The organism is Lentzea xinjiangensis, assembly GCF_900110955.1.
GTDB lineage: Bacteria > Actinomycetota > Actinomycetes > Mycobacteriales > Pseudonocardiaceae > Lentzea > Lentzea xinjiangensis.
Window position 1 is genome coordinate 696,893 of record NZ_FOFR01000001.1, and the last position, 349,514, is coordinate 1,046,406.

352 protein-coding genes, 6 tRNA genes and 1 pseudogene (1 of these 359 cut by a window edge) are annotated in these 349,514 nt (G+C 70.5%); 218 read left to right on the forward strand and 141 right to left on the reverse strand.

Annotation, left to right across the window (positions count from 1 at the left end):
- Together BMW88_RS03540 and BMW88_RS03545 are read left to right on the forward strand one after the other, a co-directional pair.
- Positions 1-314, forward strand: partial view of a helix-turn-helix domain-containing protein gene (locus BMW88_RS03540; RefSeq protein ID WP_089948983.1) — the 3' end only. The gene continues 790 nt to the left of window position 1, outside the view; 314 of the gene's 1,104 nt are visible here — the last part of the coding sequence; its start codon lies beyond the left edge, outside the window; its stop codon occupies positions 312-314.
- A 658-nt stretch (positions 315-972) separates the two neighbouring features.
- Positions 973-1,668 carry a protein phosphatase 2C domain-containing protein gene (locus BMW88_RS03545; protein WP_177220928.1) on the forward strand — a complete coding sequence of 232 codons (696 nt, stop codon included), beginning with the start codon at positions 973-975 and terminating at the stop codon, positions 1,666-1,668.
- Positions 1,669-1,683: 15 nt separating this feature from the next.
- Here BMW88_RS03545 and BMW88_RS03550 read toward each other — a convergent pair whose 3' ends face one another.
- The gene (locus BMW88_RS03550) at positions 1,684-2,037 is read right to left on the reverse strand and encodes a winged helix-turn-helix transcriptional regulator (protein ID WP_177220929.1); all 354 of its coding nucleotides are present in this window, start codon (positions 2,035-2,037) and stop codon (positions 1,684-1,686) included.
- Positions 2,038-2,119: 82 nt separating this feature from the next.
- On the opposite strand from BMW88_RS03550, the gene BMW88_RS03555 reads away from it, so the two are divergent.
- From BMW88_RS03555 to BMW88_RS03565, 3 genes are all read left to right on the forward strand, one after another.
- Positions 2,120-2,941 carry an NAD(P)-dependent oxidoreductase gene (locus BMW88_RS03555; protein ID WP_245777537.1) on the forward strand — a complete coding sequence of 274 codons (822 nt, stop codon included), beginning with the start codon at positions 2,120-2,122 and terminating at the stop codon, positions 2,939-2,941.
- Positions 2,938-3,672: an SDR family NAD(P)-dependent oxidoreductase gene (locus tag BMW88_RS03560; protein WP_089948986.1), complete on the forward strand. Its 735-nt coding sequence runs from the start codon at positions 2,938-2,940 to the stop codon at positions 3,670-3,672. The genes BMW88_RS03555 and BMW88_RS03560 overlap by 4 nt, the downstream gene beginning before the upstream one ends.
- A 79-nt stretch (positions 3,673-3,751) precedes the next feature.
- Complete coding sequence (locus tag BMW88_RS03565; RefSeq protein ID WP_089948987.1) at positions 3,752-4,180, forward strand: carboxymuconolactone decarboxylase family protein; 429 nt, start codon at positions 3,752-3,754, stop codon at positions 4,178-4,180.
- 121 nt (positions 4,181-4,301) lie between these two features.
- Here the strand turns inward: BMW88_RS03565 and BMW88_RS03570 are convergent, their stop codons facing one another.
- Positions 4,302-4,511 (reverse strand): hypothetical protein, encoded by a 210-nt coding sequence (locus BMW88_RS03570; protein WP_245777538.1) that lies wholly within the window; start codon positions 4,509-4,511, stop codon positions 4,302-4,304.
- A gap of 235 nt (positions 4,512-4,746) precedes the next feature.
- Between BMW88_RS03570 and BMW88_RS03575 the strand changes: the two genes are divergently transcribed.
- The 12 genes from BMW88_RS03575 to rplA all read left to right on the forward strand — a co-directional run bounded on the left by BMW88_RS03575 (position 4,747) and on the right by rplA (position 12,782).
- Complete coding sequence (locus BMW88_RS03575; protein ID WP_089948990.1) at positions 4,747-5,499, forward strand: PhzF family phenazine biosynthesis protein; 753 nt, start codon at positions 4,747-4,749, stop codon at positions 5,497-5,499.
- Positions 5,500-5,656: 157 nt separating this feature from the next.
- Complete coding sequence (locus tag BMW88_RS03580) at positions 5,657-8,263, forward strand: putative bifunctional diguanylate cyclase/phosphodiesterase (protein ID WP_089948992.1); 2,607 nt, start codon at positions 5,657-5,659, stop codon at positions 8,261-8,263.
- Between the two features lie 74 nt (positions 8,264-8,337).
- Positions 8,338-8,413: transfer RNA gene (locus tag BMW88_RS03585), tRNA-Thr, on the forward strand.
- A 42-nt stretch (positions 8,414-8,455) separates the two neighbouring features.
- Positions 8,456-8,528, forward strand: a tRNA-Met gene (locus BMW88_RS03590).
- A 170-nt stretch (positions 8,529-8,698) separates the two neighbouring features.
- Positions 8,699-8,863 (forward strand): 50S ribosomal protein L33, encoded by a 165-nt coding sequence (rpmG, locus tag BMW88_RS03595; RefSeq protein WP_015105301.1) that lies wholly within the window; start codon positions 8,699-8,701, stop codon positions 8,861-8,863.
- 88 nt (positions 8,864-8,951) lie between these two features.
- Positions 8,952-9,401, forward strand: a complete 450-nt coding sequence (locus BMW88_RS03600) for a MaoC family dehydratase N-terminal domain-containing protein (protein WP_089948993.1) — start codon at positions 8,952-8,954, stop codon at positions 9,399-9,401.
- Positions 9,398-9,805: a MaoC/PaaZ C-terminal domain-containing protein gene (locus BMW88_RS03605; RefSeq protein WP_089948995.1), complete on the forward strand. Its 408-nt coding sequence runs from the start codon at positions 9,398-9,400 to the stop codon at positions 9,803-9,805. Before BMW88_RS03600 ends, BMW88_RS03605 begins: the two co-directional genes overlap by 4 nt.
- A 235-nt stretch (positions 9,806-10,040) precedes the next feature.
- Positions 10,041-10,113, forward strand: a tRNA-Trp gene (locus BMW88_RS03610).
- A 34-nt stretch (positions 10,114-10,147) separates the two neighbouring features.
- On the forward strand, positions 10,148-10,561 hold the full coding sequence (gene secE / locus BMW88_RS03615) for a preprotein translocase subunit SecE (protein WP_177220930.1): 414 nt from the start codon (positions 10,148-10,150) through the stop codon (positions 10,559-10,561).
- Positions 10,562-10,601: 40 nt separating this feature from the next.
- Positions 10,602-11,474 (forward strand): transcription termination/antitermination protein NusG, encoded by an 873-nt coding sequence (gene nusG, locus BMW88_RS03620; protein WP_089948998.1) that lies wholly within the window; start codon positions 10,602-10,604, stop codon positions 11,472-11,474.
- Between the two features lie 83 nt (positions 11,475-11,557).
- Positions 11,558-11,992 carry a 50S ribosomal protein L11 gene (rplK, locus tag BMW88_RS03625; RefSeq protein ID WP_065915943.1) on the forward strand — a complete coding sequence of 145 codons (435 nt, stop codon included), beginning with the start codon at positions 11,558-11,560 and terminating at the stop codon, positions 11,990-11,992.
- A gap of 79 nt (positions 11,993-12,071) precedes the next feature.
- Positions 12,072-12,782 (forward strand): 50S ribosomal protein L1, encoded by a 711-nt coding sequence (gene rplA, locus BMW88_RS03630; protein ID WP_089949000.1) that lies wholly within the window; start codon positions 12,072-12,074, stop codon positions 12,780-12,782.
- A 64-nt stretch (positions 12,783-12,846) separates the two neighbouring features.
- On the opposite strand, the gene BMW88_RS03635 is transcribed toward rplA, so the two are convergent.
- Positions 12,847-13,824, reverse strand: a complete 978-nt coding sequence (locus tag BMW88_RS03635) for a helix-turn-helix domain-containing protein (protein WP_089949002.1) — start codon at positions 13,822-13,824, stop codon at positions 12,847-12,849.
- A gap of 84 nt (positions 13,825-13,908) precedes the next feature.
- Between BMW88_RS03635 and BMW88_RS03640 the strand changes: the two genes are divergently transcribed.
- Complete coding sequence (locus tag BMW88_RS03640; protein ID WP_089949004.1) at positions 13,909-14,688, forward strand: imine reductase family protein; 780 nt, start codon at positions 13,909-13,911, stop codon at positions 14,686-14,688.
- A gap of 15 nt (positions 14,689-14,703) precedes the next feature.
- Here the strand turns inward: BMW88_RS03640 and BMW88_RS03645 are convergent, their stop codons facing one another.
- The gene (locus BMW88_RS03645; protein ID WP_089949006.1) at positions 14,704-15,402 is read right to left on the reverse strand and encodes a hypothetical protein; all 699 of its coding nucleotides are present in this window, start codon (positions 15,400-15,402) and stop codon (positions 14,704-14,706) included.
- A gap of 245 nt (positions 15,403-15,647) precedes the next feature.
- Between BMW88_RS03645 and rplJ the strand changes: the two genes are divergently transcribed.
- The 15 genes from rplJ to BMW88_RS03720 all read left to right on the forward strand — a co-directional run bounded on the left by rplJ (position 15,648) and on the right by BMW88_RS03720 (position 36,315).
- Complete coding sequence (gene rplJ, locus BMW88_RS03650; RefSeq protein ID WP_089949007.1) at positions 15,648-16,202, forward strand: 50S ribosomal protein L10; 555 nt, start codon at positions 15,648-15,650, stop codon at positions 16,200-16,202.
- 55 nt (positions 16,203-16,257) lie between these two features.
- Entirely contained in the window at positions 16,258-16,647 is a 390-nt protein-coding gene (gene rplL / locus BMW88_RS03655) for a 50S ribosomal protein L7/L12 (protein WP_089949009.1), read from the forward strand.
- A gap of 306 nt (positions 16,648-16,953) precedes the next feature.
- A complete protein-coding gene (locus tag BMW88_RS03660; protein WP_089949011.1) occupies positions 16,954-18,012 on the forward strand; it encodes an ABC transporter ATP-binding protein in 1,059 nt (352 codons plus the stop codon).
- Positions 18,009-18,791, forward strand: a complete 783-nt coding sequence (locus BMW88_RS03665; RefSeq protein ID WP_089949012.1) for an MlaE family ABC transporter permease — start codon at positions 18,009-18,011, stop codon at positions 18,789-18,791. The genes BMW88_RS03660 and BMW88_RS03665 overlap by 4 nt, the downstream gene beginning before the upstream one ends.
- Entirely contained in the window at positions 18,791-19,600 is an 810-nt protein-coding gene (locus BMW88_RS03670) for an MlaE family ABC transporter permease (protein WP_089949014.1), read from the forward strand. Before BMW88_RS03665 ends, BMW88_RS03670 begins: the two co-directional genes overlap by 1 nt.
- Positions 19,597-20,904 carry an MCE family protein gene (locus BMW88_RS03675; RefSeq protein WP_089949016.1) on the forward strand — a complete coding sequence of 436 codons (1,308 nt, stop codon included), beginning with the start codon at positions 19,597-19,599 and terminating at the stop codon, positions 20,902-20,904. The genes BMW88_RS03670 and BMW88_RS03675 overlap by 4 nt, the downstream gene beginning before the upstream one ends.
- The gene (locus BMW88_RS03680; RefSeq protein ID WP_089949018.1) at positions 20,901-21,932 is read left to right on the forward strand and encodes an MCE family protein; all 1,032 of its coding nucleotides are present in this window, start codon (positions 20,901-20,903) and stop codon (positions 21,930-21,932) included. The genes BMW88_RS03675 and BMW88_RS03680 overlap by 4 nt, the downstream gene beginning before the upstream one ends.
- The gene (locus BMW88_RS03685) at positions 21,920-22,930 is read left to right on the forward strand and encodes an MCE family protein (protein WP_425434599.1); all 1,011 of its coding nucleotides are present in this window, start codon (positions 21,920-21,922) and stop codon (positions 22,928-22,930) included. The genes BMW88_RS03680 and BMW88_RS03685 overlap by 13 nt, the downstream gene beginning before the upstream one ends.
- Positions 22,927-24,093: an MCE family protein gene (locus BMW88_RS03690; protein WP_089949020.1), complete on the forward strand. Its 1,167-nt coding sequence runs from the start codon at positions 22,927-22,929 to the stop codon at positions 24,091-24,093. The genes BMW88_RS03685 and BMW88_RS03690 overlap by 4 nt, the downstream gene beginning before the upstream one ends.
- On the forward strand, positions 24,090-25,295 hold the full coding sequence (locus BMW88_RS03695; protein WP_089949021.1) for an MCE family protein: 1,206 nt from the start codon (positions 24,090-24,092) through the stop codon (positions 25,293-25,295). Before BMW88_RS03690 ends, BMW88_RS03695 begins: the two co-directional genes overlap by 4 nt.
- On the forward strand, positions 25,292-26,521 hold the full coding sequence (locus BMW88_RS03700) for an MCE family protein (RefSeq protein WP_089949023.1): 1,230 nt from the start codon (positions 25,292-25,294) through the stop codon (positions 26,519-26,521). The genes BMW88_RS03695 and BMW88_RS03700 overlap by 4 nt, the downstream gene beginning before the upstream one ends.
- Positions 26,521-27,021 (forward strand): nuclear transport factor 2 family protein, encoded by a 501-nt coding sequence (locus BMW88_RS03705; protein ID WP_089949024.1) that lies wholly within the window; start codon positions 26,521-26,523, stop codon positions 27,019-27,021. Before BMW88_RS03700 ends, BMW88_RS03705 begins: the two co-directional genes overlap by 1 nt.
- Positions 27,022-27,050: 29 nt before the next feature.
- Complete coding sequence (locus tag BMW88_RS03710) at positions 27,051-27,980, forward strand: hypothetical protein (RefSeq protein ID WP_143115957.1); 930 nt, start codon at positions 27,051-27,053, stop codon at positions 27,978-27,980.
- 852 nt (positions 27,981-28,832) lie between these two features.
- On the forward strand, positions 28,833-32,318 hold the full coding sequence (gene rpoB / locus BMW88_RS03715) for a DNA-directed RNA polymerase subunit beta (RefSeq protein WP_089949027.1): 3,486 nt from the start codon (positions 28,833-28,835) through the stop codon (positions 32,316-32,318).
- A 100-nt stretch (positions 32,319-32,418) separates the two neighbouring features.
- Entirely contained in the window at positions 32,419-36,315 is a 3,897-nt protein-coding gene (locus BMW88_RS03720; protein ID WP_089949029.1) for a DNA-directed RNA polymerase subunit beta', read from the forward strand.
- A 406-nt stretch (positions 36,316-36,721) separates the two neighbouring features.
- Here BMW88_RS03720 and BMW88_RS03725 read toward each other — a convergent pair whose 3' ends face one another.
- The 8 genes from BMW88_RS03725 to BMW88_RS03760 form a co-directional block, all read right to left on the reverse strand.
- On the reverse strand, positions 36,722-37,003 hold the full coding sequence (locus BMW88_RS03725) for a DUF4287 domain-containing protein (RefSeq protein WP_089949030.1): 282 nt from the start codon (positions 37,001-37,003) through the stop codon (positions 36,722-36,724).
- 97 nt (positions 37,004-37,100) lie between these two features.
- Complete coding sequence (locus BMW88_RS03730) at positions 37,101-37,538, reverse strand: hypothetical protein (protein WP_089949032.1); 438 nt, start codon at positions 37,536-37,538, stop codon at positions 37,101-37,103.
- Entirely contained in the window at positions 37,535-37,981 is a 447-nt protein-coding gene (locus BMW88_RS03735; RefSeq protein ID WP_089949033.1) for a hypothetical protein, read from the reverse strand. Before BMW88_RS03735 ends, BMW88_RS03730 begins: the two co-directional genes overlap by 4 nt.
- A gap of 91 nt (positions 37,982-38,072) precedes the next feature.
- Entirely contained in the window at positions 38,073-38,381 is a 309-nt protein-coding gene (locus BMW88_RS03740; protein ID WP_089949034.1) for a TFIIB-type zinc ribbon-containing protein, read from the reverse strand.
- Between the two features lie 39 nt (positions 38,382-38,420).
- Positions 38,421-39,245, reverse strand: a complete 825-nt coding sequence (locus BMW88_RS03745) for a phosphotransferase family protein (protein WP_177220931.1) — start codon at positions 39,243-39,245, stop codon at positions 38,421-38,423.
- A gap of 26 nt (positions 39,246-39,271) precedes the next feature.
- Positions 39,272-39,721, reverse strand: coding sequence for an LppU/SCO3897 family protein (locus tag BMW88_RS03750; RefSeq protein ID WP_089949036.1), 450 nt, complete (start codon positions 39,719-39,721; stop codon positions 39,272-39,274).
- Positions 39,718-40,176 carry an LppU/SCO3897 family protein gene (locus BMW88_RS03755; protein ID WP_143115958.1) on the reverse strand — a complete coding sequence of 153 codons (459 nt, stop codon included), beginning with the start codon at positions 40,174-40,176 and terminating at the stop codon, positions 39,718-39,720. The genes BMW88_RS03750 and BMW88_RS03755 overlap by 4 nt, the downstream gene beginning before the upstream one ends.
- A 49-nt stretch (positions 40,177-40,225) precedes the next feature.
- Positions 40,226-40,717, reverse strand: coding sequence for a hypothetical protein (locus BMW88_RS03760; protein WP_089949038.1), 492 nt, complete (start codon positions 40,715-40,717; stop codon positions 40,226-40,228).
- A gap of 290 nt (positions 40,718-41,007) precedes the next feature.
- On the opposite strand from BMW88_RS03760, the gene rpsL reads away from it, so the two are divergent.
- The 37 genes from rpsL to truA all read left to right on the forward strand — a co-directional run bounded on the left by rpsL (position 41,008) and on the right by truA (position 64,370).
- The gene (gene rpsL, locus BMW88_RS03765) at positions 41,008-41,382 is read left to right on the forward strand and encodes a 30S ribosomal protein S12 (protein ID WP_030473471.1); all 375 of its coding nucleotides are present in this window, start codon (positions 41,008-41,010) and stop codon (positions 41,380-41,382) included.
- Position 41,383: 1 nt separating this feature from the next.
- On the forward strand, positions 41,384-41,854 hold the full coding sequence (rpsG, locus tag BMW88_RS03770) for a 30S ribosomal protein S7 (RefSeq protein ID WP_065915967.1): 471 nt from the start codon (positions 41,384-41,386) through the stop codon (positions 41,852-41,854).
- A gap of 77 nt (positions 41,855-41,931) precedes the next feature.
- Positions 41,932-44,034 carry an elongation factor G gene (gene fusA, locus BMW88_RS03775; RefSeq protein ID WP_089949039.1) on the forward strand — a complete coding sequence of 701 codons (2,103 nt, stop codon included), beginning with the start codon at positions 41,932-41,934 and terminating at the stop codon, positions 44,032-44,034.
- 146 nt (positions 44,035-44,180) lie between these two features.
- Entirely contained in the window at positions 44,181-45,374 is a 1,194-nt protein-coding gene (gene tuf, locus BMW88_RS03780; protein WP_089949041.1) for an elongation factor Tu, read from the forward strand.
- Positions 45,375-45,958: 584 nt separating this feature from the next.
- Positions 45,959-46,264, forward strand: coding sequence for a 30S ribosomal protein S10 (gene rpsJ, locus BMW88_RS03785; protein ID WP_003938093.1), 306 nt, complete (start codon positions 45,959-45,961; stop codon positions 46,262-46,264).
- A gap of 27 nt (positions 46,265-46,291) precedes the next feature.
- Entirely contained in the window at positions 46,292-46,942 is a 651-nt protein-coding gene (gene rplC / locus BMW88_RS03790) for a 50S ribosomal protein L3 (protein ID WP_089949042.1), read from the forward strand.
- The gene (gene rplD, locus BMW88_RS03795; RefSeq protein ID WP_089949044.1) at positions 46,942-47,628 is read left to right on the forward strand and encodes a 50S ribosomal protein L4; all 687 of its coding nucleotides are present in this window, start codon (positions 46,942-46,944) and stop codon (positions 47,626-47,628) included. The genes rplC and rplD overlap by 1 nt, the downstream gene beginning before the upstream one ends.
- The gene (gene rplW, locus BMW88_RS03800; RefSeq protein ID WP_089949045.1) at positions 47,625-47,924 is read left to right on the forward strand and encodes a 50S ribosomal protein L23; all 300 of its coding nucleotides are present in this window, start codon (positions 47,625-47,627) and stop codon (positions 47,922-47,924) included. Before rplD ends, rplW begins: the two co-directional genes overlap by 4 nt.
- A gap of 19 nt (positions 47,925-47,943) precedes the next feature.
- A complete protein-coding gene (gene rplB, locus BMW88_RS03805; protein ID WP_089949047.1) occupies positions 47,944-48,777 on the forward strand; it encodes a 50S ribosomal protein L2 in 834 nt (277 codons plus the stop codon).
- An 18-nt stretch (positions 48,778-48,795) separates the two neighbouring features.
- Entirely contained in the window at positions 48,796-49,077 is a 282-nt protein-coding gene (gene rpsS / locus BMW88_RS03810) for a 30S ribosomal protein S19 (RefSeq protein ID WP_015105260.1), read from the forward strand.
- A gap of 34 nt (positions 49,078-49,111) precedes the next feature.
- Positions 49,112-49,510, forward strand: a complete 399-nt coding sequence (rplV, locus tag BMW88_RS03815; RefSeq protein WP_089949048.1) for a 50S ribosomal protein L22 — start codon at positions 49,112-49,114, stop codon at positions 49,508-49,510.
- Complete coding sequence (gene rpsC, locus BMW88_RS03820) at positions 49,510-50,343, forward strand: 30S ribosomal protein S3 (RefSeq protein ID WP_089949050.1); 834 nt, start codon at positions 49,510-49,512, stop codon at positions 50,341-50,343. The genes rplV and rpsC overlap by 1 nt, the downstream gene beginning before the upstream one ends.
- Positions 50,344-50,346: 3 nt before the next feature.
- Entirely contained in the window at positions 50,347-50,766 is a 420-nt protein-coding gene (gene rplP, locus BMW88_RS03825) for a 50S ribosomal protein L16 (protein WP_030473461.1), read from the forward strand.
- Positions 50,766-51,008, forward strand: a complete 243-nt coding sequence (rpmC, locus tag BMW88_RS03830; RefSeq protein ID WP_086669033.1) for a 50S ribosomal protein L29 — start codon at positions 50,766-50,768, stop codon at positions 51,006-51,008. The genes rplP and rpmC overlap by 1 nt, the downstream gene beginning before the upstream one ends.
- Positions 51,005-51,286: a 30S ribosomal protein S17 gene (gene rpsQ, locus BMW88_RS03835; RefSeq protein ID WP_089949051.1), complete on the forward strand. Its 282-nt coding sequence runs from the start codon at positions 51,005-51,007 to the stop codon at positions 51,284-51,286. Before rpmC ends, rpsQ begins: the two co-directional genes overlap by 4 nt.
- Positions 51,287-51,353: 67 nt before the next feature.
- Positions 51,354-51,722, forward strand: coding sequence for a 50S ribosomal protein L14 (gene rplN, locus BMW88_RS03840; RefSeq protein ID WP_089949053.1), 369 nt, complete (start codon positions 51,354-51,356; stop codon positions 51,720-51,722).
- Between the two features lie 2 nt (positions 51,723-51,724).
- Positions 51,725-52,039, forward strand: a complete 315-nt coding sequence (gene rplX / locus BMW88_RS03845) for a 50S ribosomal protein L24 (protein WP_030473457.1) — start codon at positions 51,725-51,727, stop codon at positions 52,037-52,039.
- Between the two features lie 2 nt (positions 52,040-52,041).
- Positions 52,042-52,605, forward strand: coding sequence for a 50S ribosomal protein L5 (gene rplE / locus BMW88_RS03850; RefSeq protein WP_089949054.1), 564 nt, complete (start codon positions 52,042-52,044; stop codon positions 52,603-52,605).
- A gap of 4 nt (positions 52,606-52,609) precedes the next feature.
- A complete protein-coding gene (locus BMW88_RS03855; RefSeq protein ID WP_030473455.1) occupies positions 52,610-52,795 on the forward strand; it encodes a type Z 30S ribosomal protein S14 in 186 nt (61 codons plus the stop codon).
- Positions 52,796-52,931: 136 nt separating this feature from the next.
- Complete coding sequence (rpsH, locus tag BMW88_RS03860) at positions 52,932-53,330, forward strand: 30S ribosomal protein S8 (protein ID WP_030473454.1); 399 nt, start codon at positions 52,932-52,934, stop codon at positions 53,328-53,330.
- Positions 53,331-53,342: 12 nt separating this feature from the next.
- A complete protein-coding gene (gene rplF / locus BMW88_RS03865) occupies positions 53,343-53,882 on the forward strand; it encodes a 50S ribosomal protein L6 (RefSeq protein ID WP_030473453.1) in 540 nt (179 codons plus the stop codon).
- Between the two features lies 1 nt (position 53,883).
- On the forward strand, positions 53,884-54,285 hold the full coding sequence (rplR, locus tag BMW88_RS03870; protein ID WP_086669036.1) for a 50S ribosomal protein L18: 402 nt from the start codon (positions 53,884-53,886) through the stop codon (positions 54,283-54,285).
- A 34-nt stretch (positions 54,286-54,319) separates the two neighbouring features.
- Positions 54,320-54,928, forward strand: coding sequence for a 30S ribosomal protein S5 (rpsE, locus tag BMW88_RS03875; protein ID WP_030473451.1), 609 nt, complete (start codon positions 54,320-54,322; stop codon positions 54,926-54,928).
- Positions 54,929-54,930: 2 nt separating this feature from the next.
- Entirely contained in the window at positions 54,931-55,116 is a 186-nt protein-coding gene (gene rpmD / locus BMW88_RS03880; RefSeq protein ID WP_045309828.1) for a 50S ribosomal protein L30, read from the forward strand.
- Positions 55,113-55,553, forward strand: coding sequence for a 50S ribosomal protein L15 (rplO, locus tag BMW88_RS03885; RefSeq protein WP_089949056.1), 441 nt, complete (start codon positions 55,113-55,115; stop codon positions 55,551-55,553). Before rpmD ends, rplO begins: the two co-directional genes overlap by 4 nt.
- Positions 55,554-56,027: 474 nt before the next feature.
- Positions 56,028-57,338 carry a preprotein translocase subunit SecY gene (secY, locus tag BMW88_RS03890; RefSeq protein WP_089949058.1) on the forward strand — a complete coding sequence of 437 codons (1,311 nt, stop codon included), beginning with the start codon at positions 56,028-56,030 and terminating at the stop codon, positions 57,336-57,338.
- Complete coding sequence (locus tag BMW88_RS03895) at positions 57,339-57,899, forward strand: adenylate kinase (protein WP_089949059.1); 561 nt, start codon at positions 57,339-57,341, stop codon at positions 57,897-57,899. It abuts the gene before it with no gap.
- Positions 57,900-57,952: 53 nt separating this feature from the next.
- Positions 57,953-58,735 (forward strand): type I methionyl aminopeptidase, encoded by a 783-nt coding sequence (gene map / locus BMW88_RS03900; RefSeq protein ID WP_089949061.1) that lies wholly within the window; start codon positions 57,953-57,955, stop codon positions 58,733-58,735.
- 117 nt (positions 58,736-58,852) lie between these two features.
- Positions 58,853-59,530: a hypothetical protein gene (locus BMW88_RS03905; RefSeq protein ID WP_089949062.1), complete on the forward strand. Its 678-nt coding sequence runs from the start codon at positions 58,853-58,855 to the stop codon at positions 59,528-59,530.
- Between the two features lie 122 nt (positions 59,531-59,652).
- Positions 59,653-59,874 (forward strand): translation initiation factor IF-1, encoded by a 222-nt coding sequence (infA, locus tag BMW88_RS03910; protein ID WP_005166804.1) that lies wholly within the window; start codon positions 59,653-59,655, stop codon positions 59,872-59,874.
- Positions 59,875-59,899: 25 nt separating this feature from the next.
- Positions 59,900-60,013 carry a 50S ribosomal protein L36 gene (rpmJ, locus tag BMW88_RS03915; RefSeq protein WP_010148647.1) on the forward strand — a complete coding sequence of 38 codons (114 nt, stop codon included), beginning with the start codon at positions 59,900-59,902 and terminating at the stop codon, positions 60,011-60,013.
- A 220-nt stretch (positions 60,014-60,233) separates the two neighbouring features.
- Positions 60,234-60,614: a 30S ribosomal protein S13 gene (gene rpsM / locus BMW88_RS03920; RefSeq protein ID WP_089949064.1), complete on the forward strand. Its 381-nt coding sequence runs from the start codon at positions 60,234-60,236 to the stop codon at positions 60,612-60,614.
- 37 nt (positions 60,615-60,651) lie between these two features.
- Positions 60,652-61,059: a 30S ribosomal protein S11 gene (gene rpsK / locus BMW88_RS03925; protein ID WP_086669042.1), complete on the forward strand. Its 408-nt coding sequence runs from the start codon at positions 60,652-60,654 to the stop codon at positions 61,057-61,059.
- Between the two features lie 23 nt (positions 61,060-61,082).
- Positions 61,083-61,688, forward strand: coding sequence for a 30S ribosomal protein S4 (gene rpsD, locus BMW88_RS03930; protein WP_089949065.1), 606 nt, complete (start codon positions 61,083-61,085; stop codon positions 61,686-61,688).
- A gap of 148 nt (positions 61,689-61,836) precedes the next feature.
- Positions 61,837-62,895, forward strand: a complete 1,059-nt coding sequence (locus BMW88_RS03935) for a DNA-directed RNA polymerase subunit alpha (protein WP_089949067.1) — start codon at positions 61,837-61,839, stop codon at positions 62,893-62,895.
- A 51-nt stretch (positions 62,896-62,946) separates the two neighbouring features.
- Positions 62,947-63,519: a 50S ribosomal protein L17 gene (rplQ, locus tag BMW88_RS03940; protein ID WP_089949069.1), complete on the forward strand. Its 573-nt coding sequence runs from the start codon at positions 62,947-62,949 to the stop codon at positions 63,517-63,519.
- Positions 63,520-63,575: 56 nt separating this feature from the next.
- Positions 63,576-64,370 carry a tRNA pseudouridine(38-40) synthase TruA gene (gene truA, locus BMW88_RS03945; RefSeq protein WP_218147981.1) on the forward strand — a complete coding sequence of 265 codons (795 nt, stop codon included), beginning with the start codon at positions 63,576-63,578 and terminating at the stop codon, positions 64,368-64,370.
- Between the two features lie 311 nt (positions 64,371-64,681).
- On the opposite strand, the gene BMW88_RS03950 is transcribed toward truA, so the two are convergent.
- From BMW88_RS03950 to eccE, 3 genes are all read right to left on the reverse strand, one after another.
- Complete coding sequence (locus BMW88_RS03950) at positions 64,682-66,244, reverse strand: S8 family peptidase (protein ID WP_089949072.1); 1,563 nt, start codon at positions 66,242-66,244, stop codon at positions 64,682-64,684.
- Between the two features lie 207 nt (positions 66,245-66,451).
- Positions 66,452-67,177, reverse strand: coding sequence for a hypothetical protein (locus tag BMW88_RS03955; RefSeq protein WP_089949073.1), 726 nt, complete (start codon positions 67,175-67,177; stop codon positions 66,452-66,454).
- Positions 67,174-68,322 (reverse strand): type VII secretion protein EccE, encoded by a 1,149-nt coding sequence (gene eccE, locus BMW88_RS03960; RefSeq protein ID WP_425434609.1) that lies wholly within the window; start codon positions 68,320-68,322, stop codon positions 67,174-67,176. Before eccE ends, BMW88_RS03955 begins: the two co-directional genes overlap by 4 nt.
- A 339-nt stretch (positions 68,323-68,661) precedes the next feature.
- On the opposite strand from eccE, the gene eccB reads away from it, so the two are divergent.
- The 3 genes from eccB to BMW88_RS43935 all read left to right on the forward strand — a co-directional run bounded on the left by eccB (position 68,662) and on the right by BMW88_RS43935 (position 71,761).
- A complete protein-coding gene (gene eccB, locus BMW88_RS03965; protein ID WP_089949076.1) occupies positions 68,662-70,272 on the forward strand; it encodes a type VII secretion protein EccB in 1,611 nt (536 codons plus the stop codon).
- 70 nt (positions 70,273-70,342) lie between these two features.
- Positions 70,343-70,660 carry a type VII secretion target gene (locus tag BMW88_RS03970; protein WP_089949078.1) on the forward strand — a complete coding sequence of 106 codons (318 nt, stop codon included), beginning with the start codon at positions 70,343-70,345 and terminating at the stop codon, positions 70,658-70,660.
- Positions 70,661-70,669: 9 nt separating this feature from the next.
- Positions 70,670-71,761: a WXG100 family type VII secretion target gene (locus BMW88_RS43935; protein ID WP_177220932.1), complete on the forward strand. Its 1,092-nt coding sequence runs from the start codon at positions 70,670-70,672 to the stop codon at positions 71,759-71,761.
- A gap of 83 nt (positions 71,762-71,844) precedes the next feature.
- Here the strand turns inward: BMW88_RS43935 and mycP are convergent, their stop codons facing one another.
- Positions 71,845-73,257, reverse strand: coding sequence for a type VII secretion-associated serine protease mycosin (gene mycP, locus BMW88_RS03980; RefSeq protein ID WP_089949081.1), 1,413 nt, complete (start codon positions 73,255-73,257; stop codon positions 71,845-71,847).
- Complete coding sequence (gene eccD, locus BMW88_RS03985) at positions 73,254-74,657, reverse strand: type VII secretion integral membrane protein EccD (RefSeq protein WP_089949082.1); 1,404 nt, start codon at positions 74,655-74,657, stop codon at positions 73,254-73,256. Before eccD ends, mycP begins: the two co-directional genes overlap by 4 nt.
- A 232-nt stretch (positions 74,658-74,889) precedes the next feature.
- Here eccD and eccCa point away from each other — a divergent pair, with 232 nt between their 5' ends.
- The gene (eccCa, locus tag BMW88_RS03990) at positions 74,890-78,906 is read left to right on the forward strand and encodes a type VII secretion protein EccCa (protein ID WP_089949084.1); all 4,017 of its coding nucleotides are present in this window, start codon (positions 74,890-74,892) and stop codon (positions 78,904-78,906) included.
- A gap of 687 nt (positions 78,907-79,593) precedes the next feature.
- On the forward strand, positions 79,594-82,266 hold the full coding sequence (locus tag BMW88_RS03995; protein WP_089949086.1) for an AfsR/SARP family transcriptional regulator: 2,673 nt from the start codon (positions 79,594-79,596) through the stop codon (positions 82,264-82,266).
- 57 nt (positions 82,267-82,323) lie between these two features.
- Here the strand turns inward: BMW88_RS03995 and BMW88_RS04000 are convergent, their stop codons facing one another.
- Entirely contained in the window at positions 82,324-85,083 is a 2,760-nt protein-coding gene (locus BMW88_RS04000; protein ID WP_089949088.1) for an AfsR/SARP family transcriptional regulator, read from the reverse strand.
- Between the two features lie 232 nt (positions 85,084-85,315).
- Between BMW88_RS04000 and BMW88_RS04005 the strand changes: the two genes are divergently transcribed.
- The 12 genes from BMW88_RS04005 (at position 85,316) to BMW88_RS04055 (ending at position 95,364) form a co-directional block, all read left to right on the forward strand.
- Entirely contained in the window at positions 85,316-87,133 is a 1,818-nt protein-coding gene (locus BMW88_RS04005) for a type VII secretion-associated protein (protein ID WP_089949089.1), read from the forward strand.
- A 24-nt stretch (positions 87,134-87,157) separates the two neighbouring features.
- Positions 87,158-87,553, forward strand: coding sequence for a hypothetical protein (locus BMW88_RS04010; RefSeq protein ID WP_089949091.1), 396 nt, complete (start codon positions 87,158-87,160; stop codon positions 87,551-87,553).
- Between the two features lie 146 nt (positions 87,554-87,699).
- Positions 87,700-88,011, forward strand: a complete 312-nt coding sequence (locus tag BMW88_RS04015; RefSeq protein ID WP_089949092.1) for a WXG100 family type VII secretion target — start codon at positions 87,700-87,702, stop codon at positions 88,009-88,011.
- 72 nt (positions 88,012-88,083) lie between these two features.
- Positions 88,084-88,368, forward strand: a complete 285-nt coding sequence (locus tag BMW88_RS04020; RefSeq protein ID WP_089949094.1) for a WXG100 family type VII secretion target — start codon at positions 88,084-88,086, stop codon at positions 88,366-88,368.
- Between the two features lie 256 nt (positions 88,369-88,624).
- On the forward strand, positions 88,625-89,068 hold the full coding sequence (gene rplM, locus BMW88_RS04025) for a 50S ribosomal protein L13 (RefSeq protein WP_030472013.1): 444 nt from the start codon (positions 88,625-88,627) through the stop codon (positions 89,066-89,068).
- Between the two features lie 26 nt (positions 89,069-89,094).
- The gene (gene rpsI / locus BMW88_RS04030; protein ID WP_089949095.1) at positions 89,095-89,640 is read left to right on the forward strand and encodes a 30S ribosomal protein S9; all 546 of its coding nucleotides are present in this window, start codon (positions 89,095-89,097) and stop codon (positions 89,638-89,640) included.
- Between the two features lie 191 nt (positions 89,641-89,831).
- A complete protein-coding gene (glmM, locus tag BMW88_RS04035) occupies positions 89,832-91,166 on the forward strand; it encodes a phosphoglucosamine mutase (RefSeq protein ID WP_089949097.1) in 1,335 nt (444 codons plus the stop codon).
- A gap of 32 nt (positions 91,167-91,198) precedes the next feature.
- Positions 91,199-91,330, forward strand: coding sequence for a hypothetical protein (locus BMW88_RS43940; protein WP_281249356.1), 132 nt, complete (start codon positions 91,199-91,201; stop codon positions 91,328-91,330).
- Positions 91,331-91,336: 6 nt separating this feature from the next.
- Positions 91,337-91,714 (forward strand): hypothetical protein, encoded by a 378-nt coding sequence (locus tag BMW88_RS04040; RefSeq protein ID WP_089949098.1) that lies wholly within the window; start codon positions 91,337-91,339, stop codon positions 91,712-91,714.
- A gap of 147 nt (positions 91,715-91,861) precedes the next feature.
- Positions 91,862-92,167: a type VII secretion target gene (locus BMW88_RS04045; RefSeq protein ID WP_089949100.1), complete on the forward strand. Its 306-nt coding sequence runs from the start codon at positions 91,862-91,864 to the stop codon at positions 92,165-92,167.
- 6 nt (positions 92,168-92,173) lie between these two features.
- Positions 92,174-94,861, forward strand: a complete 2,688-nt coding sequence (locus BMW88_RS04050; RefSeq protein WP_089949101.1) for a WXG100 family type VII secretion target — start codon at positions 92,174-92,176, stop codon at positions 94,859-94,861.
- Positions 94,858-95,364 (forward strand): hypothetical protein, encoded by a 507-nt coding sequence (locus tag BMW88_RS04055; RefSeq protein WP_089949103.1) that lies wholly within the window; start codon positions 94,858-94,860, stop codon positions 95,362-95,364. Before BMW88_RS04050 ends, BMW88_RS04055 begins: the two co-directional genes overlap by 4 nt.
- Before the next feature lie 50 nt (positions 95,365-95,414).
- Here the strand turns inward: BMW88_RS04055 and BMW88_RS04060 are convergent, their stop codons facing one another.
- Positions 95,415-96,104, reverse strand: a complete 690-nt coding sequence (locus BMW88_RS04060; protein WP_143115959.1) for a hypothetical protein — start codon at positions 96,102-96,104, stop codon at positions 95,415-95,417.
- A 10-nt stretch (positions 96,105-96,114) separates the two neighbouring features.
- Entirely contained in the window at positions 96,115-96,942 is an 828-nt protein-coding gene (locus tag BMW88_RS04065; RefSeq protein ID WP_089949106.1) for a dienelactone hydrolase family protein, read from the reverse strand.
- Positions 96,943-97,075: 133 nt separating this feature from the next.
- Between BMW88_RS04065 and glmS the strand changes: the two genes are divergently transcribed.
- The 6 genes from glmS (at position 97,076) to BMW88_RS04095 (ending at position 103,414) form a co-directional block, all read left to right on the forward strand.
- Complete coding sequence (glmS, locus tag BMW88_RS04070; protein ID WP_089949108.1) at positions 97,076-98,935, forward strand: glutamine--fructose-6-phosphate transaminase (isomerizing); 1,860 nt, start codon at positions 97,076-97,078, stop codon at positions 98,933-98,935.
- A 26-nt stretch (positions 98,936-98,961) separates the two neighbouring features.
- The gene (locus tag BMW88_RS04075; protein ID WP_089949109.1) at positions 98,962-100,335 is read left to right on the forward strand and encodes an NAD(P)H-hydrate dehydratase; all 1,374 of its coding nucleotides are present in this window, start codon (positions 98,962-98,964) and stop codon (positions 100,333-100,335) included.
- A 50-nt stretch (positions 100,336-100,385) separates the two neighbouring features.
- Positions 100,386-101,471, forward strand: coding sequence for an alanine racemase (gene alr, locus BMW88_RS04080; RefSeq protein ID WP_089949111.1), 1,086 nt, complete (start codon positions 100,386-100,388; stop codon positions 101,469-101,471).
- Positions 101,468-102,565, forward strand: coding sequence for an alpha/beta fold hydrolase (locus BMW88_RS04085; RefSeq protein WP_177220933.1), 1,098 nt, complete (start codon positions 101,468-101,470; stop codon positions 102,563-102,565). The genes alr and BMW88_RS04085 overlap by 4 nt, the downstream gene beginning before the upstream one ends.
- Positions 102,562-103,023, forward strand: coding sequence for a tRNA (adenosine(37)-N6)-threonylcarbamoyltransferase complex ATPase subunit type 1 TsaE (gene tsaE / locus BMW88_RS04090; RefSeq protein ID WP_245777540.1), 462 nt, complete (start codon positions 102,562-102,564; stop codon positions 103,021-103,023). The genes BMW88_RS04085 and tsaE overlap by 4 nt, the downstream gene beginning before the upstream one ends.
- A 64-nt stretch (positions 103,024-103,087) precedes the next feature.
- Positions 103,088-103,414 carry a hypothetical protein gene (locus BMW88_RS04095; RefSeq protein WP_089949116.1) on the forward strand — a complete coding sequence of 109 codons (327 nt, stop codon included), beginning with the start codon at positions 103,088-103,090 and terminating at the stop codon, positions 103,412-103,414.
- An 8-nt stretch (positions 103,415-103,422) separates the two neighbouring features.
- Here BMW88_RS04095 and BMW88_RS04100 read toward each other — a convergent pair whose 3' ends face one another.
- Positions 103,423-104,775, reverse strand: a complete 1,353-nt coding sequence (locus tag BMW88_RS04100) for an acyl-CoA synthetase (RefSeq protein ID WP_089949117.1) — start codon at positions 104,773-104,775, stop codon at positions 103,423-103,425.
- A gap of 107 nt (positions 104,776-104,882) precedes the next feature.
- Between BMW88_RS04100 and tsaB the strand changes: the two genes are divergently transcribed.
- The 3 genes from tsaB to tsaD are packed head-to-tail and all read left to right on the forward strand — an operon-like array spanning position 104,883 to position 107,066.
- Positions 104,883-105,563: a tRNA (adenosine(37)-N6)-threonylcarbamoyltransferase complex dimerization subunit type 1 TsaB gene (gene tsaB / locus BMW88_RS04105; protein WP_089949119.1), complete on the forward strand. Its 681-nt coding sequence runs from the start codon at positions 104,883-104,885 to the stop codon at positions 105,561-105,563.
- Positions 105,560-106,018 carry a ribosomal protein S18-alanine N-acetyltransferase gene (gene rimI, locus BMW88_RS04110; RefSeq protein WP_089949120.1) on the forward strand — a complete coding sequence of 153 codons (459 nt, stop codon included), beginning with the start codon at positions 105,560-105,562 and terminating at the stop codon, positions 106,016-106,018. The genes tsaB and rimI overlap by 4 nt, the downstream gene beginning before the upstream one ends.
- Positions 106,011-107,066, forward strand: coding sequence for a tRNA (adenosine(37)-N6)-threonylcarbamoyltransferase complex transferase subunit TsaD (tsaD, locus tag BMW88_RS04115; RefSeq protein ID WP_089949121.1), 1,056 nt, complete (start codon positions 106,011-106,013; stop codon positions 107,064-107,066). Before rimI ends, tsaD begins: the two co-directional genes overlap by 8 nt.
- Positions 107,067-107,160: 94 nt before the next feature.
- On the opposite strand, the gene BMW88_RS04120 is transcribed toward tsaD, so the two are convergent.
- Both BMW88_RS04120 and BMW88_RS04125 read right to left on the reverse strand, forming a co-directional pair.
- Positions 107,161-108,687 carry an alkaline phosphatase D family protein gene (locus BMW88_RS04120; RefSeq protein ID WP_089949122.1) on the reverse strand — a complete coding sequence of 509 codons (1,527 nt, stop codon included), beginning with the start codon at positions 108,685-108,687 and terminating at the stop codon, positions 107,161-107,163.
- Between the two features lie 44 nt (positions 108,688-108,731).
- Positions 108,732-110,237, reverse strand: coding sequence for an alkaline phosphatase D family protein (locus BMW88_RS04125; RefSeq protein ID WP_089949123.1), 1,506 nt, complete (start codon positions 110,235-110,237; stop codon positions 108,732-108,734).
- A gap of 173 nt (positions 110,238-110,410) precedes the next feature.
- Between BMW88_RS04125 and groES the strand changes: the two genes are divergently transcribed.
- Together groES and groL are read left to right on the forward strand one after the other, a co-directional pair.
- The gene (gene groES, locus BMW88_RS04130; RefSeq protein WP_053737364.1) at positions 110,411-110,704 is read left to right on the forward strand and encodes a co-chaperone GroES; all 294 of its coding nucleotides are present in this window, start codon (positions 110,411-110,413) and stop codon (positions 110,702-110,704) included.
- A gap of 85 nt (positions 110,705-110,789) precedes the next feature.
- The gene (gene groL / locus BMW88_RS04135) at positions 110,790-112,418 is read left to right on the forward strand and encodes a chaperonin GroEL (protein WP_089949125.1); all 1,629 of its coding nucleotides are present in this window, start codon (positions 110,790-110,792) and stop codon (positions 112,416-112,418) included.
- A gap of 365 nt (positions 112,419-112,783) precedes the next feature.
- Here the strand turns inward: groL and BMW88_RS04140 are convergent, their stop codons facing one another.
- On the reverse strand, positions 112,784-113,080 hold the full coding sequence (locus BMW88_RS04140; protein WP_089949126.1) for a WhiB family transcriptional regulator: 297 nt from the start codon (positions 113,078-113,080) through the stop codon (positions 112,784-112,786).
- A gap of 178 nt (positions 113,081-113,258) precedes the next feature.
- On the opposite strand from BMW88_RS04140, the gene BMW88_RS04145 reads away from it, so the two are divergent.
- From BMW88_RS04145 to BMW88_RS04165, 5 genes are all read left to right on the forward strand, one after another.
- Positions 113,259-114,200 (forward strand): MerR family transcriptional regulator, encoded by a 942-nt coding sequence (locus tag BMW88_RS04145; RefSeq protein WP_089949128.1) that lies wholly within the window; start codon positions 113,259-113,261, stop codon positions 114,198-114,200.
- A gap of 152 nt (positions 114,201-114,352) precedes the next feature.
- Positions 114,353-115,279: a hypothetical protein gene (locus BMW88_RS04150; protein ID WP_089949130.1), complete on the forward strand. Its 927-nt coding sequence runs from the start codon at positions 114,353-114,355 to the stop codon at positions 115,277-115,279.
- Positions 115,280-115,360: 81 nt separating this feature from the next.
- A complete protein-coding gene (locus BMW88_RS04155) occupies positions 115,361-115,957 on the forward strand; it encodes a response regulator transcription factor (RefSeq protein WP_030471988.1) in 597 nt (198 codons plus the stop codon).
- A 279-nt stretch (positions 115,958-116,236) separates the two neighbouring features.
- Entirely contained in the window at positions 116,237-116,809 is a 573-nt protein-coding gene (locus tag BMW88_RS04160; RefSeq protein WP_089949132.1) for a sigma-70 family RNA polymerase sigma factor, read from the forward strand.
- Between the two features lie 90 nt (positions 116,810-116,899).
- Entirely contained in the window at positions 116,900-117,697 is a 798-nt protein-coding gene (locus BMW88_RS04165) for an anti-sigma-D factor RsdA (RefSeq protein ID WP_245777541.1), read from the forward strand.
- A gap of 158 nt (positions 117,698-117,855) precedes the next feature.
- Here BMW88_RS04165 and BMW88_RS04170 read toward each other — a convergent pair whose 3' ends face one another.
- Positions 117,856-118,239: a DUF5319 domain-containing protein gene (locus BMW88_RS04170; protein WP_177220934.1), complete on the reverse strand. Its 384-nt coding sequence runs from the start codon at positions 118,237-118,239 to the stop codon at positions 117,856-117,858.
- A 141-nt stretch (positions 118,240-118,380) separates the two neighbouring features.
- On the opposite strand from BMW88_RS04170, the gene guaB reads away from it, so the two are divergent.
- The 6 genes from guaB to BMW88_RS04200 all read left to right on the forward strand — a co-directional run bounded on the left by guaB (position 118,381) and on the right by BMW88_RS04200 (position 125,493).
- A complete protein-coding gene (gene guaB, locus BMW88_RS04175; RefSeq protein ID WP_089949136.1) occupies positions 118,381-119,901 on the forward strand; it encodes an IMP dehydrogenase in 1,521 nt (506 codons plus the stop codon).
- Between the two features lie 117 nt (positions 119,902-120,018).
- Positions 120,019-121,152 (forward strand): GuaB3 family IMP dehydrogenase-related protein, encoded by a 1,134-nt coding sequence (locus BMW88_RS04180; RefSeq protein WP_089949138.1) that lies wholly within the window; start codon positions 120,019-120,021, stop codon positions 121,150-121,152.
- 121 nt (positions 121,153-121,273) lie between these two features.
- The gene (locus BMW88_RS04185; protein ID WP_143115960.1) at positions 121,274-121,465 is read left to right on the forward strand and encodes a hypothetical protein; all 192 of its coding nucleotides are present in this window, start codon (positions 121,274-121,276) and stop codon (positions 121,463-121,465) included.
- Between the two features lie 95 nt (positions 121,466-121,560).
- The gene (locus BMW88_RS04190; RefSeq protein ID WP_089949140.1) at positions 121,561-123,237 is read left to right on the forward strand and encodes an FAD-dependent oxidoreductase; all 1,677 of its coding nucleotides are present in this window, start codon (positions 121,561-121,563) and stop codon (positions 123,235-123,237) included.
- Between the two features lie 28 nt (positions 123,238-123,265).
- Complete coding sequence (locus tag BMW88_RS04195; protein ID WP_089949142.1) at positions 123,266-124,225, forward strand: MBL fold metallo-hydrolase; 960 nt, start codon at positions 123,266-123,268, stop codon at positions 124,223-124,225.
- Complete coding sequence (locus BMW88_RS04200) at positions 124,222-125,493, forward strand: FAD-dependent monooxygenase (protein WP_245777542.1); 1,272 nt, start codon at positions 124,222-124,224, stop codon at positions 125,491-125,493. The genes BMW88_RS04195 and BMW88_RS04200 overlap by 4 nt, the downstream gene beginning before the upstream one ends.
- 77 nt (positions 125,494-125,570) lie before the next feature.
- On the opposite strand, the gene BMW88_RS04205 is transcribed toward BMW88_RS04200, so the two are convergent.
- Together BMW88_RS04205 and BMW88_RS04210 are read right to left on the reverse strand one after the other, a co-directional pair.
- The gene (locus BMW88_RS04205; protein WP_089949143.1) at positions 125,571-127,016 is read right to left on the reverse strand and encodes an aldehyde dehydrogenase family protein; all 1,446 of its coding nucleotides are present in this window, start codon (positions 127,014-127,016) and stop codon (positions 125,571-125,573) included.
- A gap of 9 nt (positions 127,017-127,025) precedes the next feature.
- The gene (locus BMW88_RS04210) at positions 127,026-127,694 is read right to left on the reverse strand and encodes an aminoglycoside phosphotransferase family protein (RefSeq protein WP_218147982.1); all 669 of its coding nucleotides are present in this window, start codon (positions 127,692-127,694) and stop codon (positions 127,026-127,028) included.
- Between the two features lie 19 nt (positions 127,695-127,713).
- On the opposite strand from BMW88_RS04210, the gene guaA reads away from it, so the two are divergent.
- Positions 127,714-129,273 carry a glutamine-hydrolyzing GMP synthase gene (gene guaA / locus BMW88_RS04215; protein WP_089949147.1) on the forward strand — a complete coding sequence of 520 codons (1,560 nt, stop codon included), beginning with the start codon at positions 127,714-127,716 and terminating at the stop codon, positions 129,271-129,273.
- Positions 129,274-129,319: 46 nt separating this feature from the next.
- Here the strand turns inward: guaA and BMW88_RS04220 are convergent, their stop codons facing one another.
- Together BMW88_RS04220 and BMW88_RS04225 are read right to left on the reverse strand one after the other, a co-directional pair.
- The gene (locus BMW88_RS04220; protein ID WP_342714898.1) at positions 129,320-129,517 is read right to left on the reverse strand and encodes a hypothetical protein; all 198 of its coding nucleotides are present in this window, start codon (positions 129,515-129,517) and stop codon (positions 129,320-129,322) included.
- Positions 129,510-130,685 carry a PspC domain-containing protein gene (locus BMW88_RS04225; protein ID WP_245777543.1) on the reverse strand — a complete coding sequence of 392 codons (1,176 nt, stop codon included), beginning with the start codon at positions 130,683-130,685 and terminating at the stop codon, positions 129,510-129,512. Before BMW88_RS04225 ends, BMW88_RS04220 begins: the two co-directional genes overlap by 8 nt.
- A 48-nt stretch (positions 130,686-130,733) precedes the next feature.
- Here BMW88_RS04225 and BMW88_RS04230 point away from each other — a divergent pair, with 48 nt between their 5' ends.
- From BMW88_RS04230 to BMW88_RS04240, 3 genes are read left to right on the forward strand one after another with little or no spacing between them, the layout of a single operon-like run.
- Positions 130,734-131,996 (forward strand): ATP-binding protein, encoded by a 1,263-nt coding sequence (locus BMW88_RS04230; protein WP_425434610.1) that lies wholly within the window; start codon positions 130,734-130,736, stop codon positions 131,994-131,996.
- Entirely contained in the window at positions 131,993-132,643 is a 651-nt protein-coding gene (locus BMW88_RS04235; protein WP_089949154.1) for a response regulator, read from the forward strand. Before BMW88_RS04230 ends, BMW88_RS04235 begins: the two co-directional genes overlap by 4 nt.
- 5 nt (positions 132,644-132,648) lie before the next feature.
- Complete coding sequence (locus BMW88_RS04240; RefSeq protein WP_245777544.1) at positions 132,649-133,242, forward strand: hypothetical protein; 594 nt, start codon at positions 132,649-132,651, stop codon at positions 133,240-133,242.
- Here BMW88_RS04240 and BMW88_RS04245 read toward each other — a convergent pair.
- The 3 genes from BMW88_RS04245 to BMW88_RS04255 form a co-directional block, all read right to left on the reverse strand.
- A complete protein-coding gene (locus tag BMW88_RS04245; protein ID WP_281249358.1) occupies positions 133,226-134,500 on the reverse strand; it encodes a serine/threonine-protein kinase in 1,275 nt (424 codons plus the stop codon). The two genes, BMW88_RS04240 and BMW88_RS04245, sit on opposite strands and share 17 nt — an antisense overlap.
- Before the next feature lie 258 nt (positions 134,501-134,758).
- Positions 134,759-135,178 (reverse strand): SsgA family sporulation/cell division regulator, encoded by a 420-nt coding sequence (locus tag BMW88_RS04250; protein ID WP_089949157.1) that lies wholly within the window; start codon positions 135,176-135,178, stop codon positions 134,759-134,761.
- Between the two features lie 122 nt (positions 135,179-135,300).
- Positions 135,301-136,227 carry a DMT family transporter gene (locus BMW88_RS04255; RefSeq protein ID WP_245777545.1) on the reverse strand — a complete coding sequence of 309 codons (927 nt, stop codon included), beginning with the start codon at positions 136,225-136,227 and terminating at the stop codon, positions 135,301-135,303.
- 81 nt (positions 136,228-136,308) lie between these two features.
- On the opposite strand from BMW88_RS04255, the gene BMW88_RS04260 reads away from it, so the two are divergent.
- Positions 136,309-137,211, forward strand: coding sequence for a LysR family transcriptional regulator (locus BMW88_RS04260; protein ID WP_089949161.1), 903 nt, complete (start codon positions 136,309-136,311; stop codon positions 137,209-137,211).
- A gap of 16 nt (positions 137,212-137,227) precedes the next feature.
- Here BMW88_RS04260 and BMW88_RS04265 read toward each other — a convergent pair whose 3' ends face one another.
- The 6 genes from BMW88_RS04265 to BMW88_RS04290 form a co-directional block, all read right to left on the reverse strand.
- Positions 137,228-138,874, reverse strand: a complete 1,647-nt coding sequence (locus BMW88_RS04265) for a serine/threonine-protein kinase (protein WP_089949162.1) — start codon at positions 138,872-138,874, stop codon at positions 137,228-137,230.
- 118 nt (positions 138,875-138,992) lie between these two features.
- Positions 138,993-140,330, reverse strand: a complete 1,338-nt coding sequence (locus tag BMW88_RS04270; protein ID WP_245777546.1) for a serine/threonine-protein kinase — start codon at positions 140,328-140,330, stop codon at positions 138,993-138,995.
- Between the two features lie 215 nt (positions 140,331-140,545).
- Positions 140,546-141,454 (reverse strand): hypothetical protein, encoded by a 909-nt coding sequence (locus BMW88_RS04275; protein ID WP_089949164.1) that lies wholly within the window; start codon positions 141,452-141,454, stop codon positions 140,546-140,548.
- A gap of 178 nt (positions 141,455-141,632) precedes the next feature.
- Complete coding sequence (locus BMW88_RS04280; protein ID WP_143115961.1) at positions 141,633-142,391, reverse strand: hypothetical protein; 759 nt, start codon at positions 142,389-142,391, stop codon at positions 141,633-141,635.
- Between the two features lie 226 nt (positions 142,392-142,617).
- Positions 142,618-143,490: a hypothetical protein gene (locus BMW88_RS04285; RefSeq protein WP_089949167.1), complete on the reverse strand. Its 873-nt coding sequence runs from the start codon at positions 143,488-143,490 to the stop codon at positions 142,618-142,620.
- 131 nt (positions 143,491-143,621) lie between these two features.
- The gene (locus BMW88_RS04290) at positions 143,622-143,948 is read right to left on the reverse strand and encodes a hypothetical protein (RefSeq protein WP_089949169.1); all 327 of its coding nucleotides are present in this window, start codon (positions 143,946-143,948) and stop codon (positions 143,622-143,624) included.
- Positions 143,949-144,018: 70 nt separating this feature from the next.
- Here BMW88_RS04290 and BMW88_RS04295 point away from each other — a divergent pair, with 70 nt between their 5' ends.
- On the forward strand, positions 144,019-145,071 hold the full coding sequence (locus BMW88_RS04295; RefSeq protein ID WP_089949467.1) for an arginase family protein: 1,053 nt from the start codon (positions 144,019-144,021) through the stop codon (positions 145,069-145,071).
- A gap of 21 nt (positions 145,072-145,092) precedes the next feature.
- On the opposite strand, the pseudogene BMW88_RS04300 reads toward BMW88_RS04295, so the two are convergent.
- Positions 145,093-145,386: pseudogene (locus BMW88_RS04300) on the reverse strand (chorismate mutase); the annotation flags it as partial.
- A 275-nt stretch (positions 145,387-145,661) separates the two neighbouring features.
- Between BMW88_RS04300 and pcrA the strand changes: the two are divergent.
- Positions 145,662-147,974, forward strand: coding sequence for a DNA helicase PcrA (pcrA, locus tag BMW88_RS04305; protein WP_089949172.1), 2,313 nt, complete (start codon positions 145,662-145,664; stop codon positions 147,972-147,974).
- Between the two features lie 1,227 nt (positions 147,975-149,201).
- Here pcrA and BMW88_RS04310 read toward each other — a convergent pair.
- Complete coding sequence (locus tag BMW88_RS04310; protein WP_245777547.1) at positions 149,202-149,918, reverse strand: M23 family metallopeptidase; 717 nt, start codon at positions 149,916-149,918, stop codon at positions 149,202-149,204.
- 281 nt (positions 149,919-150,199) lie between these two features.
- A complete protein-coding gene (locus BMW88_RS04315; protein WP_089949175.1) occupies positions 150,200-151,180 on the reverse strand; it encodes an esterase/lipase family protein in 981 nt (326 codons plus the stop codon).
- A 135-nt stretch (positions 151,181-151,315) separates the two neighbouring features.
- On the opposite strand from BMW88_RS04315, the gene BMW88_RS04320 reads away from it, so the two are divergent.
- The 7 genes from BMW88_RS04320 to purH all read left to right on the forward strand — a co-directional run bounded on the left by BMW88_RS04320 (position 151,316) and on the right by purH (position 160,236).
- The gene (locus BMW88_RS04320; RefSeq protein WP_089949176.1) at positions 151,316-152,986 is read left to right on the forward strand and encodes a hypothetical protein; all 1,671 of its coding nucleotides are present in this window, start codon (positions 151,316-151,318) and stop codon (positions 152,984-152,986) included.
- A gap of 207 nt (positions 152,987-153,193) precedes the next feature.
- The gene (gene sucC / locus BMW88_RS04325; protein ID WP_089949178.1) at positions 153,194-154,360 is read left to right on the forward strand and encodes an ADP-forming succinate--CoA ligase subunit beta; all 1,167 of its coding nucleotides are present in this window, start codon (positions 153,194-153,196) and stop codon (positions 154,358-154,360) included.
- Between the two features lie 5 nt (positions 154,361-154,365).
- Positions 154,366-155,253: a succinate--CoA ligase subunit alpha gene (gene sucD / locus BMW88_RS04330; RefSeq protein WP_089949179.1), complete on the forward strand. Its 888-nt coding sequence runs from the start codon at positions 154,366-154,368 to the stop codon at positions 155,251-155,253.
- A 266-nt stretch (positions 155,254-155,519) separates the two neighbouring features.
- Positions 155,520-156,272: a DUF5336 domain-containing protein gene (locus tag BMW88_RS04335; protein WP_089949181.1), complete on the forward strand. Its 753-nt coding sequence runs from the start codon at positions 155,520-155,522 to the stop codon at positions 156,270-156,272.
- 115 nt (positions 156,273-156,387) lie between these two features.
- Positions 156,388-157,986 carry a cell division protein PerM gene (locus BMW88_RS04340; protein WP_089949182.1) on the forward strand — a complete coding sequence of 533 codons (1,599 nt, stop codon included), beginning with the start codon at positions 156,388-156,390 and terminating at the stop codon, positions 157,984-157,986.
- Between the two features lie 61 nt (positions 157,987-158,047).
- The gene (gene purN, locus BMW88_RS04345) at positions 158,048-158,668 is read left to right on the forward strand and encodes a phosphoribosylglycinamide formyltransferase (RefSeq protein WP_089949184.1); all 621 of its coding nucleotides are present in this window, start codon (positions 158,048-158,050) and stop codon (positions 158,666-158,668) included.
- On the forward strand, positions 158,665-160,236 hold the full coding sequence (gene purH, locus BMW88_RS04350; RefSeq protein WP_089949185.1) for a bifunctional phosphoribosylaminoimidazolecarboxamide formyltransferase/IMP cyclohydrolase: 1,572 nt from the start codon (positions 158,665-158,667) through the stop codon (positions 160,234-160,236). The genes purN and purH overlap by 4 nt, the downstream gene beginning before the upstream one ends.
- Positions 160,237-160,305: 69 nt before the next feature.
- Here purH and BMW88_RS04355 read toward each other — a convergent pair whose 3' ends face one another.
- Positions 160,306-160,905: a hypothetical protein gene (locus BMW88_RS04355; RefSeq protein ID WP_089949187.1), complete on the reverse strand. Its 600-nt coding sequence runs from the start codon at positions 160,903-160,905 to the stop codon at positions 160,306-160,308.
- A complete protein-coding gene (locus BMW88_RS04360; protein WP_143115962.1) occupies positions 160,902-161,651 on the reverse strand; it encodes a hypothetical protein in 750 nt (249 codons plus the stop codon). Before BMW88_RS04360 ends, BMW88_RS04355 begins: the two co-directional genes overlap by 4 nt.
- Positions 161,652-161,874: 223 nt before the next feature.
- Here BMW88_RS04360 and BMW88_RS43095 point away from each other — a divergent pair, with 223 nt between their 5' ends.
- The 3 genes from BMW88_RS43095 to BMW88_RS04375 are packed head-to-tail and all read left to right on the forward strand — an operon-like array spanning position 161,875 to position 167,717.
- On the forward strand, positions 161,875-162,870 hold the full coding sequence (locus BMW88_RS43095; protein ID WP_245777548.1) for a hypothetical protein: 996 nt from the start codon (positions 161,875-161,877) through the stop codon (positions 162,868-162,870).
- Positions 162,867-164,369, forward strand: coding sequence for a DNA polymerase Y family protein (locus BMW88_RS04370; RefSeq protein WP_089949190.1), 1,503 nt, complete (start codon positions 162,867-162,869; stop codon positions 164,367-164,369). Before BMW88_RS43095 ends, BMW88_RS04370 begins: the two co-directional genes overlap by 4 nt.
- Positions 164,370-164,429: 60 nt before the next feature.
- Positions 164,430-167,717 (forward strand): error-prone DNA polymerase, encoded by a 3,288-nt coding sequence (locus BMW88_RS04375; RefSeq protein ID WP_089949192.1) that lies wholly within the window; start codon positions 164,430-164,432, stop codon positions 167,715-167,717.
- 1 nt (position 167,718) lies between these two features.
- Here BMW88_RS04375 and BMW88_RS04380 read toward each other — a convergent pair.
- From BMW88_RS04380 to BMW88_RS04390, 3 genes are all read right to left on the reverse strand, one after another.
- Positions 167,719-167,790: transfer RNA gene (locus BMW88_RS04380), tRNA-Asn, on the reverse strand.
- A 118-nt stretch (positions 167,791-167,908) separates the two neighbouring features.
- Positions 167,909-167,980 (reverse strand) — tRNA-Arg (locus BMW88_RS04385).
- 202 nt (positions 167,981-168,182) lie between these two features.
- Positions 168,183-168,746, reverse strand: a complete 564-nt coding sequence (locus BMW88_RS04390) for a dihydrofolate reductase family protein (protein WP_089949194.1) — start codon at positions 168,744-168,746, stop codon at positions 168,183-168,185.
- A 73-nt stretch (positions 168,747-168,819) separates the two neighbouring features.
- Between BMW88_RS04390 and BMW88_RS04395 the strand changes: the two genes are divergently transcribed.
- Positions 168,820-169,389 carry a TetR/AcrR family transcriptional regulator gene (locus BMW88_RS04395; RefSeq protein WP_089949195.1) on the forward strand — a complete coding sequence of 190 codons (570 nt, stop codon included), beginning with the start codon at positions 168,820-168,822 and terminating at the stop codon, positions 169,387-169,389.
- On the opposite strand, the gene BMW88_RS04400 is transcribed toward BMW88_RS04395, so the two are convergent.
- The 3 genes from BMW88_RS04400 to BMW88_RS04410 are packed head-to-tail and all read right to left on the reverse strand — an operon-like array spanning position 169,379 to position 171,463.
- Positions 169,379-169,672 (reverse strand): DUF3017 domain-containing protein, encoded by a 294-nt coding sequence (locus BMW88_RS04400; protein ID WP_089949468.1) that lies wholly within the window; start codon positions 169,670-169,672, stop codon positions 169,379-169,381. The two genes, BMW88_RS04395 and BMW88_RS04400, sit on opposite strands and share 11 nt — an antisense overlap.
- A 13-nt stretch (positions 169,673-169,685) precedes the next feature.
- Positions 169,686-170,534 carry a bifunctional methylenetetrahydrofolate dehydrogenase/methenyltetrahydrofolate cyclohydrolase gene (locus BMW88_RS04405; RefSeq protein ID WP_089949196.1) on the reverse strand — a complete coding sequence of 283 codons (849 nt, stop codon included), beginning with the start codon at positions 170,532-170,534 and terminating at the stop codon, positions 169,686-169,688.
- Positions 170,531-171,463 carry a DMT family transporter gene (locus BMW88_RS04410; protein ID WP_245777549.1) on the reverse strand — a complete coding sequence of 311 codons (933 nt, stop codon included), beginning with the start codon at positions 171,461-171,463 and terminating at the stop codon, positions 170,531-170,533. Before BMW88_RS04410 ends, BMW88_RS04405 begins: the two co-directional genes overlap by 4 nt.
- A 127-nt stretch (positions 171,464-171,590) precedes the next feature.
- Here BMW88_RS04410 and BMW88_RS04415 point away from each other — a divergent pair, with 127 nt between their 5' ends.
- Complete coding sequence (locus BMW88_RS04415; RefSeq protein ID WP_089949200.1) at positions 171,591-174,182, forward strand: TNT domain-containing protein; 2,592 nt, start codon at positions 171,591-171,593, stop codon at positions 174,180-174,182.
- On the opposite strand, the gene BMW88_RS04420 is transcribed toward BMW88_RS04415, so the two are convergent.
- The gene (locus tag BMW88_RS04420; protein ID WP_089949201.1) at positions 174,168-174,767 is read right to left on the reverse strand and encodes a pentapeptide repeat-containing protein; all 600 of its coding nucleotides are present in this window, start codon (positions 174,765-174,767) and stop codon (positions 174,168-174,170) included. The two genes, BMW88_RS04415 and BMW88_RS04420, sit on opposite strands and share 15 nt — an antisense overlap.
- Before the next feature lie 92 nt (positions 174,768-174,859).
- Here BMW88_RS04420 and BMW88_RS04425 point away from each other — a divergent pair, with 92 nt between their 5' ends.
- Together BMW88_RS04425 and BMW88_RS04430 are read left to right on the forward strand one after the other, a co-directional pair.
- On the forward strand, positions 174,860-175,840 hold the full coding sequence (locus tag BMW88_RS04425; RefSeq protein WP_089949202.1) for a malate dehydrogenase: 981 nt from the start codon (positions 174,860-174,862) through the stop codon (positions 175,838-175,840).
- 23 nt (positions 175,841-175,863) lie between these two features.
- Complete coding sequence (locus BMW88_RS04430; protein ID WP_089949469.1) at positions 175,864-176,676, forward strand: inositol monophosphatase family protein; 813 nt, start codon at positions 175,864-175,866, stop codon at positions 176,674-176,676.
- On the opposite strand, the gene BMW88_RS04435 is transcribed toward BMW88_RS04430, so the two are convergent.
- The 7 genes from BMW88_RS04435 to BMW88_RS04465 all read right to left on the reverse strand — a co-directional run bounded on the left by BMW88_RS04435 (position 176,673) and on the right by BMW88_RS04465 (position 181,888).
- On the reverse strand, positions 176,673-176,864 hold the full coding sequence (locus BMW88_RS04435) for a DUF1918 domain-containing protein (protein WP_089949470.1): 192 nt from the start codon (positions 176,862-176,864) through the stop codon (positions 176,673-176,675). The genes BMW88_RS04430 and BMW88_RS04435 overlap by 4 nt on opposite strands.
- A 95-nt stretch (positions 176,865-176,959) precedes the next feature.
- On the reverse strand, positions 176,960-177,307 hold the full coding sequence (locus BMW88_RS04440) for a hypothetical protein (RefSeq protein ID WP_089949203.1): 348 nt from the start codon (positions 177,305-177,307) through the stop codon (positions 176,960-176,962).
- 37 nt (positions 177,308-177,344) lie between these two features.
- Positions 177,345-178,325: an ABC transporter ATP-binding protein gene (locus tag BMW88_RS04445; protein ID WP_089949205.1), complete on the reverse strand. Its 981-nt coding sequence runs from the start codon at positions 178,323-178,325 to the stop codon at positions 177,345-177,347.
- Complete coding sequence (locus BMW88_RS04450; RefSeq protein WP_089949206.1) at positions 178,322-179,119, reverse strand: ABC transporter permease; 798 nt, start codon at positions 179,117-179,119, stop codon at positions 178,322-178,324. The genes BMW88_RS04445 and BMW88_RS04450 overlap by 4 nt, the downstream gene beginning before the upstream one ends.
- Entirely contained in the window at positions 179,112-179,822 is a 711-nt protein-coding gene (locus BMW88_RS04455) for an ABC transporter permease (protein ID WP_245777550.1), read from the reverse strand. Before BMW88_RS04455 ends, BMW88_RS04450 begins: the two co-directional genes overlap by 8 nt.
- Before the next feature lie 111 nt (positions 179,823-179,933).
- Positions 179,934-181,307, reverse strand: a complete 1,374-nt coding sequence (locus tag BMW88_RS04460; RefSeq protein WP_218147983.1) for a serine/threonine-protein kinase — start codon at positions 181,305-181,307, stop codon at positions 179,934-179,936.
- A 14-nt stretch (positions 181,308-181,321) separates the two neighbouring features.
- On the reverse strand, positions 181,322-181,888 hold the full coding sequence (locus tag BMW88_RS04465; RefSeq protein ID WP_089949210.1) for an HhH-GPD-type base excision DNA repair protein: 567 nt from the start codon (positions 181,886-181,888) through the stop codon (positions 181,322-181,324).
- A gap of 107 nt (positions 181,889-181,995) precedes the next feature.
- On the opposite strand from BMW88_RS04465, the gene BMW88_RS04470 reads away from it, so the two are divergent.
- Positions 181,996-182,259 carry a hypothetical protein gene (locus tag BMW88_RS04470; protein WP_089949212.1) on the forward strand — a complete coding sequence of 88 codons (264 nt, stop codon included), beginning with the start codon at positions 181,996-181,998 and terminating at the stop codon, positions 182,257-182,259.
- Positions 182,259-183,014 (forward strand): hypothetical protein, encoded by a 756-nt coding sequence (locus tag BMW88_RS04475; protein ID WP_218147984.1) that lies wholly within the window; start codon positions 182,259-182,261, stop codon positions 183,012-183,014. The genes BMW88_RS04470 and BMW88_RS04475 overlap by 1 nt, the downstream gene beginning before the upstream one ends.
- Positions 183,015-183,214: 200 nt before the next feature.
- On the opposite strand, the gene BMW88_RS04480 is transcribed toward BMW88_RS04475, so the two are convergent.
- The gene (locus tag BMW88_RS04480; RefSeq protein ID WP_089949216.1) at positions 183,215-184,330 is read right to left on the reverse strand and encodes a J domain-containing protein; all 1,116 of its coding nucleotides are present in this window, start codon (positions 184,328-184,330) and stop codon (positions 183,215-183,217) included.
- Positions 184,331-184,437: 107 nt separating this feature from the next.
- Here BMW88_RS04480 and BMW88_RS41640 point away from each other — a divergent pair.
- The 3 genes from BMW88_RS41640 (at position 184,438) to BMW88_RS04490 (ending at position 185,430) form a co-directional block, all read left to right on the forward strand.
- Positions 184,438-184,510 (forward strand) — tRNA-Pro (locus BMW88_RS41640).
- 227 nt (positions 184,511-184,737) lie between these two features.
- Positions 184,738-184,998 (forward strand): Prokaryotic metallothionein, encoded by a 261-nt coding sequence (locus tag BMW88_RS04485; protein ID WP_089949218.1) that lies wholly within the window; start codon positions 184,738-184,740, stop codon positions 184,996-184,998.
- Positions 184,999-185,094: 96 nt separating this feature from the next.
- Positions 185,095-185,430, forward strand: a complete 336-nt coding sequence (locus tag BMW88_RS04490; protein WP_089949219.1) for a PNPOx family protein — start codon at positions 185,095-185,097, stop codon at positions 185,428-185,430.
- Positions 185,431-185,436: 6 nt separating this feature from the next.
- On the opposite strand, the gene BMW88_RS04495 is transcribed toward BMW88_RS04490, so the two are convergent.
- From BMW88_RS04495 to BMW88_RS04505, 3 genes are read right to left on the reverse strand one after another with little or no spacing between them, the layout of a single operon-like run.
- Positions 185,437-186,024, reverse strand: coding sequence for an ABC transporter permease (locus tag BMW88_RS04495; RefSeq protein ID WP_089949220.1), 588 nt, complete (start codon positions 186,022-186,024; stop codon positions 185,437-185,439).
- Positions 186,025-186,043: 19 nt separating this feature from the next.
- The gene (locus BMW88_RS04500; protein WP_089949221.1) at positions 186,044-186,520 is read right to left on the reverse strand and encodes a TetR/AcrR family transcriptional regulator; all 477 of its coding nucleotides are present in this window, start codon (positions 186,518-186,520) and stop codon (positions 186,044-186,046) included.
- On the reverse strand, positions 186,517-187,563 hold the full coding sequence (locus BMW88_RS04505; protein ID WP_089949222.1) for a medium chain dehydrogenase/reductase family protein: 1,047 nt from the start codon (positions 187,561-187,563) through the stop codon (positions 186,517-186,519). Before BMW88_RS04505 ends, BMW88_RS04500 begins: the two co-directional genes overlap by 4 nt.
- A 106-nt stretch (positions 187,564-187,669) precedes the next feature.
- Between BMW88_RS04505 and BMW88_RS04510 the strand changes: the two genes are divergently transcribed.
- Positions 187,670-188,296, forward strand: coding sequence for a TetR/AcrR family transcriptional regulator (locus BMW88_RS04510; RefSeq protein WP_218147985.1), 627 nt, complete (start codon positions 187,670-187,672; stop codon positions 188,294-188,296).
- Positions 188,297-188,305: 9 nt separating this feature from the next.
- Here BMW88_RS04510 and BMW88_RS04515 read toward each other — a convergent pair whose 3' ends face one another.
- From BMW88_RS04515 to BMW88_RS04530, 4 genes are all read right to left on the reverse strand, one after another.
- Positions 188,306-189,250, reverse strand: a complete 945-nt coding sequence (locus tag BMW88_RS04515; protein ID WP_089949224.1) for a ribose-phosphate diphosphokinase — start codon at positions 189,248-189,250, stop codon at positions 188,306-188,308.
- A gap of 9 nt (positions 189,251-189,259) precedes the next feature.
- On the reverse strand, positions 189,260-189,742 hold the full coding sequence (locus tag BMW88_RS04520) for a hypothetical protein (RefSeq protein ID WP_245777551.1): 483 nt from the start codon (positions 189,740-189,742) through the stop codon (positions 189,260-189,262).
- Positions 189,739-191,247, reverse strand: coding sequence for a PHP domain-containing protein (locus BMW88_RS04525; RefSeq protein WP_089949225.1), 1,509 nt, complete (start codon positions 191,245-191,247; stop codon positions 189,739-189,741). Before BMW88_RS04525 ends, BMW88_RS04520 begins: the two co-directional genes overlap by 4 nt.
- A 106-nt stretch (positions 191,248-191,353) precedes the next feature.
- Positions 191,354-192,160 (reverse strand): metal-dependent hydrolase, encoded by an 807-nt coding sequence (locus BMW88_RS04530; RefSeq protein ID WP_089949226.1) that lies wholly within the window; start codon positions 192,158-192,160, stop codon positions 191,354-191,356.
- 262 nt (positions 192,161-192,422) lie between these two features.
- Here BMW88_RS04530 and BMW88_RS04535 point away from each other — a divergent pair, with 262 nt between their 5' ends.
- The 5 genes from BMW88_RS04535 to BMW88_RS04555 all read left to right on the forward strand — a co-directional run bounded on the left by BMW88_RS04535 (position 192,423) and on the right by BMW88_RS04555 (position 196,467).
- Complete coding sequence (locus BMW88_RS04535; protein ID WP_089949227.1) at positions 192,423-193,646, forward strand: NADP-dependent isocitrate dehydrogenase; 1,224 nt, start codon at positions 192,423-192,425, stop codon at positions 193,644-193,646.
- A gap of 209 nt (positions 193,647-193,855) precedes the next feature.
- Complete coding sequence (locus BMW88_RS04540; protein WP_143115963.1) at positions 193,856-194,137, forward strand: SH3 domain-containing protein; 282 nt, start codon at positions 193,856-193,858, stop codon at positions 194,135-194,137.
- 129 nt (positions 194,138-194,266) lie between these two features.
- The gene (locus tag BMW88_RS04545) at positions 194,267-195,379 is read left to right on the forward strand and encodes an ATP-binding protein (RefSeq protein ID WP_089949229.1); all 1,113 of its coding nucleotides are present in this window, start codon (positions 194,267-194,269) and stop codon (positions 195,377-195,379) included.
- Between the two features lie 63 nt (positions 195,380-195,442).
- Entirely contained in the window at positions 195,443-195,661 is a 219-nt protein-coding gene (locus BMW88_RS04550) for a hypothetical protein (protein ID WP_089949230.1), read from the forward strand.
- 11 nt (positions 195,662-195,672) lie between these two features.
- Positions 195,673-196,467 carry an exodeoxyribonuclease III gene (locus BMW88_RS04555; RefSeq protein ID WP_089949231.1) on the forward strand — a complete coding sequence of 265 codons (795 nt, stop codon included), beginning with the start codon at positions 195,673-195,675 and terminating at the stop codon, positions 196,465-196,467.
- A 15-nt stretch (positions 196,468-196,482) separates the two neighbouring features.
- Here the strand turns inward: BMW88_RS04555 and BMW88_RS04560 are convergent, their stop codons facing one another.
- Complete coding sequence (locus tag BMW88_RS04560; RefSeq protein WP_177220936.1) at positions 196,483-196,695, reverse strand: hypothetical protein; 213 nt, start codon at positions 196,693-196,695, stop codon at positions 196,483-196,485.
- A 206-nt stretch (positions 196,696-196,901) separates the two neighbouring features.
- Here BMW88_RS04560 and BMW88_RS04565 point away from each other — a divergent pair, with 206 nt between their 5' ends.
- From BMW88_RS04565 to yhjD, 5 genes are all read left to right on the forward strand, one after another.
- Positions 196,902-198,560, forward strand: a complete 1,659-nt coding sequence (locus BMW88_RS04565) for a TIGR03767 family metallophosphoesterase (protein ID WP_089949233.1) — start codon at positions 196,902-196,904, stop codon at positions 198,558-198,560.
- Positions 198,561-198,621: 61 nt separating this feature from the next.
- Positions 198,622-201,144: a bifunctional FO biosynthesis protein CofGH gene (locus BMW88_RS04570; protein WP_089949234.1), complete on the forward strand. Its 2,523-nt coding sequence runs from the start codon at positions 198,622-198,624 to the stop codon at positions 201,142-201,144.
- A 113-nt stretch (positions 201,145-201,257) separates the two neighbouring features.
- Positions 201,258-201,461: a hypothetical protein gene (locus tag BMW88_RS04575; protein WP_089949235.1), complete on the forward strand. Its 204-nt coding sequence runs from the start codon at positions 201,258-201,260 to the stop codon at positions 201,459-201,461.
- A gap of 27 nt (positions 201,462-201,488) precedes the next feature.
- Positions 201,489-202,526: a tryptophan--tRNA ligase gene (trpS, locus tag BMW88_RS04580; RefSeq protein WP_089949236.1), complete on the forward strand. Its 1,038-nt coding sequence runs from the start codon at positions 201,489-201,491 to the stop codon at positions 202,524-202,526.
- Between the two features lie 24 nt (positions 202,527-202,550).
- Positions 202,551-203,537: an inner membrane protein YhjD gene (yhjD, locus tag BMW88_RS04585; RefSeq protein ID WP_089949237.1), complete on the forward strand. Its 987-nt coding sequence runs from the start codon at positions 202,551-202,553 to the stop codon at positions 203,535-203,537.
- 61 nt (positions 203,538-203,598) lie between these two features.
- Here the strand turns inward: yhjD and BMW88_RS04590 are convergent, their stop codons facing one another.
- Complete coding sequence (locus tag BMW88_RS04590) at positions 203,599-204,864, reverse strand: D-alanyl-D-alanine carboxypeptidase family protein (protein ID WP_089949238.1); 1,266 nt, start codon at positions 204,862-204,864, stop codon at positions 203,599-203,601.
- 61 nt (positions 204,865-204,925) lie between these two features.
- On the opposite strand from BMW88_RS04590, the gene BMW88_RS04595 reads away from it, so the two are divergent.
- The 4 genes from BMW88_RS04595 (at position 204,926) to BMW88_RS04610 (ending at position 207,089) form a co-directional block, all read left to right on the forward strand.
- Entirely contained in the window at positions 204,926-205,153 is a 228-nt protein-coding gene (locus BMW88_RS04595) for an SCO4848 family membrane protein (RefSeq protein ID WP_089949239.1), read from the forward strand.
- Between the two features lie 9 nt (positions 205,154-205,162).
- Positions 205,163-205,513, forward strand: coding sequence for a hypothetical protein (locus tag BMW88_RS04600; RefSeq protein ID WP_089949240.1), 351 nt, complete (start codon positions 205,163-205,165; stop codon positions 205,511-205,513).
- An 82-nt stretch (positions 205,514-205,595) separates the two neighbouring features.
- Positions 205,596-206,141 carry a hypothetical protein gene (locus BMW88_RS43100; protein ID WP_177220937.1) on the forward strand — a complete coding sequence of 182 codons (546 nt, stop codon included), beginning with the start codon at positions 205,596-205,598 and terminating at the stop codon, positions 206,139-206,141.
- A gap of 39 nt (positions 206,142-206,180) precedes the next feature.
- Positions 206,181-207,089: a hypothetical protein gene (locus BMW88_RS04610; protein ID WP_089949241.1), complete on the forward strand. Its 909-nt coding sequence runs from the start codon at positions 206,181-206,183 to the stop codon at positions 207,087-207,089.
- Between the two features lie 89 nt (positions 207,090-207,178).
- Here BMW88_RS04610 and BMW88_RS04615 read toward each other — a convergent pair whose 3' ends face one another.
- Genes BMW88_RS04615 through sdhC form a run of 4 tightly spaced genes read right to left on the reverse strand, consistent with a single transcriptional unit; the run spans position 207,179 to position 210,571 of the window.
- Entirely contained in the window at positions 207,179-207,961 is a 783-nt protein-coding gene (locus tag BMW88_RS04615; RefSeq protein ID WP_089949242.1) for a succinate dehydrogenase iron-sulfur subunit, read from the reverse strand.
- Entirely contained in the window at positions 207,961-209,715 is a 1,755-nt protein-coding gene (gene sdhA, locus BMW88_RS04620) for a succinate dehydrogenase flavoprotein subunit (RefSeq protein WP_089949243.1), read from the reverse strand. Before sdhA ends, BMW88_RS04615 begins: the two co-directional genes overlap by 1 nt.
- A gap of 22 nt (positions 209,716-209,737) precedes the next feature.
- Complete coding sequence (locus BMW88_RS04625; RefSeq protein WP_089949244.1) at positions 209,738-210,145, reverse strand: succinate dehydrogenase hydrophobic membrane anchor subunit; 408 nt, start codon at positions 210,143-210,145, stop codon at positions 209,738-209,740.
- Positions 210,146-210,148: 3 nt separating this feature from the next.
- Positions 210,149-210,571, reverse strand: coding sequence for a succinate dehydrogenase, cytochrome b556 subunit (sdhC, locus tag BMW88_RS04630; protein WP_089949245.1), 423 nt, complete (start codon positions 210,569-210,571; stop codon positions 210,149-210,151).
- 635 nt (positions 210,572-211,206) lie between these two features.
- On the opposite strand from sdhC, the gene BMW88_RS04635 reads away from it, so the two are divergent.
- The 6 genes from BMW88_RS04635 to BMW88_RS04660 all read left to right on the forward strand — a co-directional run bounded on the left by BMW88_RS04635 (position 211,207) and on the right by BMW88_RS04660 (position 217,978).
- On the forward strand, positions 211,207-212,340 hold the full coding sequence (locus tag BMW88_RS04635; protein WP_089949246.1) for a BMP family lipoprotein: 1,134 nt from the start codon (positions 211,207-211,209) through the stop codon (positions 212,338-212,340).
- A gap of 81 nt (positions 212,341-212,421) precedes the next feature.
- Complete coding sequence (locus BMW88_RS04640; RefSeq protein ID WP_089949247.1) at positions 212,422-214,002, forward strand: ABC transporter ATP-binding protein; 1,581 nt, start codon at positions 212,422-212,424, stop codon at positions 214,000-214,002.
- Positions 214,002-215,075: an ABC transporter permease gene (locus BMW88_RS04645; RefSeq protein WP_089949248.1), complete on the forward strand. Its 1,074-nt coding sequence runs from the start codon at positions 214,002-214,004 to the stop codon at positions 215,073-215,075. The genes BMW88_RS04640 and BMW88_RS04645 overlap by 1 nt, the downstream gene beginning before the upstream one ends.
- Positions 215,072-216,325 carry an ABC transporter permease gene (locus tag BMW88_RS04650; protein WP_245777553.1) on the forward strand — a complete coding sequence of 418 codons (1,254 nt, stop codon included), beginning with the start codon at positions 215,072-215,074 and terminating at the stop codon, positions 216,323-216,325. The genes BMW88_RS04645 and BMW88_RS04650 overlap by 4 nt, the downstream gene beginning before the upstream one ends.
- A complete protein-coding gene (locus BMW88_RS04655; RefSeq protein ID WP_089949249.1) occupies positions 216,318-216,707 on the forward strand; it encodes a cytidine deaminase in 390 nt (129 codons plus the stop codon). The genes BMW88_RS04650 and BMW88_RS04655 overlap by 8 nt, the downstream gene beginning before the upstream one ends.
- A complete protein-coding gene (locus tag BMW88_RS04660; protein ID WP_089949250.1) occupies positions 216,704-217,978 on the forward strand; it encodes a thymidine phosphorylase in 1,275 nt (424 codons plus the stop codon). The genes BMW88_RS04655 and BMW88_RS04660 overlap by 4 nt, the downstream gene beginning before the upstream one ends.
- Positions 217,979-218,035: 57 nt before the next feature.
- Here BMW88_RS04660 and BMW88_RS04665 read toward each other — a convergent pair whose 3' ends face one another.
- Together BMW88_RS04665 and BMW88_RS04670 are read right to left on the reverse strand one after the other, a co-directional pair.
- Complete coding sequence (locus BMW88_RS04665; RefSeq protein ID WP_245777554.1) at positions 218,036-219,502, reverse strand: serine/threonine-protein kinase; 1,467 nt, start codon at positions 219,500-219,502, stop codon at positions 218,036-218,038.
- 238 nt (positions 219,503-219,740) lie between these two features.
- Positions 219,741-221,135, reverse strand: a complete 1,395-nt coding sequence (locus BMW88_RS04670) for a hypothetical protein (RefSeq protein ID WP_425434611.1) — start codon at positions 221,133-221,135, stop codon at positions 219,741-219,743.
- A 374-nt stretch (positions 221,136-221,509) separates the two neighbouring features.
- Here BMW88_RS04670 and BMW88_RS04675 point away from each other — a divergent pair, with 374 nt between their 5' ends.
- Complete coding sequence (locus BMW88_RS04675; protein ID WP_089949251.1) at positions 221,510-222,607, forward strand: adenosine deaminase; 1,098 nt, start codon at positions 221,510-221,512, stop codon at positions 222,605-222,607.
- A 215-nt stretch (positions 222,608-222,822) separates the two neighbouring features.
- Here BMW88_RS04675 and BMW88_RS04680 read toward each other — a convergent pair whose 3' ends face one another.
- Genes BMW88_RS04680 through BMW88_RS04690 form a run of 3 tightly spaced genes read right to left on the reverse strand, consistent with a single transcriptional unit; the run spans position 222,823 to position 224,882 of the window.
- Positions 222,823-224,040 (reverse strand): primosomal protein, encoded by a 1,218-nt coding sequence (locus tag BMW88_RS04680; protein WP_089949252.1) that lies wholly within the window; start codon positions 224,038-224,040, stop codon positions 222,823-222,825.
- Positions 224,041-224,094: 54 nt separating this feature from the next.
- Positions 224,095-224,532: a YbaB/EbfC family nucleoid-associated protein gene (locus tag BMW88_RS04685; protein WP_177220938.1), complete on the reverse strand. Its 438-nt coding sequence runs from the start codon at positions 224,530-224,532 to the stop codon at positions 224,095-224,097.
- Complete coding sequence (locus BMW88_RS04690; RefSeq protein WP_245777555.1) at positions 224,529-224,882, reverse strand: hypothetical protein; 354 nt, start codon at positions 224,880-224,882, stop codon at positions 224,529-224,531. Before BMW88_RS04690 ends, BMW88_RS04685 begins: the two co-directional genes overlap by 4 nt.
- Positions 224,883-224,950: 68 nt before the next feature.
- On the opposite strand from BMW88_RS04690, the gene BMW88_RS04695 reads away from it, so the two are divergent.
- On the forward strand, positions 224,951-225,385 hold the full coding sequence (locus tag BMW88_RS04695; RefSeq protein ID WP_089949254.1) for a limonene-1,2-epoxide hydrolase family protein: 435 nt from the start codon (positions 224,951-224,953) through the stop codon (positions 225,383-225,385).
- On the opposite strand, the gene BMW88_RS04700 is transcribed toward BMW88_RS04695, so the two are convergent.
- Together BMW88_RS04700 and BMW88_RS04705 are read right to left on the reverse strand one after the other, a co-directional pair.
- On the reverse strand, positions 225,367-226,548 hold the full coding sequence (locus tag BMW88_RS04700; protein ID WP_089949255.1) for a C40 family peptidase: 1,182 nt from the start codon (positions 226,546-226,548) through the stop codon (positions 225,367-225,369). The two genes, BMW88_RS04695 and BMW88_RS04700, sit on opposite strands and share 19 nt — an antisense overlap.
- Positions 226,545-226,871, reverse strand: a complete 327-nt coding sequence (locus tag BMW88_RS04705; RefSeq protein ID WP_089949256.1) for a hypothetical protein — start codon at positions 226,869-226,871, stop codon at positions 226,545-226,547. Before BMW88_RS04705 ends, BMW88_RS04700 begins: the two co-directional genes overlap by 4 nt.
- Positions 226,872-227,048: 177 nt before the next feature.
- Between BMW88_RS04705 and BMW88_RS04710 the strand changes: the two genes are divergently transcribed.
- Positions 227,049-227,501, forward strand: a complete 453-nt coding sequence (locus BMW88_RS04710) for an SMI1/KNR4 family protein (protein WP_089949257.1) — start codon at positions 227,049-227,051, stop codon at positions 227,499-227,501.
- Between the two features lie 5 nt (positions 227,502-227,506).
- Here BMW88_RS04710 and BMW88_RS04715 read toward each other — a convergent pair whose 3' ends face one another.
- The 3 genes from BMW88_RS04715 to BMW88_RS04725 form a co-directional block, all read right to left on the reverse strand.
- A complete protein-coding gene (locus BMW88_RS04715) occupies positions 227,507-228,034 on the reverse strand; it encodes a VanZ family protein (protein ID WP_089949258.1) in 528 nt (175 codons plus the stop codon).
- A 77-nt stretch (positions 228,035-228,111) separates the two neighbouring features.
- Positions 228,112-230,277 (reverse strand): FtsX-like permease family protein, encoded by a 2,166-nt coding sequence (locus BMW88_RS04720; RefSeq protein WP_089949259.1) that lies wholly within the window; start codon positions 230,275-230,277, stop codon positions 228,112-228,114.
- On the reverse strand, positions 230,274-230,948 hold the full coding sequence (locus BMW88_RS04725; RefSeq protein ID WP_089949260.1) for an ABC transporter ATP-binding protein: 675 nt from the start codon (positions 230,946-230,948) through the stop codon (positions 230,274-230,276). Before BMW88_RS04725 ends, BMW88_RS04720 begins: the two co-directional genes overlap by 4 nt.
- A gap of 109 nt (positions 230,949-231,057) precedes the next feature.
- On the opposite strand from BMW88_RS04725, the gene BMW88_RS04730 reads away from it, so the two are divergent.
- Genes BMW88_RS04730 through BMW88_RS04740 form a run of 3 tightly spaced genes read left to right on the forward strand, consistent with a single transcriptional unit; the run spans position 231,058 to position 233,014 of the window.
- Positions 231,058-232,188, forward strand: coding sequence for a sensor histidine kinase (locus tag BMW88_RS04730; RefSeq protein WP_177220939.1), 1,131 nt, complete (start codon positions 231,058-231,060; stop codon positions 232,186-232,188).
- Positions 232,185-232,811, forward strand: coding sequence for a response regulator (locus tag BMW88_RS04735; RefSeq protein WP_089949262.1), 627 nt, complete (start codon positions 232,185-232,187; stop codon positions 232,809-232,811). Before BMW88_RS04730 ends, BMW88_RS04735 begins: the two co-directional genes overlap by 4 nt.
- A complete protein-coding gene (locus BMW88_RS04740; protein WP_089949263.1) occupies positions 232,808-233,014 on the forward strand; it encodes a helix-hairpin-helix domain-containing protein in 207 nt (68 codons plus the stop codon). The genes BMW88_RS04735 and BMW88_RS04740 overlap by 4 nt, the downstream gene beginning before the upstream one ends.
- A gap of 6 nt (positions 233,015-233,020) precedes the next feature.
- Here the strand turns inward: BMW88_RS04740 and BMW88_RS04745 are convergent, their stop codons facing one another.
- The 9 genes from BMW88_RS04745 to BMW88_RS04785 form a co-directional block, all read right to left on the reverse strand.
- On the reverse strand, positions 233,021-233,884 hold the full coding sequence (locus tag BMW88_RS04745) for an aldehyde dehydrogenase family protein (RefSeq protein WP_089949264.1): 864 nt from the start codon (positions 233,882-233,884) through the stop codon (positions 233,021-233,023).
- Positions 233,877-235,304 (reverse strand): aldehyde dehydrogenase family protein, encoded by a 1,428-nt coding sequence (locus BMW88_RS04750; RefSeq protein WP_089949265.1) that lies wholly within the window; start codon positions 235,302-235,304, stop codon positions 233,877-233,879. The genes BMW88_RS04745 and BMW88_RS04750 overlap by 8 nt, the downstream gene beginning before the upstream one ends.
- Positions 235,305-235,308: 4 nt before the next feature.
- Entirely contained in the window at positions 235,309-236,265 is a 957-nt protein-coding gene (deoC, locus tag BMW88_RS04755; RefSeq protein ID WP_089949266.1) for a deoxyribose-phosphate aldolase, read from the reverse strand.
- Between the two features lie 146 nt (positions 236,266-236,411).
- A complete protein-coding gene (locus tag BMW88_RS04760) occupies positions 236,412-237,056 on the reverse strand; it encodes a DUF1707 SHOCT-like domain-containing protein (RefSeq protein ID WP_245777556.1) in 645 nt (214 codons plus the stop codon).
- Between the two features lie 19 nt (positions 237,057-237,075).
- Positions 237,076-237,273: a hypothetical protein gene (locus tag BMW88_RS04765; protein WP_089949267.1), complete on the reverse strand. Its 198-nt coding sequence runs from the start codon at positions 237,271-237,273 to the stop codon at positions 237,076-237,078.
- A gap of 99 nt (positions 237,274-237,372) precedes the next feature.
- On the reverse strand, positions 237,373-238,137 hold the full coding sequence (locus tag BMW88_RS04770; protein WP_143115964.1) for a hypothetical protein: 765 nt from the start codon (positions 238,135-238,137) through the stop codon (positions 237,373-237,375).
- Positions 238,134-238,613 carry a SigE family RNA polymerase sigma factor gene (locus BMW88_RS04775; protein WP_089949269.1) on the reverse strand — a complete coding sequence of 160 codons (480 nt, stop codon included), beginning with the start codon at positions 238,611-238,613 and terminating at the stop codon, positions 238,134-238,136. Before BMW88_RS04775 ends, BMW88_RS04770 begins: the two co-directional genes overlap by 4 nt.
- 63 nt (positions 238,614-238,676) lie before the next feature.
- On the reverse strand, positions 238,677-239,669 hold the full coding sequence (locus tag BMW88_RS04780) for a Gfo/Idh/MocA family protein (RefSeq protein WP_089949270.1): 993 nt from the start codon (positions 239,667-239,669) through the stop codon (positions 238,677-238,679).
- Positions 239,670-239,701: 32 nt separating this feature from the next.
- Positions 239,702-240,313 (reverse strand): maleylpyruvate isomerase family mycothiol-dependent enzyme, encoded by a 612-nt coding sequence (locus BMW88_RS04785; RefSeq protein WP_177220940.1) that lies wholly within the window; start codon positions 240,311-240,313, stop codon positions 239,702-239,704.
- A gap of 33 nt (positions 240,314-240,346) precedes the next feature.
- Between BMW88_RS04785 and upp the strand changes: the two genes are divergently transcribed.
- Together upp and BMW88_RS04795 are read left to right on the forward strand one after the other, a co-directional pair.
- On the forward strand, positions 240,347-240,970 hold the full coding sequence (gene upp / locus BMW88_RS04790) for a uracil phosphoribosyltransferase (RefSeq protein WP_089949272.1): 624 nt from the start codon (positions 240,347-240,349) through the stop codon (positions 240,968-240,970).
- Between the two features lie 94 nt (positions 240,971-241,064).
- Positions 241,065-242,363 (forward strand): glycoside hydrolase family 18 protein, encoded by a 1,299-nt coding sequence (locus BMW88_RS04795; RefSeq protein ID WP_089949273.1) that lies wholly within the window; start codon positions 241,065-241,067, stop codon positions 242,361-242,363.
- 35 nt (positions 242,364-242,398) lie between these two features.
- Here the strand turns inward: BMW88_RS04795 and BMW88_RS04800 are convergent, their stop codons facing one another.
- Positions 242,399-243,049, reverse strand: a complete 651-nt coding sequence (locus BMW88_RS04800) for a TetR/AcrR family transcriptional regulator (RefSeq protein WP_089949274.1) — start codon at positions 243,047-243,049, stop codon at positions 242,399-242,401.
- 56 nt (positions 243,050-243,105) lie between these two features.
- Here BMW88_RS04800 and BMW88_RS04805 point away from each other — a divergent pair, with 56 nt between their 5' ends.
- The 3 genes from BMW88_RS04805 to BMW88_RS04815 are packed head-to-tail and all read left to right on the forward strand — an operon-like array spanning position 243,106 to position 244,143.
- Positions 243,106-243,312 (forward strand): ribbon-helix-helix domain-containing protein, encoded by a 207-nt coding sequence (locus BMW88_RS04805; RefSeq protein ID WP_089949275.1) that lies wholly within the window; start codon positions 243,106-243,108, stop codon positions 243,310-243,312.
- A 32-nt stretch (positions 243,313-243,344) separates the two neighbouring features.
- Positions 243,345-243,731 carry a type II toxin-antitoxin system death-on-curing family toxin gene (locus BMW88_RS04810; protein ID WP_089949276.1) on the forward strand — a complete coding sequence of 129 codons (387 nt, stop codon included), beginning with the start codon at positions 243,345-243,347 and terminating at the stop codon, positions 243,729-243,731.
- 34 nt (positions 243,732-243,765) lie between these two features.
- Entirely contained in the window at positions 243,766-244,143 is a 378-nt protein-coding gene (locus BMW88_RS04815; RefSeq protein ID WP_089949277.1) for a MerR family transcriptional regulator, read from the forward strand.
- Here the strand turns inward: BMW88_RS04815 and BMW88_RS04820 are convergent.
- Complete coding sequence (locus BMW88_RS04820) at positions 244,140-244,601, reverse strand: hypothetical protein (protein ID WP_143115965.1); 462 nt, start codon at positions 244,599-244,601, stop codon at positions 244,140-244,142. The genes BMW88_RS04815 and BMW88_RS04820 overlap by 4 nt on opposite strands.
- A 342-nt stretch (positions 244,602-244,943) precedes the next feature.
- On the opposite strand from BMW88_RS04820, the gene BMW88_RS04825 reads away from it, so the two are divergent.
- A complete protein-coding gene (locus BMW88_RS04825) occupies positions 244,944-245,918 on the forward strand; it encodes an aldo/keto reductase (protein WP_089949279.1) in 975 nt (324 codons plus the stop codon).
- A 70-nt stretch (positions 245,919-245,988) separates the two neighbouring features.
- On the opposite strand, the gene BMW88_RS04830 is transcribed toward BMW88_RS04825, so the two are convergent.
- Complete coding sequence (locus tag BMW88_RS04830) at positions 245,989-246,441, reverse strand: flavodoxin family protein (RefSeq protein ID WP_089949280.1); 453 nt, start codon at positions 246,439-246,441, stop codon at positions 245,989-245,991.
- A gap of 280 nt (positions 246,442-246,721) precedes the next feature.
- On the opposite strand from BMW88_RS04830, the gene BMW88_RS41650 reads away from it, so the two are divergent.
- Both BMW88_RS41650 and BMW88_RS04835 read left to right on the forward strand, forming a co-directional pair.
- On the forward strand, positions 246,722-246,892 hold the full coding sequence (locus BMW88_RS41650) for a hypothetical protein (RefSeq protein WP_177220941.1): 171 nt from the start codon (positions 246,722-246,724) through the stop codon (positions 246,890-246,892).
- A 198-nt stretch (positions 246,893-247,090) separates the two neighbouring features.
- The gene (locus BMW88_RS04835) at positions 247,091-247,426 is read left to right on the forward strand and encodes a hypothetical protein (protein WP_245777557.1); all 336 of its coding nucleotides are present in this window, start codon (positions 247,091-247,093) and stop codon (positions 247,424-247,426) included.
- Here BMW88_RS04835 and BMW88_RS04840 read toward each other — a convergent pair.
- Genes BMW88_RS04840 through BMW88_RS04850 form a run of 3 tightly spaced genes read right to left on the reverse strand, consistent with a single transcriptional unit; the run spans position 247,419 to position 251,503 of the window.
- Entirely contained in the window at positions 247,419-249,020 is a 1,602-nt protein-coding gene (locus BMW88_RS04840) for a phospho-sugar mutase (RefSeq protein ID WP_089949281.1), read from the reverse strand. The genes BMW88_RS04835 and BMW88_RS04840 overlap by 8 nt on opposite strands.
- Positions 249,017-249,808, reverse strand: coding sequence for a purine-nucleoside phosphorylase (locus BMW88_RS04845; RefSeq protein ID WP_089949282.1), 792 nt, complete (start codon positions 249,806-249,808; stop codon positions 249,017-249,019). Before BMW88_RS04845 ends, BMW88_RS04840 begins: the two co-directional genes overlap by 4 nt.
- A gap of 57 nt (positions 249,809-249,865) precedes the next feature.
- Positions 249,866-251,503, reverse strand: a complete 1,638-nt coding sequence (locus BMW88_RS04850; protein ID WP_089949283.1) for a serine/threonine-protein kinase — start codon at positions 251,501-251,503, stop codon at positions 249,866-249,868.
- Between the two features lie 90 nt (positions 251,504-251,593).
- Here BMW88_RS04850 and BMW88_RS04855 point away from each other — a divergent pair, with 90 nt between their 5' ends.
- From BMW88_RS04855 to BMW88_RS04880, 6 genes are all read left to right on the forward strand, one after another.
- Complete coding sequence (locus BMW88_RS04855; RefSeq protein ID WP_089949284.1) at positions 251,594-253,402, forward strand: methylmalonyl-CoA mutase family protein; 1,809 nt, start codon at positions 251,594-251,596, stop codon at positions 253,400-253,402.
- Positions 253,399-255,534 (forward strand): methylmalonyl-CoA mutase, encoded by a 2,136-nt coding sequence (gene scpA, locus BMW88_RS04860; protein ID WP_089949285.1) that lies wholly within the window; start codon positions 253,399-253,401, stop codon positions 255,532-255,534. The genes BMW88_RS04855 and scpA overlap by 4 nt, the downstream gene beginning before the upstream one ends.
- Positions 255,527-256,546, forward strand: a complete 1,020-nt coding sequence (gene meaB / locus BMW88_RS04865) for a methylmalonyl Co-A mutase-associated GTPase MeaB (RefSeq protein WP_089949286.1) — start codon at positions 255,527-255,529, stop codon at positions 256,544-256,546. The genes scpA and meaB overlap by 8 nt, the downstream gene beginning before the upstream one ends.
- A 56-nt stretch (positions 256,547-256,602) precedes the next feature.
- Positions 256,603-256,896, forward strand: a complete 294-nt coding sequence (locus BMW88_RS04870) for a hypothetical protein (RefSeq protein ID WP_089949287.1) — start codon at positions 256,603-256,605, stop codon at positions 256,894-256,896.
- A gap of 206 nt (positions 256,897-257,102) precedes the next feature.
- Entirely contained in the window at positions 257,103-258,275 is a 1,173-nt protein-coding gene (locus tag BMW88_RS04875) for a M20 family metallopeptidase (RefSeq protein ID WP_089949288.1), read from the forward strand.
- Entirely contained in the window at positions 258,272-259,549 is a 1,278-nt protein-coding gene (locus tag BMW88_RS04880; protein WP_089949289.1) for a M20 family metallopeptidase, read from the forward strand. Before BMW88_RS04875 ends, BMW88_RS04880 begins: the two co-directional genes overlap by 4 nt.
- A gap of 112 nt (positions 259,550-259,661) precedes the next feature.
- Here BMW88_RS04880 and glpD read toward each other — a convergent pair whose 3' ends face one another.
- Positions 259,662-261,371 (reverse strand): glycerol-3-phosphate dehydrogenase, encoded by a 1,710-nt coding sequence (gene glpD / locus BMW88_RS04885; protein WP_089949479.1) that lies wholly within the window; start codon positions 261,369-261,371, stop codon positions 259,662-259,664.
- Positions 261,372-261,656: 285 nt separating this feature from the next.
- On the opposite strand from glpD, the gene BMW88_RS04890 reads away from it, so the two are divergent.
- Both BMW88_RS04890 and glpK read left to right on the forward strand, forming a co-directional pair.
- The gene (locus BMW88_RS04890) at positions 261,657-262,400 is read left to right on the forward strand and encodes an MIP/aquaporin family protein (RefSeq protein ID WP_177220942.1); all 744 of its coding nucleotides are present in this window, start codon (positions 261,657-261,659) and stop codon (positions 262,398-262,400) included.
- 13 nt (positions 262,401-262,413) lie between these two features.
- Positions 262,414-263,922 (forward strand): glycerol kinase GlpK, encoded by a 1,509-nt coding sequence (gene glpK, locus BMW88_RS04895; protein WP_089949290.1) that lies wholly within the window; start codon positions 262,414-262,416, stop codon positions 263,920-263,922.
- Positions 263,923-264,020: 98 nt separating this feature from the next.
- On the opposite strand, the gene BMW88_RS04900 is transcribed toward glpK, so the two are convergent.
- Together BMW88_RS04900 and BMW88_RS04905 are read right to left on the reverse strand one after the other, a co-directional pair.
- Positions 264,021-264,560, reverse strand: a complete 540-nt coding sequence (locus tag BMW88_RS04900) for a sortase domain-containing protein (RefSeq protein ID WP_177220943.1) — start codon at positions 264,558-264,560, stop codon at positions 264,021-264,023.
- A 52-nt stretch (positions 264,561-264,612) separates the two neighbouring features.
- Positions 264,613-265,536, reverse strand: a complete 924-nt coding sequence (locus BMW88_RS04905) for an SDR family NAD(P)-dependent oxidoreductase (protein ID WP_089949292.1) — start codon at positions 265,534-265,536, stop codon at positions 264,613-264,615.
- Between the two features lie 101 nt (positions 265,537-265,637).
- Here BMW88_RS04905 and BMW88_RS04910 point away from each other — a divergent pair, with 101 nt between their 5' ends.
- The gene (locus tag BMW88_RS04910; RefSeq protein ID WP_089949293.1) at positions 265,638-266,303 is read left to right on the forward strand and encodes a TetR/AcrR family transcriptional regulator; all 666 of its coding nucleotides are present in this window, start codon (positions 265,638-265,640) and stop codon (positions 266,301-266,303) included.
- 62 nt (positions 266,304-266,365) lie between these two features.
- On the opposite strand, the gene BMW88_RS04915 is transcribed toward BMW88_RS04910, so the two are convergent.
- Positions 266,366-267,769, reverse strand: a complete 1,404-nt coding sequence (locus BMW88_RS04915) for an NAD(P)H-quinone dehydrogenase (protein WP_089949294.1) — start codon at positions 267,767-267,769, stop codon at positions 266,366-266,368.
- Positions 267,770-267,878: 109 nt separating this feature from the next.
- Here BMW88_RS04915 and BMW88_RS04920 point away from each other — a divergent pair, with 109 nt between their 5' ends.
- Complete coding sequence (locus BMW88_RS04920) at positions 267,879-268,328, forward strand: gamma-glutamylcyclotransferase family protein (protein ID WP_045317832.1); 450 nt, start codon at positions 267,879-267,881, stop codon at positions 268,326-268,328.
- 548 nt (positions 268,329-268,876) lie between these two features.
- Here BMW88_RS04920 and BMW88_RS04925 read toward each other — a convergent pair.
- The 8 genes from BMW88_RS04925 to BMW88_RS04965 form a co-directional block, all read right to left on the reverse strand.
- Entirely contained in the window at positions 268,877-269,683 is an 807-nt protein-coding gene (locus BMW88_RS04925; RefSeq protein ID WP_089949295.1) for an ESX secretion-associated protein EspG, read from the reverse strand.
- On the reverse strand, positions 269,683-270,924 hold the full coding sequence (locus tag BMW88_RS04930) for a PPE domain-containing protein (protein ID WP_089949481.1): 1,242 nt from the start codon (positions 270,922-270,924) through the stop codon (positions 269,683-269,685). The genes BMW88_RS04925 and BMW88_RS04930 overlap by 1 nt, the downstream gene beginning before the upstream one ends.
- A gap of 2 nt (positions 270,925-270,926) precedes the next feature.
- Positions 270,927-271,232 carry a transcriptional regulator gene (locus BMW88_RS04935; RefSeq protein WP_245777558.1) on the reverse strand — a complete coding sequence of 102 codons (306 nt, stop codon included), beginning with the start codon at positions 271,230-271,232 and terminating at the stop codon, positions 270,927-270,929.
- Between the two features lie 157 nt (positions 271,233-271,389).
- Complete coding sequence (locus tag BMW88_RS04940) at positions 271,390-271,974, reverse strand: DUF3558 domain-containing protein (protein ID WP_089949297.1); 585 nt, start codon at positions 271,972-271,974, stop codon at positions 271,390-271,392.
- A 6-nt stretch (positions 271,975-271,980) separates the two neighbouring features.
- Positions 271,981-272,514: a GNAT family N-acetyltransferase gene (locus BMW88_RS04945; protein WP_089949298.1), complete on the reverse strand. Its 534-nt coding sequence runs from the start codon at positions 272,512-272,514 to the stop codon at positions 271,981-271,983.
- A 10-nt stretch (positions 272,515-272,524) separates the two neighbouring features.
- The gene (locus BMW88_RS42645) at positions 272,525-273,301 is read right to left on the reverse strand and encodes an HAD family hydrolase (RefSeq protein WP_218147986.1); all 777 of its coding nucleotides are present in this window, start codon (positions 273,299-273,301) and stop codon (positions 272,525-272,527) included.
- Positions 273,280-273,666: a DUF1707 SHOCT-like domain-containing protein gene (locus BMW88_RS04960; RefSeq protein WP_089949299.1), complete on the reverse strand. Its 387-nt coding sequence runs from the start codon at positions 273,664-273,666 to the stop codon at positions 273,280-273,282. The genes BMW88_RS42645 and BMW88_RS04960 overlap by 22 nt, the downstream gene beginning before the upstream one ends.
- Positions 273,667-273,696: 30 nt before the next feature.
- The gene (locus tag BMW88_RS04965; RefSeq protein ID WP_089949300.1) at positions 273,697-275,463 is read right to left on the reverse strand and encodes an acetyl/propionyl/methylcrotonyl-CoA carboxylase subunit alpha; all 1,767 of its coding nucleotides are present in this window, start codon (positions 275,461-275,463) and stop codon (positions 273,697-273,699) included.
- Positions 275,464-275,620: 157 nt separating this feature from the next.
- Here BMW88_RS04965 and BMW88_RS04970 point away from each other — a divergent pair, with 157 nt between their 5' ends.
- Positions 275,621-276,253, forward strand: coding sequence for a hypothetical protein (locus BMW88_RS04970; protein ID WP_143115966.1), 633 nt, complete (start codon positions 275,621-275,623; stop codon positions 276,251-276,253).
- Between the two features lie 9 nt (positions 276,254-276,262).
- Here the strand turns inward: BMW88_RS04970 and BMW88_RS04975 are convergent, their stop codons facing one another.
- From BMW88_RS04975 to BMW88_RS04985, 3 genes are all read right to left on the reverse strand, one after another.
- Positions 276,263-277,549: a dicarboxylate/amino acid:cation symporter gene (locus BMW88_RS04975; protein WP_089949302.1), complete on the reverse strand. Its 1,287-nt coding sequence runs from the start codon at positions 277,547-277,549 to the stop codon at positions 276,263-276,265.
- A gap of 179 nt (positions 277,550-277,728) precedes the next feature.
- Positions 277,729-278,328 (reverse strand): Maf family protein, encoded by a 600-nt coding sequence (locus BMW88_RS04980; protein ID WP_089949303.1) that lies wholly within the window; start codon positions 278,326-278,328, stop codon positions 277,729-277,731.
- The gene (locus BMW88_RS04985; RefSeq protein ID WP_281249362.1) at positions 278,288-279,742 is read right to left on the reverse strand and encodes an MFS transporter; all 1,455 of its coding nucleotides are present in this window, start codon (positions 279,740-279,742) and stop codon (positions 278,288-278,290) included. Before BMW88_RS04985 ends, BMW88_RS04980 begins: the two co-directional genes overlap by 41 nt.
- Positions 279,743-279,777: 35 nt before the next feature.
- On the opposite strand from BMW88_RS04985, the gene BMW88_RS04990 reads away from it, so the two are divergent.
- The gene (locus BMW88_RS04990) at positions 279,778-280,167 is read left to right on the forward strand and encodes a hypothetical protein (RefSeq protein ID WP_089949305.1); all 390 of its coding nucleotides are present in this window, start codon (positions 279,778-279,780) and stop codon (positions 280,165-280,167) included.
- A gap of 59 nt (positions 280,168-280,226) precedes the next feature.
- On the opposite strand, the gene BMW88_RS04995 is transcribed toward BMW88_RS04990, so the two are convergent.
- Together BMW88_RS04995 and BMW88_RS05000 are read right to left on the reverse strand one after the other, a co-directional pair.
- Positions 280,227-280,448: an acyl-CoA carboxylase subunit epsilon gene (locus BMW88_RS04995; RefSeq protein WP_089949306.1), complete on the reverse strand. Its 222-nt coding sequence runs from the start codon at positions 280,446-280,448 to the stop codon at positions 280,227-280,229.
- Positions 280,445-282,091 carry an acyl-CoA carboxylase subunit beta gene (locus tag BMW88_RS05000; protein WP_089949307.1) on the reverse strand — a complete coding sequence of 549 codons (1,647 nt, stop codon included), beginning with the start codon at positions 282,089-282,091 and terminating at the stop codon, positions 280,445-280,447. The genes BMW88_RS04995 and BMW88_RS05000 overlap by 4 nt, the downstream gene beginning before the upstream one ends.
- 117 nt (positions 282,092-282,208) lie before the next feature.
- Here BMW88_RS05000 and BMW88_RS05005 point away from each other — a divergent pair, with 117 nt between their 5' ends.
- From BMW88_RS05005 to BMW88_RS05035, 7 genes are all read left to right on the forward strand, one after another.
- The gene (locus BMW88_RS05005) at positions 282,209-283,015 is read left to right on the forward strand and encodes a biotin--[acetyl-CoA-carboxylase] ligase (protein ID WP_089949308.1); all 807 of its coding nucleotides are present in this window, start codon (positions 282,209-282,211) and stop codon (positions 283,013-283,015) included.
- Positions 283,016-283,028: 13 nt separating this feature from the next.
- A complete protein-coding gene (locus tag BMW88_RS05010; RefSeq protein WP_089949309.1) occupies positions 283,029-283,577 on the forward strand; it encodes a PH domain-containing protein in 549 nt (182 codons plus the stop codon).
- A complete protein-coding gene (locus tag BMW88_RS05015; protein ID WP_089949310.1) occupies positions 283,564-284,493 on the forward strand; it encodes a hydroxymethylglutaryl-CoA lyase in 930 nt (309 codons plus the stop codon). The genes BMW88_RS05010 and BMW88_RS05015 overlap by 14 nt, the downstream gene beginning before the upstream one ends.
- Before the next feature lie 415 nt (positions 284,494-284,908).
- Positions 284,909-285,376 (forward strand): YbaB/EbfC family nucleoid-associated protein, encoded by a 468-nt coding sequence (locus BMW88_RS05020; RefSeq protein ID WP_089949311.1) that lies wholly within the window; start codon positions 284,909-284,911, stop codon positions 285,374-285,376.
- Entirely contained in the window at positions 285,373-285,687 is a 315-nt protein-coding gene (locus tag BMW88_RS05025; protein ID WP_089949312.1) for a WXG100 family type VII secretion target, read from the forward strand. The genes BMW88_RS05020 and BMW88_RS05025 overlap by 4 nt, the downstream gene beginning before the upstream one ends.
- A gap of 1 nt (position 285,688) precedes the next feature.
- A complete protein-coding gene (locus BMW88_RS05030; RefSeq protein ID WP_089949313.1) occupies positions 285,689-288,286 on the forward strand; it encodes a glycohydrolase toxin TNT-related protein in 2,598 nt (865 codons plus the stop codon).
- The gene (locus BMW88_RS05035; protein WP_089949314.1) at positions 288,283-288,537 is read left to right on the forward strand and encodes a hypothetical protein; all 255 of its coding nucleotides are present in this window, start codon (positions 288,283-288,285) and stop codon (positions 288,535-288,537) included. Before BMW88_RS05030 ends, BMW88_RS05035 begins: the two co-directional genes overlap by 4 nt.
- Here BMW88_RS05035 and hisN read toward each other — a convergent pair.
- Positions 288,518-289,297 (reverse strand): histidinol-phosphatase, encoded by a 780-nt coding sequence (gene hisN / locus BMW88_RS05040; RefSeq protein ID WP_089949315.1) that lies wholly within the window; start codon positions 289,295-289,297, stop codon positions 288,518-288,520. The genes BMW88_RS05035 and hisN overlap by 20 nt on opposite strands.
- A 32-nt stretch (positions 289,298-289,329) precedes the next feature.
- Between hisN and BMW88_RS05045 the strand changes: the two genes are divergently transcribed.
- A complete protein-coding gene (locus BMW88_RS05045; protein ID WP_089949316.1) occupies positions 289,330-290,004 on the forward strand; it encodes a response regulator transcription factor in 675 nt (224 codons plus the stop codon).
- A complete protein-coding gene (locus BMW88_RS05050) occupies positions 290,004-291,278 on the forward strand; it encodes an ATP-binding protein (RefSeq protein WP_089949317.1) in 1,275 nt (424 codons plus the stop codon). Before BMW88_RS05045 ends, BMW88_RS05050 begins: the two co-directional genes overlap by 1 nt.
- An 11-nt stretch (positions 291,279-291,289) precedes the next feature.
- Here BMW88_RS05050 and BMW88_RS05055 read toward each other — a convergent pair whose 3' ends face one another.
- From BMW88_RS05055 to BMW88_RS05065, 3 genes are all read right to left on the reverse strand, one after another.
- On the reverse strand, positions 291,290-291,823 hold the full coding sequence (locus BMW88_RS05055; protein ID WP_089949318.1) for a GtrA family protein: 534 nt from the start codon (positions 291,821-291,823) through the stop codon (positions 291,290-291,292).
- Positions 291,753-292,352: a GtrA family protein gene (locus BMW88_RS05060; RefSeq protein ID WP_425434612.1), complete on the reverse strand. Its 600-nt coding sequence runs from the start codon at positions 292,350-292,352 to the stop codon at positions 291,753-291,755. The genes BMW88_RS05055 and BMW88_RS05060 overlap by 71 nt, the downstream gene beginning before the upstream one ends.
- Before the next feature lie 100 nt (positions 292,353-292,452).
- The gene (locus tag BMW88_RS05065; RefSeq protein ID WP_177220944.1) at positions 292,453-294,735 is read right to left on the reverse strand and encodes a sigma-70 family RNA polymerase sigma factor; all 2,283 of its coding nucleotides are present in this window, start codon (positions 294,733-294,735) and stop codon (positions 292,453-292,455) included.
- A 139-nt stretch (positions 294,736-294,874) separates the two neighbouring features.
- Between BMW88_RS05065 and BMW88_RS05070 the strand changes: the two genes are divergently transcribed.
- The 4 genes from BMW88_RS05070 to BMW88_RS05085 all read left to right on the forward strand — a co-directional run bounded on the left by BMW88_RS05070 (position 294,875) and on the right by BMW88_RS05085 (position 298,726).
- Entirely contained in the window at positions 294,875-295,642 is a 768-nt protein-coding gene (locus tag BMW88_RS05070) for a GGDEF domain-containing protein (protein ID WP_245777559.1), read from the forward strand.
- A 157-nt stretch (positions 295,643-295,799) separates the two neighbouring features.
- Entirely contained in the window at positions 295,800-296,987 is a 1,188-nt protein-coding gene (locus tag BMW88_RS05075) for a 5-(carboxyamino)imidazole ribonucleotide synthase (RefSeq protein ID WP_089949322.1), read from the forward strand.
- An 8-nt stretch (positions 296,988-296,995) separates the two neighbouring features.
- Positions 296,996-297,484: a 5-(carboxyamino)imidazole ribonucleotide mutase gene (gene purE, locus BMW88_RS05080; RefSeq protein WP_281249363.1), complete on the forward strand. Its 489-nt coding sequence runs from the start codon at positions 296,996-296,998 to the stop codon at positions 297,482-297,484.
- Between the two features lie 78 nt (positions 297,485-297,562).
- Positions 297,563-298,726, forward strand: coding sequence for an acyl-CoA dehydrogenase (locus tag BMW88_RS05085; protein WP_089949323.1), 1,164 nt, complete (start codon positions 297,563-297,565; stop codon positions 298,724-298,726).
- Positions 298,727-298,788: 62 nt separating this feature from the next.
- On the opposite strand, the gene BMW88_RS40820 is transcribed toward BMW88_RS05085, so the two are convergent.
- From BMW88_RS40820 to BMW88_RS05100, 3 genes are all read right to left on the reverse strand, one after another.
- Positions 298,789-299,145 (reverse strand): hypothetical protein, encoded by a 357-nt coding sequence (locus tag BMW88_RS40820; RefSeq protein WP_143115968.1) that lies wholly within the window; start codon positions 299,143-299,145, stop codon positions 298,789-298,791.
- A 365-nt stretch (positions 299,146-299,510) separates the two neighbouring features.
- Positions 299,511-299,990 (reverse strand): SRPBCC family protein, encoded by a 480-nt coding sequence (locus tag BMW88_RS05095; RefSeq protein ID WP_089949325.1) that lies wholly within the window; start codon positions 299,988-299,990, stop codon positions 299,511-299,513.
- Positions 299,987-300,313 (reverse strand): ArsR/SmtB family transcription factor, encoded by a 327-nt coding sequence (locus BMW88_RS05100; RefSeq protein WP_089949326.1) that lies wholly within the window; start codon positions 300,311-300,313, stop codon positions 299,987-299,989. The genes BMW88_RS05095 and BMW88_RS05100 overlap by 4 nt, the downstream gene beginning before the upstream one ends.
- Before the next feature lie 108 nt (positions 300,314-300,421).
- Here BMW88_RS05100 and BMW88_RS05105 point away from each other — a divergent pair, with 108 nt between their 5' ends.
- Positions 300,422-301,183, forward strand: a complete 762-nt coding sequence (locus BMW88_RS05105) for an META domain-containing protein (protein ID WP_089949327.1) — start codon at positions 300,422-300,424, stop codon at positions 301,181-301,183.
- Between the two features lie 46 nt (positions 301,184-301,229).
- Here the strand turns inward: BMW88_RS05105 and BMW88_RS41655 are convergent, their stop codons facing one another.
- From BMW88_RS41655 to BMW88_RS05120, 3 genes are read right to left on the reverse strand one after another with little or no spacing between them, the layout of a single operon-like run.
- The gene (locus BMW88_RS41655) at positions 301,230-301,475 is read right to left on the reverse strand and encodes a hypothetical protein (protein ID WP_177220841.1); all 246 of its coding nucleotides are present in this window, start codon (positions 301,473-301,475) and stop codon (positions 301,230-301,232) included.
- 11 nt (positions 301,476-301,486) lie between these two features.
- Entirely contained in the window at positions 301,487-305,686 is a 4,200-nt protein-coding gene (locus BMW88_RS05115) for a hypothetical protein (protein ID WP_089949328.1), read from the reverse strand.
- A 4-nt stretch (positions 305,687-305,690) separates the two neighbouring features.
- Entirely contained in the window at positions 305,691-306,752 is a 1,062-nt protein-coding gene (locus tag BMW88_RS05120; protein WP_089949329.1) for a hypothetical protein, read from the reverse strand.
- Positions 306,753-306,980: 228 nt separating this feature from the next.
- Here BMW88_RS05120 and BMW88_RS05125 point away from each other — a divergent pair, with 228 nt between their 5' ends.
- Together BMW88_RS05125 and BMW88_RS05130 are read left to right on the forward strand one after the other, a co-directional pair.
- Positions 306,981-309,005 (forward strand): RICIN domain-containing protein, encoded by a 2,025-nt coding sequence (locus BMW88_RS05125; protein ID WP_143115970.1) that lies wholly within the window; start codon positions 306,981-306,983, stop codon positions 309,003-309,005.
- 201 nt (positions 309,006-309,206) lie between these two features.
- Entirely contained in the window at positions 309,207-309,629 is a 423-nt protein-coding gene (locus BMW88_RS05130) for a DoxX family protein (RefSeq protein ID WP_089949331.1), read from the forward strand.
- On the opposite strand, the gene BMW88_RS05135 is transcribed toward BMW88_RS05130, so the two are convergent.
- The 3 genes from BMW88_RS05135 to BMW88_RS05145 form a co-directional block, all read right to left on the reverse strand.
- Positions 309,610-310,305, reverse strand: coding sequence for a TIGR03089 family protein (locus BMW88_RS05135; RefSeq protein WP_089949332.1), 696 nt, complete (start codon positions 310,303-310,305; stop codon positions 309,610-309,612). The genes BMW88_RS05130 and BMW88_RS05135 overlap by 20 nt on opposite strands.
- Positions 310,306-310,314: 9 nt before the next feature.
- Positions 310,315-311,508: an LCP family protein gene (locus tag BMW88_RS05140; RefSeq protein ID WP_089949333.1), complete on the reverse strand. Its 1,194-nt coding sequence runs from the start codon at positions 311,506-311,508 to the stop codon at positions 310,315-310,317.
- Positions 311,509-311,592: 84 nt separating this feature from the next.
- Positions 311,593-313,149, reverse strand: coding sequence for an LCP family protein (locus BMW88_RS05145; RefSeq protein WP_245777560.1), 1,557 nt, complete (start codon positions 313,147-313,149; stop codon positions 311,593-311,595).
- 107 nt (positions 313,150-313,256) lie between these two features.
- Here BMW88_RS05145 and rfbB point away from each other — a divergent pair, with 107 nt between their 5' ends.
- Together rfbB and rfbD are read left to right on the forward strand one after the other, a co-directional pair.
- The gene (rfbB, locus tag BMW88_RS05150) at positions 313,257-314,243 is read left to right on the forward strand and encodes a dTDP-glucose 4,6-dehydratase (protein WP_089949334.1); all 987 of its coding nucleotides are present in this window, start codon (positions 313,257-313,259) and stop codon (positions 314,241-314,243) included.
- 3 nt (positions 314,244-314,246) lie between these two features.
- Complete coding sequence (gene rfbD / locus BMW88_RS05155; RefSeq protein ID WP_089949335.1) at positions 314,247-315,095, forward strand: dTDP-4-dehydrorhamnose reductase; 849 nt, start codon at positions 314,247-314,249, stop codon at positions 315,093-315,095.
- A 256-nt stretch (positions 315,096-315,351) separates the two neighbouring features.
- On the opposite strand, the gene BMW88_RS05160 is transcribed toward rfbD, so the two are convergent.
- From BMW88_RS05160 to BMW88_RS05175, 4 genes are all read right to left on the reverse strand, one after another.
- Positions 315,352-316,443, reverse strand: coding sequence for a glycosyltransferase family 4 protein (locus BMW88_RS05160; protein WP_177220945.1), 1,092 nt, complete (start codon positions 316,441-316,443; stop codon positions 315,352-315,354).
- The gene (locus BMW88_RS05165) at positions 316,444-318,939 is read right to left on the reverse strand and encodes a glycosyltransferase (RefSeq protein WP_089949336.1); all 2,496 of its coding nucleotides are present in this window, start codon (positions 318,937-318,939) and stop codon (positions 316,444-316,446) included. It abuts the gene before it with no gap.
- Positions 318,940-318,942: 3 nt separating this feature from the next.
- Positions 318,943-319,494, reverse strand: coding sequence for a hypothetical protein (locus BMW88_RS05170; RefSeq protein ID WP_143115971.1), 552 nt, complete (start codon positions 319,492-319,494; stop codon positions 318,943-318,945).
- Between the two features lie 142 nt (positions 319,495-319,636).
- Positions 319,637-320,539 carry a glycosyltransferase family 2 protein gene (locus BMW88_RS05175; protein WP_245777561.1) on the reverse strand — a complete coding sequence of 301 codons (903 nt, stop codon included), beginning with the start codon at positions 320,537-320,539 and terminating at the stop codon, positions 319,637-319,639.
- Positions 320,540-320,559: 20 nt separating this feature from the next.
- On the opposite strand from BMW88_RS05175, the gene BMW88_RS05180 reads away from it, so the two are divergent.
- The 3 genes from BMW88_RS05180 (at position 320,560) to BMW88_RS05190 (ending at position 323,610) form a co-directional block, all read left to right on the forward strand.
- A complete protein-coding gene (locus BMW88_RS05180; protein ID WP_089949338.1) occupies positions 320,560-321,546 on the forward strand; it encodes a glycosyltransferase family 4 protein in 987 nt (328 codons plus the stop codon).
- A 65-nt stretch (positions 321,547-321,611) separates the two neighbouring features.
- Entirely contained in the window at positions 321,612-322,739 is a 1,128-nt protein-coding gene (locus BMW88_RS05185) for a glycosyltransferase family 4 protein (protein WP_089949487.1), read from the forward strand.
- A gap of 25 nt (positions 322,740-322,764) precedes the next feature.
- Positions 322,765-323,610, forward strand: a complete 846-nt coding sequence (locus tag BMW88_RS05190) for a glycosyltransferase family 2 protein (protein ID WP_177220946.1) — start codon at positions 322,765-322,767, stop codon at positions 323,608-323,610.
- A 363-nt stretch (positions 323,611-323,973) separates the two neighbouring features.
- Here BMW88_RS05190 and BMW88_RS05195 read toward each other — a convergent pair whose 3' ends face one another.
- Positions 323,974-324,366: a hypothetical protein gene (locus tag BMW88_RS05195; protein ID WP_089949340.1), complete on the reverse strand. Its 393-nt coding sequence runs from the start codon at positions 324,364-324,366 to the stop codon at positions 323,974-323,976.
- Positions 324,367-324,467: 101 nt separating this feature from the next.
- Here BMW88_RS05195 and manB point away from each other — a divergent pair, with 101 nt between their 5' ends.
- Positions 324,468-325,535: a mannose-1-phosphate guanylyltransferase gene (gene manB, locus BMW88_RS05200; protein WP_245777562.1), complete on the forward strand. Its 1,068-nt coding sequence runs from the start codon at positions 324,468-324,470 to the stop codon at positions 325,533-325,535.
- On the forward strand, positions 325,528-326,406 hold the full coding sequence (locus BMW88_RS05205) for a DNA-3-methyladenine glycosylase family protein (RefSeq protein ID WP_089949342.1): 879 nt from the start codon (positions 325,528-325,530) through the stop codon (positions 326,404-326,406). The genes manB and BMW88_RS05205 overlap by 8 nt, the downstream gene beginning before the upstream one ends.
- A 99-nt stretch (positions 326,407-326,505) precedes the next feature.
- Here the strand turns inward: BMW88_RS05205 and BMW88_RS05210 are convergent, their stop codons facing one another.
- Genes BMW88_RS05210 through BMW88_RS05225 form a run of 4 tightly spaced genes read right to left on the reverse strand, consistent with a single transcriptional unit; the run spans position 326,506 to position 330,087 of the window.
- Entirely contained in the window at positions 326,506-327,033 is a 528-nt protein-coding gene (locus BMW88_RS05210; protein WP_089949343.1) for an NUDIX hydrolase, read from the reverse strand.
- Positions 327,030-328,352, reverse strand: a complete 1,323-nt coding sequence (locus tag BMW88_RS05215) for a coenzyme F420-0:L-glutamate ligase (RefSeq protein ID WP_089949344.1) — start codon at positions 328,350-328,352, stop codon at positions 327,030-327,032. Before BMW88_RS05215 ends, BMW88_RS05210 begins: the two co-directional genes overlap by 4 nt.
- Positions 328,345-329,298 (reverse strand): 2-phospho-L-lactate transferase, encoded by a 954-nt coding sequence (gene cofD, locus BMW88_RS05220; protein ID WP_089949345.1) that lies wholly within the window; start codon positions 329,296-329,298, stop codon positions 328,345-328,347. The genes BMW88_RS05215 and cofD overlap by 8 nt, the downstream gene beginning before the upstream one ends.
- A gap of 33 nt (positions 329,299-329,331) precedes the next feature.
- Positions 329,332-330,087 (reverse strand): site-2 protease family protein, encoded by a 756-nt coding sequence (locus BMW88_RS05225; RefSeq protein ID WP_089949346.1) that lies wholly within the window; start codon positions 330,085-330,087, stop codon positions 329,332-329,334.
- Between the two features lie 245 nt (positions 330,088-330,332).
- Between BMW88_RS05225 and BMW88_RS05230 the strand changes: the two genes are divergently transcribed.
- Together BMW88_RS05230 and BMW88_RS05235 are read left to right on the forward strand one after the other, a co-directional pair.
- The gene (locus BMW88_RS05230) at positions 330,333-330,638 is read left to right on the forward strand and encodes a WhiB family transcriptional regulator (RefSeq protein WP_051784712.1); all 306 of its coding nucleotides are present in this window, start codon (positions 330,333-330,335) and stop codon (positions 330,636-330,638) included.
- A 30-nt stretch (positions 330,639-330,668) separates the two neighbouring features.
- A complete protein-coding gene (locus BMW88_RS05235) occupies positions 330,669-333,845 on the forward strand; it encodes a glycosyltransferase family 2 protein (RefSeq protein ID WP_089949348.1) in 3,177 nt (1,058 codons plus the stop codon).
- Between the two features lie 70 nt (positions 333,846-333,915).
- Here the strand turns inward: BMW88_RS05235 and BMW88_RS05240 are convergent, their stop codons facing one another.
- Entirely contained in the window at positions 333,916-334,359 is a 444-nt protein-coding gene (locus BMW88_RS05240) for a metallopeptidase family protein (protein WP_089949349.1), read from the reverse strand.
- A gap of 93 nt (positions 334,360-334,452) precedes the next feature.
- Between BMW88_RS05240 and BMW88_RS05245 the strand changes: the two genes are divergently transcribed.
- The 8 genes from BMW88_RS05245 to BMW88_RS05280 all read left to right on the forward strand — a co-directional run bounded on the left by BMW88_RS05245 (position 334,453) and on the right by BMW88_RS05280 (position 342,155).
- Complete coding sequence (locus BMW88_RS05245; RefSeq protein WP_218147987.1) at positions 334,453-334,812, forward strand: DUF3499 domain-containing protein; 360 nt, start codon at positions 334,453-334,455, stop codon at positions 334,810-334,812.
- Between the two features lie 84 nt (positions 334,813-334,896).
- Positions 334,897-336,249 (forward strand): phosphomannomutase/phosphoglucomutase, encoded by a 1,353-nt coding sequence (locus tag BMW88_RS05250; RefSeq protein ID WP_089949350.1) that lies wholly within the window; start codon positions 334,897-334,899, stop codon positions 336,247-336,249.
- Positions 336,250-336,259: 10 nt separating this feature from the next.
- Positions 336,260-336,460, forward strand: coding sequence for a Trm112 family protein (locus BMW88_RS05255; protein WP_089949351.1), 201 nt, complete (start codon positions 336,260-336,262; stop codon positions 336,458-336,460).
- A 4-nt stretch (positions 336,461-336,464) separates the two neighbouring features.
- Complete coding sequence (locus BMW88_RS05260) at positions 336,465-337,529, forward strand: SIS domain-containing protein (RefSeq protein ID WP_089949352.1); 1,065 nt, start codon at positions 336,465-336,467, stop codon at positions 337,527-337,529.
- A 20-nt stretch (positions 337,530-337,549) separates the two neighbouring features.
- On the forward strand, positions 337,550-338,767 hold the full coding sequence (gene manA / locus BMW88_RS05265) for a mannose-6-phosphate isomerase, class I (protein WP_089949353.1): 1,218 nt from the start codon (positions 337,550-337,552) through the stop codon (positions 338,765-338,767).
- A gap of 60 nt (positions 338,768-338,827) precedes the next feature.
- On the forward strand, positions 338,828-339,751 hold the full coding sequence (locus BMW88_RS05270) for a cation diffusion facilitator family transporter (RefSeq protein ID WP_089949354.1): 924 nt from the start codon (positions 338,828-338,830) through the stop codon (positions 339,749-339,751).
- A gap of 387 nt (positions 339,752-340,138) precedes the next feature.
- Positions 340,139-341,674: an amino acid permease gene (locus BMW88_RS05275; RefSeq protein WP_089949355.1), complete on the forward strand. Its 1,536-nt coding sequence runs from the start codon at positions 340,139-340,141 to the stop codon at positions 341,672-341,674.
- Between the two features lie 25 nt (positions 341,675-341,699).
- Positions 341,700-342,155 carry a MarR family winged helix-turn-helix transcriptional regulator gene (locus BMW88_RS05280; RefSeq protein WP_089949356.1) on the forward strand — a complete coding sequence of 152 codons (456 nt, stop codon included), beginning with the start codon at positions 341,700-341,702 and terminating at the stop codon, positions 342,153-342,155.
- Here the strand turns inward: BMW88_RS05280 and BMW88_RS05285 are convergent.
- Positions 342,152-342,757, reverse strand: a complete 606-nt coding sequence (locus tag BMW88_RS05285) for a C2 domain-containing protein (RefSeq protein ID WP_089949357.1) — start codon at positions 342,755-342,757, stop codon at positions 342,152-342,154. The genes BMW88_RS05280 and BMW88_RS05285 overlap by 4 nt on opposite strands.
- 17 nt (positions 342,758-342,774) lie before the next feature.
- On the opposite strand from BMW88_RS05285, the gene BMW88_RS05290 reads away from it, so the two are divergent.
- Entirely contained in the window at positions 342,775-344,010 is a 1,236-nt protein-coding gene (locus BMW88_RS05290) for a glutamate mutase L (protein WP_089949358.1), read from the forward strand.
- Here BMW88_RS05290 and BMW88_RS05295 read toward each other — a convergent pair.
- On the reverse strand, positions 344,007-344,231 hold the full coding sequence (locus BMW88_RS05295; protein ID WP_089949359.1) for a helix-turn-helix domain-containing protein: 225 nt from the start codon (positions 344,229-344,231) through the stop codon (positions 344,007-344,009). The two genes, BMW88_RS05290 and BMW88_RS05295, sit on opposite strands and share 4 nt — an antisense overlap.
- Positions 344,231-344,710, reverse strand: coding sequence for a DUF2975 domain-containing protein (locus tag BMW88_RS05300; protein WP_089949360.1), 480 nt, complete (start codon positions 344,708-344,710; stop codon positions 344,231-344,233). Before BMW88_RS05300 ends, BMW88_RS05295 begins: the two co-directional genes overlap by 1 nt.
- Positions 344,711-344,787: 77 nt before the next feature.
- Here BMW88_RS05300 and BMW88_RS05305 point away from each other — a divergent pair, with 77 nt between their 5' ends.
- Entirely contained in the window at positions 344,788-345,366 is a 579-nt protein-coding gene (locus BMW88_RS05305; protein WP_245777563.1) for a TetR/AcrR family transcriptional regulator, read from the forward strand.
- Here BMW88_RS05305 and BMW88_RS05310 read toward each other — a convergent pair.
- Together BMW88_RS05310 and BMW88_RS05315 are read right to left on the reverse strand one after the other, a co-directional pair.
- The gene (locus BMW88_RS05310; RefSeq protein WP_089949489.1) at positions 345,359-345,883 is read right to left on the reverse strand and encodes a GNAT family N-acetyltransferase; all 525 of its coding nucleotides are present in this window, start codon (positions 345,881-345,883) and stop codon (positions 345,359-345,361) included. The genes BMW88_RS05305 and BMW88_RS05310 overlap by 8 nt on opposite strands.
- Before the next feature lie 83 nt (positions 345,884-345,966).
- On the reverse strand, positions 345,967-348,372 hold the full coding sequence (locus BMW88_RS05315) for a hypothetical protein (RefSeq protein ID WP_089949362.1): 2,406 nt from the start codon (positions 348,370-348,372) through the stop codon (positions 345,967-345,969).
- 98 nt (positions 348,373-348,470) lie between these two features.
- Between BMW88_RS05315 and BMW88_RS05320 the strand changes: the two genes are divergently transcribed.
- Positions 348,471-349,514, forward strand: a 1,044-nt coding sequence (locus BMW88_RS05320; protein WP_089949363.1) for an adenosylhomocysteinase, incomplete at its 3' end; no start/stop codon positions are given.

The following is a 349,514-nucleotide window of genomic DNA, read 5'->3' on the forward strand; positions in this document are numbered from 1 at the left end:
AGGAGATCCGGTGGGTTGACCTGCGGAACCCGAATGCCACCGATCTGGTCGTGATCGAGCTGATCGCTCAGGTGAAGGTTCCCGCGGATGACTCGGTCACCTCCTCTCGGAGCTGTTCGGCCGAAGTGTTGAAGATTTCCAACCTGCAGTACTTCCCCTATCGGATCGACGCACGCGGGACCACGCGAGTCGGCTTCGAGTTCGAGGTTTCGGCGCGGCTTCCCGAAGGGTGTGAAGGCCGGGCTGTTCCCATCGCCTATGCGGGTAAGGCGATACAGGGCACCGTCGTCGAGGGAAAGCTTCACGTCCGGTGAAAAACTGACCCGAACGCGGAAAAAGGGGTGCCGCCCGGTCAGCGGGGGTGGCACCCCTTTTGTTCTTCGCGTCGTGTCTTAACGTTCTCTTAAGTTGACGCTGGGTGAGGGCCGGTGTTGCGTTTCGCTTGAGGTGTCTCACCAGATGGAGTGAGAAGTGCGCGACAGCAGGACGAGTTTTTTCGGCGAGGCTCACTGTCGTTGCAGCTCAGAGTGGGTGTGTCGGGTTGATGACGAAACAACCCGCGTAGTCCAGGACTTGCTACTCGGGGGTCGGCACCCTCATCCTTGTGAAGCGCTCGCCGGGTCACTCCTGGGGGGCACCCGCAGCTCAGGTCAGTGACTCGGCCGACTCGGGTTTTCGGTGGGATCTCTGCGGCAACAGAGGTCCCACCTTCTTTTTTCCAACTTCGTCCAACGTTGGATTGGGTGACGCCGAAGGTATTCCGCCGTGGCTGGAATTGTTACACCTGCGGGCGTGTTTCAAGGGTATCGCCTTGAAGTATTAGCCCGTCCGGGTGATGGACATATCATGGACATTGCTTTTCAAGACTTTGTGGATCGCTGTGCGTCCATCCGGTCACCGGTGGGAGGAGCAGAATTCCGCCTCGCGAAGCGGCAGACGTCTGACAAACTGTCCCTCAGCTCACATTCGCAGGTGATCGAGGGGAGCGCAGTGCGCACGCAGATGGCCACCGAGGCGGGCCGGACGACGGTGCCGAGCCAGGACCGCGCCCTGGTCGGGCCGAACCTGCTCGCCGTGCTCGACGGCGTGACGGCGGAACCGGAGACCGGGTGCGGGCACGGTGTCGGCTGGTTCGCCGACCAGCTCGCCGCGGAACTGCTGCGGTGTGCGCACCTCGATCCCGCTCCGGCATTGGCGCAGGCCATTACGCAGACCCGTGAGCTGCACTCCGGCGGGTGCGACCTCGGTCATCCGGACAGCCCGAGTGCGGCCGTCGGGCTCGTGCAGGTCAAGGACGACGTGCTGCGCTATCTGGTGCTGGGTGACGTCACGGTCGTGATCGACACCAAGCGGGAGCTGCACGTTGTGAGCGATACGCGCACCAAGCGCACGGCCGGTGCGGATCCGGCGGATGTCGAGCACGCGCTTGTCGGTGTCATTCCTCTGCAAGAGGTGCGGCGGGTTGCGATCCTTTCCGATGGCGCGGCACGTGCCGTCGACCTGTTTCGCCTTTTCGATTGGCCCAAGGCGCTCGAGCTGATGGCGGCGAACGGGCCGGACGACCTCATCCGCAGGATGCGCGCCGTCGAGAAAGAGGACGCCAAGGCCGTTGAGTGGCCGCGCGAGAAGGTTTCCGACGACGCGACTGTCGTGTACCTCGACCGGTAACGCGATGAAGCGCGCTCAGTGCTTGGGCGCGGGTTCCACGCCTCGGCGCCGCGCGATCGAGCGCATGTTGGCCTCGCCCCAGTCGCCCAACGGCAGAAGCGCCTCGTTCAGCCGTACCCCCAAGGGCGTCAACGAGTACTCGACGCGTGGTGGCACCTCGTGGAACACCTCGCGGTGCACGATCTCGTCTGCCTCCATCTCGCGCAGCACCTGGATGAGCATCTTCTCGCTGATGCCCGACACCGATCGGCGCAGCTCGCCCGTGCGCATCGGGCCGTGGTGCAGGGCCCACAGGATCAGCGCCTTCCAGCGGCCGCCGATCACGTCGATGGCCGCGTCCAGGCCGCACGAGTAGCTTCTTGGCTTCATGCTGGATCCTTACCAATTGGTGGGTACCTGACAAAATAGTAGGTACTTGTCGCTTCGGCGGTGTCGAACCAGCATTGCCGACATGGGGATCAAGAAGACCGTGAGCGTGCTGGGCCTCGGCCGGATGGGCAGCGCGCTCGCCAGGGCCCTTGGTGAAAAGGGCTATGAGGTGTTGGTGTGGAACAGGTCCGCGGACAAGGCGACGCCGCCGGGCGCGAGGAGGGTCGGCACGCCCGAAGAGGCGTTCGAGGCGGATGTCGTGGTCACGTGCCTGACCAGCTACGAAGTGCAACGGCCGTTGCTGAGCAAGAACATCAAGGTGCTCGTCAACCTCACCTCCGGCACGCCGGAGGAGGCTCGTGAGACCGCGAAGTGGGCCGAGGACAACGGGGTCGAGTACGTCGACGGCGTGATCATGGCCGTACCGCAGCAGATCGGCACGCCGGGTGCGCGGATCTTCTTCAGCGGCAACGGGAACCACCACGTGCTCGACGCGTTCGGCGAGCCGGTGCACGTCGGGGAGGACGCCGGGCTCCCCGCGCTGTACGACCTCGCGCTGCTCGGCATCATGTGGGCGACCTTCGGCGGTTACCTGCAGGCGGTCGCGCTCATGGGCACCGAGGGCATCACGCCGGAGAAGTTCACGCCGATGGTGGCGGCGTGGCTGACCGAGCTCGGCACGATGCTGCCCGCGTTGGGAGAAGAGACCCGGCACCGCGACTACGAGACCGACGTGTCCGCTTTGGACATCAACGTGTCCGGGTTGCGGATGCTCATGGAAGCGAACGCGCAGCAGGGCCTCGACACCGCACTGCCCCGAGCGCTGCACGACCTGTACGAACGCGCGCAGCTCAAGGGCCACGGCACGCACAGCATCGCGAGCGTCATCGAGGTGATCCGGTGAGGTACCAGGGGAAGAAGGCCGTCGTCACCGGAGGCACGCACGGCATGGGCCGCGCGGTGGTGGACAAGCTGGTCGAGGGCGGTGCCGAAGTGCTGCTGACCGGGCGCACGACGGAGAAGGCCGAGGGCGTCAAGGCGCACGTCATCGCCTCCGACGCGGCGAACCTCGACGACGTCGTCCGGCTCGGGCGGGAGGTCCGCGAGCGGCTGGGCGACATCGACCTGCTCTTCGTCAACGTCGGCTACGCGACGCTGCACGAGGCCCATGAGGTCACCGAGGACGACTACGACCGCACGTTCGACGTCAACACCAAGGGCGCGTTCTTCACCGCGCAGCAGCTCGCGCCGTTGATCAGGGAGGGCGGCTCGATCGTCTTCACCACGTCGATCGCGCAGACCGGCGGCGCGAAGGGCATGAGCGTCTACTCGGGCGCGAAGGCGGCGGTGCGGTCGTTCGGCAGGTCGTTCGCGGCGGAGCTGGCGCCCAGGAACATCCGGGTCAACGTGGTCAGCCCCGGCTTCATCGACACGCCGTCGATGGGCGTGACCGGTGTGCCGCAGGAGGTTCTCGACGCGTTCAAGCAGGAGGGCGACGAGATCACGCCGCTCAAGCGCCACGGCACGATGGACGAAGTCGCCGACGCGGTGCTCTTCCTGGCGTTCGACGCCACCTTCACGACCGGCGCCGACCTGGCCGTGGACGGCGGTCTCGGGCAAGGCCTGAGCGTCTAGGAAAACTTCTTCGGACGACCTGTCACATCCACGTCCTCCGCCGGGTCGACCGGGCAGAAGACGAGACAGGAGGACGAAGATGAGGATCGCCAACCCGGTGATGTCGGTGCCCGGCGCGATGCAGGCCATGCTCGACCTGTCCCGGGCCGCGGCCGCGACGGGCCTGGACGAGAGCCTCGTGGAGCTGATCTGCCTGCGGGTCAGCATCATGAACGGCTGCGGAACCTGCATCGACTACCACACCAAGCTGTTGCGCAAGGCGGACGTGCCGGACGAGCGGGTCTACGCCGTCGCCGGCTGGCGGGACGTCCCGTACTACACCGACGCGGAGAAGGCGGCGTTCGCGCTCGCCGAGGAGATGACGCACGTGCACGTCAGCGACGACGTGTGGAACGAGGCGGCGAAGCACTGGAGCGAGCAGGAGCTGGCGGGGCTGATGCTGGCGATCTGCGCGATCAACACGTGGAACCGGCTCAACGTCGCCTCGCAGCAGCGGGTGTCCGCTTAAGACAGTCGCGGAAGACAGAGAGACCGGCGCGCAAGAGCTTCCTCTCTCTTGCGTGCCGGTCTCCGCGCGCAGCATACCCCATGTCGAACAAATGTTCGATCATCGGTCGGCGGCGCGCCGATCAACTGGCGGCCAGTGCGGCGCGGCCGTCGTCGGTCAGTTCGGCGCAGACGCGCCGGCCGAAACTCGTCGGCCTGGTGGGCCGTAGCAGGCCGGCGTGCACGAGGTCGTGCGTCGCCATCTGGTCGCAGCAGGGCAATCCGTCGACGTACAGCTCGGGCTCCGTTCCGCCCGTCACCTCCGCACGTCCCGCGGCGACGGCCCGCAGCATTGCCCTCGCTCTGCCGTTGAGTTCCATCTCGACCCCCCAGGTGTGGTGTCCGATTCGCTACCCCTTTGTCGAAATAGAGGCCGGACTCGTTCCACAAGTACGGTGCCGTCGAGTGTTCTTCCCATGTGCGAACGGCCAGATCATGTCCCACCGCGCCGGTCGGGGCGCGAAGACACGCCGGGAGCCGGGTGGAGTGCGGATCCGCTCGCCGTCCGGACGTGGCAGGGTCGGGTCCGTGGAGATCTACGTGGTCGACTCGTTCACCGACACGCCCTTCGCGGGCAACCCGGCCGGCGTCGTGCTGCTGACCGAGCCCCGCGACGACGCCTGGATGCAGAACGTCGCGGCCGAGATGAAGCACGCCGAAACGGCGTTCGTCACCCCCGACAACCACCTCCGCTGGTTCACGCCCGAGGTCGAGGTCGACCTTTGCGGACACGCCACCCTCGCGGCCGCTCATGTGCTAGGCGGGGCGCAGGAGTTCACCACGCGTAGCGGAGTCCTCACGTGCGTGCCCGACGACGGGTGGATCCGGATGGACTTCCCGGCGGACCCGCCGAAGTTGACTGACCCGCCAATCGGACTAGCGGAAGCGCTGCCACATGCGACGATCAAGTCCGTGGTGCGTGGCCGCTTCGACTACCTGATCGAGTTGGCGAGCGCGGAGGAAGTCCGTTCCCTGCGACCCGATGTCCAAGGACTGACACAGATTCCGTCACGGGGAGTAATCGTCACGGCGGCCGGTGACGGCGACGCGGACGTGGTGAGCCGCTGCTTCTACCCCGCTGTGGGCATCCCCGAGGACCCCGTCACCGGTTCGGCCCACTGCACGCTTGCGTCCTATTGGGTGCCCCGGCTCCAGCGCGCTGACCTGCTGGCGGAGCAGGCGTCGCCGCGCGGCGGGTTCGTCAGGGCGACCCTCGCCCAAGATCGCGTGCTGCTCTCGGGGCAGGCCGTGACGGTGCTCCACGGGCGTCTCAACGTCTAACCACGTCTGGGTGAACCGACGTCACTACACGTGCTCGACCTGCCATTTCGTCCCCCGAGCGGGGTACATTAGTGCCCCTGGAGGGGTCCTGATCGCCAAGCACGGGACCCCTCAGTCACGCCTAGAGGTCCCCCACCCAGGCCGACGAGGAGGCTGGATGTCCGACCGAGCGTCGGCCCCCGTGTCGGACTCGGCCGCCTGGTCGGCCAAGTCGACCAACCGCGCGTTCAGCGCGTTCGCCGTCACCCTCCTGGTGGCGGGTGTCGCCTGCGCGGGCATGGTCGCGGCGTGGCTCCCGGAGCGGGAGAACACCTCCCTCTTCTGGATCGGCCCGCTGCTCGTGATCGGCTTCCTGCTGGCCGAGCAGCTCGCGATCAACGTCGACGTCCGCAGCGGCGTCGCGTGGACGATCTCCTTCACCGAGATCCCGCTGGTGCTGGGGCTGCTGGTGGCCCCTTTCGAGATCGTGCTCGCCGCGCACGTGGTCGCGGGCGTGGGCACGCTGCTCGGCAGGCGGATCCTGGACCGCGCCGTCTACAACGCGGGCCTCATGTTCATGGAGATCTCCGTGGCGTTCGCGGCCGCGGAGGCGGTGAACCGGATGATCGGCGCCGGCGGCCCGTTCTGGGCGGGCGCCTTCGTCGGCACGATCACCGTGCCGCTGCTCGCGAGCGTGCTGGGTCTCTGCGCGTTGCGGCTCATGGGCAAGTCGATGCGCGTCGGCAACAGCGTCCGCCTCGTGCTGCAGACGCTGGTCGTGGCGCTGCTGAACACCTCGGCCGGTCTCGTCGGCTACCAGATCGTCTCCACCACCGAGTGGGGCGGCGTCCTGATCCTCCTGGTGCTCGCGGGCATCGTGGCCACCTACCTCGCCTACTCCGGGCTGCTGCGCGAGCAGCGCGACCTGGAGGCGTTGAGCGAGGTCAGCCTCCGCGTCGCGAGGTCGGGCCAGCACGGCACCGGCCCGCGCCAGCCGGACGACGACCTCACGACGGGCGTCGAGGAAGACGAGTGGCAGCAGATCGCGGAGCGCATCCGCGAGCAGCTCAACGCGAACAGGGTCGTGCTGCGCCTGCGCACCGACCCGCAGGAAGCCATGATCACCCTCGTCGCCGGCGAACCGCTGCCCGACGAGATGACCGCGATCGACCCGCGGGCGGTGCGCGAGGACCCGGTCCTGCAACTGCCCGGCACGCACGTCCGCTACTACCGCGTGGCCGACGCGACCGAGGACATCACCGAGGCGCTGCTGCGCCGCGACGCGCAGGAGGCGCTGGTCGTCCCGCTGCGCGGCGCGACCCAGCTGCTCGGCGCCGTCGAGGCGCACGACCGGCTGTCGCGGTGGCGCGGTTTCGGCAAGGCGGACATCCAGCTCCTCAGGACGCTGGCCTCGCACCTCGCGACGGCCGTCGACAACCGGCGGCTGCTCGCCCGCCTGCGCCACGACGCCTACCACGACCCGTTGACCGGCCTGCTCAACCGCCCCGGCTTCCGCGAGGCCTGCGCCGAGCCGTTGCGCGACTCCCAGCGGGGCGTGGTGCTGCGCATCGACCTCGACATCCTGTCGACGGTGTCCGACGCGCTCGGCCAGGCCTGGGGCAACAGGATGGTCGTCGCGGCCGGCCGCAGGCTGCGCGACGCCCTGGGCGCCGACGTGCCGCTGGCGCGGCTGGAGGGCGGCGCGTTCGCGGCGTTCCTCGACGACTCGCGCGCCACGTCCGCCCGCGAGATCGCGGAACGGCTCCGCGCGGGGCTCTCCGTGCCGTACCCCGTCGACCGGTTGACCGTCGAGGCCTCCGCGGTCGTCGGGTACGCGTCCAAAGCGGACTCCGAGACCGAGGACCCCGACCCCGACGCGTTGCTGCAGCGAGCCGACGTGGCCGTGCGCGCGACGTCCGAGGGCACGCCCGTGAAGGCCTACGCGCCGAGCATGGGCCACCTCTTCCTGCGCCGATTCCAGCTCGTGACGCAGTTCCGCCAGGCCGTCGAGACCGGGCAGATCTCCGTGCACTACCAGCCGAAGGTCGCCCTGCCGTCCCGCCAGGTCGTGGGCGCCGAGGCGCTGGTGCGCTGGACGCACCCGGAGTTCGGCCGCGTCGACCCGGACGAGTTCGTGCCCGCCGTCGAGGCCACCGGCCTCGTGGACGTGCTGACCGACTTCGTGATGGACAGGGCGCTGGAACGCGTCCGCCGCTGGCTCGACCGCGGCCTGCGGATGTCCATCGCGGTGAACCTGTCCGTGCGGACGCTGGGCGACGAGGACTTCCCGAACCGCGTGGCCGCCGCCCTGGAACGCCACGACGTGCCGCCGGGCCTGCTGACCTTCGAGCTCACCGAGTCGGGCGTCATGGCCGATCCCGAGCGCGCGCTGCCGGTGCTGCGGCGCCTGCACGCGATCGGCGTCGTGCTGGCGGTCGACGACTTCGGCACGGGCTACTCGTCGCTCGCGTACCTGCGCCAGCTGCCGGTGGACGAGGTGAAGATCGACAAGTCGTTCGTGCTCGGGATGGGCACGGACCTCGGCGACATGGCCGTGGTCCGGTCGATCGTGGAGCTCGGGCACTCGCTCGGCCTCGTGGTGGTGGCGGAGGGCGTGGAGGACGACGCCGCCCGCGACCAGCTCGTCGGCATGGGCTGCGACGTCGCGCAGGGGTACCTGATCTCCCGCCCGCTGTCCGAGGACCGCTTCGAGGCGTGGCTGCGCGCCAGGACGGTGCAGGTCAGGGGTGCCCGCGATGAGACGGTGCTCACCTTGGTCCACTGAGGGACCCCCCGGATTTCGTTCTTGGTGGACCGGTGTTGTAGAGTTCTCCTCGCTCGGCAAGAACGAAAGAGCAAGCCCCTTTAGCTCAGTCGGCAGAGCGTCTCCATGGTAAGGAGAAGGTCTACGGTTCGATTCCGTAAAGGGGCTCCACTACTGGCCGCAGTGCTGAGCGCTGCGGCTGTAGTTGTGTAAAGCGGTGTAGCTCAGTTGGTAGAGCAAGCGGCTCATAATCGCTGTGTCGCCGGTTCAAGTCCGGCCACCGCTACGTGAGTGGGTGGGGTGTGTCCGCGGAGAGCGCGGACCTTCCTCATTCCGCCATGATTTTGGGGGCCGAGCCCCCAGACCCCCGGGCAGCGACCTCGTTGCCCGTCCCCGCCAGGTGGTAAGCCCGCACTGGAACTCCGGGGCAAGTGTGCTCTCAGGAAGGCAAGGACCGTGGCTGCAACCGACGTACGCCCCAAGATCACCCTCGCGTGCGAGGAGTGCAAGCACCGGAACTACATCACCAGGAAGAACCGGCGCAACGACCCGGACCGCCTGGAGATCAAGAAGTTCTGCCCGAACTGCAAGACGCACCGCGCGCACAAGGAAACCCGCTGACCTGAGGCCCTTCGCGGGCACGCAGCGAGTCTTCGGCGAGGCCCGTCCCACACCGTGGGGCGGGCCTCGCCGCATATAGGCTCCTGCGGTGCCTCTCGACCCCGCCTTCACCGGACGCAGCTATCCGCCGTCGCAGCCCTACGACGTGAGCCGCGAGAAGATCCGCGAGTTCGCCGACGCCATCGGCGCCACCAGCCCGGCCTACCGCGACGCCGAAGCCGCGAAGGCGCTGGGGCACCGGGACGTCATCGCACCGCCCACGTTCGCGATCGTGGTGTCGATGAAGACCAACGAGACGGTCATGTTCGACCCGGAGCTCGAGCTCGACTACAGCCGCGTCGTGCACGGCGACCAGAGCTTCACCCACCACCGGCCCATCACCGCGGGCGACCGGCTCGTGTGCGTGGCGCACATCGACGCCATCACCTCCCGCATGGGCAACGACATGGTCACCGTGCGGACCGAGATCGGCACCGTGGACGGCGAGCCCGTCACCACCGCCAAGTCGATGCTCGTCGTGAGGGGGCAGGACGCATGACCGTCGAAGTGGGCACCGAGCTGCCGGCGCTGTCGGTCCGCCTCAGGCGCGACGACCTGGTCCGCTACGCGGGCGCCTCGCTGGACTTCAACCCCATCCACTGGAACGAGAAGACCGCGAAGGACGTCGGCCTGCCGGACGTGATCGCGCACGGCATGCTGACCATGGCCGTGGCCTCGCGGATCGTCGCGGAGTGGATCGGCGACCCCGGCGCGATCGTCGAGTACGGCTGCCGGTTCGGCCGGCCCGTCGTGGTGCCCAACGACGACGAGGGCGCGCTGGTCGAGGTGACCGCGAAGGTCACCAAGGACCTCGGGGACGGAACTGTGAAGGTCAACATCAACGCGGCTTTTGACGGCAAGTCGGTGTTGACGGGTGCCTTCGCGCGCGTGCGCGTCGGCTGATCATGTGATCATCGACACCACCCGCTCGCGGGGGTCGGTGGCGTTTGCGGTGCTCACGGGGAATGCGGGGTCGGGCGGCGGCGCCGTCGACCGACCCTGATTCGTGTTCTCGGCGCTCGTGTGGGTAGGCTGTGCGACAGGCCGCTCGACAGATGCTTGGGCGGTCTGGTTGGAATGGACGGGGCAGGCTCCCGTACACTTCCTGCGTGGCCAGGGGATCTCTCGCAGATCCCGAAGGGGCGTAGCTCAACTGGCAGAGCAGCGGTCTCCAAAACCGCAGGTTGCAGGTTCAAGTCCTGTCGCCCCTGCTGTCGAAGCGTCATGGGTGGAGTGGAGGACGGCATGAGCGAGGGCCGCGAGCAGGACCAGCCGGAGGAGCGCGAAGGCGCTGTCCGGCCGTCCACTGCTGCGGCGCGGCGTGAACGTCGTGCCTCCTCTCGCCCGGCCGCCCGCAAGGACGGCAGCAGCGCTGAGTCGAAGAAGAGCGTCGTCAAGTCCGACTCCTCGGACGAGGACGCGAAGAAGGGTCGCCCGACTAAGGCCCGTGAAGGACAGGAGAAGCGTCCCTCGCTGATCGGGCGGGCCTTCCGCTACATCCGCGAGGTCATCGGCGAACTCCGCAAGGTGATCTGGCCGACGCGCAAGCAGCTCGTCACCTACACCGGCGTCGTGCTGGTGTTCGTGGTCTTCATGGTTGCGCTGGTGTGGGCTCTCGACCTCGGCTTCGGCGCGGCTGTTTTCGAGTTGTTCGGCTGAGCCGGACAGCTGCCGCTGCAACCAGGAAGCGAGATCCACAGTGACCTCCGATAACGGCGTCGACGCCCAGGAGAAGACCGACCTCATCGACGACGAGGTGTCCGAGGACGCCGCGGTCGACGAGACGGTCGAGTCGGAGGCCACGGATTCCGACGTCGCGGACGAGGTCGACGCCGACGAGGCCGACGCTGATGAGGCAGACGCCGACGAGGCCGACGCTGATGAGGCAGACGCCGACGAGGCCGACGCCCCCGCCGACGAGGCGGACGTCCTCGCGATCGACGAGACGCCGATCGACGAAGAGATCGCCGACCCCGCCGAAGAGCTGCGCCAGGCCCTGCGCCGCGCACCCGGCGACTGGTACGTCGTGCACTCCTACGCCGGCTACGAGAACAAGGTCAAGGCGAACCTCGAGACGCGCATCCACACGCTCGACATGGAGGACTACATCTTCCAGGTCGAGGTGCCGACCGAAGAGGTCACCGAGATCAAGAACGGCCAGCGCAAGCTGGTGCAGCGCAAGGTGCTGCCCGGCTACATCCTGGTCCGCATGGAACTCACCGACGCGTCCTGGAGCGCCGTCCGCAACACGCCGGGCGTGACCGGGTTCGTCGGAGCCACCTCGAAGCCCTCGCCGCTCACCATCGACGAGGTGCTGAAGTTCCTGCTCCCGCAGGGTGAGCAGAAGCCCGCCGAGGGCAAGAAGGCCGCCTCCACGGCTGCGCCGAAGCCCACCATCGAGGTCGACTTCGAGGTCGGCGAGTCGGTCACCGTCATGGACGGCCCGTTCGCCACGCTGCCCGCCACGATCAGCGAGGTCAACGCGGACGGCCAGAAGCTGAAGGTCCTGGTGTCGATCTTCGGCCGGGAGACGCCGGTCGAGCTGTCGTTCAGCCAGGTCTCCAAGATCTGAGCGATCTCCTCCGGGAGGTCGATCGGCCACGCTGCGGCTGGCAGGGCCGCGCGCGGACACCGCAATAACAGGAAGCACGGACAATGCCACCCAAGAAGAAGAAGCTGTCAGCGATCATCAAGCTGCAGATCAAGGCTGGTGCCGCCAACCCGGCGCCGCCCGTTGGTCCCGCGCTGGGTCAGCACGGCGTCAACATCATGGAGTTCTGCAAGGCCTACAACGCCGCGACCGAGTCGCAGCGCGGTCAGGTCGTGCCGGTCGAGATCTCCGTGTACGAAGACCGCTCGTTCGACTTCAAGCTGAAGACCCCGCCGGCCGCGAGGCTCATCCTCGCCGCCGCCGGTGTCGACAAGGGCTCGGGCGAGCCGCACCGCGTCAAGGTCGCCAAGGTGACCATGGAGCAGGTGCGTCAGATCGCGCAGACCAAGATGGTCGACCTGAACGCGAACGACATCGACCAGGCCGCGAAGATCATCGCCGGCACCGCCCGTTCCATGGGCATCACGGTCGAAGGCTGACCACACCCTCTTCGAGCAAGCGTGGGAGAGCCGAGCGCGGCTCACGCACCACGAACTGATCCACGGTTAGGACAGAGTTATGAAGCGCAGCAAGGCCTACAAGGCCGCCGCCGAGCTGGTGGACCGGGAGCGGCTGTACTCGCCGCTGGAGGCCGCCAAGCTCGCCAAGGAAACGTCCAAGGTGAAGCTGGACTCGACCGTCGAGGTCGCGATTCGCCTCGGCGTCGACCCTCGCAAGGCCGACCAGATGGTCCGCGGCACCGTGAACCTGCCGCACGGTACGGGCAAGACCGCCCGCGTGATCGTCTTCGCAACCGGTGACAAGGCCGCAGAGGCCGAGGCCGCCGGTGCGGACGCGGTCGGCTCCGAGGACCTGATCGAGCGCATCCAGGGTGGCTGGCTCGACTTCGACGCCGCGATCGCGACCCCCGACCAGATGGCGAAGGTCGGCCGCATCGCCCGCATCCTGGGCCCGCGTGGCCTGATGCCGAACCCCAAGACCGGCACCGTGACCCCCGAGGTCGCGAAGGCGGTGAACGACATCAAGGGCGGTAAGATCAACTTCCGCGTCGACAAGCAGGCCAACCTGCACTTCGTCATCGGCAAGGTGTCGTTCGAGCCCGAGAAGCTGGTCGAGAACTACGCGGCCGCGCTGGACGAGGTGCTCCGCGCCAAGCCGTCCGCGGCCAAGGGCCGGTACGTCAAGAAGGTCACCGTCTCCACGACGATGGGCCCCGGCATCCCGGTCGACCCGAACCGCACCCGCAACATGCTGGGCGACGAGGCCTGAGCCTCGCGGTTCGAGCAGTTCTGCCGAGAAAGGCCCCCGGTTCGCCGGGGGCCTTTCCCCTTTCTCAGCGCCGGTGCCGCGCGAACGCCTGCCGGTAGTCGCTGGGGGAGACACCCACCTGCTTGAGGAAGTGGTGGCGCAGGTTGTTCGCGGTGCCGATGCCGCTCAGCGCCGCGACCTTCTCCACGGACAGGTCGGTCGACTCCAGCAGCGCCTGCGCCCTGGCGACGCGTTCGTCGAGCAGCCACTGCAACGGGGTCGTGCCGGTGGCGGCGTGCAGCCGCCGGTAGAAGGTCCGCGGGCTCACGGCGGCGCGACGGGCCAGGTCCTCGATGGTCAGCGGCTGGTCGAGCCGCGCGCGGGCCCAGTCCAGCACCGGCGCCAGGCCCTGCTCGTCGGTCGCGGGGACGGAGAGGTCGATCAACTGGCTCCGGCTGCCCGGCCGGTGCGCGGGCACCACCATCCGGCGGGCGAGCTGGTTGGCGACGTGCGCACCCAGGTCGCGGCGCACCAGGTGCAGGCAGAGGTCCAGGCTGGCCGTCATGCCGGCGCTGGTCAGCACGTCGCCGTCGTCCACGTAGAGCACGGAGTCGTCGACGCGCACCTCCGGGTAGCGCTCGGCGAGCAACGCGGTGCACATCCAGTGCGTGACGGCCCTGCGGCCGTCCAGCAGGCCTGCCTCGGCCAGCGCGAACGCCCCGCCGCACAGCGCCACGATCCGCGCGCCCGCCTCGTGGGCGTCGCGCAGCGCGGAGAGCAGCTCCGGCGGGACCGGGGCGCCCTGCTCGATCACCTCGGCCGGCACCCAGGGCACGATGACGGTGCCGGCCGTGGCGATGTCGTCGAGGCCGTGGCCGCTGTGCAGGGTGAATCCGGGGGCGGCGCGCGTGCCGTTGTCCACCGCGCACACCCGCAGCTCGTACCACGGGTCGGCCAGGTCCGGCTGGGGCGTGCCGAAGACGGCGGCCGGGATGCCCAGCTCGTACAGATCGGCGACACCGAGGTCGGCGGGGACGACCAGCGCGACGGAGCCAGCACTCATGACCTCAAGCCTATGGCAGGAATTTGGTGAGCGAGGTCATTCCGGTCACTGGTCGAGTTGATCTCCGGTGGCGAAGCTGGACGCATGACATCTGAAGCGATCACCGTCCTGGGCCTCGGCAACCTCGGGCGCGCCGTGGCGGAGGCGGTCGCCGCCGGCGATCTCGTGGTTCTCGTCGTGCTCGACCACCAAGCGGCACAAGAGGTCCTGCGCGGCGTGGACGTGCGCGGGCGCACGCTCGTGAACGTCACCTCCAGCACCCCGGAGGAAGCGCGGGAGATGGCCCGCTGGGCGGCGGACAACGGTGCGGAGTACCTGCAGGGCGCGGTGTACGCGGTGCCCCAGACGATCGGCACCGCCGAGTCCTCCATCAACTACAGCGGCTCCGCGGCGATGCACGAGCGCTGGCGGAAACCGTTGGAGCTGCTCGGGAAGAGCAGGTTCCTCGGCGAGGACGCCGGCCTCGTCGCCGGGTACGACGTGGCGATCCTGTCCGCGATGTACGGGCTGCTGGGCGGCTTCCTGCACGGCGCCGCCGTGGCGCGCGCCGCCGGCATCCGCGCCACCGAGCTCATGCCGCTGATGTGGGCCTGGCTGACGGACATGCACCCGGCGCTCGTCACGTTCGCCGAGGAGATCGACAGCGGCGACTACGCCGGCGGCGATTCGAGCCTCGCGATGAACCAGACGGGGCTGGGCATGCTCATCCGCGGCACCGAGTCGCAGGGCGTTCCGTTCGCCGGACTCGACGCGCTCAAGGTCCTGGTCGACCGGCAGGTCGCGCAGGGCCACGGCGAGGAGAGCTTCGCCCGCGCCGTCGAGTCGTTCGGAGTCGTTGCCCCGCAGGCGATGGCGGGCCGGTAGGGCCTGGCGGGGCCGTCAGCCGCAGGTGCCGGGGGACCAGTCGGTGACGACCCAGCCGGCGTCGACCTTCTCCACGACGAACAGGCCGAGCCGCGGACCGCCCTCGACGGTCAGGGCGCAGGAGTCGATGGTGACCCGGTTGGAGGGCGGCGTCTTCAGCATCTCCGGCGGGAACATGACCTGCTGGTACCGGTCGACGCTGGTCACCCTGGTCTTCAGCGTCTTGACCGCTTCGGCGCAATCGCTTGCGCCATAGGCGTTCGCGAACTTCTGGCGGGTGTCCTCACGCAGGAACAACGTGCACGCGCGGGTCGTGTCGCCGAACGAGACGTGCTTGTAGAACATGCCGACCGTGCCCTGCAGGCCGGCGGGGGCGGACAGGCCCTGGGCCGGACCGGTGACGCCGCCGCTGTCCTGGGCGATGTCGCCGGGGTCGTCGGTGCTGAAGAAGTGGTTGTAGGCCCACATGACCGAGAACACGACCAGGAGGAAGAACAGCGCCCGCCAGAAGATGCGGCTGCCGAGCACGGCGAGCCACCACCGCTTGCCCTGCGGCTTCGGCGGCTGCGGCGCCTGGCCGGTGGCCTCCTGGTAGCGCTGGTACTCCTGGAACCGCTGGAACTCCTGGAACTGCCGTAGCTGCTCCGGGTCGATCTGCGGCGCGGGCGGCTGCGGCTGGCGGGGCGCGAGGTCCTTGCCGGGCTCGTCGGTCACACGTCACATCATGCCGATTTGGTCCGGCAGTACACAGTCGAGTACTGTTCTGGATGGTTCTACCGAAGACCGCTGGTTTTCTCCGCGAGGAGAACGAAGGCCCCGTTGCAACACGGGCGGCCCGCGCAGGGAGGACGAGGCCCAGCTCTTTGTGACGCCCCGTGCTGCTTGTGCGCGTGGGCGTTTTTGTTGTTTCGGAGCCTTCTCACGCTGGTGGTCTAACCCAGCCCAGAGAGGAGGCGATCATGGCGAAGCCCAGCAAGGTTACGGCGGTCGCTGAGCTCGCGGACCAGTTCCGCAGCAGCTCGGCAGCGGTTGTCACCGAGTACCGTGGCCTCTCCATGGCGCAGCTCACCACGCTGCGTCGCGCTCTCGGCGCGGGCACCAAGTACACCGTCGCGAAGAACACGCTGGTCAAGCTGGCTGCCGCGGACGCCGGCATCGAGGGCCTCGAGGCTCTCCTGGCCGGTCCGACCGCCATCGCGTTCGTCGAGGGCGAGCCCGTCGACGCCGCCAAGGCGATCCGCGACTTCGCGAAGGACAACAAGGCCCTGGTCATCAAGGGCGGCTACATGGATGGCCGCCCGCTCTCGGTCGACGAGGTCACCGCTATCGCGGACCTCGAGAGCCGTGAGGTGCTGCTCGCGAAGCTCGCGGGCGCGATGAAGGGCAACCTGGCCAAGGCCGCGGGTCTGTTCAACGCCCCGGCTTCCCAGGTCGCTCGCCTGGCTGCTGCCCTGCAGGAGAAGAAGGCCGCCGCGGCTCCCGCCGCCGAGGCCGACGCTCCCGCCGAAAGCTGATCACCCGAAGACACACCCGACGCTTTCGCGCGGGAGATAGAAAGGAACGCCGATCATGGCGAAGCTCAGCACCGAAGAGCTGCTCGACGCTTTCAAGGAGATGACCCTCCTCGAGCTGTCGGAGTTCGTGAAGCAGTTCGAGGAGACCTTCGAGGTCACCGCCGCGGCTCCGGTCGCCGTTGCCGCCGCTCCGGGTGCCGGTGGCGCTGCCGCTCCGGCCGAGGACGAGAAGGACGAGTTCACCGTCGTCCTCGAGGGCGCCGGCGAGAAGAAGATCCAGGTCATCAAGGTCGTCCGCGAGGTCGTCTCGGGCCTGGGCCTGAAGGAGGCCAAGGAGCTCGTCGAGTCCGCTCCGAAGCCGCTCCTCGAGAACGTCGCGAAGGACGTCGCCGAGGCCGCCAAGGAGAAGCTCGAGGCTGCCGGCGCCAAGATCTCGCTCAAGTGATCTGAGCCCCTCCGGGGGCTTGCGCTTGCCTCGCAGTGCCTGAACGGGCGTGCACCTCTCAACGAGGTGCACGCCCGTTTTTTGCGTTCGGACCGCCGATGTGTTTGGGATCACATCAGTCTCGAATGTGCCTGTCGTCAGGCGGTGGTCCACGCTGCGGTGACCGTTTTGCGAGGTCACGCAGCGTGCCGTTATCCGACCGCAACCGCTGTTAGCCCAACTGGTGAGTAACCTGCCGCGAACGAACTCGTTGCCCAGGTGTGACGCCGATCGCCACGGCGTCCTCGGGTGTGTGCGGAGGTGCGGATGGGCGTCGAGGTGGTCGTCGAGGGTCTGACCAAGTCCTTCGGCAAGCAGACCATCTGGCAGGACGTCACGCTCACGCTGCCGCCCGGCGAGGTCAGCGTGATGCTCGGGCCGTCGGGCACCGGCAAGAGCGTGTTCCTGAAGTCGCTGGTGGGACTGCTCAAGCCGGAAAAAGGCAAGATCATCATCAACGGCACGGACCTCGTGCGGTGCAACGAGCACAAGCTCTACGAGATCCGGAAGATGTTCGGCGTGCTGTTCCAGGACGGCGCGCTGTTCGGGTCGATGAACCTCTACGACAACATCGCCTTCCCGCTGCGCGAGCACACCCGCAAGACCGAGGCCGAGGTCCGGCAGATCGTCCTCGAGAAGATGGAGATGGTCGGTCTCGTCGGCGCGGAGAAGAAGCTCCCCGGTGAGATCTCCGGCGGCATGCGCAAGAGGGCCGGTCTGGCCAGGGCGCTGGTGCTCGACCCCGAGATCATCCTGTGCGACGAGCCGGACTCCGGGCTCGACCCGGTGCGCACGGCGTACCTGAGCCAGTTGCTGATCGACCTGAACGCCCAGATCGACGCGACCATCCTGATCGTCACGCACAACATCAACATCGCCAGGACCGTGCCGGACAACCTCGGCATGCTGTTCCGGCGCGAGCTCGTCATGTTCGGGCCCAGGGAGGTGCTCCTCACCAGCGACGAGCCGGTGGTCGAGCAGTTCCTCAACGGGCGGCGGCTCGGGCCCATCGGCATGTCCGAGGAGAAGGACCAGGCCACGATGGCCGCCGAGCAGGCGCACGCGGACGCCGGGCACTCGGACGGGTCGCCGGACGAGGACATGCGCGGTGTGGTGCCGCAGCTCGAGCCGACGCCGGGGCTACCGCACCGGGACGCGGTGCGCAGGCGCAAGGACCGGGTCATGTCGATCATCCACCAGCTCCCGCACGAGGCGCAGCAGGGGATCATCGCGAGCCTCACGCCCGACGAGCGGGCGCGCTACGGCGTGCACGTCGGGGTGGCGCCGGTGCCGAGCCCGTGGCCCCGGCGGGGTGGTGTGCTGTGACGGCCCAGACGTTCCCCGGCGCCGGTGCGCTGCGGGAGACCGGCAAGCTCTGCCAGCTCGGCATCGACGTCGTCAGGACGTCGTTCCGCCGGCCGTTCCAGCTCAAGGAGTTCATCCAGCAGAGCTGGTTCATCGTCAGCGTCACGGTGCTGCCGACGGCGCTGGTGTCCATCCCGTTCGGCGCGGTCATCGCGTTGCAGCTCGGGTCGCTCACGCGGCAGATCGGTGCCCAGTCGTTCACGGGCGCGGCGAGCGTGCTCGCGATCATCCAGCAGGCCAGCCCGATCGTGACGGCGTTGCTGATCGCGGGCGCGGGTGGCTCGGCGATCTGCGCGGACCTCGGCAGCAGGAAGATCCGCGAAGAGATCGACGCCATGGAAGTGCTCGGGGTGAGCCCGATCCACCGGCTGGTGGTGCCCAGGGTGCTGGCGGCGATGCTGGTGTCTGTGCTGCTCAACGGCATGGTGAGCGTCGTCGGCGTGCTCGGCGGCTACTTCTTCAACGTGATCATGCAGGACGGCACGCCCGGCGCCTACCTGGCGAGCTTCAGCGCGCTGGCGCAGCTACCCGACCTGTGGATCAGCGAGCTCAAGGCGCTGATCTTCGGGTTCATCGCGGGCATCGTGGCCGCGTACCGGGGGCTCAACCCCGCCGGTGGGCCCAAGGGCGTCGGTGACGCGGTGAACCAGGCCGTGGTCATCACGTTCCTGCTGCTGTTCTTCGTCAACTTCGTCCTCACCACGATCTACCTGCAGGTCGTGCCGGCGAAGGGGAGCTGATGGCGAACAAGGCGCTGGCCACCCTCGACGGGTTCGGCGACCAGCTCGCGTTCTACCTCAAGGCGCTGGCCTGGACGCCGCGCGCGCTCAAGCGGTACTCCAAGGAGACGCTGCGGCTGCTGGCCGAGGTCAGCTTCGGCAGCGGCGCGCTCGCGGTCATCGGCGGCACGATCGGCGTGATGGTCGGGCTGAGCGTGTTCACGGGCACGGTCGTCGGCCTGCAGGGCTTCACGGCCCTGAACCAGATCGGCACGTCGGCCTTCGCGGGCTTCGTGTCCGCCTACTTCAACACCCGCGAGATCGCGCCGCTGGTCGCCGGCCTCGCGCTCTCCGCGACGGTGGGCTCCGGCTTCACGGCCCAGCTCGGCGCGATGCGGATCTCCGAGGAGATCGACGCGCTGGAGGTCATGGGCATCCCCAGCCTGCCGTTCCTGGTCACCACGCGGATCATCGCGGGCTTCGTCGCGATCATCCCGCTGTACGTGATCGGCCTGCTCACGAGCTACCTGGCCGCGAGAACCATCACGGTGGAGTTCTACGGGCAGTCGGCGGGCACCTACGACCACTACTTCAACCTGTTCCTGCCCCCGATCGACGTGCTCTGGTCGTTCGGCAAGGTGCTGGTCTTCGCGGTCGTGATCATCATGACCCACTGCTACTACGGCTACCGCGCGTCCGGCGGGCCCGCGGGGGTCGGCGTGGCGGTCGGGCGGGCGGTGCGGACCGCGATCGTCACGACGGCGCTGCTCGACTTCTTCCTGAGCCTCGCGATCTGGGGCGCGACGACGACGGTGAGGATCGCCGGATGAGGAAACGGGTTCTCGGCATCGCGTTCCTCCTGGTGATCGCGATGTTCCTGTCGCTCACGGTGGCGCTGTACAAGGACGTCTTCAGCGACTACGTGAAGGTCACGCTCAAGACCGACCACATCGGCAACCAGCTCCAGACCGCGAGCGACGTCAAGGTGCGCGGCCTGATCGTCGGGTCGGTCAAGGCCGTGCGCACCAGCGGCGACGGCGCCGAGCTGGAGCTCGCCCTGCTGCCGGACAAGGTCGCGCAGATCCCCGGCAACGTCAGCGCGCGGCTGCTGCCCAAGACGCTGTTCGGTGAGCGGTACGTGAACCTCGTGCTGCCGCGGCAGAAGGGCGCGGCGATCACCGACGGCGCCGTCATCGAGCAGGACCGGACCAGCAGCGCGATCGAGCTGGAACGCGTGCTGGACAACCTGATGCCGGTGCTGCAGGCGATCCAGCCGGAGAAGCTCGCCACCACGCTGACCGCGTTGTCGCAGGCGCTCGACGGCCGCGGCAAGCCGCTCGGGGAGACGCTGGTGTCGCTCGACTCCTACCTCGGCGAGCTCAACCCGCAGCTCCCCGCGCTGAAGGAGAACATCTCCAAGCTCGCGGACGTCTCGAACGTCTACGCCGACGCCGCGCCGGACCTGTTGCAGGCCCTCACCGACATGACGACGACGACCAGGACCGTCGTCGAGCAGCGCGACAACCTGCTCGCCCTGTACGGGTCGCTGACCACGACCTCGCAGGACGTCACCAGCTTCGTGACGGTCAACAAGAACAACATCATCGCGCTCGCCGACACCGGCCGTCCGACGCTCGAGCTGCTCGCCAAGTACGCGCCCGAGTACCCGTGCCTGCTCAAGGGCCTCGCGGAGTTCGAGCCGGTCATCAGCAAGGCGTTCGGCGCGGGCACGGACAAGCCCGGTCTGCACATCACGCTGGAGATCACGCAGAACCGCGGCAAGTACCAGCCGAACCTCGACGAGCCGGAGTACCGGGACAAGCGCGGTCCGCGCTGCTACGACCTCATCCCGCGGCCGAACCCGTTCCCGCAGTACCCGCCGGAGGGGCCGGTGCAGGACGGCTCCAGCTCGCCGCCGCCCGCCCGCACGAGCGCCGACGGGGTCCTGCCGCCCGGCGCCACCGTGCCCTCGTCCGCGCAGGACGTGCTGCGGCTCGCCAACTCGCCGGAGGAGGCCAGGATGATCGCGGCGCTCTTCGGCCCGCGCATCGGCGCCGACCCGCGGGACATGCCCGGCTGGTCCAGCCTGCTGCTCGGACCGCTCGTGCGCGGGACGGAGGTGACGGTCAAATGAGAGGCGTGCTCGCCCCGCTGCTCAAGCTGATCACCTTCGCGGTCGTCACGATCCTCGCGACGACACTGCTCGCGGTGACCATCGCCAACGTGAACCTCGCCGGCGCCACGGAGTACAAGGCCCAGTTCACCGACGTGACGGCCCTCAACTCCGGTGACGACGTCCGCATCGCCGGCGTCCGCGTCGGGCAGGTCGACGAGATCAGGGTCGTCGACCGCAAGACCGCCGAGGTCGAGTTCTCGATCGACGGCGACCGCAGGCTGCCGGGGTCGGTCACCGCGACGATCAAGTACCGCAACCTGGTGGGCCAGCGGTACATCGCCCTCGACGCGGGCACCGGTGACACCAGTGCCGTGCTCCCGGAGGGCGGCACGATCCCGCTGGAGCGCACCAAGTCCGCGCTCGACCTCACCGTGCTGTTCAACGGCTTCAAGCCGCTCTTCCAGGCGCTGTCGCCGGAGGACGTGAACAAGCTGTCGTTCGAGATCATCCAGGTGCTGCAGGGAGAAGGCGGCACTATCGACAGCCTGCTGCGGCACACGGCGTCGCTGACCAGCACGCTCGCGAGCAAGGACAGGGTGATCGGCGAGGTCGTCGACAACCTCAACACCGCGCTCGACACCGTGAACTCGCGCGACGAGGACTTCAACAACCTCGTGGTCACGTTGCAGACGCTGGTCTCGGGCCTCGCGCAGGACCGCCAGCCGATCGGTGACGCGATCACCGCGCTCGGCGACCTGACGCAGGCCACCTCCGGCCTGCTGGAGCAGGGCCGCGAGCCGCTGAGGAACGACATCGCGCAGCTCGGCATCGTCTCGAAGACGCTGGGGGACAACGAGGCACTGGTCGACGGCATGTTGCAGCGCCTGCCGAACAAGCTGGAGACGATCACGCGGACCGCGACCTACGGCTCGTGGTTCAACTTCTACCTGTGCGAGGCCAGCGGTCAGGTCGCCGTGCCGCCGGTCATCACCAACCCGATTCCGATCACGGCGTTGCCGGTGACCCAACAGAGGTGCCGCCGATGAAGCAGAGCAACCCGATCAGGACCGGCGCCATCAGCCTGACGCTGATCGCCCTGCTGTTGCTGGCCGCGTTCTACTCCGACGACCTGCCGATCGTCGGCGGCGGCACGAGCTACGCCGCCGACTTCAGCGAGGCCGCGGGACTCGTGCCGGGCAACGAGGTCCGCGTCGCCGGCGTGAAGGTCGGCAAGGTCACCAAGGTGAAGCTGAACGGCGACCGCGTGCGGGTCACGTTCAAGGTCAAGAACGCCTGGGTCGGCGACCGGACGACCGCGATGATCCGCATCAAGACGTTGCTGGGGCAGAAGTTCCTGGCGCTGGACCCGCAGGGCAGCCAGCCGCTGAGCCCGGGCGACCCGATCCCGAAGGACCGCACGCTCGCGCCCTACGACGTGAACGAGGCGTTCAACGGGCTCGCGACGACCGTCGGCCAGATCGACACCAAGCAGCTCGCGGACAGCTTCACCGTGCTGTCCGACACCTTCAAGAACTCGCCGGAGCACGTCCGCGGCGCGCTCGACGGCCTGTCCGCGCTGTCGAAGACGATCTCCTCGCGGGACGAGCAGCTCGCCAAGCTGCTGGACAACACCCGGCAGCTCACCAAGACGCTGGCCGACCGCAACGCCGAGTTCGAGAAGCTGCTCTCGGACGGCAACCTGCTGCTGGGCGAGCTGCGCAAGCGCCGCGAGGCGATCAGCGCGCTGCTGACCGGCACCCGCGACCTCTCCCGCGAGCTGAGCGGGCTGGTGCAGGACAACCAGAACCAGCTCAGGCCCGCGCTGGAGCAGCTCGGCCGCGTCACCACGATCCTGCAGCGCAACCAGGACAACCTCGACCGCAGCCTCGCGCTGATGGCGCCCTTCTACCGGGTGTTCGCGAACACCCTGGGCAACGGGCGCTGGTTCGACACGTACATCTGCGGTTTGCTGCCGCCCTCGGTGAACCTCGGCGTCGTCGGGTTCAACGAGGAAGGCTGCCTGCCTCCGGGGGTGCAGCGATGACAACAGCGGCTCACAGCAAGATCGGCCGGTTCATCGCGGTCGCGTGCGTGCTCGCGCTGGTCGTGACAGCCGCGCTGTGGTGGGTCTTCAACGGCATGAACGGGCGCAAGGTCACCGCGCACTTCGCCGCGGCGGTCGGCGTCTACCCCGGCGGTGACGTGCGGGTGCTGGGCGTGAAGGTCGGCACGATCGACGAGGTCACGCCGGAGGGCAAGACCGTCAAGGTCGTCTTCACCGTCGACCGGGATGTGCGGATCCCCCAGCACGCGCAGGCCGTCGTGGTCTCGCCGAGCGTGGTCAGCGACCGGTACGTGCAGCTCGCGCCCGCCTACACCGGCGGACCGGCGCTGGGCGACGACGCCGTGATCCCGCGCGAGCGCACGGCGACGCCGGTCGAGCTCGACGAGCTCTACTCCTCGCTGGACAAGCTCACCACCGCGCTGGGGCCCAACGGCGCCAACGCCGACGGCGCGCTGGCGGACCTGCTGAACTCGGCGGCGAAGAACCTCGAGGGCAACGGCCAGGCGCTCAACGACACGCTGAAGAACCTCGGCCAGGCCACGCGGACGCTGTCGGGGTCCAAGGAGGACCTCTTCGCCACCGTCGACAACCTGCAGAAGTTCACCGCGATGCTGGCCGCGAACGACAGCCAGGTCCGCGACTTCAACAACCAGCTCGCGGACGTGTCGAAGATGCTCGCCGACGAACGCGGCGACCTCGGCGCCGCGCTGAACGAGCTGGCGACCGCGCTGGGACAGGTGCAGGGCTTCGTCAAGGACAACCGCGAGGCGCTCAAGTCCAACGTCGACAAGCTCGCGTCGATCACGCAGGTGCTGGTGAACCAGCGCGCCGCGCTCGCCGAGACGCTCGACGTCGCCCCGCTGGCCCTGGGCAACCTGCAGAACTCCTACAACGCGGCGTCCGGCACGCTCGACACCCGCGCCAACATCAACGAGCTCAACCAGCCGCCGATCGTGCTGATCTGCAAGCTCATCCAGCAGGCGACGCCGAACACCGTGCCGCCGGTGCTCGCGCAGACGTGCAAGCAGCTCGAGCCCCTCCTGACGGGCGCGGTTCCGCTGAAGTCGCCAGCGGAGGTCCTGGGCGACCTGAACGCGGGCAGGCTGCCGCTGCCCCTGCCGCTCGCGGGGGTGCCCCGATGAGGCCGGGCGCGGTGGGGAGGCTGGTGGCCGGGCTGACGGCGCTGCTGCTCGTCTCCGGCTGCGGTTCCGGCGGGTTCGACGGCGTCTACAACCTGCCGCTGCCCGGCGGCGCCGACGTCGGTGACCACCCGTACCGGGTCAAGGCGCAGTTCAAGGACGTGCTCGACCTCGTGCCCCAGGCGGGCGTGAAGGTCAACGACGTGCCGGTCGGCAGGGTCGAGAGGATCGACCTGGGCGCCGACGGCTGGACCGCCGAGGTCACCATGCTGGTCAACGGCGACGTGCAGCTACCGGCCAACGCGTTCGCGAAGCTGCGCCAGTCCGCGCTGCTCGGCGAGAAGTTCGTCGAGCTGGGCAAACCCGCCCAGGACGAGCAGGCGCAGCCGCCCGCGGGCAGGCTCGCGGACAACGCCGTGATCCCGCTGTCGAGGACCAACCGCAACCCCGAGGTCGAAGAGGTCTTCGGCGCGTTGTCGATGCTGCTCAACGGCGGTGGCGTCGCGCAGCTGCAGAACATCACCAAGGAGCTCAACGCCGCCCTGGAGGGCAACGAGGAGGAACTCCGCTCGTTGCTGGGCAACCTGAACACGTTCGTCGGGGAGCTCGACGAGCACAAGGCGGAGATCGTCCGCGCGGTCGACTCGATCAACCGGCTCGCCGGGACGCTGGCGCAGCAGCGCGAGAAGATCGCGGTGGCGCTGACCGGCCTGGAACCCGGCCTGCGGGTGCTGGCCGAGCAGCGCACGCAGCTCGTGACGCTGCTGCAGTCGCTGAGCAGGCTCTCCGACGTCGCGGTGGACACGGTGAACCGCAGCCGGGACGACATCGTGGCGGACCTGAAGGCGTTGCAGCCGACGCTCACGAAGCTCGCGCAGTCGGGGCAGAACCTGCCGAAGGCGCTCGAGCTGATGCTGACCTACCCGTTCCCGGACGAGGCGGTCGACGGCATCAAGGGCGACTACACGAACGCGTTCATCGACCTCGACCTGAACCTCGGCACGGTCCTCGACAACCTCGGGCGGTCGCGGCAGTCGCCGATCGACTCGCTGCTGCCGCCCAGCCAGGGCACGCCGTTGCCGTTGCCGAACATCCCGTTGCCGAACATCCCGCTGCCGAACATCCCGCTGCCGAACCCTGGGCAGGGCACCGGGTCCGGGCTGGGCGACCTGCTCGGCGGTCTGCTGGGAGGTGCTCGCAAGTGATCCTGCGGTCGACGAAGCTCAAGATCGGCGCGTTCGTGCTGGTCGCCCTGCTGGGCGTCTCGTACGTCAGCGCGACCTACATCGGCCTGTTCAAGCCGGCGTCGACGGTGGTGACGATGCAGCTCGCCGACTCCGGCGGCATCTTCACCAACGCCGAGGTCACCTACCGCGGCGTCACGATCGGCCGCGTCGGGCAGCTCCGGCTGACCGCGGACGGCATCGAGGTGGACCTGGAGCTGGACGCCGACGCGCCGCGCGTGCCGGCGGCGACCGAGGCCGTCGTGGCCAACCGGTCGGCGGTCGGCGAGCAGTACGTGGACCTGCGGCCCAAGAGCGACGGCGGCCCGTACCTGGAAGCCGGGTCGGTCATCCCGCGCTCGGCGACGAAGACACCGCCTCCCGTCGACGGGCTGCTGTCGAACCTGGACGCGTTCGCGTCGTCGGTGCCCACCGACTCGTTGAGGACGGTCGTCGACGAGCTGCACACGGCGTTCAACGGCACCGGTGGCGACCTGCAGGTCCTCATCGACAACACCGCGGCGTTCACCCGGGCCGCCAAGGAGCACCTGCCGCAGACCACCCAGCTGCTGAAGGACGGCCGGATCGTGCTGGCCACGCAGGCCTCGCAGGGCGGCGCGATCCGCTCGTTCAGCGGTGACCTGCGGTTGCTCGCGGAGCAGCTCAAGGCCTCCGACGGCGACCTGCGGAGGCTGATCGTGGCGGTGCCGCCGGCGGCGGAGCAGGTCTCGGCGTTGCTCAAGGAGAGCGGGCCCAACCTCGGGGTGGTCTTCGCGAACCTGCTGACCACGTCGAACATCCTCGTGACCAGGCGTGACGGCCTGGAGCAGCTCGCGGTGACGTACCCCATCGTCGTCGGCGGCGGCTTCACCGTGGCCCCTGGTGACGGCACCGCGCACTTCGGGCTCGCGTTGAACGTCTTCGACCCGATGCCGTGCACCGTCGGCTACGAGGGCACGACCATCCGTCCGGGCAGTGACACCTCGGCCGCGCCGCTGAACACACAGGCCTATTGCGCTCTCGCGCGCGGGTCGGCGACATCGGTGCGAGGCTCGCAGAATGCTCCATACGGAGGAACGCCGACCACGCCGGTCGGCAACGCGACGACGCAGCCGGGCCAGGAGCCGGCCGGGCAGCAGGCGGTGCCGGAGCTGCCGCTGCTGACGTCGCTGGGCCAGCTGCTCGGGGTGCCGGAGGGGAAGAAGTAGTGCGGATCTTCACGGTGGTCGCCGCGGCCTTCGCGGTGCTGATGTTCGGCTACGCCGCCTACTCCGGCGTGGCCTGGTACTCGGCGGCGAACTCGGCGGAGGCGCGGTTCGCCGCCGAGCGCGACGAAGCCCTGCGCTCGGGCCAGGTCGGCATCGCGAACTTCCTGACGCTCGACTACCGCAAGGTCGACGAGGACCTGCAGCGCTGGCTCAGCTCGTCGACCGGCGACCTGCGCGCCGAGATCGACAAGGACCGGGACTCGCGCAAGAAGCAGCTCGTCGAGGCCAAGTCCGTGACCACGTCGAAGGTCCTCGACGCCGCCGTCACCGAGCTCGACGACCGCGCGGGCACCGCGTCGGTGATCGCCGTCGTCGAGAGCACCGTGACGCCGGACGGCGGTCAGCAGGTCACCAAGATCAACCGATTCCTGACCGAGCTGACCCGCACCGACGACGGCTGGAAGCTGAGCCAGCTCGGCCCGCTGCGGGCCGGCGTCTGACCCGGCGCGAGTTGATTGGACGAGTGCACGTGCCCCCATCCCGCCGCCGCCCCATCCCCACGCCACCGGCAGGAGGCCGCCCCAGGGTCGCCGGTCTGAACCGGCGCCCGCCCGCGCCCGCCCCGGCACCCGCCGAGCCCGCCGCACCTGCCGAGCCCGCTGCACCTGCCGAGCCCGCTGCACCCGTTGCGCCTGCCGAGCCCGTTGCGCCCGCCGCGCCCGCCGCGCCCGCTGAGGCTGCCGAGACCGTCGCGCCTGCCGGGCCGACCGAGGTCACCGAGGCTGCCGCGCCTGCTGAGGCCGAGGTCGTGCCCGAGGAGGTCGTCGAGGCCGCGGAGCCGGCCGATCCCGCGCCGTCCGCCGCGAAGAAGCCCGAGCCCGTCGCCGCGAAGAAGCCCGAGCCGGACCCCTCGGGGTCCGCGCCCGTCCGGCCGGCCTGGGTGCTGCCGGTGGTCCTGCTCGTGATCGGCGGGCTGCTGGGTGGCCTCGGCACGTTCTTCCTGGTGAAGTCCCGCTCGGTGTCCTACGACGCCGCGCTGGTCGACCCCGCGACCACCTCGTCGGTGAACGGCCAGGTCCGCGAGGCCGTGGAGAAGTCGTTCTCGTACAACTTCGCCGACGTCGCGGCCACGGAGAAGGCGGCGAAGGAGCTGCTCACCGGCAAGGCCCTGTGCCAGTACAACGCCGTGTTCGGCCCGGTGAAGGAGGTCGCGCCGCAGCAGAAGCTCGTCGTGAACGTCCGTGTGGTGTCGTCAGCCGTGTCGTCGCTCAAGAACGGACATGCCACCGTGCTGGTCTTCGCGGACCAGGTCACCACCCGCACCACCGACAACCAGTCCGGCGGCGGCACGGCCATGCTGCGCGTGAGCGCGAAGGACGACGGCGGCCGGTGGAAGATCGACAACCTGGAGATGTTCGGCGCGACCGCCGAGCAGAATCGCCAGCTCCAGGGCTGCTGAGCCGCGAGCGGGTCACACGGCGCCGAGGAGAGGTGGCCGGACGCGACCGGTGGCGGTCGGACGGGGCACAGCGGCACGCTCGCGCTCGGACCGGCCTCTCGCCTGGCGGCCGCGCGACGCACCTGCGCTCCGCCTGCCTGGGCCCCTGCTCGCACGAGCCTCCGCCCCGGTCGAACCCTCCGCTCGCCCGAGCTTCTACTTGGCCGACCCCTTCGCTCACATGAGCCAGCAGCTCACCTGAGCCAGCAGCTCACCTGAGCCGCCGGCCCCCGAGCCGCCCGCCTACCCGAGCCGGCACCCCGATCCGACACCCTCCGAGCCGGCACCCCCACCCGAGCTGGCAGCTCACCCCAGCCGCCACCCGAGATCGTTTGGCTCAGGCCGGTGCGCCCGCCGCCCAGCCCTCCGCTAAGATCAACAACTCTCCGGAGTGCCCTGGATGCACCCCGGGCACACCCTCCGCCAGCCCTGACACGCGTGATCTCAGTCACATGGATCTCGTGGCGCTCTGTAAGACCACTTGAAGACCGTCAAACTCCCACCGAATCGGCCGCATCCGTGTTTGCGCAGGTCAATTGCGTGACCTCCGGTAAACTTCGCTCCATCCAGAGGGTGGATCGATCCGCAACATCTTGACTGCGCGCTCATGCAGGGTCACTCTGTCGGTGAGCAAGAGGAGGGTCCTTCCAGGTGCCTCTCGACAGTCGCCGTGCGCGTGGCTAGACTGCCCCTTTGCGCTGCCCATTTTCCGCTTGCCCTTCGCCGAGAGCGTGGATTAGTCGAGCAGCGCCGCACCCTTGACAGCCGTGCTAGTTCGCTCTAGCCAGCTATTTGTCCCTGGAAGGACGCATCTTGGCGATCTCTCGCGCGACCAAGGCCACTGCTGCGACCAACTCCACGTCGGGGATCCCTGGAGCGCCGAAGCGCGTCTCGTTCGCAAAGATCCACGAGCCGCTCTCGACGCCCAACCTGCTCGACCTGCAGATTCAGTCCTTCGAATGGCTCACCGGCGACGAGGCGTGGTTCCAGCGCCGGGTCGACGCCGGTGACGAGACCCCGACGAGCGGTCTCGAAGAGGTTCTCAACGAGATCTCGCCGATCGAGGACTTCTCCGGCTCCATGTCACTGTCCTTCTCCGACCCGCGCTTCGACGAGGTCAAGGCCTCGACCGAAGAGTGCAAGGACAAGGACATGACGTACGCGGCACCGCTGTTCGTCACGGCGGAGTTCACCAACCACACCACTGGCGAGATCAAGAGCCAGACGGTGTTCATGGGTGACTTCCCGATGATGACGGACAAGGGCACGTTCATCATCAACGGCACCGAGCGGGTTGTGGTTTCGCAGCTCGTGCGTTCCCCGGGTGTCTACTACGACACCGCGGTCGACAAGACCACGGACAAGGACGTCTTCAGCGTCAAGATCATCCCGTCCCGGGGTGCCTGGCTGGAGTTCGACGTCGACAAGCGCGACACCGTGGGTGTCCGCATCGACCGCAAGCGTCGCCAGCCGGTGACGGTGCTGTTGAAGGCTCTGGGCTGGAGCACGGAGCAGATCCGCGAGCGGTTCGCGTTCAGCGAGACGTTGCTGACCACGCTCGAGAAGGACCACACCGCGGGTACCGACGAGGCGTTGCTCGACATCTACCGCAAGCTGCGTCCCGGCGAGCCGCCGACGAAGGAGTCCGCGCAGGCCCTGCTGGAGAACCTGTTCTTCAAGGACAAGCGCTACGACCTCGCCAAGGTTGGCCGTTACAAGGTCAACAAGAAGCTGGGCCTGGACACCGAGATCAACACCGGTGTGCTGACCGAGGACGACATCGTCACGACGATCGAGTACCTCGTCCGCCTGCACGCCGGTGAGACGATGATGGACGGCGCCAACGGCACCGAGGTCCCCGTCGAGGTCGACGACATCGACCACTTCGGCAACCGCCGCCTGCGCACCGTCGGCGAGCTGATCCAGAACCAGATCCGCGTCGGTCTGTCCCGCATGGAGCGCGTCGTCCGCGAGCGCATGACCACGCAGGACGTCGAGGCCATCACGCCGCAGACCCTGATCAACATCCGTCCCGTCGTGGCGGCGATCAAGGAGTTCTTCGGCACCTCGCAGCTGTCGCAGTTCATGGACCAGACCAACCCGCTCGCGGGTCTGACCCACAAGCGCCGCCTCTCGGCGCTGGGTCCCGGTGGTCTGTCCCGTGAGCGGGCCGGCATGGAGGTCCGCGACGTCCACCCGTCGCACTACGGCCGCATGTGCCCGATCGAGACGCCGGAAGGCCCGAACATCGGCCTGATCGGCTCGCTCTCCTCGTACGCGCGGGTCAACCCGTTCGGCTTCATCGAGACGCCGTACCGCAAGGTCGTCGAGGGCCGGGTCACCGACCAGATCGACTACCTGACCGCGGACGAGGAAGACCGCTTCGTCAAGGCGCAGGCCAACTCGCCGACCGACGACGAGGGCAACTTCACCGACGACCGCGTCCTGGTCCGCAAGAAGGGCGGCGAGGTCGAGTTCATCGACCCGATGGACGTCGACTACATGGACGTCTCGCCGCGCCAGATGGTGTCGGCCGCGACCGCCATGATCCCGTTCCTCGAGCACGACGACGCCAACCGCGCCCTGATGGGCGCGAACATGCAGCGCCAGGCCGTGCCGCTGCTGCGTTCCGAGTCGCCGCTGGTCGGCACCGGCATGGAGCTGCGCGCCGCGGTCGACGCCGGTGACGTCGTCGTCGCGAAGAAGACCGGTGTGGTCGAGGAGGTCTCCGCCGACTACATCACGGTCATGGCGGACGACGGTGCGCGCAACACCTACGCGCTGCACAAGTTCCGCCGCTCGAACCAGGGCACCTGCATCAACCAGAAGCCCATCGTGAACGAGGGCGACCGGGTCGAGGCGGGCCAGGTCCTGGCCGACGGTCCGTGCACCGAGAACGCCGAGATGGCGCTCGGCAAGAACCTGCTCGTGGCGATCATGCCGTGGGAAGGCCACAACTACGAGGACGCGATCATCCTGTCGCAGCGCCTCGTGCAGGACGACGTTCTCACCTCGATCCACATCGAGGAGCACGAGATCGACGCCCGCGACACGAAGCTCGGCGCCGAGGAGATCACCCGGGACATCCCGAACGTCTCCGAGGAGGTCCTGGCCGACCTGGACGAGCGCGGCATCATCCGCATCGGCGCCGAGGTCCAGCCGGGCGACATCCTCGTCGGCAAGGTCACGCCCAAGGGCGAGACCGAGCTGACGCCGGAGGAGCGCCTGCTCCGCGCGATCTTCGGTGAGAAGGCGCGCGAGGTCCGCGACACGTCGCTGAAGGTGCCGCACGGCGAGTACGGCAAGGTCATCGGCATCCGCGTGTTCTCCCGCGAGGACGACGACGAGCTGCCTCCGGGCGTCAACGAGCTCGTGCGCGTCTACGTGGCCCAGAAGCGCAAGATCCAGGACGGCGACAAGCTCGCCGGCCGCCACGGCAACAAGGGCGTCATCGGCAAGATCCTCCCCGTCGAGGACATGCCGTTCCTCGAGGACGGCACGCCGGTCGACATCATCCTGAACACGCACGGTGTGCCGCGTCGTATGAACATCGGCCAGGTGCTGGAGACCCACCTCGGGTGGATCGCCAAGCAGGGCTGGAGCATCAACGGCGACCCGGACTGGGCGAAGAACCTGTCCGAGGAGCTGTACGAGGTCGAGCCCGGCACCAAGACCGCCACCCCGGTGTTCGACGGTGCGAAGGAAGAGGAGATCACGGGCCTGCTGGGCTCCACCATCCCGAACCGCGACGGTGAGCGGATGGTCAAGGAGAACGGCAAGGCGCAGCTCTTCGACGGCCGCTCCGGCGAGCCGTACCCGTTCCCGGTGTCGGTTGGCTACATGTACATCCTGAAGCTGCTGCACCTGGTGGACGACAAGATCCACGCGCGTTCGACCGGCCCGTACTCGATGATCACGCAGCAGCCGCTGGGTGGTAAGGCGCAGTTCGGTGGTCAGCGCTTCGGTGAGATGGAGTGCTGGGCGATGCAGGCGTACGGCGCCGCATACACCCTGCAGGAACTGCTCACGATCAAGTCCGACGACGTGCTCGGCCGCGTGAAGGTCTACGAGGCCATCGTCAAGGGCGAGAACATCCCGGAACCCGGTATCCCGGAGTCCTTCAAGGTGCTGCTCAAGGAGCTGCAGTCGCTGTGCCTCAACGTCGAGGTCCTGTCTTCGGACGGTGCCGCGATCGAGATGCGCGACGGCGACGACGAGGACCTGGAGCGCGCGGCCGCGAACCTCGGCATCAACCTGTCGAGGTCCGAGTCGCCCTCCGTGGACGACGTCGTCAACTAGTCACCTCGCCGGCAGGGGGAGGGGATGCCTCCCGCGTCCCCTCCGCCGGCCCTCCGACCAGCTCCTTTGCCACCGATATAAAAAGGGGAAGAGAGTAGACGTGCTCGACGTCAACTTCTTCGATGAGCTCCGCATCGGTCTCGCGACCGCGGACGACATCCGCCAGTGGTCCTTCGGCGAGGTCAAGAAGCCCGAGACCATCAACTACCGCACGCTCAAGCCCGAGAAGGACGGCTTGTTCTGCGAGAAGATCTTCGGTCCCACCCGGGACTGGGAGTGCTACTGCGGCAAGTACAAGCGCGTGCGCTTCAAGGGCATCATCTGTGAGCGCTGCGGCGTCGAGGTGACCCGTGCGAAGGTGCGTCGTGAGCGCATGGGCCACATCGAGCTCGCCGCTCCGGTCACGCACATCTGGTACTTCAAGGGCGTCCCCAGCCGGTTGGGCTACCTGCTCGACCTGGCCCCCAAGGACCTCGAGAAGATCATCTACTTCGCCGCCTACGTCATCGTGGGCGTGAACGCCGAGCTGCGCCACAACGACCTGCCGACGCTCGAGAGCGAGATGCAGGTCGAGCGCAAGCGCGTCGAGAACCGCCGCGACGCGGACGTCGAGGCGCGTGCGCAGAAGCTGGAAGCCGACCTGGCCGAGCTGGAGGCGGAGGGCGCCAAGTCCGACGTCCGCCGCAAGGTCAAGGAGGGCGGCGAGCGCGAGATGCGCCAGCTCCGCGACCGCGCCCAGCGCGAGCTGGACCGGCTCGACGAGATCTGGTCCACCTTCACCAAGCTCGAGCGCGCCCAGCTGATCGCGGACGAGCTGCTCTACCGCGAGCTGTACGACCGCTACGGCGACTACTTCACCGGTGCCATGGGCGCGGAGGCCATCCAGAAGCTCCTGGGTGACTACGACGTCGACGCCGAGGCCGACATCCTGCGCGAGACGATCCGCAGCGGTAAGGGCCAGAAGAAGCTCCGTGCGCTCAAGCGCCTCAAGGTCGTTGCCGCCTTCCAGGCGACCCGCAACAACCCGCAGGGCATGGTGCTGGACTGCGTCCCGGTCATCCCGCCGGACCTGCGCCCGATGGTGCAGCTCGACGGTGGCCGCTTCGCGACCTCCGACCTGAACGACCTGTACCGCCGCGTCATCAACCGCAACAACCGCCTCAAGCGACTGATCGACCTCGGCGCGCCCGAGATCATCGTCAACAACGAGAAGCGGATGCTGCAGGAGGCCGTCGACGCGCTGTTCGACAACGGCCGCCGCGGCCGTCCGGTGACGGGCCCGGGCAACCGGCCCCTGAAGTCGCTGTCCGACCTGCTGAAGGGCAAGCAGGGCCGGTTCCGCCAGAACCTGCTCGGCAAGCGCGTCGACTACTCCGGCCGTTCGGTCATCGTGGTCGGCCCGCAGCTCAAGCTGCACCAGTGCGGTCTGCCCAAACAGATGGCGCTGGAGCTGTTCAAGCCGTTCGTGATGAAGCGGCTCGTGGACCTCAACCACGCGCAGAACATCAAGTCCGCCAAGCGGATGGTCGAGCGTGCGCGCCCGGCCGTGTGGGACGTGCTGGAAGAGGTCATCACCGAGCACCCGGTGCTGCTCAACCGCGCACCCACGCTGCACCGCCTCGGCATCCAGGCCTTCGAGCCGCAGCTCGTCGAGGGCAAGGCCATCCAGCTGCACCCGCTGGTCTGTGAAGCGTTCAACGCCGACTTCGACGGTGACCAGATGGCAGTCCACCTGCCGCTGTCCGCCGAGGCGCAGGCCGAGGCCCGCGTCCTGATGCTGTCGTCGAACAACATCCTGTCCCCGGCGTCCGGCAAGCCGCTGGCCATGCCGCGTCTGGACATGGTGACGGGCCTGTACCACCTGACCCGTCACAAGCCCGGCGACATCGGCGAGGGCCACTTCTACTCGTCGCCCGCCGAGGCCCTGATGGCGTTCGACCGCAAGGTCCTGGGCCTGCAGGCGATGGTGAAGATCCGCGTCTCCGACAAGAACCCGCCCAAGGGGCAGGAGCCGGAGGGCTGGGAGCCCGGTCAGCCGTGGCTCGCGGAGACCACGCTGGGTCGCGTGCTGTTCAACGAGATCCTGCCGCAGGACTACGCCTTCATCAACGAGGTCATGCCCAAGAAGCGGCAGGCCGTGATCATCAACGACCTCGCCGAGCGGTACCCGATGGTCACCGTCGCCCGGACGCTGGACAAGCTGAAGGACGCCGGTTTCCACTGGGCCACCCGCTCCGGTGTGACGGTCGCGATCTCGGACGTCCTCGTCCCCGCGGCGAAGCAGGACATCCTCGAGGAGCACGAGCGCCTCGCGGACGCCGTCGAGAAGCGCTACCAGCGCGGTCAGCTCTCCCACGAGGAGCGCAACTCCGAGCTGGTCAAGGTGTGGACCAAGGCCACAGAGCAGGTCCACGAGATCATGGAAGACAACTTCCCCGAGGACAACTCGATCCGCGTCATCGTGCAGTCCGGCGCCGCCGGCAACATGACGCAGGTCCGTTCGCTCGCGGGTATGCGTGGTCTCGTGACCAACCCGAAGGGTGAGTACATCCCGCGCCCGATCAAGAACTCGTTCCGCGAGGGCTTGTCGGTGCTGGAGTACTTCATCGCGACGCACGGTGCCCGCAAGGGTCTGGCCGACACCGCGCTGCGCACCGCCGACTCGGGTTACCTGACCCGTCGTCTGGTGGACGTCTCGCAGGACGTCATCATCCGCGAGGTCGACTGCGGCACCTCGCGCGGCGTGAACATGACGGTCGGCGAGCAGCTGGGCGACAAGGTCGTCCTGCACGAGTTCGCGCAGACCTCGGTCTACGCCCGCACGGTCGCGGAGGACATCACCGACGCCCAGGGCAACCTGGTGCTGAACCGCGGCGACGACCTCGGCGACCCGGCGCTCCAGTCGCTGGTCGAGGCCGGCATCCTCCGCGTGAAGGTGCGCTCGGTGCTGACCTGCGAGTCCGCGGTCGGCGTGTGCGCGTCCTGCTACGGCCGCTCGATGGCCACCGGCCAGCTGGTCGACGTCGGCGAGGCCGTCGGCATCGTCGCCGCCCAGTCGATCGGTGAGCCCGGCACGCAGCTGACGATGCGCACGTTCCACCAGGGTGGTGTGGCCGGTGACGACATCACGACCGGTCTGCCCCGTGTCCAGGAGCTCTTCGAGGCCCGCGTCCCGAAGGGCAAGGCGCCGATCGCCGACGTGGACGGCCGCGTCCGCATCGAGGACGGCGACCGCTTCTGGAAGATCACGCTGATCCCGGACGACGGCTCCGAGGAGATCGTGTTCGAGAAGCTGTCCAAGCGTCAGCGCCTCGCGAACACGGCCACCGGTCCGCTGCAGGACGGCGACCACGTGCACGTCGGCCAGCAGCTGCTGGAAGGTACCCCGGACCCGCACGAGGTCCTGCGCGTCATGGGCCCGCGCGAGGCCCAGCTGCACCTGGTGCAGGAAGTGCAGAAGGTGTACCGCGCCCAGGGTGTGGCCATCCACGACAAGCACATCGAGGTCATCGTCCGGCAGATGCTGCGCCGGGTCACGATCATCGACTCGGGTGCGACGGAGTTCCTCCCGGGCTCGCTGGTCGAGCGCGCGGACTTCGAGTCGGGCAACCGCGCCGTCGTCGCCGAGGGTGGCGAGCCGGCCGCCGGTCGTCCGGTGCTGATGGGTATCACGAAGGCTTCGCTGGCCACCGATTCCTGGTTGTCCGCGGCGTCGTTCCAGGAGACCACGCGAGTTCTTACCGACGCCGCCATCAACGGGCGTTCGGACAAGCTCATCGGTCTCAAGGAGAACGTGATCATCGGTAAGTTGATCCCGGCTGGTACGGGTATCAACCGCTACCGCAACATCCAGGTCCAGCCGACGGAGGAGGCGCGGGCTGCCGCCTACGCCATTCCTTCGTACGACGACGGGTACTACACGCCCGACGTCTTCGGGACTGGGACCGGTGCCGCGGTGCCGCTGGACGACTACGACTTCGGTCGGGACTACCGCTAGTCATCAGTGCAGCAACGGCCCCTGGAGCTTGCAGCTCCGGGGGCCGTTTTGTGTCGGGGGTGCTGAGTCGGTTGAGTTGTAGGGGTCCCGGATCGGGGGGACGCCCGCGTCAGCTTGGGGTTGTGGCGTGGGGCTTCGGTCGGGGTTGGCGGGGGTTTGGTGCGTTGGTGGGTTGGGGTGCCTGGGGCGTTGGTGGGTTGGGCTCCCCGGTTGAGTTGGCGGGGTTGCGGTTGCGTGCTGCCCCTTGGGGCGCTGCCCCCAGACCCCCGGCAATCTGATCCGGGGATCCGGCGCCGTCGGCGGGTTGATGGCACGCCTGTTGCTGTGGGCGGCTTGTTGTTTCGTGGTTTGGTCGCGTTGCGGAGCTGCGCTCCGGACGACTCGCCCGCGGCATCGCGGTCTTGGGTCAGCGGTTGGCGATGCCGTCCAAGCGCAGCGTCGTCGACTCGTCGCGGTGGTTGCCCTGGCTTCCCACGTGCTTGTCGCTGATCCCCGGGCCGTTCTTCAGCACGTGGTACAGCGCCATGCCGTGGCCGCGTCCCAGGTCGTAGTCGGTCTTCAGCCACTCCAGGACCACGCTTGCCTTCGTGGTGCCGTCGTACCCGCGTTCCGCGGCTTCCGCCAGCAGTTCGGCCGGCGTCTTACCGGTCTTCTTCTCCGCGCCGTCGAGGTAGGCCTGGAAGGACATCGTGGTCTCCGTTCGTCGTCGGCGCGAAGCCTAGGACAACCGGAGTCGTCTTGACAATATTTATTGTCGGCGAACAACGTGAGGAGGGGGTAATGCCCTAGCGGCGACGGGCTCTGGCCAGGGCTCTGGCTCTGATCACGAGGTCGTCCACCAGGTGTTCGTCCACCAGGGGTGGGACGCCGGACTCGTCGGTGCAGCAGCGGGGTTTGGTGCGCTTCTCGGTGAGTCTCGGGCGGACGCCGGCCATTTCGTAGAGGGCCTCGTAGAGGTCCAGGCCGGGGTCGTCGTCGTGCGGGCCCACCAGGAGTACCCATACGACCTGCGGGGACGGGAAGGCGACCACGACTCGGTCGGCGCCTCGGAGGTGTTTCACGCAGAGGCGGGGGAGGGGTTCCGGGCCCGTCACGCGGTAGCCCAGGGCGGCACAGCCCGAGTGGGCCAGTTCGTCCAGGAAGCGGTCGTAGGCGACGCGGGCTCGGCCGCGCAGGCCGTTGGCCTGGGCGTGGGCTGTGTGGGTTTCGACTACTTCGATCAAGCTGAGCGGACCACGCGTCCCTTGCCGCTGCGCATCTCGTCGAGGGAGGTGGCGAGGTCGGACCGGTCGAGCAGGGACTGGTCGCTCAGGCGGCGGTGGACTTCGTCGATCAGGCCGCGGGTCTTGCCCGCGCGGCGGAGGTCCGAGACGAGGTGGAGCACCTCGTGCAGGCGCACGGTGTCGAGCAGCATGCGCGGTTCCTGGCTGTGGATGGCCAGCACGCCTTCCCTGGCCCAGGCCTTCACGGTCTTCTCGGTGAGGTCGAGCAGCTCGCCCGCCACCACCGGGCGGACGGGTGGGGCTTGGCGGAGCGTCCTGGCGACCACGCCGTCGAGCTTGCGGCGGCGTTCGTCGTCCTCTGCCAGGGACGATGCCACGGACTCGATTTCCTCGATCGTTTCGAAGAGGTGCCGGATCTGGGCGGCCTCGGTCGCGACAGACATGGGTGCTCCTCCCGTTGACTACCGATTATCCCGGCAAAACTCGGTAGTCGTCAACGGCCCCGGACCATGGGATCCGGGGCCGTTCACGAGGTCAGGAGGAGAAGAAGAGACCGCCGAGGCCGCGGTGCTTGCGGTGGCCGTAGCCGTAGCCGGCGTGACCACCGTGGTGGTGGTGGACCTGCTGCGGGGCGGCGCCCCAGGCGGGCTGGACGGGCTGCGGGTAGGCAGCGGGCGGCGGGGCCGGGGCGGGCGGCGGAGCCTGCATCTGGGCCTCGAGGCGGGTGATCGACTCGAGCTCGCCGTAGTCGAGGAAGACCCCGCGGCAGCCGTCGCACTGCTCGATGTGAACACCCATGCGGTCGAACGTGCGCATGTTCGCATGACACTTGGGACACTGCATCGTGATGAGCCTCCTGGCTGGGACCGGACAAAATCGATATTAGCCGCGGTCGCCGCCACCGTGCGTCGCGACGATCCGGCGACAGGCGTCGACCAGCGGTTCCACTGCCTGCCGGCCAGTCACCAGTGCCCGCGCTGCCATCTGGACAACGTACGCCTGAGCCGGGATGTTGAGCGCGTCCCATTCCGATGTCGTCACGGCCACGCCGCCCGTGTCGCGGTAGGTGCCGAGGAACCTCGCCCAGAGCTCCCCCGGCAGGATCCCGCACGCGAACAACGCCGCAGGTCGCGCCAGGTCCCAGACCGGGTCGCCCACCCCGAGGTCGTCCACGTCGATCAGGCGCCACGCACCCCTGTGCACGAGCTGCCCGAGGTGCCAGTCGCCGTGGATCAGGGCCCTGCCGTTCATGGTCAACGGCGGCAGGACGTCGAACGCCGCGAGCACGACGCCGGCGTGCGGCAGGTCCGGCGGCAGGGCCCGGATCGCGCGCACGATCCGTTCCGGAGCGCCCGCGGCAGGTCCCCGCACGGGCAGCGCGTGCAGCTTCGCGAGCAGCTGCGCGCTCTCCTCCCAGGGGGCCGCGTCGGGGTCCGCCGGGCTCACCGGCGTCCCGTACGGCCAGATCGTCACCGGCCGGTCGTCCACGAACTGCAGCGGCTTCACCGGCGGCAGCAGGAGCTCCGGGTGCGCCGCCGCGATCTCCACCCGCTGCCGCAACGCCTCGACGTCGGCGTCCGCGGGATGCGCTTTGGCCACCACGTCGCCGAGGCGCACCACCACCACGTCGCCGCGGTCACCGCCGAGCACCTCGGGATCGGCGGAGGAGCCGGTCAGCGAGGCCATCGCCGCGATCAGGTCGTCCACGCGCACAGTGAACCAGGCCGGCTGGCTCACTCGGCGATGCAGATCGTCTTCATCGGCTGGGAGTAGGTCTTCGAGTCCTGGCCGGCGCACAACGAGCGGTCGGACCTGCCGTCGACGACCTTCGTGACCCGGCGCGTCCCGGCCCCGCACGTCACCCGTTGGAAGTACCGGTTGACCGCCTTGAGGCAGTCGCCCTCCTGCACGTTCAAGACGTAGCAGTACCGCGTCTTGCCGGTCTTCTTCGACCGGCCGGAGGACTCCTCCAGGTAGTCGCCGGTCGGGCACAGCGACCGCTTCTCGCGGGACGACACCCGGTACACGGCTTCCTGCGACGAGCAGTCCACCTTGGCCATGTTGATGCTGGTGTCGTTGACGTCGACCTGCTTGGCGCACTCGCCGACGCCCGCCTGCTCGTGCCAGCCGGAGCACCCGGAGAGCACCAGCGCGAGAGCCGCGACCAGGAGGGCGGTCCTCACAGCTCCTCCAGGCAGATGGTCAGGGGTGGCTGCGAGTAGTGCACGGCCTTCTGCCCCGGACCGCAACTGAGGCGCTCACCCGTCACGACCTTCCTCACTTCCGCGTACGGCTCGTTCGTGCAGTCGGTCCGCCCGAGCTCACCGGGCTTGGTCCCCTTGCGCGGTTTCACGTACGACAGGCAGTCGCCCTCCCGCACGGAGAGAGCGAGGCACATCGTGTCGCCGGTGCCCCAGCGCAAGGCGAGGTAGGGGCCCTCGGGGCAGGCCCCCGGATCCAGCGACCAGTCCGGCGACTCGACCGTCAGCGCGACCCGGTACGACACCTCGCCCGCGGAGCAGTCGACCTGCCGGGGGCCGACCGACTTGCTCCCGCCGGCCATCTCGAAGCAGAGCGCGGACGTCGGCGTGGCCGGTTCGGGCTCCTCTCGCGGAAGAAGCGCTGTGAGTCCTGCCACGCACAGAAGGGTGAGGACGGACGGCACGATCCATTGGCGCCACACCGCGTCACGCCTTCTCCAGGCAGAGGGTCCTGGCGGGCTTCGAGTAGGCGAGGGCCAGGTCCGGACCCGGGCACCGCGACTTGTCGAACGTGTCGTGGAGGACGTCCACGCTCTTGCGGGCGTTCTGTTCCTCGCAGTTGCCGCGGATGTGGACCGGCTGGTCGACGTTCGGGTACTGCTTCGTCACGAAGCACACGCCGATGGCGGCGCGCGAGAGGTAGCAAGTCTTCTCGCCGCCTCTCGGCACGGCGATGTAGTCGCCGTCCGGGCAGTTCGCCGCGATCGCACCCACCTCGTAGCCGGGGCTGTTCTTCCTCTTCTTGCAGCCGGTTTCCTCGAACCTCAGCTCCGAGACGTTCGCCACTTGGCTGGCGCACTGGCCGACGAGAGCCTCCGTCGTCAGCAGGTCGCGGCCGATCAGCACCGCCGGGATCCCGATGACGAGGGCTGCGATGCCGTAGACCAGCAGGTTGAGCTTCAACGCGTTCTCCGCCACCCGAGTACCGTGGATCCCGGTGACCATGTCTATCGCACGGGTGAGTGCGGTACCCCCGTTTTGACCCAGGTAGACGTGGGCGGGTATCTTTGCTACTCGTGCCCGACCCATGTCGGGCCGCTCCGCGTGCCCGTGAGGCCGTGGTGTCCTCCACTCGCAGGGACAGTTGAACTGTTGCCTGCGGACCTTGGGAGCGGGCGACACGCCCGACCTCGGGTGCAGAGAGGGAACAAGAAACACGAGGGTGAACCGCAAGGGAAGCCCGAGAAGACGGAAGAAGCAGCCGGCGAATGCCAACGATCCAGCAGCTGGTCCGCAAGGGCCGCCAGGACAAGGTGGCGAAGCAGAAGACGGCGGCCCTCAAGGGCTCGCCGCAGCGGCGCGGTGTGTGCACCCGCGTTTACACCACCACCCCCAAGAAGCCGAACTCCGCACTGCGCAAGGTCGCTCGCGTGAAGCTGACCAGCGGTATCGAGGTCACGGCGTACATCCCCGGTGAGGGTCACAACCTTCAGGAGCACTCCATGGTGCTCGTGCGTGGCGGTCGTGTGAAGGACCTGCCGGGTGTTCGTTACAAGATCATCCGTGGCTCTCTCGACACCCAGGGTGTGAAGAACCGCAAGCAGGCTCGCAGCCGTTACGGCGCGAAGAAGGAGAAGAGCTGAGATGCCCCGCAAGGGACCGGCCCCGAAGCGGCCGCTGATCTCCGACCCGGTCTACAGCTCGCCGCTGGTGACCCAGCTCATCAACAAGGTGCTGGTCGACGGCAAGCGCTCGGTGGCGGAGAAGATCGTTTACGAAGCCCTCGAAGGTGCTCGCGAGAAGACCGGCACCGACCCGGTCGTCACGCTCAAGCGCGCGCTCGACAACGTGAAGCCGGCTCTCGAGGTGAAGAGCCGCCGCGTCGGTGGTGCGACCTACCAGGTCCCCGTCGAGGTCAAGCCCGGCCGCTCCACCACGCTGGCGCTGCGCTGGCTGATCACCTTCTCCCGGCAGCGCCGTGAGAAGACCATGGTCGAGCGTCTGATGAACGAGCTGCTCGATGCGAGCAACGGTCTCGGTGCGAGCGTCAAGCGCCGTGAGGACACGCACAAGATGGCCGAGTCCAACAAGGCCTTCGCCCACTACCGCTGGTGATGTGACGCCCGGTCTGGAGACAGGCCGGGTGCTCCCAGCCCTAGTGAGCCCACAAGCTCAAGACAGGGGAAAGACCCGTGGCACAGGACGTGCTCACTGATCTTGCCAAGGTCCGCAACATCGGGATCATGGCCCACATCGACGCGGGCAAGACCACGACGACTGAGCGGATCCTCTTCTACACGGGGATCAGCTACAAGATCGGCGAGGTCCACGACGGCGCTGCCGTGATGGACTGGATGGAGCAGGAGCAGGAGCGCGGCATCACCATCACGTCCGCCGCGACGACCTGCTACTGGAAGAACCACCAGATCAACCTGATCGACACGCCCGGCCACGTCGACTTCACCGTCGAGGTCGAGCGCAACCTGCGCGTCCTCGACGGCGCCGTTGCCGTCTTCGACGGCAAGGAGGGCGTCGAGCCGCAGTCCGAGCAGGTCTGGCGGCAGGCGACCAAGTACGACGTCCCGCGCATCTGCTTCGTCAACAAGATGGACAAGCTCGGCGCGGACTTCTACTTCACCATCCGCACCATCTCCGAGCGCCTGGGCGCCAAGCCCCTCCCGATCCAGATCCCGATCGGTGCCGAGAGCGACTTCATCGGCGTCGTCGACCTGGTCGAGATGCGCGCCCTGACGTGGCGTGGCGAGGTCCAGAAGGGCGAGGACTACGCGGTCGAGGAGATCCCGGCCGACCTCGTCGACAAGGCGAACGAGTTCCGCGAGGGGCTCCTGGAGGCCGTCGCCGAGACCGACGACGCGCTGATGGAGAAGTTCCTCGAGGAGGGCGACCTCACCGTCGAGGAGATCAAGACGGGCCTCCGCAAGATCGTCTCCGAGGGCACCGCCTACCCGGTGCTGTGCGGCTCCGCGTTCAAGAACAAGGGCGTGCAGCCCATGCTCGACGCGGTGATCGACTTCCTGCCGTCGCCGCTGGACCTCCCGCCGGTCGAGGGCACGCTGCAGGACGGCGAGACCGTCGTCAAGCGCAGCCCGTCGAGCGACGAGCCGTTCTCGGCGCTGGCGTTCAAGATCGCCGTGCACCCGTTCTTCGGCAAGCTGACCTACATCCGGGTCTACTCGGGCAAGGTCGCCGCGGGCACCCAGGTCGTCAACGCGACCAAGGACCGCAAGGAGCGCATCGGGAAGATCTTCCAGATGCACGCCAACAAGGAGAACCCGGTCACCGAGGCGATCGCGGGCCACATCTACGCCGTGATCGGTCTGAAGGACACGACCACCGGTGAGACGCTCGCCGACCCGCAGCACCCCATCGTGCTCGAGTCGATGACGTTCCCGGAGCCGGTCATCCAGGTGGCGATCGAGCCCAAGACCAAGGCCGACCAGGAGAAGCTGGGCACGGCGATCCAGAAGCTCGCCGAGGAGGACCCGACCTTCCGGGTCAACCTGGACGAGGAGACCGGCCAGACCATCATCGCCGGCATGGGCGAGCTCCACCTGGACATCCTGGTGGACCGCATGCGCCGCGAGTTCAAGGTCGAGGCCAACATCGGCAAGCCTCAGGTGGCGTACCGGGAGACCATCCGCAAGGCGGTGGAGAAGTACTCCTACACCCACAAGAAGCAGACCGGTGGTTCCGGCCAGTTCGCGAAGGTGCTCGTCACCATCGAGCCGCTGCCGAAGACCGACGACGGTGCTCTCTACGAGTTCGTCAACGCGGTCACCGGTGGTCGCATCCCGCGCGAGTACATCCCGTCGGTCGACGCGGGTGCGCAGGACGCGATGCAGTACGGCGTGCTGGCGGGCTACCCGCTGGTCGGCGTGAAGGTGACGCTGCTCGACGGCGCCTACCACGAGGTCGACTCCTCGGAAATGGCGTTCAAGATCGCTGGTTCGATGGCCCTCAAGGAAGCCGCCCGCCAGGCGTCTCCCGCGATCCTCGAACCGATCATGGCCGTCGAGGTCACGACGCCCGAGGACTACATGGGTGAAGTGATCGGCGACCTGAACTCCCGCCGTGGCCAGATCCAGGCCATGGAGGAGCGCAGTGGTACCCGTGTCGTCAAGGCCCTGGTGCCGCTGTCGGAAATGTTCGGGTACGTGGGTGACCTGCGGTCCAAGACCCAGGGTCGTGCCAACTACTCGATGGTGTTCGACTCCTACGCAGAGGTTCCCGCGAACGTCTCGAAGGAGATCATCGCGAAGGCGACTGGGGAATAACCCCACACCGGAGCACCGCAGTTCCACCGCGGGCTCTCCGGGGTGAATCCCTGGGGTCCGCACTTTCCGACCCTGACGTGTAAGTCCGGCGGGTGGCCACAGATGCCCGCCGGACCAGCAAAGAAGAAGTCCAGGAGGACAATCCAGTGGCCAAGGCGAAGTTCGAGCGGACGAAGCCGCACGTCAACATCGGTACCATCGGTCACATCGACCATGGCAAGACCACGCTGACCGCGGCGATCTCCAAGGTTCTGCACGACGCGTACCCCGATGTGAACGCTTCGTTCGCGTTCGACCAGATCGACAAGGCGCCGGAAGAGAAGCAGCGCGGCATCACGATCTCGATCGCGCACATCGAGTACCAGACGGAGAACCGTCACTACGCGCACGTCGACTGCCCCGGGCACGCCGACTACATCAAGAACATGATCACCGGTGCGGCGCAGATGGACGGCGCCATCCTGGTGGTCGCGGCCACCGACGGCCCGATGCCGCAGACGAAGGAGCACGTCCTCCTGGCCCGCCAGGTCGGCGTCCCCTACATCGTCGTCGCGCTCAACAAGGCCGACATGGTGGACGACGAGGAGATCCTGGAGCTCGTCGAGCTCGAGGTCCGCGAGCTGCTCTCCGAGTACGAGTTCCCGGGCGACGACCTGCCGGTCGTGCGCGTTTCGGCGCTGAAGGCGCTGGAGGGCGACGAGACCTGGGGCAAGTCCGTTCTCGAGCTCATGGCCGCCGTCGACACGGCGATCCCGGAGCCCGAGCGTGAGACCGACAAGCCGTTCCTCATGCCCGTCGAGGACGTCTTCACGATCACCGGCCGCGGCACCGTCGTGACCGGTCGCATCGAGCGCGGCATCATCAACGTGAACTCCGAGATCGAGATCGTCGGCATCAAGGAGCAGTCGAAGAAGACGACTGTCACCTCGATCGAGATGTTCAAGAAGTTCCTCGACGAGGGTCGCGCCGGTGACAACGCCGCGCTGCTGCTCCGCGGCATCAAGCGCGAGGAGGTGGAGCGCGGCATGGTCATCGTCAAGCCGGGCACCACGACCCCGCACACCGAGTTCGAGGCTCAGGTCTACATCCTGTCCAAGGACGAGGGTGGCCGCCACACGCCGTTCTTCAACAACTACCGTCCGCAGTTCTACTTCCGCACCACGGACGTGACCGGCGTTGTGACGCTGCCCGAGGGCACCGAGATGGTCATGCCCGGTGACACCACCGGTATGACGGTCAAGCTGATCCAGCCGATCGCCATGGACGAGGGCCTCCGCTTCGCGATCCGCGAGGGTGGCCGCACCGTCGGCGCCGGCTCGGTCACCAAGATCATCAAGTGACCTAGCTCGACCCAGTTCGGCGACAGGCCGGGCCAACGACCTCGTTGGCCCGGCCTTCGTCGTTCCGGCGGCGGTTGTGCGGCAGCTCACGTCGAGCTGTCCGGCTGTCGCGGGGAGTGGATCCGTCGCCGCGATGTCGTTGGCGTACAACGGAACCGCCGCGCCCGTGGCTCCACATGCGACGAACGAGGCGGCTCACCGGCCGGAATCCGGACGTGATCCGGCTCCGGCTCGGCCCCCCGATTTGGAGCGTCCCGTGTCCGTGTGGCATTCTTTACGGGTTGCTCGACGAAGGCCGGGTCGCATCCGTGCGTGCCCGAGTTGTTCGACCGAGCGTCCGCGCCCTGTTAGTGAACGCCTCCTTGCGGAGATGGGCATCAGGGTGCATGGGCTGTGGTAGGCCCAATCCCACCGGGGAGACCTTGCGTGGGACCGGTATGCGCACCGGGCGCGACACGCCCGACCGCGTGGACCGGGCACCATGACACTTCAACAGGGGCGGAGCGCGCCAAGAGGCTGTAACAGGCCTCATCCGAGGCACCGCACCGCAGCGGTTACGAGAAGCAGAGGAACGGCAAGCCATCATGGCGGGACAAAAGATCCGCATCCGGCTCAAGGCCTACGACCACGAGGCGATCGACGCGTCTGCGCGCAAGATCGTTGAGACCGTGACGCGCACCGGCGCTCGGGTTGTCGGGCCCGTGCCGCTGCCCACTGAGAAGAACGTGTACTGCGTCATCCGCTCGCCGCACAAGTACAAGGACTCGCGCGAGCACTTCGAGATGCGCACGCACAAGCGGTTGATCGACATCCTCGACCCGACGCCGAAGACGGTGGACGCGCTCATGCGCATCGACCTGCCGGCCAGCGTCGACGTCAACATCCAGTAAGCGTTGGGCGCGGAGAGTAACGGACCAATGTCTGACAGGCAGATGAAGGGCATCCTGGGCACCAAGCTCGGCATGACTCAGGTCTTCGACGAGAACAACCGGGTTGTCCCGGTGACCGTCGTCAGGGCTGAGCCCAATGTCGTGACCCAGGTTCGCACCGAGGAGAAGGACGGCTACACCGCCGTCCAGCTGGCGGCCGGCGCGATCGACCCGCGCAAGGTCAACAAGCCCGTCGCGGGCCACTTCGCCAAGGCCGGGGTCACGCCCCGTCGCCACCTGGTGGAGCTGCGCACGGCGGACGCCGGCGAGTACACGGTCGGCCAGGAGATCACCGCTGAGGTGTTCGAGGCCGGCGCTGTTGTCGACATCACCGGCACCAGCAAGGGCAAGGGCACCGCGGGTGTCATGAAGCGCCACAACTTCCGGGGCCTCGGCTCCAGCCACGGCACCCAGCGCAAGCACCGCTCGCCGGGTTCCATCGGTGGCTGCGCCACCCCGGGTCGCGTCTTCAAGGGTCTGCGCATGGCCGGCCGCATGGGCCACGTGCGCGTCACGACCCAGAACCTGAAGGTGCACAAGATCGACGCCGAGAACGGCCTGCTGCTCATCAAGGGCGCTGTTCCCGGCCCCAAGGGTGGTCTGGTGTTCGTCCGGACTGCCGCGAAGGGTGGTGCCTGATGTCGACGGTTGAGATCCGTACGCCGGACGGTGCGTCCGCCGGCACGGTCGAGCTCCCCTCGGCTGTTTTCGACGCGCAGGCGAACGTCGCGCTGCTGCACCAGGTCGTGGTGGCCCAGCAGGCCGCCGCTCGCCAGGGCACGCACTCGACGAAGACCCGCGGCGAGGTGTCCGGTGGTGGCAAGAAGCCGTACCGCCAGAAGGGCACCGGTCGCGCCCGCCAGGGTTCGACGCGTGCGCCGCAGTTCGCCGGTGGTGGCATCGTCCACGGCCCGCAGCCGCGTGACTACACCCAGCGGACCCCGAAGAAGATGAAGGCCGCCGCGCTGCGCGGTGCCCTCTCCGACCGGGCCCGCGCCAACCAGGTGCACGTCGTGTCCGGCCTGGTGGACGGGGACACCCCGTCGACCAAGACCGCGCGCAAGGTGCTCGAGTCGGTCACCCAGGCCCGTCGCGTTCTCGTGGTGCTCAACCGCACCGACGAGGTCGCGTGGGTGAGCGTGCGCAACCTGCCGCACGTGCACGTGATCGCGCCCGACCAGCTCAACACCTACGACGTGCTCGTCAACGACGACGTGGTGTTCACCAAGGACTCGCTCGACGTGTTCCTCGCCAGCAAGGCCCAGCAGGGTTCTGGCTCGGCTGAGGGCACGGCGGTCGTGGTGGACGAGGAGGCTTCCAAGTGATCCCCGACCACAGGGACATCTTGCTCGCGCCGGTGATCTCCGAGAAGTCCTACGGGCTCCTCGAGGAGAACAAGTACACCTTCTTGGTGGCGCCGGGTTCGAACAAGACCCAGATCAAGATCGCCGTGGAGAAGGTCTTCGGCGTGAAGGTCGTCAGCGTCAACACCATCAACCGGCAGGGCAAGCGCAAGCGCACCCGCACCGGGTTCGGCAAGCGCAAGGACACGAAGCGCGCGATCGTGACTCTGTCTCCGGACAGCAAGCCGATCGAGATCTTCGGCGGCCCTGCCGCCTGATGACGAGGACTGCGTAGAGATGGGCATTCGCAAGTACAAGCCGACGACTCCCGGTCGTCGCGGTGCGAGCGTCTCCGACTTCGCCGAGATCACTCGGTCGACTCCGGAGAAGTCGCTGATCCGCCCGCTGCACAAGCTGGGTGGCCGCAACGCCTCGGGCAAGATCACCACGCGGCACAAGGGTGGCGGTCACAAGCGGGCTTACCGCCTGATCGACTTCCGCCGCAACGACAAGGACGGCGTGCCGGCCAAGGTCGCTCACATCGAGTACGACCCCAACCGCACCGCCCGCATCGCGCTGCTGCACTACGCGGACGGCGAGAAGCGCTACATCATCGCGCCGGAGAAGCTCAAGCAGGGCGACACGGTTGAGAACGGCCCCAAGGCCGACATCAAGCCGGGCAACAACCTGCCGCTGCGCAACATCCCGGTCGGTTCCGTGATCCACGCGATCGAGCTCCGCCCCGGCGGCGGCGCGAAGATCGCCCGCTCGGCCGGTGCCTCGGTCCAGCTCGTGGCCAAGGACGGTCCGTACGCCCAGCTGCGGATGCCCTCGGGCGAGATCCGCAACGTGGACGTGCGCTGCCGCGCCACGCTCGGCGAGGTCGGCAACAAGGAACACCAGAACATCAACTGGGGCAAGGCCGGCCGCATGCGGTGGAAGGGCAAGAAGCCCACCGTCCGCGGTGTCGCCATGAACCCCGTCGACCACCCGCATGGTGGTGGTGAAGGTAAGACCTCCGGTGGTCGCCACCCGGTCAACCCGGCCGGCAAGCCCGAGGGTCGTACCCGCCGCCGTAAGCCAAGCGACAAGCTCATCGTCCGGCGTCGTCGCACCGGTAAGAAGCGCTGAGCAGGAAGGGAGTGAAGGATGCCTCGCAGCCTTAAGAAGGGCCCCTTCGTTGACGACCACCTGCTCAAGAAGGTGGACGTTCTCAACGAGTCGGGCAAGAAGACGGTCATCAAGACGTGGTCCCGCCGGTCCACGATCATCCCGGACATGCTGGGTCACACCATTGCGGTGCACGACGGCCGCAAGCACGTCCCGGTGTTCGTGACCGAAGCGATGGTCGGGCACAAGCTGGGCGAGTTCGCCCCCACCCGGACCTTCAAGGGCCACATCAAGGACGACCGGAAGTCTCGCCGCCGCTAAGGCGCCGAACTAGGAAGAGCAAGGGGAAGCAGCGATGAACGCCCGTAAAGATGCTGAGGCGCAGGAGTTTCCGCGCGCCGTGGCTCGGGCTCGCTACGTCCGCGACACGCCGATGAAGGTGCGTCGCGTCGTCGAGCTCATCAAGGGACGTAACGCCCGCGAGGCCCTGGCCGTGCTCCAGTTCGCGCCGCAGGCGGCAAGTGAGCCGGTCGCGAAGGTGCTCGCCAGCGCCATGGCCAACGCCGAGAACAACCTGTCCCTGGACCCCGAGACCCTCTGGGTGTCGGTGGCCTACGTGGACGAGGGTCCGACCCTCAAGCGTTTCCGCCCGCGTGCCCAGGGCCGCGCGTACCGGATCCGCAAGCGGACGAGCCACATCACCATCGAGGTGGAGTCTCGTCCGAAGAAGACCAGCGCGAAGGGAACCCGGTAGTGGGCCAGAAGATCAACCCGCACGGCTTCCGGCTGGGGATCACCACCGACTGGAAGTCCCGCTGGTACGCCGACAAGCAGTACGCCGAGTACGTGGCGGAGGACGTCAAGATCCGCCGCCTGCTCAGCAAGGGCATGGAGCGTGCCGGCATCTCCAAGGTGGAGATCGAGCGGACCCGTGACCGGGTGCGCGTCGACATCCACACCGCCCGGCCGGGCATCGTCATCGGCCGTCGTGGTGCCGAGGCGGACCGCATCCGCGGTGAGCTCGAGAAGCTCACCAAGAAGCAGGTCCAGCTGAACATCCTCGAGGTGAAGAACCCCGAGTCGGACGCGCAGCTCGTGGCACAGGGTGTCGCCGAGCAGCTGTCCAACCGCGTTGCGTTCCGCCGCGCGATGCGCAAGGCCATCCAGTCGGCCATGCGTTCGTCGCAGGTGAAGGGCATCCGCGTGCAGTGCGGCGGTCGTCTGGGCGGCGCCGAGATGTCCCGGTCGGAGCACTACCGCGACGGCCGCGTGCCGCTGCACACGCTCCGCGCCGACATCGACTACGGCTTCTTCGAGGCCCGCACCACGTTCGGCCGCATCGGCGTCAAGGTGTGGATCTACAAGGGCGACATCGTCGGTGGCATCTCCGCCAAGCGCGAGCGCGACGCGGCCCCTTCGCAGGCCGACCGCGCCCCGCGCCGCGACCGTGGCGAGCGTCCGAACCGGGCCCGTCGCTCCGGTGCCAGCGGCACCACCGCGACGAGCACCGAGGCCGGTCGTGCCGCCGCTGACGCCTCCGCGGCGTCCAGCGAGGCCCCGGCCGCTGCAGAGAAGACGGAGAGCTGAGTCATGCTCATCCCGCGCAGGGTCAAGCACCGCAAGCAGCACCACCCGAAGCGGTCGGGTGCTGCCAAGGGCGGCACGAAGGTCACCTTCGGTGAGTACGGCATCCAGGCTCTGGAGCCGGCCTACGTGACGAACCGGCAGATCGAGTCCGCTCGTATCGCCATCACTCGCCACATCCGTCGTGGCGGCAAGGTCTGGATCAACATCTTCCCGGACCGTCCGCTGACGAAGAAGCCGGCCGAGACCCGCATGGGTTCCGGTAAGGGTTCGCCGGAGTGGTGGGTGGCCAACGTCAAGCCGGGTCGCGTCCTCTTCGAGATGGCCTTCCCGAACGAGCAGGTGGCCCGCGAGGCTCTTCGCCGCGCGATCCACAAGCTCCCGATGAAGTGCCGCATCGTTACGCGTGAGGGTGGTGAGTTCTGATGGCAGCGGGTACCACCGCTTCCGAGCTGCGTGAGCTCACCGAGGAAGAGCTCGTGCTGCGTCTGAAGGAGTCGAAGGAAGAGCTCTTCAACCTTCGCTTCCAGATGGCCACGGGCCAGCTCGACAACAACCGGCGGCTGCGCACGGTCCGGCACGAGATCGCCCGGATCTACACCGTGATGCGGGAGCGGGAGCTCGGACTCTCCGCTTCGCCGGAATCCACTGGTGAGGGTGCGGCATGACCGAAAGCAACGAAGTTCAGACCGAGAAGCGCAACGACCGCAAGGTCCGCGAGGGCCTCGTCGTGTCCGACAAGATGGACAAGACGATCGTCGTGGCGCTCGAGGACCGCAAGAAGCACCCGCGTTACTCCAAGATCATGCGCTCCACCACCAAGGTGAAGGTGCACGACGAGGAGAACGCGGCTGGCGTCGGCGACCGCGTCCTGCTCATGGAGACCCGGCCCCTGTCGGCGACCAAGCGCTGGCGGCTCGTCGAGATCCTCGAGAAGGCCAAGTAGTCCTTTCTAGACAGACCGAGCCCGTCGGGTCGGAAATCCGGCGGGCCAGGAATGGTCAGGAGCAGTAGTGATTCAGCAGGAGTCGCGGCTTCGCGTCGCCGACAACACCGGTGCGAAGGAAATCCTTTGCATCCGTGTTCTCGGTGGCTCGGGTCGCCGCTACGCGGGCATCGGCGACATCATCGTCGCGACCGTCAAGGACGCGATCCCCGGTGCCGGCGTGAAGAAGGGTGACGTCGTCAAGGCGGTCGTCGTCCGCACCGTCAAGGAGCGCCGTCGTCCGGATGGCTCGTACATCCGCTTCGACGAGAACGCCGCCGTGCTCATCAAGAACGACAACGAGCCCCGTGGCACCCGCATCTTCGGCCCGGTCGGCCGCGAGCTGCGCGACAAGAAGTTCATGAAGATCATCTCGCTGGCTCCGGAGGTGCTCTGACCATGAAGGTGAAGAAGGGCGACACGGTCGTCGTCATCGCCGGCAAGGACAAGGGCGCGAAGGGCAAGGTCATCCAGGCCTACCCGGAGACCGGCAAGGTCCTGGTCGAGGGCGTCAACCGGATCAAGAAGCACACCCGGATCACGCAGACCCAGCGCGGCGCGCAGTCCGGTGGCATCGTGACCCAGGAAGCCCCGATCAACGTCTCCAACGTGATGGTGGTCGACTCGGACGGCAAGCCGACCCGTGTTGGTTACCGGACGAACGACGAGGGCAAGCGGGTCCGCATTTCCCGTCGTAACGGGAAGGACATCTGAGCATGACTACCGCAGAGAAGATCATCCCGCGGCTCAAGGCGCGCTACCGCGCCGAGATCACCGGCGAGCTGCAGAAGCAGTTCAACTACGCCAACGTGATGCAGATCCCGGGTGTCGTGAAGGTCGTCGTCAACATGGGTGTCGGCGACGCCGCCCGTGACGGCAAGCTGATCGAGGGTGCCGTCAAGGACCTCTCGATCATCACCGGTCAGCGTCCCGAGGTTCGCCGGGCCCGCAAGTCCATCGCGCAGTTCAAGCTGCGCGAGGGCATGCCCATCGGCGCGCGCGTCACGCTGCGCGGCGACCGCATGTGGGAGTTCCTGGACCGCCTGCTGACGATCGCGCTGCCCCGTATCCGCGACTTCCGCGGCCTCTCGGGCAAGCAGTTCGACGGCAACGGCAACTACACGTTCGGTCTGAACGAGCAGTCGATGTTCCACGAGATCGACCCGGACGCTATCGACCGGCCTCGCGGCATGGACATCACCGTCGTCACCACCGCCACGAACGACGAGGAGGGCCGGGCGCTGCTGAAGCACCTGGGCTTCCCGTTCAAGGAGAACTGAGTCGATGGCCAAGAAGGCGTTGATCAACAAGGCCGCGAAGAAGCCGAAGTTCAAGGTCCGGGGTTACACCCGGTGCCAGCGTTGCGGCCGCCCCCACGCGGTGTTCCGCAAGTTCGGCCTCTGCCGGATCTGCCTGCGCGAGATGGCTCACCGCGGTGAGCTGCCTGGCGTGAGCAAGTCCAGCTGGTAAGACCTCTAGTTTCATTTACTTCGCTGTAGGCCCGCACACGACCGTCCTGTCCCTCCCGCTGCGTCTTTTCCCGGCGCGGAGGGCAGGTCTGGACCCTGAGCGGTGAACCGCAGCGAGAAAGGTTGACCAGGTCACCATGACGATGACCGACCCGATCGCAGACATGCTCACTCGTCTGCGGAACGCGAACTCGGCTTACCACGACAAGGTCGTGATGCCGCACTCGAAGCTGAAGGCCAACATCGCCGAGATCCTCAAGCGCGAGGGCTACATCGCCTCGTACCGCGACGAGGAGGGCGAGGTCGCGAAGAACCTCGTCGTCGAGCTGAAGTACGGCCCGAACCGCGAGCGCAGCATCGCGGGCCTCCGCCGTGTGTCGAAGCCCGGCCTGCGCGTGTACGCGAAGTCCACCGGCCTGCCCCGAGTTCTCGGCGGTCTTGGTGTGGCGATCATTTCGACCTCTGGCGGTCTCATGACCGACCGCCAGGCCAACAAGGCAGGCGTGGGCGGAGAAGTCCTCGCCTACGTTTGGTAAGGGGGAGTAGACATGTCGCGCATCGGTAAGCAGCCGATCATTGTCCCCTCCGGGGTCGACGTGAACATCGCCGGCCAGGACGTGAGCGTGAAGGGCCCGAAGGGCACCCTGACGCTGACGATCGCTGAGCCGATCAGCCTGGAGAAGGCTGAGGACGGCACGCTCGAGGTCAAGCGCCCGAACGACGAGCGCCGCAACCGCGCGCTCCACGGCTTGTCGCGCACGCTCGTGCACAACATGGTCGTCGGCGTGACCCAGGGTTACGAAAAGAAGATGGAAATCCACGGCGTCGGTTACCGCGTCGCGCTCAAGGGCTCTGAGCTCGAGTTCGCGCTCGGTTACTCCCACCCGGTGAAGGTCGAGGCCCCCGAGGGCATCACCTTCGCGGTGGAGACCCCGACCCGCTTCTCCGTCTCCGGTATCGACAAGCAGCTGGTCGGTGAGGTCGCCGCCAACATCCGCAAGCTGCGCAAGCCCGACCCGTACAAGGGCAAGGGCGTCCGCTACTCGGGCGAGAAGATCCGTCGCAAGGTCGGAAAGACGGGTAAGTGACATGAGCGAGTCGACTGTTACGAAGCGCAAGCCGGTGGGCAAGGACATCTCCACCAGGCGCCGTGTTGCGAAGGCCCGTCGCCACTTCCGCCTCCGCAAGAAGGTCAGCGGCACCGCCGAGCGTCCGCGCCTGGTCGTGCACCGGTCGTCGAAGCACATCACCGTGCAGGTGATCGACGACCTCAAGGGCCACACGGTCGCGTCCGCCTCCTCCATGGAGGCCGACGTCCGTGCCATGGACGGCGACAAGAAGGCCCGCGCGGCCAAGGTCGGCCAGCTGGCCGCGGCCCGCGCCAAGGACGCCGGCATCACGGCGGTTGTGTTCGACCGGGGCGGCAACGCCTACCACGGCCGGATCGCTGCTCTGGCGGATGCCGCTCGCGAGGCGGGGCTGGAGTTCTGACAATGATCATTTCTGGAATTGAGAGGGACGCCTGATGCCAGGACGTACGCGTCGCGAAGGCGGCGGGGGCGAGCGCGGAGAGCGCCGCGACCGTCGTGACGGCGGCCGCGGCGGCGCGGCCCAGGAGAAGACCCCCCACCTCGAGCGCGTGGTTGCGATCAACCGCGTCTCCAAGGTGGTCAAGGGTGGTCGTCGCTTCAGCTTCACCGCTCTCGTGGTGGTGGGCGACGGCGACGGCATGGTCGGCGTCGGCTACGGCAAGGCCAAGGAAGTTCCCGCGGCCATCGCCAAGGGTGTCGAGGAGGCGAAGAAGAACTTCTTCCGCGTCCCCCGCATCGCCGGCACGATCCCCCACCCGGTCCAGGGCGAGAAGGCCGCTGGTGTGGTCCTGCTGCGTCCGGCTTCGGCCGGTACCGGTGTCATCGCGGGTGGCGCTGTCCGCGCCGTCCTCGAGTGCGCCGGCGTGCACGACGTGCTGTCGAAGTCGCTGGGCTCCGACAACGCGATCAACATCGTGCACGCGACCGTGGCGGCCCTCAAGGGCCTGCAGCGTCCCGAAGAGGTCGCGGCCCGTCGTGGCCTGCCCCTCGAGGACGTCGCTCCCGCCGGCATGATCCGCGCTCGCGCGGGCCAGGGGGTGTGATCATGGCTCAGCTCAAGATCACGCAGGTTCGCAGCACCATCGGTACCAAGCACAACCACCGCGAGTCGATGCGCACCCTCGGGCTGCGCAAGATCCGCCAGTCGGTCGTGCGTGAGGACACCCCCCAGGTGCTCGGGCTGATCCACGCCGTGCGCCACCTGGTGGTTGTCGAGGAGGTCCAGTCGTGACCATCAAGATCCACGATCTGCGCCCCGCCCCCGGCGCCAAGACCGCCAAGACCCGCGTCGGTCGTGGTGAGGGCTCCAAGGGCAAGACCGCCGGCCGCGGTACGAAGGGCACGGGCGCTCGCAAGAACGTCTCGCCGCGCTTCGAAGGTGGCCAGATGCCGCTACACATGCGGCTGCCGAAGCTCAAGGGCTTCAAGAACCCGTTCCGCACCGAGTACCAGGTCGTGAACGTCTCCGACATCGCTGCCTCGTTCCCCGAGGGCGGTTCGGTCGACGTCGCCGCGCTGGTGCTGGCCGGGCTGGTCCGCAAGGGCTCGCTCGTCAAGGTGCTGGGCAACGGTGACGTCAGCGTCAAGCTGGACGTCACGGCCAACAAGTTCTCCAAGTCCGCTGTGGAGAAGCTGGCCGCCGCGGGTGGGTCTTCCACCGTGGTGTGACGCCCCGCGTCAACTGTCCGAAGGGCCCCGAGGCTGCGCCTCGGGGCCCTTCGGCGTTCCCGGGCCCCAGGAGGTGCGTTCCGTCCCTCCAGCGCCCTGGCCGCGCCGGTGGGGTGCTGTGCGCGGATGCTGTTGACGGCCACCTCGTGAGCCCGCCCGCGACTTCGCCGATTCCGCTTTGGGGGGATTTTTGGGGAACTCCGGGGTGGGCGCAAACGTTCGCGGTCAGCGAAAACCTAGCTGTTAGCACGGATTTCCCCAGGTTTCTACCCCGGATGGCCTAGCGCGGCGGTGAGAGATCAACCGGTTGGAACCTGTGATTGGCCACTGGGTACGGCCTGGTCGTCCAGGACTGTTAGAGTCGCGGGCTGAACCCGGATGTCCTCCGGGTTGCTTGGTCGTGGCTACCTACCTCGGCCTGCCAACTACCGCATGTGCCGGTCCCTGGGGGTCGGCAACGCTCAGGAGGTTCGCGTGCTCGGCGCATTCCGCTCGGCTCTCGCGACGCCGGATCTACGCAAGAAGATCCTTTTCACGCTCGGGATCATCATTGTGTACCGGCTTGGTGCGACCATGCCCGCGCCGGGCGTGTCCTTCAAGAACGTGCGGGCGTGTGCTGAACAGCTCGAAGGTCAGAACATCTACTCGCTGATCAACCTGTTCAGCGGTGGCGCGCTGCTGAACCTGTCCGTGTTCGCGCTGGGCATCATGCCCTACATCACCGCGAGCATCATCATCCAGCTGCTGACCGTGGTCATCCCGCGGTTCGAGCAGCTGAAGAAGGAAGGACAGGCTGGTCAGGGCAAGCTGACGCAGTACACGCGGTACCTGACCATCGGGCTCGCGATCCTGCAGTCCACCGGTCTGGTGGCCCTGGCGGTGCGCGGTCAGCTGTTCGGCGAGTGCGACCAGGATGTCATCCCGAACAAGGACAGCCTCTTCACCCTCATCGTGCTGGTCATCACCATGACCGCCGGTACCTCGGTCATCATGTGGCTGGGTGAGCTGATCACGGAGAAGGGCATCGGCAACGGCATGTCGCTGCTGATCTTCACCGGTATCGCCGCCCGCATCCCGGCCGAGGGCAAGAACATCCTCGACAAGAGCGGCCTCACCTTCGCCCTCGTGGTCGTGGCCGCTCTGATCATCATCGCGAGCGTCATCTACGTCGAGCAGGCCCAGCGCCGCATCCCGGTGCAGTACGCCAAGCGCATGATCGGCCGCCGCATGTACGGCGGCACGTCGACGTACCTCCCCCTCAAGGTGAACCAGGCCGGCGTCATCCCGGTCATCTTCGCCTCGTCGCTGCTCTACCTGCCGGACCTGATCGTGCGTCTCACCCAGGGCTCGTCGACCGAGCCGAACTGGTTCTCGACGTTCGTGCAGACCTACCTGGTCAAGCAGTCGAGCTGGGTGCACATCGCCACGTACTTCCTGCTCATCGTCTTCTTCACGTACTTCTACGTCGGCATCACGTTCAACCCGGACGAGCGTGCTGACGAGATGAAGAAGTTCGGTGGCTTCATCCCCGGCATCCGTCCCGGTCGCCCGACCGCCGAGTACCTCAAGTTCGTGCTGGGCCGCATCACGCTCCCCGGCTCGCTCTACCTCGGCATCGTGGCGATCCTGCCGAACCTCTTCCTGGACCTGACCGGCGACGGCCAGAACCAGAACTTCCCGTTCGGCGGCACCGCGGTTCTGATCATGGTCGGTGTCGGTCTCGACACCGTGAAGCAGATCGAGAGCCAGCTCATGCAGCGCAATTACGAAGGGTTCCTCCGCTAGATGCGACTCGTTCTCGTTGGCCCGCCGGGTGCGGGCAAGGGCACCCAGGCCGAAGTGCTGAGCCGCAAGCTCGGTGTGCCGCACATCTCGACGGGCGACCTCTTCCGGTCACACATCAGCAACCAGACCGAGCTCGGGCTGGAGGTGCAGAGCATCCTCGACGAGGGCGCTCTCGTGCCGGACTCCATCACGAACGAGATGGTGCGCAAGCGGCTGGCCGAGGCGGACGCGGCGGACGGGTTCCTGCTCGACGGGTTCCCGCGCAACGTCGCGCAGGCCGACAAGCTGGGTGAGTTCCTCGCCGTCGGCGGCCACGCCCTCGACGCGGTGCTGGAGTTCCGGGTCGACGAGGACGTCGTGGTCGAGCGGCTGCTCGCACGGGGGCGTACGGACGACAAGGAAGACGTCATCCGGCACCGCCAGCAGGTGTACCGCAACGAGACCGCGCCGCTGCTCGACTACTACGCGGACAAGGTCGTCTCCATCGACGCGGTCGGTGAGATCGACGAGATCAGTGAGCGCGCGCTGGCGGCGCTGCACTCGCTGCGCGGCGAGAAGTGACAGGTGGACTCCTCACCCGGCTCCGCTCTGTCGTCACAGGTGGCAGCGAAAGCATGAGCAAGATCGAGATCAAGACGCCCGCCCAGCTGGAGGCCATGCGCGCCTCCGGCCTGGTCGTGGCGAGGGCGTTGCGCAACGTCGTCGACGCGGTGAAGCCCGGCGTGTCCACCTGGGAGCTCGACGAGATCGCCGAGCAGACCATCCGCGACGCCGGCGCCATCCCGTCGTTCAAGGGCTACCACGGCTTCCCGGCGAGCATCTGCGCGTCGGTGAACGACCAGATCGTCCACGGCATCCCCAGCAAGCAGCAGGTGCTGGCCGAGGGCGACCTGATCTCCATCGACTGCGGCGCGATCCTCGACGACTGGCACGGCGACTCGGCGGTCACCGTCGGCGTCGGCGAGCTGTCGCCGGCCGACCACAAGCTGTCCGAGGCGACCAGGCTATCGATGCTCGCGGGCATCGCGGCCGCGGTGCCCGGCGGGCGGCTCACGGACATCTCGTTCGCGATCGAGTCCTCGGCCATCGAGTCGGGGGAGCGCGACGGCATCGAGTACGGCATCGTCGCGGACTACGGCGGCCACGGCATCGGTTCCAAGATGCACATGGACCCGTTCCTGCCGAACTACGGCAAGCCCGGCAAGGGCCCGAGGCTCAAGGTCGGCATGGCCATCGCGATCGAGCCCATGCTGACGCTCGGCACCGACGACTCCCAGGAGCTTGAGGACGGCTGGACCGTCATCACGCTCGACGGCACGCGCGCCGCGCACTGGGAGCACAGCGTCGCGATCACCGAGGACGGTCCCTGGGTGCTCACCGCACCCGAAGAGGACTGAGGGACCAGGGCACCACAGCTTTCCGGTCAACCCCGTTCACCGCATCCGGTGAACGGGGTTATTCGTTTGTCGGGGCCGATACCGTCGAGGTGACGAACGAACCGGTGCTTGGGGGGCATGGTGGGGGTCACCCGTTTCGTCCTGTCCGCTCTTCTGATCCTCGTTTCAGGCTGCGCTGCCACGAAGCCGGCCACCGACTTCACCTACCAGGACGTGCCGGCCGAGCGGATCGCCGACCGGCTCTTCCTGGCCGACGTCATCGCGGCGGTCGAGCGGTGCGATCCGCCGTTCGCCGACGTCAACGTCCGGCGTCCGGACTTCGTGAGCCCGCCGCCTCCCGTGGACGGCGGGTGTGGTGGCGCGATCCGGTCGGGCGCCCCGTGGGAGTACGTCGACGCGGTCAACCGCATCACGGCGCTGCACGACACCGTCGTCCGCGAGTGGGAGGCCCGCCTGAGGTCCGGGCCCGAGGCCGCCGAGACGCGCGCGGTGACCTCGATCCTGCTGCACTGCCTCGACCGGGCCGGCTTCACCCAGCGAGGCCCCGGCGATCCGAGCCTGGAGAGCTACGGCGTCGGATCGGGTGACGCCGCGCTCGCCAACGCGGCTCAGCGGTGCTCCGACGAGACCGCGTACGGCTGGAGCGTCGCTGCTCAGCGCCTCCGCACGCTGCGATCCGTGCTCGGCGCGCAAGAGGAGCACATCAACGCGATCGCCCGGCTCCGGCCGGTGCTCGAACGGGGTGCGCAGCCCGACCGCGGACCTGAGCGGGCCCGATTTGGGTTGCAGGAGTGAACTGCGTACACTGGTCAGGTGGCGCATCCGTCGCGCCGGTTCAGTCATGCCCTCGCAGGTGAGATCGAACCGGGCTGTCGCGCGTCCGAAGGTTATTATCACCGTCACGAAACGCGGAGGACATGGGCAAGAAGGACGGGGCCATTGAGGTCGAGGGCCGCGTAGTCGAGCCGCTCCCCAACGCGATGTTCAGGGTCGAGTTGGAGAACGGTCACAAGGTACTCGCGCACATCAGCGGCAAGATGCGACAGCACTACATCCGCATCCTCCCTGAGGACCGGGTCGTCGTGGAGCTCTCGCCCTACGACCTGTCCCGCGGGCGCATCGTCTACCGCTACAAGTGACCTCCAGTAGCAGGAGATCTCAGGCGTGAAGGTCCAGCCGAGCGTCAAGAAGATCTGCGACAAGTGCAAGGTGATCCGCCGTCACGGCCGGGTCATGGTGATCTGCGAGAACCTGCGCCACAAGCAGCGCCAGGGCTGAGCAGTTCCACCACGCGCTCGTCGAGCTCTTCGATGACGCAGTAACGAGAAGCCTCCTCGCACCTGCCGCACGCAGGGCTCCAAGCGTGCGGACACCCCCGGATTCCAGGCCGGGGCCGGGACACCGGCTGTGAGAGCAGCCGGAACGACACACAGCGAGTCAGTCGCCGGAACCGGGCGAGGAGCAGACCTGGAAGTAATCGACAGGAGTTAACCGCCACATGGCACGACTCGCTGGCGTCGACCTCCCCCGCGAGAAGCGGATGGAGATCGCGCTCACCTACATCTTCGGCATCGGTCGTACGCGCTCCAAGGAGCTGCTCGCCGCCACGGAGATCTCCCCGGACCTCCGGGTGAAGGATCTGACGGACGACGACCTCGCCAAGCTGCGGGACCACATCGAGACGAACTACAAGGTCGAGGGTGACCTTCGCCGTGAGGTCGCGGCCGACATCCGTCGCAAGATGGAGATCGGTTGCTACGCGGGTCTTCGGCACCGTCGCGGCCTGCCCGTTCGCGGACAGCGCACCAAGACGAACGCCCGTACCCGCAAGGGTCCGAAGAAGACCGTGGCCGGCAAGAAGAAGGCCGGCAAGAAGTAAGACCTCGGGTCTGCTGCCCTCAACTTAGGAGTTCGTTTTGCCACCCAAGTCCCGCACGGGCGCCGGGGTCAAGAAGATCCGGCGCAAGGAAAAGAAGAACGTCTCGCACGGCCAGGCGCACATCAAGAGCACGTTCAACAACACCATCGTGTCCATCACGGACCCGATGGGCAACGTGATCAGCTGGGCGTCCGCCGGCCACGTGGGCTTCAAGGGCTCGCGCAAGTCCACGCCGTTCGCGGCGCAGATGGCTGCCGAGAACGCCGCCCGCAAGGCCGCCGAGCACGGCATGCGCAAGGTGGACGTGTTCGTGAAGGGTCCCGGCTCCGGCCGTGAGACCGCGATCCGTTCGCTGCAGGCAGCCGGTCTCGAGGTCGGCACCATCCAGGACGTGACCCCGCAGCCCCACAACGGCTGCCGCCCGCCCAAGCGGCGCCGGGTCTGAGGCACGGGGAGGAGTAAGAACTAATGGCTCGTTACACGGGACCCGCGACGCGTATCTCGCGCCGCCTGAAGGTCGACCTCGTTGGTGGGGACCAGGCGTTCGAGCGCCGTCCGTACCCGCCCGGCCAGCACGGCCGCGGCAGGGTCAAGGAGTCCGAGTACCTGCTGCAGCTCCAGGAGAAGCAGAAGGCTCGCTACACCTACGGCGTGCTCGAGAAGCAGTTCGTCCGCTACTACAAGGAAGCGGTTCGTCGCCCGGGCAAGACCGGTGAGAACCTGCTCCAGATCCTCGAGGCCCGCCTCGACAACGTGGTGTACCGCGCGGGCCTCGCCCGCACGCGTCGCCAGGCTCGTCAGCTGGTCGCTCACGGTCACTTCCTGGTCAACGGCCACAAGGTGAACATCCCGAGCTACCAGGTGTCGAAGTTCGACATCATCGACGTGAAGCCGAAGTCCATGCCGACGCTGCCCTTCGAGGCTGCTCGCGCGTCCTTCGGTGACCGCCCGATTCCCGCTTGGCTGCAGGTCGTCCCCTCGAACCTGCGCATCCTCGTGCACCAGCTGCCCGAGCGCGCGCAGATCGACACGCCTGTCACCGAGCAGCTCATCGTCGAGCTCTACTCGAAGTGATCCTCTCCGAGCCATCGTTCCTCGTGGACGGTGGCTCGGGTCGGGTCCCGCATCGGCGCGAAGGGTGTGCCGAGTGCGTTTGCCGGTCTCCGCACCGGCGTCGTGACGGCGTCAAATAGCGGGCGTCGTTGTAGAAAGGTTGAACCCAGTGCTGATTTCCCAGCGCCCCTCGCTCGGCGAGGAAGCGGTCTCCGAGACCCGTTCCCGGTTCGTCATCGAACCGCTGGAGCCGGGCTTCGGTTACACGCTCGGCAACTCGATCCGCCGCACGCTGCTCTCGTCGATCCCCGGTGCCGCTGTCACGAGCATCCGCATCGACGGCGTGCTGCACGAGTTCACCACGGTTCCCGGGGTGAAGGAGGACGTCACCGACGTCATCCTGAACCTCAAGGAGCTCGTCGTCTCGTCCGAGGAGGACGAGCCGGTGACCATGTACCTGCGCAAGCAGGGCCCCGGTGTGGTGACCGCGGGCGACATCGTGCCTCCGGCCGGTGTCACCGTGCACAACCCCGACCTGCACATCGCGACCCTGAACGGCAAGGGCAAGCTGGAGATCGAGCTCGTCGTCGAGCGCGGTCGCGGCTACGTCCCCGCGGTGCAGAACAAGCAGGCGGGCGCCGAGATCGGCCGCATCCCCGTCGACTCGATCTACTCGCCGGTTCTCAAGGTGACGTACAAGGTCGAGGCCACTCGTGTCGAGCAGCGTACGGACTTCGACAAGCTGATCCTCGACGTGGAGACCAAGCCCTCGATCACCCCGAGGGACGCGGTCGCTTCCGCGGGCAAGACCCTGGTGGAGCTGTTCGGCCTCGCTCGCGAGCTGAACATCGACGCCGAGGGCATCGAGATCGGCCCGTCGCCGGCCGAAGCCGACACCATCGCCGCGTTCGCGATGCCCATCGAGGACCTGGACCTCACGGTCCGGTCTTACAACTGCTTGAAGCGGGAAGGCATCCACACCGTCGGCGAGCTCGTGTCGCGCAGCGAGGCGGACCTGCTGGACATCCGCAACTTCGGTGCGAAGTCGATCGACGAGGTCAAGATGAAGCTCGTCGGCCTCGGCCTCGCGCTCAAGGACTCGCCTCCTGGGTTCGACCCGTCCGCCGCCGCGTCGGACTACCACCCCGGTGACACGGGCTGGGGTGCCGGTGCCGGTCTGGACTCGCACGACGACGGTCAGGACTACGCGGAGACCGAGCAGCTCTGACGCTCTGATCTCAGAGCTAGAGGATCGCAACAGTTACTACAGGAGCAAGCGATGCCCACCCCTACCAAGGGCCCCCGGCTCGGTGGGTCTCCGGCGCACGAGCGGCTGCTGCTCGCCAACTTGGCGACGGCGCTGTTCCAGCACGGCCGGATCAAGACCACTGAGGCGAAGGCGAAGCGGCTGCGTCCGTACGCCGAGAAGATCATCAGCAAGGCCAAGGTCGGCGACCTGCACAACCGCCGCGAGATCATGAAGGTGATCCGCGACAAGGACGTCGTGCACAAGCTGATCGCCGAGATCGGTCCGTTCTTCAGCGACCGCTCCGGTGGCTACACCCGCATCACCAAGACGCTGGCGCGCAAGGGCGACAACGCCCCCATGGCCATCATCGAGCTGGTGCAGCAGAAGCTCGTCTCCACCGAGGCCGAGGCTGCGCGCAAGACCAAGTTCGCCAAGGACGAGAAGCCGGCCGCCGAGGTCGTCGACCAGGACGCCGAGGCGCCCGAGTCCGCGACGAAGGACGCCACGGCCGAGCCCGCCGAGGGCGCTGTCGAGGTTGACGGCGAGCCGTCGGCCGAGGACGTCGAGGCGGAAGAGGCCAAGGACAAGAAGGACCAGTCCTGAGCGGTTCTCCTGCTGACGAGCCCGTCGTTCCCCCAGGGGACGGCGGGCTCGTTCGTGTGCGCTTCGACCTGGGGTACGACGGGACCGAGTTCTCGGGGTGGGCGCGGCAGCCGTCCCGTCGGACCGTGTGCGGCGTTCTCGAGGACACCATGTCGATGGTGTTGCGCGAGGACGTGTCTCTGACCGTGGCGGGGCGGACCGACGCCGGGGTGCACGCCTCGGGCCAGGTCGCCCACGCCGATCTGCCGGCCACCGTGGATGTCGCCGGGCTGCCTCGCCGGCTGGCCCGCGCGTTGCCCACGGACGTGCGTGTTTTCTCCGCGCGTGTGGTGCCTGAAGCTTTCGACGCCCGGTTCTCGGCGTTGCGGCGCCACTACGAGTACCGGGTCACCGATGCCGCATCCGGGGCGCACCCGCTGCGGCGCCTGGACACGCTCGCCTGGCCCCGTCCGCTGGACGTCGACGCCATGAACGCCGCGGCCGCGCTGTTGCTGGGGGAGCACGACTTCTGCGCGTTCTGCAAGCGGCGGGAAGGGGCCACGACCATCCGGGAGCTGCAACGGCTGGAGCTGGTGCGCTCCTCGGTCGACGGGGTGATCACGGCCTTCGTGTCCGCTGACGCGTTCTGCCACTCGATGGTCCGGTCGCTCATCGGAGCGCTGCTGGCCGTCGGGGAGGGGCGGAAGGCGGTGGAGTGGCCTTCCTCGTTGTTGTCGCTCCACGGGCGGGCCAGCGGGGTTGCGGTGGCTCCCGCGCACGGGTTGTGCCTGGTTCGGGTGGATTTCCCGGGGGATTCGGAGCTTGGGGCTCGGGCTGAGGCTACTCGGCGGGTTCGCACGTTGTCCGGGTGAGTTTTGCTCTTCGGTGGGTTGCGTTTTGCTGGTTGGGGTTGCGGTTTCTTGCGCGGGGCTCCGCCCCGGACCCCGCCAATCTGATCCAGGACCGGCCGGCGCCGTTCGCGGGTTGACGGCACGCCTGTTGGTTTGGGCGGCTTGTGACGGGACCACGCCACCCGCCTCGTGCGGGGAAGACGGCTCGGCTTCGCCTTCGCTGGGCTCGCCTTCGGCCTCGCGGCTTCCTCTGGAAGGGGAGAGCCCCCGGCGTAGGCCGGGGGCTCCTCGGTGGTGCGGGGACTGGGGTTAGATGTCTGTGGGGACTGGGGTTAGATGTCGAGCGTCCACGAGTCGATGTAGCCCGTGTCCTGGCGGTAGAGGTCGCGCGCTCGCAGTTGCCAGGTGCCGTTGGCGTCCTCAGCGGACACGTTCACCGCGTAGGTGGCCTTCAGGTCGTCGGCGCTGTCGTTGCCGTTGCCGACCTTCAGCAGCTTCACGGTGCCCGAGGGGGCGATCAGGGCCAGTTCCAGGTCGCCTCGGTAGGTGTGCTTGATGTCGACGCTCACGGAGGCCGTGGCGCCCGCCTTGCCGAGGCAGTCGGCGATGGTGATGGACGACGTCACGGACGAGGCGTCGGGGATGGCGGTGTCGGTGTCGTTCGTGGCCGTCGGGCACTGGCCGGGCGGGTTGCCGGGGGCCGTGCCGGTGATGTGCAGGAGCTTGTTCGGGGAGCCGGTGCCGGGGTTCGTGACGACGTCGGAGGTGGCGTTGTCCACCAGGGCGTCGCGGACCTGCTGCGGGGTGGCCGTCGGGGACGAGCCGAGGTAGACGGCCGCCGCCCCCACCACGTGCGGGGTGGCCATCGAGGTGCCGCTGATGGTGTTGGTGGCGTCGTCGTTGGTGTGCCAGGCCGAGGTGATGTCGCGGCCCGGGGCGAAGAGGTCGAGGCAGCTGCCCAGGTTCGAGAACGACGAGCGGGCGTCGGTGCGGTCGGTGGAGCCGACGGTGATGGCTTCGGGGGTGCGGGCCGGGGAGGTGTTGCAGGCGTTGCCGCCGCTGTCGTTGCCCGCGGCCAGGCCGTAGGTGACGCCTGCCGCGATGGAGCGCTTCACGGCGTTGTCGACGTCGGCGTTCGCGCCGCCGCCCAGGGACATGTTGGCCACCGCGGGCTTGCGGGCCGGGGTGGTCTGGACGTCGTTGGTGACCCAGTCGATACCGGCGATGACGCCCGCGAAGGTGCCGGAGCCGCCGCAGTTCAGGACTCGGACGGCGACGAGCTTCACGTCCTTCGCGACGCCGTGCTCGGTGCCACCGACGGTGCCCGCGACGTGGGTGCCGTGGCCGTTGCAGTCGGTCGCGTCGTCATCGTTGTCAACGGTGTCGCGTCCGTGCACCGCCCGGCCGCCGAAGTCGCTGTGGCTGATCCGGATGCCCGTGTCGATGATGTACGCGGTGACGCCGCTGCCGCTGTTGGGGTAGGTGTAGCCGGTGTCCAGCGGGAGTGCGCGCTGGTCGATGCGGTCGAGGCCCCAGGACGGGGTCGGGAGCTGGGTGTCGGAGGCGCGGACCTCGCCGTCCTGCGTCACGTGGTCGACGTTCGGGTCTGCGGCGAGACGCTTGGCCTGAGTTTCGGACATCTCCGCGGAGAAACCGCGCAAAGCGGACTTGTAAGTGTGTTTCACCTTGGCGCTGTACTTCGCGCTGAGGCTCTCCGCGCTAGCCGTGCTCATGTCCTTCAGGACGACGATGTAGTTGTCCTTGACGGCGTTGGACGCACCGAGGTTGCGAATCTCCCCCTCGGGCGCAGCGGTGGCGGAGACGGACGACAGGGCGAGCGAGGTGCCCGCCACCAGCACTGTTCCGGCCACTCGTCTGGCCCACGATTCTCCCATAGCAGCATGCTCCCTCGTCGCGGGGTGGTGCGGTGAGAGTTTTCTTAGTGGCGCGGACTGATTGCGCACAAGAAGGTCCACGTAACAACCTTCGAATGGCGAATCAACAGATTTGGGCGCGATGTGAATTAGTTGGTTCCGCTGATCTATGGACAAAACAATTGTGCCCCGAACGATGAACCGTCCGGGGCACAATTGGTCTGGTGGCTAGTCGCCCCGGCGCACGGCTCCGAGGATCTGCTGCTCGGCCGGGGTCGTGTAGAGGCGCAGGTGCGCCCACATGTCCTGGCCCATCGCGATGACCTGGTCGTCCTTGAGCTGGGTCAGCTGCTGGAACATCTGCGGGCGCAGGCGCCACATCTGGCCCGCGAGCTGGGCTTGGCCCATCGGCAGGCGCTGCAACAGGACGAGGTCCGCGTTGTTCGCCGTCGACGAGGCCTGCGGGTGCAGGTACGGCAGCACGTACATCGTTGTCTGCCACGGCGCGCGCGGCGGGAACAGCTCCTGCGGGACGTGGCCGCCGTCGTGGATCACCAGCAGCGGCATGTCCTCCGTGGGGCGCGGGAGGTCCGCGGGGGACAGCCGGCGCAGCTGCACCAGTTGGGACGGACGGCCGTCCGGGCCCTGGCCCGCGGCGCGCACCACCGGCTGCCACGCCTGGGGGCGGCCGGTCGCGATGATGATCCACGCGCCGGTCGCCATGGCCCGCAACGCGATCTGGCGGGCCAGGTACAGGCCGCCGACGACCACCATGCGGGTCGGGGTCGGGCGCAGCACGGACACGCTGAGCGGTTCGCCCTTGGTGCCCTGGCCGAGCATCATGCCGCCGCGGTCGCCGCTCGGGCTGACCACGTCGAGCATGGTCGGCGACACCAGGAACTCCGGCGCCACCGCGCCGCTGCCGCGCGAGTCGAGCAGACGGGACGAGCTCATGCCACACCTCCCAGCGGCAGCGTCGCGGCGAGGCCGGCGAGCTGCATGCCCCGCAACGGGGTCAGCGTGATGTCGAGCTTGTCGCTCAGCTTCGACAACTGGTCGTCGGCGCGGTCGAGCTCGCTCGGCGTGCGGGCGCTCACCCGCACCAGGCCGCGCAGCGAGACCTGGCCGTCCTCACGGGACGGCGAGATCGACATGGCCAGCGTCGACGAGAGAGCGCGCACACCGGTCAGCGAGTTCAGGTTGCCCTTGAGTCCCTTCGACGGCCAGCCGGTGATCGCGTAGCTCGCGTGACCGACGCCACCCGCCGTGACGCCGGACCACTTCTCGCGCAGCGACACGGGGTTCGTGTTGCCGACGGCCGCGGTCAGCTCCGCCGACGAGATGGCCGCCCGCAGCAGCTCGTCCGAGTCGAGCGGGCGGATCGTCACACCGGCGGACTCCAGGGCGTTGCGGACGCGGGACAACGCGCCGATCAACGCCCGGTGCGCGCCGACGACGCCGCCGCCGCGCTCCCGGATCGCCTCGCCGCAGCGGCGCGGGTCCAGCCGGACCGTGATCCACGTGGTGCGCCTGGCCGCCGCGGGCAGCGGGCCGAGCACCTCCATGTACGAGGTGACCGCCGGCGAGTTCGGCGGGAGTGCCGCGCTGCCGGGGTAGCAGTGCCAGATCACCGTGATCGCGTCCAGCACCACGCCGCGGTCCTCCAGGCACGGTGCGAGCGCTCCCAGGGGCAGCGACGGCGCCGAGCCGACGGCGGAGATCAGCGGCGGGGTCGGGTCGACCAGCAGGACCGCGGTCCACACGCCGTCGTGCCACGACAGCGCGAGCGGGCGGCGCTCGTGGTCGACGCCCTTCGCGATCACCAGGTCCGGGATCGCGAGGCGCAGCAGCGCGACGCGCGGGTCCTCGGGGCCGAGCACCGGCAGCTCGTCGTCACCGGGCTTGGACTCCTGCGGGTCCACGCGCTTCGCGGTGCGGGTGTGCGAGCGGAAGTTGTAGCGCAGCCGGACGCCGATCCACTGGGTCAGCCAGCGGCCGCGTGACCGGGTGAACGCGAGCACCAGTGCGATGAAGAGCACACCGCCGGCGATGGAGACGGAGACGACGTTCAGGGCGCCGGTGTCGTCCTTCACGCCCATGAGGGTGAGGACGAGGAGTGCGATGGCGAGGCCGACCTCGATCGTGACTACGTTCGAGACGGGCAAGGAGCCGAGGCTGACGCCCGCCGTCCTGCGGCGGACACGCCCGACCGGACGAGGGGGAGCGGGTGCCTGCTGGCCAGGACCTCCCGGCCCACCGGGCCCCTGCGGCCGTGCCATCCCTGGGTTGGGCCGGGGCGGATGTGGAGTGGTCACGGACATCCGTTGTGGTCTCTTTCCCCTCGGTGGTCGGTGGGCTTGGCGAACCGGCCCACGAAGCAACCTGCGTCCGGCTATCCTGCCGAACCGTACCGCGACTGGGAGAGCAGCGAGCCGAGAATGGCATCAACACCCACCACCAAGTCACAGGTCCAGGCCTACCAATTCGTCCTGCGGAGGATGCAGTCCGCTCTGGTCCGCAGAGACGCGGTGATGCTGCATGACCCCATGCGCAACCACTCGCGCGCGACAGCGGTGGGTGTGGTCCTGGGCGTCGTCGGTCTGCTCGGCTTCCTGGTGTTCGGTCTCTTCAAGCCGGCGCCGCGGTTGGACGACCAGACGCAGATCGCCATCAGCAAGGAGACCGGCCAGGTCTACGTCGTGGACGCGTCGCCGCGGCGGCTCGTCCCGATGACCAACCTGGCGTCGGCCCGGCTGCTCTGGTACTCGCGCAACAGCCCGGACCAGCAGGCCGGTGGCGGCGACGCCCCCGGCGGCACGGCGAACGGCGTGCAGCAGGAAGCCGCCGGCGGCGAGCCGAAGCTCGTCAGCGAGGCGGCGCTCGCGAGCCTGCCGCGCGGCAGGCTCACCGGTCTGCCGGACGCGCCGGACGTGCTGCCGAAGCAGAACCTCCGCATCGACGCCCAGTGGTCCGTGTGCGACACCCTCGACCTGGACGAGTTCCGCGAGAACCAGGCGGCGGAGAACCAGATCAAGACCTCGGTGATCGCGGGTGTGAGCGGTGGCAACCCCGAGCTCGGCGACGGGGCCGTGCTGGTCCAGCAGCGCACGGGTGCGAAGAAGGCCTACCTGGTCTACAAGAAGCCCGACCCGCTGAGCGACATCTCGTCGTCGACGGTGCGCGCCGAGGTGGACCTCAAGAACGACAAGGTGGTCAACGCCCTCAAGCTGACGGGCAAGCAGCCGCGCGCGATCAGCACGGCGTTGCTCAACACCATCCCGGAGGTCGCGCCGCTGGCCGCGCCGGTCATGCAGGACCAGGGCAAGCAGGCGACCTACGTCACCGAGACGCGGGTGAACATCGGTGAGGTCGTCAAGGTCGACCTGACCGGCGCCACGCAGTTCATGGTGGCGCTCAAGGACGGTTTCCAGGACGTCGACCAGACCGTCGGCGACCTGCTGCGCTTCGCGTACTCGAACGCCAAGGAGCCGATCCGGCTCTCGCCGAACGCGGTCGCGAACAACAAGAACCCGAAGGACCCGCTGGACCTCGGCTCCTACCCGGCGAAGATCCCGACCACGCTGGAGGCGAACGCCGGCAACACGGTGCTGTGCTTGGGCTGGAAGGCCGAGAACTTCACCGAGGACACCAAGGCCGAGCACACCTCCGTGACGATCGGGTCGAGGTTGCCCGGTCCCAGGGAGATGAGCCCGGTCGAGCTGAACGCGCCGGGCGCGGCCGGCGAGATCATCGACGAGTTCCTGATGCTGCCGGGCAAGGCCGCCGTCGTGCGGGCGAGCCAGGGCAAGGGCGACTTCGGGACCGGTCCGGTGCAGGTCGTCACGGGTCGTGGCGTGCGCTACGGCGTCCCGGACGCCGGCACGGCGGCCGCGCTGGGTCTCGACGGGACGTTCCCGCCGGCGCCGAACCAGATCCTGAGCCTGCTGCCGATGGGTCCGCAGCTCAACAAGAACGAGGCGAACCGCAGCTACGACGCGATTCCCACGCCGAAGGGCACGATCAAGGACCCGCAGTCCGTGCAGAAGTAGCGGAACCGGTCCGGGCGCACCACCGTCAGATGCGGACAGAGCTCCCGGTAAGTGTCGTGAGGGGACAGTCGTGGCCGGTCGCATCACCGTCGATCCCGAGTGGTTGGAGTCCTACGCCGACCGGATCGACGGCACCACGGACGACCTGAGGCGGGTGCGGGACGCCATGAAGGTGTCCCCGCTGCGACCGCAGTCGTTCGGCGAGATCGGCGCCGCCCTGGGCACCGCCAGGGCCTACGCGCGTGCGGCCGAGCTGCTCAACTCGCAGCTCGCCCGCGCCTGCGACACGCTCGACGCCGCGGCCAAGGGCCTGCACGCCGTCGCGGAGCAGCACGGCCACCAGGACGACGAGAGCCTGCGCCTGGTCCAGAAGGCCGACCGGCGGTAGGGGGCTGTGGTGACCAGGAACGGCGCGGACGGCAGGCAGATCGCGGCCGAGGTCGCTCCCGAGCTCGGCTACCTCTCGCGGGTGAGCCGCGAGCTCGGCGTCGTGGACCTCGTGCACGACTTCTTCGACCCGCTCGTGGGCGACTGGAACGACCTGCGCGAGGAAGCCGAGCGCTGGCGCAAGGCGGCGAAGGTGACCGAGGCGGTCACCGAGCACGTCGCGGCGCCGCTGGGCGGGGTCGACGCGCGGTGGGAGGGCAAGGACGCCGACGCGTTCCTCGACCACATGCGCAAGGTCGGGCTCGCCGGCGGTGACATGTCCGACGCGATGAACGCGATGGCGGACGCGCTGGACGAGACGGCGGACAGCGTCCGCGACATCGTGCGGGACATGGCGCACGTGCTGGCCGACGCCGCGGACGCGGTGTCCGGCGCCGCGGCGCTGCCCGTGGACGGCGACCAGCGCGCCGTCAAGCACATCGAGGAGCTCAAGGACCCGGTTCGCGTGCTGCACGAGTCCGCGCGGCAGGTGCTCGAGGCGTTCCTCCGGCTGTGCGACGGGGTTTCCGGCGAGGCGGAGGGCTTCGGCGCCGTGCGGATGGAGCACCGCTACCCCGAGCGGGACTGGACCTACAGCGCGCCCGCCAAGCCCGGGGCCAAGGAGCCGGAACCGGCCAAGGCCTCCGCCACGGCGGCCGCAGCCACCGGTGGCGGGGCCGGCGGTGGTGGGGCCGGCGGCGGTGCGGCTGGCGGCGGTGCTGCCGGCACCGGCGGAGGCGGTGGCGTCGGTTCGGTCGGCGCTCCGGCTGCCGCGGCGCCGTCACCGATGCAGTTCGGCGGCGCCACAGGCGTCGCCGAGCAGCTCCCGGCCGCCGACAGGGGTGCCGGTGCGGCGGGGCCCGCCGCGGCCGCAGGTGGCCGTCCAGGGGGCGTTCCCGGCGGTGTGGTGGGAGGCATGGCGCCGATGATGGGCGGCATGATGGGCGGGCAGCAGGGTGGCGACAAGGAGCACAAGCCGCGGCAGCGGCTGACGGGCTCGATCGACGACCTGCTCGGCAAACCCAAGAAGGCCGCGCCGAAGACGATCGGTGACGACGACTAGAACTTCGCCGGAAGAACGAGAACGGCCCGCCGGTGTCCGGCGGGCCGTTCTCGTTCGTCAGTGACTTCGGTGTGCGGCGTTGGCTAAGCGGTGGTGCCACGCCTGCGGTTGAGCGAGTTGCGGATGATCAGCGTCAGCATCAGCAGCGCGCCGCCGACGCCGATGCCGCTCAGCGCGACGATGATCGGCGGCCAGTCGAGCCCCGGCGGCGGGGTGACGTCGGTGTTCATCTCCTTCGCCTGCGGCGCCTTGAACCCGGCTGCCTCGGCGGGCAGCACCGCGGTCAGCGCGGCGACCGGGTTGATCATGCCGAAGCCGACCTTGTGGTCCCGGCCGGACGCGTTGCCGGGGTGCAGTGCCGTGGCCTTGAGGCGGTCCATCACCTGACGCGCCTTGAGGTCCGGGAACCGTTCGCGCACCAGCGCCGTGATGCCGGCGACGTACGGGGCCGCGAAGCTCGTGCCCTTGATGTCCTGCACGCCCTGCGCGGTGACGTTCGCGTTGGTCAGGCCCTTGCCCTTGGGGTCGACGGAGATGATCTCCTCGCCCGGCGCCGCGATGCTCACCCACGGGCCCCAGACGCTGAAGCTCGAGACCGCGCCGGACCGGGCGATCGACGCCACCGACAGCACGTCGTTCGCGAACCACGCGGGCGACGAGATCGAGTTGACGTTGGCGGGGTCCAGGTTGTCGTTCTGCCTGGGGCAGCCGGCGCCCTGCTCGTTGAGGTTGCCGGCCGCCGTCACGACCACGGCGTCCTTGACGTCCACCGCGTACCGGATGGCGGCCTGCAGCTTCTGGTCGTCCGCGCTGAAGCCCTTGGGGGTGCCGCAGTTCGTCAGCGAGATGTTGATGACCTTGGCGCCCTGGTTCGCCGCGCGGACGATGGCCTTCGCCAGCGTGCCGACCTTGCCCGCGGTGGCGCGCTTCTCGTTGTTCGCGTCGCCCTTGAACTCGAACCGGTCGCTGGTCTGGCGGATCGCGAGGATCGTCGCCTCCGGTGCGGCGCCGACGAAGTCGCCCTCGGTCTTGGCCGCGGCGGCGACGCCGGCGACCTCGGTGCCGTGGCCGTCGCAGTCGTCCGTGCCGTTCTTGTTGCCGTCGACGTACTCACCGGCACCGACGACCCGGTTGCCGAAGCGCGGGTTCTGCGGGTCGACGCCCGTGTCGATGATCGCGATCTTGATGCCCCTGCCCCGCGCGAACTTGTGGGCCTGTTCGAGGTTCAGGTAGACCTGGCCCCAGGGCATGTACTCGATGAGCTCGCTCTTGGTGTCGGACTCCACGCACCCCTTGTTCGTGCGCTCGTACTTCACGTCCGGCTTGCCGTCGTCGGCCGGGGGCTCGGTGTTCGGCGGCAGGTCCGGTGGCACCGAGTTCGGTCGGACCTGGGCCGGGGCCGAGGACGGCTGAGCGGAAGCCTGCGGCAGCGCTCCCGTCAGCAGCAGCATTCCGGCGGTCACGGCCGCCGTGGTGCGCCTGATGCCGGTCCTCATAGCGTGATCAGACCCCGGAAGACGGCGTACATGTCCATCACCGCCAGGGCCAGCGGCACGACCGAGGCGATCAGGACCGCCTCGATGATGTCGACGGTCCTGCGCAGCGGCGGCGAGAACTTCTGGCCGGGGAACACCACGCCGAGCACGAGCGCGAGGGCGCCCAGCAGCAGCAACGCGCCGAAGACGAAGGCGATCCGGTCGAACGCCGACGAGGTGATCAGCCAGCCGAGCAGGATGCCCGCGCTCGCCACCATGCCGGTCGACAGCAGCGCCACGGCCTGTGCGCCGTTCGCGTACGCACGGCCGCGCATCATCAGCACGATCGCGACGACCACGGCGTAGATCGGGCCCCAGACGGTGCCGGCGGACGCGGCGACGATGGCGGCCAGCGCCGCGACCGTGCCGGTGCCGATGATCATGCCGGTCAGGTACTCGTGCGCCACCGCGGTGCGGCGCTCGATCACCGCGTACTCCGGGAAGCCGCTGTCCTCCTTGAGGTCCTCGGCGTTCGTCGGCACGACGGGCGGCGGGATCTTGGCGAGCTGCAGCGTCAGCCTGGGCAGCAGCGACAGCGCGCCGAGCGCCACCGCGCCGGTCGCGGCGGCCACGCCGGGGAGCGGGTGCTCGACGAACGTCGCGACGAGGAACGCGAGCGAGACGAACGTGCCGGCCGTGGCCGCGGCGATGAACACCGTGATGCCCTGGCCGATCAGCAGGATGCCGCCCCACGCGAAGATCATCAGCAAGGCCGAGGCGAGCAGCATCTTCGGGCTGAAGCCGACACCGGGCACCGCGTGGTAGCCCGCGACGAACGCCATCGGCAGCGAGCCGCACGCGGCGATCAGCACACCGGTCGACGCCGATCCGTAGGCCCGCGAGATGGTCGCGCCCGCCGCCAGCGCGGCGACGGCGCCGACGGCGCCGGCGATGGCGGCGGCGAGCCCGCTGCCCGCGCCGCCCGCGGTGATCGGGCCGGACAGGAAGAGCGCCACCGCGGCGGCGATCAGCGCGAGCGCGCCCGCGATGTGGCCGAACCGCTGCGCGGTCTCCTTGGTCCAGGGCCGGAACGAGTCCGGGTCGGACTCCGCGATCGCGTCGACGACGTCGTCGTACAGCGGCGGCGGCGGGTTCTCGTTGCGGCGGCGCAACTGCAGCAGCTCACCGTCGACGACGCCGAGCGAGGCCAGCGTGCGCGCGGGGTCGAGCGGGCTGTCGCCGAGCTTCGCGAGGCACCAGCCACCGTGCCGGACGCCACCGTCCGGAGTGGCTTCTCTCGCCATGTCCAGCAGCATCGGCAGGAGATCGGCCACCGCCACGTCGGCGGGCAGCGCAACGTCGATACGCGTTCGAGGTGCCACCACCGTGACACGGCTGAACACCGTCGTACCGGTCGCCACCAGGGCCCCCTAAGTCTGATCAGCTCTTGCAAACGATGTGCCCGACCCTATTGGTCCACTCGGACGCTCGGCGGGCGGCCCTAGTATGGCCGCACCGGCACCTTTCGCACGTGTGGTTCGCAGAACACGTCCGACTGGGTTTTTTCCCGACCCACCTTCGTGACGCGCGCGGATGCGCAATAGTGTCGGTTGCTACTGGTGGCGTAACAAGAGTCGAAGAGGTGCCTGTCAGTTGAGCACGCTGCAGTTCAAGCGAACGGCACGCCTTGCTGCTCCCCGGCCCCCGGGCGGTGAGGTCCACCTCGAGCCGCCGCCAGAGGTCCCCCGGATCATCCCCGGCAACATCATGATGAAGGCGATGCCCGTCGTCATGATCATCGCGTCCGTCGGCATGATGGGCATGATGTTCGTGTTCGCGCCGCGGCAGCCCGCGGCGATGATCATGCCGGGCATGATGATGATCTCGACCATCGGCATGATGGCGAGCGGCATGGGCTCGGGCAAGGGCCAGAAGAAAGCCGAGATGAACGAGGACCGCAAGGACTACCTGCGGTACCTCGGCCAGATGCGCGACCGCGCCCGCGAAGCCGCCGACGAGCAGCGCGCCGAGCGCGAGTGGGTGCACCCGGACCCGCAGATGCTGTGGTCGCTCGCCACCACCCGCCGCATGTGGGAACGCCGCCAGAACGACCCCGACTTCTGCCACCTGCGCGCCGGACGGGGCTCGCAGCGCCTCGCCACCCGCCTGGTGCCGCCGCAGACCGGGCCGGTCGAGGAGCTCGAGCCGATCGCGACGCTGGCCCTGCGCCGGTTCGTGCGCGCCCACTCGCTCGTGCCCGACCTGCCGATCTCCATCGCGCTGCGCGGGTTCGCCGCCGTCGGCCTGCTCGGCGACGTCGAGGACCGCCGCGACCTCGCGCGCGCCCTGCTCGCCCAGCTCGTCACCTTCCACGCCCCGGACGACCTGCTGATCGCGATCGTCAGCGCCGGCCGCACCAAGCAGCTCTGGGAGTGGGCGAAGTGGCTGCCGCACGTGCAGCACCCCACCGACATCGACGGCATCGGCCAGCGCCGCATGATGGCCAACTCGCTCGCCGAGATCGAGGCGATGCTGGACGAGAACCTGCGCGACCGGCAGCGGTTCACCCGCAACGCCCCGCCGCCGCCCGACCAGCCGCACATCGTGATCGTCATCGACGACGGCGACATCAGCCGCGAAGAGATGATCATCCTCGAGGAGGGGCTGGTCGGCGTCACGCTGCTCGACCTGTCCGAGTGCCTCGGCAACCTGACCGCCCGCCGCGGGCTGCGCCTGGTCGTCGAGAACAACCAGCTCGGTGCCCGTTCCGCGAGCGGTGTCGAGTGGTTCGGCGCGCCGGACCGGCTCTCCGTCGTGGAGGCGGAGGCGCTGGCCCGCAGGCTCTCGCCGTACCGCATGGGCGCCGCCGGCGAGGCCGGTGGCGACAGCGGCGAGGACCCGTTGGCGATGAGCAACAACCCGCCGCTGCTCGAGTTCATGGGCATCCCCGGCGACCCGATGACGTTCGACGTGCAGCAGGCGTGGCGGCCGCGGCCCAAGCGCGACCGCTACCGCATCCCGTTCGGCATCGGTGAGCACGGCCAGGCGGTCGAGCTCGACATCAAGGAAGCGGCCGAGGACGGCATGGGCCCGCACGGCCTGTGCATCGGCGCGACCGGTTCCGGCAAGTCGGAGTTCCTCCGCACCCTGGTGCTGGGCCTGCTGGCCTCGCACTCGTCGACGGCGCTCAACATGATCCTCGTCGACTTCAAGGGTGGTGCGACGTTCCTCGGCCTGGACAAGGCGCCGCACGTCGCCGCGACCATCACGAACCTGGCCGGCGACCTCACCCTGGTCGACCGCATGAAGGACGCCATCGCCGGTGAGGTGTCGCGCCGCCAGGAGGTGCTCGCGAAGGGCAACTACAAGAACGTCTGGGACTACGAGAAGGCCCGCGAGAACGGCGCCCAGCTCGACCCGCTGCCCGCGCTCTTCATCTGCATCGACGAGTTCTCCGAGATGCTGACGGCGAAGCCGGACTTCATCGACATCTTCCTCCAGATCGGTCGTGTCGGCCGGTCGCTGCAGATGCACATGCTCCTCGCGTCGCAGCGCCTGGAGGAGGGCAAGCTGCGCGGCCTGGACACGTTCCTGTCGTACCGGATCGGTCTGAAGACGTTCAACGCGGCGGAGTCCCGCGCGGCGATCGGCGTGCCGGACGCCTACGAGCTGCCGCCGATCCCCGGCTCCGGCTACCTGAGCGTGCAGGGCATGCCGCTGACCCGGTTCAAGGCGCTCTACGTCTCGGGCACCTACCGGCCGTCGGGCATGCAGTCCGCCGGTGAGTCGGTGGCCGTGCGCAGCGACAAGCGCCCGCGGTTCTTCGTGCCGGACTTCATCGAGATCCCGAAGGAGCCGGAGCGGCCGGTCGAGCCGGTCCCGGTCGCGGTCGCGCCGGTCAAGGAGGACGCGAACGAGCCGACCCAGCTCGAGCTCATCGTCAACCGCCTCGTCGGCCAGGGCCCGCCCGCGCACGAGGTGTGGCTGCCGCCGCTCAACGAGCCGCCGACGATGGACACGATGCTGCCGCCGCTCGACGTGACGCCGGACCGCGGTCTCACCTCACCGGGCTACCCGGCGAACAGCACGCTGCAGATCCCGGTCGGCGTGGTCGACAAGCCGTTCGAGCAGCGCCGCGACCTGCTGTGGGCCGACTTCTCCGGCGCCTCCGGCCACGGCGCGATCGTCGGCGGCCCGCAGTCGGGCAAGTCGACGCTGCTGCGGACGATCATCGCGTCGATGTCGCTGACGCACACGCCGCAGGAGGCGCAGTTCTACTGCATCGACCTCGGTGGTGGCACGCTCGCGTCGATGGAGGACATGCCGCACGTCGGCGGGTTCGCCGGCCGTCTCGACGTCGACAAGGTCCGCCGCATGGTGGCCGAGCTGCAGACCCTGATCACCGAGCGCGAGCTGCGCTGGCGCGACCAGCGCATCGACTCGATGGCCGAGTTCCGCAACCGCAAGCGCCGCGGGGAGATCCACGACGACGCCTTCGGCGACGCGTTCCTGATCGTGGACGGCTGGATGAACTTCCGCCAGGAGTTCGAGATGGTCGAGCCGCAGGTCCAGGCGCTGGCGGCGCAGGGTCTGTCCTACGGCGTGCACGTGATCGTCGCCGCCAACCGGTGGGCGGAGATCCGGCCCGCGATGAAGGACCTCCTCGGCACGCGGTTCGAGCTGCGCCTCGGTGACCCGAGCGAGTCCGAGATCGACCGCAAGGTCGCCGTCAACGTGCCGCCCGGTCGTCCCGGCCGCGGTCTCACCGGTGACAAGCTGCACTTCCTCACCGGTCTGCCGCGCATCGACACCTCGCAGGACCCGACGACGATCTCGTCCGGTGTGCAGGACCTCAGCGCCAAGCTCAACCAGTCCTGGCAGGGCCCGCGCGCCCCGCAGGTCCGGATGCTGCCCGACCTGCTCGACTACGGGCAGTTCATGGCGCAGGTCCAGCAGGTCAACCCGAACCGCGGCCACCTGGTCCCGGTCGGCGTCAACGAGGACGAGCTCGCGCCGGTCTTCATGGACTTCGACGCGGACCCGCACTTCTTCGCGCTGGCCGACGGCGAGTCCGGCAAGACGAACCTGCTGCGCACGATCATCCGCGGCATCATGACCAGCTACACCTCGTCCGAGGCGCTGATCCTGCTCGCGGACTACCGCCGCACGCTGCTCGGCTTCATCGACACCGACCACCTGCTGAGCTACGCCGTGTCGTCGGCGCAGCTCACGCAGAACATCCAGGAGGTCAGGGGCTCGCTCACCAAGCGCCTGCCCGGACCGGACGTCACGCAGGAACAGCTCCGCAACCGTTCGTGGTGGACCGGCCCCGAGGTCTTCATCGTCGTCGACGACTACGACCTGGTGGCCCCGCAGGGCGCCGCGAACCCGCTGCAGCCGCTGGCGGAGTTCATCCCGCAGGCCAAGGACGTCGGTCTGCACGTCGTCGTGACCCGCCGCATGGGTGGCGCGTCCCGCGCGCTGTACGACCCGGTCCTCGGCAAGCTGAAGGAGATCTCGGCGCCGCTGTTCGTCGGGTCCGGTTCGAAGGAGGAGGGCAACATCGTCGGCAACCTCAAGCCGTCGCCGCAGCCTCCCGGCCGGGGCACGATGGTGACCCGCAAGCACGGTCAGCAGCGCATGCAGTTCGCCTGGATCCAGCCCGACTAGTTCCCGCTCGACGACTTCGTGGGTGGTCCCGCCGTTCGGCGGGGCCACCCACGAGTCTTTTCGGGCAACGAGAAGTGGGCCCGCGGCCGAAGCCGCGGACCCAGCCGAACAGCAGGGGACTGTCCGGTTCCCCCATGACCGGTTCCGCCCTGACCGGCCCACTGGGGAGGGAGCCGGCCGGGTGGACACCGGCGAACGTGACACCCCCCAGAGCTTCGTTGTCACCTTCGCCTTCCGGCTGATCAGTACTGTGCCCGGTGGCGCTCACACTTCGGTCACACCGGGCCCGCGTCCCCGGTCACCACACACGGGTGTCGCTGGGGAAGGAGGACCGGCGAACTGCGCGCAGGGCTCGCGTGGCGGCTACCGCGCCTCGGTCGACGTGCCGGAGCCGGACCGGCTGCTGTTCCGGTCACTCGTCGCGAGTGGTGACCTCACCGCGGTGGGGTTGTGGCGCGGCCCGATGCCCTGCGCCGGCACGACGTACCGCCGATGCCCCTGCGCGGATGAGCCGGCCCGGCCGCGGTGAAGAGGGAGGTACCGCGACGGACCGGCCGGTCGCGGTGCTGGTGGCCCCCCAGAACCCTTGCCACCAGCACCGCGGGGAGAACTCTGCCCCACCCCGCTCACACTTCGCTCACACCTCGGTCACACACCGTCTAAACTGGCCTTGACCTGGGGGGATGTGTGCGAGCCGAGTACCGCGTGCTGGGGCCGCTGGAGGTGCTGCTCGACGGCGAGACCGTACCGGTGCCGGCCGGGCGGTGCCACGTGCTGCTGGCCGCGTTGCTGCTGCGGCCCAACCGGTTGGTCCCGGTCGACGAGCTGGTCGACCGCGTCTGGGACGGCGAGCCGCCCACGGCTGATCGTGCGCACAAGACGTTGCAGCAACTGGTGCGGCGGCTGAGGGTCGCGCTGGGCGACGCGGACTGCGTGCGCACCCGGCCGGGTGGGTACCAGGCGGCCGTCGAACCGGACCAGCTCGACCTGCTGCGGTTCCGCGCGTTCGTCGGCTCGGGCGACTTCGGTGCGGCGTCGGCGTTGTGGCGTGGACCGGTGCTCGGCAACGTGCCGTCGGACCGCCTGCACCGCGAGGACGTGCCGCAGCTCGTGAACGAGCGGCTCACGGTGCTGGAGCGGCGCATCGACGGGGACCTGGACCGCGGCCTGGCCGGGGAGCTCGTGGCCGAGCTGCGGTCACTCGTCGCCGACCACCCGTTGCGGGAGTCGTTCTGGGGGCACCTGGTGCTCGCGCTGCACCGGTCGGGACAACGCGCCGAGGCGTTGGCCGCGTACCGGGAGGTCCGGGAGAAGCTCGCCGACGAGCTGGGTGTCGATCCCTGTCCGGCGCTCCAGCGGCTGCACCGGCAGGTCCTGCACGCCGAGGTGCCGCGGGGGAGTCGCCGCCGGCTGCCGCGGCAGCTACCCGCGGGCGTGCGGAACTTCGTGAGCCGCCACGAGGAGCTCCGCTTCCTGCAGGAGGCGGCGGGGGTCACGGTCGTGCACGGCGTCGGTGGCGTCGGGAAGACGGCGCTGGTGCTGCGCTGGGCTCGTGCGGCGAGGGAGCGGTTCCCGGACGGCGACCTCTACGTGAACCTGCGCGGGTTCGACCCCGAGGCCCAGCCGGTCGACCCGGCGGCGGCGGCCGAGATGCTGCTCGTGGGACTGGGCGTGGACGACGTCCCGGCCACGGCCGAGGTGCGCTTCGCGTTGCTGCGCTCGACGCTGGTGGACCGGCGGCTGCTGCTGGTGCTGGACAACGCCGCCTCGTCCCGCCAGGTCCTCCCCCTGCTGCCCGGCGCGGCCGGAGTGCGGGTGGTGATCACGAGTCGCAACCAGCTCCGCGCGCTCGTCTCACAGCACGACGCGACGGCGATCGGCCTGCGGCAGCTCGATCCGGAGGCGGCCCGGTCGTTGCTCGCCGCCGTGCTGGGTGCGGACCGGCTCGACGCCGAACCGGAAGCAGCGCGCGAGATCGCCGAGCGGTGCGCGGGACTGCCGCTGGCGCTGCGGGTCTTCGCCGAACGCGTGTCGCGGTTCCCCGGCACGTCGCTGCGCGAGTTCGTCGCGGAGCTGGTGGGTGCGCGGCTGGATGCCTTGAGCGACTTCGACGACGTCGACGTGCGGACGGTGTTCTCGTGGTCGTACCGGGCCCTGGACGAGGAGGCGGCGCGGATGTTCCGGCTGCTGTCCGTCCACCCCGGACCCGACTTCGACGTCACCGCCGCCGCCGCGCTCGCCGGTGTGCCGGTGGCCCGGGCGCGCAGGTTGCTGGAACGACTCGTCGCCGACCACCTCGTGCAGTCGCGGACGCCCGGCCGCTACGACCTGCACGACCTGCTGCGCGCCTACGCGGCCGAGCTGTGCGGGGACGACGAGGCGGCCGCGCTGCGGCTCACCGAATGGCAGGTCCACACCCTCGAGAACGCCAGGGCGTTGGAGAGAGGGCAGATCGTGGTGCACGCGGACGCGATCACGTCCGGTGTGGTGCCGCAGGAGTTCACCGCGCGGTTCGACGCGATCGCGTGGGTTCGGCAGGAGTGGGACAACCTCCGCGCGGTCCTGCACATGGCACTGGGCCGCGGGTGGGGGCGACTCGCGATGATGATCCCGACGCACCTCGACATGTTCACCGTCTTCAACCGGTCGCGCCGGTCGGAAGCCGTCGAGATGTACGAGGCCGTCCAGCAGTTCGGAACAGCCCGCGAACAGGGAATCCGGCTGTTCAAGGTGGCCGGCCTCTACACCGACGTCGGCCGCTTCGACGACGCGCTGGCCTGCTTCGCCGGGGCGCTGAGCTTCGCGCGCGAGGCCGGTGAGCGGGACACCGAGGCGGCAGCGCTCATCAACCAGGCCCTGCTCCACACCGCGCTGAACCGGCCGGCGGACGCGCTGGACAGCGCGCGACGGGCAGCCGGGATCAGCGCCGAGATGGGGGACCGGTACCTGGAGAGCGCCGCCAGGGCCAACATCAGCTTCTACCTGAACAGGCTCGGCCGTTACGAGGAAGCCCTCGAGGAAGCGGAGCGCGCCGCCGTTCTGGTCGCCGAGCTGGACGACGACTACCTGACCGCGCGCGTGTGGGCCCTGCAGGGCAGGGCACTCGCCACCCTCGGCAGGTTCGGCGAGGCGGCGGACCGCCTGAGCGCCGCCGCGGAGGTCATGGTCAGGTTCGGCGACGCCGACAACGAGGCCGTGGCGCTGGAACACCTGGGAATCGCCCTGGCCGGTCTGGGCCGGCGCGGGGAAGCCTCCGCCGCGTGGCGACGCGCGATCGGTCTGTGGCGTGATCGGGATGACCCGGAAGCGGAGCAGCACGCCGCGCGCGTGGCGGGGCTCGAACGGGAGAAGGGGTCCTGAGCCGACCGAGCCGCGGCCTCGGCACGGTTCTGCGCAGCGCCACCCCCGGCTGCGGCGTCACGGAGAAGCGTCAGCCGGGTGGCTCTCCTCACTGTTCTCGATCTCTTCCAGCCCCAGCCGGACCTCTTCCGCGATGGCCAGTCCGCTGCGCTGGGCGAGCGTCAGCGCCTCCCGTGCACAGGACAGCGCCGTGGAACGATCCCCGGTGCGGTTGAGGACCTGGGCACCCCGGTACAGGACCTCGACCTTCTCCAGCACGCCCGCCGACGACAGGGCGTCGGAACCGAGAACATCGCGGTAGATCTCCACGGCCTTGGCCATGTCGCCCAAACCGGCATAGGCCTGCGCGAGGGTGTCCTTGAAGGTCGGTGGTGGCTCGCCGAACTTCGCCTGCAGCTCGATCCCCTCCTTGGCCACCACGACCGCTCGTGCGTGATCGCCCTTGCGGACGAGCGTCCACGCGAGACTGTTCGTGGACATCGCCAGCCCGGCCTCGTTGCCGATGCGGCGCCACTGCTCGGCGGACGCCTCGTAGTAGTGCACCGCTTCGTCGTGATGACCTTGCCAGAGGTGGGTGCTGGCCAACTCGGCCGAGCTGACCGCGATACCGCGCTCGTCGCCGATCTCCCGCCGGAGGCGGAGCGCCGTGTGCAGCAGGTCCAGTGCCTGCTCGTAGTTGTGGGTGCTCTTGTGGGTCATGGCCAGTGCGTGGAGGGCGACGCCTTCGGCGTACCGGTTGGCCAGCCGGCGGGCCGCACTGAGCGCGATGGTGTTGACCCGCAGGAAATCTTCGGTCGATCCGTGGACGTACAGGTAGCCCCACATGGCGCAGGACATCTGCCACGCGTGTTCGAGATACCCTTCCTCCAGCGCGAACTCGCAGAGCTCGATCAGCACGTCGTGTTCGCGGCGACACCACGAGAGCGCACCGCTCTTGTCGTCGAAATCCGCCAGTTCGACAACAGGATCGCGGTCGGTCAACGGCAGCACGGCGCGGATGGTGCGCAGGATGCTGTAGCTGCGGTCCAGCGTGTGCAGGTGGTGGTCCAGCAACCGCACGACGGCAGCACGTCGCTGCTCTTCGGACTCCTCGGCCATCGCGCACTCGTGGGCGTGCAGCCGGAGCAGGTCGTGCAACGAGAAGCGCAGCGGTGCGTGCTCCTCGACCAAGTGCGCTCGCGACAACGCCCTCAGCAACGAGAGCGCGCGCTTGCTCGGCACTCCGAGCAGCGCGCCCGCCGACTGGGGCGTGAAGTCCGCCCGCGGCGCCAGCCCGAGCACCCGGAACATCCGCCGTTCCTCCGGCGGGAGTGCCGCGTAGGACAGGTCGAACGCCGCCCGGACGGCCGACTCCGGGTCGTCGGTGATTTCCAGCTCCGCCAGCCGGTCGCCGGTCCTGAGCTGCTCGACCAGGTCCCGCACGCCGAGGTGGGGCTCGTTGGCGAGCAGCGAAGCGGCGATGCGCAACGCCAACGGCAGACCGGCGCACAGCTCGGCGAGTGCGGCGACGGCTTCGGGCTCGGCCCGAGCCCGGTCCGCGCCCATCACCCTCTCCAGCAGCTGTGCCGCTTCGTCCGGGGGCAGCACGCTCAGCCTGAGCACCTTGGCGTCGTTCAGGGCGACCAGCCCGCGCAGGTCGGACCTGCTGGTGATGATGGCGACGGACCGGCCGCCGGTCGGCAGCAGCGGTCGTGCCTGGTCCGCGGTGCGCACGTTGTCGAGCAGCACCAGCACCCGGCGGCCGGCGAGCAGGGACCGGTAGAGGCCGACCCGCTGGGTGGTGTCCGCCGGGATCTCGCCGGAGGAGATCCCCAGCCCGCGCAGGAGCTGGCCGAGAGCGTCGTGGGGCGTCATCGGCTCCTCGCGGTCGTACCCGCGGAGGTTCAGGGCGAGCTGCCCGTCCGGGAACCGGTTGCGCACGCTGTGCGCCCAGTGCACGGCGAGCGCGGTCTTGCCGACACCGGCCGAGCCCGCGATCGCGGAGATGACCACCGCCTGACCCGCGTTGCCCACCGGCAGCAGGCGGTCCAGCCGGGCGAGCTCACCGGTGCGGCCGGTGAAGCGCAGGAGATCGGGCGGGAGCTGCTGGGGTACGACGATGTCCCGCCGCACGGCCAGGTCCGGCTCGGCGCGCAGGATCGACTGGTGCAGCTCGCGCAGCAACGGGCCGGGGTCGATGCCCAGCTCGTCCGCCAGCAGGTCGCTGACCTGCCGGAAGGCCTCCAGCGCCGCCGCCTGCTGGTCCGACCGGTACAGCGCGATCATGAGCTGTGCCCAGAACCGTTCCCGGAGCGGGTGTTCGGCTGTGAGGGTGCGCAGCTCGGGCACGAGGTCGGCCGCCCGGCCGCGTTCGAGGTCCAGCTCGATGCGTCGCTCCAGCGCGGCCAGCCGTTCCGCCAGCAGCGGCGGGACGTCGTCGCGGTGCAGGCCGTCCGAGGAGACGTTCCGCAGCACGGGGCCACGCCACAGCGCCAGGGCCGCGTGTGGGCTGTCACCGGCCAGTTCCCTGAACCGCAGGAGGTCGAGATCCCCGACCTCGGCGACATAACCGTTCGTCGTGGTGGAGACGCAGTTCGCCGGCCCCAGCGCCTGCCTCAACCGCGTGACGGTCATCTGCAGCGTCTTCGCCGCCCGGTCGGCCGACGGTGGCGAACCGTCCCACAACCGGTCCACGAGGGTGTCGACCGACACGAACTGGTTGGGGCGCAGGAGCAGGGTGGCGAGCAGCACGCGGCCCTTGCCCGCCGGGATGACGACTTCCTCGCCGTCCAGGAGAACTTCCAGCGGGCCCAGCACCCGGTACTCAGCTCTCCGCACGAGGGGAGTCTAGTGCGTCGCCCACGGCTGGAACGGTTCTCCGCGCGCGGGTTCACCGGTCGCTCACCAGGCAGGAAGGCAGATCCGCGGAGCCGGCGTCCGCCGCCCGGGAGCGCGGGCCGGCCGGAACCGGTCAGCGCGCGGGTCCGGACCCGGTGGGGCGAGGTTGGCCATCCGTGTCGTCCAGGCCGGTCGCATCGGGTAAGCATGTGCGCGGAGGAGGGGAAGGTGCATGAGCCTGCACGTCGCGGTCGACTTCGGCACGTCGAGCACCTGCGTCGCCGTCTCGGTGCACGGGCGGGAGCCGCAGGTCGTCGTGTTCGACGGCCAGCCGCTGGTGCCGTCCGCGGTGTTCGCCGCCGCCGACGGGACGCTGTTCGTCGGTCACGAGGCCGAGCGCCAGGCCGCGGTCGACCCCGCCCGCTACGAGCCGCACCCGAAGCGCCGCGTCGACGAAGGCGAGTTGCTGCTCGGCAGTTCCGTGCTGCCCGTTGTGGACGTTGTGCGCGCGGTGCTGGCTCGTGCCGTGGGAGAAGCACGGCGCGTTGGTGGTGGGGCGCCCGTCGATCTCCTCGTGCTGACTCATCCCGCCGACTGGGGCACGGTGCGCACTCGCGTCCTCGTGCAGGCAGGGCGCGGGCTCGGTCGTGAGCTGGTCCTCGTGCCGGAGCCCGTCGCCGCGGCCGTCTTCCACTCCGCGAGCCACTCCGTTCCGGACGGCGCCGCGCTCGCCGTGCTCGACCTCGGCGGCGGCACGGTCGACGCGAGCGTCGTGGCGCGCGCGGGCAGGAGCTTCCGGGTGCTGTCCACCAAGGGTGATCCCGGCTTCGGCGGCGCCGACATCGACCAGGCGCTGCTGGAGCACCTCGGCGGCCTCGTCGCGGCCGGGGACCCCGAGGCGTGGCGGCAGCTCGTCGAGGGGCGCGAGATGGCCGACCGGCGCAAGCGGCGGGTGCTGCGGCAGGACGTCCGGGGCGCCAAGGAGACGCTGTCCAGGCACGCCTACACCGACGTGCCGATGCCGCCGCCGTTCCCGGACGCGCACGTGACGCGGTCCGACCTGGAGCAGCTCATCACCGCGCCGCTGGGCAGGGCCGCCGCGCTGGTCGGTGCCGCGATCCGCGACTCCGGCCTCGCGCCGGGACAGCTCGCCGGGGTGTTCCTGGTCGGCGGGTCGAGCCGGATCCCGTTGGTCGCGCGGCTCGTGCACGACCACACCCGAGTCGTGCCCACGAGCATCGACCAGCCGGAGACCGTGGTCGCCAGGGGCGCGCTGCGGGCGGTCAGCCTCGACCCGGAGCGGACCGGTGGGATGGCGCCGCAGCAGCACACGCCCCCCAAGGGCGGTCCGGGTGAGATCACTCACAACATCCGGGTCGGCGACGACACCACCCGCAAGATCACCCGCCGGATCACCCCGCCGCCGCCCGGCCAGTTCCGCGCCCCCTTCCCCGCACCGCCGCAGCCGGCGCCGAGGAAGAGCAGGACGCCCCTGTTCGTCACGATCGGTCTCGTGGCCGTGCTCGCCGCGGCGGGCGTCGGCGGCTACCTGTGGCTGAACCGCGAGAAGGCGCAGCAGCGATCGGAGCCGCCGAGCGACCGGATCGCCGTCTACGACTACAGCTTCATCCCGCCCGCGGGGTGGGAGCAGACCGGCGGCGCGGCACCGGACCGGCAGGTGCTTTTGCAACCGGTTGATCGCGAGAATTCCGATGGCAAATCGCCGGAAGCGCGTATTGCTGTGCAGGAGCAAACTCTCACTTACGACAGCGACAAGGACCGCCCTCGCGCGCTGAGCGAGTTGCGGAAGACCTACGACCAACGTGTGAACAATGGCGACGACGTGACCGGTTTCACCGACAGCGCCACATTCGCGGAAAAATCCGTTGTTCACTATCGCGAAGTGGTCGGCGCGACCGGCGTCGACTGGTACATCCAGTTCCGGGGCGAGGTCCAGGTGAGCGTGGGCTGCCAGGCGGCGCAGGCCGTGCGGGACCAGGTCAGGACCGCTTGCGAGCAGGTCGTCCGGACGCTCCTCATCAAGTCGTGACCACGCACCACCAGGGAGTCGCCGATGTCCGCCAGTGAGGCTCTGAGCCGGTTCCGCGCCGAGGTGGGAGCCGCCGTTACCCGCGCCCGCCGAGCCGCGGGCGAGGTAGGTGAACGCAACGCGAAGCTGCGGGAACGCACCCGTGATCTGGCCGAACGGGCGCGTGCGCGCACGGCGGGACCAGGTGCCCCTGCCACCTCCGCGCAGCTCAGGGAATCCGCCACGGCGTTCCGGCGGGACCGCGGCCTGCCGGTCGAGGAGGTCCCGGACGCTTCCGGGGCCGCGGAGCGGGCGTCCGCCGGTCCTGTTGAGACGGAACCGGTCGCGCTGGGGTCGGTCGCCGTCGCCGGTCCGAGCGGTCAGCTCCCTCCTGCGAGTGACGATGACGAGGACTTTTCGCAGTCGCGAATCCTCTATTGAACCTTCCGGCGCTCGTGGCCCGTTTACTTGAGCAACTACTTGGAACCTTCTGCGGACAAGACGGAACCGGCGTGGCAGGGTTCCCGTCAGAAGAGGCGTACGAACCAAGTGGTACGACCTACGCACCAAACTAAGGGGATCTGACAATGGCTGGTGGCTTCACCGCGACTCCGCAGGAGATCGCGACTCTCGCCAAGGACGTCAACAACGCCAGGTCGGAGTTCGACGGCATCCTCCGCTCGGTCCAGTCGACCTGCGAGACGCTGCGCGGCTCGTGGGAGGGCCCGGCGGCCCAGGCGTTCAGCAAGCTGATGGAGCGCTACCGCGAGAACCAGACCAAGCTGCTCAACGCCCTCGAGGTCATCGGCGAGGGTCTCGCCGGCACCGCGCAGGACATGGACGTGCGTGAGGACGAGCAGGGCTCGTCGATGACGGGCATCGCCGGCCGCCTCGGCTGATCTTCCCGGTTCTCGCTCGGCAAGCACCTCTCCATCCACAGACTTCTTCGGTACTTCAAGGGGACAAGAGCAATGTCAATCAAGGTCACGTTCGGCGAGCTGATGAGCGCCTCGTCGCAGATCTCCAGCGCCCACAACAAGATCAGCGGCGAGCTGGAGGCCCTGGAGGGTCGCGTCAAGAACGTGCTCGCCGGCTACGACGGTGAGAGCTCCGAGGCCTACAACAACGCCCAGCGCGAGTGGGACACGGCCGCCAGCGACCTGGCGCAGGTGCTCTCCTCCATCGGTGTCGCCGTCCAGCAGGCCGCCGAGGCCTACCAGGAGGGTGAGCGCCGCAACGCCTCCCGCTGGGGCTGAGCCGGCCGCTAGTCGCCAGACCCCTCGCGAGCCCCGGAACCACGTGGTCCGGGGCTCGCGTACGTCCGGAGCGAGGTGGGTGGGAGGACCCGTTTTGGTCCCCGTGCCACCCATCCGGTATCTTCTTACGTTGTTGTGCGGTAGCTGGCGCCCATGTGTGCCGCGCCTGTCTCGGAACCTCCGCTTGGCAAGTCCAAGATCGGTCTGGGGCAACCGCCGCAGTGACCCCAGACGCAAGTGACGACGAGGTAGATCCGTGCGCACGTACAGCCCGAAGCCCGGTGAGGTGACCCGCACCTGGCACGTGATCGACGCCCAGGACGTGGTGCTCGGCCGGCTCGCCACCCAGGCCGCGACGCTGCTGCGCGGCAAGCACAAGCCGACCTATGCCCCTCACGTTGACACCGGTGACTTCGTTGTCATCATCAACGCGGACAAGGTCGCCCTGACCGGCTCGAAGCGGGACCAGGAGTTCCAGTACCGCCACTCCGGCTTCCCCGGCGGTCTGCGCAAGCAGTCCTTCGGCGAGGTCCTGGACACCCGTCCGGACCGCCTGGTGGAGAAGGCGATCAAGGGCATGCTGCCCAAGAACCGCCTGGGCCGTCAGATCGCGAACAAGCTGAAGGTCTACAGCGGACCGAACCACCCGCACGCGGCGCAGCAGCCGCAGGCCTTCGAGATCAAGAAGATCGCCCAGTGAGCGACGAGTACACCGAGGAAGTTCCTGTGACCACCCCTGAGAACGAGACCCCTGAGGTCGAGACCCCCGAGGTCGAGGCTGAGGTTGTCGAGGCCGAGGTCGTCGAGGCTCCTGAGGCCGAGGCCGACGAGGCCGAGGTCGAGGAGACCTCCGCGCCGGTGGTCGCGCCCTCGCTGAACGGCGCCGCGCACCTCGCGCAGACCGTCGGCCGCCGCAAGGAGGCCGTCGTCCGCGTCCGCCTCGTGCCCGGCACCGGCAAGTTCACGCTGAACGGCAAGGCCCTCGAGGACTACTTCCCGAACAAGGTGCACCAGCAGCTCATCAAGGAGCCGCTCGTCACCACGGAGAAGCCCGAGACCTTCGACGTGATCGCCAACCTGCGTGGCGGGGGCATCACCGGCCAGGCCGGTGCGCTGCGTCTCGCCATCGCGCGTGCGCTGATCGCCGTCGACTCCGAGGACCGCCCGGTGCTCAAGAAGGCCGGCTTCCTCACCCGTGACCCGAGGGTCAAGGAGCGCAAGAAGTACGGTCTGAAGAAGGCCCGCAAGGCGCCTCAGTACTCCAAGCGCTGATGCTCCGCCGCGGAGCGAGCCTGGTCTGCCTTCGGCGGGCCGCCGCTCCTCCGCGGTGACTGCGGGGACACTCCGCACCCCGAGCGTCACCACGCTGTACCCGTGGGAGCAGCAGTTCACCTCGAACTGCTGCTCCCGTGGTGTTTTCCGGGTCTTTCCCGTCGCCTCGCAGTGTCCAATTCGGAGGATTCATGGCCCGCCTGTTCGGCACCGACGGAGTGCGTGGTCTCGCCAACGCGGACCTCAGCCCTGAGCTCGCGATGTCCGTCGCCGCCGCAGCGGCACGCGTGCTCGCCGAGCACGACCGCAGCCACCGCCCCGTCGCCGTCGTCGGCCGCGACCCGAGGGCGAGCAGTGAGATGCTCGACGCCGCCGTCACCGCGGGCCTCGCCTCGGCCGGAGCGGACGTGCTGCGCGTCGGCGCGCTGCCGACTCCCGCCGTCGCGCACCTCGTCGCCGCGCTCGGCGCCGATCTCGGCGTGATGATCTCCGCGTCGCACAACGCGATGCCGGACAACGGGATCAAGCTCTTCGCCGCCGGCGGTCACAAGCTGCCCGACGAGGTCGAGGACGAGATCGAGCGGCTCATGGGCACCGGCTTCGACCGCCCGACCGGCGCCGCCATCGGCCGCGTCCGCGACGTCCCCGACGCCGAGACCCAGTACGTCGAGCACCTGCTCAAGGTCACCCCGCACCGCCTCGACGGCCTCAAGGTCGTGGTGGACTGCGCGAACGGTGCCGCGTCGGTGGCCGCACCGGACGCGTACCGCCGCGCCGGCGCCGAGGTGATCGCGATCAACGCGACCCCGGACGGGCTCAACATCAACGACGGCTGTGGTTCCACCCACATCGAGGTCGTCGCTGCGGCGGTCCGCGAGCACGGCGCCGACCTCGGCATCGCGCACGACGGTGACGCCGACCGGTGCCTCGCCGTCGACGCCGAGGGCAACCCGGTCGACGGCGACCAGATCCTCGCCGTCCTCGCGCTCGCCATGCGCGACGCGGGCGAGCTGTACGAGGACACGCTCGTCGCCACGGTGATGAGCAACCTCGGCCTGCACCTCGCCATGAAGGAAGCCGGCATCCGGCTCCGCACCACCGCCGTCGGCGACCGCTACGTGCTGCAGGACCTCAAGGCCGGCGGCTACTCGCTCGGCGGCGAGCAGTCGGGTCACGTGGTGCTGCCCGCGCACGCCACCACCGGCGACGGCCTGCTCACCGCGCTGCGCCTGATGGCCCGCATGGCCGAGACCGGCAAGCCGCTCGCCGACCTCGCCTCGGTGATGCGCCGCCTGCCGCAGGTGCTGATCAACGTGAAGGTCACCGACAAGGCCGCGGTCGCCCAGGCCGCGACGGTCGGTGAGGCCGTCGCCGCCGTCGAGGCCGAGCTGGGCGACACGGGCCGCGTGCTGCTGCGCCCGTCCGGCACCGAGCAGCTCGTGCGGGTGATGGTCGAGGCGACCAGCCACGAACAGGCCGAGTCGGCGGCGCGGCGGCTCGCGGATGTGGTTTCCTCAGTGCACTGAGGACTGATCGGGGGCCGGCTGTGAGCGTGCTGATGCTGTTGATACTCCTGGTGCTGGCGGGAGGTCTGACGGCGGTGGTCGTCGCCGTCGTCGTGGCGGCGAAGAAGAAGCCGGTCCGGCCCCCGCACCCGCCCCAGCAGCCGCCCGCGCGGAACGGGTGGTGACCCGTCGTGAACTTCGGACCGGTCCACCTCCTGATCACCCTGTTCGTCCTGGCCCTGGTCGTGGTCGCGGTGATCGTCGTGATCACCGTGAAGAACCGGGGCAAGCGGTCCCGGCAGCCGCAGTTCCCGCCTGGCCAGGGCCACCCGCCCCAGCAGCAGTGGCACCAGGGACAGCAGCCCTGGCAGCAGGGGCCGCCCTCCGGTCAGCAGCACTGGCAGCAGGGGCCGCCTCCCGGTCAGCAGTACCCGCAGCAGGGGCCGCCCTCCGGTCAGCAGGACTGGCAGCAGGGACCGCCTCCCGGCCAGCAGCAGGCACCCCCTCCCGATCAGCAGTGGCCCCGGCAACCGCCTGGTCAGCAACCACCTCCGCCCGCTCAGCGGTGATCTCCGGCGGCCCGGGCCGGGTCGCTGTTCACTAAGGCAACCGACCTCGCGAAGCCCGGGCCGGTGCGTGACCCGAGCTGGCACTGTATGGCGGAACCCCGCTGAGCCGAACTGCGTCAGATCGGGGACTAGGGGAGGCAGGAGCACATGTCTGGCTATCAGGCGAACGCCGGCGAAATGATGTCGTCCGCGACGACCATCCAGGGCATCGCGACCGAGATCGAGAACTACAAGGCGAAGATCACCGCGAGTGCCGTGAGCGAGAAGGACTTCGGTCGCGCGCACACCGCCGGCGGCGCCAAGTACAAGGCCGGCCTGCCGAAGATGGCCGAGGCGATCGGTGCCTACTCCGCCGCGATGAAGGGCCTCTCGGACAAGCTGCGCGAATCCGCGAACGGCTACGAGTGGACCGACGAGGCCAACGCCGCCAACCTCAGCAAGCAGGGGAGGTAGTCGCAGATGCCCACCTGGGAAGAAGTCAAGAAGCTCTGCGACAACCCCGAAGTCCCGCCGGAGCAGAAGAAAGCCCTTCTCGAGGCGTATTACACGACCGAGATGGACAAGGACGTCACCGGCACGCACAACGATGAGCTCGAGAAGTACCTCGACGACTACGACATCTCCTACGGTGACGGTTTCGGCCAGTCGCTGTCGAACTCCCTGCCGTGGTCGGACAGTTCGGAAGAACGGCTGAACAACGCCTACGACATCGCGAAGAAGTCGGGCGAAGCCGGTCAGAAGAAGATCGACGACCACAACAACGCCAAGAAGGCCGGCCAGAACACGCTGGACCAGTCGGAACAGCGCGCGGCCGACGGCGGCGCGGGTGTCGGCAACTCGAACTTCCTGCTCGACGCCGGAGCGCCGGGCCTCAAGTACTTCGAGAACTTCCTCCCGGTCTACGCGGAGGCGAAGTCCGTCATCGGCGTCGGCGCGGACGTCAACACCGACTTCAACAACGTCAAGACGCTCTACGACGAGCAGCGCGACATCGACTTCCACAGGATCGACGAAGACATCGTGGAGATGCGGCAGGTCTCCACCAACCTGCGCACCCAGCAGGCCGACTCCGAGAAGTCGATGTCGAAGCTGTGGTCGACCTGGGACGGTCAGGCGGCGGACAACTCCCGCGCCTTCGTCGCCGACTTCTCGAAGAAGGCGGCCGCCGTCGCCGACGGCGTGAACCACATCGCCGACGCGACGCGCCTGGCGTGCCATACCGTCTCGCAGCTCGTGAACGACAAGGCGAACACCGTCCTCAACGGGGTGGGCAGCCCGTTCGACATCGCGGGCAAGACGCCCCCGCAGATCCGCGAGATCATCCAGGCCGCGGACACCGAGGACGAGGGCGTCCTCAAGCGCGCCGCCGGGCACGTCGGCATCCAGATCGACGACGGGGCGTGCGACGACGACGTCTGGAAGGGCGAGGTCCGCAAGGGCTGCCGGGAGTGGCTGCAGACCACCTTCCACAAGGACGTCAGCACGAAGTACAAGAGCTTCGAAGAACTCTGCAAGAACACCAAGAAGGCGGTCGACGACGCGTGGAACGCGCTCGGCGCCGAGATCGACAAGATCAACACCAAGCCGTTCGAGCCCGCCAAGGAGCAGCCGGCCCAGAAGCCCGCCGAGAAGCCGGGTGACAACACCGGCGGTGGCGGCAAGGACCAGCCCGGCAGTGGCGGCGGTTCGACCGGCAGCGGTGGCGGCTCGCCCGGCGGCGGCGCGGGCGGCGGTGCGCCGCAAATCCCGAAGCCGGAGAACCCGCTCGACGCCAACGGTGACGGCAAGCCGGACGTGCCGGGCGACACCGACGGCGACGGCAAGCCCGACGACCTCGACGGCGACGGCAAGCCGGACAACCAGCCCAAGCCCGAGGAGAACCTCGAGTCCGTCACGGTCCAGGCCGGCGACAACACGATCAAGGTCACGGAGCCCGACTCGAACGGGCACGTGAAGATGACGATCGACACGCCGAAGGGCGAGCCGAAGACCTACGACCTCGACTTCAGCAAGAACCCCGAGGCAGCCAAGGCGCTGATGGGCCAGAACGGCGCCCAGGCCATCACGGCCATGGCCGGCCAGCTCACCGCCTCGGCAACGCCCCACGCCTCGCCGGCGTCCGCACCTGTCGCCGGCGGCACGCCCGCGCCCGGTGTCGGCGCGGCACCCACCGCCGGGCCGCCCGGCTCGGAGTCCAACCCCATCCCGGTCGAGGTCGGCGCCGACGGCAAGATCCACATCGAGCAGGACGGCGTGAGCTTCACCGCCGAGGTCGACGCCGCCACCGGCGAGATCAACCTGACCGCGGACGACGGCGACGGCACGCCGGACCGGATCGGCGTGAGCTTCGGCGAGGACGAGAACCCCGCGGCCGGTGGTGGTGGCGCGGGTGGCGGCATGACCGGCGACCTGCGGCTCGACGAGCCGCTGACCCTGCCGGAGCGGGACTTTCCGCAGGCGGTGCCCGCGCAGGGCGAGTTCCAGACGATGCCCGCGCAAGGCGAGTTCCAGGCCGTGCCGGCCCAGGCCGACTTCCAGACGATGCCCGCCCAGGCCGACCAGGTCTGGAGCCCGCCGGGCCAGGACGGCGCGCCGAACATCGCCGAGCGCTTCCAGGACTCGGCGGCTCGCAGCTTCATCGAGGACAACGGCATCATGCCGAGCCTCGGCGAGCCGAGGCCCTCGGCTGACGGCCCGCTCCTCGCGCAGACCGCGGTCGCGTCGGACAGCACGATGACCTCCGGTGTCTCCTTCACCGGCGGAGGGTCGTCCAGCGAGTCCGTGCTCGGCGGCTCGGCGCCGGCCGACAGCGCGTGGAGCACGCCGTCGCAGGGCGACAACGGCACCTCCTTCAACACGAACGCCTCCGAGGCGGGCCAGGCGGGTTCGGCGAACCTGCCGTCCCTGCAGGACGCCCACGGCCAGCCCGCGTCCGGTGCCGCGTCCGGCGGCATGATGGGCGGCGGGATGATGGGCGGCGGCATGATGGGTGGCGGCGCCGGTGGTCAGCAGGGCGGCGACAGCGAGCGGGGCGCGAGCCAGTGGCGCACCACCGGTTCGTTGTTCGACGAGGACAACAGCAATCCGCTGAGCGCAGCCCAGGGCGTGCTCAGCGGTGACGACGGCAACCGGGGTGGTGGCTGGTGAGCGATCTCGACCTCACCGCGTTCAAGGCGAAGCTGTCCGGCATCAGGTCGGAGCACTCCTCGCGCATGGCCGACGCCAGGCAGAAGTTCGACGAGTCGACGAAGGCGACGCAGGAGAGCCACGACAAGTTCGCCGACCGCAAGCAGCGGCTCACCGAGCGGCTCCGCGAGATGGCCCGCACCCAGCGAGGCGAGGGCCAGCAGAAGGACCGCGGCAAGGAGCTCTCGTTCGGGCTGGAGGACGAGACCGCCAGTCCGCACGACGACCTCGCCGAGGAGATCGCGCAGATCGAGAAGGAACGGCAGGAGCGCGAGATGCGCGCCCAGTCGGAGGCCTTCATGCGCGGCCGGCAGGAGCCGGTGCAGCCGCAGGTGCGCCAGCCCCCGGCCGTCGCGCAGCCGGTGGCGCCCCCGCCGCCGGTCCGCCAGCCTCCCGCGCCTCGTCGCCCGCGGCCGCCGGTCGACGATGACGACGACCTGAGCAACCAGAGCTGGCTTTCCTGACGCTGAACGACGAACGCCCCGGGTCCACGCGGACCCGGGGCGTTCGTCGTTCAGCGGGGCGGACCGTAACCGGGCGGCGGCGGTCCCTGAGCAGGCCCGTGGCCGGGTGGCGGCTGCTGCGGCGGGAACTGCTGCGGGAACTGGGGCTGCTGCGGGAACTGCGGCTGCGCGCCGGGGTTGCCGAACTGGGGATGGCCGCCCTGGGGGTGGCCGAACTGCGGCTGCGCGGCGGGCTGGAGCGCGTTGGTCACCGGTGGCAGGATCGCGGCCACGCCGACGACGAGGGTGAGGGCGGCGACGACGTAGGTGTCGCTGGTGCCGCTCCAGCCGATCTGGTCGTAGTAGAAGAAGTGGCAGGCCGCGGCGAGGATCCCCAGCAGGACGGCACCGGCGACGAGGAACGCGCCGGGCACCTTGCGCAGGACGATCAGCAACGCGCCGAACACCAGCACCACCGCCGCGAGCAGCTTGAGCACCATGTCGGCGATGCTCAGCGGGGCCAGCAGGTCGCCGTTGCCGCCGGTCTGCGCCAGCAGGCGCGCGACGACGTCCGGCTCCGACTGGTGCGGGCGTTTGATGATGATCCTCATGACCCCGAGGATCGCCCAGTACACGGCGACTCCGAACGCGGCCACGGCGACGGCGACGGCCATCGCGAAGCTGCCGCGCTTCGGCGGCGCAGGGGGCGGGCCCCACTGCTGCTGCGGTTGTTGTTGCTGCCAACCCTGATTCGGCATCACGCCGAGCAACCTAGCGGGTGCGCAGCGCTTCCCGCTGGAAGACCAGGTTCGCGGTCTTCAGGTCGGTGTCGAGCAGCTCGTCGTACGCGCGCTCACCGGTCAGCACGCGCAGCAGGAACGCGGTCGCGAACGCGCGGCCGATCTTGTGCGAGCCCCGCTCGGCGTGACCGTCCAGCACCAGCTCGCTCCAGTGCCGTCCCTCGGTGAAGCCGAGGTGCGATGCCTTGGGCAGCAACCGGAACTGCACCGGTCCGCCCCAGGCCTGCGCGATGGCCTCGGCGTGGCCGACCGGCGGTGCGATGCGGTCCTCGCCCGCGGCGAGGTGCAGTCCGGGCGCGCGGACCTCGCGGGCGGCGTCCAGGGCGGACGGGCGCGTCTCCGTTGCGGCCAAAGTCACAACGGCGCGGACGCGGTCGGTCTCCGACGCCGCCAGCACGGCCGCGCCACCGCCCATCGAGTGGCCAGCCAGGGCGACGCGGGCCGGGTCGACGCTGATCTCGCCGGAACCCAGCCGCACACCGGTGGAGATGTCCAAAGTGGTCAGGAGGTTCGCCGCGAGCACGCGGGCCGACAGCAGCGGGCCGCGCTCGACGGCAGGGGCGGCGGCGACCACGCCCCACGATGCCAGGTGCCGCAAAAGGCCGTGGTAGCGGCGGACGGGCTGCATCCAGCCGTGTCCGAACGCGACGGCGGGCAGGCCGAGACCGGACCGCGGGGTGAAGATCGCGCCCGGCAGGCCGACGAGCGCGAGGTCGCCGCGCAGCACGGGGTGCGGACCGGGCCTGCTGAGCTGCTCGAGGGCCTGTTTCGCGGTCAGCGTGATCACGCGGCGAGCCATGCGTGCACCGTAGTCGATCCTGTCGCCCCCACCACACCCGAGATTGGTCTACACCAAAAATGTCCCTGACCTGCGGTAACGGAGCGTCATCACTCGTTAGGGTTAGCGGCGTGGTCTAGCTAGTCTGTTTTGCGTGTGCGGAATCGTGGGATACGTGGGTCACCAGTCGGCGCTCGACGTCGTGCTGGACGGGCTGAGGCGGCTCGAGTACCGGGGTTACGACTCGGCGGGCGTCGCGGTCGTCGCGGGCGGCGACCTCGCCGTCGAGCGCAAGGCGGGCCGGCTGCAGAACCTGGAGGCGAGGCTCGACGAGGTGGGCCGCGACAACTTCGCGGGCACCGTCGGCATGGGCCACACGCGGTGGGCGACGCACGGCGCGCCGATCGACCGCAACTCGCACCCGCACCGCGACGCGTCGAACCGCGTCGCCGTGGTGCACAACGGGATCATCGAGAACTTCCTCGCGCTGCGCGCCGAGCTCGAAGGCCTCGGCGTCGAGATGGCGTCCGACACCGACACCGAGACGGTCGCGCACCTCGTGGCGTTCGCGTACGGCGAGGGCGACACGAAGGGCGACCTGCCCGCCAGCGTGCGCAAGGTCGCGCGGCGGCTCGAAGGCGCGTTCACGCTCGTGATCACGCACGCCGACGAGCCCGACCAGGTCGTGGCCGCGCGGCGCAACTCGCCGCTGGTCGTCGGCGTCGGCCAGGACGAGTACTTCGTCGCGAGCGACGTCGCCGCGTTCATCGCGCACACCAAGGAGGCCGTCGAGCTCGGTCAGGACCAGATGGTCGTGATCAGCCGCGACGGCTACCAGGTCACCGACTTCGACGGCGAGCAGGCAGAGGCCAAGCCGTTCACGGTGAACTGGGACCTCAGCGCCGCCGAGAAGGGCGGCCACGAGTACTTCATGCTCAAGGAGATCGAGGAGCAGCCGGAGGCGCTGGCCAACACGCTGCGCGGCCACTTCGCGAACGGCCGGATCGTCCTCGACGAGCAGCGCCTGTCCGACCAGGACCTGCGCGACGTCGACAAGGTCTTCGTCGTCGCCTGCGGCTCCGCCTACCACTCCGGCCTCGTCGCGAAGTACGCGATCGAGCACTGGACCCGCCTGCCCGTCGAGGTCGAGCTCGCCTCGGAGTTCCGCTACCGCGACCCGGTGCTCGACCGCGACACGCTCGTCGTCGCCGTGTCGCAGTCCGGCGAGACCGCGGACACGCTGGAGGCCGTGCGCCACGCCCGCGCGCAGAAGGCCCGCGTCCTGGCCGTCTGCAACACCAACGGCGCGCAGATCCCGCGCGAGTCCGACGCCGTCCTCTACACGCACGCCGGTCCGGAGATCGGTGTCGCGTCGACGAAGGCGTTCCTCGCCCAGATCGCCGCGAACTACCTCGTCGGCCTGGCCCTGGCGCAGGCCCGCGGCACCAAGTACCCGGACGAGGTGGCCCGCGAGTTCCACGAGCTGGAGGCCATGCCCGCCGCCGTGCAGCGCGTGCTCGGCACCGTCGAGCAGGTCCGCGCTCTCGGCCGCGAGCTCGCCGACTCGAAGGCGGTGCTGTTCCTCGGCCGCCACGTCGGCTACCCGGTGGCCCTGGAGGGCGCGCTCAAGCTCAAGGAGCTCGCCTACATGCACGCCGAGGGCTTCGCGGCGGGCGAGCTCAAGCACGGCCCGATCGCGCTGATCGAGGAGGACCTCCCGGTCGTCGTGGTCATGCCGTCGCCGAAGGGCCGCGCCGTCCTGCACTCGAAGCTGGTGTCGAACATCAGCGAGATCCAGGCCCGCGGCGCCCGCACGATCGTGATCGCCGAGGAGGGCGACGAGACCGTGCGCCCGTTCGCCGACCACCTGATCGAGATCCCGGCCGTCCCGACGCTGTTGCAGCCGCTCATCTCGACGGTGCCGCTGCAGGTGCTCGCGGCCGAGATCGCGCGCAGCCGCGGCTACGACGTGGACAAGCCTCGCAACCTGGCGAAGTCCGTTACGGTCGAGTAGGTGACCCCGGAGGGCGAAGGGGAGTTGTGAGAGGCGTCTGGCACACCGAACGCGTCAAATCCGCTGAAGAGGAGCTCATGGCGGTCGTCCCGCCGGGCTCGCTGATGCGCAGGGCCGCGTTCGGTGTGGCCACCCACGCCCTCCGGCTCCTGGCCGGACGCCGCCGGGTGACGCTGCTCGTCGGTGCGGGCAACAACGGCGGCGACGCCCTGTGGGCCGGCTACTTCCTGCGCCGGCGCGGGGTCGCGGTGTCCGCCGTGCTGCTCAACCCCGCCAAGGCGCACGCCGAGGGGCTGGCGGCGTTCCGGCGCGCCGGCGGCCGGATCGCCGACGAGGTCGGCACCCCCGACCTGGTGATCGACGGCATCGTCGGGCTGTCCGCGCGCGGTCCGCTCCGCCCGGACGCCGCCGCGCTCGTCGAGCGGGTGACGGCCCCGGTCCTCGCGGTCGACCTGCCGTCCGGCATCGACCCGGACACCGGCGAGATCGCCGGTCCGCACGTCCGCGCCCACACGACCGTCACGTTCGGCTGCCTCAAACCCGTGCACGCGCTGGCGGACTGCGGCGAGGTGCACCTCGTCGACATCGGCCTGCGGCCCACCGACCCCGACTTCGTGCTGCTGGACCGCTCCGACATCGCCTGGCCGCTGCCGGGACCGCGCGACGACAAGTACACGCAGGGCGTCACGGGTGTCGCGGCCGGCGGCACGACCTACCCCGGCGCCGCGGTGCTGTCCACCGGTGCCGCCGTGCTCGCGACCTCGGGCATGGTCCGCTACGCCGGTCCCGCGGCCGACGCGATCCGCGCCCGCTGGCCCGAGGCGATCTGCACCGGCTCGATCACCGACGCCGGCCGCGTCCAGGCGTGGGTCGTCGGCCCCGGCATGGGCACGGGCAGCTCGTCGGCCGAGGTGCTGCGGTTCGTGCTGGACGCGAACGTGCCGGTGATCGCCGACGCGGACGCCATCACGCTGCTGGCAGGGCACCCCGAGCTGTGGGACGCCCGTGACCCCGACTCCGCCCTGGTGCTCACCCCGCACGACCGCGAGTTCGAACGGCTGGCCGGTCCGGTCGGGCCCGACCGCGTCGCCGCGGCCCGCAAGGCGGCTCAGCGGTTCGACGCCGTGGTGCTGCTCAAGGGCCACCGGACCGTCGTCGCCGCGCCGGACGGGCGGGCGCTGGTCAACTCGGCCACCTCGTCCTGGCCCGCGACGGCCGGTTCGGGCGACGTGCTGTCCGGGATGATCGGCGCGCTGCTCGCGAGCGGCCTGGACCCGTTCCTGGCGGCGGGGTACGCGGCGCACGTGCACGTGCTGGCGGCGGAGCTGGCCGCGAACGGTGCCCCGGTGCCCGCGTCCGGTCTGATGAGCGCGATTCCGGACGCGATCAGGAGGCTGTGAGCGCTCGCTCACACCTGTGAGCTGCGAGCTCATGGCACGATTAGCAGGTTATGGCCCGTTCAGAAGTAGTCGTCGACCTCGGCGCGCTGCGGCACAACGTCGCGCTGCTCGCCGGCCTCGCTCCCCGCGCCGAGACGATGGCCGTCGTCAAGGCGGACGGGTACGGCCACGGCGCGGTGGAGGTCGCGCGCGCGGCACTGGAAGCCGGCGCCACCTGGCTCGGCTCGTGCTCGACGCAGGAAGCCCTGGCCCTGCGCCAGGCGGGCATCCAGGCGCCGATCCTCGCCTGGCTCGACGCTCCGGACGAGGACCTCGCCGCCGGCATCGCGGCCGACGTCGACATGTCGGTGTCCTCCCTGTCCGGCCTGCGCAGGGTCGAGGAGGCGGCGGAGGAGGCCGACGCGCGGCCGCGGCTCCACCTGAAGATCGACACGGGCCTGAGCCGCAACGGGTGCCGGCCGGAGGAATGGCCGCGGCTGGTCGAGGCCGCGAAGGGGCACGAGGTGGTGGCCATCTGGTCGCACCTCGCCTGCGCGGACGAGATCGGGCACCCGTCGATCGACCTGCAGGCCAAGCGGTTCGACGATGCCTACGAGGTGGCCAGGGCGGCGGGCCTCGACCCGATGCGGCACATCGCCAACTCCGCGGCCCTGCTGACGAGGCCCGACCTGCACTTCGACGTCGTCCGGCCCGGCATCGCCGTCTACGGGCTGAACCCGGTGCCGACCGAGCACGACCTCAGGCCGGTCATGAGCTTCCGGTCGCACGTGGCGCTCACGAAACGCATCCCAGCCGGTGAGTCGGTCTCTTACGGGATGACATGGACAGCGCCGGAGGACACGACGCTGGCACTGGTGCCGGCCGGGTACGCGGACGGTGTCCCGAGGGCGCTCTCCGGCCGGATGGAGGTGCTGCTGGAGGGCGAGCGCCGTCCGGTGGTCGGCCGTGTCTGCATGGACCAGATCGTGGTGGACTGCGGGAACGACGAGGTTCGCGAGGGTGCGGAGGTCCTGCTGTTCGGCGACGGGAGCCGGGGGGAGCCGACGGCGACCGAGTGGGCGGAGCTGACCGGGACGATCGACTACGAGATCGTGTGCGGGATGTACCGGCCGCGGGTGCGGAGGAGCTACACGTGAAGCCGGTGTGGAAGGTCGTCGGGTGGGTCGGTGGCGCGCTCGGTGCCGCCGTCGCCGGCGCGGCCGTGGCGCAGACCGCGAAGGTGTCGCACGAGCGCAAGACCACCTCCGACGGCCTCGCCGACGAGCCGCTGGGCGAGCTGCGGCCCGACCGCGAGTCGACGGTGGCCGCGGACGACGGCGTGCCGCTCTCGGTCGAGGAGGTCGACCCCGCTGACGGCGGCGAGGCGGACATCACCGTCGTGCTGGTGCACGGGTTCGCGCTGGACCGCCGCTGCTGGCACTTCCAGCGCCGCGACCTCGCGGAGCTGCTCGACCCGCGGGTGCACCAGGTGCTCTACGACCAGCGCAGCCACGGCCGGTCCGGGCGGTCCTCTGCCGAGGGCAGCACCATCGACCAGCTCGCCCTCGACCTGGACGCGGTGATCCGCTCGGTCGTGCCGGAGGGGCCGCTCGTGCTCGTCGGTCACTCGATGGGCGGCATGACGATCATGGCGCTGGCCGAGAAGCAGCCGGAGCTCTTCGCCGAACGCGTGCGCGGCGTCGCGCTGGTCGGCACGGCCGCGGGCGCGGTCGGTGGCGCGGGGCTGCCGAAGTCCGTGCTGTCGCGGTACAACCCGGTGACGCTCGGCGTCGGCCGGCTCGCAAGCGTGCAGCCCGGCCTGGTCGAGTGGGTGCGCAGAAGCGCGAAGACCCTGACGTGGAGCGGCATCCGCGCGCTGGCGTTCGGCAACCGCAAGGTGGCGCCGTCGCTGGTGGACCTGATGGAGAAGATGATCGGCGGAACGACGGTGAAGGTGCTCACCGAGTTCCTGGAGACGCTCGGCACGCACGACCGCTACAAGGCGCTGGCCGGGCTGCGGCACTGCGAGGTGCTCATCCTGAGCGGCGACGCGGACAAGCTCACGCCGTTCTCGCACGCCGAGCGGATGGCCGAGGAGATGCCGCACGCCACCCTCGTCCGGGCCCCCGGTGCCGGGCACATGGTGATGATGGAGCAGGCTGATCTGGTCAACGACCACCTGGTCGCGCTCGTCGAACGCTGCGCGGCCGATCGCGGAGAGAGTCGGAAGAAGTGGTGGCGGCGAGCGTGAAGACCGTCGAACTGCCCCTGGTGGAGGACACCGAGGAGTTCGGCCGCAAGCTGGGTGAAGTCGTGCGGGCGGGCGACCTGCTGCTGCTCGCGGGACCGTTGGGCGCGGGGAAGACGGCCCTGGTGCGCGGTCTGGCGCGCGGACTCGGCGTGCAGGGCCGGGTGTCCTCGCCGACGTTCGTCGTCGCCCGCGTCCACGAGCCGGCCGAGGGCGGCAGGGGCGTGCGGCTCGTGCACGTCGACGCCTACCGGCTCGGCGGGCACCTCGACGAGCTGGACGACCTCGACCTGGACACCGAACTGGTCGACGCCGTGGTGGCCGTCGAGTGGGGCGAGGGTGTCGCGGAGCGCCTCAACGAGGACCATCTGCTGATCCGCCTCGACCGCGGGACCGACGACGTCCGCACTGCTCAGCTCATCCCGCACGGGCAGTGGGCGGCTCGTACCCTGCCGGTGTGACGGTTCCGGGCGCGGGGGAGTGAAGCCCGTCAAGGACGGCGCGCGCCGGGCCGATGACGTTCACATGATCAAGAAGACGCTCCTCGCGACCGCCGTCGCCGGTGGAGCCGTCCTCGCCGCCGCGAGCGACGAGGACCGCTCCGGCACCGGCGTCGCGGACGGCCTGTGCGCCGCGCCGTGGCACTGGAACGGTCCCCTCGCACTGCTGCACGAGGGGCACGCGCCCGGCTACACCTCGTGCGGCGACGCCCCGGCCGGCCTCCGCGACGCCGACATCAGCGTCGCGGACGACGCCTGCCCGCCGCCGCAGCGGTGGAACGGCCCGCTGGAGATCTTCACGGTCGACCACTCGCCGTCCCCGGCCGGCTGCGGCGGGGACCCGGCCCGCTGATCGTGCTCTCAGCACCGCAGCTCGCGCTTGAGGACCTTGCCCATCTCGTTGCGCGGCAGGGAGTCCAGGTAGCGCACGACCCGTGGCCGCTTGTGCGGTGACAACAGCTTCGCCACGTGGCCGCTCAGCTCCTCGGGCGCCGGCGGCTCGCCCGCCGGCACCACCCAGGCCACGATCCGCTCGCCCAGGTCGTCGTCCGGCTCACCCGTCACCGCCACCTCGGCCACCGACGGGTGCTCCAGCAGGGCGTTCTCGATCTCGCCCGCGCCGATCTTGTAGCCACCGCTCTTGATGAGGTCGGTGGCCCTGCGCCCGACGATGCGGAGGTAGCCGTCGGGATCGCGCACCGCCATGTCGCCGGTGCGGAACCAGCCGTCCCGGAACGCCTGCTCCGTCGCGTCGGGCCGGTTGAGGTACTCCAGGAACAGGTTCGGCCCGCGCACCTCGATCTCGCCGATCGCGCCCGTGCCCACATCGGTGCCCCGTTCGTCGACCACCCGGACCTCGACGCCGTCCACCGGCAGGCCGACCGCGCCCGGCCTGCGGTCGCCGTCGAACCGGACGCTGACGTTCATCAGCGTCTCGCTCATGCCGTAGCGCTCGACGATGCCCTGCCCGGTGGCCTTCGCGATCCGCCCGTGGTCGCTCGCCGGCAGCGCCGCCGACCCCGACACCAGCAGCCGCGCCGCGCGGAACCGGTCGGCCAGGGCGGCGTCGGCCTCGACGGCCTCGGCGATCCGGTGGTACATCGTCGGGACGCCGAACACCATCGTGGCGCCGGTGGCGAGCTCGTGGCCGATGGCCTGCGGCGAGAACTTCACGTGCCGCACCGAACCACCGAGCCGCAGCGGGCCGAGGACGCCGATGCCCAGGCCGTGCACGTGGAACAGCGGCAGCCCGTGCACCAGCACGTCGTCGCCGGTCCAGCGCCACGCCGCGGCGAGCGCGTCGATGTTGGAGGTCAGCGCCCGGCGGGGCAGCACGACGCCCTTCGGCGGGCCGGTCGTGCCGGAGGTGTAGATGACCAGCGCGGGCGTCTCGGGGCCGGGCTCGGCGAACTCACCCGGTTCGCCGAACACGATCGGTTCGTCCCTGAGCACCAGGTCGGGCCGGCTGTCGGCCATGATGTGCCCGAGCTCCCGTTCGCCGATCTTGGGGTTGAGCGGCACGACCGCCACGCCCGCCAGGAGCCCGGCCACCACCGCGACGCAGGTCTGCGGTGTCGAGGTCGCCCAGACGGCCACACGTGTAAGACCTGCCAGCCGCTTGGCCAGGGTGCCGGCGGCCCGGTGCAGTTCGGCGTGGGTCAGCGACACGTCCCCGAAGCGGAGGGCCTCGCGGTCACTCGGTTCAGCGAACATGCGCCCAGCGTCGTACGAGTGCCTCGAAGACGCATCGGAAGTGTGGGTTCGGCCACGGCGAGAGGTGACCGGAGCACCAGTGGGACCTCGTACTACTCTGGACAATCGTGCTAGTGCTCGCCGTCGACACGGCCACCCCCGCAGTCACCGCCGGTGTGGTCGAACTCGCGCCCGACTCGCCGCCGCGCCTGCTCGCGAAGCGGGTGACGCTCAACGCCAAGGCGCACGGCGAGCTGCTCACCCCGCACATCAGCGACTCGCTGGAAGAGGCGGGCAGGACCTTCGCCGACCTCGACGCGATCGTCGTGGGCGCGGGCCCCGGCCCGTTCACCGGCCTGCGCGTCGGTCTCGCCACGGCCGCCGCGCTCGGCCAGGCGCTGAACCGCCCGGTCTACCCGGTCGCCACGACGGACGCGATCGCCAGGGACGCCGCCAGCGGCCACCCGCTGCTCGTCGCGACCGACGCGCGGCGCAAGGAGGTCTACTGGGCCGCCTACGACGCCGCCGGTCGCCGCACGGACGGGCCGCACGTGGAGCGCCCGCAGGACCTCGCGGAGAAGCTGCCGGCCCTGGGCGTGCACCAGGCCACCGGTGAGGGCGCCGAGCTCTACCGGGAGGTCCTGGGCCTCGAGCTGCTGAGCGCCCGGCACCCGAGCCCGGAGGGCCTGGTCGCCGTCGCGGCCGCCGAGGTGCTCGCCAAGGCCCGGCCCGCCGCGCTCACCCCGCTCTACCTGCGCCGCCCGGACGCCGTCGAGCCGACCGGGCGCAAGCGGGTGACCAGGGCATGACCACCGGCACCGTCACGCTCGCGCCGCTGCGGCACGCCGACGTGCCGAGGTGCCACGAGATCGAGCTGTCGCTGTTCCCCGGTGACGACCCGTGGAGCGAGAACGCGTTCCGCAGCGAGCTCGACAACGGCAACTACTACGTCGGCGCGTACGCCGACGACGACCTCATCGGTTACGCCGGGCTCGCCGCCTCGGAGTACGAGGCCAGCGTGCACACGATCGCCGTCGTCCGGCACTGGCAGGGCAGGGGCGTCGGCAAGATGCTGCTGAAGGACCTGCTGGCGCGCGTCGACGAGATCAACGTGCCGGTCTACCTCGAGGTCCGCACGGACAACGAGCCCGCGATCGCCCTCTACCTGGCGCACGGTTTCGAGCACCTCGGCCTGCGCCGCCGCTACTACCAGCCGTCGGGTGCCGACGCGTACACGATGGGAAGGCCTGCTCAAAGTGTCTGACCGGTTGATTCTCGGCATCGAGAGCTCGTGCGACGAGACGGGCTTCGGCATCGTCCGCCTCGGCCAGGACGGCTCGCTCGAACTGCTCGCCGACGAGGTCGCCTCCAGCGTCGAGGAACACGCCCGCTTCGGCGGCGTCGTGCCGGAGGTCGCCTCCCGCGCCCACCTCGAGGCCCTGGTCCCGACCCTGCGCCGAGCGCTCGACACCGCGAAGGTCGAGCTGTCCCAGCTCCACTCGATCGCCGTCACCGCCGGGCCGGGGCTCGCCGGTGCGCTGCTGGTCGGGGTGTCGGCGGCGAAGGCGTACGCGGCCGCGCTCGGCAAGCCGCTCTACGGCGTGAACCACCTGGCCGGTCACGTGGCCGCGGACACGCTGCAGCACGGCCCGCTGCCGCAGCGCTGCCTCGCGTTGCTGGTCTCCGGCGGCCACTCCCAGCTGCTGCTCGTCGAGGGGGGTCTGGCCGGCTCGATCACCGAGATCGGCTCCACCGTGGACGACGCGGCCGGCGAGGCCTACGACAAGGTCGCGAGGCTGCTCGACCTGCCCTACCCCGGTGGCCCGCCCATCGACAAGCTCGCGAAGCAGGGCAACGGGTGCGCGATCGCGTTCCCGCGCGGTCTCACCGGCCCGCGCGACGCGAAGTACGACTTCTCGTTCTCCGGCCTGAAGACCTCCGTCGCCCGCTGGGTCGAACGTGCCGAGCGCGCCGGCGAGGAGATCCCGCTGGCCGACGTCGCCGCGTCGTTCCAGGAGGCCGTCGCCGACGTGCTGACCGCCAAGGCGATCCGGGCCGCGAAGGACTTGGACGTGGGCACGCTGGTGATCTCCGGCGGTGTGGCGGCGAACTCGCGGTTGAGCGGTCTCGCCGCCGAGCGGTGCGCCGAGGCGGGCATCGAGCTCCGCGTGCCCCGCCCGCGCCTGTGCACGGACAACGGCGCGATGATCGCGGCGCTTGGCGCCCACCTCGTCGCGGCGGGCGCCAAGCCGTCCCCGATGGACCTCTCCACCGTCCCCGGCCTCCCGGTCGGGACCGTGCAAATCCTTTGATTCACGCGCTCTGATTCATGCCACGCGGGGGCCCCGCGTTCCCCTACGGGTAACGCGGGGCCCCCGCGTGGCTTCCAGGATGCGGAATGTGTGGTCAGTGGACGCGGTTGAGGCCGGGGTTGCGGTCCTCGATCACGAAGCTGGCCTTCGTGGTGACCGGGGCACCGGGCGTCCGCACGTAGTCGACAGCGCGGAAGTCCGCGCGCACCTCGCGTGCGGTGAAGCGGGTGCGCACGTACCCGCGCCGGTTGTTGAAGTACTTCACGTGCGGGTTCTCCGCCAGCACCGCCGGAATCTCCGGGCGGGTCTCCGAGCCGTCACCGCCGGACGTGACCGACGTCGACACCAGCTCGGTCGCGACCGTGCGCGAAGCCGGGTCGTTCCAGCGTTCCTTGACCTCGGCCGCCCACGCCGCGTGCACGTCACCGGTGAGCACGACGGTGTTGCGCGTGTGGGAGAACCCGGCAACCACACGGTCGCGGTTCGCGGCGTAGCCGTCCCACGCGTCCATGTTGTTGGTCTCGCCGGCACCGGGCGTGAGGTCGAGCTGCGAGAAGAACACCTGCTGCCCGAGAACGTCCCAACGCGCGCGTGAACGTCGAAGACCGTCCAGCAGCCACTTCTCCTGAGCCGCACCGGTGATCGTGCGCGTCGGCTCCAGCCGTTCGGGGCACGCCTTCAGGCCGTCGCCGCACAGCTGGTCGTCGCGGTACTGGCGGGTGTCGAGCAGGTGGAAGCTCGCCAGGCCACCCCACTGGACCCGCCGGTAGAGCTGCAGGTCGATGCCGTTGGGCTTGTTCCTGATCGGCATGTTCTCGTAGTAGGCCTGGAACGCCGCCGCCCGCCGCGCCAGGAAGCCGGGCTGCGGGATCTCCGGCTTCTCGTAGACCTCGTCCGCCCAGTTATTGTCGACCTCGTGGTCGTCCCACACGACCGACCACGGCGCCACGGCGTGCGCCTCTTGGAGGTCGGGGTCGGTCTTGTACTGCGCGTGCCGTTGCCGGTAGTTCGCGAGCGTCTCGGTTTCCGGGCCCTCGTGGTCGCGCGGGTTGCCACCCGGCGCCACGTAGGTGCCCTTCGTGTACTCGTAGGTGTAGTCGCCGAGGTGCAGCACCAGGTCCGGCTGGTCCTCGGCGAGCCGGCGGTAGGCGGTGAAGTAGCCGTGCTCGAACTGCGAGCAGGAGGCGAACGCCATCGTGAGCCCGCTGCCCAACGCCCACGGCGCCAACGCCGTCCGCGTGCGGCCGACCCGCGAGAGGTGGCCCTCGGCGGAGAAGCGGTAGAAGTACTCCCGGCCGGGCAGAAGACCGCGCACGTCGACGTGGACGCTGTGGCCTTCCTCGGGCCGTGCGTAGGAGGTGCCGCGCCGGACGACGAGCCGGAACCGCTCGTCCAGCGCGACCTCCCACCGCACCTCGACGACGCGGGACGGCATGCCGCCCGTGCCGTCCTCCGCGAGCGGGGTGGGCGCCAGGCGCGTCCACAGGACCACGCCGTCGGAGGTCGGGTCGCCGGAAGCGACGCCGAGCGTGAACGGGTCGGCCAGCCGGCCGGACCCCGCGCCGACGGTGGTGAGCGCGAGTCCTCCGATGAGGAGCGCGCGTCGCGTCACTCGAGTCATGCTGAGACCTTCACGCACCAGGGTGGCGGTGGGGTGAACGCTCCTCAAAGCCTGTGGAGCCCCGGAACCCGGTCCTCCACCGCGAACGACGCCTTCGTGCGGACCGGTGAGCCCGGTCGCGACACGTGGTCGAGGCCGCGGAAGTCCGCCCGCAGTTCATCAGGGGTGAACTTGGTCAACGTGTACCCGCGCCGGTTGTTGAAGTACTTCACGTGCGGGTTCTCCCGCAGCCACGACGGTGTCTCGGCGTACTCCTCCGACCCGTCGCCACCGGCCGTGATCGACGTGGTCACCAGTTCGGTCGCGAGCGTCGGCGACGACGGGTCGTCCCACCGCTGCTTGACCTCCGCGCCCCAGGCCGCGTGGACGTCGCCGGTGAGCACGACCGGGTTGCGCACGTCGGCGAAGCGCGCGACGACCCGGTCCCGGTCCGCCACGTAGCCGTCCCACGCGTCCAGGAGGAACTTGTCGACCTCGCCGGGGATGTAGTCGTACTGCGAGAAGAACACCTGCTGCCCGAGCACGTCCCAGCGCGCCCGCGAGCCGCGGAGCCCGTCGAACAGCCACTCCCGCTGTTCGTCGCCGAGCATCGTGCGTCCGGCATCGAACCGTTCCGGGCAGAGCTGCAGCCCGTCCCCGCACGCCTGGTCCGTCCGGTACTGCCGGGTGTCGAGCAGGTGGAACGTCGCCAGCTCGCCCCAGCCGATCCGCCGGTACAGCCTCGACGACCTGCGCACGGGCATGTTCTCGTAGTAGGCCTGGATCGCCGCGGCCCTGCGCGCGGGGAAGTCGCGCTGCGGCCGGTCCGGCAGCAGGCCGGCCCAGTTGTTGTCGATCTCGTGGTCGTCCCAGACCACCGCCCACGGCGCGGCGGCGTGCGCGGCCTGCAGGTCGGGGTCGGTCTTGTACTGCGCCTGCCGGCGGCGGTAGCCGGCGAGCGTCACGGTGGTCGGCCCGTCGACCTGCCGGACGTTGCCCTGCGGCGCGACGTGGACGCCGCTCTCGTACTCGTAGGTGTAGTCGCCGAGGTGCAGCACGAGATCGGGTTCGTCCTCGGCCAGCCTGCGGTACGCCGTGAAGTAGCCGTGCTCGTACTGCGCGCACGACGCGAACGCCATCGTCAGCGGTACCTGCAATGCGTTCGGAGGAGGCGCCGTGCGCGTGCGGCCGGTCCGCGAGAGGTGGTTGAGGGCTTTGAAGCGGTAGAAGTACTCGCGTCCCGGCTCCAGCCCGGTGAGCTCCAGGTGGACGCTGTGGCCCTCCTCGGGTCGTGCGGCGGTGGAGCCGCGCTGGACGATCCGGGTGAACCGCTCGTCGTCGGCGACCTGCCACTGCACCTCGACCGGGCGCGCCGGCATGCCGCCCATCCCGTCCTCGGCGAGCGGTTCGCGGGCCAGCCGGGTCCACAGCACCACGCCGTCCGGCGCGGGGTCTCCCGAGGCCACGCCGAGTGTGAAAGGGTCGGTCGGCCGGGCCGACGCGGCGGCGGAGAGCGCTGTGACTCCGGCCACGCCGGCGAGCAGCAACGTCCGGCGGGTCAAGGTGGCCATGCCCGTAATACGGCTCCCGACGGGTGATCGGTTCGGGACCCTCGTTGAAGCGTTGGCACTCTCATGGGTAGAGTGCCAACTGCACGGCACCAGCACCGCCCCGACCCCCGCGACGGCGGGGTGGCAGGAGCCGTACCAACGAAACCTGCCAACGACCCGTGGAGGTCATCCCGGTGAGCGTGAACATCAAGCCGCTCGAGGACAAGATCGTCGTCCAGGCTTCCGAGGCCGAGACGACCACCGCCTCCGGCCTCGTGATCCCGGACACCGCGAAGGAGAAGCCCCAGGAGGGCAAGGTCCTCGCGGTGGGCCCCGGCCGCATCGACGACAAGGGCAACCGCGTCCCGGTCGACGTTGCCGTCGGTGACGTCGTCATCTACTCGAAGTACGGCGGCACCGAGGTCAAGTACAACGGCGAGGAGTACCTGATCCTCTCCGCCCGCGACGTGCTGGCCGTCGTCAACTAAGACGCTGCGGCTGACATGCCTGACGCCCCGGCGCCCCATCCCGGGGCTACCGGGGCGTTTCGCTACCAGAGAGGCTTTGAGGTAAATGCCCAAGCAGATCAGCTTTGACGAGGACGCTCGTCGGGCTCTCGAGCGCGGCGTGAACAAGCTCGCGGACACGGTCAAGGTCACCCTTGGGCCGCGCGGGCGCCACGTCGTCCTCGACAAGAAGTTCGGCGGCCCGACCGTCACCAACGACGGCGTGACCATCGCCCGCGAGATCGAGCTGGACGACGCGTTCGAGAACCTCGGCGCGCAGCTCGCCAAGTCCGTCGCCACCAAGACCAACGACGTCGCGGGTGACGGCACCACCACCGCCACCGTCCTGGCGCAGGCGCTGGTGAAGGAAGGCCTGCGCAACATCGCCGCGGGTGCGAACCCGACCGCGCTCGGCCGCGGCATCCAGGCCGCGTCCGACGCCGTCGTGGACGCGCTCAAGGCGAAGGCCACCCCGGTCAAGGGCCGCGAGAACATCGCTCAGGTCGGCACCGTCTCCTCACGGGACGAGTCGATCGGCTCCCTGCTCGGCGAGGCCATCGAGCGCGTCGGCGAGGACGGTGTCATCACCGTCGAGGAGTCGTCCACGCTCGCGACCGAGCTGGTGATCACCGAGGGTGTGCAGTTCGACAAGGGTTACGTGTCGACGCACTTCTCGACCGACCTCGAGGCGCAGGAGGCCGTCTACGAAGACGTCCGCATCCTGCTGCACCGCGAGAAGATCTCGGCGCTGGCCGACGTCCTCCCGATCCTCGAGAAGGTCGCCGAGACCGGCAAGCCGCTGCTGATCATCGCCGAGGACGTCGAGGGCGAGGCCCTGTCCACGCTGGTGGTCAACGCCGTGCGCAAGACGCTGAAGGTCGTCGCCGTGAAGGCGCCGTTCTTCGGTGACCGCCGCAAGGCGTTCCTCGACGACCTCGCGGTCGTCACCGGCGGTGAGGTGATCTCCGCCGAGATCGGCCTCAAGCTGTCCGAGACCACGCTCGACCAGCTGGGCACCGCCCGCCGCGTCGTCGTGACCAAGGACGACACCACGATCGTGGACGGCGGCGGCGCCAAGGCCGACATCGCCGGCCGCGCGGAGCAGCTGCGCCGCGAGATCGAGGCCACGGACTCCGACTGGGACCGCGAGAAGCTCCAGGAGCGCCTCGCGAAGCTCTCCGGCGGCATCGCCGTGATCAAGGTCGGCGCCGCCACCGAGACCGAGCTCAAGGAGCGCAAGCACCGCATCGAGGACGCGGTCGCCGCCACCAAGGCCGCGGTCGAGGAGGGCATCGTGCCCGGCGGTGGTTCCGCGCTGGTCCACGCCTCGAAGGTGCTGGACGGCGGCCTGGACCTGACCGGTGACGAGGCCACGGGTGTCGCGCTCGTCGCGAAGGCCCTGTCCGCGCCGCTGTTCTGGATCGCCGCGAACGCGGGCCTCGAAGGCGCTGTCGTGGTGAACAAGGTCCGCGAGGGCGACTGGGGCTTCGGCATCAACGCGGCCTCGCTCGAGTTCGGCGACCTGCTGGAGCAGGGCATCATCGACCCGGTCAAGGTCACGCGTTCGGCTGTCGCCAACGCCGCCTCGATCGCGCGCATGGTGCTCACGACCGAGAGCGCCGTCGTCGAGAAGAAGGCGGAAGAGCCCACCTCGGCCGCCGCCGGTCACGGCCACGGGCACGGTCACGGGCACTGAGTTTTCTGTCCCGCCTGCGGCGGGACGGCGAGTTCGCCGGGAAGCCGGTCGTCCGGCCGACTCGCTCGTGCCGAAATGGGCTTCGCCGATTTCGGCACGAGCGGGTGACCGGACGACCGGCGCGAACTCGCGACCGGTGAAGTGGTGACCGGCTTGAAGTCGTGACCCTGCGACTCTGGGTGCTCGTGAGCTGGGTGCTCATGGCCTGAGCGTTCGTGAGCTGGCCGCTCGTGAGCTGAGTGCTCGTGACCTCAGTGTTCGCGTCCTGAGCGCTCGCGTCCTGAGCGTTCGTGAGCTGAGCGTTCGGCTTCGAGTTTGGCGAAGAGGGGCGGCACCTGACTGGGTGCCGCCCCTCTTCTTTGCGGCTAGACGATGGCGAGCTGGCGCTTGCGCGCCTTGATGATGTGGTCGCGCTCCGATTCCGAGAGCCCACCCCAGATTCCGTACGGTTCCTGCACCGCCAGGGCGTGTTGACGGCACATCTCCAGCACCGGGCAGGCGAGGCAGACAGCCTTGGCGCGCGCTTCCCGCCGCGCTCTCGCCGGACCCCGCTCGCCGTCGGGGTGGAAGAAGAACGCGCTGTCCATGCCCCGGCACGAACCGCGCATCTGCCAGTCCCACAGATCTGCGTTGGGACCGGGGAGCCTTCGGGTGTCCGCCATGAGACCGCCTCCGTGACGACTGCTCCATTCGGCTTAACGATGATCCACCGTAGAACCGCGTCAATACTTGTTCAAGAGGCTGAAGACCCAAATCAACTGATGGGTGACAGCACGCGTGTTCGATCACTCACCGCCCGGAGTTGCCTCCCGGATGAGGTGAACGCACGATGGCTCCGTGATGACGCAGCCGGAGCACGGACCTGCCGGTGGTCACACGGGTGAGCCCCTCCTCTCGGTGGCCGCGGTGGCCAGGCGGCTCGGCGTGGCGCCTGCGACCCTGCGCACCTGGGACCGCCGCTACGGGCTCGGGCCGAGCGGCCACACCGTCGGGCGGCACCGCAAGTACGGGCCGCACGACGTGGCCCGGTTGGAGCTGATGCAGCGCGCACTACTACGTGGCGCCTCCTCGGCTGAGGCGGCACGTTTCGCGCTCGGCTCGAAGTCGTCCCTGACGCACGGCGACGCCCCCGCCGCCCCATCGGGTGGTGGCCGCGGGCTGAAGATGCCGGGAGCGTCCCGCCTGGCGCGCGGGCTCGGCCGGGCGGCGGTCGCGATGGACTCCATCGCCGTGCAGGGGATGCTCGCCGACTCCCTGGCGTCCGACGGGGTGATCGCGACGTGGAACGAGGTCGTGCGCCCGGTCCTGACGGCCGTCGCCGCGCGGTGGCAGCTCACCGGCGCCGGCGTGGAGGTGGAACACCTCCTCAACGAGTGCGTGCTCGCGGCGTTCGTGCGCGCGACGCCGCTCGTCACTCTCGGGCGCAACCATCGGCCCGTGTTGCTGGCGTGCATGCCGGAGGAGAGGCACAACCTCCCGCTCTATCCGCTGGCCGCCGAACTGGCGCATCGCGGCGTGGTCGCCCGGCAGCTCGGGGCGGCGCTGCCGGTGGACGCGCTCTCCGCCGCGATCCGCCGCACCGCTCCTTCCGCGGTGGTGCTGTGGGCGCAGCTTCCGCGCTACGCCGATCCGGGGGTGATCACCGCTTTGCCCAGGACCCGCCAGCAGGTGCGCCTCTTCGTGGGTGGGCCGGGGTGGCGGCGCGGCGTGGTGACGGCACCGGCGGAGCGGGTGGAGGACCTCGCGGACGCGGTCGCGGCGGTGGAGGCCGCCGTCACCTGACCGCGGTCAGGTGAGCACCGCCGGGCGGACCCTGACCGCTGACCGTGGTGACCTGTCCGCTGTGGTGATCTGACCGCTGTGGTGACCTGACCACCGCAGCCACTTGACCACCGCCGCCGGGCGGACCGCCCGCTGACGGCAGACTCCTCCCCGTGGAAGCCGAGCTACGCCGTGCCGCCTTCGGTGACGCCCCCGACCTCGACGTCTGGGCGGCGCTGTCCGCCGCCTGCCCCCGCCCGCGCTGGCTCGCCGCCGTCGTGCTCGGCGGTCAGGGCCACTACGCCGCCGCGGCCACCGTCCTGGACGCGCTGCGGCACGATCCCGACCCGGTGATCGCCTCCCTCGCCCTCTCCACCCGTGCCTCGCACCACCGCCAGCTCGGCGCGCACCACCTCGCCCGCGCGCTCGACGGGCAGGCGCTCGCGCGCGTCCGGTCCAGCGGTGGAGCCGACCCGGACAGCGTCGATCCGGACGGCGTCGACCCGGACGGCGTCGACGCCGATGGCGCGAGGACCGACGCCCTGCTCGGCCTCGCCGCCGACTCGCTCGGCGCCGGACGGCTGGACGAAGCGCGCCGGCTGCTCGCCCTGGCCGGGACGCCCGGCGCGTGGCGGGGTGAGGTCCGCCGCGGCTGGGTGGCCGCGGAGATCGAGCTGGCGTCCGGCCGGGCCGACGCCGCGGTGGCTCCCGCCGAAGCCGCGCACGACGTGGCAGCGCGCCGGAAGGCGCTGCGGCACGAGCTCAAGTCGGCACTGGTTCTGGGCACCTCTCTGGTCGTGTGGGGGACACCCGACGGCCTGAAAAGAGGCGTTCGACTAGTCCAGTGTGAGCTAAATCACAGTGCAGAAAAGGGGTTGTTCCCCTTGATCTGGCCGAGCGCCCTCGTCCTCGCCGACCGCGCCACTACGGAGCGTGCAAGTCTCCTGAGCCAGGCGCAGAAAGCTCTGAGCTGCGTGTTGAGCAGAGCGGAGCCCGTCAGCCGGCTGGTCGCCGCGGAGTCGGCCTGGGTCCCGACCGGGCTGCTCCGTTCCGGGGAACCCCCGAACGCAGACCCTCAGGCGAACTACTTGACGGATTAAGCACCGGATCGTGTCAAGGTTTGGCCGCCGGCGTCCGATAGGGGAGATGGAACGTCACTCGGCTGCAGGAAAGGAGTCCCCGTGACCACGGTCCTTATTTGCGACGACCGGCGCAGTGTGCGGGAGGGTCTCACCCGCGTGATGTCGGCTGTCCCCGGGGTTAGCCGCATCGACTGCGTAGCGCACGGTGACGAGTTGTTGGCTCGCTTTTCAAGGCAGCCGGTCGACGTCGTCCTGGTGGGAACCCAGCGCGCCGTCCCGACCGGGGTGGAAGCCACCCGTCGGCTCGTCTCCGCGAATCCGCAGGCAAACGTCATCGTCTTCGGGGCACCCGACGACGCCGGCAGCATCGCTGCGGCGATCGCCGGCGGCGCGCGCGGTTATCTGAGGTGGGACGCCTCGCGTCCCGAGCTTGTGGCAGCCCTCGCGCACACGCTCGCCAGCACCTCGGTGCCCGCGCCGCGCCAGCCCTCCGACCCCGGCGTGCAGCTCACCGAACGCGAGCTGCAGGTGCTGCGGGGCATGAGCCAGGGCAAGAGCAACGGCCAGATCGGCCGCGAGCTCTACCTGTCGGAGGACACGGTGAAGACGCACGCCCGCCGTCTCTTCCGCAAGCTCGGTGTTCGCGACCGCGCTCAGGCGGTCGCGCACGGCTTCCGGCGCGGTCTCGTCCAGTAGTCCGCATCGCCGCACCGGCCCCGCGTCCCCACATGCCGCATGTGGGGAAGCGGGGCCGGTGGCGTGAGAGGGCTCGGCCGCGGTAGCCCGGCTCGGTGACGATGTCACCGTGCCGCGGTCGTTCCGCGCGTCGGCTGGTGACGCGGGGTGTCCATACCCCGTTGATGAACAGAAGGCCTCAAGACCGGTACGGTGACACCGCTGTGACGGGTCGCTGTGGGTGACTCGTGCTGTTTCATGTCGGTACGTCAACGAGTAACACCAGGGCTGTTGTCTGCGATGACCAACTTGGGGGACGGACTGGACGCCGAAGTGGGCGCGGCCGTCGACGGCGACCGCCAGGCGATCGAACGCCTGCTGGCCTCCATTCGTCCTCTTGTGGTGCGGTACTGCCGCGCCAGAGTTGGCAGGCAGGAGCGGAGCTTCGCTTCGGCGGACGATGTGGCCCAGGAGGTGTGTCTCGCGGTGCTCACGGCATTGCCCAGCTACCGCGACCAGGGTCGGCCCTTCCTCGCGTTCGTGTACGGGATCGCGGCGCACAAGGTCGCTGACGCACATCGGTCCGCCGCCAGGAACCGCTCCGAGCCCGTTCCCGAGGTGCCCGACGCGCCGGAGACCGGAGCTGGTCCGGAGCAGCGGGCGATGCAGGGGGAGCTCTCCGGCCGGATGGCTGTCCTGCTGCGCGTCCTGCCGGACAAGCAGCGGGAGATCTTGCTGTTGAGGGTGGTGGTCGGGCTCTCCGCCGAGGAAACTGCCGAGGCGGTCGGTTCGACGCCGGGTGCGGTCCGGGTGGCGCAACACCGCGCGCTGGCCCGGCTTCGCAAGTCGCTGGCAGCGGAGGAGGTGGTCTGAGTGGCCGACGAGCACGGGAAGGACGACGAGGAAGTGCGTGGAGAAGACGGTAGAACCCCGCACGAGCCCGTCGGAGACGATCTTTCGGCTGTGCAGGCCGATGACCGGTTGCTGGACGCGCTGGGGTCGGCGATCCCGGGCGCGGCCGGTTCCCCGGTCGACGACGAGCTGAACGCGTTGCTGCTCGCGTGGCGCAACGAGGTGGAGTCGGAGCCGTTCGGCGAACTCGTCGACACCGACACCGCCATCGCCACGATCCAGGCTGCCCGCCCGCAGCCGGTGAGCAGGCACCGCTTCCTGATCCCGCTGGCTAGTGCCGCCGCGGTCCTCGCCATCGCCTTCACCGGCGTGAGCCTGGTCGCCCGCGACGCACAGCCCGGCGACGCGCTCTGGGGTCTCACGCGGGTGCTCTACTCCGAGCACGCGAAGTCGATCGAGGCGGCGGCCATCATCAACACCGACCTGGACGCGGCCCGCATGGCGCTGCGCGAGGGCAAGGTGAGCGAGGCCCGCGAGAAGCTCGAGAAGGTCGAGGCCAGCCTGGGCTCGGTCTCGACGGCCGACGGCAAGGCGCAGCTCGAGGAAGAGCACAAGGAGCTCGAGCAGGAGCTCGGCACCAACATCTCGACCACGACGCCGCCGGCCACGACGCCGCCGCCGGTGACGCAGCCCACCCAGCCGACGCAGCCCACCCAGCCGTCCTCGACGCCGTCGAGCGAGCCGGTGACGACCCAGCCGTCCTCGTCGGCCAGCTCGGAGCCGCCGCCTCCGCCGCCGACCTCGGACCGCGAGGAGCCGCCCCCGCCGCCGCCGGACCCCAACTCCTCGCCGGCCTCCGGCGCCCCGGCGCCGAACGGTGAGACCACCGCCGAGACCGGGTCGAACTGAGCCGGTTGAGACGCGATGTGAACGGCCCCTGACCTCGCGAGGTCAGGGGCCGTTCACAGGTCCGGTGTTCACCCGTGAGGTGGAATGTGATCGCCCAGGTTGCGGATGCCAGGCAGCAGTGCGTGGGTGGTGGCGTTCATCACGTCCGGCGGCACTCTTCAGCGCGCCGACTCGGTCGCCGTCACCCCGTCGGCGTAGCCGCGGCAGTACTCCCAGCTGACGTACGCCCCCGGATCCGGGTCGAAGGCCGGTTCGTGCGGCCTCATGCGGCCGTCGGCCAGCAGCTGTTCGAGTGAGGCTCGCAACAACGCCCAGTCGTGGTAGTGCGGCTCCTGGCACTCGCCGCAGTCGACGACGATGCCGCGCACTCCGCGGTGTTCGAGCAGGGCCTGGTAGACGGCGAGGTCGCTCAGGTCGCTGACCAGCTCTGCTCGTTCGTCCTCGTCCATCGGGGCGTGGTCGTGGTCCGGCTCCCCGAGGGAGAGCGCGGGGTCCTCGGGGTCCCCTTCGAAGGGGTCTGGTGGCAACGCGTCGTGCGGCACGACCCCGCACGGTACCCGCCGTCCCCCCTCAGCCGTCCAGATACCATGGGCAGCACCGCCTCCGCCTGCAGAAACCGGACCTGTAGGACCCCTGGCACCAAGCGGAGCGCAGACCGCACGACGGAAGGCAAGCCACCCGCTATGACCAGCGAGCTCACCACGGCGCTGTCAGCCGAAGTCCCGCAGAAGTTCGCCATGCTGGGACTGACCTTCGACGACGTGCTCCTGCTGCCCGCCGAGTCGGACGTCGTTCCGAGCGGCGTCGACACGAGCACCAGGATCTCGCGCAACATCACCCTCAAGATCCCGCTGGCCAGCGCCGCGATGGACACGGTCACCGAGGGCCGGATGGCCATCTCGATGGCGCGCCAGGGCGGCATCGGCGTGCTGCACCGCAACCTGAGCATCGAGGACCAGGCCCGGCAGGCCGAGACCGTCAAGCGGTCGGAGGCCGGGATGGTCACCGACCCGGTCACCTGCTCGCCGGACGCCACGCTGGCCGAGGTCGACGCGCTGTGCGCCCGCTACCGCATCTCCGGCGTGCCGGTGACCGACGCGAACAACAAGCTGGTGGGCATCATCACGAACCGCGACATGCGGTTCGAGCTCGACCACAGCAAGCGCGTGAGCGAGGTCATGACCAACGGCCCGCTGGTCACCGCGCAGGTCGGCGTGTCGGCCGAGGCCGCGCTGGGGCTGCTGCGCCGCCACAAGGTCGAGAAGCTGCCGATCGTCGACGGTGACGGCAAGCTCAAGGGCCTGATCACGGTCAAGGACTTCGTGAAGACCGAGCAGTACCCGAACGCCACCAAGGACCCGGACGGCCGCCTGCTGTGCGCCGCGGCCGTCGGTGTGGGCGAGGACTCGTTCGTGCGCGCGATGACGCTGGCCGAGGCGGGTGTCGACGTGCTGATGGTCGACACGGCGCACGGCCACTCGCGCGGCGTGCTGGAGATGGTCGCCCGGATCAAGAAGGAGCTCGGCGACTCCGCGGACGTCGTCGGCGGCAACGTCGCGACGCGGGCCGGCGCCCAGGCGCTGGTGGACGCGGGCGCGGACGGCGTGAAGGTCGGCGTCGGCCCCGGCTCGATCTGCACCACGCGCGTCGTCGCCGGTGTCGGCGTGCCGCAGATCTCCGCGATCTACGAGGCCTCGCTCGCCTGCCGCCCGGCCGGCGTGCCGGTCATCGGCGACGGCGGCATCCAGTACTCCGGCGACATCGCGAAGGCCATCGCGGCCGGCGCGTCCGCCGTGATGCTCGGCTCGCTGCTCGCGGGCACCCAGGAGGCGCCCGGCGACCTGATCCTGGTCAACGGCAAGCAGTTCAAGACCTACCGCGGCATGGGCTCGCTGGCGGCGATGCAGTCGCGCGGCGAGAACAAGTCGTTCTCGAAGGACCGCTACTTCCAGGACGACGTGCTCAACGAGGACAAGCTCGTCCCCGAGGGCATCGAGGGCCGCACGCCGTTCCGCGGCCCGCTGTCGCAGGTCGTGCACCAGCTCAACGGCGGCCTGCGGGCGGCGATGGGCTACACGGGCTCCCGCACGATCGCCGAGCTGCAGGACCAGCAGCTCGTGCGCATCACGGCCGCGGGCCTGAAGGAGAGCCACCCGCACGACATCACGATGACCGTCGAGGCGCCGAACTACACGACCCGTTAGGGTCTGCGGGCGCTCGCTCAGGGCGAGCCGGTCCGCGGAGGTCGTGGACCGGGTCGCTCGCCGTGGCTCTTTCTGGGGGACGGCCCCAGACCCCCGGACGAAGGAGAGGAACACCAGGTGCGCGATCTGGTCGAGATCGGCATGGGCCGGACCGCGAGGCGGGCCTACGAGCTGGACGACATCGAGATCATCCCGTCGCGTCGGACGAGGTCGTCGAAGGACGTCTCCACGACGTGGCAGATCGATGCCTACCGCTTCGACATCCCGCTGATCACCCACCCGACCGACGCCATCGTGTCGCCGGGCACGGCGGTCGCGGTCGGCGAGCTCGGTGGTCTCGGTGTGCTCAACGCCGAGGGTCTCTGGGCGCGGCACGGCGACGTGGACGAGGCGTTGTTCCGCCTGGTCCAGGCGACCGAGGACAGCGAGGACCCGGCCGCCGCGGTGAAGGTGCTGCAGGAGCTGCACGCCGCCCCGCTGCGGATGGACCTGATCGCCCTGGCGGTCAAGCAGATCCGCGACTCGGGCGTCACCGTCGCGGTTCGCGTCAGCCCGCAGCGCGCCGCGGAGCTCACGCCGGACCTGCTGGCCGCGGGCGTCGAGATCCTGGTCGTGCAGGGCACGATCATCTCGGCCGAGCACGTGAGCCGTGGCGGTGAGCCGCTGAACCTGAAGTCGTTCATCGCGGACCTCGACATCCCGGTGATCGCCGGTGGTGTCGGCGACTACCGCACCGCCATGCACCTCATGCGCACCGGCGCGGCGGGTGTGATCGTCGGCTACGGCTACACGCCCGGCGTCACCACCACCGACTCGGTGCTGGGCATCGGCGTGCCGATGGCCACCGCGATCGCCGACGCCGCGGCCGCGCGCCGCGACTACCTCGACGAGACCGGCGGCCGCTACGTGCACGTCATCGCCGACGGCGGCATCACGACCTCGGGCGACGTGGCGAAGGCCATCGCCTGCGGCGCCGACGCGGTGATGCTGGGCGAGCCCCTCGCCGCCGCGACCGAGGCGCCGGGCCAGGGCCTGTACTGGACGGCCGCGTCCGCGCACCCGTCGGTGCCGCGCAGCCTCGTCGCCGAGGCCGTGGACCAGGAGCTCGACCTGCGCAAGCTGCTGTTCGGCCCGTCCGCAGACCCGCGCGGCGTGACGAACCTGTTCGGCGCGCTCAAGCGGGCCATGGCCAAGACCGGCTACTCCGACCTCAAGGAGTTCCAGAAGGTCGGCCTGACGATCCGCGGCTGAGCACGGCCACGCCGAAGGGCGCGTCCCCGCAGAGGGCGCGCCCTTCTGCTTTCATGTCGTAACGGTCCAAACCTGGTTTCGCAACCGATCGATCACCCAGTGCGTCCCTTGGAGCGTGGAATTGAATGCCTTGTTCGGTGACAGCGACGCGGACGCGGTCGAGGAGCCGGAGATCGAAGAGCACGGGCCGCAGGAGCAGGAGCACGACGGGATCGGCTGGAAGGTGCTGATCCTGTTCATCTGCGGTGGATTGGTGATCACGGCGCTCGCCGTGGCGTTCATGGTGTGGGTCATCGAGGCCCTGGTGCTCTGAGCCGACACCTGTGGAACCCGTTCTCCAGCTCGGCACACCCGTCTGAACCGATCGGGGACTAGGCGTTACCGGAAGTAACGCCTACTCTCCGGTCCATGGGTGAACTCGTCGGTAACTTCGATGTCGTCATCGTCGGCTCCGGGTTCGGTGGCAGCGTGGCCGCGCTCCGCCTGACCGAGAAGGGCTACCGCGTCGCCGTGCTGGAGGCGGGCCGCAGGTTCGCCGACGACGAGTTCGCCAAGACGAGCTGGAACCTGCGCCGCTACCTGTGGGCGCCGCAGGTCGGGTGCTTCGGCATCCAGCGCATCCACCTGCTGCGCAACGTCATGGTGCTCGCCGGGTCGGGCGTCGGCGGCGGCAGCCTCGTGTACGCCAACACGCTGTACCGGCCGCTCAAGCCGTTCTACGAAGACCGGCAGTGGGCGCACATCACCGACTGGCAGGACGAGCTCGACCCCTTCTACGACCAGGCCAGCCGGATGCTGGGCGTGGTCACGAACCCCACGACGACGCCGAGCGACATCGTGATGCAGAAGGTCGCGAAGGACATGGGCGTCGAGGACAGCTACCACCCGACACCGGTCGGCGTGTTCTTCGGCGAGCCCGGCAAGAAGGCCGCCGACCCCTACTTCGGGGGCGTCGGGCCGGAGCGCACCGGGTGCACCGAGTGCGGCGGCTGCATGTCCGGCTGCCGGGTCGGGGCCAAGAACACGCTGGTCAAGAACTACCTCTACCTCGCGGAGAAGCTGGGCGCGCAGGTCTTCCCGCTGACCACGGTCACCGGGCTGAACGAGAGCGGCGGCCGGTGGACCGTCCAGACCAAGGCCACCGGCGGCAGGGCAAGGAGGACCTTCACCGCCGACCAGGTGGTGCTCGCCGCCGGCACCTGGGGCACGCAGCAGCTCCTGCACCGGGCGAGGGCGACCACCCTGCCCCGGATCTCGGCGAAGCTCGGCGAGCTCACCCGCACGAACTCCGAGTCGATCATCGGGGCCGCGCGCCACACCGTCGACCCGCGCAACGACTTCACCAGGGGCGTCGCGATCACCAGCTCCATCCACCCGGACGAGATCACGCACGTCGAGCCCGTCCGGTACGGCAAGGGCAGCAACGCCATGGGGCTGTTGCAGACCCTCGCCACGGACGGCGCGATGAGCACGCCGCGGTGGTTGCAGTTCGTCAAGCAGGCGGTCCGGCACCCGGTGCGGCTGCTGCGGATGCTCAGCGTGCACCGGTGGAGCGAGCGGACGGTGATCCTGCTGGTGATGCAGAGCCTGGACAACTCCATCACCACGTTCCTCAAGCGCGGCAAGCTCACCAGCAAGCAGGGCCACGGCGAGCCGAACCCGGCGTTCATCCCGGCGGGCCACGAGGCCAACCTGCTGGCGGCCAAGCACATCGACGGCACGGCGGGCGGCACGTGGGGCGAGCTGTTCAACATCCCGCTGACCGCGCACTTCATCGGCGGCTGCGCCATCGCCGCCGACGAGGACGAGGGCGTGATCGACCCCTACCACCGGGTCTTCAACTACCCGACTCTGTCCGTTGTGGACGGTGCGGCGATCAGCGCGAACCTCGGCGTGAACCCGTCGCTCACGATCACCGCGCAGGCCGAGCGCGCGTTCTCGCTGTGGCCGAACAAGGGCGAGCAGGACCAGCGGCCCGCGCAGGGCGCGCCGTACCGGAGGATCAACCCGGCGAAGCCGAAGAACCCGGCGGTTCCCGAGCAGGCTCCGGCCGCGCTGCGGTTGCCGATCGTGAAGGTCTCCTGAGCTGGTCGTCCTTGGCTACGGTGGAGGTATGGCCACCAAGCCCTTCGCCTCCAGCGAGGACCTCTCCCCCAAGGACGAGGTCTTCGTCGAGCTCGCCGAGGGCGTCTACGCCCTGACCGCCGAGGGTGACCCCAACGTCGGCGCCGTCGAGGCCGAGGACTTCCTGATCTGCTTCGAGGCGCGGGCCACCCCCGCGGCCGCGCGCCGCTGGCTCACGCGGCTGCGCGAACGCACCGCGAAGCCGGTCAGGTACCTCGTGCTGAGCCACTACCACGCCGTGCGCACGCTCGGCGCCAGCGCGTTCGAGGCCCAGGAGGTCGTGGCGCACGAGATGACGCGGGTGCTGATCGCCGAACGCGGGCGGCAGGACTGGGAGAGCGAGCTCGGCCGGATGCCGCGGCTCTTCGAGCGGCCGGGGCAGATCCCCGGGCTGACGTGGCCGACGCTCACGTTCTCCGACCGCATGACGATCCCGCTCGGCGACGAGCGCGGCGACCTGGTCCTGCAGTTCCTGGGGCGCGGGCACACCGCGGGCGACATCGTGGCGTGGCTGCCGCAGCAGCGCATCCTGTTCGCGGGCGACCTGGTCGAGTCGCAGGCCGCGCTCTACACCGGTGACGCGTTCCACGACGAGTGGGCGACGTCCACTTTGGACCGGATCGGGGAGCTGGGCGCCGAGGTCCTCGTCGGCGGCCGGGGCAAGGTCGCGCGCGACCGCATCGAGGTCGAGGCGGCGATCAACCAGAGCAGGCACTTCCTCGACGAGCTGCGCCGCACGGTCGGCGGCGTCCACGCCGAGGGTGGCACGCTCAAGCAGGCCTTCGAGCTGGCGCACCGGACGCTCGTCGGCCGCTACGGGCGTTGGCCGATCTTCGAGCACTGCCTGCCGTTCGACGTGAAGCGCTACTGGGACGAGTGCGACGGCAAGGACTGGCCCGAGATCTGGACCGCCGAACGCGACCGCGCGGTCTGGGAAGCCCTGCAGTGACGGTCCTGGTCGTGGGCGCGGGACCGGTGGGGCTCGCCTCGGCGCTCCTGCTGGCCCGCGCCGGCGTGCCGAGCACCGTGCTGGAGAAGGCGGAACGGCGCGCCCGTGCGGGCAGCCGCTCGATCTGCGTGCAGCGCGACGTGCTGGAGGTCCTGGAACGGGTCGGCGTCGGGCAGGCCGTCGCCGACGCCGGCGTCACCTGGTACACCGGCCGCACCTTCCACCGCGACCGCGAGGTGCTGACCCTCACCTTCCCGCGCACAGGCGGTTTTCCGCCGTTCGTGAACACCCCGCAGACCGTCGTGGAGCACTTGCTGTCCGAACGGGTCCGCGCCGAGCCGCTGATCGAGCTCCGCTACGGCCACGCGCTCACCGGCCTCACCCTGGACGACGAGGGAGTGTCCACACAGGACGGAATCAGGGCCACGCACTGCATCGCCGCGGATGGCGCGCACTCGACCGCCAGGCAGCTCCTGGGCATCCCGTTCGAGGGCTTGTCGTTCGACGACAGGTTCATCATCGCCGACGTCCGCGTCGACCTCGACCTGGCGACGCCCGAACGCCGCTTCTACTTCGACCCGCCGTGGAACGCGGGCCAGGAGGCGGCCCGGCCGCGACAGGTGTTGCTGCACCCGCAACCGGAGGGCGTCTGGCGGATCGACCTGCAGGTGGCCGAGGACGTCCAGCTCACCGACGCCCACATCCGCTCGATCGTCGGGGACAGGCCGTACGAGGTCCTCTGGCAGTCGACCTACCGCTTCCACCAGCGCCGTGCGGCCACCCTGCGCGCCGGCAGGGTCCTGCTGGCGGGCGACGCGGCGCACGTGATGAGCCCGTTCGGCGCTCGCGGCCTGAACTCCGGCATCTGCGACGCCGACAACGCGGCGTGGAAGATCGCCGCCGACCGCCGCGGTGAGGCCGGGCCGCACTTGCTCGCCTCCTACGACGCCGAACGCGGTGCCGCCGCCGACGAGAACCTCCGCATCACCGGTGAGACCATGCGGTTCCTCGTGCCGGGCACCGCGGCGGAACGAGCGCACCGGCAGCGCGCGCTCGACACCGGTGAGGGCATCGACTCCGGCAAGCTCTTCACCCCGTTCTCGTACGAGAGCTCCCCGCTGACCACCGACGGCGGCGAGCTGATCGCCGGGTCGCGCACCGCCGGGCCCGGCTTCAGCACCAGGGACGGCTGGTTGATCAGACCGGACGGTCACGTTGCCGCACATCGTTGCGACGATCAGGTGAAGCGCCGCGCACTCGGCTGGTGATCTCCGCGGAAGCCACCCCGCCTCCCCGCGGCGAACCGGGCGGAGCCGCGCGAACGGCGCCAGCGGGACGCCGGTGCCTAGACCTGGATCCCGGTCAGGACCGTCACGCGCTCCTCGGTGAAGTCCTCCATCGCCGACCGCACGCCCTCACGCCCGGTGCCCGACCCCTTCACGCCGCCGTAGGGCATCTGGTCGGCGCGGTAGGAGGGCACGTCACCGATGATCACGCCGCCGACCTCCAGCTCGGCGGCGGCCTCGAACGCCACCTGCACGTCACGGGTGAACACGCCGGCCTGCAAGCCGTACTTGGTGTCGTTGGCCTGCGCGAACGCGTCCGCCACGCCGTCCGCGACCGACACGACGACCACCGGCCCGAAGATCTCCTCGGTCCACACCTTCGCGTCGGACGGCACGTCGGCGAGCACGGTCGGCTCGACCGTCGTCCCGGTGCGCTTCCCGCCGAGGAGCACCTTCGCGCCGGCGTCGGCGGCCATGTGCACCCACTCCTCGACGCGGCGGGCGTTGTCCTCGTCGATCAGCGGGCCGACCTCGACCTCCGGGTCGTGCGGGTCGCCGGTCTTCAGCGCCCCCACGGCCGCCACGAGCTTCGGCACGAACTCCTCGGCCACCGAGCGGTCGACGATCACCCGCTGCACGGCGATGCACGACTGCCCCGCCTGGTAGTTGCCGAACGTCGCGATGCGCTGCGCCGCGTGGTCGAGGTCCGTCCAGTCGGGACAGACGATGGCGGCCGCGTTGCTGCCCAGCTCCATCACGACGTGCTTGCGCGGCGCGGCGTCCATCAGCGACCAGCCGACCTTGGTCGACCCGGTGAACGAGATGACGGGCAGGCGTTCGTCGCGGACCAGCGCGTCCATGTCCTCGCCGCGCACGGGGAGGACGGAGAACACGCCCTCCGGCAGATCGGTCTCGGCCAGGACCTCGCCGAGCAGCAGGGCGGAGAGGGGTGTCGCGGAAGCGGGCTTCACGATCACCGGAGCGCCCACCGCGAGCGCCGGCGCGACCTTGTGCGCCACCAGGTTCAGCGGGAAGTTGAACGGCGCCACGGCCAGCACCGGCCCGCGCGGGACGTGCCGGACGATCGCCATCCGCCCCACGCCGTTGCCGTCGGTGTCGAGCCGCTGCAGCCCGCCGGTGAACCGGCGCGCCTCCTCCGCGGCGAACCGGAACGTGCTGACCGCGCGCGAGACCTCGATCTCCGCCCACTTGAGCGGTTTGCCGTTCTCGGCGGTGATCGTCTCGGCGATCTCCTCCGCGCGGTCCGCCAGCGCCTCGGCGACGTGCTGCAACGCCGCGGCCCGCACGTGCGCGGGGGTGCGCCGGAACTCGCGCGCCACCGCGTGAGCCGCCGCCACCGCGCGTTCCACCTGATCCCTGCCCGGCACGGCGACCGAGGCGACCTCGGTGCCGTCGAACGGGTGGAAGACCTCCAGCGCCTGCTCGCCCTGCTCGGGGCGGCCGGCGACCCAGCACGGCCTGGGTTGCGGGGTGAACGCGTCCATGCGCCCACGTTAAGCCCTATTGGCCTGCACGTACTCGATGAGTCCCAAGTAGTAGTCGTCGTGGCGTTCGGCGCGTTGCAGCACGAACGCCGGATGCTCACGGATCGTGCGGATCATGTCCGCCAACCGGGTGAGGACATGATCGTCGTCGTAGTCGCACCCGTACGCGTCGCAGAACAGCCGCGTCCGGCGTTCCCGCTCGTCCGGCAGCGCCAGCACGAACTGGATGATCGCCCAGCTCACGTCCCACCAGCGCGGGCCAGGATGCGCGCTGTCGAAGTCGAACACGCCGGTGGGCACGCCGTCTCGGTAAACGGTGTTGTACGGGGCGAAGTCGCCGTGCAGCACCACCTCGACGGGTTCCCTGGCGGGGTGCTGCCACCCGTCGAGCCGGTCGGTGAGCGGACCTGTCGCGTCGTGCAGCCTCCGCAGCAGCACCGCCGACTCGACCAGCGCCGCGTCACCCGGAGGAGGCACGTGGCCAACGTCACCGGGCAGGTAGCTCAGCAGCTCGTGCTCCTCGTCGAGCCCGAGCGGCACCGGGGCGATCCCCAGCGGAGCCAAGTGCCGCAACAGCTCGTGCACGCGCGGCGCCCACGGACCCGCCGGCCTGCGCACCGCGTCACCCACCCTGAACACCTGGTTCAGCCCGCCACCGGTCAGCAGCTCCTCGTCCACGCATGACATCCTTGGCGGCGTGTCCGACACCAGCAACCGCCCTGTTCTCGTCGTCGACTTCGGTGCCCAGTACGCGCAGCTGATCGCCCGCCGCGTGCGCGAGGCCCAGGTCTACTCCGAGGTGGTCCCGCACACCGCGTCGGTGGGCGAGATCCTCGACAAGAACCCGCTGGCCATCGTGTTGTCCGGTGGCCCGTCGAGCGTCTACGAGCCCGGCGCGCCGCAGGTCGACCCGAAGCTGTTCGAGACCGGCGTCCCGGTCTTCGGCATCTGCTACGGCTTCCAGGCGATGGCGCGCGCACTGGGCGGCGCGGTCGAGCAGACCGGCACTCGCGAGTACGGCCGCACCGACCTGAGCGTGCCGGCCGAGGGCGGCGCGCTGCACCAGGAGCTGCCCGCGAGCCACCCGGTGTGGATGAGCCACGGCGACGCCGTCACCAAGGCGCCGGAGGGCTTCCGGGTCACCGCGACCAGCGAGGGCGCCCCGGTCGCCGCGTTCGAGGACACCGAGCGCCGCTTCGCCGGCGTGCAGTACCACCCGGAGGTGCACCACTCGCCGCACGGCCAGGAGGTGCTGCGCCGGTTCCTGCACGACGTCGCGGGCCTGCGTCCGCAGTGGACCACCTCGTCCATCGTGGACGAGCAGGTCGCCCGCATCCGCGAGCAGATCGGTGACGGCAAGGCGATCTGCGGCCTGTCCGGCGGCGTCGACTCCGCCGTCGCCGCCGCGCTGGTGCAGCGCGCGATCGGCGACCGCCTCACGTGCGTCTTCGTCGACCACGGCCTGCTGCGCTCCGGCGAGCGCGCCCAGGTCGAGCGCGACTACGTGGCCGCCACGGGCATCAACCTGGTGACCGTCGACGCCCGCGAGCGGTTCCTCACCGCGCTCGCCGGGGTCACGGACCCCGAGGAGAAGCGCAAGATCATCGGCCGCGAGTTCATCCGCGTGTTCGAGCAGGCCGAGCGCGACCTCAAGGCCGAGGGCGACTACCGCTTCCTGGTCCAGGGCACGCTCTACCCGGACGTGGTCGAGTCCGGCGGCGGCGCGGGCACCGCGAACATCAAGTCGCACCACAACGTCGGCGGCCTGCCGGACGACCTGCAGTTCGAGCTGGTCGAGCCGCTGCGCGCGCTGTTCAAGGACGAGGTGCGCCGCGTCGGCACCGAGCTCGGCCTGCCGGAGACGATCGTGCAGCGCCAGCCGTTCCCCGGCCCCGGCCTCGGCATTCGGATCATCGGCGAGGTCACCCAGGACCGCCTGGACACGCTGCGCCAGGCCGACGCCATCGCGCGCGAGGAGCTCACCCTCGCCGGGCTGGACCGGCAGATCTGGCAGTGCCCGGTCGTGCTGCTCGCGGACGTCCGCAGCGTCGGCGTCCAGGGCGACGGCCGCACGTACGGTCACCCGGTCGTGCTGCGACCGGTGTCGTCGGAGGACGCGATGACCGCGGACTGGACCCGTCTGCCGTACGAGGTGCTGGAGCGGATCTCGACCCGGATCACCAACGAGGTGGCGGAGGTCAACCGGGTGGTGCTGGACGTGACGTCCAAGCCGCCGGGCACCATCGAGTGGGAGTAGCGACACGACGAGAAGGGCCCCGGTCAGCCGACCGGGGCCCTTCTCGCTAGTCGGAGCGCTGTCTGCGGCGCAGCGAGTTGCTCAGCAGGACCACCCCCACCAGGATCGCCGTCCCCCCGAGCGCCCACCGGAGGTCGAACCGGAACGCGCCGTCGCTCAGCACGTAGGCCGCCATCAGCCCGCCGCCGATCCCGAAGACCAGCGCCACGGGGTCGATCCGCCTGCGCATTCCCTGCTCAGTCACGGAGCACCCGCACCTCTCCGACGCTCGACCGCACGTCGAGGTCGATCTCCAGGCCACCCTCGCCGTTCTCGCCGAGGTCCTTGCCACCGACGTCCACCCTGCTGCCCTCCGCCCGCTTGCCGAGGCAGTCGAGCTCGCCGAGGGACGAGGCCTCGCACCGGTAGGTCACGTCCGCGTTCTTCGGCACGTGCACGACCACCTCGCCGAGCTCGACCTCGATCGCGGTCTTCACCTCACCGGCGTCCGGCAGCTCGCGGAGGTCGAGCTTCACGCTGCCGACGCTCGCCTCGTACCGCTCCCGGACGTCGGTGACGGTCTTCGGCGTCTCCTCGACATTGCTCAGGCGGGTCGGGTCGCCGTCGAAGTCGATGGCGGTCAGCCCGAAGCCCACCACGGACAACGGGATCAGCAGCCAGACCAGGCCCCGGCCCCCGCCGGCGAACGAGCCGGCCAGCAGACCGGCCGCCAGCACCGCGAGCAGCAGACCGACGGTGTGCGCCACCGTGAACCACGGCACCCACGCCCCGGCGATCACGGACCCGGCGGCCACGAGCAGCGCCACCCCCACCGTCAGCAGGCCCACGCGCGACCTGCGCCGCCTCGGCGCCGGTGGCTGCGGCGCGGGTGCCGGCTCCGGCAGGTCCCACGCGAACGGAGCGGCCCCGAGCGGGTCCCAGGCGGGTGCCCCCGGCACCGGGGGCACGGGCGCGGGCTCGGCGAGCGCGGCCGGTTGCAGGTGGCCGCGGTTCTTCTGCAGCAGGTAGACGCCCGCCACCGCCGCGGCGATGGTCACCACGATCTCGAACCCGCCGCCGCTGCCGAACGTGAACGCGAGCGCGGGGAACATCAGGAAACCCAGCAGCACCGTCTTCGCCGGGGAGGCGGAGCCGGTGCCCTTGCCGATCAACGACTCGAGCGGCGACACCTCGTCGCCCTCCTCCGGCAGCAGCAGCCAGCCCGCGAGGTACATCGGCAGACCGACACCACCGGACAACGCGAGCGCGACGAACGCGATCCGCGCGATCACGGGGTCGATCCGGTAGCGCAGGGCGATCCCGGTGGCGACGCCGCCGAGTTTGCGCCCTGCACGGGGCCGCACCGGGCGGTGGGCCCAGAACTCTCTGAGCGTGTCCGCCACGCCCTGCATTGCCTTCTCAGTCCCGCTCACGACGACAAGGTTGCGCTTCCGCGCCGGCGACCACATCAGGGACCAGCCCTGATTCGCGGAACCGGGGTCATCCCTGATGAACAACCTCCGGCGACGTGTGACGATCGGACGGTGAGTGCACGCATTGAGCCGATGCGCCGTCGACGCACCGGCCGGGTGGTCGCGGGCGTCGCGAGCGGGCTGGCGGACCACCTCGGCGCACCCGTCTTCTGGGTGCGCGCGGTCTTCGCCGTGCTCGCCGCGTTCAGCGGCGCCGGGATCATCGCCTATGGGCTGTTCTGGATGTTCGTCCCGCAGTCGGCGGTGGTGGAACCGGAGACCGAGGCCGACCGCAAGGAGTGGCAGCAGGCCGTCGGCCTCGCCGCTCTGGGCGTCGGCGTCGCGGTGTTCACCGGCCTGCTCGGCGGGACGTGGAGCGGCTGGGTCACCGGCCCGGTCGCCGTCGCGCTCGTGGGCGCCGCGGTCGTGTGGCGCGAGGCCGACGAGGCCCAGCGACGCCGCTGGCGGGACGGGGCGTTCTCGCAGGGCAAGGCGGGGATAGTGCGGACGACAGCGGGCGGGGCGCTGGTCGTGGCGGGGGTCGCCGCGTTCCTCGTCGTGAACGACTCCGTGCAGAACCTCTCGAGCGTCGTGCTCTCCGTGCTGGCCACGTTGATCGGCGTCGCGGTGCTGACCGTGCCGTTGTGGATGCGGCTGGTCCGCGACCTCGACGCGGAGCGCCGGGCGCGCATCCGCACCGAGGAACGCGCCGAGATCGCCGCCCACCTGCACGACTCCGTGCTGCAGACACTCGCCCTCATCCAGAAGCAGTCCGAGTCGCCGCGCGAGGTGAAGCGCCTGGCCCGCAGCCAGGAGCGCGAGCTGCGGAGCTGGCTCTACGGCCGTGACCTGGGCGAGCTGGGGGAGCAGCCGGCGACCATCAGCGTGGCCATCGCGCAGACGTGCGCCGAGGTGGAGGACGCCTTCGCCATCGCCGTCTCCCAGGTCGTGGTTGGCGACTGCGAGCTGGAGGACGGGATGTTCGCCCTGGTCCAGGCGTCCAAGGAGGCGGTGGTCAACGCCGCCAAGCACGCCGGCGTCGGGGAGGTCAGCGTCTACGCCGAGGTCGAGCCCGACAAGGTGACGGTGTTCGTGCGCGACCGCGGCAAGGGTTTCGACCCGGACGCGGTGCCGGAGGACCGGCATGGCCTCGCGGGCAGCATCCGGGGGAGGATGGACCGGCACGGCGGGGAGGTGCGACTGCGCACGGCTCCGGGAGAGGGGACCGAGGTGCAGCTCGAGATGCCGAGGAAGACGGAGGCCAGGACGTGAGCGTGAGGGTGTTCCTGGTGGACGACCACGCGTTGTTCCGCGCGGGGGTGCGTGCCGAGCTCGACACCATCACCGACGAGGTCGAGGTGGTCGGCGAGGCGGGCAGCGTCGGCGAGGCGGTGGCGGGGATCGCGCACCACCGGCCGGACGTGGTGCTGCTGGACGTGCACATGCCCGACGGCGGCGGCGCCGAGGTGCTGCGGCAGATCCGGACGAAGATCCCCGAGGTCACGTTCCTCGCCCTGTCGGTCTCCGACGCGGCGGAGGACGTCATCAACGTGATCCGCGCCGGCGCCCGCGGCTACGTCACCAAGACCATCTCCAGTCAGGAGCTGGTCAGGGCCGTGGTGCGGGTCAGCGAGGGCGACGCGGTGTTCTCGCCGCGGCTAGCCGGGTTCGTGCTCGACGCGTTCGCGGACCGGCCGGGGGCCGCGCCGATCAGCGACCCGGAGCTCGACCTGCTGACGCCGCGGGAACGCGACGTCCTGCGGCTGCTCGCGCGTGGCTACGCTTACAAGGAGATCGCGTCCGAGCTGTTCATCAGCGTGAAGACGGTGGAGACGCACGTGTCGAGCGTCCTGCGGAAGACCCAGCTCTCCAACCGGTACGAGCTCTCCCGCTGGGCCACTGATCGCAGGCTGGTCTGAGGGATTTGGTCAAGGGAGTCGCCCGCGGCGCCACCGAGGTGCTGGCGCCGTGGGTCTGGGTGGTCTTGCTGCCGTTCGCGGTGGCCGCGGCGTCCGGGGACGGTTTCTGGAGGACGCTGCTGTGGGGGCTCGTGGTCGCCGTGACGGCGTCCGTCATCCCGATGGCGGTCATCGTGCGCGGTGCCCGCAGGGGCAGGTGGGACGGCCACCACGTCACGAACCGCGAGGGCAGGCTCGTTCCGCTGGTCACGGCCGGTGCGTCGCTGGCGGCGGGCACGGTGGTCATGGTCCTCGGGAACGCTCCGGCGACCATGCTCGCGCTGGCGGGCAGCATGTTCGCGTCGCTGGTCGTCAGCATGGCGATCACGTTCGGGCTGAAGTGGAAGATCTCGCTGCACGCCGCGGTGGCGTGGGCGGCCGTGGCGACGCTGACGACCGTCTACGGGCCGTGGTGGCTGCTGCTCGCGGCGCCCGCCGCGCTGGTCGCGTGGTCGCGCGTCGAGCTGGGGGACCACACGACGGCCCAGGTGCTCGGGGGCACGGCGATGGGCGTGGTCGTGGGCGGCGGCAGCTTCTGGCTGCTCAGCTCGTCCTGGTAGTGCTGACGATCTTCATCTGGTTGCTCACCGAGGCGACCTCGATGTCGTAGACGCCGTGCTCGACGACGGTGCCCTTCGTCGTGGCCAGGCCGATGCTGACCACCCAGTTCGCGCCGTCCGACCGGACCGTGCCGGGACCGGTGAGCTCGACGTCCGAGTAGGCGCTCCAGCGCTTGAGGTACTCGCCGCGCGGCTCGGCGGCCTTCCCCCGCAGGTTCTCCCACGCCTGGTCGGCGTTCTCCGGCAGCAGGCGGTAGTGCTCCTGGACGAAGGCGTTCGCCTCCTCCGCGGAGAAGTAGACCGCGGGCTGGAGCCCGAAGTCCGCCTGGTTGACCGGGGTGCCGCCCTGGGTGCCGTTCCAGTACGCGGCGGCCGCGCCACCGCCGATCGCGAGCACCGCGATGGCCGCGAGGATCACCAGGATCCGGCGGTTCGGCGCCTTGAGCCTGCGCGGCTCGGGGATCTGCAGCGGTCCGGAGGGCTGCGGCTCGGCGGCCAGCAGGTCGGCGGCCTCCTGCGCGCTCGGCCGGTCCTTCGGGTCCTTGGCGAGCAGGCGCATGAGCAACGGGGTCAGCTCACCCGCGTTCTTCGGGTCGCGCAACTGCCCGCTCGCGGCCCGGTAGATGAGGCCGAAGCTGTTGTCGCTCGGCCCGAAGACGGACTCGCCCTCGATGGCCGCGTAGATGGTGGCGCCGAGCGAGAACACGTCGGAGGCCTCGTCGGGGTGCTCACCGCGGGCCACCTCGGGGGCGAGGTAGGCGGGGGTGCCCGAGATCATGCCGGTGTCGGTCATCGTGCCGTCACCGCTGGCCTTGGAGATGCCGAAGTCGGTGATCTTGACCGTGCCGTCGTGGCCGATCAGGACGTTGCCGGGCTTGATGTCGCGGTGGACCAGCCCGGCGCTGTGCGCCGCGGCCAGCGCCGACGCGACGAACCCGCCGATGCGCGCCGCCTGGGCCGGCTTGAGCGGCCCTCGTTCGGCGATGAGCGCCGACAGGCTGAGGGACGGCAGGTACTCCATGACGATCCACGGCTCTTCGTCGTCGCTGCCCACGACGTCGAACACCGCGATCGCGTGCGGGTGGTGCAGCCGCGCGGCGTTGCGCGCCTCGCGCATCGCCCGCTGGTGGTCTCCGGTGACGAGCTGCTTGACCGCGACCTCGCGCGCCAGGACCTCGTCCCGCGCCCGCCAGACCACGCCCATCGCACCGCTGCCGATGCGCTCGAGCAGCGTGTAGCGGTTCCCGATGGTCGTCACACCACGAGACTAATCAATCACGTACACGCGCATCCGCCGTTCCCCGCTCACAGGGTGGTGCAGATCGCGCCGAGTCGGTCACCGGTGGGGACTGGGGTCACAACTCGGCTCGGCTGTCAGGACGTGTCGTCGTCGCTGCCCCGCGACGGCGCACACCGCTGTTCCAGGTGGTCTCCGGTGACGAGCTGATCCGCCACGCTGCCCCGCGTGCCGGCACCTCGCCCCGCGCCCGTTCGACCACCGCGGACCTCGCCGGGACTAGTCGATCGTCGACACGAGCTTCTGCAGCTCGCGGTCGAAGTCGATCCACAGGTCCTCCTCGCCCGGCTGCACGACGTCGTACGAGCCATCCAGGAACGCCGCCACGTCCTCGGCGACCGCGCTGAGGATGGCGAACCCGGTGGGCGCGTTCAGCTCGACCAGGACGCGCTCCGGGTCGTCGGACGCGGGCCGGACCAGGATGTCGCCCTCACCGGAGGGCGTCAGCAGGCCGTCGGCCAGCAGGTCGCGGGCGAACATCCACTCGACCCGGCCGCTGCCCGTGTGGAACACGACGGCGACCGCGTAGGGGTCGTCGGGGTCGTAGACGAGTTCCGCCTCGACCGGTGCGGGAGCCGCGCCGGGCGCCAGTAGCTGAAAAGTCGTCCGGGTGGTGACCTTCAGGTTGCCGGGGTTCATGTCGATGTCCTTTCCGAGCTGGTCTCCATGTCTTCTCAACAAAGAGAAGACGGCCAACCAGCGCGATAAGGACGCGATTCGTCTCGGAACCATCCTATTGGGGGAGACGAGCGTCTCACCCGTCAGCGTTTGACCAGGTCGCGTGTCTCGTTTGGTGAGACGTCCTGACCTGCCGGGACAGCCCTCCTGCGGGTCAGCGCGACGCCCAGGAGCACCACCAGCATCCCGGCGACCACCCTCGCGTTGAGCTGCTCGCCGAGGAAGATCGCTCCGAGGAGCACCGACACCACGGGCAACAGGTAACCGACAGTAGTCGCCGTGGTGGCGCCCTCGTCGGCGATGACGCGGTAGTTGAGGATGAACGCGACACCGGTGCCGAAGACGCCCAGGACCGTCACGGCGACGACGCCGACCCAGTGCAGGTGCGGCGGCTCCAGCCCGCCGAACGGCAGCGCGAGGACCAGCATCCCCATCGCGGTGGTGAGCTGCATGGCGGCGAGCTGCGTGGAGGTCGCGCCCGTGCCGACGAGGTAGCGGCCGGCGTAGGAGTAGCCGACGGCGTAGCTCGCGGCGCCGACGAGGCAGAGCACCGCGCCCCAGCTCGCGATGCTGTTGCCGGCCTGCCACGGCGCGAAGATCAGCAGCACGCCCGCGAACCCGAGCCCGAGGCCGAGCAGCCGGACCAGGTTGCTGATCTTCTCCGTGCCCAGCACGAGACCGATGGCCAGTGCGAACAGCGGGGTCGTGGAGTTGAGCACGCCGGAGACACCCGAGTCGACGGTCTGCCCGCCGAAGGCGAAGAGGGTGAACGGGACGGCGCTGCCGAACAGCGCCACGAACAGCATGTGGCCCCAGACCCGGCGGTCGCGCGGCAGCGTCATCCTCGCCGTGGCGAGGACGACGAAGAGCACCGCGGCCCCGAAGAACGTCCGCACGAGCGAGATCTGCAGCGGAGCGAGGCTCCCGAGCGCGAGTTTCATCCAGAGGAAGCTGGACCCCCAGAGCAAGGCCAGCACGCCCATCCTGATCAACGTTCCGCGTTGGTTCACAGGTCAACCTTGCGCCTCGCGACCCGTGAATACAATTTAATTGTTATGCAGAACCTTTAAGCAGCGCTGTAAGGTTCGAGCATGCTGGACGTGCGACGCATGCAGGTGCTCAGGGCCGTCGTGAGCACCGGATCCATCACCGCCGCCGCGACGAACCTCGGCTACACGCCATCGGCCGTGTCGCAGCAGGTCGCCAGCCTGGAGAAGCAGGCGGGCCTGCCCCTGCTGGAACGCGTGGGCAGGGGCGTGCGCCCCACCGCGGCCGGTCGCCTGCTCACCGAGCACGCCACGCGCCTCGCCGAGCAGCTCGCCGAAGCCGAGAGCGCCCTCACGGCGCTGCGCAACGGTTGCGCCGGCACCCTGCGCGTCCGCTACTTCGCCACGGCCGGCGCGGCTCTCGTGCCACCCGCCGTGGCGACCTTCCGCGCCGAGCGCTCGGGCGTCGAGCTCGACCTGAAGCTCACCGAGCCGACGGACCCGTTCGAGGAGCTCGCCGCGGGCCGCGCGGACGTGGCCATCACGCTGCTGGAGCCGTCCGAGCCCACGCCGGAGGGCGTGGTCGCGAGGCACCTGCTCGCCGACCCGTTCTACGCCGTGCTGCCCCGTGGCCACGCGCTGGCCCGCAAGCGGGTGCTGGACCTCTGCGAGCTGGCCGACGAGCCGTGGGTCAGCGCCGACTGCGGCGCCAGCGGCCTGTGCAAGGACGTCGTCCCGAGGGCGTGCGCGGGTGCGGGGTTCGCCCCGCAGGTCGCGGTGGAGAGCGACGACTACGCGACCGCGCAGGGGTTCGTGGCGGCCGGGCTCGGCGTCGCGCTCATCCCGCGCCTCGGCCTGGGGTACGCGCATCCGGGGGTGGTCCTGCGGAAGGTGCGCAACCCCGAGCCGGTGCGGCACATCCACGTCGTCTACCGCGAGGACGCCGCGTGGAACCCCGCCGTGGTGAGCCTCGCCGAAGCGCTGGAGAAGGCCGCGCGGGCCTCCTGACCGGCGCGCCCGGCGGTCAGGCCCCGCTGCCGAACGGCTTGTCGTAGCTCAGCAGGAAGTTCGGCGAACGCCATTCGAGCGACACCTGCCGCTGCATCGACGACTTCGTCCCGTCCTTCTTCGTGACGTCGAGCGTGACCACGAAGTAGTAGGGCTGCCGCTCCTCGACGCTGCTGATCTGGACCTGCTTGACGTTGCCCCAGAAGGTCCGGAAGCCCTCGATGCCGCCGGGGTACTGGCCCTTGAAGTTCGCGTTGCCCATCTCCCACGCGTCTTCCGGCTTGCCGGGCGCGGCCTGGAAGTAGTCCTCCAGCAGGGTCTTCTTGTCGTCCTCGGTCGGCGTCTCGGTCCACTGGCCCGCTTTGCCCGCCGACTTCGGTGGCGTCGACTGCTTGGTCTGCCCGCCGACCTGGCTCTGCGGGGCCGGCGTGTTGGTGCCCGCGTTGTTGTTGTTACCGCTCTGGCCGCTGCCGTTGGAGATCATGCTCGCGAACATGATGCCGATCACGGCCGCCGCCACGATGGCGAGCGCGGTGAAGATGGTCGACTTCTTGCTCTTCGACGACGACGACAGCGGCGCCGGCTTCGGGCGCTGGGAGTACTGGGGCGCGGCGGCCGGGCGGTGGTTCGACGGCGGCTGGTGCTGCTGGTGCTGCTGGTGCTGCTGTGGCGGCACGGCGCGCGGTGGGGTGTGCGCCATGTCCACGCGCGTCGCCGAAGGCGGCGGCGTGGGCGGCAGGGCTCTCGTGGCGGCCTGCTTCGGCTGGGACTGCACCGGGGCGCCACGCCACGACGGCGGGTGCGACGGCGCCACCACCGCCGGGGTGAAGGCCGGGGCGGCCTGGCCGTTGGCGACCGCCGCGAGCGCGTCGCGGGCCTCGGCCATGGTCGGGCGGTCCTCGGGCTCCGCGCGCAGCAGGCGCATCAGCAGCGCGGTCAGCGGGCCGGCGTTGCGCGGCGGGTTGACCTTGCCGGAGGCGACCTTGTGCAGCAGCGCGATGGTGTTCTCGCTCAGGCCGAACGGGGGCTCGCCCTCGATCGCCGCGTAGAGCGTGGAGCCCAGCGAGAAGACGTCGGACGGCGAACCGGGGTCGTAGCCCTTGGCCACCTCGGGCGCGAGGTAGGCGGGAGTGCCGGCGAGCATCCCCGTCGCGGTGACCGTGACGTCACCGGTCGCGCGGGAGATGCCGAAGTCGGTGATCTTGACCGTGCCGTCGTCGCCGAGCAGCACGTTGCCGGGCTTGATGTCGCGGTGCACGATGCCCGCGTTGTGCGCGGCGGCCAGCGCGGAGGCGACCTGCATGCCGATCGACGCCACGTCGCGCGGGGGCAGCGTGCCGCGTTCGGACAGCACCCCCGAGAGGCTCTTGGACGGCAGGTACTCCATCACGAGCCACGGCTGGCCGTCGTCCTCGGCCACGTCGTAGACAGCGACCGCGTGCGGGTGCTGCAGGCGTGCCGCGATGCGGCCCTCGCGCATGGCCCGTCTCTTCGCCTCGTCCGTGTCGGCCTCGGCGAGTCCGGGCTGCAGGAGCAGCTGCTTGACCGCGACGGTGCGATGCAGACGTTCGTCGTGCGCTGTCCAGACGACGCCCATGGCGCCGCTACCGATCCGCTGGCTCAATCGGTAGCGACCAGCGACCAATCGGCCATCGTCGGTCACAGTTGCTCCCCGCTGTGCGGTCACTTGCTCTCTGTTCAACGGCTCGTCACACCTTCGGGCTCAGATCACCCAACGGTGCGGGTACCCACCTTACGAGATATCCACGACAGAACAGCGTTTAGCCCGCCGGAGGCGGTGGGACGCTGGAACTTACCGGCGCGGACGACGGCGGCCTCGTGGTCGTGGTCGTCGTCGTCGTGGTCGTCGTGGTCGTCGTCGTCGTTGTAGTGGTCGTAGTTGTAGTCGTCCTCTGAGCAGACGTCGTTTCTTGCGTCGTGGTTGCCTGCGCCGTGGTGGTGGTCACCCCCGGTGCGGAAGCCTCGGTCGTCGCCGGGGCCACCGAGGACGAGCTCGGAGGCGGAGCCGACGGCGTCTCCTGCTCCTTGTCGAACACCCCCAGGGCAACCATGAGACCACCGATCACCAGCAACAACGCCAGCACCACCGCCGCGACCACCAGTGGCCGGTTGTCCTGCTGCCTGCCACCCGCGGGCACCATCGGCGGCGCGGTCCGCTGCGGCGACGTGCGTTGCGCCGGGCGAACCACGCGAGTCCGCTCGGGCTCCACGAAGGTCGTCGGGTCGGGTCCCGCGGGCACCGCCAGACCGCTGAACGACGGCGAACGGCCGTGCGCGATGGCGTTCAGGATGTCGCGGGCCTGGGCCATCGTCGGCCGGTCGTCCGGCTCGAAGTTCAGCAGGTACAGCAGCGTGTCGGCGAGCGGGTGGTCGACCGTCGGCGGCTTGATCCGCCCGGCGGCGACGGCGTGCAGAACACCGAGAGTGTTCTCGCTCACTCCATAGGGCGGTTCGCCCTCCATCGCGGCGAACAACGTCGAACCGAGCGAGTAGACGTCCGAGGCCGGCGTCGGGTCCTGGCCCCGCGCGATCTCCGGCGCGAGGTACGCGGGCGTGCCGGCGATCAGCCCGGTCTTGGTGACCGTGATGTCGTCCGAGGCCCGCGAGATGCCGAAGTCGGTGATCTTGACGACGCCGTTCTCGGCGATCAGCACGTTGCCGGGCTTCACGTCGCGGTGCACGATCCCCGCCGCGTGCGCCGCGGCCAGCGCCGCCGCGCACTGGGTGCCGATGCTCGCGACCTCGAGCGGGTCCATCGGCCCGCCCTCGGCCAGCGCGTCGGCGAGGCTGTAGGACGGCAGGTACTCCATGACCAGGCACGGGACGCCGTCTTCCTCGACGACGTCGTACACCGCGATGGCGTTCGGGTGGTGCAGCTTGGCGGCGATCCGGCCCTCGCGCATGGCGCGCTGGATGGCCTCGTCCTGCTCGGCCTCGTCCAGGCCGGGTGCCAGCAGCAACTGCTTGATCGCCACCTCGCGCCCGAGGCGTTCGTCGTGGGCGCGCCAGACGATGCCCATCGCGCCGGAGCCGATGCGGTCGAGGAAGCGGTAGCGGTCGGCGATCAGACGGCCGTCCGAGGTGTCGGACGTCGTCACGAGATCACCTCGGCTGTGCCGAGCCGTGACAGGAGGACGTGCGGTGACGGGCAAGCCCGGACGCGCGACGACGGTGGTTCCCCGGCACGCGAGGACAGGGAGACTGCGCTGGCAGCAGGTCCCACGCTCGTGCTCCTCGTGCGGTAGTCAGCGGCTGTCCGGAGTGCCCGCACAGGGTACCTGTCGAGGGCCGCCGCTCAGCTACCCGTCGTACGTCAGTTCGCCGGAGCGAAGAAGTCGAATCCGCCGACGGCGTCGCCCACGGTGTTGAGGACCGGGTCGAGCAGACCGAGGTCCACGCTCACGTCGACCGGGTTGGCCGGGGTGGGCAGCGGGTTCGAGCTCGGCGGGGTGCTGCTGGGCGGGGTGCTGCTGCTGGGCGGGTTGCCCGACGTCGAGCTCGGCGGCGGAGGCGTCTGGGTCGACGGCGGCGTGCTCGGCCGGCTGGTCTCCGTCGGCGTGGACGGCGTGCTCGCGACCGGCGGCGCCTCGGAGGTGGGCTGCTGCGTCGGCTGCTGGGTCTGCGCCGGCGCCGGGGTCTGCTGTGCCGGGCGCTGCTTCTGCTGCTGTTGCTTCTGCTGGACGTACGGCGCGACGCGCGTGGTCGCGTCCGTCGTCGGCTCGGCCTGCTCGGTCTCGGTCGCGTCGGCCTGCTGGGTCTTGTTCGACGGCAGCTTCACCACGCCCTCGGTGCCGGCGCTGGCGCCGCGGGCCTGGGCGCGCTCGTCGAACCGCACCTCGGCGAGCGGGCGCTCGTCCGGCGAGGACAGCCACGAGGAGGCGCCGAACGCCATCGACCCGCACAGGACCACGCCACCGCTGGCGGCGACGGCCAGCTTGCCGACGGTGAACCCGCCGCGCTGCGTGTCGTCGGTCCGGCCCTCACGGCGCAGCAGCTCGGTGATGTGCAGCTCGCGCATCGGCTGCTTCTTCGGCTTGCTGCCGGGAGCCTTGACCGACTTGAACTTGATCGTCGGCTCGAACGCCTCGGGAGTGATGTCGTCGGTGATCACCGGGAACTCGACGGTCTCCGCCTCGCGGCGGGCGATCAGCTCGGCGACGGACAGCTGGCCGGTCGACTCCGACGTACCGTTCAGCCGTCGACGATGGTCCTCAATCGACACCGCTCGTTCACCCTTCCAAGTTCGCGTTCGCGCACTGGCGGGGATATGGATACCGAATCGTGACCCGAGATGTAACCCCTATGGGGGAATTTTCACGGTGAGAACCTGGTTTTCGCGACGAGCGGTCACCGTTCGACTGCGAACGGCGAATCAGTTGGGCGCGACCGAACCGATTCGCCTAACTCCGCTGCGCCGAGAGGACCTCGGTGCCGACGATCCGCGGCTGGGTCGTGTCGGTGAGCCAGAAGAGCTGTTCGACGCGCAGCCAGCCCCCGCTGTGCTCCTGCATCGACACCACCGCGAGCACCGAGCCGTCCGGCCGCAGCGAGGTCTGGTCGACGTTCACCGTCTTGATCATGTCCCAGGACTCGACGAACTCCTTGGGGTTCGCGCCGACCAGGTCGGGCGAGAGCAGCCTGGCCGCCGAGTTCGGCTTGGTGGTGAGCAGCTCGTAGAACCGCTTCACCACGTCGACCTGCGGCTGGGGACCGACCGAGACCTCGGGCGTGGCCGGTTCCGGCGCCTCGAGCAGCAGTAGCGCGGACGGCTCCGGCATCGGGGTGTCGAGGGTGGTCGGCACCGGCCTGCGCTCGTCCGGGAGCTGCGCGGACAGCACGTCGGGGCGCAGCGCGCTCGCGCCGGACAGCGCGACGGGCTGCTCGGAGCGCGGGACGCCGGTGTTCGCCGGCCGGTTGGCCGCGAGGATCGCCGCGCCCGTGATCGACGAGGCCAGCACGATCGCGCCGGTCAGCAGCCCGGCGGCCTGGGCGGCGCGGGTCACCTTCGCGCGGCGCCGCCGGCGGGGGACGACCGGGATGACGGCCGTCGTGGCGGTCATGTTCTCGGTCGGGCCGAGCAGCGAGGTGACGAGGGCGTCGGTGGCGGCTTCCTCGGTCGACGGGATGCGCATCGGCTGCTGTTTCATCAGCTCAGCCACGCTGATCGACCCGGTGCGGGTGTGCCTCCGGCCGGTCGTCGCGGGACGCTGCACTGGTCTCGCCCTCCGTACTGTCCGTGGTCACCTGAAGACGTACCTTGGGCTCGCGTGACAACGCCAGCTTCTAGGAGGACTTCAACCGTCCGTGGCGTCCAGCGGTGCTCGGGGTTCGCTCGATGGTGTCACCTACTACGGTCGGTCACTCGGGCCCTGACCTTGAGCCACTTCAGCGGTCGGTCTTCAACCGTTCACCGTTGATCAGCGGCAGGTCGCCGAGCGTGAAGCTGAGCTCCCGCTTCTCGGTGTTGACCGCGCCGTCCTTGGTCGTCACCCGCAGCACGCTGACGGTGAGCCCCCTGCCCGGGTCGACCACGATCTCCTTCACCTCGATGGCCGAGATGTCGCCGAGCCTGCCTTCGAGGAGCGTGTCGGCGTTGGACCGCACGGTGTCCGTGGTCAGGGCGAGTGCCGTGTCCGCGTTCGTGGCCATCTCGCGGTAGAAGTGCTCGGTCTTCTGGGCGATCGCCGCACCGTCGACCGCGGGCGCCTGCGTGACCGGCAGCGTGGTGATGACGGGGGGCGCGGTCGCCGGCGGCCTGGCGCTCGTGGCGGAGCCCTGGCCGGTCGACCTCGACGCTCCGGGTGAGGCCGAGCCGGGGGAGGCCTCGCCGGGCGAGGACGCACCGGGAACCGGCGCGCCCGTGCCGGTGCCCGCGGCCGAGGGCCTGGCGCCGGTGGCCGACGGGCTGGTGCGGCCGGTGGGCAGCGCGGAGATGAGCGGCACGTCCGACGGGTAGCCGGGCAGCCCCACCGTCTCCACCTCACCGCCGCCGCCGACCAGCTTGGCCGCGGCGACGCTCAGCGCGACCAGCACGAGCACCGAGGAGACGACGGCGAACCAGGCCGCGCGCTTCCAGGTGCGCGGCGGCGTGACCGAGGCGGGCACCAGCCCGATGTTGAACTTCCGCAGACCGTCGGTGTCCTGCAGCGGGTCGGGCTGGCGGCCCCGCTGCAACGGGATGCGGTCACCTCCGCCGACGGGGCGCGGCTGCTGCGCGACACCGTCGTCGAGTCGATGTTTGCCCGGCTGTTCGTCCATCCCGACACCCTCCTGCGACGCAATCAGGGTAGGGCCGTCCGGAGGTGTCGAAACAACCGAAAGGGGGAGTTTGGGACGAGCGACACTCGATTGTGTGAAGCGCGTGCGGCAGCCCCCGGCCGCCGCACCTGCTACCGGGGCGGGAGCTGCGCCTGGCCGCTGCTGAGCTGCTTGTGCGTCTTCTGCACGCCGTTGAGCGCGACCAGGCCGCTGCCGCCCGCGACCAGCGCGCCGATCACGTCGGCGGCCAGCGGGTCGCCGCTGGTGATCAGCAGGCCGATCGCCGCGCCGGCGGTCGTGGCGATCGCGGTCTTCCAGCGGCTGCGGACGAACTGCGAGACGGGTGCTCCGGCGAGGCCCTTCTTGTTCGCGGCCGAGCCGAGCAAGCCCAGGTATGCGTCGTGCGCCAAGGCGGCGAGCAGGCCGGCGATGGCGATCAGTGCGGCGATGAGGCCCATGAGTCCAGTGTGCCCCCGATTTTTTCCGGTGGACCATCCGTGATCGCCCTGATATCCGAGTGGCGTGGACATGTTCTGGCACGACGACTGCCTCGAGCACGACGCCGGCGAAGGTCTGTGGGAGCTGCCGGGCTCCTGGCCGTGGCTCGACATCGCCGAGCCGCACCCGGAGAACGCCGCGCGGTTGCGCACGTTCCGGCACGCGTTGACGCACGGCCCGGTGGCCGGTCATCTGCGGTGGCACGAGGGACGGCACGCGTCCGTCGACGAACTTCTGCGCGTCCACACAGCCGGGTACTTGGACTCGTTGCGCGTCTCGACGCGTGTGCCGCTGGAAGTGAACACGGTCGTAGGGCCGGAAACGTGGCGTGCGGCCTCGGCGGCGGCGGGGACGTCGTTGGCGGCGCTGGAGTCCGGTGCGCCGCTGGCGTACGCGCTCGTGCGGCCACCGGGCCACCACGCGCAGCCGGACATGGCGGACGGCTACTGCTTCGTCAACAACGCCGCTCTGGTAGCGGAGACCGCGCGGCGCCAAGGGCTGCGGGTCGCCGTCCTCGACTGGGACGTGCACCACGGCAACGGCACGCAGGAGGTGTTCTACGACCGGCCGGACGTGTTGACCATCTCTGTGCACATGCGGCACGGATCGTGGGGCACGAACCACCCGCAGACAGGCGCGCCATCGGAGGTGGGCGCCAACGGCCGGAACGTGAACATCGAACTGTCATTGGGTGCGGGCGACACGGCCTACCTGCGCGCGCTCGACGAGATCGCGTTCCCGCTGCTGCGCGAGTTCGCACCGGACCTGCTGGTGTGCGCGTCCGGGTTCGACGGGTCGGCGTTCGACCCGAACGGCCGGCACAACCTCACCGCCGCGGGCTACCGCGAGATCGGGCGGCGGGTGGCGTCGTTCGGGACGCGGATCGTGCTCACCCAGGAGGGCGGCTACCTGCGCGGGTACTCGGCGCTGTGCCTGCACGCGCTGGCCGAGGGCCTCCTGCGGTTGCCGGAGCCGTTGCTCGAGGACCCGCTGGCCTACGTGCCGGACGAGGCCCGGCTCGTGACCGCGGACCTCGAGCGGGTGCTGGCGGCCCTGCGGCCTTTTTGGCCCGGCGTGCTGTGACGCCGGGCCAGGCCGCGGCGACTACCTGCCGAGCGGGCCGCGGCCCATCTTGAGCAGGGTCATCGCGAGGTCCTTGCCCTCCGGGCCGAGCGACCGGTAGCGGTTGAGGACGTCGATCTCGCGGTTGTGCACGATCTTCGTGCCGCCGGCCGCCATGCGGGCCGCGCCGATGATCTTGGACACCTCGACGCGGCGTTGCACGAGGCGCAGGATCTCCGCGTCCAGGTGGTCGATCTCCTGGCGCAGCTGGTCGATGTCCGGTTCGGTGCTGGTGTCCATCTTCTTGACGACCTCTCGACTCTTCGAGTCCTGGTCCCGGAAGCGACGAAGCCCCGGGGTCCGAGGACTCCGGGGCTTCGTGGTGGCTTTTCAGCGCTGGACGACCACGGGAGCCGGAGTCCGGGTCCCGTAGAAAAACTCGAAGAACGTCGAGCGCACGATCCCAGTGTTGCACAGAACCCGCGGCGGCCGCCAAGTCCCGCGGGCGGCGCGCCCACCACGTGGGACACCCACCCCGGACGGGCGTCCGGTCGAACACGTGGTCGGGCGGTACGGGTTTTGTCGGTGCCGCCCGGTACCGTGGATGAACGATGAGCGCCTTGTTCGACTTGCCCTCAAGTCCCCCCGTTTCCCGCGCGGGCCACCTGCTCGACGACCTGAACCCCGCGCAGCGCCGTGCCGTCGAGCACGCCGGCTCACCCCTGCTCGTGGTGGCGGGCGCCGGCTCCGGCAAGACGCGCGTCCTCACCAGGCGGATCGCGTACCTGCTCGCGGAACGCGACGTGCACCCCGGCCAGATCATGGCCATCACGTTCACGAACAAGGCCGCCGCGGAGATGAAGGAGCGCGTCGCCGACATGGTGGGCGCCCGCGCCCGCTCGATGTGGGTGTCGACGTTCCACTCGATGTGCGTCCGCGTCATGCGCCGCGAGGCGAAGACCCTGGGCATGTCGTCGAACTTCTCGATCTACGACAGCGACGACACGCGCCGGCTCATCACGCTCGTCGCCCGCGATCTCGACCTCGACCCGAAGAAGTACGCGGCCCGCACCCTGGCCGTGCACATCTCGAACCTCAAGAACGAGCTCGTCGACCCGGAGACCGCCACCGCCCAGGCCACGAACGACCTGGAACGCCGCGTCGCCGAGGTCTACGCCGTCTACCAGCGCCGCCTGACCGAGTCGAACTCGCTCGACTTCGACGACCTCATCATGAGGACGGTGGAGCTGCTCCAGACGTTCCCGGACGTGGCGGAGCACTACCGCCGCCGCTTCCGCCACGTCCTGGTCGACGAGTACCAGGACACGAACCACGCGCAGTACACCCTCGTGCGCGAACTGGTGGGCAAGGCGGGCGGCGAGCTCCCCCCGGCCGAGCTCTGCGTGGTGGGCGACGCGGACCAGTCGATCTACGCCTTCCGCGGCGCCACGATCCGCAACATCGTCGAGTTCGAGCGCGACTACCCCGACGCCACCACGATCCTGCTGGAGCAGAACTACCGCTCCACGCAGAACATCCTGACGGCGGCCAACGCGGTGATCTCCCGCAACCCCAACCGCCGCGACAAGACCCTGTGGTCCGACCTCGGCGAGGGCGAGAAGATCGTCGGCTACGTGGCCGACAACGAGCACGACGAAGCGGCCTTCGTCGCGAACGAGATCGACCGCCTGGTCGACGGCGGCGAGGTCAACAACTCCGAGATCGCCGTCTTCTACCGCACCAACAACCAGTCGCGGGTCTTCGAGGAGATCTTCATCCGCCTCGGCCTGCCCTACCGCGTGGTGGGCGGCGTCCGCTTCTACGAGCGCCGTGAGGTCCGCGACGCCCTCGCCTACCTCCGCACCCTGGCCAACCCGGAGGACACGGTCTCGCTGCGCCGCATCCTCAACGTCCCCAAGCGGGGCATCGGCGAGCGAGCGGAAGCCTGCGTGGCGGCCTACGCGGACCGCGAGCGCATCAGCTTCGCCGCGGCCCTGCGCGAAGCGGTGCACGACCGCGTCCCGATGCTGAACCCGCGCTCCCGCAACGCCATCGCCGGCTTCGTGGAACTCATGGACCAGCTCGGCGAGATGGTCGAGCGCGAGGACGACGTGGCCGACATCCTCGAAGCCGTCCTGGAGAAGACCGGCTACCGCACCGAACTGGAAGCGAGCGAGGACCCCCAGGACCACACGAGGGTCGAAAACCTCAACGAGCTGGTCACGGTCGCCCGCGAGTTCACCGAACTGGAGCTCCCCGAAGGCGCGGACCCGGTCCCGTCCCTCCCGGCCTTCCTGGAGCGGGTCTCCCTGGTGGCCGACGCCGACTCGATCCCCGACGCGGAGTCCGACGGCGTGGTCACCCTGATGACCATCCACACGGCCAAGGGCCTCGAATACCCGGTCGTCTTCAGCACGGGCTGGGAAGACGGCGTCTTCCCCCACATGCGAGCCCTGGGCGACCCGGCAGAACTGGCGGAGGAACGCCGCCTGGCCTACGTGGGCATCACCAGGGCCCAGCGCCGCCTGTACCTCTCCAGGGCCCTGGTCCGCTCGGCCTGGGGCCAGCCCTCGGCCAACCCGGCCTCCCGCTTCCTGGGCGAAATCCCCCAGGACCTGATCGACTGGCGCCGGGTGGAGCCCTCCCGCTCAGCCCCGGCGGCCGCCACCACCTGGAGCCGCTCCGCCTCCGGCGGCATCGCCTCCCGAGGCCTCTCCCGCCCGGCCCCCGGCAAAGCGGGCTGGAAGGACGCCCCGGCGATGAAGCTGGAAGTGGGCGACCGCGTGACCCACGACAAGTACGGCCTGGGCCGAGTGGTCGCCGTGGACGGCGCGGGCCTGAGGGCCACGGCGACGATCGACTTCGGCGGCTCCGGCACAGTCCGCCTGATGCTGATCGGCAGCGTCCCCATGACCAAGCTCTGACACCGCACACCACGCGGAAGCACCACCAGTCGCACACCCGCAGGCCCTGCACCGCGAGCCGAAGGCGAACCGCCCAAGCGCGAGGGCGAGCTGAAACGACGGCGAAGCCGAGCCGTCCTTCCCCCACACGAGGTGGGTGGCGTGGTCCCGTCACGAGTCGTGCCGAAGCCTTTGCCGCGCCTGGGGATGGGTGTGGCCGCCTCTGGTGCGACTCGTGCCGGGACCACGCCACACCCCAAGACGCACGCAACAGCAAGCCGCCCAAAGCAACAGGCGTGCCATCAGCCTGAGAGCGGCACCGGCCCGGTCCTGGATCAGATCGGCGGGGGCCGGGGCGGAGCCCCGCGCCTGAAACAGGAACCCAACCAGCAAACGCAACCACCCGGCGAACCAATCACCGAACCAGCTGCGGGAAGACGATTTACGGAACCAGTCCGACCCGCCAATCAAGACCGCCCCACCCCCTGAACACCCCACCTGACCAGGTCCTCCGCCCCACCCAGCCTCCCCAGGCAAAAAGTAGGAAAAAGCCGAAGAACCCACGCAACGAGGTGCGAACTCGTACGTCTATGTGGGTGTCGCAAGCAGCACAGCCAGGGAACGTTCGGGGCGGTCCAAGGCACAGGGGAGCAGCCTGCCGACAAAGGGGAGCGAAGAACGGGCGAGGGGCCTGACTTCGCGGCGAGGTGCGGCCGGACCGAACGGGAGAGCGGTCCGGCCGCACTGTCTCTCGCCCGCCGACCAGAGAACTCACGCCGAACCAGGGCGATCTCAACGCAGCCCCAACCACGCCGCACACTGCCCAGCCGCGCCGCGCTACCAACCGCGCCACACAGCCCAAGCCGCACCGCGCAGGCAACGCTTCCCGGCCCAAAACTCAGGCCAAAAGCGCAGCTCAGACCGGCAAGCGCCGAGAATTGTCAGACCCACCGGGCATCATCAACCGCATGAGGCACCACCCCACCGGGAACGCCCGAAACCGACCCGCCAACCGGGTCCGCCAACCGGGCCGGCCGACCCGCGCGATGCCGCCTCCCAAACGAGACGGCATCCCGCTCAAGCGCGGAATAAGCGCAACAGGAGCCCCGTTGGGACCCTGTAGAGGCCTCTGAGACCCGAGAACAGCCCGACCCGTATGCGGAGGTGGCCAAGCTGCCCACGAGCCATCACGAAGCTACTCAGCCGTAGTTCGGCAGAGTCCGAACCTGGGCTCAAACCTAAACCGAATCAGACGGTCACGCCACGAGCGTTCAGCCACGTGAGCGGGTTGATCTTCTGGCCGCCGGGGTTCCAGACCTCGAAGTGCAGGTGGGGGCCGGTGGAGAAGCCGCGGTTGCCCATGCGGGCGATCTGCTGGCCCGCCTTGACCTGCTGGCCCACGCGGACGCTGTAGGTGTCGACGTGGCCGTAGACGGTGATGGTGCCGTCGGCGTGCTCGACGCGAACCCAGAGGCCGAAGCCGGAGGCGGGACCCGCCTCGATCACGACGCCGTCGGCGACCGAGAGGATCGGGGTGCCGATCGGACCGGCGATGTCGATGCCGAGGTGCATGGTGCCCCAGCGGCCGCCGTAGCCGGAGGTGAAGTCGCCGGCCGCGGGGCGGAAGAACTTCGGGCGCTTCTTCTCGGCCTCGACGGCCTCGCGCTCGGTGGTGAGCTGCTGGCTGCGCAGGAGCTTGGCGGCTTCCGCGGAACCTTCCGACGTGGTCCTGGAGACCGCGAGGATCTGGGGGGCGGACGCGGTGTCGCCACCGGTGCCGTCGAACGTGGCGGCGCCGTCGGAGTGGTTCGCGAGCTGCACGTCCTGGCTGTCGTCCGTGGCGGCCTGCAGGGTCTGACCTGCACCTGCCGCGGCGAAAGCACCTACTGCGACGGCGGCGACGACGATGCGTCCGCGAAGCGCCGACGGTGGCGGGGGGAGCCGGTGGGCGCCGACCGGGCGCACTGCAGCGCGGTCGACTGCCTCTTCAAGCGCAGCACTGCGTTCATGGCCGCCGGGGGAGCGGTGGTGACTCAAAGCTTGCCCTTCCGCCTTCGGGGAGCCTGATCGGGTGGACCGCCGGGCGGGGGATTCCCGGTGAGTCAGGATTCGGGGTTCTGACTCGGTGTCCTTCTGTGATCAGACCGTGACAACGGACCGGGGGACAGTAACGGCGGGAAGCCTCGGAGGGCAAACCCCAGTTCGTTACGTCCACCGAACAGGCGGCAACCAGGAGGTTTTATCTGTCAACTGTGACCGTCGGTCATGCCGGGCGGGCGACATGCCTCGCCGCCAGCGGCGATGGGGTGAGTTGACAAGTCATCCGATTGGGTGATGGCCGTCACAACGACGTGAAGAGTCCTGGTGTCAACCGGCAAAGAAAGGTGACCTGAATCACGTATCTGGTGCTCCTCGACGCGTAATGAGGAGTGCTCCAGCCGGGCGTTGCGCTGCGGGACGATGATCTGGTCCATCTCCGACCAGACGACGACGAAGCGCGTGCGGCAGGGCCGGCACGGCTCGGCGAGCTCCTCCAGGAGCTCTGATCCCGGACGCAGTTGTTTGGTCAGCGGCGTCGGCAGCAAGTAGGCGGCGAGGGTGCCGCGGTGCGGCGTCCCCAAGGTCACGAGTGTGCGAACGCGTGAGTCACCGTTCAGCCGTTGCACGTAATACCTGGCGATGAGGCCGCCGAGGGAATGACCGACCACATGCACCTGGTCCGCGCCGGTCTGCTCGCAGATCCGCTCGACGTGCGCGCCGAGCAGGGCGGCCGAGCGGCGGACGTCCCCGGTCAACGCCGTCAGCACGCTGTAGTTGATGGCGTGCACGACCCCGAAGCCCCGCCTCCGCAGCGCCCCCGACAGCACCGCGAAGGCGGAGCGGTTGTCCCCGATGCCATGCACCAACACGATCGGGGTGCCCGCCGCTTCCATCGCCGAAACCATCAGCCCCCGCTGGCGCGGCGGCAGGCCGTCGGTGCGGTAGTGCCGGAACTGGCCTTCCTGGCGGAGCTGCTCGGTGACCGCGCCCCACGGGTAGAGCACGGCGTGGGCCGTCAGCCAGGCCGCTTCCACCGCGGCGCCGCGCAGGCCACCGGGCGTGGCCAATGCGCGCAACGCGACCTTGACCTCTTCCGCGACGTCACGCGCGGTGTGCGCCCCCCAGCCGGCGCGGTCGAGGACGGCGTCGGTGAGACGCGCGAGCCACGACCGGCCGTTGTCGCCCATACGAGCGACGGTAAGTGATGAAGTCACCCACCAGGAGTACCCGGCGGCCGAATTTCACATGCGAACGAAGTTCGTCTCAGCAGGTCGCGGACGGCGACGGGAGGCGGCACCCCGGTCTTGCTAGGTTCGCCCGCGATGACTCGCACCGAGCTCGAGAACCAGACCCCGGCGGCCGGCAGGCTGCGCACCTCGTGGGGGCTCGCCGCGGCCGGCTCCCTCCTCCTCGCCGCGGGCCCGCTGCTCGGCGTGGTCGAGGGGGCGGAACCCGCGTTCACCTCGTGGCCGCTGCTCGCCCTGCTGGCGCTCGCGCCCCCCGCCGCCGCAGGGGTGCTGCTCTTCCGCGGCCGGCCGTTCGTCGCGGCGGGGTTGATCGCCGCGGTCGGTGCCTTCGCCGTCGGGCGCCTGCTGAGCGACCTGCAGATCGCGTTCGACGCGATGGCGGTGGCGCGGCCGGAGCTGTTCCGGCCGGCGACCCTGGTCGCGGTCACCCCGTCCGCCGGGCTCTGGCTGCTGGTCGCCGGGCACGTGCTGGTGATCGCGGGCGGCGCGCTCGCGTCCGGCCGCGCCGGGATGCCCGCCGACGAGTCGGAACCGGCGGGCCTCGTGACCCGCTGTGTGATCATCGCCGCGCTGGCCACCGTGGGGCTGCTCGGCAAGCCGTTCACCTCGGCGGACCCGTTCCAGCTCGACCGCGGGCCGTGGGACCTGCCGGTGCTCGGCCTGACCGGCGGGCTGCTGATCGCCCTCGCCGCGCCGCTCGCCACCGCGCTCGCGGCCAGCTCACCCGACCCGGACACCCGCGAGGGCGGGACGTCCGGCGTCTCGCTCGCCCTGCTGGCCGTCGTGCTGCCGCCACTGGTGACCGCCGCGGTCGCCCCCGGCATCGGGATCGCGATCGGCCCGCTGCTCGCGCTGGTCGCCGCTCTGTGCCTCCCTCTCACCCTTCCGCTGGCCAGGTTCGTGCGCGGCAAGCGCGACGGGTCGCGCGACCTGCCGTTGCCGTCGGTGCGGCGCATGCACGTCATCGCGGGCGTCCTCGTCGTGCTGTCCGCCGCCGCGGTGCTCGCCGGAGCGGTCGTGCCGCAGCTCGACCTCGCGACGGGTGGCGCGGCGCCCGCGCTGGCCTCGGTCACCGTCCTGTGGCCCGCCGGGCTCGCCTTCGGCGTGCTGGGGCTCGCGTTGCTCGTGCCGTCGACCGCCACCGCGGTGCGTCCCGCCCTGCTGTTCGGCTACCTCGCGGTCCAGCTCGCGGTCGCGGTCGCGGCCCAGCCCGCGCTGTCCGCGAGCCAGCTCGGCATCGCACAACCGGGCACCGGCTTCTGGCTGATGGTCGCCGAGCTCCCCCTCGGCCTGCTCGCGCTGGTCTGCGCCGGTCTCGCCGGCGCCGTCGAGCGGGAGAACGCCGGAGCGGGCGAGCCGGAGCAGGTGCCGGTGGCCGAGCTGGGCGCGGTGCTGCTGGCCGGTGTCTTCGCGGTGGGCGCCTTCGTGCTCCCGAACGTGCGCGGGGACAACTACACGGCCGCCACCGTGGTGCCGGGCGGTGAGGCCGCTGTCTCCGCTGCCTTGCTCTGCTCCCTCATCGTTCTGATCATCGGCCTCGTGGTCGCGCTCCGGTCGAGGCCCGCTCGGGCCGCCGCCGTGCTCGCCGGCGCCGTGCTGCTCCTCGGCGTGCGCGCGCTGGAGCTGCCGCTGACGGGGGACAAGGTGCCCGGCGCCGTGGCCGGGCCCGGCACGTGGCTCGCGCTGGCGTCCTGCGCGGCCCTGCTGGTCGCGGCCGGCTTGGCGGGCGCTCGCGCGAGCCGGTGAGAACGACTTGGCGCGCGTGTTTCGCTATAACGCGCGCGCACGCGTGATCGACCTCACCGCCGTTGAGACCGACCTCACCGGTGGTGGCGTGCGAGCGGTACCTGCAGCTCGATAGTGTCTGGGCCCAGCCGCGTCAAGTGGGTTCGCACGGCCCCTTGAGGACCACCCAGGCGCGGTGTTCCGACACCGACGTCGCAGGAGACCCGAGTGGACCTGTACGAGTACCAGGCGAAGGATCTCTTCGCCGCCCACGGCGTCCCGGTACTGCCGGGCGATGTGGCCACCAACCCCGCCGACGCCAAGGCCATCGCCGCGAAGTTCGGCCAGCCGGTCGTCGTCAAGGCCCAGGTCAAGACCGGAGGCCGCGGCAAGGCCGGTGGTGTGAAGCTCGCTTCCACCGCCGAGGAGACCGAGGAGAAGGCGACCGCCATCCTCGGGCTCGACATCAAGGGGCACATCGTTCACCGCGTTCTGGTGACGCCCGCCTCCGACATCGCGGAGGAGTACTACTTCTCCTTCCTGCTCGACCGCGCCAACCGCACCTTCCTCGCCATGGCGAGCGTCGAGGGCGGCATGGACATCGAGGAGGTCGCGGCCACCAAGCCGGAGGCCCTCGCGAAGATCCACATCGACGCCATCCAGGGCGTCGACGAGGCCAAGGCCCGGGAGATCGCCGACGCGGCGAACTTCCCGGCCGAGGTCAAGGACCAGGTCGTCGACGTGATCGTCAAGCTGTGGGAGACCTTCGTCGCGGAGGACGCCACGCTCGTCGAGGTCAACCCGCTGGTCCGCGACCCGCAGGACAAGATCGTCGCGCTCGACGGCAAGGTCACGCTGGACGAGAACGCCGGCTTCCGCCACCCGGCCCACGCCGAGCTGGTCGACAAGCAGGCGGAGAACCCCCTCGAGGCCAAGGCCAAGGAGAAGGGCCTCAACTACGTCAAGCTCGACGGCGAGGTCGGCATCATCGGCAACGGCGCCGGTCTCGTGATGTCCACTCTGGACGTCGTGGCGTACGCCGGTGAGCAGTACGGCGTGAAGCCCGCGAACTTCCTCGACATCGGCGGCGGCGCGTCCGCCGAGGTCATGGCGAACGGCCTGGACGTCATCCTCGGCGACGAGGCCGTGCGTTCGGTCTTCGTCAACGTCTTCGGTGGCATCACCGCGTGCGACGCCGTGGCCAACGGCATCGTGAAGGCGCTGGAGATCCTCGGCGACGGGGCCACCAAGCCGCTCGTCGTCCGCCTCGACGGCAACAACGTGGAGGAGGGCCGCGCGATCCTCGCCGAGGCCAACCACCCGCTGGTGACCGTTGTCGACACGATGGACAACGCGGCCGCCAAGGCCGCCGAGCTCGCGGCTGCGGGGGTCTGAGAACGATGGCTATCTTCCTCAACGAGAACAGCAAGGTCATCGTCCAGGGCATGACCGGTGCCGAGGGCACCAAGCACACCAAGCGCATGCTCGCGTCCGGCACGAACATCGTCGGTGGCGTGAACCCGCGCAAGGCGGGCGAGAAGGTCGACTTCGACGGCACCGTGCTCCCGGTCTTCGGCACCGTCAAGGAGGCCATGGAGGCCACCGGCGCGAACGTGACCGTGATCTTCGTCCCGCCGGCCTTCTCGAAGGCCGCCGTGATCGAGGCGATCGACGCCGAGATCGAGCTGGCCGTCGTCATCACCGAGGGCATCCCGGTGCACGACACCGCCTACTTCTGGGCGCACGCCGTCGCGACGGGCAACAAGACCCGCATCATCGGCCCGAACTGCCCCGGCATCATCAGCCCCGGCAAGTCGAACGCCGGCATCATCCCCGCGAACATCGCGGGCAGCGGCAAGATCGGCCTGGTGTCGAAGTCCGGCACGCTGACCTACCAGATGATGCACGAGCTGCGGGACTTCGGCTTCTCCACCGCGATCGGCATCGGTGGCGACCCGATCATCGGCACCACGCACATCGACGCCCTGGAGGCCTTCGAGGCCGACGAGGAGACCGTCGCGATCGTGATGATCGGTGAGATCGGCGGCGACGCCGAGGAGCGCGCCGCGGCCTACGTCAAGGAGCACGTGACCAAGCCGGTCGTCGGCTACGTCGCGGGCTTCACCGCCCCCGAGGGCAAGACGATGGGCCACGCCGGCGCCATCGTCTCGGGCTCGGCGGGCACCGCGCAGGCGAAGAAGGAGGCCCTCGAGGCCGCCGGTGTCAAGGTCGGCAAGACGCCGTCCGAGACCGCCGCGCTGATGCGCGAGATCATGCAGTCTCTCTGACCTGCCTGGCAACGCGGGGCCCCCACGTTCCCCAGAGGGAAACGTGGGGCTCCCGCGTTTCCCAGGAGGCAGCAGACGAGGGCCGGACTCCGCGTACTTTCGGAGTCCGGCCCTCGCTCGTGTGGCGGAACCGGGATGATCGGTCCGACGTCTGAGCAGCCGGCGTGGACTTGCGAGTTCGACGGACTCGCCGCCGCCTCCGCAGGAGCGGCGGCGAACACTGCTAGCGTTTTGAGAATCACTCGGTTGGAGGAGGAGACCTCGACATGTCCGTGCCTTACGGCGCACCCCAGCAGCAGCCGCCGGGTCCGGCACAGCACCAGGCACCTCATCAGGCCCCTGGCGCCCCCGGCGCCAACAGCATCAACCTCGGTCTGATCCTCCCGCTGGTCGCGGCGGGTCTCGGCCTCATCGCCTACCTCGTCGCGTTCGCGGACGACGTGAGCGGCAACGTCACGTACCTGCTGGCCGCGGGCATGCTCGCGGGCCTCTCGGTGCTGCCGAGCATCCCGAAGGGCTTCGTCCCGGTGGCCGCGGTGCTGGCGACCGTGCAGACGTTGCTGCAGCTCCAGGGCATCATCAAGTCGCCGTCCGTGCAGGGCCTCGACATCGTGCTGCTCATCGTGGCGCTGCTGGAGACGGCGGCGATCGTGCTCGCCTTCCTGCTCGCCGAGGGCATCGTGAAGTTCGAGCCCAAGCCCGCGAACCCGTACGCGGGCCAGCCGGGCCAGCCCGGTGGCTGGAACCCGCAGAGCGGCGCGTTCCCGCAGCAGGGCCAGCACCCGCAGTCCGGTGCGTTCCCGCAGCAGCAGCCGCCGCAGCAGTCGTTCGGCCAGCAGCAGTTCGGCCAGCAGCCGCAGCAACCGCAGCAGCAGCCGGGACAGCCGGGACAGCCGGGACAGCCGGGACAGCCGGGACAGCCGGGACAGCCGCCGCAGCAGACCAGCTTCATGCCGCAGCCGGGCCAGTTCGGCTCGCCGGGCACGCCGCCCGGTGGTTTCGGCGGACCGCAGCAGTAGGTTCCGCGACACCGTTCGACCTCAGGGGTGGCGCCGGTCTCGTCCGGCGCCACCCCTGTCGCATGACCCGGCGTGCCTGCCCCGAACGGCTCACCCGGCCTGACACAGTGGGGAAATGCCCGTGCTGCAACGCGATGTGACCCGCGAGGTCACCACCGTGCGTCCGCCGGAGTTCTCTCGGTCCGAACGCGTGCGCGTGCTCGTCGCGGCGGCGGTCGGGTCGGTGGTCGTCGGCTACGCGGCGGTGGCGGCCGTTCTCGCGCTCGTCTCCGCGACGGCCACGTACGCCGAGTTCTCCACCGGCGGGGTGCTCAGCGCCGCCGCGCCCGCGTGGCTGGCGGCGCACCACGTGCCGTTGCGCTTCGACGCGGGCCAGCTCGGTGTGCTGCCGTTGCTGCCGACGGCGTTGCTGATGCTGCTGGTCGGCCGCACCGCCGCCGGCGCCGCGGACCGCCTGGGCCTGTACGAACCGCTGCAGGCACGCGGTGTCGTGCTGAGCATCGCCAGCGCGCACGCGGTGGTCGGCGGCACGATCGCGTTGCTGATGGGCGAGGGTGTCGTGCGCGCCACGCCCGCCGTCGCGTTCTTCGGCTGCGCCGCCGTGTCCGGGCTGGCCGCCACGATCGGCGTGGCCCGGCGCTGCGGCCTGGTCGAGGTGGTCTTCGACAAGCTCGACCCGGTGGCGCTGCACGGTCTGCGCTCCGGGTTCATGGCATTGTTCGCGCTGGTCAGCGCGGGTGCGCTGGCGGTGGCGGCGGGACTCGCGGCCTCGTGGCCGAGGACCAGCGAGCTCTTCGCGGGGACGGGCCCGACGCTCGGGGTCGCCCTCGGCGTGTTCCTGCTGTGCCTGGGCTACCTCCCGAACGCGATCATCGCCGGGTTCTCCTACGTCGCGGGCGCCGGGTTCTCGCTGGGCGGCGTCGAGGTCACGCCGGTGCAGTTCGTCGGCGGTGTGGTGCCGCCGGTCCCGCTGCTCGCGGCGATGCCGGAGAACGGTTCCCCGTTCAGCCCCGCGGTGCTGGCGGGCGCGGCGGCGATCGGCCTGTTCGTCGGCTGGACCTGCCGGAAGGTCTCCGACCGGCCGACCTCGCGGGTACGGGCGGTGCTGGTCGCCGCGGTCACGGCGGCCGTCGGCAGCCTGGTGCTGGCCGCGACGGCCGGTGGCCGGCTCGCGTCCGGCGCGTTCGACCCGGTGACGGTGCCGGCGGGCCTGCTCGCGCTGCTCGTCGCGCTGTGGGTGCTGGTGCCGGGCGCACTGGTCGCCTGGCTCGCGGGGACGCGTCCCAAGGCGGTGGCCGACGACGACGCCGAGTTCGTCCAGCCGGACTTCGTCGAGGACCCGGACGAGGCCGCGGACTCCGACGTCGTGTTCGAGGACGACGAGCTGACCGACCAGTTCGAGCAGCTCGAGGTCGTGGACTCCGACGAGTTCGAGGTTGAGGAAGACCTCGATGACGACGACTACTACGAGGACGACGACTACGAGGAAGCCGCCGAAGACCTCGCTGACGAGGAAGAGGACTTCGTCGACGGGGAAGAAGAGCTCGCCGACGAAGAAGAAGACGTTGCGGACGAAGAGGAAGAGCCTCACGCCGATGACGTCGAGGAGGACTCGGGAGAACACCCCGGAGAAGAAGAGGACTTCGACGCGGAGTTCGACGAGATGCTCGGCATGGAGCGCGAGGAGGACCTGGGCGGCAAGCCGGAACGGTGACGTCATAGGCTGGCCCTGAGCTGCTGCAACACCGCTGCAAAGACCAGGCCAGGAGTAGACGCTGAGCACCGAACTTCGGCTTCCCACACCGGCGCGCGTCGTCGTGCTCGTCTCCGGTTCCGGAACCCTCATGCAGGCGTTGCTGGACGCCACCGACCTCCCGATCGAGGTGGTCGCGGTCGGCGCCGACCGCGAGAACATCGAGGGTCTCAAGCGCGCCGAGCGCGCCGGGGTGCCGCACTTCGCCGTGAAGCTGCGCGACCACGCCGACCGGGCGTCCTGGGACGCCGCGCTGACCGAGGCGGTCGCGTCCTTCCGGCCGGACCTGGTCGTCTCCGCCGGCTTCATGAAGATCATCGGTGAGCGGTTCCTCGCCCGCTTCGGCGGCCGCATGATCAACACGCACCCCGCGCTGCTGCCGGCCTTCCCCGGCGCGCACGGCGTGCGCGACGCCCTGGCCTACGGCGTGCGCGTCACCGGGTCGACGGTGCACCTGGTCGACGCGGGCGTCGACACCGGGCCGATCCTCGCGCAGGAGGCCGTCGTCGTCGAACCCGGCGACACCGAGGAGACCCTGCACGAACGCATCAAGGTCGTCGAACGCCGGCTGCTCGTCGAGACGGTCGGCCGGCTGGCCCGCGAGGGCTGCACCGTGAACGGACGAAAGGTGAGCATTCCGTGAGCACTCCTGCCGAGAGGCGACCGGTTCGCCGGGCCCTGATCGGGGTCTCCGACAAGGCCGGCCTGCTGGAACTGGCCACCGGCCTGCACGCGGCCGGAGTCGAGGTCGTGTCCACCGGCGGCACCGCGAAGGTGCTCGCCGACGCGGGCGTCCCGGTGACGCCGGTCGAGCAGGTCACCGGGTTCCCCGAGTGCCTCGACGGCCGCGTGAAGACGCTGCACCCGCGCGTGCACGCCGGTCTGCTGGCCGACCTGCGCAAGGAATCGCACGTTCAGCAGTTGCGCGAGATGGACATCGCGCCGTTCGACCTGCTGGTCGTGAACCTGTACCCGTTCACGCAGACGGTCGCGTCCGGCGCGAGCCCCGACGACTGCGTGGAGCAGATCGACATCGGCGGCCCCGCGATGGTGCGCGCGTCGGCGAAGAACCACGCGAACGTGGCGGTCGTCGTCGACCCGGCGCGGTACGACTGGGTGCTGCAGAACGTGCGCGAGGGCGGCTTCACGCTGGCCGACCGCCAGCGCCTGGCCGTCGACGCGTTCCGCCACACCGCGTCCTACGACGTCGCCGTCGCGTCCTGGATGGGCAGCGCGCTGGCGCCGGACGACGAGGGCAGCGGCTTCCCCGGCTGGGTCGGCGCGACCTGGAACCGCTCGAACGTGCTGCGCTACGGCGAAAACCCGCACCAGAGCGCCGCGATCTACACCCAGGGCGACGGCCGCGTGGGCCTGGCGTCGGCGAAGCAGTTGCACGGCAAGGAGATGTCGTACAACAACTACCTCGACGGAGACGCCGCGTGGCGTGCCGCCTGGGACCACGAGCTGCCGTGCGCCGCGATCATCAAGCACGCCAACCCGTGCGGCATCGCGGTGTCCGAGGTGAGCATCGCGGACGCGCACCGCAAGGCGCACGAGTGCGACCCGCTGAGCGCGTTCGGCGGTGTCATCGCGACGAACCGCGAGGTCACCGTGGAGATGGCCGAGTTCGTCTCGGAGATCTTCACCGAGGTCGTGATCGCTCCGTCCTATGCGGACGGTGCGGTGGAGGTGTTGCAGCGCAAGAAGAACGTGCGCATCCTCGTAGCCGAGCCGCCCGTCCGCGGTGGCGCGGAGATGCGCCCGGTGTCCGGAGGCCTGCTGCTGCAGCAGCGCGACGCCGTCGACGCCTCCGGCGACTCGCCCGCGAACTGGACGCTGGCGTGCGGCGAGCCCGCGGACGAGAAGACGCTGGCGGACCTCGAGTTCGCGTGGCGCGCCATCCGCGCGGTGAAGTCGAACGCGATCCTGCTGGCGGACGACGGCGCCACCGTCGGCGTCGGCATGGGCCAGGTCAACCGGGTCGACTCGTCGCACCTCGCGGTGAAGCGCGCCGGTGAGCGGGCCAAGGGCGCGGTCGCGGCCTCGGACGCGTTCTTCCCGTTCCCCGACGGCCTCGAGGTGCTGCTGGAGGCCGGTGTGCGCGCGGTCGTGCAGCCCGGCGGCTCGGTGCGCGACCCCGAGGTGATCGAGAAGGCAGAGCAGGCCGGCGTCACGCTGTACCTGACGGGTACCCGCCACTTCGCGCACTGACGTCCCCGAGCTGACGTTCCCGAGCTGACGTCCCCTGGGCCGCCTCCCCACCGCGGGGAGGCGGCTCGTTCAGAGCCCGGCCACCATCTCGCGGGCCAAGGGCAGCGCGGCGGCCTCCAACTCCTCGGGGTCCGGCTCGACGGAGCCGGAGCGGTCCGCGTCCCGGCCCGAGTGGACGACCTCGGTCACGCTGTCGCCCTTCCAGACGATGATCGAGACCGTTCCGTTCTCCTCCCTGCGCACCAGTGACGCCTGGTCGCCGAGGTCGTCGATCGTCCGCTGGGTGGTCGTGCCCCTCCTGGCCTGCTGCACGGCTTGCTCGTAGGCGATCCGCGCGTGCCTCAGGTCGCTCGACACCGCCACCCGGGTCTTGCGCAGGCCGGTGCCGTCGACGCCCTCGGTCTGGTTCCAGGAGCAGACGGTGTACTTGCCGGTTCCCGACTCCTGCTCCGACGATGCCTGCCCGTTCGGGTTGGTGGTGCGGGCCCTGGCGAGCGCGGCCTCGGAGATGTTGCGGCACAACGACGGCAGTGCGTCGTCGCGCTTGGGGGTGCCGTGGCTCTCGACGACGCCGGGGTCGCGCACGTAGGCGATGACCCCGGCATCGATCGCCAGCAGCCCGGTGATGACCAGCGCGACGACCAGCGGTCCCCGCCGTTCACCCGTCAAAGCTTCGCGACCATCTCGTCCGCCACGCCCCTGGCCGCCGCTTCGAGCTCCGCGACGTCGGGCTTGGTGTTGCCGAAGAAGCCCGCGTCCCAGCCGGAGAGGTCGACCTCGACGATGGCGTCGCCCTTGCGCACGATGACGGAGATCTCGGTGAACGCCGAGTCCGTCTCCACCAGCACCGCCGTGGCCCGGTCACCGAGCCCGTCGAGCGGCTTCTGCTGCGGCGTGCCCTGGTTGTTGGCCATGTTCTGCGCCACGAGCCGGTCGAACTCGGTCTCCGCCTCCTCCTGCCCGCGCGAGACGTGGACGTCGGTGCTGCGCAGGCCGGAGCCGTCGACGCCCTTGGTCTGGTTCCACGAGCAGATGGTGCGGGTGCCGCTCGGCAGCTTCGTCTCGCGTGAGGCGAGCCCGTTCGGGTTCGTCGTGCGCGCCTTGGCCAGGGCGGCCTCGGAGATGTTGCCGCACAACGAGGGCAGCCTGTCCGAGCGCTTGCTGCTGCCGCTGTCGGCGTTGGCGTCGAGGTGGAGCACGAGCGCGGTGGCGGCGCCGCCGAGCACCAGCACGCCGGCGATGATGCCGGCGACCAGCGGGGCCTTGCTCTTCCCCGGCGGCCGCGGAGGTCCCCAGCCCGGCTGAGGAGGCCCCCAGCCCGGAGGTGGTTGCTGCCCGCCGTGCGGCGGTTGCGGCTGCGGCCATCCGGGTGGCGGCGGCTGCTGGTGCCAGCCGTGCGGAGGTGGTTGGTTCATCGGTTTCCCCAGTTCCCCGTAGTGCTGAAGGCACCGTAGAGGACCTCTTGGACCGGTGTGGCCGTGTCCACCAAAAGGGTGATGCTCCGGGATTGACACAGGGGTGCGCCCGCACGCTACGATCATCTCGTTCGTTCGAACAGGAGTTCGAATAAGCAAGTCGCCGAACTTCCCACGGCGACCGTGCACAGGGGTGCGCACGGTCTCTCGGGAGGTGGGTGGAGTGTCCAGGTCGGCAACGGCGTCGTTGGCCGCGCTCGGGGTGAACCCGGCCAGCGAGCTGACCAGCACCACCACCGACCACACCACGGGGCGGGTTCTGCCGGTTCGCGGGGAACTGGCGGGCCTGCTGTCGTGGGGCGGCTTGCGGCGGGGCAGCACGGTGTCGGTGGGCGGATCGACATCGTTGCTGCTCGCCCTGCTCGCGGACGCGACCGCGGACGGCTGCTGGGCCGCCGTGGTCGGTCTGCCGCAGGTGGGAGTGCTGGCCGCGGCCGAGCTCGGGGTCTCGGTGCGGCGGCTGGCACTCGTCCCACACCCCGGCGCGGATCCGGGCCCGGTCATCGCGGCCCTGCTCGACGGCATCGACCTGGTGGCCGTCGCCTGCCCACTGCCTCCTTCGCTGGCGCGCCGCCTCACGGCCCGCGCCCGCCAACGCCGCGCCGTGCTCATCGCCTTCGGTTCCTGGCCCTCGGCCGACGTGGAGCTGACCGCGGAGTCCGTGCGCTGGAACCCCCTCGACGACGGCGCGGAAACGTTGCGGCGCCAGCAGATCAGCGTGTGCAGCGGCGGCCGCGGTCCGGCGGGCAGGCCCCGGCGGGTGCTGCTGACGTTCGGCGAGGGGGAGATCGAGCTCCCGCTGGTGGCCGGCGAACCGGCCCGGTCCGACGAGCCGGCTGATGCCGGTCCGGACCGGGGCGACGAGCCGGCCGCCAGGCGGGCGGGTGGTGCGGACGAACTGGCTGCCCGGCGGGTGGCCGATCGTCCGGTCAAGCGCGCGGGTACCGCGCCGGTGGTCCGGCCGGAGGCGGCGGGGGTGGCTCGGCGAGCCGGTGGTGATCCGCTGCCGGGCGGCGATCCGGCGTTGGTCCGGGCGGGTGAACCGGCCGGTCGCGCGTCGCCGGGGGCCGGGCGGCGTCCGGCCGCGCGGTCCATCGTGGAGACCCTGGGCGCGCCGCTGGCCACGCTCGCGGACACCGCCGCGGAGCCTCCCGCGTGAAGGACGCCCGTCTCCTCGCGGTCTGGTGCCCGGACTGGCCTGTTGTCGCCGCCTGCACCGCCACCGGCACCGGTCTGCACGTGCCGGTGGTGGTCGTCGCCGGCAACGAGGTCGTGGCCACCTCGGCCGTGGCGCGCGCCGAGGGCGTCCGCCGGGCCATGCGCAGGCGCGTGGCCGAGTCGATGTGCCCGGAGCTGGTGGTGTTCGAGCACGACCCGCAGCGCGACGCCCGCTTCTTCGAGCCGGTCGCCGAGGCCGTCGAGGAGCTGGCGCCCGGCATCGAGGTCGTGCTGCCCGGTCTGGTCGCGGTGCCGGCGCGGGGGCCGGTCGGCTACTTCGGATCCGCGGAGCAGGCGGCCGAACGGCTCGTCGACCACGTCGCGTTCCGCACCGGCGCCGAAGCGCAGGTCGGCGTGGCGGACAGCCTCTTCGCCGCCGCGAAAGCCGCGCACCGCAACGTGGTCGTCCCGCCGGGCAGGACCGCGCAGTTCCTGCGGCCGCTGGGCGTGCACGAGCTCGACGCGCCCGAGCTGGTCGACCTGCTGCGCAGGCTCGGGTTGAAGACGCTCGGCGCGTTCGCGGACGTGCCGGAGAGCGCTGTCGCGTCCCGGTTCGGCGGGCCGGCGACGAGGCAGCACCGGCTGGCCCGGGGCCTGCCGGAACGTCCGCTCGACCAGCGCAGGCCCGCGCCGGAGCTGGCGGTCGCGGAGACCTTCGACGAACCGGTCGGGCGCGTCGACGCGGCCGCGTTCGCCGCGAAGCTCCTCTCCGAGCGGCTCCACGAGAACCTCGCAGCCAGGAGCCTCGCGTGCACGCGGCTCGGCATCCACGCCCGCACCGAGAACGACGAGGAGCTGCACCGGGTCTGGCGGGCGGCGGAACCGTTGACACCACGGGGGATCGCCGATCGCGTGCGCTGGCAGCTCGACGGCTGGCTCACCCGCGAACGGCTCACCTCGGGCATCAGGACGCTCACCCTCGAACCGGTCGAGGTCGTCGAAGGCACCGCGTTGCAGCTCGGGTTGTGGGGCCACGACGACGAACGCGCGGTGCGGGCGCTCCTGCACGTCCAGGGCCTGCTCGGCCCGGACGGTGTGCTCGTGCCCGTGCTCGGCGGCGGCAGGGGACCGCGGGAGCAGGTCAGGCTCGTGCCGTGGGGTGACGAGCGAACCCCGGTGGGAAACCCGGACCACCCGTGGCCAGGGCGGCTCACCAGGGCGCCCGCGACGCTCGCCGACGACCCCGCCGACCTCAGGGCCGCGGATGGCCGGGAGGTCGGTGTGACCGGCCGTCTCGAGCTCACCGCGCCGCCGAAGGAGCTGACCACCGGGGGGAGGACGCGGGAGGTGACCGCGTGGGCCGGGCCGTGGCCGGTCGACGAGCGGTGGTGGGCGCCGGAGCGGCACCGGGCCGCGCGCGTCCAGGTGCAGACGAACGACCAGGCGTTCCTGCTGATCCGCAGGAACCAGAGGTGGTTCCTGGAAGGGGTGTACGACTGATGCACGACGAGTACTGGGATTTGCTGGAGGCGTTGATCCCGTTGCCGCGCAAGGCTTCCGATGGGGTGGAATAACCCGCCGGTCCGCTGGGGCGAGCTGGAGCGCGCTCTCTCCGGCAAGCCGGCCAGGCAGAAACCCGACGGTGGTGACGGCCCGGCGTGGTCACCCCGCCGTGACCGGTACACCGCCCCGCCGGGCTTCGAGCTGCGCGTGGACGAGCTCGCGGTCACCCGCAGGCGGGTGCCGTACGCGGAGCTGCACTGCCACTCCAACTTCAGCTGGCTCGACGGCGCGAGCCACCCCGAGGAGCTCGTCGAGGAGGCGCAACGGCTCAAGCTCGACGCCATCGCGATCACCGACCACGACGGCATGTACGGCGTGGTGCGGTTCGCCGAGGCCGCCAAGGAGCTCGGCATGCACACGGTGTTCGGCGCGGAGCTGAGCATCGGGCTGGACAAGCCGGCCAACGGCGAACCGGATCCCGGGGGCGACCACCTGCTCCTCCTCGCCCGCCAGCAGGAGGGCTACCACGCGTTGTGCCGCACGCTCACCACCGGCCACCTCGACGACGGCGCGGAGAAGGGCAAGCCGGTCTACGACGTCGAGCAGATCGTGGCCGACACCAGGGGCGAGGTCGTGGTGCTCACGGGCTGCCGCAAGGGAACCGTCCGCCGGGCGCTCACCAGGGAGGGCCCGGAGGCGGCGTTCCGGGAGATCGTCAGGCTCACCGACCTGTTCGGCAAGGGACGCGTCCACGTCGAGCTGACCGACCACGGCCTGCCGGAGGACAGCAGGCGCAACGACATCCTCAACGCGATGGCGCAGAAGCTCAACCTCCCGGTCGTGGCGACGAACGCCGTGCACTACGCCACGCCGAGTCGCGGCAGGCTCGCCGCCGCGATGGCTGCCGTGCGCGCGCGGAGCAGTCTCGACGACATGGCCGGCTGGCTGCCGCCGTCGCCCGCCGCGTTCCTGCGCAGCGGCGAGGAGATGTTCCACCGGTTCCGCCGCTTTCCCGGCGCCGTGCACAACGCGGCGCTGCTCGGCATGCAGCTCGCGTTCGACCTGCGGCTGGTCGCGCCGAAGCTGCCGCCGTTCGACGTGCCGCCCGGTCACACCGAGAGCAGCTGGCTGCGCAAGCTCACCTACGAGGGCGCGCGCCGGCGGTACGGCGACCACGACGAGAAGGCGTTCCGGCAGATCGAGAACGAGCTCGCGGTCATCGAACAGCTCGGGTTCCCCGGCTACTTCCTCGTCGTGCACGACATCGTGAGCTTCTGCAAGGAGAACGACATCCTCTGCCAGGGCAGGGGCAGCGCCGCCAACTCCGCGGTGTGCTTCGCGCTCGGCATCACCAACGTCGACGCGGTCCGCTTCGACCTGCTCTTCGAACGCTTCCTCGCCCCCGCCCGCGACGGCCCTCCCGACATCGACGTCGACATCGAGTCCGACCGGCGTGAGGAGGTCATCCAGCACGTCTACGCCAAGTACGGCCGCCGGCACGCGGCACAGGTCGCGAACGTCATCACCTACCGCGCCCGTTCCGCCGTGCGCGACATGGCCCGCGCGCTCGGTCATTCGCCGGGCCAGCAGGACGCGTGGAGCAAGCAGATCGACAGGTGGGGTCCGCTGGGCGTCACCACCGACGACTGCGACATCCCGCGCGACGTGCTGGAGCTGTCCGCGCAGCTGGAGAACTTCCCGCGCCACCTCGGCATCCACTCCGGCGGCATGGTGATCTGCCACCGTGCCGTCAGCGAGGTGTGCCCGGTGGAGAAGGCCCGCATGCCCAACCGCACGGTGCTGCAGTGGGACAAGGACGACTGCGCGTCCATCGGCCTGGTGAAGTTCGACCTGCTCGGCCTCGGCATGCTCTCCGCGCTGCACTACGCCATCGACCTGGTCCGCGACCACGAGGGCGTCGAGGTCGACATGGGGCAGCTCGACCTCAACGACCAGCGCGTCTACGAGATGCTGCGGAAGGCCGACTCCGTGGGCGTGTTCCAGGTGGAGAGCCGGGCGCAGATGGCGACGCTGCCGCGCCTGAAGCCGCGCGAGTTCTACGACCTCGTCGTCGAGGTGGCGCTGATCCGGCCGGGCCCGATCCAGGGCGGCTCGGTGCACCCGTACATCCGGCGCCGCAACGGGACCGAGAAGTGGGACTACGACCACCCGTTGCTGGAGAACGCCCTCAAGAAGACCTACGGCGTGCCGCTGTTCCAGGAACAGCTCATGCAGATCGCGGTGGACGCGGCGGGTTTCACCGCCGGCGAGGCCGACGAGCTGCGCCGCGCGATGGGAGCCAAGCGCTCGACCGCCAGGATGGAACGCCTGCGCGACCGCTTCCACGAGGGCTGCGCCGCGCACGGCATCGGCGCGGAGCTGGCCGGCCGCATCTACGCGAAGCTGCTGGCGTTCGCCAACTTCGGCTTCCCCGAGTCGCACGCCCTGTCGTTCGCGCACCTGGTGTTCGTGAGCGCGTGGTTCAAGCTCTACCACCCGGCGGCGTTCTGCGCGGCCCTGCTGCGCGCCCAGCCGATGGGCTTCTACTCCCCGCAGTCCCTGGTGATCGACGCCCGCCGCCACGGCGTGACGGTGCACGGCCCGTGCGTGAACCGGTCGCTGCCGCACGCGAGCCTGGAACCGTTCGAGGGCGCGAACGCCGTCCGCATCGGCCTGAGCAGCGTCCGCGGCATCGGCACCGCGGACGCCGAGCGGATCGTCGCCGCCCAACCGTTCCGCGACATGGAGGACTTCGGCACCCGCGTGCAGCTCACCACCGCCCAGGTGGAGGCGCTCGCCACCGCGGGCGCCTTCTCCTGCTTCGGCCTGGAACGCCGGGAAGCGCTGTGGGCGGCCGGCGCGGTGGCCGCGATCCGGCCCGACCGGCTGCCCGGCACCACCGTCGGCGTTGACGCGCCCGCGCTGCCCGGCATGGACGACGTGGAACTGGCGGTGGCGGACGTCTGGGCCACCGGCCTGTCGCCCGACAGCTTCCCGACCCAGTTCGTCAGGTCTGCCCTGGACTCGATGGGGGCGCTGCCGGTGACCGCGCTCGCGTCCGCCGAGCCCGGGACGCGGGTGCTGATCGGCGGTGCGGTGACGCACCGGCAACGACCGGCGACGGCGGGCGGCGTCACGTTCCTCAACATCGAGGACGAGACGGGCATGGTGAACGTCGTGTGCTCGCCGGGGTTGTGGGCCCGGTACCGGAAGGTGGCGCGCAGCAGCGGCGCGATGCTCGTGCGGGGCGTGGTCGAGTCGGCCGACGGCGTGGTCAGCGTGCTGGCGGACCGGTTGCAGCACCTGGACCTGCGGATCCCGTCGAAGTCGCGGGACTTCCGCTGAGTTCCCCTGCCAGGACTCGAACCTGGTCCTCCCGCGTAACAGTCGGGCGTGCTGCCGCCAGCACCTCAGAGGAGTGGTGGAGCGGAGGCCTCGGGCCCGCGCCCCGCTTTTTCGTCGGATGCCCGCGAGTCGAACGCGGTATTTCCTCATCCCGAATGAGGTGGGTTGCCGTCTCCCTCGCACCCGTGGAGCACCCCTGCCAGGAGTCGAACCTGAATCTCGGCGTTCGTAGCGCCGCACTCTCTCCATTGAGCTACAGGGGCAAAAATGCGCGGTAAAGAGAAAGCCGCCCTGATCGGTTTCCCGACGGGCGGCTTCCGTGAATCTCACCAGGTCATGGTGTGGAAGCCGCTCTACGCGGTGCGAAGGGGCGTCGTGCGGCGCCGCAGAGCTGGCTCATGACTTCCCCTCCGTCCGGTGTGTGAACCAAGTATTGCGGCTGCCGATCGTCGTCGTCAACGCAAATTAATTCCGTTCGAACGTCATGAACGAAACTCCGCTCTCGAACAGCCGGGCATCGGTGCGCCGGAACTTCGTGATGCCGGCCTTCCCGTCGAACAGCGGGATTCCCCGCCCGAACGTCACCGGGTGAATCTTGACCAGCAGCGCGTCGATCTGTGGCAGCAGTGCGGCGGCCAGCTTGCCGCCACCGCACAGCCAGATGTCGAGGCCGTCCTCCTCCTTCAGTGCGGCAACGCGCCCGGCGACGTCGGAGCGGATCACCTCGACGTCGGCGGGCGTGCCGGTCACGGTCGACGACACCACGAACTGGCGCAGGTGCGCGTAGGGCGAGGCCAGCCCGCCCGGCACCTGGTAGGTGTGGCGGCCCATCAGGACCGTGTCGAAGTGCCGGTTCGGCGCGTCCTGCAGGCCGAGCGCTTCGCGGAACTGGGTGGGCAGCGTGTCGGGGTACTCGGCGTTGATGCCGGTCATGTGGTCGCCCTCGAAGACGAAACCGTCGAAGGTCCCGTCCTCGGCCGCGATGAACCCGTCCAGCGTCACTGCCACGTAGTACACGAGCTTTCGCATGAGATCCCCCTGTGGTCGACTTGAACCACTACGACTGTAGTACTATGTCTGTAGTGGTTGTCAAGGAGGCATCGTGGTCAGGAACGAAGCACGGCGAACGGCACTTCTCGACGCGGCGATCGACGTCCTGGCGGAGGAGGGCGCGCGGGGGCTGACCTACCGCGCGATCGACACGAGGGCGCGGGTGCCCGCGGGCACGGCGTCGAACTACTTCGCGAACCGCGACGAGCTGATGTCGGAGGTGATGACGCGGGTGCACGAGAGGCTCACGCCGTCCGGCGAGTCGGTCGCGAAGTCGCTCGCGCTGCCGCGCGACAGGTCGCTGACCGTGAAGTTCATGCACGACATCATCAAGCGCGCGGACGCCGACAAGGCGTGCTACCTCGCGATGATGGAGCTGCGGCTGGAGGCCACCAGGAGGCCGGAGATCCGCGCGGCGCTCACCGCGACGATCGCCGGTGGCATCGACGCCAACGTCGCGTTCAACGAGGAGTCGGGGCTGCCGGGCGATCGGATGGCCGTCGTCCTGCTCTACTTCGCGATGACGGGGCTGATCTACGAACGGCTGACGTTGCCGGACGTCGTGGCGCCCATGGACCTCGACGAGCTCGTCGAGGTCATGGTCGGCCGCGCTATCGGCTGAGCGGTCCGCCGGTGATCGTCAGCGCGACGGCGATCACCACGATGCCCAGCGTCGAGTACAGGAACGCGTCCATGCCGCGGCCGCGGATCTTGATCAGACCCGCCTGCTCGTCGGTCACGAGGATCCGCAGCACGGCCGCGACCAGCAGCGACACGCCGAGCAGGACCGCGCCCTGCCGCCAGTGGTACTGGAAGATCCGCACCAGCCCGAGCACGCCGATCCCGAGCACCAGCGCGAACGGCAGGTGCTTCGCGGGACCCGAGCGCCAGCGCTGTTCCGGCATGAGCGCCTCTGCGTCAGAGCGCTGCATGGGCGCGCTCGGCGGCTTCGACGGTGTTGGTCAGCAGCATCGCCACGGTCATCGGGCCCGCGCCGCCGGGGATCGGGGCGAGCCAGCCCGCGACCTCGCGGACCTCGGGAGCCACGTCGCCGACGAGACCCGCCTCGGTGCGGGTGATGCCGACGTCGACCACGGCCGCGCCGGGCTTGACCATGTCCGCGGTGATCAGGCCGGGGCTGCCGGCGCCGGCGATCACGATGTCCGCGCGGCGCACCTCGGCCGCGAGGTCCTTGGTGCCGGTGTGGCACAGCGTCACGGTGGCGTTCTCGGTGCGGCGGGTGAGCAGCAGGCCGATCGGGCGCCCGACGGTCACGCCGCGGCCGACCACGGTGACGTTCGCGCCCGCGAGCGGCACGTCGTAGCGGCGCAGCAGCTCCACGATGCCGCGTGGGGTCGCGGGCAGCGCGGCCTCCTCGCCGAGCACCAGCTTGCCGAGGTTGACCGGGTGCAGGCCGTCGCCGTCCTTGGCGGGGTCGATGCGCTCCAGGATCGCGTTCGCGTTGAGGTGCTTCGGCAGCGGGAGCTGCACGATGTAGGCGGTGACCTCGGGGTTCGCGTTCAGCTCGTCGATGACGGCCTCCAGCTCCTCCTGCGTGGTCTCCTCCGGCAGGTCGCGCCGGATCGAGGAGATGCCGACCTTCTCGCACGCGCGGTGCTTGCCCTTGACGTACGAGTGCGAGCCGGGGTCGTCGCCGACCAGCACGGTGGCCAGACCGACCGAGCCGGGCAGCGCGGCGACCCGCGCCTTCAGGTCCTCGAACAGCGCGTTGCGGGTTTCGTTGCCGTTGAGAAGCGTCGCAGTCACGACCTCATCCTCCCATTGGGCAGCGCCGCGACGCCCACCGACACCAGCGTCAGCGCCACGCCGACCGCCGTCGGCGGCGCCAGGTGACCGCTCACCGCGTCCAGCAGCAGGGCCCCGATGAGCTGCCCGCTCACGCCGCAGAGCCCGACCATCAGCACGCCGATGAACCGCACGGACACGATCGCGCCGCCCACGCCGACGATGCCGAGCAACCCGCCCAGGTAGAGCCACCAGGTGGACGGGAACCCACCCGGCACGCCACCCCGGACGACCAGGTTGACCACGGCCAGCGCGGCCGTGCCCACGGTGAAGTTCACCAGGATCGTCGCCGTCGAGTGCGCGGCCGCCTCGCGCACCAGCCCGTTCACCGCCTGCTGCCAGCCCATCAGCAGGCCCGAGACCAGCGGCAGCACCGCGAACCACAGCGCGCCGGTGGACGTGAACTGGTGCGACACGGCGACCGCGACGGCGACGACACCGACGGCCGCTCCGGCGACGCGGGTGCGGGTGATCGGTTTCGACCCGCCCGGCCCGATCCCGAGGTGGTCCACGACCGCGCTGCTCACCACCTGCCCGATCACCACCGCGACCGTGAACACCGCCACACCGATCGTCGCGACGGTGAGCCCCTGGGAGCCGACCAGCACCGCGCCGCTGATCCCGCCGACGCACTCCCACCAGCGGATCCGGCGGTGCGCCAGCGCGTCGCGCAAGCGCGCCAGCCCGGCGCGCCCGGACTGCCGCGACAGGACGGCCGCGAGCAGCACGAACCACCCGCCGCCGAAGGAGATCAACGCCGCTAGCAGCCCGTTGTGCAGCTCCTGCGCCAGCGAGCCGTTGACGCGGGCCTGGACGGCGATGGCCACACCTCCGGCCGCCGCGAGCAGACCACCGGTCACCTGCGCGGACCGCGCCACATGCCCCTCCACCGCAGACGAGAGTGTTCTTGATCAGCTTTAACCTGGGACGTGCCCCGCGTTATGGTCGGGCCTCCACCGTTCGGCGCAGCAGCGGGGGACGTGTGCGATCCAGCGAGTTGCGGGGGAAGATGTTGGCGTGTCCGAGCCGAAGCCGTTGAACCCTACCGAGCAGGACGCTCTCGTTAAGCAGATCGGCCTGACCCTCATGCGGGCCGCGCCGGAGGACTGGCGCAGCGTCGTCGCGCAGTACCGCGCCACGGGGCGGTACTTCGAGCTGGAGGCCGAGATGCGGCTCCAGGACGGCACCTCGCACTCGTGGGCCCCTCCGCAGGACGTGGCGTCGCTGTTCGCGCGGCTGCGCGCCGGCATGCACCGCGAGGGGAGGGGTAGCTGGACGAACGCGCGCTACCAGCTCGACCACCCCTCCAGCTACAACCTCGACTTCGACCGCGCCGAGCCGAGCTGGCAGACGCCGCCTCCGCAGCAGGCGTACTTCGACGAGATGCGGTTCTTCCCGCGCGCCGAGGAGAACGTCCCCGAGTGGCTGCGCCGCCGCCTGAACCCGCCGACGCCGGTGTTCCGCACCGCTCGCGTGTTCGACGGCGCCGGACCGAACGGTCGTCCGTCGGTCAACCGGCCGCCCGTGCCGGAGCCCGAGGTCGCGCCGCTGCTGGCGTACCTGTCGGCCGCGCCGGTCGCCGTGGCCGGGCGGGGCTTCGACGCCGACGTCCTGCACCCCGACTCGCCGCCGGTCGTGCCGTCCGGGTTCCAGACCGACGGCGTGTGGATCTGGCCCGCCGGGATCTCGTTCTACCTGCGCAAGTACGGCGTGCCGCCCGAACCGGAGCTGGTCGAGCGCGCCCGCGCCGCCGGCTTCGCGCTGCCGGAGGTCTCCGAGGAGGCGAGGCTCGCCGCCGCGGCGAACCTGGGCGCGCCCGCCGCGCCTCCCGGCACCGTCGTGCCCTCGCTGCCCGAACCAGGGCCGGAACCGGTGCCACCGGCCGAGGAGACGCAGTTCGTCCCCGCGCCGTCGTTCGACGACGAGCCCGAACCCGAGGAGTACGCCTTCTCCTCGCCGGTCCCCGAGCCGCAGGAGGCCGAGGTCACCACCGAGCAGCGGCAGGTCGACGACGACGATCCGGGCCAGGACGACCTCGGCGCCACGATCGCGGTGGCGACGCCGCCGCTGACCGGCGACGGACCCCCTTACCGGGTGGTCTTCGACTCCGACGGCGTGCCCGACCACGTCGACGACCGGCACCTGCGCGACACCTACGGCGCCGGCATGGACCTCTTCGCGCCGCACCCGAGCGACCTCGCGGAACCGGAGCCGGTGGCGGAGATCACCGTCGCGGAGCCGGACGAGGACGACGACGGCGACGAACACCCGGCCGTGGACGTCACCGACGACCCCGAGATCCCCACCGCGGGGCCGGACGAGCCGGAGCTCCTCACGCACCACCGCGAGCCCGAGCTGCTCACGCACCACCGCGAGGAGGAGCTGACCGACAGCCTCCTCGGGGACACCGAGGAACGCCCGCGCGACGCCATGCAGGACACGATGGCGTGGAGCCCGGTCCTCGACGAGCCGCTGGAGAGCGCGTCCGAGGTCACCGAGGAGCACCCCGTCGTCCCGGTCGCCGAGGACGAGCCGGACCTGGCCGAGGACGAGATCGAGTCGACCCGGTCGTTCGAGCAGGCGTTCGAGGAGCCGGCGGAGTCCCGCTTCGAGCAGGAGCAGGCCGCGGAGCCCTCGCCGGTGCTGCCGCCCGCGCCGCCCCCGGCGGTTCCCGCGGTCCCGGCGCCCGCCGCGGTCGAGGAGACGACGCAGTTCGACGCGGCCCTCTTCACCGAGCCGGGCTTCACCGGGAAGGAGGCGGAGCCGGAGCCGGCCCCCGAGCCCGAACCGGTGAAGCCGCCGCGCCAGGTCACGCCCGAGGAGGACCGCGAGCTGGCGGGCACCCGCCGTGCGCTCGACGACCTCAACGTGCCGCACGGCGTGTACCGGATCGGCGAGCCCGCCGACCGCACCTGGACGTTGCGCCTCGACGGCGACGACTGGGAGGTGTGCTGGTACGACCACGGCCCGAAGAGCCCGGTGCGGTTCGACAAGGTCGAGGACGCGTCGGCGTACCTGGTGGGCAGGCTGGTGATGGGCAACTTCCGCACCATCCCGCGCGCGCCGCAGCCGCCACCGCCGCCGCAGCGGCCGATGACCAACGGCTTCCGCGAGGAGCCGCGCCGGCCCGTCCCGCCGCGTCCGCCGCTGCCGCCGGCCCCGGTGCAGCAGCTCCCGCCGCCACCCCCGCCGCTGCCGGGGCAGGTGCCGGTGGCCGCAGCGGTCGCCGCGGCCGTCGCGCAGGACGAGCCGTCGAAGCGGAAGTTCCCGATCTCGCCGCTGCCCGGCGAGCCGCCGCTCACGCTGTTCCGCCACAAGCAGATGTTCGAGCTGCCGGCGGGCACCGAGGTCGACCGCTACGGCGACCAGAGCGGCAACCTCGTCTACGTGGCGGGCACGCCGTTCCCGGAACGCAGCCTCGTGCCGTCGTGGATCAACCGCCCGTACCGCGTGTACCGGCTGCGCCGCCCGCTCGAGGTGCTGACGGGCGTGGCCGTGCCGTGGTTCGAGCAGCCCGGCGGCGGCACGGCCTACCTGCTGCCGAAGGCGGTCGAGGAGATGGTCGCCGACGGCGTCCTCGTGGAGATCACGGGATCAGCCGACAACTAGGCCGTAGGCCGCCGCGAACGCGATCGCGGTGTCGATGTCGATCAGGGCTCCGGCGAGCTTGGCCTGCCGGAGCCCGTTCGCGTCGAGCTGAGCCCCGCGCAGGTCCGCCCCGTCGAGCTTGGCGTCGAGCAGCCGCGCGCCCATGAGGTCCGCCTTGCTCAGGTCGGTGTTGCGCAGGTCGGCCTCGCTGAGGTTCGTCTCGCGGAACCGCTGGCCGCCGAGCTTCAGGCCGTGCAGCGGCGCCTTCACGAACGACGCCAGCGTGAAGTCCACCTCGGTGAAGGTGATCGGCCGCAGCACGCAGTCCACGAAGTTCGACCCCATTAGGCTGCACGAGGTGAACGACGACCGCGTCAGCACCGTGCGGTCGAAGGTGCACTGCCGGAACGCGGTCGCGTGGTGCCTCGACTCGCCGAGGTCCGTGCGGGTGAAGTCGCACCGGGTGAACGTGCACCCGGCCGTCACGAGCTCGCGGAGATCGGCTTCGGCGAAGTCGCAGTCGGTGAAAGACCGCTTCTCCCAGTGCTGGCCAGGGAGGTTGGCGTCGGCGTAGTCCTCGCCGACCTCTTCGAGAGGGTTGTCCACTCTCACACTCTCGCACTGTGCACGTGTTGGTAACGTGCGGGTCGCCGGGCGACCCGCCCGACGTCAACGAGGACCGTCATTCGGGAAGGCTCATGACCCGCACGCCCGTGAACGTCACTGTCACCGGTGCAGCCGGCCAGATCGGCTACGCACTGCTCTTCCGCATCGCTTCCGGTCACCTGCTGGGCCCGGACACCCCGGTCAACCTGCGGCTGCTGGAGATCACCCCGGCGCTGAAGGCCGCGGAGGGCACCGCGATGGAGCTCGACGACTGCGCCTTCCCGCTGCTGAAGGGCATCACGATCACCGACGACGCGAAGACCGCGTTCGACGGCGTGAACGTGGCCCTGCTCGTCGGCGCCCGCCCCCGCACCAAGGGCATGGAGCGCGGCGACCTGCTGGAGGCCAACGGCGGCATCTTCAAGCCGCAGGGCGAGGCGATCAACGCCGGCGCCGCGGACGACGTGAAGGTGCTCGTGGTCGGCAACCCGGCCAACACCAACGCCCTCATCGCCCAGCAGCACGCGCCGGACGTCCCGCGCGAGCGCTTCACCGCGATGACCCGCCTGGACCACAACCGCGCCCTGTCGCAGCTCTCCAAGAAGCTCGGCGTCGCCGTCACCGAGATCGAGAACATGACGATCTGGGGCAACCACTCGGCGACCCAGTACCCGGACCTGTTCCACGCCAAGGTGGGTGGCAAGACCGCCGCCGAGGCCGTGAACGACCAGGCGTGGCTCGAGAACGACTTCATCCCGACCGTCGCGAAGCGCGGCGCGGCGATCATCGAGGCCCGTGGCGCGTCTTCGGCCGCGTCCGCCGCGAACGCCGCCATCGACCACATCTACGACTGGGTCAACGGCACCGAGTGGACCTCGATGGCCGTGCCGTCGGACGGTTCGTACGGCGTGCCCGAGGGCATCATCTCGTCGTTCCCGGTCCGCTGCTCCGGCGGCAGCTACGAGATCATCCAGGGCCTGGAGATCGACGACTTCTCCCGCGCCCGCATCGACGCCTCCGTGGCCGAGCTGGTCGAGGAGCGCGACGCGGTCAAGGGCCTCGGCCTGATCTGATCCGGCGTGGCAGTGTGGGGACCGTGCTGATTCCTTGGCCCGTTCCCCAGCCACAGCTCTCCGACGACGTGCACCCCGCGCTCGCCGACGCCGCCCGTGCGGCCTCGGCGGCGTACGGGGCTGCCCGATCCCTGCACACGCGCCTCGAGCTCCGCGAGGAAGTCGCGGACGGCGCCGACGGAACACCGACGATGCGCGTCGACCGCATCGTCGAGGACGCGATCCTGGAGTCCGTCCACCGCAGCCGCGTGAACCTGCTCTCCGAGGAAGCCGGGTTCGTCGACAACGGCTCCTCGATCACCCTCGTCGTCGACCCGGTCGACGGATCCGCGAACGCCGCGTTCGGCGTTCCCCTCTCGTGCTTCGCCGGTGCGCTCGTCGAGGACGGCACGGCAAAAGAAGCGCTGACGACGTGGTTCGACACCGGCCGTGCGTGGCACGCGCGCGCAGGAGTCCCCGCGTCGTTCCGCACCACCGGACGCACCAAGCTGGACGGTGCGTCCGTGTGCCTGATGCGGCCGAAGACCGGCACTCAGGACGCGTGGCTGCGCATCGCGAACCGCGCCGACCGCATCCGGGTGCTGTGCACGACCTGCCTGGAGACCATGCTGGTGGCGGAGGGCACCGTCGACGCCTTCATCGATCCGGGCAGCGACACGCACCGGATCATGGACCTCGCGACGGCGCTGGTCACCGTACCCGCCGCGGGCGGGGTGCTGGTCGACCTGCACGGGCGGCCGTTCACGTTCGAGCCCGACCTGACCCACCGGTGGTCAGGCGTGGCGGCAGCGACTCCTCAGCTCGCCGAGGAGTTGATCGCGACGGTGCTGGGTTAGACGGCGCCCCTGGACTCGACGATGCAGTCGGGCCCGGGGAACACCAGCCCCTCGTGCCCGTCGTTGAACCGGACCAGGTACGGCGGGTGGCCGTCGTTCCCGCGCACTTCGAGGATTTCGCCCAGGCGCTCCTCGAGGCCGATGGAGCGGCTGTGGACGTGGAGCCTGTCACCGACTGTTGCTTGCATGGTGCTGCGACACCTCCGGTGTGCGGCGTGAGGCATGGCGCTGAACGCGTTAAAGCCTAGGCCCACACCGGAGATGCGCAACAGGGCTCAAGTCCTCATCCGCCGCACGCCGAGGAGACCTTCGCCGCGAGGTCGGCCTTCTGCTGCACCCAGTCCGCCGCGGAGTTGACGTTCTGCATGCCGTTGGCTGCTTCCTCGAGAGCCTTCTTCACCTGCGCGTCCGGCGCGGAGTTCGCGAGGTTCTCCAGCTCCTGGGCCTTGGCCTTGGTGTCTTCCAGCGCCTTCTGCGGGTCGCTCATGTCCGGCGAGAACCCCACGAGCTGGATCGCATCAGCACACAGCTTCACCTTGTCCGCGGTGTCGCTGACGCCCTGGATCGTGTCGCAGGCCGTCAGGCTGCCCAACGCGATGACGGCTGCTGCCAGCGGTCCGACTAGGCGCATTCGCTCTCCTCTTGCCCGATGTGTCCGTTTGTGTTGGTCACGACTCTACCGACGTGCGCCCCGTGAGGGTTTGACGTTGGTAAAGCTTCCGGATGACGTCGTCGATCTCCGGCTCCACGACCGCGAGGTCGTGGACCTCCACCTGCCGCACCACCAGGGTGATGAGCTGCGCCGCCGTCATCTCCGCCCGCCGGAACGTGAGGTGGTGCCGCAGGCCGCCGGCCTCGCTGCGCACCGCCGTCACTCCGGGGACGTCCGGCGCCGGTCCGGGTTCCCTGAGGTCGATGACGAGCTCGCGTTCCGGGGTGACCTCGGCCCGCAGGTCGTCGAGCGGCCCGTCGGCGAGCACCCGGCCGTGGTCGATCACCATCAGCCGCGGGCAGAGGCGCTCGATGTCGTCCAGGTCGTGCGTGGTGAGCAGGAGCGTCGTGCCGCGCCTGGTGTTGATGTCCTTGAGGAACTCCCTGAGCCGTTCCTTGGACTCGAGGTCCAGGCCGATCGTCGGCTCGTCGAGCACCAGCAGCTCCGGCGCGTGCAGCAGGGCGGCGGTGATCTCGCCGCGCATCCGCTGCCCCAGCGAGAGCTGCCGCACCGGGGTGGCCAGCGTCTCCCGCAGGCCGAGGAGCTCGACGCACTCGTCGAGCCGGGCCCGGTAGTCCCGCGGCGGCACCCGGTAGATCGACCGGAGCAGGTCGAAGCTGTCCCGCAGCGGCAGGTCCCACCAGAGCTGGCTGCGCTGCCCGAACACGACGCCGATGCGCCTCGCGAGGTCGCGCCGCTGCTTCGACGGGTCCACGCCGCTCACCCGGACGCGCCCGCTGGTCGGCACCAGGATCCCGGTCAGCATCTTGATCGTCGTCGACTTGCCGGCCCCGTTCGGGCCGACGTACCCGACCGCCTCTCCCGCCGCCACGCCGAACGACACGCCGTCCACCGCGGTGACGGTCTTGTACCTGCGCCGCAGGCCTTTCGACGTGGCGACCTTGAACTCCCTGCGGAGCCCCTCGACCTCGATCATGATCCCGTTCCCCGGTAGTGCCTGACCGCGAAGCGCCACACGAGCCCCGCCGCGGCTGCGGCCAGGGCTGCGACGAGCGGTGATGTCCAGCCGACCCAGCCGGGCAGGCCGAGCGGGTCCTGCTTGCCGAGCAGCGCGAGGCTCGGGTAGTACGCCACGAACGCGCCCGGCACGACGAACGCCATCACCCAGCGCAGCGGCCGGGAGTAGACGTTGATCGGGTACGACGTGAAGGCGTTGCTGCCGTAGGTGACGGCGTTGGCGAACTCGCGCCCCTCGACGATCCAGAAGCAGACCGAGCAGGCCACCACCCAGACCGCGCTGTAGATGACCGCGCCCGCGATCGGCGTCACGACGGTCAGCGCGACCTTCGCGGGCGACCAGTCGACCGGGACGTTCGCCAGCGCGTAGGCCAGGACCGCGATCCCGCCGGTGATGCGCCCGATCCGGCGCAACCGGATGTCGGAGCACATGATCTGCGGCAGCGTGCCGAGCGGCCGCATCAGCAGCACGTCGAAGGTGCCGGTGCGGATGTAGGTCGGCAGGTTGTCGAGCTGGCCCGCGAACAGGTCGGCGACCCCGAACGCCGCGCCCGCGAACGCGTACATCAGCAGCACTTCGTTCTTGGTGAACCCGCCGAGCGCGGTGATCTGGGTGAAGAGGACCAGGATGACGAGCAGCTCGTAGCACTGCGCGATCACCTGCGTCACGAAGTCCATCGCGAACGACGCGCGGTAGGAGAGCTGGCTGCGCAGCCGTGCGCCGATCAGCCTCGGGTAGATGAGGTCAGCCACCCTGCACCACCACCTTGCGCACCGCGCGCTGCAAGGCCAGGTGCCCGAGTCCCAGCATCACCACGGCCCAGAACGCCTGGTACAGCAGGAGCTTCGGCGCGCTGCCGTGCCCGAGGAACACGTCGATCGGCGCCTGCAGCAACGCCGGGAACGGCGTCATCCACAGCGCCTCGCGCGCCCACTCGGGGAAGAACGCGATCGGCACGGTGAGCCCGCACAGCAGGCCGGACGTGACGTTCCAGAACCCGTACAGCCCGCGGTTGTCGATCAGCCAGAACGCGCTGACGTCGATGAGGAACCGGAACGCGAAGCTGATGACCAGCGCGATCAACGCGCTCACCAGGAACAGCGGCCACTGCACCGCGTTCTCGGGGAACTGGAACGGGAACAGCAGCATGCCGAACAGCACCGGCGGGGCGAGCCTGGTCAGGAACGCGAACCCGCTGCGGCCGACGTCCTCGGCGAGCAGCGCGCTCTGCAGGTTCCACGGCCGGTAGAGATCTACGACGACGTCACCGGATCGCACGCGCTCGGCGAGCTCGTTGGTCCCCCACAACAGGATGAACCCGAGCAGCCCCTGCCCGATCCAGACGTACGTGTTGGTGGCAGCGATGCCGTAGTCGGCGATCTCGCCGTCCGCCGCCTTCAGCGCGGCGACGAGAACGGCGACCCGCAGCAGCCCGAAGACCACGTTCGTGGTCATCCCAGCCAGCATCGCTTGTCGGTAGGTCGAGTACCTTCGGAATCCGGCAACGATCAAATCGGCGTGAACACGCACGTCGGTCTACGTTAGTGACCGTCGCAAGTGGATTTTTCAGCTACCGAACGCACTGGTCACGACCTCGCCGACCTCGGGCTGCGAGCCCAGGCAGAGGAAGTAGCTGCGGGTGCCGTCCTTGAACCCGACCGCGGTGATCTCCCAGCCGGTCGTGTCGACCGTCGACCGGGTGTTCGCCTTCATCAGCTCGGGCGTGCAGACGCCCCTCACCTCAGCCGATGCCGCCAGCTCGTCGGAGTCGACCGCCGGGATCTCCCCGGAGAGCCAGCCCCCGCCGAACGCCTCCCAGTAGTGCTCGTCCGCGCAGCTACCGACATTGCGCGCCGTCGCCGGCTGACCGCCGAAGTTGTTGATCCCGCGGAAGCACGTCGACTGGTCGACGCAGAACCCCATGTCGCACTTCTTGAGGAACGGCGGGATGTCCTCGGCGCCACCCTGCTGGGTCGTCGACACCGGCCCGGGACCTCGCGCACCCGCGTCCTCCGCGCGGAAGTGGTTCCACGCCAACACCCCGGCACCGGCCGCGACGACGAGCCCCGCCGCGACGGCCAACGGCCACACCTTGCGCTTGGCCGGGGGAGCGACCGGCACGGTGGGCTGCCGCAGCGGATCGCGCAGCTCGTCCCGCAGCTGAGCGGCACTGGGCGTGCGCAGGTTCGCGTCCGGGTGCAGCGCCCGAGCCAGCGCGTCGTGCAGCGCCGCCGGCACCCCGTCGACCGCGGCGACGGGCCTGCGCAGGATCTCGCCGAGCTGGTCGAAACTGCTGATGGGCCACGGCACCGGCCGCGGCGGCTTGCCCGCGAGCAACGTGTAGAGCGTGGCGGCGAGCGAGTAGACGTCGGCCTGCGGCGTCGGCTCGGCCATCGCGAACGCCTCCGGCGGCGCGTAGCTGGGACTCAGCGCGTCCCGCGTCACCGTGCTGCCACCCGTGGCGTCGAGCAGCGCGGCGAGCCCGAAGTCGGCGAGCTTCGGCGTGCCGTACCGGTCGACGAGGATGTTGCCGGGCTTGATGTCCCGGTGCAGCACCCCTTCCCGGTGCGCCGCCGCGAGCGCGTCCGCGAGCTTGATGCCGAGAGCGCGGACCTGCTCGGGGTGCAACGGCCCACCCGCGTCCAACCGGTCGGCGAGCGACCCGCCCGTGCACAGCTCCATGACGATGTACGGCATGCCCCAAGCGGTGATGTTCGCGTCGTGCACCCCGACAACGTGCGGATGCCCCGACAACTTGGCCGCGGCACGCGCCTCCCGCAGGAACCGCCGCCGGTCCCGCTCGTCGACGAGCACCCGGTTGTCGATCTTGACGGCGACATCGCGGCCGAGTTGCGCCTGGTGGGCGCGGTAGACGGTGGCGAACCCACCCGCGCCCAACGGTCTCAGATCGGTCAGGCCGGGGATGTGCGGTGCGGTCACGCGCGGCAGCCTAGCTACCTGCCGGCCGCCGCCTTCGCGGCCTTCTTGAAGTCCCGCACCTCGAGCAACGACTTCTGGTCCGTCACGTCGGCCACGCTACGACGACTTCCCTCGTCGCCGTAATGACCGGCCGCTTCCCGCCACCCCTCGGGCGTCACGCCGAACTGCTTGCCCAGGAGCGCGAGGAAGATCTTCGCCTTCTGCTCCCCGAACCCGGGCAACGCCTTGAGCCGCTTCACCACAGCGGTCCCGTCCTCCTCGGCCCAGATGCGCGTGACGTCACCGTCGTACACCTCGACGACGAACCGCGCCAGCGCCTGCACCCGCTTGGACATGGAGCCGGGGAAGCGGTGCACGGCGGGCGGGGTGGCCATGATCGCGGCGAAGGCCTCGGGGTCGGCTTCGGCGATGCGGTGCACGTCCAGGCCGCCCATGCGGTCGGCGATGACCTTGGGGCCGGAGAAGGCCTTCTCCATCGGTATTTGCTGGTCGAGCAACATACCCAAGAGCAGCGCGAACCAGTCCTCGGCCAGCAGGGCGTCGGCGTCGGGGTTCTGCGCTAGGCACACCGTGCGGGTCATGGCGAGAGCATCGCATGCTGGCGTGAGGTGCTGTTTCCGGCTCGCGAGCAGAGAGCCGGTTTGACTACCGGTGGTACCCAGGTACCATTGGGTACCGGAGGTGTGTAATGGCCGTTCAGTCCTCTCCTGTCAAAGTCGATCAAGAGACACACGCTTTGATCGCGCATGGTGCCACCGCTCTGCACATGTCTCAGAAGGACCTGCTCGCTGCGGCTGTCCGTGAGTACTTGGGCGCGAGGCGGGAAGAGATCAACGCGGCGCTGCGTCGCACGATGGAGACGCTCGATGGCACCCGAAGCAGTCAGGTCGCCGCTCTGACCGGCATGTCCAAGGAGCGCCTCGCTGAACTAGGTGGGATCCGCGAGTCCTGATGACCGTTCGCCCCACCATTCGCTGTCTCCGTGAAGAGCTCGGCTTGGGCCTGCCGCCGATCGACGAGCCTCTCGATGAGATCGATCATCCGCTGATCAGGAAGGCCAACGAGCAATTCGCTCAGCCGACGGGTCCGCGTGAGCGGATTCGTTCGATCGATGACGTGGTCATGTTCAAGGTCAAAGTCCAACGTTGGCGAGGAGCCGTTGTCGAGACGGGCGATCCCAGTTGGATGGTCACGGCTGGAGTCCGAGAAGCGGGAAGTCGTGATGACTTCTACGAAGCGCTCGCGACTGCAGCCGTCGCCGCACGAGCCAGGTACAACGCTGAGCACAGTCCGCCCTTGAAAACATCGACGTTCTGTGGCCAGTGGCTTGCGAGCGAGGACGACCTCGATCGGTACCGCGCTGAAGCAGCGGTCCGGATGCTGCGGGTCATGAGCGAAACGGTGCGGCGTCTGGTGTGCGCATCGTTGCTCGACGGGCACGAGCATGCCGGTGAGGTTTCCGGGGCAGAACTCGGTGTGCTCGTTCGGGGTGCGGAGGACAGGGGGACGTACGTAGCGATGCGGATCACTGGTTCGGTGCCCGACAACTTCGTCGCCATCGCTCTGGACCTGGTTCCTGGCTGTGACAGGGACGGCTGGTACCCGGAGTTCGCGATGCCGGATCGGCCGCTGCGTCCTGGTGAACAGGTCTACTCGAACATGATGGACGCGCAAGCTGCTGCCCGGTTGCTCGAAGAGACTAGCTAGTCGTACATCGGGCAGTGTGCTGGTCGAGCAGCAGCGCGAACCGGTCCTCGGCCAGCAGGGCGTCGGCGTCGGGGTTCTGCGCTAGGCACACCGTGCGGGTCATGGCGGCAATCCTGACACGGACTGCTCCGTCCGGCCTCACCCCGGCTGGTCGTCCCATCGGCCTCACACCGGCCCGAACACCGCTCCCGGCCCGGGAACTACGCGCCGGCCACGCGGACCTCGGACACCACCTGACGCACCAGCACGCGCAGTGCCTCGCGGTCGACGGTCGCCGGATCCTCGGCCAGCCAGTCGCCGATCTCCCGCACGAACTGCTCCGGCGTCATCGGCGGCACCTCGAAGTCGAGGTCGTCGTCGCACGTGACCTCGCCGGCCCGGCTCGGGTAGACGATCAGGGCGCCGCGGACCTCCAGCCACGGCAGGAGCTCGGCGAAGCGTTCGACGCCTTCGACGAGCTGGGTGCCGCCGCCGCGGAACGGGTGGCCGTTGCGCCAGAGTTCGCCGTCCTCGTCGCAGTAGTAGTGGCCGGGCAGCCACGACTTCGACTCGATCAGGACCAGGCGGCGGCCGCAGAGCAGGGCGTGGTCGACGTCGGTGAAGACCGAGCCGGGCCAGGCGAGGCCGTGGAAGATGCGCACGCCCGGTAGCTGCGTGAGGTACTCGGTGAGCAGGCCGGCGGTCAGCCTTTCGCGTCTGTTTTCACCCGGACGGCCGAAGATGGTGTTCCCGTCGTACTCGCCCGCGAACGCCCGTTCGGCGCGTGCCAGCGCCGTGTAGCGGCGCACCAGCCGGAACGCGCCGTAACCGGCGGCGGCCACCAGTGGTAGCCAGACGGCCAGCAGCAGGGGTGACAGCGGCATCGCCAGCGGGAGGAGCAGGACGAACCACCCGCCGATCGCGGCGGCCGCGGGGGCGTGGCCCAGGCCCGTCGCGGGCACGTAGCGGACGCGGGCGCCCAGGTCGATGCGGTTCCACCAGTCCATCGCGCCTAGGTCCACGCGGGGGCGCGGCGCCATGTAGTTCGGGTCTTCGCCGAAGTCGCGCAACCGGCCCGTGTGGCCCGTTCGCCGAGGTCGCGGCCTTGTCCGAGGGCGCACGACCGGTGGTGCGGCCGGGGTGGGGCGGTCGTAGTCGGCGCGCCGGACAGGGTCCTTCAGCGTCTCGTAGGCCTCCTGGAGCAGGCGGAAGCCGCCGGACGTGCCACCCGCGTCCGGGTGCATGACCTTGGCGAGAGAGCGGTAAGCCGACTTGATCTCCGAGGCACTGGCGCCCCGGCTGACACCGAGCAACTCGTAGTAGTCGATCCCTGGCACGACACCGTCCAGTCCGAGGTTGGTGCATGAACCTTATTGGGTCCAACACTTTCGCCGGGCATACGGCCCGCGATTCGCCGACTAGTGTGAGTGTTCGCGGTGGCGATGGGGCCTGTAGCGCAGTGGTCGACGCGCCCTCCGGACGGGGGGAGAACGCCGGTTCGAATCCGGCCGGTCCCGCTCAGCAGCCGGGTTTCCGCCGTTCCCGTGCCACGGGCGTCCACTGTGGACGACTCCGGTGGGGAGGACGGCCCGGTGGACGCACTGGAAGGCCTGCCGGAGGGACCCTCGGTCGTCCGGGGCGGTCGCCACCACCGCACCTATCGGGTGATTGCCGCGGAAACACCGGTCGGGCAGCCCCGCGCCTCGAGTTGCCGACCCGGCTGACCTGCCGCAGTCTTCCGCGCATGGCGACCTGTGACGTCTGTGGCAACGAGTACTGGATGGCCTTCGAGGTGCGCACCGTCGGTGGTGGCGTGCACACGTTCGACAGCTTCGAGTGCGCGATCCAGCGCCTCGCCCCGCGCTGCGAGCACTGCGACTGCCGGGTCATCGGGCACGGCGTGGAGGTGGAGGGCCGCTTCTTCTGCTGCGCCCACTGCGCCCGGTCCGCGGCCTCCGACCTGGGGGCGCAGATCCGCGACACCGTCGGCGCCCACCCCGGCTGACCGCCCGGTGCGAAACTGAGACGGTGAGGCGGTCACTCCCTCTCACTTCCGGTCAAGTGGAGCAGGTCATCCACTTGCGTGGCTACGTTGGTGGGCATGAACTTCAACAGACAGTTCGTCCACCGCGTCAACAGGTGGGTGGCGGGCCTGCGCGACGCACCGCTCGTCGGGAAGTTCGTGCGCAAGGGGATCACGGTCGTGTCCTACACGGGCAGGCGGTCCGGCCGCACGTTCACCACCCCCGTCGGCTACCGGCGCCGGGGCGACCTCGTCGAGATCCGGGTGGCGATGCCCGACGCCAAGACCTGGTGGCGCAACTTCGGCGGCGAGGGTGGCCCGCTCACGCTTGAACTCGATGGCGTGCAACGGACCGGACACGCGACATCGCACCGTGACGACCGAGGTCGTGTCACGGTGCGAGTGCGGCTGTAGCGGTCCTCACCTGGCCAGGGCGGCCAGCCGGCGCGGCTCCAGGAACGTGGCCAGCAGGTAGGCGGCGCCGCCCAGCACCGCCAGGACGCCGAAGAAACCGGCGCCGGGCACGAACAGTGCTGCGGCCGCGACCAGGGCGAGCCAGGTGCCGAGGTTGTAGTGCAGCGCGTTGCCGCGGACCGCGCCTTCGGCGATGTAGATGAGGCCGACGACGATGGTCGAACCGGCGGGCCAGAGCACGGTCTGCAACTCGGGCTCCTCGAACACGGTGCTCAGGCCGGTGATGGCGAGGGCGAGGGCCGCGAAGCCGGTGACCCAGGCGGTGCCGACCAGCTTCTCGGCGCGGCGGTGCGACTCCGGTGCTCCGCGCCGGGCCCGCAGCGACGAGGCCGTGGCGAAGACCGTGCCGCCGGCGAGGCCGGTGGCGAGCAGCGCGATCGGCAGCCAGGACGGCATCAGGACCAGGCCGGACCTGGAGAGCACGGCGGAGCCGTGGCCGAAGACGTAGGCGAACGCGAAGCTCAGGTAGGCGGCGCGGTTGTCGACCTCGTGGGTGGGAACGGCGACGGCGGCGCGGACAGCGGTGGCGTGCACGGTGGGTACCTCCGGGAAGTCAGATGAGTGAAGCGATCAGGCGCGGCGCCAGGGCGGCGAACCGGGGCGAGCGGCGGGTCGAGGCGCGCTGGTCGGCCAGGCCGTGCAGGCCCAGCCACAGCGTCAGGGCGTCGGCCGCGGGATCGGTGCGGCCGGAGCCGGCGAGGACTCGGGTGAACAGCCGCAGCGCCGGTGCGGCGAGGTCGGCCGCGCCGAACATCACGCGGTAGCGGCGCGGGTGTGCGACGGCGAAGTCCAGGTAGGCGAGGCCTGCCGCGTGGGCGCCGGTCGCGGCGAGAACGGTGGCCTCGAGGTCTTCGAAGGCCTGCTGGCACACGGCCGCCAGGATGGCCGGGGGAGCGGAGAAGTGCTGGTAGACCGCCGAGGTGGGCAGGCGGGCCGCGCGTGCCACGGCTCGCAGCGTCACGGCGCGGTCCGCGTCGACCAGGGCGGTCGCCGCCGCGACGACGGCCTCGCGGCAGCCGGGCCTGCTCACGGCTCCGGGACGATGACGACCTTGCCGAGGACGGTGCGCGACTCGGCCAGCGCGAGCGCGGCGGCGGCGGCGGACAACGGGACGCGGGCGGCGATCTGGGGCCGGAGCGCACCGGTGCCGACCAGGCGGAGCACCTGGACGAGGTCCTCGCGCAGCCGGGCGCGGAACGCCGAGGTGCGGAACCGCTTGCCCGCCCAGAAGTTGTAGAAGCCCGCCTTCTTGCCGTTGGGCAGGAGGTTCCACAACGCCAGTCGTGCGAAGAGCAGCAGCACCGGGAGCATCGCGTTGCCGGGCTCGTCCTTCGTCGCCGCCGTGCCGTAGTTGACCAGCGTGCCGCCGCGGCGCAGCAGCTTCCACGACTCCTCCAGGCCGGCGCCGCCGACGTGGTCGAACACCGCGTCGACACCGTCGGGCGCGAGCTCGCGGATGCGGTCGTACATGTGCGGGTCGCGGTAGTCGACGGGGATGGCGCCGAGCTCGCGCACCGCGTCGTGGTGGCGCTGCGACGCCGTGCCGATCACCTCCAGGCCGGCGTGCTTCGCGAGCTGGACGAGCGTCGAGCCGACCCCGCCGTTGGCGCCCAGCACGACGATCGTGCCGCCGCGCTCGACCTTCGCGGTGCGGTGCAGCATCTGCCACGCCGTGACGCCGTTGACCGCGACGGTCTCGGCCGCGGCGGCGTCGACGCCGTCCGGCACGGGCACCAGGTCGGCGGCCTCGACGACCAGGTGGCTGGCCCACGCGCCGACCTTCGTGACCGCCGCGAACCGGTGCAGCTCCAGCGCAGGGTCAACGCCCGGACCGACGGCGACGACGGTGCCGACGACGTCGTAGCCCGGCACGAAGGGGAACGCCGGCTGGTTGTAGTACTTGCCGAGGCGCATCTGCTGCTCGGCGAACGAGACTCCGGTGGCCTCCATGCGCAGGACGACCTGGCCCTCCGCCGGTGCGGGCAGGTCGCGGACCTGCAGGTGCAGGCCGTCGGGTTCGACCACGCCGGGCAGGACGACCTCCGTGGCGCGGATGGTGGCGGTGGCGTTCATGGGCTGGCTCCTCGCGGCTCGTTGACTTACATCCATAAGCTAACGCCCGTAAGTTAACGAGCGCAAGACCTAACGCCCATAAACTTTCACGTGTATGGTTACGGCCGTGACGAACACGGAACCGCGCAGGCGCAACCGCAGGGGCGAGGGCGGGAAGCTGCGGGACGAGATCATCGCCGCGGCGGTCGCCCTCCTGGACGAGGGCGGCGACGAGCGCGCGGTCACGCTGCGCTCGGTCGCCCGCAAGGCGGGGATCGCGGCTCCGTCGATCTACGCGCACTTCGCGGACCAGCCGTCGATCATGCTGGCCGTGGTGCGGCAGGAGATGGACCGCCTGGCCGCGGCACTGCGCGAGGCGGACGAGCGGGCGGGCCCGGACGCGCGCGCCCGGCTCTTCGCGGTGTGCCACGCCTACCTCGACCTCGCGAGGGAGCACCCGCAGCGCTACCGGATCATGTTCGGCGGCCTGTGGACGCCGTCGGCGGAGGTCACCTCGATCACCGACGACGACCTGGAGTCACTGGGCCTGGAAGCCCTCACGCTGCTCGCGGACGTGCTCGGCGCCTGCGTGGAGGCGGGGATCGCGCACGGCAGCGACGACCTCTACGGCGACGCGGTCGCGTTGTGGCTCGGCCTGCACGGCCTCGCACACCAGCGGGCCGTGGTGCGCACGATGCCGGGACCGGCCGATGTGGCCGAGCGCCTGATCAAGGCGCTCGCACACCTCAGGTAGAGCAGCACCTCAGGGGGCCTCGAACAGGGTCGACACCGACTCGCCGACGTTGATCCGCCGCATCGCCTCCGCCATCGCGGGTGCGATCGACAGCACCGTCAGCTTCGGCACGACCTTGCCGGGCGGGATCGGGACGGTGTTCGTCGCGACGATCTCCAGCACGTCGTCGAACGCCTGCAACCGGTCCAGCGCCCCGGCGGAGAACAGCCCGTGCGTGCAGGCCACCCGGATCGACCGCGCGCCGCGCTCCCGCAGCTTGTCCAGCAGCTCCACCACGGTCGACCCCTTGGCGATCTCGTCGTCCAGGACGATCACCTCGCGCCCGGCCACGTCACCGATCACCGTCGAGATCTGCACCTTGTCCTCGGCGAAGCGCTGCTTGGCGCCGGCCGCGACCGGCAGCCCGAGGATGCGGGCGAAGTGCGCGGCCTCCTTGGCGTTGCCGAGGTCGGGGGACACGACGACGGTGTTCGACAGGTCGTACCGCGAGAAGTGCGCGGCCAGTTCGCGCAGTGCGTGCAGGTGGTCGACGGGCACCGAGAAGAACCCGTGCACCTGCGGGGAGTGCAGCGTCATCGCCAGCACGCGGGAGGCGCCGGCGGCCACCATCAGGTCGGCGACCAGCCGGCCGCCGATGGAGATCCGCGGCGCGTCCTTCTTGTCCGAGCGCGCGTAGGCGTAGTGCGGGAGCACGACGGTGGTGCGCGCGGCCGAGGCGCCGCGCGCGGCGTCCAGCATCAGGAGCAGCTCGACCAGGTGCTCCTGCACCGGCGGCACCAGTGGCTGGATCAGGAACACGTCCCGCTCCCGGCAGTTGGCCTGCAACTGCACCTCGAGGCAGTCGTTGGCGAACCGGGTCAGGCGGCTGGGCGAGAGGTCGACGCCGAGGTGCCGGCAGATCTCGGCGGCGAGGTCGGGATGGGCAGAACCACTGAAGACAGCGATGTCACGCACACCCAGAACCTAGTCGACGACCAGCACCAGCTTGCCGTCCCGGAAAAAGGGCGTCAGGTTGCCGCGCGTGTCGACGGTGTGCGTGCCGCGCGGCAACACGGCCTCGATAGCCGTGAACGCCAGGATGTCCGAGACACCGTGACGGCCGCGCAACGACCGTTGACCCTGGAACCGCAGAGCGCGCCCCTCGCGGCGGTACTGGTGGGCCTCGGCAGCGGCGGAAGCGCCTGCTCGCAGCGCCTCCGGACCCACCAGGCGCCCCGAGGACGCCCCGCGCACGGCGACCCCGAAGCCCTGTTCGACGAGTGAGGTCACCACCGCGTCGGACGGGGGTACCGGCAGGAGGAAGGACATCGCGAAGTGGCCGTCGACGTCGTGCACCACGACCGTCCTGGCCGTGGTGAGCGCTGTGTCGTGCAGTTCGAGCGCGATCTTCTCCGCTTCCCAGCGGTTCTCGTACCCGGCGTCGGCGCCGAGGAAGGTGCCGGTCACCTGACCTCCACGAAGATCGGGTTGGTGTAGCACCACAGGTCCTCCCACGGGTTCGCGGCTCCCGGAGCGTCCGCCTGCGGTTCGAACGCGCCGCGGTTGCCGTCGGTTCCGCGCAGCCGGACGTAGAACGGATCCCGGACGTTGCGGAACGTGTGCGTGAAGACCGCATAGTGCCAGCGCGGCTCATAGGACCGCTCGACCTTCACATGTGGCGTCGACAACGATTCGGTCGAGGCCGGTCCGCTCACCGCTCCCTTGATCAGGTCCAGCCTGCGCAACCTCGGGACGAACCCGGCGCTGTTCGGACGGGTCGCCAACCGCACCTTGACCAGCACGGTCACGTCCGAGCCGCGCCGCACGCGCAGGCGTCCGCCCATCGTTTCCACGCCGCCGGCACCGTGCGCGGTGAACCGCAGGTCGTCGACCAGCCCGCCGTGCGAGACCCAGGCCCGGCCGGCGCGGAGGCCCTCCATCACGCCGCCGCGCGTCCGCCGGGTCGCGCCGACGACGGTCCGGGAGAACTCGCAGGGGAAGAAGTCGACGTAGGGCGGCAGCACCTGGGGCGGCCCCGCGTCGACCGGGTCGAGGTGCTTGCCGGTGAGGTCGAACTGCCCGCCCGGCTCCGGCACGCGGACGATCGTGTCGCGCGAGTTGAAGTGCGAGTCGGAGTTCGACGTGATCCACCAGCCGCGGCCCTCGGCGAGCAGCGAGTCCCAGACGCCGCCGAGCTTCGCCGTCATCCAGTCGAACCCGCCGTAGGTCCGGTAGGCCTCGGCCGGGTACGCGGCGTACGAGTTCGAGCCGGGGCTGTTCGCGTAGCCGCCGCGGTGGCCGCCGGGGCCGCGCACCGGGTCGCCGTCGCCCTGCGCGCCGGGAGCGGCCTCCATGCCGACAACGATGTCGGGTGCCAGGTCGCGCATGGCCCGCAGCTCGTGGGGCGCCACCCGGCCGTTGCGCATCGGGTGGTTCACGAAGACCAGCGCGGACTTCATCGTGCCGTTGCGGATCTTGGCCTGGAGGAACCGGATCGCGTCCAGCGCCTTCTTCTCGTTGGCCGGGGTGGACGCCTCGGCGCCGTTGAGGCGCCAGTCGAACTGCCGCTCGAAGTCGCGCAGCAGACCGGCCTCGTCGCGGCAGTCCTCGAAGAACACCGTCGCGTGCTCGGCGCCGGGGACGTTCCACTCCATGCCGTGCCACAGCAGCAGCTGCGGGAACTTCTGCTGCGCCTTGCGCAGGTCGGCCGCCGTCGCCTCGACGGAGTGCGCCTCGTGCGAGGCGTGGCCGTGGTCGGTGATCACGAGCCAGTCCGTGCCGTGCCGCAACGCGCCGCGGACCTGCTGCTCGATGGTGTACATGCCGTCGTACGAGTACTGCGTGTGCGTGTGGTGGTCACCGGAGAGCCAGTGGTAACGCGAGGACGCGGAGGCACTCCCGGCACCCAGCACGCCCGCCACGCCCAGCGCACCTGCTCCCTGCAGGAAGCGCCTGCGGGCTACTTCGGACACGGCTGATCCTCCACACGACTGGTCGGGGTCCGTGGAGGCTAGAGCGATCGGGTGAGGCGCAGGTAGCCGCTGAGTGGCGGGCGGGAGAACGATCCCCGCAGGTCCGTCACAGCGGCAGCAGGTCGATCCCGTCCAGGAACGGCAGCGCGCCCGTCCCCTGCAGCGCGGCGAGTCCGAGCCACACCGACAGGATCGTCACGATCGGGCCGACGATCGCCATCTCGACCACGCCGCCGGTCTTCATCCGCATGATCTTCGGCGGCGCCACCGGGTACCACGTCTTGCCCATGATCGGCACCGGCCACAGGATCGGGCAGCCCTGCTCGGTGATCGCGTCGCCGACGTAGTGCGCGAAGCACCCGACACCGACCGCGATGCCGCACGCCGCGGCGGAGGCGCTGGTCTGCGCGGTCCACGCGATCATCGCCCACGTGATGCCCGCGGAGACCGCGGTGATCAGCAGCGCGTCCTGCTTGGGGCACCAGTCGTTCATGATGCCGCGCACCGCGAGGCCGGCGAACACGAACATCAGCACCGGCAGCGCCCACTTCTGGCTGTTCTGCACGACCGCGGTGGTGAAGACGGCCGCGAACAACGCGAAGACGAGCGTGTGGGTCAGACCGCGGTGCCCGCCGTCGCGCTTGGAGTCCTTCTTGGTCCGCGTCGTCCGGTAGACGAAGCTGCTCAGCGCGTTGATGCCGGCCGACAGGCCGCCGCTCAGCGCGCCGAACGTGCGCGAGATGGTCGAGCCGGGGTGGTCGAGGTCGGGCAGGAGGGCCGCGCCGGTGGCGAGGACCGCGCCGACGGCCCAGCTCTGCGGCGAGAGCTGGCCGATCGGGTGCGCGGACGCGAGTGCGGTGGTGGCGCTCCAGGCGAGCAGCCCGCTCATCGCATGTGTTGGCCCAGTCGACACTTACGCCCCTTCTGATGATCACCCGACAGCGACGAGAGTAGTCGCTCGCACGTTCGAACGCGGTCGTATCCCAACACGCCTGCCGGGGCGGTTCTGTCGCACTCGACGTGGTAGCCATGGAGGAGCACCGCGTCCGCTGCTGGGCCATGACGCGAGGGCTATGGTGCGCCTGAATCGGTGTAACCAGGGTCGCAGGCACGGACGGGCGGTTTACCAGTACGCTTGTCTTGCTTGCATCGTCGCGAGAGGAGCGCCCGGAGTTATGGGCAAGATCAAGGTTCAGGGCACCGTCGTCGAGCTCGACGGCGACGAGATGACCCGGATCATCTGGCAGTTCATCAAGGACAAGCTGATCCACCCGTACCTGGACGTCACTCTGGAGTACTACGACCTGGGCATCGAGCACCGGGACGCCACGGACGACCAGGTCACGATCGACGCCGCCAACGCCATCAAGAAGCACGGCGTCGGCGTCAAGTGCGCCACGATCACGCCGGACGAGGCGCGCGTCGAGGAGTTCGGCCTGAAGAAGATGTGGGTCTCGCCGAACGGCACGATCCGCAACATCCTCGGCGGTGTCGTCTTCCGCGAGCCGATCATCATCTCGAACGTCCCGCGCCTGGTGCCCGGCTGGACCAAGCCGATCATCATCGGCCGCCACGCGCACGGTGACCAGTACAAGGCCACCAACTTCAAGGTGCCCGGCGCCGGCAAGCTCACGATCACGTTCCAGCCGGAGGACGGCTCGGAGCCGATCGAGCACGTCGTCACCGACTTCCCGGCGGAGGGCGGTGTGGCGATGGGCATGTACAACTACAACAAGTCCATCGAGGACTTCGCCCGCGCCTCGTTCTCCTACGGCCTGCAGCGGGGCTACCCCGTCTACATGTCCACGAAGAACACGATCCTGAAGGCCTACGACGGCCAGTTCAAGGACATCTTCCAGCGCGTGTTCGACGAGGAGTTCAAGGCGGACTTCGACGCCAAGGGCCTCACCTACGAGCACCGCCTCATCGACGACATGGTCGCCGCGGCCATGAAGTGGGAGGGCGGCTACGTCTGGGCGTGCAAGAACTACGACGGTGACGTCCAGTCCGACACGGTCGCGCAGGGCTTCGGCTCGCTCGGCCTGATGACCTCCGTCCTGATGACGCCGGACGGCAAGACCGTCGAGGCCGAGGCCGCGCACGGCACCGTGACGCGCCACTTCCGCCAGCACCAGGCGGGCAAGCCGACCTCGACGAACCCGATCGCGTCCATCTTCGCGTGGACCCGCGGCCTCATGCACCGCGGCAAGCTGGACAACACCCCCGAGGTGATCCGCTTCGCCGAGGCGCTCGAGGAGGTCGTGATCGAGACCGTCGAGTCCGGTCAGATGACCAAGGACCTGGCCCTGCTGATCAGCAAGGACCAGGCGTGGCTGACCACCGAGGACTTCCTCGCCGCGCTGGACGAGAACCTCAAGAAGAAGATGGCGTCGTTCTGACCGTCGCCTGATCCGAGCACGCGAGAAGGCCACCCCGGTCACACCGGGGTGGCCTTTCCCGTTCCCGCGTCACCCGGAAGGTTCCTCTTGCGGGTGGTTGCCGCGCCAAGCCGTCCACAAGGGACGTTCAGCCGCTATATCTGCAGACCAGGGCAGTCGGCGGTACAGGAGGCGGCGTCATGCTGGGTGTTCCGGTCAGGGGTTTGATCGTGATTGGGGTGCTGGGCGTCGCCGGCGCGATGTACGCGGTGAACGGCGGCGTGCCGATGGGCAGCGACAAGGGCGCGGACATCTGCAAGATCACGGTGACCGCGGACATCCTCAACGTCCGCTCGGGTCCCGGTGACATGCAGCCGATCGTCTCCACGATGCCGCGCGACGCGGTCGCCGACGCCCAGGACCGGGTCGAGAACGGGTACCGCATGCTGGGCGACCGGCGCTGGGTGAGCCAGGAGTTCGTGGCGCTGACCAGCGACTCCACCTGCCGGTAGGCGGACGGCGCCGGAAAGCCCTTTCCGGGCTCGGCGCCACGACCATAGGATTGCTCCGGGTGGCCCGGCAGAGGCCGCCGGGACGCGCCGCCACGTGTTCGCACTGCGTGCGGCGAAGGGACGTACCCGGTGGCGGTCACGAGTTCCGTGGTGTCCGACCGCGAGCGCGAGCTGGCGGTGCTGCGCGGCGCGCTGGAGGAGGCCGCCGCGGGCGCGCCGGCCGCGGTGTGCGTCGAGGGAGCCGTGGGCACGGGCAAGTCGGCCGTGCTGGGCGAGACCGCGCGGACGGCGCGCGAGCTGGGCTTCGAGGTCTTCCGCGTGCAGTGCTCCGGCACGGCGTCGCGGCTGCGGTTCGGCCTGCTCGACGAGGCCATCGGCGGCGCGGCGGACCGCCGGCTGCACCGGCTGGTGCACGAGGTGTCGGCGGGCTCGCCGGTGCTGGTCGCCGTCGACGACGTGGAACGGGCCGACGAGCCGTCGTTGCGCTTCCTCCTCCACCTCCGCGGACGGCTGGGCCGGCTGCCCGTGGCCTTCGTCGTGACGCGGGGACTCGCTGCCGCTGGAGGCCCGTTGCTGCGCGCGGTGATCGGTGACGCCCGCCCGGTCCGGCTCACCGGGCTCGACCGGCCGGCGTGCGCCCGGTTCCTGTGCGCGGTCCTCGGCCGCGAGGTGACCGGCGAGGTCGTCACCGAGTGGCGGGAGGCGACCGGCGGCAACCCGTACCTGCTGCGGTTGCGTGCACGCGACCTCGGGGAACGCGCGGGCGAGCTGGTCGCCCGGCTCGCGCTGGCCGGTCCACGGGTGCTGGCGCTGGCGCGGGCCTCCGCCGTGCTCGGCGAGGCGGATCCCGCACTGGCGGGTGCGGTGGCGGGACTGACGCCCCATGAAGCCGTGGAGGCCTCACGGACGTTGACCGGTATGGGTTTCGCGGGCGTACCGATGGTGTTCTCGACGTTGGCGCAGAGCACCACCGCGTCGGAGCGTGCGGCCGTTCACGCGCGGGCGGCCCGGTTCCGCCACGACGAGCGGGCGCCGGCCGAGGAGGTGGCGGCGCACGTGCTGGAGGCCGCGCCGATCGGCGAGGAGTGGGTGCGCGAGGTGCTGCTGACGTGCGCCCGCCAGTCCACTTCGGACAGGGCGGTCGTCCTCCTGCGCAGGCTGCTGCGCGAGCCGCTGCCGGACGCGGTCCGCGGCGAGGTGCTGGTGGAGCTGGCCGAGAGGCGGTCGAGCACTCGTCGCTGACCCCGCACCTCCCGAGGTTTGACCAGGTCAACGCCCTGTCTGAGGTGTGGCAGACTGGATGGCATGTTGCGGAACATGTTCCGGTGGGGCCGGACCAGGGGCGTCACGCAGTGCTCCTGCGACCCCGAGTGGCAGGGCCTCTACACCGAGATCGACGGCCAGCGCCAGCTCGCGCTGCCCCGCGACGAGATGGCCACGATCGTCGGCTACCTCGACCTGACGGCCCACTGCGCCGGCTGCGGCGCCGAGTACCCGAAGCCGTGGGGTCTGGCCTCCAAGTAGGCTGCCCGGTCGTGCTCACGGTCTCCACGGTCAACGTCAACGGTCTGCGCGCCGCCGCGAAGAAGGGCTACCTCGCGTGGCTCTCCGCTTCTTCCGCGGACGTGGTGTGCCTGCAGGAAGTACGCGCGGAACCCTCCGAACTGGCTCCCGAGCTCCACTCACCCGACGGCTGGTACGGCGTGTACGCGCCGTCGTCGTTGAAGGGCCGCGCGGGCGTGGGAATCATGTCGCGCGTTGAGCCGTCGTCGGTCCGTGTGGGCTTCGGCGCCTCCGAGTTCGAGGCGAGCGGCCGGTACGTGGAGATCGAGCTGCCGGGCGTCGTCGTTGCCTCGCTGTACCTGCCGTCCGGCGACGTCGGCACCGAGAGGCAGGACGAGAAGGACCGCTTCATGGCGGCTTTCCTGCCGTACTTGGTGTCGCTGCGCGAGAAGGCGGCTGTGTCCGGCCGTGAGGTGCTCGTGTGCGGCGACTGGAACATCGCGCACCAGCAGGCCGACCTGAAGAACTGGCGCACGAACCAGAAGGAAGCCGGCTTCCTGCCGTACGAGCGCGAGTGGATGACCTCCGTGTTCGCGTCGGGCTACAACGACGTGGTGCGCGCGCTCCACCCCGACGTTGCCGGGCCGTACTCGTGGTGGTCGTACCGCGGCAAGGCATTCGACAACGACTCGGGCTGGCGGATCGACTACCAGGTCGCCACCGACGGACTGGCCAGCCGGGCGGTCTCGGCCGTGGTGGAGCGGGCCGCGACGTACGCGGAGCGCTGGTCGGACCACGCTCCCGTGACGGTCGTGTACTCCGGCTGACCGGAGCCCTGGGGCCTACTGCTTGGACTTGGTTTCGATCATTTTCGCGCCCGGCCTGTGTACGGAGCGGTTCGTGCCCGTGACCTTGTAGTCGGCTGTTTCGTCCATCAGGAACCGGGTGTGTCCGTCGTCGAAGAGGATGACCCGGCACCCGTCGCTGACCTGGAAGCGCCAGCTGGGCGTCACCCTGGCGTTGCCGGGTTGCCGAATAGCGGTGAACTCGAACATCTTCCTGTCCTCGGGCAGGGTCTGCTCGTCGGTGTTCGAGCGCACGGCGTTTCACCGCGTCCCCCTGCTGGGCACGTGTCCGCTGCTCCGACTGACCCAGCCCACCCGGCCTTTATCGCTCCCGCCCCCTCCCTGACCACTCGATTTCACCCGCCCGCTCCCTGAACATGAACACGATTCACTATCGACGAATCGGGAGAGCGTTCATGACGGGCTTCAACCGCCGCAACTTCCTGCTGGCGCTGGGCGTGGGTGCCGCGGGCGTGCCGCTGCTGGACGCGCAAGCGATTGCCTCGACGGCGGGCACCACGCTGGAGGAGACGGCGGTGCCGGTCGGCACCGGCGGTTACCGCAGGCTCGCGGCGGGTCCGGGCTGGCCCACCGTGGTGCGCACCGACCTCGTCGGGGCCAAGGCGGGCAGGGAGGCGCGGCGCCAGGCGCTCGCGAGCTTCGTGCAGTTCTCCGACATGCACATCTGCGACGCCCAGAGCCCGCTGCGCTTCGAGTACCTGCACCCGATCATGGGCTCCAGCGCGCACCGGCCGCAGGAGGCGCTCACGGCACAGGGCTCCACATCGCTCGTGAAGCGCGTCAACGCCGTGCGCCGCGGTCCGCTCACCGGCAGGCCGTTCGACTTCCTCATGACCACCGGTGACAACACCGACAACCACGAGAGCATCGAGCTCGACTGGTTCCTCACCATCCTCAACGGTGGCCGCATCACGCCGAACACCGGCGACAGCCGGTACGAGGGCGTGCAGAACGCGGGCCTCTCGACGTTCTGGCAGCCCGACCTCAGCGGGACCGACGACTACAAGGCCGCCGGTTTCCCGCGGCTGCCGGGACTGCTCGACGCGGCGGTCCGGGAGTTCACCAGCCCCGGCCTGGACATCCCCTGGTACGCCACGATCGGCAACCACGACGACAGCGTGGTCGGCGCGCTCCCGGACGGACTGCTCGACGGCTGGTACACCGGGCGCAAGAAGATCGTCGGCTTCGGCGACCCCGTGCAGAACGCCAAGGTCGCGAAGGCCTTCAACGATCCCGCGGCCCTTCCCGAGGCACTCGCGATCCTTACCAACGGTGGCGTCGTAAGGACTGTCACGCCTGATGATCGGCGCAGGCTGTTCGACACCGGTGAGTACGTGCGCAAGCATCTGCCGACCGGTGGACATGGGTACACGGATGCCAACGCGGATGGGGTTGACGTCTTCTACACGTTCCGGATGGCGCCCGGCGTCACCGGCATCAGCATGGACACCACGAACCTCGCCGGCTTCTCCGAGGGCTCGATCGGGTTGCACCAGCTCAACTGGATCGAGAGGACCCTCAGGCGCAACAGCTCGCTCTACTACGACTGGCTCGGGTTGCCGCGGCGGCAGGACGTCACCGACGAGCTGTTCGTGCTCTTCAGCCACCACACGAGCAAGTCGATGGGCAACGTGCTGCCGGACCGGCGCCGGCCGCTCGACCCGCGGATGAACGGCGACGCGCTCGTCAACCTGTTGCACCGGTTCCCGAACGTGCTGGCGTGGGTCAACGGGCACACGCACCGCAACGTGATCACGCCGCACCGGCACGAGACGCCGAGCCGGAGCTTCTGGGAGATCAACACCGCCGCGCACGTCGACTACCCGCAGCACGCTCGCGTGATCGAGGTCGCGGACAACGGGGACGGCACGTTGTCGCTGTTCACGACCCTGCTGGAAGCCGACGCGCCGTATCAGGTCGACTACGACGACCGCAGCGACACGGCTCTCGCGAGCCTGTGCCGGGAGTTCACCTACAACGACATCCACTCGCGGACGGACCCGCTGGGCACGCCGCTGGACCGGAACGCGGAGCTGCTGGTCGCGGTTCGGTGAGTGGGATGTCCCACAGCCGGTCGCACCTGATCAGGAATTTCGGCGGCCTAAGGTCGTTGACGTGGCAGTGGACATCTCGATAACCGCACCTCAGCCCCGTCCGAGCGCGGCGGCCATGCGGCGCGCGCTGCGCCGGGCCGCCGACGGCGCTGTGCTCGACGCGACAGAGGCCTCCGTGCTGCTGCACGCGCGCGGGGAGGACCTGGACGCGCTGCTGGCCGCCGCGGGCCAGGTGCGGGACGCGCACCTGCTCGCCGAGGGGCGTCCCGGGGTCGTCACGTACAGCCGGTCGGTGTTCATCCCGCTGACCAGGCTGTGCCGCGACCGTTGTCATTACTGCACGTTCGCGACCGTGCCGCACAAGCTGCCCGCCGCGTTCCTCGAACGCGACGAAGTGCTGGAGATCGCCCGCGCGGGCGCCGCGCAGGGCTGCAAGGAAGCGCTCTTCACGCTCGGCGACCGGCCGGAGGACCGCTGGCCCGCCGCTAAGGAGTGGCTGGAGGCGCGCGGCTACGAGTCCACTTTGGACTACGTGCGCGCCAGCGCCATCGCGGTGCTCGAGGAGACCGGGCTGCTGCCGCACCTCAACCCCGGCGTGCTGAGCTGGGAGGAGCTGACCCGGCTGCGGCCCGTCGCGTCCAGCATGGGCATGATGCTCGAGACCACGGCCGAGCGGCTGTGGAGCGAGAAGGGCGGCCCGCACTACGGCAGCCCGGACAAGGACCCCGCCGTCCGCCTGCGGGTCCTCACCGACGCGGGACGCGTGAACGTCCCGTTCACCACCGGCATCCTCATCGGCATCGGGGAGACCCTCGCCGAGCGCGCCGAGTCGCTGCTCGCGCTGCGCCAGGTCGCCAAGCAGTACGGGCACGTCCAGGAAGTGATCATCCAGAACTTCCGCGCCAAGCCGGACACGGCGATGCGCGGCATGCCCGACGCCGACCTGACCGAGCTCGCCGCCACGATCGCCGTCGCACGCCTGGTGATGCCGTCGGCGGTGAGCGTGCAGGCGCCGCCGAACCTGGTGGGCGGCGAGTTCGGCCTGATGCTGCGCGCGGGCGTCGACGACTGGGGCGGCGTCTCGCCGGTCACGCCGGACCACGTCAACCCCGAGAAGCCGTGGCCGCAGGTCGACAGGCTCGCCGAGATCACCCGCGAGGCGGGGTTCTCGCTGCGGGAGCGGCTCAACGTCTACCCGCGCTACGTCCGCGCGGCGGCGGGGCAGTGGATCGACACCCGGCTCACCGCGCACGTCTCCGCGCTGGCGCTGGAGAACGGCCTCGCGAACCCGGACGCGCCCGTGGTCGGCCGCGAGTGGCAGGAACCGGACGGCGGGCTCGACACGTACGGCCGCGCGGACCTGAACACCGCGATCGACACCGAGGGCCGCACCGGCGACCGCCGCGGCGACTTCGACGAGGTCTACGGCGACTGGGACGAGCTGAAGGTTCCCGTTGCGCCGCAACGGCTCTCCGCGGACGTCCAGCGCGGGCTGAAGATCGCGGCGAACGACCCGGCCGCCCTGCTCGGCGACACCGACGCCGCGATGGCGCTGCTGACCGCGGACGGCGAGGCGCTCGAGGAGGTGGTGCGCCTCGCCGACGACCTGCGGCGCGAGGTGGTCGGCGACGACATCACCTACGTCGTCAACCGGAACATCAACTTCTCGAACGTCTGCTACGTCGGCTGCCGCTTCTGCGCCTTCGCCCAGCGCGAGCGCGACGCGGACGCGTTCCGGCTGAGCGCGGAGGAGGTCGCGGACCGCGCGCAGGAGGCGTGGGACTCCGGCGCCACCGAGGTCTGCATGCAGGGCGGCATCGACCCCAAGCTGCCGGTGACGTACTACGCGGACGTCGTGCGCGCGATCAAGAAGCGGCTGCCCGGGATGCACGTGCACGCGTTCAGCCCGATGGAGATCGTCTCCGCCGCCGCCAAGGCCGGTGTGAGCGTGCGCGAGTGGCTCACCGAGCTCAAGGAAGCCGGGCTGGACACGATTCCCGGCACGGCGGCCGAGATCCTCGACGACGACGTGCGGTGGGTGCTGACCAAGGGCAAGCTGCCGACCGCGACCTGGCTCGACGTCGTCGCGACGGCGCACGAGCTGGGCATCCGCTCGTCGTCGACGATGATGTACGGCCACGTGGACCACCCCGGCCACTGGCTGAGCCACTTCCGCGTGCTCGCGGACCTCCAGGACCGCACCGGCGGGCTCACCGAGTTCGTCGCGCTGCCGTTCGTGCACCGCAACGCCCCGATCTACCTCGCCGGCGTCGCCCGTCCCGGCCCCACCCGCCGCGACAACCGCGCCGTGCACGCGTTCGCGCGGTTGGCGCTGCACGGGCGGATCGACAACATCCAGTGCTCGTGGGTCAAGCTCGGCGACGAGGGCACCGCGGAGATCCTCAACGGCGGCGCGAACGACCTGGGTGGGACGCTCATGGAGGAGACCATCAGCCGCATGGCCGGGTCAGAGCACGGGTCCGCGCGCACTGTGCGTGAGCTTCACGGCATGGCTTCGCTCGCAGGGCGTAACGCGTGTCAGCGGACTACGACATATGGGCGAGTGCGAACCGATCATCGGTGACCGATAGTCTGATTCGGCGCATCGACGCTACCGGTCATCGGTAGCTTGGCGGCCAATCAGTCAGCGAGGTTCACCCTTCCGGGGTGGATTTCTGCCTTGGGGAGGCTCCACAAGTGCACGAACTGGGTCTGGTGCTGAGTGCTGCTGCGGTCGAGAGCAGCATGACCGGTACTGCTGCCGGCCCCGTCGGCCTGATCGCGGTCACGGCCGGGGCGGGCGGTCTGCTGTACGGCCTGGTGAAGCGGCGCAAGCCGGCCACGGTCACCGCGGCCAACCAGCGGATCGACCTGGGTCCGCAGGACACCGCGCAGAGCTGATCCACCCGGTCTGAGAAGATTTCTCCCGTGTCCACGGAGAACGCGCCCGCAGAAGGCACCACCGCGCCCGCCAAGCGCCCCCGGGTCCTGTCCGGCATCCAGCCGACGGCGGGATCGTTCCACCTCGGCAACTACCTGGGTGCGGTGCGGCAGTGGGTGGCGCTGCAGGAAGACCACGACGCGTTCTACTGCGTCGTCGACCTGCACGCGATCACCGTGGAGCAGGACCCGAAGCAGCTCCGCCAGAACACCCGCGTCTCGGCGGCGCAGCTGCTCGCGCTGGGCATCGACCCGGACCACGCGACGCTGTTCGTGCAGTCGCACGTGCCGGAGCACGCCCAGCTCGGCTGGGTGATGCAGTGCCTGACCGGGTTCGGCGAGGCGTCGCGGATGACGCAGTTCAAGGACAAGTCCGCGCGCCAGGAGCAGTCCGTCGGCGTGGGCCTGTTCACCTACCCGATCCTGCAGGCCGCGGACATCCTGCTGTACCAGGCGCACTACGTGCCGGTCGGCGAGGACCAGCGCCAGCACCTGGAGCTGACCCGCGACCTCGCCACGCGCTTCAACTCGCGCTACGGCAAGACGTTCCGCCTGCCCGAGGTCTACATCGTCAAGGACACGGCCAAGATCTTCGACCTGCAGGACCCGACGGCGAAGATGAGCAAGTCGGTGCCCGGCGGTGTCGTCGAGCTGCTGGAGGACCCGAAGCGCTCGGCCAAGAAGATCCGCTCCGCCGTCACCGACGCGGGCCGCGAGATCGTCTTCGACGTCGAGAACAAGCCCGGCGTCTCGAACCTGCTGACGATCTACTCGGCGCTGACCGGCCGGACGGTCGAGTCGCTGGTGGCCGACTACGACGGCAAGGGCTACGGCGACCTGAAGAAGGACCTCGGCGAGGTCTTCACCGAGTGGGTCACGCCGGTGCAGGAACGCGTGAAGACGTACCTCGACGACGTGGCGTCGCTGGACAAGATCCTGGCGCGTGGTGCCGAGCGCGCCCGCGAGGTCGCCGCCGGCACGTTGCGCCGGACGTACGAGAAGATCGGCTTCGTTCTGCCCGAGTAGTGCGCTTGCACTAGCGTCTCCGCTGTGGACAAGTGGCGGCGGAAGTACGCGTGGCTGGACCACATCGTGCGCGCGTACGAGCGCTTCACGGAGAGATACGGCACCCACTACGCCGCCGCGGTCACGTACTTCAGCGTGCTCTCGCTCGTGCCGATGCTGATGATCGGGTTCGCCGTCGCCGGTTTCGTGCTGCAGTCCCAGCCGGACCTGCTCGCCGAGCTGCGGTCGGCCATCGCCGAGGCCGTGCCCGACCAGGAGCTCAGCGGGCAGGTCAACGAGGCCGTGAACACCGCCCTGGACTCCAAGGGCACGGTCGGCGTGATCGGTCTGCTCGGCGCCGCCTACTCCGGGCTGGGGTGGATGAGCAACCTCCGCGACGCCCTGACGGCGCAGTGGGGCCACGCCAAGGAGAACCTGCCGTTCTTCGGCACGCTGTGGCGCGACCTGCTGTCCCTGGTCGGCCTGGGGCTCGCGATCGTGCTGTCGTTCGGCATCACCGCCGCCGGCACCGGCTTCGCCGAGCAGATGCTCCGGTGGCTGGGGCTGGAGAACGCCGGCTGGGCGCACGTCCTGCTGCGGATCGGCACGATCGTGCTGTCGCTGCTCGCGAACTGGCTGGTGTTCCTGTGGGTGCTGTCCCGGCTGCCGCGCAAGCGCGTCGGCTGGCGCAGCGCGCTGCGCGGGGCGCTCGCGGCGTCGATCGGGTTCGAGGTCCTGAAGCAGGCCGCCACGATCTTCCTGTCGTTCGTGACGAGGTCGCCGACGTCGGCCGCGTTCGGGTCGGTGGTCGGTGTGCTGGTGTTCGCGAACCTGGTGGCGCAGTTCCTGCTGTTCATCGCGGCCTGGACCGCCACCGCCAGGGAGAACCGCGAGCCGGAGGTGATCGCCGCTCCGCCGCCCGCGGTGATCTCGCCCGTGGTGACGATGCGCTCAGGGCCTCCGCCGTCGTTGATGCTCGGGGCCGGTGCCGTCGTCGGGGCGCTGCTCGGGCTCCGGTGGCGCCGCCGTTAGCACGCGGCCAGGAACGGCGAAGGCCCCCGGCGCACGCGCCGGGGGCCTTCGTTCCGGGCTCTCAGACGCCCTGAGCCGCCTGTGCGGCCTGGCGGCGTGCCCGCGCCGCCTTCGCGCGCTTGTTGCGGATGTAGAGGAACACAGCGGCCAGCAGGCCGATGCCCGCCGCCGCCGTGATGGGCAGGCCGACGGTGCCGAACGCGGTCGGCGTCTGGCGGCCCGTGCGCGAGTCACCGGCGGCGGCGTCCTCGTTGTCACCGGCGCTCTGGGTGGGGACCACGTTCTGCTTGGGCTGCGGGGCGCCGTCGACGAGCTTGCCGACGCCGCCGGGGCCCATGGCGAAGCCGTAGTCGAGCAGCTTCGCGGCCTGGGCGTCGATGCGCGTGGGCGTCTGCTGGCCGCGCAGCAGCACGACGACGAGCCGGCGGCCGTTGCGCTCGGCGGCACCCACGTAGGTGTGCTGCGAGTCGTCGGTGAAGCCGGTCTTGCCGCCGATCGCGCCCTCGTAGTTGCTGAGCAGGCGGTTGTCGTTCGTCAGCATGATCGTGCCGCCGTTGCGGCCGGGGAACTGCGCCTGCTTGAGCTTGATGGCGTTCGCGAACTCCTCGTACTTCATCGCGCCCCGGAAGATCAGGCCGACGTCGTAGGCGGAGGTGCTGGTGCCGGGGGCGTCCAGGCCGGACGGCGTCACCGCGCGGGTGTCGAGCGCGCCGAGCTCCTTGGCCATGGCGTTCATCTTGCGCAGGGCGTTCGGCACACCGCCGAGCTGGCGGGCCAGCGTGTGCGCCACGTCGTTGCCCGAGGTGAGCAGCAGGCCGTGCAGGAGCTGGCGGACCGTGTACTGGCCGCCGTCGCGCAGGCCGACGCAGGTGCACTCCTGCTGGGTGTCCTCGGCGCTGGCGGTGACGACGAGGTCGCCGCGCAGCTCCTTGGCCACGACCATCGCGAGGAGCACCTTCATGATGCTCGCCGGGCGCTGGCGGCCGTGCGGGTCGTAGGCGGCGAGGACGGCGCCGCTGTCCATGTCGGCGAGCAGCCACGACGCCGCGGTGATGCCGCTCGGGGGCTGCGCCGAGTTGGGCGGCAGGATCAGTCCGCACTCGCCGAGCCGGTCGCCGCCGATCGGCTTCTCGGGCACCTCGAGCGGAGTCGGGGCCTTCTGGCCGGGCGCCGGCTGCTCGGAGGTGTCCACCGGTGGCGGCGGGGTCTCGCGGTTGGCGCACTGAGCCGAGCCGGCGGCCTGCTGTGCGGTGCCGGTCGGTGCGGCGAACGCGGCTGTGGCCGTTGCTAGGACCAGGGCGACGATGAGCCGTTGGGTGAAGGGCACGCCTCCAGGCTATCCACCCCCGTTTGACGTCGTGCACGCACCACGTCCGATACTGGTCGCCGTGAAGCTCTCGCGCCCGATGTCACTCTTCCTGGTGGCTTTCGGAGTGTGGTCGTGGGTGATCTGGCCCACGTTCCTGAAGAACATCTGGAAAGACCCCCGTTCGTTCAGCGACGGACCTACGTCGTTCTTCACCGTGCACCTGGTGCTCGTGATCGCCTCGCTCGTGTTCGGCACCGTCATCGGGGTGCTGGGCGCGCGGGGTCTCCTCGCCACTCGACGTCGATAAGGAAACGCTGTGGAGTTCGTACGCCTCCTGCTGGTCTTCCTGCACCTTCTGGGCATGGGCATGCTCGTCGCGATGATCATGTTGCAGGCGAGGGCCGGCAAGGACGCGCCGGTCAACAAGGGCTGGCTGCACGGCGCCGCCCTCCAGCTGCTCACCGGCGTGGCGCTGGTCGGCATCGACCCGCTGGTCGGCGCGGTGCAGTACGACCACGTCAAGATCGGCGTGAAGCTGCTGGTCGTCGTGGCCATCGCCGCCGTCGTGGCGATCAACGTGAACAAGCCCAAGGCGCCGTCCTGGCTGATGCCGACCGCCGCCTCGCTCGTCGTGCTGAACGTGGGGATCGCGGTCTTCTGGACCTGATCGGGCGATGTGGCGGCCACGCGCGGGTGACGTCCGCCCACTGCGCGGGCGACCTGCTGTACCTGGCGGAACCATCCGTGGAATGTCACGTATCGCCTACATCGGTGTGCTCACCGCCGGAGCGGTGTTGACTGTCGTCGCACTGCACGGTGCCGCCCCGGAAGCCTCGGCCTCCGGGGACGGCCGGGTGTGCGCTGCTGCGTGGTGCCCGAAAGAACGCCCGTGGTCTCCCAGAGGTGAGGAGCCGCCGTCGTCGACCACGACGACGAGCACCACCACCTGGACGGATCCGTCCACGGCCACGTCCACGACCACGTCCGCCACCACGTCGTCCTCGTCGTCGTCCTCGTCCTGGTCGTCTTCGTCGACGACCACCACTCCGCCGACCTCGACCGCGCCTTCGTCGTCCACTCAGCCGGACACGACCACCACCACCACCACCACCACCACGCCGGCGACCAAGCCGCCGGCCACCGGCCAGCACCCGAAGCCGCCTCACCACCAGGACGGCCACCTGGCCGCCACGGGTGCCTCGATCGGCTGGGTGCTGCTGCTCGGTGTGCTGCTCCTCACCGGCGGCGCGCTCCTGCTGCTGGCAGACCGCGCCAGGCGCCTCTCCCGGCGCTGATCATCAAGAACTGTCGGTGGTGCTCGTCACACTGACGACATGCGAATCGAACGACTGCGCGAACGCAGCGATCTCGGTGTCATCAGCATCACCACCCTCAGGGCGCTGGGGGTCGCGAACCCCTGGCCGAAGTGCCGCCCAGGCGGGCCGTGGCAGCGAATGCACCCTGGCGTGGTGCTCCTGCACAACGGCCCGCCCACGCGCGACCAGCAACTCACCGCGGCCCTGATGCGCGCCGGACCGGGTGCGGTCGTCACCGGCGCCGAAGCGTGCCGCCGCCACGGCCTGCCGGCCAGAGGCCGGGAGATCCACGTCCTGGTGCCGGGTTCCGCGCGCGGAAGTGGCGCGCTGGTCGTCGAACGAGCCTCGCCGATGCCCCCGTCGTCCGACATGGGCGGCTTCCCCGTGGTGTCCGCGGCCCGCGCCGTAGTCGACGCGTGCCGGCAGCTGCGTTCCGCGGACGAGGCCACGGCGCTGGTCGCCGCCGCCATCCAGAAGGGCCGCTGCACGCCGGAGACCCTGGCGCTGGAAGCACGGACCAACCGCTACGGCACCAAGCTGGTCCGCGAGGTGCTGAGGGAGCTGGGGCGTGCGGAATCCGTGGCGGAACGGGACGCGCGACGGTTGTCCCGCAAGATCGGCCTGACCACCCCGCACTGGAACGCCACGATCGTCGACGCCGACGGCGTGGTGATCGGCAGGCCCGACGCGTGGTTTGACGACGTCGGGCTGGCCTGGGAGATCGACTCGCGCGCGTTCCACTACGAGCCGCAGGACTACGAGCGGACTCTCACGCGCAACAGCCGGTACGCGGCGGCTGGAATCCTCGTCGTGCAGACGTTGCCGACCCGGTTGCGGGACTGCCCGGAGGCGGTGGCTCGGGAGCTGAAGAAGGCGCACCGGGCTGCTGCGGCACGGCCACGCCCACCGGTGCAGATCGTGAGGTGACGGCACACTCCGCCGTAGCCGCTCCGCCCCCGAACGGCGAGGCGCCGCGTCCCCGGCGGGAACGCGGCGCCTCGGCAACCCCGAAAACCTCAGACGCGCTTGAACAGCAGCGCCCGCTTCACTTCCTGGATCGCCTTGGTGACCTGGATGCCGCGCGGGCAGGCGTCGGTGCAGTTGAACGTGGTCCGGCACCGCCACACGCCGTCGATGTCGTTGAGGATGTCGAGCCGCTCCTCAGCGCCCTCGTCGCGCGAGTCGAAGATGAACCGGTGCGCGTTCACGATCGCCGCCGGGCCGAAGTACGAGCCCTCGGTCCAGTAGACCGGGCAGGAGGTGGTGCAGCAGGCGCACAGGATGCACTTCGTCGTGTCGTCGAACCGCTCGCGGTCGGCGACGGACTGGATGCGCTCGCGCGTGGGCTCGTTGCCGTACGTCACGAGGTACGGCTTGACGGCGCGGAACGCCTCGAAGAAGGGCTCCATGTCGACGAGCAGGTCCTTGTTCACCGGCAGGCCCTTGATGGGCTCGATGGTGATCGTGGTCTGCTTGTCGCCCTTCTGCAGCAGGTCCTTCAGCAGGACCTTGCAGGCGAGGCGGTTCACGCCGTTGATGCGCATCGCGTCCGAGCCGCAGATGCCGTGGGCGCAGGAGCGGCGGAACGTCAGCGTGCCGTCCACGTACCACTTGATGTAGTGGAGGAGGTTCAGCACGCGGTCCGAGGGCAGCGCGGGGATGTCGAACGAGTCCCAGCGCGGCTCGTCGTCGAACTCCGGGTTGAACCGGCGGATCTTGACGGTGACCGTGACAGCGCCGTCCGGAACCGGCGGCTGGGAGCCGCGCGAGCCAGCAGTGGTTTCAGCGGTGGCGGTCATCAGTACTTGCGCTCCATCGGCTTGTACCGGGTAAAGGTGACGGGCTTGTAGTCCAGGCGGATGTCCGCCGTCAGACCTTCGCCCTGCTTGTAGAACATGCTGTGGCGCATGAAGTTCGTGTCGTCGCGGTTCGGGTAGTCCTCACGGGCGTGACCGCCGCGGGACTCCTTGCGCGCCAGGGCGCCGACGACCAGGACCTCGGCCAGCTCCAGCAGGAAGCCGAGCTCGACGGCCTCGAGCAGGTCGGTGTTGAAGCGCTTGCCCTTGTCCTGGACGGAGATGTGGGCGTAGCGCTCCTTCAGCGCCTGCACATCGTGCAGTGCCGTCTTCAGCGTGTCCTCGGTGCGGTACACGGACGCGTTGGCGTCCATGGTGGCCTGCAGCTCGGTGCGGATGTCCGCCACGCGCTCCTGGCCGTGCTCCGACAGCGCCAGCGCGACCTGGGCCTCGACGGCCGCTGCCGGGTTCTCCGGCAGGTCCACGTGGGACTCGCGCGAGAGCGCGTACTCCGCGGCGGCGATGCCCGCGCGGCGGCCGAACACGTTGATGTCCAGCAGCGAGTTGGTGCCGAGGCGGTTCGCGCCGTGCACCGAGACGCAGGCGCACTCGCCGGCGGCGTAGAGGCCGGGAACGACGTTGTCGTTGTCCCGCAGCACTTCGCCGTGGATGTTGGTCGGGATGCCGCCCATCGCGTAGTGCGCGGTCGGGTACACCGGGACGGGCTCGACGACCGGGTCGACGGCGAGGTACGTCCGCGCGAACTCGGTGATGTCGGGGAGCTTCGTCTCCAGCACCTCGGCGCCCAGGTGCGTGCAGTCGAGCAGCACGTAGTCCTTGTTCGGGCCGGCGCCGCGGCCCTCCAGCACCTCGAGGGCCATCGAGCGGGCCACGATGTCGCGCGGCGCCAGGTCCTTGATGGTCGGGGCGTAGCGCTCCATGAACCGCTCACCCGAGGCGTTGCGCAGGATCGCGCCCTCGCCCCGTGCGCCCTCGGTCAGCAGGATGCCCAGGCCGGCGAGGCCGGTCGGGTGGAACTGGTAGAACTCCATGTCCTCCAGGGGCAGGCCCTTGCGGAAGACGATGCCCATGCCGTCGCCGGTGAGCGTGTGGGCGTTCGACGTGGTCTTGAAGACCTTGCCGAAACCACCGGTCGCGAACACGACGGACTTGGCCTGGAAGACGTGGATCTCGCCGGTCGCGAGCTCGTAGGCGACGGCACCGGTGCAGACCGGGCCGTTCTCCGTCTCGGTCAGGCAGATGTCGAGCACGTAGAACTCGTTGAAGAACTCGATCCCGTGCTTGACGCAGTTCTGGTACAGCGTCTGCAGGATCATGTGACCGGTGCGGTCCGCGGCGTAGCAGGCGCGGCGCACGGCGGCTTCACCGTGGTTGCGCGTGTGGCCGCCGAACCGGCGCTGGTCGATCTTGCCCTCGGGCGTGCGGTTGAACGGCAGGCCCATCTTCTCGAGGTCGAGGACCGCGTCGATGGCCTCCTTCGCCATGATCTCGGCGGCGTCCTGGTCGACCAGGTAGTCGCCGCCCTTGATCGTGTCGAAGGTGTGCCACTCCCAGTTGTCCTCCTCGACGTTGGCCAGGGCGGCGCACATGCCGCCCTGGGCCGCGCCGGTGTGCGAACGCGTGGGGTAGAGCTTGGTGAGCACCGCGGTGCGGGCGCGCTGGCCGGACTCGATCGCCGCGCGCATTCCGGCACCACCAGCGCCGATGATGACTACGTCGTACTTGTGGAACTGCATTGTGGTGGGCTCCCCGCGCGGGTCAGTTCGAGATGTTCGGGTCGAAGGTGAAGATCACGAACGTGCCGAGCGAGATGATCAGCACCATCGAGACGTAGAGCAGCATCTTCAACCAGAACCGGGTGGAGTCCTTGCGGGCGTAGTCGTTGATGACAGTGCGCACGCCGTTGCCGCCGTGGATCTGCGCGAGCCAGAGCATCGCGAGGTCCCAGAACTGCCAGAACGGAGACGCCCAGCGGCCGGCCACGAAACCGAAGTTGATCTTGTGGACGCCGCCGTCGAGGATGTTCATGATGAACAGGTGGCCGAGGACCAGGACCACGAGCAGCAGGCCGGAGAGGCGCATGAACAGCCAGCTGTAGAGCTCGCCGTTGCTGCGGCGGGCCGCGGGGCGGCGCGGCGAACGGGGCTTGTCGAGTGCGAGGGACATGGCTCAGTGACCCCCAAGCAGGTCGGAGATCGTGCGCTCCATCATGAAGTAGAAGCCGGGGATCATCACGAGGACCCAGACGGCCAGCACGGTCCAGAGCATGACCCGCTGGTACTTGGCGCCCTTCTCCCAGAAGTCGACCAGCATGACCCGGATGCCGTTGAGCGCGTGGTAGAGCACCGCGCCGACCAGGCCGACCTCGAAGAGGTTCACGACCGGGTTCTTGTAGGTCTCGATCACCGCGTCGTAGGCGTTCGGGGACACCCGCACGAGGGCGGTGTCGAGCACGTGCGTGAAGAGGAAGAAGAACGTGAGGACACCGGTGATCCGGTGGGCGACCCAGGACCACATGCCCAGATCACCGCGGTAGAGCGTCCCACCCCCTCGGGTGGTGCCCGACCGCTCGGGTGCGCCTGCGCTGGTCATGCGCCGCGGCCTCCAACGTCAGTGGTGGTGGTCGGCGAACACTTCCGTTCCGACCATGACCGGAAAATCCTAGTCCCGCACCGTGGAACCGACCCAACAGGCGCACCCGCTCTGTGATCGATGAGACACGCTGTCGATCGGCCAAGCGGTCTTGATCGATCCTGAAATGCGTCCCACGCCACAAAGCGGGTGAGATCCGCCAAAGCGGGGAGAGCGAGGACGGCGGCCGGGACCTCCGCCTTGGTCCCGGCCGCCGTCGTCTCGGCAAGGGCACTTGCCACCCCCTACACGAGCGGGGGCCCGCGACCGGTTCAACGACCGCTCGAAAAACTTCGCCGATCGCCGAACCGCAGGTCAGCGGTGCCGTTGCCCCGGAAGTGGGACGTCGGCGGGCGGGACTGCTCCGACCGGACGATGATCGAAGCGGAGAAGCGGCCGAAGAGGACGTTTCGCCACGCGCCGAACACGAGTGATCACCGCAGGTGCGGCCAAAGCGTCGAATGCGTAACCGATAGGGGTCTTTGTAGGTGCTGGCCGCAACGGCGTTGGTTACTAAGAGGTACGGTGCGCCGTCTAGAACCCAACAACGCAGTTGGGGAGGAACCTCAGGGAGGAGACGAGCCGTGCGTCGTCGTATGCGTGGTGTCGCGGTCACCGCGATCGCGTTGACCAGCGTGATGACTATGGCCGCCTGCGCGAAGGACTCGGGTGGCGGCAGCAACAACTCGAACGCGGGCAGCGGTGCCGCTTGCGAGTTCGCCACGCCTCCCTCCGCGCCCGCCACCTCGAACACCAGCGCCGCCAACGCTGACAAGGTCGACGGGAGCGCGCTGAAGATCGGTCTGGCCTACGACATCGGTGGTCGTGGCGACGCGTCGTTCAACGACTCCGCCGCCGCCGGTCTGGACAAGGCCATCGCGGACATGGGCGTGAAGAAGGAGAACACGCGCGAGCTCTCCGCGGCGCCGAACGAGGACGAGTCCGCCAAGCAGACCCGGCTGCGCCAGCTCGCGAGCGAGGGCTTCAACCCGATCATCGGTGTCGGCTTCGCCTACGCCGAGTCGCTGAAGGTCGTCGCGCCGGAGTTCCCGAACGTCAAGTTCGGCCTGGTCGACTCGGCCGTCGAGGGTGCGGCCAACGTCACGCCGCTGCTGTTCGCCGAGCAGGAGGGCTCCTTCCTGGCCGGCGTCATCGCCGCGTACCAGAGCAAGAAGTGCCACGTGGGCTTCGTCGGCGGTGTCGAGATCCCGCTGATCCAGAAGTTCGAGGCCGGCTACTTCCAGGGCGCCAAGGCCGCCGCCCCGAAGATCGCGATCGAGAAGAAGTACATCACCCCCGCCGGTGACTTCACGGGCTTCCAGGACGCGCCGAAGGGCCAGGAGGCCGCGAAGGGCCAGCTCGACAAGGGCGCCGACGTGATCTACCAGGCCGCTGGCGCGTCCGGCAAGGGCATCTTCTCGGCCGCCAAGCAGGCGGGCGCGCTGGCGATCGGCGTCGACTCCGACCAGTACAACCAGGCGACCGTCGCGGACACCAAGGACGTCATCGTCTCGTCGATGCTCAAGCGCGTCGACGTCGCGGTCTACGACTTCATCAAGGCCGTCGCGAAGAACGACCTCGCGTCGCTGCCGAAGGTCTTCGACCTCAAGGTCAACGGTGTCGGCTACGCCACCTCGGGTGGCAAGATCGACGCGAAGCTGCAGGGCATCCTCGAGGGCTACAAGGCCCAGATCATCGAGGGCAAGATCAAGGTCGCGGACAAGCCGTAGTCCGTCAGCCACAGCACGCGCCGGGCCCTGTGAGGATCTGCCCTCACAGGGCCTGGTGCGTGGTAGGAGGAGCACTCGACGATGAGCAGTTCCACGTCCGCACGGACGGACGATCCCCCCGCCGTGGTGCTGACCGGCATCACCAAGCGGTTCCCCGGTGTGGTCGCCAACAGCGACGTCCACCTGACCGTCCGGCGCGGCGAGGTGCACGCGCTCTGCGGTGAGAACGGCGCGGGCAAGTCCACCCTGATGAAGATCCTCTACGGCATGCAGGCGCCGGACGAGGGCACCATCGAGGTGAACGGCGAGCAGGTGCGGTTCCGCACCCCGTCGGACGCCATCAAGGCCGGTATCGGCATGGTGCACCAGCACTTCATGCTCGCCGACAACCTCACCGTCCAGGAGAACGTGGTCCTGGGCGCCGAGGCCCTGCACGGCATCGGGCAGAAGGCCCGCAGGCGCATCATCGAGCTCTCGGGCAGGACCGGGCTGAACGTCGACCCCGGTGTGCTCGTCGAGCAGCTCGGTGTCGCCGACCGGCAGCGCGTCGAGATCCTCAAGGTGCTCTACCGGGGCGCCAAGGTGATCATCCTGGACGAGCCGACCGCCGTGCTCGTGCCGCAGGAGGTCAACGAGCTCTTCGACACCGTCCGCGGCATGCAGGAGCAGGGCTACACGTTCCTGTTCATCTCGCACAAGCTCGACGAGGTCCGCGCCATCGCGGACTCGGTCACGGTGATCCGCCGCGGCACCACCGTGGGCAGCGCGGACCCCAGGACCGTGTCGTCGCGCCAGCTCGCCGAGATGATGGTCGGCAGCGAGCTGCCCAGCCCGGAGACGCGCGAGTCCACGGTCACGGACAAGGTCGTGCTCGACGTCAAGGGCGTGCGGCTGCTCACCCCCGACGGCGCGCGGCCGATCCTCGAGGACGTCGACCTGGTGGTCCGGTCCGGCGAGGTCGTCGGCATCGCCGGTGTCGAGGGCAACGGCCAGACCGAGCTCGTCGAGACGATCATGGGCATGCGCAAGGCGGGCAGCGGCACGATCTCGTTGCTGGGCAGGGACCTCACGAAGCTCGGCACGCTCGCCCGGCGCGAGGCGGGCATCGGCTACGTGCCGGAGGACCGCCACCGCCACGGCCTGCTGCTCACCCAGCCCCTCTGGTACAACCGGATCCTCGGCCACCAGACCCGCAGGCCGGCGGCCAAGGGCATCTGGCTCGACACCGACGGCGCGAAGAAGGACACCGAGCGGATCGTCGCCGACTTCGACGTCCGCACGCCCGGCATCGACGTGCCGGCGGCCGCGCTGTCCGGTGGCAACCAGCAGAAGCTCGTCGTCGGGCGCGAACTGTCCGGCGACCCGGTGCTGCTGATCGCCTCGCACCCGACCCGCGGTGTCGACGTCGGCGCCCAGGCGCTGATCTGGGACGAGATCAAGCGCGCCCGCGCGGCCGGTCTCGCCGTCCTGCTGATCTCCGCGGACCTGGACGAGCTGATCGGCCTCTCGGACACGATCAAGGTCATGCTGCGCGGCCGGCTGGTGGCCGACGCCGACCCGAACACCGTCACGCCCGAGGACCTCGGCAGCGCGATGACCGGGGCGGGCAGCACGAGTGCCGCGGTGCACGAGACCGTCGCGGTCGAGGAAGGCGAGAACTGATGGGACACCTGCGCGGCAAACTCCTGCCGCCCGCGTTGGCGATCGTCTTCTCGATGCTGCTGTGCGGCGTGGCGCTGGTGATCTCCGGCGCGAACCCGCTCAGCGCGTTCGGTGCGATGCTGACGCAGGTCGGCAAGGGCACGACGCTCGTCGACATCGTCAACTCGACGGGCATCTACTACATCGCGGCGCTCGCGGTGGCGATCGGGTTCCAGATGAACCTGTTCAACATCGGTGTCGAGGGCCAGTACCGCGTCGCGGCCGTCGTCGCCGCGGTCGTCGGCGGCTCGATCGTGCTGCCCACCGGCATCCACACGCTGGTGATCATCATCGTCGCCGCGCTGGCCGGCGCGGCCTGGGCCGCGATCCCCGCGATCCTCAAGGTGACCCGCGGCGTCAACGAGGTCATCTCGACGATCATGATGAACGGCCTGGCGATCGGCCTGTCCGCCTACCTGATCCGCCGCGACGTCTTCGGCGAGCTGCGGGGCAACAACATCCGCACGCCGGAGATCCCGGAGAGCGGCCGGATGTTCGGCATCACCTTCGGCGGTGCCGGCACGATGTTCGGCTTCCTCTTCGTGGCCATCGCGCTCGGCGTCGGCTACTGGATCATGATGAACCGCACCCGGTTCGGCTTCGAGCTGCGCGCGTCCGGCGAGTCGTCCACCGCCGCGTCGGCCGGTGGCGTCAACGCCAAGAAGATGGTCCTGGTCTCGATGCTGCTCTCGGGCGCCATCGCGGGCCTGATCTCGCTGCCGGAACTGCTGGGCCGCGACCACACGTTCAGCCTGAACTTCACCGCGGGCATCGGCTTCTCGGGCATCGCGATCGCGCTGCTCGGCCGCAACCACCCCGGTGGCATCGCCTTCGGCGCGCTGCTCTGGGCGTTCCTCGACAAGTCGGGTCTCGCGCTCGACAACGTCGGCGTGCCCAGGGAGATCGTCACCATCATGCAGGGCTCGATCGTCCTGTCGGTCGTCGTCGCGTACGAGGTGGTGCGCCGCTTCGAGCTCGCCTCCGAGCAGCGCCGCGTCGGCCGTGAGCTCGGAACTGTCGGAGGTGCCGCGTGATCTCGACGTTGGAGGAGAAGCCGCACGTCCCCGCGGTGCCCCGCAAGCGCAAGGTCCCCGGCTGGGCCGTGGCCATGCTCGGTGTGGCGGGCGCGATCGTGCTGCTCTCGATCACCTCGTACCAGACCGGCTTCCCGCAGCTGACGTCGTCGGGCACGACCCAGACGGCGGTCCGGCTCGCGCTGCCGATCCTGCTCGCCGGTCTCGGCGGCCTGTGGGCGGAACGCGCCGGCGTGGTCAACATCGGCCTCGAAGGCATGATGATCATGGGCACCTGGGGCGCGGCGTGGGCCGGCTACCAGTGGGGCCCGTGGGCCGCTCTCGTCGCGGCCGTCGTGTTCGGTTCGCTGGGTGGTCTGCTGCACGCGATCGCCACGGTCACGTTCGGCGTCAACCACATCGTCTCCGGTGTGGCGATCAACCTGCTGGGCGCCGGTCTGACGAAGTACCTGTCGACGCTGATCTTCCTGCCGCTGTCGAACAACCCGCGCCAGTCGCCGCCGGTGCAGTCGTTCGACACGTTCTCGGTGGCGGGCCTCGGTGACTGGCTCGGTGAGCTCGAAGCCGGGCAGCGCCTGTTCATCTCGGACGTCGCGGGCATCCTGCGCGGTCTCGTCACCGGTGTCTCGCCGCTGACGATGATCGCGATCCTGCTGCTGCCGCTGTCGTACTACCTGCTCTGGCGCACCCGCTTCGGCCTGCGCCTGCGCTCCGTCGGCGAGAACCCGCACGCGGCGGACTCGCTGGGCGTGAAGGTGTACTTCCACAAGTACGTCGCCGTGATCGTCTCCGGCGGTCTCGCCGGCCTGGGTGGCGCCGCGCTGGTGCTGAACCCCGGACAGCTCTCCTACCTGGAGGGGCAGACCGGCGGCCGCGGTTACATCGGCCTCGCCGCGATGATCTTCGGCAACTGGCGGCCCGGCGGCCTGCTGGGCGGTGCGGCGCTGTTCGGCTACGCCGACGGCCTGCAGCTGCGTTCGGGCGGCGAGACGGTGCTGGCGCTGGTCTACGGCGTGGTGATCCTGCTCGGCGTGATCGTGGTGTGGCAGCTCATCCGCCGGAGGTGGTTCTCCGCCGCGGCGGCGATCGTCGTGGCGGTGCTGCTGTACCTGCTGTACATCAGCCTCGACGAGATCCCCGGCGAGTTCGTGTCCTACGCGCCGCACATGGTGACGCTGGCCGTGCTGGCCGTGGCGTCGCAACGGTTGCGGATGCCCGCCGCCGACGGGGTGGTCTACCGCCGTGGCTGAGGTGGACTGGGACCTGCTCAGGGCACGGGCGGTGGAAGCGGCGTCGTTCGCCCACTGCCCGTACTCCGGGCTCCAGGTCGGATCGGCGGCGTTGTGCGACGACGGCCGCATCGTGACGGGCTGCAACGTCGAGAACGCCTCCTACGGCGTCGGGCTCTGCGCCGAGTGCACGATGGCCGGTCAGCTCAGGCTGACCGGCGGCGGCCGGTTCGTCGCCGTGGCGTGCCGCAGCGGCGCCGGTGAGCTGCTGATGCCGTGCGGCCGCTGCCGCCAGGTCCTCTACGAGCTGGGTGGGCGCGACTGCCTGGTGGACACGCCCTCCGGGGTGCTGCCGATGTCGGCGGTGCTGCCGGACGCGTTCGGGCCGGAGGACCTGCCGTGAGCTTCTCCGCCGTGGACGTCATCCGCGCCAAGCGCGACGGCCTGGTGCTGTCGGACGAGCAGATCGACTGGGTGGTCGACGCCTACACGCGCGGCGTGGTCGCGGACGAGCAGATGTCCGCGCTGGCGATGGCGATCTTCTTCAACGGCATGTCGCCCGCCGAGACGGCGCGCTGGACGCAGGCGATGATCTCGTCGGGCGAGCGGTTGTCGTTGCACGTGGACCGTCCCACCGTGGACAAGCACTCGACCGGCGGCGTCGGCGACAAGATCACCTTGCCGCTGGCGCCCCTCGTCGCGGCGTGCGGTGCCGCCGTGCCGCAGCTGTCGGGACGCGGGCTGGGCCACACCGGCGGAACGCTGGACAAGCTGGAGTCGATCCCGGGGTGGCGGGCCGCGCTGTCCACTTCGGAGATCCTCGCGCAGCTCTCCTCCGTCGGCGCGGTGGTGTGCGCCGCCACCGAGGGACTCGCTCCCGCCGACCGCAAGCTCTACGCGCTGCGGGACGTCACCGGGACCGTCGAGGCCATCCCGCTGATCGCGTCCTCGATCATGTCGAAGAAGATCGCGGAAGGGGCCGAGTCGCTGGTCCTGGACGTGAAGGTCGGCTCAGGGGCCTTCATGAAGGACCTGCGGTCGGCGCGGGCGCTGGCCGAGGCCCTGGTGGCCATCGGCGTCGAGCACGGGGTGCGGATCTCGGCTCTGCTGACCGACATGTCGGTGCCGCTGGGCCGCGCTGTCGGCAACGCGGTCGAGGTGGCCGAGTCCGTGGACGTCCTGCGCGGTGGCGGACCCGCCGACGTGGTGGAGCTGACCGTGGCGCTGGCCGCGGAGATGCTGTCCCTGGCCGGGATCTCCGCCGACCCGGCCGCCGTGCTGGCCTCTGGCGAGGCCTACGAGGTGTGGGCGCGGATGATCCGGGCCCAGGGCGGCGACCCCGACGCCCCGCTGCCGGTCGGTTCGCACCGGCACGTGGTGACCGCACCGGCCTCCGGTGTGCTGTCCACCCTGGACGCCTACGCGGTCGGCGTCGCGGCGTGGCGGCTCGGTGCCGGGCGGGCGCGCAAGGAGGACCCGGTGCAGGCGGGTGCCGGGGTGCTGTGCCTGGCCAAGCCCGGCGACCCCGTCGAGGCGGGACAGCCGTTGCTGGAGCTCTACACCGACACCCCCGACGCCGTCGAAGGTGCCCTGCGGGCGCTGGAAGGCGCTTGCTCGGTCTCGGACTCCGCGGTGGAACGGGCGCCGCTGGTGATCGACACCATCCGCGGCTGAGCCTTTCGGCCACGTCCGCCGGTCCGCTCGTGGGCGGGCGGACCGGCGGGACGCGGCCTAACCGACGAGGGTTCCGGCCAGCGGTGCGCGGTCCTGCTTCCACACCACGCACAGCACCTCCTGGCGGCCGGGGGCGGCGGGGTCGTTCCAGGCCTGCCACTCCTGCTCCGTCGGGACGAGGCCGGTGAAGCCCAGCGCCTCCTTTGACCGCGAGGCCGTCGCCTGGAACTGCTCCCCGCAGTACTTCTTCGCGAAGTCGGAGAGCCACTGCAAGCCGGGGTAGGCGACGGACTTCGGCTGGTCCCAGAGCGGGGTCGCGGCGGCGAAGAGCTGGATGCCGTGCGGCTTGTCGCACGGCACGCTGCCCGGCACCGGCGAGCCCTGGATGAGGAAGTCCTTGGCGCACTCCGTGCCGCTGAGGTTCCACTGCGGGACGTCACCGCCGCGCCCGAACGTGGCGATCCGCCGGGACAGCAACGGGGCGCCCATCGGCAGTGGCGCCGTGTCGGTGCTCCACTCCGTCGAGTTCTCCGACGTCGGCGTGCCGCCGGCCGCGTCGCCGTTCTCCGGCCGGAAAGCCAGGTACCCGCCGAACGCGGCGCCCGCGAGCAGCACCGCGCCCAGCGCGACGGCGGCGATCTTGACGGCGGGGTTCTTGCCGGCGGGGTTCTTCGTGCGCTGCACCGGAACGGGAGCGGAGATCTGCGCCGTGCCCTGGACGATCGCGACCAGCCTGCTCCGCGCCTGGTCGGCGGTCATGCGGCGGGCCGGGTCGACCGTCAGCAGCCCGCGGATCACCTCGGCGAGCGCGGGGGAGGCCCTGCGCAGCACCGGCGGCTCGTTCATGATCGCGTGCAGCGTCGACGCGGTGGACGTGCGTTCGAACGGGCTGATGCCCTCGACCGCGTGGGCCAGGGTGACGCCGAGCGCCCACAGGTCCGAGGCGGGCGAGGCCTCCCAGCCGTGGAGCCGGTCCGGCGACATGTAGGCGGGCGAGCCCACGATGCCGCCGTTCGTGGTGAGCCGCGGGTCGTCCATCGCCTGCGCGATGCCGAAGTCGGTGAGCTTCACGGCGCCGTCCGGCCGCACCATGATGTTGCTGGGCTTGACGTCCCGGTGCACGATCCCGGCGTTGTGCGCGGTCTCGAGCGCGCCCAGCACCTGCAGGGCGACGCCGGCCATCCACACCGAGTCGCGCGGACCGTGCCGCTGCACGACGGTGGCGAGGTCGGCCGCGTTGACCAGCTCCATCGCGAGGTAGGTGCGCCCGTCCTCGCGGATGACGTCGTGGACCGTCACGACGGCCGGGTGGTTCAGCCTGCCCGCCGTGCGCGCCTCGCGGAGCATGCGCTCTTCCAGCACCGTGCGCTCTTCGGCCGCGATGCCCTGCGGCGGGTGCAGCTCCTTGATCGCCACCGCCCGGTCGAGCAGCTGGTCCTGGGCACGCCACACGACGCCCATCGCACCGCGGCCGAGCTCGGCGAGCAGTGCGTAGCGGTTGGCGATGACTCGCTGTTGCTGCACGGACTATCCCTTCTGGACGCCCCCAGACTCCGGCGAGCCTACCTACGGCCGGGTAAGCGCTCTCGCATCAGGCACGGCCCGGGGCGGCCCCTGGTTCGAGGAAGACCGCCCGTGTGGGCTGAGCCACAAGGAGGACAGGGACGCTTCCGGGACGAACGAGTCGGACGGCCGCGAACGCGGAACGGCCCCCGAGCGTTGCCGCTCGAGGGCCGTGCCTGCTTGCGTCGAACTGGGGCGATCAGGCGCCTTCGGCGGCCAGATCGTCGTCGTCCAGGTGCTCCTTGCCCGCCGGCTTCGGGCCGCCGTTCTTGCGGGTGCGGCGCTGCGGGCGGGGCAGGGCGGTGGGCGGCGGGGGAGGAGTGGGCGAGCCGCCGCCGAGGATGAGCTCGGCGAAGGTGGCCATGGCCTCGTCCAGCTGACCGCCGATGCGCAGCTCGGACTCCTGGTTCGACTTGCGGACCAGGGACTGCAGCGCGTCGGTGTCCGGGCGGGCGCCGACGGTCTCGGCGACCTTCGTGAGGCTCGCGTCGACGGAGCCGCCGAGCTCGGTGATCCGGGCGGCGAAGCCGTCTTCGACCTTGTCCAGGCGGTTGGTCATGGTGTCGAGCTGCGAGGTGACGAGCTCCAGGCGCCGGGCCAGGGCCTCGAGGCGGTCGGCGGCGTCGACCTGGTCGCGGGACTGCTCGATCGCCGCGTACAGGGCCGTGCGGGCCTCGTCGAGCTTGCCGTTGACGGTGTCGCGGGTGTCGGCGACGGCGGACGCCAGCTCGGCGCGGGTCTCGGCGAGGGAACCGGCGAGCGAGTCGCGGGTCTCGGCCACGACGCCTGCCAGCTCACCGCGGGTCTCCGCCACGGCGCCGGACAGTTCGGTGCGGGTCTCGGCGAGCGACGAGGCCAGCTGGTCGTGGCGGTCGGTGACGGCGGACACGAGCTTCTCGCGGCTGTCGGTGATCGCGCCGGCCAGCTCCCCACGGCTGTCGGCGATCGCGGCGGCCAGCTCGGCGCGCGTGGCGGCGAGGGCGTCGCGCTGCTCGTCGGCGCGGCCGTGCACACCGGAGAAGGAGTCGGCGAGGATCTTCTGCAGGGCCTCGCGGGTGCCGTCGAGGTGCTCGTGCACGCCCTCGTCCACCTCGTCGAGACGGCCGCGCAGCGCGGCCTCGAGGGCCTCGATGCGCTCGCGCAGCGGGTTCGTGACCGCGCCCGGGATCGAGTCGACCTTGCCGTCCTGCTTGTCCAGGTGGCCGTCGAGGTCGTCGATGCGCTTGTGGATGCTGGCGAGCTTGTCCTCCAGGCCGTCCATGCGGCCCGCGACACCCTCGAAGCGACCGGCGACACCGTCGAGACGGCCGTCGAGCTGCGCGAACGGCTTGGCGAGCTTGTCCACGAGGGCGTCGACGGCACGGCCGATGTCCGCGACGGCGTTGTCCTGGGCCTCCAGCTTGGCGAGAGCCTCGTCCAGGCGCTCGGCCAGCACGCTGACCTCAGTGCGGTCCGGGAGCTCCGACAGGCGCTTGCGGACCGAACCCAGCGACTCCAGAGGCGACATCCGGGCGTGGATCTCGTCCAGCGCGTCGAAGATCTGCTGCTGCTCGCTCTCACGGATCTCCGCGGCGCGCGTGAGCATGTTGCGCATCCGATCGAAGCTCATCGTGGAGTTGTTGTTCTCTGTCACGGCTGAGTGCCTTCGTCCAAGGGGAGGGGAGACCACGGGAGCCTATCCGCGTCGCGGCACGTGTCTGTACCACCCCCGGCGGAAAAAGGCCGGGCGCGGACGGGCGACTAGCCTGATCAGGCTAGCGGGCTGCGCCGAACGCGAAGTGACCGGCCGGAAGCGCGTGGTAGCGACCGGTGATGTTCCTACCTTGGGGTGACTCAAGCCTCGGGGTGGTTGCAGAAAGTTGCTGATCACGGATCGGCAACGGCGGTGCAGCAGCACATGATCATACCGCCGATAAGATCATTTCGGCCAACGCTGAAACGGCGTGTCGGCTGAAGTAACGTGGAGCGATGTCCACGCCGCTTACCCTGGAGACCATCCGCAGCGCGCCGAAGGTGCTGCTGCACGACCACCTCGACGGTGGCCTCCGCCCGCAGACGGTGATCGAGCTCGCCGATGCCTCCGGCTACCGGGGCCTGCCCACCACCGACGCGGGCGTCCTCGGCGGCTGGTTCCGCGACAACGCCAACTCCGGCTCGCTCGTGCGCTACCTCGAAGGTTTCGCCCACACGTGCGGTGTCATGCAGGACGAGGCCGCGCTCGTCCGCGTCGCCACCGAGGCCGTCGAGGACCTCGCCGCCGACGGCGTCGTCTACGCCGAGATCCGCTACGCGCCCGAGCTGAACACCCAGGGGGGTCTCTCGCTGGAGCAGGTCGTCGAGGCCGTCCAGGAGGGCTTCCGCCTGGGCGAGCAGCGCGCCCTGGCGGCCGGCCGCAGGATCCGCGTCGGGACGCTGCTGTGCGCCATGCGCCAGAACGAGGGCTGGCTGCGCATCGCCGAGCTCGCCGTCCGCTACCGCGACCTCGGCGTCGCCGGTTTCGACATCGCGGGTCCGGAGGCCGGCTTCCCTCCCACCAGGGGCCTCGACACGTTCGAGTACCTGCGCCGGCAGAACGCGCACTTCACCATCCACGCCGGTGAGGCGTTCGGCCTGCCGTCGATCTGGGAGGCCATCCAGCACTGCGGTGCCGAACGGCTCGGCCACGGCGTGCGGATCGTCGACGACATCGAGGTCGCGGGCAACGACGTCGCCGGCGCCGAGCTGGGACGGCTCGCCGCGTACGTCCGCGACCGCCGCATCCCGCTCGAGATGTGCACGACGTCGAACCTGCAGACCGGTGCCGCGCCCACGCTCGCCGAGCACCCGATCGGCCTGCTCGCCGCGCTGCGGTTCCGCGTCACCGTCAACACCGACAACCGGCTGATGAGCGACTGCTCGCTCTCCAGCGAGTTCGCCGCGCTGGCCGAGACCTTCGGCTACGGCTGGGCGGACCTGCAGTGGTTCACGATCAACGCCATGAAGTCGGCGTTCCTCGGGTTCGACGAGCGGCTCGCGATCATCAACGAGCAGATCAAGCCGGGGTACGCCGCGCTCACGGCTCGGTAGCGGCGCTGGTCCGCCGCACGGCTCCGGGCGAGCACGTCTCGCTCCGGTACCGGTCGGCGGCCTCGGCCGCGTTGCGCGCCGATCGCCGACGGGCTCGGTTCGCCGTCCCGCGGCGGAACCTCCCGCGCCCTCGGCGCACCACCTCGTCCGGCCGCGCCGGGCGCTCGACCGCGAAGAGGGCCGCTCACCTGCGTGAGCGGCCCTCTCCGGTGCGATCAGTTGGTGTTGAGCCGGTCCTCGAACTTCGCCTGCAGCGCGCGGAACGCGGCCACCTCGGCGTCGTAGGGGGCGGACGGCGCGAGCCGCGTCGGGTCGGGCGAGACCACGAACGACACCAGCCAGCCCAGCGACTCCGACGAGGCCAGCGCCTCCTTCACGGAGTCGTCCTCCGCCCACTCGGCCGCGTCCTCGAACAGCTCGACGGCGAGGTCGAGCTGGTGCGGGTCGAGGGAGTCGGGGCCCTCCTCCATGTCCTCCGCGATGCCGGTCAGCACGTAGACGTTCTCGTCGTCCACGTCGACGTCGAGCTCGCCCGCGGTGGCCTTGACCTTGATGTCGTTCCAGGTCTCGACCTCGGCGAGGTCGTGGTCGTCGTTCTCGGCCACGAACCGGCTCAGGCCGCGGTGCGAGGAGAACACCTCGATCTTGCCGCGGCGGCCGAGGAACACCGGGTCGTCGCCGAGGTAGCAGCGCAGCGTGTAGAACTCGCCGGCGGACGTGATGATCTTGATGGGGTCGACGCCGACCTCGGCCCAGAAGCCGGTGGGCTCCGGGCGCTCGTCGTCGGAGTCCTCGTCGTCCGCGTCGGCCTCCGCCGCGGGCGCGGTCTCGGCCTCGAGCGCGGCGAGCTCCTCCTGCGCGACCGAGAGCTCCTTCTCGGGGACCTCCGGCGTGTTCACCACGCTGTCGATCGCGTCGAGGACCTCGTCCCACTTCTCGGAGACGACCTCGGACATCGCGTCCCAGAGCTTGGCGCCGTCCCTGCCGCTGAACGGCAGCGTGCCCTGCGGCAGCAGCGCGAAGCCCTCCGCCGAGTCGAGCACCTCGTGGACCTTCTCCAGGTCGCAGACGTCCGCGAGGGCGCGCACGATCGCGATGACGTCGGCGAGCTCGCCGATCGTCCAGGTGTCCGGGTCCTCCGCGATCAGCTCGGGCACACCGACGAGGTCGAACTGGTGGTTCTCGTCCGGCGAGAGGTCGGCGACGCCCAGCGACGGCACGATCGGCCACGCGGGGTGATCGGTCAGGTCGTGCTCTTCGGCGGTGCGCACGAACGCGGCGAGGTGCGCGGCGTCGGGGAAGACGAACAGGTCCTCCTCGTCACCGAGGAACGCCTCCCACTCCTCGCCCTTCTCGCGCCAGCGGGGTGCCCACAGCGTGACGACGTCACCCTGCGTCAGCCCCAGCTCGATGGGGACGATGTCCTGCGCCATCCTGACCTCCCGGTCACGCCTGCCTGATGCCGTGGGCGAGCCTAACGGTGCTGATCACCGGCGCCCAAAGGGGTTGGAGAAGAAAGCGTCCTCGTCGGGGTCCTCGACGACCTCCGCCCTGCGCCGCCGCGGCGGTGGTGCCTGCTCAACAGCGGGTTCGGGCGGCACGACGGGGTGCGCCGCCGACCGGAAGGGCGCGTCGCCGGTGACCGACTCGACGTCGATCGCCATGCCGTCGCCGAGCGCCAGCGCCATCCTGTTGAAGCTCGTCTGCACGGCCGCGTCCGTCGCGAGCCGCGCGGTCTCCGTGACGACCTGGCCGACCGCGTGGGCGCCGTGGCCCAGCAGCGCCGGGTGCAGGTGCACGGCCCGGAGCTCGCCCTTCGCGGACGCCGTGACCGTGCACAGCCCGTTCGGGTGCTCGACCGTGGCGGTGATGGCCCTGAGCTCGCGCTGGAGCTGCTCGACGGCCTGCAGGCGGTCCTCGTTCACGGCCGCCACCCGAACTCGTCCTCGTCGGCGTGCCGCGGGAACCCCATGGCGGTCAGCTCGCGCGGGTCGACGACCCGTTCCAGCGTCTGGTGCAGCCGCGACGAGGCGGCGCGCTGGGCCTTCTCGGCCACGCGCACGATCTCGGCGGCGAGCCCGTGCGGGCCCATCCGCAGTGCCGCGGGGCTCACCGCGATCTGCTGCGGAGGACCGCCGGGCGTCGCGACCACCGTCACCGCGCCGTCCGGTGACCACGCCCGTCCCGTGATGGGACCGCTGCGCGTGACGTGCTCGGACACGGCCTGCTCGACAGCGCGCACCTTCCGCGCGGCGCGCTCGACGTCGTCGTCCACCTGATCACCCCCTGGTGTGGACAGTGTGCCGCAAGACGCGGCGCCGGGCCGGGTTGTTGGATCTCGGTATGACGAACCCGAGCGAAGTCGTGCTGGCCCTGCTGCGCGCCACCGAGACCCTCGACGCGGCCCAGGTCGCGCGGCACCTGGCGGACGACGTGGCCTGGCAGAACGTGCCCTTCCCCGCCGCGCGCGGCAAGAAGACCGTCACCCGCCACCTCGAGCTGATGAACAGGGCCGTCACCGGCGTCGAGGTCCGCGTCCACCACATCGCCGCCAACGGCGGCGTCGTGCTGACCCAGCGGACCGACGTGATCCGGCGCGGCCGGTTCGAGGCGGCGTTCTGGGTGTGCGGCACGTTCGTCGTCCGCGACGGCCGGGTCGTGCTGTGGCGCGACCACTACGACCACGCGTACGTCGCGGGCGCCTTCCTGAAAGGCCTCGGCAAGCTCGCCGCCGGCGCTCTCGGGAGGGCGCTGCGCCGTCAGCCCGTCGGCCGGTAGAAGCCGTAGAACGACATCCCGGAGTTCGTGGTCCGGATCGGCTGCACCTGCACCGGGTCGCCCGCCTCGACCATCTGCCCGTTGCCGATGACCATCGCGACGTGGCCGTCCCACACCACCAGGTCGCCGGGCAGCAGCTGGTCCGGCGGCACCGACGCGCCCATCGCCTGGGAGGACGCCGGCCGCGGGATGTCGAAGCCGGCGTTCTGGTACGCCCACTGCGTCAGCCCGGAGCAGTCCGTGCCCTGCGGTGGGTTCGCGCCGCCCCACACGTACGGGGTGCCGAGCGCGGACAACGCGTTCCGCACGGCCTTGGCCGCGGTCTCGTTCGGTGCCTCCGCGCTGCTGCCGTCGGGCAGGTTCACGCCGACGCCGGTGCCGGGCTGCGGTGGGATCGCGACCGGGAGCCGGGGGCCGGAGCCACCGCCCCCACCTCCTCCACCTCCTCCGCCGCCTCCACCACCGGAACCGCTGCCGCCCCCGCCAGAGCCGGAGCCGTCGCCGGAACCGGAAACCGAGCCGGAACCGGTGCCGTTGTCCTTCCTGCCGGCGTCCGCGGCGGCGGCCGAGGTCGTGCCCTCGTCGCCGCCGAGCGGATCACCGAGCCGCGCCAGCGCGCCGGCGTCGGGCTTCTGCAGCCCGTTCAGCTGACCGACGAGCTGCGTGAGCTGGTCGCGCACCTTCTGCAGCTCGGCGGAGGTCCTGCTCTGGTACCCGGACGCCATCGCGGCGACGTCGGCCACCGCCGCCAGCACCACACCGGGGCCCGCCACCAGGGACGCGGCCACCGCGGCGGCGAGCTTGGGCGTCGCCTTGGCCGTGAACTCGTCGATCAGGCCCTGGATCGCCGTGCGCCCGCCGGTCACCGCCGCCACGCCGGAAGCGGCGGCGCTCTTCACCGCGGAAGCGTTCGCGGCCAACAGGTTCGCGGCCGCGCCGACCGTCGCGACGCGACCGGTGAAGGCGTTGGCCTTGTCACCGGACCAGGTGTTGAGCACGGCGGTCGCGGCCGAGCCGTGCCGCGAGCCCAGGTCGGCCAGCGCGGTCTGGGCACGGCCGAACGCGTCGCCCGCCCGCGTGGCGGCGCCGGTGTCGCCGTCCAGCTTGGCGAGGTTCTCCTTCATGGGCGCGAGGAACTGGCCCAGCAGGCCTTCGACGCTCATGCCCTGGCCGCCCGGTCGAGCGATGCCTTGTGGGCCTCCTCCTGGGCGGTGTAAGCGTCCCGCGCCTTCACCACCGCGGTGCCGAGACCGGCGAGACCCGTGGCCGCGGCCTTCAGCGCGTCGAGCTGCGCCTGGGCCACGGCCTGGAAGGCCGCGGTGAGACCCACCTCGCCGCCGACCTTGCCGAAGCAGTCGCCCGGCAGGCCGGTGGTGCCGCTCAACGTGCCGGTGCCGACCGCGCCCACCTCGCTCGCCAGACCGCTCACCGCCGACGCGTATCCGGTCAAGGCGTCGAGGTCGACCCTGAGACCCTGTTCCGCCATCTGAAAGCTCTTCCCCCGGTAGTGGTCTGTTCGCCTTGATCCTGCCCCGATGAGCGGTACCTCGCCCGTCGTTCCGCCAAGATCATGGAACGGTGGGTGTGATCGAGCACTGGAACCGGATCCTGGCCTGGCTGGCGGAGCACGCTCCCGCCACCCGCGCCGTGCTGCGGCCGCGGTATGACGCGCTGCCGGAGCTCCGGGTTCCGATCGATCTCCAGCTGTGGTGGAGCGTCTACGGCGGTACGGAGGAGGACCACTACGCCGAGATCCTGCCGCCCTTCTACACGCCGCTGGGCGCCGATCGCGCGTTCGTGCTCAGGGAGAGCTGCACGGGCAAGGCCGCGGACGCCTCCGAGGCGGGCACGCCGACGACGGGGGTTCCACCCCGAGTGGCTGCCGATCGCGTTCGACGGCACGGGCGACGTCCTCGCGGTGGACCTGCGGCCCGGTGTGCTGCGCGGCTGCGTGGTCGAGTGGGACCAGGAGCGCAACGAGATGGACAAGCCGGAGTGGACGTCGATCGTCGAGATGTTCGACCAGGTCGCCACGGCCCTGGAGACGCGTGGCGCGGTCGGGCACTGCTTCTGCGAGGTCAACTCCGCCGGCGAGCTGCACTGGCGCACGAGCTGACCGCGCTACCTCACGCCGGCGAGCGAACGCGGGGGCTGAGCCGCCGTGGTGGTCGTGACCCGCGCGAGGACCTTCACGGCGGCGAGCGCGCCGAGCCACCCGAGCGCGGTGCCGGTGGTGTTGGTGATCAGGTCGTCCACGTCGAAGATCCGGTTGGCCCACAGCAGCTGCGAGCCCTCGATGAGCAGTGAGACGCCGCCGCCGGTGAGCGCGGCCCGTCCGGCGGTGAGCCTGCCCCAGCACATCAGCATCGCGCCGAGAGGCACGAACAGCAGGACGTTCAACGTCATCTGGTCGAAGGCGATCTGCCCGTCGCGGACGGTGTCGGCGACCCACTGGAACGGCACCGGCTGCACGGCCTGGCGCGGCGGCTCGGTCTGCATCGGCAGGAACGTCGCCGCGAAAAGCATGCTCGCGTAGATGGTGACGGTGGCGCCGCGGAAAGTCAGCTGGCGGAACAACAGCTGGGGAGCCAAGAAGACGACCGAAAGAAAAATCCCCCACTGGATGCTCGCGAGCTGTGCGTTCGTCATGGCTCAAAACTAAGGAAAAGGCCCTCGGCGCACATCGCGCCGAGGGCCGGTCCTGTCCTCGTACTTCCGGCCGAGAACTATTCCGCCGCGTAATCCCGGGGGCTGATGCCGCGTAGTACCGGGCCGCAGGCCAGGGCCGCTACCAGCGCGACCACGACACCGACGCCCACCGGTGCCACCACCCACGGGGTGATCGGCATTTCGCCGTGGCCCACCACTCCGCGGGCCACGGTGAGCAGTCCGAGGCCGACGGCAACGCCCGCGCCGCACGCCGCCACTGTGACGGCGAACACCGGAACCATCACTTCTCGGCGCAGAGCGCGAGCCAGCACGCGAATGGGTGTTCCGGCCGCTATCAAAGCGGCGAAAGTGCGCCTGCGGTCGATCACCGACCCCGCGGCCGCGACCGCCGCGCCGATTCCGCCGAGCACCGCCGCGATGGAGAGGCCGATGACGGTGGCGCGCTCCAGGTCGGCCAGCAGGGTGTCGCTGTAGAGGTCGAGCTGTTCGCCGTCCACCAGCCGCGCGCCGGGCAGGGTGCCGATCAGGGCGGTGTGCACGATGTCGCGGTTCTCGGCCGTCGTCGGCACGCCGACCATCGACACCTCGCCGGCGACGGCGGGCAGCAGCTCCCGGTCGATGACCACGCCCACCCGGCCGCGGCCGTCGAAAGGCCGTGTCTCGTACTGCGCGGGGAGCGCGGTCTCGCGGTCCGCCGACTCGAACCTGGTGCTCGGCAGGGGTGCCGACGAGTACACGGCCGGGCCGGGCCGGCAGGTCAGGCCGGTCAGCACCTTCGCCATGTCCTCGCAGTCCCCGACGATGGCGTAGGCGCTGTGGCCGTCGTCCCCGACCCTGCCCTCGAGCATGGTGACGATCGGCGCGGAGGTCGCGAGCCGCAACGACGTCAGGTCGTGCTTCACCTGCTCCGCCACGAGCGCGTCCTCGCGCCACGTCGCGTCGCGGTACGGGACCTGGCTCTCCAGGCCCGGCAGCATGGTCAGCGCCATGGACCCGGTGAAGACCGCGACCACCACACCCGCCGAACCGCGGAACGCCGCCACGGGGTTGCCGGTGAGCCGTCGTCCCGCCAGCAGCGTCGACGGCCCGCGCCACCGGCCGACGAAGAACCCGCCGACCCACGACGTGACCACCGGGCCGGCCAGCACCAGCGCCAGCGCCACCGCGCCGAGCCCGAGCAGCACGAGGGTGAACCGGTTGTCACCGCGGAGCTGTCCGGCCAGCGTCACCCCGAGGAAGAACACCGCCAGCCCACCGGCGATGGTCAGCAACCGCCACGGACGCACGGTGCGCTTCTTCTCGGCCGCGAGCGGCTGGTTCACCACGCGCCGCAGGCCCAGGACCGCGGCCCCCACCACCAGCACCGGCGCGAGCAGGGCCACCGCCGCCACGACCGCGGCCGAGGGCACGAAGTCACCGGGGAACCAGGTTCCGCCCTCCCACGGGATGGTGGCGGTGACGTGGCTGAACGGCTGGGCCAGCAGCACGCCCAGCGCGCTGCCCAGCACGGCGCCGATCGCGGTCTCCACGGCGGTCATCACGACGACCTGACGAGGGCTGGCGCCCGCGAGCCGCAACGCGGCGAGGCGCCGTTCCCGCTTCGCCGCCGTCAGCCGGGCGGCCGACGCGACCAGCACCAGGCAGGGCACGACCAGCACCACGAGCCCGACGCGGGTGAGCAGCGTGAGCATGCTCTGGTAGTCGCTCTGGTAGGGACCGGTGCCGCCCCGCAGGTCGGGTGCGGGGTAGCCGTCGGGGACCTCCTGGCGGCCGACGATCGCGACGAGCTCTCCCGGGTACTTCAACGCCTCCGGCCCGAGCTCGGCGATCTGCCTGCCGGGGAAGCGGTTCCCGAGCCTCTCCGGCGGGGTGCTCCGCACGAGGTCCGCGAGAGCGGGGGACAGCAGCACCTCGCCGGCTTCCGGGAACCTCGCGATGCCGTCGGCCACCGGCACGTCGCCGGGCCGGGCGCGCGCCACGTCGAACCGCTGGATGAGCGTGCCGTGGTAGGAGTCCCAGTTCGACGCGACGGAGATGGCGCCGTCCTTCGACTCGCCGAACACCTCGCGCCACACCGTGCGCTCGGACCGCGCCTGCAGGCCGTTCGGCGCGGCGACGAGCCACAGCACCAGCGACACGGCGATCATCACGCCGAGCGCGACCAGCACGGTGGCGACCTGGCTGCGCCGGTCCCTGCGCAGCACCGCGAGAGCGATCCTCACGCCGACACCCCTGCCGCGATGCGCCCGTCCTGGATCTCGACGACCCGCAGCGCGCGGTCGGCGATCGCCTTGTCGTGCGTGACGATCACGACGGCCGCGCCGGTCTCCCGCGCCGCCTGCAGCAGGACGGTCATCATCTCCTGGCCGGTGCGCGTGTCGAGCGCGCCGGTCGGCTCGTCGGCGAAGACCACCCGCGGCCGGTGCGCGAGGGCCCGCGCGATGGCCACCCGTTGCGCCTGCCCGCCGGACAGCTCGCCGGGACGCCGTTTCTCCAAGCCCTCCAGCCCGAGGCGGCCGAGCCACAACCGGGCCGCGCCGAGCGACTCCTCGCGCGACCCGCCGCCGAGCAGCATCGGCAGCGCGGCGTTCTCCTCGGCCGTCAGCTCGGCGACGAGCATGCCCGACTGGAAGACGAACCCGAACTCCGTGCGCCGCAACGCGCTGCGGCCCGTCTCGGTGAGCTCGCCGATCGCGCGCCCGTCGAGGAACACGTCGCCGCCGTCGGCGCGCAGGATGCCGGACAGCACGTGCAGCAGCGTCGTCTTGCCGGAGCCGGACGGACCGACGACGGCGAGCACGTCGCCGGCGGCGATGTCGATGTCCACCCCGGCGAGCGCGTGCACGTCGCCGTAGGTCTTGACCAGGCCACGAGCGGCCAGAACGGAATTCATGCTGCCCAAGGTGCCGTGGACGGGCGGCGAAAACCTCAGCCTTGACGACACACCGGATCAGCCGGATGACCGAGGCCGGAGAGGTGCCGGGGTCCTACCGTTGTCCCCCGTGGACAGTCATCGGGGCCAATGGCCGATCGCCGGTGTGCTCGCGTTGCTCATGCTGGGCGAGCTCATCTTGATGAACGGGCCGCGCAGCGCCGAGGCGCTCGTGTGGCTGCTCAGCGTGCCGTTGTGCATCGCCGCCGTCACCTCGTTCAAGTCGCGCGCCTTCACCATCCCGGTGGCGGTGGTGTCGATCTTCGTGTCGTCGATCGTGATCCGGGTCTTCGACGTCTTCGTGCAGACGATCCTGAGCCCGTTGTCGATCGCGGAGACCGCCGCGTGCCTCGTCCTCACGGCCGTCGTGGTGCGCGAGGAGCCGCGCCGCGCCGCCATCTGGTCGGTCGGCTCGCTGATGGCGGTGAGCGTCTTCGCCGCGATCGTCCGGGAGAACTGGCTGCTGGGCCGCAACTACAACGAGATGCTGGGTGCGCTGGTCCTGGGGTTCGCGGCCGTCGGCACCGGCCTGTACTTCCGCGCCCGCGACACGGAGAGCGGCCGCCTGCTCGCCGCCGCGGTCACCGACGCGCAGAAGGAGGAGCGCATCGCGCTGGCCCGCGAGCTGCACGACGTGGTCGCCCACCACGTGACGGGCATGCTCGTGCAGGCCCAGGCCGCCCTGGAGGTCTCCGACGACGACCCGCGCGCCGCCCACCGCCTGTTGCCGGGCATCGTCCGCTCGGGCACGGAGGCGCTCGGCGCGATGCGCCGCCTCGTCGGCACCCTGCGCCAGGGCGAGCACGACGTCGCCACGACCGACCTCGCCGCCGACGTCATCTCGGCCGTCGAACGCACGCGCGAACTCGGTTTCGACACCAGGCTGCGCATCGACCTGCCCGACGACGTCCCGCCGGAGCTGGGCCGTTCGGTGTTGCGCCTGGTCCAGGAGTCGCTGACCAACGTGCACAAGCACGCCGTCTCCCCGACGATGATCGACGTGGAGATCTCCCGGACACCGCAGAACGCGCTGCGGGTGGTCGTCACCGACGACGGCCGCCCCGGTGAGCCGAACCAGGGGGGCTACGGTCTGGTGGGCATGCGGGAGCGGGTCGACCTGCTCGGTGGCCTGTTCTCCGCGGGCCCCCGCGAAAACGGCTGGCAGGTGCTCGCCGAGCTACCCCTGGAGGGGAAGAAGTGATCTCGGTCCTCATCGCCGACGACCAGGAGATGGTCCGCGTCGGCTTCCGGATGATCCTGGAGAAGCAACCGGACATCACGGTGGTCGCGGACGTCGCGGACGGCGTCAGCGCCGTCACCGCCGCCCGCGAGCTCAGGCCGGACGTGGCGTTGCTCGACATCCGGATGCCGGGCCTCGACGGGCTCGAGGTCACCAAGAAGCTCTCCGGCTCGACCAAGATCGTCGTGGTGACGACGTTCGACCTCGACGAGTACGTGCACACGGCGCTGGAGAACGGCGCGTCCGGGTTCCTCACCAAGGACGCGGGACCCGCGTTGCTGGTCGAGGCGGTGCGGGCGGCGGCGCAGGGCAACGCGCTGATCTCGCCGCAGGTGACGGTCCGGATGCTGGAGCACTTCTCCCGGCCGGCCCAGCGACCGGACCTCGGGCTGCTGACCGCGCGCGAGCAGGACGTCGTGCGGGAGGTGGCCCGCGGGCTCACCAACCAGGAGATCGCGTCGGCGCTCTTCCTGTCGCTGTCGACGGTGAAGACGCACATCGCGTCCGTGCAGACGAAGCTGAACGTGCGCAACCGCGTCGGGATCGCGTCCTGGGCGTGGCGCGCGGGGCTGGTGAACTCGTGACCACGCCGCCGGAGACCGAGTTCCCGCGCACGATCGGCAAGGTCGCGGCTCGTGAGCTGGCCGCGCACGGCTACCCGACGTTCGACTCGCTGACGCGCGTGTCGGCGGAGGAGCTGCTGAAGATCCACGGCGTCGGCCCGAAGGCGATCAGGATCCTCGGGGAGGAGCTGGCGGCGCAGGGCAGGGCCTACGCCGCCGACTGAGGTCCGTCAGACGCCCATCGGGTGCCAGACCGTCTTCGTCTCCAGGTAGGCGCGGATCCGCGACAGGTCGGGCGTGACCGCGAAGTCCTCGCCCACCTTGGTGCGCAGCACGCGCTTCACCGTGCCCGCCGCGGACCGCTCCAGCTCGGCGCGCAGCGGCTCCGGCGCACCGGTGAGGTCGAGCGCGTTCACGTCGGCGTGCGACGCGAGCCACGGCGCGATCTCCGCGGTGCGGCCGGTGATGATGTTGACGACGCCGCCCGGCACGTCGCTGGTGGCGAGCACCTCGGACAGCGTGATCGCGGGCAGCGGCCGGTCCTGCGAGGTGACGACCACCGCCGTGTTGCCGGAGGCGATCACCGGCGCGATCACGGACACCAGGCCCAGCAACGACGACTGCTGCGGCGCCAGGACGGCCACCACACCCGTCGGTTCCGGCGTGGAGAACGAGAAGTACGGCCCGGCGACGGGGTTCGCGGACCCCAGCACGGCCGCGACCTTGTCCGTCCAGCCCGCGTACCAGACCCAGCGGTCGATCGCGGTGTCCACGAGGGACTGCGCCTTCTTCACCGGCACGCCCTCGGACGCCGCGACCTCGGTGACGAACTGCTCGCGGCGGCCCTCCAGCACCTCGGCCACGCGGTACAGCACCTGGCCGCGGTTGTACGCCGTGGCGCCGGACCAGCCGCCGAACGCCTTGCGGGCGGCGGTGACCGCGTCGCGGGCGTCCTTGCGGGAGCCCTGCGCGGCGTTGGCGAGGAAGGCGCCCTTCGAGTCGGTCACCGGGTAGCTGCGGCCCGACTCGGACCGCGGGAAGGCGCCACCGATGTAGAGCTTGTAGGTCTTCGCGACCGTGACGCGATCAGACATCGAGGTAGGCCTCCAGACCGGTGCGGCCGCCCTCACGGCCGAAGCCCGACTCCTGGTACCCGCCGAACGGGGCCGTCGGGTCGAAGCGGTTGAACGTGTTGGACCACACCACGCCGGCGCGCATCCGCTGCGCCATCCAGAGGATGCGCGAGCCCTTCTCGGTCCAGACTCCGGCGGACAGCCCGTACGGCGTGTTGTTCGCCTTGGCCACGGCCTCGTCCGGCGTGCGGAACGTGAGCACCGACAGCACCGGGCCGAAGATCTCCTCGCGGGCGATGCGCATCGCCTGCGACACGCCTGAGAAGACGGTCGGGGCGAAGTAGAAACCCTTGTCCGGCAACGGGCACGACGACGTCCACCGCTGCGCGCCCTCGGCCTCGCCCGACTCGGTCAGCTCCGTGATCCTGGCGAGCTGCTCGCGCGAGTTGATCGCGCCCACGTCGGTGTTCTTGTCGAGCGGGTCGCCGACGCGCAGGGTGCTGACGCGGGCGTGCAGCTTCTCCAGCAGCTCGTCGGCGATGGACTCCTGCACGAGCAGGCGCGACCCGGCGCAGCAGACGTGGCCCTGGTTGAAGAAGATGCCGTTGACGATGCCCTCGACGGCCTGGTCGAGCGGCGCGTCGTCGAACACGACGTTGGCGGCCTTGCCGCCGAGTTCCAGCGTGAGCTTCTTGTTCGTGCCGGCGAGCTGCCGCTGGATGGTCTTGCCGACCTCGGTCGACCCGGTGAACGCGACCTTGTCGACGCCGTCGTGCTCGACGAGCGCGGCGCCGATGTCACCGGCGCCCGGGATGATGTTGACGACCCCCGGCGGCAGGTCGCACTGCGCGATGATGTCGGCCAGCACCAGCGCGGTCAGCGGCGTGGTCTCGGCGGGCTTGAGCACGACGGTGTTGCCGCACGCGAGCGCGGGCGCGATCTTCCACGCGGCCATCAGCAGCGGGAAGTTCCACGGGATCACCTGTCCCGCGACGCCCAGCGGCTTCGGGTCCGGGCCGTAGCCCGCGTAGCCGAGCTTGTCCGCCCAGCCCGCGTGGTAGAAGAAGTGCGCGGCGGCCGTCGGCACGTCGACGTCGCGCGACTCCTTGATCGGCTTGCCGTTGTCGAGCGACTCCAGCACCGCGAGCTCGCGCCCGCGCTCCTGGATCTGCCGCGCGATCCGGTAGATGTACTTGGCCCGCTCGCTGCCGGGCATCTTCGACCACACGCGGTCGTAGGCCCTGCGCGCGGCCTTCACCGCGGTGTCCACATCGGACTTCGACGCGGTGGAGACCTCCGCCAGCACCTCCTCGGTGCCGGGGTTGATCGTCTTGAGCGGTTCGCCGGATCCCTCGACGAACTGGCCGTCGACGAACATCCGGTAGGCCGGCTTGAGGTTCGCGATGTCCCGCGACTCCGGCGCGGGTGCGTATTCCCACATGTCTTCAGTCCACCGTCACGTAGTCCGGGCCGCTGTAGTGGCCGTCCAACTGGGTCCGCCGCTGCATGAGCAGGTCGTTCAGCAACGTCGACGCGCCGAACCGGAAGAGGTGCGGGTCGAGCCACTCCGGCCCGGCCACCTCGTGCACGGCCACCAGGTACTTGATCGCGTCCTTGGTGCTGCGGATGCCACCGGCGGGCTTGACCCCGCGCAGCTCGCCGGTCTGGGTCTTCCAGTCCCGCACGGCCTGGAGCATCACGTGCGTCACCGGCAGCGTCGCCGCGGGCTGCACCTTGCCGGTCGAGGTCTTGATGAAGTCGCCACCGGCCAGCAGCGCGAGCCAGCTCGCGCGGCGCACGTTGTCGTAGGTCACGAGCTCGCCGGTCTCGAGGATCACCTTGAGGTGCGCGTCGCCGCAGGCCCGCTTCACCTCGACGATCTCCTCGAACACCTGCCCGTACCGGCCGGAGAGGAACGCGCCGCGGTCGATCACCATGTCGACCTCGCTCGCGCCCTGTTCGACGGCGAACCTGGTGTCGGCGAGCTTGACGTCCATCGTGCTGCGCCCGCTGGGGAACGCCGTCGCGACGCTGGCGACGCCGATCCCGGTGCCCCTGAGCTCGTCGGCCGCGGTCTTGACCATGTCCGGGTACACGCACACCGCCGCGACCTTGGGCACGTCCGGCCGGTCGGGGTCGGGCCGGCGGGCCTTCGCGGCCAGGCCGCGCACCTTGCCGGGCGTGTCCGCGCCCTCCAGCGTGGTGAGGTCGACCATGCTGATCGCCAGGTCGATGGCGTGCAGCTTCGCGGCCTTCTTGATGCTCCGCGTGCCGAGGCCCGCGGCTCGTTGCTCGACGCCGACCTGGTCGACGCCGGGGAGCCCGTGCAGGAACCGCCGCAGCGACGACTCGTCGCGCACGGCGTCAGCCAGGGCCGACGGCAATGTCGTTGGAGCAGCCATGCGTGCGAGTCTAAGCGGAATGGGACGCCCGTCCTAAGTGAGGACGTTTCCGCAGCTCAGGCCGGGAAGTGCGGGCGATCCGCCGGCCTGGCCGGCCACGTTCGCGGCGGTGGTGGTCCCGCCGGTTCCGCGCAGCGCGGCGCTCATCACTCGAGCAGCTCGCGCAGGATCTGGGATTTCTTCTTCTTCGGCCCCTTCACCTCGACCCCGCCCATGATCGCGAGACCGGTGATCCGCACCGTCGGCGCGCCGGGGATGTGCCGGCGGCTGGGCGCGCGGTCCTCGAACGCGCCCATGAACCCGAACCCGTCGACGTTGACGTTGATGTCGTCGGGCACCCGGATCTCCACACCGCCCCAGAAGGCGAAGCAGCTGATGGTGACCTCGCGCTCGGCGAACCGGGCGTGGGTCAGGTCGATCTCGATGCCGCCCATGACCGCCACGGCGTTGTGCATCCGCGGGACGACCCACTGGCCCTTGCGGTTGACGCCGGACCAGAACGCGACGGACACCGCGCTGCCGGGCTCGCCACCGACGCGGTCGTCGGTGGCCGGCTGGTGCTGCGGCATCGCGGGCGTCTGCGGCAGGCCGCTCAGCACCAGGTCGGCGGTGATGGGCACGAGCTCGCCGTAGGTCTTCGCGGCGTAGACGGCGATGAGCCGCTCGTCCAGCTCGTGGATGTCGAGGCGGCCCTCGGCGGTTGCCCTGTGCAGCACCTGCGCGACGCGTTCCCGGTCCGCGTCCGAGGCGCGCAGGTGGCTCTGGTCAGCGGGTAACAGCTCGTCGCTCACCCGATCGAGTCTAGAGCGCTCACCTGCGGTTCGGTGCGCACTTGACGGTGATCGCGAAAGCGAGGACCAGCACGGCCGCGAGGGCGGAGGCGAGCACCGGGCTGTAGCCCCACGTCAGCGGCAGCACACCGATCACCGCCGCGAGTGATCCCGAAACACCCAGGATGACCAGCGGCGACTCGCACAGCTGCTGGACGGGCTTCTGCTCGACGTTCACCGTTCGCTCCTCCGCGTCTCACCGGTCAAAGGACTTTTCGGAGTCGCTCCGCCGGTCCTTGAGCCCCGGAACGGGTTCCGGGGCCACTGGATCGGGTGGTCATCGGAACGGATCGGTGACCGGTGGGTCGGCCGGTCGCACCGACCTCTCCAGCGCCTCCAGCTCCTCGCGCGGCGCCGGGCCCTGCGCGAAGCCGACGCCGCCCCGCAGCTTGAGCCGGACGTCGTTGGTGAACACGAGCTCGACGTCCCCGCCGGTGTCGTGGACGCTGTGGAGCTGCCACGACGTCTCGACCGTGTACGGCACCCGTACCCGGACGTGCTCGTCGAACGTCAGGCTCCGCGCGATCTGGCGTTCCCGCTCCCGGTCGTCCGGGAAGCCCTCCACCGAGACGGTGGCCCACGCGCCGGGTTCCCACTCGAAGGCCAGGTACGTGCCGGTCCACACCGCGCGCCTGCCGTTGACCTCCTGCGCCGGCTCGCCCGGCAGCGGCCGCATCGTGCCCGCCGCGAACACCGAGACCCTGGCGGCCTGGTCGCCGCTGCCCACCGGCCTCAGCCAGATCGACTGGCTCGTGCGACCGGTGGTGAGGGTCTCCTGCCGCAACCCCGGCACCGGGCCGAGGCCGATGGTGCGCACCAGCGGGTCGAACGTGCTGGCCGCCACCGGCGGGGCGGAGGGCCGCAGCAGCAGCGGCAGCACGCCCGCGACGAGCAGCACGACCACCCCGGCCGCCGCCACCCGCAACGACCTCGTGCGCTTCCCCGCCCTGATCGCCTTCGCGACGCTGACCCCGTCCGAGGCGGGCACCTCCACGGCGCGCAGCGACCCGAGCAGCCGCACACCGTCCTCTTCGGACCTCATCGAGCCACTCCCATCTGCGTGCGCAGCGCGGCCAGCCCGTCGGAGGTCTGGCTCTTCACCGTGCCCTCGGAGCACCGCAGGGTGCGCGCGACCTCGGCCACGGGCAGGTCGAACAGGAACCGCAGGACGAGCACCGCGCGTTGCCCCGGTGCCACGCGCATCAGGGCGACCCGGACCTCCTCGCGGGTCTCGACGTCCGGGTTCGCGACGGCCCGCAGCTCGTCGACCCGGCCGAACAGGCGCTCGCGGCTCCAGGGCCGTCTGCGCTCGTTGAGGAACGTGCGGACGAGGATCGCCCGCACGTAGGCGTCGAGGTTGCCGGCGGCCCTGGCCCTCCGCCAGTTCGTGTAGAGCCGTGTGATCGCGATCTGCACGACGTCGTCGGCGCTGTGCACGTCACCGCAGAGCAGGTAGGCCGTGCGCCGCAACCAGGGCAGCGCCGCCGTGACGTACTCGGTGTACTCGGTGTCAGCCAACCCCTCCCCCTTCTGTCCACACTCAGGACACGGCGCGAAGGGGGAGCGGTTGGGTGACCTGGGTCACATGGTCGGCTGGCGCAGCGGCAGCCCGGCCGCCCGGTAGACCGAGTCGATCACCGCCATGTTCTTCACCGCGTCGCCGGCGGTCGTCGGGAACGGCTCGCCGCGCAGCACCGCGCCGGTGAAGGCGTCGAGCTGGTGGGCGTAGGTCGTGCGCCGCCCGAACGTCTCGACGGAGTTCCTGTTCTTGAGCCGCAACGACAAGCGGTGGAACCTGTGCGGGCCGAGCGGGTTGAGGACGCGCAACGTGCCGTTCTCGCCGATGGCCCTCATGTGCAGCTTGAGGAGCGTCGGCGACCACATCGACGCGTGCACGGAACCCGTGTGGCCCGAGGGGAAGCGCAGGGACGCCCGCATCGCCCTGTCGACGCCCGGCCCGCGCAGCAGCGCCCGCGCCGAACGCACCTCGGGCTCCTCGCCGCCGAGCAGGCGCACCATGTGCACGGCGTAGCAGCCGGCGTCCATCATCGCGCCGCCCGCGAGCGAGTAGTCGTAGCGGATGTCGGAGAACACCGGAAGCGGGAAGCAGACCGAGGCCTCGACGTGCCGCAGCGGTCCCAGGGCGCCGGACCGCATGATCTCTTCGACGCGCAGCGCCAGCGGGTGGTAGCGGTAGTGGAACGCCTCCATCACCACGAGCCCGGAGGCGTCGGCGGCCTTCGCCACCGCCTCGGCCTCCGCGGCGTTGGCGGTGAACGGCTTCTCGCACAACACGTGCTTGCCCGCTTCCAGCGCGGCCAGCGTCCACTTGCCGTGCAGGCCGTTGGGCAGTGGGTTGTAGACGGCGTCGACCGCCGGGTCGGCCAGCAGCTCGTCGTACGAACCGTGCACGCGCGCGATGCCGTGCCGGTCTGCGAAGGCCTTGGCGCGCTGCGGTGAGCGCGCGGCGACGGCCACGACCTCGGCGACGGTGGAGAACCGGGCCGGGCGGATGACCGCGGCCGGCGTGATCCTGGCCGCGCCGAGCACGCCGATGCGCACGTGGTCTGTCACCCGGCCGACCCTACCGCCGCGGTGAACGGCATTCACTCCACCAGATCGGTTGCCCGCGAGGGGAAGAACGGGATCTTGTCGATCGGTGCGGGGCCGGACCAGCTCCACGACTCCATCTGGCGGCGCGAGCGCCTGCCGAAGAACGCCCGCCACAGCTCGTAGGCGTCGACCTCCAGCGTGACGGGGCCGCTGCCGATGGTGCCGAGCTCCGTCTTGGCGGTGACCTCCGGCAGCCGGCGCGGGACGATCCACACCAGCGTGGGGTACCAGACCGCGTCCGGGAGGCGCTCGCGGCCCAGCGCCGCGCGCAGGTCGGCCTCGTGCGTGATCGCGTCGAACGCGAGCTGGTAGGGGATCCGGTCGATCTTGTCGATCTCCTCGCCGGAGGCGTTCCACTGCTGCAGGAGGTCGTCGGCGGGAACGCCCTCGCGCTCGGCGACGTGCCGCGAGGTCCACTCCTGCGACGGCGCTCCCTCCATGCGGCCGGTCGCGAGGTCGGACGCCACGCCCGACAGGTGCGCGATCAGCCGGTGCACGGTCCACTCGGGACACGCGGGCACGACGCGGGCGAGCTCGTCGCCGCCCAGGCCCATCGTCAGGCCGACGACGCGCTGACGTGCCTCGCGGTAGATCTCTTCGAACACCCCTGGCTCCTCGCAGCAGTTACGGTGTCGGGCATGGACGTCCTCGTCGTCGATCATCCTCTCGCCAAGGCGAGACTCACAACCATGCGCGACGCGCGCACGGACAACGCGGCCTTCCGCGCGGCGTTGCAGGAACTCACCGTCATGCTGGTCTACGAGGCCATGCGCGAGGCGCCGCTGATCGAGGACCGCACGCACACCCCGGTCGCGCGCACCACCGGCCACCGGCTGGCGAACCCGCCGCTGCTCGTGCCGGTGCTGCGGGCCGGCCTGGGCATGGCGGACCAGGCGCACAAGCTGATCCCGGACGCCCAGATGGGGTTCGTCGGGCTCGCGCGCGACGAGGAGACGTTGCAGCCGACGCCGTACATGGAGTCGCTGCCGGAGGACCTCGCCGGGCGGCCCGTCCTCGTGCTCGACCCGATGCTCGCGACGGGCGGCTCGATGGCGTACACGATCCGGCTGCTGACCCAGCGCGGCGCGACCGACGTGACGGCCGTCTGCGTGCTCGCCGCGCCAGAGGGCATCAACCACCTCGAGGACTCGAAGCTGCCGGTGCGCCTGGTCACGGCGTCCGTCGACGAGCGGCTGAACGACTCGGGCTTCATCGTGCCGGGCCTGGGCGACGCCGGCGACCGCCTGTACGGGGCGGTTTAGGACATACCTCCGATCGGACGTAGCAGTGGTCTAGACCTCAGGCCTATCGTGCTGTGGACCACATCGCCGCTGCCGCGAACGACTTAGGAGACTCATGTCCGGACGGAGATGGGGTGTCGCCGCACTCGCGGCCGGCGCCCTGTCCGCGTCGCTGGCCGTTGCGCCCGCGAACGCCGACGCCGAGACCAAGGGGCACCACGGCTACTCGAAGACCCGCACCGTGGGGTACTTCATCCAGTGGGGCGTGTACGACCGGAACTTCCGCGTCAAGAACCTCGTGGACAGCGGTGCCGCCGCGCGGCTCACCCACCTGAACTACGCCTTCGGCTTCCTCGACGAGTCGGGCAAGTGCGTCAGCGCCGACCCGTGGGCCGACTGGCAGATGCCCCACAGCGCGGAGCAGTCGGTGAGCGGCGCTGCCGACGAGGCCGGTCAGGTGCTCATGGGCAACCTGAACCAGCTCAAGCAGCTCAAGGCCCGCTACCCCAAGCTGAGGATCAACATCTCGCTGGGCGGCTGGACGGGCTCGCGCTACTTCTCCAACGCCGCGCTGACGCCCGAGTCGCGCGCCGCGCACGTCAAGTCGTGCACCGACATGTGGATCAAGGGCAACCTGCCCGGCCTGCCGGAGGGCGCCGCGAAGGGCGTCTTCGACGGCATCGACCTCGACTGGGAATGGCCTGCCAGCAACGGCAACATGACGCCGCCCAACGTCGTGCGCCCCGAGGACAGGCAGAACTTCACCAAGCTGCTCGCCGAGTACCGCAGGCAGATGGGCTGGAACCGCGACCTGACTGCGTTCCTGCCGGCCGACCCGCGGCAGGTCGACGCCGGCTTCGAGGTCGCGAAGGTGTTCTGCTACCTCACCTTCGGCACGTTGCAGGGCTACGACTACCACGGTGCCTGGGACGCCCCGGCGAACCAGCAGTCCGCGCTGAGGGTGCCCGCGGGCGACCCGTCGGAGTTCGAGTTCAGCACCGAGGTGACGGTCGACGCGTGGCTCTCGCGCGGTGCCCCGCGGTCGAAGGCCGTGCTCGGTGTGCCGTTCTACGGCCGCGGCTGGGACGGCGTCGCCCCCGGCACGCGCAACGGCCTGTTCGGCACGGGTGTGCCGGCCCCCGCGAAGTACGAGGCCGGGTACGAGGACTTCCACCGCATCAAGGCGAAGCTCGCCGAGCCCGGCAACACCTACAAGATCTACCGCGACGAGCGCGCCGGCTTCGCGTGGATCTACGACGGCAAGACGTGGTGGACCTACGACGACGCGACGGAGATGAAGCGCAAGGCCCGCTACATCAACGCCCGCAGGCTCGGCGGCGCGATGGTCTGGTCGCTCGACGGCGACACCGCCGACGGCGAGCTGATCAAGGCGCTCGACGGCGCGCTGAGGTAGAGCGCGCGGCAGACGGACTGTCCTAACAGGACAGTTCAGCGGGTCCGGGGAGGTTTCGCGGCGGCCGCCTCCCCGGATTCCGCGTTCTCCGCTCCTGTCGAGGAGTCCGCCAGCCAGCCCCTGCCGTGGGCGCGCAACGCCAGTTCGTACGTGGCGGTGGCGTCGACGCCGGGCGGCAGGTTGCCGTTGAGCTCCAGGCTCACCAGCCCGTGCGCGATGCCCCACATCGACACCGCGATCTGCTCCGCGTCCACGTCCCGGAAGACCCCGAGCTCGATGGCCCGCCGCACCGCGTTCATCACCGGCGCGAACGTCCGGCCGGCCGCGCGGCTCATCTCCTTCGTCGGCTCGACGACCTTCGAGTAGAGCACCGAGTAGAACTGCGGGTCCGCGAGCGCGCTGCGCCGGTACGCGAGGCCGATCTGGACCACGTCCTCCGCGGGGTCGGCGGTGATCGGCACCGCCGCGAGGTGCGCCCCGAACCGCGCGAACGCCTCGTCGTAGAGCGCCTCGAGCAGTCCTGGTTTGCCGCCGAAGAGGGAATAGACCGCCGTGGTCGAGGTGTTGACGTCCGCGGCGATCCTGCGCAGGCTCACCGCGGCCGGCCCGTCGGTGCTGAGCAGCTCGCCCGCCCGTTCGAGCAGACGCCGCCGCAGAGCGTCGTCGTGGGTCTTGGGCCTGGGCATCACGCAATCCTAACGGGCACTGGTCCGAGTGGTATCAGGTTGGTACCGTGCTGGGAATGGCGATGACCTTGCGGTTGACCGAGGAGGAGAACCTGCGGCTCGCCCGGCTGGCGCAGGCCGAGGGTCGTTCCAAGCAGGAGGTCGTGCGGCTCGCGATAGCCGACCGCTACCAGCGCATGCAGCAGGAGGAGAAGCTCGGCGAGGTGCTGGGGCGGGTGCTGCCCAAGTACCGAGGTCTTTTGGATAGGCTCGGATCTTCCTGAAATCGTCAGACCTTTGTGATCAACTGGATGCCGTGATCTCCTACCTCGACGCCGGGGACCTGTTGGTGCTGGCCACGGCGGTGACCGGTGGCGACCTCGTCGTCAGGGACATCGGCCTGCTGGACACGGCCGCCTACCGTCCCCGCGCCACCGTGCTCGGCGTGGAGGCCTACGACACGCTGTGGCTCAAGTCCTCCGTCCTGCTCGACTCGATCGTGAAGACCCGCCCGCTCGTCGAGGGGAACTGGCGCCTCGGCTGGGTCGCCGCCGTCACGATGTGCGACATCAACGGCTACTGGATCGACGCCGAGGAGGACGACGCGCTGGACCTCGTCCGCGCGCTCGGCCGCGACAAGATCGACGTCGCCGAGATGGCCGGCCACCTCGAAGCATGGGGACTTCCGAAGGATTCCGCTTGACCTGGAGTGCACTCCAGGTCTTAGCGTCGAACCCGTGAGTTACTCGATAGCCCAAGCCGCGCAGCGCAGTGGGTTGTCCATCGACACCCTGCGCTACTACGAACGAATCGGGCTCGTCGACCCGCCCGCGCGAGACTCGGGTGGCCGTCGCAGCTACTCCGACGAGGACCTCGGCTGGCTGGCCTTCGTGACGCGCCTGCGCACGACCGGCATGCCGATCCGCATGATGCGCGAGTTCGCGCAGCTCCGGCACCGCGGCGACCACACGGCCGGGCGCCGCAAGCAGATCCTCGTCGAGCACCGGGCCGACGTCCGCGCCCGCATCGCGGAACTGCAGACGTGCCTCGAGGTGCTGGACTACAAGATCGACCACTACGCGGCGGTCGAGCGGGACCTGGAGGCGACGGCCTAGTCCCAGATCCGCAGTGCTCTCGCCGCGCCGGCCCGGATCTCGGCGCCGTCCAGCTCGGTCGACGCCTCGCCGACACCCCGGGCCGGCCACCGCACCGCGATGACGACCGGTCCGGGCGGTGGCAGCGGGTGCACGTAGATGCCCTGGCGCAGATGGGTCTCGCCGCCGCCGACGGTCGACGTGACGTTCAGCGTCACCATCTCGCCGATGTCGCGGGCGTGGTCGAGCGGGTCCGGTGTCGTGGCCTTGCGGCCGTCGGCGAACCGCACCGCGAGGCTCGGCCCGCCGGGTGGCGGTGGTGGTGCGAGTGGGTGGTGCAGGAAATGCGGGATCTCTTTCGTGGCGGCTGCCAGGAACAGCGCCATGTGGAGCGTGAACCCTTCCGGCCAGTGGGAGACGCATTCGAGGACGACGCACACCTCGTCGGTCGTGGCAAGCCGGATTTGCTTGGTTTCCACATGTGCCGTGGTGTTGTCGAACGGCGGATGGAGAATTGCTCTTCCACGCGGTTGCGCATCGTCGAACAAGCTTTCCATGGCTGGAACCTAGCATCAATCGGTGAGTAAGGGCGGCTACCGTCCCCTTGCCGGGTAATCAGCCGGAATGGATGTACGGAATCTTCCTTCCTCCGGGAATCTGCCGTGCCGAAGGGAAGCGCTGACATTCCCCTCAGACTGACAACGTGCTTTCGCACCGGCTCTCACCGACAATTCTTGGCTCCGCTGATCGGGTGACGGTCCCGACGCGACCGACATGTCCGACTTGAGCTGGAGCGCGCTCCAGGATCTAGCGTTGACGGCATGAACGCGAAGCGGAAGCTCGGTGAGCTGGAAGTCGGGCCGCAGGGGCTCGGCTGCATGGGGATGTCGGAGTTCTACGGCGCCGGCGACGAGCAGGAGTCGATCGCCGTCATCCACCGCGCCCTGGAGCTCGGTGTCACGCTGATCGACACGGCCGACATGTACGGCCCGCACGTGAACGAGGAACTCGTGGGCCGCGCGATCGCGGACCGCCGTGACGCCGTGGTCCTGGCGACGAAGTTCGGCATCGTGCGCGAACCGGCCGGTGGCCGCTCGATCCGCGGCGACCGCGACTACGTGCGCTCGGCGGTCGAGGGTTCCCTGCGTCGGCTCGGCACCGACGTGATCGACCTGTACTACCTGCACCGCGTCCCGGCGGACACGCCCATCGAGGAGACCGTCGGCGCGATGGCCGAGCTGGTCACCGAGGGCAAGGTGCGGCACCTCGGCCTGTCCGAGGCGGGCGCCGAGACCCTGCGCCGTGCCCATGCGGTGCACCCGATCACCGCGTTGCAGAGCGAGTGGTCGCTGTGGTCGCGCGACATCGAGGCCGAGATCGTGCCCACGGCCCGCGAGCTGGGCATCGGGCTGGTGCCGTACTCGCCGCTCGGCCGGGGCGTGCTGACCGGCCGGTTCGCGTCGTCCGAGGACTTCGGCGACGGCGACTTCCGCGCCGCGAACCCGCGGTTCTCGGGCGCGAACCTCGAGGCGAACCTGAAGATGGTCGCCGAGCTGCGCGCACTGGCCGAGGAGCGCGGCGTCACGGCCGGGCAGCTCGCGCTGGCGTGGGTGCAACACCGCGGGCAGGACGTGGTGCCGATCCCGGGGACCAAGCGGATCAAGTACCTGGAGGAGAACGTGGCGGCGGCTTCCCTGGAGCTGTCCGACGCGGACCTGGCCGCGATCGAGGCCGCGGTGCCGGCTTCGGCGGTCGTCGGGGACCGGTACCCCGACATGAGCTCGATCGGCCGTTAGAACACCTGTTCGAGAGTATCCCCAGGGTTGTCCACAGGCTGGGGACAAGAAGCTGTGGACAACCCCGGGTTCATGTGGACAACTGGGCGGCGAGGGTGGCGCCGAGCTCCCAGCACGCCTCCAGGTCGGCCTTCGCCGGTTCACCGGTGACGAGCACGTCGGCGGCCACCTTCTCCCAGCCCAGGCCGGTCGTGGCCGTCGCGACGCTGCGCACCGCACCGGCCGTGTCGTTGTTGCCGTGCACATAAAGTCCGAACGGCCTGCCGCGTGTGGAGTCGAGGCACGGGTAGTAGACGGTGTCGAAAAAGTGCTTCAACGCACCGCTCATGTAGCCGAGGTTCGCGGGCGTGCCCAGCACGTAACCGTCAGCCTCGAGGACATCCACAGCCGTTGTGGACAACGCGGCCTTCCTGACCACCTCGACACCCTCGACCTCGGGCGTGGTGGCGCCGGCGACGACCGCCTCGAACATCGCCTGGAGGGCGGGCGACGGGGTGTGGTGGACGATCAACAGCTTGGACACCGGATCAGCGTTGTGGATCGCGGTGGGCAGCGCAACATCGCTATGGTGGCGGCAAGGGCCGGAGCAACCGCCGGGTCGCGCTGCTGCCACCTCCGAGTTCGGGCGGGGGTGGAGGTGAGCTGTGTGGTGCGACCAGGACGCACTTGCCCGCAGGACCGACCGACCTGACATGGCTGTACGACGATCACCCTCCGAGCTCACCGGTGGGCTTATTCGTTGTGGAGTCGTCATGTCGGCGTGGTGGGTGGCCGGAGCCCTCGTGGTGCCAACACTTTCTGGCTTGGTCTGGCGCTTGGTCGAGTTGCGCTTCCTCCACCGCGTCTACGAACGTGGAGGGGCGAAGGACCTCAAGGTCGCCGCCGAGGCGTTGCAGGCGACGCGCTCGCGCACGTTCACCGAGAGGCTGCCCCGCGGCCGGAAGCTGCCGGCTCGGGACCAGCGTGAGCAATGACCGGGACGGACCGCACGACCTCCACGGGCACGACCTCGACGAGACGGTGCGCAACGCGACCGCAGCCCGGTTCAACGAAGAGGCCTGGCTGTGACGTCGAAGGGGTGTGGACGAAGGGGACCGCAGGCGTTCCTGTTGCTCCGCGAACGGAACCCCAGGGCCGGGAAGACGTCCTAGAGGGTGTACACAGGAGGGACCATGAAGACCACCGCCTTTATGACGACCAGTCCTCGTCAGCGCCGCATCACCTGGGGTTTCGGCCTCGCCGTCAGCATCGGGATGATCGGGCTCGGGCCGCTCTTCGCGTCGCTGTGGCCGGGCTTCGACCACAGCCCGTGGGACGTCAACACGATGCTGCTCGGGCTCGGCGTGGGGCTCTGCACGGTCGCGTACATCTGCGGGCGGATCGCCGTCGCGGCGGTCACCGAGGGGCGTCGCAACGCGATCGCCCCGCCGACCAGGAGGGTCTACTGGGTGGCCGGCGGGGGTTTCGCCCTTGCCGCGCTGTGCCTGGTGATCGCGCTGTCTAGCTGACCAGTTCGGTGACGCGTTCGCGCAGCCGAGCCAGCCGGGCCTGACCCGACGCACGGGCGGACTCCAGTCCGTCCGTGACCGGCTCGACGACTTCCAGGTACGCCTTGAGCTTCGGCTCCGTGCCGGACGGGCGCACGACCACGCGCACGCCGTCGGCCGTCCAGCGCAGCACGTCCGCGCCGGGCAGCAGGTCCTCGGAGGCGAAGTCGGCGGGCGGCGCGGACCGCAGCCGTGCCATCGTCGCGCCGATCAGGCTCAGGTCGGTGTACCGCAGGGAGACCTGGTCGGTCAGGTGCAGGCCGTGGTCGAGCGCGAGCTGGTCGAGCGCGTCGGGCAGCGTGCGGCCCGACGCCTTGAGCCCGGCGGCCAGGTCGGCGGCGACCACGGCGGCCGAGATGCCGTCCTTGTCGGCGACGAACTCCGGGTCGACGCAGTTGCCGAGCGCTTCCTCGTAGGCGAACACGAGACCCTCGCCCGCGCGGGCCAGCCACTTGAAGCCCGTCAGCGTCTCCGCGTAGCGGGCGCCGTGCGCGGCGGCGATCGACTTGAGCAGCGATGAGGACACGATCGTCGTCGCCACCAGCGGATCCGCGGACTCGGTGGTGGACAGCACGAGCGAGCCGAGCAGCACGCCCGTCTCGTCGCCGCGCAGCATCCGCCACGTCTCGCCGTCCCGCACGCCCAGGGCACACCGGTCGGCGTCCGGGTCGAGCGCGATGGCCAGGTCCGCGTTCACCGCCGCCGCGAGGGCGAGCAGCTCGTCGGACGCGCCGGGCTCCTCCGGGTTCGGGAACGCCACGGTCGGGAAGTCCGGGTCCGGCACCGCCTGCGACCGCACCACGTGCACGTCGGTGAAACCCGCGCGCCGCAACGCTTCCACGGCCAACGCGCCACCGACGCCGTGCATCGGCGTCAACGCGATCTTCAACGCGCGCGCCTGGCCCCTGGGCAGCGACGCCACCCGGTCCAGGTACGCGTCGACGTCGGCGTCCGGCACCACCGAGTACGTGGCGGCACGGGGCACCGACACCGCGGCGGGGACGGACTCGATCGCCCTCTCGATCTCGCCGTCCGCCGGCGGCACGATCTGCGAGCCACCGGACAGGTAGAGCTTGTAGCCGTTGTCCGCGGGCGGGTTGTGCGACGCGGTGATCTGGATGCCCGCCACCGCGCCGTGGTTGCGCACCAGGTACGCGAGCACCGGCGTCGGCAGCGGCCCCGGCAGCACCCGCACGTCGAAGCCGGCGGCCGCCATCACCTCGGCGGCCGCCGAGGCGAACTCCTCCGAACCGTGCCGCGCGTCGCGTCCCACGAACACCAGCCCGGAACCGCCGAGCCACGACGCCACACCGGCCGTCGTGCGGACGACGGTGGCCACGTTCATGCCGTTCGTGCCCGCCCGCACCGGTCCGCGCAGCCCGGCCGTGCCGAACGTCAGCGGACCGGCCATGCGGTCCCGCAGGTCCTCCACCGCGGCGGGGTCGCCTCCCATCGCCCGCGCCAGCACGCCCTGCAGCTCGGTTCGAGTCGCGTCCGACGGGTCGTCAGCGATCCATCGGAACGTCGCGTCGCGCAATGCCGGCGTCAGGCTCATGCGCGGTCCACCAGCTCGCGCAGCAGCGTGCCCATGCGCTGGGCGGCGGCGGCGCCGGCGTCCAGCACCTCCTGGTGGTTGAGCGGCTCGCCGGTGATACCCGCCGCGAGGTTCGTGACCAGCGACAGGCCGAACACCTCGACACCTTCGGCGCGCGCGGCGATGGCCTCGTGCACGGTCGACATGCCGACCAGGTCGGCGCCCAGCGTGCGCAGCATGCGGATCTCGGCGGGCGTCTCGAAGTGCGGTCCCGGCAGCCCCGCGTACACGCCCTCCTCGAGCGAGGGGTCGATCTCCTGCGCGACCTTGCGCAGGCGCGGCGAGTACAGGTCCGTCAGGTCCACGAACCGCGCGCCGACCAGCGGCGACAGCGAGGTCAGGTTGAGGTGGTCGGAGATCAGCACCGGCTGCCCGACCGACATGCCCTGCCGCAGGCCACCGGCGGCGTTGGTCAGCACGATCGTCGACACGCCCGCGGCGGCGGCCGTGCGCACGCCGTGGACGACCTTCTGCACGCCCTTGCCCTCGTAGCCGTGGGTGCGGCCGAGGACGACGAGCACCTTCTTGCCGCCCACCTCGACGGAGCGGATGGTGCCGCCGTGGCCGAGCGCGGTCGGCGCCTCGAAGCCCGTCAGCTCACCGACGCCGATCTCGCTGACCGGCTCGCCGATCACGTCGGCGGCGGGCCGCCAGCCGGAGCCGAGCACGATCGCGATGTCGTGCTTCGCCACGCCGGTGCGGCTCTGGATCTCTTCCGCGGCCTTGCCGGCCAGCTCTTCTGGAGTCACCGCGGAAGCGTAAGCCGTGTCCCGCGGGTCTGTTCGACGAGAGTCGCGGGACACGGCTCACACCGGGGCGAAGGTCGAGGCGATCGCGTCGAACAGGCGGACCCTGGCCTCGTCCTCCTGCTCGGTCGGCACGACGACCTCCACCACCCACAGGTCGTTGCGGTGGGGGAGGACCCGCGAGAAGTGCGACCTGCGCAACGCGGTGGGCTCGTCACCCTCGACCGTCTTGTAGACGAACTGGACGCCGTCCTCGAACCGCGGCCCCGCGAGGTTCGCCGTCGGCACCCGCTCGCCGCCGAAGAACCGGCTGGGCCACCGCGCCTGCACGCCCGCCACGTACGCCTTGATGTCGCGCTTCGGGTAGTAGTCGGGGAACCGCTGCACGGCCACCTCGTACGCGCCGCTCCCCGACACGAAGTGCACCACCGCCGAGGGCGGGAACTGCCGGTCGGCGGCGCGCTGCTCGGCGTAGACCGCCCAGCCCCGGTCGACGTTCAGCGTGAACTTGCCGCCCTGGTCGCCGATCGCCGTCACCGCCGAGGCGGTGCGCGGCTCCAGGGTCGCGGACGTGGGCAGGGTCGGCAGGACCGGCAGCGTCTGCTCGGTCGGCGGCAGCAGCGGCGCTCCCGCCGTCAGCCGGACCAGCGCGAACCCGCCGCCGGAGCCCGCCAGGAACAACAGGATGGCCCCGACGAGCACGAACGCGGTCGCGACCGGGCCCCGGCGGCCCCGTGGCGCCATCGGCTCGGTGACCGCGAACGGCAGCGGGCCGGGGTCGTCGGCCAGCGGCGCGTCCGGCTCGATCTTCGGCTTGGGCCGCACGACCACCGGCAACGGCACGGACTCGCGCACCTCGAACGCGTCCGTGCCCGGCTCCGGCAGCAGCGGGTAGACCTGCTTGCGCACGTCGACGAGCGACATCCGCTCGGCGGGGTCCTTGCGCATCAACCCGCTGATCACCGGCGCGAGCCGGCCGGCCCCCGCCGGCACCGGCACGTCGCCGTTGATCACCGCGTTGATGGTCTGCATGACGTTCTTGCCCACGTACGGCGGCTCGCCGGCCATCGCGGCCCACATCGTCGCGCCGAGCGACCACCGGTCCGCGGCCTCCGACACGTCACCGCCCTGCGCCACCTCGGGGGCGATGTAGGCGGGCGTGCCGAGCGTGATGCCGCGCGCGGTCATCGTCGCCTCGGCGACGTTGCGCGCGATGCCGAAGTCGGTGAGCTTGACCCGGCCGTCGTCCGCGATGAGCACGTTGCCGGGCTTCACGTCGCGGTGCGTGATGCCGGCCCGGTGTGCCGACGCCAGCGCCGCCGCGACCGCGTCCAGCACCGCCGCGCCCTGCTTCTCGGTGAGACAGCCCTGCTCCTGCAACACCTCGCCGAGACTGCGTGACGGCACCAGTTCCATCACGACGTACGGGTCGCCCTCGTGCTGGATGACGTCGTAGAGCGTCACGAGGTTCGGGTGGGAGAGCGCGGCGATGGCGCGTGCCTCGCGCATGGTGCGTTCGCGCAGCTGTTCGGCGTCGGCGTCGGGCATGCCGGGCGGCCGCAGGATCCCCTTCACCGCGACCTGCCTGCGCAGAACCTCGTCGTGAGCAGCCCAGACGGTGCCCATCGAGCCTTGACCGAGCAGGTGCAGCAGCCGATAACGAGCCGCGATCAACTGCTCCTGGTCACCGTTCTCCACCAACCTATTGTTCCTGACACACTGACTGCATCGTTAACGGCGGTGAACCTCACATAGCCGTCTCGGTACCGGTCGGTAACACTGCAACGCATGATGGAGTTGGCCTTGCCCGCCGAATTCCGCTCGAACGAGTTCCCGCCGGCGTCGAGGGAACAGTGGCGTGAGCTGGTCGACGCCGTCCTCGGCAAGACCGGCGCGAGCTTCGACTCGCTGGTCACGAGGACCTACGACGGCATCGAGCTCCAGCCGCTCTACACCCTCGAGGACGCGCCGCCCGTCCCGTACGCGCTCGCGCCGGTCAAGCAGGGCTGGGACGTCCGGCAGCGCCACGCCGTGCCCGACCCGGTCGCGGTGCTGAACGACCTGGAGGGCGGCGTCACCTCGTTGTGGCTCGCGTTGCCCGCAACTTCACTCGAACGGGTGTTGGACGGCGTCCACCTCGACCTCGCGCCGATCGTGCTCGACGGCGACGTCGAGGCGGCGCGCGCGATGCTGCGGATCTACGACCAGGCACCGGTGCTGGCCGACCAGGTGCGGGGCAACCTCGCCCTGGTGCCGTCCGGCGAGGCCATCGACGTCATCAGGCAGGCCCGGTCGTCGTTCCCCCACCTGCGGACCGTCGTCGTCGACGCGCTGCCGTTCCACGACGCGGGCGGCTCGGACTCCGAGGAGCTGGGCGCGTCCCTGGCGCTGGCCGTGGCGCACCTGCGCTCGCTCACGGAGGCGGGCCTGGGGGTGGCGGAGGCGTTCGGGCAGCTCGAGTTCCGCTACGCCGCCACCGCCGACCAGTTCACGACCATCGCGAAGCTGCGCGCCGCCCGCCGGTTGTGGGCGCGGGTCGCCGAGGTGTCCGGTGTCGACGTGCCGCAGGTGCAGCACGCCGTGACGTCGTCGGCGATGATGACCCGCCGCGACCCGTGGGTGAACATGCTGCGCACCACCGTGGCCACGCTCGCCGCCGGACTCGGCGGGGCCGACTCCGTGACGGTGCAGCCGTTCGACGCGGCCATCGGGCTGCCGGACGAGTTCGCGCGGCGGATCGCGCGCAACACGCAGAACCTGCTGCTGGAGGAGTCGCACCTCGGCGCGGTCATCGACCCGGCGGCCGGGTCCTGGTACGTGGAGAGGCTGACCGACGAGCTGGCCGTCGCCGCGTGGTCGTGGTTCCAGGAGATCGAACGGGCCGGTGGCGTCTTCCAGGCGCGTGAGCTGGTCGCCGTGCGGATCGCGGAGACGTGGGCGAAGCGGTCGGCGCGGCTGGCCGACCGCAGCGACCCGATCACCGGGGTCAGCGAGTTCCCGAACCTGGGCGAGAAGCCGGTGGTCCGCGAGCCCGCGAGCCGCGAGCCCGTCGGCCGCGAGCCCGTCGGAATCGATACCGACTCGCAGACCCCCAGAGGGGACGCGCCCCCCACTCCCATCATCTCAAGCGGGTCCGACAGTTTCGGGCTGCCGCGCGTCCGCTACGCCCAGGCCTTCGAGGAGCTGCGCGACCTCGCCGACGCCCAGCCCGAACGCCCGCAGGTCTTCCTCGCCACCCTCGGCCCGGTCGCCGCCCACACCGCGCGCGCCACCTTCGCCGCGAACCTCTTCAACGCGGGCGGGTTCGCCACCCCGGCCGCGGGCCCGACCAGGACGCCGCAGGACGTGGCGAGCCGGTTCCGGGAGTCGGGCGCGGAGATCGCGGTCCTGTGCGGCAGCGACTCCGGCTACGCCGAGCAGGCGGACCAGGTCGTCGAGGCGCTGCGTGCGGTCGGCGCGCGGCGGGTACTCCTCGCGGGCAGGAAACCCGACGCGGAGGTCGACGGTTTCGTCCACACCGGGTGCCCGGCGCTGGAGATCCTCACCGGCACCTTCGAGTTCCTCGGCATCACCGAACCCCAGGGAGCCCAGCGATGATCCCCAGCTTCGCGGACGTCGACCTCGGCCCGCTCCCGTCGGCGAAGTACGAGACGGACCTGCCGGCGTGGGAGACGCCGGAGGGCATCGCGGTCAAGCCGGTCTACGGACCGTCCGACGTGGACGGTCTGGACTTCCTGGAGACCTATCCCGGCGTCGCGCCCTTCCTGCGCGGCCCGTACCCGACGATGTACGTCAACCAGCCGTGGACCATCCGCCAGTACGCGGGTTTCTCCACGGCCGAGGAGTCGAACGCCTTCTACCGCCGCAACCTCGCGGCCGGGCAGAAGGGGCTGAGCGTCGCGTTCGACCTGGCGACGCACCGCGGTTACGACTCGGACCACCCGCGCGTGGCCGGTGACGTCGGCATGGCGGGTGTCGCGATCGACTCGATCTACGACATGCGAACGCTGTTCGACGGCATCCCGCTGGACAGGATGTCCGTGTCGATGACGATGAACGGCGCGGTGCTGCCGATCCTCGCCCTGTTCGTCGTGGCGGCGGAGGAGCAGGGGGTGAAGCCGGAGCAGCTCATGGGGACGATCCAGAACGACATCCTTAAGGAGTTCATGGTCCGCAACACCTACATCTACCCGCCGCAGCCGTCGATGCGGATCATCTCCGACATCTTCGGCTACACCTCGCGGCACATGCCGAAGTTCAACTCCATCTCGATCTCCGGCTACCACATGCAGGAGGCGGGGGCGACCGCCGACCTGGAGCTGGCGTACACGCTCGCCGACGGCGTGGAGTACCTCCGCGCCGGTCAGGCCGCCGGACTGGACGTGGACGCGTTCGCGCCGCGGCTCAGCTTCTTCTGGGCGATCGGCATGAACTTCTTCATGGAGATCGCCAAGATGCGGGCCGCGCGCCTGCTGTGGGCCAAGCTCGTGAACGGCTTCGGGCCCAAGAGCCAGAAGTCGCTGAGCCTGCGCACGCACTGCCAGACCTCCGGCTGGTCGCTGACGGCGCAGGACGTGTTCAACAACGTCGCGCGCACGTGCGTCGAGGCGATGGCCGCGACGCAGGGGCACACGCAGTCGTTGCACACCAACGCACTCGACGAGGCGCTGGCGCTGCCCACCGACTTCTCGGCGCGCATCGCCCGCAACACCCAGCTACTGCTCCAGCAGGAGTCCGGCACGACGCGCGTGATCGACCCGTGGGGCGGCAGCGCGTACGTGGAACGGCTCACCAAGGAGCTCGCCGCGAAGGCCTGGGGGCACATCACCGAGGTCGAGAAGGCCGGCGGCATGGCCCGCGCGATCGACGAGGGCCTGCCCAAGCTGCGCATCGAGGAGGCCGCCGCCCGCACGCAGGCGCGCATCGACTCCGGCCGGCAGCCCGTCATCGGCGTCAACAAGTACCTGGTCGACGCCGACGAGCAGATCGAGGTCCTCAAGGTCGACAACGCCGGTGTGCGGGCCCAGCAGCTCGAGAAGCTGCGCAGGCTCAGGGAGGAGCGCGACCAGTCCGCTGTGGACGGTGCGCTCGCGGCGCTGGCGAACGCGGCGCGCGGCGGCGGCAACCTGCTGGAGCTCGCGATCAACGCCGCCAGGGCCAAGGCCACGGTCGGCGAGATCTCCGAGTCGCTCGGCGAGGTGTGGGGCCGCCACTCCGCCCAGATCCGCACGATCACCGGTGTCTACCGGCAGGAGGTCGGCCAAGTGTCCAACGTGGACGCCTGCCGCGAGGTCGTCGAGGCGTTCGCGGCGGAGGAGGGACGCCGCCCGCGCATCCTGGTGGCCAAGATGGGCCAGGACGGCCACGACCGCGGCCAGAAGGTGATCGCCACGGCGTTCGCGGACCTCGGCTTCGACGTCGACGTCGGCCCGCTGTTCCAGACGCCGCAGGAGGTCGCGCGCCAGGCCACCGAGGCGGACGTGCACATCGTCGGCGTGTCCTCGCTCGCCGCCGGCCACCTCACCCTGGTGCCGGCTCTCCGGCAGGAGCTGAGCGAGCTCGGCCGCGACGACATCATGATCGTCGTCGGTGGCGTGATCCCGCCGCAGGACTTCGACGAGCTGTACGCGGCGGGCGCGGCGGCGATCTTCCCGCCCGGCACGGTGATCGCGGACGCGGCCAAGGACCTGCTGGTCAAGCTCGCCGACCAGCTCGGGCACCATGGGTAGTGCGCAGGCCGGTGGCCGGCGCGCCCCGGTGCTCGACGTCGCCGAGTACGCGAAGGGCGTCCTCGACGGCAACAGAGGGGTGCTCGCCAGGGCCATCACCCTGGTCGAGTCGACGCGCGCCGACCACCGGGCCAAGGCGCAGGAGCTGCTGGTCGAGCTGCTGCCGAAGTCGGGCAACGCGATCAGGGTGGGCATCACCGGCGTGCCCGGCGTGGGCAAGTCGACGTTCATCGACGCGCTCGGCACCATGCTGACCGAGAAGGGGCACCGGGTGGCGGTGCTCGCCGTCGACCCGTCCTCGACCCGCACCGGCGGCAGCATCCTGGGGGACAAGACGCGCATGTCGCGGCTGTCGGTGAACCAGGACGCGTTCATCAGGCCGTCGCCGACGTCCGGCACGCTCGGCGGTGTCGCGCAGGCCACCCGCGAGACGATCGTGCTGGTCGAGGCGGCGGGCTTCGACGTGGTGCTGGTCGAGACCGTCGGCGTCGGGCAGTCGGAGGTCGCCGTCGCGAACATGACGGACTGCTCGCTGTTCCTGACGCTGGCGCGCACCGGCGACCAGTTGCAGGGCATCAAGAAGGGCATCCTGGAGCTCGCGGACGTCATCGCGGTCAACAAGGCCGACGGCGAGCACGAGCTGGCCGCCCGCAAGGCCGCGCGCGAGCTGGCCGGCGCGCTGCGGCTGCTGCGGCCGCCGGACGCGGTGTGGCACCCGCCCGTGCTGACCTGTTCCGGCCTCACCGGAGCCGGTCTGGACGAGCTGTGGTCCCGAGTGCTGGAACACCGGTCGACCCTGCGGGAGGCCGGCGAACTGGACGAACGGCGGCGTCGCCAGCAGGTCGAGTGGACCTGGATGATGGTCCACGACGAGCTGTGGCGGCAGGTCCGCGAGAGCGCCGCCGTGCGCACGCTGGCGCCCTCGGTGGAGGAGAAGGTGAGGTCGGGAGAACTGACCGCCACCCTCGCCGCGGAGCAGCTCTTGCAGGCGTTCCAATCGGACTCACCGTAGGCACTTAGCTAGTTTGGGTGACCATCGAAGGTGGTATCCGGGGTACAGTTCACGGCATGTCGAGGTTGCTGCTGGCCTGGGTGTTCGCGCTGATGAGCGTTGTCGGGATCGCCGGCGTGGCGTCCGCGCAAGAGGCGGCGAACGCGCCCGCGGCCACGGCGCAGCAGACGGCCGTGAAGCCGGCTCCCAGCGTGGACGCGCCGCAGGAGCCGTCGCCCGAGGAGCGGGCGGAGACCAAGCGCAAGCTGTGGATCGGCGGCATCGCCGTGCTGCTGTTCGTGCTGGTGTATTACCGGAACAAGAAGCGGTGGACCGCGTGGCGCAAGGAACGCGCAGCCAAGAAGAAGTGAGGCTGCCGGGTAGCGGGGCTGATGCGCCGCGTCCCAGATGATGGGACGCGATAGTCAAAGTTAAGCGTATCTCTCGACCATTTGCGTCATCTTTGATCGGTCAGACCGAAACTCGCTCGCCGCTCGGCGCAGCGCTGCGACCGGCCGTCCGGTTGATCATCATCAGCGAGCTGCGTCCCACGGGTGGTGATGCAGGATGGTGGCAAATGGGTACCGACTTGAAGAGCAGCACACGTTCGACCGTCGAGCGGTACTCCGACGCGCTGCTGGACCTCTCGCACTCGATCCACGCCGAGCCTGAGCTGGCGTTCTCCGAGCACCGCAGCGCGGAGAAGATCAGCTCCCTGCTGGTGCGCGAGGGGTTCGAGGTCGACCGCGGTGTGGCCGGTCTCGACACGGCGTTCGTCGCCACCTTCGGTGACGGGGAGCTGGTGCTCGGGCTTTGCGCCGAGTACGACGCCCTGCCCGAGGTCGGGCACGCGTGCGGGCACAACGTCATCGCCGCCGCGTCGGTCGGCACCGCACTCGCTCTGCGTGACGTCGCCGACCGGCTGGGTGTCACCGTGAAGGTGATCGGAACTCCGGCCGAGGAGGTCGGCGGCGGCAAGGTGCTGATGCTGGAACGGGGCGTGTTCGACGACGTCTCGTTCTCGATGATGGTCCACCCCGCGCCGTACGAGTCGTGCGCCGCGAAGTCGCTGGCCATCACCGACCTCGAGGTCCACTACACGGGCAAGCCGTCCCACGCGGCCGCCGCCCCGCACCTGGGCGTCAACGCCGCGGACGCGGTGACGGTCGCGCAGATCTCGATCAGCCTGCTGCGGCAGCACCTCGAGCCGGGGCAGATGGTGACGGGCATCGTCACCAACGGCGGCACGGTGCCGAACGTAATACCCGCCCACGCGTCGGCGATGTTCGACGTGAGGGCGGAGAACCTGGAATCCCTGAAGCGCCTGGAGAACCGCATCCGGGACTGCTTTTCCGCCGGCGCGCTCGCGACCGGCTGCACCCATGAGGTCGAGCAGGTGTCACCGGTCTACGCCGAGCTGACTCCCGATCCGTGGCTCGCGGACGCCTACCGGCGTGCGGCCACCGAGCTGGGACGACGTCCGCTTTCGCCGGAGCAGGAGCAGCGAGAGAAGATCGGCAGCACCGACATGGGCAACGTGACAAGGGTGTTGCCCGCCATCCACCCGACCATCGCCATCGACTGCGGAGACGCGGTGAACCACCAAAAAGAGTTCGCGACCGCCTGTGCCTCGGCGTCGGCCGACCGTGCGCTGCTCGAAGGAGCACTTGCCATGGCTTGGACGACGATCGCGACAGCCACCGATTCCCGGCAGCGCGCACGGCTGCTGGCCCGCGGAGGAGCGGCATGACGGTTCTGGACTCCCGCCCATCGGGCTCCTCTGCCGTGCAGACGCCCACCGAGATGCTCGTCGGCCCCACCGGGGTGAGCATGTCTGGTGTGGATGATCTCGGAGAGGGCCGCGGACCCGCCTGGCTCGACGACTGGTTGAAGGTGCACGCCGGCGACGTCGTCGCCTGGCGGCGTCACATCCACTCCCACCCCGAGCTGTCCCGCCGCGAGTACAACACCACCGAACTGGTGGCCAAGCTGCTGCGCGAGGTCGGCCTCAAGCCGCGCGTGCTCCCCGGCGGCACCGGCCTGATCTGCGACATCGGCAGCGGCCCCCGCTGCGTGGCGCTGCGCGCGGACATGGACGCCCTCCCGCTGCCGGAGAACACCGGCCTGCCGTTCTCGTCCACTGTGGACGGTGTGTCGCACGCGTGCGGCCACGACGCCCACACGACGGTCCTGATCGGCACGGCGCTGGCGCTCGCCTCGGCCACCGAGCTCCCCGGCCGCGTCCGCCTGGTGTTCCAGCCGGCGGAGGAGGTCATGCCGGGCGGCGCGCTGGACGTGCTGGCCGCGGGCGGTCTCGACGGCGTGGAGCGGATCTTCGGCCTGCACTGCGACCCGCGGCTGCAGGTCGGCCGCATCGGCACGCGGATCGGCGCCATCACGTCGGCCTCCGACCTGCTGGAGCTGCGGCTCAACTCGCCGGGCGGCCACACGTCGCGCCCGCACCTGACCGCGGACCTGGTCCACGCCCTCGGCACGGTCATCACCGGCCTGCCGACGATGTTGTCCCGCCGCGTCGACCCGCGTTCCGGCACCGTCCTGGTGTGGGGCGCCGTCCACGCGGGTGAGGCGCCGAACGCCGTCCCGCAGGAGGGCCTGCTGCGCGGCACGCTGCGCACCGGCGACCGCGACATCTGGGCCGAGCTGGAGCCGCTGGTCAAGGACCTCGTCACCGGGCTGCTGGCCCCGACGGGCGTCGGCTTCGACCTGCACCACCGCCGCGGCGTGCCGCCGGTGGTGAACGAGCGGGAGTCGACGCAGATCATGCGCGCCGGCATCGAGGCCGCGCTGGGCGACGACGCGCTGGCGGGCACCGAGCAGTCCTCCGGCGGCGAGGACTTCGGCTGGTACCTGGAGCACGTGCCGGGCTCGTTCGCGCGCCTCGGCGTGTGGAACGGCCAGGAGAAGCAGCGCGACCTGCACCAGCCGACGTTCGACCTGGACGAGCGCGCGCTCCTCGTGGGTGTCCGCGTCATGGTCCACACGGCGCTGGCCGCACTGGCCTGATCGTCCGCCGGTGATCCCCGGGCAGTTCTGCTGCCCGGGGCCCGCGTGATCAGATCAGCGCGGCGTCACGTCGACGAGCGGACCGGTCCGATCATGCCTCCAGCATGCGGAATCAGCTCACGGGCTCGGCCAACTGCGGCCGCGCTTCCGGCGCCGCGGCGCGCACGGCGTCCGCCGCCTGGTCGTCCGGCTTCGTCTGCGACGTGCGCTCGGCCTCCACGCGGGCGTTGTAGACCTCGACCTCGCGCTTGATCGTCTCCTCGTCCCAGCCGAGGACCGGCGCGATCAGCCGGGCGACCGCCTCCGACGACTCGACGCCGCGGTGGGCGTACTCGATGGAGATGCGGGTGCGTCGCGTCAGCACGTCCTCCAGGTGCATCGCGCCCTCGTGCGAGACCGCGTACACCGCCTCGACCTGGAGGTAGTCCGGCGACGCCGGGATCGGCCTGAGCAGCTCGGGGTTGTCGGCGGCGAGCGAGAGCACCTCGTGCACCAGCGAGCCGTAGCGGTCCAGCAGGTGCCGGACGCGGTACGGGTGCAGCCCGTGCTTGGCCGCGAGCTGGTCGGCCTGGTTGACCAGCGCGTGGTAGCCGTCGGCGCCGACCAGCGGCACCTTGTCCGTGATCGACGGCTGGATCCGGCCGGGCAGGTCCACGTGCGCCGCGTCGACGGCGTCCGCGCCCATCACCCGGTACGTCGTGTACTTGCCGCCGGCGATCGCCACCAGGCCCGGCGCCACCCTGGCCACCGCGTGCTCGCGCGACAGCTTCGACGTCGAGTCCGACTCGCCCGCGAGCAACGGCCGCAGGCCCGCGTAGACGCCCTCGATGTCGTCGTGCGTCAACGGCGTCGCCAGCACCGAGTTCACGTGTTCGAGGATGTAGTCGATGTCGTGCTTGGTCGCCGCCGGGTGCGCGAGGTCGAGGTTCCAGTCGGTGTCCGTGGTGCCGACGATCCAGTGGTTGCGCCAGGGGATCACGAACAGCACCGACTTCTCGGTGCGCAGGATCATCCCGGCCTCGGCGACGATCCGGTCGCGCGGGACGACGATGTGCACGCCCTTCGAGGCGCGGACGCGGAACCGCCCGCGCGAGCCGGAGAGCCGCTGGAGCTCGTCGGTCCACACACCGGTCGCGTTGATCACGGCGTGGGCTCGCACGTCGACCTCGCGGCCGTCCTCGACGTCGCGCACGCGCACGCCGGAGACGCGGTCGGCCTCGCGCAGGAACTCGACGACCTGGGTCGACGTGCGCACCACCGCGCCGTAGTGGGCGGCGGTGCGGCCCACCATCATCGTGTGGCGGGCGTCGTCGGCCTGGGCGTCGTAGTAGCGGATGCCGCCGATCAACGCGTCGCGCTTCAGCGCCGGGACCAGCCGGAGCGCGCCCGCGCGGGTGAGGTGCTTCTGCCCCGGCACGGACCGGGCGCCGCCCATCGTGTCGTAGAGGAACAGGCCGGCGGCCGTGTACGGGCGCTCCCACAGCCGGTTCGCGAGCGGGTAGAGGAACGCGACCGGCTTCACCAGGTGGGGCGCGATCCGCGTCAGCATCAGCTCGCGTTCGCGCAGTGCCTCGCGGACCAGGCCGAACTCGAGCTGCTCCAGGTACCGCAGACCGCCGTGGAAGAGCTTGGACGACCGGCTCGACGTGCCCGACGCGAGGTCGCGGGCCTCGACGAGGGCCACCCGCAGCCCGCGCGTCGCCGCGTCGAGCGCCGCGCCCACGCCGACCACGCCACCGCCGACCACGACGACGTCGAACGTCTCCGCCCCCAGCCGCTGCCACGACTCCTCGCGCTCGGCGGGCCCCAGCCTGCCGGTGATCGGAGGTTCGGCATGGGTGTGCGGTGCTGAATCTGCGTTCCTGCGCGTGGCCACGGTAAACGCCTCCCTGTGACGACTCGCGGATCACGTTACCTGCAGCAACGGTCCCGCGCCCACGGGCGCGGAGCCGGCGTCGCCGCGCCCCGGAACCGCTCATGCGACCGCACTTGGCATGGACAACTGATCAGCGCGGTAATAGCGTCCCAGCACGTTGTAGGCGGGCAGCGCGGCCCTGACCTCGGGCTCGCGCGCTCTCCTGGAAGCCGCAAGCAGGGGAGGTCGGCGATGAGCGCAGGCTCGATCTTCGTCTGGGAGATGCTGGGGACCGCGGTCCTCATCCTCCTGGGCACCGGTGTCGTCGCGAACCAGGTGCTCAAGAACACGCTCGGCAACAGCACCGGGTTCCTGTTCGTCAACGTCGGCTGGGCCTTCGCCGTCTTCACCGGCGCGAGCATCGCCAACCCGAGCGGGGCGCACCTGAACCCCGCCGTCACGTTGGGGCTCGCGATCGCGGACAAGACGCCGTGGGGCGATGTTCCCGTCTACGTCCTCGGTCAGATGGTCGGCGCCGTCATCGGCGCGATGCTCTGCTGGGCGACGTACAAGCTCCAGTTCGACACGCACGACGAGCCGCAGAACACGCTCGGCATCTTCTCCACCGGCCCGACCGTGCCGAACGCGCCGTGGAACCTCGTCTCCGAGATCATCGGCACGTTCGTGCTCGTCGTGTGGATCCTGCTGTCGCCGGGCGCGAAGGAGACGGCCGACGGCGTTCCGCAGTTCGGCAACTCGGCGCTCGGGTACGCGGCCGTCGCGTTCGTCGTGCTGGTGATCGGAACCTCGCTCGGTGGCCCGACCGGCTACGCGATCAACCCGGCGCGCGACCTCGGTCCGCGCATCGCCTACGCCTTCCTGATGCCGATCCGCAACAAGGGCAACGCGAACTGGAGCTACTCCTGGGTCCCCGTCGTGGGCCCGCTCGTGGGTGGCGCGCTCGCCGCGTTGCTCTACCTGGTTCTCCCGGTCTGAAAGGACTCCTCGCATGACGCAGTACGTGGCGGCGATCGACCAGGGCACCACGTCGACCCGGTGCATGATCTTCGACCACTCCGGCCGGGTGGTCTCGGTGGACCAGAAGGAGCACGAGCAGATCTTCCCGAGGGCGGGCTGGGTCGAGCACGACCCGAAGGAGGTCTGGCAGAACACCCGCCAGGTCGCCGCCGGCGCGCTCGCGAAGGCGGATCTGTCCACTTCGGACATCGCGGCGGTGGGCATCACCAACCAGCGCGAGACCGCGCTGGTGTGGGACCGCCACACCGGCGAGCCCGTCTACAACGCGATCGTGTGGCAGGACACCCGCACCGACCGGATCGTGCAGGAGCTGGGTGCGCTGGGCGGTGGGCAGGAGCGCTACCGCGCCAAGGTCGGGCTGCCGCTGGCCACCTACTTCTCCGGGCCCAAGGTCCGCTGGATCCTCGACAACGTCGAGGGCGCGCGGGAGAGGGCCGAGGCTGGCGACCTGCTGTTCGGCAACATGGACACGTGGGTGCTGTGGAACATGACGGGCGGCACCAGCGGTGGCGTGCACGTCACCGACCCGACGAACGCTTCCCGCACCATGCTGATGGACCTCGACACGTTGCAGTGGGACGCCTCGATCGCCGAGGACATGGGCATTCCGATGTCGATGCTGCCGGAGATCCGGTCCTCCTCGGAGGTCTACGGCCAGGTGCGCGAACGCGGCGCGCTCGCCGGTGTGCCGATCGCCGGCATCCTCGGTGACCAGCAGGCCGCGACGTTCGGCCAGGCCTGCCTGTCGCCGGGCGAGGCCAAGAACACCTACGGCACCGGCAACTTCATGCTGCTCAACACCGGCACCGAGAAGGTGATGAGCGAGAACGGCCTGCTCACCACCGTCTGCTACAAGATCGGCGACGACGCGCCCGTCTACGCGCTGGAGGGCTCGATCGCGGTCACCGGCTCGCTGGTGCAGTGGCTGCGCGACAACCTCGGCATGATCTCCTCGGCCGCGGAGATCGAGGAGCACGCCCGTTCGGTGGAGGACAACGGTGGCGCGTACTTCGTGCCCGCGTTCTCCGGTCTTTTCGCGCCGTACTGGCGTTCCGACGCCCGTGGCGCGATCGTCGGCCTGACGCGGTTCGTGAACAAGGGCCACCTCGCGCGGGCCGTGCTGGAGGCGACCGCGTTCCAGACCCGCGAGGTGCTCGACGCGATGAACGCCGACTCCGGTGTGGACCTGAAGGCGCTGAAGGTCGACGGCGGCATGGTCGTGAACGAGCTGCTGATGCAGTTCCAGGCCGACATCCTCGGCGTGCCGGTGATCAGGCCGGTGGTGGCGGAGACCACCGCGCTCGGCGCCGCCTACGCGGCGGGCCTCGCGGTCGGGTTCTGGGAGACCGAGGACGACATCCGCCAGAACTGGGCGCAGGACAAGCAGTGGGAGCCGCGGATGGAGCCCGAGCGCCGCGCCTCGGAGTACGCGAACTGGAAGAAGGCCGTCACGAAGACCTTCGACTGGGTGGAGGACTGAGCCTTCCGCCGCTGCTCCCGCAGACGGCGGCGAGCTCGCCCTCGGTCGAACTCGCGTCAGGGGGTGCCGATCACCGGCCGGTTGAGGGCGAGCTCGCGTTATTGGGCGGGGACTGCGTGCACGATCACGTTGTCGCGGGTGCCACACGTGATCAGCCGCAGTCCCTCCTCCTTCTCGTCCCGCGCGACGGCCTCCGCGAAGAAGTCGTCGCGGATGATCCTCTCTGTGCGGCCCACGGTGAAGCGGGCCAGTGAACCGTCCTTCTTGGACACTTCGACGACGTCGCCCTGCCGCAGGTCGTTCAACCGGTAGAAGACGCCCCTGGCCTCGTTGCTCTCGATGCGCCCGACGATGATCCACTGCTTCGGGTGGAGCCGGTGCCACCCCGCCTGCATGCCCTCGTTGACCGGCGGCATCTGCACGACTCCCTGCGGGTCGAGCCCGAGTGCCACCAACGACGACCGCACGCCGATCCGCTCGATCCTGAGCTCCATCGGGTCGGAGCTGCCGAGCGGCGAGACCACCGGTGGCGGAGCGACCTCGCTCGTCGCCGCCGGCGGCTTCGGTGCCGGGCCCTGCGAACAGGCGGTGGCGGCCAGCGCCACGCTCAGCACCGCGATCAAGACACGAGTCCCCACGGACCTATTGACGCACATCCGGTGGCCCGGTGGCCCGTTCTGCCGAGATTGATCAAGAACCGGTACGCGTCCCGGTCGCGGTCCCCACCGGGAACCGCACGCCGGTGAGGTCCTCCGAGACGGCCCAAAGGCGTTGCTGCACGGTGAGGTCGTAGGAATCGGGGCTGGAGGCGACCAGTTCCGGAAGACCGCGCACCTCGCCGATGCCGCCGGGGCCGTAGTACTGCCCGCCGAGGACGGACGGATCGGTGGCGGCCCGCAGGGTGGGCAGCGCGCCCGCCGCGGCGGGCTGGGTGATCATCGGGGCGAGCCAGGTGAGCGGCCCGCGGAAGATCGCCGGGGTGTTGCGGGTCAGCTCGGTGTTGGAGACGCCGGGGTGGGCGGCCACCGCGGTGGTGGTGCCGTGCGGGGCGAGCCTGCGCTGCAGCTCGTAGGTGAACATCAGGTTGGCGAGCCTCGACTGGCCGTAGGCGCCCGCCCGGCTGTAAGAGCGCTCCCACTGGAGGTCGTCGAAGTGGATGGCGGCGCGGATGCGGTGGCCGGTGCTGCTGACCGTGACCACCCTGGAGCCCGGCACGGGCAGCATCAGGTCGAGCAGCAGCCCGGTGAGGGCGAAGTGGCCGAGGTGGTTGGTGCCGAACTGCATCTCGAAGCCGTCGCGGGTGGTCTGCTTCGGGGTGTACATCACGCCCGCGTTGTTGATCAGCAGGTCGATCTGCGGGTGGGCGGCGCGCAGGTCCGCCGCGGCGGCGCGCACCGATGCCAGCGAGGTGAGGTCCAGTTCCTGCACGGAGACGTCGCCGTCGATCCTGGCGGCGGCCAGCTCGCCCTTCTTCGCGTCGCGCACGGCCAGCACGACCGACGCGCCGCGCTCGGCGAGCCGCCGGGCGGTCTCGAAGCCCAGTCCGGTGTTGGCGCCGGTGATCACGGCCACCCGGCCGTCCTGGCGCGGGATCTGCTGCTCGGTCCACTTCATGTCGGGCTCCTTGGGTACCGCCGGTAACTTATGATGGGGACGTTAATGTACCGCCGGTACCATGTCAAGGTACCGGCGGTACCCGAGCTAGGGTTGGGGTCATGACGTTCCAGCGGGCGCGCAGCGAGGAGCAGCGCGAGCTCCGGCGGCGGGCGATCCTGGACACGACCTCGGCGATGCTCGACGAGATGCCGGTGGCCGAGGTGACCCTGAACGAGCTGAGCAGGCGGGTCGGCCTGGCCAAGACGGCGGTGCTGCGCTACTTCGAGTCCCGCGAGGCGGTGCTGCTCGACCTGATGGACCAGCGGACGGCCGTCTGGCTGGTGGAGCTGGAGCGGGAGCTGGCCGCCGGTGCGGACCCCTGCCTGTCCGCGGTGCAACGGGCGGAACGGACGGCCGACGTGCTCAGCCGCTCGCTCGCCGCCCGCACGGTGCTCTGCGACCTCTACGGCGCGCAGGGCGGAGTGCTCGAGCACAACGTCTCGGTCGAGGCCGTCCGGCGGCACAAGCGGGCGTCACTGGACAACCTCGCGGTGATGGCCGGTCTCGTCCGGCGGCACCTGCCGGAGATCGGCGACCAGGCCGAGACGTTCTGCCTGCACGTCCTGCTGGTGGCCGGCGCGCTGTCGGCCTACAGCTCACCGCCGCCGAGCCTGCTCGCCGTCTACGAGTCGGAGCCGGAGCTCGCGGTCCACCGCGTCGACCTGCGCCCTGCCCTGCGGCTCTCGATCATCACGTCGCTCGTGGGCATGCTGCCGCGGTCCTGAACCCGGAACGAACGCGTGCCCCGGACACGTCGGTGTCCGGGGCACGGTCGTGCGTGGTGGGGCTAGTCGAGGTCGTCGTGGCGCATCAGCTGGCGCCCTGCCTCGGTGATGGAACCCGACAGCGACGGGTACACCGAGAACGTCGTGGCGAGGTGCTCGACGGTGAGCTGGTTCTGCACGGCCAGCGCGATCGGCAGGATCAGCTCGCTCGCGTTCGGCGCGACGACCACACCGCCGATGACGACACCCGTGGCCGGGCGGCAGAACAGCTTCACGAAACCGCGGCGCAGACCCTCCATCTTGGAGCGCGGGTTCGTGGCCAGCGGCAGCATGATCGTGCGCGCGGGCACCTCACCCGAGTCGATCGCCTGCTGGCTGATGCCGACGCTCGCGATCTCGGGGTTGGTGAAGACGTTCGCGGCGACGGTCTTGAGCTTGATCGGGCTGACGCCCTCGCCCAGCGCGTGCCACATCGCGATGCGGCCCTGCATGGCGGCCACGGACGCGAGCAGCAGCACACCGGTGCAGTCGCCCGCCGCGTAGACGCCGCTGACGTTGGTCCGGCTGACCCGGTCGACGGGGATGTAGCCGCCGCGGCCGAGCTCGATGCCGATCTTCTCGAGGCCGATGTCGTTGGTGTTCGGCACCGAACCGACGGTCATCAGGGCGTGCGACGCCTCGATCGTGCGACCGTCTTCCAGGTGGATCAGCACACCGTCACCGGTGTTCTCCACCCGGTCCGCGCGGGCGTGCTTGACGACGGCCGTGCCGCGCTCGGCGAACACGTCCTCCAGCACCACGGCCGCGTCGGCGTCCTCGTGGGGGAGCACGCGGTCCCGGCTGGAGACCATCGTCACCTTCACGCCCATCTCGGTGTAGGCGCTCGCGAACTCGACACCGGTGACGCCGGAACCGATCACGGCGAGGTGTTCGGGCAGCTCGGGCAGGTCGTAGATCTGCCGCCAGGTGAGGACGCGCTTGCCGTCGGGCTCCGCGCCCGGCAGCACGCGCGGCGTGGCGCCCGTTGCGATGAGCACCACATCGGCGTCGAGGATCTCCTCGCTGCCGTCCGCGCCGATGGCGACGACCTGGTGCTGCGCGAGCCCGCGGGCGCCGTCCGCGAACTTCGCGCGCCCGTTGACGAGCCGCACGCCTTCGCGCTGCAACCGCGCCCGCACGTCCGCGGACTGCGCCAGAGCGAGGCCCTTCACCCGTCCGTGGACAACCGGCAGGTCGACGGCAGCGTGCTCGTTGTTGGTCTGGATGCCCAGCTCACCGGCGTTGCGGAAGGCGCTCCGAGCGCCCGCGGAGGCGATGAACGTCTTCGACGGCACGCAGTCGTACAGCACGCACGCGCCACCGGCCCCGTCGTTCTCCACCACGGTCACGTCGGCGCCGTGCTGCGCCGCGACCAGAGCTGCCTCGTAACCTGCGGGTCCGCCGCCCATGATGACGATGCGGGTCACGATCAGTTCCCTTCTGCGCGCTTGCTGGCCGGCACAACCGTACGCGTTGGCCGAAACGCCCGCGTCGTCAGTACCGAAAGCTGATCGTCGGGTCGCTACGCTGTCGGACGTGCCGCTCTATGCCGCGTACGGGTCGAACATGGATCCGAACCAGATGATGGAGCGAGCCCCGTACTCCCCGCTCGCGGGGACCGGCTGGCTCGTCGGTTGGCGTCTGACGTTCGGTGGCGAGGACCTCGGCTGGGAAGGCGCCCTCGCGACGATCGTCGAGGAGCCCGACCAGCAGACGTTCTGCGTGCTCTACGACGTCTCACCGCGCGATGAGTCGCGCCTCGACCGGTGGGAGGGCGCACTCGGTCTCTACAAGAAGATCCGGCTGCGCGTGCAGACCCTCGAGGGCTCCGTGGTGGCGTGGCTCTACGTGCTCGACGCCTACGAGGGCGGGCTGCCCTCCGCCCGGTACATCGGGGTGGTCGCCGACGCGGCCGAGGCCGCCGGGGCGCCGGACGACTACGTGAACGACCTGCGGACGCGGCCCTGTCAGGGGATCGGGCCCTGATCCTGGCTGGGTGAGGTGGTCGGCCCGGGCTGGGCGGCTGCGTGCTGGGCGGTTGCGTGCTGGGCGGCTGCGGCCGGGCGCGGGTCGTCGCGCGGGTGAGCTGTGCTGGTTGCCATGCGGTGGTGCTGTTGCGGTGGTTCGGCTGCGGTTCCAGCGGAGGGGTCACCGATGCGGTTGGTGCCGTTCCGGCGCGGTTGCTTCTCGCGACTTCGTCGCGATGCGGGTAATCACCTCATCACCGCTGCTCAGATGGCGTATGCCCGATCCGGCTCGCCTGCGGCATCGCGGTTGGGGCTGGTCCGCGTCGGTGGCGGTCGGCTCGCTTCGCATCGCCGCTGCGGAGTGCTCGGCTTCGCCATCGCCGCGTCAGGCGCCCTCGCCGTCCTCACCAGAGGCCGGGCGGCTCAGAGTTGCTGTCCCGACGTCGAAGATCACCGGGAGTGTCGGACCCGCGGACTACCTTGGGTCGCGGGGGACCCGGAACCCGAGGGGACCCCTGCGCCAGCCTGCCGAGCTGACGAGGACGGCTGCGCCAGCCCCGCGATCAGCTAGACGCCGGCCGCCTCCGCCAGCAGCTCCACCAGGTGGTGGTGCATGCGGCGGTAGTCGACGGGGCTGATGGTCGACCAGGGTGGCTGGCCGTCCACGGCGCGGCGCATCTGCAGGTAGCGGCCCTTCGGGGTGTCGAAGAACGCGACCACGCGGTCCGGGCGGACGCGCTTGCCCCACTTGTCGCGGGCCGCCGCGCCGAACTGGCCGCGGTTCGACGCGTCGCGGACCATCTCGGCCAGGGTGTGGGCGTCGTCGCCGCGCAGGACGCCGTGCAGTGCGGCTTCCAGGTCTTCCGGGGACTTCGACGAGGCGGCTGCCGCGTCGAGGTCGGCGGAGGGCAGGGTGATGGAGTGGCCTTCGCCGGCGGGGGCCGTGGGCAGGGCCGTCAGGGCTTCGCGGGGCAGGCCGTCGGCTTCGGCGGGGCGCAGGACGAGCTGGCCGTTGTCCAGGACGGCCAGGACGCCCGCCTGGCCCTTGCCCGCGGCGAGGACTCGGACGCTGCGGTCGTTCAGCCACATGCGGGCGTCGATCTCCTGCTGCGGGCGGTTCAGCACGTGCAGCAGGTCTTCGAGCGTCGGGTCCAGCGAGCGCGGGCCGCCGAGGCCGCGGGCGCCGAGCTGGTGCCAGACCTGGTCCTCGATCTTCCGGCGCTCCTCGCGGGTCTTGCCCGGCGAGGGGACCTTCAGCACGAGGGGCATCGTCTCCAGGCCCAGGTGCTCCCAGAGGACGTCGAACTCCAGCGTCGAAATGATCACCGGGTCGCGCGTGTCGCTCATCCCGACGTCCAAGCCGAACAGAGTCATCAGTCGGTCGTGCTCTCCCCGATCACGGGCAGCGCGTAGCTGCCCACGCCGTAGATGTCGTCGCGTTCGCGCAGGTAGTCGGCGGCCTTGTGCTCCAGGTCCTCCTCGTCCTCGCCCTTGCGCGGGCCCATGCCGCCGAAGGGGTCGAACGACGGGGGCATCGGCACGGTGCGGCGGTGCACCTGGTCGTTGCCGGAGGCGCCGACGGTGCCCAGCGGGCCCAGGGCGGAGCCGTTGGCGTTGGCCACGCCCGCGAGGTGGCTGTGGTTCATGACCGTGCCCGCGGCGGCACCGGACGCCGCGGTCGCGCCGTCCTCCATCTCCTTGGGCTGGTCCTTGTCGCCGCCCTGCGAGCCCGGACGGCCGGAGCGCTGGCCCGGCACGCCGACGCCGGCGATGCCGACGCTGCCCGTGGTGCCGGGGCCGGTCGAGGTCACCGCGGTCGCGATGGTGCCCTTCGGCGAACCGGTTGACGAGCCGACCGTCGTCGGCGCGCTCGAGGTGCGCGTCGACGAGCCGGAAGACGTCGACGACGAACCGGGAGGAGGGGTGCTGCCGGCGCCACCGCGCGGCGGCGGGGCGGTGGCACCGCGCGTGCCGGAGCCGGTGCGGCCGCGCGTGCCGCCCGCGCCGCTGCCGTGGGGGCCGGTGGCCCAGAACCCGGCCGTGCCGATCTGGGCGCCGCCGCCGTGCGCGATGCCGCTGCCGTTGATCTGGAGCTGCGGCGGCTGGCTGAACTGGCCGAGGGTCGAGGTGTTCGCCGTCGTGGAGGACGCGTAGGTGGACATGACCTCACGGGCGCGGCGCTCGGCGGCGTCCTGGGCCGCCTCCTGCTTCTCGTGGTCGGTCTGCCCGCCGAAGAGGTGGGTGAGGCCGGTGACCAGGGCGCCCGGCTGCTCCGCGGTCACGGCGACCGGGGCCGGCATGTCCGCGCGGGCCTTCGAGATGTGGCCGGCCTGCAGCTCCGCCGAGTAGCGCATCACGTCCGCGCCGGTGCGCGCGCCGTCCGCCCAGGCCGCGATCGGGTTGAGACCCGACCGCGCGATGTCGGCGGCCTTGCCCTCCCACTTGGCCCCGGACAGCGCGATGCCGCTGTGCAGGTCGTCGTTGATCTCGGCCAGCGCGGCCGACACGCCCTGCCAGCGCTCCATCGACGTGAACGACGCGGAGGCACCCGGACCCGCGTGGATGCGTTCGTACAGCTCCTTGTGGCTGTACCCCTGCCAGCGGTGATCCACCATCGTCAGCACCCGCTCTTGTTCATCATGCCGGTGTTGTCGCCCTCGACCACGTCGTACTGGCGCTCGATCTGGTTGAGGTTGTCCATCGCGGTCTTGAGCTGCCGCTGGTAGTTGAGCAGCGCCTGCAACGCCGAGTCGCCGTCGGTGATCGACCGGTCGTTGAACTTCTCGGCGGCCTCCTGGCTGACCGGGTCACCGGCCCACGGGCGCACCCGGAACTCGGTGATCGCCATCTCGATCTGCTGGTCGAGCTTGGTCAGCGCGGCGGAGAAGGTGCGGCGCAACGCGGGGATCGCCTCCGGCTCCACGTTCAGCTGATGCTGGACGGGCGGCGAGGAGTCTGCCCCGCTACGTCCTCCTGGCGGCATCGCGAAACCTCCGGCGATCGTGCGTACAAGCGCGACAACACTCTAACCACCGAAGGTAACGCTGTGGAGTGCGATCAGTGACATCCCCCCGTGTGGGTCAGCGCTTCTGGAGCAAACCGGCCATCACGGCCTCCGCCACCCGCTGCGCGCCGAGGCAGAGATGATCTTGTTGCACCGCAGTGGAATTGCCGCCGTCGCGGAACATGACGTCGATGAACTGCCCATCGGCAACGTCTATCTCCACATTGCAGACGTCGTGCACGTCGGGTGTGCGGACAGTGATCGCCGGAAAACCCTCGATCGTGCTCACCGAGTAGTCCACCTGAGCGTTCTCGGAGAGCCACACGTCGGCGCCCGAGACGAGCACGAGTGCGATCCTCGCCACATTCCCGCTCGTGGTGCTCCGGATCGTGCACGCCTTGGCGCCGCCGAAGCTCGTCTCGACGTACGCGCTGGGCGGGTTGTCGAGGCTCAGCGCCATGCGCTGTTCGGCGGTCAGGATCGCGCAGGGGTCGACGGCGTCAAGAGGCACGTCGCGCGGTCGTGGCGGGAAGTCCATCCGCGAGACGGACGTGGTCGTCGGCGGCGGTGGGGGCGGCGGGGTGGTCAGCGAGCTCTGCTCGGGCGCGGCAGTGCATCCGGCCAGGGCCACCGCGAGGAGGAGGAGCGCCGGGATCCGCATGGCGGGTCACCGTAGCTGTTCGGGGGGCGGGTCTGTCGACAGTCGCGACCACAGCAACTCGTCCACGCGCTGGTCATCGATGATCGTCTCGTCGCGAAGTCGACCCTCCAGGGTGAATCCGCACTTCTCCGCGACCCGTCGCGCCGCGGTGTTCGTGGCCGCGTGCCGCAGGACGATCCGGTGCAGGCCGAGTCCGCCGAACGCGAAGCCCAGCACCGACGTGAGCGCGGTGGTCGCCACGCCGGCGCCGCGGTGGGCGGGCTGGGTCCAGAAGGTCAGCTCCCCGCGCCCGCGCCGGGGGTCGAGGTCACCGAGCACGACACCGGCGAGCAGTTCGGCGGTGGTGGCGTCGCACACCGCCCAGGACACCCGGACGTCCTCCCGCCAGCTCGTCAGGTCGGGGAAGCGCACCGCGGGCAGATGACGGCCGGTCTCCGGGTCGGCGAACGCCTCCGCGACGGCCGGGCCGTCGTCGATGCGGTCGTCGCTGCGGAAGGCGCGCAGGTAGTACTCACCCGCGTTGATCTCGACTGGCTCCACGCGCGAGAGGCTAACCGTCGTCGGTGAACCCGTCGTGCCGCTCCGCCAGGTCGTCGAGCTCGGCTCGGTGCGCGGACGCCGGCGAGCCGTCCGGAGCCGTGGTCAGCTCGATCACCCAGTCCACGTCCTCGGCGTCGTCCTCGCCGGCCAGCATGTCCCGGTGCACCGCGCACGGCTCCCAGCCGCCGGCCAGCAGCGACGCCGCCAGCTCCTCGGCCTCGTCGCGGTCGGGCAGGATCACCAGCACGGTCGCCGGGATCAGGCCGCGCACCGCCAGCGCCGTCCGCAGCGCCGCCGTGTCCGGCACGTGCACGCCGTCCAGGCCCGCCGTGCGCGCGGCGGCGGCGTTCTCCGCCGAGTCGTCGCAGAAGACCGCCGTCTCGTACCCGAGCTCGTCGAGCACCCGCCGGAAGACGGCGGAGTCCGGCTTCGCGAGACCGAGCCGCGCCGAGCTGAACACCGCGTCGAACTCCCCGTCGAGGCCGAGCAGGGCCAGGTCCGCTTCCAGCCGGGTGGTCGCGTTGGTCAGCAACGCCACGAAGCACCGCTGCCGCGCGGCGCGCACCAGCGCCAGCGCCTCGACGACCACCTCGCCGGGCGTGGCCGCGAAGCCGGCACCGACCTCCCGCCGCCACTGTTCGTCGGAGATCCGGCCGGTGACGGCGCGGTGCAGCAGCGCGGGCTCGAAAGCGGCCTCGGCGACGTGGCCGGGCAGCGGCGGGAAGGAGCGCAGCACGCCGTCGAGGTCCAGCAGCAACAGCGGTTTCAGCGGCGGCGTCCGTTCCACTGGGCCCACAGGATCGCCACCGCGGGGATCAGCAGGAAGATCAGCGGGTTGCGCAGCAGCACGAAGAACGCGATCACCACGGCGACCCCCACCGCGGGGACGACGGCGCCCTCCCACCGGCGTGCGGGTGTGCGCACCGGCTCGTCGAACATGGCCATCGGCGTGGCGAACTGCGGACGCGGGTCCGGCAGGTCGCGGAACAGCGCCATCAGCTCGCCGCGGGTCTTCGCGGTGGTGATCTTCGCGGACCGCTCGCCGTACTCCTCCACGTCGATGCGGCCCGCGCTCAAGTGCTCACCGAGGACCTGCAACGCCTGCTGGCGTTCGGTGTCGCCGATGCGGATGTCCCTGGACGGGTCGCTCACGGGCCAATCGTAGGTGAGCGGCCGGCGCGGTCAGTCCTTCAGCTCGCAGATCACGGTGCCCTGGGTGATCGGATCGCCGGGAGCGGCCGTGAGACCCGTCACGGTGCCGGCCTTGTGGGCGGTCACCGGGTTCTCCATCTTCATGGCCTCCAGCACGACGATCAGGTCGCCCGCCGCGACGGTCTGCCCGTCCTCGACGGCGACCTTGACGATCGTGCCCTGCATCGGCGCCGCGACCGCGTCACCGGAGACGGCGGCGGAGCCACCGGCCGCGCGCTTGGGCTTCGGCTTCTTCGTGGCGGCCGCGGCGGGCCGCGCGCCCACGGCGAGGTCGCCCGGCAGCGACACCTCGAGGCGGCGCCCGCCGACCTCGACCACCACGGTCTGCCGCGGCGTCTCGTCCTCCGCGGCCTCCGCCGCGCCGGTGAACGGCTCGATCCGGTTGTCGAACTCGGTCTCGATCCACCGCGTGTGCACGGTGAAGCCCTCGGGCTTCTCGGCGGTGAACGCCGCGTCGCGCACGATCACCCGGTGGAACGGCAGCACGGTCGCCATGCCCTCGACGACCATCTCGTCGAGCGCGCGCCGGGCGCGGGCCAGCGCCTCCTCGCGGTTCTCACCGGTCACGATCAACTTGGCCAGCAACGAGTCGAACTGCCCGCCGATCACCGAGCCGGACTCGACGCCGGCGTCCACCCGGACGCCGGGACCGGACGGCGCGACGAACGTCGTCACCGTGCCCGGCGCGGGCAGGAAGCCGCGGCCGGCGTCCTCGCCGTTGATGCGGAACTCGATGGAGTGCGCGCGCGGCGCCGGGTCCTCGGTGAACCGCAGCTCCTCGCCGGCGGCGATGCGGAACTGCTCGCGCACCAGGTCGAGGCCCGTCGTCTCCTCCGACACCGGGTGTTCGACCTGCAGGCGCGTGTTGACCTCCAGGAACGAGATCGACCCGTCGAGCCCGACGAGGTACTCGACGGTGCCGGCGCCGTGGTAGCCGGCCTCGAGGCAGATCGCCTTGGCGGAGCTGTGGATCGTGGCGCGCTGCTCGTCGGTCAGGAACGGCGCGGGCGCCTCCTCGACCAGCTTCTGGTGGCGGCGTTGCAGCGAGCAGTCGCGGGTGCCGACGACGATCACGTTGCCGTGGGTGTCGGCGAGCACCTGCGCCTCGACGTGGCGGGGCTTGTCGAGGTAGCGCTCGACGAAGCACTCGCCGCGGCCGAACGCCGCGACGGCCTCGCGGACCGCGGAGTCGAACAGCTCCGGGATCTCCTCCATCGTGCGCGCGACCTTGAGGCCGCGGCCGCCGCCACCGAACGCGGCCTTGATCGCGACGGGCAGGCCGTGCTCGGCCGCGAACGCCACGATCTCGTCCGGGCCGGAGACCGGGTCCTTGGTGCCGGGCACGAGCGGCGCGCCCGCGCGCATCGCGATGTGCCGCGCGGTCACCTTGTCGCCGAGGTCGCGGATCGCCTGCGGGGTCGGGCCGATCCACACCAGCCCGGCGTCGATCACGGCCTGCGCGAACTCGGCGTTCTCGGACAGGAAGCCGTAGCCGGGGTGCACGGAGTCGGCGCCGGACCGCGCGGCGGCGTCGAGCAGCTTCTCGATCGACAGGTAGCTCTCGCCGGGAGTGCTGCCACCGAGCGCGAACGCCTCGTCGGCGAGCCGGACGAACGGCGCGTCGCGGTCGGGATCGGCGTAGACGGCGACGCTCGCCAGACCGGCGTCACGGCAGGCGCGGATGACCCGGACGGCGATCTCACCGCGGTTGGCGATGAGGACCTTGCGCAGCGACACGGCGTCGTACCTCCTGCTGGACCGGCATTTACGGCTCTGGCTGGTGCCGCAGTCTACGGAAATCGGTGAACTCCGAGAGCGAGAGACGGCTCACTTCACATCCATCGTGGGCCCATCGGACACAATCTGCGCTGTGGGTGGATCCAGGTCCGTGCAGGTGACCGCTGTCGTCGCTGCCGCCGTCGTCGTCGCGGGGCTGGTGTTCGCCTATTTCCAGCGACCCGGCGGCACCGATTCAGACCCGTCCGGAACCGACGCCGGAATGCGCTGCGGAACGACCGTCTGCCAGGTCGTCATCGGCAGGTCGGTGGGCGGGGACCTCGTCGAGCTGCTCAGGGGCACCGGCGGCGGGCGGATCAGGATCACCGGCGAGTCCGGCCCGTTCATCTTCGAGATGACCATCGCCGAGTCCGGCGCGACCGTGGACGACAAGTCGCTGCAGTGCGTGGAGGCACCGCTCAGCGCGTGCCTGGTGCGCGGGGCGCACAACGCGGAGCTGCTCGGCGAGGTGCTGGTCCGCAAGGACGGCACGTGGTCGCGCGCGCCGGCGGCCTACCTGGCCACCGCCGGGTACCTCGGGCTGCACGACGTCAACGAGGACGGCACGGCCGATGTCGTCGCCGCGCAGCTCGCGTGCGACGGCCAGTGCGGCACCGCGTTCGTGCAGGTGTTCTCGGTGCTGGGACCGGACATCGGCTGCACGACGGCGGCACCGGCGCGGGACCAGCTCCCCGGCTGGCCCGCACCGGTGCCGAAGATGTCGCAGCTCCGCCCCTGTGCCGTTTCCTAGGCGCCGTTCCTAGGCGTTGACGAGGTCCTTCTCCGCCGGCTGCGCGGGCTGGTCGATCAGGTTCTCGGTGCGCGCCACCACTACCGGGACCGTGATCTGGCCTGCCACGTTGGTGGCGGTGCGCATCATGTCGAGGATCGGGTCGATCGCGTAGACCACGGCCACGCCGGTCGCGATCACCTGCGGCGGCAGGCCGACGACGCTCAGCGTGAGCGTCAGCATCGTGTACCAGCCGGTGGTTCCGGCCGTCGCGAGCGCGCCGAACACCGCGACGAGGACGATGCCGACGTACTGCCAGACCGAGAGCTGGATGCCGAACATGTTCGCGATGAAGATCGTCGCGATGGCCGGGTAGACCGCGGCGCAACCGTCCATCTTGGTCGTGGTGCCGAGCGGCACGGCGAAGTTCGCGTACTCCTGCGAGACGCCGAGGTCGGTGGCGGCCTTGCGGGACAGCGGGAGCGTGGCGCCGGACGAGCGCGACACGAACGCGAACTGGATGGCCGTGCCCGCCTTGCGGAAGAACTCGACCGGCGAGGTCTTGCCCACGAACTTCAGCAGGACCGGGTAGACGACGAACAGCACGAGCGCGCTGCCGAGGTACACGGCCGCGATCAACGAGAACAGCGGCCGGACGAACGAGTTGCCGTAGGACGCCACCGCGTTGCCGATGAGGCCGAAGATGCCGATCGGCGCCAGCAGGATGATCCAGCCGACGACCTTCTGCACGATGTCGAAGAACGACCGCACGAGGTTCGTGAACGGCGCGGCCTTGTCACCCAGCGCGTAGGCGGCGAAGCCGACCAGCACGGCGATGAACACGACCTGGAGCACGTCGCCCTCGGTGAAGGCGCTGAAGATGTTGGTGGGCACCAGGTTGTCGAGCAGCGCCTGCCACGAGCCGGACGCGCGCTTGGCGAGCTTGTCGACGGCGCCGGCGGCGGGCTCGATCTGCAGGCCCGCGCCGGGCTTGAGGATCGAGGCGACCGCGATGCCGATCAGCACCGCGACGAACGACGTGATGGCGAACCACAGGAACGTCTTGCCGCCGAGGCGGGCGGCGGTGCGGCCGCCGCCGAGGTTCCGCAGCGACGCGATGCCGACGACGATCGCGGTGAACACCAGCGGGATCACGGTGAGCTGCAGCAGCGCCGTGAAGGTGGACCCGATCTTGGCGAGGACGGGCGCGAGCCACGTGCCCTTGCCGAGCCAGCCGGCGAGGGCGCCGAGGACGAGCGCGCCGAGCACTGTCAGGCCGAAGACCTTGGGCTTGCGGTATGTCTGGACGAGCGACACTGGGACATCTCCTGGGCAGGGATGAGCGGAACAGGGCTGGGAGCGTCAGCTCCGACAGCCCGTGCTCGTCCTGCGTGCCAGGTCGATGTGCCTGCGACGCGTCAAGTACTCGTTCACCACTCGCCCCCAACGCCTGGGATGGGAGCAGTCTTCCCTGATCAGGTGAACTGTGACCAGCGCTACCAGAGTGTGGACACCGCGACACCCACCTGGCCCAGCAGCCTGCGGGTGAGCGGCAGGCTGATGCCGATCACGGACGTGTGGTCTCCTTCGATGCCGTCGACGAACCAGCCGCCGAGGCCGTCGATCGTGAAACCGCCGGCGACGTGCAGCGGCTCCCCGGTGGCGAGGTACGCCTCCAGCTCCTCGTCCGTCGGCGTGCCGAACCGCACGGTCGTCGACTCCGCGGCCGACGCCCGGTCCACGACCACCCCGCCGGAGACGCGCAGCACGGTGTGGCCGGTGATCAGCGCGCCGCTCTTGCCGGCGATCCGGCGCCACCGCTCCCGCGCGACCTCCGCCGTGCCGGGCTTGCCCACGAGCTCGCCCTCGAACAGCAGCATCGAGTCGCAGCCGATGACCACGCACTCGTCGTCGTGCTCGACCGCCTCCGCCTTCGCCGCGGACAGCGCGACGACGGTCTCCTCGGGTGTGGGGTCGGCGAGCGATGCGACGAGCGCGTCCTCGTCGACACCGGAGACCCGCACGACGGGCTCGACGCCGGCGGCGCGCAGGACGCTAAGACGGGCGGGTGACTGGGAGGCCAGGATCAGACGCACGCGCGGAGTCTGCCACGCCGCTCGGAGGGGCGACCCTGCGAAAGGCGAACGCGGCCGCGATCCCGACCGCCATCACCGCGAGCAGCAGGTAGAACGACGCCCGCACGGCCGCGGTGAAGTCGCCCGTGGCCGTCAGCACGATCTGCAGCACGGCGGCCGTCGAGGCGCTGCCCAGCACGTTCCCGAACTGCCGGGAGGTGTTGTAGACGCCGGCCCCGGCGCCCAGCAGCGACCGGTCGAGCGTCCGCGTCGAGATGTTCGTGAGCGGCGCGAACACGAGGCCCATGCCGATGCCCAGCGCCACCATCGACGGCAGCAGGACCCACTGGGGACCGTCGCCGAGCAGGAACGTCATCGCGCCGGTGCCGAGCGCCATCAGCGCGAAGCCGGTGATCGGCAGGTACTTGGCGTCCGCCCGGTTCGACAGCCGTCCCGCGAAGTGCGCCACCACGCCGGACATCAGCGACGCCGGCGCCGTGACCAGGCCGGTCATCAGCGGCGACAGCTTCGGCACGGTCTGCAGGAACAGCGCGAGCGGCACGAACACCCCGGTCACGGTGATGCCGATGGCGATGTTCGCGACGTTGCCGAGCGAGAAGTTGCGGTTGCGGAAGATCCGCAGCGGCATCAGCGGCTCCGGGTTGCGCGCGGACGCCTGCCAGAGCACGAACAGCGCGAGGAACAGCACTCCGGCCACGATGATCTCGGTGACCGTGATCGGTCCTGCCACCCGGCCCCAGCGGTAGTGCTCGCCGTTCTGGACGCCGAAGACCAGCAGGCCGAGCCCGAGGCAGCACAGCACGACGCCGAGCACGTCGAACCTCGGCGTGCGGTTCGGCCGCAGGTCGGGCACCCAGCGGAACAGCAGCGCGAGCGCGAGCACCCCGATGGGCAGGTTCACGAAGAAGATCCACTCCCAGCCGAGGTGCGTGACCAGCACCCCGCCCAGCAGCGGTCCGGAGACCGTCGCGAACCCGGCCACCGACCCCCACGTGCCGAGCGCCGCACCGCGCTTGGCCGGCGGGAACAGGCGCGTGATGAACGCCATCGTCTGCGGCGTCATGGCCGCGGCACCCAGGCCCTGGAAGACGCGGGCGGCGATCAGCGCCTCCGCGCTGGCGGCGAGACCGCAGGCCAGCGACGCGAGCAGGAACAGCACGAGCCCGATGCCGTAGAGCCGCTTCGGCCCGAACCGGTCACCCAGCCGCCCGGTCAGCAGCAACGGCACGGCGAACGCGAGCAGGTAGGCGCTCACGACCCAGATCACGTCGTTCAGCGACGCGCCCAGGTCGGTGATCATCGACGGCAGCGCGACGTTCACGATGGTCGTGTCCAGCAGCGTCATGAAGAAGCCGATGCACAGCGCGTAGACGGTCCGCCAGTTCTCGCGGTCCGTCCGAGTAGTACTACTGATGCGCGATCACCTCTCCGGTCGGCACTCTCGTCAGAGTGAAGCGCTGGGTGCTCGTCCTCACCGAACGCGGTTCCGATCGCGAAGGCAAGCGCGGGCGGACCGCGGCACTGCTCGTCGTGCTCGGCGGGCTGATCGGATCGTGGGGCGTGGGAAGCGTGCTCGCGAGCGACCCGATCGGCTACGGAGTGCCCATTTGGCCGTTCGCCGACACCGCCGATCGGGCGGAGAACGCCCTTCTCTCCCAGGTGGTGCCCGCGGTGCGCGGCAACCTGCCGCTCAACGACGAGAACGTGCAGGTCCTGCGCCGCACCACCGCCTACGGCAGCGCCTTCTGGACGCTGAAGCTCAAGGTCGCCGGCGAGGTCCGCTGCCGCGAAGTAGCCGTCGGCCCCGACGTCACCAGCCGCCGCGTCCCCTGCTCCTGACGGGAACGCGGGGGCCCCGCGTTCCCCTCAGGGAAACGCGGGGCCCCCGCGTTCCCGGATCAGCTGGGGAGGGTGGAGGCGCGCCAGGCGTTGGGGCCGGGGTGGAGGGGGCGGCGGACTCGGCGGAGCGGGTTCGCCCACTCCGAGCGCCGCGGGGGCTCGTCCTCGGCCGGGGTGGCGGCAGCCAGCCCCGCGATGACCGCCGTCAACGCGGCCAGTTGGTGGTCGTCCGGCGTGCCCTTGACGACCTTCAGCAGCGGCTTCTCCTCGGGCGCGGTCACAGCGGGATGTTCCCGTGCTTCTTGGGCGGCAGCGTCTCCCGCTTGTCCCGCAGCATCGACAGCGCCCGCGCCACGTAACCGCGGGTGTACGACGGCGGGATCACCGAGTCGACGTAGCCGCGTTCAGCGGCGACGTACGGGTTGCACAGTGTGTCCTCGTACTCCTGCTGCAACTTCGCGCGCAGCGCGTCGACGTCCTCACCGTTCTGCGCCGCGGCCGCGAGGGTCTTGCGGTGCACGATGTTCGCCGCGCCCGAAGCGCCCATGACGGCGATCTGCGCGGTCGGCCACGCGAGGTTGATGTCGGCGCCGAGGTGCTTGGAGCCCATGACGTCGTACGCGCCGCCGTAGGCCTTGCGCGTGATGACGGTGACGAGCGGGACGGTGGCCTCGGCGTAGGCGTAGATCAGCTTGGCGCCGCGGCGGATGATGCCGTTCCACTCCTGGTCGGTGCCGGGCAGGAAGCCGGGCACGTCGACGAACGTCAGCACCGGGATGTTGAACGCGTCGCAGGTGCGCACGAACCGGGCGGCCTTCTCGGAGGCGTCGATGTCGAGGCAGCCCGCGAACTGCGTGGGCTGGTTCGCGACGACGCCGACGGAGCGGCCGTCCACGCGGCCGAAGCCGACCAGGATGTTCGGCGCGAACAGCGGCTGCACCTCGAGGAAGTCGCCGTCGTCGAGCACGCGGCTGATGACCTCGTGCATGTCGTACGGCTGGTTCGCCGAGTCCGGGACGATCGTGTCGAGCTCGCGGTCGGTGTCGGTGATCGCGTCGCTGACCGAGCCCTCGGTCAGGGTTCCCTCGAACGCGGGCGGGTCGGAGAGGTTGTTCGACGGCAGGTAGCTCAGCAGCTCCTTGACGTACGCGATCGCGTCCTCCTCGTCGTCGCCGAGGTAGTGCGCGTTGCCGGACTTGGTGTTGTGCGCGCGACCGCCACCGAGCTCCTCGAACGTCACGTCCTCGCCGGTGACGGTCTTGATGACGTCCGGACCGGTGATGAACATGTGCGAGGTCTGGTCGACCATCACCACGAAGTCGGTCAGCGCGGGGGAGTAGACGTGCCCGCCCGCGTTGGAGCCCATGATCAGCGAGATCTGCGGGATCACGCCGGAGGCCTTGACGTTGCGGGAGAAGATCTCGCCGTAGAGGCCGAGCGAGACGACGCCCTCCTGGATGCGCGCGCCGCCGCCCTCGTTGATGCCGATGATCGGGCGGCCGGTCTTGATCGCCAGGTCCATCACCTTGACGATCTTCTCGCCGTACACCTCGCCGAGCGAGCCGCCGAAGACCGTGACGTCCTGGGAGAACACGCACACCGGACGGCCGTCGACGGTGCCGTAGCCGGTCACCACGCCGTCGCCGTAGGGGCGGTTCTTCTCCTGGCCGAAGTTCGTGGAGCGGTGCCGGGCCAGCTCGTCCAGCTCGACGAACGAGCCGGGGTCGAGCAGCAGGTCGATGCGCTCGCGGGCGGTCTTCTTGCCCTTCGCGTGCTGCTTCTGCACCGCGCGTTCCGAGCCGGCGTGAACCGCCTCGTCGTTGCGCCGGTAGAGGTCAACGAGCTTGCCCGCGGTGGTGTGGACGTCCGGGGCGCCTGAGGCGTCGGTGGGGACGTGCCCAATCGGCTCGGTCGCACTGCTCATGGGCTCGCAGCCTAACGAGCGCATTGCTGAACCGCCTCGTGCAGTTGTCCAGGTCACGGCAACCTGTCGGTCATCTCCGATCGCACGTACTCTCTTCCGTTCCAATAGCCTGACGCGATGGACACCGCACTCGACGCCGATGCGCTGCGCGCGCGGCTTGTCGCACTCCACGGCCCGTACGCCGCTCTCGACGTCGTGGCGAGCACGCAGTCCACGAACGCGGACCTGGCCGCGGCGGACGGCGCCCTCGACCGCACCGTGCTGATCGCGCTCGAGCAGACCGCCGGGCAGGGCCGCCGTGGCCGCTCCTGGTCGTCGCCGCCCGGCGGGCTCTACGCCAGCGTGCTGTTCCGCCCTTCCGGCGTGCCGCCGCAGCAGCTTCCGTGGCTCAACCTGATCGCCGGGCTGGCGCTGGTGCGGGTCGCGCAGTCCACGGGCGTCGAGGCGGCGGTGAAGTGGCCGAACGACCTGCTGCTCGGTCCTCAGGCGCGAAAAGGCGCGGGGATCCTGTCCGAGATCACCGCCGACGGCGCCGTCGTGGTGGGCATCGGGCTGAACGTGGCGAAGCTGCCCACCGACGTGCAGCCCGCGCCGGGCGGCCTCGCCGCGACCTCGCTGGAGGACGAGGGCGCCGCCGAGCTGGACCGCACCGAGCTGGCGGTCCGGCTGCTGGTCGAGCTCGCGGTGCTGGAAGGCGTGTGGCGCAAGAACGGCGGCGACGCGGTCGAGTCGGGGCTGCTGGAGGAGTACCAGGAGCACTCGGCGACCATCGGCGAACACGTGCGCGTGGAGCTGACCGGTGGTGTGGAGCTGCTCGGCACGGCCCAGCGGATCGAGCGCGACGGCACCCTGGTCGTGCGCGGCGCCGACGGGGCGGACCACGGCGTGTCCGCTGGTGACGTGGTGCACCTGCGCCCGGCGTAGTTAGGGTTGGCCCATGGCCTATCCCGACGACCTGCTGAGCTCCGGCGAGCACGTCGTGATCCACAAGCACCCCCACTGGAAGATGCTGATCTTCCCGGTGTTCTGGCTGCTGGTGGTGGTCGCGCTCGGCACGTACCTCGCGGGCCTCGTCGCGGACCAGTCGTGGGCCTCCACCGCGTGGATCGCGCTGGCCGCGATCGGCGTCGTCCTGGTCCTGTGGCTCACCGTCGCGCCGTTGGCCCGGTGGCGCACCACGCACTTCACCATCACGTCGGAGCGGGTGATGTACCGCGAGGGCGTGTTCAAGCGCACAGGGCTCGACATACCTCTGGGTCGTGTGAACAGCGTGTTGTTCGAGCACTCCCTGATCGACAGGGTGCTGGGCTGCGGCACCCTGACCATCGAGTCGGCGTCGAACGAACGGCTCGTGGTCGACGACGTCCCGTCCGTGGAAAAGGTGCACACCATGCTGTACCGCGAAGTCAACGACAACCCCGGCGACAACCCCGGCGACAACCCCGGCGACGACCACCACCCGAGGACCGTCGATGGGCGCGCGTGAGGCCGGGCTGCCCGACGTCGTCCCGTCCGGGTCGTTGCCGTCGCGGGTGACGATCTGGGAGGTCGGGGCGCGGGACGGGCTGCAGAACGAGTCGGTCGTCGTGCCGGTGTCGGTGAAGCTCGAGTTCCTGGCGCGGCTGGCCGACGCCGGGCTCACGGTCCTGGAGGCCACGTCGTTCGTGCACCCCAAGTGGGTGCCGCAGCTCGCCGACGCCGCCGAGCTCCTGACCGGGTTGTCGCCGCGCCCCGGGGTCACCTACCCCGTGCTGGTGCCGAACGAGCGCGGGCTGGACCGGGCCCTGGAGGCGGGGGTCTCGCACATCGCGATCTTCGCTTCGGCCACGGAGACGTTCGCGTCCCGCAACCTGAACCGGACGCTGGACTCGCAGTTCGAGATGTTCGAGCCGACCGTCTCCCGGGCCCTGGCCGCGGGGCTGGACGTCCGCGGGTACGTGTCGATGTGCTTCGGCGACCCGTGGGAGGGCGCGGTGCCGCGCGCCCAGGTCGTGGCCGTCGGTGAGCGGCTGCTGGACATGGGGTGCTCCCAGCTCTCGCTCGGGGACACCATCGGGGTCGCCACGCCGGGACAGGTCGAGTCGCTGCTGGAGGGCTTCCGCGACGTGTCCCGCCTGGCCGTGCACTTCCACGACACCTACGGTCAGGCGCTGGCCAACACGCTGGCCGCGTTGCGCTGCGGCGTCACGACCGTGGACTCCTCGGCCGGTGGGCTGGGCGGGTGCCCCTACGCCGAGTCGGCCACCGGGAACCTCGCCACCGAGGACCTGGTGTGGATGCTCGACGGTCTCGGCATCGAGACCGGGGTCGACCTGGACAAGCTGGTCGAGACCTCGGTGTGGATGGCGGAGCGGCTCGGGCGGCCCAGTCCCTCCCGGGTGGTCCGGGCGCTGGCCAAGTGAGGGGCGGTCAGCCGCGGGCGGTGAACACGCCGGTGGCGACGAAGCGGTAGACCAAGCCAGTCGCCCTGCTCGGCCGTGCCCTCGAACTCCACCAGGCCGAGGCCTGGGCGCTTCTTCGACCGGCGCGCTCAGCACCTCCGCGGCGAAGGTCAGCCGGTCGCCGGGGCGGACCGGAGCCAGCCAGGAGAGGTCCCGCCCGGCGAGCCCTGCGAGGTGGAGCCGGCGAGGACCTCGTCCACCCGGCGGCGCATCCCTGTCGACGACCACCTCGCCGAGCGGGATGATTCGGCCTGCGGGCAGGTCCTCGAAGGCGATCACGTCGTCGATCCCGCGCAACTGAATCCGCGGGGAACCGATCGAAGGGCGACGGCGTCCTACAGCCCGAGCCCAGGGCTAGCTGTGTGAGGGGGACTCGGTGGACGACCACCGTGCGCAGGTCGAGGAGCTGCTGGCCGACTACCGGCGCAGCCGCGAGCAGCTGGCGTCCGTCCAGCGGGAGCTCGCCGCGGTGTCCGGGGTGGCCGGCAGCCCGGACGGGACGGTCACCGCGACCGTCGGTGCCGGGGGACGGCTCGTGGGCCTGGAGCTCTCCGAGGCGGCCTACCGGCGGCACCGGCCGGAGCAGCTCGCCGAGCTGATCGTGCGGACGGTCGCCGCGGCCGCCGCCACGGCGGCCGAGGACACCTACCGGACGCTGAGCGCGGTGCTGCCCGCCGCGACCGACCCCGCCGCGCTGGTGGCCGGCACCGCGGACCTGCGGCCGGGCGAGTACGAGCCCGAGGTGGCCCAGCCGCCCGCCCGTCGTCGCGTGGACGACGACGAGGACAACGAGCAGCGGGAGAGCTGGCTCGACTCCGAGCTCATCGACAGGAGGGTGCGATGACCGGGTACGAGGCCGACCTGGAGCGGTTGGACGCCGGGGCGCGTGAGCTGAAGGGCTTCGCCGGGCAGGCGACCGAGATCGCCGGGACGCTCGGCAGGGCGCTGGCCGCGTTCGGTGCCTGCTGGGGCGATGACGCCGTGGGGCGCAGCTTCGCGGTATCGCACGAGAAGCCCGCCGGTGACGCCGCCGGGGCCTTGTCGGTGCTCGCGACGACGCTGGGGGACGTCGGCGACAAGCTCGCCGCCACCGCCGAGACGTACCGGCACGTCGAGCAGAGCAACGCGTCCGCGATGAGAAGGCTGGAGGGCTGACGTGGGCATCGAGCTCCCCGCCGAACTGGCCGGCATCGCGGCCAAGGCAGGCGTCACGTGGCCCAAGGCCGACGAGGACGCCATGCGCTCCAGCGCCGCCGCGTGGCGCGAGGCCGGCGACAAGATCAAGGGACTGGGCACCTCCTCCGACGGCTCCGCGACCCGCGCTCTCGGCGGCCTGACCGGCGCGACCGGTGACGCGGCGCGCGGGCGCTGGGCGAAGGTCGTCGCTCCGGACGGCGACCTGCACCGGGCTGCCCGCGGCTGCCACGCCGCCGCGGACCGCCTCGACCACGCCGCCACGCAGGTGGGCGCCGCGAAGGTCGAGATCGTCCGCGAGCTCGTCGCGCTCGCCAAGAACAGCGACGCCGCGAACGCGTCCGCGCAGGCCGGCAACCCCAACGCGCTGCTGGGCCTCGAAACGCTGACCAGGGGCGCCGCCGCCAACGTCGCGAACCTCCAGAACACCCTGTCCTCCGCGATCCGCCTCGACAGCGGTGTGGACATGAGCCACGCCACGCCCCCGGTGAACACCGCTCCCGGCGCCCACGGGCCCGGCGGGGGCGGCGGTCTGCTGGGCGTGGTGGCGGACGTCGTGGCGCCGGTGACCGGTGCCGTCGCACCCGTCGTCGCGCCCGTCGCCGCCGTGGTCGCCCCGGTGACCGAGGCCGTCGCGCCGGTCGTGGGCGCGGTGACCGCCCCCGTGGCCCCCGTGGTCGGTGCGGTGACCGCGCCGGTCGCGCCCGTGACCGGTGCCGTGACCGACGCCGTGGCCCCGGTCCTGGACGCCGCCGCACCCGTGACCGCACCCGCCGTCGCCGTCGTGCAGCCGGTGGTCGACGCGGTGCCCGGCGGGCGCGAGGCGGCCGGTCCGGTGCTCGACGCGGCGGACGGCCCCGGCAACGGCAACGGCCCCGGCAACGGCCCTGGCAACGGCGATGGGCATGGCCGTGGTGAGGGGCCGGGACACGGTCGCGGCCAGGGGCACGGCCCGCAGGTGCTGCCGGCCGTGGTCGCCGAGGCGGGTCAGGCCGCCGGACACGTCGTCCCGCCCGTGGCGGCTCCGGTCGCGGACGTGATCCCGAGCGTCCAGGGCAGCCTCGGCCCGCTCGCCGAGGGCACGACCCAGGCCTCGGCCGCGGTGCTCGACCAGCCCCTCGTCCGCGGTGGTGAGATTCCTGGCCAGAGCCCGGCCGCCGCGGGCCAGGCCGCTCCCGCGGCGCAGGCCGCTCCCGCCGGTCCCGCGACCGGTGGCCCCGCCGTCGGTGGTCCCGCGGCCGCCGGCCCGGTGGGCGGTCCGGTCGGTGCCGCCGTGGGGGGCGCCGCCGGTGCGGCTCCGGCCGCGGCCGCGCAGGCGGGTGCGGTCCCGGGCCAGCAGGGTGGCGCGCAAGCCGCGGCGCAGACCCAGCAGGGACAGGCCGGTCAGCAGGCAGCCAAGGCGGCGGACGCGAAGGCCGCCGAGCTGAAGGCCGGAGAAGCCAAGACCGGCGAGACCAAGACCGGCGAGACCAAGACCGGGGAAGCCAAGCCCGGCGAGGCCAAGGCCGGTGCGCAGACGGCGGGCAGGACCGGCGTGCCGGGCGCGGTGCCGCCGGCGGGGCAGGCGCCGGGCGTGCCGGCGGGCCAGTCCCCCCACCAGCCCGCCGGTCAGGGCCAGCCGGGCCACCAGCCGCAGGGCCCCGGCCAGTCCGGCAACCAGCCTTCCGGTCAGGGACCGGCCGCCGCCAGGGACGTCGCCGCCAAGGACCTGTCGAAGGAAGCTCCGGACGCGCTCGGCGACGACGTGTCCGACGTCTCCGCCGCCGACGAGAGCGGTGCACACCGGACCGGCGAGACCATCACGGCGCCGTCCGCCCCCGTGGCGGGCGTCGACCTCGGTGGCCGGGGGGCCCTCACCGACCGCCTCGAGAGCCGGGAGAACCAGGCGCTGGCCGGGCCAGGGCTCGCGAGCGACGTCCTGCGCCACACCTACACCGCGGTGGCGGCCGGGAGCTGGTTCATGGCGGTCTTCCTCAGCGCGGGACAGGCTCCGCGGCTCGCCCCGAAGCCCGCCCGCCAGCTCCCGCCCCCGGCTCCGGCCGAGGAGGTCGTCGTGCCGCGGTTCGCGCCGAACGACCACCCGGAGGCCGTCGACACGTCGTCGCCGCAGCCGTCGGAACCGCGTGCGGGCCTGGGCGAGGACCACCCGGTCGTGCGGGAGCTCCTCGCCGAGTACGACCCGCTCGCGGGCATGCACGAACGCGACTGGGACGGCCTGTTCCTGAACGAGGACGGCACCCCGCGCTGGCCGGTCGAACGCGAGGGCGGCTACGAGGACAGCCGGCCGGAGCTGCTCGCGGCGGGCGCCGAGCTGGACAGGTTCGGCACGCCGGAAGGCCGTGTCCTGAGCACCGCGGGCACGCCGTTCCGGGAGCGTTCGCTGCCGCCGCACGCGCTCGACGAGGGCTACCACCGCTACCGCGTCGAGAAGGACCTGCCCGTCCACCGCACGATCAGCGCGCCCTGGTTCGGCCAGCCGGGTGGCGGCAGCCGCTATCGCACCACCTACCCGGTCGCGGACCTCGTCGCGCTCGGCTACCTCACGGAGATCACCCCATGAACGTCGAGTCGCTGCCGGAGTGGCTGACCAGGATCGGCGTGCCGGACGACGTCGTCAGCATCGGTGCGGAGGCGGAGGGGCGCTGGTGCCTGCTCACCGACGAGACGGGGCACGAGGTGTTCTGGCAGGAGCAGGGCAACCGCTACGACTGGGCCCGGTTCGACGACGAGGGCGTGGCGTGCCACTACCTCTTCGGGCGTCTCGCCTGGGCCCAGGTCGCGCGGGGCACCCTCACCGTGCCAACAGCTTGAGTGCTGCCTCGTGCAGGTGGCCGTTCGACGTCAGCACGCTGCCGCCGTCGTAGCGCTCCTCGCCCTCCAGCGAGGTGAACCGGCCACCCGCCTCGGTCACCAGCACCTGGAACGGGGCGATGTCCCACGGGTTCGCCACGCACTCGGGGGCGAGGTCGATGGCGCCCTCCGCGACCAGGCAGTGCTGGTAGAAGTCGCCGAACGCGCGGCTCTCCCAGGTCGCGTCCACCAAGCGCAGGTACGCCTCGCGCGAGTGGTACTCGACCCACGTCTTGATGTCGGTCGTCGACACGTAGGCGTCTTCGAGGGAGCGCACCCCGGACACGGAGATCGTGCGCTCGCCGGCGGCGTCCGACGCGAACGCGCCACCGCCGGACGACGCCCACCAGCGGCGGCCGAGCGCGGGCGCCGACACGACGCCGACGACCGGGACGCCCTCCTCCACCAGCGCGATCAGCGTCGCCCAGATCGGCACGCCGCGCAGGAAGTTCTTGGTGCCGTCGATCGGGTCGAGCACCCAGACGCGCGTCGCGTCCAGCGTGCCGCCGCGCTCCTCGCCCATGACGACGTCGCCGGGACGGTCGGCGGCGAGCACCGCCCGGACCGCGTCCTCCACCGCGACGTCGGCATCGGTGACGGGCGTGCGGTCGGGCTTGCGCTCGACGGCGAGGTCGTGGGCGCGGAACCGGGTCGCGGTGATCGCGTCGGCGGCGTCGGCGAGGCGGAGGGCCAGTTCGAGATCAGCATCGTGGCGTGGCACGCGGCGATCGTTCCACGAATACGCTGGGTGCCGTGAGCGTGGTGTTGCTGGCCGAGGACGATCCGGCCATCGCGGAACCCCTCTCCCGCGCGTTGACGCGGGAGGGGTATTCGGTGCAGGTGGTGGGCGACGGGCCGAGTGCCTTCGACGCCGCCCTCACCGGGGGCATCGACCTGCTGGTGCTGGACCTCGGCCTGCCGGGGATGGACGGGCTGGAGGTGTGCCGCAGACTCCGGCAGAGCGGCAGGGGCATCCCCGTGCTGATGCTCACGGCACGTGCGGACGAGGTCGACTTCGTGGTCGGGCTCGACGCGGGCGCGGACGACTACGTCGCGAAGCCCTTCCGGCTCGCCGAGCTGATGGCCCGCATCCGGGCCCTGCTGCGCCGCCGCGCGCCGGGAACGCTGGAGGTCAACGGCGTGCGCGTCGACCTGGCCGCCCGTCGCGTCACGGTCGACGGCGGCGAGATCCAGCTCGCGAACAAGGAGTTCGAGCTGCTCAAGGTGCTGATCCAGCGCGCGGGGCAGGTCGTGAGCCGCGACGAGATCCTCTCCGAGGTGTGGAACGACCCGGACCTCAAGGGCAGCAAGACGCTCGACATGCACATGTCGTGGCTGCGCCGCAAGCTCGGCGACGGCACCCCGAACTCCGCCGAGAAGCGCATCGCGACCGTCCGCGGCCGCGGGTTCCGCTTCAACGCCGACTGATGCGCCGCCGCATCCTGCGGGCGATCCTGCTCGCCGTCGCCGTCACGGGTTTCGTGCTCGGCCTCCCGCTCGGCTACTCGGCGCTCACGCTCGTCGAGGACACCGCCCGCGGCGACCTCACCGAAAGTGCCCAGCGGATCGCGACGACCCTGGACGACCAGCTCGCCAACCGGCGCGAGATCGACGTCGAGGCCGTCAAGATCGCCATCCCGACCGATGGCCGCCTCACCGTCACCTCCGGCGGCGTCACGAGCTCCACCGGCCCCTCACCGGGCGGCGACCCGCTGACCGTGGAGCTGCCGATAGCGCAGCAGGGCACGGTCCGGCTGGAGATCCCGTCCGGCCCGATGCACACCACCCAGGCCCAGGTCGCGGGCCTGGTGCTGCTCCTGCTCGCGCTGTCGGTGGGCACCGGCACCGTCGTCGCCCTGGTGACGGCGCAGACGCTCGCCCGCCCGCTGGGCTTCGTGGCCGCCCGCGCGTCCCGGCTGGGCGCGGGCGACTTCCGCGCCGAGGAGCAGCGCTACAACATCCCCGAGCTGGACGCGGTCTCCGACGCCCTCGACACCTCCGCCACGGCACTGGCCCGCCTGGTGCAACGAGAACGCGAGCTCGTCGGCGACGTCTCCCACCAGCTGCGCAGCCGCCTGACCGCTCTCCAGCTCCGGCTCGAGGCGCTGGCCGAGCATCCGGAACCCGATACCGCGGCGGAGGCCCGCGCCGCGCTCGAACAGGCCGAACGCCTGGCCGCCGTCCTCGACGAGCTGCTCGCCGCCGCCCGTGCCGCCAGAGCCGTCGGCGCCGAGCCGGTGGAGATGCGCTCCGCGTTGACCGCCATCGCCGAGGAGTGGCGCGAGCAGGTCAAGAGCCAGGGCCGGGCGCTGCGGGTGCGCGTCCCGGACGGCCTGCTGGCCCGCGCCACCCCCGCGCGCCTGCGCGAGGCCATCGGCGTGCTGCTGGACAACGCGCTGCGCCACGGCGAGGGGTCCGTCGTCGTCTCCGCGCGCAGCGAGGAGGGCACGGTCGTCGTCGAGGTCAGCGACGGCGGGGCCGGTGTGCCCGACGAGCTCGCGGCGCACATCTTCGAACGCGGCGTGTCCGGCGGCGGCTCCACGGGCGTGGGCTTGGCCCTCGCGCGGGCACTGGTCGACGCGGACGGCGGGCGGCTGGAGCTGTCGACGGCGCGGCCGGCGACGTTCGCGGTGTTCCTGCCGGTGCCGAAGGCCCAGGACGTCGTCGGCATCCCGTGGAAGGCGCCGAGCACGCCTCGCTAGGGCGGCTCACCTCACGAGTGGCCGAGGGCCTCTTCCTCGTCCAGCGGCCGCTTCCTGCGCCCGTTCTCGTCGGGGAACACCCACTTCTTGTAGCCGTACCAGCGGAAGGCCATCCCGATGAGCGTGCCGACGATCTGCGCGCTCAGGAAGTCGGCCAGTTCCTCCGTGACCCGCGAGACGTGCGGCTCCTGGAGGTGGAACAGGTACCGCGACACCCACAGCGGCGCCGAGTTCAGCACGATGCCGACGCCGTTGACCAGGAAGAACAGGGCGGCCTCGTGGTGGCGCTCGCGGCCGCCGCGGGTGCGGAACGACCACTCCCTGTTCAGGATGTACGACACGATCGTGGCGATCAGGGTCGCGATGATCTTCGCTGTCACCGGGTTGTTCGGCAGGATCAGGATTTTGATCCCGAAGAACAGGGCCGTGTCGATCACGAAGCAGGTGCCCCCGACGAGGGCGAACTTCACCAGCTCACGATGCTTCAGCGCGATCGACCGGATCGGTTCCGGGAACCGGGAGACCACTGTTTCGGCTAGAGACACGGGACGAGTCTACGGAGATCGGGTGAACGCGCCGGTCAGGACGGGCACCGGCGTCGGGGAACACCCAGCGGCGCATCGCCCAGAACTTGAAGCCCGTGGCGAGCAGCATGCCGATGATCGAGCCGGACACGAAGTCGGCGATCTCCTCGGTCAGCGCGGTCACGAACGGGGCCTGCAGGCCGAACAGGTGCCGCGACAGCCACAGCGGAACGATGTTGATGGCCACGCCCACGCCGCTGACGAGGAAGAACAGCGCGGCCTCGTGGTGGCGCTCGCGGCCGCCGCGGGTGTGGAACGACCACTCGCGGGACAGCACGTACGAGGCGATGATCGCCACCAGCACGCCGATGACCTTCGCCGTGACGACCTTGTCGGTCAGCACGGTGAGCTTCAGCGCGTACCAGACGCCGTTGTCGATGACGAACGTCGTGCCGCCTACCACGGCGAACCGGATCATCTCGCGGTGCTTGTGCAGCAGGAACTGGAGCGGTTCCGGCAAGCGGCTCATGGCGCGGCGAACGACTGGCAGCACCGCGCCAGCTTACGGATCAAGGTGACGGCATCCGCCTCCGGGTGTTGCTTTCAGCAACGCAGAGGTGTGCCACCTGCACGTTCAGTGACGAAAAAGATCAACTCCGTGGCGCGGGGCACAGCAGCCCGAGCAGGTCCGGGAGCACCGGCAGCAGTCCTGGCCGCCGCTCGCACGGTTCCTGCGAGCTCGGCGGCGGCGTGGTCGGCACCGACGGGGGCGTGCTGGGCGCCGGCGCGGTCGTCGACGGCGGGAGCACCGGTGGCAGGACCGGCGCCGGAACAGCCGGGACCGACGGGACCGGCGGGACCGGCGGCACAGCCGGAACGCCCGGCTCGGCCGGAACTCCCGGCGCCGTCGGCGCGGTGCTCGGCGTCGACGGCCTGGTCGGCGGCGTGGTGGCCGGCGGCGTGGTGGCCGGCGGGACCTCGGTGGCGGGCGGCGGCTCCACCCCGTCCACCGGCGGGTGGTCCGGCCACGGCCTCATCGGCACGGTCACGGACTTCGTCGCGTTGCCCAGCGTCGCCCGGACGGTGACCGTCCCGCCCCGGTGCGGCGGCCCGAACGCCCAGAGGGACATCCGGAACTTCCCGTCCTTGGCCAGGTCCGTCACGCAGTGGACGGTGTTCTTGTCGGTGCGCGAGCACTCCCGGTACGGCGTGAAGATCACGACGTGCTTCGACGACGACACGTCGAGCTTCAGCGTGCCGCCGCGCGGGCCCCTGTTGCGCACCTTCACGTCCACGCGCGGATCCCAGTGCACCTGGTGCCAGGTCGACGCGGTGAGCTCGATGTCGTCGTGCACCGGCGGCACGTCGACCTCGACGCTCACGTTCACCGAGATCGAGGCGCCGGCGCTGATGACGCCGGTGATCATGCCGGGCAGCGCCTCGTCCGTCGCGCGCAACCGGAACAAGAACGTCGCCTGCCCGCCGGGCGCGATGCCCTGCGGTGTCGTGCACGTGATCACGCCGCCGCCCGCGGGGCAGTTCACCGTCTGGTCGGCGGCGCCGTCGAGCCGCAGCGCCCGTGCCGCGAACGACGACGGCCCGCCGGTCGACAGCACGCCCGGCGGCAGGGTCAGCACCATGCTCGCGGGCGGCGCCGCGGTGCCGCCGGTGTTCCGGACGGTGATCGGGAAGTCCTTCGGGTCCTCGCCGGGCGTCAGCACGTACCCGCTCGGCGTCGTCGGCGTGAGCGACGGCGGCGCGGGCGCGGGCTCCTGGCCAGGAGGTTCGGGCGCGGGAGGTTCGGGAGCGGGAGGTTCGGGAGCGGGAGGCGGGGCGGGTTCCGGGGCAGGCGCCGGTGCGGGCTCCGGAGCGGGGCTGCTGACCGGCGGCGGCTGCGGGGACGGGAGCGGCGGCTGCTGCTGAAGGGGCGGCAGGGGCTGCACCTGGGTGACGGCCGGTGGTGGCGCGACGGCCCGCACCACGGGCACCTGCTGCTTGCTCTCGCCGGAGATCAGCGCGATCACCACGGCGGCGGCCACCACGGCCGCGGCACCTCCGACGGTGACGAGCTGGCGGGGGATGGAGGCGCCGGCCGCGCCCGCGCCGCCGGCCGCCGCGCCGGAGCCGACGACGGCCGTGGTCGCGCCCGCGGCCGCCAGGTACGTCGTGGCGCCGACGCCGAGGACCAGCGGGGCGACGAAGATCCGCAGCGCGCCGTTGACGTCCGCGAGCTCGGCGGCCAGCGCCCGGCACCGGCCGCACTCGTCGAGGTGCGCCTCGACCTGGGTCGCCTCGCGCTTGGACAGGCCACCGCGGGTCCAGGCGCCGAGCCGGTCGACGGTCGCCCGGCAGCGTTCGGCGTCGGTCTCGGCCAGGTGCATCTGCAGGTACTGCTGCTTGAGGCCCTCGCGGGCGCGGTAGGCGAGCGCGGACACGCCGTTGGCCGTCATCCCGAGCAGCGGCGCCACGTCGGCGGGGGACTGGCCCTCGATCTCGGTGTGCCAGAGCACCATCCGCCAGCGCTCGGGCAGCGCGGCGAACGCGCGGGCGGCGAGCGAGCGCTCCAGCCCGGCCACCGCGGTGTCGCTGAACGCCACCGGCGGCGCGACGTCGGTCATGTCCTCGGTGAGGTCGACCTTCCGGTCGCGGCGGGTCTTGTCGTAGGCGGTGTGGCGCAGCGCGGTGAGGAGGTACGCGCGGAACGCCGAGTCGGGACCGCGGCCCGCCCGCAACGTGTCGAGCACCTTCGCGAAGGCCTCGGACACGAGGTCGTCCGCCTCGGCCTGCGACCGGGTGAGCTGGCGCGCGAGGTTGTAGGCCGCCGAGACGTGGCGCTCGTACAACTGGCCGTAGGCGTCGATGGTCCCGTTCCGCACGGACTCGATGAGTTCCGCGTCGCTGGGCCCCTGGACTTCTGCAGGAACGATCGCCACAGTCTCGTTTCCCTCCTCGCGGCGCTCAGTGTGACTTACGGCGTCGCGACGAGTCATCTCAATCCCCCGCGCGGGTTGCGTCACGAATCGGCGGGGCACGCGTCTCCCACCTGGAATCGGAGAGCCGAAGGGAGACCGGGTGGGTGTCGCACAAGCGGAACGCCTGCTGAAGTCGAGGTGGCGGACCGCCACCATGGCCGCGGGCTGGGCGTTCCCGGCGGACTGGCCGCTCGCCGAGGTCGACGAGGTGTGCGCGGCGGTGCTGGGCGGCACCGACCCCGGCGACGCGCTGGTCCGGCTGGGCCGCGCTCGCGCCGAGGCGGGGGCCGGCCTCAGCGAGACGCTGATGGACCTCGCCGCGCTGCACGCGGTGCTGACCGACCCGTCGCACGTCGTGTCGCCCGACGTCGACGCGCTCCCCCCGCGGATGCTGCGCACGACCGCGCTGGGGTGGGCGGACGTGGTGACGAAGCAGGCGGGGGACTGCGCGGCCGAGGACCCGTTGACCGGGCTGGCGACCGCCGCCTACCTGCGGACCCGGCTGGGTGAGGTCTACCGGGAGACGCCGGTCGCGCCACTGGGCTACGCCCTGGTCCTGCTGCGCCTTGACGTGCACCGCGCCACCGGCTGGTCGCGCGTCGTCGCGATGACGCTCGTCTCGGACGCGCTGCGCACCGTGTTCGACGGCGGCGAGACGCTGGCGACGCTCGGGCCCTGCGTCGCCGCCGTGCTGGTGAAGCGCGACGAGCTGCTCGGCCGCAGGGTGTCGAACCTCAGGGTGCTCGCCGCGGACCGGCTCTCCGGCGACCCCGGCGTGCGTCCGGCCGGGCCCGCGGAGATCTGGGTCGAGCACCTGCCGGACACCTGCGGCGCCGCGCGGGCGTTGCTGACCTCGCTGGGGCGCTGAGCCACCCCTGTCCCGCGCCCGGCGGTCCTCCCGCGTCCCCACCGGGTGGAAGTCCTGCTGGCCGGCCTCACTGGGGGTGAGGCCGGCCAGCAGGCGCGGCTCGCCTGCTGGCTCTGCTCGCGAGCCCCGCAGAAGCTGCAGGTAGGCTGCCTGAACCGTGGACTCCCGTACCCGTCTCCCCGTCGTCGGCATGATCGGCGGCGGGCAGCTCGCCCGCATGACGCACCAGGCAGCGATCCCCCTCGGCCAGTCGCTGCGCGTGCTCGCCGTCTCCGAGAACGACCCCGCCGCCCTCGTGGCGCGCGACGTGGTCCTCGGCACGCACACCGACCTCGACGCGCTGCGCGCCTTCGCGAAGGGCTGCGAGGTCATCACGTTCGACCACGAGCACGTGCCCCAGGAGCACCTGCGCGCGCTCGTCGCGGAGGGCGTGAAGGTGCACCCCGGCCCGGACGCGCTGCAGTACGCGCAGGACAAGCTGAAGATGCGCGTGCGGCTCGCCGAGCTCGGCCTGCCGGTGCCGCCGTTCGCCGAGGTCCACGACGTGCGCGACGTGCTCCGCTTCGGTGCCGAGAACGGCTGGCCGTGCGTGCTGAAGGCCATCCGCGGCGGCTACGACGGCCGCGGCGTGTGGATGCTGAACACCCCGCAGAGCGCCGAGCGGGTCGTGCCCGAGCTGCTGGAGGCCGGGACACCGCTGATGGTCGAGCAGTGCGTGCCGATGCGCCGCGAGCTGGCGGCCGTCGTGGCGCGCTCGCCGTTCGGGCAGGGCGCGGCGTGGCCGGTCGTCGAGACCGTGCAGTCGAACGGCATCTGCGTCGAGGTCCTCGCGCCCGCGCCGGCGCCGGACGATGACGAGGCCCAGGAGCTGGCGCTGAAGGTCGCCGACGCGCTGGGCGTGGTGGGCGTGCTGGCCGTCGAGCTGTTCGAGACCGCGGACGGCGTGGTCGTGAACGAGCTCGCGATGCGCCCGCACAACTCGGGCCACTGGTCGATCGAGGGCGCGCGCACGTCGCAGTTCGAGCAGCACCTGCGGGCCGTGCTCGACTACCCGCTCGGCCGCACCGACCTGATGGCGCCGGCCGTGGTGATGGCGAACGTGCTGGGAGCCGCGGAACCACCCGCGATGGGCCCGGACGAGCGCGTGCACCACCTGTTCGCCCGGTTCCCGGACGCGCACGTGCACCTCTACGGCAAGGAGGAACGGCCGGGCCGCAAGGTCGGGCACGTGACGTTCCTCGGCAACGACATGACCGAGGTCCGGCAGCGCGCGCGGCTGGCCGCGGACTGGCTGTCCACCGGCATCTGGCCGGACGGATACGACATTCACGGGAGTGCTCAGTGACTGAGGCTGTGACCCAGGTCGGCGTGATCATGGGCAGCGACTCGGACTGGCCGGTCATGAAGGCCGCCACCGAGGCGCTGACCGAGTTCGGCGTCTCGTTCGAGGTGAGCGTCGTCTCCGCGCACCGCACCCCGCAGCGCATGCTCGACTACGCCTCGACGGCCGCGTCGCGCGGTCTGCGCGTGATCATCGCGGGCGCGGGCGGCGCCGCGCACCTGCCCGGCATGGTCGCCTCCGCCACCGTGCTCCCGGTCATCGGCGTCCCGGTGCCGTTGAAGTACCTCGACGGCATGGACTCGTTGCTCTCGATCGTGCAGATGCCCGCGGGCGTCCCGGTCGCGACCGTCTCGGTGGGTGGAGCCCGCAACGCGGGCCTGCTGGCCGTGCGGGTGCTGGCGGCCGCCGACGTCGCCCTGCAGGAGCGCATGGCCCGCTTCCAGGCAGAACTCGAGCAGCTCGTACTAGACAAGGACGCGGCTCTGCAGAAGTCCCTCTGAGTGCTCAACAGCACAGCGGCGCCCGGTGTGAACGGGCGCTAACATCGTGCCGAGTACTCGCTACCGGGAGGTAACAAGGTGAACCCGAGCTTCGGCACCTACCAGCTCGCCGAGGAGCACGAGGCGCTGCGAGAGGCCGTCCGCTCGCTCGCCGAGAAGGAGATCAAGCCGTTCGCGGCCGAGGTCGACGAGAACGAGCGCTTCCCGGTGGAGGCCCACAACGCCCTGGTCAAGTCCGGTTTCGCCGCCGTCCACGTGCCCGAGTCCTACGACGGCCAGGGCGCGGACTCCGTGGCCACCTGCATCGTCATCGAGGAGGTGGCCCGCGTCTGCGCGTCCTCCTCCCTGATCCCCGCGGTGAACAAGCTCGGCACGATGCCGATCCTGCTCTCGGCCTCCGAGGAGCTCAAACAGCTCGTCATGCCGTCCATCGCCGCGGGCGAGGCCATGGCGTCGTACGCGCTCTCCGAGCGCGAGGCAGGCTCCGACACCGCGTCCATGCGCACGCGCGCCGTCCTGGACGGCGACCACTGGGTGCTGAACGGCACCAAGTGCTGGATCACCAACGCCGGCGAGTCCTCCTGGTACACCGTCATGGCCGTGACGGACCCCAACGCGCCCAAGAAGTCCCAGGGCATCTCGGCGTTCGTGGTGCACAAGGACGACCCCGGCTTCTCGGTCGGCCCGAAGGAGCGCAAGCTCGGCATCAAGGGCTCTCCGACCCGCGAGATCTACTTCGAGAACTGCACCATCCCGGAGAACCGCATCATCGGTGAGCCGGGCACGGGCCTGAAGACCGCTCTGAAGACGCTGGACCACACCCGCCCGACGATCGGCGCGCAGGCCGTCGGCATCGCGCAGGGCGCCCTGGAAGCCGCGGTCGCGTACGTCAAGGACCGCAAGCAGTTCGGCAAGTCCATCTCGGACTTCCAGGGCGTGCAGTTCATGCTCGCCGACATGGCCATGAAGATCGAGGCCGCACGCCACATGGTCTACGTGGCCGCCGCCAAGGCCGAACGCGGCGAGCCGAACATCGGCTTCATCACCGCCGCGGCCAAGTGCTTCGCGTCCGACGTGGCCATGGAGGTCACCACCGACGCCGTGCAGCTCTTCGGCGGGGCCGGGTACACGCGGGACTTCCCGGTGGAGCGGATGATGCGGGACGCGAAGATCACGCAGATCTACGAGGGCACCAACCAGATCCAGCGCGTCGTCATGTCGCGCGCCGTCCTGAACGGCTAGACCTCAGCGAGGAAGGGGGGAGCCGGGGCACGCCCCGGCTCCCCCCTTCGCACGTCCTGGCTTCACGCCGCCACGCAGGTCCCCATCGACTCGCCGATCGCCGCCTTGGCCCCCAGCACGCAGGGCGAGTCCGGCGTCAACGACTTGTCGGAGGCCTGCTGCGCGAGCGCGATGGCGGCGTTCAGCATCCGCATGAGGTTGCCGCTGTCGCGGGCCGCCTGCACCGCCGCGTCACGCGCTTCCTCGGTGGTGCAGCTGATGTCCGTGCCTGCCGTGTCCTCCCGCGGCAGCCACAGGGCTTTGGTGCCCGCGGCGCAGGGCGTGATCTCCCACCGGGTGGGCTCCGCCGCGCCGGCAAGGGGAGGGGTGAGCACGGTGAAGCCGAGTGCGAGGGCTACAGCCACGAGGAAACGTCCCATGCGCCCCAACGTAACCACAGATTCCGACCCCTTCCGGGGGAACCGGTTCCACGGCCGGTGACTACGCTCCGCCAACCTCAAGCCGGGTGGAGGGCCATCGGCAGGACGACCACTGTGGACTCTTCCCACCGGGGCCGCGTGGCCGAAGCAGATCGCGGTGGTCGCGGACCCGTCGGCGAAGACGGCTGGGGCGGAGGCCGCGAGAGCGCGCCGGACGGTGAACCCCAGCGCGCTCTCGCGGGACGTGCCGCGTTCGACCTCGCGGACCCGCGCCTCGGCGGCGGCGTGCGGGGTTCGGCCGTACCTGCTCATGATCGACGTCTCGTCGTCGCCCACACCCTGCCGTCCTCACCCCGCCGAACGGGTCACAGCGTCGCCAGGACCTCGCCCAGCCGCTCGTAGCTGCGCCCGGCGCCGTCGGCCATCCCGGTGGCCAGCACCGCGTCCCTGGCCTCCTGCGAGACCAGGCGCATCGTCGACGTCATCGTGGTCCGCCCGTCCTCCTCGACGAACGACACGGTCGTGATCGCCGGCGGGTTGTCCTCGAAGTGCTCGGTGTTCGCGATGCGCGAGTGAGGCGTGACCTCGGTGTACTCGCCGTGCATCTCGAAGGCGCCTGAGCCGTCCGGCTGCGCCCAGCCGTACCGCCACTTGCCGCCCACGCGCAGGTCGACCTCGCAGATCGGCATCTCCCAGCCGTCGGGTCCGAGCAGCCAGCGCCTGAGCAGCGCGGGCTCGGTGAACGCCTTCCACACGAGCGCCGCGGGAGCGTCGAAGGTGCGGGACATCGCGATCTCGGTGTCGGACGGGAGCGTCACGACGGTGCCGAACTTGGTGGTGGTCATTGCTCTGTCTCCTTCATCTCGGTCAAGAGCGCGTCCAGGCGTGCGTAGCTCGCATCCCAGAAGCGGCGGTAGTTCTCAGCCCACACGGCGACCTCCTTCAGCGGTGTCGCGTCGAGCTGGCAGGGTCGCCACTGGGCCTCCCTGCCACGGGTGATCAGACCTGCCTTCTCCAGCACGCGCAGGTGTTTGGAGATCGCCGGGCCGCTGATGTCGAACGGCTCGGAGAGCTCCTTCACCGTCGCCGGACCCTCGGTGAGCCGCGCGAGGATCGCCCGGCGCGTCGGATCCGCCAGTGCGGCGAAGGTGGCGCTCAGCTGGTCCATCTCTTACCTAACCGATCGGTTATCTAACCTCTGGGTTAAGTAAGCCGCATCGGCGTGCCGGTGTCAACCCCGGGCAACCAGGAAGGCGGCGTGTTCCGTCCTCACCGCATGAGCCACCGACTTCTCGTCGTCGCCGTCGCCGTCGCCCTGCTGGCCGCCGCGTGCGGGACCACGCCCTCGGGAGGAGGGGGTGAGGTGGTGGGCAAGACGTTCCACTCCACGTCCGTCACCGAGCAGGGCGCGCCGCGGGCCCTCGTCGAGGGCACCTCGGTGGAGCTGAGGTTCACCGACGACGGACGGCTGCTCGCGCGGGCCGGCTGCAACCAGATGCAGGGCCCCGTCTCGCTCGACGGCGGCAAGCTCGCGGTGACCGATCTCAGCGTGACCGCGATGGGCTGTCCCAGGCCCGAGCTGCACGCGCAGGACGACTGGCTCGCGGGGCTCCTCGGCGCCGGCCCGTCCTGGCGCGTGGACGGCACGACCCTCGTGGTCACCGGTTCGGGCGCGGAGATCGTGCTGGCGCGGGAGGTGCCCGCCGCGCTGGAGGGCGGCGCGTGGACGGTCGACACGCTGATCACCGGTGACGCGGCGTCCTCGGTGCCGGGCGGAGTCGTCGCGACGCTGGTGTTCGGGCCGGACCGGGTCGAGGTGTCGGCCGGGTGCAACGCGGGCACGGCGCAGTACCGCAAGTCCGGGCAGACGCTCACGTTCGAGCGGGTCGTCCTCACGGACAAGGCGTGCGGTCCGGACGAGATGGCCGTCGAGAAGGCGGTGACCGATGCGCTCAGCGGCCAGGTCGAGTACGAAGTGGACGGTCAGGCGCTGAGGCTCACGAACGCCTCGGGCGCGGGCGTCGGGCTCCGCAAGTAGCGACGGGCCGGGGTCGCGGTGAACGCGACCCCGGCCCGCGCGTCGATCAGGACTTCCGCGCCGCGGCTACCCGCCGGGCCTGGACCTCTTCGAAGCCCACGCCCTGCTCCTCGCCGATCGGCACGGCCTTCCAGTGCTCACGCCCGGACTCGATGCGGTACAACGCGTCCGACCGCTCCCACCGCAGCGCGGTGGAGAAGAACTCCTCCGTCTCGCCACCCACGCGCACGACGAAGAACGGGTCCTCCGCCGGGTGCGCGTCCGTGACGATCGCGAAGTACCGGTAGCTCATGGAAGTCCAATCTACTGGCCGAACTCGGGAATCCGCACGGCCCCGGTCGGGAACGGCACGTCGGCGAAGATGAGCTCGGCCTGCGCGATGGCGTGGTCGATCTCCAGCTGGGTCGTGCCGGGCACGCGGTGCAGCTCGTACCACGGGTGCTCGACCGTCTTGGCGGCCAGGCTCTTCGGCGTGTGGAACTGGAACTCGAAGACCTGACCGGTCGCCGGGTCCTTCCAGACGCTGTTGATCCCGCGGTACTTGTCGACGTACCTGTTCTGCAGCCAGGAGTTCTTGACCTCGAGCTTCACGAACCCCTTGGCCTCCAGGGCGGCGATGCCCCGTTCGACGGCGGCGACGTAGGCGGCGTCGTCGGCCACCATCGTGTACCGGACGGCGTCCTTGACGTCGCCGAGCACGGCGCCGATGTCCGGGTTCTTGGTCAGCTTGTCGACGACCTTGCGCTTGAGCGAGTCGGCGCCCTTGACGCTGTGCGCGAGGCCCTCCAGGTCCACGCTGGGGAGGTCGTTCCTGATCCTCCCCACCACGTCCTGCAACCGCGGGGTGATCCTGGACTCCGCGTCGACCGCCTTGGCGCGGAACGCGTCGACGGCGTCGTTGTGGACCTTCTCCAGCCTGAGCGTCTGGCCGAACTCCTCCATCGTCCAGACGCCGTCCTTGACGACGCCCTTCGGCGGGGTGAGCGGCTTGGGCGGCGGGAGCTTGTCCATCTGCTCGAACCTGAACGTCGCGTTCTCGAGCCTCGCCACGCCGTTCTCGATGGTCAGCTTGAGCTCGAGACCGTTCTTCGGCTCGATGCGGGCGATCGCGCCCTCCAGCCGGGAGAGGTCGCCCTCGGCCCGCAACGTGATCGACTCCAGCCGGTAGAGCCTGCCGTCGATCACCGTGACCGCGCCGTCCAGCTTGGCGACGCCGTTCTCCACCCGCACGGACAGGTTGATGATCTCGCCCATGTCGCCGGGCAGCTTGCTCGGCAACGGGATGTCGTCCGCGAGCTTCACGACGAAGCTGGTGAACTTGCCGAGACCGCCGGCGAGAGCCGCCGTCGTCTTGGTGATCCCCGCGGCGACGACGCCGATCGCCTTGGACAGAGCGCCACCGCTGCCGCCGAGCGGGGTGGTCACCGCGACCGCCACGACGTCGAACGTGATCAGCCCGAACGCCTTGCCCGGGTTGTCGTGCCAGACGTCGAGGTGGATCAGCTTGTACGGGTTCTCGGTGAGGTCCTTGATCCCCGCCCAGATCTCGGCGCACGCCGGGGTGGCCGCCTGGACCTTGGCCTGCACGCCGCACTCGGCGAGCTTCACGATGCCGTTCCAGGTGTTCACCGCGCCCTCGGCGAAACCGTGCGCGGCCTCGATCGCGAAGTTCTGGATCTTCTTCGAGGCGTCCGCGAACCTGGTGCAGGCGTCCGCGTCGCCGCCGTGGCAGAGGATGGCGTCCCTGGCGTAGTCGCCGGCGGCGTCGAGACCCCTGCCGATCGCGTCACCGGTCTTGCGCAGCAGCTCCTGGCACGCGGGCAGCGACGTGTTGATCTTGCACGAGAGCACGCCGGCGGCGCCGGCCTTGAACTCGGCGTTGAGCTCGTCCTCCTTGCGCTGCGCCTGGTCCCTCGCGAGCTGCCGCGCCTCCTCCGCCCGCTTCTTCGCGTCGAGGAACTGGTCGAGGTGGGTGCCGACCTGGTCGGCGAACGCGTGGATCGCGGCCGTGGCCTTGATCGCCCACTGGTGGATCGCCTCGGCGGCGGCCGCCGCCTGGCCCGCGGACTGCGCGGCGCTCGACGCGACCGCGGCGGCGTTGCCCGCGCCGACGGCGTCGGACCGGGCCGACGACGCGTGCTGCGCCGCCGAGGTGGCTGCGGAGTGCGCGCCCGCCGCGTGCTGGGCGGCCTCGTTCGCCGCGTTGTGCGCGGCGACCGCGTGCTGCGCGGCCTCGTTCGCCGAGTGCGCGGCACGGGCCGCGGCCTCGTACGCGGGCTTGACGTCGGCGATGGCCCGGTCGGCCGCCTGCTGCGCCGCCGTGGCCGCGCGAGCCGCCTCCTCCGCCTTCTCCCGCGCGGAACGGGACTGCTCCTCACCGATCAGCAACGCCCTGGCGGCCGTCTCCAGCGCCCGCCGCGCGTCACCGTTTATCCCCGCGTAGGGCCGGGCGATCACCTCGGCCATCCGCGCCGGGTCGATGATCATCGACGCGGACGCGGCGGCAGCGGCGGACGCCCTGTCGGCGATGGACGACTGCCACACCGCCGCGTTGGCCTCGGCGACGGTGGCCTCCGCCTCGAACCGGGTCTGGTCCGCGGACGCCTGCGTCGCGATGGCGACGTTGGCGGCGTCGATCGCGAGCCGGTTCGCCTCGTCGGCGGCCCGGCGCGCGGTCACGGCCTCCTGGTCGGCACGGGTTGCGGCCGCACGGGCCGTGCGGGCGGCTGAGGCCGCGCGCTGGGCTTCCGCGTTCGCCGCCGAGGCGGCGGCACGGGCACGTCCGGCCCACGCCTCGGCGGCGTTGGCGTCGGCACGGGCCCTGCCCGCCGCCTCGGCGATGTCCTTCGTCGCCTCGTCGGCGTCCTTGCCCTGCTTGATCGCCTCTTCCCTGGCGGTCCGCAGCGCGCCCTCGACCTGCTCGGCGAAGGTGACCTTGCCGAAGCAGACCGAGGTGGCCGTCTTGAGCTCACGCCCGGTCGCCGCCGCGGCGTCGATCGCCGCCTGCTCCCGCACGCTCGCGGCGACCGCGTCGCCGTGCGCCTTGACCGCCGACTGCGCCTTGCTGACCGCGTTCGACGCGGCCGACTGCGCGGTGAGCCGGTGGTTGCGCGCGTTGACCGCGTGCTGGCGAGCCCTGGCGGCCGCGTTCTGCGCGGCCACCTTCTGCTGGGCCGCCCGGTCCCGCGACCCGATCGCGATCTCCTGCTGCTTGCGCGCCGCCTCCGCGAGGCTCGCGGCCTGCAACGCCTGCCGCTCGGCCTCCTCGCGGTACTTCCTGGCGTTGTCGGCGTGCTCCTGCGCACCGGCGTTCGCGTCCAGCGCGCGGCTGTCCGCGAGAGTGGCCTCGGTGGCGTGCTGCGCGGTCTCCGCCGCCTTCGCCGCCGCCTCGACCGCACCACCGATCGCGATGGTGACCTTGGCCCAGTCCAGGCCGTTGGTCATGCCGGTGTCGATCAGCCGCACGGCCGCGTTCTGGGCCTGCGCGGTCGCTTCCGCCGCGCTGAGCGACGCCCTGGCGCCGGACTCGGCGTACCGGGTGGCCTCGGCGCGCAGCGCGTCGAGGTCGGCGTTGCGGCCCTTCTGCCCGTGCGCCCTGCCGGGCTTGTCCTCCTGCAGGATCTGGTCGGCGCGGTGGGCGGCCTTGGCAGCCATGTTCATGGCCATCGTGCCGTCGTCGAGCGCCTTGACCGCGGTGATGTTGGACCGCAGGATCTCCGCCCGCGCGTTCGCGGCCGCCTCGCTGCGCCGGGCGAGCGCGGTGAGCTCGGTGATCGCGTTGTTGCGGTCGGCCAGCGCCTGCTCGATGGTCGCCTTGAACGCGGCGTCACGCCGGTTCGCCTCGGCGTAGCCGGTCAGGTAGAACTCGCGGATCAGGGCGTAGTCGCCGCGGATCAGCAACGCCTCGCCCTCGAGCTTCACCTGCGGTCCGCCGTGGTCGACCATGTCGCGGACACGGGCGATGACGCGGTCCCGTTCGGCCTTGTCGTCCTCGGCCTGCTGCTTGTCCTGCTTCAACGCGATCTCGTAGCCGTACGCCACGAAGTCCCTGATCGCCTGGTCGCCCGCGGTCAGCGCGGCCTGCGCGCCCGCCTTGACGTTCGGGCCGCCGGTGCGCGCCCACTCCTCGACCTTGCGGCGGTTCTCCGCCGCCTCGGCGCGCTTGCGCTCCGCCGCCTTGGCCCTCGCCTCGGTCTCACCGTGGTCGAGGAACCAGATCAGCCTCTCCTTGGTGCCGGCGGCGAGGGCGGCCGCGGCCGCGTCGCGGACCTCGACGTCCTCGGCGTGGTCGGCGATGTCCCGCACGAGCTGCCGGTAGAACTCGTGCTCCTCGTCCACCGGCTCGGTCGCCGGGGACTGCTGCTGGAGCACCGGTGCGGGCCGCTGTGCGGCGGCGTTGGCGGGAAGGTTCCCGCCCGCCAGTGCCAGCAGCACCGAGATGATGACGGCCGCGATCGACCGGCGCCGCCACGTGGTGGCGGCGCTGGGTTGTCTTGTGCGCATCGTGTTAGCTGTCCCCCCGGTCACGGTCGAGCGCCGCGAGGGCGTTGACGCGTGCTTGTGCGGCGATGGCTCGCCACGTGTTGGCCTGCTGCAACGCCCACTCGGCCTCTTCCGCCCAGGACGTGCTGCCCTGGCCGGCGCGAGCGAGCACAGCCGCCCAGTCCTGTTCGGTCTGCGCCGCGCGCGCGTGCTCCGCGACCGACGCCCAGTTCGCCGCCTGCCGGTCGGCCGTGACCCTCTCCGCGTCCCAGTCCACAGAGGACTGACCGGCCTGGCCCTCGATCTGGCGCCACGCCGCGATCGCGTCCGCCCGCGACTTGCGGGCCAGCTCGCCGCTCGACTCGCGCTCGGCCTTCTCCGCGGCGAGGGCCGTCTCGGTCAGCAGGCGGATCCTGCTGTGCCAGACGTCGTTCTGGTCGGAGGTGACCCGGCGGAACACCTCGTCGTCGAGATCGGCGGCGATTCCCCAGTAGTACTTGAAGAACAAGCCGATCGCGGTCTCGTCCCCCGAGGACAGCGCGCGGTTCGCCGCCGCGCGGACCTGGGTGCCGGGATCGTCCTCGGCGAGCTCGGCGACGTAGGCGTGGTCCTCCTGCGCCATCCGCGCGAGCTTCTCCTCGTACCTGTTGTTGTTCAGGCGGTCGAGCTCCTGCGCCTTCGCGTGTCCTGTTTGGACGTACTCGGTCTGCGCCGCCGGCGTGCCCGCCAGTGCCACCGCCGATGTCGCCCGCACGGCGCTGCCCGGCAACGAGAAGTCGTTGACGCGCTTGACGTACCGGTAGTTCCGATCGATCCGTTGTGCTGCCCGCGCCTTGGCGTTCGGGTACCCGACGGCCAGGAAGTCCGCGAGGGCCGCCTCGTCCGCGTTGCCGCGCAACGCGTTCCAGGCTTCCGCTCGGACCTCCGGCATCGCGTCCCGCAACGCCAGCCTCATGACGAAGTCGCGCCGGAACGAGGCCAGGTCGACCTGGTCCGCCGCCGTCGTCGTCGTGCCGGCGAGGGCAGCGGGAGTGGTGGCCGATATGGCCGCTCCCACCGTGAGCGCGGCCCCCAAGACCGCGCGCATGAGCGTATGACGCCCCATGTGTTCCCCCAGAACCCCAGTGACAATCAATGAGCAAAAGTGCTCGACGTTTTCCTAACACGCATGTCAATGCGCGTCCGTTCGGCCCAGTGTGTTCCAGCTCACACCGGTTGCGGTTTTCGAGAGAGCGCGCTTAGAGTCCGCCTCGGCATCCAATTTCGGGGGTTACTGGGGCGATGCCGACAACTTGATGAATCTTGGGGGATTCACTTGTCCAGATCCACTCTGGCCGGCCGCGGCATGCGCGCGATCGCAGCGCTCGCGGTAGCGGCCACTTTGGCGAGCGGTGCCGTCACCGCGCCGGTCGCAACGGCCGCGCCCACCACCACCTCGGACAGCGCGGCGGTCGCGGAGGCCGCGCAGGAGTCCACGACGGAGCAGCGCGAGAGGGCGGCCCGCGAGCTCAGCATCATCCTCACGCCGGAAATGGCGGTGATGACGGACAAGAACTTCGTCATCACGTTGTGGCAGAAGGCGCGGGAAGGCAGCAACATCAAGTCCGCCGCGCTCGCGGCGTTCACCAACACCGCGGACGAGAACGCCTGCTACCGGTTCATCACCGCGGGCATTTTCGACGCGAGCGTTCTCGACCAGATCGAGGCGGGCAAGAAGGCCGAGCGCGACCGCCAGCGCCTCGCCGCCGCGGCGGAGATCGGCTGGACCGACGTCACGCAGGCGGTGCTCGACGGCTCGCTGGAGAACTTCGTCTTCAAGCTCTGGGAGCGCGCGGAGGAGGGCAGCGACGTCAAGAAGGGCGCCGCCAACGTCCTGCGGACCGGCTCGACCGACGAACAGCGCCAGGAGTTCGTGGTCAACGGCATCTACGTCGCGTCCCGCATCGACAAGCAGCGCAAGATCGAGGAAGCGGAACGCCTGGAGCGCGAACGCCTGGAGCGCGAGGCGAACCGCAAGGCCAAGGAGCAGGCCTGGGCCGCGGCGACGCAGACGACGGCGACCGAGGACCTGAAGAACCTCCCCGACCGCGAGTTCATCTACGAGATCATCAAGCGCACCAAGGGCGCGCAGGTGAAGGCGAAGGCGCAGATCGCCTACGAGAGCCGTGATCCGTTGGTGTGGAAGGAGTTCATCTTCACCGGCGTGCACGCGGCGCACAAGGCCGATGTGGACGAGCAGGACCGGCTCGACAAGATCGAGGCGGAGCGCCAGATCCGCGTGGTCCTGGACAAGGCGGTCGCCGACGGCTACCAGCCGAACCTCGTCGCGGCCGCCCGCGCCGCGCTGGCGGCCGGCACGAAGATCGCCTACGACGAGTTCCTCAACACCGGTCAGCACGTGGCCGCGAAAAAGGACCTGATCAAGCCGGCGGCCAACCGCGTGATCGAGCTCCAGGGCACCCAGTCCGGCCGCTGCCTCCAGGTCGCGGGCCTGTGGGACACCCCCGGCCAGGGCGCCAACGCTCCCGGTGCCGGCACCGAGCTGTGGGACTGCCTGCGCGGCCCCAAGCAGGTCTGGGAGCTGCGCTGGAAGTCGGAGGGGCAGTACCAGTTGCTGAACCTCGCCTCCAAGCTGTGCCTGGACGTCAGCGGCGACCAGGTCGTCCAGAACACCTGCGGCGAGCAGCCGGGCCAGCGGTGGGAGTTCCTCGAGAACGCCAACGGCACCTTCCAGCTCCGCAACATCGCCACCGGCAGGTTCGCCACGGCGGCGGACAACGGCACCGCCAACGCCACCCTGGTCGTGCAGTACACCAACACCAACGCGATCAACCAGCAGTGGCGGATCATCGACCCGAGCCACGTCTCGTGGACCAAGCAGATGACGCCGGGCACGATCCGGTTGAAGGGCGTCGAGTCCGGCCGCTGCCTCCAGGTCGCGGGCCTGTGGGACACGCCGGGCCAGGGTGCGCTCGGCGACTTCGCCGGCACCGAGATCTGGGACTGCGTCGGCGGCGACAAGATGACGTGGACCCTGGTCGACCTCGGTGACAAGAAGTACGGGCTGAAGAACAAGGTCTCCGGCAAGTGCCTCGACGTCCGCCACGGCAGCATCGAGATCGGCACCCCGCTGATCCAGTACTCGTGCCACTACGGCGGCACGCAGCAGTGGGTGTTCATCGAGGGCGACAACGGCAGCGTCGGCCTGGTGAGCGTGCTCACCGCCAAGTTCGCCGACGTGGAGTGGCGCAGGACCGTCAACGGTTCCCTCGTGGTGCAGAGCGACGGCAACGGCCAGACCAACCAGCGCTGGACCGTGCAGCAGCTGACCACCGCCTAGGTCCGGCCCCCGGAACGACGACCCCAGGCCCTCGCCGACGCCGGCGGGGGCCTGCGGGCGTTCAGGCCGGTGCACGCCGCGGACCTGCGAACCTAATGACTTCCTGTGCGGTTCCTGTCGAAATCATGAGGTCGTTCAAACCTGCACTAGGTTTTGGTTCGGAATTGAACGACCGACAGCCAGACGACAGGATCGGGGAACATGACCATGGTCAAGGACGTGGCCGCACTCATCGGGCGCATCGCCGTCGGTGTCATCTTCATCGCGCACGGCTGGCAGAAGTTCACCCAGTTCGGCATGGCGGGCACGGCGGGGTCGTTCGACAAGATGGGCGTTCCGCTGCCCACGATCTCCGCGTGGTTCACCGCGTCCGTCGAGCTCGCGGGTGGCCTCGCGCTGATCCTCGGGGTCGCGCTGCCGGTCGTCGGCGTGCTGCTGGCCTTCACCATGGCCGGTGCGTGGATCATCGTCCACCTGCCGAACGGCCTGATCGGCGAGGGCGGCGCCGAGCTGGTCATCGCGCTCGGCGCGGCCGCGCTCGCCCTCGGCTTCAACGGTGGCGCCTACGCGCTGGACCGCGTGCTGTTCAAGAACAACAAGGTGCTCAACCCCGCTGCCGCGTGATCTCCCTGGTCACCTTCTCCACCTCCCGGCGCGCGGCCATCCGGCCCGCGTCGGGATTGCTCACCTGCACCAGCGAACCACCGGCCGCCAGCACGGCCAGGAACCCCTCCAGCACGGCGGAGGGCGTGTCCCACTCCACAGTGGACAGCACGCGCGGCTCGCCGCCCAGCTCCGCGCCGAGCTCGCGCGCCCGCGCGACCACCTCGTCCACGGTGGACCCGGACAGGGCCGGGGTGGAGCCGGGAACCGGTTCCCACGGCGTGAAGTCGTCGCCGTGCAGGCGCACGTCGTCGGAGTAGTCGACCGGGGCGCCGGAGCTCGCGCCCATCGGGTGCAGCGAGGCCACGGCCACGACGTCCGCGTCCGCCGTGCCGCCGGGCGGCACCACGGCGACCTTCGCCGCCACGTCCGCGCCGACCACGTGGGCGCCGCACCACCACGCGCCGAGCAGCAGGCCCGCGGTCTGCCAGTGCGCGGGCAGCAGCACCGCCACCGGGTCACCCGGTTCGACGTCGTGCTCGTCGCGCAGCCAGTTCGCCGTCTTCGCGGCCCAGTTCTTCGCCGTCGCGCGGGACAGCTCGATCCGCGACCCGGTCGCGTCGTCGTAGTGCGTGATCAGCGGACGCCCTGGAGCGGCCGTCAGCAACGGCGCGAAGAGGATCTCGGTCACGCTCACGCGGCACTCCTAGTCGACGCAGGGCACGTCCTGTCGGGCTGCTGTGGCGACGGCGGGGGAGCCGTCCAGCGAGAGCAGCTTCCCAGGACCGAACCGCGCCGGTGAGGTGGGGGTCGTCGTCGACGGCGCCGCCTTGGGCGTCTCGCCGATGAGCCGCGCCACCCAGGCCTGCACCGCCTCGCGGTCGACCGTGACCACGCTCTGGCCGCGCTCGTTGCGGGCGTCGATGCTCGTCACCGGGATCGTGGCGAACTCCACGTTGCCCGACGCGAGGCCCTGCGCCTGGGCCGCCAGCGTGGTGAGGTCGAGCTTCTCGTCCACGACGACGGACTTCGACACCGCGTCCAGCAGGCCGTTCATCTTGCCGGGGTCGGTGAACGTGCCCGCGGACAGCAGCTGCTTCATCGCCTGCGACATGAACACCTGCTGCCGCGCGATGCGGCCCAGGTCGCCACCGGGCATGTTCCGCTGCCGCACGAACGACAACGCGTCGCCCCCGGAGACCACCTGCTCGCCGGCGCGGAAGTTCGCGCCGGAGTTCGGGTCCGACGTGCCGGCCTTCAGGCACACCCGCACGCCGCCGATGACCTGGGTCAGCAGGTAGAAGCCGTAGAGGTTGATCTCCGCGTAGTGGTCGACGCGCATCCCGGTGAGGTCCTGCACCGCCTGCACCAGCGCCTTGCGCCCGGCCTCGTCGGACTTGCGCTCCCGCTCCTCCTGGTCGCGCACGCCCTCGGCCCGCAACCGTTCCGCGGTGAGGTACTTCACCGCGCCGTACGCCGAATTGATCTTGTCCTCGCGGAAGCCCGCGATCGGGACGTAGGTGTCGCGCGGGATCGAGATCGCGCTCGCCTTGCTCCCGTCGCGTGGGACGCGCATCACGATGATCGTGTCCGTGTTCACCGTGTCGGTGCCCTCGGTGCGCAGTTTGCGCAGCACGTCCGCGGGCAGCGGGCGACCCTGCGCGTCGGTCCGGCTGTCGCTGCCGACCAGCAGGATGTCGATCGCGCCGTCCTCGGCGGGCGGCGAGTTCGGGATGTCCTCCAGCACTTCCAGGATCTGCGTGGTGTTGGTGTTCTGCTTGACCAGCCGCAGGGCCGTCCAGAAGTAGCCCGAGAACGCCAGCGTTGTCACGGCGACGAGCGCGACGACCGTGCGGCCGGCGACCAGTGCGGTCTTCTTCGCGCGTGCGGCGGCGGTCAACGTCGGTCCTCCAGGTGCTGGATCTGCTCTCCCAGCGTAACTATCGGAAGCCCGTTACGCCGGGGTTCAGCTCACACCGGGGGTTCAGTTCACGCAGACCAGACCGCCGGCCGTGATCGGCGGGGTGCTGCTCGTCCCGGCCGAGGAGGTGGCGGGGACGCCCTGCGGATCGACGTCCTCCGAGTCGTCGGTGGGAGTCCGGTAGTCCGTTCCGACGAAGACCTGCACCTGTCCGGTTCGGACGGACGCGTCCTCCTCGACCAGGACGTTCGGCCCCAGCTCCGCCGCGACCTTGCGGCCGGACCCCTCCTCGCCGGGCGCGTGCCGAACGACGGTGGTGTCGCTGGTCTGCTGCGCCGACCCGACCGGGCCGCGCTTGAACCCCTTGGCTGCCAACGTGGTCAGCACCTGGTTCGCGAGACCCTGAACGTTCGCCGCGTTGAGGACCTGCACCGTGATCGACGAGTTCGGCGGCGCGTTCACCGTGGTGGTGGCGGTCGGCGAGCTGCTCGCCGACGGCTTCTCGGCGGCGAGGGTGGTCAGGAACCTGCGCACCTCCGCGGCGTTGACCGGCAGCACGTTGCCGTCGCTGTAGGTGTCCGTCGGCTCACCCACGGGGATGGTGCGGAACTCGAAGTTGCCGCCCACCAGGCCCTGCATCTGCTCGGCGAACGTGGTGACGTCCCACCCGGCGCTGAGGACCACCGACTTCTGCACGGCCTCGACCAGCCCGTTGAGCTTGGCCGGGTCCGTCAGCGTGCCGCTCGACAGCACCTTCTTGGCCAGCGCGCCGATGAACGCCTGCTGCCGCACCACCCGGTCGAGGTCGCCGTTCGGCAGGCCCTTGCGCTGGCGCACGAACGACAGCGCCGCCGCGCCCTCGATGGTCTGCTGGCCCGCGCGGAAGTTCGCGCCGGAGTCGCTGTCGGACGTGGGTTCCCGGACGCACACCTCCACGCCGCCGATGGCCTTGGTGACCTCGTAGAAGCTCGCCAGGTTGACCTCGGCGTAGCGGTCGACGCGCACCGCCCCGCCGGACAGGTCCTCGATCGTCTTGATCAGCGTCTTGCGGCCGGCGGCCATCGACTCGGTGCGGATCCGCTGCTCGTCCGTCACGCCCTGTGAGCGCAGTTGCTGGTCGACGGTGTTGCGCTGGCGGGCGAACGCCGAGTTGAGCTTGTGCTTGCCGAACCCGTCCGCGATCTCGACGTAGGAGTCGCGCGGGAACGAGATCGCGACCGCGCGCGTGCCGTCCACCGGGATGTGCACGAGGATCACCGTGTCGGTGTTCTGCTCGCCGTCGGAGTACCCGCCGTTGAGCAGTGCCAGCGCTTCCTCCGACAGCGGGTTGCCCTGCGCGTCCGTGCGGCTGTCGAGACCGACCAGGAGGATGTCGACGGCACCGTCGAGCGGCTTGGGCCCCTGCCGGGTGAGCTCCTCGGAGATGACCTCGGTCTTGACGATGCCGTTGTCGGCCGCCCGCAGCTTTCCCCAGCCGTAGGACGTGATCAGGAGCACAGCGGCCGAGACGAGGGAGACGAAGACCCTCCCGGTCACCAGGAACGCGCGGAAAGCCGTCGGCCGGGGCCCCTCCGCCCTGACCGGCAGACTTCTGCCCTCCACCGTCGTTTCCTCCCCCACCACACCGAGTTTAGCCGTTTATAGGACACACGACGTGACGTTGCTGTGGGTTGCAGGAATCGGGTATGTGACAGACTGCGGGCAGCGACATCACGAGAGGAAATGGCATGCGCGTACTGGTGACTGGTGGGGCCGGGTTCATCGGCTCGCACTACGTGCGGGAGTTGGTGAGCGGGTCGTACCCGGCCTTCGCGGGAGCCGAAGTGGTGGTGCTCGACAAGCTCACCTACGCGGGCAGCGAGACCAACCTCGCGCCGGTCGCCGGCAAGTTCGAGTTCGTGCGCGGCGACATCTGCGACGCCGAGGTGGTCGCGGAGCAGATGCGCGGCGTCGACGTCGTGGTGCACTTCGCCGCCGAGTCGCACGTCGACCGGTCCATCACGGGATCGGCCGACTTCGTCCTCACCAACGTGCTCGGCACGCAGACCCTCCTCCAGGGTGCGCTCAACGCCGGTGTCGGCCGGTTCGTGCACGTGTCCACGGACGAGGTCTACGGCTCGATCGAGGACGGCTCCTGGTCGGAGTCGCACATCCTGGAGCCGAACTCGCCGTACTCGGCCTCGAAGGCCTCCTCGGACCTGCTGGCGCGCGCGTTCCACCGCACCCACGGCCTGCCGGTCAGCATCACGCGGTGTTCGAACAACTACGGGCCGTACCAGTTCCCGGAGAAGGTCATCCCGCTCTTCGTCACCAACCTGATCGACGGCAAGAAGGTGCCGCTCTACGGCGACGGCCTGAACGTGCGCGACTGGCTGCACGTGGCCGACCACTGCCGCGGCATCCAGCTCGTCGCCGAGGGCGGCCGGCCGGGTGAGATCTACAACATCGGTGGCGGCACCGAGCTCACCAACCGCGAGCTGACCGAGCGGCTGCTGGCCGCCACGGGCCGCGACTGGTCGGCCGTCGAGCCGGTGCAGGACCGCAAGGGCCACGACCGCCGCTACTCGGTCGACATCTCCAAGATCTCGTCCGAGCTGGGCTACGCGCCGCAGGTCGACTTCGAGGTCGGTCTCGCCGACACCGTCGAGTGGTACCGCGAGAACCGCGCCTGGTGGGAGCCGCTCAAGGAGCGCGCCCAGTTGGCGAAGGGCTGAGCGGTGATCCTCGTTCCCGGCGGTCGCGGCCAGCTCGGCCAGGACCTCGCTGCCCTTTCCCCGTCCGTGCGCGCGGTGTCGTCCGCCGAGCTGGACGTGACCTCTGTCACCGCCGCTGACCTCGCCGGTGCGTCCGCGGTCATCAACTGCGCCGCGTACACCGCCGTCGACGCGGCCGAGACCGACGAGTCGCGCGCGTTCGAGGTGAACGCCGTGGGACCGGGTCTGCTCGCCGAGGCGTGTGCTTCCCTTGGCATTCCGCTGATCCACGTCTCGACGGACTACGTGTTCTCCGGCGACGCGACGCGGCCGTACGAGCCGACCGATCCTGTCGGCCCGAAGTCCGCGTACGGCCGCACGAAGCTCGAAGGCGAACGCCGTGTGCTGGAGGCGGGCGGCTGGGTCGTGCGCACCGCGTGGGTGTACGGCGTGCACGGCTCGAACTTCGTGAAGACGATGGCGGCTCTGGAGTCCTCGCGTCCGTCGCTGTCCGTTGTGGACGACCAGGTCGGTTCGCCGACGTGGTCGCGGGACCTCGCCGCCGGGCTCCTCGAGCTCTCCTCGGTGCTGCCCGCCACGCGGCTGCTGCACGCGACCGGCGGGGGCGAGACGACGTGGTTCGGCTTCGCGCAGGCGATCTTCGAGGAGCTGGGCGCCGACCCGGCCCGCGTGCAGCCCTGCACCACGGCCGACTTCCCGCGCCCTGCTCCGCGGCCCGCCTACTCGGTGCTGTCGGGCGCGGCGTGGGAAGCAGCGGGACTGCGCCCCTTGCCGCACTGGCGCAGCGCCCTTTCGGAGGCTTTCGCCGCCGGCGTCGTCGCTCCTCGTACCGGTGCTGCGCCATTGGAGTGACCGGTCTGGCACGGCCGTACCTCGTGCGAGAACCTGTTCGGCATGTTTGATTCCGGGCGCACTCCTCAGCGGCCCGCGACAGCGGATTCCGATCGGCAGCGCTTCCTCAGGTGCGTCGCCGTCGTGACGGGTTCGCGGCAGGTGTCGATGAGCCAGCTCGACAAGCAGCAGCCGAGGCCGCGATCTCGGTGAAGCCGTTGGGGCGCCGGGTTTTCCCGGCGCCCTCCGGTGAGTGCGACCTCCGGCGGGCGCGGCCTCAGGCCCGGCTCCGCCGGTAGGCCTCGACCGTCTTCTCGGCGCACCGCCGCCAGGTGAAGCCGGACGCGTGCGCCCGCCGCTCGGCCTGGGTCTCCGGCGTGGCCGGGGCCGCGACGGCCTGGGCCAGCCCGACGGCCAGTGCCTCGACGTCCCCGACCGGGACGTGCAGGGCGTGCCCGCCGGCGACCTCGCGCAACGCGGGCACGTCCGAGCACACCACGGGCACGTTGCAGGCCAACGCCTCCAGCACCGGCAGCCCGAAGCCCTCGTCCCGCGACGGCAGCACCAACGCCGTGGCGCCGGCGACGACGGACCGCAGGTGCACGTCCGACAGGTACCCGGTGCGCAGCACCCGGCCGTCCACACCGGACCGGCCGGGCCCCACGATCACCAGGGGCGGCAGCGAAGGATCGGACCTGTGCGCCTCGACGAGGTACTCGAGGCCCTTGCGGGGCCCGTCCGCGCCCACGAACAGCAGGTACTCCGACGGCAGCCCCAGCCGTCCGCGCAACGTCGGCGACGGCGGCCGGGACGCGAACCAGGCGGGATCCACCCCGAGCGGTGTCACCACGACCTTCTCCAGCGGCACCGAGAACCGGTCGGCCACCACGGAGGCCACGGCCGCGGTCGGCGTGCAGATCACGTCCGCGCGCTGGGCGGACAGCCGCACGAGCTCCGGCAGCCGGCGGTCCGACGGCGGCAGGTCGCCCGGTGCGTCCAGGAAGGCGAGGTCGTGGATCGTGACCACGCGACCGGCCCGCACCGTCGGCGGCAGCACGAAGTTCGTGGCGTGCATGACGTCGGTGAACCCGGCGAGCGCCTCCACCGGGGGGAAGGGCACGTTCAGCCACATCCGGCGCAGCGCCCGTGCCGACACCGGCAGGCCGCGGGCGGTGACGTCGTGCGGCAGCACCGTCCGCAACGCGCGCCAGCCGCGCAGGGTGAAGGCCACCGCCCGCACGTCCACCTCTTCCGGCATGGACGCGAGCTCTTCTGCCAGTGCGGCCGTGTAGCGGCCGATCCCGGTGCGAAGGCCGAGCAGGGGGGTGCCGTCGAGCAGCACCTTGAGGGGTTTCGGGGATCTCGCCATCTACCTGCCACCACGTGCGATCTTGCGCAGACGCCCCGTCGCCCGCTTGGCCAACTCGGTCGGGCCGCCCGCGTCCAGGTACTCGCGCACCAGCCGCAGGTCCCGCTTCACCTTCTCCGCCGTGCTCAGCCCCGGCGTGCGCACCATCGGCGCCGAGCCCGACAGGCGGTCCGCGGCGGGCCTGGGGTTGCGGCAGAACTCCACCAGCGGCGCGAGCGCCGTCTCCCAGGTGAACCGCTCGCGGACGACGGCGATGCGCTCGCGGCACCCGGCCGCGAACTCCTCGTCGTAGAGCACCTTCTCCAGCGCGTCCGCCAGCGCCTCCGGGTCCTCCGGCGGCACGACCACGCCCAGGCCCTCGCGCTGCACCAGGTCGGCGAACGAGTCGCCGGACGTCGTGACGATCGGCAGCCCCGCCCACAGGTAGTCGAGCACCCGCGTGCGGAACGCGAACGTGGTCTCCACGTGCTCGTAGTGCGTGGTGACACCGCAGTTCGCGTCGAGCAGCCAGTTCTGCCGCTCGGTGTAGGGCACCCACCCGTCGTTGAAGAACACGTTCTCGCCGGTCAGCCCCAGCGACGCGGACAGGGACCGCGTCCGGCCGGCGATGTCCATGTCCGGGACCTCGGGGTTCGGGTGCTTCATGCCGAGGAAGTACAGCTTCGCCGACGGCTGCCGCCGCCGCAGGCGGTCCATCGCGCGGAGCAGCGACAGCGGGTCGAACCAGCTGTAGACGCCACCGGCCCAGATGACGACCTTGTCCTCGTCGGTCACCCCGGGGACCACGCCCTTGATCGCGGGACCGGTGCGCTGCGGCGGCTTGCCCGACAGTCCGAAGGGGACGATCCCGAGCAACGACTGGGTGGTCGGGTCGTTGTCGTACAACGTGGGCGTCAACCGGCCCAGCGCCGCCAGGTGGCCGAGCCAGAAGTGCCGCTGCCGTTCCGACGCGCACAGGAAGAAGTCGCCGCGCTCGAGCTGGTTCGTCAGCACCCGCGTGACGCTCTTCAGGTCGGCGGCGCGCTTCTCGTCGCTGTCGTCCTTGCCCTGCTCCAGCAGCTCCAGGTGCATCGGGTCGTAGATGTCGCAGACCACGATCTTGGTGGAGCCCGGCTGCTTGAGCTCGGCCGCCATCTCCAGCGCGTGGCCCTGCAGCACGATCACGTCAGCCCACCGGACGTTCTCCGGAAGCTGCTTGAGCTTGACGCCCTCGATGGTGAACGGCGCGTCGGGCGGGTCGCACAACGGGTTCGTCGTGATCAGCCGGACCTCGTGCTCGCCGGACAGCACGTCCGCCATGTGCCACGCGCGGATCGCCGGACCGGCCATCCGCTCCGAGATCGCGTCACCGGTGATCACCAGGACCTTGCGCGGCCTGCCGAACACCTCGCCGACGCCGAGCGCCTCGACGAGGATGTCGTGCGCCACCAGGTAGCGGGGGATGTCGTACGCGGGCTCCAGCGCCTTGCGCATCAGCGGCACCAGGTCGACGTCCGACATCCGGCGGGAGGCCTGCTCGACCCGGCGGGACTCGGCCAGCGCCGGCATCATCTCGACGAACTGGTCGATCGCGAGGAACCCGGCGAGCGAGCTCCGCGGGATCTCGGCCGGCCCGCGGTCGTCCGCGGGGTCCGCGGGCCGGCGGGTGATCTCCAGCTGCTTCGCGTCGATCTCGCCGCGCGCCGTCGCCCGGCGCACCACCAGGGCGAGGGCGGCGGGCAGCACGCGGGCGAGGGTCTCGTCGGAGAAGTTCTTGTAGAGCGTCGCCAGCGCGTTGCGCTCCAGTAGGTACAGCTCGCGGCTGTGGTCGATCGAGCTCATCGACGCGTGGTGGCGGTGGAACGTGAGCGACGCCGGCTCGTAGCGGACCCGCCAGCCGCGCAGGTTCATCCGCCAGCCGAGGTCGACGTCCTCGTAGAACATGAAGAACCGCTCGTCGAACCCGCCGAGCTCGCGGTAGAGCGCGGCGCGCACGAACAGCGCCGAGCCGGTGCCGAACAGCACGTCGCGCGGGGCGTCGTGGCTGCCGTCGTCGGTCTTGCCGACGTGGCGCTTGTACCCCATGCCGAACCAGGTGAGACCGGCGTCGACGAAGTCGATCTTCTCGCCGTCCCAGTCGAGGACCTTGCTCGCGACCGCGCCCACCGCCGGTTCGGCGTGGAAGACCCTGATGGCGGTCTTGATCCAGGCGCGGTCGGCGCGCGCGTCGTTGTTGAGGAACGCGAGCACGTCACCCGTGGCGTGTTCGACACCGAGGTTGCACCCGCCCGCGAAGCCGAGGTTGCGGTCGTCGGTGACGATCTTGACGCCGGGCTGCCCGCCCAGCTCCCGCTTGAGCCGTGCGGTGTCGTGCGCCTCGTTGTCGACGACGACCACCTGGAGCAGCTCCGCGGGGTAGTCCACCTCCGCCAGGCCGCGCACGCAGGTGATGGTGTCCTCGGCGCCGCGGTAGTTCACGACGACGACGGAGACGGCGGGCAGTGATGCTCGATCCACGCGCTAAGCCTGCCTCATCACTCTGCGCGCCCGCAGTGTGGTTGCACAGATCAGCAGCAGCAGGGCCGCGGACGGCACGCCGAGGACCCACTCGGCGGACCAGTCGTTGCGCTCGGCGAGCAGCGGCCGCATCACCGGGTGGCGCAGCACGGTGGCCGGACCAGGCAGCATCCTCTTGTCCTGCTCGCCAGGCACCACGATCCGCAGCTCCGCGCCGTCGGGACAGGTGAGGTGGTGGGCGAACGCCGGGTTGTCCGGCCCCGGCACGTCCTCGACGCCGGAGACCACGCACGTCTCGGGCGTGCCGAGCGCGTCCATCAACGCGCGGTGACCGTCGCCGACCAGCACGGCGGTGCCGGGGATCACGACCATGAACGCGGGCAGCACAAGCCACGCCGGGCCGAGCTTGCCGACGCCCCACGCGAACGCGAGCGACAGCAGGCAGCACGGGACCAGCACCGCGAGCTGCTGGTCCTCGGGCACGACGGCGCCCAGCACAACCGCGGCGGCGATCGCCGTGAGGCCGAGCACGATCAACGGGACGGGTCGCCTCACGGCTGCCCGCTCGGGGCGTGGGCGACGGGAATCGCGGCAGTCATCGCTACGAGGACGCCCACGACCAGGGGCAGGTTCCAGCGAACCGGTGTGCCCGCCGAGCAGTGCCAGCCGGACGTCGCGGCCGACCGGCCGCGGGGCATCAGCGGCCCGCCCAGTCCCGCCAGACCCGGCGGCGCGGAACCGCCGTCTTCACCAGGAGCCGCTGGACGAGCGTGACCGGCAGGCGCAGCAGCACCTCGGCGAGCACCTGGCAGCGCAGCCCGAGCCGGAAGTTCGCCGCGTCCGGGACGGCGGCGCGGAACGGCAGCAGGACGGTGATCGCCAGGAACCGCGCCAGTTGCCCGGCCGCGACCGACGCCGGGGCGCAGCGCAGCAGCATCAGCAGCCGGTTGCGCTCGTTCCAGCGGTGGAAGAGCCTGGACCCCGGCCGCGTGCTGGCGCCGTGCCGGTGCCGCACCCGCGCCGGCCCGACCGAGATCACCCGGTGCCCCGCCAGCCGCAGCCGCCAGGCCGTGTCGGTGTCCTCGTAGTAGCAGAAGAAGCTCGCCGGCACGCCGCCCACGGCACGCAGCGCGCCGGTGCGCAGCAGCGCGGCACCACCGCAGAACCCGAACACCTCGCGCCCGGCGAGCACGACGTCCTTGCCGTGGCCGTCCGCGGTCAGCGCCACGCCGACGGACTGCGTCGAGCCGTCCGCCAGCAGGATCGACGACGTGGCGGCGGCCGCGTCCGGCTCGGCCGCGAGAGCGCTCTCCAGTTCGGCGAGCCACGAGGCGTCGGGCACCGCGTCGTCGTTGAGCCACGCGACGTACTCGGTGTCGACCATGCCGAGCACGGCCGCAAGCCCGCCCGCGTAGCCGCGGTTGCGCGGCAGCCGCACGACCTCGTGCCCGCTGATCAGGGCGGCCGTGCCGTCGTCGGAGGCGTTGTCCACGATGATCGTCCTGTGTGGACTCTTCTGCGCCGCCAGCGCGGCCAGGCAGGCCGTGATGTGGTCACGGCCGCGCCACGTCACGACCACCACGGTGCTGAGTGCCGACACGGCGTGAGACGGTACGCGACGTGCCCGAGCTAGTAGTGCTGACCGAGCAACTCAACGCGCCGGTCCCCGGTGGTACCGGCCGCTACACCGCGGAGCTGCTCACCGCGCTGACCCGGACCGCGCCGGAGGGCTGGTCGGTGGTCTCGGCCGCGACCGCTGGCGCCGACCGCGTGATCAGGCTGCCGCGCCGGGCGCTGGTGGCGTTGTGGGAGCGGGGACTGCCGCCGCGCCTCGGCCCGCACGTGCACGCCCCGACACCGCTCGCCCCGCTGCCGGGCGCGGTCGTCACCGTGCACGACGTGGTGCCGTGGACGCACCCGGAGACGCTGACCCCGCGCGGTGTCGCCTGGCACCGCAGGGTGATCTCGAAGGCCGCGCGGGAGGCGCGCGCGTTGGTGGTGCCGACGAACGCCGTCGCATCTCAATTGGCGGAGTGCGTTCGCGTCGAGGTGCCGGTGCACGTGGTGCCGAACGGCGTGACCAGCCTCACCGGTTCGCCGGCTGACGACCTCCCCCCGCGCTACGTGCTGGCCATCGGCACCATCGAGCCGCGCAAGGGGTTCGAGCTGCTGGCGCGCGCGACCGAACGGCTGCGGGTCCCGCTGGTCGTGGTCGGCCAGCAGGGCTGGGGCGGGATCGACCTGCGCGCCCCGCACGTGACGTTGCTGGGCAAGGTCTCCGACGCCCGGCTCGCCTCGGTGCTGGCCGGGGCGGCCGTGCTCGCCGCGCCCAGCCTGGCGGAGGGGTTCGGGTTGCCGGTGCTGGAGGCGATGGCCGCGGGCGTCCCGGTGGTGCACTCCGACGACCCGGCGCTGGTGGAGGTCGCGGGCGGCGCCGGCACCGTCGTGCGCAGAGGTGACCTGGCCTCGTTGACGGAGGGGCTGAGGGCCGTGCTGGCGGATCCTCGTCACACAGTTGACGCGGGAATCGCCCGTGCGAACGAGTTCACCTGGGAAAAGACCGCGAGGGGCGTCTGGGGCGCCCACACCGGGCGACCGGATTGCTGAATTCCCGCTAAACGCTCCGGGAAATGACATTACGCTAGCCGATCGTGTCGACCGTCGAACCCAGCGTGTTGATCGACGCCACCGCGGTTCCCGCAGACCGGGGCGGCGTCGGCCGTTACGTGGATTCGCTCGTCGCGGCGCTGGACGCGGACGGTGCCAGGTTGTCGGTCGTGTGCCAGCCCCGTGACGAAGAGCTGTTCAGCAAGATCGCGCCGAACGCCCGCGTCGTGCGGGCGGCCGACGCCGTCGCCACCAGGACGGCGAGGCTCGCCTGGGAGCAGACGACGCTGCCCAGGCTGATCCGGTCGCTCGACATCGACGTGGTGCACTCACCGCACTACACGCTTCCGTTGGCCGGCAAGGCAGCCTCGGTCGTGACGCTGCACGACGCCACGTTCTTCACCGACCCGGTGCTGCACTCGTCGGTGAAGGCGCGCTTCTTCCGCGCGTGGACCCGTGCCTCGCTCAAGCGCGCGGAACTGTGCGTGGTGCCCTCCCAGGCGACGGCGGACGAGCTCGTGCGCGTGGCCGGAGCCGAGCGCCGCGTCCTGCACATCGCCCAGCACGGCGTCGACACCGAGCGCTTCCACCCGCCCTCGCCGGACGAGATGATGTCCGTGCGGCGGACTTTGTCGTTGGGGGACACGCCTTACGTGGCGTTCCTCGGCGCACTGGAACCGCGCAAGAACGTTCCCGCGCTGATCCGCGGCTTCGCCCAGGCGGTGGCCGGCCGCCCCGACCCGCCCGCGCTCGTCCTCGCGGGCCAGCCCGGCTGGGACAGCCAGGTGGAACGGGCGCTCGACTCGGTGCCCCACCGCATCCGCGTGATCCGGGCGGGCTACCTGCCGTTCGAGCAGCTCGCGGGTTTCCTCGGCGGCGCGCAGCTCGTCGCGTACCCGTCGCTCGGCGAGGGCTTCGGCCTGCCGGTGCTCGAAGCGATGGCGTGCGGCGCCTGCGTGCTGACGACCAGGAGGCTGTCGCTGCCGGAGGTGGGCGGCGAGGCGGTCGCGTACTGCGGGGTCGGGGCGGGGGACATCGCCGCGGCCATCGCCGACCTGCTGGACGACCCGGCCCGCCGCGCCTCCCTCGCCGCCTCCGGCCAGCAGCGCGCCAAGGACTTCTCGTGGGCCGTCAGCGCGGAACGGCACCGGCTGGCCTACGAGCGCGCGGCTCTGGTGCGCCGCCGGCGGTGAACCGGAGACCACTAGTGTGTCGGCCGTGAACTACGGCGACGGACTTGGTGTCGTGACGGTCACGTACTCGCCGGGCGAGACGCTGGCACCGTTCGTGGACACCCTGGCGAAAGCGACCACCCGGCCGGTGCAGGTCGTCCTCGCCGACAACGGGTCGGTGGACGGCGTCCCCGAGGCGGTCGCGGCTTCCCGCGACGGCGTGACGTTCCTGCCCACCGGGGGCAACCTCGGGTACGGCGGCGGGGCGAACCGGGGCGTCGCCGCCCTGGGGCCCGACGTCGGGTGGGTGCTGATCTCCAACCCCGACATCGAGTTCGCGCCCGGCAGCGTCGACGTCCTCATCGACGCCGCCGCCCGCTGGCCGCGCGGGGGGATGTTCGGACCGCTGATCCGGGAGCCCTCCGGCGAGGTCTACCCGTCCGCCCGGCTGCTGCCCTCCATCGGGCGCGGGGTCGGGCACGCGCTCTTCTCGGCCGTGTGGAAGTCGAACCCCTGGACCAGGGCCTACCGGCAGGAGAAGGCCCCGGTCGAGCGGACCGCGGGATGGCTGTCGGGCTCGTGCTTCCTGATGCGGCGCGAGGTCTTCGACGCCGTCGGAGGGTTCGACGAGCGGTACTTCATGTACTTCGAGGACGTCGACCTCGGGGAACGGGTCGGGCGTGCCGGGTGGCAGAACGTGTACGTGCCCGATGCCGAGGTGACCCACATCGGGGGGCACTCGACCGCTCGGTCCTCCGCCCGGATGCTCCGCGAGCACCACCGGAGTGCCTACCGGTACTTGGCCGACCGCCACGCCGGGGTGTGGTGGGCTCCGTTCCGGCTGGCCTTGAAGGCCGGGCTCGCGCTGCGGGTGAAGATGCTCACCCGGTGAGGCTCCGAGCGCTTTCCGCGCGGCCTGCCCCGCCATCTGACCGGGGAACGGCACCGCTCGCGTGATGGACGTGACGTGGCCAGCCAGACGTGGTCAACGCGCCGGACTGTCGGACCTGCGCGCTCAACGCGCCGAACTGTCAGACCTGCGCGCTCAACGCGCCGGATTGTCGGACCTGCGCGTTCAACGCGCCGGATTGTCGGACCTGCGCGTTCAACGCGCCGGATTGTCGGACCTGCGCGTTCAACGCGCCGAACTGTCAGACCTGCGTTGTAAGTTGGGTCGCGGGGGACCTCACACCTCAGGGGACCCCTGCGCGAGCCTGCCCGCGCAACCACGGGAAGAGCGGTTCGCGGCGAAGCCTCACATGTCGCCGCTGAGCCGCTGCGACAGCGACGAGCGCGTCTGCCGGTGGTTCGAGACCGTCGGGATCATGCCCGGCTGGACGACCTGGGTGATCTCCGCGTCGTCGGGTGCTCCCGCCACCGGCATCGGCTGGGTCGGCATCGGCTGGCCGGGGGCCTGGTGCGGCGGGCGGCGGGCTGGCTGGCCGCCCGGCTGGCCCATCTGGGCGGGTTGCAGGATCATGGTCGAGTCCGGGTCCCGCCGCGGGTCCACGGCGTTGACCAGCGTCCGGGGGATCTGTTGCGTGTCGGACGCGTCCATCGGGGACGTCATGTTGTCCGGCGTCACGATGTTCCGCCCACGTGCGCGGGCGCGGGCGAGCATGGCGTCGGCCCGGTCGCGGGGGTCCATGTCGGATTTAGCTCCTTGCCGGGACCAGATCCCGTATGACGATCTGCTTCGTGTCAGAGTATTCCGTCGAACGGCTCGCCGTAACGCGGAGGAGGAAAAAGGTGCACGGCGTCGAAGCTGTGGTGCTGGTCGGGGGCAAGGGCACTCGTCTTCGCCCGCTGACCCTGTCCGCTCCCAAGCCCATGCTCCCGACTGCGGGGGTGCCGTTCCTGACGCACCTCCTGTCGCGGATCAAGGAGGTCGGCATCACGCACGTGGTGCTCGGGACCAGTTACAAGGCCGAAGTGTTCGAGGAGTACTTCGGGGACGGATCGCGGCTCGGGCTGGAGCTCGAGTACGTGGTCGAGGAAGTGCCGCTGGACACGGCCGGGGCGATCCGCAACGTCGCGGACAAGCTGCGTGAGCCGGACGTGATGGTCTTCAACGGGGACATCCTCTCCGGCGTCGACCTGGCGGGGATCGTCGACACGCACCGCGAGCACCAGGCGGACGTGACGCTGCACCTCGTCAAGGTGCAGGACCCCAGGGCGTTCGGGTGCGTGCCCACGGACGAGCGGGGACGGGTCCAGGCGTTCCTGGAGAAGACCGAGAACCCGCCGACGGACCAGATCAACGCCGGTTGCTACGTGTTCCGGCGTGAGGTGATCGACGCGATTCCCGCCGGGCGGCCGGTGTCGGTGGAGCGGGAGACGTTCCCCGGGCTGCTCGAGGCCGGCAGGAGGTTGCAGGGGCACGTGGACGCCACGTACTGGCTCGACCTCGGCAAGCCGGAGGCATTCGTGCAGGGGTCCGCGGACCTCGTGCGCGGGGTGGCGCCGTCGGCGGCGGTCGCCCAGCCGGGGGAGTTCCTGGTGCTGGACGGCTCGAACGTGCACGAGGGCGCCACGGTCAAGGGCGGGTCCACGGTCGGTGCGAACTGCACGGTCGCCGAAGGGGCCGTGCTGGACGGCGCGATCCTGTTCGACGGCGCGGTCGTCGGCGAGGGCGCGGTCGTGGAGCGGTCCATCGTCGGGGCCGGTGCGCTGGTCCAGGCCGGTGCGGTGCTCCGGGACGCCGTCGTGGGCGACTCCGCGGTGATCGGGGCTCGGTGCGAGCTCGTCGGCGGGGCGCGGGTGTGGCCGGGTGTGGTGCTGCCCGAGGCCGGCGTGCGCTTCTCCACGGATGCCTAGCAGGACGTGGACACCACCGTTCCCACTCGACGTGGGAGCGGTGCTCCTGCCGTTGCGCCGCGGGCCGGGTGATCCGTCCTTCAGCTCGGAGGGCGGCATCTGGTTCGCGGCGAACACGCCGTGCGGTCCGGGCACGTTGCACGTCCGGCGCACCGACGTGGTCGAGGCGCGGGCGTGGGGCGACGGCGGGCAGTGGCTGCTGGACGGGCTGCCCGCCCTGCTCGGCGCGGACGACCCGGTGGACGAGTTCGTCGCGCACCACCCGGTCGTCGCCGAGGCGCGCCGACGGCGGCCGGGGCTGCGGCTCGGGTCGACCGGACGTGTCTGGGACCTGCTGTTCGCCTCGATCCTGGAGCAGAAGGTCACCGGCACGGAGGCGTTCCGGACGTGGCGCGAGCTCGGCCGGCGGTTCGGCGAGCCGGCGCCGGGGCCGATGCCGCTGAAGGTCCCGCCGACACCGCACCGGTTGCTGGGCCTGCGGGACTGGGAGTGGCACCAGTGCGGGCTCGACGGCGCCCGGCGGCGGACGCTGATCAACGCCGCGCAGGTCGCGCACCGGTTGGAGAAGGCGGCGGAGATGCGCAGCCGGGAGCTGCTCGAGAAGGTGCCCGGGATCGGGGTGTGGACCTCGGCCGAGGTGGCGCAACGGGCCTGGGGCGACCCGGACGCGGTGAGCGTCGGCGACTTCCACGTCGCCAAGGACGTCGGCTGGGCGCTGACCGGCACGCCGACGGACGACGACGGCATGATGGAGCTGCTGGAGCCCTACGCGCCGCAACGCCACCGGGCGGTCTGCTACCTGCTGGCGGCGGGCCTGCGGCGGCCGCGGCGGGCACCGAGGTTCTCGCCGCGCGACTACCGCGCGTTCTAGGACGGCGGCTACCGGAGCTGGCGCACCGGGTCGCGGTGGTGGCGGGGCGAACCCGGCGCGGCTCACCGCCCTGCTCGCGCGGCACCGGACGCTCCGGCGCTAACGCAGGCGGGCCAGTGCCGACTCGATCAACGGGTGCAGGTCGTCCACGTTGTCCGGCAGTTGGTCCAGCGGCCACCACTGCAGGTCGACCGACTCCGCCGAGCGCACCGGTCGCGCGCCGACGGGCGCGCGCACCAGGAACCGCACGTCGAAGTGCCGCGTCGGCTTGCCGAGCGAGCACGTGATCGGGTGCACGTCGAGGTGGATCGGCGTCGGCTCGATGCGCAGGCCGCTGATGCCGGACTCCTCGGTGGCCTCGCGCAGCGCCGCCGCGGCCAGCGACGCGTCCTCTGGCTCGCAGTGGCCGCCGAGCTGGAGCCAGCGGCCCACGCGCGGGTGCAGCGTCAGCAGCGCGTGCTCCGCGGTGGCGTCCAGCACCAGCGCCGAGGCCGTGATGTGCCCCGGCTCGCACGAGCGCTGACAAGCGTCCTCGCGGGCCGCCAGGAAGCCCAGGTAGGCCTCCTTCAACGCGTCCTGGCCGGTGAACCGGCTCAGGGTGGCGACCGCGTCGGCGTGCAGCGTCACAGTTCGATCAGTCCTTCCCTGGGCTCGCGCGGCGTGAGCGGCTCCACCGGGTGCCCGACCGCCACGGCGCCCAGCGGTTCCCAGTCCCGCGGCACACCGAGCACCGCGCGCACGACGTCCGCGCAGAAGATCGTCGACGACACCCAGCACGAGCCGAGGCCCTCGGCGGCGAGCGCCACCAGCAGGCCCTGCACGGCGGCGCCGCCGGCGACGGTGAACATCGTCTTCTCGGCGTCGGCGCGGCGGTCGTCGGGGTAGCTGTGCGCGCCGTCGCGGACCAGGAACGGCACCACGACCTCCGGTGCCTCCACCAGCAGGTCGCCGCGCCGCACCCGGCGCGCGATCTGCTCGTCGGTGAACCCGTCGCCGCGCAGGTCCTCCTCCCACCGCTCGCGCATCGCCCGCAGCAGCTCGGCGCGCTTCTCGCGCACCAGCACGAACCGCAGCGGTGTCGTGTGGTGCGGCGCGGGTGCCGTCAGCGCCGCGCCGACAGCGCGCCTGATGGCGGCGAGGTCCACCGGCTCGTCGGTGTAGAACCGCACGGACCTGCGCATCAGCACGGCTTGCGAACGTCCCTGCGCCAGCGCCTCCTCGGTGCCGAGGCGGAACAGGTCCTCCTCGGCCGGCCGGACGAGGTCGCGGGCCGTGGAGCCGTCGTCGACCACGTCGAACCCGCGCAGCACCGCCACCGGCACCGCGCCGAGCTTGCCCTTCACCAGGTCCGCGGCCGCCGCGATCTCGTCGGCGACCGCGACCAGCGTCACGGCGAGCTCGTTGCCGTGCCGGTCGACCGCGCCCGCGTAGTCGCGCAGCACGCGGATGCCGGACGCGCCGATCGCGGCGTCGGTCTGCCCGACCCGCCACGCGCGGCCCATCGTGTCCGTGACGACCACGGCGACCTCGACCCCGAGCAGCCCCTTCAGCGCACCGCGCAGGGCCGCCGCGGAGCCGTCCGGGTCGACGGGCAGCAGTGCGATCTCGTCGCCCGCCACGTTCGAGGCGTCGACGCCGGCCGCGGCCTGCACGATGCCGAGCTTGTTCTCGGTGATCAGCGTGCGCATCTTGCGGGCGAGCACCCGCACGGACTCGGCGTCGACGTGCGCGCGCCGGATCCTGTCCCGTTCCGCGGGATCGGCCGGCACGCGCACGAGCCGTCCCTCCACTTTCGACAGGACCTTCGACGTGACGACGAGCACGTCGCCGTCGCGCAGCCAGGGCGCGGCCCGCGCGATGGCGCCGGCCAGGTCGTCGCCGGGGCGGAACTCCGGCAGCCCCTGCACCGGCAGCAGCTCCAGCGCGGCCGCGGCGTGGTCACCCAACTTCGACTCCGACGAGGTCCAGTGCGGCGCGGGCCATCTGCGCCGTGGCGTCCACATCGGACATCAGCAGCGGGACCGCGCGGACCGCGACACCGGGGACGTCGGCGCGGTCGCCGGTGTGCACCAGCCACGCGTCCAGGATGCCGTCCGCGGAGCACTTGCGGGAGCCGTAGAGCCGCCCCACCGCCTCGGCCGAGGTCTCCACGCCGATCGCGTCCAGGCAGGCGTCGGCCATGCCCCGCAACGGTTTTCCGCCGATGATCGGGGACAGGCCCACGACCCCGGCCTCGGTCTTGCGCAGCGCGTCGCGCACACCGGGCACCGCCAGGACCGTGCCGACGCTCACCACGGGGTTGGACGGGGCCAGGACCACGGCGTCGGCCTCGCTGATCGCGTCCAGCACGCCGGGTCCGGCGGTGGCGGTCTCCGCGCCGACGAACGCGAACGACTTCGCGGGCACGGCGGCCTTGTGCCGGACCCACCACTCCTGGAAGTGGATCGCCTTCTGCTCGCCGTCCAGCTCGACGACGACGTGCGTCTCCACCCGGTCGTCCGACATCGGCAGCAGCTTCACGCCCGGCTGCCACCGGTCGCAGAGCGCCTCCGTCACGGCCGACAGCGGGTAGCCGGCGCGCATCATGCGGGTGCGGACGAGGTGCGTGGCGATGTCGCGGTCGCCGAGCCCGAACCACGTCGGGTCGGCGCCGTACGCCGCCAGCTCCTCCTTGACGGTCCACGACTCGTCCTCGCGGCCCCAGCCGCGTTCGGTGTCGATCCCGCCGCCCAGCGTGTACATGCAGGTGTCGAGGTCGGGGCAGATGCGCAGCCCGTGCATCCACACGTCATCGCCGGTGTTGACCACCGCGGTGACGTCCGCTCCGAGCGCTTTGAGCCCCTGCAGGAACCTGGCGCCGCCGACCCCGCCGACCAGTGCTACGACCTTCACGCCGGGCCATGCTTCCACAGAGGTCCGGTGCGCCTACAGGTAGCGCCAGAACATGAAGGCGGCCGCACCGGAACCCGCCTTGCCCACCTCACCGCCGATCGCCTCGAACACCGCGGCCGCGGCCTGGAAGAACAGCGCGTTGACCTCGGCGAAGCCGATCAGCACGGCGAACAGGACCAGCGGCGCCCACGGCCGGGCCTTCGCGCCGAACTGCTGCGCCCCGTAGGGCAGGAACGGCTCCAGGACGCCCCAGCCGTCGAGGCCGGGGATCGGCAGGATGTTCAGCACGAACGCGATCACCTGCAACAAAGCCAGGTACGAAATGGCGGCGGCGAGGGCGAGTGGCGGCGAGAACACCGTGACGACCAGCGCGAGCAGGACGCCGATCACGAGGTTCGTGACCGGTCCCGCGAGTGAGACCAACGACTCGGTCCGCTTCGACCGCAGCGCGTGGTGGTTGATCCACACCGCCCCGCCGGGCAGCGGGATGCCGCCGAACGCGAGCAGCACCAGCGGCAGCACGATGCTCAGCACCGGGTCGGTGTAGCGGCGGATGTCGAGGGTGAGATATCCCTTGTCGCGCACCGAGAAGTCGCCGCCCTTGTACGCGACGGCGGCGTGCCCGAACTCGTGCAGGCACAGCGTCACCGCCCACCCGGCGAGTACGAAGAGGATGGTGCCCGAGATGATGGCGACGTCACCTTCGAGCAGGGTGAGAGCAGCTCCGGCGGCGGTCGCCGCGAGCAGGCCGAGGAACAGTGGGCTGGGGCGAACCGCTGATCGCTTCACCCCTCCAGTGTGGCGTGTCGGCTGGCGTCGTGGGCCGTTCGGGGACAGGTTGGAACACCTGAATCACTGTCCGTGGAGCACGTCAAGTTTTTAGCGGCCATCCGCGCGAATATCCCCCGACGTGTGGACTCCGCTTGACCGCCCGCTGTGACGCAGGTGTAATCACATCGGTGTCATTCGTCGTTGTGGGAACGGCGTCTGGCGTCCGCCAACCGGGGAGAGCGGAAGGCGAGGAGGCGGACGAAATGCAGGAATTCGAAGAGCTCGAAGAAGATCACGTCACGCAGCCGGTCGTGCAGGGCGAGCTGTCGTACCTGTTCGACCCTGCCGACGAGCAGGACTGGCAGGAGCGTGCGCTGTGCGCGCAGACCGATCCCGAGGCGTTCTTCCCCGAAAAGGGAGGGTCGACCAGGGAGGCCAAGCGCATCTGCCTGGGCTGCGAGGTTCGTTCGGAGTGCCTGGAGTACGCGCTCCAGCACGACGAGCGTTTCGGCATCTGGGGCGGTCTCTCGGAGAGAGAACGCCGCAAGCTCAAGAAGCGGGCAGTCTGAAGCGTGATCTTCGTGCCTTAACTTGAGGACGTGACAAGTCCTCACCCGAGGCTCCGGACAGCGCCGGTGCTGTGCGTCCTGGTCTGCCACGACGGAGACCAGTGGCTCAGCACGGCGCTGTCCGCTTTGCGGCGCCAGCGAATCCGCCCCCGGCACGTGATCGCGGTCGACACGGGGTCGACGGACCGCACGCCGGCGGTGCTGAAGAAGGCGTTGCTGGCGGAGGCCGGAGACCTGCTGGACGGCGTGCTGACCCTGCCGCGCGGCACGGGCTTCGGCGCCGCCGTGCGCGTCGCCGTCGAACACGCCGTCGACAGGTGGGGCGACCCCGGCAGGTGGCTGTGGTTGCTGCACGACGACAGCGCGCCCGAACCCGACTGCCTGGCCGCCCTGCTGACCGCTGCCGAGGTGTCGCCGTCGGCCGCGGTGCTCGGTCCGCTGTGCCTCGATTGGGTGGATTCCCGGCTGGTCGTCGAGGCCGGGCTGTCGACGGATTCTTCAGGACATCGACAGACTGGCCTTTCGTCGGCCGAGCACTCCGCGTCGTTCCAGCAAAGCACCGAGGTGCTCGCCGTTTCGTCGGCCGGATCCTTGATCAAACGTGAGGTGTGGCACTCGCTCGGCGGTTACGACGAGGCGATGCCGTTGCTGCGCGACGATCTCGACTTCGGCTGGCGCGTGAACCGCGCGGGTCATTTGGTGCTGTGCGTTCCCGTCGCCCGGATGCGGCACGCGCGGGCCGCGACTAAAGGCGCACGCCGTTTGGACGCGGCCATGGCGCGTCCGGGTCCGTCATTTCGCGGGGTCGACCGCGCGCACGGCATGCGCACGTTTTTGGTCAATTGTTCAGGTTTCTCGTTCTTCATCGGACTGCCGCGGCTGTTGTTCTTGTCACTGCTGCGCGCCCTCGGGTTCCTGCTCCTCCGGCGTTTCGCGGACGCACACGCCGAGGCCGGCGCGGCCCGCTACCTGCTGACGAGGGGCCGTTTGCGCGAAGGCCGCCGCGCGCGCCGCGGCTCCGCGGTCGTCCGCGGCCTCTTCACCAGCAGGCTCACCAGGTTCCGCAACGCGCTGCACGCCGGTGCCGCGTTCCTGATCCGCCGCCGGGTCGAGGCCGACGCCGCGCTGGGTCGTTTGCCCGCAACCGACGCCGGTTCGACGTGGCTCGAACCGTCCGAAGTGGACTCGCGATCGTTCGGTCCCGACGCCCTGCCCGCCGGCGCGGCGCGCGGCCGTCCCCGCGTCGCCGGTCTGCGCCGCCCACCCGTCGTCGTGCCGGTGGACGCCGACCTGCCCGGTGCGCCGCGCCCGACGCCGCGGCCGCGTCCGTCGCCGGGCCCGCGCGCCGCCTCCGGGATGGTCCTCGTCGAGGTCGACCAGTCGCGGGTGCTGCGGTCGTTGCTGCTCGCCCCGCCGGTCCTGCTGGTGCTCGGCCTGTCACTCGTCGCGGTGATCTCGAACTGGTCGCGCCTCGGCCTGGACCTCGCGGGCGGCCGCCTGCTCCCGGTCGGCTCGCTCGGGTCGGTGTGGTCGACGTACCTCGCGTCGTGGCACCCGGTGTCCGGCGGCACCGCGGCCCCGGCACCGGCTGCGCTCGCCTTCCTGGGACTGATGCCCGGCGGGCCGTCGTTCGCTGTCGCTTTGCTGTTGCTCGGTGACATCCCTCTCGCCGCGTTGTCGGCCTACATCGCGTCACGCGGCATGCGCGTGCGGCGTTCCGTGCGCGCGGTGGTGGCAGCCCTCTACGGGTTGCTGCCCGTGTCGACCACGGCCGTTGCCGAGGGGCGGCTCGATGTCGTCGTTGTCCACGTCGTGACACCTCTTGTCTTCGCCGGCGTGTACGCGGTCTTGCGCGCGTCGTCGACGCACGCGTGGCTGCCGATGGCCTCGGGCACGGCCATCGGTGTCGCGGTGCTGGGCGCGTTCTCGCCGCTGACGCACGTCCTGGTGATCGTCGGGGCGTTGGCCGGGTTCGTCGCGGTGTCCGGCGGGGCACGGCGGATCGCCGCACTGTTCGCCATCGTGCTTCTGCCGATGGCGTTGCTCCTGCCGTGGCCCGCAGTCCTGTTGCAACACCCGGAGATGGTCCTGAACGGCCTCGGCGCGGCTTTCGAGTCCCCGCCGCCGGACCTGATCGTGTGCTCCGTGTTCGTGGCCGCCGCGTTCGCCGCCGCTGTGCTGCGCCCCAACGCGTCGATGCTGCCGGGACTGCTGGTGCTCGTGCTGGCCGTCGGGGCGCTGGCCGCCGTCACCGCGGTGGGCGCCTGGCCCGGCGCGCCGCTGGTGGTGGCGGCGTGGGGACTGGTCTGGGTGGTGCTCGCCGGGTGTCAGCGCGGGGTCGCGCCGGGGGTGGCCGGCCAGGCGCGGGTGCGCCGTGCGGTGTCCGTCGCCGGTGTCGTGACGTTGGTCAGCCTGGGGGTGGCCGGGTTCCTGGACCTGCGGGGCGGGCCGTTGCGGGCGGGCGGCGGGCCGGCGTTGAGCCAGTCGCTGACCGCCGAGCTGGCGCGGACCGGCCGGTCGGTGCTGGTCGTGGGACCGTCGGTCCGGCAGGTGGCCGGGCGGATGCCGGCCTTCGGCGACGACGACCTGGTGCCCACGGTGTCGTCGCCCGCCCGGCTGCGGCGGTGGAACTCGTCCCTGCTGGACGGGGCGCCGCCCGCGGTCAAGGTGGCGCTGGCCCAGGCCGCCTCCTCGGGGGTCTCCTTCGTGGTGCTGCCGTCCGCGGAGGCTTCCTCCCGGGTCCGCGACGCCGCCGGGGAGCTGGTGTCCGTCGCTCCGCCCGCCTCGGACGGCCGCCCGGTGCTGAGGCTGCGGTTCGCCGCCGACACCGGCGTGCTGCTGGCACCGGACGTGGCCCGGCGGGCGCGCACCGGCGGGGAGCCGCCCGCCGAACCGGCCGCCGCCGGGGTGTCGCCGGTGAACCTCTCGCTGCCCGACGTGGCCGTCCGGGTCTCCGCCGGCGGGGAGGGGCGGGTGCTCGTCCTCGCCGCCGAGGACGAACCGGGGTGGCGGGTGTGGGTGGACGGCGTCCAGGTGCCCGTGGTGCGGGCCTGGGGACATCTGGTGGGGGTGCCCCTGCCGTCTTCCGCCGCCGAGGTCCGGGTGGAGGTGGAGTCGACCTTGAGGGACTTCCTGCTGCTGGGACAGGCCGCCGCCGGGTTGTTCACGTTGCTGACCGCGGTGCCCTCCCGGCGGCGCGGGGCTTGACCGTCCCGGTGGAGCGACCCCCGCCGGACGGGCCCGGTCGCTGCTCCGGGGGGGGAGTGTGAGAGGGGTCTCAGCCCTCGTCGATCACGTCCGGGTCGAGGCCCAGGTAGTTGGCCACCTGCTCCACCAGGACCTCGTGCACCAGGTCCGCCAGGTCGGCGCCGTCCTTCGCGCGCGCTTCCAGCGGACGCCGGTAGAGGACGATCCGGGCGCGGTGGTCGGAGCCGGCGGGGAGCAGTCTGGCCAAGGGGACGTTGCCGTCCTCGACCACGCCGTCCTCGCCCTCGACCTGCACTTCCGGGACGTCGTCCACGGCCACGTCGAGCTGGGTGAGCTCGGTGCGCCAGCGGGCCTCGATGGGTTCCAGCGCCTCGATGACCAGGGCGTCGAAGCGTTCCGCGCGGGAGCGGGCGGCGGGCAGGGTGGCGGGGTAGAGCGGGCCGCGCAGACCCCGGCCGTGCCGGTCGCGGTTGCGTCGACGCGGCGAGTCCTGCCGCCGTGAACCCCTTGCCATCACCACAACCGAGCAGCCTAGTTGCTGCTGCCGGGGAGCAAACACAGCGTGCCTCACACACAGCCTCGCGTGGACGCGCTATCGTCCCCGATCGTGCGGAGCGTGAGACGGTGCTCGCGAACCGGGTGTGCTAACCCGGCTGTCGCCACGCTCACCTACGCCTATGCGGACTCCACCGCAGTCGTCGGACCGCTCGCCACGTACTCCGAACCGCACAGCTACGACCTGTGCGAGGAGCACGCCCTGCGGCTCACGGCGCCGCGTGGCTGGGAGGTCGTGAGGCACCAGGGTGAGTTCGCGGCGCCCGAGCCGAGTGTTGATGACCTGACGGCGCTGGCCGAGGCGGTGCGGGAGGCTGGGCGAGCCGATGTGAGCCCCAAGCTGCCCGACGTGCCCGCGGGCACGCATCGGCGTGGTCACCTGCGCGTACTGCCTGATCCGCACGAGGACTGAGCGACCACACGCACCGCTGATCCGCTCGCCGGTAGGCTGCCTGGGCAGTGGCCGTCAAGAGCGAGTTTCCCAGGAGTGTGCGGCGTGCGTGACCTGTCCGGCATCGTCAAGGCGTACGACATCCGTGGGGTGGTCGGCGAGCAGTTGGACGCCGGCCTTGTGCGTGACTTCGGCGCGGCTTTCGCGCGGCTGGTCGGTGGGCCCGCCATCGTCATCGGTCACGACATGCGGGACTCCTCGCCCGCGCTGTCCAAGGCGTTCGCCGAGGGTGCGCAGGCGCAGGGCGTCAACGTGATCAGCATCGGCCTGGCCAGCACGGACATGCTCTACTTCGCGTCCGGCAAGCTGGACCTGCCCGGCGCCATGTTCACCGCCAGCCACAACCCCGCGCAGTACAACGGCATCAAGATGTGCCGCGCGGGTGCCTCGCCGGTCGGTCAGGACACCGGTCTCGCGCAGATCCGCCAGGACGCCGAGAACCAGGTCCCCGACGCCGAGGGCGTCGAGCCCGGCACGTTCGAGGAGCGCAACATGCTCGTCGACTACGCCGCGTACCTCAACGAGCTGGTCGACCTGAAGAACATCCGCCCGCTCAAGATCGTCGTGGACGCGGGCAACGGCATGGGCGGCTACACGGTCCCGCAGGTCTTCGAGGGCCTGCCGATCGAGATCGTCCCCATGTACTTCGAGCTCGACGGCAGCTTCCCCAACCACGAGGCGAACCCGCTCGACCCGAAGAACATCGTGGACCTGCAGGCCCGCACCAAGGCCGAGGGCGCCGACGCCGGTGTCGCGTTCGACGGCGACGCCGACCGCTGCTTCGTCGTGGACGAGAACGGCGACCCGGTCAGCCCGTCCGCGATCACCGCGCTGGTCGCCGTGCGCGAGCTCGCGAAGGACCCCGGCGGCACGATCATCCACAACCTGATCACCTCGCACGCCGTGCCGGAGATCGTCCAGGAGCACGGCGGCAAGCCCGTGCGCACGCGCGTCGGCCACTCGTTCATCAAGGAGGAGATGGCCAGGACCGGCGCCATCTTCGGTGGCGAGCACTCGGCGCACTACTACTTCCGCGACTTCTGGCGCGCCGACACCGGCATGCTGGCCGCGCTGCACGTGCTGGCCGCGCTCGGTGAGCAGGACGGTCCGCTGTCGGCGCTGACGTCGATCTACAACCGCTACGCGGCCTCCGGTGAGATCAACTCCGTCGTCGAGGACCAGGCGGGCCGGATCGCCGCGATCAAGGACGCGTACGGCTCGAAGGACGGCGTCACGATCGACGAGCTGGACGGTCTCACCGTGCAGCTGCCGAACGGTGCCTGGTTCAACCTCCGCGCCTCGAACACCGAGCCGCTGCTGCGCCTGAACGTCGAAGCCCCCACCCCGGAGGCCGTCGCCGCGTTGAGCGACGAGGTCCTCGCGATCGTGCGGGCCTGAGGAGAGAACCGTGGCCGTCAAGCTCGATGAGCAGTTGCTGGACATCCTCGCCTGCCCGTGCCCCGAGCACGCGCCGCTGCGGATCGGGACGCCGGACGACCCCGAGGCGGACTTCCTCACGTGCACCGCGTGCGGCCGTTCGTTCCCGGTGCGCGACGGCATCCCGGTGCTGCTGCTGGACGAGGCGGTCGAGCCGCCGTCTGCTGGGTGATCCCGTGCTCGACGACACGCTGCTCGACGACCAGATCCGCCTCGCCGACGCCGACACCGGTGGCTGGCTGCGCGCCGCCGCGCGGGCGGGAGCACAGGTCCGCTCCACCGCCGAGGCCGCGGCCGAGGCGGGCGTGGAGCGGATCTTCTCCGAACGCCCGCGCGCGGTCGTGCTGGTCACCCGGCCCGGCCACGCGGTCGCGGTGGCCGGCGTCGTCCTGGCGCTGCTCGGCCCCGGCTGCCCGGTGCCGGTCGTGGTGTCCGACGAGGTGCCGCCGTGGGTCGGCGCGCTCGACGTGGTGCTCGCGCACACCGAGGACCCCGGTGACCGGGTGCTCGCCGAGTCGGTCGACCGGGCGGTCCGCAGGGGCGCCAGGACGTTGCTGACGGCGCCGGACTCCGGTCCGATCGCCGCGGCCGCCGCCGGCCGGGCCGTGCTGCTGCCGTCGCGCATCGACGTGCCGCCCGGCTTCAGCTTCCACCGCGCGCTCGCCGCGTGGATCATCGTGCTGAACTCGCTGAGCCTGCTCAAGGTCGACGTCGACCTCATCGCGGACGAGCTCGACCGCGAGGCCGAGCGCGACCACCCGATGCACGAGTCGTTCGTCAACCCGGCGAAGTCGCTCGCCCTGCGCGTCGCCGACCGCACGCCGCTGCTGTGGGGCCTCGACGACGTCGCCACGTCGGCGGGCGTGCACGGCGCGAACGTGCTGGCGGCGTTCGCCGGGGTGGCCTGCGACGTCGCCGGCTACCCGCAGGCGCTGACGCGCCCGGTGCTGCACCGGCGCGCCGTGCAGGGGACTTCCGGCGCGGACCTCTTCGCCGACCCGGACGACGAGCCGGGCAGCGGTCTCGTGCGCGTGTTGTTGCTGGCCGTGCGCCAGGGTCCGGTGGCCGATGCTGTCCGGCAAGCCGCCGAGGACGCCCTGCCGGGAGCGGACGTGCTGGAGCCGGCCGTCGAGGTGGCGGGAGGCGACGCGGTCAGCGCCGCGCTGCTCGCGCTCCGCTTCGAACTGGCCGCGCTGTACCTCGGGCTCGCCGCCGGGACCCTCGGCGGCAACCCGTACTGAATTGGGAGCTGAGAAGAGAAGTGGACCTGCTGCACAACGCGGTGAGGCCGTACGCGTGGGGCTCGCGCACGGCCATCGCAGAGCTGCTCGGGAAGGAGGTGCCCGCACCCCATCCCGAGGCAGAGCTGTGGATGGGCGCCCACCCCGGCGACCCGTCCCGCGTCATCGGCGAGGACGGCGTCCAGCGCTCGTTGCTCGACCTGCTCACCGCGGACCCCGACGGCCAGCTCGGCCCGCGCGTGGCGCGGCGGTGGGGCAGCAGGCTCCCGTTCCTGATCAAGGTGCTCGCCGCCGACGAGGCGCTGAGCCTGCAGGCGCACCCGTCAGCGGCCCAGGCGGCCGAGGGCTTCGCCGCCGAACAGGCCCGCGGCGTGCCGCTCGACTCCGCGGTGCGCAACTACAAGGACCCGGCCGCGAAGCCGGAGCTGATCTGCGCCCTGACCGAGTTCCACGCGCTCGCCGGCTTCCGCGAGCCGGCGCGGACGGTGTCGTTCCTGCGCGCCCTCGACGCGCCCTCACTGGCGCCGTACACCGAGATGCTGGTCGCGCAGCCGGACTCGTCGGGCCTGCGCGCGCTGTTCACGATGCTGATCACGCTGCCGCAGACGTCGTTGAGCGTGCTGCTGCCGCAGGTCCTCGACGCGTGCGTGCTGCACGTCAAGGAGCACGGCGAGTTCGACCTGGAGTGCCGCACGATCCTGGAGCTGGGCGAGTCCTACCCCGGTGACGCGGGCGTGCTCGCGGCGTTGCTGCTGAACCGCATCGTGCTCCAGCCGGGCGAGGCGATCCACCTGCCCGCCGGCAACCTGCACGCCTACCTGCGCGGCACCGGCATCGAGATCCTGGCGAACTCGGACAACGTCCTGCGCTGCGGCCTCACGCCGAAGCACGTGGACGTGCCCGAGCTGTTGCGCGTGCTCGACTTCACGTGCGGTGACATGGAAGTGCTGCTGGGTGAGGAGGTCCAGCCCGGCGTCCGCGTCTACCGCACGCCGGCGCCGGAGTTCGAACTGTCGCGGTTGGACCTGGCGGCCGGCGAGGCGCGGATCGACCACGAAGGCCCGCAGATCATGATTTGCACCGAGGGCGCGGTGGTACTCAGCAACGCGCGCGGCGACGAGCTGCGGCTGGCCAGGGGACAGTCCGTGTGGCTGCCCGCGTCCGACCCGGCGGTGCTCGTGCGACCGGATGGTGTCGAATCCGCACAGCTTTTCCGCGCGACGGCCGGGAACGACTAAGGTTCCGACCGGACAAAGCGGACTGTTACGGCCAGGACTGGGTTCAGCGAGGAGACAGGCGTGTCAGCAGGGGGCGGGACCAAGGCCATCGTCGCGGCGTTGGTGGCGAATGCCGGTATCGCGACGGCCAAGTTCGTCGGATTCTTGATCACCGGGTCGTCGTCGATGCTCGCCGAGTCGGTGCACTCGGTGGCCGACACGTCGAACCAGGGCCTGCTGCTGCTCGGGCAGAAGACGGCCCAGCGCAGGGCGACCAAGCTGCACCCGTTCGGCTTCGGCCGCGACCGGTACTTCTGGTCGTTCGTGGTCGCGCTGATGCTGTTCACCCTCGGCTCGGTCTTCGCGCTGTACGAGGGCATCCACAAGCTGCAGCACCCGGAGGGGCTGACCAGCCCGCTCGTCGCGGTCGGCATCCTCGTGGTCGCGATCGGCCTGGAGAGCTACAGCTTCTACACCGCGATCGTCGAGTCGAAGAAGATCAAGGGCGACGCGAGCTGGTGGGGCTTCATCCGCAACTCCCGCACGCCGGAGCTGCCGGTCGTGCTGCTCGAGGACCTGGGCGCGCTCGTCGGTCTGGTGCTGGCGCTGTTCGGCGTCGGTCTCACCATGGTCACCGGTGACCCCATGTTCGACGCGCTCGGCACGATCGCCATCGGTGTGCTGCTGGGCATCATCGCGATCATCCTGATCATCGAGATGAAGTCGCTGCTGATCGGTGAGGGCGCCTCCGACAAGGACCTCGACGTGATCTGCGACGAGCTGGCCGCCGGCAAGGTGCAGCGCGTCATCCACATCAAGACGCAGTACATCGGCCCGGAGGAGATGCTCGTCGCGGCGAAGATCGCGCTGGAGCCGCAGCTCGCCCTGGACGAGGTGGCGCAGGCCATCAACGACGCCGAGCAGCGGGTGCGCAACAGGGTGCCGCACGCCCGGTTGATCTACCTGGAGCCGGACCTGGACCGGTCGGCGGTAGCCAGCTCCTGACCCCAGCTCCCAGGGAACGCGGGGGCCCTACGTTTCCTCCTGGGGAACGCGGGGCCCCCGCGTTCTGCCTGAGCTGGGGGGTGGAGGGCGGGGTGGAGGGCGGCGGGTGCGGTGCCGGTCGGCGGTGACGGAAGCGCGGCCGGATCCGCCGGGTCCGCAGTAGACGGACGTGAGCCAGGGCGGCAGCCGGGCTCCGGCCCGCGGCGGCACAGCGAGATCAAACTCACGACCAGGCCGATGACGCCCGTCACCACCCCGGACCACCGCCCGCAGCACTCACCCGGAGCAGCCGTTCGGCGCAACCGGTCACCTCCCGGCTATGGGGATTCCACATGCTGGATACCTCTAGGGTGGGTCGGATCGGGTTCCATCGAGGAGGGATGAATCGTGCCGGGGAACGGGTTGTGGCGCACGAAGTCGATCGAGCAGTCGATCGCGGACACGGACGAGCCGGACACGAAGCTCCGCAAGGACCTGACGGCCTGGGACCTCACGGTCTTCGGCGTCGCGGTCGTGATCGGCGCCGGCATCTTCACGCTCACCGCGAGCACCGCGGGCAACATCGCGGGGCCCTCGGTCTCGCTGTCGTTCGTGCTGGCGGCCATCGCCTGCGCGCTGGCCGCGTTGTGCTACGCCGAGTTCGCCTCGACGGTGCCGGTCGCGGGTAGCGCCTACACGTTCTCCTACGCCACCTTCGGCGAGTTCGCCGCGTGGATCATCGGCTGGGACCTGGTGCTGGAGTTCGCGGTCGGCTCGGCGGCGGTCGCGAAGGGGTGGTCGGCCTACCTGCAGACCACGCTCGGGCTCCTCGGGTTCGACGTGAAGACCGAGGTGGGCGAGGGCGTCAAGTTCGACTGGGGCGCGGTGCTGCTCGTCGCGGTGCTCACCGCCCTGCTCGTCGTCGGCACGAAGCTCAGCTCGCGGGTCAGCGCGGTCATCACGGCCATCAAGGTCGCGGTGGTGCTGCTCGTGATCGTGCTCGGCATCAGCTACATCAAGGCGGAGAACTACAGCCCGTTCATCCCGCCGGCCGCCGAGAGCGGTCCTGCCGCGCACAGCGGCATCGAGCAGTCGCTGTTCTCGTTGCTCACCGGGTACTCGGGCAGCACGTACGGCGTGCTCGGCATGCTCGCCGCGGCCAGCATCGTGTTCTTCGCGTTCATCGGCTTCGACGTCGTGGCGACCACGGCCGAGGAGACCAAGAACCCGCAGAAGGCCGTGCCGCGGGGCATCCTCGGCTCGCTCGCGATCGTCACCGTGCTCTACGTCGCCGTGACGCTGGTGATCACCGGCATGGTGCCGTACGAGAAGCTCCGCACCCAGCCGGACGGCACGCGCGCGACGCTCGCCAGCGCGTTCGCGGACAACGGCGTCGACTGGGCGGCCACCGTCATCTCCGTCGGCGCGCTCGCCGGTCTGACCACGGTCGTCATGGTGCTGATGCTCGGCCAGAGCCGGGTGCTGTTCGCGATGTCGCGCGACGGCCTGCTGCCGCGCGGTCTCGCGAAGACCGGCAGCCACGGCACGCCGACCCGCATCACGATCATCATCGGCGTGCTGGTCGCGGTCGCCGCCGGCTTCTTCCCGGCGGGCAAGCTCGAGGAGATGGTGAACGTCGGCACGCTGTTCGCGTTCATCCTCGTCTCCGCGGGCGTGCTGGTGCTGCGCAAGACGCGGCCCGACCTGTCGCGCGGCTTCCGGGTGCCGCTGGTGCCGCTGGTGCCGATCCTCGCGATCCTCGCCTGCCTGTGGCTGATGCTGAACCTGACCGCGCTCACCTGGGTCCGGTTCCTCGCCTGGATGGCGCTCGGTGTCGTCGTCTACTTCGTCTACAGCCGGCGCAGCTCGGTGCTCGCCAAGACCGGTGAGGCGAAGGTCGAGCCCGAACCGGTCGTCAAGCGCGGTGAAGAGCCGGGCATCTAGCCCGTCAGCAACTACCCTGCGCAGCATGGGAAACGCGCGGTGGCTCTCTGAGGAGGAGGGGCGCGTCTGGCACCACTTCGTCCAGGCGTACCACCTCCTCGAGAGACAGATCGAACAGCAGTTGCAACGCGACGCGGGTCTCTCCCACGCGCAGTACAACGTGCTGGTCGTGCTGTCCGGCCAGCCGGGCAACCGCATGCGGATGACCGAGCTGGCCCGCCGCGTCGTGGTGTCGAAGAGCTCGCTGACCTACCAGATCGGCAAGCTGGAGAAGACGGGACTCGTGCGGCGCGAGCCGCACGAGTCCGACGAGCGCGGCATCCTCGCCGTGCTCACCGACGAGGGCAGGGAGCTGCTGCGCAGCACCGCGCCCGGTCACGTCGAGACGGTGCGCGCGTACCTGATCGACCTCTTCTCGCCGGAGCAGCTCGCGCAGCTCGGGTCGTTCATGCGGGTGGTGCACGAGAAGGCGGACGACTAGAGCGTCAGCAGGTCGCGCTCCTGGAGGAAGTCGGCCACGTCGTCAGGGCCGTGCCGGGTCACGTCGAGCTCGAACACGGGCAGGATCGACTTCGCCGCCAGCGCCCGGAGTTGCTGCTGTTCCTCGATGAACGGCTCCAGCGAGACGTACTGCTTCGGGTTCGCACTGATCTTCAGCCGTTCCGTTCGTGCTTCTTCGAACGTGTCCTCGGGCCGTGTGCACAGCACGATCGCGAAGTTGAGCGGCTTCAGGCGTTCTTCGAGCCAGTCAAAGCTGAACTCACGTCCGTGACGCGCCTGATAGGCCATCGTGGACAGGTGGAACCGGTCGACGATCCACGAGTAGTAGCGCTGCAGTTCGAACATCCGCACCCACGTCTGGTAGGTCTCCATCGCGTGCGCGGTCTCCTCCGGCGCGAAGTCGATCAGTCCGCGGCCCCACGGCTCGTTGCTGAACCCGCTCCACTCCGCCGAGATCAACGGCGAGTGGTAGCGGTACTTGCGGTGGCCGACGAGACGGGGGTGCTCGTTGAGCGCGTAGGCCAGGTCCGTCTTGCCGGTCAGCCGGGTGCCTTCGAGGATGACCTTGGGCGTGAGCTTCATGGTGGTTAGCTTGCCTCGTGATCCTCTGCCTCGACGTCGGTTCCACCTGGACCAAGGCCGCGCTGGTGACGCCAGAGGGCGAGCTGGTCCGCACCGGACAGCACCCGACCACCCCTCCCGAGGTGCTGCGCGGCGTCGACGCGTTGCGTGCCGAGGTGGGCGACGGCGAGGTCCTGGCGTGCTCGTCGGCCGGCGGCGGGCTGCGGCTCGCGGTCGTCGGCCAGGAACGCGTGGTGAGCGCCGAGGCGGGCTACCGGGTGGCGCTGTCGGCGGGGGCCAGGGTCGTGCACGTCAGCGCGGGCCCGGTCGACGTCGGGGCGTTGCGGGCGGCGGCGCCCGACCTCGTGCTGCTGGTCGGCGGAACGGACGGCGGTGACCGGTCGGTCCTGCTGCACAACGCCGCGAGGCTGGCCCGCGTGGCCGTGCCGATCGTGCTGGCGGGCAACGCCGAGGCGCGGCAGGAGGCGCTGGGGCTCCTGGCGAAGCGCACCGTGGTGGCCTGCCCGAACGTGCTGCCGGACGTGGGCCGCCTCGCCCCGGAACCGGCCCGCGGGGCGATCCGCGCGGCGTTCCTCCAGCACGTCATCGGCGGCAAGGGCCTGTCGCGCGGGCCGCGGTTCCGGCGGCTCGTGCGGGCGGTGACCCCGGACGCCGTGCTGGCGGGCGTGTCCCGGCTCGCCGCGCAGGACCGCGAAGGCGCCGTGCTGGTGGTGGACGTCGGCGGCGCCACCACGGACGTCTACTCCGCCGTGTCCACAATGGACAGCGAAGGGCTGGAGCGGACCGTCGCGCTGCCGCCGGACCGCCGCACGGTCGAGGGCGACCTCGGCATGCGCTGGTCCGCGCCGGGGGTGGCGCGGGAAGCGCTCGCCGAACGCATCACCGCGGAGGACCTGACCGAGCAGGCGCGGTTCCGGGCGGAGAACGCCGGCTGGCTGCCGGACGACCCGGCGGTCGACCTGAAGCTGGCGTCGTTCGCCGCGATCCTGGCCGTCCGCAGGCACCTCAGGCAGGTCGACGGCCAGCTCGGTCCGCACGGCGCGGGGCTGCTGGTGCTCTCCGGGGGAGTTTTCCGGCACACGCCCGACATCACGCCGGTCGTCGAGGCGCTGCGGAGCGACCCGGTGCTGCGGCCGGTGCTGCGGACCGCGGAGATCACCGTCGACCGCGACTACGTGCTGGCCCCGGTGGGGCTGCTCGCCGAGTCGGGGCGGCCCGAGGCCGCCGACCGGCTGGCGAAGCGGCTGGGCTAGGAGGCGGGTTCCTCTTCGTCGTCCACGAACTCCAGGAGGTCACCGGGCTGGCACTCCAGCACCCGGCACATGGCCTCCAGCGTGCTGAACCGCACGGCCTTGGCGCGGCCGTTCTTCAGCACCGCGACGTTGGCGGGCGTCAGCCCGACCTTCTCCGCGAACTCGCCGACGCTCATCTTGCGCTTGGCCAGCTCGACGTCGATGCGCACGACGATGGCCATCAGATCACCGATTCCATGTCGGAACGCAGTTCGGTGGCGCGCTTGAGCAGCGCCCGCATCACGACCAGCACGAGCCCGACCACGCTGACCCCCGTTGTGAACAGGAAGAACAACACCAGCACACCGGGGTCGTCGGCGTTGACGCCGATCCAGACGAACACGCCGACCAGCACGACCCACGCGGCCGCGATCGCCCAGACCATCACGTTGACCCACTTGATCGCGGCATCGGTGAAGATCAGATCTTTGCGCACCAGCGTGAGCAGTTTCCAGGTGGCGACGACCACCACCTGCACGCACACCACCCAGAACACCGTGACGATCGTCGCGGGCCACCTCAGGTGCGCCTCTTCCGGGTTCTGCTGCGCCATGTGCGCGTACTGGCCGGGGAGCGAGAACGTCTCCAGCATGACCAGGACCCCGAACAGCGCCGCGAGGAAGAACCGGAGGGCCGTCACGGCCCAACGCTCAGCAATCATGCATCGAGTATCGGTAGTCATCTATCGAAAGTCAATCGGTAGTGATCGTGTCGCGACAGGTCTCTACAGTGGGCGCCGTGGGACTGCGTGAGCGCAAGAAGACCGAGACCCGAGCGGCGCTGGCGGCCGCCGCCCTGCGCCTCGCCCTGGAGAAGGGCGCGGACAACGTGCGGGTCGACGAGATCGCCGAGGCGGCGAACGTCTCGCCGCGCACGTACAACAACTACTTCGCGAGCCGGGAGCACGCGATCGTCGCGGGCATCACGGCCTCGCGGGCGGAGCTGGTGGCCTCGGCGCTGCGGTCGCGGCCGGTGGACGAGCCGCTGGTCGAGTCGATCATCGCCGCGTTCGCCGAGCAGTACCGCGAGCCGCCGTCGGAGGCGCTGGCGCTGGTCACCTCGACGCCGGCGCTGCGCGAGGCCTACCTGGACTCGGTGTCGTCGGTGGAACCGCCGATCGCCTCGGTCATCGCCGACCGGCTGGGCACGTCCGAGCTGGGTGCCGCCGTTCTCGCCGCCGCGGTGTCCGCCGCCGCGCGGATCGCCGTGCGGCGGTGGGTGGACGTGCGCCCGTCCGGTCTCGTCGTGGTGCCGGCCGCCTCGGTCGAGGACCACCTGCGCGAGGCGATCGGCCACCTGGCGCCGGCTCTCAGGTGAGCTCGTCCTCGAGCACGCACATCAGCAGCGCGTCGTGCCACCGGCCGTCGCGGAAGAACGACTGCCGGAAGCGCCCGTCGACCTGGAAGCCGACCTTCCGGTACGACTTGATCGCCCGCTCGTTGGCCTCGACGACGCCGAGCTCGATCGAGTGCAGGCGCATGGTGCGGAACCCGTACCGGCACGCCGTGCGGAGGGCGTCGGTGCCGTAGCCGCGGCCCCAGTGGGTCTTCTCGCCGATGTAGATGTCGACCTCGGCCCGCGCGTTGATCGGGTCCGCGTCCCGCAGCACGACGACGCCGATGAGCTCGCGCTCCCGCAGCGTCTCGATGCAGAAGGTGACCCTCTCGTGCGAGTTCTCCTGGCGGTCGGCGAAGCGCTTGCGCACGGACGCCAGCGACGAGTGGTAGTAGCTCTGCAACCAGCGCATCACCTCTTCGTCGTTGTGCCAGCGGTGGAACGCGTCGGCGTCCTCCGGCTCGGCGGGCCGCAGCCGGACGAGGTCACCGGTCAGCATCGTCATCCGCTCCAACGAGGTCGAACCGCACCATCGGGCCGCACCCGCGCGGCACCGGCGGGAGAGGTCCCGCGCAGCGCAGACTAGGAGCCACCCGAGGCATCCCGCGACCGAGTTTCGAGCCTGCGGGCGAAGGACAGCGACGGCGACTCCGGTGCGTCCACCTCCAGCAGCCCCGCGGCCATCGCCACCGCCCGGTCCCACTCCGGATCCGACGTGTAGTCCGAGTGCGCCGACACCCCGGACCGCCACCGCCGTCCGGGGAACGGCCCGCGCTGCGGATCCGGCAACCAGTGGTCGCCGCCCAGCACCAGCGCGCCGGTGGGCCCGCGCAGCGCCGGTGCCAGCGCGCCCACGGAGCCGTCCGGCCGGTAGCCGACGCCGAGCAGCATCCCGTCGAACACCTGCCGCCGCCACGTCGTCACCGCGCCGCCCAGCGGGTCCGTGCCGCGGCACAGCGCCCGCCACCGCCCGTCCAGCCCGCCGGCCAGCCTGGCCAGGGACGCGTGCGGCACCACCGCCGGGAACGCCCGCGGGTAGGCCCACTGCAACTGGGACCCCGCCGTCACCAGCCCGATCCGCTCCCGGTCGTGCGCGGGCAGGTCCTCCAGCAACCGCGCCGCCGCGACGGCCACGAGCAGGGAGCCCTGCGAATGTCCACAGAGGACGACCCTGGTGCCGGGGTCGCGCAGGTGGTCCTGGACGCGGGAGACCAGCTCCGGCACCACCTTCAGCGCGTAGCAGGGCGGCACGATCGGGTGCGCCTCGCGCGGCCAGAACTGCGCGATGTCGGCGAAGATGCCCAGCCGCCGCCCCGACTCCGGCTGCCGCGCCGCCAGGTAGACGGCCCGCAACAACGACAGCGCCAGCACGGCGAGCACGCCCACGCCGAGCGCCGAGAACGGGTCGGTCCACGACGCGAGCGTCACGTCGCGGAACCGCAGCACCGAAGCCGGGACGGCGCCGAGCACCAGCACCGAGGCGATGATGAGGAGCAGGTGGTGGCCGTGGTTGCGTTCCCAGCGCGCCCACCACCACGCCCGCGTCGCGGCCCGGAGGTCGCGCATCCGGCCGGAGTGCAGCAGCGACGCCTCGCGCGCCCACAGCTTGCCCTTGCGGAACGCCCGCCACCGCACCGCGCCGGTGAACGACGCCACCGCGAACGTGCTCAGCAGCCCCAGCGCGCCCGCCACGCCCCAGAGCAGGGTGATGTAGTCGTACCCCTCCGGCAGCTCCAGCCCGCTGCCCAGCGCCTTGCGCACCGGCAGCGCGACCCCGGCGCCGAACCCGCCGCCGAGCAGGCCGGCGATGGCCAGCACCGGCGCGGCGAACCAGCCGCCGGCCCACGGCCGCAGCTCGCGCGGCAACGACTTCCAGGTGCCGCGCGCCAGCAGCGCGGCGGGCACCAGCAGCAGCCCGAACAGCACCAGTACGAACGCCATCAGCAGCGCGACGACCTGCACGGTCACATCCGCGCCGGGCACCCTCGACGGCAACTGCTCCAGCAGACCCCACGTCGTGAGCACCGACAGCACCGACAGCACCACCAGCACGCGCCGCGGCGTGCGGCCCAGCGCCGCCCGCAGCCACCGCCCGCCGCGGTGGGGAGCACCGCCCGTCGGGTCGTCCAGCAGCAGCACGCCGAGCAGGGACAACGCGATGAGGACCAGGGCGGCGGTCCACGCCACCGTGATCGCCACGCCCATGCCGCCGGTCGCCGTGAGCTGCCTCAGCGGTCCGCCCAGGGCGATCAGCGACGCCACCGCGAGCGCCGCCACGACGTGCAGCGACCGCAGCGCGGGGGTGTCCGGGTCGGTCGCGACGTGCGCGCCGGGCAGGCCGGAGGAGGGCTGCCGCTCCTCTTCCTCCGCCTCGGCGATCTCCCGGCGCTCGATCCGCCAGTCGACGTGCGAGACGCGCCGCATCACCACGACCAGCAGGACGACCGGCAGCAGTCCCAGGAACGCCCGGAACCACGGCACCGTGCGCACCTCGTCCGAAATGCTGGTCAAACACGCAGTACCCGGCCGGAGACACTGGGCGGCGAGCAGGTCGAGGCTGACCACCGAGATCTGCGCGACCAGCAACGCCGTCAGCAGCAGGGCGAACACCCGCAACAACGACCGCAGGCCGATGCCGAGCAGGTGGGCAGGCAGGTTCCGCTCGGCAACGGGAGGCAGCATCCAGTGCGCGACGTTCGCGATGCTGAACGGGAACAGCAGCGCCCAGGTGGCCTTGGCCACACCCCCGGACGTCATGCCGCCCCACAGGTACCCCTCCACCACGCGGGGTATCGGCCGCCCGTTCGTCTGGAGCACCGGTCCGGGCGCCGGCCTGCGCAGCCTGTCGGCGGGGCGCACGATGCGCCCGAGCCCGTCTCCCGCGACGTCCACCGCCGCGACGGCGTCGACCAGCGTCTGCGGCGTCGTGCCCTGCACGCCGTGCACCCGCAGTTCGACGACACGTGTGTCCGGGCCGGCTATCAACACCCGAGACCTCCCTCACCCAGCGTGGGGGTCATAGTGGTGCATCAAGGGGCGGTATGGTCGGACGACACCCTCTCTGAAGTGCCCTGGAGGACTTCGCAATGACCGAGAACCGGTTGCAGACCCGCAACGGCATCGACTTCGCAGTGGCCGATTTGTCGCTGCACGAGTTCGGTCGCAAGGAGATCCGGCTGGCCGAGCACGAGATGCCCGGCTTGATGGCGTTCCGCCGCGAGTACTCCGGGGTGTACCCGCTCAAGGGCGCCCGGATCTCGGGCTCGCTGCACATGACGGTGCAGACGGCCGTGCTCATCGAGACCCTGGTCGACCTGGGCGCCGAGGTGCGCTGGGCCTCGTGCAACATCTTCTCCACGCAGGACCACGCCGCCGCGGCCGTCGTCGTCGGCCGCCACGGCACCGAGGAGGAGCCCAAGGGCGTCCCCGTCTTCGCCTGGAAGGGCGAGACGCTGCAGGAGTACTGGTGGACCGCCGAGCAGATGCTCACCTGGCCCGACGGCAAGGGCCCGAACATGATCCTCGACGACGGCGGTGACGCGACGCTGCTGGTGCACAAGGGCGTGCAGTACGAGGCGGCCGGTGTGGTGCCCGCGGCGCAGGACGACGACTCCGAGGAGTACCGGATCGTCCTGGACACGCTGCGCGCGTCGCTGGAGAAGGACGCCAAGAAGTGGACCCGCGTCGCCGAGGGCATCCGCGGTGTCACCGAGGAGACCACGACCGGCGTCATGCGCCTGTACCAGCTCGCCGCGGCCGGTGAGCTGCTGTTCCCGGCGATCAACGTCAACGACGCGGTGACCAAGTCGAAGTTCGACAACCGCTACGGCATCCGCCACTCGCTCATCGACGGCATCAACCGCGGCACCGACGTGCTCATCGGCGGCAAGGTCGCGGTGGTCTGCGGCTACGGCGACGTCGGCAAGGGCTCGGCGGAGTCGCTGCGCGGCCAGGGCGCGCGGGTGATCGTCACCGAGATCGACCCGATCTGCGCGTTGCAGGCGGCGATGGACGGCTACCAGGTCGCGCGGCTGGAGTCGGTGCTGCCGATCGCGGACATCATCATCACCACGACCGGCAACAAGGACGTGGTGACGGTGGAGCACATGGCGCAGATGAAGCACCAGGCG

Excerpts from the sequence above, each read along its gene's own strand:
- BMW88_RS03550 (WP_177220929.1), bottom strand. The coding sequence starts at position 2,037 with ATGAAGCCAAGAAGCTACTCGTGCGGCCTGGACGCGGCCATCGACGTG.
- BMW88_RS03555 (WP_245777537.1), top strand. The coding sequence starts at position 2,120 with ATGGGGATCAAGAAGACCGTGAGCGTGCTGGGCCTCGGCCGGATGGGC.
- BMW88_RS03565 (WP_089948987.1), top strand. The coding sequence starts at position 3,752 with ATGAGGATCGCCAACCCGGTGATGTCGGTGCCCGGCGCGATGCAGGCC.
- BMW88_RS03570 (WP_245777538.1), bottom strand. The coding sequence starts at position 4,511 with ATGCTGCGGGCCGTCGCCGCGGGACGTGCGGAGGTGACGGGCGGAACG.
- BMW88_RS03580 (WP_089948992.1), top strand. The coding sequence starts at position 5,657 with ATGTCCGACCGAGCGTCGGCCCCCGTGTCGGACTCGGCCGCCTGGTCG.
- BMW88_RS03605 (WP_089948995.1), top strand. The coding sequence starts at position 9,398 with ATGACCGTCGAAGTGGGCACCGAGCTGCCGGCGCTGTCGGTCCGCCTC.
- secE (WP_177220930.1), top strand. The coding sequence starts at position 10,148 with ATGAGCGAGGGCCGCGAGCAGGACCAGCCGGAGGAGCGCGAAGGCGCT.
- rplK (WP_065915943.1), top strand. The coding sequence starts at position 11,558 with ATGCCACCCAAGAAGAAGAAGCTGTCAGCGATCATCAAGCTGCAGATC.
- rplA (WP_089949000.1), top strand. The coding sequence starts at position 12,072 with ATGAAGCGCAGCAAGGCCTACAAGGCCGCCGCCGAGCTGGTGGACCGG.
- BMW88_RS03635 (WP_089949002.1), bottom strand. The coding sequence starts at position 13,824 with ATGAGTGCTGGCTCCGTCGCGCTGGTCGTCCCCGCCGACCTCGGTGTC.
- BMW88_RS03640 (WP_089949004.1), top strand. The coding sequence starts at position 13,909 with ATGACATCTGAAGCGATCACCGTCCTGGGCCTCGGCAACCTCGGGCGC.
- rplJ (WP_089949007.1), top strand. The coding sequence starts at position 15,648 with ATGGCGAAGCCCAGCAAGGTTACGGCGGTCGCTGAGCTCGCGGACCAG.
- rplL (WP_089949009.1), top strand. The coding sequence starts at position 16,258 with ATGGCGAAGCTCAGCACCGAAGAGCTGCTCGACGCTTTCAAGGAGATG.
- BMW88_RS03660 (WP_089949011.1), top strand. The coding sequence starts at position 16,954 with ATGGGCGTCGAGGTGGTCGTCGAGGGTCTGACCAAGTCCTTCGGCAAG.
- BMW88_RS03670 (WP_089949014.1), top strand. The coding sequence starts at position 18,791 with ATGGCGAACAAGGCGCTGGCCACCCTCGACGGGTTCGGCGACCAGCTC.
- BMW88_RS03675 (WP_089949016.1), top strand. The coding sequence starts at position 19,597 with ATGAGGAAACGGGTTCTCGGCATCGCGTTCCTCCTGGTGATCGCGATG.
- BMW88_RS03680 (WP_089949018.1), top strand. The coding sequence starts at position 20,901 with ATGAGAGGCGTGCTCGCCCCGCTGCTCAAGCTGATCACCTTCGCGGTC.
- BMW88_RS03690 (WP_089949020.1), top strand. The coding sequence starts at position 22,927 with ATGACAACAGCGGCTCACAGCAAGATCGGCCGGTTCATCGCGGTCGCG.
- BMW88_RS03695 (WP_089949021.1), top strand. The coding sequence starts at position 24,090 with ATGAGGCCGGGCGCGGTGGGGAGGCTGGTGGCCGGGCTGACGGCGCTG.
- BMW88_RS03725 (WP_089949030.1), bottom strand. The coding sequence starts at position 37,003 with ATGTCCTTCCAGGCCTACCTCGACGGCGCGGAGAAGAAGACCGGTAAG.
- BMW88_RS03735 (WP_089949033.1), bottom strand. The coding sequence starts at position 37,981 with ATGTCTGTCGCGACCGAGGCCGCCCAGATCCGGCACCTCTTCGAAACG.
- BMW88_RS03740 (WP_089949034.1), bottom strand. The coding sequence starts at position 38,381 with ATGCAGTGTCCCAAGTGTCATGCGAACATGCGCACGTTCGACCGCATG.
- rpsL (WP_030473471.1), top strand. The coding sequence starts at position 41,008 with ATGCCAACGATCCAGCAGCTGGTCCGCAAGGGCCGCCAGGACAAGGTG.
- rpsG (WP_065915967.1), top strand. The coding sequence starts at position 41,384 with ATGCCCCGCAAGGGACCGGCCCCGAAGCGGCCGCTGATCTCCGACCCG.
- rpsJ (WP_003938093.1), top strand. The coding sequence starts at position 45,959 with ATGGCGGGACAAAAGATCCGCATCCGGCTCAAGGCCTACGACCACGAG.
- rplC (WP_089949042.1), top strand. The coding sequence starts at position 46,292 with ATGTCTGACAGGCAGATGAAGGGCATCCTGGGCACCAAGCTCGGCATG.
- rplD (WP_089949044.1), top strand. The coding sequence starts at position 46,942 with ATGTCGACGGTTGAGATCCGTACGCCGGACGGTGCGTCCGCCGGCACG.
- rplB (WP_089949047.1), top strand. The coding sequence starts at position 47,944 with ATGGGCATTCGCAAGTACAAGCCGACGACTCCCGGTCGTCGCGGTGCG.
- rpsS (WP_015105260.1), top strand. The coding sequence starts at position 48,796 with ATGCCTCGCAGCCTTAAGAAGGGCCCCTTCGTTGACGACCACCTGCTC.
- rplV (WP_089949048.1), top strand. The coding sequence starts at position 49,112 with ATGAACGCCCGTAAAGATGCTGAGGCGCAGGAGTTTCCGCGCGCCGTG.
- rplP (WP_030473461.1), top strand. The coding sequence starts at position 50,347 with ATGCTCATCCCGCGCAGGGTCAAGCACCGCAAGCAGCACCACCCGAAG.
- rpmC (WP_086669033.1), top strand. The coding sequence starts at position 50,766 with ATGGCAGCGGGTACCACCGCTTCCGAGCTGCGTGAGCTCACCGAGGAA.
- rpsQ (WP_089949051.1), top strand. The coding sequence starts at position 51,005 with ATGACCGAAAGCAACGAAGTTCAGACCGAGAAGCGCAACGACCGCAAG.
- rplX (WP_030473457.1), top strand. The coding sequence starts at position 51,725 with ATGAAGGTGAAGAAGGGCGACACGGTCGTCGTCATCGCCGGCAAGGAC.
- rplE (WP_089949054.1), top strand. The coding sequence starts at position 52,042 with ATGACTACCGCAGAGAAGATCATCCCGCGGCTCAAGGCGCGCTACCGC.
- BMW88_RS03855 (WP_030473455.1), top strand. The coding sequence starts at position 52,610 with ATGGCCAAGAAGGCGTTGATCAACAAGGCCGCGAAGAAGCCGAAGTTC.
- rpsH (WP_030473454.1), top strand. The coding sequence starts at position 52,932 with ATGACGATGACCGACCCGATCGCAGACATGCTCACTCGTCTGCGGAAC.
- rplF (WP_030473453.1), top strand. The coding sequence starts at position 53,343 with ATGTCGCGCATCGGTAAGCAGCCGATCATTGTCCCCTCCGGGGTCGAC.
- rplR (WP_086669036.1), top strand. The coding sequence starts at position 53,884 with ATGAGCGAGTCGACTGTTACGAAGCGCAAGCCGGTGGGCAAGGACATC.
- rpsE (WP_030473451.1), top strand. The coding sequence starts at position 54,320 with ATGCCAGGACGTACGCGTCGCGAAGGCGGCGGGGGCGAGCGCGGAGAG.
- rpmD (WP_045309828.1), top strand. The coding sequence starts at position 54,931 with ATGGCTCAGCTCAAGATCACGCAGGTTCGCAGCACCATCGGTACCAAG.
- BMW88_RS03895 (WP_089949059.1), top strand. The coding sequence starts at position 57,339 with ATGCGACTCGTTCTCGTTGGCCCGCCGGGTGCGGGCAAGGGCACCCAG.
- map (WP_089949061.1), top strand. The coding sequence starts at position 57,953 with ATGAGCAAGATCGAGATCAAGACGCCCGCCCAGCTGGAGGCCATGCGC.
- BMW88_RS03905 (WP_089949062.1), top strand. The coding sequence starts at position 58,853 with ATGGTGGGGGTCACCCGTTTCGTCCTGTCCGCTCTTCTGATCCTCGTT.
- infA (WP_005166804.1), top strand. The coding sequence starts at position 59,653 with ATGGGCAAGAAGGACGGGGCCATTGAGGTCGAGGGCCGCGTAGTCGAG.
- rpsM (WP_089949064.1), top strand. The coding sequence starts at position 60,234 with ATGGCACGACTCGCTGGCGTCGACCTCCCCCGCGAGAAGCGGATGGAG.
- rpsD (WP_089949065.1), top strand. The coding sequence starts at position 61,083 with ATGGCTCGTTACACGGGACCCGCGACGCGTATCTCGCGCCGCCTGAAG.
- rplQ (WP_089949069.1), top strand. The coding sequence starts at position 62,947 with ATGCCCACCCCTACCAAGGGCCCCCGGCTCGGTGGGTCTCCGGCGCAC.
- BMW88_RS03950 (WP_089949072.1), bottom strand. The coding sequence starts at position 66,244 with ATGGGAGAATCGTGGGCCAGACGAGTGGCCGGAACAGTGCTGGTGGCG.
- BMW88_RS03955 (WP_089949073.1), bottom strand. The coding sequence starts at position 67,177 with ATGAGCTCGTCCCGTCTGCTCGACTCGCGCGGCAGCGGCGCGGTGGCG.
- eccE (WP_425434609.1), bottom strand. The coding sequence starts at position 68,322 with ATGGGCGTGAAGGACGACACCGGCGCCCTGAACGTCGTCTCCGTCTCC.
- eccB (WP_089949076.1), top strand. The coding sequence starts at position 68,662 with ATGGCATCAACACCCACCACCAAGTCACAGGTCCAGGCCTACCAATTC.
- mycP (WP_089949081.1), bottom strand. The coding sequence starts at position 73,257 with ATGAGGACCGGCATCAGGCGCACCACGGCGGCCGTGACCGCCGGAATG.
- BMW88_RS04005 (WP_089949089.1), top strand. The coding sequence starts at position 85,316 with ATGAGCCTGCACGTCGCGGTCGACTTCGGCACGTCGAGCACCTGCGTC.
- BMW88_RS04010 (WP_089949091.1), top strand. The coding sequence starts at position 87,158 with ATGTCCGCCAGTGAGGCTCTGAGCCGGTTCCGCGCCGAGGTGGGAGCC.
- BMW88_RS04015 (WP_089949092.1), top strand. The coding sequence starts at position 87,700 with ATGGCTGGTGGCTTCACCGCGACTCCGCAGGAGATCGCGACTCTCGCC.
- BMW88_RS04020 (WP_089949094.1), top strand. The coding sequence starts at position 88,084 with ATGTCAATCAAGGTCACGTTCGGCGAGCTGATGAGCGCCTCGTCGCAG.
- glmM (WP_089949097.1), top strand. The coding sequence starts at position 89,832 with ATGGCCCGCCTGTTCGGCACCGACGGAGTGCGTGGTCTCGCCAACGCG.
- BMW88_RS43940 (WP_281249356.1), top strand. The coding sequence starts at position 91,199 with ATGCTGTTGATACTCCTGGTGCTGGCGGGAGGTCTGACGGCGGTGGTC.
- BMW88_RS04045 (WP_089949100.1), top strand. The coding sequence starts at position 91,862 with ATGTCTGGCTATCAGGCGAACGCCGGCGAAATGATGTCGTCCGCGACG.
- BMW88_RS04050 (WP_089949101.1), top strand. The coding sequence starts at position 92,174 with ATGCCCACCTGGGAAGAAGTCAAGAAGCTCTGCGACAACCCCGAAGTC.
- BMW88_RS04065 (WP_089949106.1), bottom strand. The coding sequence starts at position 96,942 with ATGGCTCGCCGCGTGATCACGCTGACCGCGAAACAGGCCCTCGAGCAG.
- alr (WP_089949111.1), top strand. The coding sequence starts at position 100,386 with ATGGCCCGTTCAGAAGTAGTCGTCGACCTCGGCGCGCTGCGGCACAAC.
- BMW88_RS04095 (WP_089949116.1), top strand. The coding sequence starts at position 103,088 with ATGATCAAGAAGACGCTCCTCGCGACCGCCGTCGCCGGTGGAGCCGTC.
- BMW88_RS04100 (WP_089949117.1), bottom strand. The coding sequence starts at position 104,775 with ATGTTCGCTGAACCGAGTGACCGCGAGGCCCTCCGCTTCGGGGACGTG.
- rimI (WP_089949120.1), top strand. The coding sequence starts at position 105,560 with ATGACCACCGGCACCGTCACGCTCGCGCCGCTGCGGCACGCCGACGTG.
- BMW88_RS04120 (WP_089949122.1), bottom strand. The coding sequence starts at position 108,687 with ATGACTCGAGTGACGCGACGCGCGCTCCTCATCGGAGGACTCGCGCTC.
- BMW88_RS04125 (WP_089949123.1), bottom strand. The coding sequence starts at position 110,237 with ATGGCCACCTTGACCCGCCGGACGTTGCTGCTCGCCGGCGTGGCCGGA.
- groL (WP_089949125.1), top strand. The coding sequence starts at position 110,790 with ATGCCCAAGCAGATCAGCTTTGACGAGGACGCTCGTCGGGCTCTCGAG.
- BMW88_RS04140 (WP_089949126.1), bottom strand. The coding sequence starts at position 113,080 with ATGGCGGACACCCGAAGGCTCCCCGGTCCCAACGCAGATCTGTGGGAC.
- BMW88_RS04145 (WP_089949128.1), top strand. The coding sequence starts at position 113,259 with ATGACGCAGCCGGAGCACGGACCTGCCGGTGGTCACACGGGTGAGCCC.
- BMW88_RS04160 (WP_089949132.1), top strand. The coding sequence starts at position 116,237 with ATGACCAACTTGGGGGACGGACTGGACGCCGAAGTGGGCGCGGCCGTC.
- guaB (WP_089949136.1), top strand. The coding sequence starts at position 118,381 with ATGACCAGCGAGCTCACCACGGCGCTGTCAGCCGAAGTCCCGCAGAAG.
- BMW88_RS04190 (WP_089949140.1), top strand. The coding sequence starts at position 121,561 with ATGGGTGAACTCGTCGGTAACTTCGATGTCGTCATCGTCGGCTCCGGG.
- BMW88_RS04195 (WP_089949142.1), top strand. The coding sequence starts at position 123,266 with ATGGCCACCAAGCCCTTCGCCTCCAGCGAGGACCTCTCCCCCAAGGAC.
- BMW88_RS04205 (WP_089949143.1), bottom strand. The coding sequence starts at position 127,016 with ATGGACGCGTTCACCCCGCAACCCAGGCCGTGCTGGGTCGCCGGCCGC.
- BMW88_RS04250 (WP_089949157.1), bottom strand. The coding sequence starts at position 135,178 with ATGAACCCCGGCAACCTGAAGGTCACCACCCGGACGACTTTTCAGCTA.
- BMW88_RS04260 (WP_089949161.1), top strand. The coding sequence starts at position 136,309 with ATGCTGGACGTGCGACGCATGCAGGTGCTCAGGGCCGTCGTGAGCACC.
- BMW88_RS04285 (WP_089949167.1), bottom strand. The coding sequence starts at position 143,490 with ATGGACGAACAGCCGGGCAAACATCGACTCGACGACGGTGTCGCGCAG.
- BMW88_RS04290 (WP_089949169.1), bottom strand. The coding sequence starts at position 143,948 with ATGGGCCTCATCGCCGCACTGATCGCCATCGCCGGCCTGCTCGCCGCC.
- BMW88_RS04295 (WP_089949467.1), top strand. The coding sequence starts at position 144,019 with ATGTTCTGGCACGACGACTGCCTCGAGCACGACGCCGGCGAAGGTCTG.
- pcrA (WP_089949172.1), top strand. The coding sequence starts at position 145,662 with ATGAGCGCCTTGTTCGACTTGCCCTCAAGTCCCCCCGTTTCCCGCGCG.
- BMW88_RS04315 (WP_089949175.1), bottom strand. The coding sequence starts at position 151,180 with ATGGGCGACAACGGCCGGTCGTGGCTCGCGCGTCTCACCGACGCCGTC.
- BMW88_RS04320 (WP_089949176.1), top strand. The coding sequence starts at position 151,316 with ATGACTCGCACCGAGCTCGAGAACCAGACCCCGGCGGCCGGCAGGCTG.
- sucD (WP_089949179.1), top strand. The coding sequence starts at position 154,366 with ATGGCTATCTTCCTCAACGAGAACAGCAAGGTCATCGTCCAGGGCATG.
- BMW88_RS04335 (WP_089949181.1), top strand. The coding sequence starts at position 155,520 with ATGTCCGTGCCTTACGGCGCACCCCAGCAGCAGCCGCCGGGTCCGGCA.
- BMW88_RS04340 (WP_089949182.1), top strand. The coding sequence starts at position 156,388 with ATGCCCGTGCTGCAACGCGATGTGACCCGCGAGGTCACCACCGTGCGT.
- BMW88_RS04360 (WP_143115962.1), bottom strand. The coding sequence starts at position 161,651 with ATGAACCAACCACCTCCGCACGGCTGGCACCAGCAGCCGCCGCCACCC.
- BMW88_RS04375 (WP_089949192.1), top strand. The coding sequence starts at position 164,430 with ATGGGGTGGAATAACCCGCCGGTCCGCTGGGGCGAGCTGGAGCGCGCT.
- BMW88_RS04390 (WP_089949194.1), bottom strand. The coding sequence starts at position 168,746 with ATGCGAAAGCTCGTGTACTACGTGGCAGTGACGCTGGACGGGTTCATC.
- BMW88_RS04400 (WP_089949468.1), bottom strand. The coding sequence starts at position 169,672 with ATGCCGGAACAGCGCTGGCGCTCGGGTCCCGCGAAGCACCTGCCGTTC.
- BMW88_RS04425 (WP_089949202.1), top strand. The coding sequence starts at position 174,860 with ATGACCCGCACGCCCGTGAACGTCACTGTCACCGGTGCAGCCGGCCAG.
- BMW88_RS04435 (WP_089949470.1), bottom strand. The coding sequence starts at position 176,864 with ATGCAAGCAACAGTCGGTGACAGGCTCCACGTCCACAGCCGCTCCATC.
- BMW88_RS04440 (WP_089949203.1), bottom strand. The coding sequence starts at position 177,307 with ATGCGCCTAGTCGGACCGCTGGCAGCAGCCGTCATCGCGTTGGGCAGC.
- BMW88_RS04445 (WP_089949205.1), bottom strand. The coding sequence starts at position 178,325 with ATGATCGAGGTCGAGGGGCTCCGCAGGGAGTTCAAGGTCGCCACGTCG.
- BMW88_RS04455 (WP_245777550.1), bottom strand. The coding sequence starts at position 179,822 with ATGACCACGAACGTGGTCTTCGGGCTGCTGCGGGTCGCCGTTCTCGTC.
- BMW88_RS04465 (WP_089949210.1), bottom strand. The coding sequence starts at position 181,888 with ATGACCCGCACGGTGTGCCTAGCGCAGAACCCCGACGCCGACGCCCTG.
- BMW88_RS04470 (WP_089949212.1), top strand. The coding sequence starts at position 181,996 with ATGGCCGTTCAGTCCTCTCCTGTCAAAGTCGATCAAGAGACACACGCT.
- BMW88_RS04475 (WP_218147984.1), top strand. The coding sequence starts at position 182,259 with ATGACCGTTCGCCCCACCATTCGCTGTCTCCGTGAAGAGCTCGGCTTG.
- BMW88_RS04485 (WP_089949218.1), top strand. The coding sequence starts at position 184,738 with ATGGCGACCTGTGACGTCTGTGGCAACGAGTACTGGATGGCCTTCGAG.
- BMW88_RS04490 (WP_089949219.1), top strand. The coding sequence starts at position 185,095 with ATGAACTTCAACAGACAGTTCGTCCACCGCGTCAACAGGTGGGTGGCG.
- BMW88_RS04505 (WP_089949222.1), bottom strand. The coding sequence starts at position 187,563 with ATGAACGCCACCGCCACCATCCGCGCCACGGAGGTCGTCCTGCCCGGC.
- BMW88_RS04535 (WP_089949227.1), top strand. The coding sequence starts at position 192,423 with ATGGGCAAGATCAAGGTTCAGGGCACCGTCGTCGAGCTCGACGGCGAC.
- BMW88_RS04550 (WP_089949230.1), top strand. The coding sequence starts at position 195,443 with ATGTTGCGGAACATGTTCCGGTGGGGCCGGACCAGGGGCGTCACGCAG.
- BMW88_RS04560 (WP_177220936.1), bottom strand. The coding sequence starts at position 196,695 with ATGTTCGAGTTCACCGCTATTCGGCAACCCGGCAACGCCAGGGTGACG.
- BMW88_RS04565 (WP_089949233.1), top strand. The coding sequence starts at position 196,902 with ATGACGGGCTTCAACCGCCGCAACTTCCTGCTGGCGCTGGGCGTGGGT.
- BMW88_RS43100 (WP_177220937.1), top strand. The coding sequence starts at position 205,596 with ATGTCACGTATCGCCTACATCGGTGTGCTCACCGCCGGAGCGGTGTTG.
- BMW88_RS04610 (WP_089949241.1), top strand. The coding sequence starts at position 206,181 with ATGCGAATCGAACGACTGCGCGAACGCAGCGATCTCGGTGTCATCAGC.
- BMW88_RS04615 (WP_089949242.1), bottom strand. The coding sequence starts at position 207,961 with ATGACCGCCACCGCTGAAACCACTGCTGGCTCGCGCGGCTCCCAGCCG.
- sdhA (WP_089949243.1), bottom strand. The coding sequence starts at position 209,715 with ATGCAGTTCCACAAGTACGACGTAGTCATCATCGGCGCTGGTGGTGCC.
- BMW88_RS04625 (WP_089949244.1), bottom strand. The coding sequence starts at position 210,145 with ATGTCCCTCGCACTCGACAAGCCCCGTTCGCCGCGCCGCCCCGCGGCC.
- sdhC (WP_089949245.1), bottom strand. The coding sequence starts at position 210,571 with ATGACCAGCGCAGGCGCACCCGAGCGGTCGGGCACCACCCGAGGGGGT.
- BMW88_RS04635 (WP_089949246.1), top strand. The coding sequence starts at position 211,207 with ATGCGTGGTGTCGCGGTCACCGCGATCGCGTTGACCAGCGTGATGACT.
- BMW88_RS04640 (WP_089949247.1), top strand. The coding sequence starts at position 212,422 with ATGAGCAGTTCCACGTCCGCACGGACGGACGATCCCCCCGCCGTGGTG.
- BMW88_RS04645 (WP_089949248.1), top strand. The coding sequence starts at position 214,002 with ATGGGACACCTGCGCGGCAAACTCCTGCCGCCCGCGTTGGCGATCGTC.
- BMW88_RS04670 (WP_425434611.1), bottom strand. The coding sequence starts at position 221,135 with ATGCGCAACATGCTCACGCGCGCCGCGGAGATCCGTGAGAGCGAGCAG.
- BMW88_RS04675 (WP_089949251.1), top strand. The coding sequence starts at position 221,510 with ATGTCCACGCCGCTTACCCTGGAGACCATCCGCAGCGCGCCGAAGGTG.
- BMW88_RS04680 (WP_089949252.1), bottom strand. The coding sequence starts at position 224,040 with ATGGCGCAGGACATCGTCCCCATCGAGCTGGGGCTGACGCAGGGTGAC.
- BMW88_RS04695 (WP_089949254.1), top strand. The coding sequence starts at position 224,951 with ATGACGAACCCGAGCGAAGTCGTGCTGGCCCTGCTGCGCGCCACCGAG.
- BMW88_RS04700 (WP_089949255.1), bottom strand. The coding sequence starts at position 226,548 with ATGAGCGTCGAAGGCCTGCTGGGCCAGTTCCTCGCGCCCATGAAGGAG.
- BMW88_RS04705 (WP_089949256.1), bottom strand. The coding sequence starts at position 226,871 with ATGGCGGAACAGGGTCTCAGGGTCGACCTCGACGCCTTGACCGGATAC.
- BMW88_RS04710 (WP_089949257.1), top strand. The coding sequence starts at position 227,049 with ATGACGCGCTGCCGGAGCTCCGGGTTCCGATCGATCTCCAGCTGTGGT.
- BMW88_RS04715 (WP_089949258.1), bottom strand. The coding sequence starts at position 228,034 with ATGACGAACGCACAGCTCGCGAGCATCCAGTGGGGGATTTTTCTTTCG.
- BMW88_RS04725 (WP_089949260.1), bottom strand. The coding sequence starts at position 230,948 with ATGAATTCCGTTCTGGCCGCTCGTGGCCTGGTCAAGACCTACGGCGAC.
- BMW88_RS04745 (WP_089949264.1), bottom strand. The coding sequence starts at position 233,884 with ATGTCTGATCGCGTCACGGTCGCGAAGACCTACAAGCTCTACATCGGT.
- BMW88_RS04750 (WP_089949265.1), bottom strand. The coding sequence starts at position 235,304 with ATGTGGGAATACGCACCCGCGCCGGAGTCGCGGGACATCGCGAACCTC.
- deoC (WP_089949266.1), bottom strand. The coding sequence starts at position 236,265 with ATGGCTGCTCCAACGACATTGCCGTCGGCCCTGGCTGACGCCGTGCGC.
- BMW88_RS04770 (WP_143115964.1), bottom strand. The coding sequence starts at position 238,137 with ATGAGGTCCGAAGAGGACGGTGTGCGGCTGCTCGGGTCGCTGCGCGCC.
- upp (WP_089949272.1), top strand. The coding sequence starts at position 240,347 with ATGGACGTCCTCGTCGTCGATCATCCTCTCGCCAAGGCGAGACTCACA.
- BMW88_RS04795 (WP_089949273.1), top strand. The coding sequence starts at position 241,065 with ATGTCCGGACGGAGATGGGGTGTCGCCGCACTCGCGGCCGGCGCCCTG.
- BMW88_RS04800 (WP_089949274.1), bottom strand. The coding sequence starts at position 243,049 with ATGCCCAGGCCCAAGACCCACGACGACGCTCTGCGGCGGCGTCTGCTC.
- BMW88_RS04805 (WP_089949275.1), top strand. The coding sequence starts at position 243,106 with ATGGCGATGACCTTGCGGTTGACCGAGGAGGAGAACCTGCGGCTCGCC.
- BMW88_RS04825 (WP_089949279.1), top strand. The coding sequence starts at position 244,944 with ATGAACGCGAAGCGGAAGCTCGGTGAGCTGGAAGTCGGGCCGCAGGGG.
- BMW88_RS04835 (WP_245777557.1), top strand. The coding sequence starts at position 247,091 with ATGAAGACCACCGCCTTTATGACGACCAGTCCTCGTCAGCGCCGCATC.
- BMW88_RS04840 (WP_089949281.1), bottom strand. The coding sequence starts at position 249,020 with ATGAGCCTGACGCCGGCATTGCGCGACGCGACGTTCCGATGGATCGCT.
- BMW88_RS04855 (WP_089949284.1), top strand. The coding sequence starts at position 251,594 with ATGATGGAGTTGGCCTTGCCCGCCGAATTCCGCTCGAACGAGTTCCCG.
- scpA (WP_089949285.1), top strand. The coding sequence starts at position 253,399 with ATGATCCCCAGCTTCGCGGACGTCGACCTCGGCCCGCTCCCGTCGGCG.
- meaB (WP_089949286.1), top strand. The coding sequence starts at position 255,527 with ATGGGTAGTGCGCAGGCCGGTGGCCGGCGCGCCCCGGTGCTCGACGTC.
- BMW88_RS04870 (WP_089949287.1), top strand. The coding sequence starts at position 256,603 with ATGTCGAGGTTGCTGCTGGCCTGGGTGTTCGCGCTGATGAGCGTTGTC.
- BMW88_RS04875 (WP_089949288.1), top strand. The coding sequence starts at position 257,103 with ATGGGTACCGACTTGAAGAGCAGCACACGTTCGACCGTCGAGCGGTAC.
- BMW88_RS04880 (WP_089949289.1), top strand. The coding sequence starts at position 258,272 with ATGACGGTTCTGGACTCCCGCCCATCGGGCTCCTCTGCCGTGCAGACG.
- BMW88_RS04890 (WP_177220942.1), top strand. The coding sequence starts at position 261,657 with ATGAGCGCAGGCTCGATCTTCGTCTGGGAGATGCTGGGGACCGCGGTC.
- glpK (WP_089949290.1), top strand. The coding sequence starts at position 262,414 with ATGACGCAGTACGTGGCGGCGATCGACCAGGGCACCACGTCGACCCGG.
- BMW88_RS04905 (WP_089949292.1), bottom strand. The coding sequence starts at position 265,536 with ATGAAGTGGACCGAGCAGCAGATCCCGCGCCAGGACGGCCGGGTGGCC.
- BMW88_RS04910 (WP_089949293.1), top strand. The coding sequence starts at position 265,638 with ATGACGTTCCAGCGGGCGCGCAGCGAGGAGCAGCGCGAGCTCCGGCGG.
- BMW88_RS04925 (WP_089949295.1), bottom strand. The coding sequence starts at position 269,683 with ATGACTCTGTTCGGCTTGGACGTCGGGATGAGCGACACGCGCGACCCG.
- BMW88_RS04930 (WP_089949481.1), bottom strand. The coding sequence starts at position 270,924 with ATGGTGGATCACCGCTGGCAGGGGTACAGCCACAAGGAGCTGTACGAA.
- BMW88_RS04940 (WP_089949297.1), bottom strand. The coding sequence starts at position 271,974 with ATGCGGATCCCGGCGCTCCTCCTCCTCGCGGTGGCCCTGGCCGGATGC.
- BMW88_RS05000 (WP_089949307.1), bottom strand. The coding sequence starts at position 282,091 with ATGAGCAGTGCGACCGAGCCGATTGGGCACGTCCCCACCGACGCCTCA.
- BMW88_RS05005 (WP_089949308.1), top strand. The coding sequence starts at position 282,209 with ATGGACACCGCACTCGACGCCGATGCGCTGCGCGCGCGGCTTGTCGCA.
- BMW88_RS05010 (WP_089949309.1), top strand. The coding sequence starts at position 283,029 with ATGGCCTATCCCGACGACCTGCTGAGCTCCGGCGAGCACGTCGTGATC.
- BMW88_RS05015 (WP_089949310.1), top strand. The coding sequence starts at position 283,564 with ATGGGCGCGCGTGAGGCCGGGCTGCCCGACGTCGTCCCGTCCGGGTCG.
- BMW88_RS05025 (WP_089949312.1), top strand. The coding sequence starts at position 285,373 with ATGACCGGGTACGAGGCCGACCTGGAGCGGTTGGACGCCGGGGCGCGT.
- BMW88_RS05035 (WP_089949314.1), top strand. The coding sequence starts at position 288,283 with ATGAACGTCGAGTCGCTGCCGGAGTGGCTGACCAGGATCGGCGTGCCG.
- BMW88_RS05050 (WP_089949317.1), top strand. The coding sequence starts at position 290,004 with ATGCGCCGCCGCATCCTGCGGGCGATCCTGCTCGCCGTCGCCGTCACG.
- BMW88_RS40820 (WP_143115968.1), bottom strand. The coding sequence starts at position 299,145 with ATGGGACGTTTCCTCGTGGCTGTAGCCCTCGCACTCGGCTTCACCGTG.
- BMW88_RS05095 (WP_089949325.1), bottom strand. The coding sequence starts at position 299,990 with ATGACCACCACCAAGTTCGGCACCGTCGTGACGCTCCCGTCCGACACC.
- BMW88_RS05100 (WP_089949326.1), bottom strand. The coding sequence starts at position 300,313 with ATGGACCAGCTGAGCGCCACCTTCGCCGCACTGGCGGATCCGACGCGC.
- BMW88_RS05105 (WP_089949327.1), top strand. The coding sequence starts at position 300,422 with ATGAGCCACCGACTTCTCGTCGTCGCCGTCGCCGTCGCCCTGCTGGCC.
- BMW88_RS41655 (WP_177220841.1), bottom strand. The coding sequence starts at position 301,475 with ATGAGCTACCGGTACTTCGCGATCGTCACGGACGCGCACCCGGCGGAG.
- BMW88_RS05115 (WP_089949328.1), bottom strand. The coding sequence starts at position 305,686 with ATGCGCACAAGACAACCCAGCGCCGCCACCACGTGGCGGCGCCGGTCG.
- BMW88_RS05120 (WP_089949329.1), bottom strand. The coding sequence starts at position 306,752 with ATGCGCGCGGTCTTGGGGGCCGCGCTCACGGTGGGAGCGGCCATATCG.
- BMW88_RS05130 (WP_089949331.1), top strand. The coding sequence starts at position 309,207 with ATGACCATGGTCAAGGACGTGGCCGCACTCATCGGGCGCATCGCCGTC.
- rfbB (WP_089949334.1), top strand. The coding sequence starts at position 313,257 with ATGCGCGTACTGGTGACTGGTGGGGCCGGGTTCATCGGCTCGCACTAC.
- BMW88_RS05160 (WP_177220945.1), bottom strand. The coding sequence starts at position 316,443 with ATGGCGAGATCCCCGAAACCCCTCAAGGTGCTGCTCGACGGCACCCCC.
- BMW88_RS05195 (WP_089949340.1), bottom strand. The coding sequence starts at position 324,366 with ATGGACCCCCGCGACCGGGCCGACGCCATGCTCGCCCGCGCCCGCGCA.
- BMW88_RS05205 (WP_089949342.1), top strand. The coding sequence starts at position 325,528 with ATGCCTAGCAGGACGTGGACACCACCGTTCCCACTCGACGTGGGAGCG.
- BMW88_RS05230 (WP_051784712.1), top strand. The coding sequence starts at position 330,333 with ATGCAGGAATTCGAAGAGCTCGAAGAAGATCACGTCACGCAGCCGGTC.
- BMW88_RS05240 (WP_089949349.1), bottom strand. The coding sequence starts at position 334,359 with ATGGCAAGGGGTTCACGGCGGCAGGACTCGCCGCGTCGACGCAACCGC.
- BMW88_RS05280 (WP_089949356.1), top strand. The coding sequence starts at position 341,700 with ATGGGAAACGCGCGGTGGCTCTCTGAGGAGGAGGGGCGCGTCTGGCAC.
- BMW88_RS05285 (WP_089949357.1), bottom strand. The coding sequence starts at position 342,757 with ATGAAGCTCACGCCCAAGGTCATCCTCGAAGGCACCCGGCTGACCGGC.
- BMW88_RS05295 (WP_089949359.1), bottom strand. The coding sequence starts at position 344,231 with ATGGCCATCGTCGTGCGCATCGACGTCGAGCTGGCCAAGCGCAAGATG.
- BMW88_RS05300 (WP_089949360.1), bottom strand. The coding sequence starts at position 344,710 with ATGATTGCTGAGCGTTGGGCCGTGACGGCCCTCCGGTTCTTCCTCGCG.
- BMW88_RS05310 (WP_089949489.1), bottom strand. The coding sequence starts at position 345,883 with ATGCTGACCGGTGACCTCGTCCGGCTGCGGCCCGCCGAGCCGGAGGAC.